The 461,373-nt window shown below is 71.5% G+C and carries 359 protein-coding genes, 1 tRNA gene, 2 pseudogenes and 1 riboswitch (1 of these 363 cut by a window edge); of the genes and pseudogenes, 183 read left to right on the top strand and 179 right to left on the bottom strand.

What is annotated here, in order from left to right; genetic code table 11:
- Nucleotides 1–1,269 precede the first annotated feature (1,269 nt).
- The 9 genes from rpsL (at nt 1,270) to rpsS (ending at nt 8,201) form a co-directional block, all read left to right on the top strand.
- Nucleotides 1,270–1,668, top strand: coding sequence for a 30S ribosomal protein S12 (gene rpsL / locus WMF34_RS04480; RefSeq protein WP_012233473.1), 399 nt, complete (start codon nt 1,270–1,272; stop codon nt 1,666–1,668).
- A gap of 37 nt (nt 1,669–1,705) precedes the next feature.
- The gene (gene rpsG / locus WMF34_RS04485; protein ID WP_012233474.1) at nt 1,706–2,176 is read left to right on the top strand and encodes a 30S ribosomal protein S7; all 471 of its coding nucleotides are present in this window, start codon (nt 1,706–1,708) and stop codon (nt 2,174–2,176) included.
- A 304-nt stretch (nt 2,177–2,480) separates the two neighbouring features.
- Nucleotides 2,481–4,595 (top strand): elongation factor G, encoded by a 2,115-nt coding sequence (gene fusA / locus WMF34_RS04490; protein ID WP_012233475.1) that lies wholly within the window; start codon nt 2,481–2,483, stop codon nt 4,593–4,595.
- A gap of 9 nt (nt 4,596–4,604) precedes the next feature.
- Nucleotides 4,605–5,795 (top strand): elongation factor Tu, encoded by a 1,191-nt coding sequence (gene tuf / locus WMF34_RS04495; RefSeq protein ID WP_012233037.1) that lies wholly within the window; start codon nt 4,605–4,607, stop codon nt 5,793–5,795.
- 10 nt (nt 5,796–5,805) lie between these two features.
- Nucleotides 5,806–6,117 carry a 30S ribosomal protein S10 gene (rpsJ, locus tag WMF34_RS04500; RefSeq protein WP_012233476.1) on the top strand — a complete coding sequence of 104 codons (312 nt, stop codon included), beginning with the start codon at nt 5,806–5,808 and terminating at the stop codon, nt 6,115–6,117.
- A gap of 13 nt (nt 6,118–6,130) precedes the next feature.
- Nucleotides 6,131–6,754 (top strand): 50S ribosomal protein L4, encoded by a 624-nt coding sequence (rplD, locus tag WMF34_RS04505; RefSeq protein WP_012233477.1) that lies wholly within the window; start codon nt 6,131–6,133, stop codon nt 6,752–6,754.
- 15 nt (nt 6,755–6,769) lie between these two features.
- On the top strand, nt 6,770–7,066 hold the full coding sequence (locus tag WMF34_RS04510) for a 50S ribosomal protein L23 (RefSeq protein WP_012233478.1): 297 nt from the start codon (nt 6,770–6,772) through the stop codon (nt 7,064–7,066).
- Nucleotides 7,067–7,068: 2 nt separating this feature from the next.
- A complete protein-coding gene (gene rplB / locus WMF34_RS04515) occupies nt 7,069–7,899 on the top strand; it encodes a 50S ribosomal protein L2 (RefSeq protein ID WP_012233479.1) in 831 nt (276 codons plus the stop codon).
- A gap of 2 nt (nt 7,900–7,901) precedes the next feature.
- Nucleotides 7,902–8,201, top strand: coding sequence for a 30S ribosomal protein S19 (gene rpsS / locus WMF34_RS04520; protein WP_012233480.1), 300 nt, complete (start codon nt 7,902–7,904; stop codon nt 8,199–8,201).
- Between the two features lie 247 nt (nt 8,202–8,448).
- On the opposite strand, the gene WMF34_RS04525 is transcribed toward rpsS, so the two are convergent.
- The 6 genes from WMF34_RS04525 to WMF34_RS04550 form a co-directional block, all read right to left on the bottom strand.
- A complete protein-coding gene (locus tag WMF34_RS04525; RefSeq protein ID WP_437992511.1) occupies nt 8,449–9,495 on the bottom strand; it encodes a tetratricopeptide repeat protein in 1,047 nt (348 codons plus the stop codon).
- A 5-nt stretch (nt 9,496–9,500) separates the two neighbouring features.
- Nucleotides 9,501–13,718, bottom strand: coding sequence for a protein kinase domain-containing protein (locus tag WMF34_RS04530; RefSeq protein ID WP_437992512.1), 4,218 nt, complete (start codon nt 13,716–13,718; stop codon nt 9,501–9,503).
- Nucleotides 13,719–14,092: 374 nt separating this feature from the next.
- Nucleotides 14,093–14,740, bottom strand: coding sequence for a tetratricopeptide repeat protein (locus tag WMF34_RS04535; RefSeq protein WP_437992513.1), 648 nt, complete (start codon nt 14,738–14,740; stop codon nt 14,093–14,095).
- Entirely contained in the window at nt 14,740–16,212 is a 1,473-nt protein-coding gene (locus WMF34_RS04540) for a protein kinase domain-containing protein (RefSeq protein ID WP_437992514.1), read from the bottom strand. The genes WMF34_RS04535 and WMF34_RS04540 overlap by 1 nt, the downstream gene beginning before the upstream one ends.
- Nucleotides 16,213–16,344: 132 nt before the next feature.
- Complete coding sequence (locus tag WMF34_RS04545; RefSeq protein ID WP_437992515.1) at nt 16,345–17,769, bottom strand: GDSL-type esterase/lipase family protein; 1,425 nt, start codon at nt 17,767–17,769, stop codon at nt 16,345–16,347.
- A complete protein-coding gene (locus tag WMF34_RS04550; RefSeq protein WP_437992516.1) occupies nt 17,766–18,908 on the bottom strand; it encodes an SDR family oxidoreductase in 1,143 nt (380 codons plus the stop codon). Before WMF34_RS04550 ends, WMF34_RS04545 begins: the two co-directional genes overlap by 4 nt.
- A gap of 331 nt (nt 18,909–19,239) precedes the next feature.
- Between WMF34_RS04550 and WMF34_RS04555 the strand changes: the two genes are divergently transcribed.
- The 4 genes from WMF34_RS04555 to WMF34_RS04570 all read left to right on the top strand — a co-directional run bounded on the left by WMF34_RS04555 (nt 19,240) and on the right by WMF34_RS04570 (nt 29,152).
- A complete protein-coding gene (locus WMF34_RS04555; protein WP_437992517.1) occupies nt 19,240–21,030 on the top strand; it encodes a hypothetical protein in 1,791 nt (596 codons plus the stop codon).
- Nucleotides 21,027–21,983: a 3D domain-containing protein gene (locus WMF34_RS04560; RefSeq protein ID WP_437992518.1), complete on the top strand. Its 957-nt coding sequence runs from the start codon at nt 21,027–21,029 to the stop codon at nt 21,981–21,983. Before WMF34_RS04555 ends, WMF34_RS04560 begins: the two co-directional genes overlap by 4 nt.
- Before the next feature lie 138 nt (nt 21,984–22,121).
- Complete coding sequence (locus WMF34_RS04565) at nt 22,122–24,950, top strand: protein kinase domain-containing protein (protein ID WP_437992519.1); 2,829 nt, start codon at nt 22,122–22,124, stop codon at nt 24,948–24,950.
- Nucleotides 24,950–29,152, top strand: coding sequence for a DnaJ domain-containing protein (locus tag WMF34_RS04570; protein ID WP_012233490.1), 4,203 nt, complete (start codon nt 24,950–24,952; stop codon nt 29,150–29,152). Before WMF34_RS04565 ends, WMF34_RS04570 begins: the two co-directional genes overlap by 1 nt.
- Nucleotides 29,153–29,158: 6 nt before the next feature.
- On the opposite strand, the gene WMF34_RS04575 is transcribed toward WMF34_RS04570, so the two are convergent.
- Nucleotides 29,159–31,042 (bottom strand): S41 family peptidase, encoded by a 1,884-nt coding sequence (locus tag WMF34_RS04575; RefSeq protein ID WP_012233491.1) that lies wholly within the window; start codon nt 31,040–31,042, stop codon nt 29,159–29,161.
- A gap of 380 nt (nt 31,043–31,422) precedes the next feature.
- On the opposite strand from WMF34_RS04575, the gene WMF34_RS04580 reads away from it, so the two are divergent.
- Nucleotides 31,423–32,250 (top strand): sigma-70 family RNA polymerase sigma factor, encoded by an 828-nt coding sequence (locus tag WMF34_RS04580; protein ID WP_012233492.1) that lies wholly within the window; start codon nt 31,423–31,425, stop codon nt 32,248–32,250.
- A 233-nt stretch (nt 32,251–32,483) separates the two neighbouring features.
- Here WMF34_RS04580 and WMF34_RS04585 read toward each other — a convergent pair whose 3' ends face one another.
- Entirely contained in the window at nt 32,484–33,305 is an 822-nt protein-coding gene (locus WMF34_RS04585; protein WP_437992520.1) for an MBL fold metallo-hydrolase, read from the bottom strand.
- 458 nt (nt 33,306–33,763) lie between these two features.
- On the opposite strand from WMF34_RS04585, the gene WMF34_RS04590 reads away from it, so the two are divergent.
- The 3 genes from WMF34_RS04590 (at nt 33,764) to WMF34_RS04600 (ending at nt 37,880) form a co-directional block, all read left to right on the top strand.
- Nucleotides 33,764–34,309 carry a YdcF family protein gene (locus WMF34_RS04590; protein ID WP_231864683.1) on the top strand — a complete coding sequence of 182 codons (546 nt, stop codon included), beginning with the start codon at nt 33,764–33,766 and terminating at the stop codon, nt 34,307–34,309.
- 2 nt (nt 34,310–34,311) lie between these two features.
- Nucleotides 34,312–36,657, top strand: coding sequence for a peptidylprolyl isomerase (locus WMF34_RS04595; RefSeq protein WP_437992521.1), 2,346 nt, complete (start codon nt 34,312–34,314; stop codon nt 36,655–36,657).
- A gap of 98 nt (nt 36,658–36,755) precedes the next feature.
- Nucleotides 36,756–37,880, top strand: coding sequence for a glycosyltransferase family 2 protein (locus WMF34_RS04600; protein ID WP_012233496.1), 1,125 nt, complete (start codon nt 36,756–36,758; stop codon nt 37,878–37,880).
- A gap of 17 nt (nt 37,881–37,897) precedes the next feature.
- On the opposite strand, the gene WMF34_RS04605 is transcribed toward WMF34_RS04600, so the two are convergent.
- The 3 genes from WMF34_RS04605 to WMF34_RS04615 form a co-directional block, all read right to left on the bottom strand.
- On the bottom strand, nt 37,898–38,659 hold the full coding sequence (locus WMF34_RS04605; protein WP_012233497.1) for a YdcF family protein: 762 nt from the start codon (nt 38,657–38,659) through the stop codon (nt 37,898–37,900).
- Nucleotides 38,660–38,826: 167 nt separating this feature from the next.
- Nucleotides 38,827–40,023, bottom strand: coding sequence for an MYXO-CTERM sorting domain-containing protein (locus tag WMF34_RS04610; RefSeq protein ID WP_437994609.1), 1,197 nt, complete (start codon nt 40,021–40,023; stop codon nt 38,827–38,829).
- 749 nt (nt 40,024–40,772) lie between these two features.
- Nucleotides 40,773–42,263, bottom strand: a complete 1,491-nt coding sequence (locus tag WMF34_RS04615; protein WP_437992522.1) for a PQQ-dependent sugar dehydrogenase — start codon at nt 42,261–42,263, stop codon at nt 40,773–40,775.
- Nucleotides 42,264–42,367: 104 nt separating this feature from the next.
- On the opposite strand from WMF34_RS04615, the gene WMF34_RS04620 reads away from it, so the two are divergent.
- The 3 genes from WMF34_RS04620 to WMF34_RS04630 are packed head-to-tail and all read left to right on the top strand — an operon-like array spanning nt 42,368 to nt 45,420.
- Nucleotides 42,368–43,126 carry an EboA domain-containing protein gene (locus WMF34_RS04620; protein WP_437992523.1) on the top strand — a complete coding sequence of 253 codons (759 nt, stop codon included), beginning with the start codon at nt 42,368–42,370 and terminating at the stop codon, nt 43,124–43,126.
- Between the two features lie 23 nt (nt 43,127–43,149).
- Nucleotides 43,150–44,034 (top strand): TatD family hydrolase, encoded by an 885-nt coding sequence (locus WMF34_RS04625; RefSeq protein ID WP_437992524.1) that lies wholly within the window; start codon nt 43,150–43,152, stop codon nt 44,032–44,034.
- 12 nt (nt 44,035–44,046) lie between these two features.
- On the top strand, nt 44,047–45,420 hold the full coding sequence (locus WMF34_RS04630) for an alkaline phosphatase family protein (RefSeq protein ID WP_437992525.1): 1,374 nt from the start codon (nt 44,047–44,049) through the stop codon (nt 45,418–45,420).
- 61 nt (nt 45,421–45,481) lie between these two features.
- Here WMF34_RS04630 and WMF34_RS04635 read toward each other — a convergent pair whose 3' ends face one another.
- The 4 genes from WMF34_RS04635 to WMF34_RS04650 form a co-directional block, all read right to left on the bottom strand.
- Complete coding sequence (locus tag WMF34_RS04635; protein WP_437992526.1) at nt 45,482–47,122, bottom strand: hypothetical protein; 1,641 nt, start codon at nt 47,120–47,122, stop codon at nt 45,482–45,484.
- Between the two features lie 84 nt (nt 47,123–47,206).
- Nucleotides 47,207–48,088 (bottom strand): UbiA family prenyltransferase, encoded by an 882-nt coding sequence (locus tag WMF34_RS04640; protein WP_437992527.1) that lies wholly within the window; start codon nt 48,086–48,088, stop codon nt 47,207–47,209.
- Nucleotides 48,085–49,608: a metabolite traffic protein EboE gene (gene eboE, locus WMF34_RS04645; protein WP_437992528.1), complete on the bottom strand. Its 1,524-nt coding sequence runs from the start codon at nt 49,606–49,608 to the stop codon at nt 48,085–48,087. The genes WMF34_RS04640 and eboE overlap by 4 nt, the downstream gene beginning before the upstream one ends.
- Entirely contained in the window at nt 49,605–50,918 is a 1,314-nt protein-coding gene (locus WMF34_RS04650) for a 3-dehydroquinate synthase (protein WP_437992529.1), read from the bottom strand. The genes eboE and WMF34_RS04650 overlap by 4 nt, the downstream gene beginning before the upstream one ends.
- A gap of 272 nt (nt 50,919–51,190) precedes the next feature.
- Between WMF34_RS04650 and WMF34_RS04655 the strand changes: the two genes are divergently transcribed.
- From WMF34_RS04655 to WMF34_RS04670, 4 genes are all read left to right on the top strand, one after another.
- On the top strand, nt 51,191–51,802 hold the full coding sequence (locus WMF34_RS04655; RefSeq protein ID WP_437992530.1) for a polysaccharide biosynthesis/export family protein: 612 nt from the start codon (nt 51,191–51,193) through the stop codon (nt 51,800–51,802).
- A 2-nt stretch (nt 51,803–51,804) separates the two neighbouring features.
- Entirely contained in the window at nt 51,805–53,286 is a 1,482-nt protein-coding gene (locus WMF34_RS04660; protein ID WP_157906447.1) for an oligosaccharide flippase family protein, read from the top strand.
- A gap of 268 nt (nt 53,287–53,554) precedes the next feature.
- The gene (locus WMF34_RS04665) at nt 53,555–54,889 is read left to right on the top strand and encodes a nucleotide sugar dehydrogenase (RefSeq protein ID WP_437992531.1); all 1,335 of its coding nucleotides are present in this window, start codon (nt 53,555–53,557) and stop codon (nt 54,887–54,889) included.
- 468 nt (nt 54,890–55,357) lie between these two features.
- Nucleotides 55,358–57,052, top strand: a complete 1,695-nt coding sequence (locus WMF34_RS04670) for a SpoIIE family protein phosphatase (RefSeq protein ID WP_044963983.1) — start codon at nt 55,358–55,360, stop codon at nt 57,050–57,052.
- 87 nt (nt 57,053–57,139) lie between these two features.
- Here WMF34_RS04670 and WMF34_RS04675 read toward each other — a convergent pair whose 3' ends face one another.
- From WMF34_RS04675 to WMF34_RS04695, 5 genes are all read right to left on the bottom strand, one after another.
- Nucleotides 57,140–58,561 carry a hypothetical protein gene (locus tag WMF34_RS04675; RefSeq protein ID WP_437992532.1) on the bottom strand — a complete coding sequence of 474 codons (1,422 nt, stop codon included), beginning with the start codon at nt 58,559–58,561 and terminating at the stop codon, nt 57,140–57,142.
- Between the two features lie 88 nt (nt 58,562–58,649).
- Nucleotides 58,650–60,512, bottom strand: a complete 1,863-nt coding sequence (locus tag WMF34_RS04680; RefSeq protein ID WP_437992533.1) for a hypothetical protein — start codon at nt 60,510–60,512, stop codon at nt 58,650–58,652.
- Nucleotides 60,505–62,064 carry a GumC family protein gene (locus tag WMF34_RS04685; protein ID WP_012233513.1) on the bottom strand — a complete coding sequence of 520 codons (1,560 nt, stop codon included), beginning with the start codon at nt 62,062–62,064 and terminating at the stop codon, nt 60,505–60,507. Before WMF34_RS04685 ends, WMF34_RS04680 begins: the two co-directional genes overlap by 8 nt.
- Nucleotides 62,065–62,394: 330 nt before the next feature.
- Nucleotides 62,395–62,694, bottom strand: a complete 300-nt coding sequence (locus WMF34_RS04690) for an STAS domain-containing protein (RefSeq protein WP_012233514.1) — start codon at nt 62,692–62,694, stop codon at nt 62,395–62,397.
- On the bottom strand, nt 62,691–63,251 hold the full coding sequence (locus WMF34_RS04695; protein WP_044963986.1) for an ATP-binding protein: 561 nt from the start codon (nt 63,249–63,251) through the stop codon (nt 62,691–62,693). Before WMF34_RS04695 ends, WMF34_RS04690 begins: the two co-directional genes overlap by 4 nt.
- A gap of 92 nt (nt 63,252–63,343) precedes the next feature.
- Between WMF34_RS04695 and WMF34_RS04700 the strand changes: the two genes are divergently transcribed.
- Nucleotides 63,344–64,075, top strand: a complete 732-nt coding sequence (locus WMF34_RS04700) for a sugar transferase (protein WP_012233516.1) — start codon at nt 63,344–63,346, stop codon at nt 64,073–64,075.
- A gap of 74 nt (nt 64,076–64,149) precedes the next feature.
- Here the strand turns inward: WMF34_RS04700 and WMF34_RS04705 are convergent, their stop codons facing one another.
- From WMF34_RS04705 to WMF34_RS04725, 5 genes are all read right to left on the bottom strand, one after another.
- Complete coding sequence (locus WMF34_RS04705; RefSeq protein ID WP_012233517.1) at nt 64,150–65,526, bottom strand: O-antigen ligase family protein; 1,377 nt, start codon at nt 65,524–65,526, stop codon at nt 64,150–64,152.
- 116 nt (nt 65,527–65,642) lie between these two features.
- On the bottom strand, nt 65,643–66,608 hold the full coding sequence (locus tag WMF34_RS04710; protein ID WP_437992534.1) for a hypothetical protein: 966 nt from the start codon (nt 66,606–66,608) through the stop codon (nt 65,643–65,645).
- 158 nt (nt 66,609–66,766) lie between these two features.
- Nucleotides 66,767–69,232, bottom strand: coding sequence for a hypothetical protein (locus tag WMF34_RS04715; protein ID WP_437992535.1), 2,466 nt, complete (start codon nt 69,230–69,232; stop codon nt 66,767–66,769).
- Complete coding sequence (locus WMF34_RS04720) at nt 69,229–70,239, bottom strand: NAD-dependent epimerase/dehydratase family protein (RefSeq protein WP_012233520.1); 1,011 nt, start codon at nt 70,237–70,239, stop codon at nt 69,229–69,231. The genes WMF34_RS04715 and WMF34_RS04720 overlap by 4 nt, the downstream gene beginning before the upstream one ends.
- Nucleotides 70,236–71,324 (bottom strand): Gfo/Idh/MocA family protein, encoded by a 1,089-nt coding sequence (locus WMF34_RS04725; RefSeq protein ID WP_012233521.1) that lies wholly within the window; start codon nt 71,322–71,324, stop codon nt 70,236–70,238. The genes WMF34_RS04720 and WMF34_RS04725 overlap by 4 nt, the downstream gene beginning before the upstream one ends.
- 179 nt (nt 71,325–71,503) lie before the next feature.
- Here WMF34_RS04725 and WMF34_RS04730 point away from each other — a divergent pair, with 179 nt between their 5' ends.
- Complete coding sequence (locus tag WMF34_RS04730) at nt 71,504–72,745, top strand: glycosyltransferase (RefSeq protein WP_044963990.1); 1,242 nt, start codon at nt 71,504–71,506, stop codon at nt 72,743–72,745.
- Between the two features lie 153 nt (nt 72,746–72,898).
- Entirely contained in the window at nt 72,899–73,276 is a 378-nt protein-coding gene (locus WMF34_RS04735; protein WP_437992536.1) for an STAS/SEC14 domain-containing protein, read from the top strand.
- Nucleotides 73,277–73,424: 148 nt separating this feature from the next.
- Here the strand turns inward: WMF34_RS04735 and WMF34_RS04740 are convergent, their stop codons facing one another.
- On the bottom strand, nt 73,425–74,627 hold the full coding sequence (locus tag WMF34_RS04740; protein ID WP_044967826.1) for a DmpA family aminopeptidase: 1,203 nt from the start codon (nt 74,625–74,627) through the stop codon (nt 73,425–73,427).
- The gene (locus WMF34_RS04745; protein ID WP_437992537.1) at nt 74,624–77,011 is read right to left on the bottom strand and encodes a D-alanine--D-alanine ligase family protein; all 2,388 of its coding nucleotides are present in this window, start codon (nt 77,009–77,011) and stop codon (nt 74,624–74,626) included. Before WMF34_RS04745 ends, WMF34_RS04740 begins: the two co-directional genes overlap by 4 nt.
- A gap of 179 nt (nt 77,012–77,190) precedes the next feature.
- On the opposite strand from WMF34_RS04745, the gene WMF34_RS04750 reads away from it, so the two are divergent.
- Complete coding sequence (locus WMF34_RS04750) at nt 77,191–79,653, top strand: ATP-dependent helicase (protein ID WP_012233525.1); 2,463 nt, start codon at nt 77,191–77,193, stop codon at nt 79,651–79,653.
- Nucleotides 79,654–79,758: 105 nt separating this feature from the next.
- Here WMF34_RS04750 and WMF34_RS04755 read toward each other — a convergent pair whose 3' ends face one another.
- Nucleotides 79,759–81,630: a hypothetical protein gene (locus WMF34_RS04755; RefSeq protein WP_437992538.1), complete on the bottom strand. Its 1,872-nt coding sequence runs from the start codon at nt 81,628–81,630 to the stop codon at nt 79,759–79,761.
- 279 nt (nt 81,631–81,909) lie between these two features.
- Nucleotides 81,910–82,770, bottom strand: a complete 861-nt coding sequence (locus WMF34_RS04760; RefSeq protein ID WP_437992539.1) for an MBL fold metallo-hydrolase — start codon at nt 82,768–82,770, stop codon at nt 81,910–81,912.
- A 137-nt stretch (nt 82,771–82,907) separates the two neighbouring features.
- On the opposite strand from WMF34_RS04760, the gene WMF34_RS04765 reads away from it, so the two are divergent.
- The 3 genes from WMF34_RS04765 to WMF34_RS04775 all read left to right on the top strand — a co-directional run bounded on the left by WMF34_RS04765 (nt 82,908) and on the right by WMF34_RS04775 (nt 87,149).
- Nucleotides 82,908–84,131: an MFS transporter gene (locus tag WMF34_RS04765; protein ID WP_012233528.1), complete on the top strand. Its 1,224-nt coding sequence runs from the start codon at nt 82,908–82,910 to the stop codon at nt 84,129–84,131.
- A 678-nt stretch (nt 84,132–84,809) separates the two neighbouring features.
- Complete coding sequence (locus WMF34_RS04770; RefSeq protein ID WP_437992540.1) at nt 84,810–86,063, top strand: DNRLRE domain-containing protein; 1,254 nt, start codon at nt 84,810–84,812, stop codon at nt 86,061–86,063.
- 162 nt (nt 86,064–86,225) lie between these two features.
- Nucleotides 86,226–87,149 (top strand): N-acetylmuramoyl-L-alanine amidase family protein, encoded by a 924-nt coding sequence (locus WMF34_RS04775; protein WP_437992541.1) that lies wholly within the window; start codon nt 86,226–86,228, stop codon nt 87,147–87,149.
- Between the two features lie 6 nt (nt 87,150–87,155).
- On the opposite strand, the gene lon is transcribed toward WMF34_RS04775, so the two are convergent.
- On the bottom strand, nt 87,156–89,567 hold the full coding sequence (gene lon / locus WMF34_RS04780; protein WP_437992542.1) for an endopeptidase La: 2,412 nt from the start codon (nt 89,565–89,567) through the stop codon (nt 87,156–87,158).
- A 117-nt stretch (nt 89,568–89,684) separates the two neighbouring features.
- Between lon and WMF34_RS04785 the strand changes: the two genes are divergently transcribed.
- Nucleotides 89,685–90,680: a lysophospholipase gene (locus tag WMF34_RS04785; RefSeq protein WP_437992543.1), complete on the top strand. Its 996-nt coding sequence runs from the start codon at nt 89,685–89,687 to the stop codon at nt 90,678–90,680.
- A gap of 14 nt (nt 90,681–90,694) precedes the next feature.
- Nucleotides 90,695–91,081 (top strand): NFACT RNA binding domain-containing protein, encoded by a 387-nt coding sequence (locus tag WMF34_RS04790; RefSeq protein ID WP_437297964.1) that lies wholly within the window; start codon nt 90,695–90,697, stop codon nt 91,079–91,081.
- Between the two features lie 87 nt (nt 91,082–91,168).
- Here the strand turns inward: WMF34_RS04790 and WMF34_RS04795 are convergent, their stop codons facing one another.
- Nucleotides 91,169–91,627, bottom strand: a complete 459-nt coding sequence (locus WMF34_RS04795; RefSeq protein ID WP_231864688.1) for a hypothetical protein — start codon at nt 91,625–91,627, stop codon at nt 91,169–91,171.
- A 210-nt stretch (nt 91,628–91,837) separates the two neighbouring features.
- Between WMF34_RS04795 and WMF34_RS04800 the strand changes: the two genes are divergently transcribed.
- The 4 genes from WMF34_RS04800 to WMF34_RS04815 all read left to right on the top strand — a co-directional run bounded on the left by WMF34_RS04800 (nt 91,838) and on the right by WMF34_RS04815 (nt 97,659).
- Nucleotides 91,838–92,194 (top strand): hypothetical protein, encoded by a 357-nt coding sequence (locus tag WMF34_RS04800; protein ID WP_012233535.1) that lies wholly within the window; start codon nt 91,838–91,840, stop codon nt 92,192–92,194.
- 211 nt (nt 92,195–92,405) lie between these two features.
- Nucleotides 92,406–93,701, top strand: a complete 1,296-nt coding sequence (locus tag WMF34_RS04805; RefSeq protein ID WP_437992544.1) for a glycoside hydrolase family 5 protein — start codon at nt 92,406–92,408, stop codon at nt 93,699–93,701.
- A 490-nt stretch (nt 93,702–94,191) separates the two neighbouring features.
- Nucleotides 94,192–95,988, top strand: a complete 1,797-nt coding sequence (locus WMF34_RS04810) for an AMP-dependent synthetase/ligase (RefSeq protein ID WP_012233537.1) — start codon at nt 94,192–94,194, stop codon at nt 95,986–95,988.
- A 177-nt stretch (nt 95,989–96,165) separates the two neighbouring features.
- Entirely contained in the window at nt 96,166–97,659 is a 1,494-nt protein-coding gene (locus tag WMF34_RS04815; protein ID WP_437992545.1) for a hypothetical protein, read from the top strand.
- Between the two features lie 42 nt (nt 97,660–97,701).
- On the opposite strand, the gene WMF34_RS04820 is transcribed toward WMF34_RS04815, so the two are convergent.
- The 9 genes from WMF34_RS04820 to WMF34_RS04860 all read right to left on the bottom strand — a co-directional run bounded on the left by WMF34_RS04820 (nt 97,702) and on the right by WMF34_RS04860 (nt 105,724).
- Nucleotides 97,702–98,424, bottom strand: a complete 723-nt coding sequence (locus tag WMF34_RS04820) for a glutathione peroxidase (RefSeq protein ID WP_437992546.1) — start codon at nt 98,422–98,424, stop codon at nt 97,702–97,704.
- Between the two features lie 299 nt (nt 98,425–98,723).
- Entirely contained in the window at nt 98,724–99,911 is a 1,188-nt protein-coding gene (locus WMF34_RS04825; RefSeq protein ID WP_437992547.1) for a methylated-DNA--[protein]-cysteine S-methyltransferase, read from the bottom strand.
- A 45-nt stretch (nt 99,912–99,956) separates the two neighbouring features.
- Nucleotides 99,957–100,799, bottom strand: a complete 843-nt coding sequence (locus WMF34_RS04830) for an AraC family transcriptional regulator (RefSeq protein WP_437992548.1) — start codon at nt 100,797–100,799, stop codon at nt 99,957–99,959.
- Between the two features lie 107 nt (nt 100,800–100,906).
- Complete coding sequence (locus WMF34_RS04835; protein WP_437992549.1) at nt 100,907–101,956, bottom strand: DUF2169 family type VI secretion system accessory protein; 1,050 nt, start codon at nt 101,954–101,956, stop codon at nt 100,907–100,909.
- A gap of 287 nt (nt 101,957–102,243) precedes the next feature.
- Complete coding sequence (locus WMF34_RS04840) at nt 102,244–103,089, bottom strand: nucleotide-binding enzyme (RefSeq protein WP_437992550.1); 846 nt, start codon at nt 103,087–103,089, stop codon at nt 102,244–102,246.
- Nucleotides 103,086–103,577 (bottom strand): RNA polymerase sigma factor, encoded by a 492-nt coding sequence (locus WMF34_RS04845; protein ID WP_437992551.1) that lies wholly within the window; start codon nt 103,575–103,577, stop codon nt 103,086–103,088. Before WMF34_RS04845 ends, WMF34_RS04840 begins: the two co-directional genes overlap by 4 nt.
- Nucleotides 103,549–104,046: an HD domain-containing protein gene (locus tag WMF34_RS04850; protein WP_012233545.1), complete on the bottom strand. Its 498-nt coding sequence runs from the start codon at nt 104,044–104,046 to the stop codon at nt 103,549–103,551. The genes WMF34_RS04845 and WMF34_RS04850 overlap by 29 nt, the downstream gene beginning before the upstream one ends.
- A gap of 137 nt (nt 104,047–104,183) precedes the next feature.
- Entirely contained in the window at nt 104,184–105,365 is a 1,182-nt protein-coding gene (locus WMF34_RS04855) for a caspase, EACC1-associated type (RefSeq protein ID WP_437992552.1), read from the bottom strand.
- Nucleotides 105,366–105,370: 5 nt separating this feature from the next.
- Complete coding sequence (locus WMF34_RS04860) at nt 105,371–105,724, bottom strand: hypothetical protein (protein ID WP_437297983.1); 354 nt, start codon at nt 105,722–105,724, stop codon at nt 105,371–105,373.
- 303 nt (nt 105,725–106,027) lie between these two features.
- On the opposite strand from WMF34_RS04860, the gene WMF34_RS04865 reads away from it, so the two are divergent.
- A complete protein-coding gene (locus WMF34_RS04865; protein ID WP_437992553.1) occupies nt 106,028–106,627 on the top strand; it encodes a DUF1990 family protein in 600 nt (199 codons plus the stop codon).
- 541 nt (nt 106,628–107,168) lie between these two features.
- Here WMF34_RS04865 and WMF34_RS04870 read toward each other — a convergent pair.
- Complete coding sequence (locus tag WMF34_RS04870) at nt 107,169–107,978, bottom strand: haloacid dehalogenase type II (protein ID WP_437992554.1); 810 nt, start codon at nt 107,976–107,978, stop codon at nt 107,169–107,171.
- A 272-nt stretch (nt 107,979–108,250) separates the two neighbouring features.
- On the opposite strand from WMF34_RS04870, the gene WMF34_RS04875 reads away from it, so the two are divergent.
- Nucleotides 108,251–109,189 carry a LysR family transcriptional regulator gene (locus WMF34_RS04875; RefSeq protein WP_437992555.1) on the top strand — a complete coding sequence of 313 codons (939 nt, stop codon included), beginning with the start codon at nt 108,251–108,253 and terminating at the stop codon, nt 109,187–109,189.
- On the opposite strand, the gene WMF34_RS04880 is transcribed toward WMF34_RS04875, so the two are convergent.
- Together WMF34_RS04880 and typA are read right to left on the bottom strand one after the other, a co-directional pair.
- A complete protein-coding gene (locus WMF34_RS04880; protein WP_012233559.1) occupies nt 109,177–109,671 on the bottom strand; it encodes a hypothetical protein in 495 nt (164 codons plus the stop codon). The two genes, WMF34_RS04875 and WMF34_RS04880, sit on opposite strands and share 13 nt — an antisense overlap.
- Nucleotides 109,672–109,748: 77 nt before the next feature.
- Nucleotides 109,749–111,635 (bottom strand): translational GTPase TypA, encoded by a 1,887-nt coding sequence (gene typA, locus WMF34_RS04885; protein ID WP_012233560.1) that lies wholly within the window; start codon nt 111,633–111,635, stop codon nt 109,749–109,751.
- 150 nt (nt 111,636–111,785) lie between these two features.
- A riboswitch (cobalamin riboswitch) is annotated at nt 111,786–111,993 on the top strand.
- Between the two features lie 238 nt (nt 111,994–112,231).
- Here typA and WMF34_RS04890 point away from each other — a divergent pair.
- Complete coding sequence (locus WMF34_RS04890; RefSeq protein ID WP_437992556.1) at nt 112,232–114,433, top strand: TonB-dependent receptor; 2,202 nt, start codon at nt 112,232–112,234, stop codon at nt 114,431–114,433.
- Between the two features lie 13 nt (nt 114,434–114,446).
- Here WMF34_RS04890 and WMF34_RS04895 read toward each other — a convergent pair whose 3' ends face one another.
- Nucleotides 114,447–114,941, bottom strand: coding sequence for a hypothetical protein (locus tag WMF34_RS04895; protein ID WP_231864690.1), 495 nt, complete (start codon nt 114,939–114,941; stop codon nt 114,447–114,449).
- Nucleotides 114,942–115,380: 439 nt separating this feature from the next.
- On the opposite strand from WMF34_RS04895, the gene WMF34_RS04900 reads away from it, so the two are divergent.
- The 6 genes from WMF34_RS04900 to WMF34_RS04925 all read left to right on the top strand — a co-directional run bounded on the left by WMF34_RS04900 (nt 115,381) and on the right by WMF34_RS04925 (nt 126,059).
- Nucleotides 115,381–117,285, top strand: coding sequence for a hybrid sensor histidine kinase/response regulator (locus tag WMF34_RS04900; RefSeq protein ID WP_437992557.1), 1,905 nt, complete (start codon nt 115,381–115,383; stop codon nt 117,283–117,285).
- A 170-nt stretch (nt 117,286–117,455) separates the two neighbouring features.
- Nucleotides 117,456–118,160: a DNA-directed RNA polymerase gene (locus tag WMF34_RS04905; protein ID WP_437992558.1), complete on the top strand. Its 705-nt coding sequence runs from the start codon at nt 117,456–117,458 to the stop codon at nt 118,158–118,160.
- Nucleotides 118,161–118,250: 90 nt separating this feature from the next.
- Nucleotides 118,251–120,779, top strand: a complete 2,529-nt coding sequence (locus WMF34_RS04910) for a sensor histidine kinase (protein ID WP_437992559.1) — start codon at nt 118,251–118,253, stop codon at nt 120,777–120,779.
- 209 nt (nt 120,780–120,988) lie between these two features.
- Entirely contained in the window at nt 120,989–122,740 is a 1,752-nt protein-coding gene (locus tag WMF34_RS04915) for a serine/threonine-protein kinase (RefSeq protein ID WP_012233567.1), read from the top strand.
- Between the two features lie 472 nt (nt 122,741–123,212).
- Nucleotides 123,213–125,702, top strand: coding sequence for a sodium-translocating pyrophosphatase (locus WMF34_RS04920; protein ID WP_012233568.1), 2,490 nt, complete (start codon nt 123,213–123,215; stop codon nt 125,700–125,702).
- 153 nt (nt 125,703–125,855) lie between these two features.
- Complete coding sequence (locus tag WMF34_RS04925) at nt 125,856–126,059, top strand: hypothetical protein (RefSeq protein WP_044964020.1); 204 nt, start codon at nt 125,856–125,858, stop codon at nt 126,057–126,059.
- 678 nt (nt 126,060–126,737) lie between these two features.
- Here WMF34_RS04925 and WMF34_RS04930 read toward each other — a convergent pair.
- Nucleotides 126,738–126,926 carry a hypothetical protein gene (locus WMF34_RS04930; protein WP_437994724.1) on the bottom strand — a complete coding sequence of 63 codons (189 nt, stop codon included), beginning with the start codon at nt 126,924–126,926 and terminating at the stop codon, nt 126,738–126,740.
- Here WMF34_RS04930 and WMF34_RS04935 point away from each other — a divergent pair.
- From WMF34_RS04935 to WMF34_RS04945, 3 genes and pseudogenes are all read left to right on the top strand, one after another.
- A pseudogene (locus WMF34_RS04935) lies at nt 126,844–127,791 on the top strand (alkaline phosphatase PhoX); the annotation flags it as partial. The gene WMF34_RS04930 and the pseudogene WMF34_RS04935 sit on opposite strands and share 83 nt — an antisense overlap.
- Before the next feature lie 61 nt (nt 127,792–127,852).
- Entirely contained in the window at nt 127,853–128,794 is a 942-nt protein-coding gene (locus WMF34_RS04940) for an alkaline phosphatase PhoX (protein ID WP_437994610.1), read from the top strand.
- A gap of 8 nt (nt 128,795–128,802) precedes the next feature.
- Nucleotides 128,803–130,455, top strand: coding sequence for a hypothetical protein (locus WMF34_RS04945; protein WP_437994611.1), 1,653 nt, complete (start codon nt 128,803–128,805; stop codon nt 130,453–130,455).
- 51 nt (nt 130,456–130,506) lie between these two features.
- Here WMF34_RS04945 and panD read toward each other — a convergent pair whose 3' ends face one another.
- The 11 genes from panD to WMF34_RS05000 form a co-directional block, all read right to left on the bottom strand.
- On the bottom strand, nt 130,507–130,896 hold the full coding sequence (gene panD / locus WMF34_RS04950) for an aspartate 1-decarboxylase (RefSeq protein ID WP_437992560.1): 390 nt from the start codon (nt 130,894–130,896) through the stop codon (nt 130,507–130,509).
- Between the two features lie 142 nt (nt 130,897–131,038).
- On the bottom strand, nt 131,039–132,184 hold the full coding sequence (locus tag WMF34_RS04955; protein WP_437992561.1) for a hypothetical protein: 1,146 nt from the start codon (nt 132,182–132,184) through the stop codon (nt 131,039–131,041).
- A gap of 390 nt (nt 132,185–132,574) precedes the next feature.
- Complete coding sequence (locus tag WMF34_RS04960) at nt 132,575–133,651, bottom strand: metallophosphoesterase (RefSeq protein ID WP_437992562.1); 1,077 nt, start codon at nt 133,649–133,651, stop codon at nt 132,575–132,577.
- 92 nt (nt 133,652–133,743) lie between these two features.
- Nucleotides 133,744–134,289, bottom strand: a complete 546-nt coding sequence (locus tag WMF34_RS04965) for a DUF1232 domain-containing protein (RefSeq protein WP_012233576.1) — start codon at nt 134,287–134,289, stop codon at nt 133,744–133,746.
- A gap of 183 nt (nt 134,290–134,472) precedes the next feature.
- A complete protein-coding gene (locus tag WMF34_RS04970) occupies nt 134,473–135,552 on the bottom strand; it encodes a dipeptidase (RefSeq protein ID WP_437992563.1) in 1,080 nt (359 codons plus the stop codon).
- Nucleotides 135,553–135,556: 4 nt separating this feature from the next.
- The gene (locus WMF34_RS04975; RefSeq protein WP_012233578.1) at nt 135,557–136,894 is read right to left on the bottom strand and encodes a serine/threonine-protein kinase; all 1,338 of its coding nucleotides are present in this window, start codon (nt 136,892–136,894) and stop codon (nt 135,557–135,559) included.
- A gap of 83 nt (nt 136,895–136,977) precedes the next feature.
- Entirely contained in the window at nt 136,978–139,575 is a 2,598-nt protein-coding gene (locus WMF34_RS04980) for a transglycosylase SLT domain-containing protein (protein ID WP_437992564.1), read from the bottom strand.
- A gap of 141 nt (nt 139,576–139,716) precedes the next feature.
- Nucleotides 139,717–140,118, bottom strand: coding sequence for a hypothetical protein (locus WMF34_RS04985; protein WP_012233580.1), 402 nt, complete (start codon nt 140,116–140,118; stop codon nt 139,717–139,719).
- A 359-nt stretch (nt 140,119–140,477) separates the two neighbouring features.
- Nucleotides 140,478–141,884: a sensor histidine kinase gene (locus tag WMF34_RS04990; protein ID WP_157906452.1), complete on the bottom strand. Its 1,407-nt coding sequence runs from the start codon at nt 141,882–141,884 to the stop codon at nt 140,478–140,480.
- A 282-nt stretch (nt 141,885–142,166) separates the two neighbouring features.
- Nucleotides 142,167–142,631, bottom strand: a complete 465-nt coding sequence (locus tag WMF34_RS04995; protein ID WP_012233582.1) for an SRPBCC family protein — start codon at nt 142,629–142,631, stop codon at nt 142,167–142,169.
- A gap of 173 nt (nt 142,632–142,804) precedes the next feature.
- Nucleotides 142,805–144,106: a SprT-like domain-containing protein gene (locus WMF34_RS05000; RefSeq protein WP_437992565.1), complete on the bottom strand. Its 1,302-nt coding sequence runs from the start codon at nt 144,104–144,106 to the stop codon at nt 142,805–142,807.
- A 153-nt stretch (nt 144,107–144,259) separates the two neighbouring features.
- Between WMF34_RS05000 and WMF34_RS05005 the strand changes: the two genes are divergently transcribed.
- Nucleotides 144,260–146,308, top strand: coding sequence for a sulfatase-like hydrolase/transferase (locus tag WMF34_RS05005; protein WP_437992566.1), 2,049 nt, complete (start codon nt 144,260–144,262; stop codon nt 146,306–146,308).
- 5 nt (nt 146,309–146,313) lie between these two features.
- Nucleotides 146,314–148,332: a sulfatase-like hydrolase/transferase gene (locus WMF34_RS05010; protein ID WP_437992567.1), complete on the top strand. Its 2,019-nt coding sequence runs from the start codon at nt 146,314–146,316 to the stop codon at nt 148,330–148,332.
- Nucleotides 148,333–148,362: 30 nt separating this feature from the next.
- Here WMF34_RS05010 and WMF34_RS05015 read toward each other — a convergent pair whose 3' ends face one another.
- The 3 genes from WMF34_RS05015 to WMF34_RS05025 form a co-directional block, all read right to left on the bottom strand.
- Nucleotides 148,363–148,932, bottom strand: coding sequence for a hypothetical protein (locus tag WMF34_RS05015; protein WP_437992568.1), 570 nt, complete (start codon nt 148,930–148,932; stop codon nt 148,363–148,365).
- Nucleotides 148,929–150,215: an AAA family ATPase gene (locus WMF34_RS05020; protein WP_437992569.1), complete on the bottom strand. Its 1,287-nt coding sequence runs from the start codon at nt 150,213–150,215 to the stop codon at nt 148,929–148,931. The genes WMF34_RS05015 and WMF34_RS05020 overlap by 4 nt, the downstream gene beginning before the upstream one ends.
- 166 nt (nt 150,216–150,381) lie before the next feature.
- Nucleotides 150,382–151,287 carry a LysR family transcriptional regulator gene (locus tag WMF34_RS05025; protein WP_437992570.1) on the bottom strand — a complete coding sequence of 302 codons (906 nt, stop codon included), beginning with the start codon at nt 151,285–151,287 and terminating at the stop codon, nt 150,382–150,384.
- A 143-nt stretch (nt 151,288–151,430) separates the two neighbouring features.
- Between WMF34_RS05025 and WMF34_RS05030 the strand changes: the two genes are divergently transcribed.
- Both WMF34_RS05030 and WMF34_RS05035 read left to right on the top strand, forming a co-directional pair.
- Nucleotides 151,431–152,132 (top strand): type 1 glutamine amidotransferase domain-containing protein, encoded by a 702-nt coding sequence (locus tag WMF34_RS05030; protein WP_437992571.1) that lies wholly within the window; start codon nt 151,431–151,433, stop codon nt 152,130–152,132.
- A gap of 139 nt (nt 152,133–152,271) precedes the next feature.
- Complete coding sequence (locus WMF34_RS05035; RefSeq protein WP_437992572.1) at nt 152,272–152,862, top strand: Uma2 family endonuclease; 591 nt, start codon at nt 152,272–152,274, stop codon at nt 152,860–152,862.
- A 40-nt stretch (nt 152,863–152,902) separates the two neighbouring features.
- Here WMF34_RS05035 and WMF34_RS05040 read toward each other — a convergent pair whose 3' ends face one another.
- Together WMF34_RS05040 and WMF34_RS05045 are read right to left on the bottom strand one after the other, a co-directional pair.
- Entirely contained in the window at nt 152,903–153,415 is a 513-nt protein-coding gene (locus WMF34_RS05040; protein WP_012233591.1) for a DUF1993 domain-containing protein, read from the bottom strand.
- Nucleotides 153,416–153,629: 214 nt separating this feature from the next.
- The gene (locus WMF34_RS05045; protein ID WP_437992573.1) at nt 153,630–156,722 is read right to left on the bottom strand and encodes a PEP/pyruvate-binding domain-containing protein; all 3,093 of its coding nucleotides are present in this window, start codon (nt 156,720–156,722) and stop codon (nt 153,630–153,632) included.
- Between the two features lie 119 nt (nt 156,723–156,841).
- On the opposite strand from WMF34_RS05045, the gene WMF34_RS05050 reads away from it, so the two are divergent.
- From WMF34_RS05050 to WMF34_RS05065, 4 genes are all read left to right on the top strand, one after another.
- Nucleotides 156,842–157,903 (top strand): YegS/Rv2252/BmrU family lipid kinase, encoded by a 1,062-nt coding sequence (locus tag WMF34_RS05050; RefSeq protein WP_012233593.1) that lies wholly within the window; start codon nt 156,842–156,844, stop codon nt 157,901–157,903.
- Nucleotides 157,904–158,138: 235 nt separating this feature from the next.
- Nucleotides 158,139–158,777 (top strand): hypothetical protein, encoded by a 639-nt coding sequence (locus WMF34_RS05055; RefSeq protein WP_437992574.1) that lies wholly within the window; start codon nt 158,139–158,141, stop codon nt 158,775–158,777.
- Nucleotides 158,778–158,929: 152 nt separating this feature from the next.
- Entirely contained in the window at nt 158,930–160,093 is a 1,164-nt protein-coding gene (locus tag WMF34_RS05060; protein WP_437992575.1) for a formimidoylglutamate deiminase, read from the top strand.
- Nucleotides 160,094–160,232: 139 nt separating this feature from the next.
- Nucleotides 160,233–162,191 (top strand): sensor histidine kinase, encoded by a 1,959-nt coding sequence (locus WMF34_RS05065; protein WP_437992576.1) that lies wholly within the window; start codon nt 160,233–160,235, stop codon nt 162,189–162,191.
- A gap of 24 nt (nt 162,192–162,215) precedes the next feature.
- Here the strand turns inward: WMF34_RS05065 and WMF34_RS05070 are convergent, their stop codons facing one another.
- The 3 genes from WMF34_RS05070 to WMF34_RS05080 all read right to left on the bottom strand — a co-directional run bounded on the left by WMF34_RS05070 (nt 162,216) and on the right by WMF34_RS05080 (nt 165,874).
- On the bottom strand, nt 162,216–163,046 hold the full coding sequence (locus WMF34_RS05070) for a hypothetical protein (protein ID WP_437992577.1): 831 nt from the start codon (nt 163,044–163,046) through the stop codon (nt 162,216–162,218).
- Nucleotides 163,043–164,593, bottom strand: coding sequence for a DUF5924 family protein (locus WMF34_RS05075; RefSeq protein WP_437992578.1), 1,551 nt, complete (start codon nt 164,591–164,593; stop codon nt 163,043–163,045). Before WMF34_RS05075 ends, WMF34_RS05070 begins: the two co-directional genes overlap by 4 nt.
- A gap of 318 nt (nt 164,594–164,911) precedes the next feature.
- Nucleotides 164,912–165,874 (bottom strand): glycoside hydrolase family 11 protein, encoded by a 963-nt coding sequence (locus tag WMF34_RS05080; RefSeq protein WP_437992579.1) that lies wholly within the window; start codon nt 165,872–165,874, stop codon nt 164,912–164,914.
- 818 nt (nt 165,875–166,692) lie between these two features.
- Here WMF34_RS05080 and WMF34_RS05085 point away from each other — a divergent pair.
- Entirely contained in the window at nt 166,693–168,039 is a 1,347-nt protein-coding gene (locus tag WMF34_RS05085; RefSeq protein ID WP_437992580.1) for a glycoside hydrolase family 30 protein, read from the top strand.
- 61 nt (nt 168,040–168,100) lie between these two features.
- On the opposite strand, the gene WMF34_RS05090 is transcribed toward WMF34_RS05085, so the two are convergent.
- The 4 genes from WMF34_RS05090 to WMF34_RS05105 form a co-directional block, all read right to left on the bottom strand.
- Complete coding sequence (locus tag WMF34_RS05090; RefSeq protein ID WP_437992581.1) at nt 168,101–169,312, bottom strand: alpha/beta hydrolase; 1,212 nt, start codon at nt 169,310–169,312, stop codon at nt 168,101–168,103.
- Nucleotides 169,313–169,469: 157 nt separating this feature from the next.
- On the bottom strand, nt 169,470–170,684 hold the full coding sequence (locus WMF34_RS05095) for an aldose epimerase family protein (RefSeq protein WP_437992582.1): 1,215 nt from the start codon (nt 170,682–170,684) through the stop codon (nt 169,470–169,472).
- Nucleotides 170,685–171,066: 382 nt separating this feature from the next.
- Nucleotides 171,067–172,770: a DNRLRE domain-containing protein gene (locus WMF34_RS05100; protein ID WP_012233603.1), complete on the bottom strand. Its 1,704-nt coding sequence runs from the start codon at nt 172,768–172,770 to the stop codon at nt 171,067–171,069.
- A 190-nt stretch (nt 172,771–172,960) separates the two neighbouring features.
- Nucleotides 172,961–173,602 carry a hypothetical protein gene (locus WMF34_RS05105; RefSeq protein ID WP_437992583.1) on the bottom strand — a complete coding sequence of 214 codons (642 nt, stop codon included), beginning with the start codon at nt 173,600–173,602 and terminating at the stop codon, nt 172,961–172,963.
- Nucleotides 173,603–174,199: 597 nt separating this feature from the next.
- Here WMF34_RS05105 and WMF34_RS05110 point away from each other — a divergent pair.
- The 3 genes from WMF34_RS05110 (at nt 174,200) to WMF34_RS05120 (ending at nt 182,304) form a co-directional block, all read left to right on the top strand.
- Nucleotides 174,200–180,901, top strand: a complete 6,702-nt coding sequence (locus WMF34_RS05110) for an RHS repeat-associated core domain-containing protein (RefSeq protein WP_437994612.1) — start codon at nt 174,200–174,202, stop codon at nt 180,899–180,901.
- Between the two features lie 16 nt (nt 180,902–180,917).
- Nucleotides 180,918–181,253, top strand: coding sequence for a DUF7668 domain-containing protein (locus WMF34_RS05115; RefSeq protein WP_437992584.1), 336 nt, complete (start codon nt 180,918–180,920; stop codon nt 181,251–181,253).
- Nucleotides 181,254–181,413: 160 nt separating this feature from the next.
- On the top strand, nt 181,414–182,304 hold the full coding sequence (locus WMF34_RS05120) for a hypothetical protein (protein WP_437992585.1): 891 nt from the start codon (nt 181,414–181,416) through the stop codon (nt 182,302–182,304).
- Here the strand turns inward: WMF34_RS05120 and WMF34_RS05125 are convergent.
- Both WMF34_RS05125 and WMF34_RS05130 read right to left on the bottom strand, forming a co-directional pair.
- On the bottom strand, nt 182,240–183,154 hold the full coding sequence (locus WMF34_RS05125) for a hypothetical protein (RefSeq protein ID WP_437992586.1): 915 nt from the start codon (nt 183,152–183,154) through the stop codon (nt 182,240–182,242). The genes WMF34_RS05120 and WMF34_RS05125 overlap by 65 nt on opposite strands.
- Entirely contained in the window at nt 183,127–184,101 is a 975-nt protein-coding gene (locus WMF34_RS05130) for a ferritin-like domain-containing protein (RefSeq protein ID WP_012233606.1), read from the bottom strand. The genes WMF34_RS05125 and WMF34_RS05130 overlap by 28 nt, the downstream gene beginning before the upstream one ends.
- A 510-nt stretch (nt 184,102–184,611) precedes the next feature.
- Here WMF34_RS05130 and WMF34_RS05135 point away from each other — a divergent pair.
- Entirely contained in the window at nt 184,612–184,971 is a 360-nt protein-coding gene (locus WMF34_RS05135) for a DUF2325 domain-containing protein (RefSeq protein ID WP_437992587.1), read from the top strand.
- Nucleotides 184,972–185,230: 259 nt separating this feature from the next.
- Complete coding sequence (locus WMF34_RS05140) at nt 185,231–185,590, top strand: DUF2325 domain-containing protein (RefSeq protein ID WP_437992588.1); 360 nt, start codon at nt 185,231–185,233, stop codon at nt 185,588–185,590.
- Between the two features lie 41 nt (nt 185,591–185,631).
- On the opposite strand, the gene WMF34_RS05145 is transcribed toward WMF34_RS05140, so the two are convergent.
- From WMF34_RS05145 to WMF34_RS05165, 5 genes are all read right to left on the bottom strand, one after another.
- Nucleotides 185,632–185,850 (bottom strand): hypothetical protein, encoded by a 219-nt coding sequence (locus tag WMF34_RS05145; protein WP_012233609.1) that lies wholly within the window; start codon nt 185,848–185,850, stop codon nt 185,632–185,634.
- Between the two features lie 36 nt (nt 185,851–185,886).
- On the bottom strand, nt 185,887–186,492 hold the full coding sequence (locus WMF34_RS05150; protein ID WP_437992589.1) for a PH domain-containing protein: 606 nt from the start codon (nt 186,490–186,492) through the stop codon (nt 185,887–185,889).
- Between the two features lie 250 nt (nt 186,493–186,742).
- On the bottom strand, nt 186,743–187,006 hold the full coding sequence (locus tag WMF34_RS05155) for a GIY-YIG nuclease family protein (RefSeq protein WP_437992590.1): 264 nt from the start codon (nt 187,004–187,006) through the stop codon (nt 186,743–186,745).
- Nucleotides 187,003–189,372 (bottom strand): tetratricopeptide repeat protein, encoded by a 2,370-nt coding sequence (locus tag WMF34_RS05160; protein WP_437992591.1) that lies wholly within the window; start codon nt 189,370–189,372, stop codon nt 187,003–187,005. Before WMF34_RS05160 ends, WMF34_RS05155 begins: the two co-directional genes overlap by 4 nt.
- A gap of 11 nt (nt 189,373–189,383) precedes the next feature.
- Nucleotides 189,384–190,232, bottom strand: coding sequence for an SDR family oxidoreductase (locus WMF34_RS05165; protein WP_437992592.1), 849 nt, complete (start codon nt 190,230–190,232; stop codon nt 189,384–189,386).
- 53 nt (nt 190,233–190,285) lie between these two features.
- Between WMF34_RS05165 and WMF34_RS05170 the strand changes: the two genes are divergently transcribed.
- Nucleotides 190,286–190,531: a hypothetical protein gene (locus WMF34_RS05170; RefSeq protein ID WP_437992593.1), complete on the top strand. Its 246-nt coding sequence runs from the start codon at nt 190,286–190,288 to the stop codon at nt 190,529–190,531.
- A 72-nt stretch (nt 190,532–190,603) separates the two neighbouring features.
- Complete coding sequence (locus WMF34_RS05175) at nt 190,604–190,969, top strand: VOC family protein (protein ID WP_437992594.1); 366 nt, start codon at nt 190,604–190,606, stop codon at nt 190,967–190,969.
- A gap of 25 nt (nt 190,970–190,994) precedes the next feature.
- Here WMF34_RS05175 and WMF34_RS05180 read toward each other — a convergent pair whose 3' ends face one another.
- A complete protein-coding gene (locus WMF34_RS05180; RefSeq protein WP_012233614.1) occupies nt 190,995–191,954 on the bottom strand; it encodes a TetR/AcrR family transcriptional regulator C-terminal domain-containing protein in 960 nt (319 codons plus the stop codon).
- A 205-nt stretch (nt 191,955–192,159) separates the two neighbouring features.
- On the opposite strand from WMF34_RS05180, the gene WMF34_RS05185 reads away from it, so the two are divergent.
- Nucleotides 192,160–193,341: an FAD-dependent monooxygenase gene (locus WMF34_RS05185; RefSeq protein ID WP_437992595.1), complete on the top strand. Its 1,182-nt coding sequence runs from the start codon at nt 192,160–192,162 to the stop codon at nt 193,339–193,341.
- Nucleotides 193,342–193,452: 111 nt separating this feature from the next.
- Nucleotides 193,453–193,950, top strand: coding sequence for a hypothetical protein (locus tag WMF34_RS05190; RefSeq protein ID WP_012233616.1), 498 nt, complete (start codon nt 193,453–193,455; stop codon nt 193,948–193,950).
- Between the two features lie 213 nt (nt 193,951–194,163).
- Here the strand turns inward: WMF34_RS05190 and WMF34_RS05195 are convergent, their stop codons facing one another.
- Complete coding sequence (locus WMF34_RS05195) at nt 194,164–194,835, bottom strand: hypothetical protein (RefSeq protein ID WP_231864694.1); 672 nt, start codon at nt 194,833–194,835, stop codon at nt 194,164–194,166.
- A 370-nt stretch (nt 194,836–195,205) separates the two neighbouring features.
- On the bottom strand, nt 195,206–196,207 hold the full coding sequence (locus WMF34_RS05200) for a hypothetical protein (RefSeq protein WP_012233618.1): 1,002 nt from the start codon (nt 196,205–196,207) through the stop codon (nt 195,206–195,208).
- 47 nt (nt 196,208–196,254) lie between these two features.
- Between WMF34_RS05200 and WMF34_RS05205 the strand changes: the two genes are divergently transcribed.
- The gene (locus WMF34_RS05205; protein WP_437992596.1) at nt 196,255–196,830 is read left to right on the top strand and encodes an exonuclease domain-containing protein; all 576 of its coding nucleotides are present in this window, start codon (nt 196,255–196,257) and stop codon (nt 196,828–196,830) included.
- Between the two features lies 1 nt (nt 196,831).
- Here the strand turns inward: WMF34_RS05205 and WMF34_RS05210 are convergent, their stop codons facing one another.
- Both WMF34_RS05210 and WMF34_RS05215 read right to left on the bottom strand, forming a co-directional pair.
- Nucleotides 196,832–197,290 (bottom strand): hypothetical protein, encoded by a 459-nt coding sequence (locus WMF34_RS05210; protein ID WP_437992597.1) that lies wholly within the window; start codon nt 197,288–197,290, stop codon nt 196,832–196,834.
- Nucleotides 197,291–197,397: 107 nt separating this feature from the next.
- Nucleotides 197,398–197,547 (bottom strand): hypothetical protein, encoded by a 150-nt coding sequence (locus tag WMF34_RS05215; protein ID WP_437992598.1) that lies wholly within the window; start codon nt 197,545–197,547, stop codon nt 197,398–197,400.
- Nucleotides 197,548–198,393: 846 nt separating this feature from the next.
- Here WMF34_RS05215 and WMF34_RS05220 point away from each other — a divergent pair.
- The gene (locus tag WMF34_RS05220) at nt 198,394–200,655 is read left to right on the top strand and encodes an SdrD B-like domain-containing protein (RefSeq protein WP_437992599.1); all 2,262 of its coding nucleotides are present in this window, start codon (nt 198,394–198,396) and stop codon (nt 200,653–200,655) included.
- Nucleotides 200,656–200,981: 326 nt separating this feature from the next.
- On the opposite strand, the gene WMF34_RS05225 is transcribed toward WMF34_RS05220, so the two are convergent.
- Nucleotides 200,982–201,728, bottom strand: a complete 747-nt coding sequence (locus WMF34_RS05225; RefSeq protein WP_437992600.1) for an outer membrane lipoprotein-sorting protein — start codon at nt 201,726–201,728, stop codon at nt 200,982–200,984.
- A 104-nt stretch (nt 201,729–201,832) separates the two neighbouring features.
- Between WMF34_RS05225 and WMF34_RS05230 the strand changes: the two genes are divergently transcribed.
- Nucleotides 201,833–202,144 carry a hypothetical protein gene (locus WMF34_RS05230; protein ID WP_044964057.1) on the top strand — a complete coding sequence of 104 codons (312 nt, stop codon included), beginning with the start codon at nt 201,833–201,835 and terminating at the stop codon, nt 202,142–202,144.
- 9 nt (nt 202,145–202,153) lie between these two features.
- Here WMF34_RS05230 and WMF34_RS05235 read toward each other — a convergent pair whose 3' ends face one another.
- Both WMF34_RS05235 and WMF34_RS05240 read right to left on the bottom strand, forming a co-directional pair.
- Complete coding sequence (locus tag WMF34_RS05235; protein ID WP_437992601.1) at nt 202,154–202,471, bottom strand: DUF1330 domain-containing protein; 318 nt, start codon at nt 202,469–202,471, stop codon at nt 202,154–202,156.
- Nucleotides 202,461–203,192 (bottom strand): SDR family NAD(P)-dependent oxidoreductase, encoded by a 732-nt coding sequence (locus WMF34_RS05240; RefSeq protein WP_437992602.1) that lies wholly within the window; start codon nt 203,190–203,192, stop codon nt 202,461–202,463. The genes WMF34_RS05235 and WMF34_RS05240 overlap by 11 nt, the downstream gene beginning before the upstream one ends.
- Nucleotides 203,193–203,300: 108 nt before the next feature.
- Here WMF34_RS05240 and WMF34_RS05245 point away from each other — a divergent pair, with 108 nt between their 5' ends.
- The 3 genes from WMF34_RS05245 (at nt 203,301) to WMF34_RS05255 (ending at nt 207,979) form a co-directional block, all read left to right on the top strand.
- The gene (locus tag WMF34_RS05245) at nt 203,301–204,236 is read left to right on the top strand and encodes a LysR family transcriptional regulator (RefSeq protein ID WP_437992603.1); all 936 of its coding nucleotides are present in this window, start codon (nt 203,301–203,303) and stop codon (nt 204,234–204,236) included.
- A 615-nt stretch (nt 204,237–204,851) separates the two neighbouring features.
- Nucleotides 204,852–206,570 carry a DUF1592 domain-containing protein gene (locus tag WMF34_RS05250; RefSeq protein ID WP_012233627.1) on the top strand — a complete coding sequence of 573 codons (1,719 nt, stop codon included), beginning with the start codon at nt 204,852–204,854 and terminating at the stop codon, nt 206,568–206,570.
- Nucleotides 206,571–206,629: 59 nt separating this feature from the next.
- Nucleotides 206,630–207,979 carry a DUF1552 domain-containing protein gene (locus tag WMF34_RS05255; protein WP_437994613.1) on the top strand — a complete coding sequence of 450 codons (1,350 nt, stop codon included), beginning with the start codon at nt 206,630–206,632 and terminating at the stop codon, nt 207,977–207,979.
- A 127-nt stretch (nt 207,980–208,106) separates the two neighbouring features.
- Here the strand turns inward: WMF34_RS05255 and WMF34_RS05260 are convergent, their stop codons facing one another.
- A complete protein-coding gene (locus tag WMF34_RS05260; RefSeq protein WP_437992604.1) occupies nt 208,107–211,370 on the bottom strand; it encodes a hypothetical protein in 3,264 nt (1,087 codons plus the stop codon).
- On the opposite strand from WMF34_RS05260, the gene WMF34_RS05265 reads away from it, so the two are divergent.
- Nucleotides 211,339–211,617: a hypothetical protein gene (locus WMF34_RS05265; RefSeq protein WP_437992605.1), complete on the top strand. Its 279-nt coding sequence runs from the start codon at nt 211,339–211,341 to the stop codon at nt 211,615–211,617. The genes WMF34_RS05260 and WMF34_RS05265 overlap by 32 nt on opposite strands.
- Nucleotides 211,618–211,796: 179 nt before the next feature.
- On the opposite strand, the gene WMF34_RS05270 is transcribed toward WMF34_RS05265, so the two are convergent.
- Nucleotides 211,797–214,241 (bottom strand): alpha-glucuronidase family glycosyl hydrolase, encoded by a 2,445-nt coding sequence (locus WMF34_RS05270; RefSeq protein ID WP_437992606.1) that lies wholly within the window; start codon nt 214,239–214,241, stop codon nt 211,797–211,799.
- Between the two features lie 368 nt (nt 214,242–214,609).
- On the opposite strand from WMF34_RS05270, the gene WMF34_RS05275 reads away from it, so the two are divergent.
- The 4 genes and pseudogenes from WMF34_RS05275 to WMF34_RS05290 all read left to right on the top strand — a co-directional run bounded on the left by WMF34_RS05275 (nt 214,610) and on the right by WMF34_RS05290 (nt 220,829).
- Entirely contained in the window at nt 214,610–215,701 is a 1,092-nt protein-coding gene (locus WMF34_RS05275; protein ID WP_049876169.1) for a class I SAM-dependent methyltransferase, read from the top strand.
- Between the two features lie 538 nt (nt 215,702–216,239).
- Nucleotides 216,240–216,464, top strand: a pseudogene (locus tag WMF34_RS05280) (cellulose binding domain-containing protein); the annotation flags it as partial.
- A 387-nt stretch (nt 216,465–216,851) separates the two neighbouring features.
- Nucleotides 216,852–217,910 (top strand): glucuronyl esterase domain-containing protein, encoded by a 1,059-nt coding sequence (locus WMF34_RS05285; protein WP_231865111.1) that lies wholly within the window; start codon nt 216,852–216,854, stop codon nt 217,908–217,910.
- 261 nt (nt 217,911–218,171) lie between these two features.
- On the top strand, nt 218,172–220,829 hold the full coding sequence (locus tag WMF34_RS05290) for a hypothetical protein (RefSeq protein WP_437992607.1): 2,658 nt from the start codon (nt 218,172–218,174) through the stop codon (nt 220,827–220,829).
- A gap of 34 nt (nt 220,830–220,863) precedes the next feature.
- On the opposite strand, the gene WMF34_RS05295 is transcribed toward WMF34_RS05290, so the two are convergent.
- Nucleotides 220,864–221,181 (bottom strand): hypothetical protein, encoded by a 318-nt coding sequence (locus WMF34_RS05295; RefSeq protein WP_012233634.1) that lies wholly within the window; start codon nt 221,179–221,181, stop codon nt 220,864–220,866.
- A 533-nt stretch (nt 221,182–221,714) separates the two neighbouring features.
- Between WMF34_RS05295 and WMF34_RS05300 the strand changes: the two genes are divergently transcribed.
- The 6 genes from WMF34_RS05300 (at nt 221,715) to WMF34_RS05325 (ending at nt 229,809) form a co-directional block, all read left to right on the top strand.
- On the top strand, nt 221,715–223,967 hold the full coding sequence (locus WMF34_RS05300) for a heparinase II/III domain-containing protein (protein WP_437992608.1): 2,253 nt from the start codon (nt 221,715–221,717) through the stop codon (nt 223,965–223,967).
- Between the two features lie 25 nt (nt 223,968–223,992).
- Nucleotides 223,993–225,192 (top strand): glycoside hydrolase family 88/105 protein, encoded by a 1,200-nt coding sequence (locus WMF34_RS05305; protein WP_437992609.1) that lies wholly within the window; start codon nt 223,993–223,995, stop codon nt 225,190–225,192.
- Between the two features lie 237 nt (nt 225,193–225,429).
- Nucleotides 225,430–226,224 (top strand): ABC transporter ATP-binding protein, encoded by a 795-nt coding sequence (locus tag WMF34_RS05310; protein WP_437992610.1) that lies wholly within the window; start codon nt 225,430–225,432, stop codon nt 226,222–226,224.
- Entirely contained in the window at nt 226,221–227,342 is a 1,122-nt protein-coding gene (locus tag WMF34_RS05315) for an efflux RND transporter periplasmic adaptor subunit (protein WP_012233638.1), read from the top strand. The genes WMF34_RS05310 and WMF34_RS05315 overlap by 4 nt, the downstream gene beginning before the upstream one ends.
- Nucleotides 227,339–228,565 (top strand): ABC transporter permease, encoded by a 1,227-nt coding sequence (locus tag WMF34_RS05320; RefSeq protein ID WP_437992611.1) that lies wholly within the window; start codon nt 227,339–227,341, stop codon nt 228,563–228,565. Before WMF34_RS05315 ends, WMF34_RS05320 begins: the two co-directional genes overlap by 4 nt.
- Nucleotides 228,508–229,809, top strand: a complete 1,302-nt coding sequence (locus WMF34_RS05325; RefSeq protein ID WP_437992612.1) for an ABC transporter permease — start codon at nt 228,508–228,510, stop codon at nt 229,807–229,809. The genes WMF34_RS05320 and WMF34_RS05325 overlap by 58 nt, the downstream gene beginning before the upstream one ends.
- A 39-nt stretch (nt 229,810–229,848) precedes the next feature.
- Here the strand turns inward: WMF34_RS05325 and WMF34_RS05330 are convergent, their stop codons facing one another.
- Complete coding sequence (locus tag WMF34_RS05330; RefSeq protein ID WP_437992613.1) at nt 229,849–230,244, bottom strand: PAS domain-containing protein; 396 nt, start codon at nt 230,242–230,244, stop codon at nt 229,849–229,851.
- A gap of 297 nt (nt 230,245–230,541) precedes the next feature.
- Here WMF34_RS05330 and WMF34_RS05335 point away from each other — a divergent pair, with 297 nt between their 5' ends.
- Nucleotides 230,542–232,161, top strand: a complete 1,620-nt coding sequence (locus tag WMF34_RS05335; RefSeq protein ID WP_437992614.1) for an aspartate:alanine exchanger family transporter — start codon at nt 230,542–230,544, stop codon at nt 232,159–232,161.
- 161 nt (nt 232,162–232,322) lie between these two features.
- Here the strand turns inward: WMF34_RS05335 and WMF34_RS05340 are convergent, their stop codons facing one another.
- Both WMF34_RS05340 and WMF34_RS05345 read right to left on the bottom strand, forming a co-directional pair.
- Nucleotides 232,323–233,609 (bottom strand): MFS transporter, encoded by a 1,287-nt coding sequence (locus WMF34_RS05340; RefSeq protein WP_012233643.1) that lies wholly within the window; start codon nt 233,607–233,609, stop codon nt 232,323–232,325.
- 323 nt (nt 233,610–233,932) lie between these two features.
- Entirely contained in the window at nt 233,933–234,424 is a 492-nt protein-coding gene (locus WMF34_RS05345; protein WP_012233644.1) for a GNAT family N-acetyltransferase, read from the bottom strand.
- Nucleotides 234,425–234,469: 45 nt separating this feature from the next.
- Here WMF34_RS05345 and WMF34_RS05350 point away from each other — a divergent pair, with 45 nt between their 5' ends.
- Nucleotides 234,470–235,156, top strand: coding sequence for a YqiA/YcfP family alpha/beta fold hydrolase (locus tag WMF34_RS05350; RefSeq protein WP_437992615.1), 687 nt, complete (start codon nt 234,470–234,472; stop codon nt 235,154–235,156).
- A gap of 199 nt (nt 235,157–235,355) precedes the next feature.
- Nucleotides 235,356–236,150 carry an alpha/beta fold hydrolase gene (locus tag WMF34_RS05355; RefSeq protein ID WP_437992616.1) on the top strand — a complete coding sequence of 265 codons (795 nt, stop codon included), beginning with the start codon at nt 235,356–235,358 and terminating at the stop codon, nt 236,148–236,150.
- Between the two features lie 25 nt (nt 236,151–236,175).
- Here WMF34_RS05355 and WMF34_RS05360 read toward each other — a convergent pair whose 3' ends face one another.
- Nucleotides 236,176–237,975 (bottom strand): serine/threonine protein kinase, encoded by a 1,800-nt coding sequence (locus WMF34_RS05360; RefSeq protein WP_437992617.1) that lies wholly within the window; start codon nt 237,973–237,975, stop codon nt 236,176–236,178.
- A 284-nt stretch (nt 237,976–238,259) separates the two neighbouring features.
- Between WMF34_RS05360 and WMF34_RS05365 the strand changes: the two genes are divergently transcribed.
- Nucleotides 238,260–238,976, top strand: a complete 717-nt coding sequence (locus WMF34_RS05365; protein ID WP_437992618.1) for a type IV pili methyl-accepting chemotaxis transducer N-terminal domain-containing protein — start codon at nt 238,260–238,262, stop codon at nt 238,974–238,976.
- 75 nt (nt 238,977–239,051) lie between these two features.
- Here the strand turns inward: WMF34_RS05365 and WMF34_RS05370 are convergent, their stop codons facing one another.
- Together WMF34_RS05370 and WMF34_RS05375 are read right to left on the bottom strand one after the other, a co-directional pair.
- Nucleotides 239,052–240,626: a hypothetical protein gene (locus WMF34_RS05370; RefSeq protein ID WP_437992619.1), complete on the bottom strand. Its 1,575-nt coding sequence runs from the start codon at nt 240,624–240,626 to the stop codon at nt 239,052–239,054.
- 11 nt (nt 240,627–240,637) lie between these two features.
- The gene (locus WMF34_RS05375) at nt 240,638–242,392 is read right to left on the bottom strand and encodes a hypothetical protein (RefSeq protein WP_437992620.1); all 1,755 of its coding nucleotides are present in this window, start codon (nt 242,390–242,392) and stop codon (nt 240,638–240,640) included.
- A gap of 250 nt (nt 242,393–242,642) precedes the next feature.
- On the opposite strand from WMF34_RS05375, the gene WMF34_RS05380 reads away from it, so the two are divergent.
- Nucleotides 242,643–243,176, top strand: a complete 534-nt coding sequence (locus tag WMF34_RS05380; RefSeq protein ID WP_437992621.1) for a hypothetical protein — start codon at nt 242,643–242,645, stop codon at nt 243,174–243,176.
- Nucleotides 243,177–243,798: 622 nt separating this feature from the next.
- Here the strand turns inward: WMF34_RS05380 and WMF34_RS05385 are convergent.
- A complete protein-coding gene (locus tag WMF34_RS05385; RefSeq protein ID WP_437992622.1) occupies nt 243,799–244,413 on the bottom strand; it encodes a hypothetical protein in 615 nt (204 codons plus the stop codon).
- Between the two features lie 189 nt (nt 244,414–244,602).
- On the opposite strand from WMF34_RS05385, the gene WMF34_RS05390 reads away from it, so the two are divergent.
- Entirely contained in the window at nt 244,603–246,048 is a 1,446-nt protein-coding gene (locus WMF34_RS05390) for a serine/threonine-protein kinase (RefSeq protein WP_437992623.1), read from the top strand.
- A complete protein-coding gene (locus tag WMF34_RS05395; protein ID WP_437992624.1) occupies nt 246,045–247,217 on the top strand; it encodes a PEGA domain-containing protein in 1,173 nt (390 codons plus the stop codon). Before WMF34_RS05390 ends, WMF34_RS05395 begins: the two co-directional genes overlap by 4 nt.
- 256 nt (nt 247,218–247,473) lie before the next feature.
- On the opposite strand, the gene WMF34_RS05400 is transcribed toward WMF34_RS05395, so the two are convergent.
- Both WMF34_RS05400 and WMF34_RS05405 read right to left on the bottom strand, forming a co-directional pair.
- A complete protein-coding gene (locus WMF34_RS05400; protein ID WP_437992625.1) occupies nt 247,474–248,853 on the bottom strand; it encodes a DUF1552 domain-containing protein in 1,380 nt (459 codons plus the stop codon).
- The gene (locus WMF34_RS05405; protein ID WP_437992626.1) at nt 248,853–250,589 is read right to left on the bottom strand and encodes a DUF1592 domain-containing protein; all 1,737 of its coding nucleotides are present in this window, start codon (nt 250,587–250,589) and stop codon (nt 248,853–248,855) included. Before WMF34_RS05405 ends, WMF34_RS05400 begins: the two co-directional genes overlap by 1 nt.
- 280 nt (nt 250,590–250,869) lie before the next feature.
- Between WMF34_RS05405 and WMF34_RS05410 the strand changes: the two genes are divergently transcribed.
- From WMF34_RS05410 to WMF34_RS05420, 3 genes are all read left to right on the top strand, one after another.
- On the top strand, nt 250,870–251,805 hold the full coding sequence (locus WMF34_RS05410; RefSeq protein WP_437992627.1) for a hypothetical protein: 936 nt from the start codon (nt 250,870–250,872) through the stop codon (nt 251,803–251,805).
- A gap of 1 nt (nt 251,806) precedes the next feature.
- Entirely contained in the window at nt 251,807–253,831 is a 2,025-nt protein-coding gene (locus tag WMF34_RS05415; protein WP_437992628.1) for an SBBP repeat-containing protein, read from the top strand.
- Between the two features lie 282 nt (nt 253,832–254,113).
- Complete coding sequence (locus WMF34_RS05420; protein ID WP_437992629.1) at nt 254,114–255,430, top strand: glycosyltransferase family 4 protein; 1,317 nt, start codon at nt 254,114–254,116, stop codon at nt 255,428–255,430.
- A gap of 28 nt (nt 255,431–255,458) precedes the next feature.
- Here the strand turns inward: WMF34_RS05420 and WMF34_RS05425 are convergent, their stop codons facing one another.
- Nucleotides 255,459–256,967: a serine/threonine-protein kinase gene (locus WMF34_RS05425; protein ID WP_437992630.1), complete on the bottom strand. Its 1,509-nt coding sequence runs from the start codon at nt 256,965–256,967 to the stop codon at nt 255,459–255,461.
- A 396-nt stretch (nt 256,968–257,363) separates the two neighbouring features.
- On the opposite strand from WMF34_RS05425, the gene WMF34_RS05430 reads away from it, so the two are divergent.
- From WMF34_RS05430 to WMF34_RS05465, 8 genes are all read left to right on the top strand, one after another.
- Entirely contained in the window at nt 257,364–257,513 is a 150-nt protein-coding gene (locus WMF34_RS05430; protein WP_437992631.1) for a hypothetical protein, read from the top strand.
- Nucleotides 257,514–257,519: 6 nt separating this feature from the next.
- On the top strand, nt 257,520–258,515 hold the full coding sequence (locus WMF34_RS05435; protein WP_012233661.1) for a glycosyltransferase family protein: 996 nt from the start codon (nt 257,520–257,522) through the stop codon (nt 258,513–258,515).
- 265 nt (nt 258,516–258,780) lie between these two features.
- Nucleotides 258,781–260,364, top strand: coding sequence for a glycosyltransferase family 4 protein (locus WMF34_RS05440; RefSeq protein WP_231864696.1), 1,584 nt, complete (start codon nt 258,781–258,783; stop codon nt 260,362–260,364).
- A gap of 90 nt (nt 260,365–260,454) precedes the next feature.
- Nucleotides 260,455–263,076 carry an MMPL family transporter gene (locus WMF34_RS05445; protein WP_437992632.1) on the top strand — a complete coding sequence of 874 codons (2,622 nt, stop codon included), beginning with the start codon at nt 260,455–260,457 and terminating at the stop codon, nt 263,074–263,076.
- Nucleotides 263,073–264,251 carry a glycosyltransferase family 4 protein gene (locus WMF34_RS05450; RefSeq protein ID WP_012233664.1) on the top strand — a complete coding sequence of 393 codons (1,179 nt, stop codon included), beginning with the start codon at nt 263,073–263,075 and terminating at the stop codon, nt 264,249–264,251. Before WMF34_RS05445 ends, WMF34_RS05450 begins: the two co-directional genes overlap by 4 nt.
- A gap of 37 nt (nt 264,252–264,288) precedes the next feature.
- On the top strand, nt 264,289–265,605 hold the full coding sequence (locus WMF34_RS05455; protein ID WP_231864698.1) for a glycosyltransferase: 1,317 nt from the start codon (nt 264,289–264,291) through the stop codon (nt 265,603–265,605).
- Nucleotides 265,606–265,731: 126 nt separating this feature from the next.
- Nucleotides 265,732–267,180: a GuaB1 family IMP dehydrogenase-related protein gene (locus tag WMF34_RS05460; RefSeq protein WP_012233666.1), complete on the top strand. Its 1,449-nt coding sequence runs from the start codon at nt 265,732–265,734 to the stop codon at nt 267,178–267,180.
- A 154-nt stretch (nt 267,181–267,334) separates the two neighbouring features.
- Nucleotides 267,335–267,973: a lysophospholipid acyltransferase family protein gene (locus WMF34_RS05465; protein WP_012233667.1), complete on the top strand. Its 639-nt coding sequence runs from the start codon at nt 267,335–267,337 to the stop codon at nt 267,971–267,973.
- Between the two features lie 52 nt (nt 267,974–268,025).
- On the opposite strand, the gene WMF34_RS05470 is transcribed toward WMF34_RS05465, so the two are convergent.
- The gene (locus WMF34_RS05470) at nt 268,026–268,493 is read right to left on the bottom strand and encodes a hypothetical protein (protein WP_012233668.1); all 468 of its coding nucleotides are present in this window, start codon (nt 268,491–268,493) and stop codon (nt 268,026–268,028) included.
- A gap of 307 nt (nt 268,494–268,800) precedes the next feature.
- Here WMF34_RS05470 and WMF34_RS05475 point away from each other — a divergent pair, with 307 nt between their 5' ends.
- The 8 genes from WMF34_RS05475 to WMF34_RS05510 all read left to right on the top strand — a co-directional run bounded on the left by WMF34_RS05475 (nt 268,801) and on the right by WMF34_RS05510 (nt 277,765).
- Nucleotides 268,801–269,235 (top strand): hypothetical protein, encoded by a 435-nt coding sequence (locus tag WMF34_RS05475; protein ID WP_157906465.1) that lies wholly within the window; start codon nt 268,801–268,803, stop codon nt 269,233–269,235.
- A 266-nt stretch (nt 269,236–269,501) separates the two neighbouring features.
- Nucleotides 269,502–270,731 carry a glycosyltransferase family 4 protein gene (locus tag WMF34_RS05480; RefSeq protein WP_012233670.1) on the top strand — a complete coding sequence of 410 codons (1,230 nt, stop codon included), beginning with the start codon at nt 269,502–269,504 and terminating at the stop codon, nt 270,729–270,731.
- Between the two features lie 118 nt (nt 270,732–270,849).
- The gene (locus WMF34_RS05485; protein ID WP_012233671.1) at nt 270,850–271,845 is read left to right on the top strand and encodes an NAD-dependent epimerase/dehydratase family protein; all 996 of its coding nucleotides are present in this window, start codon (nt 270,850–270,852) and stop codon (nt 271,843–271,845) included.
- Between the two features lie 4 nt (nt 271,846–271,849).
- Nucleotides 271,850–273,010, top strand: coding sequence for a glycosyltransferase family 4 protein (locus WMF34_RS05490; protein ID WP_437992633.1), 1,161 nt, complete (start codon nt 271,850–271,852; stop codon nt 273,008–273,010).
- A gap of 163 nt (nt 273,011–273,173) precedes the next feature.
- The gene (locus WMF34_RS05495) at nt 273,174–275,276 is read left to right on the top strand and encodes a DUF4215 domain-containing protein (protein ID WP_437992634.1); all 2,103 of its coding nucleotides are present in this window, start codon (nt 273,174–273,176) and stop codon (nt 275,274–275,276) included.
- Between the two features lie 179 nt (nt 275,277–275,455).
- Entirely contained in the window at nt 275,456–276,208 is a 753-nt protein-coding gene (locus tag WMF34_RS05500; protein WP_012233674.1) for a ribonuclease HI, read from the top strand.
- Nucleotides 276,209–276,281: 73 nt separating this feature from the next.
- Nucleotides 276,282–277,298, top strand: coding sequence for a peptidylprolyl isomerase (locus WMF34_RS05505; RefSeq protein WP_012233675.1), 1,017 nt, complete (start codon nt 276,282–276,284; stop codon nt 277,296–277,298).
- 23 nt (nt 277,299–277,321) lie between these two features.
- Complete coding sequence (locus WMF34_RS05510) at nt 277,322–277,765, top strand: YkgJ family cysteine cluster protein (protein ID WP_012233676.1); 444 nt, start codon at nt 277,322–277,324, stop codon at nt 277,763–277,765.
- Between the two features lie 18 nt (nt 277,766–277,783).
- Here the strand turns inward: WMF34_RS05510 and WMF34_RS05515 are convergent, their stop codons facing one another.
- Nucleotides 277,784–279,265 carry a serine/threonine protein kinase gene (locus WMF34_RS05515; protein WP_012233677.1) on the bottom strand — a complete coding sequence of 494 codons (1,482 nt, stop codon included), beginning with the start codon at nt 279,263–279,265 and terminating at the stop codon, nt 277,784–277,786.
- Nucleotides 279,266–280,897, bottom strand: a complete 1,632-nt coding sequence (gpmI, locus tag WMF34_RS05520) for a 2,3-bisphosphoglycerate-independent phosphoglycerate mutase (protein ID WP_012233678.1) — start codon at nt 280,895–280,897, stop codon at nt 279,266–279,268.
- A 102-nt stretch (nt 280,898–280,999) separates the two neighbouring features.
- On the opposite strand from gpmI, the gene WMF34_RS05525 reads away from it, so the two are divergent.
- The 3 genes from WMF34_RS05525 (at nt 281,000) to WMF34_RS05535 (ending at nt 283,866) form a co-directional block, all read left to right on the top strand.
- The gene (locus WMF34_RS05525; protein WP_012233679.1) at nt 281,000–281,566 is read left to right on the top strand and encodes a Uma2 family endonuclease; all 567 of its coding nucleotides are present in this window, start codon (nt 281,000–281,002) and stop codon (nt 281,564–281,566) included.
- 867 nt (nt 281,567–282,433) lie between these two features.
- A complete protein-coding gene (locus WMF34_RS05530; protein ID WP_231864701.1) occupies nt 282,434–282,907 on the top strand; it encodes a hypothetical protein in 474 nt (157 codons plus the stop codon).
- Nucleotides 282,904–283,866 (top strand): HTTM domain-containing protein, encoded by a 963-nt coding sequence (locus WMF34_RS05535; RefSeq protein WP_437992635.1) that lies wholly within the window; start codon nt 282,904–282,906, stop codon nt 283,864–283,866. The genes WMF34_RS05530 and WMF34_RS05535 overlap by 4 nt, the downstream gene beginning before the upstream one ends.
- 129 nt (nt 283,867–283,995) lie before the next feature.
- Here the strand turns inward: WMF34_RS05535 and WMF34_RS05540 are convergent, their stop codons facing one another.
- On the bottom strand, nt 283,996–284,469 hold the full coding sequence (locus WMF34_RS05540; protein WP_437992636.1) for an N-acetyltransferase family protein: 474 nt from the start codon (nt 284,467–284,469) through the stop codon (nt 283,996–283,998).
- A 289-nt stretch (nt 284,470–284,758) separates the two neighbouring features.
- On the opposite strand from WMF34_RS05540, the gene WMF34_RS05545 reads away from it, so the two are divergent.
- Nucleotides 284,759–285,934 carry a hypothetical protein gene (locus WMF34_RS05545; RefSeq protein WP_012233683.1) on the top strand — a complete coding sequence of 392 codons (1,176 nt, stop codon included), beginning with the start codon at nt 284,759–284,761 and terminating at the stop codon, nt 285,932–285,934.
- A 102-nt stretch (nt 285,935–286,036) separates the two neighbouring features.
- On the opposite strand, the gene mdh is transcribed toward WMF34_RS05545, so the two are convergent.
- Entirely contained in the window at nt 286,037–286,978 is a 942-nt protein-coding gene (gene mdh, locus WMF34_RS05550) for a malate dehydrogenase (RefSeq protein WP_012233684.1), read from the bottom strand.
- A 128-nt stretch (nt 286,979–287,106) separates the two neighbouring features.
- Here mdh and WMF34_RS05555 point away from each other — a divergent pair, with 128 nt between their 5' ends.
- A complete protein-coding gene (locus WMF34_RS05555) occupies nt 287,107–288,078 on the top strand; it encodes a phosphoribosylaminoimidazolesuccinocarboxamide synthase (RefSeq protein ID WP_012233685.1) in 972 nt (323 codons plus the stop codon).
- 27 nt (nt 288,079–288,105) lie between these two features.
- On the opposite strand, the gene WMF34_RS05560 is transcribed toward WMF34_RS05555, so the two are convergent.
- Nucleotides 288,106–289,026, bottom strand: coding sequence for a hypothetical protein (locus tag WMF34_RS05560; RefSeq protein WP_437992637.1), 921 nt, complete (start codon nt 289,024–289,026; stop codon nt 288,106–288,108).
- 139 nt (nt 289,027–289,165) lie between these two features.
- Nucleotides 289,166–290,080 carry a hypothetical protein gene (locus WMF34_RS05565; RefSeq protein WP_437992638.1) on the bottom strand — a complete coding sequence of 305 codons (915 nt, stop codon included), beginning with the start codon at nt 290,078–290,080 and terminating at the stop codon, nt 289,166–289,168.
- 307 nt (nt 290,081–290,387) lie between these two features.
- Between WMF34_RS05565 and WMF34_RS05570 the strand changes: the two genes are divergently transcribed.
- The 3 genes from WMF34_RS05570 (at nt 290,388) to WMF34_RS05580 (ending at nt 295,459) form a co-directional block, all read left to right on the top strand.
- The gene (locus WMF34_RS05570) at nt 290,388–291,488 is read left to right on the top strand and encodes a hypothetical protein (protein WP_437992639.1); all 1,101 of its coding nucleotides are present in this window, start codon (nt 290,388–290,390) and stop codon (nt 291,486–291,488) included.
- A 150-nt stretch (nt 291,489–291,638) separates the two neighbouring features.
- A complete protein-coding gene (locus WMF34_RS05575) occupies nt 291,639–294,308 on the top strand; it encodes a HEAT repeat domain-containing protein (RefSeq protein WP_437992640.1) in 2,670 nt (889 codons plus the stop codon).
- Nucleotides 294,309–294,394: 86 nt separating this feature from the next.
- The gene (locus WMF34_RS05580; protein WP_437992641.1) at nt 294,395–295,459 is read left to right on the top strand and encodes a HEAT repeat domain-containing protein; all 1,065 of its coding nucleotides are present in this window, start codon (nt 294,395–294,397) and stop codon (nt 295,457–295,459) included.
- Between the two features lie 43 nt (nt 295,460–295,502).
- On the opposite strand, the gene WMF34_RS05585 is transcribed toward WMF34_RS05580, so the two are convergent.
- Nucleotides 295,503–296,135 (bottom strand): hypothetical protein, encoded by a 633-nt coding sequence (locus tag WMF34_RS05585; RefSeq protein ID WP_437994614.1) that lies wholly within the window; start codon nt 296,133–296,135, stop codon nt 295,503–295,505.
- Nucleotides 296,135–297,208 carry an AAA family ATPase gene (locus tag WMF34_RS05590; RefSeq protein WP_012233692.1) on the bottom strand — a complete coding sequence of 358 codons (1,074 nt, stop codon included), beginning with the start codon at nt 297,206–297,208 and terminating at the stop codon, nt 296,135–296,137. The genes WMF34_RS05585 and WMF34_RS05590 overlap by 1 nt, the downstream gene beginning before the upstream one ends.
- Before the next feature lie 79 nt (nt 297,209–297,287).
- Between WMF34_RS05590 and WMF34_RS05595 the strand changes: the two genes are divergently transcribed.
- On the top strand, nt 297,288–297,749 hold the full coding sequence (locus WMF34_RS05595) for a hypothetical protein (RefSeq protein ID WP_012233693.1): 462 nt from the start codon (nt 297,288–297,290) through the stop codon (nt 297,747–297,749).
- Here WMF34_RS05595 and boxB read toward each other — a convergent pair.
- Nucleotides 297,746–299,197, bottom strand: a complete 1,452-nt coding sequence (gene boxB / locus WMF34_RS05600) for a benzoyl-CoA 2,3-epoxidase subunit BoxB (RefSeq protein WP_437992642.1) — start codon at nt 299,195–299,197, stop codon at nt 297,746–297,748. The genes WMF34_RS05595 and boxB overlap by 4 nt on opposite strands.
- Nucleotides 299,194–300,981, bottom strand: coding sequence for a 2,3-epoxybenzoyl-CoA dihydrolase (gene boxC / locus WMF34_RS05605; RefSeq protein ID WP_437992643.1), 1,788 nt, complete (start codon nt 300,979–300,981; stop codon nt 299,194–299,196). The genes boxB and boxC overlap by 4 nt, the downstream gene beginning before the upstream one ends.
- 89 nt (nt 300,982–301,070) lie before the next feature.
- Between boxC and WMF34_RS05610 the strand changes: the two genes are divergently transcribed.
- Both WMF34_RS05610 and WMF34_RS05615 read left to right on the top strand, forming a co-directional pair.
- The gene (locus WMF34_RS05610) at nt 301,071–301,961 is read left to right on the top strand and encodes a shikimate kinase (RefSeq protein WP_437992644.1); all 891 of its coding nucleotides are present in this window, start codon (nt 301,071–301,073) and stop codon (nt 301,959–301,961) included.
- Between the two features lie 33 nt (nt 301,962–301,994).
- Nucleotides 301,995–303,710 (top strand): glycogen synthase, encoded by a 1,716-nt coding sequence (locus WMF34_RS05615; RefSeq protein WP_437994615.1) that lies wholly within the window; start codon nt 301,995–301,997, stop codon nt 303,708–303,710.
- Between the two features lie 97 nt (nt 303,711–303,807).
- On the opposite strand, the gene WMF34_RS05620 is transcribed toward WMF34_RS05615, so the two are convergent.
- The gene (locus WMF34_RS05620; protein ID WP_012233698.1) at nt 303,808–305,043 is read right to left on the bottom strand and encodes a DUF3829 domain-containing protein; all 1,236 of its coding nucleotides are present in this window, start codon (nt 305,041–305,043) and stop codon (nt 303,808–303,810) included.
- A 223-nt stretch (nt 305,044–305,266) separates the two neighbouring features.
- Here WMF34_RS05620 and WMF34_RS05625 point away from each other — a divergent pair, with 223 nt between their 5' ends.
- From WMF34_RS05625 to recN, 3 genes are all read left to right on the top strand, one after another.
- Nucleotides 305,267–306,079, top strand: a complete 813-nt coding sequence (locus WMF34_RS05625; RefSeq protein ID WP_012233699.1) for a hypothetical protein — start codon at nt 305,267–305,269, stop codon at nt 306,077–306,079.
- A 297-nt stretch (nt 306,080–306,376) separates the two neighbouring features.
- On the top strand, nt 306,377–308,782 hold the full coding sequence (locus WMF34_RS05630; RefSeq protein ID WP_437992645.1) for a hypothetical protein: 2,406 nt from the start codon (nt 306,377–306,379) through the stop codon (nt 308,780–308,782).
- Between the two features lie 34 nt (nt 308,783–308,816).
- Nucleotides 308,817–310,514, top strand: a complete 1,698-nt coding sequence (gene recN / locus WMF34_RS05635) for a DNA repair protein RecN (RefSeq protein WP_437992646.1) — start codon at nt 308,817–308,819, stop codon at nt 310,512–310,514.
- A 23-nt stretch (nt 310,515–310,537) separates the two neighbouring features.
- Here recN and WMF34_RS05640 read toward each other — a convergent pair whose 3' ends face one another.
- The 3 genes from WMF34_RS05640 to WMF34_RS05650 form a co-directional block, all read right to left on the bottom strand.
- Nucleotides 310,538–312,070, bottom strand: a complete 1,533-nt coding sequence (locus WMF34_RS05640) for an FAD-dependent thymidylate synthase (protein ID WP_012233702.1) — start codon at nt 312,068–312,070, stop codon at nt 310,538–310,540.
- A 203-nt stretch (nt 312,071–312,273) separates the two neighbouring features.
- Complete coding sequence (gene map / locus WMF34_RS05645) at nt 312,274–313,092, bottom strand: type I methionyl aminopeptidase (protein WP_012233703.1); 819 nt, start codon at nt 313,090–313,092, stop codon at nt 312,274–312,276.
- On the bottom strand, nt 313,089–313,655 hold the full coding sequence (locus WMF34_RS05650) for a cobalamin ABC transporter substrate-binding protein (RefSeq protein ID WP_231864702.1): 567 nt from the start codon (nt 313,653–313,655) through the stop codon (nt 313,089–313,091). The genes map and WMF34_RS05650 overlap by 4 nt, the downstream gene beginning before the upstream one ends.
- A gap of 321 nt (nt 313,656–313,976) precedes the next feature.
- Between WMF34_RS05650 and WMF34_RS05655 the strand changes: the two genes are divergently transcribed.
- Complete coding sequence (locus WMF34_RS05655; protein ID WP_437992647.1) at nt 313,977–314,828, top strand: hypothetical protein; 852 nt, start codon at nt 313,977–313,979, stop codon at nt 314,826–314,828.
- A 183-nt stretch (nt 314,829–315,011) separates the two neighbouring features.
- Here the strand turns inward: WMF34_RS05655 and WMF34_RS05660 are convergent, their stop codons facing one another.
- The 10 genes from WMF34_RS05660 to WMF34_RS05705 all read right to left on the bottom strand — a co-directional run bounded on the left by WMF34_RS05660 (nt 315,012) and on the right by WMF34_RS05705 (nt 322,281).
- Nucleotides 315,012–315,275 (bottom strand): NifU family protein, encoded by a 264-nt coding sequence (locus tag WMF34_RS05660; protein WP_012233706.1) that lies wholly within the window; start codon nt 315,273–315,275, stop codon nt 315,012–315,014.
- 127 nt (nt 315,276–315,402) lie between these two features.
- On the bottom strand, nt 315,403–316,239 hold the full coding sequence (locus WMF34_RS05665) for a hypothetical protein (protein WP_231864703.1): 837 nt from the start codon (nt 316,237–316,239) through the stop codon (nt 315,403–315,405).
- A 98-nt stretch (nt 316,240–316,337) separates the two neighbouring features.
- Complete coding sequence (locus WMF34_RS05670) at nt 316,338–317,651, bottom strand: hypothetical protein (RefSeq protein WP_437992648.1); 1,314 nt, start codon at nt 317,649–317,651, stop codon at nt 316,338–316,340.
- Entirely contained in the window at nt 317,648–318,445 is a 798-nt protein-coding gene (locus tag WMF34_RS05675) for a hypothetical protein (RefSeq protein ID WP_437992649.1), read from the bottom strand. The genes WMF34_RS05670 and WMF34_RS05675 overlap by 4 nt, the downstream gene beginning before the upstream one ends.
- Nucleotides 318,446–318,534: 89 nt before the next feature.
- The gene (locus WMF34_RS05680; protein WP_437992650.1) at nt 318,535–319,017 is read right to left on the bottom strand and encodes a serine/threonine protein kinase; all 483 of its coding nucleotides are present in this window, start codon (nt 319,015–319,017) and stop codon (nt 318,535–318,537) included.
- A 14-nt stretch (nt 319,018–319,031) separates the two neighbouring features.
- Nucleotides 319,032–319,955 carry a DUF4349 domain-containing protein gene (locus tag WMF34_RS05685; protein WP_437992651.1) on the bottom strand — a complete coding sequence of 308 codons (924 nt, stop codon included), beginning with the start codon at nt 319,953–319,955 and terminating at the stop codon, nt 319,032–319,034.
- Between the two features lie 84 nt (nt 319,956–320,039).
- The gene (locus tag WMF34_RS05690) at nt 320,040–320,591 is read right to left on the bottom strand and encodes a CDP-alcohol phosphatidyltransferase family protein (protein WP_437992652.1); all 552 of its coding nucleotides are present in this window, start codon (nt 320,589–320,591) and stop codon (nt 320,040–320,042) included.
- Between the two features lie 157 nt (nt 320,592–320,748).
- Nucleotides 320,749–321,183, bottom strand: coding sequence for a universal stress protein (locus WMF34_RS05695; RefSeq protein ID WP_012233713.1), 435 nt, complete (start codon nt 321,181–321,183; stop codon nt 320,749–320,751).
- Nucleotides 321,184–321,554: 371 nt separating this feature from the next.
- Nucleotides 321,555–321,917, bottom strand: a complete 363-nt coding sequence (locus WMF34_RS05700; protein WP_012233714.1) for a DUF4398 domain-containing protein — start codon at nt 321,915–321,917, stop codon at nt 321,555–321,557.
- 7 nt (nt 321,918–321,924) lie between these two features.
- Complete coding sequence (locus WMF34_RS05705) at nt 321,925–322,281, bottom strand: DUF4398 domain-containing protein (protein ID WP_012233715.1); 357 nt, start codon at nt 322,279–322,281, stop codon at nt 321,925–321,927.
- Nucleotides 322,282–323,144: 863 nt separating this feature from the next.
- Between WMF34_RS05705 and WMF34_RS05710 the strand changes: the two genes are divergently transcribed.
- The 7 genes from WMF34_RS05710 to WMF34_RS05740 all read left to right on the top strand — a co-directional run bounded on the left by WMF34_RS05710 (nt 323,145) and on the right by WMF34_RS05740 (nt 330,993).
- Nucleotides 323,145–324,026: a hypothetical protein gene (locus tag WMF34_RS05710; protein WP_437992653.1), complete on the top strand. Its 882-nt coding sequence runs from the start codon at nt 323,145–323,147 to the stop codon at nt 324,024–324,026.
- Nucleotides 324,027–324,180: 154 nt separating this feature from the next.
- Complete coding sequence (locus WMF34_RS05715; protein WP_044964096.1) at nt 324,181–324,417, top strand: hypothetical protein; 237 nt, start codon at nt 324,181–324,183, stop codon at nt 324,415–324,417.
- On the top strand, nt 324,414–324,731 hold the full coding sequence (locus tag WMF34_RS05720; RefSeq protein WP_044964098.1) for a type II toxin-antitoxin system RelE/ParE family toxin: 318 nt from the start codon (nt 324,414–324,416) through the stop codon (nt 324,729–324,731). Before WMF34_RS05715 ends, WMF34_RS05720 begins: the two co-directional genes overlap by 4 nt.
- Before the next feature lie 247 nt (nt 324,732–324,978).
- Nucleotides 324,979–326,754 carry a protein kinase domain-containing protein gene (locus tag WMF34_RS05725; protein WP_437992654.1) on the top strand — a complete coding sequence of 592 codons (1,776 nt, stop codon included), beginning with the start codon at nt 324,979–324,981 and terminating at the stop codon, nt 326,752–326,754.
- A 111-nt stretch (nt 326,755–326,865) separates the two neighbouring features.
- Nucleotides 326,866–327,858, top strand: a complete 993-nt coding sequence (locus WMF34_RS05730; protein WP_012233719.1) for a DUF362 domain-containing protein — start codon at nt 326,866–326,868, stop codon at nt 327,856–327,858.
- Nucleotides 327,859–327,863: 5 nt separating this feature from the next.
- Nucleotides 327,864–329,780 carry a 4Fe-4S binding protein gene (locus WMF34_RS05735; RefSeq protein ID WP_437992655.1) on the top strand — a complete coding sequence of 639 codons (1,917 nt, stop codon included), beginning with the start codon at nt 327,864–327,866 and terminating at the stop codon, nt 329,778–329,780.
- A gap of 52 nt (nt 329,781–329,832) precedes the next feature.
- Nucleotides 329,833–330,993, top strand: coding sequence for a hypothetical protein (locus WMF34_RS05740; RefSeq protein WP_437992656.1), 1,161 nt, complete (start codon nt 329,833–329,835; stop codon nt 330,991–330,993).
- A 54-nt stretch (nt 330,994–331,047) separates the two neighbouring features.
- On the opposite strand, the gene WMF34_RS05745 is transcribed toward WMF34_RS05740, so the two are convergent.
- Complete coding sequence (locus tag WMF34_RS05745; protein ID WP_012233722.1) at nt 331,048–332,685, bottom strand: ABC transporter permease; 1,638 nt, start codon at nt 332,683–332,685, stop codon at nt 331,048–331,050.
- A gap of 207 nt (nt 332,686–332,892) precedes the next feature.
- Between WMF34_RS05745 and WMF34_RS05750 the strand changes: the two genes are divergently transcribed.
- The 4 genes from WMF34_RS05750 to WMF34_RS05765 all read left to right on the top strand — a co-directional run bounded on the left by WMF34_RS05750 (nt 332,893) and on the right by WMF34_RS05765 (nt 338,356).
- Nucleotides 332,893–334,791, top strand: a complete 1,899-nt coding sequence (locus WMF34_RS05750; RefSeq protein ID WP_437992657.1) for a protein kinase domain-containing protein — start codon at nt 332,893–332,895, stop codon at nt 334,789–334,791.
- Nucleotides 334,792–334,843: 52 nt separating this feature from the next.
- On the top strand, nt 334,844–336,226 hold the full coding sequence (locus WMF34_RS05755) for a CCA tRNA nucleotidyltransferase (RefSeq protein ID WP_012233724.1): 1,383 nt from the start codon (nt 334,844–334,846) through the stop codon (nt 336,224–336,226).
- Nucleotides 336,227–336,549: 323 nt separating this feature from the next.
- Nucleotides 336,550–337,977: a hypothetical protein gene (locus WMF34_RS05760; RefSeq protein ID WP_437992658.1), complete on the top strand. Its 1,428-nt coding sequence runs from the start codon at nt 336,550–336,552 to the stop codon at nt 337,975–337,977.
- Between the two features lie 130 nt (nt 337,978–338,107).
- Nucleotides 338,108–338,356: a hypothetical protein gene (locus WMF34_RS05765; protein ID WP_044964103.1), complete on the top strand. Its 249-nt coding sequence runs from the start codon at nt 338,108–338,110 to the stop codon at nt 338,354–338,356.
- On the opposite strand, the gene WMF34_RS05770 is transcribed toward WMF34_RS05765, so the two are convergent.
- From WMF34_RS05770 to WMF34_RS05790, 5 genes are all read right to left on the bottom strand, one after another.
- Nucleotides 338,347–339,624, bottom strand: a complete 1,278-nt coding sequence (locus tag WMF34_RS05770; RefSeq protein ID WP_437992659.1) for a guanine deaminase — start codon at nt 339,622–339,624, stop codon at nt 338,347–338,349. The two genes, WMF34_RS05765 and WMF34_RS05770, sit on opposite strands and share 10 nt — an antisense overlap.
- Nucleotides 339,621–340,229 (bottom strand): SH3 domain-containing protein, encoded by a 609-nt coding sequence (locus tag WMF34_RS05775; protein WP_012233728.1) that lies wholly within the window; start codon nt 340,227–340,229, stop codon nt 339,621–339,623. The genes WMF34_RS05770 and WMF34_RS05775 overlap by 4 nt, the downstream gene beginning before the upstream one ends.
- A 91-nt stretch (nt 340,230–340,320) precedes the next feature.
- Nucleotides 340,321–341,412, bottom strand: coding sequence for a formylglycine-generating enzyme family protein (locus WMF34_RS05780; RefSeq protein ID WP_012233729.1), 1,092 nt, complete (start codon nt 341,410–341,412; stop codon nt 340,321–340,323).
- 18 nt (nt 341,413–341,430) lie between these two features.
- Entirely contained in the window at nt 341,431–343,677 is a 2,247-nt protein-coding gene (locus WMF34_RS05785) for a sulfatase-like hydrolase/transferase (protein ID WP_437992660.1), read from the bottom strand.
- A 500-nt stretch (nt 343,678–344,177) separates the two neighbouring features.
- Nucleotides 344,178–345,119 carry a hypothetical protein gene (locus WMF34_RS05790; RefSeq protein ID WP_437992661.1) on the bottom strand — a complete coding sequence of 314 codons (942 nt, stop codon included), beginning with the start codon at nt 345,117–345,119 and terminating at the stop codon, nt 344,178–344,180.
- Nucleotides 345,120–345,398: 279 nt separating this feature from the next.
- Here WMF34_RS05790 and WMF34_RS05795 point away from each other — a divergent pair, with 279 nt between their 5' ends.
- From WMF34_RS05795 to trpA, 6 genes are all read left to right on the top strand, one after another.
- Nucleotides 345,399–347,426 (top strand): choice-of-anchor D domain-containing protein, encoded by a 2,028-nt coding sequence (locus WMF34_RS05795; protein ID WP_437992662.1) that lies wholly within the window; start codon nt 345,399–345,401, stop codon nt 347,424–347,426.
- Nucleotides 347,423–348,325 (top strand): hypothetical protein, encoded by a 903-nt coding sequence (locus WMF34_RS05800; RefSeq protein ID WP_437992663.1) that lies wholly within the window; start codon nt 347,423–347,425, stop codon nt 348,323–348,325. Before WMF34_RS05795 ends, WMF34_RS05800 begins: the two co-directional genes overlap by 4 nt.
- Before the next feature lie 502 nt (nt 348,326–348,827).
- Nucleotides 348,828–349,871: an anthranilate phosphoribosyltransferase gene (gene trpD, locus WMF34_RS05805; RefSeq protein ID WP_437994616.1), complete on the top strand. Its 1,044-nt coding sequence runs from the start codon at nt 348,828–348,830 to the stop codon at nt 349,869–349,871.
- Nucleotides 349,864–351,345, top strand: coding sequence for a bifunctional indole-3-glycerol-phosphate synthase TrpC/phosphoribosylanthranilate isomerase TrpF (gene trpCF / locus WMF34_RS05810; protein ID WP_012233735.1), 1,482 nt, complete (start codon nt 349,864–349,866; stop codon nt 351,343–351,345). The genes trpD and trpCF overlap by 8 nt, the downstream gene beginning before the upstream one ends.
- A gap of 57 nt (nt 351,346–351,402) precedes the next feature.
- Nucleotides 351,403–352,596: a tryptophan synthase subunit beta gene (gene trpB / locus WMF34_RS05815; protein WP_044964109.1), complete on the top strand. Its 1,194-nt coding sequence runs from the start codon at nt 351,403–351,405 to the stop codon at nt 352,594–352,596.
- A complete protein-coding gene (gene trpA, locus WMF34_RS05820) occupies nt 352,593–353,417 on the top strand; it encodes a tryptophan synthase subunit alpha (protein WP_012233737.1) in 825 nt (274 codons plus the stop codon). Before trpB ends, trpA begins: the two co-directional genes overlap by 4 nt.
- A gap of 106 nt (nt 353,418–353,523) precedes the next feature.
- On the opposite strand, the gene WMF34_RS05825 is transcribed toward trpA, so the two are convergent.
- Both WMF34_RS05825 and WMF34_RS05830 read right to left on the bottom strand, forming a co-directional pair.
- The gene (locus tag WMF34_RS05825; protein ID WP_437992664.1) at nt 353,524–354,633 is read right to left on the bottom strand and encodes a hypothetical protein; all 1,110 of its coding nucleotides are present in this window, start codon (nt 354,631–354,633) and stop codon (nt 353,524–353,526) included.
- 57 nt (nt 354,634–354,690) lie between these two features.
- A complete protein-coding gene (locus tag WMF34_RS05830; protein WP_437992665.1) occupies nt 354,691–358,119 on the bottom strand; it encodes a POTRA domain-containing protein in 3,429 nt (1,142 codons plus the stop codon).
- A 182-nt stretch (nt 358,120–358,301) separates the two neighbouring features.
- On the opposite strand from WMF34_RS05830, the gene WMF34_RS05835 reads away from it, so the two are divergent.
- Entirely contained in the window at nt 358,302–359,105 is an 804-nt protein-coding gene (locus WMF34_RS05835; protein ID WP_012233740.1) for a phosphate/phosphite/phosphonate ABC transporter substrate-binding protein, read from the top strand.
- Nucleotides 359,106–359,162: 57 nt separating this feature from the next.
- On the opposite strand, the gene WMF34_RS05840 is transcribed toward WMF34_RS05835, so the two are convergent.
- The 3 genes from WMF34_RS05840 to WMF34_RS05850 all read right to left on the bottom strand — a co-directional run bounded on the left by WMF34_RS05840 (nt 359,163) and on the right by WMF34_RS05850 (nt 367,311).
- Nucleotides 359,163–363,644 (bottom strand): translocation/assembly module TamB domain-containing protein, encoded by a 4,482-nt coding sequence (locus WMF34_RS05840; RefSeq protein WP_437992666.1) that lies wholly within the window; start codon nt 363,642–363,644, stop codon nt 359,163–359,165.
- 154 nt (nt 363,645–363,798) lie between these two features.
- A complete protein-coding gene (gene ettA / locus WMF34_RS05845) occupies nt 363,799–365,472 on the bottom strand; it encodes an energy-dependent translational throttle protein EttA (protein ID WP_044964111.1) in 1,674 nt (557 codons plus the stop codon).
- A gap of 186 nt (nt 365,473–365,658) precedes the next feature.
- Nucleotides 365,659–367,311 (bottom strand): lipopolysaccharide biosynthesis protein, encoded by a 1,653-nt coding sequence (locus WMF34_RS05850; RefSeq protein ID WP_437992667.1) that lies wholly within the window; start codon nt 367,309–367,311, stop codon nt 365,659–365,661.
- An 87-nt stretch (nt 367,312–367,398) separates the two neighbouring features.
- Here WMF34_RS05850 and WMF34_RS05855 point away from each other — a divergent pair.
- The 4 genes from WMF34_RS05855 (at nt 367,399) to WMF34_RS05870 (ending at nt 370,734) form a co-directional block, all read left to right on the top strand.
- Nucleotides 367,399–367,474: transfer RNA gene (locus tag WMF34_RS05855), tRNA-Asn, on the top strand.
- Nucleotides 367,475–367,624: 150 nt separating this feature from the next.
- Nucleotides 367,625–368,833 carry an efflux RND transporter periplasmic adaptor subunit gene (locus WMF34_RS05860; RefSeq protein WP_437992668.1) on the top strand — a complete coding sequence of 403 codons (1,209 nt, stop codon included), beginning with the start codon at nt 367,625–367,627 and terminating at the stop codon, nt 368,831–368,833.
- 1 nt (nt 368,834) lies between these two features.
- On the top strand, nt 368,835–370,055 hold the full coding sequence (locus tag WMF34_RS05865; RefSeq protein ID WP_437992669.1) for an ABC transporter permease: 1,221 nt from the start codon (nt 368,835–368,837) through the stop codon (nt 370,053–370,055).
- A complete protein-coding gene (locus tag WMF34_RS05870; protein ID WP_012233746.1) occupies nt 370,048–370,734 on the top strand; it encodes an ABC transporter ATP-binding protein in 687 nt (228 codons plus the stop codon). The genes WMF34_RS05865 and WMF34_RS05870 overlap by 8 nt, the downstream gene beginning before the upstream one ends.
- A 307-nt stretch (nt 370,735–371,041) precedes the next feature.
- Here the strand turns inward: WMF34_RS05870 and drmC are convergent, their stop codons facing one another.
- The 11 genes from drmC to WMF34_RS05925 all read right to left on the bottom strand — a co-directional run bounded on the left by drmC (nt 371,042) and on the right by WMF34_RS05925 (nt 387,983).
- A complete protein-coding gene (gene drmC, locus WMF34_RS05875; protein WP_437992670.1) occupies nt 371,042–371,803 on the bottom strand; it encodes a DISARM system phospholipase D-like protein DrmC in 762 nt (253 codons plus the stop codon).
- Nucleotides 371,803–373,638, bottom strand: a complete 1,836-nt coding sequence (drmB, locus tag WMF34_RS05880) for a DrmB family protein (RefSeq protein WP_437992671.1) — start codon at nt 373,636–373,638, stop codon at nt 371,803–371,805. The genes drmC and drmB overlap by 1 nt, the downstream gene beginning before the upstream one ends.
- A complete protein-coding gene (drmA, locus tag WMF34_RS05885) occupies nt 373,635–377,672 on the bottom strand; it encodes a DISARM system helicase DrmA (RefSeq protein WP_437992672.1) in 4,038 nt (1,345 codons plus the stop codon). Before drmA ends, drmB begins: the two co-directional genes overlap by 4 nt.
- 18 nt (nt 377,673–377,690) lie before the next feature.
- A complete protein-coding gene (locus tag WMF34_RS05890) occupies nt 377,691–378,038 on the bottom strand; it encodes an O-methyltransferase (RefSeq protein ID WP_437992673.1) in 348 nt (115 codons plus the stop codon).
- Nucleotides 377,956–382,125, bottom strand: coding sequence for an Eco57I restriction-modification methylase domain-containing protein (locus WMF34_RS05895; protein ID WP_437992674.1), 4,170 nt, complete (start codon nt 382,123–382,125; stop codon nt 377,956–377,958). The genes WMF34_RS05890 and WMF34_RS05895 overlap by 83 nt, the downstream gene beginning before the upstream one ends.
- On the bottom strand, nt 382,122–385,232 hold the full coding sequence (gene drmD, locus WMF34_RS05900; protein WP_437992675.1) for a DISARM system SNF2-like helicase DrmD: 3,111 nt from the start codon (nt 385,230–385,232) through the stop codon (nt 382,122–382,124). Before drmD ends, WMF34_RS05895 begins: the two co-directional genes overlap by 4 nt.
- Complete coding sequence (locus WMF34_RS05905) at nt 385,229–385,669, bottom strand: very short patch repair endonuclease (RefSeq protein ID WP_437992676.1); 441 nt, start codon at nt 385,667–385,669, stop codon at nt 385,229–385,231. Before WMF34_RS05905 ends, drmD begins: the two co-directional genes overlap by 4 nt.
- Entirely contained in the window at nt 385,632–386,795 is a 1,164-nt protein-coding gene (locus WMF34_RS05910; protein WP_437994617.1) for a DNA cytosine methyltransferase, read from the bottom strand. Before WMF34_RS05910 ends, WMF34_RS05905 begins: the two co-directional genes overlap by 38 nt.
- 332 nt (nt 386,796–387,127) lie before the next feature.
- Nucleotides 387,128–387,568, bottom strand: a complete 441-nt coding sequence (locus WMF34_RS05915) for a hypothetical protein (protein WP_437992677.1) — start codon at nt 387,566–387,568, stop codon at nt 387,128–387,130.
- Between the two features lie 11 nt (nt 387,569–387,579).
- On the bottom strand, nt 387,580–387,741 hold the full coding sequence (locus WMF34_RS05920; protein ID WP_437992678.1) for a hypothetical protein: 162 nt from the start codon (nt 387,739–387,741) through the stop codon (nt 387,580–387,582).
- 8 nt (nt 387,742–387,749) lie between these two features.
- A complete protein-coding gene (locus WMF34_RS05925) occupies nt 387,750–387,983 on the bottom strand; it encodes a hypothetical protein (protein WP_437992679.1) in 234 nt (77 codons plus the stop codon).
- 253 nt (nt 387,984–388,236) lie between these two features.
- On the opposite strand from WMF34_RS05925, the gene WMF34_RS05930 reads away from it, so the two are divergent.
- The 3 genes from WMF34_RS05930 (at nt 388,237) to WMF34_RS05940 (ending at nt 390,696) form a co-directional block, all read left to right on the top strand.
- Nucleotides 388,237–389,082 carry a hypothetical protein gene (locus WMF34_RS05930; RefSeq protein WP_437992680.1) on the top strand — a complete coding sequence of 282 codons (846 nt, stop codon included), beginning with the start codon at nt 388,237–388,239 and terminating at the stop codon, nt 389,080–389,082.
- 368 nt (nt 389,083–389,450) lie between these two features.
- Nucleotides 389,451–389,735 carry a helix-turn-helix domain-containing protein gene (locus tag WMF34_RS05935; protein WP_437994618.1) on the top strand — a complete coding sequence of 95 codons (285 nt, stop codon included), beginning with the start codon at nt 389,451–389,453 and terminating at the stop codon, nt 389,733–389,735.
- Nucleotides 389,716–390,696, top strand: coding sequence for a serine/threonine-protein kinase (locus tag WMF34_RS05940; RefSeq protein ID WP_437992681.1), 981 nt, complete (start codon nt 389,716–389,718; stop codon nt 390,694–390,696). The genes WMF34_RS05935 and WMF34_RS05940 overlap by 20 nt, the downstream gene beginning before the upstream one ends.
- Before the next feature lie 241 nt (nt 390,697–390,937).
- On the opposite strand, the gene WMF34_RS05945 is transcribed toward WMF34_RS05940, so the two are convergent.
- The 4 genes from WMF34_RS05945 to WMF34_RS05960 form a co-directional block, all read right to left on the bottom strand.
- On the bottom strand, nt 390,938–392,041 hold the full coding sequence (locus WMF34_RS05945; RefSeq protein ID WP_437992682.1) for a hypothetical protein: 1,104 nt from the start codon (nt 392,039–392,041) through the stop codon (nt 390,938–390,940).
- A 186-nt stretch (nt 392,042–392,227) separates the two neighbouring features.
- On the bottom strand, nt 392,228–393,307 hold the full coding sequence (locus WMF34_RS05950; protein ID WP_437992683.1) for a hypothetical protein: 1,080 nt from the start codon (nt 393,305–393,307) through the stop codon (nt 392,228–392,230).
- Between the two features lie 83 nt (nt 393,308–393,390).
- Nucleotides 393,391–394,836 (bottom strand): RNA polymerase sigma factor, encoded by a 1,446-nt coding sequence (locus tag WMF34_RS05955; protein WP_437992684.1) that lies wholly within the window; start codon nt 394,834–394,836, stop codon nt 393,391–393,393.
- Nucleotides 394,837–395,234: 398 nt separating this feature from the next.
- Complete coding sequence (locus WMF34_RS05960) at nt 395,235–396,128, bottom strand: hypothetical protein (RefSeq protein WP_437992685.1); 894 nt, start codon at nt 396,126–396,128, stop codon at nt 395,235–395,237.
- A gap of 129 nt (nt 396,129–396,257) precedes the next feature.
- Between WMF34_RS05960 and WMF34_RS05965 the strand changes: the two genes are divergently transcribed.
- Nucleotides 396,258–396,461: an ATP-binding protein gene (locus tag WMF34_RS05965; RefSeq protein ID WP_437992686.1), complete on the top strand. Its 204-nt coding sequence runs from the start codon at nt 396,258–396,260 to the stop codon at nt 396,459–396,461.
- A 22-nt stretch (nt 396,462–396,483) separates the two neighbouring features.
- Here WMF34_RS05965 and WMF34_RS05970 read toward each other — a convergent pair whose 3' ends face one another.
- Nucleotides 396,484–396,978 (bottom strand): DUF421 domain-containing protein, encoded by a 495-nt coding sequence (locus WMF34_RS05970; RefSeq protein ID WP_437992687.1) that lies wholly within the window; start codon nt 396,976–396,978, stop codon nt 396,484–396,486.
- 418 nt (nt 396,979–397,396) lie between these two features.
- On the opposite strand from WMF34_RS05970, the gene WMF34_RS05975 reads away from it, so the two are divergent.
- Entirely contained in the window at nt 397,397–398,461 is a 1,065-nt protein-coding gene (locus WMF34_RS05975; protein WP_437992688.1) for an NAD(P)-dependent alcohol dehydrogenase, read from the top strand.
- A gap of 34 nt (nt 398,462–398,495) precedes the next feature.
- Here the strand turns inward: WMF34_RS05975 and WMF34_RS05980 are convergent, their stop codons facing one another.
- Complete coding sequence (locus WMF34_RS05980; RefSeq protein WP_437992689.1) at nt 398,496–399,455, bottom strand: LysR family transcriptional regulator; 960 nt, start codon at nt 399,453–399,455, stop codon at nt 398,496–398,498.
- A 149-nt stretch (nt 399,456–399,604) separates the two neighbouring features.
- Between WMF34_RS05980 and WMF34_RS05985 the strand changes: the two genes are divergently transcribed.
- The 5 genes from WMF34_RS05985 to WMF34_RS06005 all read left to right on the top strand — a co-directional run bounded on the left by WMF34_RS05985 (nt 399,605) and on the right by WMF34_RS06005 (nt 405,069).
- On the top strand, nt 399,605–400,144 hold the full coding sequence (locus tag WMF34_RS05985) for a hypothetical protein (RefSeq protein ID WP_012233752.1): 540 nt from the start codon (nt 399,605–399,607) through the stop codon (nt 400,142–400,144).
- The gene (locus WMF34_RS05990; protein WP_437992690.1) at nt 400,141–401,568 is read left to right on the top strand and encodes an MFS transporter; all 1,428 of its coding nucleotides are present in this window, start codon (nt 400,141–400,143) and stop codon (nt 401,566–401,568) included. The genes WMF34_RS05985 and WMF34_RS05990 overlap by 4 nt, the downstream gene beginning before the upstream one ends.
- A gap of 108 nt (nt 401,569–401,676) precedes the next feature.
- On the top strand, nt 401,677–402,018 hold the full coding sequence (locus WMF34_RS05995) for a hypothetical protein (RefSeq protein WP_012233754.1): 342 nt from the start codon (nt 401,677–401,679) through the stop codon (nt 402,016–402,018).
- The gene (locus WMF34_RS06000; RefSeq protein ID WP_437992691.1) at nt 402,015–402,590 is read left to right on the top strand and encodes a GNAT family N-acetyltransferase; all 576 of its coding nucleotides are present in this window, start codon (nt 402,015–402,017) and stop codon (nt 402,588–402,590) included. Before WMF34_RS05995 ends, WMF34_RS06000 begins: the two co-directional genes overlap by 4 nt.
- Nucleotides 402,591–402,606: 16 nt before the next feature.
- A complete protein-coding gene (locus WMF34_RS06005) occupies nt 402,607–405,069 on the top strand; it encodes a hypothetical protein (RefSeq protein WP_437992692.1) in 2,463 nt (820 codons plus the stop codon).
- Nucleotides 405,070–405,331: 262 nt separating this feature from the next.
- On the opposite strand, the gene WMF34_RS06010 is transcribed toward WMF34_RS06005, so the two are convergent.
- Nucleotides 405,332–406,177 carry a LysR family transcriptional regulator gene (locus tag WMF34_RS06010; RefSeq protein WP_437992693.1) on the bottom strand — a complete coding sequence of 282 codons (846 nt, stop codon included), beginning with the start codon at nt 406,175–406,177 and terminating at the stop codon, nt 405,332–405,334.
- Here WMF34_RS06010 and WMF34_RS06015 point away from each other — a divergent pair.
- A complete protein-coding gene (locus WMF34_RS06015) occupies nt 406,160–407,140 on the top strand; it encodes a ketopantoate reductase family protein (protein ID WP_231864705.1) in 981 nt (326 codons plus the stop codon). The two genes, WMF34_RS06010 and WMF34_RS06015, sit on opposite strands and share 18 nt — an antisense overlap.
- Nucleotides 407,141–407,147: 7 nt before the next feature.
- On the opposite strand, the gene WMF34_RS06020 is transcribed toward WMF34_RS06015, so the two are convergent.
- From WMF34_RS06020 to WMF34_RS06030, 3 genes are read right to left on the bottom strand one after another with little or no spacing between them, the layout of a single operon-like run.
- Entirely contained in the window at nt 407,148–407,816 is a 669-nt protein-coding gene (locus WMF34_RS06020) for a glutathione S-transferase family protein (protein WP_012233759.1), read from the bottom strand.
- Between the two features lie 7 nt (nt 407,817–407,823).
- Nucleotides 407,824–408,327 (bottom strand): SRPBCC family protein, encoded by a 504-nt coding sequence (locus tag WMF34_RS06025; RefSeq protein WP_437992694.1) that lies wholly within the window; start codon nt 408,325–408,327, stop codon nt 407,824–407,826.
- Nucleotides 408,328–408,337: 10 nt separating this feature from the next.
- Nucleotides 408,338–408,667, bottom strand: a complete 330-nt coding sequence (locus tag WMF34_RS06030; RefSeq protein WP_437992695.1) for an ArsR/SmtB family transcription factor — start codon at nt 408,665–408,667, stop codon at nt 408,338–408,340.
- 108 nt (nt 408,668–408,775) lie between these two features.
- Here WMF34_RS06030 and WMF34_RS06035 point away from each other — a divergent pair, with 108 nt between their 5' ends.
- The 5 genes from WMF34_RS06035 (at nt 408,776) to WMF34_RS06055 (ending at nt 411,114) form a co-directional block, all read left to right on the top strand.
- Complete coding sequence (locus tag WMF34_RS06035) at nt 408,776–409,306, top strand: SRPBCC family protein (protein ID WP_012233762.1); 531 nt, start codon at nt 408,776–408,778, stop codon at nt 409,304–409,306.
- Nucleotides 409,290–409,649, top strand: a complete 360-nt coding sequence (locus WMF34_RS06040; RefSeq protein WP_012233763.1) for an ArsR/SmtB family transcription factor — start codon at nt 409,290–409,292, stop codon at nt 409,647–409,649. Before WMF34_RS06035 ends, WMF34_RS06040 begins: the two co-directional genes overlap by 17 nt.
- Before the next feature lie 125 nt (nt 409,650–409,774).
- A complete protein-coding gene (locus tag WMF34_RS06045) occupies nt 409,775–410,029 on the top strand; it encodes a UPF0175 family protein (RefSeq protein ID WP_012233764.1) in 255 nt (84 codons plus the stop codon).
- Between the two features lie 161 nt (nt 410,030–410,190).
- Entirely contained in the window at nt 410,191–410,520 is a 330-nt protein-coding gene (locus WMF34_RS06050; protein ID WP_231864706.1) for a DUF3368 domain-containing protein, read from the top strand.
- A gap of 102 nt (nt 410,521–410,622) precedes the next feature.
- On the top strand, nt 410,623–411,114 hold the full coding sequence (locus WMF34_RS06055; protein WP_231864707.1) for a Fur family transcriptional regulator: 492 nt from the start codon (nt 410,623–410,625) through the stop codon (nt 411,112–411,114).
- 311 nt (nt 411,115–411,425) lie between these two features.
- Here WMF34_RS06055 and WMF34_RS06060 read toward each other — a convergent pair whose 3' ends face one another.
- The 5 genes from WMF34_RS06060 to WMF34_RS06080 all read right to left on the bottom strand — a co-directional run bounded on the left by WMF34_RS06060 (nt 411,426) and on the right by WMF34_RS06080 (nt 415,398).
- Nucleotides 411,426–411,656, bottom strand: coding sequence for a hypothetical protein (locus tag WMF34_RS06060; protein ID WP_044964117.1), 231 nt, complete (start codon nt 411,654–411,656; stop codon nt 411,426–411,428).
- 170 nt (nt 411,657–411,826) lie between these two features.
- Entirely contained in the window at nt 411,827–412,603 is a 777-nt protein-coding gene (locus tag WMF34_RS06065; protein WP_437992696.1) for an ABC transporter ATP-binding protein, read from the bottom strand.
- On the bottom strand, nt 412,603–413,418 hold the full coding sequence (locus WMF34_RS06070) for an ABC transporter permease (protein ID WP_012233768.1): 816 nt from the start codon (nt 413,416–413,418) through the stop codon (nt 412,603–412,605). The genes WMF34_RS06065 and WMF34_RS06070 overlap by 1 nt, the downstream gene beginning before the upstream one ends.
- Complete coding sequence (gene modA, locus WMF34_RS06075; protein ID WP_437992697.1) at nt 413,415–414,245, bottom strand: molybdate ABC transporter substrate-binding protein; 831 nt, start codon at nt 414,243–414,245, stop codon at nt 413,415–413,417. The genes WMF34_RS06070 and modA overlap by 4 nt, the downstream gene beginning before the upstream one ends.
- Before the next feature lie 46 nt (nt 414,246–414,291).
- Entirely contained in the window at nt 414,292–415,398 is a 1,107-nt protein-coding gene (locus tag WMF34_RS06080; protein ID WP_437992698.1) for a substrate-binding domain-containing protein, read from the bottom strand.
- A 294-nt stretch (nt 415,399–415,692) separates the two neighbouring features.
- On the opposite strand from WMF34_RS06080, the gene WMF34_RS06085 reads away from it, so the two are divergent.
- A complete protein-coding gene (locus WMF34_RS06085) occupies nt 415,693–417,102 on the top strand; it encodes a sensor histidine kinase (RefSeq protein WP_437992699.1) in 1,410 nt (469 codons plus the stop codon).
- Nucleotides 417,103–417,159: 57 nt separating this feature from the next.
- Here WMF34_RS06085 and WMF34_RS06090 read toward each other — a convergent pair whose 3' ends face one another.
- Together WMF34_RS06090 and WMF34_RS06095 are read right to left on the bottom strand one after the other, a co-directional pair.
- Nucleotides 417,160–417,702, bottom strand: a complete 543-nt coding sequence (locus WMF34_RS06090) for a GNAT family N-acetyltransferase (RefSeq protein ID WP_012233772.1) — start codon at nt 417,700–417,702, stop codon at nt 417,160–417,162.
- The gene (locus tag WMF34_RS06095) at nt 417,699–418,961 is read right to left on the bottom strand and encodes a hypothetical protein (RefSeq protein ID WP_437992700.1); all 1,263 of its coding nucleotides are present in this window, start codon (nt 418,959–418,961) and stop codon (nt 417,699–417,701) included. Before WMF34_RS06095 ends, WMF34_RS06090 begins: the two co-directional genes overlap by 4 nt.
- 68 nt (nt 418,962–419,029) lie before the next feature.
- On the opposite strand from WMF34_RS06095, the gene WMF34_RS06100 reads away from it, so the two are divergent.
- Entirely contained in the window at nt 419,030–420,571 is a 1,542-nt protein-coding gene (locus WMF34_RS06100) for a PLP-dependent aminotransferase family protein (protein ID WP_437992701.1), read from the top strand.
- Nucleotides 420,572–420,592: 21 nt separating this feature from the next.
- Here WMF34_RS06100 and WMF34_RS06105 read toward each other — a convergent pair whose 3' ends face one another.
- Entirely contained in the window at nt 420,593–421,339 is a 747-nt protein-coding gene (locus WMF34_RS06105; RefSeq protein WP_012233775.1) for an SDR family oxidoreductase, read from the bottom strand.
- 313 nt (nt 421,340–421,652) lie between these two features.
- Here WMF34_RS06105 and WMF34_RS06110 point away from each other — a divergent pair, with 313 nt between their 5' ends.
- Nucleotides 421,653–422,363 carry a DUF3943 domain-containing protein gene (locus tag WMF34_RS06110; protein ID WP_012233776.1) on the top strand — a complete coding sequence of 237 codons (711 nt, stop codon included), beginning with the start codon at nt 421,653–421,655 and terminating at the stop codon, nt 422,361–422,363.
- 91 nt (nt 422,364–422,454) lie between these two features.
- On the opposite strand, the gene WMF34_RS06115 is transcribed toward WMF34_RS06110, so the two are convergent.
- The 4 genes from WMF34_RS06115 to WMF34_RS06130 all read right to left on the bottom strand — a co-directional run bounded on the left by WMF34_RS06115 (nt 422,455) and on the right by WMF34_RS06130 (nt 426,839).
- On the bottom strand, nt 422,455–423,957 hold the full coding sequence (locus WMF34_RS06115) for a choice-of-anchor Q domain-containing protein (protein ID WP_437992702.1): 1,503 nt from the start codon (nt 423,955–423,957) through the stop codon (nt 422,455–422,457).
- 596 nt (nt 423,958–424,553) lie between these two features.
- Complete coding sequence (locus WMF34_RS06120) at nt 424,554–425,120, bottom strand: hypothetical protein (protein WP_437992703.1); 567 nt, start codon at nt 425,118–425,120, stop codon at nt 424,554–424,556.
- Nucleotides 425,121–425,679: 559 nt separating this feature from the next.
- A complete protein-coding gene (locus WMF34_RS06125; RefSeq protein ID WP_437992704.1) occupies nt 425,680–426,501 on the bottom strand; it encodes a hypothetical protein in 822 nt (273 codons plus the stop codon).
- A 62-nt stretch (nt 426,502–426,563) separates the two neighbouring features.
- Nucleotides 426,564–426,839: a barstar family protein gene (locus tag WMF34_RS06130; RefSeq protein ID WP_012233780.1), complete on the bottom strand. Its 276-nt coding sequence runs from the start codon at nt 426,837–426,839 to the stop codon at nt 426,564–426,566.
- Nucleotides 426,840–426,925: 86 nt separating this feature from the next.
- Between WMF34_RS06130 and WMF34_RS06135 the strand changes: the two genes are divergently transcribed.
- The 6 genes from WMF34_RS06135 (at nt 426,926) to WMF34_RS06160 (ending at nt 434,716) form a co-directional block, all read left to right on the top strand.
- Nucleotides 426,926–427,513 (top strand): hypothetical protein, encoded by a 588-nt coding sequence (locus tag WMF34_RS06135; protein ID WP_437992705.1) that lies wholly within the window; start codon nt 426,926–426,928, stop codon nt 427,511–427,513.
- Nucleotides 427,514–427,716: 203 nt separating this feature from the next.
- Complete coding sequence (locus WMF34_RS06140; protein WP_437992706.1) at nt 427,717–429,426, top strand: WD40/YVTN/BNR-like repeat-containing protein; 1,710 nt, start codon at nt 427,717–427,719, stop codon at nt 429,424–429,426.
- 99 nt (nt 429,427–429,525) lie between these two features.
- The gene (locus WMF34_RS06145) at nt 429,526–431,658 is read left to right on the top strand and encodes a molybdopterin oxidoreductase family protein (protein WP_437992707.1); all 2,133 of its coding nucleotides are present in this window, start codon (nt 429,526–429,528) and stop codon (nt 431,656–431,658) included.
- Complete coding sequence (locus tag WMF34_RS06150; RefSeq protein WP_012233784.1) at nt 431,658–433,109, top strand: FAD-dependent oxidoreductase; 1,452 nt, start codon at nt 431,658–431,660, stop codon at nt 433,107–433,109. The genes WMF34_RS06145 and WMF34_RS06150 overlap by 1 nt, the downstream gene beginning before the upstream one ends.
- 83 nt (nt 433,110–433,192) lie before the next feature.
- Nucleotides 433,193–433,735, top strand: coding sequence for a YkgJ family cysteine cluster protein (locus tag WMF34_RS06155; RefSeq protein WP_437992708.1), 543 nt, complete (start codon nt 433,193–433,195; stop codon nt 433,733–433,735).
- 318 nt (nt 433,736–434,053) lie between these two features.
- On the top strand, nt 434,054–434,716 hold the full coding sequence (locus tag WMF34_RS06160; RefSeq protein ID WP_437992709.1) for a hypothetical protein: 663 nt from the start codon (nt 434,054–434,056) through the stop codon (nt 434,714–434,716).
- 44 nt (nt 434,717–434,760) lie between these two features.
- Here WMF34_RS06160 and WMF34_RS06165 read toward each other — a convergent pair whose 3' ends face one another.
- The 4 genes from WMF34_RS06165 to WMF34_RS06180 form a co-directional block, all read right to left on the bottom strand.
- Entirely contained in the window at nt 434,761–435,492 is a 732-nt protein-coding gene (locus WMF34_RS06165; protein WP_437992710.1) for a hypothetical protein, read from the bottom strand.
- 168 nt (nt 435,493–435,660) lie between these two features.
- Complete coding sequence (locus WMF34_RS06170) at nt 435,661–436,035, bottom strand: hypothetical protein (protein ID WP_437992711.1); 375 nt, start codon at nt 436,033–436,035, stop codon at nt 435,661–435,663.
- Entirely contained in the window at nt 436,032–437,204 is a 1,173-nt protein-coding gene (locus WMF34_RS06175) for a hypothetical protein (protein WP_437992712.1), read from the bottom strand. Before WMF34_RS06175 ends, WMF34_RS06170 begins: the two co-directional genes overlap by 4 nt.
- 14 nt (nt 437,205–437,218) lie before the next feature.
- Entirely contained in the window at nt 437,219–437,647 is a 429-nt protein-coding gene (locus tag WMF34_RS06180; protein WP_437992713.1) for a hypothetical protein, read from the bottom strand.
- Between the two features lie 132 nt (nt 437,648–437,779).
- Between WMF34_RS06180 and WMF34_RS06185 the strand changes: the two genes are divergently transcribed.
- On the top strand, nt 437,780–439,168 hold the full coding sequence (locus tag WMF34_RS06185) for an MATE family efflux transporter (protein WP_437992714.1): 1,389 nt from the start codon (nt 437,780–437,782) through the stop codon (nt 439,166–439,168).
- A gap of 49 nt (nt 439,169–439,217) precedes the next feature.
- Here WMF34_RS06185 and WMF34_RS06190 read toward each other — a convergent pair whose 3' ends face one another.
- A complete protein-coding gene (locus WMF34_RS06190) occupies nt 439,218–440,744 on the bottom strand; it encodes an amidohydrolase family protein (protein WP_437992715.1) in 1,527 nt (508 codons plus the stop codon).
- Nucleotides 440,745–441,060: 316 nt separating this feature from the next.
- Nucleotides 441,061–443,037 (bottom strand): hypothetical protein, encoded by a 1,977-nt coding sequence (locus WMF34_RS06195; protein WP_437992716.1) that lies wholly within the window; start codon nt 443,035–443,037, stop codon nt 441,061–441,063.
- Nucleotides 443,038–443,342: 305 nt separating this feature from the next.
- On the opposite strand from WMF34_RS06195, the gene WMF34_RS06200 reads away from it, so the two are divergent.
- From WMF34_RS06200 to WMF34_RS06220, 5 genes are all read left to right on the top strand, one after another.
- The gene (locus tag WMF34_RS06200) at nt 443,343–443,693 is read left to right on the top strand and encodes a polyhydroxyalkanoic acid system family protein (RefSeq protein ID WP_012233794.1); all 351 of its coding nucleotides are present in this window, start codon (nt 443,343–443,345) and stop codon (nt 443,691–443,693) included.
- Between the two features lie 12 nt (nt 443,694–443,705).
- Nucleotides 443,706–445,052 carry a DNA topoisomerase IB gene (locus tag WMF34_RS06205; RefSeq protein ID WP_437992717.1) on the top strand — a complete coding sequence of 449 codons (1,347 nt, stop codon included), beginning with the start codon at nt 443,706–443,708 and terminating at the stop codon, nt 445,050–445,052.
- 257 nt (nt 445,053–445,309) lie between these two features.
- Entirely contained in the window at nt 445,310–445,816 is a 507-nt protein-coding gene (locus tag WMF34_RS06210; protein WP_012233796.1) for a hypothetical protein, read from the top strand.
- Nucleotides 445,817–446,119: 303 nt separating this feature from the next.
- Nucleotides 446,120–446,599, top strand: a complete 480-nt coding sequence (locus WMF34_RS06215; RefSeq protein ID WP_012233797.1) for a DUF2383 domain-containing protein — start codon at nt 446,120–446,122, stop codon at nt 446,597–446,599.
- Nucleotides 446,600–446,657: 58 nt separating this feature from the next.
- The gene (locus WMF34_RS06220; RefSeq protein WP_012233798.1) at nt 446,658–446,879 is read left to right on the top strand and encodes an addiction module protein; all 222 of its coding nucleotides are present in this window, start codon (nt 446,658–446,660) and stop codon (nt 446,877–446,879) included.
- Nucleotides 446,880–447,208: 329 nt separating this feature from the next.
- Here WMF34_RS06220 and WMF34_RS06225 read toward each other — a convergent pair whose 3' ends face one another.
- The 5 genes from WMF34_RS06225 to WMF34_RS06245 form a co-directional block, all read right to left on the bottom strand.
- A complete protein-coding gene (locus WMF34_RS06225; RefSeq protein WP_012233800.1) occupies nt 447,209–448,375 on the bottom strand; it encodes an acyl-CoA dehydrogenase in 1,167 nt (388 codons plus the stop codon).
- Between the two features lie 257 nt (nt 448,376–448,632).
- Entirely contained in the window at nt 448,633–449,766 is a 1,134-nt protein-coding gene (locus tag WMF34_RS06230) for a class I SAM-dependent methyltransferase (protein WP_012233801.1), read from the bottom strand.
- 43 nt (nt 449,767–449,809) lie between these two features.
- On the bottom strand, nt 449,810–450,010 hold the full coding sequence (locus tag WMF34_RS06235) for a hypothetical protein (protein WP_437298260.1): 201 nt from the start codon (nt 450,008–450,010) through the stop codon (nt 449,810–449,812).
- Nucleotides 450,011–450,037: 27 nt separating this feature from the next.
- On the bottom strand, nt 450,038–451,216 hold the full coding sequence (locus WMF34_RS06240) for an iron-containing alcohol dehydrogenase (RefSeq protein WP_437992718.1): 1,179 nt from the start codon (nt 451,214–451,216) through the stop codon (nt 450,038–450,040).
- Between the two features lies 1 nt (nt 451,217).
- Entirely contained in the window at nt 451,218–451,535 is a 318-nt protein-coding gene (locus tag WMF34_RS06245; protein WP_012233804.1) for a putative quinol monooxygenase, read from the bottom strand.
- Between the two features lie 295 nt (nt 451,536–451,830).
- Here WMF34_RS06245 and WMF34_RS06250 point away from each other — a divergent pair, with 295 nt between their 5' ends.
- From WMF34_RS06250 to WMF34_RS06265, 4 genes are all read left to right on the top strand, one after another.
- Nucleotides 451,831–453,015 carry a hypothetical protein gene (locus WMF34_RS06250; RefSeq protein WP_437992719.1) on the top strand — a complete coding sequence of 395 codons (1,185 nt, stop codon included), beginning with the start codon at nt 451,831–451,833 and terminating at the stop codon, nt 453,013–453,015.
- Nucleotides 453,012–453,689: a hypothetical protein gene (locus tag WMF34_RS06255; protein WP_437992720.1), complete on the top strand. Its 678-nt coding sequence runs from the start codon at nt 453,012–453,014 to the stop codon at nt 453,687–453,689. The genes WMF34_RS06250 and WMF34_RS06255 overlap by 4 nt, the downstream gene beginning before the upstream one ends.
- Nucleotides 453,690–453,821: 132 nt before the next feature.
- Nucleotides 453,822–455,444 carry an ATP-binding protein gene (locus WMF34_RS06260; protein WP_437992721.1) on the top strand — a complete coding sequence of 541 codons (1,623 nt, stop codon included), beginning with the start codon at nt 453,822–453,824 and terminating at the stop codon, nt 455,442–455,444.
- 229 nt (nt 455,445–455,673) lie between these two features.
- Nucleotides 455,674–456,057, top strand: a complete 384-nt coding sequence (locus WMF34_RS06265) for a response regulator (protein WP_012233808.1) — start codon at nt 455,674–455,676, stop codon at nt 456,055–456,057.
- A gap of 73 nt (nt 456,058–456,130) precedes the next feature.
- Here the strand turns inward: WMF34_RS06265 and WMF34_RS06270 are convergent, their stop codons facing one another.
- The 3 genes from WMF34_RS06270 to WMF34_RS06280 form a co-directional block, all read right to left on the bottom strand.
- Nucleotides 456,131–457,804 carry a glycerol-3-phosphate dehydrogenase/oxidase gene (locus WMF34_RS06270; protein WP_012233809.1) on the bottom strand — a complete coding sequence of 558 codons (1,674 nt, stop codon included), beginning with the start codon at nt 457,802–457,804 and terminating at the stop codon, nt 456,131–456,133.
- Nucleotides 457,805–457,900: 96 nt separating this feature from the next.
- On the bottom strand, nt 457,901–459,943 hold the full coding sequence (locus WMF34_RS06275; protein WP_437992722.1) for an ABC transporter ATP-binding protein: 2,043 nt from the start codon (nt 459,941–459,943) through the stop codon (nt 457,901–457,903).
- 258 nt (nt 459,944–460,201) lie between these two features.
- Entirely contained in the window at nt 460,202–460,816 is a 615-nt protein-coding gene (locus WMF34_RS06280) for an NAD(P)H-dependent oxidoreductase (protein ID WP_012233811.1), read from the bottom strand.
- Between the two features lie 191 nt (nt 460,817–461,007).
- On the opposite strand from WMF34_RS06280, the gene WMF34_RS06285 reads away from it, so the two are divergent.
- Nucleotides 461,008–461,373 carry the 5' portion of a response regulator gene (locus tag WMF34_RS06285; protein WP_157906476.1) on the top strand. 138 nt of this gene lie beyond the right edge of the window, so the window shows 366 of its 504 coding nt (coding positions 1–366); the start codon lies at nt 461,008–461,010; its stop codon lies beyond the right edge, outside the window.

The following is a 461,373-nucleotide window of genomic DNA, read 5'->3' on the forward strand; positions in this document are numbered from 1 at the left end:
TCGGTGCGCTGGTGCGCTTCTTCGGCGGGGCGGCTGCGGCTGCTCCGGTGGCTGATCCTGATGGAGAAGCGCTGGCAGCCGCCCCCTCTGGCGATGCGCCGGCTGCAGCACGCTGCGGGGTTGCAGCGCGCGCCGTCTCCGCCGCGGGCGGTTCGGCGGTGACGATCGTCGGCGGCGACGAGTCGACGGGAGGTGGAGCTGGCAGCTCGTCGGTCGCCGTCGGCGCGGCGAGGGACGGGGTGGACGGCTCCGCGGCGTGTGTCTTTGCCGGAGCGGCGCTCGCGGGCTCCGGCGCGGCGCGCTCTGGGGCGCGGGGGGACTGTGCGGCGAACACGATCACCGCGGCGAGCGCCACGAGGCCCAGGAACACAAGGAGCGTGCGATCTCGCTTTGGCTTCGTCTGTGCGCTTCCGCCGCGCGCTCGCGCGGGCTGCGCCTCGACGCCGCCTCTCCGATGGGATCGATCGCCGGCGTCGCGCGCCCGCGCGGGCTCCGCGCGCGCCCGCGCGGGCTCCGCGCTGCTCGGCGCGGCGGCGCCGCGTGCGCGCGCGCCGCGCGGGTCGTCGCCGCTTCGGCTCGCCGTCGGATCGACGCGCGCTACCGCGGGGCTTCGCGCTGTCGCGCTGTCGCCCTGCTCGCCGCGCGACGAGGGCCCCGCGCCCCCCGTGTCCACGCCGGACGCGGGCCTCGACGCAGCGCTGCTCTGCGGCGCCTTGCGCCGGCTTTCTTTACGCTGGGCGCGTGAAAGCTTCTTCGTCACGCAGCGACCGTACCGAACAGCAGGCGGGCCGCCAAGGGCCCGCGGCGTGTGTCGGCGTCCGACTCGTGCGGCGCGCGCAGGCACCCGCGCGTCCCGGGAGCCGCGCTCGCACGCCGAGCGCCCCGTCGAGCGAGATGCGCGCGGACGGCCCCCGCCGCGCGCCGCGACCCACGAGCCCTTCGCGCGGGGCCGGGACGCGCAGAACACGGCCTCTGCAGGCGCGGCGGGACCGACGCGCCCGACACGAACGATGCCGCGCCTCGGCCCGCGCAACGGACGCAACGGACGCGACGGACGCGACGGACGCGACGGACGCGACGGACGCGAACGACGCCAGCGACGTGAACGATGCGACCGACGCGGCGGACGCAACGACGCGACGCACGGGATCGACGCGAACGAACGGCACGCCGGCGTATCCAACACGAACGGGTATCGTCCCGCTTGACATGGGTCGCCTCCTGGGTATCCTGCGCGTCCCCATCCCTCAGGTGGAAATCCGCGTCACTATGCCGACCATCAGCCAGCTCATCCGCCAAGGCCGCGAGGCCGCTCGTTACAAGACGGCCTCTCCTGCGCTCAAGTCCTGCCCGCAGCGGCGAGGCGTGTGCGTACGTGTTTACACCACGACGCCGAAGAAGCCCAACTCGGCGCTCCGCAAGGTCTGCCGCGTCAGGCTGAGCAACCAGATGGAAGTGACGAGCTACATCCCGGGCGAAGGCCACAACCTGCAGGAGCACTCGGTCGTCCTCATCCGCGGCGGCCGTGTCAAGGACCTGCCGGGCGTGCGCTACCACGTCGTCCGCGGAACGCTCGACGCGTCCGGCGCTGCCGGGCCTAGCTCCACCAACAAAGCGACCCGCAACCGCAAGCGCTCGAAGTACGGCGTGAAGCGCCCGAAGGCCTGACGGCCTCAACGCGCGAAAGCCGAGCAGAGGAACGAAGATGCCCCGTCGTCGCGAAGTCCCGAAGCGGAAGATCATTCCGGACCCGAAGTACAAGGACAAGCTCGTCGCCAAGTTCACGAACTCCCTGATGCAGTCGGGCAAGAAGGCGACCGCCGAGGGGATCCTCTACGGCGCGTTCGACATCGTGCGCGACCGCTTCAAGGAGGAGCCGATCGACGTCTTCCGCAAGGCGCTCGACAACGTGAAGCCGAAGCTCGAGGTGAAGAGCCGGCGCGTCGGCGGCGCGACCTACCAGGTCCCCGTCGAGGTCCGCCCCGAGCGTCGCGTCGCGCTGGCGATGCGGTGGCTCGTGACCTACTCGCGCGGCCGCGGCGAGAAGACGATGCGCGAGCGGCTCGCCGCCGAGCTCGTCGACGCGGCGCAGAACCGTGGCAACGCGGTCAAGAAGCGCGACGACACGCACAAGATGGCGGAGGCCAACAAGGCGTTCGCCCACTACCGGTGGTAGGTCAGCGAGGCCAGCGCAGATCCCGGATCTGCGCTGGTTCGTCATTTCAGGTCCCATCCCCAGGCGAGGAGACGCGTAGAGCGAGATGGCACGGCTGACATAAGGATCGGGTTACAGAGCCGGTCCTCTCGAGGGAGCGCGACAGCGCTCGCCCTCGCGGGACCTAGAAAAGCTGCTGCTGTACCCCGACACCCTCTCCAGGTTCAAGTGCCCGCCACAACGGAGGCGGGCCGGGCTGGAGAGGGTGTTTTGCATCCTGAGTCCGAAACCCTCACCCCACGCATCACACGACGGAGAAGGAAAAGTGGCACGCGAGTACAGCCTGGAACGGACGCGCAACATCGGGATCATGGCCCACATCGATGCGGGCAAGACCACGGTCACCGAGCGCATCCTTTATTACTCGGGTGTCAACTACAAGATCGGCGAGGTCCACGAGGGCGCAGCCACGATGGACTGGATGGTCCAGGAGCAGGAGCGCGGCATCACCATCACGTCCGCCGCGACGAACTGCTTCTGGGCGCCGGAGCAGGGCCCCGACAAGGGCGTCTCTCACCGGATCAACATCATCGACACGCCCGGTCACGTCGACTTCACCATCGAGGTCGAGCGGAGCCTCCGCGTGCTCGACGGCGCGGTGGCGGTGTTCGACGGCGGCAACGGCGTCGAGCCGCAGAGCGAGACGGTGTGGCGGCAGGCGGACAAGTACGGCGTCCCGCGCATCGCGTTCATCAACAAGATGGACAAGGTCGGCGCCGACTTCGACATGTGCGTCGACTCCATCCGCGAGCGCCTCGGCGCGAACCCGGTGGCGATCCACTACCCGCTCGGCGCGGAGGACTCGTTCCGCGGCGTGATCGACCTCGTGACCCTCCGGGCCGCCGTGTTCGACGAGGAGACGAAGGGCCAGCGCTACGACTGGCAGGAGATCCCGGGCGACCTCTTGCCGCGGTGCAAGGAGCTCCGCGAGAAGCTCATCGAGGCGTGCGCCGACGCGAGCGACAAGGTGATGGAGAAGTTCATCGCCGGTGAGATCGACCAGATCACCGAGCAGGAGATCCACGCGGCCATCCGCGCGGGCACCCTCGGCTTCAAGATCGTCCCGGTCCTGTGCGGCTCGGCCTTCAAGAACAAGGGGGTCCAGCTCCTGCTCGACAGCGTCGTGAACTACCTGCCGTCGCCGGTCGACATCCCGGCCGTCGAGGGGACGCTGCCCGACAAGAAGGACAAGGTCGTCTCGCGCAAGGCGAGCGACGAAGAGCCGTTCGCGGCGCTGGCGTTCAAGGTCATGAACGACCAGTTCGGCAACCTCACCTTCTTCCGTGTCTACTCCGGCACGACGAAGAGCGGCGTCAGCGTGCTCAACTCGACGCGCGGCAAGCGGGAGCGCTTCGGGCGCATCCTCCGCATGCACGCGAACAAGCGCGAGGAGATCGACGTCTGCTACGCGGGCAACATCTACGCTGCCGTGGGGCTCCGCGACACCCGCACCGGGGACACTCTCTGCGAGGAGAAGAACCCGATCGTGCTGGAGCGGATGGAGTTCCCCGACCCCGTGATCTCGATCGCCATCGAGCCGAAGACCAAGGCCGATCTCGACAAGCTCGGGCTCAGCCTGCAGAAGCTCGCCTACGAGGACCCCTCGTTCCGTACCTTCACGAACGAGGACACGGGCCAGACGATCATCGCCGGGATGGGCGAGCTCCACCTCGAGATCATCGTCGACCGCCTGAAGCGCGAGTTCAAGGTCGACGCCAACGTCGGCAAGCCCGAGGTCGCCTACCGCGAGACCATCTCGAAGAAGGCGACCGACGTGGAGGGGCGCTTCGTCCGGCAGTCGGGCGGACACGGCCAGTTCGGTCACGTGAGGATCGACATCGAGCCGGCGGAGCGCGGCGCGGGCTTCGTGTTCGAGAACGACATCGTCGGCGGCATCATCCCGAAGGAGTTCATCCCTTCGATCGAGAAGGGCATCCGGGACGCGATGGGGCGCGGCGTGCTCGCCGGCTACCCCGTCGTCGACATCAAGGTGCGGCTCCACTTCGGCAGCTACCACGAGGTCGACTCCTCCGGGCCCGCGTTCGAGGTCGCCGCGTCGATGGCCTTCCAGGACGGCGCCAAGAGGGCCGGGCTCGTGCTCCTCGAGCCGATGATGGCCGTCGAGGTCGTGTCGCCCGAGAACTACCTCGGGGACGTCATCGGAGATCTCAACTCGCGGCGCGGCCGCATCCTCGATATGGGGCAACGCGCGAACACCCGGGTGATCCGCGCGGAGGTCCCGCTCGCCACCATGTTCGGTTACGCGACCGACGTCCGTTCCAAGACGCAAGGCCGCGCGACCCATTCGATGCAGTTTTCTCATTACGCACCGGTTCCAGCAGCGATCCAGGAAGAGATCGTCGCCAAGCAGCGAGGTTAAAGAGACGCCATGGCCAAGGAGAAATTCACTCGTACGAAGCCGCACGTGAACGTGGGCACCATCGGTCACATCGACCACGGCAAGACCACGCTCACGGCGGCGCTCGTCAAGGTGCAGTCGAAGCGCAACCTGGCGAAGGCGATCTCGTACGCCGACATCGCGAAGGGCGGGACGGTCCGTGACGAGACCAAGACGGTGACCATCGCGGCGGCGCACGTCGAGTACGAGTCGGCGAACCGCCACTACGCGCACGTCGACTGCCCCGGGCACGCCGACTACATCAAGAACATGATCACCGGCGCGGCGCAGATGGACGGGGCGATCCTCGTCGTGTCGTCGCTCGACAGCGTGATGCCGCAGACGCGCGAGCACGTGCTGCTCGCCCGGCAGGTCGGCCTGAACCACATCGTCGTGTTCCTCAACAAGTGCGACGCGGTGGACGACCCGGAGATGCTCGACCTGGTCGAGATGGAGGTCCGCGAGCTCCTGTCGAAGTACAAGTTCGACGGGGACAACGCGCCGGTGGTCCGTGGCGCGTCGCTGCCCGCGCTTCAGGGCGACCCGAAGTGGGAGGAGACGATCCAGCAGCTGCTCAGCGCGCTGGACAGCTACATCCCCGAGCCGGTGCGCGACATCGACAAGCCGTTCCTGATGGCGATCGAGGACGTGTTCTCGATCAAGGGCCGCGGCACGGTGGCCACGGGCCGCATCGAGCGCGGCGTGATCAAGGTCGGCGACGAGGTGCAGATCATCGGCTTCAAGGACACGAAGAAGTCGGTCGTGACGGGCGTCGAGATGTTCCGCAAGCTGCTCGATCAGGGGCAGGCGGGCGACAACGTCGGGTGTCTGCTCCGCGGCGTGGAGAAGGAAGAGATCGAGCGCGGCCAGGTGCTGGCGAAGCCCGGGTCGATCACGCCGCACACGAAGTTCACCGGTGAGGTGTACGTCCTCAAGAAGGAGGAGGGCGGGCGCCACACGCCGTTCTTCACCAACTACCGGCCGCAGTTCTACATCCGGACGACGGACGTGACCGGCACGGTGAACCTCCCCGAGGGGGTGAAGATGGTGATGCCGGGCGACAACATCACGATGACGATCGAGCTCATCGCCCCGGTCGCGCTGGAGGAGCAGATGCGCTTCGCCATCCGCGAGGGCGGCAAGACGGTGGGCGCCGGCGTCGTCACCAAGATCCTCGCGTAGGAAGAGCACCATGGCTGATACAACCAAGATCCGGATTCGCCTCAAGGCCTTCGACCACCAGCTGCTCGACAAGTCGACGAGCGACATCGTCGAGACGGCGAAGCGGACCGGGGCGCACGTCGCGGGGCCCATCCCGCTGCCCACCGAGATCCGCCGTTACACGGTCCTGCGGGGGCCCCACGTCGACAAGAAGTCGCGCGAGCAGTTCGAGATCCGGACGCACAAGCGGCTTCTCGACATCATCGAGCCGACTCAGCAAACCCTCGACGCGCTGATGAAGCTCGACCTTTCGGCCGGCGTCGACGTCGAGATCAAGAGCTAGGAGTCCAGGTACCATGAAGGTTACCGTTTACAACCTCAAGCGGGAGCAGGTCGGCGAACTCGACCTCTCGGACGAGGTCTTCGGGACCGAGGTGAAGGAGCACCTCTTCTACGAGGTCGTGAAGGCGCAGCTCGCGTCCCGCCGCTCGGGCACCAAGGCCACCAAGGAGCGGAGCGCGGTCGCCGGCTCCACGAAGAAGCTCTATCGCCAGAAGGGCACCGGCCGCGCTCGCCAGGGCTCGATCCGCGCGCCGCACCACGCGGGCGGCGGCATGGCGCACGCCCTAGAGCCGAAGGACTGGTCGTACCGTCCGCCGCGCAAGGTGCGGATCGGCGCCCTGAAGAGCGCGCTCTCGCTCTTCGCGAAGGAGGGCCGGCTCATCGTGCTCGACAGCCTCGAGGTCTCCGAGATCAAGACCAAGGCGATCGCTGCCACGCTGACGACGCTGCAGGCGGATCGGAAGTCGCTGGTCGTGGACACGGCCGGCAACGACAAGCTGGTGAAGAGCCTCCGCAACCTGGAGAACCACCAGTACCTGCCGCCGGAAGGGGTCAACGTCTACGACCTCCTCAGGCACGACCACCTCATCGTCTCGAGGGACGCCGCCAAGGCGCTCGAGGCGCGTTGCCTTCGCTAGTCAGGGGAGTCCGACATGCAGCCCGAGCAGATCATCCGCCGGCCAATCATCCTCACGGAGAAGTCGAGCCGGCTCCGCGACCAAGGCAACAAGGTCATCTTTGAGGTCCGCCGCGAGGCGAACAAGATCCAGATCAAGGACGCCATCCAGACGCTCTTCAAGGTGGGCGTCGTGGACGTCAACACGCTGATCATGCGCGGCAAGGACAAGCGCATGGGGCGCGGCTACGCGAAGCTGCGCAATTGGAAGAAGGCGATCGTCACCCTCAAGGAGGGTGACGAGATCCAGTTCTTCGACGAGAAGGCGGAATAGCGATGGGAATCAGATCCTTCAAGCCGACCTCGCCGGCGCGGCGTTACTACTCGGTCAGCGACTTCAAGGAGATCACGAAGGTCGAGCCCGAGCGGTCGCTGCTGGAGCAGCAGACGTCCACCGGCGGCCGGAACAACAACGGCCGGATCACGTCGCGGTTCCGCGGCGGTGGTCACAAGCAGCGCTACCGGATCATCGATTTCCGGCGCGACAAGATCGGCGTCCCGGCGAAGGTCGCCACGATCGAGTACGACCCGAACCGGACGGCGCGCATCGCGCTCCTGCACTACGTGGACGGCGAGAAGCGCTACATCCTGGCGCCCGACGGCCTCGCGGTGGGGGCGACGCTGCTCGCGAGCCGGAACGCGGACATCAAGCCTGGCAACAGCCTGACGCTCCGCTTCATCCCGCCCGGCACCTCGATCCACAACGTCGAGGTCAAGAAGGGCAAGGGCGGTCAGCTCGTGCGCTCGGCCGGCGTGGCCGCGCAGCTCATGGCGAAGGACGGCGACTATGCGCAGGTCCGCCTCCCGAGCGGTGAGATCCGCAAGGTGCACCTCGATTGCCGCGCCACGATCGGGCAGGTGTCGAACTCCGAGCACGCGAACATCAGCCTCGGTAAGGCGGGGCGCTCGCGCTGGCTCGGGCGCCGGCCGCACAACCGCGGTGTCACGATGAACCCCGTCGATCATCCGATGGGCGGTGGTGAGGGCCGGACGAGCGGCGGGCGCCATCCGTGCTCGCCGTGGGGTCAGCTCTCCAAGGGCCTCAAGACGCGGAACAACAAGCGCACCGACGGGATGATCGTCCGGCGGCGCGGGACCAAGGGTTAGTCATGCCGAGGAGCATCAAGAAAGGGCCCTTCATTGACGGTCACCTGCTGGAGAAGATCCAGGCGGCCCAGGCGACCAATGCCAAGAAGGTGATCAAGACGTGGTCGCGCCGCTCGACGATCCTGCCCGAGTCGGTCGGCCTGACCTTCGCCGTGCACAACGGGAGGAAGTTCGTTCCCGTGTTCGTGACGGAGAACATGGTCGGCCACAAGCTGGGTGAGTTCGCCCCGACGCGCACGTTCCACGGCCACTCCGGGGACAAGAAGGCCAAGGTCGCCAAGGGCGGCCCGGGCGGTCGCTGATCGCTCCGCGTCAACCGCGAGCGCATCCGACATGAAGCGGGCAGGGTCGCAGCAGCGCCCCTGCCCGTTCCTTTTTTGGCAGCTATACGGAGCGGAGCACCCGACGCGCGTCCGCGTCGCCGCGCGGGGCTCACCCGCACAGGAGACGGGTCCAGATCGGCGTTTTCGGCACGGAGGCGTACTCCTGTACGCCGAGTACCGAAAACGTCGAGATGGGCCCGTATCCGCAGCGGGTGAGCCCCGCGCGTTAGAATTGGCCGCGTAGACCGGCGAAGCTGGGGCCGACGAGCAGCTGCGTCGAGGCCGTGGCGCTCTGCGAGCCGCCAGCGCCGCCTCCGGTGAAGCTCAGGATGAGCAGGGTCGTGCCCGTGACGAGCCCGAGCGCGCCGACCACGACGCCGATGTTCGCGACCGTCTTCTGGGTCTTGCCGGCGTCGACGTCGTCCTGGCGATCGGCGGGGCAGGGGCCCCTGCAGGTCTCGGCGAGATCGCTGTACGTGCTGTTCGCCATCAGCCCGGCGACGGTGAACATCGCGAGCCCTGCCACACCCACGCCGCCAGCGGCGTAAGCGTAAGGCCGCAGATACGCACGCGGCGAGGGGGCTTCCGAGAAGGGTGGGCTCGGGCCCTCGTCGAGGAGCGCCGGAGAGCCGGAGCCGGCCTCGGTCGGGCCGCTCGGCTCGGCGTCGAGCGCGACGGTCTTCGCTTCGCCCGCCGAGAGATCGACGGTCTGCGGCGTCGAGGTGAGCTTGGTGCGCAGGACGATCTCGGTCTTGCCGGGCTTGACCGGGAACGGCTTGCCCCACCGCTCGCGCGGGACGTCCTTGCCGGCCACCGCGAGCGAGGTCGCCGCGTCCGGGTGCGCGACCGTGACCGTGACGAGGGCGATCTTGCGCGCGAGCTCGTCGCGCTCCAGCTGCGCCGTCTGCTCCGTCTGGGCATAACGCGGCTCGTCCTTCGCCCGGGACGCGGCCTCCGCCGCGACCTGATCGAACTCGAGGTACGCCTCGATGTGATCGCCCAGATCCGCGAGGCAGCGCGCGATGTAGAGGCGGGAGTTCGGGCTCGGCACGGTGGTGTACGAGGCCCGGAACTGCTCCAGCGCAAGCGCGTAGCGCTTGCTCTCGTAGAGGGCGGCGCCCTTCTTGAAGTGGTTCTGCGCCTTCTCCACCGCGTCCGGCGCGGGCGTCGCCGCGGCGCCGTCGGCGCCGGCCGCGGGCCCGGGGAGCGTGCACAAGCACAGGCAAGATGCCGCACCGAAGAGCAGCGCACGGAGCCAGGGTCGAGATCGCACGGTGTTCAGATACCCGATGGGTTGTACTTCTTCTTGGGGATGGGTTTGCCGGACGTTGCTGGCTTGGGCGCAGGCTTCGCCGGCGTGGACGTCGTCCGGGGGCGCGCGGTCGACGGTGGGCGCGACGCCTGCGGCGCGGCGATGGGCTGCGCCGTCGCTGCCGCGGGCGCCTTGGCCGTCTGGGAAGGCGCCGGCGCCGCCTCGGGAGGCGTCGGCGAGGGCGCCGGCGCCGCCTCGGGAGGCGTCGCCGCGGCCTCGGGAGCGGGCGGCGACGCCGGCTCCGCCGCCTGAGGCTCCGCCGGCGAAGCGGGCGCAGCCGGGACGGCCTCCGCCGCGGTCGCGGTGGTGTCGGCCGGCGCTGCCGCGGGCAACGCATCGACGCGCGCCTTGCCGATCTCCGGACGCGAGCGCTCGTCGCCGCCGCGCACGACGAGCGCGACGGCCCCGAGCGCCACGCAGAACATCGCCGCGCCAGCCACGATCAGCTGGAGCCGCTTGCGCCGCTCCCCGGTCTCGAACGATCGGTCGACGGCCGTGACCTCGCCGACGTCGTTGGCGAGGCTCCTCGAGCCGCGCCTCGCGAGGCGTTCGCTGAGCGCCGCGGCCCGGGACGCGGGCGGATCCGCCGCCGCGAGCACCTTCGTGGCGGGCACGCCGGCCGCCGGGAGGATCCGCTTGGCCGAAGAGCCGAGCGGCTTGCCCTCGCGGGCGGCGGGCCGCGGGCTCACCGGCTCGCCCGGCTCGCCGGGCGCGACGTCGGCCTGCAGGGCGGGCGCGATGATGAGCCGCGGCGGCACACCGGCAGGCTGCGCCGGCACGGCGATCTCTTCGAACGAGATCGGCTCCAGGCTGACCGGCGGCTCGTCGTCCTTCTCCGCGGCCGGTGATGCGGCCCCTCTGCTGGACGACGGGCCGGCGCCGGCCGGCGCCGCTGCCGCAAGGGGAGACCCCGCCGCGGCGGCGGGACCGCCCTCGCGCGAGCCCGCGCCGACGTCGGCCAGGGCAGCGTGGCCCTCCAGAGGGGCCCCGGGCCGGCGCTCCGAGTTCACGGCCGCGCCTGCGTCGACGGCCGCGATCGCGTCGCGGAGCTCCTGCGCGCGCTTCGACTGGATCTCGCCGATCGCCTGCCGCACGAAGGCCGCCACGTCCTCGTCGGTCGTGGGTTCGCCGAGCGTCGACGCGACCTGATCGATGGCCCGCTGCATCTCCGCGCACGTCGAGAAGCGGCTCTCGGGGTCCTTCTCGAGCGCCTTGAGGATGATCCTGTCGAGCTCGGGGTGGATCGCTCCGTTCAGCTCGCGCGGGGGGAGCGGGTTCTTGATGGTGATGTTCTCGATGGTCGCGAGCTCGGTCTCGGCGCGGAAGGGGTGCAGCCCCGTCGTGAGCACGTACAGCAGCGCGCCGAGCGAGAAGATGTCGCTCCGGCGATCGATGGGGAGCCCGCCGAGCTGCTCCGGCGAGAGGTACGGCGTCTTCCCCTTGACGATGCCGCCAGCGCGCGTGACGTGCAGGCGCCCCTTCGACTTCGCCACGCCGAAGTCGACGATCTTCACGAACCCGGCGGTCGAGATGAGCACGTTCGCCGGCGAGATGTCCCGGTGGACGAGGTCGAGCAGCACGCCGCTGTCGTCGCGGAGCTCGTGCGCGTTGTGGAGCCCCGCGCAGATCTGCGAGGCGATGCGGAGCACGATCCGCTGCGGGATGCCGCCGAGCCGCTTCGCGGCCTTCTGCAGCGTGCCGGCCGTCTCGCCGTCGACCCACTCCATCACGATGTAGAGGACGTCGTCCTCCTCGCCGAGGTCGAGGATCTCGACCACGTTGGGGTGCCGGATCCGCGCCGCGACCCGCGCCTCGTCGAGGAACATCGACTCGAAATCGGGGTCGTCGGAGACGTCGGGCAGCATCGTCTTGATGGCGACGATCTTCCTGAAGCCGCGGGTGCCCTGGAGGCGCGCGGCCCAGACGGCCGCCATGCCGCCCTTGGCGACCGGCATGAGGATCTCGTAGCGGCCGAGGGTGCTCCCCGGACCCAGCTGGTCGACGGCCGACGCCGCGCGACCCCAGAGCTTGTTCGGGCCCTGCATCCCGGTCGGCGTGGCGACCGTCCTGCTGGAGGTCGATGCCGGACCGTTGCCGCGCGCGCCCTCCTGCGTCGCAGGCGCCCCGCCCGGCGCCGCGGCCGCCGCCGGCGGGGGCGGCGGGGTCTTCGCTGCGACAGGGGTGGCAGGCGCGGTGGCCGACGCGGGCGCGACGGGGGGCAGCGGCTGAGACGGCTCGGCCGACGCGGCCGGCGCGGGCGCAGCCGGCGGGAGGGGCGCCGGCGGTGTCGCCGGCGCGCGGCTCGTGGCCGTCGCCAGCGGCGGCGCGGGCGTGGCGGCCGCGCGTGGCGCCGGCGCCACGGCGGGCACCACGGGCGTGCGGCGCGTCGCAGCGGCCGGCGGCGGTACAGGTACCCGAGGCGTCGGAGGGCTCGGCGCGAGCGCTGGCACGACGGCGGCAGGCGCTGCAGCGGCGACCTTGCCGTGCGTCTCGGGCTGCGCCGGCGACGCCGCGCGAGCCGGCGGCGGCGGGCGAGGCGGCCTCGGGGACGGCCCTCCCAGGGCCGGCGTCGGCGGCTTCGGCGCCGTCCCTTCGGCCGGCGTCGGCGTCGCCCGCGCAGCCCCGAGGGGGTCGCCCAGATCGCCCGGGCGCGGCGCGGCCGGCCGCGCGGGCGGCTGCCCCTTCGCCGTGGCCGCCCCCGTCGCTGCGGCGTGCTCGGTGCTCGCCCCGGTGGCGGCGCGGTCCTCCGTCCCCTGGCCCGACAGCTCGATCCGCGGAAGGGTCTGTGCGGGACGCCGCGGCCCGGGCAGGTCGCGGGCGGGGACGTCGTCCACCGAGCCCCACCCGGTGTCGACGCTGGCGTGCGCCGCATCGGTGCCCGCAGGTCCCGCGCCGTTCGACGCGCCTGCGCCGGCCGCTGGCCTGGCCCCGAGGCCGTTCTTCGGCGCGGCGGCGTCCTTCGTCGCCGTCGCGCCGCTCGTCGGGCGCACCTGGCTCGCGGCGATCGCGCCGCCCGCGGCCACCGGCGGCGCGCCGGGCGTCGCCGCGCGCGCGCGCGGTGACGGCGCGGTGATCGGCTGACGCGGGCTGTCGCCGCGAGGGGAGAGCGCGCCGTCGGCCGCGGGGATCGCCACGCCCACCAGCGTCATCCCCCGCGCGCGCGGCGGCGGCCGCGGCTCGTCCGCGCCAGCGGGGCTCGCCATGGCCGCCGCGATCATCGTCCTGCGCGGCTCGATCGTCTTGCCGGCCAGCCTGCTCACCGCCGCGGCCACGTCCTCATCCCCGGCGATCCGCCCTGCTCCCGCGGCCTCCAGCGCCGCGAGCATCGCCGAGGCGCTCGCGAAGCGGCGCGCGGGATCGCGCTCGAGCGCCGTCTGGACGACATCGACGACCTCGGCCGGGACGGCGCCCCCGGCGAGCCCCGCGAGCTGCGGGATCGGCGCCGACTGCACCTTCTGGATGACCGCGGCCTCCAGCTTCGACGAGAACAGCCGCTGCCGCGCGAGCAGCTCCCAGAGGACCACGCCGATCGAGAAGAGATCCGCGCGCGGATCGAGCGGGGCCTCCGCGTGCGCTGCCATCGCCTTGACCCGCTCGGGCGCGGCATAGGCCAGCCGATCGGGGTTCCTCGTCCCCATGGGCGCGAGCCCGGCGATGGCCCGCGCGACGCCGAGCCCGCCGACCCGGGTGACGCCGTCGATGCCGACGGAGACGTGGGTCGGGTTCAGCTCGCCGTGGACGAGCGGCGCCGGCTGCGCCGTGTGCGCGGACGCGAGCGCGCGCAGCACGTCGATCGCGATCCGGAGGGACACCGGCGGCGGCAGCCCCTCGGCGCCGGCCAAAGGCACCAGCGCGCCCAGCGGCTCGCCCTCCACGTACTCCGAGACGATGAAGACCTCGCCGTCCGCGATGCGGGCGTCGAGCACCGAGAGCACGTTGGGGAAGCGGACCTGCTGCGCCATCCCGGCTTCGCGGAGGATGCTGTCGGCGGTCTCGGTCTTCTTCGTGAGGTGCCGGTAGATGCGCAGGATCGTGACGGGCGGCGCGCGCTTCGCCTCGCCCTCGTCGGAGGACGCCCGCGCCAGCCACGTGGAGCCGATGCCACCGCCGGAGAGCTCTCTCAGCAGCTCATAGTTGCCGAGTCGCGAAGCAGAGCCCGCACCGGGCGGCCTGTCGAGCGCCATGGGATTCGCATGCTATCAGGACGTCAGAAGCTGGATCCAGCGTTCACGGCCGACGACTCGGCGAGTTTGGGCGTGTCCGGAGCGCCCTGTCAGGTGGATCTCGCATGGGATCCAAGCGGGCGCTGGACGGTCGGGCCAGCGCCCGCGCGTGCGGCGAAATGCCACGTGCTCGCGAGATCTCGCCGGCATGTGGGCGCTGCGCGCGAGGCAGGGCACACGCCCGCGACGAGCCGCAGGGCCGCGCGGCGAGGGCGCTCCGCGAAGGCGCGCCACCGCTGCGCGATCATGTCCGGAGCGAGGGGCGCGGGCCCCTCTGTTCACACACAGGTGCCCGGGTGTGGGGAGCTCGGTGTGGGCCGTCCAGGTCGGCGAGCTCAGGGGCGCGACACGCTGGACACGCGGAGCGCACCGGGGTGAACGGTCAGCGTCACGAACCTCGTTCGGCGCTCGTGGCTCGAGAAGGCGCTCGCGGCGACGGGGATCCCGTGCCGGAGCGCCACGGCGACGTGGGGGCCCGGATCGACCCGGATTGCCCGCGACGGCTGCGTCACCACGCCGTCGAGCAGCAGGGTCACGCCGTCGGTCGCGCCGGCGAGGTTCAGCACGATCCTCGGCATCCGTCCCTCGAGGTCCTCGAGGCGCGCGTCGATCTCGGCGAGCACCCCCTGCGACGCCTTCCGCGCGTTCGCGTCCGCATCCGCGATCGCGCGCGCGTTGTGGTACGTCCGCTCGGCCGTGCGCAGCCGGCCGAGCCGCTCGTGACAGAGGCCGATGTGGTACGTCACGTTCGCCGTCGGCCGCCGGCGGGCGATCGCCTCGAACCTGTCCAGCGCGTCGGCCCAGCGCCCCGCGATCTCGAGCGTCAGCCCCTGCGCGAACTGGAGCCTCAGCGCGCGCGTCGTGCTGTCGTCTTGCGCGTGCAGCCAGGAGGGCGAGAGCAGCGCCAAGCAAACGAGCCCGAGCGCGGCGGCGCGCCGCCAGCGGCGTCGGCGAGGAGCGGTGATCGGTGCGGCGCTGGTCATCAGAACCCGGGGCTCGTGATGCGGGGTCGAGATGGCCCGCGCGGCGCTTGCCAGCGCGGGGGCTTGTCCCCGTAGGCCGACGAGACGTCGCCGCTGCCCGGGTCCCTCGAGGAGCGCCCGGGCGAGCCCGGCGCGCCACCGCGGCTCGCCGCGTTCCGTGGCGGTGCGTCGCTGCTCGTCGCCTCGGGCGCGCTGGCGCCGCGCCGCCAGGCGGCGCCGCTGTCGGCGAAGGCCGTGGCCAGCACGGGGCGGAGGCTCTCGCGCGCCGCGCTCTCGGGCCCCGCGTCCGCCTGCTCCCGCAGCGCGGCCGAGCTGAGCGCCGCCGCGAGCGCCGCGGCGCCCGCGAGCCGGATCGCCAGGATCGTCCTCGCGCGGCGCGCCGCGCCCTGCGTGGCGGCACCCTGCGTGGCGGCGCCCTGCGTGGCGGCGCCCTGCGTGGCGGCGCCCTGCGTGCGCCCGATCGTCGTCGCCTCCCGCCATCGAGGCGCCCGTGGCGCCCGGGTCCAGAGCCGCTCGAGGGCGCGAGCGGCGAGCCTCGGGGGCGCGGCGAGCGCGCCGCGGGCTCGCGTCACCTCCCCGGGCCGCGAGCCTGCGGCCGGCGGCGAGAGGATCACGATCGGCGCCGGCGCGCTCGCGCCGAGATCGTCGAGCGCGGCCTGGAGATCCGCGCGCAGCGAGGCCGCGTCCGGGTAGCGCCGCGCCGGGTCCTTCTCGAGACACCGGCCGGCGATCTTCCGGAGGCGCGGCGGGATCGAGCTCGGCAGCGGCGCGGGCTCGGTCTCGAGGATGCGCCGGAGGACCGCGTGGTGGTTGCCTCCCGTGAACGGCTGCGCGCCGCTGAGCGCCTCGTAGAGCATGACGCCGACCGCCCAGAGATCGGCGCGCGCGTCGATGGTGCGCTTGCCGAGCGCCTGCTCCGGGCTCATGTACGAGGGCGTTCCGAGCAGCTGCCCGTCGATGGTGATGGCGTCGCCCGCGCCCGTGAGCTGGCTGATGCCGAAGTCGACGATCTTCGGCACGATCCCCTCGCCGGGGACCGTCGCCATCATGATGTTCTCCGGCTTGATGTCGCGGTGTACGACGCCCTCGGCGTGGGCGGCCGAGAGCCCGCAGCACACCTCGATGAGGACGGGCACCACCTCCTCGGGCGGCAGCGGCCGGTTCGGCTGGAGGCGGTCAGCGAACGGCGAGCCCCGCAGGAGCTCCAGGGCCAGGAACAGGTAACCCTCGTCCTGGAGCTCGCCGGCGTCGACGACGCCGACGATGTTCCGGTGCTGGAACTTGCCGATGATCTTCGCCTCCCGGATGAAGCGCCCGACGACCTGCTCGTCCCGGAGCGCCGGGGACAGCTTGAGCGCCACGTCCCGGCCGATGAGCTCATGGCGCGCCCACCACACGCTCGACATCCCACCCGCGCCGATCTGCCGGATCAGCCGGAAGCGACCTCCTGCAACGTCCCCGGCATGAAGCATGTGCCCCCTTCGCCCATCGCGCGTGAGAAGCCTTCACGCCGATCGAGCAACGACAGCGGAAAGCACGAGCAAGGCCACCGGGCCGGCCGCCCGCCGTCGGCGTCGAACCGACCTCGCAGGCGGCGACGCTCGTCAGGGGCGATAGCGCTCCAGGATGTCGCTCGAGAGCTTCACGCCGAGCTCCTGGTAGCCGCGGAAGGTCAGGTGGACGCCGTCGCGCGACGCGCGCGGCGGGCGCTCGCGGTACCAGGCCTCGATCGAGCCCCTCCCGCCCATCGCCTGGTACGTGTCCCAGAACGCGCAGCCGCCCTCCCGCGCGGCGTCGCGCAGGACGTCTCGGACGACGGGCGTGCGCTCTGGCGCGTCCCTCCGGTCCGTGGGCGCGAGCACCAGGCAGTCGACGTCGGGCTCGACCCTGCGGATGCGGGCGAGCAGCTCGGCGAGCTGCTTCGCGTAGAGGGACGGATCCGTGGTGACGTCGCCCGCCTCGTTCGTGCCGTACTCGATCACGACGAGCTCCGGCGAGCGCCGCGCGAGCTCGGCGGCCCAGGCGAGCTCGCTCCACCGGAGCGGCGTCCCCAGGCGGGCGCCGTTGATGCCGAGCGTGTCGAGCACCACCCCGGCCCCGGCCTCCGGATCGCGCTCGACGACCAGCCCGCAGAGCTCGGCCCCGCCCGACGGCGCGACGCCGAGCTTCACCGCGCCCACGCTCGCCAGCCGCGTGTGCTGCAGCGCGCCGGGTGCCTCGCCCGCTGCCGCGCGGAGCACCTCGCTCGGGCCGCCCTCGATCGTCACCGCGACCTCGTCGGTCGGCGCGCTCGGGCGGAAGCACACGTCCCAGAACAGCCGCGCGGAAGGCGCCGCCGAGGTGAGCGAGATCTCCGCGCGCACCGGCGCCGTCTGCGCGCCGAAGAGGATGCCCCCGAGCCCGAAGACGCCGTCGTCGGCCGGCGTGGAGCCGCCCGGGGACTTCGGGCGGGTCCGCCACTTGCCGTCGGCCGTGAGCCGCGCGCCGTTGTGGCGGTAGGCGGCATAGCCGAGGTGCACGAAGCCGAGCCCGCCGTCGCCGAAGCGCCGCTGCAGCGCGGCGCGGACCGCGCCGCTCCAGAAGTCCGCCGCGGCGTGCGAGTCGCCGAGCCAGGCGATGCGCACGTGATCCCGGCGGCGACCCTGCTCGAGCGCGCGGAGCGCCGCGAAGAAGTGGGCGTAAGCCCCGTCCTCGGGGCGCAGCAGATCCAGCTCTGGCGGGCGCGCCGGCGCGGCCTCCGCGGGGCGCGGCGCGGCTGCTTCCGGGGCGGGGGCCTCTGCGAGGCGCGGCGGGGGCGACGGCGTGGGCGGCGCGGAGCCCACCTCGGGCGCGGGCGGCGCGACGTGCTCGCGCGTCGCGCTGCAGCCGAGCGCCGCGGCCTCGAGCAGCGCCGCGAGCAGCGCCGCGAGGGCGCGCCGCGACGCGGCGGAGGGGAGCCGCGCCGGCGCTTGCCGCCGCGGGGCGCGGCAGGACGCCGCGCGGCGCTCCGGGATCTCCGCGCGGGCTGCGGGGCGGGCTGCGCCCCTCACGACAGCGGATCCTCGATGTCGGGCTCGGCGTCCGCGCCGATGTCGATCTCCTGGCGCTCGCGCCGCTCGCGGACGCGCTCCTGGACGGCGCCGACGAGCACGTCGACGTACGACTCGAAGGGCGGGCACGCGATCCCCGCGGCCGAGAGCACGAGATCCGCGTTCCGGGCGTCGTAGCGCACCGGGGTCATCAGCTGCTCGACGAACGCGCGCGGGCTGCGGACGAAGCGCTCGATCCCGGGCGTACGGAGCAGCGCCTTGGCGAGGTTCGACGGGATGTGACCGCGCGCGGCGCGGCGGCCGCTCGCCCGCGCGATGAGATCGAAGACCCGCCGCGCAGACAGCGGGTGCGGATCGGTGACGTGGAGCGTGCGACCCGGCGCGAGGCGGCTCAGGCCGATCGCGTGCGTCGCGCGGACGACGTGATCGATCGGGACGATGTTGAGCGGCACGTCGCCGCGGCCGGGCATCGGGATCGCCATGTCGGCCGGCGCTGCCATGATGAGCAGCACCAGGAGGTACAGGCCGTCGAGCCGGTCGATCTCCCCGGTCGTCGCGTCGCCCACCACCGTGGTCGGCCGGACGACCGCCGCCGGCACGTGGCGCATCGCCCGCCGCACGAGCACCTCCGCGCGCATCCGCGTCTCCTCCACGGGGTTGCGGAACGCCTGGCCGGCCTCGAGATCGTCCTCGTACACCATCCCCGTCCGGTCCCCCGCGACGAACGCGGTCGATTGATGGACGAGGCACTGGAGCGAGGTGCAGGCGCGGGCGAGCTCGATCACCTCGGCCGTCCCGACGACGTTCACGGCGTGGGCGGTGCGAGGGTCGGCCCCGGCGTGGCCGACGTGCGCGAGGTGGTGGATCCGGTCGACCTCGCGGGCCAGCTGCCGGAACTCGGCGCCCGACAGCCCGAGATCCATCGCCGCGACGTCCCCCTCGAGCAGCACGAGGCGCTCGCGGTCCGCCGCCGGGAGCGCGTCGCGCTCCGCGCTGGCCTGCGCCGACGACTTCGCGAGCACGACGGCGACAACGAGCGTGCGCGGCTCCGACGCGAGGATGTGCTGCAGCATCTTCCGCGCGATGAACTTGGGGAAGCCGGTGATGAGCACCACGCTGTCGTAGCCGGGGCGAGGCATCGACTGGAGCTTACCGCAGCGGTGCGCCTGCTCCGCAGCTTTCCGCTGAGGCCGCCTCGGACCAGCGCGGGGGTGATGGGGGCAGCTGCCACGCTGCGCGCCGCTGTCCGGCCGGGGCGTGCACCCGCGGCTGCAGCCAGGGGCTTTCGCCATCCGCGACCGCGGCCCGACGGTTCCTCGCTCGGTCGATGCGATGTGCCCGGGAGTCGCCTCCTCGCGCACGAGTCGCTCGGCGACGAGGACCTCGCGTGCGTCGCCCGGCGCCCGCGCGGCGATTTTGCAGGTTCGTGGTCGATCGCGGCGGGAAGGCGCTACCGTTCGGGTCGTGATCGTGCGACCGAACTCTGCCGTGCGCCGCGGCGCTGCGGCGCTCCTGGCCATCGTCCTCGGCGTGAGCGCGGGCGCGCTGGGCTGCAAATCGCCTGGCGCGCCGTCCGACGCCGGCGCTGCGGCCCTGAGCCCCGTGCCCGCGCCGGCGGGGCTCATCGCCGAGGCGTTCCTCCCGACGCCCGACGCCACGTGGGCCAAGGCGCGCGCCCTCGTCGGCGGCTCGGCGGTGCTCCTCCCGAGCAGCGCCGGCGCCCTCGCGGCGTCGCTGCTCGGCTTGCCCATCACCGTCGCGTCCGAGATCGACGGCGGGGTGCCGGTGCTCGGCGCGGCCGTGGACGCCGCGGATGGGGCGCGCCCGCGGGCCGCGCTCGGCCTCCACGTGAAGGACGGGGGACGCTTCATCGACCAGCTCACGCGAGGCGAGGGGGCGCGCTTCCGCGCGAAGCCCGACGCGGCGACCGCGATCGCGCTGCTCGAGCCGCTCCAGGGCGCGAGCCCGGTGGCCCTCGGCGTCCTCGGCAACTACCTGCTCGTCGCGGAGACGCCGGGCGACCTGATCTCCCTGGGCCCCTACGTCGCGCGGACGATGCCGCAAGCGCAGGTGCCGAAGGAGGATCTCGCGGTCGAGATCCCGAGGGCCGCGCTCGAGGGTCCGGTGCTCAAGGCGGCTCGGAGCGCCTGGGACAAGGCGCGCGGGCCCGACGGCGCGCCGCGCGCCACCGCGGTGCCGCTCGGTCCGATGATCGAGAGCGCGCTCGCGATGCTCGGCGATCTCGAGCGAGCGCGCCTCACGCTGGTGCTGGACGAGAACGCGCACCTGCGCGTCTCCGGAACGCCGAAGGCAGGGGGCGGCCCGGCGTCGAAGGCGTCGGCCGATCTCGCCGTCGGCGACGTGAAGCCGCTGCTCGATCTGCCCGCCGACTCGCTCGTCGGGATCCTCGTCCGCGATCGGGCCGCGACGCGCGCCGAGAGCGTGCCCAGGCTCGTCGACGCCCTCGCCGGGCTCGTCGAGGGCGACCTCCCGGCCGCGGAGCGGGAGCGGCTCGGCGCCGCGATCCGCGCGGCGTCGGACGCGCGCGGCGACTGGTTCGCCGGCGGGCTCCGCTTCGACGGCGCGGGTCCCACGGCGTTCGTGCGCGCCGCCGTGGGCGACCGGGCCAAGCTCGAGGCCTCCATCCAGGATCTCCTCGGGACCGCGGAGCTCCCGCCGTTCAAGGCCGCGCTGCAGCGCGAGGGGCTCCGGGTCTCCGCGGGCAAGGCGGCGCTTCCGCTGCTCGACGGCGACGTGCGGCGGGTGCGGTTCGAGCGGACCGCCGCGGCGAGCGCGCCCGCTGGCGCGGGAGGGGCGCCGGCGCGCAAGGGGCCGCAGGGCGCGGGGCCGCAGGGCGGAATGGGCGGGCCCGCCGCGCAGGGAGCGTCGCTTCCGCCGTCGTCGATCGAGCTGCTCTACCTGGTCCGCGACGACGGCCTCTTCGCGTCGGTCGGCAACGATCCGGGCGCGGGGCTCCGCAGCGTGGTCGGCGCGCTCCAGGGAGAGCGCCTCGGCGAGGTCCCGTCCATGAAGACCGCGCTGGCGCCGCTCGGCTCGGACATCGCGTTCGCGCTGGTGGTCGAGCCGCTGCGGCTCGTCGCGAGCCGCCTCGGCCAGCCGGGCGCGGGCGACACTGCGCCCGTGGTGATCGCGGCCGGCGCCGCGCCGGAGAGCGCCGGCTCACCCGCCGCGTTCTGGGCGCGCGCCGACGTCGCCGCCACGGCGATCCGCGAGCTCGCCCGGCTCGGAGGCGTCTTTTGACGGGCGCGGCACGCGCGCGAGCGCTCGTCCTCGGCGGGATCCACGCGTTCCTGCTCGCGCTCCCCGCGGGGTGCGCGACCAAGGGGGGCGCCGATTGGGTCCACGACGGCTCGAGCGAGCCGCGGATCGCGCGCGGAGGCGGCGGCTGGCTCCACGAGCCCTCCCCGGACGACGGCGATCGCGACCGGGGCGCCGGCGGCGCTGTCGACGGCGCGCCCGGCGATGCGCCCGGCGCGGCGCAGGCCGATCTGGGCGGCGCCGCGGATGCGGCCGCCGCGCAGGGTGACCCCGTGATCCTCGTGCGCGAGCACGGCCGGCCCGCGCGCGCGGCGCCGGCGCCAGCGCCGGCATCACAGGCCGCGCAGGGGCTCGCACCCGGGATGTTCCGGAACACCTACTACGACTTCCCGAGCGAGGGCGAAGGGCCGAAGGATGCGGTCCTCTACGACGCTGCCTGCGCGCCGCTCGCGAGCGTCCCGCGCGCGTTCCACGATCAGGTCTGCGTCCAGGGCAGCGGCCGGCTCGCTTCGGGTGACACGGTAAGCTTCGCGCGGCGCGGCTGCGCGTGCGCCGATGTCTGCCCGCGCACCGGCCAGCAGGTCTGCTTCGAGCGGCTCGATCCGCGGCGGTTCCCGTATGGCCGAGGCGCGACCGGACGCCCCATCACGCCGCTGCGCACGGTCGCTGTCGACTCGAGCGTCATTCCGCTTGGCACGTCCCTCTTCGTGCCCGAGCTCGTCGGGCTGCCGCTCCCGGGCGGGGGCCGACACGACGGGTGCTTCGTCGCCGAGGATCGCGGCATCAAGGTCGTCGGGCGGCAGATCGACGTCTTCACCGGCGATCCCGCGGTCACCGCGCGCCTCAACGCGCTCTTTCCGTCGAACCGCGGCGTGCGCCCCGTGCTCGACGACGCGCGCTGTCGCGCGATCTTCGCCGCGCGGGGGGCCTCCTGAGCGCGGTCTCCCGCGGCGTCGCCGGGGGCGCCCGCGGAGGGAGCGCGAGGGACCGTAAGGCCGGCCGCCCTCCCGCGTGAAATCCGGAACCTGGCGCGGGCGGGGAGGTGATACGATTTCCCGCCTTCCGGTGGCCGAATGACCTCACGCGGCGTCCTCCCCGAGTCCGTCATCCCTCCGCCCTCGGAAGTCACGGACGCGCCGGACGAGAAGCAGCGGGCGCGCGCCCGCCTCGGGATGACCGTCAAGAACAAGTGGCGGATCGACTCGCTCCTCGGCGTGGGCGGCATGGCCTCCGTGTACGCCGCCACCCACCACCGGAACGGCTCGCGCGCCGCGCTGAAGATCCTGCACGCCGAGTTCGCGCGCGACGTCGGCATCCGCGAGCGGTTCCTGCGCGAGGGCTACGTCGCCAACAAGATCGATCACCCCGGCCGGGTCGCGATCCTCGACGACGACATCACCGAGCAGGACGAGCCGTTCCTCGTGATGGAGCTGCTCGACGGGGAGACCGTCCAGCAGCTCTGGAAGCGCAAGAGCCGGAAGCTCCCCGTCGCCGAGGCGCTCTGGATCGCGGGGGAGGTGCTCCTCACGCTCGAGAGCTTCCACGCGGAGGGCATCGTCCACCGCGACCTGAAGCCCGCGAACATCTTCATCACGAAGGACAACGTGGTGAAGCTGCTCGACTTCGGCGTGGCGAGGATGCGCGGCGCGCCCGGCGACAAGACCAAGGCGGGCACGGCGCTCGGGACCCCCTCGTTCATGGCGCCCGAGCAGGCGATGGGGCTGACCGAGGGGGTCGACGGGCGGGCGGATCTCTTCTCGATCGGCGCGACCCTGTACGCCGTGCTCAGCGGGCAGCGCCTCCACCAGGGGCGCTCGGACAACGAGGCGTTCATCCTCGCGGCGACGACGCCGGCGCCGTCGCTCGCGCGGATCGCGCCCGAGCTGCCCGCCTCGGTCATCGGCCTCGTCGACAAGGCGCTCGCCTGGGACAAGCGCAACCGCTTCGAGTCGGCCGCGCAGATGCGGCAGGAGGTGCTGCGCGTCCTCGAGGAGGTCGGCGCGTCCGTGCCCCGCCGCTCCTCGCCGACGAGCACGAGGCGCCCCCCGCCGGACGACTCGCCGACGGCCGTCGGGATGCGGGCGGCGGAGGAGCCCGCGCCTCACGACGAGCCGGGCGAGGCGGAGCCGGACGACCCCGCGGTCACGCGGCTCACCGAGGTGTTCCGCCGCATGGAGCGGTTGCTCCCGGCGGTGCGTCACTACGGCTGGACCCACCCGGACGCGGACAACAAGCTCCGCGCGACCTTCCAGGCGATGGTGGAGGCGCTGCGCGCGGACGGGAGCCTCGTCCACTGGACGCTGACGCCGTACGCGTTCGAGCATCGCCGGCGGACGGTGTGGGAGCCGTCGCACCCGCTCGACCTCGTCCCGTACAACCTCTTCGCGGCCGGCGTCCGGCGCGTCCAGCTGCTCCCTGGCATCACGGAGGACGAGCTGCGCGCCCTCTGCGAGGTGCTGCTGCTCGATCCGCTGCGCGACCTCGCCCCCGAGGACGACGTCGCGGCCGCCCTGTGGGAGCGCCGCCTCGAGCACGTGCGCTACGACGTGGTGAGCGTCTTCGTCGAGGGGGACGCGGCCGATCGCGAGCAGTTCTGGCACGAGGCCGACGACCTCGAGAGCATGGCCCGGCGCGCCGCCGAGGAGAAGGCGAACCGCGCCGAGGCGGCGGCGATGGTCATCGACACCGACGCCGCCGCGCTGCGGGCCGCGCGCCGCGCCGCGAGCGCGCTCGCGCTCGACCCGGTCGCGCAGCGCGCGCTCGGCACGCAGCTGGTCATGAGCCCGGATCGCTGGAGCGAGCGCTTCGTCGAGGTCGTGGCCGACGCCTTCCTGAACGCCAGGCGGTACAAGGACGTCGAGCTCGTGACCGAGCCGATGGCCGCGTCGGCGCGCGATCTCATCCTCGCGCGCCGCTTCGAGGTGCTCTTCGGGATGCACGACGCCATCGAGAAGGCCCTCGACGCGCTCGCGCCCAGGCAGCAGGGGGGCGCGCTCGCGACGGAGCTCGCCCGGGGGATGTTCCCGCCCGACACGATGCGGCTGCTCCTCCGCGAGGCGACGCGCGTCGTCACGACGGCCGCCCCCGGCGGCGCGGCGCAGCCCGCCCCCGTGGACCTCGATCTGGTCGCGCAGCGGCTCGCGCCCATCCTGCACAAGCTCGGCAGCGAGACCCTGCCCGTCGCCATGGAGGTCGTGGGGCACACCGGCCACGAGGCGCTGCGCCGCGCGCTGCTCGGCCACGTCGAGCGGACGCTGCCCGGGCACGAGGAGGGGGTCGTGGACGCGCTCATGACGCTGGACCTCGACGTGGCCCGCCCGATCCTCAAGATGTTCGCCGCGTCGCGGACGCAGGGCGCCCTGGGCGCGCTGAAGCGGCTCTCCGGGTGCGCGAACGCGGCGCTCCGCTGCGAGGCGATCGCGCACCTCGCGACGAGCCCCGAGCAGATCCGGGACGAGCTGCTCTCGCTCGCCGAGTCGGCGCCGCCCGACGTGCGCGTCGCGGCGCTCCGCACGCTGGCGCACCACCAGGTCCGCGCGGCCGGCCCGCTGCTCGTCCGCCGCGTGCAGGACAGCTCGTTCCACCAGCTCACGCTCGACGAGCGGCGCGAGTTCCTCGGCGCGCTCTACACGCTCAACCCGGCGCGCGGCGAGTCGGTCGCCGTCGAGCTGCTCCAGCGGCACGGCCTCCTCGCGGATGACGCGGCGGAGCAGACCCGCTGCCTCTCGGCGGAGCTGCTCGGCCGCGAGGCGCGCTCGCAGGAGGCGCTCGACGCCGCGCTCGCCGCCACGAAGCGGCGGCCCTGGAACAGCCAGGCGCTGCGCGACGCCGCGGGCGCCGCCGCCGAGGCCATCGCCGCGCGCCTCGGCAAGCGGATCTCGACCGCCGGCGAGGTCCCGTGATGGCGCCCCAGGTCGATGTCATCAGCCAGAACGTGTCGGAGAACATCCGCCGCGAGCAGGCGCGCGATCTCGCCGCCAGCGTGGTGCAGGCCCTCTTCCGGCTGGTGAAGCTCTCGACGCTGCACGCGATCGACAACCAGGCCATGGTGCGGCAGGTCGAGGAGACGGTCTCGCTCGTCCAGGACTTCGGCCAGCGCTCCGGTCACAACGTCTCGATCCTGTTCACCCGCGGCTCGGTGTTCGTCTCCGGGCAGCTCCTCAAGGCGAACCGCGCCGTCTACGAGGGCGCGCTCGAGCTCGGCGACGTCCTCGGCCGCTGCGGCTACTCCGAGATCGGCGTCGCCAAGGACGTCCGCGCGAGCGATCTCTACGCCCTCGCCTCCGCGCTCGCCGAGGCCCTCCGCAGCAGCAAGCCGGCGCTCGCCGACCGCCCGGCGCCGCGCGTCCGCCTGCGTGCCGTGGACGAGGCCGTGCTCCGCCGCGAGGTGGCGATCGATCGCGAGGGCGACGAGACCTCGGCGATCGTGCGCACCTACGCGACGGCGATCGTGATCATCCGCCGGTTCTACGACGACCTGCGGCACGGCCGGTACACGCTGCGGCAGGGCGTCAAGCGCATCACGCAGCGCCTCGTCGACCTCTCCGCGAACGAGACGCCGGCCTTCCTGGGCGTCACCGCGCTGCGCAACCAGAACCACGACGACGCCGGGCGCGCCGTGAACACCGCGATCCTGAGCCTCGCGATGGCGCGGCAGATCACGAGCGACGTCGTCCTTCTCCAGCGGCTCTCGATGGCGGCGCTGCTCTTCGACATCGCCCGGCCGCGCCTCACGGGCGCCGCGACGAGCGGCTCGGGCGGGCTCGTCCCGCAGCTGAGCGAGCAGCAGGAGGCGGACGTCCCGGCGGGCACGGCGGTCGTGCTGACCGCGCTCGGCCTCGTCAACGAGCCCAGCGTGATGCGCACCGTCGTCGCCTATGAGGCGCACTGGGTGCGCCGCCAGCCGGCGCTCGGCCCCGTCTACCGCGGCCTCCGCCAGCCGACGCTCCAGGCGCGGATCCTCGCGACCGCCCGCGCCTTCAACGACCTCCTGACCGCGGCCCCGGGCGAGGCGCCGCTCTCCGCCGACGAGGCCATCGCCAAGCTCGAGCGGGAGGCGGCCGATCCGGCGGACCGCGCGGTGCTGCGGCTGCTCGTGGGCGCGCTCGGCATCTTTCCGACCGGCACGCTCGTGGAGCTCTCGACAGGGGAGGTCGCGCTCGTCGTGCAGACGCCGGCGCACCCGGCCCGGTACTCGCAGCCGCGCGTCCGGCTGGTCCTCGACGCCGCCGGCGGCCCCATCCCGCGCGCGCTCGAAGTCGATCTCGCCGAGCGGCCTCGCCAGGGCGAGACGCCGCGGCACATCCGCCGGATCGTCGCGACGAGCGACGATCCCGCCGCCGCGTCGATGCGCGCCCACGCGGCGATCCAGGAGGCGCCGCAGGTGTCGCTCCGCTCGCCGGCGCTCGCGGCGGAGTCGCCGCCGGTCCGCAACGCGCCGGCGTCGCCGCTCGGCAACCTGCGCATGCCGCCGCAGCAGCAGATCACGCGGCCCTCGTCGCCCACGCTGCCGATGACCAACGCGCCGGCGAGCCGGAGGACGCAGCCGCGGGCCAGCGACGCCGCCCGCGGGCCCGCCTCGCCGCCCGAGGCCACGTTCGGGGGGCTGCCGGACGACGGCGCGGACGCCAGGATGCTCGCGGATCTGCCGCCTGCGCCGTCCGGCAGGCTGTCTCCACCCTTGCGGTCAGGGCGCACGACGGCGCGCTGGCCCGATCCACCGCATCTGGAGCCCGCCGCGGTGGCGAGCCCAACCTCGCCCGCCCCGGGCGCTCATGGAGAGGAGTCGTGGTCGGTGCAGACAGACAGCGATCCGGACGAGGTCCCCGAGGAGAGCGCGCGGCCGCCGTCGGTGCGCACCCGCGGCTGGGGAGATCCGCCGCAGCGGCGCGAGCGCAACCCCGTGTCTGATCTGCCTCCGTCGGCGATGGCCGGTCCGATCGCCGTGCTGTCGTTGCCGGGCGACCCGCCGACCGCGGAGGGCACGCTCGCGCGCACGCCGCTCGTCCACCTGCTCGTGTACATGCTCGACCGGCGCCTCACCGGCACGACGTGCTTCATCGACCCCGACGGCGTCCGCCACGGCATCTTCTTCAGCGAAGGCGTGCCGGCCAAGATCTGGACCGGGACGATCATCGCCCCGCTCGATCGGGTGATCCTCGATCTCGGCCTCCTGGACGAGGCGACGCTGCGGGAGACGCTCCGGGACATCACCAAGCGACGGGTGCTGCACGGCCGGCTGCTCGTCGCCCGGGGCCTGCTCGACAGGGAGACGGTGTTCGGCGTGCTGCGCGAGCAGCTCGTGCGCAAGCTCGTCGCGCTCTACGATCTCCCGCCCGCGACGCGTTACGCCTACTACGACGCCCAGAACCTGCTGTCGTCGTACGGAGGTCCGGAGCTCATCGGGTGCGAGCCCCTCGCGGTGATCATGGCGGGCGTCCGGCTCCACGCCGACGATCCGCTGATCGACACGACCCTGGACCGGATCCAGAACCGGCAGCTCGGGCTCCACGTCGAGGCCGAGATGAAGCGGTTCCAGCTCCATCGCGACGAGGCGGCCATCGTGGATCTGCTGCGGATGCGGCGCATGACGCTGGCCGAGCTGCTCGCCGCCGGCGTCGCGCAGGAGCGCGTCGTGCGGCTGATGATCTATGCGCTCGCGATCACGCGGCACCTCGATCTCGGCGCGCCGGGCCGGCGCCCCGTCGGGGTCGGCGGTCCCGCCGGGCCCGGCCGGGAGCGGGCCGCTGGCGCGCCCCCGGCCGAGGCGGGGCCAGCGCCCCAGCGCGAGCCCTCCGGCGCGGCGGCGCGCTCGCCGCGCCCCACCGCGGGCTCGACGATGCCCGGTCCGCGCCCGGCGCGCGGCGAGGCCGAAGGCCGCGCACCGCAGCGGCAGCCCGACGACGTCGCCGCGCCGTCCAGCAGGCGCGCTGGGGTCCCGGTCGCCCCGCGCCGCTCCACGGCGCCACCTCCTGCCGCGGGGCCGGAGGCGGCGTCGTGGACCGGCGCGCCGACCCCGAGCCCGGTGGCGCCCTTCGACCCGCGCGCGTCCGGCGGCGATCCGGGCGGCGGTTACCGCGGCGTGGATCCCAAGGCGCTGAGGCCGCCTCCTGCGCCGACCTTCGCCGGCGCCCGCGTTGCGCCGCCGCCCCAGCAGGCGCCCACCGTCAAGATGGCGGCGGTCGGCCCGGAGGGCAGGGCCGCGCGAGGGGCGGGGCGCGCCGAGGCGCCGTCGCCTGTGCCGCCGGCGCGCGCCGCGGAGCCGGCGAAGCCGCAGGGACCGGCGGCGCTCGCGCCCGATCTCCCGCCGCAGCCGCGCGCCGCGCCGAACCCCGAGCTCGCCGCGCGCCGCGCGGAGATCGAGGCGCGCGCCGCGTCGATCGACGGCGAGAGCTTCTTCGAGATGCTCGGCGTCGCGGAGGACGCCCCTCCGGAGCGCGTGCAGAGCGCCTATTTCGCGCTCGCCAAGCGGTGGCACCCCGACCGGACGCCGGCGGAGCTCCAGGACGTCAAGCCGCTCGTCGCGCGCGTGTTCGCCCGCATCAGCGAGGCCTACCAGACGCTGAGCGATCCGAAGCGGCGCGCCGAGTACCAGAGCGCGCCGAAGGAGGCCCCGCCCCCCGCCGAGGACGAGCAGCGGATCGCCCGCGCCGTCGACGCCGCGCTCGAGTTCCAGAAGGCCGAGATCCTGCTCAAGAAGAACGACCTCGCCGGCGCCGAGGCCCGCGCGCGGCGCGCGCTCAACGCCGACCCGGAGCAGCCCGAGTACATGACGTTGTTCGTCTGGATCCAGGCGCAGCGGCGCGGCGATCCGCCCGTGCTCGCGGAGGGGGCCACGAGCGCGCACTACGACGATCTGATCCAGACGCTGGATGCCGTCCTGGAGAAAGAGCCTCGCTACGAGCGGGCGCTCTTCTACCGCGGCATGCTCCTCAAGCGCTCGGGGAGGATCGACAAGGCGATCGGCGATTTCCGCCTGGCGGCAGAGCTCAACCCGAAGAACCTCGACGCCATCCGCGAGGTCCGCCTGCAGGAGATGCGGAGCCGCACGACGAGCGATCCGACGCCCGCGGGCGGCCTCCTCGGCAAGTTCTGGAAGCGCTGACGCGCGTCAGCGCGCTGCCGCGCGCACCGCGCCGAGCGACCGCAGCGCGCGGCAGACCGTCTCGTCGCGGCAGGGCCCTATCCGCCCTGCGTGCGCCGGCCAGGGCACGTCGCGCACGCGGTGCAGATCGCGCACGTCGGGGCCCCGCCACGGGCCGAGCGCCCGGTCCACGCGCGCCTCTCGCTCGCTCGTTGCCGGCAGCGACAGCTGCACCTGCGGCACGATGCCCACCTTCTGCACCGGCGCGCCGTCGGGGAGCGCGTAGAGGAGCGTCGTGAGCCGCAGCACGCCGACGTGGGCGTCGTCGTCGAGGTATTCCTGAGCGCACCCCTTGCCGTACGTCCGATCGCCGATGATCACGCCGCGCCGGTAGCTGGCGATCGCGCCGGCGATCATCTCCGCCGCGCTCGCGGAGTCGCCGTCGACGAGCACCGCGAGCGGCCCGCTCCACCCGCGCTCCTCCGGGACGTCGGGCGAGCGCTCCACCTCGACGCCGCCGTCGCGGCGCCGCATCGGGAACAGCGGTACGCCCGGCAGGAACAGCCCGAGCGCGGCGATCGCGCCGTCGGTCGAGCCGCCGCCGTTCGCGCGCACGTCCAGCAGCACGCCCCGCGTGTCGCCCTGCGCGCGCGCGCGGAGGAGCGCCGCCGCGACCCGATCCCCGAGGTCGTCGGGCACGTCGGGGATGGCGATCACCGCGATCTTGCCGTCCCCGTAGCGCACCAGATCGAGCGGCAGCTCCGAGGGCGCCGCCTCGGCCGGCTGCGGTCCGACCGGGTGCGGCGCCACGGTGAGCTCGAGGGGCGCCGCGACCCCGCGCCGCAGCAGCGTCACGCGAGCGGTCGTCCCGGGGTGCACGTCGGACAGCACGGCGAGCTGCTCGGCCTGCTCGACGCTCATGCCGGAGATCGGCAGATCCTGGATCCGGATCACCACGTCGCCGTCCTCGAGCGGCGCGAGCGCGCCGCGGTCGATGCGCACCCCGATCGCGGTGCGCGTCATCTCTTGCCAGAGCCGGGCCGGCGGGTGCGCCTCGAGATCGAGATCGTAGATGGAGACCTCCTCCTCGAGCGGCGCCCAGGCGCCGTGGGCGTCCAGCTGGGGCACATAGGCGCGCACCGCGGCGGCGATCACCGTGCGCGCCCAGCCGTCCTCGCTCATCGAGGGCGCCGCCCGCTCGCGCACGGCGTCGGCGTACCGGGCGAGCGGCTCCCCGACATGCGCGCGCAGCCCGCCGACCTCCCGGCCGAGCTTGCGCGCGAGGTCCCGGGCGCTGCGCGTCACCTCGCCGTCCTCGAACGGCGCCGACGACGCCAGCTCCCACGCCGCGGCGTGGGTCGCGGGCGGGCTGGCCAGGCCGCGCCGGTAGCCGTCATCGAAGAGCCTCTCGAGCTCGCGCGACCACCCGGCGAGCTCCTGCCCGACGCGCAGCGCCGCCGCGCACGGCCCGCTGCCCACGGGCGCCTGCAGCTCGTCCAGGAGCGCGGCGGCTTCCCGCTGCAGCGAGGCGCCCACGGGCGTGTCGGGGGCGACCGACCACAGCCCGTGCGGATCCAGCCAGTCCGAGGTCGCTTCGGCAAACTTTGCGGGATCGACGCGGAGCGGCGGAGCGGCCAGCGTGGTGCGGGCCTGGGCCACGATGGCGCGGGCCTGCTCGCAGCCGAGCGACGTCGGCGCCCCGGTCGGCACCGCGATGCCGCGGTCGAGGGCGTTCGGGTCGCAGCCGACGCCGTCGATCTCCTCGTCGTCCGGCGCGACGGTGTGGAGCAAGGGCCGCGCGATCCCGCGCCGCGCCCTCGCGAGGGGGATCTCCGCCTCGCGCGAGAGCAAGGCGAGCGTCGCCAGGCTGGCGGCGATGCACGCGACGGAGCCCGCGACGCGCGTCCTCACTGCTCCCCGGATATCACGATGCGGCGCGCGGGGGCAGGGGCGACCGCGGCGGCATCCGCGCGGAGAGCGAGCGCGCGCGCCGCGCGGGCGCCGCCGTCGCCCGCGGCCTGGGGCCTCGGCGCGCACCTCGTCCGCCTCGTTCGCCGCTCGTGCGCTGTGGATCTGGGCTCAGCGCTGCGCATTCGTGCTCCTCCGCTTTCCCGCAAAGCTTTCGCTTCCGTCGAGGGATCCGAACACGTTGCGCATTCCAGCGCAAAAAAAGGCGATTTCCTAGGGTCAATCCCGGCATCACGCCTGCATCTGCCCCGGTGCCGCCCGCCGGCCCGCAGGGGCTCGCATGCCCTCCATGATCGGCGCGCGCGGTGGAGAGCGGAGAGATCATGAGCGCCACCTGGGATCGTGCGGCATTCTCGGCTTATCGTACAGAGCTCGCGAACTACGCCACCCTGAGCCCGGAGGCCGAGCGGGAGCTCGCGCTCCGCTGGCGAGCTGGTGACCGGGACGCTGGCCGGCGCCTCATCGAGGCGTGTCTGCCGTTCGTGATGACGATCGCTCTCGAGTACCGCCGCTGGGGGCTGCCGATGGAGGACATCGTGCAGGAGGGGAACATCGGCCTCCTGAAGGCCGCGGAGCGCTTCGATCCGGACCGCGGCTGCCGCCTGGCGACGTACGCGGCCTACTGGATCCGGGCGGAGATCCGCGAGCACGTGGCGCGGGGGTACCGGATCGTGCGCCTCGGGTCGTCGAAGAGCGAGCGGCGCGCGCTGCGTATCTACCGCAAGACGCACGAGAAGGACCCGGCGGTGCTCGCGGAGCTGAGCGGCCTGTCGGAGGAGCGGGCGGCCGAGCTGCTGCCGCTGCTCATGGCGCGCGACGTCAGCCTGGAGCGCTCTCCCACCGAGGACGGCATCGCTCCGGTGGAGCGGCTCGCGTCGAGCGCGCACACGCCGGAGGACGAGGCCTGCGACGCCGACGAGCGCGCGCAGCTCTCGCGCGCGCTGCTCCAGGTCGTGAACGAGCTGTCGCCCCGCGAGCGCTCCATCATGAACCAGCGCTGGCTGACGGACAGCCCCGTGACGCTCGAGCAGCTCGGCGCCGACTTCGGCGTCAGCAAGGAGCGCGTGCGGCAGATCGAGGAGCGCGCCAAGAAGCGGATGCGCGCGCGCATCGAGGAGATCACCCGCGAGCCCATGGCGAAGAGCGCTTAGGCGCGGGGCTCTCCCGCTTCGGATACGGGCCCACCTCGACGTTTTCGGTGCTCAGCGCCCTTTCGTGCGCTTCCGCGCCGAAAACGCCGATCTGGGCCCGTCTCCTGTGCGGGAGAGCCCCGCGCCGGCGATGCGGTGCGGGCGCGTGCGGGAGAGCGCCGCGGTGGTGCTGCTGGGGACGGCGCGCTGTCGGGCGGCGATTTGGGCGCGCCTCGAGTTCGCGAGGCGTCGCGCTAGATCTCGATGACCGTGCCTTCGCGCGCGGCGATGGTGTTCGGGAAGAGCTCGCGGGCGCGCATCTCCTTCTCGCGCACCATCGCGTCGGTCTGGTTGGGATCGTGGTGGTGCAGGACGAGCTGCTTGGCGCCCGCCGCCTTCGCGAGCTCGCAGCCCGCGACGAACGTGGCGTGACCCCAGCCCGTCTTCGGGCCGCCGCCGACCTCGCCCGAGTACTCTTCGGGCGTGTACATGGCGTCGAAGATCAGCACGTCGGCGCCCATCGCGAGCTTCTTCAGCTTCGGATCCACGATCGCGTAGTGCTCGGAGTCGGTGATGTACACGACGACCTTGCCCTCGTGCTCGACGCGGTACGCGTACACGCCGTTCGGGTGGTTGCCGCGCGCGTTGGTCACGCGCACATCGTCGTTCGGGCCGATCGTGACCACCTCGCCCTCGTAGAGGTCGCGGAAGGTCATCGCCGCGCCCATCTCCGTGAGGTGCACCGGGAAGCTCGGGTAGTCCATCTGCCCGGCCAGCGTCTCCTCGAGCGTCCGGGAGACGTTGAGGCCACCGTAGAGATGGATCTTGTTCCCGCGCACGAACGCGGGCGTGAAGAACGGGAAGCCCTGGATGTGATCCCAGTGCACATGACTGAAGAACATCCAGGCTTCGAAGGGCATCTCCTTGACCAGCTCCTGGCCTAGGAGACGGAGCCCCGTCCCGCCATCGAGGATGACCAGCGTTTCGCCGGCACGAATCTCGTAGCAGCTCGTGTTGCCGCCTACTTCGACCGTGCCTGCACCGGGCGTGGGGATGCTTCCGCGAACCCCCCACATCTTGATCCGCATCCTGCCTCGCTCGCTGAACCCCGCCCGTTTCAAGGTAGAGCTATTAGATTCCGAGCGCGGGCAGCGTCAAGCCGCCTGGTGCACCGGGAGCAAGGAAGGTCGCAGACGTGGAGACCTGGCCGGGGGAGCAGGGCCAAGGCGCCAATGTAGTCAGGGGATAGGTTGCCGGCCCAGCGGTGGGCGCGGCCTGCGGCTGGGGGCGGGAGCGCGCGGCGACGGGGCGGGGGCCAAGGTGGCGGGGCAGAGGCGCGGGCGGCGGGGCGGGGGGCCCAGGTGGCGAGGCAGAGGCGCGGGCGGCGGGGCGGGGGGCCAGGTGGCGGCCACAGGTCGGCCTGCGGGCGGCGCAGGCATCGGAGCGGCACGGCCCGCGGGCGGCAGCGGGAGGGCAGGACGATCGCGCGCAGCGGGCACGCGAAGGCCGCGGCCGATGGGCTATGGTCGGTCGCATGCCGCTCCACGCGGACGCCATCGTCGTCCTCGGCTGCAGGGTGTTTCCCTCCGGGCGCCCGGCGGCCCCCGGCGCGCGCCGCGCGGCGCGCGCCGCGGAGGCCTACCGCGCCGGAGTCGCGCCGTGGGTGATCGCCAGCGGCGGGCGCCGCTGGGGCGCGCAGGTCGAGGCGCGCGTGCTCGCCGCCGAGCTGCGGCGCGCCGGCGTGCCGGCGCACGCGATCCTGCAGGATCTCTGGTCGCTGACGACGCACGAGAACGCGATCTTCAGCGCGGCCCTCCTGCGCCGCGTGGGCGCGCGGCGCGCGGCGATCGTCACCTGCTCCTGGCACATGGCCAGGGCTCTCCAGAACTTTCACGACGTCGGGATCGACGCTTGCGGGTTGCCGGCGTCGCGCGTGGGCGAGCCGGTGGTTGCGCGCGCATGGCAGCGCGGTCACGAGGTGATCTCGATGTGGCTCGACGCGCGCGCGATGCGCCGCAGGCGGATCCTCAGCGAGAGCGCCGCCTGGCTGCTCGACACCGCTCGTCAGGGTGAAGCGTGATCATGCTGAGAAGGCGCTCCTCTCCGCTCCTCGTCCTCGTGCTGCTCCTCTCCGCCTGCACCGGGCAGCCGGCGCCGGGCCCCGCGCCCGACGCCGGGAGCTCCGCGGCGGCGCCGGCCGCCAGCGCCGGGGCGGCGGGGCGGCTCGATGCCCTCCTCGCGGCCGAGCAGCGCCGCGCCGCCCTGGAGGTGAGCCCCGCGGACCAGCAGAGCCGCGACGTCGGCGTGCGGCGCGCCGCCGCGCGGGCCCTCGCGCGCATCGGCGGAGACGCGGCGTGGCCTGGGCTCACGCGGGCGCTCGCCGACGAGGACGACGAGGTGGTCGCGTGGGCCGCCTACGGCCTCGGGTTCTCGTGCAAGGAGCGCGAGGCCGAGGCGGTCTCGGCGCTCGTCGCGCGCGCCCTCGCTCGCGACGCCCGCCCGAGCCCCGCGGGCGCGGCGAGCGCCGCTGCGTCCGCGGCGGCGCCGAGCGGCGGCGCCGCCGCGGGGGCGCCGCCGCTCGACGCGGGCGGCGCGCTCGCCCGCGCCATCGGGCGGTGCGGCGCGGAGGCGTCGGAGCCGACGCTGGTCGCGTGGCTCGACGGCCCGCGCGAGCGCGCGATCCACGCGGCGTACGCGCTCGGCGATCTCGCCGCGATCAAGCTCAAGCTGCGCGAGGAGACGCTCGTCGCGCTGCTCAACCTCGCCTCGGGGAGCGCGGCGAGCCCGCCGGTCCCCGAGGCGCTCTACCCGATCGGGCGCCTCGAGCACGTCCCGCTCACGGTCATCCCCCGCATCCGCGACGTCGCGACCGCGCGGCTCGCGGAGGCCTCCGACGCGCGGCTCTTCGCGGTGCGCGCGCTCGGCCGGGCAGGGGAGGCGGCCGCCTCCGAGCTCGCGCGCGTCCTCTCCGCGAAGGGGGTGTTCACCGCGAGCGAGCGCGCCGAGGCCGCGCGCGCCCTCAAGCGGCTCGGCCCGCCCGGCCAGCGCGCCCTCGCCGACGCGGTCGCCGCGCTCGCCCCGAGCGCGGACCCGATCGCGCTCACGGGCCTCGTGAGCGAGGACTTCGGCGTGCTGCTCACCGCGCTCGACGCGCTCGGATCCGCGGGCGCCGCGCGCAAGGCGCTCCGCGATCTCGCCGCCCTGCCGCCGCCGCCGAGCGCGCCCGCGGCGATCCTCCGCCGCGTCGCGTGGCTCCGCTGCGGCGCGGCCCGGCTCCTGGCGGGCGGGGACTACCGCGATCCGCTGCTGCTCGGCTGTGACGTCACGGCGCCGGCGGAGCCGGGGAGCAAGCCGGACGCAGGCGCGCCGGTGCGCGGCCCGATCGGCGCCCGGGCGGTCGTCGAGGTGATCGGCCGCGACGCCATCACGGGCGCGCGGCTCGCCGCGTTCCGCGCGTACGCCGCGTCGGGCGATCTGCGCGCGCGGGAGGCCGCGATCGAGCTCATCGCCGCGCACGAGGAGATCGCCGGCGCGCCCGACCTGCTCGCGAAGGCGCTCGCCGCGGAGGAGCCGGGCCTCGTGGCCGCCGCGGCGGAGGTCATCGCGCGGCAGCCCCAGCGCGCATCGGAGGCGCCGGGGAAGCGGAAGCGCAGGAAGCGGAGCGACGAGAAGGACGCTCTCGCGGCGGTCACGTCGCCGGCGATCGAGGCCGCGCTGCTCGCGATCCTCGACCGCCCAGGCGCGCGCGACGATCCGGAGCTGATCGGCGCGGTCGTCGACGCGGTGGGGGCGCTGGCGCTCAAGCCGGCGGAGGCTCGCCTGGAGCAGCTCTGCCGATCGAGCCACCCCACGACGCGGGCGCGCGCCGGGACGGCGCTCGGCGTGCTCAGGGGCCGCAAGATCGCGTGTGACGCCGGTCTGCCGGGGGACGCGGGCGCGGCGGGGCGGCCGGCCGTCGCCCCGCCGGTCGGCGAGGTGCCGGCCGAGGCCTCCGCGCTCGTGCGCGCGCCGGCGGTGCTGATCTTCGACACGGACGCCGGCGAGCTCACGATGACGCTCGACCCTGCGCTCGCGCCGGTCGCGGTGACCCGCTTCGTCGATCTCGCGCGCTCCGGCTATTACGACGGCAAGATCGTCCATCGCGTGGTGCCCGGCTTCGTCACCCAGTTCGGCGCGCCGTTCGGCGACGGCGCCGGAGGCCCGCCCGGCAGGCCGGCGCTGCGCTGCGAGACGTCGCCGGTCGCGTTCGAGCCGCTGCGGGTCGGCGTCGCGCTCGCCGGCCGCGACACCGGATCGAGCCAGCTCTTCGTGATGCACGCGCGCGCGCCGCACCTCGACGGCCAGTACGCGGCCGTCGGCGTCGCCGCCGGGCCGTGGGCTGCGCTCGCGGATGGGGACATCATCCGGAGCGTGAAGGTGCAGAACTGATCGCGTGCACGTGCGCGTGCGATGCAAACGGCCGCGTCGCGGCGCGGCCCATCCATGTCGGTTGACAACCGCCCCCGACCGGCGCTCTACAGTTTAGCGTGGTCATTGCCTCCTTTCTGGCCGTCGCGGTGCTCGTGTACACCTACTTCGGGTACCCGATCGTTATCGGCGTCCTGGCGCGCCTCTGGCCTGCGCAGCGGAAGGAGGATCCAGACTACGTCCCCACCGTGACGGCGTGCATTCCCGTCTTCAACGCGGCGTCGTATCTCCCGGCGAAGGTCGAGAGCCTCCTCGCGCTCGACTATCCGAAGGACAAGCTGGAGGTCCTGCTCTTCTCGGACGGCTCGACGGACGACACCGTGCTCGTGGCGCGGCAGCTGGCCGAGCGCGATCCTCGGGTGAAGGTGATCGTCAGCGAGGCGCGTCGTGGCAAGCCGATCGGCGTGAACACGATGCTCGGGGTCGCGACGGGCGAGGTGCTGTTGATGACGGACATCCGCCAGCCGCTCGTGCCCGGGGCGCTGCGCGCGCTCGTGCGGCTCCTGGCCGATCCGAACGCGGGCTGCGTCTCTGGCAACCTGGTGCTGAAGGGGTCGGCGGGGTCGGGGGCTTACTGGCGTTACGAGAACTGGATCCGCCTCCAGGAAGGGCGGTTCAGGAGCATGGTGGGCGTGACCGGTCCCATCTATGCGATCCGCCGCGCCGACATGAGCCACCTCCCGGAGGGCGTCATCCTCGACGACATGTGGGTGCCGATGCGGCTCCGCCTCGAGGGGCGCTCGATCCTGTTTGCTCCCGACGCGATCGCGTACGACGACGCCTTCGGCGACGAGCGCGAGTTCGGCCGCAAGGTGCGCACGCTGGCCGGCAATTATCAGCTCTTTTCGCTGCTCCCGGCGCTCCTCGTCCCGTTCAGGAACCCGTCCTGGTTCGAGATCTTCTCGCACAAGCTGCTCCGCCTCGTGTGCCCCTGGGCGCTCGTCGCGCTGCTGATCACGTCGACGGTCGCGTGGATGGGCGCCGAGATGAGCGGCGACGCCTCGTGGACGCTCTACGCGGCGCGCGCGCTGTTCGGCGGGCAGGTGGCCTTCTACCTGCTCGCGGCGCTCGGGGGCGCCGCGGGCAAGCTCGGCGCGCTCGCGCGGACGTTCGTGGTCCTGAACGCGGCGGCGGTGGTCGGCCTCTGGCGATACCTCCGCGGCTCGCAGAAGGTCACCTGGTAGCGCGGGGCGCGCCGGGGCTACGGCTCCAAGAGACCTACGAGCTCGTGAACGGCGCGCTGCGACCGCCTGAGGGAGAGCGACTCCGGCAGCAGCCGCTCAGGCCCCTCGGGCGGCAGCGACTGGAACCTGACCGGCGCGGGGAGGACGTCGAGCCCTGCGCGCTCGAACATGCGGAGGGAGCGCGGCATGTGGAGCGCGCTGGTCACGACCACGACGGCGTCGGCCGACAGGCCGCGGGCGATCCGCGTGGAGTGGAGGGCGTTCTCTCGGGTATCGCGCGACTCGGTCTCCAGGATGATCTTCTTCCTGGGGACGCCGAGCTCCACGAGGAGATCGGCCATCGCGCTGGCGAGCTGGGTGGGCGCGCCTCGGACGTCCTTCCCCGAGACGATGACGTGGCCGAAGCCGTACTCGCGGTAGACCCGCACGGCGGCGAGGCCGCGCTCGAGGCCTGCCGCCGACTGCCGTTCCATGGCTGGCTCGCCGAACTCGTCGGCGTCGATGCCGGCGGTGAGGATGACGAGGACCCGCCGCTCGGGTGAGCTTCCCGCGAGCTCCGCGTGCAGGTCCCTCGGCACGGTGCTGATCCGGCGCGCGAGCGCGCTGGAGAGCCAGGGCGTGGAAAGGAGCCACAGCGCGAGCCAGGCGCTCCACGCGAGCGCCCGCCCGATCTTCGCCCCGCGTGTTCGGAAGCTCCAGTCGCCGCCGGAGAGCGCGAGGCCGACGCCCGCGGCGACGAGGAGCACGAGCAGGGGATCGACGAGGCGGGAGATGGGCAAGGCGAGGCTCGCCGTGAGGCGCTGGGTGGGCTCACTCTATGAAGGCGCCGGGGGGGCGATGCGAGCGAAAAAGGGCCCGTCTCAAGGTGAAACGGCGGGACGGAGCGGATCGGGGATCGTCCGCCCCGCACGACGCGCGCTTGCGGCGGTTCGTTGTGGAGCGAGGCTCAATGTCGCCGGTGGGTGCGCCGGCGCCTGGTTGCGGCGGCGAGGGCGAGCCCGGCGAGGCCCGCGGGGAGCCACCCGTCGGGGGCGTTGCCGGGCATCCGGCAGCCGCAGCCGCCGTCGTCGCTGGAGCGGCTGACGCTGCCGCCGGCCGAGCTCTCGCCGCCGGTGCCGTTGCCGCCTGTGCCGCTGCCGCCGGCGCCGTTGCTGCTGCTGGCGTTGGCGGGCGGCTCTCCGAGATCGAGCGGCGCTTCCGCGTCATCGGCCGCGACGAGGATGGGCGGCGCCTCGCCTGTCTCCTCGTAGATGGCCCGGAGGTCGTCTCCCGTGCTGTCCGTGCGGTTCTCGGACTGCAGGAACTCGATGTACTCCTTCGTCATCGACTGGTAGTACACGCGCGCCGAGAGCGTCTGCCTGCCGAAGGCGTCGGCCGGGACGGTGAGCGTGAAGCGCGCCTCGTCGTAGTTGCGGTAACCGCCGTTCCCATCGGCGAAGTCGATCTCCTGGGTCGGCTGGGTGGTCCGCGACGGGACGAAGCCCTTCGGCGGGATGCGCGTATCGGAGATGATCATGTCGTGGAGCGCGAGGTGCTCCTCCTTCTCACCCACACCCGCCTCGCCGTCCCATCGCCCGTGCACGGCCCGGTACTCGTGGGTGGGCGGCTCGTGCTGGATCTCGCCCGTGTCCGCGTCGTAGCCGCCGAGCAGCGCCCGTTCGACGCCGTTCTCGTCGACGAGGAACACGGCGATCCAGGCGCGCCGGCTCTCCGCATAGCCTGTCGGGAACTTGTGACCGGTGAGGTTCTCGACCCGAACGGTGACGGCGATCTCCTCTCCTGGCGCGGCCTCCTGCGGTGCGTCGACGAGGGTGACCGAGGCGGCCGAGGCGAGGCTCTTGAGCGTAGCGTCGAGCGCGCGCTCGAAGGAATCAGCGCGCTCCGCCGCGAGCGTCGGGTCGGCCGCCATGACGGCCTGGATGCCCCAGTGATTGCCGCCGACGATGAGGTGGTCGCGCGGGTCGGTGCGGAGTGGCCCCTCGTCGGCGACAGCCCACTCCCCGGGCTTCTTCTGCATGTGGCAGTCGATGCAGCTCTGCTCATCCGAGCCACCGTCGCGGAAGTCGCTGGCGGCCCACTCCTCGTAGGTTGTGTCGAGGGGAAATTCGATGGTGGTGGGTGTCCCGCTCGAGTCCCTCAGCATCACCTCTGGATTCGTGACCTGGTGACATTGGCCACAGAATCTGGAATCGGCGAGCATTGGGGCCTCCTCCCCGATGTGAGACCTGGACTCAATGTTCTCGTAAGGACCGTACATCACAGGAGTATTGATGAAGTCAGCAGCCTCTGGTGAATGGTCGAACACGAGCTGAGCATTGCCGAGGAGGTACGACGCAGTATTGTTGGGGCCCGGCGTCGGCATCGCGCGGTGGCAAACGTTGCAGCTGACGCCTTGGCCATCGACGATCTTGCCATCGACCGATGCCTCAGGGTCGAATCCGGAGCCATCCGGAGGCGTCGCTCTCCCGTTCAAGAACCCAATGGGAGAGTGACATCGCAGGCAGAAAGTCCCCACCCCCGGCGCGTCCTGGTTGGCAATCGCCAAAGCAGCCTTGAAGACAGGATCGCGCCATGCGTTGGCCATCATGGTACCTGCCCACGTGTCGGTGGGCATATAGTCCTGGCGATCCTCGTATTCGGCGAGATGGCAGCCGGCGCAGCGCTCTGCGGTGCCCAGATTGTTCGGTTGTGGCATGTCGCCCGGCGCCGTGCCCTGGAGGTCATCGATCCCAGCCGCTGCCTCGTGACTCAGCAACCCGAGCGCGAGCACCCAACCCACTGCCAGTTTCAGCGTATTCTGCATGGCTCGAATCCAGATCTGGTAAGCTGCTCTTCGGAAGGTGGGGACCAACGATGAACGGCCACGCTGCTCCCTATGGATCGCGGGGCATTCTATTCCGGATCGATCCGGAAGATGCTGCCTCCATAAGAGACGATGTACAGCTCGCCCGCTGCGTCTTCTCCGAATGAAGCCAGGCCCTGGATGGTGCTCTCAGAAGCGAGGTCCTGGCTGAGCGAGGTTCTTGGCGTGGCGACGCCGTCCTTCCATGTAAGCATCCAGACTCTGTCCGAGGCGTAGTCGCCGAACAGGTATTTCCCACGAAGCGCGGGGATCCTGCTCCCACGATAGACATAGCCGCCGGTTACGGAACCATCGCCGTTGTCGTGATCGTACGCCACGATGGGCGCCGTGATCGTCGGCGAGTTGCATGGGGTCGCCTGATCTTGCTGGATGCACGTACCCCCCTCGTTGACGCTCCATCCGTAGTTCTTGTTGCCCTGACCGCGCGGCTCGACGTTGATCTCCTCAAACAATCGCCCACCGACATCTCCGATGTAGAGATCTCCCCTGCAGCGGTCGAAGCTGAATCGCCACGGGTTGCGCAGGCCGTAATCCCAGACGTCCGGATCTCCACCGGTGACGTTCCCCGCTGGCGCTGTCGGATGATTGTCGACGTCGATGCGCAGGATCTTGCCGAGCTTTACCTCAATGTTCTGCCCATTGTTGTTCGGATCCGGGTTGTCGGTTTGGCCACCACCGTCGCCGACGCCTATATAGAGCATGCGATCTGGGCCGAACGCGAGCATGCCGCCGTTGTGGTTGCCCATGACACCGGATGTTATGCGGAAATAGCTGCGCTTGCTCTCGGCGACGGCGACATCCGGATTGTTTGGCGAGCGTGAGAATTCCATCAGAGTGAGTCCAGTCGCCACATCCCCCTGACGGCGTGCGTTGAAATACACAAAGAAGCGCCCGTTCTCTGCGTAGTCGGGATGGAACGTGAGGCCGAGTAGCCCCTTCTCGTCATCATAGCCCGTGTCGACCGGCGTGACGAGCCCCGTGATGTCGAGGAACGGCTCCTCCTGAAGCGCTCCGTTCTTTACCAGGCGAATCCTTCCGACCTGCTCGATAACGTAGAGTCGGCTCGCATCGGCAGGCTCGCTGGTTACATGGAGCGGCCGGTCGAAGCCGTTCACCACCTCGGTGAGCTTGAGCGGCGGTACGGTCCCGCCCGGCTCGTCGCACTCGATCGTCCCGCTCCCTCCCGCGCCGCTTCCGCTCGAAGGGCCGGCTCCCGCTCCGCTCGTCGAGCTGGTGCCCGAGCTGGTTCCGCTGGTACCCGAGCTGGTTCCGCTGGTACCCGAGCTGGTTCCGCTGGTACCCGAGCTGGTTCCGCTGGTACCCGAGCTGGTTCCGCTGCTCGTGGGAGCGCCCGTCGAGGTGCCACCGCCGGTGCCCGTTGCGCCGGGACCGGATCCTCCCCCGCCTCCTGCGCCAGCGCCGTTGTCACTGCCGCCGCAGCCATTCAGGATGACGCCGACGCCGAAAAGGGCGGCTGCGATGGGCATGAAAGACAAAAGGAAACGCTTCTGGTCCATCATGCGTAGGACACTATCCCAACAGCGCGCCCCTTGGTATAACTTTCCACCGCTCGGTAACGTCGGCATCTTGCGTCAGGAGCCCGGGACCAGCGGGTACGACTACAATGCAAGACTCTTCCCTACTGCTGGCTGAAATTCTGTCGCGCCGGATTCCGCCGGCGGCTCGCTCCTGGCTGGAGCGTGTCGAGCGCGTGACCGGGACCGGAGCGCGCGTTGACGGCGCGCCTGACGCGCGGGCGAGCGATCCGTCGACCTGGTTCGATCGCGACCGGTTCCTCACGACGTTCACTGCGGCGGTACGCGTGCTCGGCAAGGCACCGATTGGGCTTCATGCCGACGAGCGGCATGCTCTGGAGGCTGCCGGTGTCCCCCGGGCGGTCGAGGGGCGGGGGCTGGATGAGCTCGGCCGGGTAACGATGCTTGTGCAGATCTCGAGGCGCCTGCCCGCACCGGAGCTGGAATCGCTGCTCAGGGCTTGCTACGAGCAGGGAGATGGCCGGGAGCGGCAGGCGCTCCTGCGGGCGCTGCCGTTCCTGATCGAGGCGGGGCACTTCGTTCCACTCGCGGCCGAGGCGTGCCGTACGAACGAGCTGCCCATCTTCGAGGCGATCGCCTGCGAGAATTCCTACCCGGCCGCCTGTTTTCCCGATCTCAACTTCAACCAGATGGTCCTCAAGACCATGTTCATGGGCGTGGCGCTCGCCCGGATCGTTGGGCTCGACCGACGACGATCGAGCGAGCTCACCAGGATGGCCGAGGATTTTGCGAGCGAACGGAGGGCGGCTGGCCGGAGCATCCCGGTCGATATAGGCTTGCTCTCCCTGGACCATGAGCGCGAGCGCGCGACGCGGATCCCCGAGTGAAGCGGCGCGCTGCGGAGGGACCCTTGAAGCTATTCGATCCCCATATCCACATGACATCGCGGACGACGGACGACTACCAGGCGATGGCCGCGGCCGGTATCGTCGCCGTCCTCGAGCCGGCGTTCTGGCTCGGTCAACCGAGGACCCATGTCGGCACCTTCGAGGACTATTTTACGTCCCTGCTCGGCTGGGAGCGTTTTCGGGCCAGTCAGTTCGGCATTCGTCACCTCTGCACGCTGGGGCTCAACCCGAAGGAGGCCAACAACCCTCGCGTGGCGCAAGGTGTCATCGACCTCTTGCCGCGCTACCTCGACAAGGAGGGCGTCGTCGCGGTCGGGGAGATCGGCTTCGATGACATGACGCCGGAGGAAGAGAAGTATTTCGCCCAGCAGATCGAGCTCGCGCGGGAGCACGAGCTTCCGATTCTGGTGCATACGCCGCACCGCGACAAGAAGCGCGGTACGGAGCGGACGCTCGCCCTTGTGCGGGAGCTTCGGTTCCCTGAGGAGCGTGTGCTCGTCGATCACAACAACGAGGAGACGTTGCCGCTCGTTCTCGCCACCGGCTGCTGGGCCGGTCACTCCATCTATCCAAGCACCAAGATGGACGAGGACCGGATGGTCGCGCTGGTCAAAACATATGGTGCTGAACGGATCCTGATCAACAGCGCAGCGGACTGGGGCATAAGCGATCCGCTCAAGGTTCCGAAGACGGCGGCGCGCATGTGCCAGAATGGGATCGCGGACGAGGTGATCGAGCGGATCGTCTGGAAGAACCCGCTCGCCTTCTTTTCCCAGAGCGGCAGGCTTGACCTTGCGGAGTTCGGCGAAACCCCAGCGGTGGACCAGCGCGCCCTGTTCGAGGGGAACTCGGTCTTGCGTGGGCAGGCTCCCGTCGTGAAGGGCTGATCAATAACCGGTATGCACCGCACTGTCGTTCTCAATGTCGTCGGGCTGACCGGCGAGCTCCTCGGGGATTCCACGCCGAACCTGAAGCGGCTCGCACGGGAGGGCGTGATGCGCCCTCTTCAGACCGTCCTCCCGGCGGTCACGTGCACTGTCCAGTCGACGTTCACCACAGGCCTCCTCCCGAGCGGGCACGGCTGTGTCGCGAACGGCTGGTACTTCCGCGACATCGCCGAGGTGAACCTGTGGCGCCAGGCGAACCAGCTCGTGACAGGCGAGAAGATCTGGGAAGCCGCGCGTCGGCGCGATCCGACGTTCACCTGTGCGAAGCTGTTCTGGTGGTACAACATGTACAGCTCGGCAGACTACGCGGTGACGCCGAGGCCGATCTACTGGGCGGACGGGCTCAAGCTGCCGGATATCTACACTGAACCGGCGTCGTTGCGAGATGAACTCGTCTGCCGATTGGGTGAGTTCCCTCTCTTCAATTTCTGGGGTCCGAATGCGGATATCCGGTCGACGGAGTGGATTGCGCGGTGTGCGCGCCATGTGTATGACACGCGACGGCCCACGTTAACGTTGGTTTACCTTCCGCACCTCGACTACAACCTGCAACGGCTCGGGCCGGATCACCCGGCGATCAAAGACGATCTCCGCGCCGTGGACGCCGTATGCGGGGAGCTCATCGACCATGTGCGCAAGGATGGGGCGCGGGTGATCGTCCTGTCCGAGTACGGCATCACGCGTGTGTCCGGCGTGGTGCACATCAACCGTGTGCTCCGAGAGCAGGGGCTCCTGCGCGTCAGGGTTGAGCGCGGCCTCGAGAAGCTCGACGCCGGCGCATCCGAGGCGTTCGCGGTGGCGGATCATCAGGTGGCGCATGTCTACGTGCGTCGCCCGGAGCGTATTCGAGAAGTGAAGGCGCTCCTTGAAAGGCTTCCCGGAGTAGACGTCGTTCTCGATGCGGAAGCCAAGCGCTCAGCCGGACTGGATCATGCGAGGTCGGGAGAGCTTGTCGCGATCTCACGAGAGGATCGGTGGTTCAGCTACTACTACTGGCTCGATGACGACAAGGCTCCGGAGTTTGCCAGAACCGTCGATATCCATCGCAAGCCCGGATACGATCCTGTGGAGCTGTTTTCTGACCCTAAGCTGCGCGTGCTGCCAGTCCATGTCGCTTGGAAGCTGCTCAAGAAAAAGCTCGGTTTCCGGTATCTTATGGACGTGACCCCACTGGATGCAGCATTGGTGAAAGGATCGCACGGTCGTTTGACCGAGCGCCCGGAGCAGGGGCCGATCGCGCTCTCTACTTGTGGCTCGCTGCTGCCGGATGAAAGGGTTCCTGCTCTTGATGTGAGTCGAATCGTGATGGATCACATCTTTTGTTGATGCCCCCCGTCAATTGCTTCGTGTCATAAATTGGTATGACCAATTCGCGGTGGCCACGCTGCTAAATTCCAAGCTTTGCCAGAAACATGGTGTCGTAATCTGTTTGCAGCGTGCCCGACTCGAACGCGATTGTTCTGTAGAATGAGCCGATGATGATGGTCTCGTTGCTGGGGGCTGCCTTTGCGGCAAATCCGAATGACGGGCCTCCGCTTCGGTATGACCTTTTCCAGAGCGTTTCGCCTGACGAATCTAGCTTCAGTACCCAGGGGGATGGGAGCTCGTCGTGATCCATGATCTCGTTGTCCACCCTCAACTCCCCGCTGAATTCTCCGATGAGCACGACGTTGTTGAGCGTGTCATTACTGATGCCTTTGATCGCGTTGTGGGAAGTTCCTTCGAAGTCGCGACTCCAACGATGTTTTCCAGATGCGTCGAATTGGACGACAAAGAACGCTGTATGTCCATCGGGTGAACCGAGGGCGTGGCTACTGTCAAATTCGATGCGCTCATCGTAGTTGCCGGTAGCGGAAATGTTGCCGAGGTTGTCGACGGCTAGAGCAGACGGGTAACCGTTGTCGAAGTCACGTGTCCAGACCGGGCTACCATCGCTGTCGAGCTTCGTTAGGAACATCCCCGCGCCGTCGAGCTCTGGCGAATCGCCAAAGCGAATCGAACTGGGATGATTTCCGATGATAACGATGTTGTCGCTTCGATCGATGGTTGCGTCTATCAGGGCATCATCGCCTGAACTGCCGAACGTCCGTGCCCATCCGCCTTGCGCTGTGCTCGTGGATCCTGTCTTTCCATCGAGTTTTGCAGCGTACATATCCAGCGTGTCCGCTGGAGCGGATGTCAGGATCGCGTCGTCGAACTCAATGTTCCCTATGAACGTTCCTGAGATGAACGCATCGCCGTGTTGTGTGCTGCTGATCTTGGGGCGAATGGTTCTGGTGAATTTGTTAAAGTACCTATCGTTGATGATTTTGGCTGGGAAGCTGCGGCTCCACGTGTGCTCTCCGCTGTTGCTGAACTTTGCAACAAATAGCCCCGGTCCGACGTCGCTGTCGCCGAAATTGATCGTGCCGTCACTGACGCCAGTCAACAAGATGTTGTCTTCTGCATCTACGCTTACGGATGTCGCTTCCTGAGCCGCTGCGTCTCCGAAGCTGTGACTCCATATATGGTCTCCATCTTTGTCAAGGGCGACGATGAATATGTCGGAGTCTCCGGCGCTCGTGAGCGGCTCTGTGCCAAATTGTATGGACTGCGAGAAGCCGCCTACTGCGATGATGTTGCCCTGTCGGTCGGTGGCTACTGAGTGGGCGACTGATTCACTGCCGAATGCTCGTGCCCACAGGGTGCAGTCGAATCCGTCGCAATTTTCGTCGTCGTTGATCGCGCAGCTCTCTTGAACTGGAAGCTTTTCGTTCTGGCATGCGCCCCAGGTGCTCCCACTGTCGTCGCACGTCCGTGTTCCGGATTTGCACAGCCCGATATCTGCGGTGCCTTCTGGGCCGCTGTAGCATGCCTCTGTGATGTTCGGCCTACAAACGTCCGCGCTGCCATTCCCGCCTTCATTCTGATCTTCTGGAGAAGGAGAGTCTTCAAAGTCGTCGAGCCCGAGGACGAGCGCGCAGCCGGAACTAGCACAGATTAGCGCAAAGAAGCCTGTTGGAATAATTCGAGCGCCACGTAACGTCATGAGTCGTGTCTCCAGCAGCTCAAGCTGTTGCCTCTCAGTCTTTGATGAGGATGCCAGCTGAGGCGCTGGCTCGCGTGCCAGTCCTCACGTCCCCCTCACCACCCGCTGCATTGCCAGCGTCAGCGGAAATCCCAGCATGGCGAGCGCCGCCGCGCCGCCGGCGCTCGGCGCGCCGCTCCTCGCGATGAGCACCGCATCCAGCAGCGATATCCCTGCGATGAGCGTCACCACGGCGCGCGGGATCCGGTCCTTTCGCGTCCCCCGCAGCAACCTCACCGCGTGGATCACGCAACCAGCGAGCGCCCCGTACGCGATCGTCCCCATCATCCCCGTGAGCGGCGCGCCGAGCGTCGCCAGGAACGGGACCGCCATGAAGCCGAGCGCCCACAGGCTGCGCACCGCCAGCAGGTTCTCCTGCTTCGCGATCGCCGTCAGCCCGATCAAATAGAACAGCAGCGCCACCCCCCCGGCGATCACCGCGCTCCCGAGCTGTCCCCCCGCAGCGAGCGCCGCCGTCACATAGACCAGCACGCGGCACACCCCCATCAGCGCCGGGCTCAGCGGGTTCCCCTTGTGCCAGGCATCGTAAAGCACGATCGCCCCGGCGAGCAGCGCGCTCGCCACGGCCGGCGCCATCCCCCGGTTCGCCACATAGGCGTGGCCCCCCACGATCAGCACCCCCGCCCCGAGCAGGCCGTAGCCGACCGCAAACACCTCGCGGGCGCTCACCAGCCCGGATGGGATCGGCCGCTCGGGCCGCTCGCGCGCGTCGATCTCCCGGTCGAACGCGTCGTTCAGGAACATGCCGCCCACGTACATCAGCGACACCGCGAACCCCACCTGCGCCACTTCGGACGCCCGTGGCGCAGACCCCGACAGGGCCATGCCACAGAGCACGTTCGTCCACACCGTGGGCAGGTTCGAGACGCGGCCGAGCCGCAGGTACACCCGTGCGCGCGAGCTCATCGCCCTGCCCCCGCTCGGCTCTCCGCTCGGTGACCGGAGCTCGCGCCGATTTCGCTGTCCACTTGCCCGGCGGAGCTCGCGCCGATTTCGCGGCCACCCCCGACCTCGCGGCCACCTCCGACTCCACGGTTCGCGCCGAGGCCTCTGCCCTCGCCGAGGCCTCTGCCCTCGCCGACGCCGGCGCCCACGCTTCCGTTACCCACCATTCGCTCCTCCACCCAGCGGAGCTCCCTTGCCACCGCCTCGACCAGCCCGCCGCGGCGCTGGTCGTCCGGCAGTACATCCCAGGTGTAGGTCTCTACCTCGAGGTGCTGCGTCGCTGGCGAGTCTCGCAGGTGCGACAGCAGCGCCGCCAGCTCCGGCTGCGTCGTCGCGAGCGCGCCCTCGAGCTCCCGGAAGATCGGCACATGGAAGTGAACTCGCCACTCCTCCGGCTCCGCCCCGGGCGGCGCTGCGGTCCCGCCGTCGAGCGCCGCCAGCGCCTCGGGCAGATCCAGGTAGCGGACGAGCTCGCCCCCGCCTGGGCCCCGACGCCGCTCGACCACCTGGTGCAGGTAGACGACGTCCTCCGCATACGCGCGCAGCCTCGCCATCGTCGCCGGCTCGCGCTCCGCCACGCGGGCGCGCAGCCCGGCGCTGAGCTGCACCTTGTGGACGCCGATGCCCGCAGCGCGGAGCGCCGCGAGCGACGCGGGGGCGTCCTCGAACTCCACCGCCATGTGGCACGCGTCGAAGCAGAGGCCGAGGTGGCTCCGGAGCGCCTCCTCGGCGTCTGGCAGGCTCATCCCGGCCAGCGCCGACAGCTCGCGCGCGCGCTCCGGCGCGAACACGTGATCGGTGAAGAAGCCGATCGCCTCGGGCGTGGTCTCGAGGAAGCAGCACGGCTCCGGCTCGAGGGCCAGCGCGATGTGCTTGCCCGTGCGGCGGCGGATCTCGACGAGGTGCGCCGCGTGCTCGACCAGCCGCCGCGCCATCGCCGCCGCGTCACCCGGCGTGCGCACCCGCGGCCTGAACGCGCCGGGCACCGTGCTGACGCTGCCCATCAGGCCCTCGTCCGCCGGCAGCAGCTCGGCGAGGAGCGTCGCCAGGAGATCGCTGTACGCGAGCCGCTCCTCGTCGAGCCAGTCGGGCAGGTACACGCGCTCCTTCACCGGCGCGCCGTGGAACCGGCCGTAGGGGAAGCCGTTCAGCGTGAACACGTAGAGGCCGTTCCGCTCGAGAAAATCGCGGAATGCGTCGAGCTCCGCCGGCTCGGCGAGCTCCGCCGCCGCCCTCGCCGAGAGCCGCAGCCCCACCCCGCACCGCCGGCGCGCGCTCGGCCCGAGGCCCTCCGCCCCGCTGCCGCCTCCGCCGCTTCCGTCGCCTTCTCCGCGCAGCGCCCCCTCCTCCCCGCCGGCCGCGCGCGACCAGATCGCGAGCAGGTGCGTCTCGAGGCTCTGCTTCACCTCCGACCACGTCTCGCCCGCATGGATGTTCGTGCAGTACGTGAGGTGCGGCGCGCCCGCGCACGCGAGCCTCATGATTGCGCCGCTCCGGTGACCGCGCCCGCCGCTCCGGTGACCGCGCCCGCCGCTCCGGTGGCCGCGCCCGCCGCTCCCTTGGCCGCGCCCGTCGCTCCCGTCGCGCCGATCGCCGCGAGCGCGCCCCGCCTCCCGGCGCGCTCGCGCAGCCGCGCGATCGCCGCGACGATGTGCCGCTCCTCCATCGCGTGCACCTCGCGGGCGCGCCCCACGTCCTCGAGCAACGTCACCGTGAGCTCCCCGCCGAGGTGCTCGCGGAACTCGTCCAGCCCATCGAGCACGCAGAGCCGCTCGCCCCGCTCCCCCCTCTCGCACGCGCGCGTCATCGCGAGCGCGTCGTCCCACAGCGTGAAGCCGAGCGCCTCGAGCGCCGCGACCACCGCGGCCGCCGTCGCCTGGCTGCACAGGCCGGCCAGCTCGGCGTACAGCGTGTCGATCGCGATCCCGATCGCGACCGCCTCGCCGTGGCGGAGCCTGTGCTTCGTGAGCGACTCCAGCTTGTGCGCAGCCCAGTGCCCGAAGTCGAGCGGCCGCGCGCTCCCGAGCTCGAACGGATCGCCCGCGCTCGCGATGTGCTGGAGGTGGATCTCCGCCGAGCGGCGCACGAGCTGCGCGAGCGGCGCGAGCGACCCCGACGCGAGCGCGGGCGCGTGCTCGGACAGCCACGAGAACAGCCGCGCGTCCCGGATCAGCGCGACCTTCACCGCCTCCGCCATCCCCGCCACCTTGTCGCGCAAGGGCAGCGTCTCCAGGAAGCGCGGATCGATGAGCACCGCGAACGGCGGGGCGAACGTGCCGAGCAGGTTCTTCTTCCCGAACGCGTTGACGCCGTTCTTCACGCCGACCCCGGAATCGGCCTGCGCGAGCACCGTGGTCGGGATCCGCACGACCCGGACGCCGCGGTGCACCGTCGCCGCCGCGTAGCCGACCATGTCGAGCACCGCGCCGCCTCCGACGATCATCACGAACGACTGCCGATCCATCCCCAGCGCGTCGAGCCTCGCCTGCAGCGCCGCCGTCGCCGCGCCGTCGTTCTTCGCCGCCTCGCCGCCGGGCACCACGATCGGCTCGGCCGCGAGCGTGAGCAGGTCCGGTCGCGCGCCCACGTAGCGCGCGATGTCGTCCGCCAGAGACGGCCACGCCGCCGCGACGCCGCCGTCGATCACCGGCAGCACGCGGTGGCGCCGGCGCGGCTCCTTCGCGGCGATGGCGGCCGCCAGGTCGGCGTTGCTCGGCGAAAAGACGCCCTCCGTGAAGTAGACGGGGTACTCGAAGGGGACCGCGATCCGTTGCAGATGAAGCAGCATCAAAGCCGACTTTCGAGAGAGGTCATCGGTCCGTCAAGTTGGTTCCTCGCGAGGATCCCGCGTCTTGCCGCGGTACGAAAACTTCCCCTTGGCGGCGGACGACCTTCCTGCAATGCTGGCGCCGCTCGGTGAATCGCGCCGCCGTACGGCCGAGTTCACCTCGTTCCCCGTGATCGCCCCGTGATCACCGCGTGATCGCAACCCCGTACCGCCTGACATCCTCCTCAATGCAGACGCCCATGGAAGGCACAGCCCGTCCCACGAAACGGTCCTTCATGCGAGGAGTGCTTCTGACGGCAGCGGCAGGGCTCGCCCTCGCCGCGTTCTCCGCCGGGTGCGCGCCCACGTACGTCTACAATCCCGCGAACTACGCGAAGGAGTACGACCCGCGTAAGCACGAATACACGATCGGGGTGGGGGACCAGATCCGGATCAACGTCTGGCGCATGGCCGACCTGTCGAGCGAGGCGCTCGTCCGGGCCGATGGCGTCATCACGATGCCGCTCATCGGCGACGTCTACGTGGCCGGCAGGACCCCGACCCAGGTGCGCGAGGAGCTCAAGAAGCGGCTCTCCGAGTTCGTGAAGGACGAGACGGCCGTGATCACCGTCGCCGTGACCGGGATCAACAGCTACCGGTTCGTGGTCAGCGGCAACGTCTCGCGCGCCGGCATCTTCGCCTCCAACTACTTCGTCTCCGTCTCCGAGGCGCTCGCGCTCGCCGGCGGTCCCAACCAGTTCGCCTCGACGGATCAGATCCTGCTCATCCGCATGGATAGCCCGGGCAAATTCCGGCACATCCCCATCAACTACGACGAAATCGCCTCGCGCAAGCGGCCCGAGCAGGACCTCGTGCTCAAGGCCGGCGATACCGTCTTCGTGCCCTGATCGTGGCCGGCTCCTCCGCGCTTGCCCGAAAGGCCGTCCTCGGCGCGGTCTGGACGATCGCGACCGGGCTCGGCTCGCGCGTGCTCGGCCTGATAGGCACCCTCGTGCTCACCCGGTTCATCGCGCCGGATGTGTACGGCGAGGTCTCGGCAGCGTCCGTCGTGATCATGACGGCGCACTTCATGTCGAGCCTCGGGACCGGCCAGTTCATCGCGTCGAGGCCCAACCTCGACCGCCAGATGGTCTTCAACGCGACCGTCTATTTCCACGTGGCGGGCCTCATCGCCATCGCCGCCGTGTACCTCTTCCGGGAGCCGATCGCGGTGCACCTCGTCGGCGCGCCCGGGATGCTCGAGTTCATGCCGGGGCTCATCCTCGCGATGTTCATCGATCGGATCTGGTACGTCCCCGATCGCCTGCTCATCCGCGAGATGCGCTTCCGCAGCGTCAGCCTCCGGAACGCCGCCGGCGAGCTCACCTACACCGCGGCGTCCGTCTCCCTCGCCGTGCTCGGCTGGGGGGGAAACGCCATCGTGGTGGCGACGCTCCTGCGCGCCGTCGTGCGCGTGGTGACCACGGTCCCGGCGGTGAAGCTCTCCGAGTGGCTGACGCCGAGCCCGCTGTCGCGCGAGAAGGCGCGCGAGCTGTTCGCCTTCGGCATCCCGCTCAACTTCGGGTCGCTGGCGAACTTCGGGGCTTCCAAGTGGGACAACCTCGTCATGATCCGCCTGTTCGGGGAGCAAGTCGGCGGGCTCTACAACCTCGCGTGGAACCTCGCCGACATCCCGGCCTCCCAGGTCGGCGAGCGCATCGGCGACGTGCTCGTCCCGTCGTTCGCGAAGCTCGAGCCGGAGCAGCGCAAGGCGGCGCTCGTCCGCGCGCTCACGCTGCTCGCGCTCATCATCTTCCCGCTCGCCGTGGGCCTCGGCGCGGTCGCCCCGACCATCCTGAACGACACGTTCTTCAACGAGGCATGGGAGCCGGCTGGCCCGCTCCTCGCCGTGCTGTCCGCGCTTGGCGTCACGCGCCCGATCGGCTGGGTCCTGTCCTCGTACATGCAGGTCTACGGCCGGACGCGGACGATCATGGTCCTGGAGTGGCTCAAGGTGGCCGCGATCGTCGGCGGCATCGCGCTGCTCGGGACGATCGGCGGCGTCCTCTGGGCCTGCGCCGGCGTCGGCGTCGCGTTCGGGGTGCACGCCCTGGCGAGCCTCTGGGTGGTCAAGCGCGCCGATGGCGTCCCGTACATGCGGCTTCTGCGCCCGCTGGTCCGCCCGCTCGTCGCGTGCATGCCCATGGTCGCCGCGGTGCTCGCCGTTCGCTACGGCATGCGGTCGCTCGACGACCTGCCCCGCGGGTGCCGCCTTGGCGCCGAGGTGGTGGTCGGCGGGCTCGCCTTCGTCGCTTCCGCGCTGGTCATCGCGCGGCAGGCATCACGGGACTTCCTCCAGCTCGCCCGCGAAGCGGTCCGCCGCCGTCGTTAAGGCGTTTCCTGAATGTCACCGACCGGCGTGACGAGCGAAGCGCGCGCAACGAGCGCAACGAGCGCAACGAGCGCAATAGACGTAACGAGCGTCGCCAGCGCAACGAGCGTGCGAACCGCAACGAGGAGCACCTTTCCCCTCCGAACGTTGGGGTCCCACGCGACACTCGAGCGAAATTGGGGGCCCTGTGGTAGCGTCGGGCCCCTCTCTTCGAAACTGGGTCGGGATCCGCATCGCGGCTCCCCTCCACCACTGGAGATAAAAGGAAATGGCAGAGACGCATCCCCCTGCGGTCGAGAGCTTCCTGGCCAAGATCAACTCCCGCGAAGCCCAGGTGGGCATCATCGGCATGGGTTATGTCGGCCTGCCGCTGGCGCTCACGTTCATCGAGAAGGGCTTCCGCGTGCTGGGCTTCGATGTGGACCCGGCGAAGGTCACCGCGCTCAGCGAGGGGAAGGGCTACATCAAGCACCTCGATCCCGCGCGCATCGCGGCGGCAGCCAAGACGGGCCGATTGGAGGCGACGACGGACTTCTCGCGGCTCGGCGAGCCCGACGCCATCCTGATCTGCGTCCCGACCCCGCTGACGGCCCAGCGGGAGCCCGACATGAGCTACGTCGTCGGCTCCGCCCAGAAGATCAAGGAGCGGCTGCGGAAGGGGCAGCTCGTCGTCCTCGAGTCCACCACGTATCCCGGCACGACCGATGAGCTCGTCAAGGGCATCCTCGAGCAATCGGGCCTGCGCATGGGGCAGGATTTCTACCTCGCCTTCTCGCCCGAGCGCGAGGACCCGGGCAACCGCGATCACAGCACCGCGACCATCCCGAAGGTCGTCGGCGGCGTCGATCGCGCGTCGCTGGTCCTCTCGCAGGCGCTCTACTCGCAGGCGATCGCGCGCGTCGTGGCCGTCTCCTCGGCGCGCGCGGCCGAGGCGGCGAAGCTGACCGAGAACATCTTCCGGGCCATCAACATCGCCCTCGTGAACGAGCTCAAGGTCGTCTACGACGCCATGGGCATCGACGTCTGGGAGGTGCTCGACGCCGCGTCGACCAAGCCGTTCGGCTTCATGCGGTTCAACCCCGGCCCGGGCTGGGGCGGCCACTGCATCCCGCTCGACCCGTTCTACCTCGCGTGGAAGGCGCGCGAGTACGGCGTGTCCACCAAGTTCATCGAGCTCGCCGGCGAGGTGAACGTCGAGATGCCGCACTACGTCGTCAACAAGCTCCAGCTCGCGCTGAACGAGCGCGGCAAGGCGCTGAAGGGCACGAAGGTCCTGCTGCTCGGCGTCGCCTACAAGAAGGACATCGACGACCCGCGCGAGAGCCCCGCGTTCGAGATCATCGAGCTCCTGCGCAAGCTCGGGGCGGTGCTGAGCTTCCACGACCCGCACGTGCCCAAGCTGCCGCGCATGCGCACCTGGCCGCATCTGCCGGAGCTCTCGTCCGTCCCCCTCAACGAGGACACGCTCAAGAGCCACGACGCGGTCATGATCGTCACCGACCATTCCATCGTCGATTACGATCTGGTGCTGAACCACGCCGCCTTGATCGTCGACGCCCGTGGCGTCTACCGCGCGGCGAACCCCAAGGTGGTCAAGGCCTGACGGAGGGCGAGGGTGCCCCGAGCGGCGCGGGCAGGCGTCGCACGCCAGCGCGGTCCTGGTGACCAGGCATCCAGCGGCGGCGTCCTTGCCGCGTCGCAGCTGGCCCCGTGGCGTGTCGCTCAATTCCCGCGCTGTGGGCGGCGCGCCGCCGGCATCGCCGTGGCGCCCACGCCACGGCGCGGGCGCCGCGGCGGAGCTCCTGGGTGACTCCTCGGCAACCGCGAGGGGCTCCGCGTGTCCTCGCGACCTCGTAGCCGCGTCACCTTGTAACCGCGTATCCTCGTCACCACGTATCCTCGTGACCCCGTGACGCCGTAACCCGGTAACCCGGTAACCGACGGTAACCGATGCAGCTCTTGCCGAGCTCGCGAAATCGCGAGCATCCCCTTGATGTCAGGGCGCCGGTTCGGTACCCATCGAAGACGGTCCATGTCCACGCCGCCGCCCATGGTCGGGCCAGGTCGAACGATGTCGCCTGCAGATGACAGCCTGGGCCCTGCGCCGTCGAGCTCGGATTGGAAGGGCCACCTGGAGATCCGGCTCGGCGATCTCCCGGGGACGCGACGGCCGCTGACGGAGTCCCACATCGTCATCGGCAGGGCGCCGGGCGTTCAGCTGACGCTCGACCACTACACGGTCTCCCGGCGCCACGCGGAGCTCTTCTGCGATCCGTTCGGCCGGTGGTGGATCCGCGACCTCGGCAGCACCAACGGAACGCTCGTCAACGACGAGCGGATCAACGAGAAGGTGCTGAAGCCGGGCGATCGCATCGGGATCGGCGACTACATCCTCGAGTTCCAGCTCACGGCGCGGGCCCCTCGCGTGCCGATCGACCCGGGCGGCCTCCATTTCGAGGAGGACAAACCGACCGCGATCCGCAAGCTCGGCGAGCTCGACCCGCCGCGGATCGCGGCGAAGCACCTGTTCACCCTGATGGACCTGTCGCGGCGGCTCCTCAGCATCGAGGACGCGACGGATCGGTTCGACGCGCTCTGCCAGCTGATGGTCCGCGAGGACTTCCACGGCAGCATGGCGCTCGCGCTGCGGCTCCGGCAGAACGGCGCGCTGACGATCCTGTCCGGGCCGCACCGCCCGTTCCAGTCGCTCCGGCGCGAGGACTCCGTCGCCCCGCCGTACATCTCGCGCCGCGTGCTCGCGGCGGTGCAGGACACGCGCGAGCCGGTGCTGGCCGGCAACCTGGTGAGCGACAGCGCCACGGTCGAGCTCACGATGTCGCGCGACGTCATGGCCCTCTGGGTCGTGGCCTGTCCGCTGCGCGTCGAGGAGCAGATGATGAACCTGCTCTACGTGACCCTGCCGCCCGACTTCGGCAGCGTCGAGTGGCTCGGGCTCATCGCGCTCGCGGCGGAGGTCTATCAGCAGGCCGAGTCGGCCTGGGAGGCGCGGCGCCACGCGCAGGCGCACGCGGCGATCGAGCGCGAGCTCGAGATGGCGCACCAGATCCAGCGGACCTTCGTCCCGAAACGGCTGGAGTTCAAGGCGCTGGACGTGGCGCTCGGCTTCGAGCCGTGCCGGTGGGTCGGGGGCGACTACGTGGACATCGTCCCGATGCCGGACGGCCGCCTCATGCTCGCCGTGGCGGACGTCTGCGGCAAGGGGCTCCAGGCCGCGCTCATCGGATCGAGCGTCCACACGATGGTGCGCGCGACGGTCGACGCCGGCCGCGGGATCACGGGCATGATGGACCGGCTGAACGCCTACCTCTGCGAGTACCTGCCGGAGCACTCGTTCGTCACGATGGTGGCCGTCGCCCTCGACCCCGCGACGGGCCGCATGGAGTGCGTCAACGCAGGGCACCCGCCGGCGCTGGTGGCGACCGCGGAGGGCGGCCTCCGGCACCTCCAGGCGGCTGTCAACCCGGCGCTCGGGGTCGGCCCGGTGCCGATGGAGGCGCACCAGAGCGTGCTCGCGCCGGGCGAGGTGCTCGCGATGTACACCGACGGGCTCACCGAGCTGCGCAACTCGTCGAAGCAGATGCTCGGCCTGCACGCGCTCGGCACGGGCTTCGCCAAGCTCTGCGCCACCAGCGCTGGCCGCCCGGTCGCGTCGATCGCCGACAAGCTCACGCACATGCTCGAGGAGTTCCGCGGCGACCAGCTGCCCGAGGACGACAGGGCCTTCCTCCTCGCTCGGCGCACCTGAGCGCGCCGCTTCCGGCCGCCCGGCGGAGCCCCTGAGCGCGTCAAGGGCGGGGCTCCGGCCCCCGCTGGGCGGCGCGCCCCGTCGCGCTCAGCGAGCGGCGTCGCCCGCGCCGGCCGACGCCGGTGCCTCGCCCTCCAGCGGCTCGCTCGGCGTCGGCTCCCGGCGTGGGGTGCCGGAAGGGCCTGCCGAGCCGAAGGGCTGGGTCATCAAGATGCGCGAGCCTGGCGCCATCTGCCGCGGGAACGCGCCCGACACGGACAGGAGGAGCGTGTTCCGGACGACGCGTGTGTCGGGGAGCTTCTCCGTCCTCCCCTCGATCTCCACCGTCCTCCCCTCGGTGCGCTGGTTCCCGTGCTGGTACCGGAGCGCGAGCGCGAAGTCGGGGATGACGATGACGGGGCTCCAGAGCAGCGCGACGTCGGTGAGCACCGCGATCGTGGTCGGCCCCGTGTCGAGGTCTCCCTCCGCGTTCGGCTCGAGGGGCTGAGCGAGCTGCGCGCCGGCCGAGCCCTCGACCGACAGGTGCCAGGCGGCGTGGACGGGCACGGCGGCGCGGAGCGTCAGCATATGGGAGAGCTGGATCTGCTGCAGGAAGACGTTCGGCGTGGCCGAATAGGCGTACGCGAGCTCGGCCGCCTCGCCCCGCTCGTGCGTGTAGCGCAGCGCCGCGAGCCCGGCGGGACGCGCGAGCGACCCAGCGCCGTCCTTCAGGTCCGTCGCGACGACCCCGCCGACGTCGAGCTGGCTCGAGAAGCGGCGCCCGAGGTCGTGCTGCCAGCTTGCCACGAGCGTGCTGACGAGCTGGTCGCGCGACGCATACGTGACCGCGGTCGTGGGATCGGTGTCGACGTTGTCGAAATGGGTGTAGCCGACCGAGAGCGCGAGGGACGCGGCGTCGTGGCGGAAGGCGCGCTGCGCCGTCAGCGTGTTCGCCGCGCTGTACGTGCGCTGCGGGCGATCCCGGAGCGGGTTGTAGATGGCGAACGTCGCGGCCTGCCCGAGCGACCAGACCGGCGAGGGCTGGAACGAGAACCCCTCGTTGAACGACCCCTGCACGAAGTTCGTCGTCCCGCCCGCGTTGCCCTGGAGCGTCGTGGTCCCCGGCGTCTGCTCGAGCTGGAACGTGTTGAGCTGGCCTTGCGACCCGCTCGCCCCGAGCGTCAGCGACGTCCTCGGCGACGTGACGAAGCGGCCGGTCCACGCGGCCACGTTCGAGTACGAGCTCGCCTCCGCGTGCCGGAAGAAGAGGCTCGTCGAGAACGTGTAGGAGAGCGTCTGGGCGGTCCGCGGCGTCGTGTAGGTGAAGATCAGGCCGGGGCTCGCGGTCGCGAGGCCGTCGGCCTCGGGACCGGGCCCGGCAGGGGGCTCGGCCGCGGAGGTCACGTTGTCGGTGACGCCGATCGACCCGGTGAAGACGCCGTGGAGGGTTGCGTCCTGCGCCCGGGCGTCGTGGTGGGTGAGGATCGCGCAGCCGAAGGCCGCGACCGCAATACCTCGTCCGGAGCGCATGAGGGCTGCAAGGTAACAATGGATCCGGCGCTCGGCTACGCCTCCCCGACCTTTCGGCGCAAGGAGGCGAACGCCGCGCGCCGGCCGTTCAGGCGTCGAGAAGGACGACACCGAGGATGGGCGCCGGCCGGAGCTGCTCGATGGCCTGGCGGATCGCCTTGCGGGTCGACTTCTTGACCAGCGAGGTCAGGACCACGCCGTCCACCGAGTCGCCGATGACGTTCAGGTCCATGCTGCCGAGCACCGGCGGCGTGTCGATGATGATGTACGAGTAGCCCGCGCGCTTGAGGCTCTCGATCGCGGTCGAGAACGCCACCCCGTCGAAGATCGGCGGCCGCTCCGTGCGCGGATCGACGGCCAGGATGTGGACGGGCGTCTGGAGGGCGAGCCTCGCGTCGGGCGACCTGCCGCCCATCGGCGCGGCGTTCCTGTCCGACGACGACTCGCCGCCGTCGTCTCCGGGCGTCACGGCGGGCGCCGCCTGATCGACGACGACCCAGGGCGCGAACCGGTCGTTGACGTGGCGCTGGAGCTGCTCCGTGAAGCAGCTCGGGGGCTCGAACCGCAGCGCCTTCGCGATGCCGGGCTTGCGGATGTTCGCCTCGACGAGGAGGATCTTCCCGCGGACGGTCTCGCGGAGGGCGAGCGCGAGGTTGATGGCGCACGACGTCTTGCCCTCGCCGGGCCCCGCGCTCGTCACGGCGATGGTGACCCCCGAGCCCGTCGGCAGCTTGCGCCGGAGCGTCCGGTAGGCGTCGGCCTGGGGCGAGTAGGGCGCGCGGAGCATCACGATGTTCGGATCCACGGCGTCCGGCATCGGCACGGGGCGCACGGTGATCTCGCCCTGGCCGCGCAGCGACTCCTCGGGGAGCAGCCCGGCGTTCTCCGGCGTGGTGGGCAGGGAGCGCAGCTGCTCGATGTGCAGCGACGGCGGCTCCTCGAACGTCGGATCCAGCGACTGCAGCTTCGCGTCCACGGCCTGGTGCGCCGGGGTCGACACCACGCGGTTGAAGATCAGGGAGGGCGGCGAGCTGAACGTGCTGGTGAGCGAGCGATCGATCGGCCGCTCCGGCGGCGGCTGCTGCTGCGGAGGCGGCTGATACGGCTGCGGCACCTCGCGCACCGTCACCTCGCGCGTCGCGGGCGGCACCACGCGATCGAAGACGAGCGAAGGAGGCGAGGGGAACGCGCCGCTGAACGATCGCTCGAAGGACGGCGCTCCCCCGGGGGGCGCCGACGCGTCCCGGACCCCCACGTCGCGCGATGGCGAGGCGATGACCCGCTCGATCGGCACCGGCAGCGCCGGCGAGCTGCCCGGCCTCCCGCCGCTCGACACGAGCCCAGGGCTGCTCAGCGTCGCGCTCAGATCGACGACACGCGCGATCGCGGGGGATGAGCCTTGCCGCTCGGGGCCGGGCGGCAGCGCGGGCGCGGGCATGCCGAGCACCGTCGCGGCACCCGGATGCGCGCGGTGCTCGCCGTGGTCCGCCGCGGGACCCCCGAGGAAGAGCGCCGTCGCGGGCGACGGCCCCCTGAGCGGCTGCTGCGCGCCGGGGTGGGCGCCCGGCGCCTGCGCGGCGCCGAGGCGCAGCCCCATCGCCTGCGGGTGCTGCGCCGGCGAAGGGGGCAGATCTTGCCGGATGGTCGGCGAGTCGAACGCGGCGCTCGGGTCGTCCTGGCTGGCGCTCGGGCGCTCCGCCGAGACCACGTCCTCCGCGTCGTTCGCGAGGCGCAGGACGCGGGCGATCATCTCCTCGCGCACGTCCGGATCCGGCGCGATCGAGCGCCAGTTGCCGACCACGTTGCGGAGCCGGCGCGCCTCGATGACGAGGGCGCGGACCCGCGCGGTCTGCTCCGCACGGCTCAGGAAGTCGCAGACCTGATCGAGCGCGCGCTCGAGGGAAGCGACCGGCGGGGGCTTTCCCGGCTCAGCTCCGCCTGTCTCAGCCACGGCGCCCTCGGGGCGCGCGCGCGGCGGGCGGCACGACGACGAGCACCGGAGCGAGCGCCATTCGATCGATATCTTCCATGTCGTAAACCCGATCGTCGAACACGATGCCACGCGCCGCGGCGGCCGCGATGCCGGCCGCAACGGACAGGAACAGCCCGCCGATGGCGATGATCAGCCGCGACGGGCTCGACGGCGCGCTCGGCCGGTACGCCGGGTCGAGCACCTCGATCTGCGCCGAGTAGCCGCCCTGCTCCGAGCTCGCCGCGATCTCCGCGCGGAACGACTTGCCCTCGAGGTCGGAGAGGCGCTGCTGCGCGCGCGCCTTCTCGCGGCTGAGCCGCGACCAGTCGGTCTCGGTGTTGATGATCTGCTTCGCCGCCTCGCTCGCGTCGGCCGCGTTGCCCTTCTTCGCGCCCCTGCGCGCCGCGATCTCCCGCTCGAGAGCGGCGAGCTGGGACTTGATCTTCGCCTTCTCGGCCTCGTCGGTCGCGGGGACCTCCACCACCGGCTCCGGCGGCAGGATGAGCGCCTGCTCGGCGCGCCGCAGCGCCGCCTCGGCGTTGGTCACGCGGGCCACCGCCGCCCGGACGTCGGGGTGCTGCTCGGTGAATCGGGACTGCTTGTCGGCCAGATCCCGCCGCGCGGTGGCGAGCTCTTGCTCGGCCTGATCCCGCTGCCGGGTGAGCGCGGGGGAGGGCACCCCGGCGGCGCTCGCCGCCGGCTGCTCCGGCTTGCCGGTGAGCCGGCTGCGCAGGCGGGGCACCTGCCGCTCGAGCGCCTCGAGGGTCGGGTCGGTCCCGGTGGCGCGCCGCTCCCGCTCGCGGATGGCGGCGCCGCCCTGCGCGCCGCCGGGCGTGTTCTGCTCGGCGGCGAACTCGGGGTGCTCGGCGAGGAACGCCGCGAGCTCGGTCTCGGCCTTCTCGACGTCCTGCTCGGCGCGCTTCAGCTCGGCGTCGAGGAACTCGTTCGTCAGCTTCGCCTGCGACCTGCGCATGCGGGTCGTCTCCTCGACGAGGATGTCCGCGAGCCGCTGCGTCACCTCCTGCGCCTGCTCGCGCGTCTCTCCTTCGGCCGAGATCGCGAAGGTGTCCTGCGAGCGGGCCTTGAAGGTGATCTTGGCGCGGAGCCGATCGACCGCGTCGACCATGCCCCGCTTCTCGAGGACCTCGGGGAAGAGGTTGAACTCCGTCACGACCTTCTCGAGGTTGGAGCGCGCGAGCAGCGTCTCCTTGAGCCGCGCGGAGAGGGTGCGGAGCGGGTCGGGGCCGTCGGGCCCGAGGTACGTCGCCTTGACGCCCTCGCGGTAGAAGATCACGGTCTCGGAGCGGTACGCGGGCTTCCTCGACTGCACGACGAGCACCGTGAAGCCGAGCCCCGCGATCGCCACCAGCACCGCCACGTACCAGTGCGCCAGCGTCCGGTTGATCATCGCGCTGACGCTGGGCGGCTGCGGACCTGCTGCAGGCCGCGCTGCCGCGTCGGCGGGGATCGCCCCGAGCGCCTCCTGGGGCGGGGTAGGCCCGGAGAGCTGCTGGTTCATCTTCTTGTCCATGGTCCCCGCTCCTCGAAGGTTGCCTTGCTCCGCCCGGTCCGGAGAACGCGCACCCCGGTCTGGCAGGCTGGTTGCCTATGGTAGACGTGCGCCGCGCGAGCGCCAGCTTGTTGCACTCGGCTTTGCCCGCCGCGCGCAACCCCACGCCTAACACGCCCCCAGCACGCGCAGCACGCGGAACCAGCGCCGCGGCGACGGAGGGCACCGTCCGGGCGACTCCAGCCGCTCAGCGCCGTCCGCGCGGCACCTGACGCGCGGCGCTGCCACCGAAGCCGTTGTCGACGGGCGGGCCGGGGGCCGGGGTGGCGGCGCGCGCGCCGCCACCGTGCGTCATGTGGGGAACACCCGATCGAGGCGCAGCAGGCGGAAGATCGCGCGCGGCTGATCCCTCAGCCCGACGATGCGCACCTGGCCGCCGTTGGCCCGTACCCGCTTGAACAGCGAGACGATGACGCCGACGCCCGAGCTGTCGATCAGCCGGAGGGACGAGAGCTCGAGCGTGATGTTCTGCCGGTTCTCGGCCACCAGCTCGTCCACCAATGTCCTGAACTCCGGTGCGGTCACTGCGTCGAGGGTCCCCTCGAACTGCACGACCGTCTCACTGCCGTTATCGGTCCGCGTATAGCTCATTGGATTTTGATTCCCCCTGCGGCGCGGGTCGCGCCCGAACGGGAGACGCTCCGCATTCGAAAACTGCTCGTCCGATGCCCTGTCGCCCCGGCGAAATCGGCGTCGGAATGCTCTTGTTCGTTGCTGCCTTCACCCCCGTCGCCGGCAATACACGAGCTGCCCTCCCTCCGTTTCACAAGACGGAGGACATTCGGGCTGCCGGGACAGTAGTCGACCTCATCCATGAACGACTTGATGATGAAGAGCCCCATCCCGGACTCGGGGAGGTCGTCGATGGGAGGGTTGTCGATGGCCGCGGGATCGAAGCTGCATCCCGTGTCCATCAAGCGGATGATAATGCCGTCCGCGTCGGATTCGATCTCGATATCGACGTCGCCCGGCGGGCCAGCGCGGTATCCGTGAATCGCGATGTTGTTGAACGCCTCGCCGAACGCCGAGACGGTCTGGTCCTCGAAATCCTCCTGGGTGAGGCCGGGCGACCCGCCCTCGACCCTCCCCGGCGCGGCCATCTTGCATGCGGCCGCCACCACGCGGAGGGCGAGGTGGCGATAGGTCAACGAACCTGGTACGCGGAGTCGGATCACGCCCAAACCTCCATCCGAGCTTGTACCCTACCACGTTCTCGACTATGGGAGCCACAAGGTAAACAGTGACACCTGGCGTTCGTGTAGCGAAACGTGCGATCGACATCGCGGGCTCGCTCGTGGGTCTCACGCTGACCCTCCCGCTCTACCCTCTCATCGGCGCGGCTATCTACCTCGAGTCGCCCGGGCCGATCTTCTACATGCAGCGCCGTGCCGGGATGCTCATCGGCACGGAAGTGCGGGACGGCGTGGCCTACCCGCGGTTCGTCGAATTTCACATGCGCAAGTTTCGTTCCATGCGCGTGGATGCCGAGAAGTTGACGGGGGCCGTGCTCGCCCAGCAGGACGATCCGCGCATCACCCGGGTCGGCCGCTTCCTGCGCAAGACGCGCCTCGACGAGATCCCGCAGTTCTGGAGCGTGCTCATGGGCGACATGAGCATCGTGGGGCCGCGCCCCGAGCGCCCCGAGCTGCTCGTCAACCTCGCGCTCGCCATTCCCTTCTTCGAGGAGCGGATGCGCGACATCAAGCCGGGCATCACGGGGCTCGCGCAGGTGTCGCTCGGGTATACCGGACGCGCCCCTGCGGAGAGCGAGGTCGCCGCGTTCGAGGCGACGCTGACGAACCCGTTCGGCCTCGAGGAGGCGGAGGGGGCCGAGGCCGACGACATGCGGATGAAGCTGCTCTTCGATCTCGCGTACGCCGCGTCGCTCGAGAAGCTCTCGACGTTCCTGCAGATGGAGCTCTCGATCATCGTGAAGACGCCGCTCGTGATGGTCCTCGGCCTCGGGCGCTGAGCGGGCGCCGCGCCTCCGGACCCCGGCGCCATGGCGCTCTCTCCGCTGAACCGGGGGCGCTCCCCGCGGCTCTGCTAGGCCCTCTTGCTGAGCACGACGATCACGAGCACCAGGGCGAGATCGGCCAGGATGAGCCGGTAGACGTCGCGCTTCTCGAGCCGGATCGAGAAGTTCGGATCGACGCTCCTGATGGCGGAATACAGCGCCCCCGCCAGGCCGAAGTAGATCCAGAGCACGTAGTGGTAGGTGAACGAAAGGAAGAAGATCCCGACCATCATCCCGCAGAACCCGGCCATGATCGCCATGGACCAGGCGCGGATCGCCGCGAACTGGGCGCCGTACTCGTACCGCTTGAGCGCGACCAGCGAGATCTTGAGGGTGAGGTAGATCATCGCCGTCCACGCGAACATCCCGAGCGGACCGAGCTCCGAGAGCGCGAGGAGATACGCGTTGTGCGCGGTGAGCCAGTGGTGCTCCGTGAACTGGCGGAAGCCCGCGCCCATCAGCGGGAACATCCGGTAGATGTTCAGGCCCTCGCCCAGGATCTCCGTGCGCTCGTTCGCTGACTCATCCGCCTCGCCGCCGCCGCGGCCGCCGAGCAGCATGAGCGGCGCCGCGCAGATCGCGCCGAAGATCGCGCCGCGGATGCCGTACTTCTTGACGAAGTAGACGCCCAGCACCGTCGCGAAGACGAGCTGGCCGCCCCGGGACTGCGTGAGGATGATCGCGGTCGCGATGAGGAGGAGCGAGCCGAAGACCATGAGCGCGCGCGTGAAGGAGCGCTTCTGCTCGAACATCGCGAAGCTGAACGGCAGCACGATGCCCGCCGTGAGCGCGAGCTCGTTCGGATCCTGGAGCACGCCGCGCCAGCGCACGCGGCCGTTGATCGTCGACGTCTTGAAGAGGCCGACGCGCTCGCACAGGTACTCGACCTCGGGATCGGCGCCCGGCCCCTCGCGGCAGTCCAAGCGTTTCTCGCAGGACCGGCCGTCGGGGATGCCCGCCTCGCCGCGCGAGCCTCCGATGGTCTGCGTCATCGCCAGGCACTGAAACGAGGAGAACCCCTGGTGGATCGCGACGCCCGCCACGAAGAGGCCCATGATGAGCACCGTGGCGGCGAGCTTCTGGAACCCCTTGAAGCCCTCGGGGCTGTGCCCGATCAGGAAGAAGAGGACGAACGTCACGCTGATGGAGACGAACCCCTCGGAGAACTCGCCAGGGTTCCGGAAGCCCAGCGTGAGCACGCACCAGAGATAGACGACGATGGCCCACCGGAGCTGCGGGGTCGCCTTCAGCCTGACCTTGCCCATGGCGAGGTCGAGGCCCATGCCCATGAAGGCGAGGGCGAGCCAGAGGTACAGAAACGGCAGGCTCTCGAAGCGCTCGTCCCACTCCTGAGGCCTGCCGTAGATGAAGACGATGAGAAGGATGACCCCGGGGAGCGCGAGCATGTCGAGGGTCCTCGGCGGAGACGCCGTTCGGGTGGTGGGGGACGTTCCGGAGGATCGCGGCTCGCGTCAAGCGACTTGCGCTCGCTCCCTCCGGCGTGGTTTCCGGGCCCTCGACGCTACGTGCTGAGGCCCACGCGGCGCACGGCCTGGTTCAGGAACGGGACGAACTCATCCGCGGCCCTCGCGTTGCCCGTGCTCGAGGGATGGTGGTCGGTGTTCCCCTCCGAACCGTGCAGGGAGAAGTTGGACTCGCCCTTGTTCGTGAGCACGTCGTAGTAGTCGAAGACGACGACGTTCTTCTCCGGATAGCCGCTGAGCCAGCCCTCGGGCGACTTGACCCAGTTGTTGAACGAGCGGGCGAGATCCGCCTGGCGCTGCGCGATCTCGGCGTCGGAGGGCTTCCCGAGGAGCCGCTTCGCGGTCCACTTCCAGGCCGGCTCCTTCGAGCGTTTGAGGATGTTGGCGGGGGCGGTGACGTAGACGAACAGCGTGTCCTTCCGCTTCGCGAGGTCGGGCAGGATGGACGTCAGCGTGGCCTTCGCGTTCCAGACGGTGAGCTCCGGGCCGGCCGGGTTGCCGGGGGCGGAGCCCTCGCCGACGAAGCGGTTGTTGGGATAACAGGACTTGAAGACGACGATCCGGTTCACCACGCCGTCCGGGTGCATCTGGTCGTTCAGCGCGACCCGGAGCACCTTGTCCATCTTGTCGCGGAACTTGGGCGCCCAGTCGAAGAGGTCGGTGTTCTCGCCGATCTCGCTGCCGTAGGAGGCCTCGTGGACGCGGTAGCCCTGCTCCGTGAGCTTCTTCTTGAGCCCGCCTCCGTTCGGGTGCGCCTCGTAGACGCACGACGCCTTCTCCTTCTCGGCGCCCGTCTCCGTGAGGAGCTGGCCGCCGCACGAGTGATGGATGAACAGGAGATCCAGCGGGGTATCGGGCCGGGTGCTCGCGAAGCCCGACAGATCGAGCGCGCCGGCCTTCGCGATGGGGCCGGTCGCGGCCGGCGCCGTGCCCTCGATGGGGATGAACAGGGCGCCCAGCGCGACGAGGAATGCGCCAGCAGAGACGAGTCGCTTCTTGCTCATGACATCTCCGTACAGGACGTGGGCAAGGAGAATGGATTATTGCAGCGCGCCACGCCGAGGACAAGCGGGCGCGGAGGGCGTCATCGTCGCATTCGCCGTTTGTCGTTTACCGTTACCGTTACCGTTACCGTTACCGTTTACCGCTTGCGACACGGCGCTCAGAAGGTGAGGACGCCGCCTTCGTCGGCCTTGGCGGCCGAGCCGGCGCGGATCGTGATCTCGTCGCCGCCGCCCGCGGGTTTCCTGATCACCTCGTAGGATGCGCCGGGGGAGAGCCCCGTGACGACGTGCTTCGTCACCCCAGGGAGCGAGGTGAAATGCACCTCGGACACAGCGCCGAGCTCGACCGGGAACAGGACCAGGGTGCCCTTCACCGCCGCGCCAGCGAACGGCGTCCCGCGCTTCGTGCGCACGAGCGTCACCGGATCCGCCGTCGCGTTGCCGGCCGCGCCCTGGAGCACGTGCAGGAAGCGCGTTTCCTTCGGCATCGGGGCCGGCGGCTCGACCCGCAGGGTCGCGAGCATGGTCTCGTTCTCGGCCGGCTTGGTGTCCCAGGTGCCCGTCGGCTTGTACGGCTCGGCCACCACGACGGCGCTCTCCGGCAGGACCGTGGTCACGAAGAGCTTCTGCCCCTTCGCGGTCGTGGCCGTCGCGAGCTTCCCCGCGACCTGCGCAGCGCTCGGCGTCTGCATGAAGAAGCGCTTGAAGCGCCCCTCCTTGCCCGTGGCGGCGCGGTCGTAGAGGACGAGGTGGTCCGGCTTGAGCCACACGAGCGAGCGGCTGACGTGCGTGACGTCGCGGATGTTCTCGTACTCGGAGTTGTAGAGCGGGGTCGCGTCGCCGAGGACGTAGACGTAGTCCTGCGCGAAGCTCTTCGCGAGCACCCTGGGATCGCCCGTGTGCACGAGCGGCCACTGGGACCCGCGCCGCCAGAGCTCGCCGCGGTTCGGGTCGTCGTGGCGGCGGTTCCTGTCGTTCTCGACCGTGAGGGTGTTGTGCTGCTCGGAGTTCCCCATGAAGGCGCCGTACCCGACGCGCTCCTTCGTGAGCCACTCGCCGCCGCGGTAGAAGCCGAAGCTCAGGCCGTCGCCGTGCTGGTGGTCGATCTGCTCCCAGCCGAGCTGGAACTGGAGCCACGTGGCCTCGGGCCCCCAGCTCGTCCTCGCGAAGACCTGGCCGAGGCCGGGGCCGAAGTGCGTGAGCGGGGTGGAGGGGCGCGGGTCGGTCGGGGTGACCGCCGGGTCGAGCAGGAGGAAGTACATGATCGAGTGGCGCTTGTGGACCTGGCCGAGCTGCGAGCGGGCGCGCCGCGCGAGGGCCGCGGCGCCGCCCGGGCCGGCGTGGATGGCCATCCAGCGGAGCGCGTTCAGGCGCTCGGTGTTGCCGCTGTTCTCGGCGTGGAGGCCGAGCGCCGTGAACGGGTCGATGTGATCCGTGTACTCGTAGCGCTCCCCGTCGCCCGTCCACGCGGCCTCGTGGGTCGGCCCGAGCCGGCCCGCCGGCGTGGCGGGGCTCAGGCTGTGGAGGTGGGCCGGGATGAACTCGTGCCAGAACGGGTTGCCGTCGAGGTGCACCTGCGGGCCCCACTTCGCCGGATCGGCCTCGCCGGCCGTCTGGATGGCGAGCAGCGTCTCGCTCACGTAGGCCAGCGTCGCGGGGCCGTACTGGAAGCCCTCCGGCGGCGCGCCGCCGCGCGCGTCGTTCCGCAGGATGCTGTCGGTCATGTAGAGCCACGCCCCGGTGACGTTGGCGAAGTAGTCCCTGAGCCGCGGGTAGGTGCCGCTCGGCTTCGGATCCGGCGGATCGTCGGCCTCGTCGAACGCGAGCGACAGCAGCGTCAGGTTGCGCATGTGCGACGTGAAGTAGTTGTTCACGGCGTACCTGCGCTTCTTCGGCTCCTTCAGCATCGCCGGGTCGTTCAGCTTGCCCACGGGCTCGGGGTGATCGTGGCTCGTCGTCGACGACTTCAGCTGCTCCTCCGCCCAGCGGAGAAAGACGGGCCGTATCGCCGCCTTGTCCTGGGCCGAGAGGTACCCGTAGATCCAGTCGACCGTGAGGCCGAACGACTCGCCGGCCCAGCGGGCGCGGTCGCCGGTCGAGAACCTGCGGACGAAGGGATCCTGCGGATCCCCCTTGTTCACGCGATCGACGATGTAGAGAAGGATCTTGCGCGCGCGGGCGGCGTGGTCGTTGCGGGCCGCCTCGTCGCTCGAGACGAGCGACATGAAGGCGAACAGCTCCGCGTGCGCCTCGCAGTAGATGCGGGCGTGGGTGCAGTCGCCCTCCGAGGGGATGTTGCCTTTGTCCATCGCCGCCGCGGCCTCGGCCGTCACGGCGGCGAGCTCCTTGAACAGGGGGTTCGCCTGCGTGGCGCGCGCCCGGAGCTTCGGCAGGTCGGCCGCGCGCACCCAGAGCCGCGGGTGCCCCTTGGCCGGCGTGGCCGGCGGCGCGGGCGGCCCGTCGAAGCGCGGCGCCGCGACCGCGAGGGCGGCGGTGGCGGACTGGATGCCCTCGCCGCTGTGGACCGCCGGGGGCCCCGGGGTCTGCCGCCGGTCGCAGCCGGCGAGGAGACCCGCGAGGCCGAGCGCGAGCCCGAGCGACGCGAGCGGCCGCGAGCCCGTCATGTCGCGCGTTCCTTGAGGTACGTGAACGTCCGCTGGAGGCCCTCCTCCGTGGAGACCAGCTGCTTCCACCCGAGCGCCTTCAGCTTCGTGTTGTCGAACCGGTTCCCCTTCCACGAGGTCGCGCTCTTGTAGGGCGTGAAGATGGCCGGCAGCTGCCCCTTCGAGTAGGCGTGGTAGCGCTCGACGAGCTTCGATATCCCGGCGAGGGCGAAGTAGGGCACCGTGAGCGAGCGGATCGGCTTCACCTCGCGCTTGTAGCGGGCGAGGTAGACGTCGGCCGTGGGCAGGTCGTCGTCGTGGACGTTGTAGACCTGCCCCCGCGCGACGTCGCTCCGGCCGGCGACGGCGATCGCCTCCGCGCAGTTGTCGACGTACGACAGCGGCAGGATGTTGCGGCCGCCGAGGTGCAGGAACACGCCGAAGAGGCTCATCCCGACGCGGCTGGAGAAGGCGTTGCCCCCGGGGCCGTAGATGACGCCGGGGCGGAGCACCGTCAGCGGGAAGCCGTAGCGCCCCTGGTACTCCCAGAAGAGCTTCTCCTGCCGGAGCTTCGCCTGCGAGTAGAGATCGCGCTGCGCGGGCCGCGTCTCCAGGGGCGTGTTCTCGTCGACGATGTACCCCCGCGGGAGGTCGGCGACGCCGTAGACGCCGAAGGAGCTGACCAGGACGACGCGCGGCGATCGGCCGGTGTGGACGAGCGCCTCGAGCAGGTTCTTCGAGGCGACGACGGTGCTCAGGAACATGTCCGCGGGCGCGCCGCCCATGGCCGCGGCCACGTGGTAGACGACGTCCACGCCCTCGACCGCGCGCTCCGCGGCCTCCTTCGTGGCGAGGGAGCCCACCGCGATCTCGAGGGGGACGCCCCGCCGCTTCTCGATCTCGTCGAGCCGCGAGCGGTTGCTCGCGGGGCGGACGAGGCAGCGGAGGTCGGTCTCGCCGTGGGCGAGCAGCCGGTCGACGAGGGCCGATCCGAGGAAGCCGTTCGAGCCGGTGACAAGGACTTTCATGTGCGCGCCTTCTCCTGCGGGACCTGCCGGAAGATCTCATCCATCATCCACGCGACCCGGATCATGTCCCGGTACGAGATGGGCAGCTCCGCGCCCCGCGTGATGCTGTCGTAGAAGAGGCCGATCAGGCGGTTCAGCCCCGAGAAGAAGTGGAAGTCGCTGCGGGCGAACCGCACCACGTTCTTGCCCCCCTCGCGGAGGTACGAGAGGGCCTGATCGAAGGCCGGGACGACGCGCCCGATGGCGCTCGGCAGCTTCGGCGACGCGTCGAGGGTGACCGTGCGGCTCGTGAAGTCGACGTGGAGCGTGTTCTTCGTGCCGTAGACGCGGAGGAAGTGCCCGGGCGGCCGCGCGTGCGACGAGAAGGTCCCGTAGGCGCTGACGCGCGCGCCCTGCACCGTGACGCGGAGCTCGTCGAGCATGTCGTCGCGCGAGTCGCCGAACCGCTTCTCCCGGAGCGCGTAGGCGGTCGCGGTGACCTTCGGCTGCTCGTCGTCCACGAACTCGACGATCTTGTTCAGCAGGTGATCGACGTTGTTGTGGAACAGCTTGCCCGGGAGGCGATGGACCCAGTGCGAGCCGTCGCCGAGGAGCGCCGTGCCGAAGGGGCCGGCGAGGTTGTAGCCGAAGCAGCTCTCCACGTGGACGGGATCGCCGATCACGCCGTCGCCGACGAGCCTGCGCATCTCGATGGCCGGGGGATCGAACTGGTACTCCCAGCCGACGGTCATCTTCTTCCCGGCGGCGGTGCAGAGCTCGATGAGGCGCCGCACGTCCGCGAGGTTCAGCGCAGTCGGCTTCTCCACGTAGACGTGGGCGCCGGCCTCGATCGCGCGCCGGGCGAGGAACAGGTGCGACTGCGGAGGGGTGGTGATGTGGACGACGTCGGGCTTCTCGACGTCGAGCAACCGGTCGAACGAGTCGTAGTGGCTCGGGATGCCGTAGCGCACCGCGATCTGCTCGGCCATCAGGAGCTCCAGGTCGCATACGGCGACGACCCGAGCCCGCTCCGGCATCTTCTGGATCTCTTCTATGTGGCCGTCGGCGATCTTGCCGCAGCCGACGATCGCGATTTTGAGGGTCATGCGGCGGCGGAGCGTACCGCAACGTGGCAGCCGAGAGCTAGGCTCTCGGCCGGCCCGCGGCCAGCGGGGACGCCGCGGCGCGCGCGTGGACGCACGTGGACGCGCGTGGAGGAGCTTGATGACGGTCGCGGCGGCCTCGGGTAGGCTGCGCGGCGCAGCATCAAGAAGGGTGGTGATTCGTGCGCGTGCTCCATGTTCTTCATACGTCGCTGCCTGTCATTGCGGGGTACACGATCCGCAGCGACTACATCATCAAGCACCAGGCCGAGCACGGGATGCGGCCGGCGGTGGTCACGTCGGCGCAGCAGGGGTCGGGGGATGCGCTGAAGGACGAGATCGGCGGCATCTCGTACTGGCGGACGCGCGAGCCTACCGGCAAGAAGCTGCCGCTGGTCAGGGAGCTCCAGCTCGTGCGGGCGCTGGAGGCGCGCGTCGAGGACGCGATCCGGGAGTTTCAGCCCGATCTCGTGCACGCGCACTCGCCGATGCTCGTCGGGCTGCCGGCGCTCGCGGCGGCGCGCCGCTTCGGGCTGCCGCTCGTCTACGAGGTGCGCGATCTCTGGGAGAACGCCTCCGTCGACCGGGGCAAATTCAAAGAGGACTCGGCGCCTTACAAGATCGCGGCTGGCCTCGAGACGATCGTCTACAAGTACGCTGACGCGACGGTGACGATCTGCGAGGCGCTGAAGGGCGCTGTCGCGCCGCGGGTGCGCAGCGCGGATGCGCTCCACGTGGTGGGCAACGGCGTCGACTCGGACAAGTTCGCGCCGCGGGAGGCCCCGCCCGGCGCCTGGGAGCGCTTCGGGCTCGCCGGGAAGAAGCTCATCGGCTACGTCGGCACCTTCCAGCCGTACGAGGGGCTCCAGACGCTCATCGCGGCGATCGGCGACATCGCGCGGGAGATCCCGGACGCGCACGTCGTGATCACCGGGGCCGGCGGCCAGGAGATGGAGCTCAAGGCGTTCGCCCGCGAGCGAGGGGTGGAGTCCAAGGTGACCTTCACCGGGCGGGTGCCGCACGACGAGGTGTTCAACATCTACGCGATGGCGAGCCTGCTCGTGTATCCCCGCGTCCGGACCCGGACGACCGAGCTCACGACGCCGCTGAAGCCGCTCGAGGCGATGTCCATGGCCCGGCCCGTGATGGTGAGCGACGTCGCGGCCATGGGGGAGCTCGTCCGTTATGGCGAGACCGGGTTCGTCTTCAAGGCGGGCGACAGCGCCGATCTCACGAGGCGGTGTGTCGAGGCGCTCAAGGACCCGGCGCGCCTCGAGCAGGTCGGCAAGAACGCGCGGGCGTGGATCCTCAAGGAGCGGCAGTGGCCCACGCTGCTCTCGCGGTACGAGACCATCTACGAGCAGGCGATCGCCGTGCGGCGCGGACAGGGCAAGTCGCGCGTCGGCGAGCCGCGCGCGGCGTGAAGGGCGGCGGCCCCAGCCCGGGCTTCCCACGGCCGGCGGCCAGCGTCGCTGCCGCGTGAGCGTCGCGATCCCTAGGCGCGTCCTCGCGCGATCCGGGGTATGATCACGCGGCCCCATCCCGCCCCTTCGGGAACTGGCAGGAGGTCTCTCAACGTGTTCGAGATCAAAGTCGACCGGAACATCGCCATGGTGGATTTCGTCCTTGAGGGGCGTGTCCGCCTCGAGGAGATGGAGAACTTCGTCAGCGAGCTGAGGAAGGCGTGCGAGGGCCTCCAGGGCCGGGGGATCAAGATCAAGGCCGATGTCCGCGGGTTCAGGCCGATGTCCCCCGATGTGGCGGAGAAGATCCGCGCCGTCCAGGAGTTCGGCCTGGAGCTCGGGGTGATGCGCGTCGCCGAGATCATCGAGAGCGACATCGTCGCGCTCCAGCTGAACCGCGTGGCGCGCGAGAGCGGCACGGACAAGGTCCTCCGGCGCTTCTGGGACGAGGACGCGGCCCACGAGTGGCTCCTCCACGGTGATCCGGAATGAGCGGCGGGCACCCGCTTCGGATACGGGCCCATCTCGGCGTTTTCGGTGCTCAGCGCACGAGAGTGCGCTTCCGCGCCGAAAACGCCGATCTGGACCCGTCTCCTGTGCGGGTGACCGCCGCTCGGCGGGGCGGGGTCGGAGAGAAGGGCTAGAAGAGGGGCGGCGGGTCGGAGGGGTGCGGGGGGCGGTACTGCTTCAGGATCTCGGCGACGGCGTCTAGCGGCAGGGCCGGCGCGTGGTGTCCGCTGTGGCCGGTCATGTCGACGCCGCCGAACATCGCGTTGAGGATCGCCTCCTCCACCACGTCGACGGTGGCCTCGTAGAGCGCGTCGACCTCGGTGTCGAGGACGAGCTCGGCCATGTGCCGGCCCGGCGCGAGCGGGTGCACGCTGAGCGAGCGGCTCGACCGGGGGGCGCTCCACTGCTCGGTGGGGACGCGAGGCACCCGGTTCGCGGTGCTCCAGGCGAGGACGATCTCGCCCGAGTTGTTGGCCGCATACCCGCCGGTCCGGCCGATCGCGAGCGCGGCGCGCCGCGCGAGGCGCGCGAGCTGGCGGTGGATGAGCGGGGCGTCGGTGGCGACGAGCACGATGATCGAGCCGGCGGGGCCCCGCCGCGGGACGTGGTTGAAGCGGTCGCTGATGAGCCGCCCGACCGGGACCCCATCGACGCGCAGCAGCTCGCGATCACCGAAGTTCGACAGCACGAGCGCCCCCACGAGGGCGTCGACCCCGCCGACGGGGACCGACCGGCTCGAGGTGCCGATCCCGCCCGCGAAGTGGAACGTCTGCATGCCCGTGCCGGCGCCGACGCACCCCTCGGCCACGGGGCCACCCCGGGCGTTGTCGATCGCCTCGTCGACGTCGGCCTGCGTCACGTGGCGCCCCACGGCGTCGTTGAGGAAGCTGTCGTCGCACTCGGCGACGACCGGGATCACGACGTCGTAGTCCTTGCCGATCTTGGGGTGCTTGCGCGAGAGCCACGCGACGGTCGCGTCGAGGACGCGGCCGACGCAGAGCGTGCTGCAGAGCAGGATCGGCGTCTCGCAGAGGCCCCACTCGTTGATCTGCGAGAGGCCGGTCACCTCGCCCGCGCCGTTGAGCACGTAGCTCGCGGTGAACACCCGATCGAGGAAGACGTCGCCGTCGGCCGGGACGACCGCGGTCACGCCCGTGCGCACCGGACCGAGGCCGGGGACGAGCTCGCCTTCGCCCTCGATCTTGGTCACGTGGTGGACCCGCACCCCAGGGACGTCCGTGATCGCGTTCTCCGGACCGGTCGGAAAGCGGCCGATCGCGACGCCGAGATCGCGCAGCCGAGGGCGCCTGAGCGCGGCCGAGGGCGCGCTCATGGACCGGCGACCTCGCCGCTCGCGACGGAGACCGTGTCGGAGAGGGGCGCGGGCTCCGCCGGGAGCGGCGCGGGCCCGGCGAGCGCGGGGCCGGGCGCGGCCAGAAGGCCCGGATCGGCGGCCGGCGAGGCGCCCGCCGCGCTCGCGGAGGGCGCGGCGGCGGCCGCCGCGCTCGCGGTGAACGCGGCCGCGCCCGCCGCGCTCGCGGTGAACGCGGCCGCGCCCGCCGCGCTCGCGGTGAACGCGGCCGCGCCCGCCGCAGGCGGCGCCGCGGTGAACGCGGGCCGCGGCGCCGCGGCGGCCCGGGCGTCGCGGTAGCGCTTGAGGCAGCCGGCAAGGATCTCGCCGATCAGCATCCGGTAATCCATCCCCGCGACCTTCGCGATCACGCAGAGATCGCTGAAGTCGGGCGTCAGGCCGGGCAGCGGGTTGATCTCGATGACGTACACCCTGCCGTCCTTCGCCATGCGCAGATCGACCCTGGCCACGTCGCGGCACGCGAGGGCCGCGAACGTGTCGCGCACGACCTTCTCGACGCGGCGGAGCTCCGACGGCGTGAGCTGCGCGGGGCACTCGAAGCGCACGCGCGGCGTGTCCGATTGCTTCTCGTCGTAGCCGTAGACGGGGTAGGCGGGCGGGTCGACGAAGACGACCTCCATGGGCGGCAGCACCTTCGGCCGCCGCTCCCCGAGCAGGCCGACGGTGAACTCGCGGCCCGTGATGTACTCCTCGATGAGGGCCGGTTGGTGGTAGCGATCGACCAGCTGCTTCGCCGCGGCGCGCGCGGCGGCCTCGTCCTTGACGACGGACGCGGAGGTGATCCCCTTCGAGGTCCCCTCGGCGTTGGGCTTCACGATCACCGGGTAGCGGAACGGCTTCAGCTTCTCGCGCCCGGTCGTGACCACCTGCCACTCGGCCGTCTCGATGCCGGCCGCCCGCAGGATCTGCTTCGTGAGGCCCTTGTCGAGGGCGAGCGAGAGCGTGGTCGCGTCCGAGCCGCTGTACGGGATGCCGAGCAGCTCGCAGAGCGCCGGCACCTGCGCCTCGCGGCCGCGGCCGCGGAGCCCCTCGGCGATGTTGAAGACCACGTCGACCCCGGAAGCCGCGAGCGCGCGCGGCAGGTCCGGGGTCGCCTCGAGCGGGACCACGGTGTGGCCGTAGCTCTCGATGGCGCTCGTGATCGCCTGGATCGTGCGCGGCGAGTCGAACTCGGCCTCCAGGTCGTGCATCGCGCCGGGGCCCGCCTTGTCGGCCGCGGCCGTGTCGCTCCGCTTCATGTTGTAGGTGAAGCCGACGCGGAGCGCGGTGCGCTTCGCCCGCCGCGGCTGGTTGCTCTCCAGGAGCGGCAAAAGCCCCCGCCGCTTGCAGGCGCTCCTCACGATGGCCCGGATCACGCCGTCGAAGTCGACGCCGCGCTGCGCCGCCGCGACGAAGACGCTGGCGCCCGGCTGGAGGGTGGGCAGCCCGTCGACCTCGAGGAAGTGGACGTCGTGGCCCTGGCTGCGCGAGGCGGACGGCGTGACCCGGAACTCGCAGCGGGCGTGATCCTTGAGGTCCAGGGCGCGCACGACGCGCGCCGTGATGGCCCGGATGCGCTCGATCGTGGCCGCGGGCAGCTGCGCGGGCCGGCGCGTGACCTGCTCGGGCTTCGCGTGCTTCAGGTTGAAGTCGTACACGTTGTAGCTGCCCGGCACCTGGGGATCGATCACGAACTCGATCGGGGTGAGGACGCCCTCGGGGATGCCGGTGCCGCTCGAGCGCGCGCCGTTCGCCTCCTTGAGGCCGTCGACGAAGGCGCACGCGACGTCGATGCCGGCGATGTAGTGCTCGACGAGCAGGCCCGCCTCGAAGCGCGCGAGCTGCCGCTCGACGACCTCGGCGAGGTGGTGCGCGTCCTCGCAGACGCTCCACTCCCGGAAGATGCCCTTGGAGGAGCCCTCGAAATTCGGCTTCACGATGACGGGGAAGCTCACGTCGTCGAGCGCGCCGCTGTCCAGGGTGGTCCGGTTGACGAGGCGGGCGCGCGGGGTGGCGACGCCGTAGCTCGCGAGGACGCGCTTCGTGAGCGACTTGTCGAGCGCGACGTTCAGCGTGTAGGCGTCGGAGCCGGTATACGGGATGCCGAGCTCGTCGAAGAGCGACGGATAGAACGCCTCGCGCGTCTTGCCCTTGTGACCTTCGGCCGTGTTGAAGATGAGGTCCGGCTGGAGCGCCTCGAGCCGGGCGAGGACCCGGGAGGCCGGGCCGCTGACCTCGATCCGCTCCACCTCGTGCCCGGCTCGCTCGAGCGCGCCGGCGATGGCGGCGATCGTCTCCGGGCTGTCGAACTCGGCTTCCTCGGCGGAGCCCGTGATCTTCAGGTTGTGCGTGAGCGCGATGCGCATGGTCTCTCCTGTGCCGGTCGTCCGGGCCGCGGCTCCCCGGTGCTCTGCCGGAGGCGCACGCGCGTGCGAGGTTACGGCCAGCGGGCGTGATTTGCCGGGGAAAAAGCAGGAGAGCGCCGCTGGGGGCTCCGGGGCTCGGTGGGCTCCCGCTCGCGCGGAGGTCGTGCTAGCGACCCCGTGTGGATCGTTTCGCCGCACACGACGCCGACCGCTCTCCGCCGCCCGAGCCTGGCCTCCCTTACGAGGAGCTGAACGAGCCGCAGGCGCGCGCGGCCAGCCACGCCGCGGGGCCGCTCCTCATCTTCGCCGGCGCGGGGAGCGGCAAGACCCGCGTCATCGTGTACCGGATCGCGAACCTCATCGTCACGCACCGTGTCCCGCCCTACCGGATCCTGGCGGTGACGTTCACGAACAAGGCGGCGACCGAGATGAAGCGCCGGCTGGAGGGGCTCATCGGGCCCGACATCGTGAAGGACCTCTGGGTGGGCACGTTCCACGCGGTGTGCGCGCGCCTGCTGCGCCGGCACCACGAGGCGGCCGGGCTCGACAAGAACTTCATCATTTACGACGACGACGATCAGCGGGCGGTCATGAACCGCGTGCTCAAGGAGCTCAACCTCGACGATCGGCGCTATCCGCCCCGCCAGGTGCTCTCGCGCATCCACGCGGAGAAGCAGGAGGGGCGGGGGCCCGCCGAGTTCGAGCGGAAGGGCTACTTCGACGACGCGATCGCGCGGTGCTTCGAGGCGTACGAGCGGCACCTCAAGGCGGCGAGCGCGGTGGACTTCGACGACCTGCTGCTCGCCGTGCTGCGCATCGCGGAGGACCCGACGAGCTACGCCGGCGAGGACCTCCGGGGGCGCTTCCGGCACGTGCTCGTGGACGAGTTCCAGGACGTGAACCAGGTGCAGTACCGGCTCGTCCGGGCGTTCTGCAAGAGCCACGACAACCTCTGCGTGGTCGGCGACGACGACCAGAGCATCTACCGCTGGCGCGGCGCGGACGTCCGGATCGTCCGCGGCTTCCGGCGCGATTTTCCGCACGCGACGGTGGTGAAGCTCGAGCAGAACTACCGCTCCATCGGGCACGTCGTGCGGGGCGCGCTCGGCGTGATCCGCCACGCGTCGGATCGCGAGCCGAAGGAGCTCTGGACGGCGAACCAGGACGGCGCGCCGATCGACGTGGTGGCGGCGGACAGCGAGCACGACGAGGCGGCGTGGGTGGTCGAGTGCGTCCGCGAGCTCATCGCGGAGGGCGTCTCGCCGAATGAGATCGCCGTGTTCTACCGGATCCACGCGCAGTCGCGCGTGCTCGAGGAGGTGCTGCGCGAGGCGCGCATCCCGTACCAGATCATCGGGGGCACGCGCTTCTTCGAGCGGGCGGAGGTGAAGAACCTGCTCTCGTACCTCCGCGTGATCGCGAACCCCAAGAGCGACGTGGATCTCAACCGCATCATCAACGTGCCCGCCCGCAAGATCGGCCAGAGCACGGTCGACAAGCTCATCCAGGCGGCGGACCTGCTGGGCGTGTCGCTGTTCGAGGCGATCGATCCGCTCCTGGAGGGGCGGGTGCCGCCGTCGGCGATGCCGGGGGGCCAGCTGCCGCCGCTCGCGTCGGCGGCGAAGCGCAGCCTGCTCGGCTTCCGCGATCTGATCCACGGGCTCATGACCGAGGCGAAGAGCGCGTCGCCGAGCGCGCTGGCGGAGGAGGTGCTCGCGCGGTCGGGCTACGCCAAGGCGCTCGAGCAGGAGGACAGCGTCGAGTCGGAGGCGCGGCTCCAGAACCTGCGCGAGCTCGTGCAGTCGCTCGTCGACTACGAGCAGGAGGCGACCGCCGCGGGCGACGAGGCGACGCTCGCGGGCTACCTCGAGCGGGTGAGCCTGGTGTCGGATGTCGACGCGCTCGCGGACGTGCCCAAGGTGGCGATGATGACGATCCACGCCGCGAAGGGGCTGGAGTTCCACGCGGTGTTCCTGACCGGCATGGAGGAGGACCTGTTCCCGTTCCGGAGCCAGGATCCGAACCGCAAGGGCGACATCGAGGAGGAGCGCCGGCTGGCCTACGTCGCGATCACGCGGGCGCGCGAGCGGCTCTGGATCACACACGCGGCGCGGCGGGCGATCTTCGGCCAGACGCGTTACGGCTTGCCGAGCCGCTTCCTCGCGGATCTGCCGCCGGCCTCGGTGCGCCCGATCGCGACCCCTGCCAGCATGATGGCGCAGCGCCGGGTCGAGGGCGGCTTCGGCGGGGGCGGCGGGTACGCGGCGCCCGGGCTCCGGTTCGGCGGCCAGGAGCGCTCGTGGGAGGGCCGCGAGCGGAGGCCCGGGGCGCAGGCTGACGAGCGGTTCGCAGGGGCGCGGTTCTCGCGGGAGGGCGAGCCGGCGAGGGGGGCCATGGCGCGCGGCATGGACGTCCCCGACCGGGCGCCGGGCGAGCGGTACGTCGAGCGGGAGGCGGTCGACCCGGGCGCCGAGGGCGGCGAGGGGCTCGCGTTGCGGCGCGGGATGCGGGTGTACCACGAGCGGTTCGGGCCGGGCGTGGTCGAGAGCGTGGATCCCGGGGCGGATCCGATCGCGACCGTGAAGTTCTCCGGGTGGGGGAAGAAGCGGATCAAGGTGGCGTTCCTGCGCGCCGGGCCGTGAGAGGGGCGGGGCGCTGGCAGCGCGTTGACCGGGGACGGCTCCGGCCGCGCGGGAAGCGCCGCCCGGCGGCCGGGCCCCTGAGAGGGGCCCTGGAGCGGCCCGGTGTCAGCGGCTGGACGCGGCCGCGGCGGTGGACGTGGCGAGGCGCCGAAAATGCTCGATGCCGAGGAGGTTGCACAGGGTCTCCAGGTGCTGCCGGCGCGCCCTGTGCTCGTCCAGCAGGCGGGCGACGGGCTCGTGCCCGAGCAGGTCCACGGCGATGCTGTCTCGCGAGAGGAGCACGTCGCGCGCGTGGTCGTGGAGCGGCCCCGCGAGCATGTCGGCGCGCATGGCGTCCGCCGAGCGGCGCTTCTTGCCCGAGCGGCCGCGCCACGCGCTCGCCGCTCGCCAGAGCTCGCCGGTGACATAGAGCAGATCGCGCGCGAGCAGGCGCGTGAGCCCGGGCCCCTGGAGCGGAAGCAGGGAGTTGTCGTTCACGAGGATGCCGCGCGCGGACGGCAAGAAGCGGCGCACGATGGCGTCGTGGAGGCCCGCGTGCGTGCCAATCGGGGAGGGCAGGCCGAACGCCAGCCGCACGACGGACGGGCTCGCGTACGGGGAGAAGGTCTTCCACCAGGCGAAGCGCGACGTGATCGCGCCCCAGCGGCCATACCGCTCGAAGAGGTAGAATTGATCGAGCACGTCGTGGAGGTCGGGCGAGCGCCGGAACATCGCCTCGACCACGGAGCGGGTGCGCTCGCGGACGGCGGCCAGAGGATCGGGGGAGCGAAAGCTCAGCGCCGTCGGGCGGCGCCACTTCCGGACGAAGAAGGCCGTGACGTCGTCCGCGTCGGCGCGGGCCACCCGCGTGTACTGGCCGGGGCGAGCATAGTAATAGCCACGGAAGATCTCGCCTCCGCCCCCTTCGAAGCCCAGGGGGCGGTCGTCCCAGCTCGGATACCTGTCAATCGCGCGCTTGGCGCTGGAGTCGCCGTTCATGTGAAACGCGATGAGATCCGCGTGACGGCTGAAATCGTCGTGGACGGGCAGATCCAGCTCGCGGTGCTCGTGGCGCACGCCCACGAGGGCGGCGATGCGCCTGGCCACGCGCACGTCGAGGCTGTCGGTCGCGCCGGTGGTCTTGGCGACGATGCGCTCCGCCGGCACGATCGACGCGACCAGCGCAAACGCCGCGCGGCTGTCGATGCCCGCGGTCAGATCGGCCCGGACCGTGTCGCTGCCCGCCGCGGCGAAGCGCGTGTTCTCGCGCATGGTGTCGACGATCCGGTCGATCCGCTCCCGGACGGCGGCCGCGTCGCGGGCGTCGATGCGGCGCTCGAACAGCCCGAGCGGCGCGGGGAGCCGCTCCAGGCGGCCGCCCCGCAGGCGCAGCCAGCGCGCCGGATCGCCCGGCTCGACGCGCGCGAGCAGCGGCCGCCCGCCGATGGACCAGTCCGCGGTGATGATCGAGCACGCCGAGGCGTGGTCGATCTCGACAGGGCACGCCCCGGTCGCCACGAGCGCGACGTCGTGCGGAGAGACGTAGAGGACCCCGTCCGCGTGCAGGGTGCGCAGCGCCCGGCGGCCGAGCAGATCCGAGATCACCGAGGCCGTGCGCTCGGCGCGGTCGACGACGATGGCGGAGAAATTGCCATCGAGCGCAGCCACCGCGTCCCCGCCGCCCGACGTCCAGGCGCGGAGGACGGCCCTCGCGGGCGCAGCCCTGGATTCGCCCTGCAGCTCGCCGAACAACAGCACGGCGTGCGTGTCGGTGACCACCTGATCGAGCAGGGCGTGCCGCGCCCCCGGCTCCGGCGTCTCCGGCGTGAGGAGCGCCCACCCGCCGCCCACCTCTGGCAGGACCTCCACCGTCATCCGGGGCTCCGGGCCCATGGAGGACATCCGCTCGCCGACGAGGCGCGCCGCGCGGCGAAGAAACGCGCCGGGATCGCGGTCGCTCGCGTCCGGCAGGTTGAAGGCGGCGATGAACGAAATCAAGGTATCCTCACCTGATCTGTGGTGCCCGCCCAGCAAAGCGGCTGATGGCGAGCGGCCGCGACGAGCGCTCCGCGCGCGAGGGGGGCCAGCGACGGGGACCGCTCATGCGCGCGCGAATCTAGCCGGAGCTCCGCCATGGCCGCAAGCGGCGGCCGGACTGCCGAGACGACGCCGCGCGGCCTCTCGTACGGAGCGCGCTGGCCGGGGAAGACGGCATCCCGGCTCCCACCCACCCCCGTACGAAGTCCCCAGGGCGGCGAGCAAACAACGCTCCTCGACCTAGATCCACACCTCGCCCAGCAGCGGCAGAACACCTAATCTCACGTCGCGCGACGCCCGGCCGAGGCGCTCTGCCAGGCGCTCTCCCTGCATCGCGGGGAGCGCGACGGCGGGGCGATCGAGGGGCAGAAAGAAATTGTCCCAGTGAGAGAAGAGCACCGCGCGCGGCGACAGGGCGCGCGCGACGCGCTCGGGGAAAGCGCTCGAGGCGGTCCAGCCGGCCACGCAGAGCAGGAGCAGGTCGGGCTCCCTGCAATCGAGGCCCGCCTCGACGAGCTCCGCGCTGCCCAGATGGACGATGCGCCGGTCCGCGACCCGGATCTCCACCGCAAAGACGGCGCCGCACCGGTAACGCTCGGCCCGGAGCGGGACCTGGTCGCAATCGGAGATGTCGCCGGGGAAGGGGACCCGGCCGAGCAGCAGGCGGGCGTGGGCGCTCGGGAAGAAGCGCAGCTGGAACGGGCCGACCTCGCCGACCACGGGCTCGCCGCCCGGCGCGCGCTCGACGTCGCGCACGCGCTCCGCGGGGACGCCGGCGGCGCGGCAGAGCGCCGCCGCGGAGCGCGAGCCGAAGACCGTGGCCCCGGTGCGGAGCGCGATCTCCGGGATGTCGAGCGCGTGATCGAAATGGGTGTGCCCCGCGATGACGGCGTCGGCGCGCGGCGCGTGGCGCGCGATGGCGGCCACGTCGGGGGCGAGCCGGCCGACCACGCAGCGGCGGAGCGAAGCGCGCGTGAGGTAGGGATCGATGAGCACCACCGCGCCGGCGTGCTCGATCGCGAACCCCGCCGTGCCCAGCCACCGCACCCGGACCTCGCCCGCCGGCGCGAGCGACCGCGGAGAGAACGTGTCGGCGATCATCGGCGCGGGCTCTTCCGGCCGGCAGATGGGGTGAGTCGTTGCGGCGTGCTCATCGAGATCGGATCGAGATCGAGCTGTACGCCAGTGTCCGTGTTTCCGGCGACCGAAGCTCGTCCGCTCGGTTACGATTGTCGGTCGTGGCAGACCGAACGCGCGCCGGCACGATCGCCGCCCTCGCCGCGCTGTACTTCGCACAGGGCATCCCGTTCGGCTTCCAGGCGACGGCGCTCCCCGTCTTCCTGCGGGCGAGCGGCGTCTCGCTCTCCGGCGTGGGCTTCGCCGGAGCGCTCGCGATCCCGTGGGCGGCGAAGGCGCTCTGGGCGCCGCTCGTCGACCGCTACGGCTGGGAGCGGCTCGGCAGGCGCCGCTCGTGGATCCTGCCGCTCGGGGTGCTGCTCTCGCTCACGTGCGCGGCCGCCGCGTTCGTCCCGCCGTCGCGCCACCTCGGCGCCCTGCTCGCGCTGGTCTTCCTGATGAACCTGCTCGCGGCCACCCAGGACATCGCGGTTGACGGGCTCGCGATCGACCTGCTCGGGCGCGGCGAGCTCGGCCTGGCGAATGCCGCGCAGGTGGTCGGCTACAAGGTCGGCATGCTCGTCGCTGGCGGGCTGCTCGTCTGGGCGAGCGCCTGGATCGGCTGGGGCGGTCAGTTCGGGGCGATGGCCGCGCTCGTCTTCCTCTCGGCGCTGGCCTCGCTCGCGCTGCGCGAGCCTCCCGTGAGCGAGGTCGAGGCGCACGCGCGCCGGTCGCTCCGCGAGGTGCTCGCGGCGGTCTTCGCCGCCCTGCGGGCGCCTGGGGCGCTCTGGGTCGTCGCCTTCCTCGGGACCTACAAGCTCGGCGAGGCGATGGTCGACATGATGTTCAAGCCGTTCCTCGTCGACGCCGGCTTCCCCCCGCACCGGATCGGCCTCTGGGTGGGCACGTACGGCCTCGTCGCGTCGATCGCCGGCTCGCTCGCGGGAGGCCTCCTGTCGCACCGGATCCCGCTGCTCTCCGCCGTCGCGGTGACCTCGGCGCTGCGCACCGTCGCGATGGCGGGCGAGTGGTACCTCGCCGCGGCGGGGGCGCCCACCGCGGAGGCCGTCGTCGCGGTCACCGTGGCCGAGCACCTCTTCGGCGGCGCCCTCACGACGGCGGTGTTCGCTTTCATGATGTCGCGTGTCCGGCGGTCGGTCGGAGCGACGCACTACACGCTGCTGGCCAGCGTGGAGGTGCTCGGCAAATCGCCCGCTGTGTGGCTCTCGGGCGCCGTCGCCCAGCGGCTCGGCTATGCAGGCCTGTTTGCCCTGGGGACCGTGATCTCGGTCGTCTTCCTCGGGCTGCTCTTGCCGCTGCGGGAGCGGAGAGCGGGCGAGGGGTGAGCGGGCCCGGCCGTCCCATTTTGCCCCAGTGACCAATTTTGCCCCAGTTCCGTGACGTGGCGAAATTGAATCGTGGAGGCAAGGCAGACGCCGGGACGCCGAGACGCCGAGACGCCGAGACGCCGAGACGCCGAGACGCAGGGGACAGAGGAGACAGAGGAGACATGAAGAATTTTTGCTCTCTCCTCTTCCCTCGGCGCCCGCGGTGCCCACCATGGCTCTTTTTGTCACGAGATCAGGGGACAGCCTTTTTCGTCGCGGCGCTGGCTGGTGCGAAAGACGATGATCCGCGCCCCCATTTCATGATATAACCAGACAGCGCTACGGCTGACTGCTGCAAGAATCGCTCGTGACCGCGCTCGCCCGACTTCGTCCATCGATCGCCCGGCCGGCGACGACCCTCATCCCCCAAGAGGGGTGAGATTCTCCTGGGGGCCAGGGAGCTCGAGGTCGGCCACGATCCGGGAGGCGAGCGCCTGGTAACGGCACGTCCCATTGTGCCGTCGTGCCGCACGCGCTGGTTGACGAATGACTCCTTCAGCGCTCCGCCTTCGGGCAAATGGAGCACCGTATCAGCATCGCCCGGTTTGGAAGAAGTATTTTCTAAGTCCACCGCATGCGGCAGCTCGCCGCACGCCGCGGCGCCGCTATGCCGGCGCCGCAACGAGGAGCTCTCCCATGAGAACCGCCTATCTGTCGATCTCTGCCTCTGCGCTCGCATTCGCCTTGATGATCTCCGGCTGCGTGGCGGCACCCGAGCCGCACGACGACAACGACGAGGCCATCGGCGAGGGCGCGGCGGCGCTCGTCTCCTGCTCGGTGCTCCCCTCCGGCAACATCGTCACGAACGGCAGCTTCGAATCGCCGGACGTGTGGCCCGGCACGTCGACGATCTACAACAACGGCTCGATCACCGGCTGGCAGGCTGCCTATGGTCAGATCCAGGTCTATGACCACTCGAACGGCCAGAACCCGGCGCACGGCGAGCAGCACGTCGAGCTGGACGCCTCGAACTCGAGCGGCATCTATCAGAACCTCACGACCGTCCCGGGAGCGATCTACCAGCTGCGGTTCGCCTTCGCCGCGCGCCCCAACACGAGCGCGAGCCAGAACGTGCTGGGCGTCGTCTGGGGCGGCCAGCAGGTGGCCACGCTGACGACCGCCAGCTCTTCATGGGTCTATTACACCTATACCCTCGTGGCCTCCGGCACGACGACGCGCCTCCAGTTCAACGATCTGGGCCCCTCGAACGGCGAGGGGACGCTCCTCGATAACGTCACCGTGGTCGCCGCCGATACGGATCAGGACGGGGTGTTCGACTCGTGCGACAACTGCCCGGCGCTGGCCAACCCCTCCCAGGCCGACGCCGACGCCGACGGCATCGGCGACGCCTGCGAGCCCCCCCCTCCCGCCGAGCCCGTGTGCGTGGTCGTGCAGCGCGGCACCTACGGGAGCGTGCAGGACGCGCATATCCAGCCCGGCGTCTCGTGGCCGTACGGCGATTACCCGTATGTCGTCATGAACACGTTCCCGGAGGGCGTGCAGCTGGGCGTGCTGGCCTTCGATCTGTCGTTCATCCCGGCGGGCTCCGACGTCGAATCCGCGACCCTCTCGCTGTCTCACACGTGGAAGGCGAGCGCCAGCACCATCGAGCTGCACCGCGTGAACGGCCCCTGGCAGGAGTCGACCGTGCACGCCGGCAACTTCCCCGGATACAACCCGGCCGTCGAGGCCTCGATCACCACCGTCGCCCAGGCGGGCGCCGTCGTGACCGCCAACGTGGCGGCCCTCGTCCAGTCCTGGGTGGATGGTTCCCCGAACCACGGCGTCGCGCTCCACGACGTGAACGGTCGGACCGATGTCCGATCGAGCGAGCAAACGAACATCGCCTCCCGGCCGAAGCTCGAGGTCTGCTACACGCCGGCCCAGTAGCGGGGGGCCGGCCGAGGTGCGGGGCACGCCGGGGCACGATCTCCCGGACGTCCCGGGCGATCTCGGGATGTCGCCACGTCACGCCTCCTTCGTCACCCAGGCCACGCTCGCTTGCCGAGAACCTGACGCCGCGCTCCGCCTTTGATAGCAAGCGGAGCCGCGGTGATCTCGCGCAGGAAGCTCGTCCTCGGTCTCGCCGGCGCCGCCGGAGCGGCCGCCCTCTCACGGGCGCTCGCCCCGGGCGCGCCGCGCCAGATCGCGGCGCGGCGCGCCCTCAAGCTCCCGATCGCGCCGAGCGGGTGGCCCTTTCCAGGGGCCCGCGTCGTCGCCCCCTCCGCCGTCTTTCCGCCGGATTTCGGGGTCCGTCGCATCTACCTCGACGCCGGACATGGCGCCCCCGGCAACACCGGCAACCTCTCCTGCTTCTGCGTCGACGAGCAGGACTTCACCCTCGCCGCGGCGCGCGCCCTCGCCGAGCGGCTCAACGCCACCGGGCGCTTCGAGGCGCGCGTGGGCAGGGCCGGCGACCATCCGTTGCCCTACGCGGAGCGCGTCGAGGACGCCGCCCGGTGGGGCGCCGACGCCTTCGTCAGCCTGCACTCGGACGTGCGCGGCAGGATCGAGACGTGGTCGCCCGGTCAGGGCCGCCAGTGCCCGCTCAGCCTCGCCGCGCCGGGGTTCGCCGTCCTGTGGTCGGACGAAGGCGATCCGGCCCTCTGCGCCCTCCGGCTCGCGCTCGCGCGCGGCTTCGCGAGGCGCATGGAAGAAGCAGGCCTGTTGCCCTACGACGGCGCCGCGTACAGCGGCCTGTACGAGCCGGACACCGCCCAGCCCGGCGTCTTCCTCGACCGGCGCCCCCCGGGACAGCGCATCTTCGTGCTGCGCCGCCCTTCCATGCCCTCCATCCTCGTCGAGACCCACCACGCGCTCGACGCCCGCGAGGCGACCCGCTGGACCGAGCCCGCCACGCTCGACGCCTTCGCCGCCGCCGCCGCCGCCGCGCTGGCCGATGCGCTCGGCGGCGCCGGCGCGCCGGCCAGCGCGCTCGGCGGCGACGGAGCGCCGGTCTCCCCGCCGCCCACCTGAGGCGCGTCAGGACGCCCGCGCGTGCGGCATCTCCTCGGGTGCCTCCAGGCGGATCGAGCGGAGCCGCAGGCAGAGCGCGAGCGCCTCGTCGAGCGTGTTCACCAGGTAGAACTCGAGCGAGCTCCTCACCTCGGCCGGCAGATCGTCGAGATCCGCCTCGTTGTCCGCCGGCAGCAGGATCTCGAAGATCCCCGCGCGGTGCGCCCCCAGCACCTTCTCCTTGATCCCCCCGATCGGCAGCACCGTCCCGCGAAGCGTGATCTCCCCCGTCATCGCGATGTCGCTCCTGACCGGCCGGCCCGACAGGGCGCTCACCAGCGCCACCGCCATCGTCACGCCCGCGCTCGGCCCGTCCTTCGGTACCGCCCCCGCCGGAACATGGATGTGAACGTCCCGCCGCTGCAGCCGATCGGACGGCACGCCGAGCTCCGCCGCGTGCGCGCGCGCATAACTCAGCGCCGCGCGGCCGCTCTCCTTCATGACGTCGCCCAGCTGCCCCGTGAGGACGAAATCGCCCTTGCCGGGCATCACGCTCGCCTCGACGTGCATGATGTCGCCACCCATCTGCGTGTAATACATGCCGGTCGCGACCCCCGGCTGATCGTACTGGAGCCTCCGCTCAAGGCGCATCCTCGCGCGGCCGAGCAATTCCTTCACGTCGTCGTCGGCGCCCACCACAGCCCGCTCGATCTCGCCGGCCGCGATCCGGCGCGCGGCCTTCCGCGCCAGCGCGCCGAGCGTCCGTTCCAGCTGCCGCACGCCCGCCTCGCGCGTGTATCCGCTGATGATCCCGCCGATCGCCGCGCCCGTCACGCGCAGCTGCTCCTCGCGCAGCCCGCACTCCTTCCGCTGCCGGGGGAGCAGGTACTTCCGGGCGATCTCGTGCTTCTCCTGCTCGGTGTACCCGGCGAACAGCGCGGGCTCCATCCGGTCGAACAGCGGAGGGGGGATCGTCTCGCGGAAGTTCGCGGTGCAGATGAACAGCACCTCGGACAGGTCGAACGGCAGTCCGAGGTAGTGGTCGACGAAGCCGTCGTTCTGCGCCGGATCCAGCACCTCGAGCAGCGCCGCGCCAGGATCGCCCTGGTAGGAGACGCCGAGCTTGTCGACCTCGTCGAGGACGATCACCGGGTTCTTCGAGCCGATCCGCTTGATCCCCTGGAGGATGCGCCCGGGCATCGCGCCCACGTACGTGCGCCGGTGGCCGCGGATGTCCGCCTCGTCGCGCGCACCGCCCAGCGAGACGCGGACGTACTTGCGCCCGAGCGCCCGCGCGATCGACTCCGCGATGGACGTCTTGCCGGTCCCGGGCGGACCGAGGAAGAGCAGGATCGGCCCGCGGGAGATCGCGCGGCTCCGCTCGCCCTCGCACCGGGCCTGCTCCAGGCGCAGCTTCCGGACGGCCAGGAACTCGAGCACCCGGTCCTTCACGTCGCCCAGGCCGTAGTGATCCTCGTCGAGGATCGCCCGCGCGCGATCGAGATCGACGTGGTCGTCGGTCCGCTGGCTCCAGGGCAGATCCGCCACCCACTCGAGCCACGTCATGAGGACCTGGGCCTCCGGCGACGTCTCCCGCCCCATGCGCCGCAAGCGCGCGAGATCGCGCCGGGCCTCCTGCAGGATCTCCGCCGGCAGGTTGGCCCGCTGCAGCTTGTGCTCAAGACGTGCGGCGGCGTTCTCGTCGTCTTCCTCGCCGAGCTCCTTCTGGATCGCGCGCAGCTGCTCGCGCAGGTAGATCTCCCGCTGCCGCTCGCCGAGCTCCTCCTCGACGGTCGTCCTGATCTTCTCCTGGGTCTCGACGATGCCGATCTGCCGGTAGAGGTGCAGCGCGAGGCTGCGCATCCGCTCTTCCGTCGAGAGGATCTCGAGCAGCGCCTGCTTCTCGGGGGTCGGGAGGTCCAGGTAGAAGGCGATGTGGTTCACGAGCTCGGCCGGGCCGTACATGCTGCCGACGAACTGCTTGAGCACGTCCTCGGGCGCGCCGCGGTGGCGGCCGTACTCGACGGCCCGCTCGCGCACCTCGCGGGAGAGCGCCTCCAGGGCGCCGTCCTCCTCTGGACGGAGCGGTAGATCGGCGAGCTCGATGACAGGCGCGCGGATCACGCCGTCGACCTCGGTGTAGCGGGGCGCGGCCGCCCGCCGCTCGCAGTAGAGCACGAGCTGAAGGCCCGACCCGAAGCGCTGCACCTGGGTGATGCGGGCGATCACGCCGATCGAGAAGAGGCCGCTCGCGGTGGGCTCCTCGGCGGCGTCGCGCTGGGCGACCGCGAAGATGCGCTTGTCTTCTCCCTCGACCCGGAGGGCGGCCTCCACCGCGCGGAGCGTCTTCAGCCGTCCGACCGTGATGGGCGTCGCTATCCCAGGGAAGAGGACGGTGTCGCGCAACGAGAGCACGGGCAACGATCGGCGCTCGGGCATGGCCGGCCTTTGTGCGAACCTCATGCCATGGAGGACCGTACCGAAAACTCCTTTCGGCGCGGAAGCATCGAGAATCGTGGTCAGCCGCGCGCGGAGCGGTGGTAGGGTCGGCCGGCGATGCCCGCGGACACCTTCACGTTTCAGGCGGACGATGGCCGAGAGCTCTTCGTGTACCGCTGGCTCCCGGACGGCGGGGCGCGCGGCGTCGTCCACGTCGCGCACGGCATGTCGGAGCACGCGGGCCGCTACGCGCGCCTCGCGCAGGCGCTCTGCGCCGACGGGTGGGCCGTCTACGCGAACGACCACCGGGGCCACGGCGCGACGGCGCGCGGGAGCGACGAGCTCGGCTTCTTCGCGAGCCAGGGCGGCTTCCAGCGGGTCGTCCGCGATCTCGAGCAGCTCATCGCGCGCGCGCGCGGCGAGCACCCCGGCCTGCCGATCGTCCTCTTCGGCCACAGCATGGGCGCCGCCCTCGCGCAGGAGGTCCTGATCGAGCACGGCGGCTCGATCGACGGCGCGGTGCTCTCCGGCGCCGCGGGCAAGGCGAACGCGCTCGTGGACGCGGGCCGGCTCGTGGCGCGCGCCGAGCGGCGGCGGCTGGGCGAGCGCGGCAAGAGCCAGCTCCTCCAGACGATGAGCTTCGACAGCTTCAACAAGCTGTTCGCGCCGACGCGCACGCCCTTCGACTGGCTCTCTCGCGATCGCGCCGAGGTCGACGTGTACATCGCCGATCCCCGCTGCGGCTTCCCGGCGACGACCTCGCTCTGGGTCGACCTGCTCGACGCGATGGCGGCGCTCGCGCGCCCCGAGCGGCTTTCGCGCATCCCGAAGGACCTGCCCCTCTACGTCTTCTCCGGCTCCCGCGACCCGGTCGGTGGGTTGCTCAAGGGCGTCACCCAGATGATCGAGGCGTACCGCGCCGCCGGTCTCCGCAGGGTGGCGCAGCGGTTCTACCCCGGCGGGCGCCACGAGATGCTGAACGAGATCAACCGCGAGGAGGTCGTGCGGGACCTGCTCGCGTGGCTCGCCGCCGAGGTGGCGGGCGAGGCGAGGGCGCCGGGGAGGCCCGCGCAATCGGGCGTCGGGCCGGGCGCAGGCGCCGCGCCCGGCTGACGGCGGGGGCCGGCATGGGCAGCAAGGGGCGGCCGTACCGCACGCTCACGATCGATGGCTTCGAGGTGCTCGTCGGCCGCGGCGACGAGGACAACGACGCGCTCACTTTCGAGATCGCCGAGCCGCACGATCTCTGGCTTCACGTGGCCGGCGGCACGCCGGGCAGCCACGTGATCGTGCGCAACCCCGAGCGCGTGGAGGTCCCGCGCGAGGTGGTCGAGCGCGCCGCGGCGGCGGCCGCGTGGTACTCGAAGGCGCGGAGCGCCGCCAAGGTGGAGGTCCACGTCTGCAGGGCCGCGGACGTGAGCAAGCCGCGCGGCGCGCCCGCCGGGCTCGTTCAGCTCGCGCGCTGGAAGAGCGTGCGCGTGCGGCCGGAGATCCCCGGACGCGATCCGGGGTGATCCTAGAGCGCCGGGGCGTGGTGCGAGGTCGACAGCGAGCCGCGCAGGGGCGAGCGACGGGCCGGTATGCCGTCGTGGGGGATCCGCTCAGCGCTCGTTCGCGATCACGCACGCTCCGGCCTGGCAGGAAGCGGTGAGGCCGGAACACGGCGCGACCAGACACGCCACCTCGTCTCCCGGGCACTTGGGCGCGGACGTGCCCGTGGGGACGGCATTGCAGTTGCAGCCTCCACAGTAATTGTCGACGAGGCTGCAGTCGGCGTCGGTCACGCACGGGCGCTTCGGGGCGGGCACGCACGCGGCCCTCCCCTTCCGTTCTTCGCAGACAAACCCGTCCATACAGCGGACGACAGCGCAGGTGAGGCGGCCGCTCGCGGGCCCCGCGAGCTCATCCGCCTGCTCGGAGAGGGTCTCCCCCTCGGCGCCATCGAGATCGCCCACGGGCGGGGCGCCGCACGCGGAGAGGAGCGTCGTGAGCGCCGCGGTCGTCGCGAGCAGCGCGCAAAGGTGCATCTTCATCGAGCGCAGGTTCGTGTCGTGAAACATGATGTCTTCTCCCATCATTCTGGTGAGGGGCGAGCCGCCGCTTTCACCCGGGGGGGCCGGGCGCCTCGCCGTCGTCGATAGCGGAGTATGCGCGACGCGCGCCACATCTGACATCACGTGTCTTTTTCTTCTTCGCGGCGTTTCACCATGGCGGCAATCTGGCAGCGGCAGCTGCTCGCCAGGCGCTCGCGAAACAGCTAGACTGTCGCTGTGCAGCTTCGCATCGAAGGGGATCGATTGACGCTCACCCTGGAGGGCGCCGAGCGGCTCTGGGCCGTGAGGCTCCGGCCCATCGTGGTGCCCCGCGAGCACGTGGCGCGGGCGGAGGCGGCGCTGCCGCCCTCCACATGGAAGGAGATCCGCGCGCCCGGGACGGCCCTGCCGGGGGTGATCAAAGCGGGGACCTACTTCACCGCGCACGGCAAGGAGTTCTGGTACTGGGTGCGGACCCGGAAGGAGCACCCGCTGACCATCGAGCTCGAGGGGGAGTGGTATCGGCGGCTCGTCCTCACCATCGACGACGCTGCCGGCTGGGCGGAGCGGATCAACGCCTGGGCCAGCGGTTGAGCCCTCCGGGCTAGAGGGCTGAGGCGGCGCGCCGCCCGCGCGCGGCGGCAGGGCGACGGCGAGCGGCCCCCTGGTCGCGAAGGCCGATCTCGGGCTCCCAGGATCCGGCGCGGATCGCGGTCCGGGAGCGTCCGTGCGATTTGTGACGGCTGGCGGGGGCGCAGCGCAACCCGAGGGAGACGAGCTCCTTTCCATCACCCGCAGAGGACCCATGACCCACGCGTATCGACTTGCTTTCTTCTCGATTCTCGGCTGGCTGGTCGCTTGCAGCTCGACGGATCCCGATGTCACGTCGGGCGCAGGCGCGGCCTCCGGGGGAGCCACAGGAGGCAGCGGCGGAGGCGCAACCACGGGCGACGCCGCGACGGGCGGCGCCGGTACCGGCACCGGCGACGCCGCGACGGGCGGTGCCGGTGCGGGCGACGCCGGCGCGGGCGGTGCCGGTACGGGGGGAGTCGGGGGCTCCGGCGGGACCGGCGGATCAGCGACGCCGGTGGACGCCGCGGCCATGGTCCCCGACATGGGTATCGGGGCCAACATCGGCAACACGCTGGAGAACACCACCGAGTGGGAGACGGGCTGGGGCCAGCCGCTGATCACCCGGACGTTCATCAACGGCATGGCCAGCCACGGCATCAAGACGGTGCGTGTGCCCGTGGCCTGGGACACCTACGCCGCCAACGGCACGATCGACGCCACCAAGATGGCCCGAGTCAAGGAGGTGGTGGGCTGGATCGAGGCCGCCGGAATGTACTCGATCGTGAACATCCACTGGGACGGGGGCTGGATCTACAACGAGGACAACGCCGATAAGTACAAGCTCACCGACGACGTCAAGACCAGGTTCGCGTCCTACTGGACCCAGATCGCCACGGCCTTCAGCGACGTCGGTCACAAGCTGATCCTCGAGGGGATGAACGAGGAGGGGAACTACTGGGTCAACGGCGTTCACGACGGCGGGACGCCGGACTACGCCGCTCTGAACGAGATGAACCAGCTCTTCGTCACCACCGTGCGCGAGCAGGGCGGCTACAACGCGAGCCGCGCCCTGCTCATCGCCGGCTTCGTGACGGACATCGACAGGACGTGCGTGAGCGATTTCAAGGTGCCGGCCGATCCGGCCGGCACGAAGAGCCTCTTCCTCTCGATCCATTACTATACGCCCTACACCTTCTGCGGCCTCGACACGGTGGAGAGCTGGGGCTCTCCCAAGACGACGTGGGGCACGGAGCCCGAGAAGGCGGAGCTGAAGAGCAAGTTCGACACGCTCGGCGCGTTCAGCGCGCAGCGGAGCCTCCCGATCATCCTCGGCGAGTTCGGCGTCACGCTGGGCACGAACTACCCCCGTGAGCCGGCGTCGCGGACGCTGTGGATGCGGTCGGTGGTGGAGGCCGCGACGTCGCGCGGCATCGTTCCCGTGCTGTGGGACACGGGGACGGACATCAAGCGCACGGACGGCTCGTTCTCGACGGAGTGGCAGGCCGTCGTGAGCGCCGTCAACCGGTAGTCGGCGCCGCTGGCGCTCCGGCGCAGGGGGCGCGGCAGGCGGAGCACCGAGGAGGAGCTCCCCTGCACCACGAGCAGGGTACGAGCCGGCCTCGTCGGCCCCGCGCGGCGCCTCGTCTGTTCGGGTCGAGCCGCCGGACACATGCCGACCGGAGTGAGCTCGTCACGCGGCTGCTCCCGGCAGCCCCGAGCGACGCGGAAGCGGGCGACGTGCGCCCCCTCGCCGCCGGCTCCCTCATCCCCGAGGAGGGACGTGCCGTCGCGCCGGCCTTCCTCGGCGCGAGGCCCTCGCCTTCCAGCGTGCCGCGGAGCACTTCACCGCCGCGCTCGAGGCGGCGCCGGCAGGCGAGGGCGAGGCGCACGGAACAGGACGACCGGCGGCTCGTCGCCGGCGCTTCGAGGGGCTCCTCGACGCTGATTGACAATGCCCCGGCGGCTCCCGCATCCTGACCACCCCGCGACCCCCGAGGCCTTGAGCCGCAGGAGATGCAATGAGCACCGTCCTCCACCGTCTGGAACAGTGGGCCAACGAATCTCCTGACGCGCCGGCCCAGCGCTTCAAATCTCAAGGCGAGTGGAAGACGCTCACCGCGCGCGAGTACCGTGACCGGGTTCACCACCTCGCGCTGTTCCTGGAGTCCAGGGGCTTCGACGCGAGCCAGGTCGGCGCGATCCTCTCGTACAACTGCCCGCAGTGGGTCCACGTCGACCTGGCGGCGCTGCTCGTCGGGGGCAAGTCGGCGGGCCTCTACCCGAACTCCACCGCGAAAGACATCCAGTACATCCTGAACCACACCGAGGCGACGCTGCTCTCGGTGCAAAACAAGGAGTACTTTCAGAAGATCTCCGGAGAGAAGGGCGAGTATTCCGTCCCTGACAGCGTGAGTTGGATCCTCGTCTTCGATGGCGACACATCGATCTCTCCCAAGGCGATCTCGTACGAGCAGGCCCTGGCCGAGGGACGCGCGCTCGCGGGGCAGCCGGGCGCGAAGACGTTCGCCGACTACCTGGCGAAGATCGACCCCAGGGCCGGCGCGTTCCTGATCTACACCTCGGGCACGACGGGCAACCCGAAGGGGGCCATGCTCTCGCACGACAACCTGGCGTACACGGCCGACATGGCCGTGAAGTACTGGAACCTGCCGTTCGCGCGCGGCACGATGTTCTCGTTCCTCCCGCTCTGTCACATCGCCGAGAAGCTGCAGTGCGTCGGGGCGGGCCTTACCCAGCGCTACACCGTCAACTTCTGCTCGAAGTTCGAGAACGTCTCGAGCGAGCTCCCCGAGGTGCAGCCCACGCTGCTGCTCTGCGTGCCGCGGCTCTGGGAGAAGATGATGGAAGGCGTGATGGCGAAGGTGCGCGGCGGCAAGGGCGCCAAGAAGAAGCTGGCCGAGTGGGCGCTCGCCGTGGGCGCCCGCGTGGCCCAGGCGAAGTACGCGCAGCGCGCGCCGAGCGCGCTCGACGCCTTGCAGCTCAAGCTCGCCGACAAGCTCGTGCTGGGCAAGGTGCGCGCGGCGCTCGGCCTGGGCAAGGCCGAGGTGCTCGCCTCGGGCGCGGCGGCGCTCGCGCCGCACATCTCGACGTGGTTCCGCGCGCTGGGCCTCGAGATCCTCGAGGACTTCGGCCAGACCGAGTCGACAGGCGTCATCTGCATGACCGAGCCGGGCATCGAGAGCGCGGGCACCGTGGGCAAGCCCGTGCCGGGCGTCGAGTTCAAGCTGGCCGAGGACGGCGAGATCCTGACCCGCGGCCGGCACGTGTTCGTGGGGTATTACAAGGACAAGGCGGCGACGGAGGCCGCGCTCGAGGACGGCTGGCTGCACACGGGCGATCTCGGCGAGTGGAACGACCGCGGACAGCTCAAGATCCGGGGCCGCAAGAAGGAGATCCTCAAGACCTCGGGCGGAAAGATGATCGCGCCGCTCCCGATCGAGGAGAGGCTCAAGGCGGCGGAGATCATCAGCCAGGTGTGCATGGTGGGCGACGGCCGAAAGTACCTCTCGGCGCTGATCACGCTGACCGAGGGCAAGCTCGCCGAGCTGAAGGAGCGGGGCGCCCTGAGCAGCGACGCCGCGATCACGAGCGCCGAGGTGGTAAGCCAGGTGAAGGTGCACGTCGACGCCCTGAACGCGGAGCTCGCCAGCTTCGAGCAGATCAAGCGGTTCACGGTCCTCGGCCGCGAGTTCTCGGTGCAGGACGGCGAGATGACGCCGACGCTCAAGATGAAGCGCAACGTGATCGAGCAGCGCTTCCGCGGGACCATCGACGAGATGTATCCCGCCGAGTGAGCGGGGGCCGCGGGCCCCGCCGGCGGGCGGCCGGTCGGCGAGCGCGCCGCGGCGCTCGCCCGGCCCTGGACGAGGCGCCCGCGCGGCGAGGCGCCCGCTCGATCAGAGAATGTCGGGCTGTCGCTCATCGCCGGAAGAAGTGATGCGCGCGGCCCTTTCATGTGGGAGGGAAAAGCCATGAGTTCACCGAGAAGCCACCTCGTGCTCGTGCCGGGTTTTGCGGGCTTCGATATCCTGGGTTCGATCGTCTATTACAGCGGTGTCACGGAGATCCTCCGAAACACCGATACCGGGCCGTACCAAGGCCCGCTCTCGGTGCATTGCTTCCCGAACCTGCCCACGGCGAGCGTGGACACCCGCGCGCACGCGCTGCTCCGCTGGCTCGCGGATCGGTTCAGGCAGGGGGTGTTCTACGGAGGCGCGGGCCGCGGCCAGCGGGACTGCGTCCACCTCGTGGGCCACTCGACCGGCGGGCGGGACATCAAGACGCTGATGCTCCTGCTCCTGGCCGAGACCGAGCAGAAAGGGTCGGTCTACGGCGTCCCGGTGGAGCGCATCCTCGAGAGCGTCTGCTCGATCCAGTTCCTCTCGACGCCGCACCGAGGGACGAACCTCGCCCACGTCCTCCACCGGAGGCAGCCCCTCCTCACGGGCCTGGCCGGGGCCCTCCACTGGTGGCTCCGCCTGGCTGGCCCGAAGGACGCGAGCTCCGCGGCCCGGCGCGCGAAGACGCTCTTGCAGGTGTTCGGCCAATCGGACGGCATCGTCCGCGCCGCCCTCGACACGATCGAGCGCTTCCACGCGCTGCCGTGCGACGACCTCGCCAGGGCCGAGGCGCGCGGCGAGTACTTCAACGTGCTCCGCTGGCTGCTGCACGTCGCCGAGGACACCGAGGCCTTCGAGGATCTCGATCCCCTGCCGCTGTCAGGCCGGCCGCCGCGCGAGGAGCGCTGGTCCAGGCATGGCCTGTCCGCGCGCGGTATCGGCGCCTGGCCGCGCGAGCTCGCGGCCTCCATCAAGAGCGCGAAGCAGACAAGGAAAGCCAGCCTCCTCGGGGCGGAGCTCGAGGAGGAGCTGAGCGCGTACTACGAGCAGCGGGGCATCGCGCTCCGGTCGATCGTCACCCGGGCAAAGCGCGATCCCGGCGGCCCGTTCCTGGGCGCCTTCGGCATCTTTCACGGCATCACGGCCAACATCAAGGAGCCGAAGGTGGTCGAGGCCCTCGGGCCGCCCTGCTCCGTGCCACGGTTCGACGACCCGACCCGGACCGAGTCGCTCGATCCGGAGATGAACGACGGGATCGTCAACTGCGTATCGATGGTCTATCCCGACACGAAGCGCAGCTTCCTGGTCGACGCCGACCACGCCGACGTGATGGGCCATTATCGGTTCATCGCCCCGGAGGACGGCGACGGAGCGGACCCGAAATACGGCGGATACGACCTGTTCCAGTCCCGGTCGACCTTCGATCAGGCGGAGTTCGACAGGTTATGGAGCAGCATCGGGCAGTTCGCCATGAACAGCGACAGGTGCGCCGCCGCGGCGCGCCGCAGCTCGGCCGTCGCCCCCGTGGAGGCGCCGGCGGTGTCGCCGGCCTCGGTGTCGCCGGCCTCGGCGCCGGCGGTGACCCATTTCCGCGCCGAGCCGTCGGACCCGGAGGGCGGCGCGTAGTCGCCCCCCATCGCCGGGGGGCGCCCAGGCTGCCTTCGTGAATCAGGCCTTCGCGAGGTAGGCCTCGAGCTCGTCGGCGCCGCCGATGTGCTTGCCGTCGATGAAGACCTGCGGGGTCGTGCCCTTGCCGCTCACCGCGCGCAGGCGGCGCGGCGAGGCCGCCACCTCCTCGTAAGGGATCTTCCGCGCGTCGAGGAGCCGCTTCGCCTTGGCGCAGGAGCCACAGCCCGGCTTCGTGAACAGCAGCACGTCGTGCGGCGACTCCGACGACGGATCCAGGTACTTCAGCATCGTGTCCGCGTCCGACACATCGAAGGGATCCCCCTCCACCTCGGGCTCGATGAACATCTTCTTGATCACGCCGTCGTCGACCAGCATCGAATAGCGCCACGAGCGCTTGCCGAAGCCGAGGTTCGCCTTGTCGACGAGCATGCCCATCTTCTCGGAGAACTCCCCGTTCCCGTCGGGCAGGAACTGGATCTTGTCCGCCTCCTGCGCCTTGCACCACTCATCCATCACGAACGCGTCGTTCACGGACACACACGCGATCGTGTCCACCCCGCGCCGCTTGAACTCCTCCGCGAGCTCGTTGTAGCGCGGCACGTGGCTGCTCGAGCAGGTCGGCGTGAAGGCGCCGGGCAGCGCGAACACAACCACCTTCTTGCCGGCGAACACGTCCTTGGTGGTCACGTCCTTCCACTGACCGTCGACACGCGTACGAAACGTGACATCCGGAACGCGCTGCCCTTCGAGGTTCTTCAGCATGACTGACGTACTCCTCCCGTGCTCTTCTCGTTGCCATCCGCGACGGCAACCGTGTCCAGCGTCGTGCGGCGCTCCACGCGGCGCTCTCGGGCCGGCGAGCACTTAGTCCCCCGCCTCGACGCCGGCCAGCGGCGACGGCGAGCCCGACCGAGGGCCGCGCCGCGATGGCGAGCCCGACCGCGGGCGCGCCGCGATGGCGAGCCCGGCCGATGGCCGCGCCGCGAAGGCTGCTCGCCCGGGCGACGGCGACCGCGCCAGAGGAGGCGCCGGCAACCCGAGCGCCGCCGCGGGGCGAGGCGTCAGCCGCCCCGCGCCAGATCCACCGCGCGCCAGAGGTACCAGCTCGCCACCGTGCGGTACGGCTTCCACCGCGCGCCGCGCTTCTCGAGATCCGCGCGCGCCGGCGGCTCGGGCCGCTTGAGCGCGAGCGCGAAGCCCTTGCGGATGCCGTAGTCGTCCACGGGCAGCACGTCCGGGCGGCCGAGGCGGAACATGAGGAGCATCTCCACCGTCCACCGGCCGATGCCGCGCACCCGCGTGAGGCGCTCGATGATCGCCTCGTCCTCCATGCCGTGGACCTCGGCGAGCGTGGGGAGCTCGCCGTCCTCCGTCTTCCGCGCGAGGTCGCGCAGCGCGAGGAGCTTCGCCTGCGAGAGGCCGGCGCCGCGGAGCTTCTCGTCGGAGGCGCGCAGGAGCTGCGCGGGCGTGGGGCCCTCGTGCGCTCGCGGGAAGAGCGCGCGCACGCGCGCGAAGATGGTCGCGGCGGCCTTGCCGGTGAGCTGCTGGTAGACGATCGACTCCGCGAGCGCGAGGAAGAGGCTCGACGTCCTGTCGATCCGCATGGCGAACGGCCCGACCGCGTCGATGACGCGCGCGAGCGCCGCGTCGGACGCGCGCAGGTGCTCGACGGCGGCGCCCGGATCGAAGCCGAGGTCGCCGCCGGGCGCGGCTTTCGAAGCGCCGCGCGCCTGGCCGCCCTCGATCGCGAGGAGGCGGAGCTTCGTCGTGACGCCGCCGTTCGCGGAGAAGCCGCCGGCCTTGCCGCCGGCCGCGAGCACGCGGTGGCATGGGACGATGATCGCGAACGGGTTCCGCCCGAGCGCCTGCCCCACGGCGCGCGCCGAGCCGACCGCCCCGAGGCGCGCCGCGACCTCGCCGTACGTCAGCGTCGCGCCCGGCGGGATGGTGCGCGCGACCTCGTAGACGCGGCGGTGGAACGGCGGCACCCGGTCCATGTCGAGCGCGACGGCGGACAGGTCGCTCGCCTCGCCGCGCAGGAGCGCGACGATCGCGTCGATCGCGCGCTGCACCTCGGGCGGCGGCGCCGCCGCCCGGGCGCCCGGGAGGCGCTGGAGCAGGCGCGACCGCGTCTCGGGCTCGCGCGCCTCGGGGAGCTGCAAGGCGGCGACGCCGCGCTCGCCCCACGCGATGCCGCAGCGGCCGATCGCCGTGTCGAACAGGAGGAATCCGTGTGCCGTTGCTGTCATGGAGGTCCTCGCGGGCAGGTGGGGCGCCCGCGTCCGGCGGCCATCCTAGGAGCGCGCGGCGAGGCGATCTTGGAAGATCTTGCGATCCCCCCTCGCCGCCTTCCGGAAGCCGCGGGGCGAGACGCCAGCCGCGCGCCGGAAGGTGCGGACGAAGTTGGAGAGGTCGCCGAACCCGACGTCGAGCGCGATGTCGGTGATCGACCGGGCGCTGTCGGCGAGGAGGCGCGCCGCGCGGCGCAGGCGGGCGCGGACCAGGTACTGGTGCGGGGTCACGCCGACGACCTTCCCGAAGACCCGCAGGAAGTGGAACGGGCTGAGCCCGGCCTCCCGCGCCGCCCCCTCGAGGTCGATCGGCTCGTGCGCGTGCTCGTCCAGCCAGAGCGCCGCCTCCACGGCGCGGCGGCGGTCGCGCGCCCCGGTGTCCGGCGGCCTTCGCTTCCGGCCGGAGGCGACCTCGACGAAGCGGGCGGCGAGGAGCACCCCCACCTCGTCGACGCCGATGTCGCTCCTGCCCTCGGCGGCCGCCTGCGCGAGCTCGCCGAGCACCATCAGCTCGGGCACCGGCGGCAGGCCGCCGGCCCGGAACGCGCCGGCGCCGTCGCCGAGGGCCTCGACGAGCGCCGGCGCGAGCTGGAACGACAGGCACTCGTCGCCGACGACGTGCTCGTGCGAGCACGTGTACTCGTCGCCGGGGTGGCCGACCAGGAGCGACCCGGCCACGAGCTCGAACACCTCCCCCCGGACGCGGTAACCGAAGCTGCCCTTGCGCACGTAGGAGACGGAGAAGCCGCGGTGGAGCTCGGCGAACGGCGCGTCCCCAGGTCCGGAGCGGCACCGGTAGTCGACCACCGAGATGGCGTCGCCCCGCACCAGCGTCGTGACGTCCATGGGTCACCGAATGTATCCGCGGCGGCGAGGCCGAGCAACGCGCCCCGCGCCCGTGCTGCGCCGCGCCCGTCGTCAGCGCCGCCGGAGTGGGTCGGCGACGGCCTCGCTCACGTACTGACGGCGTCTTGATTGGACACGTTGAGCGTCACCCCTGCCGGATCGGACGTCGCGGCGGCGCTCTGGGCGGCTATCGCGATCTCGGCAGGAGCCAGCCATGCGGGCGGGGCGCCCGGCACCTCGACGCCGACGACGACACGCACCGCCGCGAGCGCTGCTGCCTCCGCGAGCGGGAAGCTGCGCCGCCAGACCAGCGAGCACGATTGCCGGTCGCCGTCGACGTGCAGCGTGTCCAGCACGAGATCGAGCGGCTGCCCCTCCGTGACGCCGAACGCGGAGAGGCCATGGACGCGCGCGAGGGCGCGCGCCCCGGGCAGCCGCGTCCGCAGCGCTGCGAGCGTCGGGTGGAGCCCCGCGAGCACGAGCCACTCGTCGCCGGCCAGGGCTTCGACGCGCTGATCGGGGGGGGCCGCCTGGAAGTAGCTCCAGTCGAAATCGTCGGGGATCTCGAGGATGGGCCCCTCGAGCGCCTTGTGGGGCGTACGCCCGAGCAGCCGCCTGCGCGACGGCCACACGCTGCCGAGCGGCGCGAAGCCCGCCGGGCGGTCGCGCCGCGAGGGATCCAGGACGGCCGGGCGATCGGTGCCGAACGGGTTGTCGGCCATGCCGATCCCCCCGAATGCGCGCTCGTAGGCGAGCGGGATCGCCTTCTCCGCGCCGCTGGGCTCGATCGAGAGCGCCTTGTCGAGGATCGGGCGCTCGCCGGCGAAGAGCGCGAGGCGCACGGAGAAGGGCGCCGCAGGCGGGCCCGGCGGCGCGTGCGCGTGGCCCGTGAAGAACACGTCGATGCGCGCGAGGTAGGGCGCGAGATCGCTCGTCAACCGGACGCTGCGGCCCGGGTGGTTGTGATGGTGGATGTCGGCATCGATGATTTTTTGCGGCTCGACCGGGATCATCGGTGCGCCGTCGACGAAGGCGAAGGTCGCCTTGGCGATCACCGTGAGGTGGAGCCGCCCCCGCGCGCGCCACATCACCCCCGCCGCCGCCGTTCCGGAAGGCGCAGCAATCGCGCTGGGAACGGGCGGGGCCTCGGGCTTCACCGCGCCATGAGAGCACCGGCGCGTCGCGAGGGTCAAGCCTCGCCGCGCCGCGAGCCGCGACACTGACGCGTCGCCCGACGTTCGCCTCTCCGCCCGTCGAGGAGGTTCATCGGCCTCGCAGCGCGGGTGAAAGCTGCAGAGTCCGGCGACGACCGCAAGATCCGGATCGGGCGAGTCGTCCTATCCATCCATCGGTGTCGAACCTCGCGCTCGGCGAACGACGAGCTCCCTTCGTGCCGGCGCGGGAGCGCACGAGCGCCGGCCCCTCCTCGCCTGCGGGCGGGGCCTCAGGCCGTGTCCTCGAAGCCGGGGAGCGGCTCGTAGTCTTGATACGGGTCGTCCTCCTCGCCGGGCTCGGCGCAGGCCGGCTCGTCGCCGTCCTCGCCGGCGCCGCCGGTATCGTGGAGCAGCCCATCGAAGGGCCCGGGGAGGGGCTCGTCCTCGTCCGCCTCGAGCAGCGCGTCCATGCCCTCCACCTCGCCGGTCTCCAGGTAACGCTCCCACGCGCCGGGGTGATCCCGGGCGCAGAGCGCCGAGAGCGCGGCGACGCCGAGGCGCACGATCGGCTTCCCATCGGTGCTGCTGCGGGGCCGCGCCCTCAGGTCGCGCGGGGCGTACACCGTGAGCTCGAGGGGCGCCGCGTCCGCCACGTGGTAGTGGACGTACTCTCGGAGCTCTCCGCCCTTCTGGATCGTCACGCGCTCCCGGTCGAACGTCCAGCCGAGCGCCCGCACGTGCCGCTCCAGCGCCTCCTCGTCGGCCGGGAACACGTGCAGATCGACGTCGCTGCCGCGGCGGATATGGCCGGTGGAGACCGAGCCGATGAGCCGCGGCGAGAACGGCGCGAGCGCGCGCATGGCCTCCAGCGCCACGACGCGCAGCGCGAAGAGCCGGCGCGTCCGCTGGTTCCCCTCGGCGCGCTCGGCGAAGAGGAGCAGCGCCTCGCGGATCTCGCCGTTCGAGGGCAGGTCCGCGGGCCGGTAGCGCGCTCGCCGCCCCTCCACCCGGCCGAGGATCCGCTTCGCGGCCATCCGCTTGGCGGTGAAGTACTGGTCCACGCCTTCCTCGTACATGAGGCGCGCGGCCTCCGCGGCGATGCGGGTCCGCAGCCCGCCGAAGCGCTCGGCGCTCATCGGGCCACCCGCGCCGCGCGCGCTGCCGGCGCCTCCGCCGCCCGCGCCGGCGCCTCCGCCGCCCGCGCCGGCGCCTCCGCCGCCCGCGCCGGCGCCTCCGTCGCTTGCGCCGCCGCCGCCCGCGCCGGCGCCGCGGCGACCGCCGGCTCGAGGGCTTGCCGCAGCCGGAGCATCGCGCCGCCGACCACCCGGCCGCCCCGCGGCGCCCCGAACAGGCGCTTCTGCACCACCTGCTGCGCCACGCCGAGGCGGCGCGCGATCTCGCCCTGCGAAAGGCCGTCGAAGAAATACGCCTCGACGACCTCCCGCTGCTTCGCCGTCAGCGCGGTCTCGACCGCGTCGCGCACCGCGGCGCAGAGCCGCGCTCGCCCGGGCGGCTCGGCCTCGCCGCCCCAGAGCCGGCGATCGTCGCCCCAGCGGTCGACGTCGTCGCAGAGGACCTCCCGGCGGACCTTGCGCTCAGGCGAGCGGCTCCTTTCGCAGGTCATCGGAGGGTGCGGGCTCGCCGCCCATCGAGAGCAGGGTCCAGTCTGCGCCGTCGAGCAGGAGCTCCACGGCGGCCTCGGGGCGGAGCACGGTCGCCTCGGGCGAGCGGCCGCCGACGTCCCAGCGGCGGAGCCGCGCGAGGTCCGCGAGCGCCTTCGTGCGCCGCAGGCGCCGCTTCGTCGCGCCGGGCGCGCGCAGCAGGTGGAGGTGGTGCCGCACGAGCCAGACGATCCGCGGGCACACGAGCTCCGCGAGCACGTCGGCCCCCTCCTCGGCGTGGTCGGCGCAGGCGAACGCCTTGCCGACGTCGTGGAGCAGGGCCGCGGCCCAGAGCGAGCGATCCGCGGTCTCGCGGCGGGCGAGGTCGAAGACCTGCAGGGAATGGAAGAGCGCGTCGCCCTCGGGGTGCCAGCGCGGATCCTGCGGCACGCGGTCGAGGGCGAGGAGGAGATCGAGGAGGTCCTTGTGCATCGACGGGAGGGCGGTCAGGCCGCCCGCGGGCTGCGGGCGAGCGGTGCCCCTTCACCCTGGGGCGCGGTCACACCCACCGGGAGGCCCCGCGCGCCGGGCGAGCCGAAGCATAGCGCGGGCGCCCCCTGCGCCAGGGCTCAGGGAGTGAACAGGGTGGCCGATCGCTTCCTCGGCCCGGTGGGCGGGTGCGCGACCGTCTCCGCTGTCTGACGTGTGCCTGGGGCCTCCAGGCGGACCAGCCTGAGCACGGTGCCCCCGACGATGATCTGGCCGTTTTGCGGGAGCAAGGCGCTCGTGATGCGCTGATCGTCGATCTTGGTCCCGTGCGTGCTCCCCTGGTCGACCACGCGCACCTCATCCGCTCCGACGACGATCGTCGCGTGCTTTCGCGACACCTTCGGATCATCCAGGCGGATGAAGCAGTCGGGCTCTCGCCCTACCGTGAACTCTCCAGGGTGGAGCACGAACCGCCGACCCGCGAGGGGCCCGTTGCACACGAAGAGCTCGTGGGTGATCGAGGTGTTCCCGCCCGACGCCGGGATGGTGGGCCGGAGCGGGGCCTTCGCGATGCGCAGCCGCCCCTCGTACTTCTGCGTCCACATCTGCGGGGTTTGCCGGCCTCCCTCGGCCTTGATGCTCGCTTGCACGTACTCGCAGAGCTCGTGGACATCGACGTATCCGTCTCGGTCCAGATCGGCTGTGCCGGTCGACAGGCCCTCGACGATGTGGCGCGTGAAGATCGACTGCGGGGGCACCCCCACGGGCTGGTCAGCCTGCCACGCCAGCTGAACCGACGTCGTGGCGGAGATCACGACGCGACCCGAGCCGTCTCCCATGAACGTCCCGGCGATATCGACGCTGTCCTGCTCGCTCTTGGCGGAGTTCTCGTACGCGCCGCTGTAGCAGCAGTCGAGGATCAGGACGATGCGCTTCGCGGGGCACTGATCGATCTGGCGGCTGATCCACGCCGCGTCGACCGAGGTTGCGCTGAAGAGCTCTTTCTCCGTGTCGTGTGTGGCGAGGTGGAGGTGACCCCAGTCGTCCTTCAGGCCATGACCGGAGTAGTAGAGGACGAGCAGATCCTCCGGATGGCGGCGATGGAACAGCGCGCCGATGGCCTTCCGGACCTCGAGCTGGCTGCCATCGACGCAGAGCTGGACGCGAAAATCGCCGATGTCCGGGTTTCCCATCGTGTCGGCGAGCTTCGATGCGTCGAGGGCGGGCGCCTGGAGCGAGCGCAACCTGCCGTCCGCGTACATCCCGTTCGCGATGATGAGCGCGATGCGGTCCCGTCCGCCCAGCACAGGATCTCTGTCCATGGCTGTCATTTGATTGTGCTGATGCGGCGCGCGAGGTCGAGCACTTCCTTCTCCCCGAGCGGCTTGTCCGAGGTGAACTCGACCTCCAGGCCGTTCTTCCCCCGGATGCGAATGCGGCGCCTCGGCGCGCGGACGACCCACTCATTGACGAGCTGAATCACCTGGGGAAGCACGGCGGGGAGCGCGGCGAGCGCGATGGCGCCGACGGTGAAGGCGTCTCCCTTCGCGTTCCTGGGGAGGTGGCCTTCAACGGCGCGGCGCGGGGTCGCGCCTGCGGTGCCGATGTCGCGCATCAAGCTCTCGAGCATCGCATCCAGCTGGTCCGCCTCGACATCGGCGTCGTGAAATTTGAACTGCATGTCCATTGGCCATGCACCTCCTCGCTGTTACGAGTCGCCGAGGAGCGTATCAGCGCTCGCTGGCAGGTGCCAGCCGCGCGGGCCGGCGAGCCCGCGCGCGGCGCGCGCCGCCATCCTCGCTCTGCGAAGCGCGCCTGAAGCCCGCTTCGCGATCGTCCAGCACATCTCATGTCCATGCTGATCCCTCGGCGAGAGGTCTTTCGGATCCGTGCAGGTCGGCCAGCAGCGAAGTTGCTCCTCGTGCTTCGTCGTGACTGTAAAGCCATCGAGATGGCGTCTCCGTGATCGGCTATCCTGCCCCGCGTGCTCTCCCGCGCCCGCCCCTCCGATGCCACGATCCGCGCCTTCCTCGCTCGCCAGGCGGGCCGGCCGCTCTCGTACGCGGAGGTCGGCTGCACCGGCGCCGGCGATGGCCGCCCGCGGCCGCCTGCCGGCTTCAACGTCGACCACCACCGCGCGGTGCTCGGCGAGGGCACGGCGCTCTTCGACCGCGCTGTCGAGGCGATGCGGCGCTGGGCGCAGTTCCGGCTCGGCTGGGTCGAGCTCTGCTATCCCGACGCTCCCCTGAAGGCCGGCGTCACCGTGGTGATCCTCGTCCGCGTGCTCGGGATTCACTGGCTCAACGCCTGCCGGATCGTTTCCACGGTCGATGAGACGAGCGGCCCTGTGCGCCGGTTCGGCTTCGCCTACGGGACGCTCGAGGAGCACGGAGAGCGCGGCGAGGAGCGCTTCCTCGTCGAGCACGACGAGCATTCCGGCGAGGTCGCCTACGACATCTTCGCCGTCTCCCGGCCGAACCACCTCCTCGCCCGCCTCGGCTATCCCTACGCGCGCCGGGTCCAGGGGCGGTTCGCCCGCGACTCCATGGGTGCCATGCGCAGCGCCGTGACCTCGCCGCCGTGAGGCGCGCCGGGAGCGGAGCGGGCTCCGTGACGGGACCCGCGCGCCGCGCTCCCTTCACCACGTCACGCGAGGGCCCGCACTGCCAGCCGCCGGCACCCGGAGTCGCATCCTGCGCAGCGCCTCGAAGCTCCGCAGCTCCCGGAGCCGCCTCTCCAGGGAGCCCCGGGATCAGGGGATCGCACGAGCGCCTCTGCGCGGCGGCTCCTGGAAGTGAAGAGTCATACAAAAATGCCTGCTGTGCCTCGTCTGGAAGTAACCCGGCATGCAGATCTGCCTGCGCCGACTCATCAAGAAGTAAGTCATCATGCAAATGTGAGTGCGAGTGCAGCAGGGGAATCCATAGGACACCGATCGCGTTGAAACCCGGAGAATTTTCACAGGGAGGCGGGGAGGCAGGGAGGAAGAAAGAATGAATTTCTCCCTCTTGCCGTCTCTCGCTCCCCGCCTCCCTGCCTCCCTGTGAAATTCCTGCTTTTCTCGTGGTTTCAACCCGTTTGTCGCTCCAGCCTCGACTCGGTCGTCGACGGCATGGCCCCGCCGGTCACGCCCTCTCCTTCACGAACTCCACGAGATCCGACAGGCTCGCTCCCGTCGCGTCGGCGCTCACGCCCAGCTCCTCGGCCGGCAGGCCCAGGCGGTTGACCCAGAACGTGGGATAGCCGAACCACCGGGCCCCCGCGGCGTCCCAGCCGGCGAACGCGACGAACGCGATCTCCTCGCGCGTGAGGCCGAACGCGTCGAGCGCCATCCGGTACGCGCGAGGATCCGGCTTGTACGTCCTCGCCCCATCCGTGCTGAGCACGTGCTCGAACAGGCCCCCCAGACCGGAGCTCTCGATGGCGGCCCCGAGCATCCTCGGCGTGAAGTTCGACAGGAACGAGAGCCGGATCCCCGCGTCCCTCAGCGCCCGGAGCGCTGGCAGCACGTCAGGCCACGCCCGGAGATCGAGGTACGCGCCGAGGAGCCGCGCCCGCTTCTCCTCCCCGAGATCGAGCGCCAGCGCGCGCTCGGCGAACACCAGCGCATCCGAAGTCACCTGCCAGAAGTCGGCATACTCGCCGGACGCGACCCGGAGCCACGTGTACTCGAATTGCCGGGTGCGCCACGCCTCGCTCAGCGACGCCCCCTTGTCAGGACAGAGCTCCTCCGCGAGCGCCGCGATCGGCCGCGGATCGAAGATCGGAAAGGCGTCGAAGGCGACCGCCTTGATCTTCGACCCGGCCGCCGGCCGCGGCGGCGCCGGCCCGTGCTGCGCGGCACAGGAGGCGGTCCCGGCTGGGGCCGAGCCCAGGAAGCCCGCCGCGGCCGTGCCGGTCACGCGGTGGAGAAACTCACGACGATTCGTCAACATGCCAGCCTCCATCGGATCATCGGACGTGAACCACGCGACCCGCGAGAGCGCGAGAGCGCGAGAGCGCGAGAGCGCGAGAGCGCGAGAGCGCGAGAGCGCGGGTGCGCGAGTGCGCGAGTGCGCGGGTGCGCGAACGCGCGGGTGCGGGAACGCACGCGGCAGAGCATGCGCGGTCCGCCGTTGCCCGGGGATCCGCCATCGACGTAGACTCGCCATGCACCTTTGCATGGCGCGGAGCGCTCTCCGGCAGCAGCGCCCCGCGCCCCGGAGCCATGCTCGACTGGGACGATCTGCGCTACTTCCTCGCCGTCGCGCGGCACGGCAACCTCTCCGCCGCCGCGCGCGTCCTGAAGGTCACCCAGCCGACCGTGGGGCGGCGCGTCGCGGCGTTCGAGCGGCGCCTCGGGGCGAGGCTCTTCCAGCGCTCGCCGTCGGGGTTCGCGCTGTCGGCCGCGGGCGAGAGCGTGCTCGGCCACGCCGAGCGCATGGAGCAGGACGCGCTCGCGGCCGAGCGCGCCGCCGCCGGACGCGACGCGGGCCTGAGAGGCCACCTCCGTATCACCGCGTCCGAGTGGCTCGCCACGCGCGTCCTCGGGCCGCTGCTCGTCCCGTTCCTCGCGCGCCACCCCGCCATCTCCGTCGATCTCATCGCGGACGCGCGCTGGCTGAGCCTGCCGCGGCGGGAAGCGGACATCGCCCTTCGCGCCGCCGCGTTCGAGCACCACGAGGTCTTCCAGCGCGAGGTCGCGCGGATCGGGTTCGGGCTCTATGCCTCGGAGGCCTACCTCGCCGAGCACGGCCCGCCGGACTGGGGCCGGCAGTGCGAGGGCCACACCCTCGTCACCATGAACGACGAGCCCCCGGCGATCGCCGACCTGTCGTGGGTGCGCGCCGTCGCCGCGAAGGCCCGCGTCGCCGCGCGCACCAACGGCCGCGAGCCCCAGGCGACGATGGGGGCCGCCGGCGTCGGGCTCGTCTGCCTGCCCCGCTACCTGGGCGACGCGACCGCCGGCCTCCGCCTGCTCTCGCCGCCCTCGCCGCCGCCAGGGCGCAAGCTGTGGCTCGGGGTGCACCGCGACACGCGCGGGGTGCCGCGCGTGAAGGCGCTCGTCGCGTTCGTCGCCGACGCCCTCGGGCCGCTCCGGAGCGCCCTCGACCCCGGCGCGCGGCCGCGCGCGTCAGGCGACGAGCGCCCCCGCTACCGGCCCTGATCGCCCTGGCACGCCCTGAGCTTGTCGAACGGCGCGTCGCACGTCTGGGGCAGGAAATCGGTCCTGCACTCCGGATCGCGCCCGCTCAGGCAATCGAAGAGCGACGCGATCGACGGCGCGAGGAACGTGCAGGGGATCCGGTCCGCGGAGATGACGGTCTCGCCCATGCAATCGAAGAAAGGAGCGGTCAGCGCGTTGCAGGGGCGCTGCTCGGAGAGCAGGTCGGCGCAGCGCTCGGGACACCGGAGCTCCGGACACGTGACGCCGTCGAAGAGCGAGCAGAAGAAATCGCACGAGGCCCTCTGCTCCTCGACGGAGGCCCCGCCGGAGCTCGCCGATGGCGACCCCACGGCCGCGCCAGCGCCCCCGGCGCCGTCGGAGCTCCCGGGGAGCCCGTCGACGACGACCGCCCCGCCGCAAGCGCCCGCCCCCGAGAGCGCGACGAGCGAGGCCAGGAAAGCGAAGAGCAGCGGCGTTCTCATCAGGGCATCCTAGCGCGCGGCAGGCACGGCAGGGGCGCGCGTCGAACGCCCCGCATGCCCCGCACGTCCCCCGCCGCTCACTCCACCGCCTGCGACTGCTCGATCGCGTCCTCGCGGCGCTCTCGGCGGTTGCACGCGAGCACCTTCTTGCGGACGCGCACCGCGTCGGGCGTGACCTCGACGAGCTCGTCGCCGTCGATCCACTCCATCGCCGTCTCGATCGTGAGCAGCCGCGGGCTGGCCAGGAGGACGTTCTCGTCCTTGCCGTGGTTGCGCACGTTCGACAGCTTCTTCTCCTTGATGACGTTGACGTCGGTGTCGTTCGGCCGGTTGTGCTCACCGATGATCATCCCCTCGTAGACCTCGACGCCGGGGACGATGAAGAACATGCCGCGCGGCTGCAGGTGGTGCAGCGCGTACGGGGTCGAGACGCCGGCGCGATCGGCGACGATGGCGCCGGTCGGGCGGCGCATCATCGGGCCGCCCCAGGGCGCCCAGCCGTCGAACATCGTGTTGAGCAGGCCCGTCCCGCGCGTCGCCGTCAGGAACTCGCCGCGGAAGCCGATGAGCCCGCGCGACGGCACCCGGAACTCGAGGCGGGCGCGGCCGAAGCCGGGGTTCGTCATCTTCACCATCCGGCCGCGCCGGCTGCTGAGGCGCTCGGTCACGATGCCGACGTAGGTGTCCGGCACGTCCACGACCACGAGCTCGAGCGGCTCCATCACCTCGCCGTCGATCTCGCGCGTCACCACCTCGGGGTTCGAGAGCTGCATCTCGTACCCCTCGCGCCGCATCGTCTCCACGAGGATCGCGAGCTGGAGCTCGCCGCGGCCGAGCACCACGAACGTGTCGGGCACGTCCGTCGGCTCCACCCGGATCGCGAGGTTCTTCATCGCCTCGCGCTCGAGCCGCTCCTTCAGGTGACGGCTCGTCAGGTACTTCGACTGCTTGCACTTGCCGGCGAAGGTCGACGTGTTGACGCCGATCTTCATCTTGATCGTCGGCTCCTCGACCACGATGCGCGGCAGCGCCTCGGGGTGCGCCGGATCCGCGATCGTGTCGCCGATCGTGACCGCGTCGATCCCGGCGATCGCGATCACCTCGCCCGCGACGGCGCTGTCGACCGCGACGCGCTTCAGCCCCTCGTAGGCGTAGAGCATCTTCACGTAGCCGCGCGACTGGCCGCCCTCGGCGAGGAGCGCGACGTCGGCGCCGGACCGGGCGGTGCCGCGGACCACGCGGCCGACCGCGAGCCGGCCCACGTACTCGTCGTGGGTCGTGTTGCAGACGATGACCTGGAGCGGACCGTCGGGGTCGCCGGAGGGGCCGGGGACCCGCTCGAGGATGGTCTCGAAGAGCGGCTCGAGGTCCTTCGCCTCGTGCTCGAGCTCGCGCTTCGCCTGGCCGAACTTCGCGATCGCGTAGAGCGTCGAGAAGTCCATCTGCGCGTCGCTCGCCTCGAGGTCGCAGAAGAGGTCGAACACCTCGGAGAGCACCTCGTGGGCGCGCGCGTCGCTCCGGTCGATCTTGTTGATGACCACGATGACCGGGAAGCCGCGCTGGAGGCACTTCGAGAGCACGAAGCGCGTCTGCGGCAGCGGGCCTTCGGCGGCGTCGACGAGGAGGAGCGCCCCGTCGGCCATCATGAGCGTGCGCTCGACCTCGCCGCCGAAGTCGGAGTGGCCGGGCGTGTCGACGATGTTGATCTTGACCCCGCGGTACCGGATGCTCGTGTTCTTCGCGAGGATGGTGATGCCGCGCTCCCGCTCGAGGTCGTTCGAGTCCATGACCCGCTCGGCCACGACCTCGTTCTCTCGGAAGGCGCCCGACTGGCGGAGCATGTGATCGACGAGGGTCGTCTTCCCGTGGTCGACGTGGGCGACGATGGCGATATTGCGGAGATCGTTACGGGGCATATACGGCGGCGGCCGTGTAGCACGCGACCCACGGAGGAGCGAGCCCATCCTCGCTAGAGCCCGAACGTTCGGCCTGCACGGCGGCCGCGCGTCGACGCGCTCGGATGGAGAGCGCTCGGCGCGCGCGTGGCGCAGGAGCGGCGCGCGCCGAGCGGGCGAGGGGAGCGCTAGCGATTGACAGCCGAAGGCGCACGGCCATAGGGTGCGCGCCGTGCTGGTGCCCGGGCGTTCGCCTGGGCCGAAGAGGGAACCCGGTGAAACTCCGGGGCTGCCCCGCAGCGGTAAGCGAGAACGACCTCCACCCCATGCACTGGCCCGCCGAGGGCTGGGAAGCGGTGGACAGTAGGAATCCGGTCAGACCGGAGCGCTCGCGAGCCCGAAGACCTGCCAGCGCCCGGCGGCGGGAGACATCCGGCGCCGGTTCGACCTGGGAGCCTCGAGGGAGGCGGTGAGGTCCGAGCCGGTGCAGCTCTGCCTCTGCCACGTCCCGGATACCGAACCGCCCCCCGCGTCGCCTTCCGGTCGCCCGCGGGGGCGAGAGGTCGGTCCAGCGCACCGTGCGATGGCCAGCCATTTCGTCCTCGCGGAGCTCGACGCGAGCGGCACGACGCCGCTCCGCGCGATTGCGGCGAAGGAGGACACGAATGCTGCGCGAGACGGTCACGACGAGCCACGGGCACCGCCATCCATTGCATCTGCTCGCCGCGTTATCCATGGTGCTGGCCGCCGCGCGGCCCGCGCGCGCCGAGGGCGACGCCCCCGAGGCGCCCGCTGCCCCGCCGGAGGCCGCCGCTGCAGCGCCCACCGGCGAGGGCGCGCCCGCGGGCGACGCCGCGATCGAGGTCACGATCCAGGCGGAGAAGCCGGGCAGCGAGGCCGCGTCGCGCGTCTCCGTCGGACACCGGGAGCTCGAGCTCAGGCCGAGGCTCCGGCCGGGCGACATCCTCGAGTCGGTCCCCGGGCTCTTCGCCGTGCAGCACGCGGGCGGCGGCAAGGCGAACCAGTACTTCCTCCGCGGATTCGACGCCGATCACGGGACCGACGTCGCCTTCTTCGTCGACGGCGTGCCCGTCAACATGGTCAGCCACGGCCACGGGCACGGCTTCACCGATCTCTACTTCATGATCCCGGAGCTCGTGACTGGGCTCGACGGCTATAAGGGGCCTTATTACGCGAGCATCGGCGACTTCGGTACGGCGGGCGCCGTCAACCTGCGCTTCGCCGAGAAGCTCGAGGAGAGCTACGCGCAGGTCAGCCTGGGGCAGTACGGTATCCAGCGCGGCCTCGTCATCGCCTCGCCCGATCTCGGCGACGCGTGGCGCGCGGTGGCCGCGGCGGAGATCTACCGGAACGACGGGCCGTTCCTGAGCCCGGAGCGGCTCGAGCGCTTCAACGTGTACCTGCGGGCCACGCACGATCTGGGCAACACCGGGAAGGTCCAGATGACCTGGATGTCGTACGGATCGACCTGGCACGGCTCCGGCCAGATCCCCGCGCGCGCCGTGTGCGGCGAGGGCGAGCAGGGCGGCCTGAACCCGCCGCCGTCGGCGTTCGGACAGCCGTGCATCGACCATTTCGGCGCCGTGGACCCGACCGAGGGCGGGGCGACCGAGCGGCACATGGCGTCCGTCGCGTACTCGACCGCGTGGCGGGACGCCGATCTGAGCGCGCTGGCCTACCTCGTCCGGTACCGCTTCACGCTGTACTCGAACTTCACGTTCTTCAGCGAGGACCCGGTCCGCGGCGACCAGATCGAGCAGAACGACGACCGCGCCGTCGGCGGCGCCGATCTCCGGTTCCGCAGGCAATACGAGATCGGCGGGGCGAGGTTCACGACCTCGCTCGGCGCGCAGATCCGCGCGGACGCGATCGACAAGTCCCTCCACCACGACGAGGCGCGCGAGCGGATCGAGGAGAAGAGCAGGACCCACGTCGACGAGAGCCAGATCGGCGTTTACGTCGAGCAGGACGCCCGGCTCCGGCGCTGGCTCCGCCTCGTGCTCGGGGCGCGCGCGCAGTGGATCGACGTCAACGTGGACGATCCGGGCGAGGACCTCGAGGCGGCGGGGAACAGATCGAGCGGCGCCCGGGGACAGATGCAGCTGCTCCCGAAGCTCACGGCGATCGTGTCGCCCGCCGAGGGGGTCGATCTCTTCGCCCACTTCGGGCGGGGCTTCCACTCGAACGACGCGCAGGGCGCGGTGCTGGGGGAGGGCGCGGCGACGCTGATCACGCCCGCGACGGGCTACGAGGTCGGCGTGCGGGTCGCGCCCTTGCGCGGGCTGTCGCTGAGCGGGGCCGCTTTCCTGCTCGACCTGGACTCGGAGCTGGTCTGGAGCGGCGACGCGGGCGCGACCGAGGCGTCGGGGCAGACGCGGCGCTACGGGATCGAGATCGGCGGGCGCTACCGGCTCCGGAGCTGGCTCTTCGCGGACGTGGACGCGACCTTCACCCGCGCCCGCTTCCGCGAGAACGCCGGCAACGCGAGCGCGGTCGCCCTCGCGCCGACCCAGACGCTGACCGCGGGCGTCGGCGTCCGCCCGACGCTCGGCGCGTTCACGCCGTTCGCGGCGCTGCGGGTCAAGGCGATCGGCGCGCGGCCCGCGACCGAGGACGAGTCGCTCACCGCCGAGGGGTTCACGGTCGTCGACGCCAACGCCGGGCTGCGGTGGAAGAACGTCGAGGTGGCCGTGGACATCCAGAACCTCTTCGACACGACGTGGCGCGAGGTCCAGTTCGCGAGCGAGTCGCGGCTGCCGTACGAGCCGGCCCCGGTCACCGGGATCCACTACTCGCCGGGGTGGCCGTTCACCGCGATCGGGCGGGCGACGCTGTACTGGGAGTAGGCGCCGCGCCGGCTCATGTCCGGCGGAGGTCCTCGCGCAGCGCGTCGAGCGACGCCCGGAACGCGGCTTCGCTCACGGCAGCGCCCGTCGCCGCGGGCAGGAGCTCTGCGAACATCTGCCAGGCTTCCCGGATGTCACATACCCTGTGCGGATAACGCTGACGGGCAATGAGCGTGAGCCCTGTCACGACGCTGCGAACCATCGCCGCCTGGAACCCCGAGCCCTCGAAGACGACCGCTGAGCACCTGATATATGCGCTCGCCTCCGTGAGGAAGCCCGCGATCGCCCTGCGCGCGGGCGCCGGCGGCAACGACGCCCCGCTCTCGACGAGCGTGAGCAGCCCTATGCCACGCGCGTGCTTCTTCGCGAACTCCGCGCACGCGTCCCTCAGGTGGCGCGCGGCGTCCTCGGTCGTCTCGCGGCGCCAGATGACGCAGAAGATCCGGTGCCAGGAAGCCAGGACGTAGTCCGGTTGTCTGGTGACCAGGTGCCAGGGGTCGGGATGCATGATCATGCTCGTTCCGGAGCGGTCGCAGCGGAGATGCTCGCGGGTGCCTCAGGGTACACCGGCGTCTCTTCGCCCGCGACACGCACACCAACTCGAGCGTGAGCCACCGGGCGCCGGCAACGGATCGGCGGCGCGCGCTCTCGGCGCTGATGGGCAAGACAACCCCGGTGCCTTCGAGGTTGGGTGGATCGCACTGGACACGTTCGATGGCTCCACAATCGATGAGTCCGTCGTGACACTCTCGAACCGCTCCAGCGGCCGGCGGTGGCCCTGCGCGGCCGCCGGCGGGCGCTCTCGACGCCGGCTCATGGGCCATTGCTGTGCTCGTCACTCGCCGCTGCCGGCCGCCACGATGACGGCTCGCAGATGCGGAGAGCAGGACGGGAACGGAGAGCCTCGCCGCGTGGCAAACGTGTAACCATGCTGTAGGCTGTGCCGCATGGATCCGACGGGGCTCGGCGCCGATCTGCAATTCCGCCTGCTGGTCGAAGGGGTGAAGGACTACGCCATCTTCATGCTGGACACCGAGGGGCGCGTGATCTCGTGGAACGCCGGCGCCGAGCAGATCAAAGGATACTCCGCGCAAGAGGTGATCGGCTCGCACTTCTCGCGCTTCTATCCGGCCGAGGCGATCGAGCGGAAGTGGCCGCAGACAGAGCTCGCCGAAGCGCGGCGCGTGGGCCGCTTCGAGGACGAAGGCTGGCGCGTGCGCAAGGACGGCTCGATGTTCTGGGCGAACGTCATCATCACGGCCCTCCGCGGCCCCGACGGCGAGCTGCGCGGCTTCTGCAAGATCACGCGCGATCTGACCGAGCGCAAGCGCCAGGAAGAGTCGCTGCGGCAGAGCGAGGAGCGCTTCCGCACGCTGGTCGAAGGCGTGAAGGATTACGCCATCTTCATGCTCGACCCCGAGGGCAGGGTGACCATGTGGAACGCCGGCGCGGAGCGGATCAAAGGATACTCCGCGCAAGAGGTGATCGGCACGCACTTCTCGCGCTTCTATCCGGCCGAGGCGATCGAGCGCGGCCGGCCAGAGGCGGTGCTCGCCGCCGCGCGGCGCGAGGGCAGCTTCGAGGACGAAGGCTGGCGCGTGCGCAAGGACGGGTCGTCGTTCTGGGCGAGCGTCCTCGTCACGGCCATCTACGGCCCGAGCGGCGAGCTGCGCGGCTTCTCCAAGATCACGCGCGACCTGAGCGAGCGCAAGCGCCTGGAGCAGATGGAGTCCAACGCGCGCCAGATGGAGGAATTCGTGGCGATGCTGGCGCACGAGCTGCGCAATCCGCTGGCGCCGATCGCCAACGCGACCAGCGTCCTCAAGCTCGAAGGCAAGGACAACGCCCAGGTCGTCTGGGCAGCCGGCCTGATGGAACGGCAGCTCGGTCAGCTCGTGCGGCTCGTCGACGACCTGCTCGACGTGAGCCGCATCACGCGCGGCAAGATCGCCCTGGAGTCCAAGCGGATCGATCTCGCCGACGTGGTGACGCGCGCGGCGGAAGCGTCCCGGACCTGGATCGACGCGCGCGAGCAGACCCTGGAGCTGCAGCTGCCCGAAGGGCCGCTCGCCATCGTTTCGGGCGACCTGGCGCGGCTCACGCAGGTGGTGAGCAACCTGCTGCACAACGCGGCGAAGTTCACGCCGCCGCGCGGCGCGATCCGGGTCACCGTGGAGGCGGACGACGCGCACGCGATCCTCCGTGTCCGCGACAACGGCGTGGGGATATCGCCCGAGCTGCTGCCGCAGGTGTTCGATCTGTTCACGCAGGGGGATCGCGGCCTCGATCGCGTCGAGGGCGGGCTGGGCCTCGGATTGACGATCGTGCGCCGGCTGGTCGAGCTGCACGGCGGGACGGTCCAGGCGCTCAGCGAGGGGCCCGGCCGCGGCAGCGAGTTCATCGTGCGATTGCCGCGGCTGACGCGCCCCCTCGCGACGCCGACGGCGGGCGCGCCCGCGACGAAAGCCGGGCGCAAGCTGCGCATCCTCGTCGTCGACGACAACCGCGACTCGGCCGAGAGCATGGCGCTGCTGCTCAAGCGCATGGGTAACGACGTGCACGCCGTGTTCGACGGCCCTTCGGCGCTCGAGCTCGCGGCGCAGCTCCAGCCGGACGTCGTGCTGCTCGATATCGGCATGCCGGGCATGACAGGAGTTGACGTCGCGCGCGCGCTGCGTCGCATTCCGGGCCTCACGGGCCTATCGCTGTTCGCGATGACCGGTTACGGCCAGGAATCGGACCGCCGCATGACGCGGGAGGCCGGGTTCGACGTGCACCTGGTCAAGCCGATCCGCGCGGAGGTGCTGAAACAGCACCTGGCGGACATCGCCGCTCGTCCTGGAGCCGGCTGAGCGCCTCATCCCGTCGCGTGTCCCGGAGGCGGCGGCGGCTCCGCCGTGGCGTCGCCGGGCGCCCTCGCGGCGAGCGGCTCGCCGGCCCGCTGTAAGCTGCGCCCGGCCGCCCCGTTGCGAAGAGGTGCGCCGCGGCGATCTTCGCCGGGGCCTCCTCAACGAGGGCTTCCATGCCGTTCTCCGTCCACACGACCCACGCCGCGGCGCGCTGGCGCCTGTCCGCGGCGTCCGCCCCGCTCTTCCTGGCGCTCCTTTCGCTCCTCCTCCTGGGCTGCGGCCCCCGCCTCGTCCCGTTCACGCACGAGCTCCGGGTGCAGCGCGACCTGAGCGACAGCGACGTGAAGAACCTGCAATTCTACGTCTCGCACCCGATCGCGCTGCGCCGCGAGCTCACGGCCGAGAGCTCGCAGGTGACGAGCAGCCACAAGCTCCTGCTCGTCTCCGGGAAGGTCATCGAGGAGGTCGTCGTCGAGGAGCGCACGCCCGGCGTGGTGGTCGCCGCTCGCGGCGGCGCCCTGTCGGTGAGCTTCGAGCCCGGCGCGTCGCTCACGTTCTCCGCGGGCCCTGAGCGCTTCGAACCCGCGCCACCCGCGCCGCCCGCGCCGTCGTTCCCGGGCTTCGCGACCCCGCCCGATCCGTTCCCCGGCGACGCGGAGCCGCTCCTGGCCAGCCCGAGCGCGGCCGGCGACGGCAGCGGCCCCGGCGGCAACTACTGGCTCGCGGCAGGGCCCGGCCGCGAGATCCGTTACCAGGGCAAGGTGTTCTCGGCCATCGAGGACAGCCTGCGGGCGCACCTCCTGATCGACGCCGACGCGCTCGAGGAGGTCGTCGAGCGGCGCACCGTCCTCCCGGGCGTGCGCCTCCCCGGCCGCTGACGCGCGGAGGCGCGCCCCGCCGCGGGCCGTCGCACGTCGGGGCGCGCCGTTGCGAGGGCGCGCGCGCTGCGCTTCCATGCCGCCCGCCCCGTGACCACGCCGCCGCCGCCCCCGCCCGCCGCGCTCCGCGCCCCGCGCGTCCGCGCAGAGCTCGTCGCGACCGGCTGGGAGCTGTTCTCGGCGCTCCTGTTCCTCTCCGCCGTCGTCCCCGCCGCCCTCACCACGCCGTGGCCGGCGATCCTCCTGCTCGCTTCCCTGGCCGCCTCGGCCGCGCTCTCGGGCGCGCTCACCCGCCGCGGCGACCGCGGCTTCGCCGTCGCGGCGGCGATCCGCGCCCTCTCGTGGCCGCTCGCGGTCTTGCCGCTCGCGTTCCGGGGCGCCCCGACCGCGCCCCCCTCCTGGCCAGGCCCGCTCGGGATCGGCCGCGCGACGCCGCCGTCGTGGCTCGGCCTCCTTGTGACCGCGGTCGCCTTCGGCGTCATGGCGGGCGGCATGCGCCGCGCGATCTACCGCGCCCTGCTCCGCGAAGGCGCCGTCGAGGGCGGCGCCGGAGACGCCGCCTCGGCGCGCGCCCTCGCCGCGGCGCTCCGGCCGAGGCTCGCGGAGTCGGCGGTGACCGCGGGCATCGTCGGCGGGCACGTCATGCTGCTCTTCTGCGTCGCCTTCCTCCGCACCCAGAGCCAGGTCGTGTTCCAGGCGTGGTTCGAGGTCGTCCCCCTGCTCGCCCTCTCGGGCACCCTCGGCTTCACGCTCGCCGTGCGCCCCGCCACGCGCCCGATCCTGACGGCCCTCGCGGCCGGCCCCTCCGGCGCCCGCGCCCTGCTCGGCCGCGGCCTCGCCCGCGCCGAGCGGCTCCCCGACGTGCTCGCCTCCTTGAACTTCGCGCTGTGGCTCGGGTGCACCGCGATCGGCATGGCCTACGTGCGCGTCGGCGCCACCTCCAGCGTCGCCGACGCGCTCATGCAGCTCGGCTTCGGCGCCCTCTTCGCCTTCGGCGTCTCGTTCTACCAGCGCGCCTGGCACAAGGACTCGGTCGCCCGCGCGGTGGACCTCCTGCGCGCCTGGACGGGCGCGCCCGAGCACGGCGGCGCGCCCCCGACGCCCCTCCGGCGGCGCATGCTGCGCGACTTCGGGCTGCCCCTTTTGTTCACGGGGCTCCTCTCACTCTTCTCCTCGATCGGCCTCTACCGCGCGCTCGCCACCGGCTCGTCGTTCGACGAGGACTTCAACGCGATCACCGCGCTCTTCGCCTCGCTGTCCCTCCTCGTCCTCGCCGCCCTCGGCGTCGTCGCGCGGGCGGCGCGCGAGCTCTCCCGGCCGATGGCACAGCTCGCCCGCGCCGCCGACGAGGTCGCGCGCGGCGAGCTCGACGCCGTCGTGCCGCGGCTGTCAGGGCCGAAGGAGGTCGTGGGCCTCGGCGAGAGCGTCGAGCGCATGCGGCAGGCGCTGTCCCGCACGATCGCCGAGCTCGAGGCCGAGCGCGCCGGCCTCGAGGAGAACGTCGCCGCGCGCACCGCGGAGCTCACGCGCGCCCTGTCCGAGCTGAAGCGGACGCAGGCCGCGCTCATCCAGGGTGAGCGGCTCGCCTCCATCGGCGAGCTCGTGGCCGGCGTGGCGCACGAGATCTATAACCCGCTGAACGCCATCGCCGGCGCTGCCCAGCCGATCGAGGAGCGCGCCGCGGAGCTCCGCGCCGTCCTCGACGCGTACCGCGAGGCGGAGCGCGATCTCCCGGGCGAGCGCCGCCGCGCGCTCGAGGCGCTCCGCGAGCGGCTCCAGACCGAGGCGGCGCTCGACGATCTCGCCGGCATCTCGACCCTCGTCCACCGGGCGGTCGAGCGCAGCGTCCGCATCGTCACGAACCTGAAGAGCTTCTCGCGCGTCTCGGGCGAGCCGCTGCCGGTCGATCTGCACGCGGGGCTCGAGGAGACGCTGCTCCTGCTCGGCCCGCGGCTCCGGCAGGCGCGCATCGAGGTGATCCGGCGCTACGGCGAGCTGCCGCCCGTCACCTGCCGGGGCGGCGAGATCAACCAGGTGTTCATGAACCTCCTCGTCAACGCCATCCAGGCGCTCGAGGCGCCGCCGGCGCCCGCCGCGCCGGCAGAGGAGGGGGCCTCCGGCGGGGGCGCGGCGCCGCGCGCGCCCGGCGAGCCGGCGATCTGCATCGAGACCTGGGTCGACGAGGACATGGCGGCCGTCGCGATCTCGGACAGCGGGCCGGGCGTTCCGCCGGACCTCGCCCAGCGCATCTTCGATCCGTTCTTCACAACGAAGCCGCGAGGGCAGGGGACCGGCCTCGGGCTGTCGATCTCGACCGAGATCGTCCGGCGGCACGGCGGCACGCTCGCCCTCGCGCCAGAGCCAGAACCGGAGCCGGAACCGGAACCGGAAGAAGAAGACGGCGACGGCGGCCGCGGCGGACACCGGTGCCGCGGAGCGCCGGCCTCGGTCCACGGCGCGCGCTTCGTCTGTCGCCTGCCCCTCGATCCTCGCCCGGCGAGCGCCCGTCCGCAAGGCGATACCCCTCCTCCCGCGCGGCCGTCCGCGGAGGCGAGCCCGCCCGAACGGCCGTCCGCCGAGGCGAGCCCGCTCGCTCGGCCTACGCGCGGCTTGGCTTGACGAGACGAGCGCGCCGTCGGCGCCGGTCTCCCACCCCACCTCCACGCGGAGCTCGCACGATATTCATCGCAACCCGACCGCGGGCCCGTAGACCAGCTGTTTCAAACCGGATACGTTCAGCGAGCGATCCGACTCACCGCACAGCGCAATAGGGCCCTGAGAGACGAGAACGGCTCTTCTGGGGAGCGCTGAGGAGAAACGAAGGCACCATGGAGCGCGCGATTCAGCGACCGGCAGGTCCCAAGGCTTCGAGCACCGATCCGTTGATCGGGAAGGTCGTGGCCGGCAGGTACCGGCTCGAGGCACGGCTTGGCGAAGGCGGCATGGGCGTCGTTTATCGCGCCCGCCACGTGCTGATCGACCGGGTCGTCGCCCTGAAGCTCATCCGGCCCGATCTCCGCGGAGAGACCCACCTCCGCGCGTGGATGCTGCGCGAGGCGCGCGCCGCAAACCGCGTTGATCACGCCCACATCATCGATATCCACGACATCGGCGAGACCGAGGAGGGCGAGCTCTATCTCGTCATGGAGTACCTCGTCGGCACGCCGCTCTCGGCGGAGCTCGCGCGCGGCCCGATGCCGATCGCGCGATCGGTGGACATCCTCGAGCAGATGTGCGCGGCGCTCGCGCGCGCCCACGACCTCGGCGTCGTGCACCGCGATCTGAAGAGCGACAACATCCTGCTCACCCACCGCGGCGGCCGGAAGGATTTCGTCAAGATCCTCGACTTCGGCCTCGCCGCCATCGCGCGCGACCCGCGCCTCGCCCCGAAGGGCGCGGTCTTCGGGACGCCCGAGTACATGTCGCCCGAGCAGGCGCGCGGCGAGGAGGCGACGGCGCAGTCCGACCTCTACGCGCTCGGCGTGCTCTTCTTCGAGATGCTGACCGGGCAGCTCCCCTTCCGCGCGAACGACCGCGACACGCTCCTCGAGATGCAGCGGACCCACGCGCCGCCGCGGCCCCGCTCGATCCGCCCCGACGCGCACGCGCAGGGCGAGGCGATCGTGCTGCGCCTGCTCGAGAAGGACATCCGCAAGCGCTACCGCGACGCCCACCACCTCCAGGAGGAGCTGAAGGCGCTCCAGCGCGGGCTCCCGGCCCACGCGTGGGAGGTCGAGGGGAGCGACGGCGTGCCGGTGCCGCCGCCGCCGCCGCCGCCGCAGAGCGCCGGCGTCATCGAGTGGGCGAGCCGGGCGGCCCTGTTCTCGCGCATGGTCTCCCGCGCCTACCCGTCCGGGCAGGTGCCGCAGGAGGTCCAGAACGGCCTTGCGCAGGCCTGGGACCTCGCCGCGCGCGCCAACAAGCTCGAGGGCGAGGTCGCGAGCCTCACCCGCAAGCTCGAGGCGCTCGAGCGCCGCGGCCGCGCGCTGCGCGCCGAGATCGGCCGCAAAGTCGAGGAGCTCGCGCACGAGGAGTCGCGCGTGATGCGCGAGGCGATGGCCGACGGCGAGGACGTCGAGAAGGTCCGCGTCGAGCTCGCCGCCGCTGAGAAGCTCGCGCTGTCCGCGCGCCAGCTGGCGGACGGGGCGGCCCGCCAGGGCAACCACGATCCGCTCATCTACGAGCGCGCGGGCGCGGCCGGCGCGACCGCGCAGGCGAAGCGCGAGCAGCTCGGGCGTTACGAGCACAAGAAGAACACGCGCGAGGCGAACGCGCGCGACCTGCGCCGCCAGATCGACGAGCTCCGCGCCCAGCTCGCCCGCTACGCCGAGGCCCTGGAGGAGGACCTGGCGCAGGGGCGCGAGCGCGTCGCGGCGCGCACGCGCGAGGGGCTCGCCTACGAGAAGTCGTTCAGCGAGGCCTCGAACCTGCTGCTGAGCCACCTCCGCAACAAGCCGGAGTGTCGGGACCTCGTGGCGGAGCTCCTCACGTCCCACGCCAGCCCTGGCGCGGACTCGGGCTCGGATCAGCGACTCTCCGGCTCGGATCGCCGGCTGAACAACGCGACCGAGCGCAACTGAACACGGACGAGGACAGCTGAACACGATCGAGCGCAGCTGAAAGCGTCCGAGCGCAGCTGAATGCGACCGGACGCGACAGCGTGTGACAGCGTTCGGTCGGGCGCGCTTCTTTCTTTCACCATCGTACGTAATCTCCCTACGTGATCTCCTGACATCGCGCCGCTGACAGGCCCTCTCGTCGTGGGCGCGCATCGCGCCCTCTCGACGGCGTCTCGGGTGCATGGTAGCTAGCGCGCGCCTCGGGGGTCCGGTCACGGTGGAGGCATGCCTGGCAGCTCTGGGCACTCCGTCACCCTCCGGTCGTCGAGGGACGAGGCTGTGCTGAAGCGTCGGCGTTAGAGCAAGAGCCCCTCCGGCAGCGCGCCGGTCCCCTTCCCCTTTACGCAGGCGGCCAACCCCTCGGAACCACGAAGCAGCGAGCGGCGATGGCGCCGTCCTCTGCCTCGGATTTTGCGATGGAGGCACACCGTCCATGAACGTTCTCCGGTCCCACAAGGCCTGGCTCGCACCGATGCTGGCCGGGCTCGCCGCGCTTGCCCTGCTGCTCAGCGGCGGGCTCGCCAGCGCCAGTGAATCCGATCTGGTCCTCCCCGACCTAGGCACTCAGTCCTTCGGTGGCATCGACGGCCGCACGCTCCTCATGGGCGGCATCGGCGTCTGCGCGCTCGGGTTCGTGTTCGGGCTCGTCATTTACTCGCAGCTGAACAAGCTCCCGGTCCACCGCGCGATGCGGGAGATCTCGGAGCTCATCTACGAGACCTGCAAGACGTACCTCGTCACGCAGTTCAAATTCATCCTGGTCCTGGAGATCCTGATCGGCGCGGTCATGGTTCTCTACTTCGGCGTGCTGCGTCACATGGATGCCGCGAAGGTCGTGGTCATCCTGCTGAGCAGCCTCGTCGGCATCGCCGGCAGCTGCGGCGTCGCGTGGTTCGGCATGCGCATCAACACGTTCGCGAACTCGCGCGCCGCGTTCGCGAGCCTCAAGGGCAAGCCGTTCCCGACGTACGCGATCCCGCTCAAGGCCGGGATGAGCATCGGCGCGGTCCTCATCAGCACCGAGCTCATGCTCATGCTGGTGATCCTGCTCTTCATCCCGGGCGACTACGCGGGCCCGTGCTTCATCGGCTTCGCCATCGGCGAGTCGCTCGGCGCCTCCGCGCTCCGCATCGCGGGCGGCATCTTCACGAAGATCGCCGACATCGGCTCGGACCTCATGAAGATCGTCTTCAACATCAAGGAAGACGACGCGCGCAACCCGGGCGTCATCGCCGACTGCACCGGCGACAACGCCGGCGACTCGGTCGGCCCGAGCGCCGACGGCTTCGAGACGTACGGCGTCACCGGCGTCGCGCTCATCTCGTTCATCCTCCTCGCCGTCCCCGATACGGCCGTCCAGGTCCAGCTGCTCGTCTGGATCTTCGTGATGCGCATCGTGATGGTCCTCGCGAGCATCGGCTCGTACCTCCTCAACGAGGCGATCGCGAAGGGGTCCTACGCCGACGCCGACAAGATGAACTTCGAGGCCCCCCTGACGCGCCTCGTCTGGCTGACCTCGATCGTGTCGGTCGCGCTCACCTACGCCGTGTCGGCGTTCATGATCCCGAGCCTCGGGGGCGACACGACGCTCTGGTGGAAGCTCTCGTCGATCATCACCTGCGGCACCCTGGCGGGCGCCATCATCCCGGAGATGATCAAGATCTTCACCTCGACCGAGTCGCGCCACGTCCGCGAGGTCGTGACCGCGTCGCGCGAGGGCGGCGCCTCGCTGAACGTCCTGTCCGGCCTGACCGCCGGCAACTTCAGCGCGTACTGGATGGGCCTCGTCCTCGTCGTGCTGATGGGCATCTCGTACTACTTCTCTGCCCAGGGCCTCGGGCAGCTCATGATCGCCGAGAGCGTCTTCGCCTTCGGCCTCGTGGCGTTCGGCTTCCTCGGCATGGGCCCGGTGACCATCGCGGTCGACTCCTACGGCCCGGTGACCGACAACGCGCAGTCGGTCTACGAGCTCTCGCTCATCGAGAACGTCCCGAACGTCGAGGCCGAGCTCAAGAAGGATTTCGGCTTCACCCCGAACTTCGACAAGGCGAAGCACTACCTCGAGGAGAACGACGGCGCGGGCAACACCTTCAAGGCGACGGCCAAGCCGGTGCTCATCGGGACGGCGGTCGTCGGCGCGACGACGCTCATCTTCTCGATCATCGTCGTGCTCAGCAACACGCTGGTGAAGAACGCGGCGAACCTCACGCCCCAGGAGCGGTTGAAGGAGATCATGGGCCTGCTCTCGCCGCTCCACCCGCCGTTCCTGCTCGGCCTCGTGACGGGCGGCGCGATCATCTACTGGTTCACCGGCGCGTCGACCCAGGCGGTCTCGACCGGCGCCTACCGCGCGGTCGAGTTCATCAAGGCGAACATCCGCCTCGAGGGCGTGGAGAAGGCCTCGATCACCGACAGCAAGAAGGTGGTCGAGATCTGCACGCAGTACGCGCAGCGGGGGATGTTCAACATCTTCCTCGGCGTCTTCTTCTCGACGCTCGCGTTCGCCTGCCTCGAGCCGTTCTTCTTCATCGGCTACCTCATCAGCATCGCGCTCTTCGGGCTCTATCAGGCGATCTTCATGGCGAACGCCGGCGGCGCCTGGGACAACGCGAAGAAGCTCGTCGAGGTGGAGCTGAAGGAGAAGGGCACGCCGCTCCACGCGGCGACGGTCGTCGGCGACACCGTGGGCGACCCCTTCAAGGACACCTCGTCTGTCGCGATGAACCCGATCATCAAGTTCACGACGCTGTTCGGCCTCCTCGCGGTCGAGCTGGCGATCGAGATCGACCGCGGGACGAGCCTCGTGCTCGCGGGCATCTTCTTCGTGCTCTCGATGGTGTTCGTGTACCGCTCCTTCTACGGGATGCGGATCAAGTCGGACGAGAAGGCGACCGCCGCTGCGGGCGCCCGCGCCACGGCCTGAGCGAGGCGCCTCCTCTCGCGCTCGGCGCTCCCCGCGCCCTTTCGCTCCCCTCTCGCGCGCGCTGACCTCCCCCGCCGCCCGACGCCGCTCCGCGGTCGACGGCGCGCAGGGGAGGGCCTTGCGCCCAGCGCGCCCGCACTATAGTGACCCTTCATGCGAGCGCTCTGCCCCACTTGCGGCCTCCATCACGAGGTAGTCCGGGTCCTCGAAGACGGGCACGGCGAGCAGCGCAAGGACGTCTATCAGGTAGAGCCGCTCCTCGGCTGCGAGCGCACCTGGATCTCGGACAAGGAGCTGCTCGAGGCGCGCGCGCGCTTCGGCCAAGACGTCGTCGTGCCCGACGAGGACGACGAGTAGCGCGGCGACGACGGCCGCGCGGCCATGGCGCCTGCGCGGTCATGGCGAGCAAGGCGGCTCCGCCGGTCCTCCCAGGGATCTTCGCCGTGGTCCCGTCGCGTGGCCGCCGGGTCGTGTGGTGCTCATGACACGCCCGATCGAGGGTCAGGGGATCTCTGACAACAACTTGTCGCGTGAGGGGCATTGGGGCGCCACCGTCGCCAGGCATCGTCTGCGGCCATTACCCGGCGGAGACGAGGACATGATGACGAGGCGGACCCTGAGGACGGCGTTGCTTCTGGTGCTCGCAGGCGGTCTTGCCGCGATCGGGAGCGGTTGCGGCGAGGATGGCGCGAAGGGCGCGCCCGGGGCGCCCGGCGAACAGGGCGTACCGGGCAAGGACGGCGCGAACGGTGAGCCGGGGCAACCAGGGGAGCCCGGTGAGCAGGGGGAGCCCGGTGCGCCCGGTGAGCAGGGGGCGCCGGGGGCGCCTGGTGAGCCCGGGGCGCCTGGCGAGCCCGGTGCGCCTGGCGAGCCCGGGGCGCCTGGCGAGCCCGGGGCGCCTGGCGAGCCCGGGGCGCCTGGTGAGCCCGGTGCGCCTGGCGAGCCCGGTGCGCCTGGCGAGCCCGGTGCGCCTGGCGAGCCCGGGGCGCCCGGCGAGGACGCGCCGGTGTGGAGCAACGCCGCGAACCTCGCGCACTACGTGAGAGAGCGCGTCGCGCTGTTCGCCACCGGCAACTTGCCCGAGGGCGAGCAGTTCCCGCTCCGCGCGGCCGCGACCGACACCATCCGGGCGCTCGCCGGCGTGCGCTCCGACATCGTTGTGACCTGGCTCGATCCGCTGACCTTCAGCACCGCGCCGGAAGCGCCCCGCTTCGGCGCCAACAACGATTACACAGCGTTCTTCGGCGAAGGGTGGGCCGCCACCGCGGGCGACGCGCCGCAGTGGAACGGCTCCGCCACCGCCGGGTGGCTCTGGGTCAACCACGAGTACGTCTCCGGGCGGAGCCCGACGGTCAGCTCCGCGCCAACGGGGCAGCACCTCACGCTGGCCCGGCACCTGCGCAAGCTCGGCGTCCTCACCAATGATGTCGAGTCGAACGTCTGGTCGCAGGCGGACGTCGACACCTACATTCGATGGGAAAAGAAGGAGGTCGGCGGCTCCTGGCTCCGGACCGTGCAGGACCCGGCGACGGGCGCATGGTCGGTCGACCGGAGCGCGACCGCCGTCCGGTACGACGCGACGAGCAAGACGCTGAGCCGCCTCGCGGGGCACGAGCTCTCGAGTCCGGGCCACGACGACACGACCGGCGCGGCGCTCGCGGGCGGGCTCGTGGCCGGCATCATGGGCGACTGCGCCGGCGGGCAGACGCCGTGGGGCACGGTGATCACCGCCGAGGAGAACGTGCAGGACTACTACGGTGATCTCGAGGCGAGCTGGTCTGGCGATCAGCGGTTCCTCACCGGCCGGGGCTTCGACCCGGGCGCGCCGGTGAGCCCTGTCTTCGAGGCGAGCACCAGCGCGGAGTTCGGGCGCATCTCCGATCCGAACGGCCGGCAGCCGCGCGACCATTACGGTTATCTCACCGAGATCGACCCGGGGCAGCCCGCGGGCGAGTACGACGGCAAGACCCAGGCGGGCACGGGCCACAAGAAGTTCGGCTTCATGGGCCGCGCCCGCTGGGAGGCCGCGACGTTCGCCGTCGACGACGCGTGGAGGCTCGCGCCTGGTCGGCCGATCGTTGTCTACGGGACCGACGATCGCCGCGGCGGCCGCATCTACAAGTACGTGAAGCGGCAACTACACGGCCGGCATGACGCGGGCGGCGATCCGCGCGCTGCTCGACGAGGGCAAGCTCTACGCGGCGCACATGGCCGGGCTCGACAACACGACAGGCAACACCCTGGTCGCGACCCACGCGGCCCCGACCGAGGCGGCCCCGGGCACGGGGCAGTGGATCGAGCTCTCCGTCGACAGCGCCGACATCGCGCCGAACGCGGTAGCGCTCGGCGACCCGGCCAAGACGGTCGGCGACGCGCTGCGCGACGTGAGCTGGAACCGGATCGGCGGCTTCCAGACGGATTACGACGTCTGGCGCGCGCTGTTCACGGTGAGCAACAAGGTCGGGATCATGGAGCTGAACCGGCCCGAGGACATCGAGTGGAACCCGCGCGATCCGAGCGGCACGCCGCGCCTCTACGTGGCGTTCACCAACCACACCGGGCAGACGGCGCTCGATCAGGGCGGCGCGGTCTTCGATCCGGCGACCCACGCGACCCAGTCCCCGAAGCGCACGGACGCGGTGGGCTCGATCTTCGCCCTGGAGGAGTCCGACCCCGCGAACCCGGGCGCGTCGACCGAGTTCCTGTACTTCGAGGTCTGGCACGGCTCGAAGGGGCAGGGCGACTTCGACGCCTCCTGCCCGGACAACCTGCTCCTCGACCGCGATGGCGGCGTGTGGTTCGGCACCGACGGCAACTTCGGCGTGGCCTCGCACGCGGACGCCTTCTACTACCTCGATCTCGACCCCGCCCACCGCGCGGGCCAGCCGGGCGTGACCCAGCCGAGCTTCGGCAAGGCGTTCCGCGTCGTGGGGCTGCCGAGCGACGCCGAGGCGACAGGCCCGTCGTTCACGCCCGACATGGGCACGATCTTCATGTCGGTGCAGCACCCTGGCGAGAACGCCTACAGCACCTGGCCGAAGGGCGACGCCTCCCTGTCGAGCGTGATCGCGGTCACCTTCCTGCCCGAGTGATCCCTCCGATGCCCGCCCGCCGCGCGCGCCTGCTGTCCGCGCCCCTGGCCTTCGCGGCGGTGTCCGCCGTCCTCGCAGCGGGCGCGCGCTGCGGCGGGGGCGGCTACGACCCGCTCGCCACCGCGGCCGCGCGCGCCGGGCGCGCTGGCAACCCCGAGGCGTCGATCCCGCCGATGTGTTACGCGACCACGGCCGGCGGCGCGAACGGCTGCTGGACGTGCCACACGATCGGGATCGGCCCGAACACGCTCGCCGATCACGAGCTCCAGCGCGAGTACGCCTTCTCGGACGCGGCCCGGAAGAACCCCTGGACGAACCTGCTCGAGGACCTCTCGGCCGCCGCCGCCCGGACGAGCGACGCGGAGATCCTCGAGTACATCCGGGAGGACAACTACGCGCCGCTGCGCGAGGCGCTCGCCGCGCGCCGGGATTACCCGGGCTACGTGCCGGATCTCGACCTCGGCGCCGGGCTCGACGAGGAGGGCTTCGCGCGCGACGGGAGCGGCTTCCGCGCGGTCCGCTACAAGCCGTTCCCCGGCAGCTTCTGGCCCACGAACGGCAGCGCCGGCGACGTGTTCCTCCGGCTGCCGGCCGCGTTCCGCGAGGACGCCTCGGGCGCGCCGTCGCGCGAGGTGTACAAGCTGAACCTCGCGCTGCTCGAGGCGGCGATCGCGTCGCCGTCGCCCCTGCCGAGGGAGGGCGCGGCCGGGCCCGCGGACGCGGCCGCCGGGCGGGAGGTGGAGCCGGTGAGCGAGCTCCTCGCCGGCTTCGATCTCGACGGCGACGGCGCGCTCGAGCCCGCGGTGACGCGCGTGGTCCGCCTGCCCGCGCGGTACGCCGGCGGGGCGGCCGGCGTGCCGGTGCGGGCGTGGCTCTACCCGCGCGGGGCGGAGCTCCTGCACTCGGTGCGGTACCTCGACCCGGATCGCCCGGCGCTGCTCGCCGCGCGGATGAAGGAGCTGCGCTACGCGCGCAAGGTCGACGAGCCGGACGACTGGGCGATCGCGCGCGCGTACGAGCGCGAGGCGGAGGAGAAGGACGAGGGGCAGCCGCCGTTCCACCCGGGCGGGCCAGAGGTCGGCCTGCGCAACGCGTTCGGCTGGCAGATCCAGGCGTTCATCGAGGACGAGCAGGGCCGGCTGCGGCTGCAGACCGCGGAGGAGCACCGGGCGTGCATGGGCTGCCACGGCGCGGTCGGGGTGACGGTGGACCACACCTTCTCGCTGGCGCGCAAGGTGCCCGGCGCGGCCGGCTGGCGGCACCAGGACCTGCGCGGCATGCCCGACGTGCCGCAGGCCGGCCACGCGGAGCCGGAGGTGCTGACCTACCTGCGCCGCGCGCGCGGGGCCGACGACTACCGCGGGAACGCGGAGATGCTCGCCCGCTTCTTCCCGGGCGGCGCGCTCGACGAGGCCGAGGTGCGGCGCGGCGCGCCCGGCGGCGACCGCGATCTCGCGTACCTCGTCGCGCCGTCGCGCGAGCGGGCCCTCCTGCTGGACAAGGCCTACCGGGCCCTGGTGCGAGCGCAGCGCTTCGAGGCGGGGCGGGATGTGGCGCTCGGGCCCGCGACGGGGATCCTGCGCGTCGTGGAGGGCGAGTCGACGGGCCTCGGCGAGGCGCAGCGCGTGTACCTCGACGGGCGGGCGCACCTCGCCTGGTGAGGCCTGGGGCGCCGGCGCCCCGGGTGAGGCGCCCGGCTGGCCCGCGCACGCTCAGTTGGGCGCGAGCGGGCCCGGCGTCTCGGGCGGCTGCTCGGCGAGCGGCCGGTTGCGCCCGTCGACGCGGAGCACGCGCGGCGTGTGCCGCCGCGCCTCGGCGTCGTCCATGTCCGCGAACGTCGCGATGATCACGAGGTCGCCGGGCTGATTGAGGTGCGCCGCCGCGCCGTTGATGCACACGACGCCCGAGCCGTGCGCCCCCGCGAGCGCGTACGTGGTCAGCCGGGAGCCGCGCGTCACGTTCCAGATGTCGACCGCCTCGTACGGCAGGATGTCGGCGGCCTCCAGGAGGTCGGCGTCGATCGTGACGCTGCCCTCGTAGTGCAGATCCGCGTGGGTCACGGTCGCGCGGTGGATCTTGCTCTTGAACATCCGTCGGTTCATGCGTGATGCCCTCTGCCCTTCCCGGCGAGGGACGGCGGCGCGCGCCCCGGGTCGAGCGCGCGCCGGGTCGAGCGCGCCCGCGGGTGAGGCGGGCCTCCCTCGCCAGGGAAAGGACGGGCTACCTCATGCGCGCAGCCGGCGGTCAGTCAAGGAACAATCGCTGCCGCAGGAGCCGGCCGCCCGCCAGGTGGATGGCGTCCTCGTCGGGCAGCGGGTCGTCCGGGCCTGGCAGCGCGTCGGGGTGGCCGACCACCAGGACGACCTCGCAGGGACCCACCGCGACGTCCCGGAACAGCTCCTCGCGCGTGCCCGAGATGCTCGCGCCACCGACGCCATCCAGCGCCAGCTCCACGGGCCACGGGCGCGCGCTCCCGCCCTGCACCAGGAAGGCCCTTACCGCGACCGGCGCTGGCACGTGCGTGCCGGGCGAGAGCGCGATCGTGAGCCTTTCGCCCCTGCCGACGTGGCGCGGGGTGCCCGGCCCGCGAGCTCCCTGCTGCGGGCCGTCGCCGAGGGTCGTCGTCGCGAGCGTGTAGTCGGGGAGCGGGGCGGCGCCCGGCGCGAACGGCGCGGGCCGCAGCGCCAGCAGCGACACGAGCGCCGCCGACACGACCCAGCCGACCACGCCGACGGCCGCCCGGGCCCGCGCCGCCGGAGTCGTCCGCCGCGCGCTCCGCCGCTCGACGACCAGCTCGGGGTGCGACAGGCCCTTGCGCGGCGGCCTGGCGAGGGCGTCCGCGCCGTCCTGCGCGCGCTGGGCAGGCTGCCCGGGCGCCGCGCTCGAGCGCGCATCGCGCGGCGGCTCCGATGTCCCGGGCGGCACCGATTCGCCGTCGATCGCGCGACAGACCGGCGCGTCCGTGGTGGACGGCGCGCTCGTCCCGCTGAGCGAGTCGGCGTCCGCGCCGAGCGGCGCTGCATCGGCGACGTCGCTCGCCTCCTCCGCGTCGCAGTCCCACTCCTCGGGGCACCGGAAGCGGATCCCCGATTTCCGATCGACCGCTGGGCGCGCGAGCGGAGACGGCGCGGGCGCACCGCCGCTCGGCTCCCGGAGCTGGGCGACGAGCTGGTCGGCGAGCCGGGCGCGGGTCTCGTCGTCGAGGGGCGGCCGGACTTCGCGCTCCTCCCGCCCGGCGCTCGAGCGCGCCGCGGTGTTCGCGGCGTCTCCCGGAGCGTCTTGCGCGTCCTCCGGGCGCGTCTCTTCGGCGAGCCTGCGCCAGCGCGGATCGGTCGTCGGATCCCGCTGTGCGATGCGCGTCAGGGCGCGCAGCAGCTCGTCGTCGTCCATCAGCCGCTCCCCGCGTCGCGCCACGCGGTACAGCGCTCGACCTGCCGGCACCGGCTCAGGAGCGCGGGCGCAGCACGGGGGACCGGAAGGGGGGGGCGCCGCTCGCCGAGCGTCAGGGTAGGCACCCCGTCGCTCAGATTCGCCTCGTGGATCAGCGCGAGCGGTCGCTCGGGCATCTGATTCCCTTCCCCTGGGGATCGAAGAACCCCAGTTTGCTATTCACGTTATCCGGTTCTCGCCTCGCCCGTCAATGGAGCTCGGGGCGCGCCCGGGGGCTTCTCCCCCAGCGGCTCTTGGCGTGAGGCGTGAACATGGCTGTCAACGTGAACGTAAACGTGGACGACACGCGATCGCATTGCGGACGGCGTTGAAGTTTTCTCACAATTACGTCTATTTCTTCGGTTTGGCCGCGCTGGTCGCCTCGGCCGCCTTGGTTGTCTCGGCCGCCTTGGTTGCCTCGGCCGTCAAGACACGCACGGTGTCACCGACAATCTCCAGCGCTGCTGGTTTTCCGCCGTAATGCGACGCCATGCCGACGTCGATCCGCCAGATCTTGTCGCCGCAGGCCGACGTGGCGCCGTGCCTCTGGACCGTGTGGCCCACGACCATGCGCTTCGCGGACATCGCCGCGAGGGTCTGGTCCAGCGCCGCGCAGGGGGGCGACCCCGGGCTCGGCGGCGGCTCGCTCGAGTAGAGGCGCGCCCACACCGGGCTGTCCTCGGCCGCGATCACGGCCGGCGCGGAGGGGCTCTTCCCCTCCATCCACGCGCGCACCTCGCGGTTGATCCGCGCGATGCCGTAGCGCGTGTGGGCCGGGAGCACGCCGCCGTGCGCGAAGACGGTGTCGCCGACCGCGATGATCACGTCGCGCGCCGCGAGCTTCCTGGCGTAGAGACCGCCGGGGGCGAACGCGGCGGCGCGGGCTCGCGCGGGGGGCGGCACCGGCGCGAGGCGGGGGCCCGACGTGTCGAGCCCGGGCACGTCCTCGAAGTCCCTGAAGCCGCCCTCGGTGACGTAGCGGAAATCGAGCTGGACGTTCATGACCTCGTGGTTGCCGTTCAGCGCGTACACGGCGCCGCCGGCTGCGCGCGCCTCGACGGCGAGGCGATCGAAGAGGTCGACGATGACCTGCTCGTCGTCGCCGCGGTCGAGCTCGTCGCCCGTCTGCACGAGCACGAGCTTGCCGCCGATCCAGCGATCCGCGCCGTCGATGGCGCCCGCGATCCGCAGGGCCGCGCGCGTCGCCGCGAGGTCGCCGTGGACGTCGCCGATGGCGACCACGCGATCGGCGGCCGGGTACGCGTAGGAGCGATCCGCGTCGGGCGGCGGCGCAGCCGGGGCTCCCGTCGAGCGCGGAGGCGGAGAGGTGGCGGCGGGGCTGTGCGCCGTCGAGGCGGGTCGGTCGGCGTCGCAGCCCGCGGCGAGCAGTGCGGCGAACAGCGCGGTGAGGCGGAGAGCGGCTGACATCGGACGCGATCCTCCGGGGGATGATCGGGGGTGTACCATGGCGAGCGGTGGACGCGCCGCGGCGCGCCGCGGCGGCACCTCGACGCGCGCGATCAGGCCGGGAGCTTGGCGGAGAGGAATGATTTTAGCTTGATCAGATTCTTCGCGTCACGGCTGAAGCTCGGGGCGGTGTAGCTCGACGCCCAGCCGGTGATCTCGTGCATGAACGAGGCGCGGACCTGCTCGTCGCTCAGGATGTCGTCGACGGTGCGGCCGCGCGCGGCGCCCTTCTCCAGCGAGCGCACGTAGCCCTTGAGCCGGGCGTAGTCGCCGCCGAGCAGCTCGGCGATGAGCTCCGCGTCGCGGGCGAGCCGCGCGAGGGCCGGCGCCTGGTCGCGCAGCTCCGGGCTCTCCGCCGCGGCGAAGGACGCGGCGACGCGCAGCACGAAGGCGTCGTCGAGGAAGCCGAGATCCTCGATGCCGTCCGGGATGAGGTCGAGCGACTTGAAGAGGTAGTTGAGGCCCCCCGCGAGCGAGCGGCGCGTGGCCTCCGGGCTTTCCGGCGAGGCGAGCAGGCCCGCCAGATCCGTGGCGTCCGAGGCGAGGCTGCGCAGCCACTCGGGGAACGTGTCGAGACAGCGGTCGTCGAGATCGGTCATGGGATCCTCCCGGCGGGAGCGCGAGCGTAGTCCGAGGGGCGCGGCGCCGTCCACGCCATCCATGCAGGCGAGGCGCTCGGCGCCGCTTCGGGCGCCGGGCGCTGCGACCAGGACATCGTCGCGGCTTCCCTGCGCACGCGCGCCTTTCCCACGATCGCGCGGGCGGCGCGCCGCGGCCCTCGGCTACGGGCGCGCGCCGCCGGCCGCGCTCGCGCTCTTCGCATCCATCGCCGGCCGCCAGCCGAGGATGCGCAGCGCGTTCTGCGCGAAGATCTTCACCACGTCCTCGCGCGACATGCCGCGCTGCCTGAGCCGCGCGGCGAGCGCCGGCAGCGCCGACGCGTCGTCGAGCCCCCTCGGCGGGACGATGCCGCCGTCGAAATCCGAGCCGATCGCGACGTGATCGACGCCGGCCACGCGGACCATGTGATCGACCTGCGCGACCACGTCGTCAACGTCCGCCTCGCTCGTGCCGTTCACGAAGGGGGCGTGGAAGTTGAGCCCCGCGACCCCGCCGCTCCGCGCGATGAGCCGCAGCTGCTCGTCCGTCAGGTTGCGCGGCCGGTTCGCCACCGCGCGCGCGTTCGAGTGCGTCGCGACGATCGGCGCGCCGTGCGCCGCGGCGATCGGGACGAGATCCGCGAACGCGGCGTCCGAGATGTGCGAGACGTCGATCAGGGCGCCCTGCTCGTAGACGCGCTCGCAGAACCGCTTGCCGAGCTCGGTCAGCCCGTACGCCGCCGGCTCGCCGGTCGCGGACGACGAGAGCCGTGTGTTCTTCGCGTGGTTCGGGCTGATGAGCCGCACGCCGCGCGCGATGAAGCGGTCGATCTGCGCGATGTCCGCCGCGAACGCGCCGGCCCCCTCGATCGAGAGGAAGGTGCTGATCTTCCCCGGCTCGGCCCGCGCCGCGCCGAGCGGGAGGAGCACCGGGTTCGCGGCGATGATCGCCTCGATCGTCGCGAGGACCGCGCTGGCGTCCTCGATCTGCGGGCCCTCGGGGCGCGCCTGGTCGGGCAGGTAGATCGGCAGCACGATGCCGAGGTAGTGGCCCGCGACGAGCGTCTCCCTGCGGGCGTGGCCTTCGCCGAGGCGCCTGTCGCGCCCCTTGAAGTGGACCTGCCAGGGCACGTCGACGTGCAGATCGACGACCGGCACGGGGGGCTCCGCGGGCGGGTCGCCGAGCGTGGGCCGCGGCGCGCCCAGGGCGCCGGCGGCGCAGGTGACGGCGAGCAGGGCGCGGACGCGGGCGCTTCCGTTCACGCGCTCACCCGCTCACCAGCACGCCCAGCGCGAAGCCGACCCCGAGGCACACGAGCCCGATGAGCCCCACGAGCCACCAGGCAGCGCCCTCCGAGCCCCCGCCCTCGGCGGCCAAGGGGACCTCCACGACCCGCACGTCGTAATGGCCGCCCGTGAGCGTCGGCACGCCGGCGGGCTGCTGCGCGCTGATGTGGGTTGGCCTGGCCGAGAAGGTCGCCGTGGGCGCCACCGACGGGGACGCCTGGGCGGGCGGCGCCGTCATGCGCGGCGGGGGCACCGTCGGGACCCTGGACGCGACCGGCGGCACGCTCTGCACCGGCTGCGTCACGTTCTGCGGCGGCTGCGCCACGTTCTGCGGCGGCTGCGTCACGCTCTGAAGCGGCTGCGGCGGCGGCAGCGAGGGCAGCTGGTGCGTCAGCGCGGGCGACGCCGGCGCGTCGGGCCGCGCGCTGGGCGTCGCGATGCCCGTGCGGTGCGCGATGGCGCCCAGCGTCTGCGCCATCTCCTCGGCCGTCTGGAAGCGTCCGGCCACGTCCTTGCAGAGGGCGCGCTGGAAGAAGAGGCCCCAGGCCGCGAGGTGGGGCGCGACCTGCTCGATCGGGCGCACCTCCTTGGCGAGCACGGCGGTGAGCCGCGCGAACTCGTTCTCGGCGGGGAACGGCTGCGTCGCCGTGAGCATCTCGTAGAAGATCACGCCGACGCTCCAGAGATCGGCGCGCGCGTCGACGCCCTGCGCGTTCTTGATCTGCTCGGGGCTCATGTAGCCGGGCGTCCCGAGGAGCGTGCCTGCGCGGGTCTTCAGGCCCATTCCGCCGGCCGCGTCCATCACCTTCGCGATGCCGAAGTCGAGCACCTTCACGCGGAAGCCCCCGCGCGGATCGCGGATGAGGAACAGGTTCTCCGGCTTCAGATCGCGGTGGATCACCTTGTGGCTGTGCGCGGCCATGAGCGCCTGGAGCACCTCGTGGATGATCGGCACGGCCTGCTGCGGGGGGATCGGGTTGCCCGTGTCGATGTACGCGGCGAGCGGGACGCCCTGCAGGAGCTCCATGACGAGGTAGGGCGTGCCGTCCTCGGCGCGGGTCGCCTCGAAGACCGAGGCGATGTTCTGGTGGACGAAGCCCCTCGTCGCCTCCGCCTCGGCGAAGAAGCGGTGGAGGACCTGCTCCTCCTGCGTGAACTCGGGGTGGAGCACCTTGATCGCCCGCTTGCCCTCGCCGCGAAGGCCCTCGGCCTCGTAGACCGCGCCCATGCCCCCCTCGCCGAGGAGACGCAGGATCCGGAAGCGCCCGTTGAGCACGGCGCCCACGAGCTGATGGGAAGGGCTCGATGGGTCGATCACACGCGGACTCTACCAAAGCTTGAGCGCGGCCAGCTCGCCGAAACCTCGGCGGCGCTTGGCTTCCGGTTCCGCCGGCGCGGGTGTCAGGGCGCGGCGTTCGCCACGGCCGAGCGCGCGGCCGGGCTCGCGGGCAGCGGCGTCCGCAGGGCCTCGCCCGGCTGAGCGCCGGCGTAGAGGAGCTCGTAGACGGCGAGGCTCGTCATCACGCGCTTCGTGTAGAGCCGCGTCTCCTCGTACGGGATGCGCTCGACCCACAGGTCGAAGCTCTGCGAGGGGCGCTCCGCGATCCATCGCTTCGGCGCGCCGCCCCCCGCGTTGTAGGCGGGGATCGCCAGCAGGGGGTTGTCCGAGAACTGGCCGCGCAGCTGCGAGAGGTAGCGGCAGCCGAGCGCGATGTTCACCTCGGGGCGCTTCAGCGCCTCGGCGCTCCACGGCAGCCCGAGCGGCTTGGCCATCCGCTTCGCGGTCGGCACGATGAGCTGCATCAGCCCGAACGCCTGGGCCGGCGAGGCCACCCTCGGGTCGAAGGCCGACTCCTCGCGCATGATCGCGTAGGCGAGGGCCTCGGGGATCCCGCTCCGCTTGGTCTCCGCGGCGACGAGGCCGGAGAAGGGGCGCGGGTAGGCGAGCTCCCAGGCGCCGCGCCAGCGCCCGACCGGGTAGTGATCGACCCACTCGCCCGCGAGCTCGACGGCCGCTGGCGCCGCCATGGCGGTGCGCAGGATGCTGTACGACTGCGGCAGCGCGCCCGAGCGCGCGAGCAGGAACGCCGAGGCCCACATCACCTCGCGCGGCGCCGTCTTGCCCCCGACGCCGAGCAGGTCGAGCTCGCGCCGCGCGAGCTTCGCTTCCCCCTGGCGCGCGAGCTCGACCGCGCGCGTGAACGCGGGCCGCGCGAAGAGCGGGCTCCTGAGCTCGGTGTACGGCGCGCTCGCGTCGCGCTCCAGGGCCGCGGACAGGGCGCGCTCGGCGGCGGCCGGGTCCACGTCGGCGAGCCGCGCGTGGGAGAGCGCCATGTAGAAAGAGAGCGGGTAATCGCGGATCACCTGCTCGAGCAGCGCCTTCCCCTTGTCGGGCGAGCCCGTCTCGATGTGGGCGCGCCCGAGGTAATAGGGGAGCCTGCCGGCGGCGTGGTACGCGCGTTCGTGCGGGAACCGCTCGAGCGCGCGCTCGAGCGGCCTGACCGCGCCCGCCCAGTCGCCGCGCTCCATCTCGAAGAGCGCGAGCTCGAACAGGCCGTCGGCGACCATGTCGCCCGACGGGTAATCGTCGGGCATGGCGGTGAGCAGCTGCACGAACTGCGCCTGGTCCCCGAGCCCGAGCAGCGCGCGCGCGCCGAGGTAGCGCGCGTCGTCCGCGAGCCGGTGATCCGGGTATTCCTTCTCGAGCAGCGCGAAGCGCGCGGCCGCCTCGGCGTGCCGATCGACGCGGAGCGACGCGCGCCCGGCGTTGTAGAGGGTCTCGGGCCGCCGCGGGGCGGGCGCGCTCGCACCTGCAGCGGGCGTCACGCCTGCGGCGGCGGGCGCGCTCGCACCTGCAGCGGGCGTCACGTCTGCGGCGGCGGGCGCCGCGCTTGCGGCGGCGGGCGCGGCCGGCCCGCAGCGCTCGATCGCCGTGCCGAAGAGGTCGGCGGCCTCGGCCCGCCGCCGGAGGCGCCCGAGCGCCTCGCCGCGCGCGGCGAACGCGTCGCAGGCGAAGGCCGAGGGCGCCTGCGCCTCGGGGAGGGCGATCAGCGCGTCGGTGACGGCGAGCGCCTCCTTGTCCTGGCGCGAGGCGAGCAAGGCGCGCGCGCGGGCGAGCAGATCGGCGGGGCCCAGGTCGAGGAACGGCTTGCGCCGCGCGAACGGCAGCGTCGACAGGGCCTGGTCCTGGATCTCCTTCGCCTCCCCGGCGCCGGCGCCGCCCGGCGCCTCGTCGATGACGCGCCGGGTGACGCGGATCGCCTCCTCGGCGTGGTCTTCGCTCGGGTGGCGGAGCAGCGCGCGGGCGAAGCGGAGCGCCTCGGGCACCCACGTCGACGCCGGCCAGCTGCGGGCGAGGTACGCGCGCCAGCGCGCGGCCGCGCCCTCGATGTCGCCCTTGTCGGCGAGCGCGCCGGCGACGATGCGATCGAGCTCGTCGGCGATCGCGACGTCCGACGCGACGGCGCGCGCGCGCTCGAGCGCCGCGTCGGGCTGCCCCGCCCTGGCGAGGAGATCGGCCGCCGCGAACCTCGCGTGATCCGCGAGCGGCCCGCCCGCCGCCGCGGCGGCGTCGTACTCCTTCGCCGCGCCCACGGGATCGCCCGCGAGGGCGCGCAGCCGCCCGAGCTGGTAGCGGAACGCCGCCGCGTCCGCGGGCGGCAGGGGCGCCGAGAGCGCCTGGGCCATCGCCGCGGCCGCGCCTGCGTACGCCTCCTGCTCGACGAGCTTCTGCACCTGCGCGAGCCGCGGGTCGTCGAGCACGAGGGTGAGGCGCTCGGGGTCGAACGCCGGCGCCTCGCCCGGCGTGCCCGTGACGACGGGCCCCGCCGGCGCTGCGGTCGGCGGGGGCGCCGGCTGCGGGCAGAGCGGCGGGCAGGCCGCCGCCCCGCGCTGCGCAGGGGGCGCGCCGGCGCACGAGGCGCCGAGCGACGCGGTCAGCGCGAGCGTGGCGGCCAGCGCGAGCGCGGCGGCCCCGGAGCGGGCATCCAGCCTGAACATGCCTGCACCATACTCCGGATCGCGCGGTCGCACAGCGATCGAGGCGAGCGGCGCGCCTGAGAGCCGCCGGCGCGCCCTCTCGTGAGCTGGCGCGCCGGCGTTCGGACGTGGTGTGGAAGCGTGCGGGGCAGCGACGCGGCGTTACTTCGCCGCGTCGCAGGCGAGGAAGACCCGGATGGCCTCGATCGTGTCGTCGGAGAGCTTCACGCCGATGGGCATCCCGTCCGCGCCGTTCGCCCCGCCGATCTGGATCTCCTCGAAGATCTCCTCCGCCTCGGCCCTGACGCTGGCCGGGTCGTCGACGTTGACGTCCTCCGGAGCGTTGATGCGCGACGCGCCCACCGAGGTCGTCAGATGACAGGGCACGCACTGATCCTGGAGCGCCTGGTAGCCCGCCTCCGCCTGCGCGGTCGAGTCGGGCGGACATTCGCCGAGCGACGAGCCCCCGGAGGTATCGCCGCCGCCGTCGTCGCCGCCGCAACCATGGAGAGCGCCAATGACAAACGGCGCGAAGCAGAGCAAGAGCATCGTACGAACGGGCATCAAAGCACCTCAACAGCTTGTTTAGGGAAGGAGAGCGAGCCGGAGTCGAGCCTCCGGCCATGCAGGCCAGCCGGGCGCTGCGCGCCGATGGTGCCTGGGGCCGCGCACCGGGTCAACAAAGACGGACCGGCGTGGACTGAAGGAAACCGGGGTCGTCCGAGGGGGCGACCTCGTACGAGCTCGAGGCGCCGTGGGTCTCGTCGGCGGCAGCCTCGTGCGAGGGGAGGCGCCGCCGGCCCCGTTCGGATGGGGCGGCTACTGCGGCGCGTTCGGGACCGGCGTGTCGCGCTGGATCTCGGCGCCTATCTTTCTTCGCAAGCGCATCCTCACGTCGCTCGCGGAGCGCAGCCTCCCGGATGTCATGCGGTGGTGCTCGGGCCGATTTCGGGCGCGTGCGCCGCCTCGGCGCTCGCTCTGGGCAGCTCGAACCAGAAGATGCTCCCCTGGCCCACGACCGTGCGGAGCCCCACGCGGCCGCCGTGCGCCTCGGTCAAGCGTTTGACGGTGGCGAGCCCCAGGCCCAGGCCCGGCACTCGAGCGCCCTGCGCTCGGACATGAGGCTCGAACACCATCTGCTCGAGGGCTGGCGCGACGCCGGGCCCCGTGTCCTCCACCTCGATCCGCACAGCCTCTCTCCCGTCGAGCACCCGGATCACGACGCGACAGACCGCCGCGTCGCCGAGGTACTTGAGCGCGTTGCGGATCAGGTTGGCGAGGATGCTGGTCAGCACGCCGGGGCTCGCGGCCACCGCGCACGGGGCGAAGGGCTCGACGCGGAGCTCCGCGCCGAGCTCCACCGCGACAGGAACGAGCTCGACCATGAGATCGTCGATGATGAGGTGCACCTCGGCGCGCGCGCCTGGCTCCGGACTCGCGCCCGCGCGAGCGAACTCCAGCAGCCCGTCGGTCATGCGCTTGACGCGAAGGATGGCCTGCCGGCCCCGTTCGAGCCCCTTTCGTGCCGGATCTCCCTCGTCGAACCGCCGCAGGGCGAGGTCGAGCGAGAGCGCGACCGCGCCGAGGGGGCTGAGCACGTCGTGCGCGACCCGGCCGGCGAACTGCTCGAGCTCATCCGCTCGGCGCTCCAGGACCACGCCCTGCTGGCAGAGCAGCCTCACGTGGCGCCGGATCTGCACCGCGGCCGCCGCGCAGGCCAGCAGCGCGAACGTCACGCTCGCCGTGTTGAGCACGAACGCGACCCGGCGAGAGCGACCGCGGTTGGCTGCGATCTCGGTCGCCAGACGACCTGCGTGCCGTGCGTTGAGCTCGATGCTGGCCATCACGGCGTCGTTCGTCGAGTTGAAGTCCGCCCGCAGCGCGCTGTCCACGAGCTTGCTGGCCTCGTCCGGATGGCCGTTCGCCACCAGCGAGAGGACCCGATCGGTGTCCTGATCGAGCTTGCCGAGCGCCTGCGCGACGGTCTGCCACTGCTTGAACTCGCCCGGATAGACGGGCATGCCGAGGTAGACGTCGATGCTCCGGGATAGATTGTCGCGCGCCTCGTCGAGCTCGTGGCGGTCGCGCGGGCGCCCCAGCGCGGCGTCGTTGACGAGGTCGCTCAGGAGCGCCTGGATATGCCTCAGCTCGGCGCGCGCGGTCGCCAGGTGGATGATGCTCGGCGTGGCGTTCTCCGCCAAGCTCATGGCCACCGCGTCGATCGCGGCGGCTCGGTGCTCCGCGTAACCAGCGGAGATCACGAAGCTCGCGATGGCGACGAAGAAGGCCGCAAACAGCGACAGCAGGATAGACGGCAGCCGCTCGAGCATAAGAGAAGACTTCGCTCTCGTGGGATCCTTCCGCCGTCGCATCTCCATGCGGGATGCTGTTCCGCCGTCCGCCCGAGCGCAACGTGGGAAGTACGCCGGCGCCGCGGCGGATCACCCTCGCTGCATCGGCGGATGTCCCCCGGGCTCGTGTCGAGGAAGGACAAGATAACCACGGTTACGCTGGTGAGCGCAGTGGGGCCCTTGGTGCCCTGAGCGCGATCGAACGAGCTTGATGAACACCGATGAGGCCCCCGGAGAGGGTGTCCGTGGGGCGGCGCAGCGCTAGCTCGCCCGCCGCCGCTCCAGGTGCGTCTTCATGGCCTTGAGATCCCCGTGCACCGCCTTCTTGAAGCTGCCAATGAACAGCCGCCCCAGCGTCTCCATGAACCAGCCCATCCCGGCGATCTCGCCTTCCATCTTGAGCAGCGTGCCGGCGCCCTCGGGCTCGAAGACATACCGGAAGCGGTAGGCCCCCCGCCCCGTGGTGCCCTTTTGCCCGTCGACGAAGAGGTCCAGACGCCTGCCGGGCTCCGCCGCCGTGACCTCGAACAGCTCGGTCGATTCCTTGCCGAACATCTTGCGGGTCTCACGCCACATCGCGCCCTTGCCGACGACGGCGCCCGTGAGCTTCTCTACCCGCACGAAATTGGGCATCCAGTCGCCGAACGCGTCGATGTCGGTCGCGAGCCGGAATACGTCCTCGGGCGATGCGTCGAAGCGCTCTTCAATGGTGAACAGGAGCGGCATCTCGTTCTTCTCCTAGGCTTTCCCGCGCGCCGTGCCATCGTGCCGGAACCGATACTTCTCCGTCAACGAGCGCGTCGAGCGCGCGCCGCGGCCGAGACGCTGGCGCCCCGCCGTCTCGCATCGTCCGGCTTCCGTCCGAGCTCCTCGCGCGGCCCGGATCCGGCGTTGCGGGCTCAGCCCTTCTTGCCCGGCGGCAGCAGCATGCCCCGGTTGCCGGTCGCCCCCTGCATCGGGCGGTGCAGGACGATCTTTCGCCCCGCCTCGCGCCCGTGCGCGTGCGCCGCCGTCCGCTGGTTGCCCGCGTGGCGCAGGTGCTGCACGTGCGGGTGGCGCGTTCGATAGTAGCCGTCCAGATCGGCGTCCCTCACCCAGACGAGCCCCTGCTCCGCGGACACCTTCCGCTCTGCGTTCAGCTTCTCGAGGAACCCGAGCATCACCCCGGCCTGGTAGGTCCGCCGGTCCTTGTTGCCCTTCACCCCTTGGGTCCGCTTGTGCTCGTTCCACAGCTGCTCGGCCGTGTGGTGCAGGAACGCGTGCACGTAGGCCGCCATCTCCAGGTTCGCCGGCGTCCCGCAGATCTCGAGGACGCTGCCCCGCTTGCCCTCGAGCGGCACGTAGACGGGCACCCAGATCGCCTCGACGAAGAAGTGCTTCCCCAGGATGCCGCCGACGATCCGCTCGGTCTCGCCCACGCGCCCGCTCGGCGCGCCGAGGTGGCGGAAGCCGTACTGCCGCGCGGCGCGCGCCTTCGCGACGTCGAGGTTGTACTTCAGCATCAGCCGCTGCGCGGCGCTCATCGCCGCCTGCGCCTCGTTCGCGTTCGGGCTGTCGGCGAGCGCGAGCAGCCGCGCGATGCGATCGAGGATCCGGGCGTCCACGCTCGCCTCCGACGCGCCCGCGTCGCCGCCGCGCGCGACCCCGCCAGGATCCGCCGGCGAGCGCCCCGCGGCCGGCATCCCGGCCGCCGTCCCGTCGATGCCGAGGCGCGTGCACACCTCGCGGAACGCCGGCCCGTGCGCCGCCTCGTCCCTGACGCCCAGCACCTCGTGCACGTACTGGTGCGCCATCTCGTGCTTCAGCACCTCGATCACGACGCCCCACGGCTGCGTCAGGACGAGCGGCCGCGAGATCTCGATCGCGCGCGCCTCCGAGATCCACCGCCCGAGCCGGCTCGCGGCGTCGGACAGCTCGATGGACGCCGAGCGCAGCTTCCGCCGGAAATGCGTGTAGTTCAGGCTCTGGTAGGCCGCCATGAGCTCGCGCACGAGCGCGGCCTCCAGCTCGGCGCTGAGCCTGGCCGCCGTCTCGAGCGGCGGCTCGGGCGCCGGCGCGCCCGGCGACGGCCGCGCCTCGGGCTGCGCGGCGGCCTCGGGCTGCGCGGCGGCCTCGGTCGACGCGGGTTCGGCCGGCGGCGCCGCGGCCCCGGAGGCCTGCTGCGCGCCGCGCATCCCGTTCAGGAAGAGCTGCTCCGCCATGCGAACGCCTCCATGGCACGCCTCGCGCGGCGGTCGAAGGGTTTTCTCGCCTCCCGGGCGGGCAACCCCGGCCGGCGCCGTCACCTCGATGCCACCGAGCCGCCTCAGAAACGTTCCCGATACGCCACGTCCTCGGTAAACTCGGGCGCCTCCGTGCTCCGCTCCAAGGCGCTCAACCATCCTCCGCCGGTCGAGGCCGACGCCGCGAGCCGCTCGTCCCGCGGCTTCGCCCGCGATCTGGGCGCAGATCGCGCCGCGGCGCGCGCGCGGCTGCGCGCCGTCGCCCGCGCCCGCCGCCGCTACGGCCGCCTGTTCCTCGCCCTCCCGCTGCTCCTCATCGTGATGGCGGACGTCCTCCTCCGCGGCGATCGCCTGCTCGATCTGGGCGGGAAGCACATCGCGAGCTACCTCGGCGCGATGGTCCAGAGCGCCGCGCTCTGGGGGCTCCTGCTCTTCGCTGCCTCGTCGCGGCGGGGCGCGTCGCGGTGGCTCGCGGCGCTGCTCTTCGTGACGCTCGCGACGCTGTCGCTCGGCGGCCAGCTCTACTTCCACCGCCAGTACGCGACGTACCTCAACCTCGACGCCACGCTCTTCGGGACCTCGCTCTCGGCCAGCCTCTTCGGCCAGCTCCGGGCCGACGGCGAGAACTTCTTCCGCTCGGTCCTCCCGCCGCTCCTGCTCGCGATCGCGCTCGTGTGGCTGGGCCGGCGGATCGTGCGGCCAGGCCGCACGGCGTGGGCCCGCGCCGCCCGCCTCGCCGCGCCCGCGGTCGTGGTGGCCGCGTTCGTCCTGCCGTGCTCCTACCGCACGGTGCAGGCCTCCACGCCCGACGTCATCTACTTCCACGCGATCGGCGGCCTGCTCAAGGAGCTCGCCGGCGTCCAGACCACGGCGCAGGTGCGCCCCGGGCTCCGCACGCCGCCCTCGCTGCCGCCGGTCACCCCGCGGCCGGGCCCGCGGCGCAACGTCCTCTTCATCCTGACCGAGAGCGTGCGCGCCGACGCGACGTGCTCGGCGCGCATGCCCGTGGCCGCCGGAGAGGCGCCCGTCGCGTGCCCCGGCACGCCGCGCATCGACGCGGCGGTCCCCGACCGGCTGCCGCTCACGCAGATGCGCTCGAACGCCTCGACGACGGCGATCGGGCTCGCCGTGCTCTGGTCCGGCCTCCAGCCGGTCGCGACCCGCGAGGCGCTCCACACGGCGCCGCTCGTCTTCGACTACGCGCACGCCGCCGGCTTCGACAGCGCTTACTGGACGAGCCACCACATGATGTTCGCCAACTCGCGCCTCTACGTGCAGGACCTGCCGGTCTCGCACCAGTGCGGCGCGACCGAGCTCGATCCGCTCGCCGACATCGATCTCGGGGCCGACGACCGGCTGCTGTCGGCGCACGTCCGGTCCGAGGTGCTCTCGCTGCGCGAGCCGTTCCTCGCGGTCGCGCACTTCGGGAACACCCACGTCCCCTACCTTGTCGACCCGGAGGATGCGCCGTTCCAGCCCGCCCTCGAGAGCAAGGCGCCGGACGACAACGAGGCGTACCGCAACTTCTACAGGAACGCCGTTTACCGTCAGGACGCGGCCATCGCGGACCTCATCCGCTTCGTCCGCAGCTCTCCGGTCGGCGAGCGCACGGTCATCGTCTTCACGTCCGACCACGGCGAGGCGTTCCGGGAGCACGGCCAGCTCGGCCACACGGGCTCGATCCTCGACGAGGAGATCCGGGTGCCCGGATGGATCGACGCTCCGCCGGGCACCCTGACGGCCGCGGAGGAGGGCGCGCTGCGCGCGGCCCGGGACGAGCTGGTCTTCCACACCGACGTGGCGCCGACCCTGCTCGACCTGATGGGCCTCTGGGAGGAGCCGGCGCTCGCGGGGTACCGGGCGGCGATGGTCGGGCACAGCCTGCTCCGGCCGTCGCCGGGGCCGGCGGCGCTGGCGCTCACGAACTGCACAGGGATCTGGGGCTGCGCGTTCAAGAACTGGGGGATGATGCGCGGCAACATGAAGCTCGAATCCCGCGCCTGGGACACCGCCTGGCACTGCTACGACGTGCTCGCCGACCCCCGCGAGCAGCGCGATCTCGGGCCCGCCGCCTGCGGCGACCTGCCCCGGCTCGCGGACGCCCTCTACGGCGGTCCCGCCGGCAGCGTCGACGTCCCCGCCCACCTCCGCGACCTCGCGGTCGGGCCTCGCCACGACTGATCCGGATGACCCAGGACATCGACCGACAGGGCGGCGCGCTCGCCGAGCCGCCCGCGTCCCCCGCCATCAGCCTGCCCGCGCACGCGGACGATCGCGCCGCCCGTGACCGCGTCCGCCCGCGCATCGCGCGGAAGGCCGCGCTCCGCCGCGGCCGCCTGATCAGCGCTGCCCTCCTGGCCTCGCCGGCGCTCTGGATCCTCGTCCTCGACGTGCTGCGCCGGGCCCGCCACATGACCACGTTCGATCGGCCGCACGCCGCGGGGTACGCCGCGACCGTGGCGGCGTCGCTGGGGTTCTGGGGCCTCTTGCTCTACGTCGCCTCGGGCCGCCGCGGCGCGGCGCGCGGCGCCGTGGGCGCGCTGTTCGTCGCGCTCTTCACGCTCGCGTGCGGCGTGCAGGGGGGCTTCCACGCCCTCTACAACATCTACTGTTCGGTCGACTCCCAGATCCACTCCCAGTCGATCCCCTGGTCGATCGTGGGCACGCTCCCGCTCGGGCACCCGAGCGTGATCGCCCATTTCGCGGTCGCGCTCGGGTTCGCCCTTGGGGTGCTCCGGCTCTCTCGGCGGCTCGTGCGCCCCCGGCGGCTCCGGCGGCGCCTCGCCGCCGCGGTCGTGCCGCTCGCGCTGGCCGGCGTGGCGATGATCCCGGTGAGCTACCGGGTGATCCAGTCGTCGTCGGCCGACATGATCTACTTCCACGGCATCACCGCCCTGGTGAAGGAGCACCTCGGCGTCACGAACGACTCACCGGATCTTCGGGTGCAGCGCCGCCGCCCGGAGCGCGTGCCGCGGCTCGCTGCGCGGCCCGCGCGGCCGCGGAACGTCGTGCTCATCCTGCAGGAGAGCCAGCGGGCGGACGTGACGTGCGTCGCGTACGACCCGGCCTGCGACAAGGCGACGCCGTTCTCCAACGCCGCCGCGCCCCGCCGCATGCCGCTCCTGCAGATGCGGGCCCACGACTCGACGACGGCCATCTCCATCTCGAACATCTGGTCCGGCGTCCCTCCGACGGAGAGCCTCGAGGTGCTCGGCGCCGCGCCGCTGCTCTGGGACTACGCCCATGCGGCCGGGTGGGACACCGCGTACTGGACGAGCCAGAACCTCATGTTCGGGAACGCTCGGCTCTACGTGCAAGACATCCCGGTCTCGCACCGGGCTGTCGCGACCCAGCTCGATCCGGGCGCCGACCTCGATTACGGCGCCTATGATCGGCAGCTCACGGATCGGGTGATCGAGGAGTGGGACGAGCTCGTCGAGCCGTTCTTCGCCGTCGTCCATTACTCGAACGTCCATTTCCCTTACGTGAGCGATCCGCTCCACTCACCGTTTCAACCGAGCGAGCTGACGAAGGCGCCCGAGAAGAACGAGCACTTCAAGAACTACTACAAGAACGTCGTTTACCTGTCGGACATGGCGGTTGGCCGGCTCATCGAGCACATCCGCGGGACGCCGAGCGGCGAGCGCACGGTCATCGTGTACACGTCGGATCATGGCGAGTCGTTCCGGGAGCACTGGCAGCTCGGCCACACGAGCTCTCTCTGGGACGAGGAGATCCTCGTCCCGACGTGGATCGACGCGCCGGAGGGGACGCTCGCGCCGGAGGAGCGGGCGAGCATCGCGGGCGCGAAGGACACGTTCGTGTGGCACCTCGATCTGGCGCCGACGTTCCTCGATCTGATGGGCCTCTGGGACGAGCCGGGGCTCGATCCGTTCCGCCGGCGGATGATCGGACACCCGTTGACGCGGCCGGAGCGCACGGTCGCGCCGATGCCGCTCACGAACTGCACGTGGGTGTGGGGGTGCGCGTTCCGCAACTGGGGGATGATGCAGGGGCCGATGAAGATCGAGGCGCGCGAGTGGGACGGCGAGTACCACTGCTTCAACGTGCTAGAGGACCCGCTGGAGCTGACCAACCTGGGAGAGCAGGCGTGCGCGCCGCTTCCCGACCTCGCGCGGGGGCTCTTCCACGAGATGCCGAACGTCACGCCGCCGGGGAGGCCGAAGGTCGACTGGGGCGGGTGAGCCTGTACGGGGCGCGGGCGGCGCGGGGTGCTACGCGCCGAGGCGTCGCTCGAGGTCCGCGACCTCCGGGCACAGGGAGCGAATGCGGCTGTACCGCGAGGCCGCTTCGCGGGCCAGGAGCCCGCGCCCCTCCGCCGGCTTGAGCAGGACCCCGCGCTGCTCGGCGAGGGGTTGATAGTCGTGTTCCTTCGGGTTTTCGTGGGCGCGTACTGCCTTCCACGCCCACTCGGAGGGCAGATCGTGTCCGGCGAGGAGCCACACCTCGATCTCTTGCCAGGCGTTCTCGGCCAGAAAACGTTTTCCCGACGGAAGCGCGGCGCTGGCCAGCGACTCCAGTCGATCGAGGGCCTCGCGCCGTCCCGGTTTGCCGTCGCGATCGACGAGGAGCAGGAAACACTCGATCATCGCCTGGTAGCGCACGAGGATCTCCTGGAGGCGCTCCCACCGGAGTGCCTGCTCGACGCCGCCGAGGAGCGGATCGCGGCAGACTAGCACCTTGGCTTTACGGCCGATCGCCTCGAACATCTTTGTGACGATGGGCTCGAGGACGTACTGATCTTTGCGAAAGTCCTCGGGAATGACGAGTACACGATAGCTCACTGGGCGGCCTCGCCCGCATCGTCGGCCATGAGCTCTACCATGTCTTCCAGCCACCCCGAGGCGTGAAGGCGAGCGAGGTCCTGGGTCTCGAGGACCCGCTTCAGGTCGGGAAGGTCGATCACCTTGCGCACGCTGGACTCGTCGGCGCCGCGGAGCCGGTAGATGAGGAGGGCGCTCTCCCTCGACTCGGGGCTGAGAAAGCCGAGGAGCTGGGGCGAATGGGTCGTCGCGATGACCTGGACGTCCCTGGTGCGACATTGCTGCTCGATGAGCTGCACGAGCAGGTGAAGGCGCGTCGGATGAATGCCGTTTTCGATCTCCTCGAAGAAATAGAAGCGAGCGGTATCGGTGTCGAGCAGCGCGGCGAGGATCGCCAGAAAGCGCAGCGTGCCGTCCGATGCGCTGTGTGCGGAGATTTTGCGGCCCCCTTGCTCTACGAGGTGCACAAGGATGCGTCCGGCGAAGTCCTGGGGAAAGTCGAAGTCCACGACGTCGAGCGGCGTGAGCGCGCGGACCCATTCGAGGAGCGTCGACATCCTATCCGGGTCCTGGCAGATCGACTGCAACACAGAGGAGAGGTTTTCGCCCCGATCGCCGAGTACCTGCCTGCCCGGTAGCGAGGGCAGTCGCGCCGCGTCCGGTGAGAGATCCAAGAAGCGCATCGAGCGCAGCGTCTGCAGCGTGCTTCCGGCAAATCTCTGGACCATGGGCTGCTTCTCGGCCTTTCTTGCGACCTGCAGGATCGCCGGCGAGCTCGACAGCACGGGCAGCGCTGGCCCCATTCTCCGATAATTCCCCCCTCGACTCAGGCGCACGATCAGATGCTCTTCGTCTTGCTGCTTCGGTGGATTGTCGGATGGGTGGGAGTCGAAATACATTCGCCTACCCGAGTAGAACAATTCGCGAGCCACCCGCGGTGCTGCTCTCGCGCTCTCGATTGCGACGGCGATCTGGTACCTGAGCCTCCGGACTCCGCGCCGGAGGACGGGATGGATCGGCACCCGAAGCGTAGTCTCGATCGAGAACTCCGATCCTCCTCCGAAGACGACCTCCCTCGTGCCGCCGCGAATCCCCTTCCACTGAAGCTCGCCGCCCTCGCCGTACTTCTCTCCCAGGATCTCCGCGAGCGAATAGCCGCGGCCGACGCCATGGAGAAAGCGGAACGCATCGCGGAGGTTGCTCTTGCCGGAGGCGTTCGTCCCGACGAGCAGCGTGAAGGGGCCCAACGGGATCGCCGCCTTCCGGAAGCTCTTGAAGTTCTCGAGCGTGATCGAGGTCAGCATGGGCTCTCGGCGTGGAGTGTAGCCGCCGCGCTGCCCGTCGTTTCACTGAATCGCTCGACGGCGCGCCTGCGCCCGGAGAAGCGTGCGGACTCTGGACGGGACGGGCGGCGCGCGTTCCAGGCCCAGCGCGCTCCGCGGCACGCGAGGATGAGCCCGCGCGCGGCGCTCAGCCCTCTCCCAGCAGCGCCGCCTGCACGGCCCGGAAGCGCGCGCTCTGCGCCGCGCCCTTGCGCCACGCCAGGTGGATCGTGTTCCGGGCGCCCCGGCGCCCCTTGCCCGGCCGCGGCCCCACCACGACGACCTGCTTCGCCGCGATCGCCTCGGCGATGAAATAGTTCGGCAGGACCGCGATCCCGACGCCCGCGATCGTGAGCGCCAGCATCTCGTCGAGGCTCGTGATCCGGCAGGCGATCTTCGGCGGCAGCGGGGCTCTCTTGCCGAACGACGCCCGCCACCACGCGGCGTGCATCGCGAGATCCGCGTCGAAGACCACGAACCTGTGCTCCGCGAGCTCCCGCGCGGTCTCCGGGCGGCCGCACGCTCCCAGCATTGCGGGCGACGCGACCGCCGAGAACTCCTCGACGTAGACGGGCCGCGCCTCGATTCCCGGGGTGTCCTCGGCGCTCACGAGCAGGCTCAGATCGTCGTCCCCCGCGAGCAGGCGCCGCGCGAGCACCGAGGGCACGTCGAAGCGCACGTCGATGACGAGCTCGGGGTGCTCGCGGAGGAGCCGGGCGAGCCGGGGCCGCAGCCACATGCGGGAGAACGGGCCCGGCCCGCCGATGCGCACGGCCCCGCGGACCTCGCGGTGGTCGTCCGACGCCGCGGCGAGCGCGTCGTCGATGCGCGCGAACGCCTCGCGCAGCGCGCCGACCAGGCCCTCGCCCGCCGGCAGGAGCCGCGCGTTGCGCCCGACCCGCTCGAACAACGGCACGCCGAGCTGCGCCTCCAGCGCCTTGATCTGGTGGCTCACGGCGGACGGCGTGACGCGGCGGCGCCTCGCCGCCTCGGCGAACGTGGGTGCGACGCCGGCCTCGAGCAGGGTGCGGAGCAGCTCGTAATTGATGAGCATGGCTCATCTATAGCGTGAGATCATCTCGCTGGTTTACATCGACTCGGAGGCCTAGGTTCCTCCCGTCGCCGCCAGCCCGAGCGCCTCGGGCGCGAGGGGCGCGACCGCAACGGGCGCAGCAGCGCCCAGAGGAGCGAGACGCCATGAACGCGAGGGTTCTCTTGATCGTCACAAGCCACGCTCGCCTCGGCGAGACCGGGCAACCGACCGGGTTTTGGCTCGAGGAGCTCGCCGCGCCGTACCGCGCGTTCGTCGAGGCCGGGGCGGACGTCGACATCGCGTCGCCTCAGGGCGGCAAGCCGCCGGCCGACCCGAAGAGCGCCCAGGATCCGTCCGGTGCCGTCCAGGCGTTCCTCGAGGACGAGCGGGCGAAGGCGAAGCTCTCGTCGACGCTCCGCATCGACGGGATCGCCGGTGACCACGACGCGTACTTCGTCGTCGGTGGCCACGGCGTGATGTGGGATCTCGCCGAGGACGCCGCCACGGCGAGGCTGCTCGGCCGCGCGTTCGATCAAGGCAAGGTGGTCGCCGCCGTGTGCCACGGCCCCGGTGCGCTCGTGAACGCCCGGCTCGCGAGCGGCGAGCCGCTCGTGAAGGGGCGGCGCGTGAGCGCCTTCTCGGACGAGGAGGAGCAGGCCGTGGGCCTCGCGGCCGTCGTCCCGTTCGCCCTCGAATCGCGGCTGCGCTCCCTGGGCGCGCGCTACGAGCGAGGGCCGGTGTGGAAGCCGTTCGCCGTCCGGGATGGCCGGCTCGTCACCGGGCAGAACCCTGCGTCCTCGGCGCTGGTCGCGCAGGAGACGCTCGCGGCCCTCGCCGAGCAGGAGCCGAGGGAGAGCGCGCGCTGAGCGGGCGCCGCGCTGGACCGAGGCCCGGCGCCGATCGGGTGAGAGAGCGCGTCGCGGTCCCACGCCGCGGAGGTGGAGCGAGCTGGCAAGGTCGAGCGAAGCGTCGCGACACCTCGCTCGGAGGCGCTATGCTCGACGCGTGCCCGCTGCACAGAAGCCACGCCCGGCCACCGTGGCGGATCTCCTGGCCATCCCCGAGGAGCAGCGCTTTCACGAGATCATCAACGGCGAGCTCGTGCAGAAGGCCGTCCCTTCGTTCGAGCACGGCGACGCGCAGTCCGCCATCGTCGCGCACGTGAAGATCCCCTTCCAGCGGCGCCCCGGGGGCCGCTGGCCAGGAGGATGGTGGTTCGCCACGGAGATCGAGGTCGAGTTCATGCCGGACCAGGTGTACCGGCCTGATGTGGTCGGCTGGCGTCGCGAGCGCGCGCCGGAGCGGCCCAGCGGGTGCCCTGTCCGGATCCGGCCCGACTGGGTCTGTGAGGTGCTCTCCCCGAGCAACGCGCAGAACGACACGGTCAAGAAGATGCGCGTCTATCATCGCTGTGAGCTCCCCCATCACTGGATCGTCGATCCCAGGGAGGAGACGCTGACCGTGCACCGGTGGACCCCGGAGGGGTACCTCTTGGCGCTCCGCGCGGAGCGCGGTGAGCGCATCAGGGCCGAGCCGTTCGATGCGATCGAGCTTCAGGTCGGCGTGCTCTTCGGGGACGAGCGCGAGGACGACTGACGGCCCCCCCGCCGCCTCCCGCGGGGGAGGGCCGCCGCGGTCACAGGTCGCGGAGGTCGAGCGACCCGATGAAGTCGGACTTGCCGACGTCGAGCCCGTTGTGCCGCAGGATCGAGTACGCGGTGGTGGCGTGGAAGTAGAAGTTGGGGAGCGCGAACCCGAACACGAACTCCGGGGCCTTCATTCCCTTGCCCGGCAGGAAGAAGAGCGGAATCGTGCGGTCTTCCGCGCCCTTCAGCTGCTCCGGCTTCACCGCCTTCACCTGCTCGATCGCCTTGCCGATGCGCGCGCGCAGCTCCGCGATCGTCTCGTCGCCCGTCTCGAGCTGCGGCAGCTCCGCGCCGGTGAGGAGCGCGCCCAGCCTCAGGGGCCAGGCGATGACGTTCTGGATCTGACGCCTGAGGTTCCACTGATCGGGCGCGAGGCGCGCCGCGAGGAGCACCTCCGGATCGAACTTCTTCTTTTGTGCGTAGGCCTCCGCCTTGTCGAGCCAGACCAGCACCTGGCCGAGCATGCGAGTCATCTGGGGGAACGAGCTGTCGTAAAGGCTCATGATCTTCTCCTCGTCAGCAGGAACAGCCGGCGCCTCTGGTCCACCCGCGGCCTCCGCGCGTCAACTCCGCGCGCGCCGGCCGCGGTTCACGTCGCGCGGCCGCCTGGAGCGGCAGTCGAGCCTGGTGGTGCGCTTCGAGGAGAAGTGACGAGCCCGGCGGAGCCCCGGGCGGCGGCGGGGCTCGCCGGGGCTCCGCAGGCCGCCCGGGCGCCGCTCAGTCGACCCGGTGGAACACGCCCGCTGGATCGAGGGTCCACAGCTTCGCGCCTTCCGCGCCGCCGTCCGGCGTCCGGACGTGGATCAGCCGGATGCCCTTCTGCTCCAGCTCGGCGAGGATCGCGGGAGCCAGGCCGGGCTCGAGGCGGGGCTCGAAGATGAAATCCTCCGAGAAGTTGTGGTGCTGCGGGTGGTACGTCTGCGCGTGGTAGCCCCTGAGCACGATCGGTGCGCTCGTCAGCCCCTCGATGCGCGTCTCCACCCACTTGTGGAGCGGCGCCGTGTACCCCGCCGTGGGGCCCGTGGGGGCCGGCGGCCAGTAGAACGAGGTCTTCACCGAGACGCCGGACGCCCACGAGAGCGAGCGCTCCTGGAGCAGCGCGCCCGCCACCGGGGGGCCGTCCGCGGGACAAGCGTCGAGCTGCACCACCTCCGAGGACACCTCGAGCGGCGTCCCGTCCCAGTCGAGCGCCGGCACGGGCGTGGCGTAGGCGGCGCTCAGCATCATCCCGGCGTCGCGCAGCGCGACCAGCGGGCCCAGCGACGGCGGCAACAGCTCGGGCACCGGGGAGGTCGCGAGCGCATAGGTGATCTCCGAGGCCCCGGCGCCGTCCACGAAGGAGTCCGTGGCCGTCTCCTCGGCGTACGCGTGGGACGCGGCCGGCCACGCCGCGGGGCTGCCCGAGAGCGTCGCTACCGATCCACCGGAGAGGTAATCGAGCCGCGTGTCCTCGTTGAAGAGCGTGCTGCCGAGCGCCGCCGGCGTGAGGAACCCGCTCTTCGCCGAGAGCCTCGCGCGCACCTTGAGCCGGTGCTTCGCGAACACGTCGCCGAACTCGCCCTGGAAGGTGCAGACCTCCCGGGGCTCGTCGAGCAGGAACGGCGTGAGGCTCGGCGTCGTGTCCGGGAGCGCGACCTCGCGCACCTGCTTCACGACGAGATCTCCGGGCTTCATCTTCTTGAACTCGTAATCGAGCAGGAACGACTTCCTGCCGGGGTTCAGCTCGCTGAACCGCGCCTCGACGCGGCCGAGCAGCGCGGCGAGCGCGAGGTAGTCGTCCTCCCATTGCATGACGTGGCCGCCGAGCGGGACGAGCGTCGAGCTAGACAGGAGGTAAACGGAGGTCTGCTGGTCGAAGAGGCTCGCGGTCACGACCTCCGGCTGCGCTCCGCCTTCCGGGTTGGTGACGGACGTCGCCCCGAGCTGCGTCACGATCTTGATCTGGTCATTGACCAGCTCGCGCCGCTCGAGCGTCGCGACGCCGTTCGCCATCTCGTCCTCGTCAGGATAGGAGTGATGGACGAGGACGCCCATCCCGACCTCGGCCTCGTCGACGCCATGGAGGAGCCGGGCGAGGAAGGCGTTGTCGTTGTAGAAGCTCGCGTACACCTTGCGGATCGCGCGGAACACGCCGCGCTCGCCGGCCTCGCCGGGGTCGCACAGGCTCGGCCCCTCCTGGTCGGCGTCCCGATCGTCGGCCAGGCAGCCGCTGTAGCTGTCGTAGAGGCCCGCGCCCGTGAAGACGGCGCTGTCCTCCACGTTGGTCGAGCTCCGGAACCGGATCTTCTTCGTGGGCGTGAAGCCCTCGAGCGCCGCCTCGATCGCCTGCCGCTGCCCCGCCGAGAAGGCGGTCTCCCCGGTGATCCGCGCGCGGATCGCCGCGAGATCGGCCTTGAGCGCCAGCATGTCGGGCGGGTAGCTATGGCCCGCGAGGCGCTCCGCGATCTCGGCGCGCAGCGTGCGGCCGCCGGGCATGATCTGATCGAGGAAATCGTCCCAGAGATCGAACGAAAGCGCGACCGCGACGTCGGAGCTCTCGGGGATGGCGTCCCGCAACAGGCCATAGTTCGCGGCCTTGCCCCCGAAATGGACGATATCCGCGGGGCCGAGATCCTCGGTGGACCCGGCGTAGGCGCCGAGGGGCTCCTTGGGCTGGATCCCGAGCTCGCCGGGCCGCTTCAGCGCGAGCAGCTGCTCCCTGTCCGCCGGCGCGATCCCTCCGGCCTCGAAGAGCACGGCGCGGCAGATGGCCCCGTATTGCAGCGAGGCCCGCAGCGCGACCTCCTCGCCGTCGAGCGCCTTTGCCGCCTCGGCGGCGGCCGGATCGCCGAGGTAGACGAACGGGATGCCGAACGAGGTCGCGAGGAGGGCGGTGTGCGCGTTCGGCGTCGCGGGCGACAGCGAGACGATGCCCGCCACATAAGGCACCTCCGCAGGGATGGAGTCGGTGAGCAGGATGTCCTCGGCCCGGAGCTCGCCGCTCGCGTAGGCGGCGTCGATCGCGTCCGGCGGGACATAGCGCAGCCGGCCCACGGCCCAGCCCGTCGCATAACACGCGTCGCCGTCCAGCCACCGCTCGACCGAGCTCACCGGGAACCCGCTCGCCTCGAAGAACGCGCTGTTCTCCGCGGCCGACGCCGCTTGCTCGTACGTCGGGAAATAGAAGGGCCGCGTCCCCTCGGGCGCGATGACGCTGTCCTTCACGAGCTCCAGGACGACGCGCGCCACCTCGGGATCGTAGGCGTCCTGGCGGACGAGCTGGATGCCGTACTCCGGCACGCTCTCCGGGGTCGGCGGGAAGATCACGGCGCCGAGGATGGCCTTCTGCCCCTCCTCGTGCAGCGAGACCTGGTCGAACTCGTCCCGCGACATCTCGAAGAACGGGTCGAGCCGCGCCGTGGCGAACTCGCCGTGGAACGGGAACTTGTTGCTGTCCTGGTAGTAGACCTTGGTGGGATCGTGCATCAGCACGGTGAACTTCACCCAACCCGGCGTCTGGAAGGTCGCGGGCCAGGCGGCGAAGGGCTCGAAGGGGAAGGTGATCTGGTTCTTCCAGTCCTCCGATGGCGTGATGTCGATCGGGTAGGTGTCGACGGGCCATGACGCGCCGCCTCCGGCGCTCCCGCCGTCCCCCCCGCCTTCCCCGCCTTCGCCGCCCGCGCCGCCTTCGCCGCCGGTGGCGCCCCCGCTGCTCGTGGCGCCGCTGCCACCCGCGCCCGCCGACGAGTCCTCTCCGCACGCGGCGAGCGTCCCCGCGCCGAGGAGCGCGAGCGCAAGACAAGCCGGTCGACCGATTCGTTGAAGTCTCATGAACAACATCGCGGTACAACTGCCGTGCCATCGTGCGGCGAGCGGCATCTCAGGGCTGCGCGGCGGGGCGTCGCTGTCGCGCGCGTGGCGCACGCAGGCACAGCCGCACGGGCGCGGCGATGGCCGCTCGCGCGGGTCCGCTCGCGGCTACCCCGCCGATTTTTCTTGGGGTTTCAACCGGTTCGGCGTTCTACGATGCCGCCATGACCGAGCGGAGAGCGGCGCTGATCGTCAACCCTGCTGCCGGCCACGCGGGCGATTCGGTCGAGTCGCTGCCTGCCCGGCTCCAGCGCGAGTTTGCGCTGAGCGTCTACGAGACGAGCGCGGAGCGCTCTGCCGCCGCCTGCGCCGACGCAGCGCGCCGCGAAGGTGCCTCCCTGGTGATCGCGGCGGGCGGTGACGGGACGATCTCCAGCGTGGCGTCCGCGCTCCTCGGGGCCGATGTGTGCCTGGGGGTCCTGCCGCTGGGAACGGCGAACTCGATCGCGCACTCCCTGGGCATCCCGGCCGACCTGGAGGGGGCGATCGACGTGCTCGTCCACGGCGAGCCGACGCGCATCGACGCCGCCCGCGCCAACGGGAAGACCATGATCCTGCTCTCGGCGGTCGGGCTGCACGCCGACACGGTCGGCGAGACCCCGCAGGACGAGAAGCAGCGCTGGGGTGTGCTCGCGTACATCCGCACCGGGCTGAAGAAGCTGATGAGCCTCGAGCCGTTCGTGGTCGAGATCGAGACCGAGGACCAGCGGATCCACTGCCGTGCGGTCGCGGTGACCGTCGCGAATATGGCGCCTCCGCGCACGGTGCTGGCGCAGGGGCCGCCCGTCCTGTCCCCCGACGACGGGCGGCTCGACCTCACCATCGTGTCGGCCACGACGCTGGTGGAGGCGGTCGCGACAGGGCTGCACCTCCTGAGGACCGCGATCGACGGCGAGCCGGCCGAGCGCGACAACATAGGTTTCCTCGCCGCCCGGCGGGTCTGCATCACGACCGATCCGCCCCAGAACGTGCTCATCGACGGCGAGGAGGCCGGGACGACGCCGCTCGTGGTGGAGTGCCTCCCGCGCGCCCTGACGGTCATGGCGCCCCGCCGCGAGGAGGCCCGTGAAGCGCCGCCCGCCGCGGAGGTCGAGGTGAAGCTCGCGGGGTTGCCCGAGCTCGAGGTCGAGCCGAAGCCGTGAAGCGCGCTCGGGCCGCGAGGGCCCGAGGCCAGAGGACCGGGGCCGGTTCGTGGTCGTTAACGACCACGTAAACGACCACGACCACGTAAACGACCATTATCCGGCGTCGCGGCGCGGCGGGAAGCATCGTGACGGCCTCGTCAGGGGAGGAACCGGAGCCGCCCGGCGTAAGGAAACGTGGCTCTGCCGCCGCGGCAGGGCTCGATTCTTGACCTTTCATCGGGAGCGCAGAGGAATGCGAACGACGTTCTGGGCTGGTGTGGTGGGGGTGTGCTTGGCCTGCGGCGTCTCGGGGCTGGGCTGCGGGGGCGACGACGACGGGGCGAAGCCCGGCGACGCGGCGGGTCCGGCGGGGGGCGGGGGCTCCGGGGCCGCGTCCTGCTCCGGACTCGACACGTCGGCGCTCGTCAGCGAGCTCTCGCCCGCGGAGGTCGAGCAGGCGTGCAAGGGGTATCGCCGCTGCAGCGCCGAGCAGGTGACCGTCGAGTACGTCTGCCTCATGCAGGGCGTGCTCGGCGCGGCGTACGGGGACGACGCCGGGACCAGCGACGCCGAGCTGCAGGCGAAGTGCTCCGAGCTGGTCGAGGCGTGCATGGCCGACCCGAGCCAGGCAGAGCAGCTTTTGGAGCAGGCCCTCATGGAGGTCGACGCAAAGCCCTGCGGCCAGCCGACGCAGTGCACGGCCACGATCGCGGAGATCGACGCCTGCGCCGCCGAAGTGCGAGCGTACGCGCGCGATGTGCTCCCCGAGTGCAGCGCGCTCACCATGGCTTTCTACGAGCAAACCGACAGGGGCGACACCCTGCTCGACGGGGCTTGCGGCAAGCTCGGCGCCGGCTGCTTCCCTCTCTTCACGACGCCAGTCGCAGAGTGAGCAGACCGCGCCGGACGCGGCGCGCCGCGCGCTCCCTGCTCCAGCGCGGAGGGCCGCTCTGGCGCGCGGCGCAGCGCCGGCAGCGCGGCCGGCCGCGCCTTTCCCCGGCCATCCCGGCGCGATGGACGTGATAGACGTGATAGACGTGCGCCATGAGGCTGACCGAGCGAGCCATCGAGCTGCCGGCGCTCGCGAGCGCCCACTCCCATGCTTTCCAGCGCGGGATGCGCGGTGAGGCGCAGCGGCCGGGGCCGTCGGGGGCGGACGACTTCTGGTCGTGGCGCAGCGCCATGTACGCGCTCGCCGAGTCGCTCACGCCGGAGTCCATTCATGCGATCTCGAAGGTGGCCTATCGCGAGCTCCGCGCCGCGGGCGTGCGCACGGTGGGCGAGTTTCATTACGTGCACCACCAGCCGGGCGGCGCGCCCTACGCGGATCGCACGGTCCTCGCGGACGCGGTGATCGAGGCCGCCCGCGAGGAGGGCCTCCGGATCGCGCTCCTCCGGGTCGTCTACGCGCGCGCCGGCGCGGGGAGGGCGCCCGAGGGGGCGCAGCGGCGGTTCTCGGACGCCTCGCTCGACGCGGCGCTCGCGGACGTCGAGGCGCTCCGGGCGCGCTACGCGGGCTGCGAGGACGTGCGCGTCGGCGTGGCGCCCCACAGCGTGCGCGCCGTGCCCCCGGCGTGGCTCGGCGAGATCGCGCGGTACGCCGCGGAGCGCGGGCTCATGGTGCACATGCACGTGGCCGAGCAGCCGGCCGAGATCGACGCGTGCCTCGCCGAGACGGGCCGGCGGCCGGTGGAGCTCCTGGCCGAGCGCGGGATCCTCGGCGATCGCTTCGTGGCGGTGCACGCGACGCACCTCGCGCCGCACGAGCCGGCGCTGCTCGGCGCGGCGAGGGCGTTCGCGTGCCTGTGCCCGACGACCGAGCGCGACCTCGGCGACGGACTGCCCGACGTGGGCGCGCTGCGCGCGGCGGGCGCGCGGCTGTGCGTCGGGATCGACAGCCACGTGATCACCGATCCGTTCGAGGACATGCGCGGCGTCGAGCTCGGCGAGCGGCTGCGGACGGGCCGCCGCGTGACGCTGCGGGGCGAGGGCGGGGCGACGCCCGCCGAGGCGCTCTGGGAGATCGGCTCGCAGCGGGGGGCGGAGGCGTGCGGGTTCGCGGATCCCGGCGGCAGCATCTCGGTGCGCCGGGACGCGCCGGCGCTCGCGATGGTGCGGGAGGAGCGGCTGCTCGACGCGGTGGTGTACAGCGGGAGCCCTTCGATCGTGGAGGGGAGCCCCGCGCCCCCGGGCCCGCCTGCGCATTGACGGAGCCGAGGCGCCCGCGCGCCTCGGCGCCGGGGGATCGAGGCAGGCCCGGGCCGAGCGGGCGAGCGTGAAGCGCGCTCACACGGGGTGGTGGCGTGGTTTGTGAGGAGCCGTTCCCTGCGTCTCGCCTGCGTCATGCATGGGAAACGAACGGCGAAGCAAGGAATGGCTCGACTGGATGCCCCTGGCGGCGCTGCTGCCGATCGGCGTCGTCTTGCTCCTGAGCCTCCACGAGATCCAGGACGTCCATCGCAGGAACATCGCGGCGACCCTGCAGGCCGTGCTCTCGACGACCCGCGAAGGGCTCTTGACCTGGGCGCGGCAGGCGAAGGGCGCCGCGGGGTTCTGGGCGAACGAGCCGAGGATACGGCGCGCGGTCGCCGCCCAGGTCGAGGTGCGCCGCGGCGATGGATCGCTCCGCGATAGCCCGTACCTCCAGGATCTGCGGCTGGAGCTGGGGGGCATCGTCGAGCGGGAACAGTGCCTCGGCTTCGACGTCATCGCGCTGGATGGCACCCACGTCGCCTCGGATCGCGATGAGCTCCTCGCCACGAAGACGCTGAGCTCCCACGATCCGGACACCATCGCCGCGGCCCTGCGCGGCTCGACCGTCATGGGTACTCCTTTCGCCATGCGGTCTCCCGTCCTCGGCAGGGTCACCCCCGTCCTCGTCGTCGCGGCGCCGGTGCGCTCCGTCGCCGGGGAAGGGGAGATCATCGCGGCGCTCGCCTTCCGCATCGATCCCGGGAGGGAGCTGACGCAGATCGCCCATCGCGGCCAGGTCGGCGCGGCAGGGGAGACCTACGCGTTCGACAGGCACGGTCGCGTCGTCACGGAGCTCAGGTTCGCCCAGAACCTCCGCGACATGGGCCTCCTGGCGGCCGGCGAGCGCACGAGCCTCAACGTGGAGATCCGCGATCCCGGGGGCGAGGCGCCGGACGGCTCCGCGCGCCGCTTGCCTCGCATGGAGCAGCCGCTCACGCGCATGGCGACCAGCGCCGTCGCGGGGATCGCCGGGGTCGACGTCGAGGGATACCGCGATTATCGCGGCGTCGAGGTCGTCGGCTCGTGGCTGTGGGATCAGGAGCTCGACCTCGGCCTGGCGACCGAGATCGACAAATCGAGCGCGTACGGCGTGTACGGCGTGACGCGCCGTGTGGTCCTCACCGCCTGCGGCGTGACGCTGCTCGCCACGCTCGTCCTGACGATCCTGCTGCAGCGGCGCGCGAAGGACCTGGCCACCGGCGTGCAGCGCGAGCAGGAGCTGCGCGGGGAGCTCGAGGATCGTGTCCGTCGCCTCGAGTGCGCCGAGACGGAGCTGAAAGAGGCCATCCGCGTCCGCGAGGAGTTCCTGCGGTTCGCCTCGCACGAGCTGCGCACGCCGCTGACGAGCCTGCGGCTCCTGTACGAGCACATGCTGCGATCGCGATCTCAGCCCCTCATGGTGACGCTGGGCTCGAAGGACATCAGCCGCTTCTTGAAGGTGTCCTCGCGGGAGCTCGCCCGGATCACCCAGGTCATCAACAACATGTTCGTCGTCGCGAGCTTCGCGACCGGCCCGCCGGCGCTGAACCTGGAGAGGACGGAGCTCAACGAGATCGTGCGCAGGACCGCCCGGCAGGTGACGGAGCAGCTCGAGGCCGACGGGTGTTCCCTGGAGCTCCAGCTCGATCGATCCGTGTTCGGCTACTGGGACGACGCGCGCGTCGAGCAGGTCATCACGAACCTCCTGTCGAACGCGTCGCGGCACGGCGCCGGACAGCCCATCTCGCTGTCGGTCGTCCGGCAGGCCGGCTTCGCGGTGATCTCCGTGCGCGATCGCGGCGTCGGCATCACGCCGGAGCAGCGGGACAGGCTCTTCGAGCCGTTCCGGTGGACCCCGGAGGCGCACAGCGGGCTCGGCGTCGGGCTCTACGTCTGCAGGCTGATCGTGTGGGCGCACGGCGGGGAGATCCTCGTCGAGAGCGAGCCAGGTCAGGGCACGACGTTCCGCGTCCGGCTGCCGCTCCCTCCGGAGATCGACGGAGGCGACGCCGCCCTGGCGCCCGAGGGCGAGCGGAAGCCGGCGGAGGAGCGGAGCAACGGGGGGACGGAGTAACGGGAGCAAGCGAGCGGCGGGCGCTCATCCCATCGCGCCCGCGATGAGCTGCGCCGCCCTCAGGAGGACCGCCACGACCGCTCCGACGTTCCACGCGCGCGCGAGCCACCACTGCACCTCGGCGCCGTTGATCCACGGCGGCACCCACGCCGGCGGCGCCAGCAGATCGGCGACGGTGAGGACCCGCTCGCGCTCCTGCGCCGCGCGGTAGCCGCCCTCGCCGCCGCGGACGTGCTCCTCCGCCCGAACGAGGGCGAGGAGCCGCGCGCCGCGCCCCTCCGGGAGCAGCGCCGCGCCCGCGCGCAGCGCCTCCGGGGTCGCGGGCAGCTCGACGGCCCGGCCGCGCTGCGTGAGGCGGAGCGCGCCGTCCCCCGCGCGCTCGACCCGCCCCCGGACCCAGCCCTCGGAGCGCTCGCCGCGGAGCACCGACGAGAGCGACGCGAGCTCGGGATCGGGGCCCAGCCGGGGCGCGCGCTCCCCCGGGAGCACGCGCGCGGCGAAGAGCCAGAGGGCGATCGGGAGCGCCGACAGGAATGGATTCAGCGCGAGCAGGCTGGTCACGCCCGCCACCCCGTCGAGCACCGGCAGGGCGATCACGCCCGCGCCCGCGAAGGCGCCCACCGCGATCGTCGCGCCGAACCCGCCGACGACGCCGACGGCCACGTTGCCGATCGCGACGACGCCGACGGCCACGTTGCCGATCGCGATGAAGCCGCGCGCGACGTTGCCGATCGCGATGAAGCCCGTGACGACGTTGCCGAACACGAGGAACCCGTTCGCGATGTTGCCGGCGTCGACCCAGCGCGCGCGCTCCGCGGCGCTCGCCTCGCCTCCGCCCCGGAGCGGCCAGCTCATTCCGTCACCTCGAACGAGGCGCGGCCGACGAGCTGGCCGTCCTCGGTCTCGACATCCACCGTCCAGTGCCCTGTCAGGCGGCGCGGCAGACGCCCGCCCACGAGCTGCGACTGGAGCCGCACCGCGCCCTCCGGGCCGGGCACGCGCAGCGTCTCCTCGGGCGCGCGGAGGACCTCGCGCCCCTCGCGCCGCCAGACGTGGAGCAGCCGATCGCCGTCGCCGCCCGGCACCACCACGTCGGTCACCGCGCGGAGCTCGCGAATCACAGAAAAATGAAGTGATTTCACGGACATGGCGAGACGTCCGTCCGGGAGCACCGAGGGGCCCACGGCCGCGGAGGACAGGTGCATCGGGACGGGCGGGATGAGCTCGCGCGTCCCGTAGGCGAGCCCGACCCCGGCGGCCATCGCGACGACGAGGAACACGGCGCCCATCCGGCTCCAGAGGGCCCCGAACGGCAGGTGCAGCGTGCAGAAGCCGAGCACGGACACGAGGGCGGCGGAGAGCAGCGTGTACAGCGTGCGGGTGTCGGGGAGGAGCGCGGGGATGACGAGGTTCAGGCACGCGAACAGCGTCACCCCGTAGAACACCGACGCGAGGGTCTTCCAGCGCATGAGCACGCGGTCGAAGACGAGGTCGAGCGTCGAGAGCACCGCGCAGGCGGCGAGGAGGAGGACGAACCACCGGTTCGGCGCGTCCAGGCTGGCGCTCTTCCAGTAGAACGGGAGGAGGAAGAAGAGCATGCCCTGATAGAGGTTCTTCAGGACATAGGTCATCACGAGGAAGCGCAGCCGGGCGCCGCGCCACGCCGTCGCGAAGTCCTGGCGGGCGCCGGTGCCGAAGAGCCGGAAGAAGAGGAGCACGAGCAGCCAGGCGACGCTGACCGTGACCGCGAGGAAGCGCGCGTGCTGGAACCCCTTCTGCGCGAAGGTCACGACGAAGGCGCCGAGGCTGAGCGCATACGCGGTGTGCAGCCACCAGAGCTTCTTGTGGTGGCGCTTGAGGAAGGCGCGGGCGGACGATCGGAGGTCCCCGGGTTTGCCCTCGTCCTCGGCGTTCAGGTCGACGTAGGACGCCTTGGGCTCGGCCTTGACGGTCGGCGCGTTGTCCTCGTCCGCTGCCGCGCCGCGCGCTTGCCGCTCGGGCATCTTGAGCGTGCGGTCGTCGTGCTCCCCGCCCGGGGTGCTGGCCCTGGGCGGCATGCGCAGGGTGGCCTCGTCCCCGGCCAGGGCGCCGGCCCTGGAGGGCATGCGCAGGGTGGCCTCGTCCCCGGCCTGGGCGCCGGCCCTGGGCGGCATGCGCAGGGTGGCCTCGTCGGTCGCCGGGGGTCGGGCCTGTCCGGCCGCGTGGGGCGGGGCGTGGCCCGGCGAGCGATCGGGCTCGTCGCCCGGCATGTACATGATCGTGGGCGCCTCTCCGAAGGCCTCCGGGACGCGCGTCTTGTGGACCTGCGTCGTGGCGCTGGAAGGCGGCGACGGCAGAGAGGGCGCGTTCGCGTGGGCCCCGGGGGCCGGGGCGTCAGGGGAGCGCGGCGCGTGCTGTTTCATGTCCGGCCCGCAGCGTACCCGACGGGCGGTCCACCTTCGAGCGCCGCACGAGCGGGCCGGCGCGGCCGGCGCTCGGGGGCGCGCAGGGCGGCGCGCGCCTGGACGGGGCGCGTGTCGTCGTCCTGAACAACCCCTCATGGGTCGGCATCTTGCCGGGAAACTGAACAGGGAGACGGTGAGATCGCCGGGATTGTACTCCCCGTCTCCCCGCCTCCCTGTGAATTCTCCCCCCGAAAAATTCGAGGGGATGCTTCGGGTGCCCGTGGTTGCTCCGTTCAGCGACGGCTGTCGGCCGAAACGATGCTCAGGGCTCGGCGCTCACTCGATCGAGACCTTCACATCGGCGTTGCCGCTGCTTTGATAGCCTTCCACGACCAGCGAGACCTCATAGAAGGTCCCGAGGGACAGCCCCTGCTTCCCCCACGCGTCGAAGTGGTTGCCGACAGTGATGGTTCCGCTCGTGCGCTTCTGCTGCCGGACGCTCCAGAACTGATAGAAGGTCGCCGTGCCATCGATGGAAGGTTGGTTGACTCGCTGGGTCTTGTAGATGTCGTAGGTACCTCCGTCGCTGGAGACGGTGCCCACGAACCCTTCTCCGCCCGGCGGACGCCAGGTGCCCCAGCTATCGATGATGTAATACTCGATGAGCGGGTTCCTCGTCCACCCGTAGACACCCAGGTAGGAATTGCCGTTCGGCCGGTAGTCGGCCTCGTAGGTGACGACATTGTTCTTCCCGCCCGGCCTCACGCCTTTGCGGCCCAGCAGGTTGTTGATGTTGTTCCAGTCTACCCGGAAGCCATCCGCCGTGTTGACCAGGCACCCGTTTCCTCGGTCCTTCCAGTATTCGAAGGTGAGCCCGCAATGCATGCCTGTCCTGTCGCTGCAGACCTCCAGGTCGGCTTCCGTGCACCGGGTAGGTGTGCCGGCCCCGGTCGTGGCCGTGGTGCTGCTCGCGGTCGTGCTGCTCGTTGTCGAGCTGCTCGTTGTCGAGCTGCTCGTGGTCGAGCTGCTTGTCGTCGAGCTGCTCGTCGTCGAGCTGCTCCCGCCCCCGGACCCGTCCGAGCCCCCGGTCCCGCTCGTGGTCGACCCGCTCGTGGAGGTGCTGCCCGTGGTCCCGCTCGTCGTCGACCCGCCCGGGCCCACCGTGGTGCTGGTGGTGCCGGTGGTGCCGGTGCTGCCCACGGTGGCGCCGCCCGTCCCAGACGAGCCGCCACCCGCCCCGGTCTCCCCGGAGGAATCGTCCGGCCCTGCGCAGCCGATGGCAACGACTCCCAGGACCATAGTAAAATGTTTTAACAAAGTTAAACTCACAGAGCCTCCTTGGCGAGATGGTTCAGTTCCCTGCGGCCGATCTCGTGATCATGGCTAGCACCAGGACTCGGTGGCGACAACGACCCGTAGAGCCCTTCCAGCCGCTGTTCCAAGGCCCGCCCTCGGCTCGATCCGGTTAAGCTGCGGACGAGGTCGCGCAACCGCCCCGGTACGGTGGGTCTGCGAACAGCTGCCGAGGCAAGCGCTTCCCCCCGTCACCCTGGATCCCTGACGCGCTGGAGCCTTGACGCGCTGAGTCGCGTGAAACAGCGCAAGAGAACTACATGGGGGCGGGAAGTTGGGATCGGCTCGGGTCCCATCTTCCACGCTCCGCGCCGTCATGCTCTACTGTTGCGGTTCTCGGGAAGACGCTGCCTGTTCGGCGCCTTGCCCGGCCGGACAGGTCATCGGCCACCTGAGAGAGCTGTTGAGACCTCTCACCGTGAAGCGACCGGGCGCCGGCGCTCGGGGACGGCCCCATGATGACCAGGACGTCGAGAACCTCGTCCCTCCTTGCGATCACCCTGGTCCTCGTATCGGGCTGCGGTCGTGATTCGGCGGCTCCCTCGGACGAGGCCGGGTCGAACGGTGGAAGCGGCGGCGCGCCCTCGACCGGAGCAGGAGGCGCGGCGGGCTCGGGCGGGGCGCCAGCGGGCCCGGGCGGGGCGCCGGCGGGCCCTGGCGGGGCGCCGGCGGGCTCCGGTGGGGCAGGGGCGGCGAGCGCGGCTTCGGCCAGCGGCGGCTCGTCGGGCGCGAGCGGGGGCTCACCGAGCGAGCCTCGCCCCACGGTGACCGCCGCTCCGGGCACGGAGCTCGTCCGGGTCGACACGAGCGTGGTGCACCAATCCTTCGAGGGCTGGGGCACGAGCTTGTGCTGGTGGGCCGATCACGTGGGCGGATGGCAGGAAGCCAAGCGCAACGCCGTGGTCGAAGCGGTCGTCGATCCGGTGAATGGCCTCGGCTACAACGTCTTCCGCTACAACATCGGCGGCGGGGAGAACCCGTCCCACGAGCACATGAAGGAGCACCGCGAGATGCCTGGATTCCAGAGCGCCGACGGGACCTTCACGTGGGCGAACGACGCCAGGCAGCGCGCCATCCTCCTGCGCATCGCGGAGCGCGGAGCGGATCTGATCTTCGAGGCGTTCTCCAACTCTCCCCCCTACTGGATGACGAACAGCGGTTGCGCCTCGGGCAGCAGCGACGGCAAGGACAACCTCAAAGCGGACCATTACGACGACTTCGCCCACTACCTCACGGAGGTCGTCCGCCACTACAGGGACGAGCACGGGATCACCTTTCGCACGCTGGAGCCGCTGAACGAGCCCTTCGCCGACTGGTGGAAATCGAACGGCTCCCAGGAAGGATGCCATTTCGACCGGGCGAGCCAGGAGAAGATCATCCAGGAGGTGGCCAAGCAGCTGACCAGCAAGGGCCTCGGCGAGACGGTGGTCAGCGCGTCGGACGAGAACAGCATGGATGACGCCGTCCGGAACATCGGCGCCTTCGGCGCGGGGACGCTCGCCGCTCTCCAGCAGCTCAACGTCCACTCCTACGCCGGCAGCCAGCGCAGGGAGCTCCGGCAGCTGGCGACCAGGCTCGGCAAGCGGCTGTGGCAATCGGAGTCGGGGCCGCTCGGGCAGAGCATCAGCGACGACACGGACGCGGCGCTGTTCATGGCGGAGCGCATCATCGACGATCTACGCGACCTGAAGCCGGAGGCCTGGGTGGACTGGCAGTCGGGCGATCCGTCGCGCAGCTGGGCGAGCTTCACGCTGAACGACCGCGAGCAGTCCTTCGCGCCGATCAAGCGCTTTTACATGCATGCCGGCTTCAGCCGCTACATCCGGCCCGGCGCGCGCTTCGTCGACGTCGACAGCGAGGACATGGTGGCCGCGGTCAGCGCCGGCGGGGGCTCTCTCTCGCTCGTGGTCCGCAACGGCGATCGCAGCGCGAGCCGCGGCTACACGCTCGATCTCACCCGGCTCCGCGCGGTCGGTCCCGCCGCGGAGGTGCACCGCACCTCGCGCACGGAGGACCTCGAGCGGCTCCCCGACATGGCGATCGAAGACTATCGCCTGGTGGTCACGGTCCCGGCCTTTTCCGTCACCACCTTCGTCATCCCGATGCCCTGAGGCTCCCTAGGTCGCTGAGGCTGCCGGCCTGGACCGTTGCCCAGGCCACCTGTCCGTGCCGTCAATCGACCGGATAGCCCCGCCACATCCAGCGCAGCGTGTCGGGGAGCGTCTGCCTGATCACTCTCCCGTCGCAGTGGCCGGCGCCCTTCGCGTAGACGAAGCGGTAATGATACCCCTTCTCCTTGAGGACCGCCGCCACGCGCTGGTTCGCCATCACCCAGTTGTGGTGGCTGGCTTCATCCCTGGTGCTGCCGAGGTCGTTCTCGCCGACCTGCAGGAAGACGCGCAACGGCTTGGGCGGGCTCTCCCGGATGAGCCCCTCCGTGTACTCCCAGGCGCCGTCAGGATACTCGGCCTCGGTGGGCGCGATGGGGTTCTGCTGGTCGACGAACGTGCCGGCGTAGGTGACGATCTTGCGGTAGGTGTCGTGGCCGAACCAACCCATGGTCAGCGCCGCCGCCCCGCCCGAGCTGCATCCGTACGAGGCGCGGCCGTCCGGGTTGCTCGTGAACTTCAGGTTGGGGTACGCGGCGTGGACGGCCTGGTCGTTCTTGACCGCCTCCAGGAGCTCCGTATCTACGAACCTCTGATAGGCGTCCGACATGGTATCGTATTCGAGCCCCCGCTCGCTGCCGTACGAGTCGCCCCCTCCGCTCGCGGCAAAGATGGCGATGACGCTCGGGAAGCGGTTGTTCGGGTCCGCGACGAAGTTGTTGATCGTGTTGATGATCTCGTTCCTGTCGCGCGCGTCCTGGACGACCATGAACGGCGCCTCCGTGCCGTCGACGTACGTCGCGGGGATAGCGACCTCCACGCGGCGGTTGAAATCCCCCTTGGCGTTGTCGTTCAACGTCGGATCGTGGCCGGTGAAGATCTCGCTCTCCCGGGACGACAGGGAAAACGTGAACGTCCGCCCCTGGGGAACGCCGTCGATCCTCTTGATCTCCGGGGCGTCCCGGTAGTCAGGCCCGATCTCGAAATCGCCGTCGCCTTCGGTGCCGACCGGATCGACCGTCCCGCCCTGTCCTCCCCCGCCGCTCGGGTTCGGGTCGTCCGTGCCGCCCGCGCCCGAGGTGCTGCCGCCGCTGCTGCTACTCGAAGAACTGCTGCTGCTGCTGCTCGAAGCGCTGCTGCCGCTGCTGCTCGAAGCGCTGCTGCTTCCTTGTCCTCCGCTGCCGCCCGAGCCGCCGGCGGCGTCGTTGTCGGACCCGCAGGCAGCGATTGAAAGCGCGACAAGGAGCGAGATACTGCATGGGATCGAGCGGGTCATGGATCCTCCTGGGATTGGATTGCGTTGCTCGCCATACGCGTGTGCGGCACGGACGTCGGGCCGGGGCGCTCGCGCGCTGGTCGGCGGACGTGCAGCCGAGGTGACGTTCGCGTGAGCGCGCAGGCGCCGCGAGGCCGCGCGGGTGACCGTCGACGAGCTACTCGGTGGTGAACCGGAAGACGGCCGTCTGCGCGTAGCGCTGGCCGGGCTTGAGGATGACCTCGTTCTTCCAGGCCGGGACGTTGATCGAGTTCGGGAACTTCTGCGGCTCGAGGCACAGGCCGCTGTACTGGCCGTAGACCGCGCCGCCCTTGCCCTTGATCGACCCGTCGAGGTAGTTGCCGGTATAGAACTGGATCCCCGGCTGATCGGCCTCGATCGTCAGCACCCGACCGGTCTTCGGATCCTTGACCCGAGCCGCCTCGCGGAGCTTGTGCGGGTCGCCGCTGACGATCATGTTGTGGTCGTATCCGACCGGCTTGCCGCCCACGGCTTCCAGGTCCCTGCCGATCGGCTTGGCGGCGGTGAAATCGAGCGGCGTCCCCTTCACCGGCTTGATCTGGCCCGAGGGGACGCCGGTGGCGTCCGGCGGGGTGTAGCTGTCGGCGTGCAGCGTCAGCTCCTGGTCGGCGACGGAGCCCGAGCCGTGCCCTCCCAGGTTCCAGTAGCCGTGGTGGGCCATGTTGACGATCGTGGTCTTGTCGGTCGTGGCCGACATCTCGACCCTGAGCTCATTTTTGTTGGTGAGCGTGTAGGTCGTGGTCGCGTTGACCGTGCCGGGGTATCCTTCTTCCCCGTCTTTCGACACGTACGTGAGCTTGATGGACGGGCCGTCCGGCGTCTCGGTCGCTTCGGCGTCCCAGACGACCTTGTCCCAGCCTTTCTTGCCGCCGTGCAGCGTGTGGGCCCCGTTGTTCGCGGCGAGCTTGTAGGTCTTGCCATCGAGCTGGAACTGCGCGTTCTTGATGCGATTGGCCACGCGGCCGACCGTCGCCCCGAAGTAGGGGCTGCTCTTCAGGTAGCCGTCGAGGTTGTCGTGGCCGAGGACGATGTCGTCCATCTTCCCTGTCTTGTCGGGGACGTGGAGCTCGGTCACCGTCGCGCCGTAGGTCATCACCTTCGCGACCAGGCCGTTCGCGTTCGTGAGCGTGTAGAGGATCACCTCTTTGCCATCGGCGTTGCCGAAGGGCGCCTTGGAGATAGAAGCGGGCTTTGCGTTCACGGCTTCACCACCAGGTGGCTCGGATCTGGCGGCCGGGGCCGCTGGCGCGGCGTCCGTCGCGGGGGCCGCAGGCGGCGCAGGCGGCGCTGCAGCAGGGGGCGTGTCGACGGCCTGCGCGCCGCCGCACGCGCCGGTGAGGCACGCCGTCATCGTCAATCCGAACCACGATCTCGTCCTACCCATCACCATGCTGTTCCCTCCGCCACGATTGTCTCACCTGGATCGGCTCCACCTGAGCGAGCCCAGCGCGGGCGAACCCCCGCGATCTCGCCACCGCTCGCGTCCACGACGCCCGAGCGGAGTCGGTGCAGAGATCGATCCCGATACAGATACAAAGGACCAAGAGTCCGGTGCGCACGACGGCTACCCGGGACAAAGCGGAACGGCGCCTGAGACGAAATTGTGAGCGTTCACATTGCTCGTGTCAACTCAAATGAACCGGCGCGAGGCAAGGCTCGGTCCCGAAATTGGGATCCACATCGAACAATACCGTGACCCTGCGCCCGCCCGGTTCGCCGGGGCCCGCCCGGGTTTACTGGACCTGGATCGTGAACTCGTCCGCGAGGCGGCCGTTCACGTCCTTGAAGTACGCCGTCGCGCGCTTCGGATCCCCGCCGACGTGGAAGCGGATGAACAGGGCGCCATAGGCGGCGGTGCCCGACATGACCACGTTGTTCTTCTTCCACTTGTTGCTGGCGTAGTAGGAGGCCCACCACGTGTCGTCGTCGTGGCTGGCCGCGTCGTAGTCGCGGATGCCGACGCCGGCGAGGCCGGAGACGAACACGAAGTTGCGGCTCGGGCCGAGCTCCACGAGGTCGTAGGCGCCGGTCTTGCCGTGGCCGGTCGCGGCGTTGCCGACGTCGGTCAAGGTCAGCGTGCGCGAGTAGGAGTGCTCGTGGCCGGTGGAGACGATGGCGCCGGCGTTCATGCACTCCTGGTACGCGCTCCAGCCGACCTCGTTGCCCTTGGTGCCGACCTGCATGTCGTTCTGGTTCTTGTGCCAGTTGCAGATGGACCAGATCGAGTTGTCGGCGGCGAGCGAGTCGCGGATGAAGTCCACCTGGTCGGCCGCGTTGGCGGCGCAGGTCGACCGGAGCTCGCTCGTCCCGACGCAGGACTGGATGATGTGCAGCCCGCGGAAGTTGCACGTCGACTTGACGCCGAGCTCGCCGGTGCAGTTCATCGACGGCACGGCCGCGTGGCGAGCCTGGATCTTGCTGGCGTAGCCGCTCGTGCCGCCCCAGGCCGCGGCGTCGTGGTTGCCGATGACCGCGAAGTAAGGATAGTTCGCGCCGAGGATGCTGTTGATCCGGTTGTCCCACGCGGTCGGGTTGTTCGCATAGTCGAAGTCGCCGTTGTGGATGGTGGCCGCGGCGCCCTCGTTCTTGATCAGGTTGAGCACCGCGTCCGAGTTGCCGTTCGCGCCCTGGTCGCCGATGAAGGCGATCAGGAGATCCGGGTCGGTCGGCGTGCCCGCGCCGCCGCCGGGCGCGCCATACGTGATCGTGAGCTTGGGCCGCTGCGCCACCGTGGCATGCTCCGAGGACGCGAAGTCGATGCCATCGGTGTTCGACGCGCTCGCGATGAGGATGCCGTTGTTGGAGGTCCCGTCGACCCACGCCTGGACGAGCGCCACGCCGGCCGCGTTCAGCGTGATCGTCCTGGCGCCGGCGCTGCCGGTGACGCTGCCCACGAGGCTTCCGCGATCGGTCGAGCCCATCGCGCCCGCGGTGGCCCACGCCGTCGTGGACGTCGCGTTGTTCCAGGTGACCTGCGACTCGTTCCACGAGCGCTTCACCTCGTAGACGCTGTACGTGTTCGCGGAGCCGTCCGTCACCTGGAGGGTGATCGACGCCGACTGGACGATGCTCCCCGCGGGGATGCCGGAGAGGGTCCATTTCAGCAGGCAAGATTTGTCCACGCCCGAGCCGTCGTCGCCGTCGGCCTCGCACGTGGTGGCTCCGCCGTAGTTCGTGGTGGCGGCGGCCTGCCGGAGGGTCGCGTCGGTCGAGCCGGCGTACGACGAGCTCGGGAGCGACCCCTGCTGGAAGGAGACAGTGGTCAGCGTCTGCCGCGTCTCCAGCACCTCCTCGATGTACTCGTCATTGGCGCCGCAGGCATGGATGACCGCGAGCGCCGGCAGGGCGGCGCAGAGGGCGCCCTTCGAACGTCTCGACCAGCTCGTCTCTCGGTGTTCGTGTGTGCCAGCGTCCTCTCGCGTGCGCGAATTCTGCATGAGTCTGTCTACCCTTTCTCCTGATCTCGAACGTAGGTGTGAGCGAGGCACGGGCAGGTTAGTGGAGGCGATATTCCTTTGGTTGATACAATTCCATGGAGATCGTGTTCAGTTTTGGTACACTCGACCGAGCGTTTGCCTGGTGCTGCGCCTCGCGCGCTCAGCAGATCTCGCCGCTCGCGATGGCAGCTCAGTAGAGATCGCCGGCGCACCGGAGGGCGAAATTGCCGGATGCGTCCTGCGTGCAGATCGGTGCGGTGGTGCACTCCCTCTTGTCGCTGCTGCCAGCCGGCTCGACCACCTCGATCAGGCAGGCGCAGGAGGGCTCCGGCGCGCAGGCGACGGCGACCGCTTTGCAGGAGCTCTGCGGCGGAAGCCGGAACAGCTCGTCGTGTTGATCCTCGATGGTCTGGCAGTACTCGCCGTCCGATCGGCAGAAGTAGCTTCCGCAGGCGAACGTCCCCGGCGGCGCTGCGCCCGCGCACTCCTCGCCGTTGCCGACGCTCACGCCGGCCCGCGCGGCCTCACAGGCGTTGGCGTAGGGGCGCCCGTCGCAGGCGCAGATCTCGCGCGGCGTGGCGGTGTCGCACGACGTGGGCCGCTCCTGGCAGATACCGTAATTCCCCGGGACGACGCCGCCCTCTCCGCAGTCGCCTGGCGGGTAGTTGCAGTACTGATCCGCGGCACAGAACACGCCGCCGCAGGGCCCTCGGGCCGCGCCCGTTCCGTCGTCGCCGCCATCCCCGCACGCCGCGACCAGCGCCACGAGCGCGGCGAGCGCGCCGAATGTCCCGAGCCCCACGCTCGTCGTCGCGCTGGTGCCCCGTTGCACCGCGCGATGCTTCACGGCACGTCGCATCTCTATGCACGGTGGAAGATCCATGCCGCTCCCTCCTCTCACGTGGCCATCGGGCGATCCTGGATGGCCCGCGTCGTTCGGCGGGCGGGAACGTAAAGGAGCTGGACGGGCCAGTGTGCAACAAGTCTGTGTCGGCGAGGGCGCGGCGCTGCGATCGGAGCTCCGGAATGCTGGGCCGATCGGCGGCCTTGCCCCCACCGCGGACCAGGGAGGCCTCCACGGGAGCGTCAGGGCGAAGACACCCGCAATGCCGTACGACGGGCGCAGCACGACCGAGCTCACCCGGCGTGCGGATCGCCATGTCGCGCTCGACGAACACGCGGGGGTGCAGGGTGCACGCCGTCATGCGCGCGTTCACGCTCGGTTGCCCTCTCCTCGTCGCGACTTCATCTTGGACGGCCAATCGCGCCTTGATGAGCGAAGCTGTGTCGCCTGCGGCGTGCAGCCCGGACAGGTACAGAGGCATCCACGAATGCCTTGATCTCGGCGTCGATGGCACGGTTCGGCAGGAGCGCGGCGCTTGACGCGCGATGCAGCGCCGTGGCACGGCTGTTCGCCGGGGAGGCTACGATGGCGCCAGTTCCACGTTGGTCGCTCCGGGCGTTGATCCCGCTCTGGATGTTTCTGGCTTGCGTGCTCGCGTCGGGCGGGTGCCAGTGCGCCTTCGGCGAGCCGCTTCCGGAGCCGCATGGCCTCGTCGCCTGCCGGACGCAGCGCGCGCATGGCCCTGCCACGTCCCGTCCCGCGCCGGAGGTCGAGACCGCCGCCGCCGGCACCATCCCCGGAGCGTTTTCCATCACGAGCACCGGTGAGGCCGTGTACACCATGGATCTGGCCTCTCCGCCCTCGCGTGCGGGCATGGGTCCTCGGATCCAGCTCGTCTATCGCAGCGACGGCGGCGACGGCGTGCTCGGCAACGGCTTCTCCATCACCGGGCTGTCCGCGATCACGCGATGTCCGAAGAGCCTCGCGCAAGACGGGGAGATCCGCGGCGTGCGCTACGACGGCGACGACGCGCTCTGCCTCGACGGCCAGCGCCTCGTCCCCGTGGGAGAGGGGCCGGGAACCATCGAGTACCGGACGTTCCCGGATACCTTCATCAAGGTGGTCGGGCATTACCCTCCGGAACGCGGCGCGCCTGCCGAGGCGCTCTTCTTCGAGGCCCATCTGCCCTCCGGCCGCGTCGTCGAGTACGGGCGCGCCGAGGGCAGCAAGCCGCTCGCGCGAGGCGGCGTCCCGCGCGCGTGGCTCGCGAACGAGGCCCGTGACGGTCGCGGCAACGCCATGTCGTACGCGTACTGCCTCGCCGAGGCCGAGGACGGTCATGTCGCCGAGTACGCGATCGACGAGATCCGCTACACGAGCTGCGAGGGCGCGCCGTCGCTCGAGGCTTCCCGGGCGGTGCGCTTCGTGTACGGGACCAAGGACTCGGCCGCGGTTCGTACGGGCTACTCGGGCGGCATGGCGCTCCAGCGCTCGCTTCGCCTGGAGGAGATCCAGATGCTCGGTCCGGGCGACGCGCTGGTCCGGAGCTACGGTTTCCACTACGAGCTGAGCCCGACGACGAGCCGGACGCTCCTCACCCAGGTCGAGGAGTGCGCGAGCGACGGGGTTTGCAAGCCTCCGACACGGTTTCAGTACAGCCGCGGAAAGCCCGGATTCGAGCGGCTCACGACGGACATCGACGTGCCGGTCTCCGAGAAGGCGAGCCCGATGGTGTTCGACATCGACGCCGACGGCCTCGACGATCTCGTGATTCCGGACATCGTCGCGGGGTCCAGCACGCCGTCGCATCCGATCACCGCGTGGCAGGTGGCGCGCAACCTCGGGCCCAGCGCCTCGCCGTCCTTTCTCGCGGCGCCCGAGCGCGCCTTCCTCCAGGATTGGCTGTTCGTCGCCGATCCGGATGGACCGTCCGATCCGGCCCTTCTTCAGCCCGAGCTCGGGACGGTGCTCGATTACAACGACGATGGGCGGATGGACGTCTTTCTCCACGACGTCTTCGACGCCAAGACCACATGGCAGGTGCTCCTGTCCCAGCCGGACCGGACCTTCGCGCTCCATGACACGGGCATTCGCCGGCCATTTCCGCTCGGGGTCACGTCCGCGCCGCCGAGCCTGAGACGCCCCGGCGCCTCGGTGCACCTCGCCGATCTGGACGGCGACTCGGTGCCGGATCTGATCCAGTGCCAGGACCACGCCGAGGAGCTCGTACCGAACCCGCTCTCCGCCGTGTGGACCGTCCACCTCTGGAGGCCCGCGCGCGGCGCGACGCCCGCGGGGTTCGACCCCACGGGCGAGTCGATCGAGCTGCTCACCGGCTATCCCTGCGCAATCGAGCTCCATACGCTCGACGTCGACGCCGACAGCACGATCGATCTCATCGTGCCTTCCCTGAAGTTGTGGAATGACAGGACGGCCCTCATCGGAGAAAGCTACGAGGCGATCATGCGCCGGGGCGAGGGACGCTGGGAGCTCATCGACACCAAGCTCCCTGTCGTGTGGGGCGTGGGCCGCGTCGTCTTTCTCGACGTCAACGGCGACGGCCTGCCCGATGCCGTCGAATCCGGCCTCGGTGGCGGCCAGCTCACCACCTACCTCAACACGGGGCGGACGTTCGTGATGTCGCCGTTCCGGACCGTCGATGCCATCAGCTTCGGCGATGTGCTCGGGGTCCCGGACCAGGACGCGCTTTTCCGCCTCGCCGTGCCGCTCGACTTCAACGGCGATGGACGGCAGGATCTGCTCATGCCCGTCCCACCAGGCATGCTGCTGGGCGGCTCCGATGTCCTCCCCTCCTGGGCCGTCCTGCAAGCGACGGGCGACCTGGCGGGGCCGCCGTTCAAGCTCGTCGACGCAGGGGTTCCTTTCGAGGCCAGCCTCGGTGACGCGATCACGCTCGCCGATCCGCGCGGGCCGCGCACCGGCGATCTCAACGGGGACGGGGCCCAGGACGTGATCCTGTCGCTCGGTCGCGTGTTCAACGTCTTCCAGAACCTCTCGGCCGACCAGGATCTCCTGGTCGCGGTCTCTGACGGGATGAACGCGTACGAGCCGGCCGAGCCGGGCTTCGTGCCCAACGTGAGCATCTCGTACGGCCACCTGACCGATGCGCCGTTCACGAACGGAGGCGCGGAGGATCCGGACCGGAGGAGCGCGCTCTACGTCGCGCGTTCGGGCGCGGCGGACGACTGCGGCTATCCGCGGCGCTGCGTCGTGGGCCCTCGCCGGGTGGTCAGCGCGTACGCGCTCAACAACGGCGCGGATCGAGCAAGGCGCTTCGAGGTCGGCTACCGAGATGGGCGTTATCATCGGCTGGGTCGCGGATTCCTCGGGTTCGGCGAGCGGATCGTCACCGATCTGGATACCGGTGCCGTGACGATCGACGTCTACGACCACGTCACCTTCGACGATGAGCTCCAGGTCTTTCCCTTCGCGGGGAGCGTCCAGCGGACGTGGCACGGCGCTCCGGGGCTCGCGAGCCAGCCGAGGCCGGAGCAGATCGAGCTCTCGTTCCGCGACGTGACGCGGACGCTCGTGCCGACCAACGACGGCGCCACATACTTCACGCTGCCCACCGAGCGCCGGGTGAGGCGAGCTCAAGGGGTCTATCCGCCCCCGAGCGGGGACGCGACATCGATCGATGTGTACGTGCGGGAGATCGAGCGCGGAGGCGACGGCGCGACGCTGCTGCGCGACTCGGTATCGAAGGTGACGGACTTCGACACGTTCGGCAACGTGCGCGCCGAGGAGGTCTCGACGGAGGGCGTCGACCTGACGCTCGAGGTCACGCGGTCGTTCAAGAACGACACCGAGCGCTGGGTCCTCGGCCAGCTGGAGACGCAGAAGGAGTGCAGCGCGGCGGCGGGGATGTCGCAGTGCCGGACCCTCACGCGAACGACAACGATCTACGGGGAGGTGGAGACCGAGTCCACCGAGAGCGACGACGGCCTGCCGGACACGAAGCTGAAGCTCACCTACGCGCGCGACGACTTCGGGAACATCACCGGCGTCACGGCGGAGGACGCCTTCGAGCACAAGCGGACATCCAGCACGGACTTCGACGAGCAGGGCATGTTCCCCGAGAAGCACGTGAACGCGGCAGGGCACGCCACGCTCGTGGAGTTCGACGACGCGCTCGGCGTGCTCCTCAAGCGGGTCGATCCGAATCAGCTCGTGACGACATGGGCGCACGACGGCTTCGGGCGGCTCGGCGTCGAGAGGCGCCCGGACGGCACGACGACGGCCGTCTCCCTCGCTCGCAGCAAGGAGGGTGGCCCGGAGCAGGATGCGTGGCGGGTGAGGCAGCAGAGCATCACGACCGGTGGGGCCGACGATACGGTGGAGTTCGACAGCCTCGGCCGCCCGATCCGATGGCTGGGATACGGGCCCGAACCGCAGCCGTCGGACGGCTCGGGCGACGCGACGCGCATCATGCAGGAGATCGGGTACGACGCGCTGGGCGAGCACATCGCACGGCGCTCGGTGCCGGTCAGGGAGGACACGCCCGAGAGCGCGATCCTGTACGATCGCTACGAGTACGATGCGGCGGGCCGCGAGGTGCGCCATACGACGCCGTGGAACGCGGTCACGACGACGGCGTACGATGGCCTGCAGGTGCGCGTCACCGACCCGCTCGATCATGTGACGGTGACCGAGCAGGACCCGCTGGGGCGCATCAAGACCATCACCGACGCCGCCGACGGGATCACCCGTTACGCGTACGGTCCCTTCGGATTGCTGCACACGGTCACCGATCCGGGCGAGGCGGTGACGCGCACGACGCGCGACGCTTTCGGCCGCGTCCGGCAGCTCGACGATCCCGATCGGGGCACGACGGTCTCGATCCATGACGGCTTCGGCGAGCTGATTTCGTCGACCGATGCGCTCGAGCGAAAGGTCGCGTGGGCGTACGACGCGCTCGGTCGACCCCGCTCACGCGTGGACCAGGACGGCACGGAGAGACTGACGACCACGTGGACCTGGGACACCGCGGCGCATGGCGTCGGGAAGCTGCACTCGCTTGCGAGCCCGGATGGAGAGAAGACGTACGGGTACACGGGACGTGGCCAGCTCGACACGATCGCGCTCCGCCTCGACGGCGAGCGCTCTCCCCTGGAGGCCAGGCTCGGCTATGACGACCTCGGTCGCGTCGAGACGGTCACGTACCCGGCGCCTGCCGGCGCGGCGCCGTTCGTCGTGGCCCAGGACCGCGACGCGCACGGCCATGTGCTCGCCGTGCGCGACAGCGGAACGAACCTCGCCTACTGGCGCTTGACGGACGTGGACGACGCGGGGCGCTTCCGGGAGGAGGTGTTCGGCAACGGCGCCGTCACGGAGCGGACCTACTTCGCGGACAAGCAGCGCCTGAGGCACATGGCGACGCAGAGCGGCGCGGGGGAGGTGCAAGACCTGGACTATGGGTTCGACGATCTCCTGAATCTCACGGGCCGCACGGACGCGCTCCAGCCAGAGAACACGACGGAGCGCTTCCGGTACGATTCGCTCCATCGGCTGACGTGCGCGTACTTCGGTGATATCGAGAGCGCGACGGCGCCCTGCGCGCTCCGCTACGACTACCACCCGAACGGTAATCTCACCTTCAAGTCGGACGTCGGTGACCTCTCGTATGACGACCCGCTGCACCCGCATGCGATCACCGGCGCGGGTACGGACACCTTCGCGCATGACGCTGTCGGCAATCAGACGGCGCGGCCCGGCGGCACGACGGTGCGCTATACGCCGTTCGACCTGCCGGAGCGCATCACGCAGGGCGCGAGCACCATCACGTTCGGCTACGACGGCGACCAGCAGCGGATCCGCAAGACCACGCTGGAAAAGGAGACGCTCTACTTCGGCGATCTGTACGAGCGGGTCACCGAGGCGGCGTCAGGCGCTGTGGAGCACCGGTACCACGTCCACTCGCCGGAGCGCGTGGTGGCGATCGTGACCCGGGGCGGCTCGGCCGGCGGCACGCGCTACGTGCATGTCGATCACCTCGGCTCGATCGATGTGCTCACCGACGAGGACGGCGCTGTGATCGAACGGCGGAGCTACGACCCGTTCGGGCAGCGCAGGAACCCCGTGTGGGGCGAGCGCCCGCCGGCGTCGTTCCCGAGCGAGACGACGCAGGGGTTCACCGGGCACGAGAGCGACGACGAACTCGGGCTCGTGAACATGAAGGGCAGGATCTACGATCCAAGGATCGGGCGGTTCTTGACGACGGACCCGATCGTTTCGATTCCGTCCTCCGGGCAGAGCTGGAATCCATACAGCTACGTGCGCAACAGCCCGCTCAATCACGTGGACCCGAGCGGATTCCAGGAAGAACCGGTGGAGGCGCCGATCCTGCCGGTCTACTCGGTGGTGCGCCCGGAACACTACGCCGTGGAGATCTTCTACTCGCCGCCGAAAGCAAACGAGCCTGAAGAAGGGCCGCGCGAGGCCGTGGAGGTCGGCGCCACGACGGCGCCTATCGACGTGGGCACGACCGGAAGCTCGTCCGGGTACGTGCCGCAGCCGGTGACCGTCTCGCCGGAGCACTCGGGCGCCGGCGGCCCAGGCACCGTCGTCGGCCAGACCTTGCTGGGCGCCGCGGAGGGGACGCGCGACCTCGGAGCAGGGATCGGGCGGATGCTCGTGTTGAACGCGCTGACCCTCGGGATGTACAGCGGCTACGAGTTCGCCAGCGCGATGTGGGACGGCTACGACGAAGACGGCCTCGCCGGCGCGCTCAACGCCGTCAACCCGCTCTACCACATCGGCCGCGGCGCGGCGGACACGGCCCTCGCCATCGATCGGGATGACTATCGGACAGCGGGCGCGGCGGGGACCAAGGCGATGGTCCTCGCCGCGGCCACCGTCTTCGGGATGGGAAGGGGGCTGGGGGCGGCGGAGGAGGCGGCAGCGGCGGGAGCCGCAAGGGCGGGTACCTACGGAGGTTTAAGGGCTGCCGGTGTCAAGGACGCACATCATGTGATTCAGGACGCCGCCGTCCGTGAATTGCCTGGATACAGCCGCACCACAGCGCCGGCCGTTGAGCTTTCTGGACCATCGACGCGTGCCGGGTCTCCGCATTACGCCGCAACTCAGGCTCAGCGTCAGCCTGGGGGCGGCACCTACGGCGCAGAACGCCGTATCGGATACAAAGCGCTTCGACGCGCAGGAATGTTGCCGAACGAAGCGCGCGCACTCATCGAACAAGCGGACGTGTACTTTCAGTCGATTGGCGTCACCCCAACGACGCCAACAAGGATCCCCGGAAGTCGTTAGTAAATATCATGATGCCATGGACAAAGAACTAAGAATTGAGATCGCTCGATTGGTTGCCGACCTCTGTGCTGGGCGCTACGCTGAGTTAGAGGCAGACGGACGCGCTGGCAGGCTGTCCGCCGAGGAGCTGCGGACGGCTGTGGAGCAGTACGGAAAAACATTGCTCCTTCTACCCGATGAGTCATGGGCTTTGGTGGATGAGTATCCTCAAGTCGACGCTCAAAACGCGGTGGCCGTAGATGTGCCGCTTTGGACGAAGGAAGAGGGCCGTAGCGACCTCACACTGTCGCTTGCCGCGACCAAAGAAGCGGACAGGTGGGTTCTGCACGTCGATGACCTTCATGTGCTGTAACGTTCAGCCCCTGGTCGAGGACGGACCTCTATACGTTCGACGACGTACGTGCCGAGAAGGTCTCGATCCGGGAGAGGAACGTGATGACCGGACTCTCACGATTCCTATGTGCATGACGCGCTGGGCCGCAAGGTGCGGCATACGACACCGTCGTGATGCGGTGGAGACCGACCACCCTGGCCTGCGCGTCGAGGTCAGCGACGCGGTCGACCACGTAACCGTGGTCGAGCGGGATCCCCTGGGCGTACTTCAGCGCCGTGGAGAGCGCGTCCTCCGCGTGCGCGCTCCTTTGCGGCTACCCCCGAACGGCAATCTCACCTTCAAGTCGGACGTCGATGACCTCTCGTATGACGACCCGCTCCATCCTCACGCGGTCACCGGCGCGGGTACGGACACCTTCGCGCATGACGCTGTCGGCAATCAGACCGCGCGGCCAGGTGGTACAACGGTGCGCTATACGCCGTTCGACCTGCCAGAGCAGATCACGCAGGGCGCGAGCACCATCACGTTCGGCTACGACGGCGACCAGCAGCGGATCCGCAAAACCACGGCGGAAAAGGAGACGCTCTACTTCGGCGATCTGTACGAGCGGGTCACCGATGCTGCGTCAGGCGCCGTGGAGCAGCGGTACCACGTCCACTCGCCGGAGCGCGTGGTGGCGATCGTGACCCGGGGAGGCTCGGACGACGGTACGCGCTACGTGCACGTAGATCACCTCGGCTCGATCGATGCGCTCACCGACGAGGACGGCGCTGTGATCGAGCGGCGGAGCTACGACCCGTTCGGGCAGCGCAGGAACCCCGTCTGGGGAGAGCGCCCGCCGGCGTCGTTCCCGAGCGAGACGACGCAGGGGTTCACCGGGCACGAGAGCGACGGCGCGGGTGAGCGTCTTCGCGCCTGCAAAGTCGTTCATCCTTGCGAGACGTGGTTCGCGTCGCTCTCCGGGCGCGGATCCCGGCGCTCGCTGCCCGATCGGAGCGCCTCGGTCACTCCAGATCTGGTCGCGCCCTGCCCATGCCGATGGCCCACGCCATCGTGTAACGCGCGTTGATCTCGCACCGCGGATTCCAGCGCAGCGCGCCCTGCTCGTCCTCCCAGCGGAAGGCGTCGATCCCGAACGGCCCGAAATAGCCCGCGCCGGCGAGCGCCTCTCCCGCCTCGAGCGCGGCCTCGACGAGCCCCCGGCGCTCGCCGTCGCCGAGGTCGCCCTCGCCGGCCAGGGCGGCGCCGAGGTACGCCCCGTTCGCGTCGCAGCGCTGGACACACGGGTCGCCGAGGCGCACCGCGCCACCGCGGGCGACGTGCCCGTGCAGCGAGAAGTCGCCGCGGCGTTCGACCCACGGCTCGACCTGCAGGCCGCTGTCCGGCGACGCGGGGTCGAGCGACGCGGCGGCCCAGGGCCGCGCGTCGGGCGGCAGCGCCCCGCGGGCGACCCGGCGCCGGCCGCGCCCGGCGAACCCGAACGGCCGCTTGAGCAGCCAGTGGCCGGTCGGCGTGGGCTCCGCGATCGCGGCCTCGAGCTCGGCCAGGGAGGTGACATAGCGCGCGCCGGGCAGCGTCTGGCCGAGGTCCGCGCAGAACCTCCGGTGGTTGGCGCGCCGGAGCACCTCGAGCGGCGGCGCCTCCGCGAGCGCGACGCCGGCGCGGCCGAGGAGGCGAAGGGCGCGGGGCGTGGGGCACCACGCGCGGCCGACGAGCGGCGTTCCAGGAGGCGCTGGCGGCACGAGGGGCGAGGAGAGCTCGGGGCTGAGCAGGACGTCGCCGGGGCGCAGCAGGGCCGAGACGCGGCCGGCGAGCTCGGGAGCCCGGCCGGCGACCGCGGCGCGCGGGGTGTACCCCGCGGGGCGCGCCAGCTCCTCGTCGGCGTCGAAGTTCAGGACCCAGGCGCTCGCTCGGTCCATGAGGCCAGCGCGTCGAGGAACGGCTCGGAGAGGCCGGAGCGGCTGCGGTCGCGGCGGTTCATCGGCTCGCCCCGCATGAGCAGCGGCGAGAGGGGCGGCGGGATGTGGCGCACCCACGCCTCGAAATCGCTCGGCCCGCGCTGCGCGACGTCATCCGGCCCGCGATGCGCGGCTTCACCCGCGGTGGCCGGATTGCCTGCGGCAGACGTGGAAGGCGGCGCCTGGCCAGCGCTCCCGCTCGCCTGCGTGAAGCGGCGGAACCAGCGGACCCCGAAGCGCACGTGCGGGATCTCCTCCGCGCAGACCCGCTCCGTGAGCGCGGCGCCCTCGACGTCGCCGATGGCGCGGAAGCGCTCGGCGAAGCGCGCCGTGTGGTCGAGGTTGCCCCCCTCGAGGCCCATGCCCATCACGGCCACGAACTGCGCGGGCGACGCGGCGGCGGGCACCCGCGTCCAGAACCAGTCGCGCACCGGGAAGTCGCCGAAGCGGTGGCCGATCGCGGCGAGGTACGCGGCGTAGAGCCGCATGTGGCGCACCTCGTCGAGGGCGATCCGGACGAGGCCGCCGCGGAAGGCGCGCGGCGTCTCGGGGAAGGCGAGCAGCGCCCAGGCCATGAGCTCCGCCGCCTGGAGCTCGTGGTGCAGGAACGCGTGGAAGAGCTGCGCGCGGCGCGCCGGGTTGCGCAGCGCCTCGGGCCCCGGGCTCTTCTGCGCGCGCTCCGAGATGCGCAGCGCGGCGGGCCGTCCAGGTCGCTCGAGGCGCCTCGGCGGGGCTGGTGCGGCGCCCGACGCGGACAGCGTGGCATCCGACTCCCAGAGCGAGGGCACGGGCGGCGGAGAGAGCTTGTGCTCGAGGTCGGTCGAGAGGACGTAATCCCAGGCCCAGCGCTCGACGGTGCCGGGCGGCGGCGGAGGCGGGTCGCTGGGCGGCGTGGCGGGAGACATCATGGCACGGCGGGGCAGGGGGGACGCCGCTCCCTACCACAGCTCGACGTCGCCGGCGGAACGCCGTGGCATCCGCCCGGAGAGCGCCCCCATGGGGGCGTTCAATATGGACTATTATTGAATTTTATTCCGGCCTTCCCGCCTCCGTGGCGGCATCCGGCACGCCCTCACCGGGCGCACCCCGGCCGCGGGCAGCGGGGACGGCATGTCGGGCTACCTCGGTGCCGGTGGGTTTCCCTGCCGCACCGAGGGGTCGTGGTCGCGGCGCTCTCGTGGCTTTGGCGGGACGCTCGCGGTAGCGCCTGCGATCCGTCTCCTCGCCCGGGCCGCGCGCGCCGGCAGGAACCGCTGCGAGGGGGAGAATATTCCCCGATCCTCGCGGCGACCGCCGCGCAGCGTCGGGTCGTCGCGCTCGCGATGTCACGATGACAGAGGCCTCGGTGACTCGACGACATTTTGCCGGGGAATAGGCCGGAGCCGCGACATTTGCGCGGAAATGGCCGCCGGAGCAGCGTGGCTTACGCCTTGCTCCAGGGAGATCGCATGAAGGCGGAGCGGCGTTCCCAGGCGGTCGACAGGAAGCGCGAGGAGCAGACGGTGCTGGTCATCGGGGGCAGCGGCGGAATGTCGAGCCGCTACCGCGATGTGGTCGAGAAGCACGGCTGGTCGCTGCGCCATTACGAGAACCGCGTGCCGCCGGGCGCGCGCCACGGCGTGGGGAGGATCGCGCTCATCGTGATCATGGTGACGATGGTCTCGCACGCGCTGCGCGATCAGATGCAGAGCCTCGCGGCCGATGGCGCCCCCGTCGTGTACCTGCGCAGCGCGTCCGTCTCGGCGCTGCGGGCCGCGATCGAGCAGCGGTCCGCCTGACACCACGTCGCGCCGCCGCGAGGAGAGGCCCTCTCCCCCGGAGCCGGCGTCGCGCCTCTTCTCCTGTCCTCTCGTCTCCTGTCCTCTCCTCTCCTCTCCTCTCCTCTCCTCTCCTCTCCCGACCCTCCTCGAGCATGTCTGTCCCGCGTTCCGACGCTCGCGCTGTCACGGTGACAAGGGCCTTTGTGATTCGAGGACAATTTGCCCAGGAATAGAGTCCGATAACGAGGATTTTGCCGGAAATGGCGAGCTGGAGAGCGTGGCTTGCGCCTTGCTCCAGGGAGATCGCATGAAGGCGGAGCGGCGGAGTCAGGGGAGCGACAGGAGGCGTGAGGAGCAGACGGTGCTGGTCATCGGGGGCAGCGGCGGCATGTCGAGCCGCTACCGCGATGTGGTCGAGAAGCACGGCTGGTCGCTGCGCCATTACGAGAACCGCGTGCCGCCGGGCGCGCGCCACGGCGTGGGGAGGATCGCGCTCATCGTGATCATGGTGACGATGGTCTCGCACGCGCTGCGCGACCAGATGCAGCGCCTCTCGGCGGATGGCGCCCCCGTCGTGTACCTGCGCAGCGCGTCCGTCTCGGCGCTGCGGGCCGCGATCGAGCAGGCGGCCGCCTGACGGGACGCGCCGCGCCCGCGCGAGGCGGGGCCACGCAGCGCTCAGCGCACGCCGACGAGGCGCTGCATCAGGCGCTGGAACTCGGGGACCGAGAGGTCGATGTGCTCGACGACGCGGCCGTAGAGCGTGGCCGTGGGCACGTTGCGGCCGTTGAACTCCTTCTCGAGCTCGGAGAGCTTCCACAGGATGATGCGCTCGGCGCGGGTCAGGCCGTCGCGCACGTCCGGGAGCTCGTCGAGCGGGGATCGCCTAGGGGGCATGGTCGGGCTCCGAGATCTGGCCTTCGTGGGCCGCGCTCACTGCACGACGCCGAGCACGCGCTGCTGGCGCGCGAGCTCCGCCGCGTTCTTGAGGGCCTCGAACAGCTCGCGCGACGCCGGCAGCCCCCGGATGACGAGCTCGGGGTCGCTCGCGTCCTTCGTGAACACGCGGATCTCCGCGACGTCGAGCAGCCGCTGCATGAACGTCTGGCGGAGGTCGATGTCGAGGACCCGCCAGAGCTGCAGGGTCTCGATCCGGCGCGTGAGCAGGCCGGCCTCGTAGTCGATCGTGCGATCGGTGATCTTGTAGCGGAGGCTCTTGCGCTTCCAGTGCAGGATGCCGAGCCAGATGAGGCCCACCAGCACGAGCGAGAGCACGCTCGCCGCCACGTAGGACCAGAACCACGCCTTCCAGCTCGGCGTCCCCTCGAACAGGACGCGCGCCGCGCCCGGCGCGGGGGCGAGCGCGCCGCCGGCGGGGGTGAGCGCGCCCGGCGCGGGGGCGAGCGCGCCGGCGGCGGGGGTGAGCGGCGCGGCGGGGGCCGCGGCCACCGGCGCTCGCTCGTCGAGCATGCTGCCGCAGAATCGGCACTTGATCGCGGCGTCCTGGATCTGCTCCGCGCAGAAGGGGCAGGGCTTCACACCGACGATTGTAGTCTACATCCCGGGCGCGAGATCCACGGCAACCGGCGCCCGGCGCCGGAACCACGGCGCGCCCGATGGGGCCGGGAGGCGATGGCCCTCACCGGTCCCCCCTGCCCCAGTGTTGACCAAGCTTCGCGCCGCGTTCCCCTACATCCGAACGTTTACGTTTACGTGGTCGTGGTCGTGGTCGTGGTCGTAAACGACAGGCCGTGAACGACCACGACCACGTCCACGTCCACGTAAACGTTCACGTTGCCCCTCTGCACCCGGCGGCGAGCGCCGCCTTGCCCGCGCGCCCCAGCCGCCGGATCGCAGCCTCCCTCCGCAGGGCCGCCCCCCTGTCGGCCGCCTCCTCGACGTGGACCAGCGCGAGCGGCCCCCGTCCGCGCGTGTACCGCGCCCCGCGCCCCGCCGCGTGCTGCGCGAAGCGCGCCTCCACATCGCGGGCGATCCCCGTGTAGAACGACCCGTCTCCGCAGCGCAGGATGTAAACGTGCCAGCCCGCGGTCACTCCTTCGGCCCCTCGTTGTAGCCGCGCGGCCGGTACTTCGGGTCCACTCCGCCGTGCGTCGCGCCGTTGTCGAGCGTGTCGATCGCGAGGTACGCGAGCCACGTCCCGGGGTGCTCCTCCGCGAGCCGCCGGAGCTCCGCGTCGTGCGCCGCGAGCCGCTGCTCGTCATGCAGGCACTGCAGCGCGAGCGCGATCAGGCTCAGCTCGTTCGGGCCGAGCTCCATGCCGCGCTGGTAGTGCGGGAACGCCTCGTCGGGGCGGTGCATCCGGCAGAGCGTGTCGCCCGTGTACACGTGCGCCATCGGCCACGTCGGGGCGAGCTCCATCGCGATCTTGCTCTCGGCGAGGCGGGCCTCCAGGTCGCCGCGGGCGCCCTTCATCACCGAGTAGTTGAGGTGCGCCTTGGCGCTGTTCGGGACCGCCTCCTTCGTCGCCGCCCAGAAATCGAGGTCGTTGCGGTAGTCCATCGCGTGCCGGTAGGCCTGCGCGCACTGGAAGCCGAAGAAGAGGACGAACAGCGCCGGCGTCACCCACGCCCTCCACGACCACCGCGCGCGCGGCGTGAGGGTCGAGCCCGCGAGCGCCTCGTGGAGCCACGAGAAGGCGACGGCGAGCACGAGCGACGTGCCGATGGCCGGGAAGTACCAGAAGCGCTCGGCGCGCACCGTCGGCAGGACGACCGGGATGTTCGAGTGCGGGAAGTAGCTCACCACGACCCAGGTCAGCCCGATCGCGGCGATGCACAGCCCCGCGTAGCCGCGGCGCAGCGGCACCCAGGCGCTCCGGTCCGCCGTCGCCGGGCAGGGCAGGGGGCGCGCGCCCTCGACCAGCAACCCGAGCCCGAGGAGGAACGCGGGCAGGAACGGAAGCGGCCAGAGCACGAGCGGCAGCGCCCGGAGCAGCGGCACGCGCCCCGCCGGGCGGAGCACGTGCCAGTCGTACGCCGCGAGCCCCGCCGCCGCGATCGCGAGGAGCGCCCCCGCGAGGAGCAGCGGCCACCTCCGCGACGTCGCCTGGCCGCCGTCCACAAGGAAGGCGGCGCGCACCGAGCGCCGCTCGCGCCGCTCCAGGTGCTCGCGGCGGAGGGCCGCGATCCAGAGCGCGAGCGAGCCGAGCGGGGGCAGCACCATCATCGCGGCGCCGGCGACGCTGCCGAAGAAGACAAGCCTGTCCGGCACCGGCTCCTGCGGGTACGAGTAGTCGCCGCTCAGCGTCCACGGGAACACGATCTGCGTGAGGCCGCGCCAGTAGACGCGCAGCGCGCCGGCGATCCGGTGGGGCGTGTCCGCGGCGCCGAGCGGGTTGTTGAGCGGATCGCGCGGCAGGGGCGCCTGGTGGAACCAGACGAGCGCGTCGTGGAGCGCGCGCTTCACGAGCGGCGCGCCCTCGGGGAGCGGCGCGGCGAGCTCGGCCGGCATGGGCGCGGGGAACCAGCGCCGCCGGAGCTCGACGTAGAGCACGAACGCCGCGCCCGCGGCGAGCAGCGCGAGAAGCGCCCGGACGAACCGCGCCGGCCGCGTGGGGTGGGTGAGCGGCGCGGCGATCAGCGCGGCGAACGGGACGAGCGGCACGCAGACGAGCGCGCTCTCCTTGGAGAAGAGGCCGAAGAGCACGGCCGCGAACACGCCGAACGGCATCGCCCACGCGGGCAGCGCGAGGGCGGCGAGGGCGGCGATCGCCCCCATGCCACCGAGCACGTCGGCGATGCCCACGATGCCGCTCACCGCCTCGGTGAGCACCGCGCAGCCGACGAAGAGGAGCCCGGCGAGGTACGCGAGCCCGCGCCGCCGCGTGAGCCAGAACGTGACGCACGTGAGCAGCGCGCCGTTCACCGCGTGGAAGAGGACGTTGTAGAAGTGGTGGAAGAACGGCTGCTTCGTGACCGCCCAGATCGTGCGCCAGAGGAAGTTCGGCAGCGGGCGGTAGGAGCCGACGCTCCGGTCGGGCGGCAGCCCCCAGAAATCGCGGTGGATCGCGTCGAGGAAGCCGATCCCGCCCTTCGCGTTCACGTACGGGTTGGCGAGCAGCGCCTCCTGCTCGTCGAAGATGTAGTTCGTCGACGGCGCGCGCGTGAAGAGGATGACGGCGACCAGCGCGAGCGGCGCGATCGCGGAAAGGAAGGTCGGGTCGAGCGCGAGGAAGTAGTCGCGCACGCGCCGCGCGGCGTCCCCGAGGAAAGACGGCGCGGCGGGCGGCCCTGCCGACGGCGGCAGCCCGGAAGACGGCGGCGGGCCGAAGGACGGCGGCGGCCCTGCCGATGGCGGCGCCCCGGAGGACGGCGGCCCGTACGGCGTCGTCGTGTCGTCGTCGAGCGCGCTGGACATGGGGTCGCGCGCGGCGGCAGGGGGCGGGGGCGGATAGGTCACGCCGCGCCCTCTCAGCCCTTCACGTCCGGTGGAGCGCCCGGCGCGCCGTCCGGCTCGGGGATGGACCAGATGTCGCCCCAGAGCGGCTGGCCGCCGTCGACGCCGTAGACCGCGCCCGTGATGAAGTCGTTCTGGTCGCTGGCGAGGAAGACGATGAGCCGCGAGACCTCCTCGGGGGTGGCGAGGCGCTTGAGCGGCGTGGCGCGCCGCGCGAGCTCGAGCAGCTCGTCGCCGTACTGCGACGTGCCGCTCGACCGGATGTTGCTGCCGGGCGCGACCGCGTTGATCCGGATGCCCAGCGCCGCCCACTCCACGGCGAGCGAGCGGGTCAGGTTCTCCACGCCGGCGCGCGCGGCGCCCGTGTGCGCCATGCCCGGGAAGCCGCGGCTCACCGACGCGGTGACGTTCACGATCCGGCCGCGGCGCGCCGGCAGCATCGCGCGCCTCGCAACCTCGCGCGTCATGAAGAAGGTGCCGTTCAGGTTGTTGCGGACGACCGCCTCCCAGCCCTTCGGCGTCAATTCGCTGGCCGGGCTCGGGAACTGGCCGCCGGCGTTGTTCACGAGGACGTCGACGCGGCCGAATTTCCCGAGGACCTGGCCCACGAAGGCGGCGATCTGCTCCGGCTCGCGGATATCACACGGCGCGGCGAGCACGTCGTCGCCGGGGACGCCGTCGCCCGCGAGCGTGCTCGCCGCGGCCTCGAGCTTGTCGGCCCGGCGGCCGCAGAGGGCGACCTTCGCGCCGAGGTAAGCGAGCTCACGCGCGCACGCGAGGCCGATGCCGCTGCCCCCGCCGGTGACGATCGCCACCTGGCGTTCGAAGAGTCCTGGGGCGAAGATCGAGCGCACCTGGGTCACGCCCCGCGTTTACAACGGCTCAGCGGGCGCCGCCACACGCTGGGCGATCCGGGGTGGTTCCGGCGTCCCAGGCAGAAAGGCCCCGGCGTTCGGGGGGCGCTTGCCCGATCACCCACGAGGCCGAGGACCTCTCGACCGGGGGGCGCATCGCCGTCAAACAGCTCCTGATCTGGAAGCGCGCGGAGTGGAAGGCCCTCGATCTGTTCGAGCGCGAGGCGAGGGGCCTCGCGAACCTCACCCACCCCAGCATTCCTGGCGCGCAGGAGGCGCTCGCAGCGCTCGACCGGCCCGCGCGCTGAGCGCGCCACGACCGCGGGGCCCGCTTGACGATCCGCGCTCCGGATCGAATGGCAAGTGGGGAGGGAACACCGATGTCGATCGAGCTCAACCACACCATCGTCCCCGCGCACGACAAGGAGGCTGCCGCGCGGTTCTTCGCGCGCATGTTCGGACTCGCGGTGGACGCGCCGTTCGGGCCGTTCTCCCCCGTGCGCATCAATGGCGGGCTCACGCTCGACTTCGCGGACCGGGAGACGTTCGAGCCGCACCACTACGCGTTCTTCGTGGATGACGCGGAGTTCGACCGGATCTTCGAGCGCGTCCAGCGCGCCGGCATCCCCTTCAGCGCCGATCCGCACGCGAAGGAGATGGGCCGGATCAACCACCGGAAGGGCGGCCGCGGCTTCTACTTCCGCGATCTCGACGGGCACGTCCTCGAGGTGCTGACGCGCCCGTGAGCTCGGCTTTGCGCTGCGGGCCCGTTCATTCGCACGGCCGCAACGTCTTCATGAGGCCGTCGATCATCGGCTGGAGGCCGAACTCGAACACGCGATCGAGGTTGAAATCGTACCCGCCCGAGAGCTCGTCCAGCAGCCTGGCGAAGCTCGGATACGGCCCCGACGTCGCGATCGCCAGGAGCGCGGCCCCCTGCGATTCGTTCCACTGCGCTTCGGTCATTCCCGTGGTGGCCTCGGCCTCGCGCTCCGACTCGAGGTTCACGGCGACGCCGCGAACGTAGCTGTAGAGCGTCATGTGCGCCTCGAGCCGGGTCGCCGCGTCGATCCCGGGGGCTTCCATGGCACGCAGGATCCACTCGGCGTGCGCGATCACGTTACGCAGCGCGACCGGTCGCGCGAGCGGCAGCACGTGCGCGAGCCATCCGTGCCGCCGGTACAGCGCCCACTGCGCGCGGGCAGCGCGGATCAGGGCCTCGCGCAGATCGCGAGGAGGCGACCTCGGCAGCGGGTGCTCGCCGAACACCGCGTCGATCATGAGGAGCACGAGCGCGTCTTTCCCCTCCACGTACCGGTAGAGCGACATCGTCGGTACGCCGAGCTTCGCGGCGACACCGCGCATGGAGAGGGCGTCGAGCCCCTCGTCGTCGGCGAGCCGGATGGCGGCCTTCACGATCCGCTCGCGCGTCAAGGCGCCGCCTCGCTCGGACGGCTCACATGCCGCGCGATCACCCTCGGCCACCACGTGGCCCGAGCGCGGTACCGATCGGATGAGCCCCTCGTGGCGCAGGGTCGACAGCGCCTTGGTGGCGGTGGCGAGCGCGACGCCGAAGGAGCGGACGATCTGGCGCGTCGAAGGGATGCGATCGCCCGCTCGGAGCCGCCCGGATGCGATGCGCGCGCGCAGGTCGTTCGCGATCTGCAGGTAGGGCGGTCCGTCGGCCGACTTGCGGCGGTTCGTCGGCGCGCTGCGCTTCACCGGAGGCATGGTGACTGTACTAGCACAGATGGTCGGTTGAAAGCGCGCGCGATGCTGCCGGGGCGCGGCGCGCGACCGCGGCTGTTCTAGCCTAGAATATTAGCCCATGGCGCCGTTCGTGGGGTGCCGGGCGCCGCCGTCGTCGCCATGCTCGTGCGTACGTCGTACGCGCTCGGATGCGTACGTCGTACGCAACCTTCCCCCCGAGGTCCCCATGTCGAACGGCACCGTTCTCGTCTCCGGCGCAGGCATCGCAGGCCCCGCGCTCGCTTACTGGCTCTCGCGTCGCGGGTTCACCCCCACCGTGGTCGAGCGCGCCCCCGCCCTGCGGGCAGGAGGCAACGCCGTGGACTTCCGCGGGCCGACGCACCTGCGCGTCCTCGGCGAGATGGGGGTGCTCGACGCGATTCGACAGCATCAGACCCACATGCGGGATCTCGCGATGGTGGACGAGGCCGGCCGGCGCCTCGTCACGCTCCCCGCGGCGTTCGCGAGCGGCGACGTGGAGATCGAGCGCGGCGACCTCAGCCGCATCCTCCACGAGGCCGCGAAGGACGCGGCCGAGTTCGTGTTCGGCGACAGCATCGTCTCGCTCACCGACACGCCGGACGGCGTCGACGTCACGTTCGAACGCGGCCGGCCGCGGCGCTTCGACCTGGTCGTGGGCGCCGACGGACTGCACTCCCGCGTGCGCGCGCTCGCGTTCGGCGACGAGTCGAGGTTCCTGCGCTTCCACGGCCATTACGTGGCGACATTCGCCGCGCCGAACCACCTCGGCCTCGATCACCAGGGCCTCATCTTCAGCGAGCCGGGGCGGGCCGCCAGCGTCGCGAGCGCCCGCCGCCCCGAGGAGGCAACGGCGCTCCTGATGTTCGCCTCCAGGCCGCTCGACCACGATCCGCGCGACGTGGCGCAGCACAAGGCGATCCTGGCCGAGCGTTTTGCGGGGATGGGGTGGGAGGTGCCGCGTCTGCTCGAGGCGATGAGGCAGAGTCCGAGTCTATATTTCGACGCCGTGGGGCGGATCGACATGGATCGCACCTCGCGCGGTCGCGTCGTGCTCCTGGGCGACGCCGGCTACGGCGGCACCCTCGGCGGACAGGGGACCGGGCTCGCCGTGGTCTGCGCGTACGTGCTCGCGGGTGAGCTCGCCGTCGCGAAGGGAGACCACCGCGCCGCGTTCCAGCGTTACGAAGCGCGGATCCGTCGATATGCCCGGCGCTGCCAGCAGGGGGCGAAGCGCGTCGGCTCGTTCTTCGCACCGCCGACCCGCGTGCAGCTCGCGCTGCGCAACGCGATGTACCGGGCGCTCACGTCGCGCCCGCTCTCCCGCTGGTTCGAGAAGATGGTCACGAGCGCCGCCAGCGACCTCGTGCTCCCCGTGTACCCGGCGTGACCTCCTCGCCGTGTCTCGATCGGCTGGAGTCGTCGACGCACGGTGTGGAGGCCGAGCGCGCGGTCCCGCGACTTCGGTTCGCCGTGCCACGCTTCCTGGTATCGTGCCCGAATGGACGAGGACGAAGAGCTTCGCGAGTCCGAGAACCTCGAGCAGATCGTCCGCGCGTCGGCGGGCGACGCGGCGGTGCATGTGACCGACGGAGAGAGCGTCGACGACGTGCGCGATTACGGCAGGGTCCTCGACGCGCTCGACGCGATCTCGGGCGGCGTGCTCGGGATCACCGCGCGCCGCTTCGAGGAGGGCGCGACGCGCACGATCGTGCTCGATCGGGGCGCGCGGGCGGCGATCGAGCTCCGCCTGGAAGGCGATACCGACTGGATCGACCATCCGGCGCTCGTCGAGCAGCTGGATCGCGCGCTCGAGGCGGACGGCGCGCCGGGTCGCTTCTATGCATTCTGTTCCCGATCGTGGGGACAGGAGGTCGGCTTCGCCTACCTGCCGAAAGCCGAGGGCGAGCGCATTGCGGAGCTCGTCGCGGCCCGGGAGGACATCGCGATCTTCGAGGACTTCTTCCCCAAGGGGCGCCAGACAGTCGACGAGGACTGACTCGGCGCGCCCACCGATGACCTGACCCGGCTGCGCGGCAAGGTGGCCATCGAGAACACCGGCGGGCAGCATTTCTACCCCTTCGAGTACGAGCCTCCGGACGACGGGCGAGCTGACCAAGGACGCCAAGATAAGATTCTCTTCTTGGCGCTCTTGGTGTCTTGGCGGTTCGAAATTCCGCGATCCTCAGGCAAATGCAACCCGTCTGTCGCGCTAGCGCGGGACCTCGGGGATGAACTCGGCGCCCAGGCGGAAGATCAAAAAGTCCTTGGTGACGTTGCCGCCGCCGCTGCTGCCGGGCCACATGAAGGGGCTGCCGCCGCTGCGGTCCGGATCCCACTCGTACCACATCCACCGAGCCTCCTCGTCGATGTCGCAGACGATGGAGAACTCATTGCCGGGCTCCGGGACCGAGCGCTCCGTGTCGTTCGTCTCTCCGAATGCGACATGGCCGTGCGCAGACGCCTCGGTGGTCACCCAGCCGGCGCTGGTCGTCTGCGGGTCGAGATCACCGCTGTTGCAGCGCGCGATATACTGGTTGATGGTCTCCAGCGTCGGCCCGTTCGAGCCGAGGTCGTAGTCCTCGCCCGTCGCGCAGACCTCCCACGCGCCGTCGCCGGTGAAGACGGGAGCGGCCCCCTCGCGGAAGAACTGGCCTATCACGCCCTGTGTCGTGGACTTGTCGGCGTACGTGATGATGTAGAGATAATGCCCGGCGTTCGCGGACGCCGCCGGCACGGTGTACGACTCCGGCCCGTTGCCTATGGGACAGGAGAAGATCTTCCCGGCGAGGTTGTTCTCGATGCCTCCGAAATAGTTCAGGAGCCCGTCGCCGGTCCCGTAGCCAAAGCCGTACGCATTGTCGGCCGTGATGATCACGCTCACCGCGGTCGAGAGCCCGGTCCCTCCGCCGACGCCGGCGATCTCACCGAGACCGTTCTCGTCCTCCCCGCCCGCGCCCGCGCCCCCGTTACCGCCGCCGCCGCCGGCACCGGCGCCGGAATCGCCAGGATCGGTGCCGGCGTCCGAACATCCGGTTGCATGAAGCGCGACAGCAAAAGCCCAAGCTGAAACAAGACGTAAATTCATTCCACCAGGATCGGCGAAGTCGCGCCCTGCGTAAAGGCCTCTCGGTGAGCACGAGCGCGCCGTCCGGGCGTCGCGGGCCATCTGGCACGATTCCGACGCTGCCCTCGCCGGGGTGCGTCCCGCCTCCCGGAAGGAAAAGAAGGTCACGCAGGCGGCTTGGTCCGCCTCAGCCCTTGTTCCCCGCTCGCCGCTCGAATCGAAGCCTGAGCACCTCGTCCTCGAGCTCGTTCGCGATCGCCATCGCCCGCCGCCTCGCCTCCGCGCCCTCGTCGCCGCCCACGATCCGCGCCAGCATGTTCAGCGCCATCGCGCGCATCCGCATGTGCCCGCCGTCCCCCGCATGCCGGCACGCCTCGCGCGCGAGCGCGGCGCCTTCCTCGGGGAAACCCTGCTTCCACCGCGCATACGCCAGCCCGTTCGCCCGCCGCGACCGCGCGAAGGCCGGACCGTCCTCCGGGATGCGCCGGTAAAGCGCCTCCGCGGCCGCCGGATCCGGCTGCTTGCCGCCCCAGGAGCGGTTCCGCTCGAAGGCGCGTTGATCGATCCACCGGGCGAACAGGCAGGCTCGGTCGCTGGCGGGCATCGGCAGCTCGAAGAGCGGCGCGATCTCGTCGAGCAGGCCGGGCACGCGCGCGACGTCATCACGGCTCGCCACGAAGGCCTCTGTGAGCAGGGCCTCCACCCGCGCCTCGGGCGGGGCCTTTCCGAGCAGCGGCCGGATGCGGGCGAGGTGCGTCCTTCCGGCCTCGCGGTCGTCGCCGCGCAGCGCGCAGGTGGCGTGGGCGAGGGCGAGGAAGACGTGGGAGGTCGGATCCTCGTTCACCGGCGGTCGATCCCAGAGACGCAAGAGGTCCTGGGCGAGGGGCAGGGGCAGGTCGGTGAACCGCGAGTGATAGGCGCCCATCCAGCGGGCGCGCTCCGTGAGCGCGTCCGGCAAGCCGAAGGCCGCGAGCGCGCGCGCCCCCCACGTCCCGCCGTCCCGCTGGCCGCGCGTCCGCAGCCGGCGCAGGGCGCGCTCGATCGAGGTCACGTCGTCCTCGTAGCCACGCAGGGAGGAGAGCCGCTCGGCGACCGCCGTCAAGGAGCCGTGCTGCGCGACGAGCCAGGCGACGTAATCCTCCCAGGAAAAGCCCGCGGGAGCGGCCTGTCCGGTTTCGTGTCCGGGCATTTTCTTCGCGCCGATCCTATCAAGGTCCAGCAGAGAGGAGCACGGACATGGGAAAGGACCCCGCGTTTTTCCTGGTGATCGATCTGGAAGCGACGTGCGACGAGGAGGGCCGCATCCCCGAGCGCATCATGGAGATCATCGAGATCGGCGCGGTCCTCGTGGACGGCGCGACGCTCGAGCCCGTGAGCGAGCTCGCCACCTTCGTGCGCCCGGTCATCCGGCCGAGGCTCACGGAGTTCTGCACGAAGCTCACCACGATCACGCAAGCAGACGTCGACGCCGCGCCCACGTTCCCCGAGGCCATCGCGGCGCTCGGGCGCTTCGTCGGCCAGCGGGAGGCGCTCTTCTGCTCGTGGGGCGATTACGACCGCAAGCAGTTCGAGATCGACGCGGCCCGCTGGGGCGTGCCCTTGCCGCTGCAGGGGCACATGAACATCAAGAAGCGCTTCTCCGCGGCGCTCGGGGTGACCCAGCGCTACGGCATGGCGAGCGCGCTCGAGCGGCTCGGACTCCCGCTCCACGGGACACACCACCGCGGGATCGACGACGCGCGCAACATCGCGCGGATCCTGCCTTACGCAATTGGCCGCGTGCCGATCCCCGAGGCAGGGCCCGCGGGCTGAGTCAACCCTCGCGCGCCACGCGGATCGCCTCCGCGATGCCGGCGGAGGTGAGCTCGGGGTCGTTCAGGAGCGTCGCCGCCCAGGTCGCGAGCTCGCCGGTCGTCCGGAAGACGTTCGGCGCCCGCCCCGTCTGCAGCAGCATCATGACGGAGCGGACCGAGGCGGCGATGAACCCCTCCGACTCGACGAGCGTGGCCGTGCCCCTGAGGGTCCGGGAAGGGGAGCTCGCCGCCCGCCGCATCGCGGCCCGGCTCGCCTCGTCCGGCGGCAGGGTGTGCTGAAGGGGGAGGACGACGACGAAGGCCGCGCCGCCCGGCTGGTCCGCCGACCAGCGAGCGAAGAGCTCTCGCGAGCGATCGATCCCGACCGCGGTGGCCTCGCCCCGCCAGACCAGCAGCATGAGCCGCCGCCACACCGCGACCACGTACCCGTCCGTGCGCTCGAGTAGCTCGGCCGTCATCGGAGGAGGACGGACCGTTATCATTGTGGCGCATTGTCGTTCCGCCGGGGGGATGGTCGTCAAGCCCATGCCCATGATTCGGCGCTCGCCGGACCCGGCGGACGCGGCTACGCCAGGAGCCCGTCGCTCTCCAGCCGCTCCGGCCGCTCGATGGCCGCCCGGGCGTCGCGCCAATCGGCGGCCGCCAGCAGCACCCGCTTGGCCGCGGTCCCGCTCAGCGTCTCGAGCAGCGGGAAGCGCGTGGCCGGGCCCACCATTCTGGGTCGGGCGCCTTGGTGAGCCGGCTTTGGTGTGCGGCGTACCAGCGGCGGCGGCCTCCGGCGCCGCGCCGGGGGCGCGCGATGAACGGCATGTGACGAACGGCATGTGACGAACCGCATGTGATGAACGGTGCGCGACGAGCTGCGCCCGGCGCCTGACACCCACCCGCACGCGAGCCCAAGAGCCACGTGAAGAACTCACGCGGCAAAAAAGGGTCTAGACAGGCGAAGCGAAGATTCGTTATCTTGAAAAATGGTCCCGTGCGCACTCTGCATCAAATCTCGTCAGACACTCCCGCGTACCTGATCCGATCGTGTTCGTCCCTCGGCCTCCGCGAAGGGGCGGCGAGGGCTGCTGATCCGGCTGAGCGTCGCGGCGTGCCGCCGCCGCACGCGCCGCGCGGGGCACGCCGCGACCCGCGGACCGCGAGCTGCGCACTGGCCATCGAACTCGATGAGACATCGATGCGACAGACCACGCTCGTCTCTGCGTTCCTCCCCACAGATCGCGAGACGGCGCGAGACGACGCGAGGCGCCCAAAAACGTCACCGCACGACCCAAAATTGTCACCGCGCAACTCGATGTATTTTTCTGATCTGTCTTCAAAAAGATCTGGACACCTTCGTAGTCGAGTTGCTATCTTGAACACTGTCACCTTGCGCATCCGCCCTCTGATCGAAGCCAGAGCACCCGCGTACTTGATCTGATCCTGATCAACCCGCGGGGGCTCATTCCGACCGGAGCCCGCGAAACCGACCTCGCCTGACCCGTGTGTCATGGCGCCTGCTATTCGGATGACGCTCCAGCAATGGTTCACCCGTGAGGACCTCGAGGAGCTACCAATGAAGCAGATCGCAATCGCATCTTCTGCCGCGCTCGCCACGCTGTTCATCGCCGCCACCAGCCTCGCCAACACGACCGCTCCGTCGCCCACGTGCACCGTGATCAAGCGGGGTGTCCTGGGCGACATCTACAACGCGGAGATATGGAGCCTCGCCCCGAGCTACCATGTCCCGTCCCCCTTCGAGGTCAACACCGGGTACTCCAGCTCGGTCGGAGAGAAGCGCGCCCTGTTCCGCTTCGATCTCAGCCCCATCCCCGCCGGCTCTCTCGTCACGTCGGCCAAGTTCTACGCCCTGACGTACACGAGCACCGCGAAGACCGTGTACGTCCACCAGGTGCTCGCCCCCTGGAGCGAGGAGCTCGTCACGTGGAACAACTTCGGCGGCATGGACCCCGCCGCGTTCACCTCGTTCGTGCCCAACGTCACCGGGTGGAGCTCGGTCGACCTCACCGGGATGGTGCAGCAGTGGGTGAGCGGGACGGCGCCGAGCTACGGGATCCTCCTCGAGGAGGGCGCCAGCGGCAAGACGTCGTACAAGGGCAGCGCCCACACCGACATGGGTTACCGGCCTCTCCTCGAGGTCTGTTACACGGCCCCGAAGGGCTCGATCGGCGACAAGGTGTGGTTCGACGCGAACGCGGACGGCATCGAGGACGCCTCCGAGCTCGGCATCTCCGGCGTCGTCGTCGACCTCTTCGGCGACGCGAACTGCGATGGCGTCGCCGACGGCGCCCTGCTCCAGACGGCCGTGACCGGCGCGAACGGCGTCTACCGCTTCACCGAGCTCGACGCGGGCTGTTACGTCGTCGACGTCGACGACGCGACGCTCCCGCTCGGCCATATCCTGACCAGCGACGACGAGCCGCTCGGCGTGTCCCTCGACGCGGGTGAGAACGTGGCCAACGCCGACTTCGGCTACGTGACGTACTCGTCGATCGGCGACACGGTGTGGCTCGACAGCGACGCCGACGGGCTCTACGAGCCGGAGACCGGCGAGCTCGGCGTCAACGGCGTCCGTGTCGAGCTGTTCCAGGGAAACCAGCTCATCGACTTCACCATCACCGGCACGAGCCCCTACACCGGCCAGCCCGGCTTCTACCTCTTCGACACGCTCCCGGCGGGCACCTACTCGGTGGTCATCACGCCCGACAACTTCATGGCGAGCGGCCCGCTCGCTGGACAGGAGCCGACGGCCGACCCCGACGGCGGGCTCGACAACGTGGGCGTTGTCTCGCTCGGTTGGGCCCAGGACCTGCTCGACGCGGACTTCGGCTACCAGCTCTCCTGCGGCAACGGCGTCTGCGGCGGCGACGAGAGCTGTTCCACCTGCGCCGTCGACTGCGGCGTCTGCCCGCCCCAGTGCGGCAACGGCACCTGCGAGGCCGGCGAGGACTGCGGGAGCTGCAGCGCCGACTGCGACGTCTGCCCGCCCGCCTGCGGCGACGGCACCTGCAACGGCAGCGAGAGCTGCGGCACCTGCGCGGACGACTGCGGCACCTGCCCGCCGGTCTGCGGCAACGGCACCTGCGAGGCCGGCGAGGACTGCGGCAGCTGCTCGGACGACTGCGGCGCCTGCCCCGCGGTCTGCGGCAACAACGTCTGCGAGAACGGCGAGGACTGCTCGACCTGCACCGGCGACTGCGGTGCTTGCCCCGCGGTCCCCGGCAACGGCGTCTGCGAGGCCGGCGAGAACTGCTTCGAGGTCCCGAGCGACTGCGGCATCTGCCCGCCGGTCTGCGGCAGCGGCGTCTGCGAGGCCGGTGAGACCTGCTCGAGCTGCGCGGCCGACTGCGGCGAGTGCCCGCCGGTCTGCGGCGATGGCGTCTGCAAGGCCGGCTCCGAGGACTGCTCGAGCTGCGCGGCCGACTGCGGCGCCTGCCAGTGCGCCTCCCCCGGCACCGGCACCCCCGGCTACTGGAAGAACCACGAGAGCGCCTGGAAGGTCTCGCAGCTGACCATCGGCGGCAAGACCTATACGAAGTCTCAGCTCCTCGACATCATCAGCCGCCCCACCAAGGGTGACGTCACCTACATCATCGCGAAGCACCTCATCGTCGCCAAGCTCAACGTCGGTATCGGCAACCAGTCGAGCTGCATCGAGGACACCATCGCCGCGGCCGACGCCTGGCTGAAGAAGTACCCGCTCGGCACCAACGTGAAGGAGGGAGGCAAGAACTCGCCCTGGGCGGCCGGCGAGCCGCTCGCCACGAAGCTCGACAACTACAACAACGGCCTCCTCTGCGCGCCGCACCGTGACTGACCGACGCTCGGCCGATAGCCGGTGATCGGCCGGCACGACGAGATCTCCCTCAAGGCCAGCGCCCGCCCCGAGCGAACCGCCTCAAGCGCCACCTGCGCTGGCCTCCTCCCCCCTCCTCGGCCGCTTCCCCTCCCGCGCCGCTCCCTCCCCGAGCTCCTCCTTACCGAACGTCCTGGTCCGCGATCGGCAGCCTCATCGCGCGATCGCTCCGCGACCAGCAAGCCCTGCGAGGCGTGCCGCTGCACCCTTGACGCCCTCCAATCGACGAGGAGGCGACCCTGAGGTCGAGTGCTTGAGGAGATGGTGGCCTTCGACGACCGTGTCGCTCACTTCTCCAGGTTGCGCTTGGAGAAGGTGTCGTCGTTGATGCCCTCGTTCACCTTCACCTTCTTGCGCGTGAGCGTGGTGGTGAGGTTCTTGGTGTGGTCCACCATCTTGAGGGTGCCGGGGGTGCAGACGTCGCCGTCGCAGGAGTAGCCGGTGCGGGTCTCGGTCTTCACCAGCTTGCCCTCGGTGTTGTAATACTTGAGCTCGCCGGGGACGTTCTTGTCCTTCGTGATCGTCATCTCGATCTTGGCGTAGGAGGTCGTCTGGCCGCTCCTGGGGGTGAGCGTGAGCTTGACCTCCTTGCCGCTGGAGGAGCTGACGGCCGGCGTGTAGCTGCCGTATTTCTGGGTGGCCAGGTCTCCCTGGCTGAAGGCCATGCCGAAGGCGCCCTGATCGCTCGTGTGGCTGGCGATGCGGCGGACTTTGCCGAAGGACGGCAGATAGACGTACATCTCGGTAGGAGAGAGGATGAGGACCTTGGTGCCTTTGAGGTCCGCGGGAGCGGTGAACTCGGCGAGGCGCTTCTCGCCCTTCATCCACACGTTGATGCCGACGGTCTTCTCGGGTTTGCCGCCCTCCGTCGTCTTGGCCTCGTATTCGAGGTAGAGCGTCCTGGCCTTGTTCATGGCCGCTTCGGTCGCTGCCAGGGCCTTGTCGGCGGCGTCGTCAGCCAGCGCCGCGGGGGCGTGCGAGAGACCGAGCGCGACCGTGGTGGCGAGGATGGAAACGAAGCGCGAAAACCTCATCGGGACCTCGGAGAGCTGGGGGCCCGCCGCTTGCCGGGGCAGAGCCGCCGTCGTTGATCAGGGCAGTGGAGACTGGGGGCGGTGGCACCGATATCGAACAGAGTGTGGGCGCCCTCGGCATCGTAGAAACATGGCGTCCGCAAGGTCAATCCTGCTGTTTTCGCGCCTGCCGCCGTGGCCGCGCCACCGGACACGTCGGAGGAGGTGGGAGCGGACGCCTCCATGAAAGACGAGCACGGCCGGCGAACGGCTGGACCTCGGGCGGCGCGTTCGCCGCGGCGAACCGCTTCACCTTCTCTGACCTGGGCAGCCCGGGCGCGGGCGTCGACGCCGTCGACGTGAACTACTACGGCGCGGTCGGCGTCGCGATCCCCGGCGGCTTCTTCGATGACGGCGACATCGTCTACACGCCTTGAGGAGGCAGCTCACCCCGCCGTCGCTTCGAGCTCGCCGAGGATGAAGGTCGCCGCGACCGCCGGCTCGAAGAGCTCGGCGCGCACGGCGCGGTACTGCGGGTCGGCGAAGAACCGCTCCCGCGCCGCGCGGTCGGGGAACACCAGGGTGAAGACGCGGTTGATCCGCTCATCCCCCTTCAGCACGCGCGCCACGACGAAATCATGGCCGAACGCGCCGCCATGGGACAACAGGATCGGCATCATCCCGGCGCGGTAGCGGGCATAGGACGCCTCGTCCGTCACCTGGAGCCCCACCAGGAGCACGTGCTGCCGGCCCTCAGCGCCCATGGGAGTAGCCTCCATCCACGTCGAGCGTCGTGCCGGTCACGAAGCCGGCCCTGGCCAGGAACAGCGCCGCTTCCGTCGTGTCCCGCACCTCGCCGACGCGCCGCAGCGGGTGGATCGACGCCAGCGAATCGGCGCCTTCGCCGATGAGCGGCGTGCGGATGATGCCGGGCGCCAGCGTGTTCACGCGGATGTTGTGGGCGGCGAGCTCGGCGGCCAGCGAGACGGTGAGCGCGTGGACGCCGCCCTTGCTGGCCATGGCGGCCGAGGCCGGCATCCGCGCCATGGCCTGCTGGACGAGCACCGTGCCGATATTGATGATCGAGCCCCCGCCGCCCTCGATCATCAGCGGCACCGCCGCCTGCGTCATCAGGAACGTTCCCTTCACGTTGGTGGTGAAGAACCGCTCCAGGTCCTCCTCCGTGCTCTCGAGGAACGGCTTCACGCCGAAGATCCCGGCGTTGTTGATCAGCACGTCGACGCCGCCGAAGCGCTCGCGCGCGGCTCCGGCGACGGCCCGCGCCGTGGCCCGATCCCCCACGTGGCCCGGCACGGCGACGACGCGCGCCCCGCCGTCGAGGCTCCGCCGCGCCTGCTCGAGCTTCTCCGGGTCGCGGCCGTTCATGACGACGCTCGATCCCTCGGCAAGGAAGCTCCTGGCGAGGTCGAGGCCGATACCGCTGCTGGCGCCCGTGATGATGACACGATCGATCCTGGTGGACATGGAGTGTCGCTCCTTTCGCGCCCACAACCTAGGACCGCCCCTCGAACCAAGAAAGTGGTATGTTTCTATCAACACCATAACTACAGGTTCTGATCCCGCGGGCCCGCCATGACCTACGATCAGCTCGTCGCCTTCCTCGCCGTCGCGGGCGAGGGCACGTTCAGCGCCGCGTCCGCGCGGCTGCACAAGTCCCAGCCGGCCGTGAGCAAGCTGGTGCGCAACCTCGAGCGCGAGCTGGGGATCGAGCTGTTCGATCGCCGGGAGTACCGCGCCACGCTCACCGACGCAGGCCGCCTGTTCCACGAGCGCGCCGCGGCGGTCATCGAGGGCACCGAGGCGCTGCGCAGCTTCGGCATGCGCCTCTCGGGGAAGGTGGAGCCGATCGTGCGGCTCGCCGTCGACGCGGTGACGCCGCTCGGCCCCATCATGGACATCTTCCGGGGGCTCCAGGCGCGTCATCCCCTGGTGCGCATCGAGCTCGGCACCGAGCGGCTGGCGGGCACCGCCGACGCGCTGCGCGAGGACCGCGCCGATCTCGCCGTTGCCACGAAGCTCGGGATCGACGGCTCAGCGGTGGAGGCGGCGCGCTTCTGCGATGTGCGGGTGATCCCGGTGGCGCGCTTCGATCACCCCCTGGCGACCTGCGGCGCGCCGATCCCGCCCGCGCTGCTGCGGGCGCACGCGCAGATCATCCTGCGCGACAGCGCGAGGGCGAGCGCCTCGCCGTCCCTGAACGTGCTGGAGGGCGGCCTGCGCTGGACGGTCACCGACGTCGCGGCGAAGAAGGAGGTCATCCTCGCGGGCATGGGCTGGGGCGGGCTGCCCGAGCACGTGGCCGCCGGCGCGCTGGCGGCGGGCGAGCTCGTGGCGCTGCAGGTCCCCGAGTTCGAGGCCGACACCATGGAGCTGTTCGTGATCCGCCGCCGCGACCGCCCGCACGGCGTCGTGGCGCAGGCCCTCTGGGAGGCGCTCGGGCGCTGCGGCCACGGCGCCGGGGCGCCCGCGGCGGCCGGGAAGGCCCCGCGCCGCCGGAGGACGGGTTGAGGGCCGCGCCGGCCGGACCTCCGGCGGCGGAGCGCGCTCGCCAGGCGGGTCGACGCCATGCCCGCGAGCGCCGGCCGACCGGCGCGCTGCTGCCGGGTCACGCCTCATACCAACCATGCATTGGACGGTATGAGGCGTCCAGGGTTTATTCCTCCGCGCGGTGGTTCAGCGGCTCACACGCACGCGCACGCGCGAGCCGCTCGCCCGAGGAGGATTCATGTCGATTCATTCCGAGCATTCCGAGCAGATGAACAACGATGTGATGTGGCGACGCGCATCGCGGATCTGAAGCCCAATCCATCTCCGTGACCGTGGCTTCGCGAAACTACCCATCCGGTGTGAACGCTCATCTCGAGAAAAATTGCAGCCGACAAGAAGCGCCGTGTTCGTGTGATTTTCGCTGCAGAACGGAACGTGTGCGCGCCGGGAGCCAACACGTCCTGAAGAATCAAATCATGTCGCCGTTACTGGAATCACGGCGTCGCCGGGACGGTCCCGACGGCTCCTGTGCGGTCGAAGGGGAGGGGTCCGCTCTCAATTTTCTGGCGATTGAAGAGCGCTTGTTGTCTAATCGCGGGACTTCAGCGCTCCCAGCGCTGGTGAGGAGCGACAACGATGTCCAGACCCTCGCGTCACCAGCCTGCGCGCCGTCGCGGAGGCGCTCGGTGGGCCGCGCCGATCGCGCTGGTCCTCGCCGGCGGCTGTACGGGATCCGTGGGTGAGCCGGGCGCGGATTCCGGCTCCAGCTCCGGCTCCGGCAAACCTGGTACCGACGATCCCATCGGTGTTTGCCAGGACGACACGGTGTACCCCGGGCGAGCGCCGCTCCGGCGGCTGACGCGCTTCGAATACAACAACACGGTTCGCGACCTCCTGGGGGACACGACGGAGCCCGCCTTCTCGCTGCCGAGCGAGGATATCGGGAACGGCTTCGGCAACGACGCGGACACGCTGTCTGTCTCGAGCCTGCTCGCCGAGCAGCTGGGCACCATCGCGGAGGGCATCGCCAAGCGCGCGACCGCGACGCCGGAGGCGCTCGCGAGGCTCGCGCCCTGCGCGGGCGACGTGACGGCGGCGGGGGAGGAGGCGTGCGCGCGCACGATCGTCGAGGACCTCGCGGCGCGCGCCTATCGCCGGCCGCTCCAGGCCGGCGAGGCGGACGAGCTCCTCGCGCTGTACAGCGCCGGGCGAGAGGACGCGACGTTCGCCGCCGGCATCGCGACGGTGATCGAGGCGGTGCTCCAGTCGCCCGATTTCCTCTACCGCGTCGAGTGGGGCGCGCCCGATCCCGCGCGCCCGGCGCTCCGCCGGCCGACGGGCGACGAGATGGCGACGCGGCTCTCGTACCTGTTCTGGGGCACGATGCCCGACGAGCAGCTGCGCTCGGCCGCGCGGGCGGGGGAGCTCGCGACGAAGGAAGGCGTGCGCTCGCACGCCGAGCGCATGCTCGACGACCCACGGGCCCGGCCCGTCGTGCGGTTCTTCTTCGACAGCCTGCTCCCCATCAGCAGCCTCGCGGATCTCGAGCGGGACGCGGAGGCCTTCCCGACCTTCTCTCGCACGATCGGCTCGCTGATGCGTGAGGAGACGCAGCGGTTCCTCGAGCAGGAGATCTTCGAGGAGGCCGGCACCTGGCCGTCCATCTTGACCGCCCCGTACACGTACATGAACGGCCCGCTCGCGGCGTTCTACGGCGTCTCCGGCGTGACGGGCGATGCGTTCCAGCGCGTGGAGCTCGATACGACCCAGCGCCTCGGGCTCCTCACCCAGGCGGGGGTGATGGCCGGGACGACGCACTCGAACATGACGAACCCCGTGGTCCGCGGCTCCTTCGTGGTCCAGAAGCTGATGTGCCACGTGATCCCGCTCCCCACGGGCGACATCCTGGAGAAGGTGAAGCCGCCGGACCCGTACACCGGCAAGACGGCGCGGGAGCGCTTCAGTCAGCACAGCGAGGATAAGGTCTGCGCGACGTGCCACCAGTTCATGGATCCGGTCGGCTTCTCGTTCGAGAACTACGACGCGGTCGGGCTGTTCCGCACGACCGAGAACGACGTCGCGATCGACGCGAGCGGCTCGGTGCCGGGCACGGAGGGGACCGTGAGCGGGCCGATCGAGCTGGTGCGCAAGCTCGCCGAGACGGAGGACGTGCAGAGCTGCTTCGCGACGCACTGGATCGAATACGCCTACGGACTCACGCTGCGCGCCGAGGACAAGTGCACACGAGAGGCCGTCACGGCCGCCTTCAAGACGTCCGGATACAACGTGAAGCAGCTCCTCATCGAGCTCACGCAGACGGACGCCTTCCACACCATGGCTCCCCGGGAGGAGTGACGGCCATGTCGACGTTTCGCTCGACGTTTCGCTCGACGTTTCGCTTGAACCGGCGTGCCTTGCTGCGAGGTGCTGGCGGCATCGCCATCGCGCTCCCGTGGCTGGAGATCATGGGCACCGAGCCCACGGCGCGCGCGCAGGCCGCCCCCGCGAAGCGCTTCCTCGCCGTCTACACGCCCGGCGGGACCGTGAGGGACCGGTGGCGGCCGACGGGCTCCGAGACGAGCTTCACGCTGAGCCCCATCCTGGCGCCGCTCGCGCCGGTGCAGAGCCGGCTGCTCGTCGTCGACGGCCTCGACATGAAGAGCGGGATCGGCGAGCAGCACCAGGCCGGGATCATCGCCTGGCTCACGGGCACGCCGCAGGACGGCGCCGCGGGCCGCGCCTACGGGAGCGGACCGTCCATCGATCAGGTGATCGCCGCCCGGATCTCCGGGGGGCAAAAGGCGAAGGCGAGCCTCGAGATCGCAGTGCGCTGGGCGACGGGAAAATCGCACGGCCTGCTGTCTCCGATGAACATCGCGAATTTCGAGAACGACGCGCCGTACAGCCCGATCCCGCCGCGCATCGATCCGGTGGAGATCTTCACCGATCTCTTCGGCACGCTGAACCCCGGCGCCGGCAACGACGCCGCCCGTCGCCTCGCGCGAAAGCAATCGATCCTCGACTTCCTCGACCGGCGCTACTCTGCCCTGTCCTCGCGGCTCGGCGCTGCTGACAAGCAGAAGATCGATCAGCACCTGACGAAGCTCCGCGAGATCGAGGAGAGCCTCAGCAAGGTGCCGACCGCGACGGGCGCCTGCCAGGCGCCGGCGATGGTCGACACGTCCGACTACAACCCGCGCACGGGGCGCAACTCCGCCGACAACGGCTCGATCAAGGACACGTCGACCGACGCGGCGATCCCCAAGGTCGGCAAGCTGATGACGGACATGCTGGTGATGGCGCTCGCCTGCGACATCACCGCGGTCGGCACGCTTCAATGGAGCGACACCGAGGCGAAGCACACCTTCCCTTGGCTGAACCTGAGCGAGCACCACCATTACTACCAGCACGACGGCGGCTTCAGGGAGGACGAGTGCGAGCTCATCTGCAACTGGTATTCGAAGCAGCACCTCTATCTCCTGCAGGAGATGGAGAAGGTCGACATGGGCGGACACTCGCTGCTCGACGAGAGCGTCGTCTTCTTCGGCTCCGAGATCGCGGATCCGCCGAGTCACAATAAGACGAACATGCCGTTCCTCCTGGCCGGCGGCGGCGGAGGTCTGCGCACCGGGCGCTGGCTCCGGTACAAGAACCTCCCGCACAACAACCTGCTCGTCTCGATCTTGAACCTGTTCGGCGACACCCGGACCACGTTCGGCACCCCGGAGCACTGCACCGGGCCGCTCACGAACCTGACGTCATAGCGCCAGAGCGACAAATGGACTGAAACCGCCTGAATAGGGCAGGGTTTCGAGCCGCCAAGCGCGCCAAGATGCCAATTTTTCGTTTCTTGGCGTCCTTGGCGTGCTTGGCGGTTCATCTCTCGGTGGATCAGGCTGAGCGGCACGCTTCAGCGTCCTGCGCACTCCTGGTGCTGCAGCGTCGTGCAATGAGGGCGAGACCAAGCAGGGCGACGGTGAGCCCGATGTACGCGGACCTGCTGCCAGCGCCGTGAGCGCTGCATTGTGCGTCGTCGCTCGTGTCGTCGGTCCCATCAATTCTGCTGCTGCCGGCGGCCACGCTGGAGGTGCCGCCGCCCCCGCCATTCCCTGCTCGGCCACCCGCGGCCGGCTCCGCACCGCCATTTCCGCCCGCGTCCGGCTCCGCGCCGCCGCTGCCGCTGCCGCCCGCGGCCGGCTCCACGCCGTCGTTTCCGCCCGCGCCCGGCTCCGCACCGCCATTTCCGCCCGCCCCGGGCTCCACGCTGCCGCCTCCGCCCGTGCCAAGCCCGGCGCCGCCGCTTCCGCCCGCGCCGCCGCCTGTGCCGGGCCCGGGTGAAGGCCCCCAGCCGAGCAGCCGCGAGACGACGCGCCGCGTGCGCGCAGCAGGGCCGAGCTTGTCATAGCTCAGCAGGAACCGGCCATCCTCGCCGCGGGCCAGCATCGGCGCATTGCACGCGTCATCCACGAGCAACGCCTCCATGCCCGGCGTTCCATCGGGGGCCACGGCGCGGATCCGGAGCCGGTGCGTCTCCGTCTCTTCCCACACCACCTGGTAGCTCGCGCCGTCCCAGGCCACGGCCGCCGTATGACCAGCGCTCGTCGGCGAGATCAGGAATGCTTCGCCCCGCCAGCCGCCCGTGCCGTAGATTCGACCGCGCACCGGCCCATCACCGCCCTCTGGCCAGCCATCGGCGGACTCCGTCCAGACAACGAGCGTGTCCGTGCCGTCCGTCGCCCCGGCGATGGCGGCCGATGCGCTCGATAGCAGGAAGCCCTCCCCGACGTCTCCCGTGCGGCTCACGGGGACGAGATGCAGGCCCGCCTTCGCGTAGGCCACCAGGTAGTCCTGCCCGGCGCGGAGCGGCGTCGCGTGCGACTCCGCCACGACCGAGGGCACGATGGGGAACACCGGGCCAGCGCTCCCCGAAGCGTCGAGCAGGCGGCCCGACGCGGTGAACACGAAGGGCTCCTCCGCGGTCCTCTCCACGAAGGTCACCAGATAACCGTCGCCGTTGCTCGCGACCGACGGCGTCGCCGACAGGTGGAGCGACGAGACGGCGACGCTCTCCCCGAGCGCGCCGTCGCCCGACACCCGCCGCACGTGATCCCCGCCGGCGCCGAGCGCGCTCCAGGTGAGCACCGACGCGCCGCCGCCGTTCGAGGCCAGATCGATCGCGAAGGCGCTGCTCGCGAGCTCGATCCCGACCGGATCGACGACCTCGCCGGCCGCGCTCACGCGCACCGCGCGCGCGGCCATGTGCTCCCGGTCCGGGTCCGGCTCGTCGGTCCAGGCGACGAGGTAGCTCTCGCCGGTCCAGGCGACGCGCGGGGCGCCCTGCCTGTTCGGCAGGGGGCTGAGCCCGAGCCGGCCCGCGGCCAGCGCGAGATCCGGGCCGATCAGGCTGCCCTCGATGCCGTGGCCGTGGAACGCGAGCAGGAAGCGCGAGCCGTTCCACGCGAGCGCGCTCCGATCCGAATCCAAGACGGAGCGAGGCGACCCGTCCGCGAGCCTCACGTCGTCGGTCCCCTGCACGACGCCCTCGGCCGAGACGCGGGCCCCGTACATCGCGCGACCGTCCCGCTCGTCGGCCCAGGCCACGAGATAGCTGCTGCCGTCGAACGCCGCGGCGGGGGCTCCCGTGCCCGGGCTCGGCCGCGAGATCGGGAAGTCCCTTGCCGCGATCGTGCCGTCCGCGCGCAGCACCGCGCCCCGGATCGTGCTCGTGGGATCGTCCCGTACCCACGTGACCAGGAAGCTCGTCCCGCCGGACGCGAGCGCGACGAGCCGCGCGTTGCCCGGGTCCTCCGAGAGCTGAACGCCAAAGGCATCGAGCGCCGTCCCATCGCTGGCCACCCGCGCCGCACGGATGGCCCGCGCGCCGCCGCCGGCGACGTCCTCGTCCCAGGCCACGACGGAGACGTCCGCCCCGGCGCCGACCGCCGGCCGCGACGCGCGGCCGCTCGTGGAAAGGGCGCGCTCGGCGCCGGGAACGGCGCTGCCGCTCGGGTCGACGAGCGTCGCGCGGACGTCGTCGGCCCCATCGTCGGCGAGGCTGAGCCAGGCGGTCACGAAGCGCTCCCCGTTCCACTCGACCGAGGGATACACGCCCTCGGCCGACGTCGAGATCGGGAAGCTCGCCGGCCCTTCGAGCGTGCCGTCGGGTCGCATCACGCGGCCGCGGATGGTGATCCGGGCGTCGTCGCCGTACTGGCTCCAGGTGACGAGGTAGCGGCCTCCGCCGTACGCCACGCTGGGCAGGTACTGGCCGGCGGACTCCTCGCCCAGATCCAGCCAGTCGAGATCGAGCGCGTCCCCGCGCGCGCCGACGCGGACCGCGCGGATGCGCGACAGATCCTCGAAGACGACGACGTAGCTCGTCCCGTCGGTCGCGATCTCCGGATCGAACCCGGCGTCTTGCTGGACGGGCACGGGCGGCTCCGTCCCGATCTCCGGGCCCACCTCCGGATCGAGCAGCGCCGGATAGCCGCTCTCCTCGACGACCGAGGCGGGCACGCGCAGCTCGATGTGGCCGTCCGCCCAGCGGGCGGGCACCGGAACGCGGCGGCCCGACGCGTCGATCCACGTGCCGTGGCCGTACACGAACCGCTGCCCCGGCGGGGCGCCGAGGACGAGGCCGCGGGCGTCGCTCGCGACCGAGGGCGCGGCGTCCGTTGCGCCGAGCCGGGCGCTCACGCGCACGACGAGATCGCCGCGCCCCCCGGGCCGCTCGGGGAACCGGAACGCCTGCTCGGCGTTCATCTCGTGGTTCTTCCACAGCTCGCTGCAGGTCTCGAACGCGCGCTCCGCGCCGCCGTCCGCCGCCATGCGCACGCGCCCCTCGCCGTTCACGCACTCGTGGCCGGCGCGGGCGATCGATCGCGTCGCCAGCGTGAGCGCGCTCCCTGGCTGGAGCTCGCCGGGCGCGCCCTCGAGGAGAGGCCCGCGGAGCGCGCGGCGGCGCGCCGTCAGCTCGGCGGCGGTGCGCGCCTCGGCGAGCGCCTGGAGCTGCCTCGCTCGCCCCCTGCGCGCCGCCCTCGCCGAGGGCTTCGCGCGGATCCGCGCCGCGCCGCCCTCGAGGTCGATCCGGTGGGCGGCGCCCTCCGAAAAGAGCCCTTGTCGCGTGGATCGAAAGCTCGCCCGCGCCCTGCTCACGATCCGCCCGAGCTCGACCGGCGCGGCGCCGCTCGGCCGGAGCGCGCGCTCCGCGGAGCGCCCGGCAGGACCAGTCCCCGCCGCCTGCGGTCCAGGCGCGCTGCACGCCGAGGCGCACCCCGCCATCAACAGCAACCATGCCCGACTCGAAGCCAGCGTCACGACGCACCTCCTGACGGCCCTGGCGGCCGACGCGCACCCCGCCGTCCTCCGATGGATGAGCCAGCGGGACGGTAACAGCGTGTGAGCGTTCACGTCGATCGCGGACCACGACGAGGTCATGCGACGACTCGGGTGTTGTGACCTGGCCAGATCGCCGAGTCGGCGAGATCCCGAGGATGCTGTGCGCTTGACGGGGGCAGGGTCGTGAAGATCGCCGGCAGGCGGCGGGCCAGACCGAGCTGGCCCGCCGCTCTCACTGCGCTCTCACTGGAGGATGGCCGGGGACGGATTCCCCGTATAGACCTGCGAGCAGCGGGGCTTCTTTGGGTCGGACGGGCAGCGGAGCCCCTGGTAGAAGCTCAGCGTGTTCGCCAGGGGGGCGTAGCCGCTCGGGACCTGGAGCTTCGACACCGAGCCGAAGTAGGCGAGGCACGCGTCGCGCCACCAGCGCGCCTCGTAGTGCTGGATCTCCAGGAAGTCGCTCACGTCACTGAAGCGCTTGCCATCGATACGGCCCTCGACGGACTTCCATGTCTCTCGCATGACCCCCACCTCATCGACGCCCTGGCTGTAACGATGGACGAGCTCCTCCCAGACCGTCCTGCCCGACTTCAGCTTGTCTTGCCAGCCGACGCGGTGGAAGAAGAGCACGAGATCGTCCGGCACCGTGTCCCGGCTCCCGAACGTCTGTCCCACCTGCGCGGCGTACTGGGCAACAGCGTTGCTGCCCGACGAGGTGCGGTTGAAGCCGATGCTGTTCGCGTCCGCCTTGTGATAGTAGACCGGGTTCCACTCGACGCGGCTCAGGCTGTTCAGCCACGGCCCCGGCCCGTAGTGATGGTCGTTGCCCATGATGTGGACGAGGCCGAGGGGCGTCATGTAGTCGACAAGCGCCTCGCGTGACTGCATCATGATCTGAACGACCGGCTCGACGACGACGGGGTCGTTCGAGAACGTCTGCCGGACCCACTCCTCCGCGATGGCCTCCGAGGAGAGGTCCGGGTTCCACGCCAGGCGCCCGTACACGTACCAGTTCGCCTGGTTCATCTGCGATCCCGTCCAGTTCGTGTCGTCACCCACGTTGGCGACGCCCGAGATCGCGGTGGTCGCATACTTGTGGAGGGTGCCGTCGATGACCCGCGCCACGGTCGAGCCCTCGCCGCCCGCGTAGGTGTCCGCCTTGAGGACCTCCTCGAAGAGCGGGCCGAGGTAGGCGAGGTGCGTGTCCTCGCCGAGGTACTCCTTCGTGATCTGGAGCTCGAGGGCGAGGGGCGTCTTCGGCATGGCCCCGAACAGCGGATGGAACGGCTCCCGGGGCTGGAAATCGAGCGGGCCGTTCTTGGCCTGCACGAGGACGTTGCTCTTGAACTTGCCGTCCAGAGGCTTGAACTCCTCGTAGGCCTGCTTGATGCGATCCGGGGGGCTCGTGTCGGAGTAGACGAAGGCGCGCCATATCACGATGCCGTCATGCGGCGCGAGGGCGTCGGCGAGCATGTTGGCGCCGTCGGCGTGGGTCCGCCCGTAGTCCTGCGGCCCTGGCTGCCCCTCGGAGTTCGCCTTCACAAGGAAACCACCGAAGTCGGGGATCTGCTGGTAGATCTCGTTGACCTTGTTCGTCCACCATTGCTTGACGCTGGCGTTGGTCGGATCGGCCGTGCTCAGGTTGCCGATCTCGACCGGCGCGCTGAATCGCGCCGTGAGGTAGACCTTGATGCCATAAGGGCGGAAGACGTCGGCGAGCGCCTTGACCTTCGTGAGGTACGACGGCGTGAGGACCTGCGCGTTGGCGTTCACGTTGGTCAGCACGGTCCCGTTGATGCCGATGGAGGCGTTGGCCCTCGCGTAGTCCTTGTAACGGGGAGAGAGCGTGCCGGGCAGCGCGCTCCAGTCCCAGATGGAGCGGCCCGCGTAGCCGCGCTCCACGCTGCGATCGAGGTTGTCCCAGTGGTTCAGGATGCGATGGCCGATCTTGGGAGAGCCGGTGAGCGACAGCTTGTCGAGGGCGCTGTGGCTCTGGACGTGCCGGAGGAGCGCGAAGGTGCCATAGAGCACGCCCACCTCGGTGTTGCCGGCCACGGCGATCACCGGCTGGCCTCCGACGTCGGCGGCCTCGACGAGGTAGCCCTCGGGGCCCAGGGCGCCGAGGCGCGCTGCGAGCGGCAGGCCCTTGATGACGTCCGCGGCGGCCGTCCCGATCACCACGGCGCCCGGCCCGTCGACGGCCGCGCCGGTCGCGACGGTTCCGCCCGTCAAGCCGCTCAGCCCTTTGACGAGCTCGGCCTCGGCGATGTCGAGGCTCGCGCCGGTCCCCGACTTGACCACGCGCTTGAAGGCCGCCTGATACTCCGCGAGGCGCCCCGGAATCGGCACCTTCGGGTACCTGAGCCAGAGGTCTGCGCCCGTCTCGTCCGGCAGGGCGCCCGGCGCGGGGTACTCCTCGTCGGAGCCCGACATCCCGCCCGTGCTCCCGGTCGATGTTCCCGTGTCCCCGCCGCCCTGGCCGACCGAGGCGCCGCCGCCTGTACCGCTGTTCGCACCGCTGCTCGCGCCGCCGCCCGTGCCGGTGGCCCCGCTGGGGCTCCCCGCTGCGCTGGAGCCGCCGCTGCCGGTCACCTCGTTCGGCTCATCGGTGCCGCTCGAGGAGCAAGCGCCCGCGAGCGCCGCGCTCAAGAGCCCGGCGACGAGGAGCGGTACCCTCAGGATCTTCATCGGATGAGGCCGTCTGGTGGGCGGCCGATCCGCGCGAGGTGACATCTTGTTTTCCGAAGGAGGCGCCATCTGAATCAGCCTTTCCATGGAGGGGGCTTGGGAAAGAGGGTGAACAAACCGATTCGCCGATCTCGAGGGTGAATCTCGACGCCCGTCAAGGCCTAAACGCGCCGTGCAAGACTGCAACGCACCGCGGCTCCGTCATGCCTTGCTCACCTCGTCAGAGGTCGCTTCTCGTGCCGTCGTGCGCGAAGTGTCCAGCGCTCCTGCATTTCTGGCGGGGTCCGAGCAAAAAACGTCAGGAATGCGGACTGAAGCTGCCAATCGACCGCGATCGAGGCGTCTTCCACTGGGAATGGTGAGCCGCCGTGGTTCCGCCCGAACTTCGGCTCGATCTCCGGCAACCGGGTGACGTCCTTGCCAGCGGCCCGGCCCGGCGCCACATCGTGGATCGGCGCCGGGCCGCGCGGCGGCCGTGGTATGCCATCGCGGTGTCCAGCGCCGCTGATCCCTCGGCTCCTCCGCCGCCGCCGCCCGCCTTCGAGGCCAGCGACTACAGCTGGCTCGTCGGCTTCGAGGGCGACTGGCGCGACACCTGGTGGAACCGTGATTTCGTCGAGCTCATCGCCCGCCGGCTCCGGCTCGGCGAGGTGCGCGCTGCGGTCGATGTCGGCTGCGGCGTCGGGCACTGGGGCCGCACCCTCCTGCCCGTGCTCCACGGCGACGCCACCCTGGTGGGCGTCGATCGTGAACCCTCCTTCGTCGCGCGCGCCGCCGCCGAGGCCGAGGCGTGCGGGGTGGCGGCGCGCACGTCGTACGTGGAGGGCCTCGCCGAGGCCCTCCCGCTGCCCGACGCGAGCGTCGATCTCGCCACGTGCCAGACGGTCCTGATGCACGTCGCCGACCCGCTGCGGGTGCTGCGCGAGATGCGCCGAGTCCTGCGCCCCGGCGGCCTCCTGCTGGCGGTCGAGCCGAACAACTTCGCCGAAAAGGCCACCGCCCTGGTCACCGCGCCCGGCCTGTCGCGCGCCGACTGGCTCTCGCTGCTCGAGCTCGAGGCAACCTGCCAGGACGGCAAGCGCGCGCTGGGACAGGGGGACAGCTCCGTGGGCGAGCGGCTGCCAGGGCTATTCCGCGAGGCAGGGCTCGGCGATCTGCACGTGTGCCAGTCGGACAAGTGCGCCGCGCTGATCCCGCCGTACGAGACGCCCGCGGAGCGCGAGGAGCTGCGCCAGGTGCTGGCGTGGATCGACGGCGGCATCTGGCTCGGAACGGGCGGCACCCGCGACCGGGTCCACGCCTTGTATCTGGCCGGCGGCGGCGATCCGGCGCAGTTCGAGCGGCTGTGGGCGATCGCCATGCAGGAGGCGCGCGCGTGGAAGCAGGCCGCGCTCGCGCGCACGCTCGACGGGGCGCGCGGGGTGACGTTCTACCTGGTGTCGGGGCGCAAGCCGGCGTGACGCCCGGCCTCGGACCGGCGTAACTCGACGATGGCGACGATGGCGACGATGGCGACGACGGCGCGCGCCCAGGCAGCCTGAGCGACAGCGGCACGATCCGGAGGACCGACTCGGGGAGATGGCTGCCAGGAGCGCTGGCTCCTTGGAGCTGCGTTTCCGATTGGCTCTTGCTTTCTCATGGTGCCCCGCCCCACCGTGGGTATCCGCATGTGAGTGGCTGTCCGACGAACACCGTGGTTGCAGGCATGAGGTCGGCAAGGTTTGCGAGGCGTTCATGATCAGGCGCACGCTGGCCGGGAATATTGACCTCTACCAATTGAACGAGGGTTCGCGGGCGTCTCGCTGGTGCACGTATCCACCTTGAGCAGAAGCCCGCGACTCGGCCGTTCTTATCATGGAGAATCTTATGCGTATCACTCGCTTGCTTGGCTGCGTTTCCGCTTCGTTCGCGTTCGGTCTGCTTGCGTGCGCCGTGGAGCCCATCGAGGAAGAGGACCTCGACACGCTGGACGGCGCCCTCGACAGCGCTGACGGCTCGATGTCGGCGGATATCGCGATTCAGTCGGACTGGGGGAACGGCTACTGCGCGAACGTGAGGGTGACGAACAAGTCCCGCTCCCCGGCCACCACCGGGTGGAACGTGGGCGTCCGGCTCAACGGCTCGACGCTGGCCAATGCGTGGAACGTGACCTCCGTGTCCTCGAACGGGCAGTTCACCGCCACGAACGTGACCCACAACGCAGCGATCAAGGAGAAAGGTTGGGTGGAGTGGGGGTTCTGCGCAAACGGCAGCGGGCGGCCCGCGGTCGCGTCGGTCGCCGGCAGCGGAGGCACGATCGTCGGCACGGGCGCGTCCTCCTCGTCGAGCAGCAGCGCGAGCTCGTCGTCGAGCAGTAGCTCGTCGTCGACCAGCAGCTCGTCGTCGAGCAGCAGCTCGGGTGCGGGCGGCTCGGGCGGGGCCGGCGGCTCGGGTGGTGCGGGCGGCTCCGGTGCGGGCGGCTCCGGCGGGTCGGGCGGCTCCGGTGGCTCCGGCGGGTCGGGCGGGAGCACGGGCGCGGTCGAAGACAGCGGCGCGAGCTGCCCCAAGCCGACGTTGCCCGCCGCCTCGTCTCTCCCGGTGTTCGACACGCATCACGATCCGTTCCTGAGCTTGAGCGGTTCACGCATCACGAAGAAGTCGGAGTGGGCGTGCCGGCGCGCGGAGATCAAGTCGCAGGTCGAGACGTATGAGTCCGGATCGAAGCCCGTTGTGTCCAAGGACAACGTCACGGGGCAGTTCTCGGCGAACAGGCTGACGGTCAGCGTCAACGACGCAGGGAAGAGCGCCTCCTTCTCCATCAACATCAGCCGGCCTTCCGGCGCGCCTGCTGGTCCGATCCCGCTCGTCATCGGCATCGGTGGCAACAACCTCGACACCAGCGTGTTCACGCAGAACGGCGTCGCGATGGCGACCTTCGACAACAACGCGATGGGCGCGCAGAACGGCGGCGGCTCGCGCGGGACGGGCACGTTCTACAACCTCTACGGCAGCAACCACTCGGCCAGCTCGATGATCGCGTGGGCCTGGGGCGTGAGCCGGATCATCGACGCGCTGGAGAAGACCCCGGGCGCCAACATCGACCCGAAGCGCATCGCCGTGACGGGTTGCTCGCGCAACGGCAAGGGCGCGCTCACGGTGGGCGCGTTCGACGAGCGCATCGTGCTGACGATCCCCCAGGAGTCGGGCGCCGGCGGCTCGGCGAGCTGGCGCGTCTCGCAGGCGGGCGCCAACGCCGGGGAGAACGTGCAGACCCTGTCCAGCGCGGCCAGCGAGCAGCCGTGGTTCCGCGCGAACTTCGGCTCGACCTTCGGCAACCGGGTGACGTCCTTGCCCTTCGACCATCACATGGTCATGGGGCTCGTCGCGCCGCGCGCGCTGCTCGTCATCGACAACAGGATCGACTGGCTCGGCATCAACAGCACCTTCACGGCGGGGTCCATCGCCCAGCAGATCTGGAAGGGGCTCGGGGTGCCGGACAAGATGGGTTACTGGCAGACCGCCGCCCATGCCCACTGCGCGTTCCCGTCCTCGCAGAGGGCGGCCCTCGATGCGTACGTGAAGAAGTTCCTCGTCGGCGGCGGCACCGCGGACACCAACCTGCTCAAGGGCGACGGGGCGACGGCCGATCTGAACAGGTGGATGAAGTGGACGGCGCCGACCCTCCAGTAACCGCTCGGGGCGACGGGGCACCTCGCAAGGGGCGCCCCGACCGGCGTCCGTACACGCACTTCAATTTTCTTGCGGCGCGCTGGATGCGTGGACGCGCTGGACGGACGATTTTGGTCCAATCCCTCCCGTCCTTGTGATCCAATCGGAGAACCCGCCGCGGGCGGCGCAGCCTGCGCCGTCCCCCTGCGCCCGACCGCGCCTGCCCATGGCCGAGATGCGTCTCGGGGCCGTTACCAGAACGCCATGAAGAAGGTGTCTCAGATGCGAACGCACGGTAAGAACAGAACAGCGCTGCATTGGGTGCTCGTGATGGGAGGCGCGCTGCTCGGCGTGCTCGAGAGCGGCTCGACCGCGATGGCGCAAGCCGAGGGCTACTTCACGAGCTGGCAGGCGTTCGAGCCGACCAACCCCGAGATTGTCCAGAACGGGGGAGACATCGCCGCGGTGGGGTGGGCAGAGCGGGGCGACTACGACGACGTGATCATCAGCAACACCCTGGCCGGGGTCCCCACGGGGCTCGAGACCAGGGGGTGGGGCCTGGCGACGCTGGACCCTGCGCTCGACTGGATCAGCAGCAACGGCTATGCGCTCGATTACCTGTTGATGGACATCGAGGGGGACACCCAGACGCAATACGATCTGCTCCTGGACAACGTCGACCGCGTTCGAACCGACCCAGACGCGGATATCTCAGGGGCGTACGTGGGCAACTATGGCTACTACCCTGGGATGAGCGTCGATACGTCCGGCGCGTGGCCCTGGAATGTCGGTGAGCAGTTCAAGATCGATCGAGAGAATATCTACTATACGTCAGGCATCAACGTCGCGATGCCGGTGGCGTACAACTCGAGCCAATCGGCGTTGCACATCGCCTCCTCGATCAATGGCGTGCCTTATGTCGGCGGAACGGCGCCCACCCAGATCTCCGCGATCTTCTGGCAGGGGATCGAGACGGTGAGCGTGGCGGCGCGCCACCTCCCTGCTGGTGATTTGTTGATCCCCTATATCGCGGACTTCGTCAACAAGCCCAACTATGGTGTGCCTCAGTCGCAGGTCCTCCTGCCGACGGACAACATCGCGCAGGTCCAGCACTACCGGCTCCGCGGGGCGAATGGGTTCAGGACGTGGGAGGTCAACGTCAACCAGACGGGGGCGACCACCTACTACTATCAGACGTATGGCAACGTCGTCACGGCGACGCTCGCGTTCACTGCCGACATGGCTGACGCATGGCAGGCGCTGGACGGCGTGTTCGCGCGGGACGGCGAGCTGCGCACCCTCAACCTGGCGACCAACAAGAACGCCGGCATCGAGTGGTCCGGTGTCCAGAGAGGGGGCCGCGTCGATGTGCTGGTGAGCAACATGAACACCACGACGCAGCACGCCGACTGGTCTCATGTGGCGGCGTTGCCCTCCCAGTCCCCGGACGTCGCTTACCACGACCACGTGCGCCTTCAGTATGAGGCCTGCACCATGGATCGCGAGGACTACGAGCAGCACGTCTTCGGCAACGCGATGAACAACCAAGGCGCGAACAGCTGGTCGGGGGCGAACCCGGACAAGTTCGCGATCGGCTCGCCGCCGGGGAGCGGGAATGACTCCGAGCAGAGCATCGTCTCCACGGGCGGCTACAACGGCAAGGTAGCCTGGTCCGCGTTCGATGGTCCGAGCTTCAACAGCACGGACAAGGTCGTCTACTCGGGTTTCCTCTACAATGCCATCTCAGGCGTCGCGTTCGAGCCGATCAACGTGGCCGGCGGGAGCCCGACGGGCTACGCAGTCCCTGCCTACCAGGGGCCGACCGTCTCCATGGCCTGGGGGGCGCTCCGCCTTCGTTCCGGCTATGACGGCGGAGATGTCTATCAAGCCGTCAACATCCCCGCCACGATGGGCAAATGGCTGGAGGTGAAGATGGTCGTCAACCCCACCGTGGGCACCGGCCTTGGCTCGCTGTACGTCCGCAATGTGACGGACGGGCAGAAGGACTTCACGCGCGTCGTCTTCGACAACATCAACACGACCGGCGTGACCGAGCGGGTGCTGGTTGTGCCGCTCCTCATGGGCGTGAACAAGAACCCCTCCAATTTCAACGGGTTCATCGTGGCGGCCTACGGCGACGGCAACGCGGTGGATGACCTCTCGATGGGGTACTACGTGCCGCAGATGAATGACAATTTCGACCATTATCAGTCTGGCGTCGCCATGGACGGCCAGGTCGTTCCGCAGCTCGTGTGGAAGGGTCCGGCCTCCGGCGGGCCGGGGCAGCTCACGGCTTCTGCGCCGTACGGCACCGGTAATCCCTCCGCGCTCGCGGTTCGTCCGACGGGATCGAGCGCGGCCAGCGCCTGGTGGGAGACCGAGCTGACCGACCACGACGCGAGCGACCTGACGGTCTACTCCGGCCAGCTGTACGGCACCACAGGGGTCTACTTCGCTCCTGTCAACACGGTCGCCAGCGCGAGCAACGGCCTCACCCCGAACAACTACGTCGGGTTCCTTGTCCAGTTCGAGCAGGGGGAGCTGCGCCTCCGGGGGTCGCGGGACAGCGGTGAGCTGTACAAGGCGACCAACTTCGCGCCGGCGTCGGGCAAGTGGTACGACATTCAGGTGCAGGTCGACCCGAGCCGCGACATCGACGGCGTCGCGGGCGGTGACTTCGGGGCTGCGCGTGTCTGGGTGAAGAACCTGACGGACAACACCGCTCCGGTCCTCGTCGATTTCGACAAGATCTCCACGACCGGCGTCGTGGAGTCCTTGCTGGAGGTGCCGCTGTTCCTGAACGCGACGACCAGGAACCCGTCCAAGTGGAACGGCTGGGAGATCGGCGGTATCAACTCGAGCGTTCAGGTGGATAACCTGCGCTCGGCGTTGTACCCGTATCTCGATTTCGTTGGCCGAAATCAGTATATCGCCGATTGAGGACCCGTCAGGGCGGCTCGGAGCGGCGTGGGCGCTAGGCGCTCGCGCGGGCCCCTCCCTGGCCCGGGCGCCCTCCGCTCAGCCGCTGTCCGAGGAGGTGCTTCGCGCGCTCCGCGAGCCGCAGCTCCTCCTGCCGGACCTCGCTGAAGAAGGCGGCGAGCTCTTGATCACCCTGCTTCTTCGCATCCTGGATGTACTGTGAATGGGTCTCCGCGCCCTTGAGCGTATGGTAGAGCACGCTGACCAGGTTGTAGTCCTTGTCCGGGACCACGCTGCTCTCGCTGCGGCCCTCCTGTAGACCAGCGCCCTGCTGCCCCTGCGCGCCCGCTCCCTGCTTCTGCTCGGTCGCCATATCAACCTCCTCGACTCCCCCCACCGGGGCCGGGCAATGCAAGCGGGAGACCGCGCGGCGGGGAGCCCCTGTGTCGAGGGGTCCGCGCGAGCGGCGCGGTCGCTCCACCCCGCTCGTCGCGTCCTGCAAGAGCAGGCAGACGCCCGCGCAGGATCGCACCACCCTGCGCGATCGCGCCTCCTCACGCGGAGAAGGCCGCGAGCGCGCTCGACGCAGCGCGCGCCAGGCCATCGCAACACGCACGGCTCAGCTCGCACGCCACGCTCCCCGGGGCGCCTGCCGGGCTGATCCTGGCGGGCTCACAGAAGACTCCTCCTCTCCCGCATTCCCCTCGCGACCGCGTGTCACCCGCGTTGTTCTCTCCGCTCTGGTCGGATCTTCCGGCGTGTCGGCGGCTGCCGAGACTGCCCATCGTGGACATGTGGTGATCGGCCCCACGGCAGCGAGAACTCGAGCGGCTCCAGGCCGGGGCGAGCTGATACGCTGCGCCTCACGCACCAGCTCGTCCCTCTGAGCCCTCGCCCCATCCTTCCATGAAATCACGATCTCGCGGCTTTCCTCTCCCTCTTCACACCCTCGCTCCGGCGCTCGCGTGCGCCGCGCTCGCGGCCGCGGGATGCGGCACGGACGCCGCCGGGCCGAGCCAGCCGCGGGATACCGGCGTTCATCCGCGGCTCCTCGCGCGCCCGGAGCACCGCGACCTCCTGCGCTCGCGCGTCGATCGCGAGCCCTACGCCTCGATCCTCGCCACCCTGAAGCGCCGCGCCGACCGCGCCTACGAGGAGGAGCCCGACCCCGCTTCATGGGACCACAAGACGAACGGCAACAACGCCTCGACCGCGCAGGCGAATGCCCTCCTCGCCTGGGCCTTCGAGGACCGGGCGGCGGCCGACAAGGCGCGCGAGTTCTTGCGCCGCCTGGAGACCGACTGGGACACGAACACGGTCCTCGACATGAACATCCGGATGGCGAAGATCCTCATGGGGTACACGAACACGTGGGACCTCCTGAGCGCCACGCCGTGGTTCCCCGACGAGGAGTCCGCCCAGGCCGAGAGCAAGATCACCGACATCACCGGTCAGTTCTTCGCCAAGTACCTCGAGCAGGATTTCTATCGAGATCTCCTGCTGCGCCCCGCGCAGAACAACCACCCGATCCGGACCGCCGACGCGGTCGGTTATGTGGCGCTCGCGTTCCCCGAGCACCCGGCGGCCGCGACCTGGTGGAACTGGTCGATCTCGGAGCTCGATTACCTCTGGGGCCCGGACGGCCAGTACGTGCAGCCCGACGGCGGGGCGTCCGAGGGCCCGTATTACTCCGGCTTCGCCTGGGGCCCCACGGCGGCGTTCTTCATCGCCCTCGACAACGCGCTCGAGGGCGAGGTGGCCTTCACCCGCGACTGCCGTACCCGCTCCGACGAGGACCCGTGGGCCGGACATGGCTGTGTCGACGGCGAGCAGGGCGCGCTGGAGGTGCCGCTGCGCGGCGGGCTCTTCACGAAGGCCGTCGACTGGTCGCTCTCGCTGCGCCTCCCCTGGGGCAGCCGGCCTCCGGTCGACGACGGCGTCTTCACCCCGTTCAACGGGAGCCCGCTGCTCACCTCCTTCGGCGGGAGCGGGGAGTACCTGTGGGACTGGGAGCAGAACCGCGATCCCCAGGCCATGGAGTTCGGCGCCGACCTCATCGCCCATCACCTGCTCTACGTCGACGACGCCGTGGCCCCCGAGGCGCCGCGCTTCCTCACGCGCTTCTTCCCCGACACCGGCCACGCGGTGTTCCGCTCGGACTGGGGCGACGACGCGCGCTGGCTCCTGCTCCTCGCGGAGCACGGCTCGGCGCGGAAGGCGATCCACGACCACGTGGACGGCACGTCGTTCTCCCTCGCGGCCTACGGAGAGTACCTGTTGATCGACGCCGGCTACTACAAGCCCGATTCGCTCGACAACGCCAAGACCAGCCAGTCGCCGTCGCACAACGTGATCCTGATCGACGGCCGATCCGCCCCCGACAAGGGCCTATTCAACGATTTCGGCGATGCGGACGCTTTCCTCCGGAACACCCACGACGGCGACGCCGTCGATTACGCGGAGGCGCACCAGGACTACCAGGACACGCACGTCGAGCGATCCGTCGCCTTCATCGACGGCCGCTACTTCGTGGTCGGCGACCGCCTCTCGACGTCGCACCCGGCGGCCCGCGCGCACGCGTGGCGGCTGCACGGCTACGCGGGGCTCACGTCCGGCGGCACCTTCGAGCTCCTCCCCGACGGCGGCCGCTGGGAGCGGGCGCGGGCGGGCGTCGAGGCGCGCGTGCAGTCGACGTCGCCGGGGCTCGCCGTCGTGGAGCCGCCGTACACTCCGCTCACCGTGCCGCACGTCCACGAGTTCGAGGAGGACCGCGAGGCCGCCGACCACGCCGTCATCGACGCAGCCGTGCAGGCCGAGGCGCCGGGGTTCCTGGCGGTGCTCCTGCCCTACAAGGTCGGCGTGGACGCGGGCCCCGACGCGCCGCTCCAGGCGGCGCCGATCGCGGCGGAGCCCGGCGTCGTCGCGTGGCAGATCGAGAGCGAAGGAGGGACCGACGTCGCTGTGCTGCGGAGCAAGGGAGCCCCGGAGGCGCTGGCGCTGCCTGGGGGGCAGGTCCTCGAGACCGACGCGGAGCTCGTCGTGCTGAGGATCGAGGGCGAGCGGCCGTTCGCGCTGATGGCGCGGGGGACCAGGGTGCTCGTCGACGGGAGCCCCCGCGTCACCGCGCCCGACACCACCAGCCTCGCCGTGGAGGAGTGAGATGCCGCCGAGAGCGCGCCTTCCCATGCCGCGCACGTCGCGCCTCCGCGCGCTGCTCGTCGCTGCCGCCGCGTGTGCCGCCGCAGCCGGCGGGTGCGCGGGGGACCCGGGCGCCGGGCAGCCGGCCAGCTCCGGCGTAGCGTGCACGCCGACGTCACCGTCGGCGGAGGACGCGTTCGCGCGCGAGCGCGCACCCGACTCGGAGAGCATCACGCTGGCGCGCGCCATCGCGGACCGCTGGATCGCCGAGCACCCGGCGGAGTCGCTCTCGTGGGACTGGGGCGAGGGCACGGTCATGCTCTCGCTGGTCGAGCTGTACCGCGTCACGCAGCACTCCCCCTACCGGGACTACTACCGGCGCTATATCGACCGCCACCTCGAGTACGGCTACGAGATCACGACCAGCGACCGCTGCCCGCCGGCCATGGCCGCGCTCGCGCTCCACGAGGAAACGTGCGCGGCTCCCTATGCGAAGGTCGTCGATGACGTGCTCCGCTACCTCTACGAGGAGGCCCGCCGGACGGAGCAGGGCGGCATCAACCACCTCGGCGTGTCGCCGCTGTTCGAGCCCACCCTCTGGGTCGACTCGCTGTTCATGTTCGGCAACGTGCTCGTCCGCGCCGGCGAGCGCTCGGGCGAGGCGCGCCCGCTCGACGAATTCTCGAATCAATTCCAGATCTTCGCGTCGCTCCTCCAGGACGAGCCCGGGCTCTTCCGGCACGCGTACGACTGGGCGGCGCCGCAGGATCCGGGCGTGTACTGGGCGCGCGGCAACGCCTGGGTCACCGCGGCCGGCTACGAGTACCTCCGCGTGCGCGCGGCGCGCGGCGAGCGTGACGGCGCCGTGGCCGGGGCGCTCGAGCGGCAGGTCGCGGCGGTCCTGGGCGCGCAGGACCAGGACAGCGGCCTGTGGTGGACGATCATGAACCGCCCGGGCGAGATCTACCTGGAGACGAGCGCGACGGCCCTCTTCGCCGTCGGGCTCGCGCGCGGGTTGCGCCACGGCTTCCTCGACGCCTCGGTGCGCCCCGCGATCGACCGCGCCATGGCAGGCGTGCGCTCGCGCATCGAGGAGGACGCCGCTGGGCGGCCGGTGGTGACCGGAATCTCCGGGCCCACGACGGTGGGAAAGCTCGAGGATTACGCGGCGGTCGAGCTCCGCGACGACCTCTCGTACGGCGTCGGGGCCGTGATCCTGGCGCTCGTCGAAACGTCCGGGCTGTAGCGCTGCCAGCGCCACGCTCGCCGTGGCCTCGGCGCGCGACCGCCGCGCTCCTGCGCCGCGGTTGCCTTGCTGCTGCGCTTCGCCTACGCCTCAGCGCGTCCGCCGGCCTTCGCTGCGCGATGGCCCGAGCGACGAGAGCGGCGCACCCTGGTGCGTCACGCGCGGGTCAGGCGAACCGGGCTCGCGCGGGTCGCGGCCGTCCCGCGGACGGCGCGCAGGCCACCGCCGAGGACCCTCATGTCTGCACTCGTGAAGCTCGACGCGATCACCAAGGTCTACTGGATGGGCGAGGTGGAGGTGCAGGCGCTCCGCGGCGTCTCGCTGGAGCTCTCGCGGGGCGAGATGGTCGCCATCATGGGCGCCTCGGGGTCGGGCAAATCGACGACCCTGAACGTGATCGGCACGCTCGACCGCCCCACCGGCGGCCGTTACCTCCTCGACGACGAGCCGGTCGAGGAGCTCGACGAGGTCGAGCTGGCGCAGCTCCGCAACCGCAAGATCGGGTTCGTCTTCCAGTCGTTCAACCTCCTTCCGCGCGACACCGCCCTCGCGAACGTCGAGCTGCCCATGGTCTACGCCGGCGTCCGGCCGGCCGACCGGCGGGCGCGGGCCGCGCGGGCGCTCGCGCGCGTCGGCCTCGAGGACCGGGCGCACCACCTGCCGAACCAGCTGTCCGGCGGCCAGCAGCAGCGCGTGGCGATCGCCCGCGCGATCGTCAACGAGCCGCCGCTCCTCCTCGCGGACGAGCCGACCGGCGCGCTCGACTCCGCCACCACCGGGCAGGTCATGGAGCTCTTCTGCGCGCTGCACGCGCAGGGGATGACGGTCGTCGTCGTGACCCACGACCGCTCGATCGCCGACTACGCCACGCGCGTCGTCACCTTCAGGGACGGCGCCATCGTCGAGGACACCGGCCCTCGCGGCCGGCGCGTGGACGTCCCGCCGCCGGTTCCTGGACCGTCGTCGTCGCCTCCTGAACCGTCGTCGTCGCCTCCTGGACCGTCGTCGTCGCCTCCTGGAGGCCTCTCGTGAGCGCCCGGCGTCGGCGGCGCCTCTGGCCGTGGCTCGTCGGGGCGCTGGCGCTCGCCGGGGGCGGCGCCGTCGTCCTCGCGAAGGCCGGCGGCGGCCCCGCGCCCATCGATCCCGCGCTCGTCGTGACCGCGAAGCGCGGCGACCTCGCCGTCGAGATCCTCGAGACCGGGCGCATCGAGGCCCGCGAGCAGGTCGAGCTCAAGTCCAAGGTCGCGGGCCAGGTCGCCGAGGTGCTCGCGGACGAGGGCGCCCGGGTCCAGAAGGGCCAGCTGCTGCTCGTGCTCGACCCGACCGACTACGAGCGCGAGGTCGCCCGCGCCGAGGCCGAGCTCGCCCGGGCCAGGGCCGCCGCGGGCTTCGCCAAGCGCGTGGTCGCGCAGCGGACCGCCGGCGTCGAGGCCAGCGTCGTCCCCGCGCAGGAGCTCGACACGGCCAAGCACGACCTCACCGAGAAGACCGTCGCCATCCGGCTCGCCGAGGTCGCGCTCAGCGCCGCTAGGGATCAGCTCCGGTACACGAAGATCGCCTCGCCCCTCGACGGCACCGTCATCCAGCGCAACATCGAGCCCGGCGAGGTCGTCACGCCGGGGGTGCAGTCGACCTTCAACGGCAAGGCGCTGCTCACCGTGGCCGATCTCTCGACGCTCGTGGTGAAGGTCGACCTCAACCAGATCGACGTGGCCAAGGTCGCGCTCGGCCAGACGGCGACCCTGACGCTCGACGCCCTGCCCGGCAAGACGTACGCCGCCAGGGTCACCAAGATCGCGCCCGCCTCGGTGAAGCTCGAGGGCCGCGAGGTCGACGTCTTCCCGGTCGAGGCCGAGCTCACCCAGATCGACGGCCTCATCAAGCCCGGCATGACCGCCGACGTGCGCATCCGGCTCGACAGCAGGCCGGGCGTGGTCTCCCTGCCCATCGAGGCCGTCGCCGACGAGGGCGGCAAGCAGCTCGTCACGCGCGTCGTCGACGGCCCCGACGGCAAGCAGACGACCGAGAAGGTCGAGGTCGCGCTCGGCGCGCGCAACGATCGCGACGTCGAGATCGTGAACGGCGTCCCGGAGGGGGCCCGCGTGCTCATCAACCCGCCCTCGGCGGCCGCGAACGAGACGAAGATGTGAGGTGGTCCGCCTACCTCGCGATCGCCGCGAAGGCCCTCTCGGCGCACAAGCTGCGGTCGCTCCTGACCGTCCTCAGCATCACCCTGGGCGCCTTCGCCATCGTGCTCATGACCTCGCTCGCGGAGGGCGGCCTGCTCACGCTGGGCCACGGCATCGAGCAGCTCGGCGGGGCGCGGCTCATCCTCGTCGCCCCGAAGGCGCCAGAGCGCGCCGAGCGGAAGAAGACGATGTACGTCACTGGCTTCACCCGCCGGGATCGCGATCGGCTCGCGCGCGGCGTCCCCCACGTCGCCGAGCACACCATGTACGCCATGCTCGGCTCGCGCGACGTCACCTCCGACGAGGGCAAGGAGGATCGCACCGACTTCATCGCGGCCGACAGCGGCTTCCTCGCCGCCTTCCGGATGCCCATCGCGCGCGGCCGGACGTTCTCCGACGAGGAGGACCGCCGCCGGGCCCGGGTCTGCGTCGCCGGCCCGAAGCTCGCGGCGCGGCTCTGGCGCGGCGACCCGATCGGCCGGTGGGTGACGGTCGGGGCCCTGCGCTGCCGGGTCATCGGCGTGCTGGCCGACGCCGATCGGATGGGCGTCAACTTCGGCTTCAGCTGGGTCGACCTGCTCGTCGCCCCCCTCGACACGGCGGCGGACGTCGAGAAGGCGGTGAGCACCTCGGCGCTGCTCGTCATCAAGACCGATGACGTCCGCAACAACGACCCGGTGAAGCGCATCGTCAACGCGCTCCTCGTCGACCGCCACCACGGCGTCGACGACTTCACCCTCCTCGATTTCAGCAGCATCATGCAGAAATTCGAGGCCATGTTCGCCACGATGAAGGCGATCGTCGGCCTCATCGCGGGCGTCGCGCTGCTCATCGGCGGCGTGGGCGTGATGAACATGATGCTCGTGAGCGTGTCCGAGCGCGTGCGCGAGATCGGCATCCGCAAGGCGCTCGGGGCGTCGCCGCGCGACATCAGCGCGCAGTTCCTGGCCGAGGCGGCGCTGCTCTCGGGCTTCGGCGGCCTGCTCGGGGTCGCCGGCGGCGCCGCCGCGGCCGAGCTCGCCTCGGCGGTCATCCGCCGCTTCACGCCGAGCTGGATCGGCGCGGTCTCCATGCCGGCCGTCGTCGCGGCGCTGCTCGTCTCCTCCGGCGTGGGCGTGATCTTCGGGTGGCTGCCGGCCCAGCGCGCGGGGCGGCTCGATCCCGTGGCGGCGATGCGGCGATGAGGCTCGACGATCTCCTCCACTCGACGCGCGCCGTGGTCGCCGACCGGACCCGCGCCGCGCTCACGCTGCTCGGCATCATCATCGGCACCGGCTCGATCGTGCTGCTCGCCTCGCTGCTCGCGGGCGGCGAGGAGGCGCTCCTCCGGGCGAGCCAGCAGGCCGTGGAGGCCGACCTCATCCAGGTCCACCCCGCGGAGGTGAGCGTCGGCGACAGGCGCCGCACCCGGCGCGATCTCTCGCGGGACGACGCCCGCGCGCTCGCCGCCTCGCGCGCCCTCGGCGGCGCCTCGGCCCTGAGCGAGTCGGTGCGCCCGGCCGAGGCCCGCGCCGGCGGCAAGAAGAAGCGGATCTCCCTCGTCAGCGCCGTGCCGGCGGCGCCGGCCCTCTACGACCTGGAGCTCGCGGCGGGCCGCTTCCTCGTCGAGGCGGATCTCGCGGCGCGGCGGCGCGTGTGCGTCGTCGGCCACGAGGTCTGGGCCGAGCTCTTCGGCGGCCCTCCGGCGCGGGCCGCGCAGGCCGAGCCCCTCCACATGACGGCCGACGGCCACGTGTGGACGGTCGTCGGCGTGCTCCAGGACCGGCCGATCCTCGGCTCCACGGACGACACGAACATCTGGAACCGCAAGGTCCTCGTCCCGGAGACCACCTACGACGCGCTCTACGCGCCGTCGCACAGGACCGACCGCCTGTACGTCCGGCAGGATCCGCTCGTCACCGTCCGGACCCCGCTCGCCGCGCTCCGCGGCGTCATCGACGCGACGCTCCAGCGCCGCCATCACGGGGTCAAGAACTTCAGGATCGAGGACGAGGACAGCCACGGCCAGGAGCGGCTCGTCCTCGACATCATCAAGATGCTGCTGCTCAGCACCGGCGTCGTCGCGCTGATCGTGGGCGGCATCAACATCATGAACATCATGCTGGTGACGGTGACCGAGCGGACGCGCGAGATCGGCATCCGCCGCGCGGTCGGGGCATCGCCGCGCGCGATCCTGCTGCAGTTCCTGTGCGAGGCGGCGGCCGTCTCGCTGCTCGGCGGCGTGCTCGGCGTGCTCTCGGGGCTCGCCCTCTCCTGGCTCGCCAGCGCGCTGCTCGCGCGGATGGTCGGCCGCTGGGCGTTCCAGGTCGAGCCCTGGTCGCTCTTCCTCGGCCTCGGCCTCTCGGTCACGATCGGCGTGGTCTTCGGCTTCTACCCGGCCTGGCGCGCCTCGCGGCTCGACCCGATCGAGGCGCTCCGCTCGGAGTAGCGCCGGCCGGCGGCGCGACGCCGGCGCGGTCCACGCCGGTCAACCTCGGATGAACACCCAGACCGCATCGTCCTGCTGTCGCGCGGCCGCTTTGTAGAACAGCGAGACGTCGACGTGCCGTGTCTTGTGAGGGAAGTGGAACACGAAGCCGAAGGTGGCCTTGAGCTCGCGCTGCTCGACCCCGGCCAGGAAGCGGCCGTGGAACTCCTTCACCCGGCTGCAGGGCGCGATGTCGGTGAAGAAGTTTTTCCCTATCACGTCCTGCCGATTCCGGCGCGCCTGACGCTCCTCGTAGAGGTTGTAGGAGAGCACCGTGCCCTCGCGATCCAGCCGGATGATCCCGAAGGGCTGCGCGTCCAGGCCGCGTTCATCCAGGTTGAACACCCCGATATCGAACTCGAACTCACCGGCTGTGGACCGCTCCTCCGAACCCATCCAAGAACCTCCCGACGTGCGCTGCCCCCGACAGACGCTCGCCAGGGTAGGGGACGCCGCGGAGCGCGACAATCCGGCGCGACCGCATCGGGCCGTCGGGCAGGGGAGGGGGCCGCCCGGGGTCGAGTCGCCCTTCCCGCGCGCTCGCGTGGCGGAGCCCGGCGCGGTGGGAGCTCGCGCACGATCCGACGTGAAGCCGCGGTCTCGCGGGCGGCGCCTCGCGGGAGACCGGCGCTCTGTTGCCGCTCTGCTCTGGATGGTGCAGAGGGGGGGCGGAAACCGCGGTAGAGGAACACGATGAGCGGCCTGTACGAGCTCCTTGCGAGAGAAGAGCTGCTCCTGCTCTTCACCGTCATCCTGCTCGGGCTGGGGCTCGGCCGGCTGGAATATCGCGGCTTGCGGCTCGGGATGGCCGGCGTCCTGTTCGCGGGCTTGGGGCTCAGCGCCTGGCTGCACCCTCTGGGAGAGCTGGAGCTGGCGCCGCAGATCAAGGAGCTCGGCCTGCTGCTGTTCGTGTACTGTGTCGGCCTCTCCAGCGGTCCCGGCTTCTTCGCCGCGTGGCGCAGCCGCGGTCTGGGGATGAACCTGGCGTGCGCCGCGGCGCTCGCCTGGGGGGCGCTGCTCGCGTGTGTCGCGGGCTGGCTCTTCGGGTTGAACCGCGCGCAGATCGCCGGCCTGTTCTGCGGGGCCCTGACCAATACACCGGCGCTCGGCGCCGTCAGCAGCCGGCTCTCCGGCACCGCGCTCGAGGCGATCCCCGCGCTCGCCTACTCGCTGACCTACCCGGCGGGTGTGCTGGGGGCGCTCCTGCTCGGACGTGGCTTCGCGAAGTGGCGCCGCGACGAGCTCGCCGGCGAGGTCGCGCGGCAAGCCGCGTCGCGCGCCGCGATCGAGTCGAGGAGCGTCGAGGTCACGAACCCCCGCGTGCTGGGACATTCGATCGGGGAGCTGCGCGTGCGCGACGAGTTCGGGGTCGTGGTCTCCCGCCTCCGGCGTGGTGAGGTCGACTCGGTCCCGAACAAGTATACGGTGCTTCACGCGGGTGACGTGATTACGGTGGTCGGCACCCTGGCGTCGATTCAATCCGCCATCGAGTTCTTCGGGAGGGTCGCGAGCGAGCGTCTGGAGCTGCGCCGCGACAGGGTCGACATGCGCCGGGTCCTCGTCTCGAAGCGCGAGTTCGTCGGGCTCACGCTGGGCGAGCTCGACCTCGCGCGTCGATTCAACGCCCAGGTGACGCGCCTGCGCCGGGGCGACCTCGACTTGATCCCCTCCGACGAGCTCCGCCTGGAGCTGGGGGACCGCCTTCGCGTCGTGGCGCCCGTCGAGCGCCTGGGCGAGCTCAGCCGTTTCCTCGGCGACTCGGAGCGCGAGATCGATGTCGATTACGTCGCGCTGGCGGTGGGCCTCTGCGTCGGCCTGCTGTTGGCGCGGGTGCCCATCCCTCTCTTCGGGACGTCCATCACGCTGGGGACCGCCGGAGGGCCGCTCGTGGCCGCCCTGATCTTCGGTCGCCTGGGGCGGACCGGCAAGCTGATGTGGGCGCTGCCGTACGAGGCGAACCTGAGCCTGCGAGAGATCGGGCTGCTCCTGTTCCTGGCGGGGGTCGGCGTGAACGCGGGGGGCAAGCTCGCGGGGCTGATGAACCGGGAGGGCCTGGCCATCCTCGCGATAGGCGCCTGCGTCACCGTGACGACGAGCGCGCTGGCGTTGGTCCTGATGCGGCGCTGGGGCGGGGCGGGCGTCGTGGCGGCGCTCGGAGGCGCGAGCGGCGTGCAGACCCAGCCGGCCACGCTGGCGGCGGCCTTCGAGCTGTCCCAGCGCTCCGAGGAGACGTACGTCGCGTACGCGCTGGTGTATCCGCTGGCGATGATCGGCAAGATCCTCATTGCGCAGCTGCTCGCCGTGCTGGCCTGAGGTCGTCCCCCGACGACGCGTCGTCAGCGCGCGGCGCACCGGGTCGCGACGTAGAAAGATTCACAGGGAGGCGGGGAGACGGGGAGTTGAACCCCAGCCATCTCCCCGTCTCCCCGCCTCCCTGTTCAATTATTCTTCTCTAAGAGTGGGGGTTGTCCGCCTCACGTCGTCGCGGCGGCCTCGGTCGTTCCGCCGCCGCCCGCGCTCTGCTCGGGATCTCGCTTCGCGTGCGGGAAGCGGTCCATGCGGCTGAGCACGGGGAAGCCGAGGGCCCACAGCGCGGCGACCACGACGGTGGCGCTGCCGCCGAGGAGGATGGCGGGGAGCAGGCCGAACCAGCTGGCGGTGAGGCCGGACTCGAACTCGCCGAGCTCGTTGGAGGCGCCGATGAACACCGCGTTGACCGCGCTCACCCGCCCTCGGATGGAGTCGGGCGTCTCGAACTGCACGAGGATGTGGCGGATATAGACGCTCACCATGTCGCCTGCGCCGACGAGGAACAGGGCGATGAGCGCGACGGTGAAGCTCCGGGTCTGCCCGAGGGCGATGGTGGCGAGCCCGAACACCGCGACGCCGCCGAACATCCAGCGGCCCACCTGGCGCGTGATCGGCCGGAAGGCGAGGACGCCGGCGGTGATCGCGGCGCCCGCGGCCGGCGCCGTGCGGAGCAGGCCGAGGCCGGTCGGGCCGGCGTGGAGCACGTCGCGCGCATACGCGGGCAGGAGCGCGACCGCGCCGCCGAACAGCACCGCGAACAGGTCGAGCGAGATCGCGCCGAGCACCGCCGGCTTCGACCAGACGAAGCGCAGCCCCTCCAGCACCGCGCTCCACGACGTCGGCTCGGCGCGCCTCGCCTGCCGGGTCGCGCGCACGAGGCTCATGAGCACGAGAGAGACGAGGAGCAGCGCCCCGACGGTCGAATACACGATCTTCGACCCGGCGAGGTAGAGGAGCCCGCCGAGCGTCGGCCCGACGATGACCGCGACATGAAAGCTCGATGAGCTGAGCGCGACCGCCTTGCTGAAGCTGTCCTGCGGCACCAGGTTCATCAGGATCGCCTGCTGCGCCGGCATCATGAAGGCGCGCGCGCTGCCGAACAGCACGAGCACCGCGAACACGGGCCACACCACCGTCAGGCCGGACACCGTGAACGCGAGCAGCAGGAGGGAGCAGAGCAGCTCCACGGCGAGGCCGACCGTGATGATGCGGCGCCGGTCGAACCGATCCGCCGCCTGGCCGGCGAAGAGGATCAGCGCGAAGAAGGGCGCGAACTGGGCGAGGCCGATGAGGCCCAGATCGAAGACATCGCCGGTCAGCGCGTAGACCTGCCAGCCGATCGCGACGCTCTGGATCTGCACCGCGACCGCGGAGAGCAGCCTCGCCGCGAGGTAGAACGCGAAGCTCCGGTGGCGCAGCACGCCGAGCCCGGTGAGGTTGTTGGAAGACATCTCTGCGCCTGCGGCGGCCCTGGTGGGGCGTTGTGGACTCTCGCTCGACCACGATGAGCAGTAGGGCATGTCGCGACCGAGTCCAGGAGTCGCGCCGCCGTTATCAGCACACGCGTCGTGTGCGATGGGCGATTCGCAATTCGCCACGGGTCATGAATCGCAACATCCGTACCAAGATCCCCGCGCTCGCGGTGGTCGTCGGGGAGGCGCGCCTCGGGCGCGATCGGGCCGCGAGCGCGCCGAGAGGTCGCGGTCGCTGCTGCTCCAGCAGCAGCCGGTGGTGCTCGGCTGCGCCGCCACGAGCAACGCCCGTGGCGAGCGCGTCAGCCCTGCGCGAGCCGGGCGAGCGCCTCGCCGGTGACGCGGTGGACGGTCCACTCGTCCATCGGCTTGGCGCCGAGCTTCCGGTAGAAGCCGAGCGCCGGCTCGTTCCAGTCGAGCACGGACCACTCGAAGCGCCCGCAGCCGCGCTCCACCGCGAGCTTCGCGAGGTGCACGAGCAGGGCCTTGCCATGGCCACCTCCGCGGTGCTCCGGGAGCACGAAGAGGTCCTCGAGGTAGATCCCGGGCTTGCCGAGGAAGGTGGAGAAGCTCTGGAAGAAGAGGGCGAATCCCACCGGGGTCCCCTCCGCTTCTGCCAGGACGACCTCGGCTGCCGGCCTCGGGCCGAAGAGGTGCGCTTCGAGCTCTCTCTCGTCGAAGGTGACCTCGTGCGCGAGCCGCTCGTACTCGGCGAGCATCCGGATGAGGCGGGCGATGGTGGGAATGTCGGCGGCGGTGGCGGGGCGGATCATGGCGTCTCTCGGGCGCGTCATACCGCATCGTCGCGCCGCGGTGGAGGGAGTAGGCTCTCCGCCTGCATGACCATGACGACGCCGCCCTCCGCCGCCGGCCCGCGCTGGCTGTACCTGCACGGCTTCGCCTCGGGCCCGAGCTCGACCAAGGGCGTCCGGATCGCCGCGCACTTCGAGGGGCGCGGGGTCGCCGTCGAGCGGCTCGACCTGCGGGTGCCCTCGCTCGAGCGGCTGCGCCTGAGCGCGATGATCGGCGACGTGAAGCAGGCGATCGGCGGAGAGCGCGACCGGGCGGTGGTGATGGGATCGAGCCTCGGCGGCCTCACCGCGTGCCGCGTCGCCGAGGAGGACGCGCGGGTGTGCGCGCTGGTGCTGCTCGCGCCCGCGTTCCGGATCATGGAGCGATGGCGGCTGCGGCTGGGCGAGGAGGGCTTCCGGGCGTGGGAGGAGCAGGGGTGGCTCGAGGTCGACGACTACGCGGAGAAGAAGCGAGCCCGGGTGGACTTCGGCTTCGCCGCCGACGCGGCCGAGGTGGATGAGCGCTCGGGGGGCTGGCCGGACGTGCGTGTGCCCACGCTGATCGTCCACGGCCGGAGCGACGAGGTGGTGGACATCGCGCTCTCGCGGACGTTCGCCGCGGGGAAGCCGCATGTCCGGCTCATCGAGGTGGACGACGGCCACGAGCTCGTCGCCTCGATCCCGCGCATCCTCCGCGAGGCGGACGATTTCCTGCGCCATTTCGTCGGCGGCTGACGAACACCCGTGCCGCCAGGACCGCGGGCGCTGAGCGTCTGTTCAGCGCGTTCAGCTCGATACGCCGGTTGGCCGTCCCCTCAACAGCCGACTGGCATTCTATGCGAGAAGGGCACAGCTATCAAGAGCGAAGCGCGCCGCTTACAGATCGTGTGCGACCGGCCGCGGATCGGCCGCGGTCGAGCGATCGGAGGAGCGAATGGCGACAGCGACGGCCACGGGGCGCACCGCGCCCATCAACGACATCGAGATGTATTACGAGCTCCGCGGCGAAGGGCCGCCGCTCGTGCTGCTCCACGGCTTCACCGGAGGGAGCAGGGACTGGGCTCACGTGTTCGACCTCGCGGAGCTCGGGTGTGGACACACGGTCATTGCCCCCGATCTGCGCGGCCACGGCCGGTCGACCAACCCGGCTGGCTCGCTGACCATCCGTCAGTGCGCCTCCGACGTGTTCGCCCTGCTCGACCACCTGGGGGTGAAGGCGTTCCGGGCCATCGGCCTCAGCTTCGGCGCCAAGTGCCTCCTGCACCTGGCCACGCAGCAGCCGGACCGCGTAGAGTCGATGGTCCTCGTGTCCGCGACACCGTACTTCCCCGAGCAGGCCAGGGCGATCATGCGCCTCGTCTCCGACGAGGGCCGCTCGGAGGAGGAATGGCGGGACATGAGGAGCCGCCACGCGCTCGGCGACGCGCAGATCCGCGCGCTGTGGAATCAGCCGCGCCGCTTCGCGGCCAGCCACGACGACATGAGCTTCACGCCCCCCCACCTGTCGACCATCACGGCGCGCACGATGATCGTGAGCGGCGACCGCGATCCCCTCTACCCGGCCGAGATCGCCCTGGAGCTGTACCGCTCCATCCCGCGCTCCTGCCTGTGGATCGTTCCAAACGGCGGACACGGCCCCATCTTCGGCGAGTGGAAGGAGCCGTTCGCCCGCGCGGCGATGGCGTTCCTGCGCGATGATCCGGGCGAGCAGCAAATGATCCGGGCATAACGAGGGAGACGCGCGCCGCGCGGCGTCACTGCGCGCCCTCGGCGCGCTCCTCCGCCGGCGCTTGCGCGCCGAGCTTCGGAAGCCGGACGTTCAGCGTCTTCGTCTCTCCCGGCTCCACGTTGACCATCAGCGTCTTGGAGGCATGCCCGGGAGCGGACAGCACGAAGCGGTGTGCCTCGCCCACCGTGAGCCCCTCGATCCTGGTGCGATTGCCCTTCCAGAGCTTCCCGTCGACGACGACGTTGGCCGGCGGATCGACCCAGAGCACGACCGTCGCCGTGAGCCTGTCCAGATCGGCCACGATCTCCTTGAAGCGCGCCTCGTCGCTCAGCTTCACGGCCGTGCGGTACGGCTTGTATCCGTCCCTCGTAAGCTTGATGTGGAGCTCGCGCCCGAGCGGAAGCCCGTGGAGCTTGGCCGGCGTGGCGACGGGGTGGCGCTCGCCGTTCACCCATAACGTGCAGCCCTCCGGCTTGCTCGTGACCTCCAGCGAGCCCTTCGCCTCGACCGGCGCGGGCGGCTCCTGGCGGCTCGCCTGGGCGTCGTGGACCATCGTCATGAACTCGGCGTGCCGCTCCGAGAGCTGCCCCTGCATGTAGAGGAACCCTGGCACGAGCGCGAGCGCGCTGGCGGCCGGGATGAACGCCGCAACACCTCCCTTGCCCGCGAGCGGCGGCGGGCTGCTCAAGCTCGTCGGGCTCGTGCTCGTCGGGACGCCGCTCTGGGAGACGGTCGCGCCGCCGCTCATCTCCAGCGACCAGCGCTGCTGCTGCGCCGCGATCACGTCGATGAGCTGCCTGACGCCGAGGAGCGCCTCCTTGTGGCGTGCGAGCTTGTCCCGGAAGAGCGACTCCATCCATGCCGTGAGGCCCATGGGCGAGGCGGGGATGCGCTCGTCGCGGATGAGCTCCTCGATCGCGGCGTGCATCTCGCGGGCAGACTGGTAGCGATCCTCGCGCCGCTTCTCGAGCGCGCGCAGGACGATCTTCTCCAGCCCCTTCGGGTAGCCGGGCTTGATCGCGCTCGGGAGGGGGTACTCCGAGCCGTGGATCTGGAGGAGCGTCCGCATCTGGGTCCCTCCCTTGAACAGCCGTCTGCCCGTCGTCATCTCGAACAGGACCACGCCGGCGGCGAAGATGTCCGCGCGATGGTCGATGCGATCCCCCGCCACGTGCTCCGGGGCCATGTAGGCGAACTTGCCCATCAGCACGTTCTCTCTCTGCTCTTCGACGTCGCCGAGCTCGCTCCGCGCGATGCCGAAGTCGACGATCTTCACGTCGCCCGTGTAGCTCACGACCACGTTGCGCGGCGAGATGTCCCTGTGGACGATGCCGAGCGGCGCACCGTCGAGGCCGCGCTTGTCGTGGATGTACGCGAGCCCCGCGCAGACGCCGAGGATGATGCTGAGCGCGTGCTCGAGCGGGATCCCTCCCGGGTCGCGCTCCGCCGCCTCGCGCACGATCGTGCCGACGTCCTCGCCGTGGATGTGCTCCATCGCGATGAAATACGTCCTGTCCACCTGCCCGGCGTCGAACGTCTGGACGATGTTGGGATGCGAGAGCGTCGCCGCGATGCGCGCCTCGTGGAGCAGCATGTCGATGAGCGACGGATCCTGGTTCATCGAGGGCAGGATGCGCTTGATCACCACGAGCTTCTCGAAGCCGAAGGACGAGCGATGCAGCGCGAGGAAGATCTCCGCCATGCCCCCCGCCGAGAGCTTCGACAGGAGCGTGTATTTGCCGAACTGTTTCGGCAAGAGCTCAGGTGCGTTTCCGGCTGCGCTCGACGGCGCGCCGCCCGCGGCCATCGCGGTACGCTCTTGCATGAGACATTCTCCTGGTTCCAGTGGACGCTACGGCAAGGCCAGCGCAAAGGGGCCTCATGAGGAGCGCTCTCAGGCGAGTCTTACCATGGAGCGGTCATGAGAGGTCAGCTTATTTGAGCGCGTCCGCCTGAAACGGCGGAGCGCGAGGCGGCGCGCGCGAAGCGCTCTGCGGAAACATGAGCGATACGAATTCGTTCCGATGCTCGGGTAATGTCTCTCTCCTCGCCCACGGAGAGAGAACAATGGCGCAGGTTTCCTCTGAGCTCCTGGCACCGACCCGCCGGTTGACGCGCCTGTACGTCAGCGCGCTCGGCGCCGTGGCGCTCTTGTCGGTCGTGGCGCAGCTCCTCGTGCAGCACGCGTTGAACCAGCAGACGAGCGACGCGCACGTCGTCAACGTGGCCGGGCGCCAGCGAATGCTCAGCCAGCGGCTCAGCAAGGCCGCGCTCACGTTCCAGGTGACCACCGACCCCGCCGAGCGCAAGGGCCGCGCCGACGAGCTGGCGCAGGCCATGGCGCTCTGGGAGCGGTCGCATCGCGCGCTCCAGCAAGGCGATCCGGGGATGGGATTGCCGGGGAAGAACACGCCGGAGGTGACCCGCATGTTCCAGGCGATCGAGCCGCTGCACCAGAGCATGCTCCGGGACGGGAAGGATCTGCTCGCCGCGGTCGGCGCCGGCGGCGAAAAGCCGGTGGAGGCGGCCGCCATCCAGCCGATCGTCGCCGCGATCCTCGCCGCGGAGCCGGGCTTCCTGAGCGGGATGGACCGGGTCGTCTCTCAGTATGCTCACGAGGCGACCGCGCGGATCGAGCGGCTCCGCCTCGTCGAGCTGATCCTGCTGTGTGTGACCCTGGGGGTCCTCTTCCTCGAAGGGCTCTATATCTTCCGCCCGGCGGTGCGCGAGATCCGAAGGACGATCAGCCACCTCGCCCAGGCCAGGGGGCACCTCGACAACACCGTCCAGGCGCTCCGGGCGATCGCTGGTATCGGACAGCCGTGACGCTCATCGGCTCTCCGTGACCGCCCGTCCGACCCTCGCCGCCGCCGAGCGACGTTCCGGGGGGGAGGGTGGCGGTCACAGCCAGCCGCAGCCGCCGTCGAAGTCGAAGGGCGGCGTGGGCTCCGTGGACGACTGCGATGCACGACAGGCCTCCTCGATGTTCTGTCGCAACATCAACATCAGGTTGTTGTCGTCCTGGATGTCCGTGTCCGAGTACTTCCCGAGCCACCCTCCGACCGACGGCTTCATCATCTCGATGACCCCGAGCGAGCGCCGGCAGTCGCCCGCCTGGTAGAAGTCGAGCGCGCCGCGCAGCGCCAGGTACATGTTCAGCATCATGTACGGCTTGCCCGAGCCGCCGTCGGAGATGTTCCACCACCTCGATTCGGGGTTCTGCCCGGGAGGCAGCGCGTTGAGCAGCGTGGTGTCGACGTTCTGTCCGGCTCCGTCCTTCGCCGAGGTCCAGCCTGCCGTCACCTGGAAGGCCGCCTTGTCCGGCCCGATGTCGTCGGCGAGGGACGCGTCGGCGAGGAGCTCGACGAACAGACCACCACCGCCGCCGCGGCGGCTGCCGCCCACGTCGGTCGCGCCGTCGCGCTGGCCGATGAACAGCGCCGGCATCTCCAGGGCCGCCCCCGCGGCGCTGGCGGTCGCCCGCTTCGCCCCGTAGATGCGCCCCACCTTGTAGCCGGCGGACGGGGTCACCTCCAGGCTGAAGTCCGTTGCCAGCGGGAAGAGCGTGGTCTTCCCCTCCTCCGAGAGCAGGCCGCCGAGGTCGCCCGGGCTCAGCGCGTAGGCGTACGTGCCCGCGCCCATCGAGCCCAGCGCCGACGGGATCTTCACCAGGAAGCTCTCGCCCACGCCGATCACGCCGAACGCCGTGCCGTTCTCCACCAGCGCCTCGCCCAGCCCGAGGATGCGGTCGGGGTCGGTGATACCGCTGGTCGCGTGCCCGCTCGTGAGCAGGAGCACGCGGTGCGCGCCCTCGAAGCCCGCCGCGTCGCCCTCGTCGAACGCCTTCTCGGCGGCGGCGATCCCCTCGTAGAGGCCGACGAGCTCGCCGGCGCCGCCGCCGAGGCGCTCGTCGGCGATGAGGCGCGCGAGCTCCGCCGACTCTGGCGCTGCGAGGAAGGCGCGGCGCTCGACCCTCTCGCCATAGCGGATGACGCTGACGCGGTCCTCGGGGCGGAGGCTTTCGAGCAGCCCTCCCATCCCCGCGTCCAGCGCGCTCTCATCGATGCCGGCGAAGCGGCTGTTCTCGACGGCGATCGCCAGGTGGACCGGCGGCCTGTCCAGGCTCGAAGGGTCGACCGCGGTGTTCATCGCGACGAAGGCCATCGTCCAGTTGCCCTCGTTGAAGCGCGGCGCCACGGCGAGGAACGGGTGAACGCAGACGTCCTTGCCGCAGTCGGCGTCGGGCAGGTCGATCGCGTGCTCGGCGAAGAACCCGACCGGATCCAGCGTGTCGAGCGCGGGCACCTTCCCCGCCTTCACGAGCGCGCGGAACTGCGAGATGTCCTGTGCCCCGCCCTGGGCCACGTTGACCGAGCCTGCGGGGACGTCGCTGCCCGCGCCCTCGCTGCCGTCGGTGCCGCAACCGACGGCGGCGGCGCAGAGGCCGAGTGAGACCAGCTTCATCTTCGACGACATATGACCTCTCCTCATTCGTAAACAATCAACAGGTCCGCGGACGCGCTGGGCGTCTGGTACCCCGCGTCGCACTCGTCACGCCCGGCGAGCACGCGCTCGGCGCGGCCGACCCGCGCGCGGAAATCCGGCCCTTCGAGGGCGTCTCCGGGGCCCAGCAGGGTCTTCTCGCCGCCGCTCTGCACCGCCACCACCGCGTCGGTGACGTAGGCGCCGCAGCTCAGCCGGTCGCCCTCGCACCCGGTCGCCTCGATCGAGGCGGCGAGGTCCGCGAGCTGGAGCTCGACGACGTTGTGATAGACCTCGAGCCGCTTCGTCGAGTCGATGGCCGAGACCTCGAGGTGGTCGCCCTTGTCGAACCATTCTACCGTTTCGCCCGCCGAGAACGGGAAGTCTTCGATCGGAATGCACAGATAGTGAGTCAGAGAGGTGACGCTCGGGTCCGGCTCGCCGCCGTCCTCGCCGCCGGTGCCCATTCCACCTTCGCCGCCGCTGCCGCCAGCTCCGCCAGCACCCGCGCCGCCAGCGCCGCTGCCGCCAGCTCCGCCAGCACCCGCGCCGCCAGCACCTGCGCCGCCGGCGCCGCTGCCGCTGCCGCCGGCTCCGCCAGCACCCGCGCCGCCTGTGCCGACGCCGCCGGCGCCCCCCGAGCCATCGCCGGGGCCGAGCCGCGGGTAGTTCATGGTCAATTCGATGCAGCCGTCCGACAGTGCATCGATGTTCGCGATCTCGCCGACCACCTGCTTCGACCAGGGGCCGGCCCACTGGAAGGACGATTGATGCGCGCCAGCGCACGCCGAGGGCACGACGTTCGTCTGCAGCGCGCCCTGCTTCACCTGTCCGGGCGCCACCACCGTGTTCGGCTTCAGCGCGACGCGCCCCGCCAGCATCTCCGTGTCCTCCCAGAAATCGCTGTTGCCGTTCACGTTCTGCGGAATCAGGACGAATCGCAGGTCGGACCACCATGCCATCACAGGCCGCATTCCATCCGTTTCGAGCAGCACCACCTCGCAAGGCTCTTCCGAGGCCGGCACCGTCTCCTCGAAATTGCCTGCGGCGAGGTGGGCCACGGCTCGGTTGAGCGGGAGCGTGTCCTGCGGGTCCAGCCGGTACGTGATCCCGAGGTTGAACGCGCTCGGCCCGAACATGCGTGTCGGATCGCCGGAGATGACGGCAGAGCAATCGATCGACGCGTCCACCCAGCGCACGCGAACGTCCACGATCCCGGACGTGGCATTGATGAGATAGGCGTCCGTGGAATAACCCTCGGGGGCGGGGGTGCCGGTCGCGACGCAGGCGACGGCGGACGCCCCGAGGATCGCGCGCTCGAGCACCCAGGCGGTGCGCGAGCCTTCGCCGGCGCTCCGGGCCGAGAGCTCCCGGCTGGAAGCAGCGCGCGCCGAGAGGCGCCATGCCGGGACGAGGACCACGAGCGCGGCCAGGTCCGTCGGATCTTGCCAGATACGCCACGTGATCCCCGCGAGCCCCACGAGCCCCACGAGGAGCTGCGCGGCAGCGGCCGAGAGCTTGATCGCCGCGAACGGCGCGACCACCGCCGCGAACGCCAGCGCCCGCCCGCGCGACGTGCGCGCGTCCACGAGCGCCGCTGCGAGGACGGGGGCGACCACGAGGCCGGCGAGGTCGCTGAGCTTGCCGGTGAGGGCGCCTGGCAAGAGCCCGGCCCCTTTCAGGAGGTGGTCGTTGACCACCAGGAGCGCCAGGGCGCCAAGGAAGAGGGGGTGGCGGAGGACCGCGAATCGAGGCGACACAGATTGTCGTGACCGCGACACCAACGTCAGGGCATCTGCGGGGCCGCCGGCGTTTCGCCGTGATGAGTTCAGCATCGCGGCGAGCCGATAGCAGCGCGCGTGCCACTCGCCGCGGGCGTCGGGGGAGCGCCGTCGCGTCGCGGCCGGCCCCTGCCGGCGTGCTACAGCACCCCATCGCCCTCGCACCGCCGCGAGCCGGCGTCTCTCCTGCCCGGCTCGTCCCGGCTTTCTTCGGAGCTCTGCGCGCGCGATGCGATCCTGCCTGCTACTGCCCGCCTTCTCTCTCCTCGCGTCCCTCTCCGGGTGTGGCCCTGTCGACGCTGAGCCGTCGATCCCCGCGGAAGCCAGCGATTGTCCCGCGCTGTTCGGCGAAGACTTCACCGAGACCCGCGCCGTCGACATCGGCGACGCGTCGTCCGGGACGTTCGTGCCCTACGCCGACGGCGCCAGCGTGCGACTGATCCTCGGCAATCAGGGCTCGATGATGATCACGCCCTGGGTCCAGGCGGAGGCTCTGCCCGGCGACGCAGAGGAGACGTGCCATGTGGTGCGCCTCGCGAACGAGTTCGAGGGCCCGCTCGCCGACGATCCCCGCGGGCTCGCCGCCGCGCAGTTCAACGTCCAGTTCATCAAGACCGGTCCTTTCCTGGTCTCGGACGGCGCGTTCTACCACCCTTTCGCGTGGGACCGCGAGACCCTCGAAGGGCAGAAGCTGGGGCTCACGGTGACCGTGCGCGGCGACGGATACGAGGGCACGAAGAGCGTGGGCATCGTGCTGGAGTGAAGAGCCCTGCCCACCGAGCCGCTGCTCACATCGAGCATGCGATGGCAGGTCCGGTCCGGCGCGACCGGCGAGCGCGGCGATTCGCCCTCACGTCCTCGAATCGTTGTGGTGCGCTTTTCCTGATGGATGGCTCATGGCGTGCCGAGAGCCGATGATGGTTCACATCGACGGAGCGGTTCGCCGTCATCCGCCTGGGAATGCGACGCCCAGGTCGCGAGTCGCTGGAACGGTCGTCCCGGAGGCTGCGCGGAGGTCGCGACCTGGCGGAAGGGTCGTTCCAGAGGCGGCGTGAAGATCGCGACCTGGCGGAAGGGTCGTTCCGGGAGGCGGCATGAAGGTCGCGACCTGGCGGAAGGGTCGTTCCGGAGGCAGCGCGGAGGTCGCGATCTGGCCGAAGGGTCGTTTCGGGAGGCGGCATGAAGGTCGCGATCTGGCGGAAGGATCGTTTGGGAGGCGGTGCGGAGGTCGCGACCTGTCCAAGCCGTCGTTTTTTGACCAGCGCCCAGATCGCGATCTCTCCAGGATCCTGTCGGGGAGGCGATGTCCAGGTCAGGACCTGGGCGCTCCTGTAAAATTACGCCAGACCCTTGGTCGCGACGTCCCTTCCTCCGGCTGCGCGGCGCTACCGCGCGGCGCACCGGGGCGCGACGTAGCGGCCGTTCGGGTCGGCGTCGACGAACACGGTGCCCACGTCGGAGAGCTCGAAGCTGACCGATCTTGCGTCGATCGCCGTGATGGTGAGCCTGCCGAAGCCCGTGTTGCCGCCGCCGCTGACGGCCCCCGTGCTGCTGCAGTCCGCTCGAGAGGACGTCCCGTAGATCGTGAGATCGCCGCTCGCCGTGTCCACCTCGCCCACGGCGAGCATCGACTCGGGCATGCTGAGCTCGAGGTCCCACCAGTCGCTGCAGGGCTCGTACGTGGGGTTCGCCTCGGGGTCGCGGCACGACAGCGCCAGGGTGGCGACGCGGAAGGTCACGGTCGAGTCGCCGAAGACGATCGCGCTCACAGCGCGCCCACCGCCGCCCGAGGTCGCCGGCGACGGCGCGACCGAGCTCGTCGTCGAGATCGGGCCCTCCGGGCCGTCCGGGCTGCCCGGGCCGCTCGTGCTACCCGCGCCGCTCGTGCTGCCCGGGCCGCTCGTGCTGCCCGCGCCGCCCGCCCCGTCTCCTACGCCGTCCATGATCACCGCGCCGCCGCACGCGCTTTGGACGAGCAGCGCGAGCGAGCCTACCGCCATTGAGATGCATCGAGGTGAGCGCTTCATCGTCGTATCGTATCGCCCTCCGGCCGGCGATCGCAGACGAGGGCAAACCTCCGTCGCGAGCCTCCGTCGATGGACCGGCCGGGGGCCACCTGTGCTACTGTCGACCACAGCAGGCTCGGATGGCGGCACGCCCCCTGGCCGGGCGTGAAGCGCGGAGCTCTCATGAAGCCACCTGTCGTCGAAGGAGACGTCATCGCCGGCAAGTACCGGGTCGATCGCGTCGTGGGCCGAGGCGGCATGGGCATCGTGGTCGCGGCGAGCCACCTGTTCCTCCCGCAGCGTGTCGCGATCAAGCTCCTTCTCAGCACGGAGAGCCCGGCGCTCGTGCAGCGGTTTCTCCGCGAGGCGCGCGCGGTGGTCCGCCTCAAGGGCGAGCACGTCGTGCGGGTGTTCGACGTCGGCGAGCTCGGCTCGGGCATCCCGTACATCGTGATGGAGTACCTGGAGGGAGAAGATCTCTCCGACGTGCTCCGCGCCCGCGGCACGCTCAGCGTCGTGGACGCGGCCGACTACGTCCTGCAGGCCTGCCTGGCGATGGCCGAGGCGCACGCCGCGGGCATCGTGCACCGCGATCTCAAGCCGGCGAACCTCTTCCTCACGACGACGCCCGGCGGGGCGACGCTCATCAAGGTCCTCGACTTCGGGATCTCGAAGGAGGTGCCGGGCAGCACCGAGGGCGTCGGCGCGTCGTTGACGCAGACGCGCGAGATGCTCGGCTCGCCCATCTACATGTCCCCGGAGCAGATGCGGTCGTCGCGCTCGGTCGACGCCCGCTCGGACGTGTGGGCGCTCGGCGCGCTGCTCTACCGGCTCCTGGTAGGGCAGCCGCCGTTCGAGGCCCCGGCGCTCGCCGAGCTCGTGCTGCAGGTCGCGAGCGCCGAGCCGATCCCGCCCACCGCGCTCAGGAGCGACATCCCACCGGCGCTCGAGGCCGTGATCCTCCATTGCCTCCAGAAGGATCCGGCCCGGCGGCCGCAGACCGTGGCCGACCTGGCGCGCGCGCTGGTGCCCTTCGCGACGGCGGGCGGGCAGGAGCGCGCGGAGCGCGCCGCGCGGATCCTCGAGGCGGGGGCGCAGGCGACGCCGCCGCCGACCGGTTCGGTGCCGCCGCCGCGGCTCGTGACGGCCAGCGGCCCTCCGAGCGCCCCGTCCGGCGCGATGGCGAGCCTCCTGCCCACGACGCGGGGGCTCACGCGGACGTCCGCGCGGCCCGGGTCGCGCAGGATCCTCGGGGCGGCGCTCGGGGCGGTCGTGATCGCCGTGCTCGCGCTCGCCCTCTGGGGCGCCGTCGCGCTGCCAGGAAGAGCGCCGGAGGCGGCGGCCCTGCAGGCCGCGGCGGCCTCGCGGGACGACACGGCGCCGCGGCGCGCGCGGCAGGACACCGCGGCGCGCGGCGCGGATCCGTCGATCGCGCCGGAGCTGCCGCCGGCGGTCCGTGACGCCTTGCCGCCGCAGGTCTCCCCGGTCGTCGCGCCGGCCGCCGACGCGGCGCCCTCCGGGGCGGCGCTCGAGGGCCGGCGCGCGCCCCCGGCCACGAGCGCATCGGCGACGCCGAAGGCGCCGTCGGCGCCCGGAGGGACGAATCCCTTGGAACCACCGCTCAGATGAGACAGAAACCACCGGCCTCCGACCCGTTGCACCCCGCATTCCAGCCGGATGCAGGCGAGGCGCCGGCGCGCTCGCGCCGCCCGGCGACGGGGCTCGCGCCAGCGGTCGCCATCGTGGTGTTGACCACGGCCGGCGGCGCGGCCGCGCAGCAACCCCAGCCCGCGCCGGCGACGGCTCCCGCGTTGGCGGCGGCTCCTGCGAAGGTCGCTCCTGCGCCGGCGGCGGCTCCCGCGCCGGCGGCGGCTCCTGCGAAGGCCGCTCCCGCGCCGGGCGAGGCCGCTTCTGCGCCCGCCCGCGAGCGGCTGAGCGGTGAGGCCAGGGCCGATTACGAGTCCGGCAAGGCGCTCTTTCACAACGGCGACTTCGCCAGCGCCTTCCTCAAGTTCCAGAGCGCCTACGAGAGCTCGAAGGACGCGCGCCTCCTCTGGAACATGATCGCCTGCACGTCCAAGATGCACCGGTACAGCCAGCTCCTTGCGCTGGTGGAGAGGTTGAAGCAGGAGGACCGCGGCGTCCTGCTCCCGGAGGACTGGGCGACGATCGCCGAGGTCGAACGGAAGGCCAGCGCCCTCGTCGGTCACCTGGACATCGCCGCGAGCGAGCGGGACGCGGAGGTGACGATCGACGGCGAGCCGATCGGGAAGACGCCGCTCCCGGGCAAGGTGATCGTCGACGCCGGCACCAGGCGAATCCGTGTCTTCAAGCCGGGGTTCAAGGAGCACCTCCGCGCGGAGAGCGTGGCCCCGGGCGCCCGGCTGGCGCTCGACGTCCGGCTGGCGCGGCCGATGAACGGCGGCAGGCTCTCCATCGTTGCCTCTCCGGGCGATCGCCTTGCGCTCGACGGCGAGTTCCTGGGCGAAGGGCAGTGGGAGGGCATCGTGCCGAGCGGCCGTCACGCGGTGAGGGTGACGGCGCCGGGGAAGGTGCCCTACCAGGCCCAGATCCTGATTCAGGACGAGGCGCTGAGCAGCGTCCGCGTCGGCCTGGTGCCGGCCGAGAAGCCCGGCGGGACGCCGTCGTGGATATGGATCGCCGGCGCCGGGGCGCTCGTCGCGACGGCCTTGTCGGCCGGCCTCCTCCTCTTGCACGATCACAATCCCGCGCAGGTGGGGACGGTCGAGCAATCCATGGGAGCGCCCCGTCCTACCGGATTCGGAGGCCGCTGGTAAGCGGGCCTGTCGTGGTCCGCGGCGCTGGGCCGGAGGCGGCGGGGCGGGAGCTCGTGCTCGGCGCAGGAGCGGCTGATCTTCGTGAGCCGCTGTGGGTTCGCCCGGGCGGCATAGCCGTCGTGCGCCATCGGGTGGTGCGCTCGCGCGCTGCCATGGGCGTCTGGTCCGCGCGCCGCGGTGAGGCGCCGCCGCGCGCGGCGCTCACCGCGGCGTGAGCTCGCGCCGCCTCGGGCGGCGCCGCGCGCCTCTCGGCTCGTCACACCCCTACGAGCGGTCCTGTGCAGAAGTCCGGATCGCCGAACGTGTCGGCCTCGATGCCCATCGCGTGGAGCAGCGACAGGAGCAGGTCGTTGTGCGCGACCTCCTTCTGCTGGACGACGTATCGGCCCGTCTTGAAATGGCCTCCCGCGCTCCCGGCGAGGACATAAGGGATGTTCTTGCGCAGGTGATTGCCGTCCGCGTGCTCGTTGGTCCAGAAGATCACCGTGTTGTCGAAGACCGTGCCGTCGCCCTCCGGCATGCTCTTCAGCCTGGCGATCAGGTACGCGAGCTGCTCGGCGTAGAAGCGGCTGATCCTGGTGAGCCGCTCGCGGTTCACCTGATCGGCGTAGCCGTTGTGCGCCATCGGGTGGTGGCCTTCGGTGATGTCCGGCCCGAGGAAGCTCAGCACCTTGGTCGTCGCGGAGTTCGTGAAGTGCAGGCTCGCGACCCGCGTCAGATCGCAGGCGAGGGACATCGCGATGAGATCGAGCTGGAGCCGGCAGAGCTCCGGCATGCTGGCGACCTTGTCGACGTCGAGATCCGGCGTCAGCGCCGGCGCGGCGCACGCCGGCGAGGCCGGCGCCGAGCCGCGATCGAGGCGCGACGCGATGTCCTCCACCGACGCGAGGTGCCCGTCGAGCTTCAGCCGATCCGCGGCGCCCAGCCGCGTGCGCAGCCGGTCGTAGTCCGAGGCCACCTTGCCGAGCACCGCCCTGCGCTGCTCGGTCTTCCGCGTCGCGTCGGCGGGCGCGACCGACAGGTCGGAGAAGAGCCGGTCGAACGCGGCGTACGGGCTGTTCTCCGGCGGCAGCGGCTGCGCCGGCCCGCGGTACGCGAGGCGCGCGCCCACGGTCGCCCCGTACACGAGCACGCCGAGCTCGAGCGACAGGAACCTGGTCTTCGTGCCGATGTGGTTCGCGATCTCCTGGTCGAGCGAGATGCCGTCGGCCCAGCCGCACGACAGCCCGGCGTCGCCGGGGAAGTCGCCCTCCTGCATCGCGCGCGCGGTCAGGCACTGCCCCGTGCCCTTCTGGTGCGCGTCGCCCGGCCCCGTCAGCGCCGACAGCGCGCTCACGTTGCCGAGCACCAGCAGATCCCTGTTGTGGTCCTTGAGCGGCGCGAGGATGGGCGACAGCTCCTCGCCGTCCCGGAACGTCGAGGACGACGGCCAGAAGTCCGGCGGGACGGTCCCGTTCGGCGTGTAGAGCACGATGAACCGCTTCGGGAACTCGAGCCCGAACGCGGCGCGCCCCGCCTGCTCCGACGCCGGCGCGAGCCGCTTCGAGCAGCCCATCGCCTCGAGGAACGGCAGCGCGAGCGCCGCGCCGCCGAGGCCCCTGAGCACGGCGCGGCGGCTGAGTCGGAACGGCTTCATCACGGCTCTCCTCCCGGGGCGCGCTCCGAGGCGCCCCCTGCGTCGTCTCCCACGTTGCCTCCCACGTTGATCTCGCGCCGGTAGCGGAACGCGTCGGTCTGGGTGAGCGCCACGAGCAGCGCCCTGATGTTGTACCGGGACGCCTCGAACGCCTCCGTCGCCTGCGAGAGGCTGCAGGCGTCCTCGCGCTGCTCGGCGCGGCCGTAGCCGAAGCGGAACCACTGCTTCACGACGCACGCGCGCACCTGCTCGCTCTCCGCGAGCCGCCGCGCGAGCTCGACCGCGCCGTCGAACGGCCCGTCGATGTCGGTCTGCGTGAGCTCGCCGCTGGCGTCGACCGGGATGCCGTTCTCGGCGTCCCGCCAGCGGCCGAGCGCGTCGTAGTGCTCGAAGCCGAACCCGATCGGGTCGAGCAGCGCGTGGCAGCTCCTGCAGCCCGGGTCGGACACGTGCTGCGAGAACTGCTCGCGCGTCGTCTTCGTCCGGTCGACCATCGGCGGCTCCGGGACCACGTCCGGCGGCGGCGGCGGGATCTGGCAGAGCAGGCTCTGGCGCACGAACCGGCCGCGGTGCACCGGCGAGGACCGGTTCGGCTTCGCGTAGAGCGAGAGCAGCCCGGCGTGCGTCAGGAAGCCGGCGCGCTGCGACGGATCGAGCTCGACCCGCTCGAACGCCTCGCCCTTCGGGCCTCCCTCGACGCCGTAGAGCTCGGCGAGCTCCCGGTTCATCACCGAATAGGACGCCGTGAACAGCGTGCTCACGCTCGCGTCCTCCTCGAAGATCGCGTGATCCAGGAACGCCTCGGTCTCGGCCTGGAACAGCGGCAGGAGCTCGTCCCGGTACTCGGGGTAGAGCTCCGGGTCCCTCCCGCCCGCGGCGATCTCGTCGATCTTCGAGAGCCCGAGCCACTGGCGGTGGAAGTTCTTCACGGCCTCGCGCGCCCGCGGATCGTCCAGCATGCGCCGCGCCTGCGCCTCGATCTCCGCGGCGGTGCCGAGCGCCCCCGCCTCGGCGGCCGCGAAGAGCGCGTCGTCGGGCATGGTGCCCCAGAGCAGGTACGAGAGCCGCGAGGCGATCTCGTACGAGGTGAGCGGCACGACGTCGCCCTCCACCGGATCCGGCATGCCGAGCTCGACGCGGTAGAGGAAGTGCGGCGACTGGAGCATCGCCTGGACGACGAGCGAGAGGCCGGTCGACGCGTCGTCGGGCGTGTCCCCGAGGCCGAGTCCGCGGTCGAAGAGCGCCGTGAGCTCGGCGATCTCGTCCTCGGCGAGGGGCCGGCGGAACGCCCGCTTGCCGAGCGACGCGATGAGCGCCGCGATCTCGCCGCGGCACGCGGCGCCCGCCGCGGCCCCGCTGCACGAGGGCGCCTCGCCGAGCAGCTTGCCCGCCGCGCGCGCCGCGATGCCCTCGGCGGCGGTCATGTACTGCTCCGCGAGCAGCGGGCTCACCACGAGCGCCGCCGCCTGGTTGTTGAAGCCGAGCGACTCCTCCTCGGGCACGAAGCCCCTCGCAGGGTGGCTGTCGTCGCCGAGGAGATCGAGTATCGTATTGTCGTACTCCACCCGTGTCATGCGGCGGAGCGGCGACTCGCCTGGCTCGATGGAGGCGCAGAGCGGGGCGGTCGCCTCGCCGCCGTCGTCGTCGTCGGTCGCGGGGAGATCGCCGAACTGCCCTGAGCAGGAGGCGAGGAGGAGCAGGCCGATGGGCCAGCGGAGAGCTCTTGGTTCAGCCATGGTGCCTCGTCGGCGAGCGCGAGCAGGGCACGGCGCGTTCCCCTCCGTGCAGCGTGCGCGGCGCGGCCGTGTGTGCGTGGCGCGCCATCTCGCCATCTTCAAGGAGCGTATGGCAAACCGTCGCTCCCGGATAGGAGCCGCGCTCGGAGCGGCCGAATCAAGTGGGAGCACGGTGCCGATGTGATCATCCCGTGCGCGCGTGTCTTACGGCGTTGCCGCGGACTCCGGCCTTCGAAGGCGGCTCGACCTGCGGTGTACGGAGCGACTATGCTCGCGCCCAATGCAAAGGCGAACGCTCGCCTGTCCTGTCTCTCCTCTCTCTCCTCGGGCGCCCCGGCGCCGCGCGCGCCGCTCTTCTGCGGCCGCGCTGCTCGGCGCGGCGCTCCCGGCGCTGTCGATGCTCCTGGCGCTCCTCGCGCCGGGCTCGGCGCTCGCCGATCCCAGCGCGGCGTCCAGCGCCGATCGCGCCGAGCGCGACGAAGGCGCCCGCGCCCCCGCCGCGGGGACCGCGCTCTTCAGCGCGGGTGTCGATCTCGAGATCGCGGGTCGTACGCTGTCCTATAGCGATCTGCTCTCCGACAACCTCCGCACCTACGAGGTGCTGGGCGTGCCCATGCCGTCGCTCCGGGGCGAGCTGTACCCGTTCGCGCGGAGCGGCGTCCCGGTGCTACGCGACCTCGGCGTCGAGCTCTCGTACGCTCGCGCGCTCGGCCTCGACTCGGAGGGCGCCGGCGGAGCGAGCGTATCCACCTCGTGGAGCCGGCTCCACGCCGGCCTCCGGGGCCGTTACCGCCTCGTCGGGCAGGACGGGCCGGTCCTGTTCGCGGGCGGCGGACTCCGCTGGACCGACTTCGATATCGAGTCGACGGGCGACCCGTCGCGCGACGCCGCGTCGGTGTCTTACGTCGCCTTGCGCGTGGGGGTGGACGGGCGATTGCCGGTCGGCCCGGTCGCGCTGGAGGCCGGGGGAGGGGTTCAGGCGCCCCTCTCGATGGGAACCCTCGCCTCTCATTTCCGCGCGCCGAGCGCCGGAGGCGTCGATTTCCGCGTCGCGGTCGCCGCCCCGTTCGCGCCGGGGCTCGAGGCGCGCGCCGGCGCGTCGTACGCGCGGTTCTTCTACGATTTCGACTCGGAGCCAGAGGACACGTACATCGCGGGCGGGGCGCTCGACCAGCTCTTCAGCGTTCACCTGGGGGTGGCTTATCATGGGGAGTGAGGTGCGCTCAGCGCGCGCGGCGCGCGCCGGGTCTGCCCGTCGCGGCGGGCGCTTCACGGCGGCGACGGCGGTGACGGCGGCGGCGCTCGTCGCGCCGGCCTTGCCGCTGCTCGCGGGGTGTCCGGGGACGATCGACGATCAGGAGCGGTTCGACCGGCGGCACGGCGGCGGCGGCCCGCAGGCCGCGTGCGCCGACGTGCCCGCGGTGTTCGCCGAGCGGTGCGGCGGCGGGGGCTGCCACGGGCCAGGCGAGCCGGCGGCCGGCCTCGACCTCGTCACGCTCGGCGTCGGCGATCGCGTCGCCGGCCGCCCGGCCACGAACTGCGCCGGCGTGCTCGCCGACCCCGATCGGCCGGAGGAGAGCGCGCTCTACGTGCGGCTCAGCGACGCGCCCTCGTGCGGCGCGCGCATGCCGCTCGGCGGGGCCCCGTACTCGTCCGAGGAGCTCGCGTGTGTCGCCGCCTGGATCGCGGAGCTCGCGCCGGCCGCGTGCAGCGGCCTCGACTGCGGCTGTCCCGGCTGCGTGTGTACGCCCGGCGCGCAGGAGGCGTGTTACACGGGCCCGAGGGGGACGGACGGCGTCGGGCGCTGCGCGGCCGGCACGCGGGCCTGCAACGCGGAGGGCACGTCGTGGGGCCCGTGCATGGGGGAGGTCCTGCCCGCGTTCGACGCGTGCGACACGCCCGACGACGAGGACTGCGACGGCGCGACGCCCGCCTGCGAGGACGTGTGGAGCCGCGGCTTCGGCGACGCGAACGGCCAGTACGCCCGATCCGTCGCGTTCGACGCGGACGGCAACGTGATCGTGGCCGGGCAGCTGGAGGGGACCGTCGATCTCGGCGGCGGCCCGCTCACGGCCACCGGCACGGACGCGTTCGTGGCGAAGTTCGACAGGTTCGGCGCGCACGTCTGGAGCAAGCTGTTCCCCGGCGACGGCAACCAGTTCGCGATGGCGCTCGCGGTCGACGCGGCGGGCAGCGTCCTCGTGGCGGGCCGCGCCTTCGGCCGCGTCGATCTCGGCGGCGGCGAGCTCGCGTCGCGCGGGAGCGACGATGTCTTCGTCGTCAAGCTGGGCGGCGGCGGCGAGCACATCTGGAGCAGGATCTTCGGCGGATCCGGCGCGGATCGCTGCGACCGCATCGCCGTCGACGCGGCGGGCAACGTCCTCGTGGCGGGCGGCTACCACGGCGTCGTCGACTTCGGCGCCGGCGAGCTCACGAGCGCGGGCATGCGCGACGCCTTCGTGCTGCGCCTCGCCTCGGACGACGGCCGGACGCTCCTCGCCATGCGCGCCGGCGGCGAAGGCGACGATTACGCCCACGGGATCGCGGTCGACGCCGACGGCAACCTGTTCGTCGCGGGTCATTTCGAGGGATCCATCGATCTCGGCGGCGATCCGCTCGTGAGCGCCGGCCTCTCCGACATCTTCCTCGCCAAGCTCCGTCCTTCCGGCGACCACGTCTGGAGCGCCCGGTTCGGCGGCGCCGAGGCGGACGAGGTCCACGACGTCGCGGTCCACCAGGCGACGGGCGACGTGGCGCTCACGGGCACGTTCGCGTCGACCATCGACCTCGGCGGCGATCCGCTGGTGAGCGCCGGCGGGCGGGATCTGTTCGTCGCCAGGCTCTCCGGCGCCGGCGCGCACCTCATGAGCCGGCGCTTCGGCGACGACGAGGACCAGCTGCTCACCGATTTCGAGACCGGGGCGCGCGCGAGCGTCGCGGTGGACTCCGCCGGCAATCTCCTGCTCGCGGGGTCGCTGTTCGGCTCGGCGGACTTCGGCGGAGGGCCGCTGGCGAGCCGGGGCAAGACCGATGTCTACCTGGTCAAGCTCGGCGCCTCGGGCGATCACGTGTTCAGCAAGCTGTTCGGCGACGTCCAGACGCAGGTCGGCCTCGACGTGGCGGCGGGCTCGGGCGCGAGCGTGCTGATCGCCGGCCGTTTCTACGGCGCCATCAATTTCGGTCAAGGGGTGCTCTCGAGCGCAGGCCAGGGCGACGCGTTCGTCGCCAAGCTCTCTTTGTAAATACCGTTCTCGTTGCAAATGCCGCGCTCGGCAGCGATGAGCGCTGTTTGCCCATCTCGTCTGCCCGGGTTCACCCAGGCGCGTGGCGATTTGCCTCGCTGGGGCGGCATGGCTGTTCGTTCATCGCTCGTCTGGGCACGTTGCTCCCATTCCTTGCCTCGTTTCCAGCTTTCTCGGAGTGGCATGTTTTCTGCTCGAAGCCGCTCGACCGCGCGGCGAGATGCTCCGCTGATTAGGAGGATTTCCATCGAGCCGAGCGGGCGAGTCCGAAGGAGCAGAGGTATGCGCATCCTGCTTATCACCAAGATCTTTCCGAACGCGACGAACCCGGGACAGGCGCCGTTCAACCGGCGGCAGTTCGCCGCGCTCTCGAGGTATTGCGACATCGACGTCTTCGCCACGATCCCCTGGTTTCCTGGAGCTTCCAGGTTCTCCCGGTGGTCTACGTCGAGCGACGCGCCTCGCGAGGACGTGATCGAGGGATTGCCGGTGCGCCACCCGCGATTCCTCTATGTGCCCAAGGTGGCGCCGTATCTCAATGGTCCGCTCTATGCGGCGTCCATGCTCTTCGAGCTGGCGCGCCACCGTCCGGCGCCGGACGTCATCGTCGGCTCGTTCGCCTATCCGGATGGATTCGCCGCGGTGTGCCTCGCGGAGCTGCTCGGCGTCCCGGCGGTCGTCAAGGTGCACGGCTCGGACATCGACGTGCTCTCGCAGCAACCGGCGGTCAGGCCCTCGCTCGAGTGGGGTCTCCGGCGCGCGACCCGCGTCGTCGCCGTGAGCAAGCAGCTGGCCGAGGGGGTGCACGCGCTCGGCGTCCCGCGCGATCGCATCGATGTCGTCATGAACGGCGTCGATCGCAGCGTGTTCTACCCGCGCGACCGGGGCGAGGCCCGCGCCGCCCTGGGCCGCCCTGCGGAGCGCCGGCTGCTGCTCTACGTCGGCCACCTGCTCCGCGACAAGGGCGCGCTCGACGCGATCGCCGCGTTCGAGCGCATCGCCGCCGCGCACCCCGACATCGACCTCGCGCTGATCGGGAGCGGCGCGGACGAGCAGGCCTGCAGGTCGGCGGCGGAGCGGCTCGGCGGGCGCGTCCTGATGACCGGTCGCCTGCCGCACCACGAGGTGGCGCGCTGGGTCGCCGCCTGCGATGCGCTCGTCCTGCCGAGCCATCACGAGGGCACGCCCAACGTCGTGATCGAGTCGATCGCGTCGGGCCGCCGGGTGGTCGCGACGCGGGTCGGGGGCATCCCCGACGTGATCACGGGCCCCGAGCTCGGCGAGCTCGTCTCGCCCGGCGATCTCCCCGCCCTGGCCGGCGCCATGGCGCGCGCGGCGCACGCGCCCTACGATCCCGAGCGGATCTCGGCGCTCGCCGGGTGCAAGGGGTGGGACGAGAGCGCTCGCGCGCTCCACGACACGCTCGTCCTGGCGCGGAGCGAGCGGCTCTCGCCAGCGCCCGCGCCGCTGCGCGTGCCCGTGATCGACGAGGGCCCCGCGCTCCAGGCGGACGCGCAACCCCCTGCGTCCGTGCGATGGGCGCCGCCCCCCTCGCGGCGGTTCCCCGACGGCGCGCAGCTCGGGGCCGGCCAGGCCTGAAGGGCCGCGCGCTCGCCCTGGCCCTGCTTCAGGCCACGGGCACGGCTTTTTCGGGCCGCAGGCGCACGGTGGGGCCGGGATCCGGGGGCGGCGGCTCGGCGCGCGGCATCGCGGCGCGCGCCGTCCAGAAGCTCCTTGCGTCGTCCGGCGTCCACCCTGGCGCCGGCTCGCATGCGTCGAGCGCGGCGAGCAGCTCGCGCGCGCTCTGGTAACGGTCGCCTGGCCGCTTGGCGAGGCACCGCATCACCACCTCTTCCAGCTCCGACGACAGCGGCCAGGGCGCGCGCAGCGACGGCGGGATCGGTGGCATCGTCAGGTGCGAGTAGACGAGCTTGCCGAAGCTCCGGCCGTCGAAGGGGGCCACGCCCGTCAGCAGGTAATAGAGCGTGACCCCGAGCGAGTAGATGTCGCTCCGGGCGTCCACGGCGCCGGCCGAGATCATCTCCGGGGACATGTACGTCGGCGTTCCCTTGATCACGCCGACGTCCGTCATGCTCGCGTCTCCCTCCAGGCTCACCTGCTTGGCGATCCCGAAGTCGAGCACCTTGAGCACGTCCTGCTCGTCCCCCACGCGCGTGATGTAGAGGTTGTGGGGCTTGATGTCGCGGTGGATGACGCCCGCGTCGTGCGCCTCCGCCAGCGAGAGGCAGGCCTGCCGCGCGAAGTGGACGACCCGGGCGGGCGGCATCGGGCCGTGATCGCGCACCAGGGTGGCCAGGTCGGCGCCGGCCAGGTGCTCCATCGCGATGTAGAAGATGCCGTCGCTGCTCGCCCCGAAATCGAAGATCCGGATGGTGTGCGGCGACGTGAGCCGGCTCGTCGCGCGCGCCTCGCGCTCGAAGCTGCGCACGTCGCCCTCGGACTTGCTCTCGCTGCGGAGCAGCTTCAGCGCCACGTCGCGGCGCAGCGACTCGTCCCAGGCGAGCCACACCTCGTTCTGCCCGCCCCGGCCGACCGGCGCCACGAGCCGGTAGCGGCCGAGCTTGCGGGCCTCGTAGACCTGCTGGCGCGCCGACCAGAGGCCGTGGCTCGCCGCCGACACCAGGATCGCGGTGGCGAGCACGAAGATGTAGTTGCAGGCGAAGATCACGAGCGACCGCGGCGACGTCCACTGCGCCGCCAGCGCCGGGTCGAGGGACGCGCCAGCGCCCATGATGATGGGGAAGCTGAGCGCGACCGGGATCGTCATCCGGAGCGATCGCGAGAAGTGCGTGGGCAGGATCGTCGCGTCGACGAGCATCACGATCGACAGCCCGTGCATGTAGTTCCAGGTCAGATCCCCGAACTCCAGCGCCATCACGGAGATGAGCCCCCCCGTGCTCCACACCGCGAAGACGTGCGCCGCGTCGAGGAGCTCGGCCGAGGTCTGCTCGCGCCGGGCGAGGAGGTACAGCCAGAGCAGGATGACCTCGCCGAGCAGCCGGTAGAGCAGCAGCCGGGTGACCGAGGCGCTCGGAAACACGGCGAGCACCACGAACACGTCGAGCGCCGCGAACGTGGGCCAGGTCACGAGCGCCGTGGGGAGGCCCCGCGCCATCGCGCGGCGCTCGTCCGCCGAGCTGATGCCTCGAGGTCCCTGGGATCCCGTCGAATGGAAGCTGCTCGAGGCGGTCATGGTGCGGCGCCGGCCGTATCGCAGGCCATTGGAGCCCTGCGCTGGCGCGGAGTCAAAGCGCACGTCGCCCGTCTGGAGGAGCGAGAAATGACGCATCGCACGTGTCGCACGCAACGTACGTGCGGCGCGCATCGCGCGCATCACACACGTCGTACGCGTTGCCCACGTCGTACGCACCACGCGCGCGCCGCCCGGGCGCGGCGCGGCGAGCGCGCTCCGGGGTTCCGCCGGCGGGGCGTCCGTTGTAGACGCGCTCCGCGCTCGTGCCGAGACCCCCGCCATGGCGGCGATCTCGGCGGCGATCCGCGGGGAAATGGGATGAAGCAGAGACGTGCGCTCGTGATCATCGCGGCCCGCAATGGCGTGCTCGCCGGCGCGGCCCCCGCGCGGGCGGCCATGGGCCCGCGCGCGATCCTGGGACGGGCCCTCTCTCGCGCGCGCGGCTGCTGCGGCGCGCCGGTGCGCTGACGGCCCGTGGCCAAGATCGGCTACTACGTCCACGGGCGCGGGCGCGGGCACGCGAGCCGCGCGCTCCCGATCGCGGGAGCCCTCCGCGAGCTCGGCCACGAGCTCCGGATCTACGGCGGCGGTCAGGCGGCGGACCTGCTCGGCGCGCTCCCGGAGCACCGCCTCGTGCGGCCGATCCACCGCGGGCTCGCGGGCGTGATCGAGCTCCCGCGCCGCCTGGCGAAGGAGATCGTCGAGCAGGCGGGCTTCCGGCCCGACGCCATCGTGAGCGACGGCGACGTCCCGTCGCTGCTCGCCGCGCGCGCGCTCGGGATCCCCGCCGTCGCGCTCGGCCACGACCTCGTCTTCTCGCGCTGCCGCCTGCCCGAGGGGCTGCCGAGGCTGCGGGTGCTCGCGTGCCGGCGCACGACGTGGGCCTCCAGCCGGGCGCGCCGCGCGGTCGCCGTCCACTTCCTGCCGATCGAGCCGGAGACGCCGGGCACCCTCGTCGCGCGGCCCGAGCGCCGGCTCGCCGCCGCGCGCGCCGGCGAGCCCGGGGCCGTCGTCTGCTACTTCAGCGAGTGCGACGCGCGCCGCGTGCTCGAGCTCGTCGCGCGCGGCGGCCGGCGCGTCATCGCGTTCGGCGACCCAGGCCTCGACGTGCCCGGCGTCGAGGCGCGCCCCTTCGATCCGGGCGCGTTCCTCGGTCACCTCGAGGGCGCGTCGGCGGTCGTGACCACCGCCGGCAGCAACGTCCTCGCCGAGTGCGTGCTCGCCGGCAAGCCCGTGCTCGCGCTCTACGACGACCGCCACAACGAGCAGACGCTCAACGCGCTCCTCGCCGAGCGGGCCGGCGTCGCCGTCGCGAGCTCGCTCGCGGCGCTCTCGCCGGACGTCGTGGCGCGCTTCTTCGATCGCTGCCGCGCCGCCGACTTCGCTCGCATCGACCTGGAGCGCGCGCTGCCGAGCGCGCCTTCCGCCGTGCTCACCCTGCTGGAGGAGGCGTGCGCGGGCGCCTCGTGACGAGGTGCATCGCGGCGTTCGCACCTCGCGCCGTGGCCGAAGTCGACACAAGCGGCATGAGCTTTGCTAATTACGCCCACCGCCGACAGGCCGATCGGCCGACGAGGAACGGCTGCTGTGCCGAGCAGCAGGCCGCGCTCGCGGCCGCAGCGCGACACGGCTGTCGCGGGCGCGACACGAACGCCCTACCGCCCGTCACGCTGCGCGCCTCGGTCGGTCATCGACCACGGTTCGCGCCGCTTCTCCAGGAGCAACGAAGATGACGATGGATGCAATTCTGCCGCTCAGCGACCACCGGAGCGATCGCGCGCCGCACGAGGCGATCGCGCCGGCGCGTCACACGCCGTCGACGGGACCCGCGCGGGGAGGGCTCTCCTCCGTCAGGGTGCAAGCGGCCATTCCAGAGAATCCCTTCGCTGCCCTCTCCGGCGCCAACGGGCGGCCGCTCAAGGTCGCCATCCTCAGCGATTTCACGCGCATTCCTTACGCGAATGGCGCGGTCTTCCAGACGCGGGCCCTGTATCGCGCGCTCAACACCTGTGGTCACCAGGCAACACTGATCGGACCTCGGGATCCGGATGCCTCGGCCGACGAGATCCCTCCCGGCACCGTCGCCTTGCCCAGCCTGCCGCTGCGCACCTACCCGGGGGTGCACCTGCCCATCCCCGTGGGATCCTCGGTGCTCGATCCGATGCGGTGGGATTTTGACATCTGCTTTGCGCAGACCACGACCCTGCTCGTCGAGTTCGGCATCTGGCTGCGCAAGATGCGCGGCATCCCGCTGCTCTGCGTGAACACGACGCACCTCGCGGCCGCGTACGACGTTCTCCTGCCGGAGCGGGTCTCCCGGATCGGCGCGGTCCACACGGTGCTCCACAAGACGCTCCGCGCGCCGATGGAGCGGCTCTTCGTGGACCTGTACAACCAGGGAGACGGCCTCGTCGTGCTGAGCGAGGGCCTGCGCGATTACTGGCGCGAACGGGGCGTGACGGTGCCCATCCACGTCATCCCGCGGATGGTGCCCGAGGACGTGTTCGAGCGCCCGCTCGGCCCCGACCCCTACGTGCAGCTGCTCGAGGAGCGCGGGCTCGACCCGCGCGGCCCCCGCCTCGTCTGCGCGGGCCGCCACACCCGGGAGAAGTCGCAGCACCGGCTGATCCGCATCTTCGCCGAGCACATCGCCCCGCACGAGCCGCAGGCGACGCTCACGCTCGTCGGCGACGGGCCGGACAGCGCGGCGTACGCCGCGCTCGCGCGCGAGCTGGGCGTCGCGCGCCGGGTCATCTTCACGGGCGAGGTGCCGTACAGCCAGATCTCGGACTACTACCGGCACGCGAACCTCTTCCTGCACGCCTCGCTGAGCGAGACGTTCGGGAACGTGCTGAGCGAGGCGCTCTGGTGCGGCTCCCCGACGGTCGCGTTCGCCGACGGCATGGGCGTGAGCTCGCAGATCCAGAGCGGCCACAACGGCCTGCTCATCGACCCGGGCCGCGGGCCGATCGCCGAGGAGAGCGCGAACGCCGCGTTCGGCAAGGCCGTGCTCGCGCTCACGCGCGACCCGCTCGCCGCCGCGCGGCTCGGGAGCGCGGCCGCGCAGCGGGCGCGCGAGCGGTCCTCGCCCCTCGTCGTGCAGCGGATGCTGGCGAACGCGTTCGCGCACGCGCGCGAGCACGCGAGGCAATCCAACCTGCGCCCGCTCGTCGACGGGCCGAAGGCGCTCCAGTGGCTGGAGACTTTCCGGCACTTCCGCACCTGGATGGGCTTCACCGGCGGCCTCTTCGCGTTCGGCCACCTGCGCCCCGCGGCGGCGCCGCGGCCCAAGGGTATCCAGCCGTCGTTCTGCGCCTAGCGCGCGTGGTAAGACCGGCCCGAAGCCGGCCCGCACGCGGCCGCTTCGAGGTGTTCCCGGTTTCGAGGTGTCCTTCGAATGCTCCTCAGGATGATCGGTGCGCTCGTCGATATCAGCGGGCGCCGTCCCTGGCTCGTCATTGCGCTCGCCCTCCTCTCCATGGCAGGGCTATGGGGGTACGCGTCGCGGCTCGAGCTGCGCACGGAGCTCCGCGAGCTCTTGCCGCGCGACAGCCCGGCGTTCCAGGCCTACGAGCGTCAGGCCCAGCGCGTGGACGGTGGAGCGCAGCTCATCGTCATCGCCGAGTCGCCGGATCGCGGCGCGAACGAGCGGTTCATCGACGCGCTCGCGGAGCAGCTGAACGAGCCGCTCCGCAAGCGCGCGGCCTGCGCCGCGGCGTGCGGCGACGACGCCTGCCGGGCGGCGTGCGGGCCGCCGGCGCTCATCCGCTACGTGGAGTCCGGCACGAAGGAGGTCCGCAGCTTCTTCGACGCGAACAAGTGGCTCTACGCGAGCGTCCGCGAGCTCGAGGCGGCGGACGAGGCGATCGAGCTGGAGCTCGCGCTGCGGAGCGGCCTCATCGAGGATCTGGAGGCCTCCGGGGCGCCCGGAGGTGACGCGGGCGCGGCGGCGACGCCGGCGCCGGCGCCGGCCCAGAAGGGGCTGTCGCTCGACGAGACCTGGCAGGAGCTCCAGCGGCGCCTGAAGAAGATCGACGAGTTCCCGAGCGGCTACTTCGCCACGCCCGACGGGCGCATGGTCGCGCTCCGCATCGTCTCGCGCAGCGCCGGCATGGGCGATCGCCGCGCGGCGGAGCTCCTCGACCAGGTGACCGCGCTCGTCTCGCGCCTCGATCCTGCGGCGTTCCACCCGGCCATGCAGGTCGGGTACGCGGGCGACATCCCCAACGCCATCGCCGAGCAGAAGTCGCTCGTCAGCGAGGCGGTGTGGGCCACCGTCATCGCGCTCGTGCTGATCGTCGGCGGCGTGATGATCTACTACCGCTCGCCCTGGTCGCTCCTGGTGATCCTGCTCCCCACGGCCTTCGGCGCCAGCGCGGGGTACGCGTTCGCGACCCTGACCTACGGCTACGTCAACACGGTCGGCGCCTTCCTCGGGGCGATCATCGTCGGCAACGGGGTCAATTACCCGATCGTGCTCCTGTCGAGGTACCGCGACTTCCGCGCGCGCGGCATGCCCGCGGACGAGGCGCGGCGCGAGGCGGTCATCAACGCGTTCCGCGCCGAGCTCGTCGGGGCGAGCGTGGCGGCGATCGCCTACGGATCGCTCACGATCACGCACTTCCGCGGGTTCAGCCAGTTCGGCACGATCGGCTTCGTCGGGATGATCATGGTGTGGGCGTCCATCGTGCCGCTCGTGCCCGCGACGCTCGTCGCGATCGAGCGCATCCAGGCGAGGCTCCCGCCCTGGATGCGCGATCCGCCGCCGCGCGTCTCGGACGAGGGCACCGCGGGGCCCGGCGCGCGGGCGCTCGCGCGCGTGACGTCGCGGTGGCCGCTCGCGTTCCTCGCGGTCGCGCCGGTCATCGTCGCGCTCGCGGCGTGGAAGCTCCCCGCGTACATCCAGGACCCCTGGGAGTACAACTTCGCGCGCCTCGGCTCGAAGAGCTCGCGGGAGAAGGGCGCGGGGAGCTGGTCGCTCAAGGCGTCCGAGGTCTTCGGCGGGAAGATGAACGTCGCCGGCGCGATGATGCTCGCCGACACCCCCGAGCAGGTGCCGGCCATCAAGGCGCAGATCCTCGCGAATGACGCGAAGGATCCGCAGGGCCAGCTCGTGGCCGACGTCGCGACGATCGCCGACGCCCTCCCCGGCACGGCCGAGGAGCAGCAGCGGAAGATCGAGGTCCTGGAGCGGATCCGGGACCGGCTGACCCCGCGGGTGCTGAAGGCCCTGCGCCCCGAGGAGCGGGAGCGCGTCCTCAGCATGAAGCCGCCGGAGTCGCTGCGCGTCATCGGCCCGAAGGACCTGCCCGACCTGATCCGCCGCAGGTTCGAGGAGAACAACGGCGTCGTGGGGACGGTGTTCTACGTGAAGTACAAGAACAACGTCTCGTTCTCGAACGGCAGGAACCTCCTGCGGATGGCCGACACGACCGGCAACGTGGTCCTCCCCGACGGGACCCACGTCGTCACGGCGAGCAGGCCGACGGTCTTCGCCGAGATGATCCGGTCGATGGAGCGCGACGGCCCGCTGGCGACGGCGGCCTCGTTCCTCGCGGTCACGATCGTCGTGGTGCTCGCGACGGGCAGCATCGCGGGCGCGCTCGCGGTCCTCCTGTCCCTCGTGCTCGGCGTGCTCGCGACGGCCACCGCCATGGCGGCGCTCGACGTCAAGATCAACTTCCTGAACTTCATCGCGCTCCCGATCACGTTCGGCATCGGCTGCGAGTACCCCTTCAACGTCTTCGATCGCGCGCGGCTGCTCGGCGGCGACGTGGCGCTCGCGCTCAAGCGCTCGGCCGGCCCCGTGGCCCTCTGCAGCTACACGACCGTGCTGGGCTACGGGTCGCTCGTCTTCGCCGACAACCAGGCGCTGAACTCCTTCGGCTGGGTCGCGGTCAGCGGCGAGGTGGCGTGCGTCGCGACCGCGCTCCTGTTCCTCCCGGCGCTGCTCCACGTCATGAACCGCTCGGCGCGGATGCGGCGCTCGTGGAAGGGCGGCCTCCTCCTGCGCGGGAGCAACCATTCGTGAAGATCCTCGACGTCGCGGAGTTCTTCTCGTCCCGCGGGGGCGGCGTGCGGTCGTACCTGGAGGAGCTCGTGCGCCAGGGGAGCCGGCGCGGCCACGAGATCGTCGTCGTGGCGCCCGGGCCGCGCGACGAGGTCGTCCCGCTCGAGCGGGGCCGCATCGTGCGGGTGGCCGGCCCGCCGATGCCGTACGACCCGACCTACCACGCGCTCCTCCGGCTCGGCGCGGCGCGGGCGATCATCCGCCGCGAGGCGCCGGACGTCGTGCAGGCGAGCGCGCCGTACACGGCCGCGCTCGTCGCGGCGAGCGCCCGCGAGGTCCCGCTCCGCACGTTCGTGTACCACTCGGATCAGATCAGCACCTACGCGGCGCCGCTGCTCGATCGGGTCCGCCCGCGCGCGGTCGCCCGGGCGATCGAGGGCGCGCTGTTCGCCTGGCCGCGCGCGCTGTCGCGGCGGTTCGACGCGACGATCGCCCCCGGGACGTTCATCGCGGAGCAGCTCCGCAGCCACGGCTGCGAGCGCGTCCACCGCGTCACCTTCGGCGTGAAGCGCGGCGATTTCGGCCCCGCCCGCGCGGACGCGGCGCTGCGCCGCGGCCTGCTCGGCCGGTTCGCGGACGAGCCGTCGGCCGCGCTGCTCCTCGTCGCGTGCCGGCTCGCCGTCGAGAAGCGGGTGGCGCTCGTGATCGACGCCGCGCGGGAGCTCGCGGCGCGGCGCCCGGTCGCCCTCGCGGTGCTGGGCGACGGGCCCGAGCGGGCGCGGCTCGAGCGGCGCGCGGCCGCCCTTCCGCAGGTGACCTTCCTCGGCTTCGCGAAGGACCGCGCCACCTACGCCGCGCTGCACGCCAGCGCCGACGTCTTCGTCCACGGGGGCGCCGCCGAGACGTTCGGCTTCGTGCTGGGCGAGGCGCTGTGCTCGGGCCTGCCGCTCGTCGTCCCGGCCGCCGGCGCCGCGCTGGATTTCGTGCAGCCCGGCGCCGCCGAGGTGTACGCGCCGCGCGCCTCGCCGGGCGAGGTGGCCGCCGCGATCGAGCGGGTGCTCGCGCGCCCGCGGGAGGAGCGCGTCGCGGCGGCGCGGGCCGCGGGGGAGCGGCTGCCCACGAGCGACGAGCACTTCGAAGCGCTGTTCGCGCTCTACGCGGACCTGCTCGAGCGCGGGGTGCGCGGCGGGGGCTGACGTCGTGGACGCCAGCTTGCCCTCGAGAGGATCGATCGTGCGCCCCTTCCTGCTGATCTCCCCCGCCTTCGCGCCCCAGACGAGCGTCGGCGCCTTCCGCTGGGTGAAGCTCGCGCGGCACCTGCCGCGCCACGGCTTCCGCGTCGCCGTCCTGTCGGGGACCTTCCCCGAGGATCCGCGCGACGACGGGCTGCTCGCCGCGCTGCCGCCCGAGGTCGAGGTCTTCGACGAGTACCTCGATCCGGCCGTCCTCGCCGCGGGCGCCGCGCTGCACGCCCTCCGCGCGCGGGCGCCGCTCCCCGCGGGGCGCGCGGGGCCGCTCGTCGGGCTCCGCCCGTTCCAGGCGATCACCGACCGCTGGATCGCGCACGCGCCGCGCGGGGCGCGCGCGGCCGTCGCCCTGGCCCGCCGCACCGGCGCGCGGGCCGTCGTGGTGAGCGCCGGGCCGTACTCGGCCTGCCCGGCCGGCCTCCACGTGAAGCGGGCGCTCGGCGTGCCGCTCGTCCTCGACATGCGCGACCCGTACTCGCTGCACGAGACGGGGAACGGGCCGCCGTCCGGCCTGGCCGAGCGGGCCCGGCGCGCCATCGTCCCGCGCCTGGAGCGCCGCTGGCTCGAGGGCGCCGACCACGTGATCTTCAACACGCGGGCCGCGCTCGAGGCCTACCGCGCGCGCTTCCCCGAGCTCTCGTCGAAGTCCTCGTTCGTGCGCAACCACTTCGATCTCGCGCTGTACGCGCCGCCGCCCGCGCCGGAGCCGCCCCGCCGCTTCGTCGTGCTCCACCTCGGCACGATCCGCGAGGAGGCCTCGGCGGACCAGATAGGCGCCGCGCTGCGGCGGTTCATCGACCGTGAGCGGCTCGCGCCCGAGGACGTCGTCCTCCGGCAGATCGGCCGGATGTCTGACCACGATCGCGCCTGCTTCGAGCGCATGGGGCTCACGCCGTACATCGAGGCGCTCCCCCCGGTCCCGCAGCGCGACGTGCTCGGCGAGCTCAGGCGGGCGCACGTGCTGCTCGCGATGCTCAGCCCCCACGTCGTGCTGCGCGTCTCGGCCAAGACCTACGACTACGCCGCGTCGGGGATGCCCGTCGTCAGCGTGACCGCGAACCGCGAGGTCGAAGAGCTCCTCTCGTACCGGAGCGACAACGCGCGCGTCGCGCCGGACGACGCGGACGGCATCGCCGCCGCGCTCGCGCGCCACCTCGCGCGCTTCCGGGAGACGGGCGCGCTGCCGGTCCCGGCGCCTCCGCCCGCGGCGCTCTCGTCCGAGGCGGCCGCGGCCAGCGTCGCCGCGATCCTGGACCGCGTCATCGCCGACGCGCCCGCCCGCCGCGCCCGCCAGCCTCCTTGAATACGGTAGCCCGGCGGGGAGGGGGCCGTCGCGCAACCAGCGCCGACCCTCGCCCTGCCGTCAGGCACTAGACTGGCGCGCGCCGCGCCGCCTTCGCGGCGCCATCCCCCTTCCTCGGAGCTGTGCATGCGCTTTCTCCACCCCGAGCATGACGAGAGCCTGGAGCTCGCCCTCGAAGACGTGTTCCTGACACCCGGGTACTTCGCCGGCGGCTCCCGCCTCGAGACCGACCTGCGCCCGGCGGACTTCCCTGGCGGCTCGCACCCGATCGTCTCGGCGAACATGAACGCGGTCACCGGCAAGCGGATGGCGGAGACGATGGCCCGCTTCGGCGGCCTCGGCGTGCTCCCGCAGGACATGGATCTCGACACGGTCGAGCGCATCGTCCACCACATCAAGCGCGCCGACCCGCGCTACGACACGCCCCTCTCGGTCTCCCCGCGGGCCACGCTCCGCGACGTGCACGGCATCATCCGCAAGCGATCGCACGACATGGTGGTCGTGGTCGACGACGAGCGGCGGCCGATCGGCATCGTCACCCACGCCGACCTGCGCGACCGGGATCAGTACACGCCCGCGTCCGCGCTCATGTCGTCGCGCCTCATCACCATCCCGGCCGGCACGCCGAACCGGACGGCCTTCCTGCTGATGGAGGACGCCCGCGTGAAGGCGGTCCCCGTGCTCGACGGGGACGGGCGGCTCCACGGCGTGCTGACGCGCGACGACGCCGTGCGGCTCGAGCTGCTCAAGCCGACGCTCGACGGCGGCGGCGAGCTCATGGTCGCGGCGGCGATCGGGATCTCCGCGCAGGCGGCCCAGAGCGCCGCGCGCCTGCTCGAGATCGGCGTGTCCGCGATCGTGCTCGACACCGCGCATGGCCACCAGCGCCGGATGATCGAGGCGATCCGCGCCGTGCGGGGCGCCGTCGGCGACGCCGTCCCGCTCGTGGCCGGCAACGTCTGCACGGCGGAGGGCACGCGGGCCCTCATCGAGGCGGGCGCCGGCATCGTGAAGGTGAACGTCGGCCCCGGCGCGATGTGCACGACGCGCATGCAGACCGGCGCCGGCCGCCCGACGTTCTCCTCGGTGCTCGCGTGCGCCCGCGAGGCGCGCCGCCACGGCAAGCGCGTCTGGGCCGACGGCGGCGTCCGTCACCCGCGCGACGTGGCGCTCTACCTCGCCGCCGGCGCCTCGCGCGTCATGGTCGGGACGACGCTCGCCGGCACGTACGAGAGCCCGGGCGACGTCATGGAGGACCGCGACGGGCTGCTCTACAAGGAGAACTACGGCATGGCGAGCGCCCGCGCGGTCAGCGAGCGCACCGCGGACCTCGACGCGTTCGAGCGCGCCAAGAAGGCCTTCTTCCGCGAGGGCATCTCGACGTCGCGCATCTACATCCACGAGGGGCGCGAGAGCGTCGGCGCCATCCTGATCGAGATGATCACCGGCGTGCAGTCGGCGTGCACCTACGCCGGCGCGGCGAACCTCGACGAGCTCCACGACAAGGCCGTCATCGGGGTGCAGACGCTGGCGGGGTACGGCGAGGGCAAGCCGCACGGAATCGAACGGCGTTGACGACGCGGCGTTGACGACGCGGCGTTGACGACGCGGCGCGCCCATCGCGCCATGCTTCCCATGCGCGCGAGCGGCGGCGCGGGATGACGGAAAGGTGACGTGACTTCCACCCGGGCAGCGACGAACCTCCGGCTGCTTACCGTCGAGGTCCTCCATGCCGAACGCACCCGCTCCACGTTTTTCCGCCGCGCGCCGCGCCGTCCGCCGGTTCGTCGGCCGCACCTGGTTGTCCGTGTTCGGCTGGCGCATGGAGGGCATCACGGAGCTCCCGTCGAAGGCGGTGATCATCGCGGCACCTCACACCTCGAACTGGGATTTCCCGTTCACGCTCGCGGTCAGCTACGTGCTCGACCTCGAGTTCTCCTGGCTCGGCAAGCACACGCTCTTCGAGCCGCCGTTCGGCTTCTTCTTCAAGTGGCTCGGCGGCGTCCCCGTCGACCGCCGCGACCGGAACAACCTCGTCGCGGCCGTTGTCGACGTGCTGAAGGAGCGCGACGAGCTCATCCTGATCATCGCGCCCGAGGGCACGCGCTCGCGCACGAAGCGCTGGAAGACGGGCTTCTACTACGTCGCGCTCGGCGCCGGCGTCCCGATCCTCCTCGGATACCTCGACTTCCCCCGCAAGCGGGGCGGGATCCTCCACGTGTTCCACCCAACGGGCGACATCGAGGCCGACATGGCGGCGATCCGCCGTCTCTATGAGGGCATCGAAGGAAAGCACCCGGAGCGGATGAGCGAGATCACGCTCGGCGCCAGGGGTGCTCCGGCGAACGGGGCCGTCCAGCACCCCTGAGCTCGGGTCGAGGGCGCGCGAGCCGCCTACCCGCGCGGCCGGGGGGCGCTCGTCAGCGCAGGGACGGCGCGCGAACCGACGAGGCGGGCCCCGCCGTGATCCTCGTCGTCAGCACGCCCGCGAGCGCCCATTCGAACGCGGAGCGGTCGGTGTACACGTTGAAGCGGCCGCCCGTGGCGAGGTTGGCGACCGTGACGCCCATGGCGACGAGCCCAGGCCGCACGAGGATATGGACCTCCTTCAGCTTGCCGGGGTTCCGCAGGTGCCACGCCGTGAGCCTGGCCCGGACGTCGCTGTCATAGCCGGTGCCGAGCTCGAAATCGTCGAACACGACCGGGAGCACGCCCGCCTCGACGAGGGTCTCCAGGTGCCTGATCGCCGGCTCGATGAGATCGAGCGACGCGTACCCCTCGAGGCGCCTCGTCACGACGTCGGACGCCGGCGTTCGGACATCGAGGACTCCCCGCCCGGTCGACCAGCGATCGCCCCGAGCTCCGAGCCGTGTGTGTGCCAAATCCATCTCGATTTCGAGACTTTAGTCGATGGGCGGCGCGCCGCCACGCGATCCGTCCGATCCGCGCCGTTCCCCGACGCCGGGGGCCTGTGCTGCGCTCGCGGACGGCGCCTCGCCGGCCGGGCGCGCGAGGCGGCGGGGTTTCCGGCGCGTCGAGCACGTCCGGCGGGCCTGGCCGCCTCCTGCTGCGTCGAGCGCCGTCGGCGTGGCCGAAAGCGGCTATGATGCCGCGGCTGTTTCGGCCGCCGGCCGGTGCTGGCGGTTCGCGAGGCGTCTTCGCCCGCAGCAGAGGGACGAAGGAGGAGCTACCGAGATGAGAGGACATGTTTCCAGGGTGCTGCGGCTCGCTGTCGTGGCGTTTGCGTGCGCGCTGATGGCGGGCTGCGGCGGCCCGCTGCGCTACACGCCGCAGGGCATCGGGAAGGCGCCGGGCGCGGACGCCGTGATCATCGCCGACGTCAACTTCGACGCGGCCATGACCCGCCTCGACATCAACGCGAAGGATCTCCCGCCGCCCGATCGCCTCGACTCGAGCAGCACGGCCTACGTCGTCTGGGCGCGCCCGGACAGCGACTCGCCCTGGCAGCGGATCGGCGCGCTCAACTTCGACCCCGATGCCCGCACCGGCAAGCTCAAGGACGTGAGCGTGCCGCTCACCCGGTTCGAGCTCGTCATCAGCCTCGAGAAGACCGCCAATCCCGAGTCGCCGTCCTCGGAGCTCATCTTCAAGCAGGACGTCGAGTACTGACGAGACCACGTTCTCCGCCGGGGGTGCATCTTCGCAGCGCTGCTCGAGTCGCTCCCGGCGTGCGCGTCGCGGCCGTCTGGCGCGACCCGCGGCGCCAGCGACATCGCCGTGCCGCCCGCCGCCCCCCTCGTGATGCTGTCGAGGCGTGATGGTCGCCCGTCCCATCGAGGTGGGCGCCGGCCGTCGGCCCCGGTCCCGAAGTTTCGGCGCCGTCCGTCGCTCATCGCGTGAATGCCCGCGAGCGCCGGTGCATCGAAGCGCGGTGAGTGAAGATTCTCCTCCTGTCGCAGTGGTATCACCCCGAGCCCATCGCGCGCCCGCATCTGCTCGCGGAGGCGCTGGCCGAGCGCGGGCACCAGGTGACGGTGGTGACGGCGTTCCCGAACTACCCGCATGGCCGCACTTATCCAGGGTACCGACAGCGCCTCTGGGACGTGGAGCACGCGAGCGGCACCAGGGTGATACGCCTCCCGACCTACCCTGATCACAGCCGATCGCGCGTGCGGCGGACGCTCAACTACGCGAGCTTCGCCGCCTCGACAGCGCTGCTCGGGACCGCCCTCTCCGGGCCGGCCGACGTCGCCTGGGTCCACAACCCCCCACCGAGCCACGCCATCGCCGCCTCCTGGCTCGCCGCGCTCCGCCGGATACCGTGGATCTATGAGGTCCAGGACCTGTGGCCCGAGACCGCGGCGGCCTCGGGCATGCTCGACAGCAGGCTCGTGTTCGCTGGCATCGATCGCGTGAACCGCGCCCTCTTCCGGCGCGCCGCGGCGATCACCGTCATCAGCCCGGGGCTCGAGCGCGAGCTCTCCCGCAAAGGCGTCTCCACAGACAAGGTGCACCTGATCCCGAACTGGGCCGACGATCGGATCTACAGGCCGGTGGAGCCCGACCCAGGGCTCGCGGCGGAGCACGGGTTGTCAGGGCGGTTCGTCGTCCTCTTCGCCGGCAACATGGGTCCTGCCCAGGCCCTCTCCAGCGTGCTCGACGCGGCCGATCGGCTGCGCGACCTCACCGACGTGCGGTTCGTGATGGTCGGGGACGGGAACGACGCGCTCAGGCTCCGGCGCGAGGCTGAGGCGCGGGCCCTCTCGAACGTCGTCTTCATCGGCCAGCAACCCCACGAGCGCATGCCGCATTTCTTCGCGCTGGCCGATGTGGTGCTGTCGCACCTCCGGCGCGATCCGCGCTTCGAGATCACGATCCCCTCGAAGATCTCGGCCTACATGGCCGCGGCCAGGCCGGTGCTCGTCGCGGCGGGCGGGGATCCGGCGGATCTGGTGCGGAGCAGCGGGGCGGGGCTCGCCTGCGAGCCCGAGGACCCGGCGGCGCTCGCGGACGCCGTGCGGCGGTTTCACGGCATGACGCCGGAGGCGCGGCGCGCGATGGGGGAGGCCGGCCGGCTCTATTTCCTTCGCTGGTTCACGCGCGAGCCGCTCGTGCGTCGTTATGAGGAGATCTTCGCGCGCGCAGCGGGTGAATCATCGTCGTGAGGACGCCGGCGCCCTCGGGCGCCGGCGCGAGGCTGTGGGTACCGAAGGCCGCAATGCACCGGGGCATTGCGGCGGGCAACGTTTCACGGGCGAAACGACAGGCACAGCGGTGGGCACCATGCAGGATTACAAGGACCGGCGGATCATCGTGACCGGTGGGGCTGGCGCGATCGGCGGCTCGCTCACGGCGGCCCTGGCCGACGCGGGCGCGGAGGTGATCGTGGTGGACGACCTCTCCTCCTCCTCCCGCTGGGGCGTCCCGGCGCGGCGCAACGTGCGCTTCGTGGAGGGGAGCGTCGTTGATGACGGCTTGCTCGCGGCGGTGTTCCGGGAGCGGCCATCGCATGTCTTCCACCTCGCCGCGCTGTTCGCGAACCAGAACTCGGTGGACAACCCGGAGCGCGATCTCGAGGTCAACGGCCTCGGCACATTGCGGGTGCTGCAGCACGCGCGGCGCAGCGGGGCAGAGCGCGTCGTCTTCGCCTCGTCCGGGTGCGCGCCCTACGGCAGCGACCCGCCGCGGCCCGTCCACGAGGAGCACCTCGCGCTCGATGTCCACACGCCCTACCAGGCCACCAAGCTGCTCGGCGAGCTCTATTGCAATTATTTCTGCGGTCATTCGGCCGGCAACGATGCGCTGAGCACCGTGCGGGTCCGCCCCTTCAACTCGTATGGTCCGGGCGAGGTCCCCGGCCGATACCGCAATGTGATCCCCAACTTCGTCTACTGGGCCCTGCGCGGCGAGCCGCTGCCTATCACCGGGACGGGAGAGGAGACCCGCTCGTTCACTTACGTGGGTGACATCGTCGATGGGTTTCTCCGGGCGGGCGCCGCGGCGGCCGCGTCGGGGGAGGCGTTCAACCTGGCGTCGGGCGAGGAGATCGCCATCCTCGACGTCGCGAGAGCCATCAACGAGTTGACGGGCAACCGCGCCGGCGTCCGGTTCGTCGGGCGCCGGGCGTGGGATACGCAGCGCCGTCGGGTCGCGTCCACCGACAAGGCCCGTCGCGTCCTCGGTTTCGAGGCGCAGACGGGCCTGCATGAGGGGCTCGCGCGCACCGTGGCGTGGTTCCGCGAGCGCTGGGCCCAGATCGAGGCCGACGCGCGCTTCTAGGGACATGCGCGTCGCGCTCTGGGGCCCCCTCCCGCCGCCCGCCGGCGGAATCACGCGGTGGATGCGGAACTACCTCGACGCGGCGGCAGCGGCGGGCATCGAGGCGGACGTCATCGACACCTCGCCCCGAGCCGCCTCGAGCGATCCGACGAGCAGGCTTCGCCCCGCGCGCGTGGTCCGCGCGGGCGAAGCGCTGGCGGCGCTTCACCGGCTGCTCGCGCGACGCCGGCCGGACGTCGTTCATCTGTGCACCACCCTGTTCTGGGCGACCGCGCGCGACGGCCCCGCGGTGGAGCTGTGCCGTCGCGCGGGGGTGCCGGCCGTGCTCCACCTGCGCCTGTCGCCGCAGATCATCGCCTGGCATCGGGCCCTGCCGTGGCCGGCTCGGCAGGCCGTGCGCGCCGTGCTGGGCCGCGCCACGGCCGTCATCACGCTCTCGGAGGAGCTGCGGTGTTACGTGCAGGCCTTGGTTCCAGGGGGTCGCGTCCTCCGGATCGCCAACCCGGTCGACACCGACGTCTTCCACCCCGCTGCCGCGCCGCGCTCGCCCGGCCAGCCGCTGCGGGTGCTCTTCGCCGGGCTCGTCACGCCGCAGAAGGGGGTCCTGGAGCTCGCGCGGGCCGTGCTGGCGGTCGGGGGCCTGACCCTCGCGCTGGCGGGGCCTCGCGACGCAGGCGGCGCTGCCGGCCCGTCCCGCCGCCTCGACGAGGCGCTCGCGGAGCTCGAGCGGCAAGGCCGCCTGAGCCTGCTCGGCGAGGTGCCTGAAGACGCGATGCCTGCGGTCTACCGCGACGCGGACGTCTTCTGCCTGCCGAGCCATGGCGAGGGGCTGCCCAACGCGTTGCTGGAGGCGATGGCCAGCGGCCTGCCCTGCGTCGTCACGCCGGTCGGCGCGGTGACGGAGGTGATCCAGGGCGAGGGCGGTCGGGTGGCCCTCCTGGTGGCGCCGAGAGACGAGGACGCGCTGCGGGGCGCGCTCCGCTCCCTGCGCGACGACCCTTCCCTGCGGGCGCAGCTCGGCGAGGCCGCGCGCCGGCGCGCCGTGCGCCGCTATGCGAGCAGGACGATCATGGCGGAGTACGCCGCGCTGTACGCGCAGCTCGCGGCGGCCGACGCCTCGCGTCCCGAGCCCCGGGACGAACATAGCGGCTGCGCGGGGCCGTAGACCGCGCGCCGCGATAGGGGCTCTCCCGATCCGTTTGGCTGCTGGCGTCCTCTCGATTCCATATCAGTCTAGTGCGCCGATGATTGACCGCCTGCGCGTCCGTCAGGCTCGGATCGAGCCTTGAAGGGACGTCGCCGTTCCCGCCAGAAGCGGAGGAATCGAGGTGTCAGTGCGAGCGGACCTCTCCAGAAGCGCTCCGTTCACGAAGGTTCTGTCGCCGCTCGTCATCGCTGCTGCTTTGACCGCGGTCGACTGCGATCGTCCCCGGCAGGCGCCGGGGCCTGAGACCGGCGATGGCGGGAACGGCGGGAACGGCGGGAACGGCGGAGGCGGCGAGGGCGGCGGGGGCGGAGGGGACGGAGCGCCTTGCCTCACGGCCGCGGACTGCCCCGGGGTCGACGGCGCGTGTCGGCTGCGTACCTGCGAAGGCGGCCGGTGCGCCCTCGACGACGCGCCGCGGGGAAAGCCCGTGGGCGAGCAGGTCCTGGGCGACTGCAAGGCGCGCGTTTGCGATGGGCATGGCGCCGTGATCGAGCTCGACGACGACCAAGACGCCTTCTCCGACGGAGACCCGTGCTCGGCCGACGTGTGCGTCGCGGGGGCGCCGAAGAACCTCCCGGCGCCGGCGACCACGGAGTGCGGGGGACCCGACGCGACCGGAGCGCGCTACTGTGATGGGAACGGCGCTTGTGTCGAGTGCCTCGTCGCCGGCGACTGCCTGAGCAACATCTGCGTCGAGAACAGCTGTGTCGCGCCCGATTGCGGCGATGGCGCGATGAACGGCGCCGAGACCGGCGTCGACTGCGGCGGCTCGGATTGCGTGCCGTGCGCGGATCTCGAGGACTGCCTCACCGGCGCGGACTGCCGGAGCGGGATCTGCGCGGACGGCAGGTGCCGCGCGTCGTCGTGCACCGACGGCGCGACGAACGGGGCGGAGACCGACGTCGACTGCGGCGGACCGGCGTGCTCGCCTTGCGCCACCGGCAAGGCGTGCGCCGCGGACGGCGACTGCCTGGGCGGCCGCTGTTCAGGGACGACGTGCCTCGCGTCGTGCACCGACATCGCCCGGAACGGGGCGGAGACCGATATCGATTGCGGCGGCCCCGCGTGCGTCGGGTGCGCCGCCGGGATGCGCTGCGCCGTCGGGCGCGATTGCCTGAGCCACGTGTGCAGCGCGGCTGGCGCCTGCGCCGCGCCGGTCTGCGGCGACGGCGTGGTCAACGCCGCCGCCGAGGCGTGTGATGACGGCAATACGAGCAATACGGACGCGTGCCTGACCACGTGCGTCGCCGCCTCGTGCGGGGACGGGTTCGTCCGCGCCGGCGTCGAGGCGTGCGACGACGGAAACGCGAGCAACACCGACGCCTGCCCGACGAGCTGCGCGCGCGCGGTGTGCGGGGACGGGTTCGTCCGCGCCGGCGTCGAGGCGTGTGACGACGGGAACCGGAGCGCGGGCGACGGGTGCAGCCCAGGGTGCCTCCTCGACGGCTGCGGCGACGGCGTGATCCAGGCCGGCGAGGAGTGCGACGACGGCGACGCCGACAGCGCCGACGGCTGTCCTATCTCCTGTCGCCTCGCGAGGTGCGGCGACGGCTTCGTGCGGGACGGCGTCGAGGGCTGCGACGACGCCAACACGTCGAGCGGCGACGGCTGCAGCGCGGGCTGCGTCGTGGAAGCGCGGTACACCTGCCGGGGCACGCCGAGCGTGTGCACGTACTCGAAGGAGCGCAACTGCGGCGACGCGGCGGACGATGACCTCGACGGCGAGACGGACTGCGCCGACCCGGACTGCGCGCTCGGCTGCGAAGCTGCCGACGGCGCGTGCTCGCCCGGGCAGGTGCTGTGGGTGCAGTCGTCCACGGACATCCCCAAGGCCGTCACGGATCGCGCCGTCGCTGCCAGCGTCCTCCCTGTCGTCTCGAGGGGCGCGATCCGGCGCGTGACGCTCGAGCTCGACATCGCGCATTCGTTCGACGGAGATCTCGATATCTCGCTGACCTCTCCGGCTGGCGCGACGGTCGATGTGTCGAGCGACAACGGCGGCTCCGGCGACAACTACCGGAGGACCGTCTTCGACATGGGCTGCGCGACCGCTGTCACGGGAGCGATGGCGCCGTTCCGCGGCTGCTTCCGCCCGGAGTCGTCGTTCGCGGCCTTCCTCTCGGGGCCGGCGAACGGCACGTGGACGCTCCGGGTCGGGGACGACGCCGGGTCCGACTCCGGTACGCTGACCGCGTGGTCGCTCGCGCTCTGCATCGACCCGTGATCGCAGGGCGGCGCGGCCGCGCGCGAGCCGCCAGCCACGCTGTCCGCCGCGCGCGCCGCGAGGGCTGCAGCCATGGTAGGCGCGGGCAGGCGCGGCCGCGCCCGGCCGGCGCGATCGGCCGGGCCCGCCTGGCGTGGTCTCCCGTACCGGCGGCCTTCGATCCATGCCAGGGTGCGCTCGTGCCCTGGGTCCGCGCATCGCTTCGAGGTCAAACCGTCTATGCTCGCGCCGACGCCGCCGGCGCCCTGGTCGCGGAGGAGGGCGGCGGCGTCGAGATCCGCTACAAGCCGCACGACGGCCGCAGGTACAAGGCGCGCGCCGACAACCTGACCGTGGTCGACCCGAAGGTGTTGCCCGACGACACCTGTGGGCCTGCGGAGGCGGTCGTGAAGGCGCGCGCCGGCGAGCAGCCCGAGGGGGGCGCGGCCGCCCCGGCGCCGGCCGGGCGCGCGCAGCGCAAGGCGCCGGCGCGGGGGGAGTCCGGCGCGGCGCCCGTCCCGGAAGGGGCTGTCATCGTCTACGCGGACGGCGCGTGCTCGGGGAACCCGGGGCCCGCGGGGCTCGGCGTGGTGATCATCGACGGCGGCCGGCGGATCGAGCGCAGCGAGTTCCTCGGCACCGCGACCAACAACATCGCCGAGCTGACGGCCATCCTCCGCTCGCTCGAGGAGGTGGACGAGCCGGGGCGGCCCATCGTCATCCACACGGACAGCCAGTACTCGATCGGCGTGCTCCAGAAGGGGTGGAAGGCGAAGGCGAACACCGAGCTCATCGCCTCGCTGCGCGGCGCGCTCGCCGCGCGGCCGCGCGCGCGCCTCGTGTACGTGCCGGGGCACGCCGGCGTGCTGCTCAACGAGCGCGCCGACGCGCTCGCGCGCGAGGCCGTCCGCGAGCGCGCCTCCCGTCGGACGGTGTACCCCGGCTCCGGCTGAGCCCGGGGCAACCCGGCCCGCGCGGGGCCGGAAACGCGTGGAACCGCCTGGGGCCCAGTGGTAGAGGCGCGCGATGCGTGTTCCGCTCCGCCTCGCCCTCGCCGGGCTCGTCGCCGCCGCCGCCTTCGCCTCGCCGCTCGCCCACGCGGTCGTGAGCGAGCGGATCGTCGCCGTCGTCGGCGATCGCGCCATCCTGCTCTCGGATCTGCGGCAGCGGGCTCGCCCCTTCCTGCTGCAGATCCAGGCCAGGGTCCCGCCGGGCGCGCAGCAGGCGGCGGCCGAGTCGCAGGTCTTCCGCGATCTCCTCCAGAAGATGGTGGACGAGGAGCTCGAGGGCCAGGCCGCCGAGAAGGCCAATGTCCGCGTGACCTCCGAGGAGATCGAGAACGCCTTCCGGAACATCGCGGCCGCGGAGCAGATGACGGTCGAGGAGCTGTTCCGGACGGCGCGGGCGAGCTCGGGGCTCACCGAGCAGGAGTACCGCGACGAGATCCGCCGGCAGATCCTCGAGGGCAAGATGCTGCAGCTCCGGGTGAAGGGCCGCGTGCGCATCACCGAGCAGGACGTGCGGTCCGCCTTCGATCGGCTGGTGCGCGAGGAGCGCCGGCGGCGCGACTACCACCCGGCGTGGATCGTCCTGCGCGTCCTGCCCGGCTCGAGCGCCGAGGCGGTCGAGGAGCGCCGCGCGCTCGCCGCGGCGCTCGCGGAGCGCGCGCGCGGCGGGGAGGATTTCGCGGCGCTCGCGCGGCAGTTCTCGGACGACACGGCGACCCGCGAGGAGGGCGGCGACCTCGGGGTCCGCGCGCCGCAGGGGACGCAGGCCGCGGTGACCGGCCAGCGCCAGGTGATGGCCCCGGAGCTCGAGGCCGCGCTGATGGCGATCGAGCCGGGCGGCGTGGCCGGGCCGATGCGCGCGGGCGACGCGTTCGTGATCATGAAGCTCCTGAGCCGCCAGCCGTCCCGCTTCACGACGCTCGAGGCGGCTCGCCCGGAGGTCCTCCAGCGGCTGCAGGCGGAGATCATGACGAAGGCCAAGCAGAAGTGGCTCGACGACCTGAAGCGCGGGACGCACGTGGAGGTCCGGCTCTGACGCGCAAGGGGGAGCGGGGCGCGGTGGGCGTGGCGCGGGGGGGCAGCGCGAGCGGCGGGGGAGATGCGGTCGTCCCCGAGTGCACCGCGTGCGGCACCTGCTGCTTCTCGGCCCTGCCGGAGTACGTCCGGGTCTTCGGCTGCGACCACGATCGCATGGACGATCGCGCGCGGGGGCTCACGCACTTCATCGGCAACCGCTGCTACATGCGCATCGAGGACGGCCGCTGCGCCGCGCTCACGCTGGACGCGGAGCACGGCCGCTTCCTGTGCTCGATCTACGAGGTGCGGCCCGACTGCTGCCGCGCGCTCGAGCGCGGCAGCGGCGCGTGCCTCGGCGAGCTTCACGAGAAGCGGGAGCGGCCGCTCCTCGCGCTCGAGGCGCTCCGCCGCCGCGCGGGCGGCGCGAGCGGCGAGGGAGACGCGGGGGGCGCAAACGGCGCGGGGACGGCGGGCGGCGCCGTGTAGGCGCGGCCGGCGTCGCCGTCAGGGCGACGCGTCCCTGTCCGGAACCGGCGGCGCGCCCGCGTCGATCGCGCTGCGATCGATCCGCATGCTCACGTCGAGCGTGACCGTCTGCCCCTCGGAGACGGTGATCGTGCGCTTCTCCTCGGGCGCGTTCGGGTGCCGGAACGTGACGTAGTGCCGTCCGGCCTGGAGCGGGATCGCCCGCGCCATCGGCGTCACGTCGATGAGCTCCCCATCGATGACGACCTCCGCCCACGGCCTGGCGAGGACCTTCAGGTAGCCGCGCTCCTCCGAGCGCGCGCCGGGCTGCCTGGCCTCCGCGCTGGGCGGCTCCGCGGCGTCGTGCTGGCGGAGGCTGAGCTCGATGAGCGCGCCGCCCGCGACGACCAGCGCGAAGATGCCGACGAGCCGCCCCACGTCGGGCGCGAGCGACGGCGCGCTGCGCTGCGCGACCGCGGGGCGCGCGGAGGGCGCCTGCGCGGGCGGCAGCTCGTCGCCGCCGAGCTTGGCCGCCGCGAGGGCCCTCGCGATGAGCGCGCGCGGCTGCGGGTGGCCGCGCTCCGCGAGCTCCTCGGCCAGGGCGTCCGCGACGGCGCGGCCGCTCTCGTAGCGCTGCTCCGGCTCTTTCTCGAGGCACCGGAGCACCACGCGCTCCAGGCCGCGCGACACGTCGGGCACGAGCCCTCGCAGCGGCTGCGGCGGCGCGTTGCGGATCCGGTGGGCGACGGCCCTGCCCTCGACCCACCGGTCCTCGTCGCGCTCGCGCGGCGCGCCGGGCGCGCCCGACGCGCGGTTCGACGTGTGGTTCGACGTGTGGTTCGACGTACGATTGGCGTCCTCCGGCCCCGCCTTCGGCTCGTCGAACGGGCGCACGCCGGTGAGCATCTCGAACAGCACCACGCCGAGCGTGAACACGTCCGCCTGAGGCCCGGGCTCCGCCCCGAGGATCTGCTCCGGCGCCATGTAGTCGGGCCGCGCGAACGTGTCGCTGCCCTCGAACGGCTCTGGCAGTGAGGGTTGCCGGCCGTCGGACGCCGCCGCGAACTCCAGGATCTTCACCCCGCCCGCGGGCGTGACGATGACGCGCTCGGGGCGCAGCTCGCGGTGCACGACGCCCCGCTCGTGCGCGTGCCCGAGGCCGCGCGCGATCTCCAGCGCGATGGCCGCCGCGGCGCCCTCGTCGAGGCGGCCAGCGCGCGCACACAGGGCCGCGAGCGTCGGCCCCGAGAGCGGCTCCAGCACGAGCCATATCCGGTCCTCGTCGCGCTGGAAGTCGTGGATGTCGATGATGTTGGGGTGCCGGATGCGCGCGAGGATCTTCGCCTCGCGCTCGAGGCCGGCCGCGAACGCGCTCGCGGCCGACACCGTGGGCTTGAGCGTCTTGATCAGCGCCGCACGGCCGAGCCCCGCGTGCTCGGCCCGGTACGTCACGGTGAGCGCCCGCGACGAGACGGCCTCGCGCAGGATGTACGGGCCGAGCTGCCTCTGGTCGGCGTCCACTTACCGCTGTCGGACGCGGAGCGTGCGCCCCGTCATCGCCGCAGGCTGCGGGAGGCCGAGGATCTCGAGCATCGTCGGCGCCACGTCGCAGATGCGGCCGCCGGACCGGAGCACGATGCCGGGGTCGTTCTTGTTCAGGTAGTAGAGCGGCACCGGGTTGAGCGTGTGGGCGGTGTGCGGGTTGCCGTGCTCGTCCTTCATCTGCTCGCAGTTGCCGTGGTCCGCGGTGATGATCAGCGCGCCGCCTGCCTCGCGCACGGCGTCCCCGATGGCGCCGAGCCCCTTGTCGACCGCCTCGTTGGCATGGATGGCGGCCTCGAGGATGCCGGTGTGCCCGACCATGTCCGGGTTCGCGAAGTTCACCAGGATGAAGTCGTACTTGCCGCTCTTGATCGCGGCCACGACCTCGTTCGCGACGCCCGCCGCGCTCATCTCCGGCTTCTTGTCGTAGGTGGCGACGTCGCGCGGCGAGGGCACGAGCTTCCTGTCCTCGCCCGGGAACGTCTCCTCGCGGCCGCCGTTGAAGAAGTACGTGACGTGCGCGTACTTCTCGGTCTCCGCGCACCGGAGCTGCGTGAGCCCGGCGCGGGAGATCACCTCGGGGAACGACTCGGTCACCTCGTCCTTGGGGAACGCGACCGGCAGCTTCAACGCCGCGTCGTACTCCGTCATGCCGCTGTAACAGTGCTCCTGGAAGGCGAAGACCGGCTTGCCCCGGTCCGAGAGGAGCTCCAGCACCTCGGCGGGCAGGTTCCGCCGCGTGAGCATCGCCGAGATCTCGCGCATCCGGTCGGGCCTGAAGTTGACGGCGAGGCCGACCTCTTCTCCCTGCCACTCCCAGCGGGGCTCCTGCGAGGCGAAGTCGGCCACGAAGTCGCCCTTGATGCCGTTATAGTCGCCGATGCGGACGGGCTCGACGAACTCGTCCGTCTTCCCGGCCGCGTACGACTGCTGGATCGCGTCGAACGCCGTGTCGGCCCGCGGCGCGTCGCCGCGCACGATCGCGGTGTAGGCCTTCATGACGCGGTCCCAGCGCTTGTCGCGGTCCATGGCGTAGTACCGGCCCGAGATGGTGCCGATGACGCCGACGCCCTGGAGCGCCTCCTCGATCTTCTCGACGTAGCCCCACGCGCTCTTCGGCGGCGTGTCGCGGCCGTCGAGGAACGCGTGCAGGACGAGGGGCACCTCGTGGAACTTCGCGAGCTTGATCAGCGCGAGGAAGTGGTCGAGCGACGAGTGGACGCCGCCGTCGGAGACGAGCCCGAAGAGGTGCACCCGGCACTTGCGGTCCTGCGCGATCCGGAACGTCCGGTCGATGATCTCGTTCGAACCGAGCTTGTTCTCGGCGATCGCGACGTCGATGCGCGAGATGTCCATCAGCGCGATCCTCCCCGCGCCGAAGTTCAGGTGGCCGACCTCGCTGTTGCCCATCTGCCCCACCGGGAGCCCGACGTCCGGGCCGCTCGTCCCGATCAGCGTCTTCTCCGAGTCGCGCTTGATCGCGTCGAGGTTCGGCATCGCGGCGAGGGCGATCGCGTTCTGCTCCTTTTCTTCGCGCTCGCCGAATCCATCGAGGATGCAGAGGACGAGCGGACGGGGGCGTTGCGTGGGGGAGGGAGCTGCTTCGCTCATGGCGGCGGAATCTACAACGAACCCGCGGCGATCGGAGGGGGGCTGCTCACGGATTTTCGCCGGGCGAGCCGCCGCACGCGGCGTGCATGCTAACATCCGACCATGTCTGACTGCGCCCGTCGCGCCACGTACCAGGATGTGCTTGACACGCCGCCGAACCAGGTAGCGGAGGTCCTGAACGGCGTCCTCCACGCGACGCCGCGGCCCTCCGTGTCCTCCCGCAATGTGACGTCGGTGCTCGCGGGCGAGCTGTACCTGCCATTTCGTCGGGGCATCAAGGGGCCTGGCCGGTGGGCGCTGCTGGTCGAGCCCGAGCTGCACCTCGGCACCGATCCGGACATCGTGATCCCTGACATCGCCGCGTGGCGCCGCGACCGGATGCCGCAGATCCCGATGCGGAACGCGGCGATCTTCCTCGCGCCCGACTGGGTGTGCGAGGTGATCTCGCCGTCCACCGAGGCGCTCGATCGCCGCGACAAGATGGAGATCTACGCGCGCGAGCTCGTGGCGCACTACTGGCTGATCGACCCGCGGCTCCGGCTCCTGGAGGTCTACCGCATCGACGGCGGGCGGTTCGCGCGCGTGGGGACGTGGGAGGGTGACGTCACCGTGCGCGCGGCGCCGTTCGACGCCGTGGAGATCGAGCTCGGCGTTCTTTGGCAGGAATAGCGCAGGAATAGCGCAGGAATAGCGGAGGAATAGCGCACGAATAGCGCAGGATCCGCCGTCGCCGGTCGGCGTCGAGCCGCGCGCCGGGCGAGGTGCGTGAGCTCCGCTTTATCGTGATTGTCACCCCGGGATCGGGAAAACGACGACCGTCCGCCGGATGCAGCCGGGGCGTGCGGCTTGCATGGTGTCGAGGACACACTGCCATGCTCTGCGCTCGTCATGAGCAGCGGTCACACGGGGGGTGAACATGAAGCGCATCAACATCATCGGCCTGCTGGCCGCGCCGCTCGCATGCCTCGGGGCAGCGCAGCTCGCCTCGGCCGCACCCACGACGCCCGTCGAGGAGCTCGTCCTCATCGCGGAGACACGAGCTCCCGTCGCCGCGGATGCGGCCGGCGCTCGTCCTGCACGCCAGCGGCCCTGGTACGGTCACTGGTACCCGTCCTGGTATGGTCATTGGTACAGGCCCTGGCATGGGTACTGGCACGGTCATTGGCATGGTCATTGGCACGGTCATTGGCACGGTCATTGGCACGGTCATGGTCATTGGTATGGTCACTGGCACGGTCATTGGCATGGTCTCTGGTACGGGCACTGGCGGTGACATGACCGGCGGCCTTCCGACGGGAGGCCTCGCCCCCTTGGCCGGCGGACACCCGAGGGAGGGCAGGACGAATCGCTGAGGGCGCCGGCGCCGCGGCAGGAGAGCGGGACGCGCGGCCCTCGCCCCGTCTCGCTCGTGTCCGTCAGGTTCGCGGGCGCTCGCAGGCGGGCACACCCGGAGGGAGCTGCATGGAGGGAAAGCGGAACTGCCGGAGTCACGCCGCAGCCCTGGTCGCCGTCGTGGGCCATCTAGGCCTCGTCGTCATGGGGGCTCTCCAGATCCATCCTGAGGGAGACGGCTGGCTTGCGCGGGCGCTCGCGGTTTACGGCGCGCTCTCCGGGGCCGAGAGCGGCTATGCCTTCTTCGCGGACGGCATCACCCCGCTGCCCAGGGCCAGCTTTCACGTCTCGGATGCCGGCGGTGCGACCCTCACCGACGCCCTCGAGTCGGGCGCCAGCCGCGAGACGGAGATCCGGATATTGAACCTCATCACGCCTTTCTTGAGCGTGGAGGACCCGACGATCCAGCGCTCGATCGCTGCCTCGTGGGCGGGCAAGGTGCTGGCGAGACACCCCGCGGCCGAGAGCATCCTCGTCCGACTGGAGACGTGTGATCTGCCGTCGATGCGGGAGTACCGGGAGGGGAAGCGGTCCAGCTGGAACCTGCAGTACGAGGCGAAGTTCATGATCCGCTCGAAGCTCCGGGCCGCCCGAGAGGCGAGCGGGGGTGCGCGGTGAAGGAGCCCTCGATCGGCCTCCGCGGGGCGGCGGCAGGCGGCGAGCCCGCGCGCGTCCTCCGCGCGATCGAGCGCTTCGCGCTGGCGCCGGCCTCGGCGGCGCCGCTCGCGGCCCTCCGCATCGGGCTCGCGGCCGTGCTCTTGCTTCAAGCGGCGCTCGTCGCGCCCGCGCTCTTCGAGCTCTACGGCCGGTCCGGGATCCTCCAGGGGCCTCTGCGCGACGTGTTCGCGAGGACCGATCTGCCACGCATCGGCTGGGCGGTGGAGCTCCTCGCCCCGCTCGGGATCGGGGAGGATCCGGTCATCCTGGGCACGGGGGTGATCTACGTGGTTGCCCTCGCCGCGCTCCTGGTCGGTTGGTGCACCAGGGCCGCGGCCTTCCTGGCGTGGCTCACCCACCTGATGCTGGTGACGACGGCGAGCTCCACCGCCTATGGCGCGGACAGCTTCGCCAGCATCTTTCTCTTCTATCTCCTCTGGATGCCCTCGGAGGCCGCGTTCTCCATGGATCGCCGGCTCGGGCGCGCGCGGGGAGGGCCCACGCCGGCAGCCCGGCTCGGGTTGCGCGTTGTGCAGCTGCACCTCTCGTTCGCTTACCTCGTCAGCGGGCTGGGAAAGGCAGCGGGCGAGCCGTGGTGGGACGGCGAGGCGATCTGGCGTTCGGTCATGTTGCCCGAATACAGGCAGTTCGACCTCTCGTGGCTCGCCGGCGCCCCCTGGCTCGCGGCGGTCGCCGGGTGGACGGTGCTGCTCGTGGAGATCGGCTATGGCTTCCTCATCTGGCCGCGCCGCACGCGGCTGCCATGGGTCGTCGCCACCGTGGCGCTGCACGCCGGGATCGCCTTGTTCATGGGGCTCCTCGTGTTCGGCGCCCTCATGGCGGTGCTCACCATCGCCGCGTTCGCGGTGCCGAGCGAGCCCTCCGGGCCGGCGGCTCCGGCTGGCGCGGCGCCGGGGTGATCCTCGCGTCCCCCCTTCTGGCGAACGGCGCTCCCGGATAAGCTGTCGCAGGTCCAATCATGTCGAGCGGCCGCCGAGGCGGCGCCCCCCGCGCCGTGGCGATCCCGCTGGCCGCGCTGCCGCTCGTGCCTACAGCTTGAGCTTCATCCCCTCGTGGCTCGCCACGAAGCCGAGCCGCTCGTAGAAGCGGTGCGCGCGCAGCCGCGCCTTGTTCGAGGTGAGCTGAACCCGGAAACACCCCCGCCGCCGCGCCTCGTCGATGGCCCATCGCATCATCGCCTCGCCGATCCCGCGGCCCCGCAGGCTCGGGTCCACGATGACGTTCTCGATCTGCGCCACCCTTGCTCCGCGGTTCGCCACGTACTGGATGATGGTCAGGTGGAACGCGCCGGCGACGCGCCCCTCGACCTCCGCGACGAGCAGCGCGTTGTTCGGATCTTCCGCGATGGCGGCGAGCGCCTCGCGGTAGCGCAGATCGAGCGGCGGGCCGGGGTGGTCCGTCTTCGCGTTTCCCTCGTCCGGGATCGAGAAGAGATGGACGATCGCCGGCAGGTCTGCCTCGGCGGCGCGGCGGATGGCGGGTACGAGCTGCGGCTGGCTCATGCACGCATCCTGCCACAACCCATGGCGGTCTCGCACGGAATCACGGAATCACGGAATCACGACAGGAGAAGGGCAGGGGAGCAGAGGGGCAGAGAAACAGACGATCAGAAAAATAGAGATGCCGAGAAGCAGCGGCGCAGGGAGCAGGAAGCGTGAATGAAAAGAACCGCGGGATTTCTTCCTTTTCAGGCCCGTGCGATTCGCCTTCATGCCAGAGTGTGATCTAGACACAAGCGATCAAGCCGTGCAGAGTCGACGCACCATCATGTCGACCCGGAGGACCGTGTAGATGCGCGTAGTCAACACAGCCGACATCCTCGCGATCGAGTCTCTCAAGGCGGATGAGCGCACCCTGCTGGGGCTGTTCAAGGAACTCCGGAAACATTCGGAGCTCTCGGCTTACCTGCCCGAAGTCTGCCACCTGTCCTTGAGATGGGTACGCCTCCTCGAACGTCAGCCGCTCAGGCCTCGTGCGCTCCTCGGCAAAGGCATGATCGTCGTCACCGAGGGCTCGGGCGAGGTCATCGGGGACTCGCCCTGCCGCGTCCAGGCGGGAGACGTCGTGATGGTCCCTCCCGGCGGGCTGCAGGGGCTCGTGGGCGGCGCGCCGGGCGGGCTCTCCGCGATATCCATCCATCTCGAGGAGCTCGACGAAAGCGAGCCTCGCTGGGACACGCCGTGTCTGTGCGCGGCGCTCGGGCGGGAGGACGGCGCGGACGAGGCGTCCCCGGATCGCGCCGTGTCCCCCGTGGATCTGCTCGTCGAGGAGAACGAGGTCCACGCGCGGGAGTTCGCGGGCAGCCCCTTGATGCAGCTCATCCGGTCCGAGCGCGCCCTCCGGGACGACGTGAAGCGGCGGATGCTCGGCGCGCTCCAGATCTGGTCGAACGCGTTCCAGAAGGTCCTGTGCGCCAGGGTCGTCTTCGAGTCGCACCCCGGGGCGATCGCGATCGCCGAGCGCCACCTCGCCGACGAGGTCGGGCACAACCGGAGGCTCTCCAGGATGCACGACCCGCGGAGCTCGCCGTCCTGGGACCGCGGCATCGCCGCAGCGTCGTCCTGGTTCATCGAGCGGATGGGCTCGGCGTCCACCGAGGAGCGGACGGTCCTCGTCCACTTCGTCATCGAGCGCTGCGCCGACGTCCTCCTCACGGCGGCCCAGCAGATCTTCCCCGACTCGGACTACTTCGCGACGCACGCCGAGGTGGACGCCGAGCACTTCAAGCTCGGGTACAGCCTCCTGAAGGGCTTCCCCGGCCTGGACCTCGGCCCGCTGCGGGGCGCGCTCACCGAGGGCTGGCAGATGATGAACCTGATCTGCCAGCGCATCAGCGACATCGCTGCGGGGGACGGCGACGCGGCCGCCGAGATGCCGGCGGGCGGCGCGAGCCCCGGCGAGCTCGCCCGCGATCCTCGGCGCGAGCTGACGGCCGTGCTGGATGGCCTCTGCGGCGGTGTGATGTGAGCCGCTGAAGCGCCAAGGGAGAGGGAGAGCCCCTCGCTCTCTCCCTCCCGCTCCTGGCGCGCGTTCTTCGCGCTCTTCGTGACGCGCGTCGCGCGCCCGGCGCTAGCTCGAGGCCTTCACCACGTCGGTGATGCCCTGCACGCTCTTCGCGCTCTTCGCGAGCATCTCCTTCTCTTCTGCGGTCAGCGGCAGCTCGACGATCTTCTCGATGCCCTTGCCGCCGAGGATGACCGGCACGCCCATGAAGATGTCCTTGTAGCCGTACTCGCCGTCCAGGTAGGCCGCGACGGGGAGCAGCCGCTTCTGGTCGAGCAGGTAGCTCTCGGCCATCGCGACGGCGCTCGAGGCGGGCGCGTAGTAGGCGCTCGTCCCCATGAGCTGGACGATCTCGCCGCCGCCCTTGCGGGTCCTCGCGATGAGCGCGTCGAGCTTCTCCTTGCTGATGAGCTCGGTCGCGCGCACGCCGTTGATCGTGCACGCCGACGGGATGGGCACCATGTCATCGCCGTGGCCGCCGAGGACCATCGCGCGCACGTCCTTCACGGACACGTTCGCCTCGCGCGCCAGGAACAGCTGGAAGCGCGCGCTGTCGAGCACGCCCGCCATGCCGAGCACGCGCTCGCGCGGGAAGCCGGTGCGGCGCTTGAACTCGTAGACCATCGCGTCGATCGGGTTCGAGATGACGATCACGAGCGCGTTCGGGCAGTGCTCCTTCGCGCCGTCCGCCACGCTGCGGATGATCGGCAGGTTCGTCGCGACCAGGTCGTCACGGCTCTGGCCCGGCTTGCGCGGGATGCCGGCCGTGACGATGAGGACGTCGGCCCCTGCACAGTCCGCCCAGCTCGAGGTGCCCTTGATCGAGGCGTCGTAGCCCAGCACGGCGCCGTTCTGCTCGAGGTCGAGCGCCTTGCCTTTCGCGAAGTCCGTCTTCTGGGGGATGTCGAACAGCACGACGTCCCCGAGCTCCTTGCGCGCGATGAGGGCCGCGAGCTCCCCGCCGATGTTGCCGGCGCCGATGAGGGCGATCTTTCTTCGGTTTGCCATGGGCGGCCCTATTACCACCCCCCCGGCCGGAGACCAACGGGGCTCCAGGGCGGGCGCGGGGGAGGGAACTCGGCCGGCGCCTTCGAAACCTGTCGACTCGGCCCGCGAGCCCGGGTAAGCCGCGCCCCATGGTCACCGAGGACGATCTGCGCACCGCGCTCGGCAGGGTGCTCGAACGCACCTCGCTCGCGGGCCCCTTCGCCCGCTACGAGGGCAAGGTGCGGGACTGCTACACGACGCCGGACGGCCGCCGCCTGCTCGTCGTCACCGACCGCATCAGCGCCTTCGATCGCGTGCTCGGCACGCTGCCGCTGAAGGGCCAGGTGCTGAACCGGCTGTCCGCCTTCTGGTTCGAGCGCACGCGGAGCGTCGCCCCGAACCACATGATCTCCCAGCCCGACCCGAACGTCCTCGAGGCGATCGAGTGTGTGCCCCTGCCGGTCGAGATGGTGGTGCGCGCCTACGTGACGGGCGTGACCTCGACCAGCATCTGGACGCACTACGCGCGCGGCGAGCGCGTGTTCTGCGGCCACCGGCTCCCCGAGGGCCTCCGCAAGAACGAGCGCCTGCCGCGGCCCATCCTGACGCCGAGCACCAAGGCGCCGAAGGGCGGGCACGACCTCTCCGCCTCGCGCGAGGAGATCCTCGCCCTCGGCACGATCGACGCGCGCGACTTCGACGCCGCCGCCGAGATGGCCCTCGCGCTCTTCGACCACGGCGCCCGCGCGTGCGCGGAGCAGGGGCTCATCCTCGTCGACACCAAGTACGAGTTCGGCAAGGACCGGGACGGGAACATCGTCGTCATCGACGAGATCCACACCCCCGACTCGTCCCGCTTCTGGTTCGCCTCGTCCTATGGCGAGCGCTTCGCGGCCGGCGAGGACCCGGAGTCGTTCGACAAGGAGTACGTGCGCCGCTGGCTCGCCGCGCGCGGCTTCCAGGGCGACGGGCCGATCCCCTCGATCCCAGACGAGGTCCGGATCGAGGCGTCCCGCCGCTACATCGAGGCGTTCGAGCGGATCACCGGGGCGGCGTTCGTCCCCGACCTCGAGGACCCGGCGGTGCGCATCCCGCGCAACCTGGGGGCGTTCGCGCCGTAGCCCTCGCCCCGGCGCGGGGCCGGCGGCTCAGGCCTCGGGCGCGACGAGCTTCTTCGCCCAGAGGATGGCGTCCTTGCGGGCGCGGCCGACGACGAGGTGTCGCGCCAGCACGGCCGAGCGGCGGAAGCCGTTCGCGAGGAGGGCGGCGCACAGCTCCTGGTCGTCCGCGGGGGCGAAGGTGAACGTGCTCACGGCCTTCTCCTCGACGAGGCGCTCGCAGAGCGCGCCGATGGCCGCCGTCGTGGCGAGCCGCTCCGCCTCATGGCGCGGCGGGCACAGGATCTCCAGGAACGAGTTGCCGAAGCACGACTGCATCTCCCACGCGGCGTGCAGCGTGAAGCCGCCCCGCGCGGACAGGACGTAGCCCGTCCGCACCGCGTCGCGCCCGAACGGCTCGAAGCCCGTCAGCGCCCGCCCCGCCCGCTGCGCGGCCGCGACCGCGCGCCGCAGCTCGACGCCGCTCGCGGGCGCGATCTTGATCGCGGGCAGCGGCCGCCCCTCGGCCTCCCGGAGCAGCCGCCTCGCGCGGGCGATCGTGCGCTCCGCGAGCAGGACCGCCGGAGAGGCCGCGACGTCGTCGGCCTCGCCGCCCTCCTCTCCGTCGCGGCTCGCGCGCAGCCGTGACGTCATCTCGGACACGACCGCCCCGAGGATCCAGGCGTCGCTGCGCTTGTAAAAGCCGGGGATCGACCCCTCCCGCGTGAACCCGAGGCGGGTCCACGTCGGCACCTCGTCGCGCTCGACCAGCGTGAAGATCTTCTCGACCCCCTCGCGCTTGGCGGTCGACAGGACGAAGCTCCGCTTGGACGGCGTAGGTCCCGCGCGGAAGTCGACGATACGGAGCGTCCGGTGCCGTCGATTGACCAGGAGACAGAGCGAGACGGAGTCGTTCCGGAACAGGAGCTCGTCGACACCGCTGCTCGCCGAAGACAAGTTTGTCGCTGCCATACCCCCTCGCGCTCGGCGCAGACGTGACGCCTCGGATCAGATGTTCATTGCAGAATTGCAAATTGCAGATCTGCAACGCCCCGTAGCAGCCGAGGCCCACAGCGTCAACGATGTCGGCGGGATCGCTGTGAGGAGGGGCTCAGGGGGTCGCGGCGAGCCGGCTCGCGTCGGTCGCCTTGACCCCGAGGGCCACGAGCGCCTCCTGGAGCCGGGAGCGCTGGAGGGAGATGCGGGTCGGCATCCCTCCGGAGATCTTGAACGTCTCGAGGAAGTTCACCCCGCTGTCGAACCGGGCGGCGAAGGTGATGCTGTCGTTGTCGACGACGACGGAGATGGGCGCGCGCTCCTGCCCGATGAGGAGGAGCAGTGTCTTGTCGTAGGCCCCGCCCCGCTGGGAGGCGTCGACGAGGACGAGGCCCGGCTCGACGCGCTCGTAGCGGAGCGCGATCCGGCGCGTCTCGGCTTCCATGGCGGCGAGCTCGGCGCCGGCCTGGTCGATGGGAGTCCAGAGCGACGGGTCGGAGAGGCCTGACGCGAGGTGCCGGACGATGAGGCCGAAGAGAGCCTGATCGCGGGGGCGGGCGCGGAGCGCGCGGTCCATGCGGGTGGCGGCCGGGCCCGGGACGCCGATGCGGGTGTCGATGGCGCGGGCGTCGTCGTCGCAGCCGGGGTAGGGCTCGACGCCGCCGCGCATCCACTTCGCGCCGCTGGCGAGGCCGTCGAAGTCGACGTGGCAAACGAGGGTGTCGACGCGCCCGGCGCGGGCGACGAGCTCCGGCGTGATCATCTCGGGGCAGGCGCCGTGCTCGGCCTTGGTCGACAGGACGAAGCGGGGGTCGCCGGCGAAGCGCGCGTGGTGGGCGCTGTCGTGGTGATCGACCCAGGCGGCGAGCCGCGGCCCGAGGTCCTGGATGAAGGGGAGCGTGACCGTCTCGAAGCTCTTGCCCCCCGCCTCCGAGGCGAAGGCGATGTCGAGAACGGCGACGTTGCCGCGCAGATCGCGGGCGCGGGGGAGCTTGCGGGGCGAGGCGAAGGCGAGATCGAATCCGTGCATGGCGTGGCTTCCCGGGGAGGTAGGTACCGTCCAGCCGGGCGACCCGGCGCGTGCCGCGGCGGGCGCCCTGCTCCATACACCCGAAACGGTGGAAGCGCTGCGGCGGAGGACCTTTCTCGGGCGAGGCCTGAATGATCCGCTAGGATGATCCGACCAACGGCAGGGGCGGCTCGGCGTACCGGGCGGCCCCGCAGTGAGTGCGCCGCCGCGCAGAGCAGGCCGGCGGTTCCAGGGAGACTCGACGGGTGGGGACCGCGCTCGGGCTCGCCACGCGAGCGGGGCTGCCGTCCTGTGTCGGAGGAAGTGGATGAGAAGCGACGTTCTGGGACTCGGTCTTCTGGCTCTTGGGGGGGTGCTCTGCGCGGGGCTCCCGGGCACGCCGGCCGTCTCCGAGGCGAAGGCAGAGCCCGCCCAGGTGGTGGTGTCGGCCGCGCAGGTGACGGGGGCGGCTGCGCAGGTGACTGCGACGGTCGGCCAGGCGGTGTCGGGGCCGGCGTGCAAGCTGAAGGGGACGGCGCCGGTGCCCAAGGGCGCCCGGCTGCATGACGCGCCGAGCGGCGGCAGGACGGTCGCGAGCTTCACCGGCGCGCTGGTCCCGATGACGCTGAGCGCGATCCCGGCGGATCCGGCGGCGGGCCGCGCGCGGCTGAGCACGTCGGACAGCTCGCCTGCGCTGCGGATCGACGGCTACATCGCGCCCTCGGACGTCGCGGTGTTCACGACGCGCGACATCCCGGTCATCGCCGGGCACGTGTGGATCTCGAGCGCGCAGAAGGTGAAGCTCGTCGCGGCCACGGGCGACTCGCTGCGCGCGGAGCTCTCGATCTCCGGGTCCGAGAGGCAGACAGCGAAGGCCTCGGCCCCCTGCGACGCCTTCGCGCTGCAGCGCGGCGTCCCCACGAAGATGGAGATCCCCGGCAGCGCCCGCGGGTACCTGATGAAGACGTCGACGATCGAGCTCTTCGATCGACCGGACGGCGACGTGATCTTCACGCTGCGGATGCTGGAGGGGACGGCCCAGCTCTTCTGGAGCACCGAGGCGAAGTCCGGCTTCGTCCACCTGATGTCGCGGGGCGACCTCACGATCGACGCCTGGGCGCGCCTCAAGGATCTCGAGCCGCTGAAGAAGGGCGAGATGATGGACCAGTACATCCCGCCGACGACCGCGGTGGCCGGCGCGCAGCTGGCGCTCGACAAGGCGCCGCCGATCGTGAAGGCGACGAGGGCGATCCCGGTCCGCGCGCGGCGCGACGAGAAGGAGAAGCCGATCGGCGAGATCGAGGCCGGCGCGGAGATCTACCTGCTCGAGACGGTGGCGGGCTGGACCAACGTGCTCCCGAAGGCGCTCGGGATGACGCCGCCGGACGAGGGCGGCTTCTGGATCCCCGCCACGGAGACGCCGAAGTAGCGAGGGCGGGCGGGCCCGCCGTGCGCGGCGGGCCCGCCCGGACGACGCGCCGCAGCGCCGGTCCGGGTGGGAGCGGCGCTGTGCTCGAGGCGCCAACTCGCGATCAACTCTCGAGCGGTTTCGCCGCGCCGGGCGACTAGGATGGCGCGCATGTCCAGATCGCCGTTTCGTTTCCGGCGGCCTCGCCTTGGCGCCGCGGCCGGGGTGATCGCTGCCTCCGCGGCCGTCGGTGGCAGCGCCGCCGCGCAGGCCGCGCCCGTGGTGCTCCCTCACGCCGCGGGCCAGCAGGCGCTCGCTGTCCGCATCGATCCGGGCGGGGTCACTGCCCGCGCCTGTCCAGCTGCGGCGGCGTGCGCGCCCGACGGCGGCAAGGTCCTCGCCGTGCCGTCCGAGGTGGCGCCGCTGCTCGGCGGTGCGCGCGTCGTGCCGGTCACCCTGGCGGACGGCAAGCGCCTCGCCAAGATAGAGGCGCCGGCCGGGGGAAAGCCGGCGGGCGCCGGCGCGCCGGAAGGCGCGGGCGGCAGCTGGGTGATGCTGCTCGCGGCGCCGCTCGCGGGGAAGGGGACGGAGCCGCTCGTGCTCTGGAGCGGCTGGACCGGCGTCGCGACCGGGGAGCACGGCGAGGGGCGGAGCGACGCCGTGGTCGTGGAGCCGCTCGGCGGCAGCGGAAGCCGTGTGCTCGTCGGGCAGCTGCGAGACGACGTGACCCTCTGCGGGCGGCCGGCGCTGGTCGGCGCGAGCGAGGTCGATCCCCGGACCATGACGCTCCTGAAGGGGGCCAGCTTCCAGAACCTCTCGGCGGAGGAGCGGCGCGCCGCGGGCAAGGTGGTCGCCGAGCGCCGTGACGCCGACGCGGCGGCGGCTGCGTTCCGGCTGCTGCGCCCGACCGCCGCGTCGAGCGCGGTCGGCAAGCGCTTCGCGGAGATCGCCGACGGCGATCCGAAGACCGCGTGGTCCGAGGGCAAGGCGGGCGCGGGCCGGGGCGAGTTCGTGTCGTTCTCGTCGGCGGACGAGGTCGGGATCACGGGCCTGGGTCTGCGCATCAAGCCGCCCGACGGCGTCGAGGGCGGCGCCGCGCCGCGCACGCTCTTCGTGGCGACGCCCGACCGGCTCTTCCAGGTGAGCCTGCCCGAGGACGCATGGCTCAAGGAGTCCGCCGGCTACGAGGTGAAGCTCCCCGAGGAGATCAAGGCCTCGTGCATCGCCGTCGTGCTCGACGACGCGTACGCGCCGGCGGGGGCCGGGGGCCGCGGCGCGCCCGCGGCGCCGGAGGTGCGGGTCACGATCGCCGAGGTCACGGCGCGCACGGCGTTCGACGGGCAGGGCCCGGCGGCGCTCGTGGGCGCGCTCGCGGGCGGCGGCGAGCGATCCAGGGCGGCGGCGGCGCTGCTCGCGCGCGGCGGGCCGGACGCGGTCGAGGCGGCGATCGCCGGCTACGACAGGCTCGACCCCGCGGGCAGGCAGCTCGCACGGGGCGTGATCGACACGGCGTCCTGCGCGGTGCAGATCCCGTTCCTCACCGCGCGGCTGGCGTCCGGCGCGGCCTCGGCGGCGCAGCTCGCGCCCGGCGCGGCATCCGCGGGGCGCGCGTCCGGGTTGGCATCGGCCGCGCCGGGGCGCGCCGCTCGCGCCGCGCCGCCCGAGCCCAATCCGGAGCTCCACCACGCGCGCGATCGCATCCGCCGTTGCGGGCGCGCGGCCGCGCCGGCGCTCGCGGAGATCGTGAAGTCGGGCGCGGCCGCGGCCAGGGTGGCGGCGGCCCGGGAGCTCGCGCTCGTCGCGCCGGCCGAGGCGATCCCGGCGCTGCTCGACGCCCTCGCCGGGGCGCGCGGCGCGGCGCGGAGGGAGCTCCGGGCCGCGCTCGCGCTGGCGGCGCGGAGCGAGCGGGCCGCTTCCGTGGTCGAGGAAGAGGTGCAGATCGAGCGGCTCCGCGCCCGGCCGGAGGACGCGCAGCTCGATCTGCTGCGCGCGCTCGGGCCGGCGCTCGGGCGGGTGAAGGGCGGCGGGGCGGCGTTCCAGGCGCTCGCTTCGGCGGGTGGCGCGCCCTTCGAGCGGCGTTACCTGCTGCAAGCGCCGGCCGCGGCGCTCGCGCGCGCGGGCGAGGCGCCGGCGGAGGCGTACCTCCGGGCGTCGCTCCGGAAGGACGGGGACGCGCACGTGCGCCTCCGCGCGGCCGAGGTCGCGGCGGACGTGCCGTCGCTCGCACAGGACCTGCTCGCGGCGGCCTCCGATCCGGACGCGCGCGTGCGCGAGGCGGCGATCGTGGCGCTCGCGCGCGCGGCCGCTGCCGGCGCGAAGCTGCCCGCCGGCGCGGCCGACGCGCTCGCGGCGCGGCTCACCTCGGACCCGTGGACGTTCATCCGGGGCGGCGCTGCGGTCGCGATCGGCGCGATGCCGGCGACGTCGGCGGGCGACCGGGCGCTCGTCGGGGCGCTCGCCGACGGCTCGCCCGAGGTGCGCCGGCACGCGCTCGACGGCCTCGGCGCGCACCGCGCGACCGCGCACATCGAGGCCGTGCGCGACCGGGCGGAGGACAAGGAGGAGGACGTCGAGGTGCGCGCGCGGGCGATCCTCGCGCTCGGGGCGATGTGCGACGCGAGCTCGGTCGACCTGTGGACGCGGCTCGCGCTCCGGGCGAAGGCGCCGATCGGCGAGCACGATCAGCGGCTCGGCTCGGCGGCGCTCGCGGCGCTCGGGTCGGTGCACCCGGCGGATCTGCCCGCGCGCCTCAAGCCGCTCCTCGACAAGGACACGCCGCACGGCCTGCGCGAGGCGGCGAGGGCCGCGCTCTCCGCGGCGCCGCAGTGCCGCCGCCGCTGACTGAGAATTGAAGGCCGGCCGGGGGGCGGCAGGCCGCCAGCGATGCCCCTCGCTCTCCGCTCTCCTTCGGTTGGCCAACGAAACGCATGCTCAACCTTCACAAGCTGGTTCGGGACGCGCTTCTGGACGACGCCACGCACTCCCCGACCCTGCGGGCGTGCCTCGAGCGGGACGGGGCGCGCGCCTTTCGCTACTTCGACCGGATCCTGCGCAGTCGTGAAGCCTACGCCAGGGTCGGTCTCAACCTCACCGAATTCTCTTCGCTGCTCCCTCTCGATATCTCCAGTCTGTCCACCCCGCTCCTGGTTTGTCTCGCCATGCAGCGCGACGGCCACCTGCGCCAGCGCGCCGTCTCCGCGCTCGCCGTCCGCGTGGAAGCCATCTCGCTGGCTGGCGTCGCAAACCGGATCGTCGACCCCGTGCCCCAGGTCGCTGAACAGGCGCGCGATGCCTGGGCCTCGCTGCTGGCGTATTCGAGCGTCCAGCACCTGGTTTGGTGCCTCCCGCTCATCGACATGGTCATCAAGACGCCACGGGGCGCGCGCTCCAGTGTTCTGCAAGACGTCGATGGCTTCATGTCCCGCTTCCCGGACATGGCCGTCGCCGAGCTCGATCTCGCGACCCGCTCGCCAGACCAATACTTGCGCCTGAGCGCGTTCACTCACCTCGCTCGCTTGTTCCCGAGCGAGCTCACCCCGCGCCTCGCTCAAGCCCTCGAGGACGCGAGCCCTCCCGTCCGACGATGGGCAGGACAGACCGCGCTCTCCGTCGTTCCACAACATGAGCTGGAACCTCTTCTTCGGCTGATCGCAGACAATCGCAGCCCGTCGCTCCGACTCCTGGCGTTGCGTGAGTATCGTCGGCGCGCGGACGCCGACCGCATCGAGGCCGCATGCCTCGACGGCAACGCCAATGTGCGCTTCTACGCTCGGCGCTACCTCCGCAAGCTCCACAGGAGCGTCGACCACCGCGACCGCGCGCTCTCGATTCTGACGAGCTCCGCCGGCCAGACCGCGCAGCTCATCGGCGCCCTCGCGGTACTGTCAGAGTTCGGACGCGAACAGGATCGACCGCTCATCGAGACGTTCGTGAAGGACAAACGCGCAAGGGTCGCCGCCGAAGCAGCGCGCACGCTTCGACTTCTGGGATAACCCCCTTCCGACCATGGCTGTTCCCTCGTGAGGGCGCCAGCGCTCACCTCACGACGCGCCCTGCCCGCCGCGGCAGCACCGCGCGCGCGCGCGCGAGCCACTCGACGAGCGACGTGGCGTCCGGGGGGACCGCGTCGAGGTCGGCGTCCTCCGCCACGCGCACCATGGCGGCGCCGTCGCCCGGCATCATGCCCTTCGCAGCGAGCATCGCCTGCGCCCTGAGGGGCGACAGCTCCTCGGTCGCCTTCTCGCCGAGCAGCGCGAGGATCCAGCCGCCGAGCGCCGGCGCTGCCACGCCGCCGATCACGTCGGGCGGCGAGGACAGGGCCGACGAGACGCGCCGGATGCCCTCCGCGATCGCCTCGCGGCGCGCCGGATCGCGGTCGATGTCGCGGGCGAACGCGAGGATCTCGCACCCCGCCTCCTGCGCGTCGAGCGCCGCGCCCAGCACGTGGTGCGTGTCCTCGTGGGCCGCGCCGCGCGCCTGGTACTTCCGGATGCTCTTCCACTCGCGGGCGCCGCCGACGACCCATCCGCTCGGCTGGACGCGGGAGAGCAGCGTGAAGAGCACGCCAGGGTGCTTGTCCGACTGGTAGGCGGGCGCCCCGGCGCGGCTGCCCAGCTCGCTCTCGCCCTCGCCGACAAGGAAGACCCGGATCCGCTCGGGCGCCTTCATCACGGCCGCGGCCCTCCGCCGAGGAGCGGCGCCTCGTCACCGCCGTTGGCGTAGCTCAGCCAGAGCTCCCCCAGCGCGTACACCCTGGACCGATCCTCGAAGCCCGGCGTGTCCAGGATGCGCGTGGCCCTCATCCCCCGCTCGCCCGCGCGGGTGATGACCGTGACCTCCTCCGGCTGCAGCTCGTTCACCACGAGCGGGCTGTGCGTCGCGAGGAGGACCTGGGTCTTCTCGGAGACGAGGCGCAGCGCGCGCATCACGTCGGCGATGCGCGCCGGGTGCAGCCCGTGCTCGGGCTCCTCGACGAGGAGCAGGGGCGTCGGATCGAGGTGCGGCAGCGCCGCGAAGGCGAGGTAGTAGAGCATGCCCTCGCTCATCAGCGACGCCGGCACGACGGCGCCGCCCTCGAGCTTCACGCCGATGGCCTTCGTCGTGGAGCTCGGGTTGGCGAGGTGGAGGCTCTTCACGCTGGGGAACAGGCGGGTGAGCTCCTCGTTCAGATCGACGTACGCCGACAGGTCGCGGCTGATGACGGCGTCGTAGACGGCCGGCAGGCCCGTGCCGCGCTCGTCGGCGAAGCAGAGCGGGTGCCCGTCGGGGATGAGCGGGTGCGGGGCCCTCAGCGCGTCGGGATCGAGGCGGAGCATCTGGGCCCCGCGCAGCGCCTGGACGATGTCCAGCGCAGGGCGCTCCGGGCTGGGCGCGCCGCCCGCGTCGTCCCCATCGGCGTCGTCGAGCAGGGAAGGGGGCTCCAGATCCCTGGGGAACGACATGGACCGGACTCGCCCCCCGGCGTCGAGCTCCACGCGCCACGTCGTGCTCGCCGCCGACACCTCGAACACGGCGCCGTCCGGGGCCTTGCTCGTGGGGCCGGCGCGCCCGAGCGTGTCCAGCGACGGCGCCCCGAGCGCCCGCTCGAGGACGGAGGAGAGGGTGCGGAGCGCCCGCAGCACCGTGCTCTTGCCGCTGTCGTTGGGCCCGATGAGCGCATGCAGCGGCGTCAGCTCCAGGATCGCGTCCTGGACGCAGCCGTAGCCCTGGATGCGGAGCTGCTCGACGTAGGGTCGGTCCATCGAGATCGACCCCAGCATAGCCGCTCGCTCGGCAGCAAGGAACTTGGCCCGCCCTCGCCAGCCCCTCTACGCAGCGGTCATGCGCCGCCTCCCGTCGATCGCGCTCGCCGCCCTCGTCGCGCTCGCCGTCCCCGTGGCGAGCGGCCTCGGCGAGCGGCACGCCAGCGCCAGCGTCGCCTATGAGTCGCCTTACACCTTCGAGCAGACCTTCGGCACGGCGCTGCGCCTCGTGCGCGTCGATCTCGGCTTCAAGCTCGTCGAGAAGGACGTCTCCAATGGCTACCTGCTCTTCGAGTACCGGAGCCCGGAGAGCGGCGGCAGGGTGACGCAGGGGGCGATCGAGGTCGTGGACGGCCGCGCCGGGGTGCACGTCGCCGTGCAGCTCCCGGCGATGCCGCAGTACCACGAGCAGGTGCTCCTCGACGGGCTCGTCAAGAAGCTCGCCGACGAGCACGGCGACCCGCCGAAGAAGGCGCCCGCGGGCGGGGGCGCGCCTCCCCCTGACGCGGGCGCGCCTTCGCCCGACGCGGGCGCGCCCTAGCCGCGCCGCACGTACTCGAAGTCGACGGGCTTGCCCTTGAGCCCCTTCGCCGGCGCAGCGATCCAGTTCGCCATCTGCTTCGGATCGAACACCGGCTTCTCCATCAGGCTCCGCACGTAGGCCTCGTCGCTCGCCGTTGGCAGCCACGCGTCGCGCCGGCGCTCCCACGCCTCCTTCGAGAGCGGGTTGCCGTCGACGTCGAAGTGCAGCCCCGCGTAGATCCCCGAGCTCCGGTGGAAGCGCCGGCTCGGCAGGCTCAGCTTGAACGACACGCCGGACGCCTCGATCACCCGGTTCATCTTGTCGATCCCGCGCTGCGAGTCGGCCACGTACTCGTCGCGCAGCACCTCGTTCATCGCGTTCCTGAGCGGCACCTCCTCGCGCCGCCAGCCGGTCACCGCGCAGCCCCCGGCGGCGGGCACGTGCGGCACGTGCGGCACGTCGATCACGTACACGCCGTCGAGCGCCCGGTGGTCGTCGTACGACGCCTCCTTCGCGCGGCCCTTCACGCTCGAGGCGAAGAACGACGCCGCGTTCGACGAGATCTCCCCGCCGAAGAGGTCCAGCGACAGCGAGTACCAGAGGTTCAGGTACTTCTGCACCGTCGGCAGATCGATGCCGCCCTCGGCGCGCGCGTCCTCGTTCGCGTTGCGCTTCATCAGCTCGCACGTACGCTCGACGATGCGGAGCAGGCCCGTCTCGCCGACGAACATGTGGTGCGCCTCCTCGGTCAGCATGAACCGCGTCGTGCGCGACAGCGGATCGAAGCCGCTCTCCGCGAGCGCGAGCAGCTGGTACTTGCCGTCGCGATCCGTGAAGTAGGTGAACATGAAGAACGAGAGCCAGTTCGTGCACGGCTCGTTGAAGGCGCCCAGGATCCGCGGCTTGTCCGGGTCGCCGCTCCGCCGCTCCAGGAGCGCCTCCGCCTCCTCCCGGCCGTCGCGGCCGAAGTGGCTGTGCAGGAGGTACACCATCGCCCAGAGGTGCCGCCCCTCCTCGACGTTCACCTGGAACAGGTTCCGCAGGTCGTAGACGCTCGGGCAGCTCTGGCCGAGCAGCCGCTGCTGCTCCACGCTCGCGGGCTCGGTGTCTCCCTGCGTCACCACCAGCCGCCGCAGCATGTTCCGGAGCTCCCCCGGCACCTCTTGCCACGCCGGCTCGCCCAGGTGGTCGCCGAAGCCGATCGTCCGGTCCGCCACCCGATCCGCGAGGAAGATGCCCCAGCGGTACTCCGGCATCTTCACGTAGTCGAAATGCGCCCACCCCTCGTGATCGACGCTGATCGCCGTGCGCAGGTAGATGTCGTCCGCCTGGAAGCCCTCGGGCCCCGTCTCCCGCCACCAGTCCAGGAACTTCGGCTGCCACGCCTCGAGGGCGCGCTGCAGCTTCCTGTCCGACGCGAGGTCGACGTTGTTCGGGATCCTCTCCGAGTTGACGACCGCGCTCATGTCCGCCTCCAGTCGAATTCGGGGCGCTCCGGCCGCCCGTACACCGTCAGCGCGCCCCGCTGGCCCACCGCGTTGGGGCGCTGGAAGATCCAGTTCTGCCAGGCCGACAGCCGCGAAAAGATCTTCGTCTCCATCGTCTCGGGCCCGCAGAAGCGCAGGCTCGCCTCCATCCCGGTCAGCGCGTCGGGCGACAGGCTCACCCGCTCCTCGATCGCGAGCCGCACCTCGTCGTCCCAGTCCATCGCGTCCGGCGCGAAGGTGCAGAGGCCCTCCTCCAGCGCCTCCTCGGCGGACAGGAGGCCCGTCTTCTCCTTCAGCGCGGCCACGCGCTCCGGCGCGCCGAGGAAGCGCGACGCGAGCCGCGTCAGGCCGTTCGACATGACGAGCGGACCGAAGTTCAGCGAGCTCAGCGCAATCGACGCGGGCGACGCGGGCGACGCGGGCGCCCCTGCCTGCCCCTCGTCCCCTCCGCCGTCCAGCATGTAGGAGCGGTCCGCCGCGAGGGCGAGCTCGAACAGGCTCCCCGCGAAGCAGGAGCCCGGCTCGATCAGCGCGAACACGCTGCGCGCCGTGAGGTCGAGCCGCTTGAGCACGCGCCGCATGTGGAGCAGCACCTCCTTCACGAACCAGTCGTCGCGGCTCGCCCACAGCGCCTCGTCCGCGGCCCGCACCGCGGCGGGAGAGCCGGACGTCCGCAGGAGCACGAGGCCCACCGTCGGGTGGTTGAAGCGGAGGTCGAGCAACGCGTCGTCCAGCTCGCGGAATGCGCGGAGCGCCCACAGGTCCGCGCCCGCCCGGCGCATCCCGGCGGCGTCGGTCAGCGTCTCGCGCATCTCGCGCGTCTCGCGCCCTTCGCCGTCCGGCCCGAGAACGCGGATCTCCGCGGTCCTCGCGGCGCGGTCCACCTTCATCGACACGTGGCGGTAGTCGCAGGTGGACACGTCGCCCGCCGTGGCGCGCCGCGCCTCGAGCGGCGAGAGCCTCACCCCGGGCCCCGCCCTGTCCGGCGTCGCCGCCGCGAGCTCGGCGGCGCGCTGGGCCACCGCCTGCTCGAAGCGGCTCTTCGGGATCGATCGATCGACGAGGCCCCACTGCTCCGCGCGCTTGCCGCGCACCCCCTCGGCCAGCGTCGAGAACACGTCCGCGAGATCGCGCCGCACCTTGCGCTTGTCCACGAGCCGCGTGAGCCCCCCGGTCCCCGGGAGCACGGCGAGCAGCGGCGTCTCCGGGAACGAGACGGCGCTGCTCCCGTCGTCGGCGAGGAGGATCTCCTCGCACGCGAGCGCGAGCTCGTAGCCGCCGCCCGAGGCAACGCCGTTCAGCGCCGCGAGGTAGCGCTGCCCGCTCTCGGAGCACGCCTCCTCGAGCGCGAGGCGCGTCTCGTTCGTGAACTTGCAGAAGTTGACCTTGAACGCGTGCGTCGACGACCCGAGCATGTAGATGTTCGCGCCGGCGCAGAAGATCCGCGGCTGCGCGCTCGTCACGACGACCGCCTTCACCTCGGGGTGCTCGAAGCGCAGCCGCTGCACGATGTCGGCGAGCTCGATGTCGACCGCGATGTCGTAGCTGTTGAGCTTCAGCTGGTAGCCGGGCCGCGCCGCCGCGTCCTCGTCGACGTCCATCACCACGCGCGCGATCGCCCCCTCGAACGAGAGCTTCCAGTGCCTGTAACGGCCTGGCTCCGTCTCGAAGCGGAGGGGCGCGTCCTCGCCGGACGCGCCGTCTTCCCGGGCCCTGGTCTGCGGCGCCGGCGCCGCGGAAGGAGGAGAGGTGGTCGCTTCCATACCCGACGAGCCCACCACCGCGCCGGGGTTCAGTCAAGCAGTATAGTTCTTGTTGAGCCGCCTTTCATGAAATATAGTGCATCTACGAGATGGCGTCCCGTCAGACATCGCGCAAGGCGCGCGCAGGCCAGGGGCCGGAGGCCGGCGCGGGGGGCGTCGCGGACGGCGCGCCGCCGATCCTCGCGCGCCTCGGCGGTCGGCTCCGGCAGCGGCGGACGGAGCTCGCGCTCACCTTGCGCGAGCTCGCCGAGCTCGCCGGCGTGAGCGAGCGCTTCCTTGTGCTGCTCGAGAGCGGGCGGGCGAACGTCTCCGTGGTGCGGCTCGAGGACATCGGCCGCGCGCTGGGCACCTCGGCCGCCGCGCTGCTCTCGGCGGGCGAGCTCGGCGAGGAGGCGCCGCCGCGCGGCCGGTCGGCCGGCGAGGCGGGGGAAGGGGCGGGCGAGCCCCTCGTCGCGCTGCTCGGCCTGCGCGGGGCCGGCAAGACCACGATCGGCGGCCGCGCCGCGGCGCGGCTCGGCGTGCCCTTCCTCGAGCTCGACGCCCTCGTGGCCGCGCGCGCGGGGATGAGCCTCGCCGCCCTGTTCGAGATCCATGGAAACGCCTACTACCGGCGGCTGGAGCGCGAGGAGCTCGCACGGCTCGAAGGCGCGCGCGCCCACGGGATCGTGGCCACGGGCGGCGGCCTGGTGACCGATCCGGCGACCTTCGAGCGACTGAGGCGCTGCGCGGTGACGGTGTGGCTGCGGGCGACGCCCGAGGACCACTGGCGCCGCGTGGTCGAGCAGGGGGACGCGCGGCCCATGGCCAACCGGGCCGACGCCATGAAGGAGCTCAGGGCGCTCTTCCAGGCGCGGCGCGCGCTCTATGAGCAGGCCGACTTCGCGGTGGACACGTCGGCGCTCGGTCTCGCGCGCTCTGTCGATCGCGTGGTCAAGATCGCGCGTGAAGCTGGTAGAAGGAACGCGACGCGCTCGCCTTGAGTCGGGGGCGCGCTCCCCCTCCTCCCCATGTCCATGCCGCGCCTCAAAATTCTCTTCGTGGTGTCCGAGTGCGTCCCCTTCAGCAAGACAGGTGGTCTAGCCGACGTGGCGGGCGCGCTGCCGGTCGCGCTCGCCGCGGCCGGTCACGACGTGCGCGTCGTGATGCCGGCGTACCGTGCCGCCAAGCGCTACCTCGCCCGCCAGATCGCGCTTGCCGAGCAGCAGCCCGCAGGCAGCGAGGCCGTCGCCGCGCCGGCCGTCGCCGCGGCGGCGGCCGCCGGCAACGGGCTCGCCGCCCCGGCGGCCGACGCGGTCCCGGCGGCCGACGTGGCCCCGGCGGCCGACGCGGCCCCGGCGGCCGACGCGGCCCCGGCGGCCGACGCCACCCCGCCGGCCGACGCGGCCCAAGGAGGAGACGGCGAGCCCCCGGCGGATCGCTTCGTGCCGCACCGGCTGCCGCTCTCGCTCGGCGTGCCCCTCGGCGGCGGCGAGGCGTGGACCGCCGTCTGGGAGACGCGCCTCGATCCCGGGACGCCCGGTGCGCCTGCGCCCCGCGTGTACCTGCTCGAGCACGACGTCCTCTACGATCGCGACGGCATCTACGGCGACGCGCACGGCGAGTTCGGGGACAACCTCGCCCGCTACGCGCTCCTGTCGCGCGGCGCGCTGCAGCTCTGCCACGCGCTCGAGTTCTGGCCGGACATCGTCCACGTCCACGACTGGCAGTCGGCGCTCGTCCCGCTCTACCTCAACGTCCTCGAGCACCGGTCGCCGCTCGCCCGCGCCGCGTCCGTTCTGACGATCCACAACCTCGGCTACCAGGGCTGGTTCAACAAGGGGCAGCTCCACACGACCGGGCTCGGGTGGGATCAGTTCCACAGGTTCTGCCTGGAGGCGTACGACAGCATCAACCTGCTCAAGGGCGGCATCTACAACGCCACGCTCGTCTCCACGGTCTCCCCCAGGTACGCGCAGGAGATCCAGACGTGGGAGGGCGGCGAGGGGCTCGACGGCGTGCTGCGGGATCGGGGCACCGACGTGATCGGGATCCTCAACGGCATCGACGATTCCATCTGGAACCCCGCGACCGATCCCCACATCGCGGCGCCGTTCTCCGCCGAGGATCTCGGCGGCAAGCGCCTCTGCAAGGCGGCGCTCCAGCGAGAGATGGGGCTCGAGGAGCGCCCCGACGTCCCGCTCCTCGGGCTCATCAGCCGCCTGGCGACCCAGAAGGGGATCGACATCCTCGCGGGCGCGCTCGACCACATCCTCTCGCTCGACGTCCAGCTCATCGTCCTGGGCTCCGGCGAGCGCTGGGCCGAGGACCTCTTCTCGCGGATCTCCGGCGCGAGCGACCGCTTCCGCGTCTACGTCGGCATGAACGAGGGGCTCGCCCACCGCATCGAGGCGGGCGCCGACCTCTTCCTGATGCCGTCGCGCTACGAGCCCTGCGGGCTGAACCAGATGTACAGCCAGCGCTACGGGACGCTGCCGGTCGTGCGCGCCGTCGGCGGCCTCGACGACACGGTCGAGAACAACGTCACGGGCTTCAAGTTCGAGGAGATGTCGTCGAGCGCGCTCGGGAACACCGTCGCGTGGGCGGTGCACCTCTACCGCGCCGACCCGGCCTACTTCCGGTCGATGCAGCTGCGGGCGATGAAGAAGAACTTCGGCTGGGCGCAAGCCGCGCGGCAGTACGAGGCCCTCTACCGCCTCGCGATCGCCCGCCGCACCGGCCGCCCGTTCTGACCGCGCCCGCGCCCCCGGCGGAGGCGCGGCGCGATCGGCGCGTGCCCCCCTCGCGGGGAGCGCACGCCTCCCTGGCGGGGAGCGCGCCCCGGGCGCGTCACTCCTTCTCGGGGGCGGCCGGCGCGGCGGGTGCGGCCGGCTGCGCGGTCCCGGCGGCCTCGCGCGTCGCCGCCTGGCTCTTCGCCATGAGCGAGCGGGAGAGCGCGCGGTGTTTCCCCTCGATCACCGACACGAAGCTCGTGACGACCGGCAGGAACAGGGCGGGGGAGGTGATCCCCTTGTCCGTCAGCTTGGGCTCGGCCGCCTTCACGTCGCGGATGAAGCCGGCGAGCGCGGGCTCCATGATCTTGGCCCACGGGTCGGTCTGGTGGGTCGAGCCGTACGTCTTGAGCGCGGCCGCGGACGTCTCCAGCTTCTGGAGCGCGGCCTTCTCCGCCGCCGGATCGACGTTCTTGCTGGTGAGGATCAGCATGAGCGCGCGCGCGTCCTCGAGGGCCGTGATCGCCTCCTTCTGACCCTCTTCCGCCTTCGCGAGGTCGGGCAGGTGCGACGCGTGCCACGCGGACACCGCGAGGCCGAGCTTGTCGGAGTGCGCGTCGAGCTTCTGGAAGTCGGCGAGGAGCTTCGCGTGGAGCTCCTTGCCCTTCGCGAAGCTGTCCTTCTTGTACTCCTCGCGCTGGTAGTAGTTGGCCGCCGCGGCGATGTTCTTCGCCAGCTCGGTCGCGAACGGCGCGTACTCGGCGAGCGCGGCGTCGACGTCCGCCATGGCCGGCTCCTTGAGGCTGAGGGCGACGGTGCAGGCGCGCGCGTTGCGCTCGTGCGGCGCGCGCGCGCTGAAGTTGATCGGCCGGCGCTCGTCCGGCTTGCCAGGCGGGGTCGGTGCGCCCTTGGCGGCGGGGGCGCTGGTGCCGCCCGGCGCGGCGGCGGTGCCGGGCAGGCCGGTCGTCTTCGGCGCGGCGGCGCCGGGCAGCTTCGCGGGGAGCGCGCCCTTCGCGGCGTCTCCGGCCTTCGCCTGATCGTCGTTGCCGAAGCTCGGGATCTTCTTCTCGCTGGGCTCATCCTTGCCGAGGCTCGCGAGGTAGGCGTCGCGGGCCTGCTTCAGCGAGAGCGTCCCGAAGTAGCAGACGTCGACGCGGTACTCCTTCATCGACTGCGGGTCGACCTTCGCCATCGGCGACACGGGCGTCCGCAGGCTCGCCTTTCCCTTGTTCGTGTTCGCCGCCGCGGAGCTTGCCGGCTCCGGCTGGGGAGGGGGCGGGTCCTCCTTGCAGCCGGCGGCACCGCTGGCGACGAGCACGAGCGCGATAGAACAGAGAGACCTGACGGAAATCATTCGGTGTGCCTCCTCGGCTGGCGCAGGAACGGGCGCATCATGCCTAAGCCGGCGGCGCTTGCAACACCCGGCCAGGGGCGAGAACTTGCGGCCCTGGTCGGGAAAACCCCGCCCCCGGCCCAAAACACGCGACGCCGCCCGGTTCTTCCAGGCCTCCGCCGGGGCTGTCCCTCCCCGGCCTCCGCTGTGGCTGACGAAACGTTCCGGGTCTAATGTCCGCCGCGTGAAGCTGCGAACCTTGACCCTGGACGAGCTGACCATCGACGACGAGCGCTCCTTCCGGCACGTCGCGCTCTACGACGATCTGAAGCAGGCACTCCGGCGCGACGGGTACCGCTTTCGCGTGCCCGAGGGCGAGGCGAGCTGGGATCGCGTCGTCTTCTTGAACCTGACGTTCTGGAGCCAGAGCGAGCAAGGCGACCTGATCGCCGGCGACCACCTCGCCGCCGACGTCGTCGCGCACGTGGCGTGGCACCACCTCGCCCACCGCGCGCTCACGGCGGCGGGCGCCGGCGCTCCGCCCAGCGCGGAGGCGCTCCTGCTCGCCGAGGCCATCGCCAGCGCGTTCGATCTGTACCTCGTCGGGCGCCTCCTTGGGCACGCCCCCAGCTCCGACTTCCTGGCCACGCAGGTGCCCGCGATGGCCGAGGCGGCCGACGCGGCTGGCCTCTCCGACGCCGGGTTCGAGGCGCTCCTGGAGAGCGTGGCCGGGGACCCGGAGCGCGCCTTCGAGGACCTCCGCGCCCTGCTCTTCGACGTCACGACGGCGCTCGTGCGCTGCGATCGCCTGAGCCGCGCCGCGGAGATCCTCGCCGGCTTCGACGCCCACCGGTTCGCGCCGCTCCTCCACCACTACGAGCTGTCGAACTGGATCCTGTCGACCCGCGCTTCCGGGTCAGCCCCCGCCCCCGATCCGGTCGCGCGCGCCGTCGACACGGCGCTGCGGAGCGCGCCGGTGTCGCTGGACTGGTTGGAGCAACGCTGGGTGCGCCCGCCCGCGCCCCTGCCGGCGCCCGCCGGTGAGCCCTCCGCCTAGGCGAATCCAGCGGGATCCGGCGGAATCCCGCGCCGCGGAGCCGGGCGGAGCGGGCGAGCCCGAGGACGACCGCCCTGGTCACCTGTGAAGAAGATTGCGCGTGCTGGCGAGCTGCGCGATTCTCTTCTCAAGGTGCAACTCGCCTGCTCTCTCTGCAGGACCTACGTGGAGATCGGTGTAGGACGCGAGATGCGTCCGTCCTTGCCGTTTGTCTGCAAGACGTGTCGCGCGAAGAGCAAGCAGTCCGCGTCCGAGAGGGGTGAGCCACGGTCTTCCCCCTCGGGCGTTCCGAGCTCCGTGAGCGGACGCGACCGGCGGGAGCCGTCGAGCGAGCCGGAGCGCGCGAAGCCTTCCTCCGGGCGCCGCTCGGAGAGGGGGGCCGGGCTGTCGAGCGATGTGCTGGACGCCGAGACGACGCTCCCGGGCGCTGGCATCCAGCGCCGGCTGGTGGAGCCCGCGGGCGAGGCGGAGCGGCGCGCGGCGCCGGCGGCGGGGCGCAGGCGGGGGCTCACGCTCGCGGAGCGGATCGCGCAGCAGGAGCTGGACGCCGCGCCCGAGTCCAGCCCGAGGGCGCTGGATGCGTTCGACGCGGCGGCCGAGGCCTCGCTCGAGCACGCCGTCGTGACGCCGGACGGCGGGCTGGGGCGGCGCGAGGTCCCGGCGCGGCATCGCACGTTCGCCGGCCTCTCCTGGGACGACACGCCCCGCGGCGGCGCGGCGCCGACCGGCAGGAGCCCGTCCGCGCTCCCTCCCGCCGACTCGGATCCCGTCTCGATCCAGGACCTCGCGCAGATGCTCTCCCCGGGCGTCGAGCCGCCGTCGCTCTCGTTCGGCTCGCACGCCCTCGAGGAGGAGCGCGCGAGCCAGCCCGCGCCCGCGCTCGAACCCGCCGCGGTGCCTCGCGCGGCCCCGCGCACGCCGGTCCCGGCGCGACCGCCGGCGCGCCGCGAGCAGCGCACCACGGCGCCGGTGGCGCGGCCGCGGACCGCTGCCGTCCCGCGCGCCGGCGGCACCTCGCGGCCCGTCGCGCCGCCGTCGGAGATGCCGCCGGCGCCGCTCTCCGAGATACCGTCGGCGCCGCTGTCCATCGACGAGGGCCGGCCGTCGTCGCACCGCTCGTCGCCCGAGCTCCGGCTCGAGGACGTGCAGGCGATGGCGGCGCTCGCCCCGCCGCCCATGCCGCCCGCGCGGCGCGCCCGGTCCGGCCCGAGCGCCGCGCAGCCCGCCGACGCCTCTCCGGCGGACCTCGCCTTGTTGGGTTCGCTCGTCCCGTCACCGGCCGCGGGCCCGCCGCGCGCCGCCGAGGAGCAGCGGCGAGGCCGCGCCAGATCCAAGGCGGCCGAGGCGCAGGGCGCCGCGGAAGGGCCGCGGGATCAGGGGAACGACGAGCGGCCGTCGCACGAGCCGCTCGCGCTCACGAACCTCTCTCCGCGGTCGACCGCCCGCGCGGCGGGCGACTGGCCCGGCCAGACCGAGCCTCGCGGGCGCGCCGAGCGCAAGGAAACCTCGGGCCTGATCGACCTGCGCAGCATGGCGCCGCCGCCCGGCGAGGAGGGCGAGGCGCGCCGCAACGAGGACCGGGCCGATCAAGAGATCCTGAGCATCAACAGCGGGCTGTTCGATGACGCCGCCGCCGGGCGGAGCTCGGACTCCTCGTTCCCCTCGCAGCCCGTCGAGCCCGAGCTCCTGGCCGTCGAGGGACACACGTCCTCCGGGGAAGAGACGCCGGTGCGCACCTCGATCACGGCCGGCTCCGTCGTGTCCGAGAAGCTGCGCGCCCTCTCGACGCCGGCATCGCGGCAGAACATGGCGCTCGCCGGCTGGGTGACCGTCGTCTTCATCGTGTTCGGCGCTGCGCTCTACCTCGCGCAGGCTCACGGCCGCTCGTCCAGCGCCGCGGCGACCCAGAACGCGCCCGCGGGCAGCGGCGCGCTCGTTGAGTCGCCGCCTCCGTCATCCGCCGCGACGGAGCCCGCTGGCCAGACCGCCGACCGGGAGCCGTCCCTCGATGACGAGCCGGTCGCGGAGCCGCCGGCCGCTTCTCCCGGCCCTGCGGAGCAGGCGCTGGCCGCCTCCGCCGGCCCTGCCGGCGAGCCAGCTGCACCGTCGCAGCCCGTGCAGGCAGGGGCTACTCCCGGCGTGGCACCCGAGCCGACCGCCGCGCCGGCAGCGAGCGCCGCGCCAGCAGCGACCGCCGCGCCGGCGGCGAGCGCCGCGCCAGCAGCGACCACCGCGCCGGCGGCGACCGCTGCGGCGGCGACCGCTGCGCCGGCGGCGACCGCTGCGCCGGCGGCGACCGCCGCGCCGCAAGCCAGCGAGAAGCCTGATGTACCCGAGCGCCCTGCCCGGGCCGCGGCGCCGAGCGAGCCCGAGCGCACCAAGCCGGCGGGCAAGCAGCCGCCGCCGGCGCCGCTCCTTCCAGCGAAGGACGAGCCAGCGCGCTTCGATCAGAGCGCGGCGTCCAGCGTCCTCGCGTCCGCGGCGGCCGCCGCCGCCGGGTGCACCGGCGAGGGCCTCACCGGCACGGCCCGCGTGGCCGTCACCTTCGCGCCCACGGGGAAGGCCATGTCGGCGCGCGTGGAGGGGGGCGACCTGGTCGGGACCGCCACCGCCGGGTGCATCGCCGCTGCGTTCCGCGACGTCGCGGTGCCGCCTTTCGAAGGAATTCCGGTCACCGTCATGAAGCAGGTGAAGATCCGCTGACGACGGGTCGAAAGCTTTCTATCCTCCCGCCGCTGTGCTGGTCGCGCTTCGGGTCAAGAACTTCATCCTGATGGACGCCCTCGAGCTCCGGCTCGAGCCCGGGTTCAACGTGCTCACCGGCGAGACGGGCGCGGGCAAGTCCATCGTCGTGGGCGCGCTCTCGCTGGTCCTCGGCGGCCGCGCGAGCGCCGAGCAGGTCCGCCCCGGCGCGGACGAGGCCGAGATCGAGGCGCTCTTCGACGTGCGCGGCTCCGATCGCGCGATGGCGATGCTCGACGCCGCCGGCATCGCGAGCGAGGGCGAGCTCGTGGTCCGCCGCGTGGTCCAGGCGACCGGCCGCTCGCGCGCCTACCTGAACGGCCGCCTCTGCACCGCGGGCGAGCTCCAGGCGCTCGCCCCGGAGCTCGCGGATGTCGCCTCGCAGCACGAGAGCGTCGCGCTGACCGATCCGTCGACGCACCTCGGCTATCTCGATCGCTTCGGCCGCCTCGTGCCTGCGCGCAGCGAGCTCGCGGCGGACGTCAGCGCGCTCGAGGCGCTCACCGCCGAGCTCAGGGCCGCCCGCGAGCTCGAGCGCGGCCGCGGCGAGCGCGAGGCGTTCCTCTCCTTCCAGCTCCAGGCCATCGACGCGCTGTCGCCGCGCCCCGGCGAGCTCGCCGATCTCGCGGCCGAGCGCAACCGGCTCCGCCACGCGGGCCGCCTGCACGACATCACGCGGCGCGCCGCGTCCCGCCTCGATCAAGGGGACGACGCGATGTGCGACGAGCTCGCGCGCCTCGCCTCGGAGCTCCGGGCGGCGGCGGAGATCGATCCCGCGCTCGACGATGTCGCCCGCGCGGTCGACGGCTGCTGGACGGAGCTCAGCGAGGCGGCCCGCCAGATCGCCCGCTACGCCGAGCGCGCGGAGGCCGACCCGGATCGCCTCTCCGAGATCGAGGATCGCATGTACCGCCTCGAGGGCCTGCTCCGGCAGCACGGCCCCACGCTCGACGACGTGCTCGCCGCGCGGGCGCGCCTCGCGGCCGAGCTGGAGCGCCTCTCGGGGGTCGAGAGCCACGTCGCGGAGATCGAGCGGCGGCGCGACGCCTTGCTCGCCGTCGCCGCCGAACGCGCCCGCAAGCTCTCGGCGAAGCGGCGGAAGGCCGGCGAAAAGCTCGGCGCCGCGATCTCCTCGGAGCTCGCCGATCTCGGCATGGGCGGGGCGCGGGTCGTCGTGGACATCGAGCCGCACGGCGGCGACCGCGCCGAGCTGGTCGTCGACGGCGCCCGCCTCGGCCAGGACGGGATCGACCGCGTCGAGTTCCTCATCTCGCCCAACAAGGGGATCGAGCCTCGCCCCCTGCGCCGCATCGCCTCGGGCGGCGAGCTCTCGCGCGCCCTGCTCGCCCTGAAGCGGGTGCTGGCGGAGTGCGGGCCCGCCGGGCTCTACGTCTTCGACGAGGTCGACAGCGGCGTCGGCGGCGCCGTCGCCGACAAGATCGGGCGCGCGATCGGCGACGTGGCGCGCCACCACCAGGTGCTCTGCATCACCCACCTCGCGCCCATCGCGGCGTTCGCCGGCGCGCACTTCGTCGTCGCCAAGGAGAACGCGGGCGGCATCGCCAAGAGCTCGGTCACGCGCGTCGACAAGAAGGACCGCATCGCCGAGGTGGCGCGGATGCTGTCGGGGGCGAAGGTCACCGGCGCGTCGCTCAGGGCCGCGACGGAGCTCATCGAGGCAGCACGCCTCTGACGCGGGCGCCGGCGTCCCGGACGTCAGCTCCGCGCGAGCGCGTAGTCGTTCAGATCGACGCGGATCAGGTCCTTGAGCCAGGGGTGCACCGTGATCGCGGTGCGGTAGAGACCCTGGGCCATGCGCCGGTAGCTCGTGTGACCCTGCTTCGCCGAGCGGAGCTCGATGACGTGGAAGAGCTCGCGCAGGTTCAGCGTCCAGAGGGTCCTCACGCGGAAGCCGAGCGGCACCGCGTACTGCGACTCGAGCGGGTAGCGCTCCTCCATCGCGTTCCACGCGTCGCGCGCGGCGAGCATCGCGTCCTGGTAGGCCTCGGCGTGGCCGAGATCCGAGAGGGCCTGCGGCGTCTCGAAGCCGAGCCGGCAGGTGAGCCGCTGCGTCGCCGGCGTCAGCATCCTGTGGCGCTGCAGGTCGCGGTACGCGCCGTAGTCGAGCATCAGCTCGAAGGTCATCGTCGACGCCTCGAACGCGCGCGGCGGCGCGTCGTACGGGCCGCGCTTCTCGCACGCGGCCTTCGCGATCCCGATGAGCTCCGGCAGCGTCGCGCGGTGGAGCGCGTCGCCCAGGTTGTAGGCGTGCACGCCCGGATCGCTCCCGTCATACGCGAGCGCGAGCGCGACGCGCTCCAGCGCGTCCTTGTCGTAGCGCACCAGCCGGACAGGCTGGTTGATCACCATCGTCGCGCTCACCCCCTCGTCCGGCGGCGTGTAGACCCGCTTCATCGCCGCGGCGACGCTGGCCTGCAGCGTCTGCCGGAGCTCGTTCGGCGCGGCGTACTTCACGAGCGTCGGGGTCACGGCAAGCGCCGCCGCGTGCATCTCGCGGGCGACCCTGCGCACCTCCTCGAGCGGGTGCGACAGCATCTTCGTCAGCAGGACCTCGAGCGCCCTCGCGTTCGCGGTGAGGCCGATGTTCGTCCGCGTCCCCGCCGGCAGGAGGCCGCGCAGGAGATCGCACGCCTGCGCGCGCAGCGCCCCCTTGTAGGCGGCGTCCGACATCTTCTCGGGCTTCGGCGAGCGCGCGCCGAGCCGCTCGGTCACCCTGGGGACGAGGTCGAGGTAGGTCGCGAAGAGCCGCTCGCTCGATGCCTTGTATTTCGCGGCGTGCTCGGCGTCGAGCTCCGGCAGGTCGACGAACGAGTGCTGATCGAAGACCACGTAGCGCGTGCTCTTCTCCGTGTAGGAGCCGAGCCGCAGGTCCTCGATCACCTTGGACGCGACGATGCTGACGTTCTCGATCGCGAGGTGCACCACCGCGTGCTCGGCGACCGACGCGTGGCCGTAGCCCACGACCCATTTCTCGTGGAAGCTCCGCGCCTTGTCCGACGCGAACGCGAGGCCCCGGCGCGGCCGGCCGTCGGCCTCCGGGGCGACGTCGAGCTCCTCGTCGCCGAGCAGGCGCGCCAGGTTGGTGCGCAGATCGTCCCGGCTGCGCGAGTAGTACGCGAACAGGACGGCGATGACTTCTTCCGGCAGACCCGACAGCGAGAAGACGTCGGCCGTCAGGCTCGACACATACGGCGCGATGCGGGCACGCGACGCTTCGTCCAAGGCCATGCCCCTGCTTCTACTCCCAATCGCAGGCCGGACGGTCGACAAAACTCGGTTTCCGATCGACCGATCCGGGCCACGCCGGCGCACCGCCGCGCCGGCCCTCGCGGCCGGGGCAGGCCGGCGCGCGCGGTCCGGGCGCGGCGCGTGTTCGGCGTCGTGCGCGTGTTCGGCGTCGTGCGCGTGTTCGGCGTCGTGCGCGCTCTGCGTCAGAGCGCTCGCGCCGCGGAGACGACGAAGGGATCGGGGAAGATCTCGCTGTTCGCGAGCGGCCGGTTGCGGCGGGTCAGCACCTCGCAGCCGTTCCTCGTCACGACGATGGTGTGCTCGAACTGCGCCGACAGCGAGCGATCGGCCGTCAGCGCGGTCCATTTGTCTTCCTGGATCTCGACCTCGTAGGTGCCGAGGTTGATCATCGGCTCGATCGTGAAGCACATGCCGGCGCGGAGGCGGGCGCCGCTGCCGTACTTGCCCACGTGCGAGACCTGCGGCGCCTCGTGGAAGCGCCGCCCGATGCCGTGCCCGACGAAGGCCCGCACCACCGAGCAGCCCTCGCCCTCGGCGAACTCCTGGATGGCGGCCCCGATGTCGCCAAGGCGCGCCCCGTCCCGGACCTGGGCGATGCCGAGCTGCAGGCTGCGCCGGGACACCTCGGTCACGTGCTTCGCCTCGGCCGAGGGCTTGCCGATGTAGAAGGTCGCGGACGTGTCGCCGTAGAAGCCGTTGTAGATCGTGGTGACGTCCACGTTGATGATGTCGCCCGGAACGAGGACGCGATCGCACGGGATGCCGTGGCAGACCACCTCGTTGATCGAGGTGCAGACGCTCTTCGGGAACCCGTGGTAGTTGAGCGGCGCGGGGTAGCCGCCGCGGCGGATCGTGTCCTCGTGGACGAAGGTGTTGATGTCCTCGGTGGTGATGCCGGCGCGGATCATCTCGCCGACGCCGAGGAGCGTCTCCGCAGCCATCTGTGAGGCCGTGCGGAGGGCGTCGACTTCCTTGACCGTCTTGATGCTCACGTTGCTCACGGCGCAGACAGCTCCCCGAGGACGACGGCCTCTTTGACGGCCGCGGCGACCTCCGCTGTATCAGGTGAAAGGTGCCAGTGGATCTCCGGCTCGCCGGCCTCGCCGGCGAAGCGCCGGATGAAGGCGATGAAGGTGAGCCCGCGGAGCCGCGCGTCGATCGCCTTCGCGACGCCGAACGCGCGGCTCTGCGGCCGGATGTGGAGCTCGAACGCCCGGTCCGGCGCCCGGGGTGTGGCCAGCGGAGGGTAGCCGACCTGGATCCCGAGGTGGTAGGTGCTCTGTTCGCCGATCGAGTCGACGGTCACCGTGTTGACGCGCACCCGCGCGACCACGTCTCCCGTCTGCGCCCGCTCGCGGAGGAACGGGTCGGATCTGGGCGAGGGGCCGTCCAGCGAGAAGCCCACGGCGGCAGGCTCGATGTTGTCGTCGAAGACCTCGCGCGCGCGCCCCTCCCATGGGGGCAGGCCAGCCTGGGAATCGACGGACGCCGCGGGGCGCTCGTGATCGGCGACACAGCCGCCGGCGGGGCCAACGGTCGCCAGCGCGGCGAGCGCAAGGCGCAAAGGTGCAGCACCGGCGGCAGGCATCATCCTTGGGGCCAGAGCTCGTAGCACGTCGGCCGGTCCCTGTCAGGACCCGGCACACACTGGCAACAGGCGCTGTCGAGGCTGTTTTGCCCTCGTCGCGATCCGCCGCGCGCTCGCTGCTCTCCATCGATCCGGCCGAGCGATCGTCCAACGGCGGTCGACCCCGCTCGGTGCGGAGAACCTATTCTCCTGTCCTACCGCAGGTGCTAGCGTTCTCCGGCTTGCCGGGCTGGGTTTCCTGGCTTTTGCGATTGCACAGAGCGCAGGGACAGGGCCTGCGCCGGCTGGAGGAGGAACATGAAAGCGAAGAGGCTCCTGGGAGCGGCGCTGGCTCTGGGGCTGGGCCTTGCGGCGATCACGAGTGCGACCGTGGCGGCTGCCCAGCAGAAGCGGGGGACGAGCGGGGCGTCTGCCGCGGCTCCTGCCAAGCCTGCCGATACGCCGGTGACGAAGAAGACGATCGCGCTGACGCCTCCGGGCATCGCCTGGGGGATGACCACCAAGCAGGTGGCGGCGGTCATCGACAAGATGCTCGATGAGGCGTACGTGCCGCGTTACAAGGCGGTCTCGCCCGGCGTGAAGATGAGGGCGCTCGACGCGGAGCTCGCCGAGGAGAAGAGCGCGTTCCGCCGCAGCCGCATCGACTTCGGCGGGTTGCCGACCGGCATCGACGCGACGCCGCTCAAGGGCGAGTACACCTACCTCAACAAGGAATCGATGATGACGCTGACCCGCGAGAGCGGGAAGCGGTACTTCTTCTTCATCCAGGACAAGCTCTGGAAGATCATCGACGAGCACCCGCTGGGCGAGAAGGCCGCCCGCGGGAAGGACTATGCGTCCGCCGTGGTCAAGCTCGCGACGGCGTTCGGGGTGCCTGGCCGCGTGACGCCGCCTGCTCCGGACAAGGGCCGCTACGGCAACGAGGTCGACTGGAAGGACGCGGCCACGCACTTCCGTGCGATCGAGCGGAACGACTCCGAGATCGCGTTCGCCTACGAGGACCTGGTCACGCTGGGCAGCCTCGATTCGCTCCGCCCCAACAAGCCGGTCGACGCGAACGCCATCGACCCCGCCGTCGCCTCCGCCGTCCGCAAGGAAGATCCCCCTCCCGCCCCGCCCCCCTCCGCCGACAAGCCCGGCAAAAAGTAGTATCCCTCGCCCCCCCCGCTCCTCCCTCTCTCTCTCTCAACCCCCCGGTTCCTGCAACCCGCCTGAGGCGGTCACCCGCACAGGAGACGGGTCCAGATCGGCGTTTTCGGCGCGGAAGCGCACTCCAGTGCGCTGAGCACCGAAAACGTCGAGATGGGCCCGTCTCCGCAGCGGGTGCCCGCCTCAGGCCAGGGAGGCGCCGTCGGGGACACGCATGCCGTTGGTCACGATGACCCGCGCGGACGGCGCGACGGCGAGCACCGCTGGCTCGATCACCGCGCGCGCGGTGAGCATGGCCCCGGGGCAGCCCGAGCACGCGCCGGCCAGGTGGAGCGTCAGGTGATCGGGCTCGACGGCCACGATGTAGAGCTCACCGCCGTCGGCTCGGACGAGCGGCGCGATCACCTCGCGGCAAACCTTGAGAAGCTGATCGATGGAAGCCGGCATGGGGGTGAGCTCGGCAGCGCGAGCCAGTCGCCACAGCCTAGCACGGTAGCGCTCGATAAGGAGATCTCCCCCAGGCCCGCCGCCGGCCGTCGCAGCACCCGGGCCGTCGCCAGGGGGCCGGGCGCGCTCAGAGCGTCGAAACGAGCGCGGCGACGCCGGCGTCCGCGGCGAGCTCCGGAGCGCGCTGCGCCGCGGCGCCGAAGGTGCGGCCGGCGATCTCCACCGTGCCGCTCCAGGGGCCCGAGGCCGTCTTCGCCGGCAGGTCCAGCTTCTCGAGCGCCTCGGTGTTGACGTCGGGCGTCACCGGTCCGCCGTACGCCTTCGCGCCCTTCCACGCGAAGACGTAGAGCAGCGGCGTCGACTTCAGCCCGTCGCGCTTGGCGATCTCGGCGATGTCGCGCTTGGCCGCCTCCTGCAGCCGGTACGCGTAGGCGCGGAACGACCAGCCCGTGACGAAGAGGCCCTGGAGCTCGCCGCCGCTCCGTGTGACCGGGTGCACGGCGACCCACTGGAGATCTGGGCCGTTCCTGACCCCGCGCATCTCCTGCATCTCCCCGAACGCCTCGACGACGCCGCTGCCCGGGGCCAGCACCTTCCTGAGCTCGGGGAACGAGGCCAGGACGGACCTGTTGGCGAGCATGTCCGGATCGGCCTCGCTGCGCAGCACCGTGCCGCTCGGATCGGCGAACGAGAAGAAGGTGCTCTTCGCGAACTCGAGGTCCTTCACCGAGGCGCGCGCTCCCGCGATCGCCTTCTGGAGCCCGAGCAGGTTCGCGCCCGGGTCGGTGTCCACCAGCGCAGCGAGCTTCTGCGAGCCCGCGGGGAGGCCCGTCCGCACCTGGCCGACGTCCTCCGCGACGATCGGCGCGAGCTTGCCGCAGAGCTCCGCGGCGTGCTTCTGGGAGGTCTTGCCGTCCTCCTGACACGCGCTCCCGAGGGCGGCGGCCAGCGCACAGGCGAGCACGGCAGGCTTGCTTTCGCTTCGGGCGAAGGTGGAAGAGCGCATCATCGAGAACGACTCTCCGAGGCGAGCGGAGTTCCGGCGGCCGGGACCATCACGCCTCACAGGGTTTCCGGGGTTACAAAGATGATCTCGACCCGGGCGTTGCGGGCGCGCTCGCTGCCCCCCGGATCGACGACCGGGGACGCGGATCCCGCGAGGAACGGCGCGATGGACGGGCCCGCGGGCGCCCCCGCGGCGGTCGCGCCTTGCGCCGGACCGAGGGCGCGGACGACGGCATCGGCCCGCGCCGCCCACGCGGGCTCTTCCCTGGCGTGGATCTCCCGGTCCGTGTGCACGACCACGGCCACGGGAAAGGAGGGGTGCGCCGTGGCGACCAGCGCGAGGTCGCGGAGGCGCGCCTCGCCGGCCTTCGTGAGGGCGTTGCCGGCGAACAGCCCGCGAAGCGTGACAACGATGCCGCGATCGTCGCGGACGGGCGACCAGGTGCCCGCGGCCGAGAGCTCCGCGAGGAGCGCGTCACCGGCGCCAGGCGCGCGGGTCACCGGCGTGGCGGCGCGGCGCGCGGCCGTCAGCGCGGCGAGGCAGCCCGCCCGGGCGCGGGAGGCCTGGTCGATGGGCGCCGGGATGGCGCGGGTGGAGGCGCTCGCCTCGGCGAGCTCCGCGTCGAGCTTCTTGATCGCGGCGGTCGCCCCCTCGAGCTGCGTCGCGAGCTCGGCGCTCGCGGGCTGGGGTCCGGCGGGGCTTGCGCCTGCGGGCTGGGGTCCGGCGGGGCTGGCGCTCGCGGGCTGGGGGCCGGCGGGGCTTGCGCTCGCGGGCTGGGGTCCGGCGGGGCTTGCGCTCGCGGGCTGCGAGCTGTCCTGCGGCGCCGGTGCGATCAGGAGGCGCGCCGCGCCGCACAGCAAGCGGGCCTGGAGCGCGAGCGAGCGCGCGGCGGCGAGGCGCGCCTTCTCGCGATCCGCATCGGCCTTGCCCGACGGGACCACGGGCTGCGCGTCCCGCGCGACCTTGGTCCGCATGTCGAGCGCGTCGACCTCGGCCGCGACGCGCGACTGCTCGGCCTCGAGGCCTGCGAGCGACGCCTCGCCCGCGGAGCGCTGCGCCTTCGCCTCGGTCTCGGCCGCCTCGGCCCGAGCCACCCGCGAGAGCGCGTGCGCGTGCGCGTGCGCCGCGATGGCCTGCTCGCCCAGGATCTGCGCCCCGGATCGATCCTCGCTCTCGAGCGCGGCGAGCGCGTCGCCGCGCAGCTTCTCCGCCCGCGCGAACGCGCCCGGCGCGTGCCGCTTCGACTCGGCGGCGACCGCCCCCGCGCGGACGTGATCGAGCTCATCGAGCACCGCTGGCCGCGGGATCGGCGCGCACGCGCCGAGGAGCACCCCCGCGACGGCGGCCCCTGCGAGGCGGCGCGCGCTCAAGGCGTGCCCTCCTGGCCCACCGGAGCCGTCGCCTTGCCGGCGCCGCCCTTGGGCCCGGCGCCTGGCGCCGCGGTGGGCGCTTGTTCGGCCCCTCGCGCTCCCCGCGTCGCCGGCGTCGCCGCCTTGGGCGCCGCCCCTCTCTTGCCGGCCTCGATCCGCTGCGCTTCGACGTTCGCCGCTGCCCTGGTCGCCTCGCGCGCCTCGGCCTCGATCCGCTCGAGCTCCGCCGCGGCGCGGCCTCGCCGCGCCTGCGTCTCTTCGAGCAGCGCGCGCGCCCGCTCGAGCTTCGTCTCGACCTCGCGCGCGCGCTTCGCGGCCTCCACGGCCGCCGCCTCCGCCGCCGCCGCACGCAGCAGCGTCCTCGCCGTCTCCGCCCACTCGAGGGCCACCGCGTCGAGCCGCCGCGCGTTCGTCGCGTCGCCCGCCGCGCGCGCGCCGTGCGCGCGCTGGAGCGCGCGCTTCGCGTGCGCCATCGGCTCGGCCACGACCTTCGCGGCGCCCGGCGAAGGCCCGCTCGCCGCGATCGGCGCCCCGACAGCGGTCTCCTCGCCGCCGGCGGACTTCTCGCCGGCGACGGCCGTGGGCAGGGGCGCGACGCGGCCCTCGATCTCGCGGAGGATCTGCGCCGCCTTGGCGCCGTCGCCGGGGGGCGGCGCGGGCACCGTGGCGAGCGGCTTCTCTCCTCCGCCGTGCGCCAGGGCGTCGGCGCTGCCGAGCGTGGCCGCGAGGGCGAGGAGCAGCGCCTGGCTCCACCGGCGCTGCCGCGCGTCACGGGGAATGGGGCGGGAACGCACGTCCGCCAGGTAGCAAACAGGGCTTCCGCGAGCAAGCGCAGCGGCGCAGCGGCTGTAGGGACGCGCGCGCGGCCGACGCGGGCGGCGCGTCACTCCGGCAGGAAGTTGCGGATGGCCCAGTCGATCTGCTGCTGATGCCGCTCGACCAGCGCCTTCGCTCCGCCCGCCTCGTGGAGGAAGACGCGATCGTCGTTGACGAAGACGGTGAGGTAATAAAGGTGCGCTTCCTTCCCCTCGTCGTGCCCGAAGCGCAGCTGGACGCCCGGCAGGCCGTTCCGGGCCTTCACGTCGGTCTTGCCGAGCAGCGCGTAGCCGCCGCCCTCGCGCAGCCGCTTCTCGATCACGCGGGACCAGAAGGCGAGGTCGCCCTTCGGATCGTTGTCGAACGCGCGGATCCCGATCACCAGCCCCTCGGCGGTGGTCGCGCGGTACTCGTCGTCGCCATAGCGATCTTCGAGATCGACGAACCCCGGCGGGGTCGCGGGGGTGAAGGGCCGGCCGCAGGCGAGCAGCGCCGCCGCGCCGGTGAGCGTGGCGGCGAGGGCGAAGGCGTGGCGAAGGGAGTGGTTCATCGGAGGCGCCCGGTTCACAGGTTGAGGAGCCGCGAGAGGCCGAGCTCGTTGAGCCAGTCGATGGGGAGCCGCGGTCCCGACGGGGCGAGGGTCTCCGTCGAGCGCGGCTGGAAGGACACGGTGAGGGTCGAGAACGCGATCTGATCGCGCAGGAACTTGAGCCGCCCCTCGAGGCGCTCTAGCTCGCTGGACACGCGCGCGAGCTCGCGCTCCAGCTGGATCGACTCCTCGACCTTCGCGGCCTTCTCGAGCAGCTTCTCCAGGCGATCGCGCACGGCCCGCGCGTTCCGGATGCGGATCGCGAGGTCGAAGAACTCCTCGGTGACGTCCTGGGCGACGACGTTGCGCTGGAGGATGTCGCCGAGGTCTGCCAGGCGCTTCAGCGCCTCGTCGAACCGGGCGGCGGGGACGCGGATCGTGATCGTCCGATCGTCGCGGCGGGCGAGGAAGCCGCCGAGATCCCGCGCGAGCGCCTCGACCTTGGCGAGCGACGCGCCCACCTCGAACACCGCCATCCCGATCTCCGCCGTGTAGACGAGGAGGGGCGCGCGCGCCGCGCTCACCTCGCCGGCGGCCTGGGGCGCGGCCTGCGGTGCGGCGCCGGAGGAGGTCGGCGCCGGCTGCGGCGTGGCGGCGGTCGGCGCCGGCCTCGCCGCCGGGAGCTGAGCGCCGCCGCCGGGGGCCGGCGGCGGCGCGGCCTTGGCGAAATCCGCCGCCACCGGCATCTCGGCGTCGTACGACTCCTCGCGCACCGACCCCGAGTGCGTCGACTCGCCGGCCGTCTGCATGACCCGAGGAGGCATCCCTGCCATCGGGGCCGGCGCCGCTCCGTACGCCGGCGAGCTGGAGGCGTCGCGCGCGGCCGACGAGGCGGAGCTGCAGGCGGCAGGGCCGGCGAGCGAGGCAAGGAGAGCCCAGACGGGCAGCGTTCTTCGCATGGTTCCTCGGAGCATGGAGCCGGTGGCAGACGCTCAACGCGCCGCCTGGGCCGACCTTACACCAGGAGCGCCTCCAGGCGGCACCTACGCCGCCCCGGGCGCGCGGCGGAGCTGGCGCGCCCAGTACGAGACGCCCGCGGCCGCGCCCGCGATCGCCGACGCGGCGAGCATCACGGGCAGCGCCGAGGGGAGCGCGATCGCGGTGAAGACCGCCGCGAACTGCACCACCGTCGCGAGCTTGCCGGGGATGTTGGCGCTCGCCGCCGACAGGCGCGCGCCCTGGAAGCGGCGGCTCACCGCGATCCAGAGCGCGAGCGGCAGCTCGAGGAGCTCGCGGGCCAAGAGCGCCGGGATGCCCCAGAGGGGGAGCGCGCCGCTCGCGAGGAGCGTGCCCACCACCGCGAGCGCGAACACCTTGTCCGCGATCGGATCGACGATCGCCCCGGTGGGCGTCACCTGACCGGAGCGGCGGGCCAGCCAGCCGTCCAGCACGTCCGTCAGGCCCGCGCAGCAGAGGACCGCGAGGGCGAGCGCGGGCCGCGTGGCCACGATCGGGAACAGGGCCGCCAGCGGCAGCCGGGCCAGGCTCACGAGGTTCGGCGGAAGCGCGAGATCGCGCGGAGACAGGGTCGACATGCGAGGAACTCCACGCGCCGCATGCGACGCAGAAGCCGGGGCCCTGACCCACGTCGAGCGCGGTCGAGCCCGCCCTAACCCAGTCGAGCGCGGCCCTGCCCGCCGCGCCCCGGCCGGCAGCCGCGCCGGCCCGCCCACCGCGAGGCGCCGCGGAGGATCAGCTGGCCACGCGCACCGTGAGCACGGGGACGTTGCTCCGCCGGATCACCTGCTCGGCGACGCTTCCGAGGAAGAGGTGCGAGATCCCCCGGCGGCCGTGCGTGCCCATGACGATCATCGCCGCCCCCTGCTCGTCGGCGGCGGCGAGGATCTCGGTCGCAGGGTCGCCCTCGCGCAGCGCCGTCGAGAGCCCCCCTGTCTGCGCCGAGAGCTGCTGGACCGCGCGCGACGCGGCGGCGCTCACCTCGGCGTGGAACCCGGGCATCAGCGCCGGCTCGAGCCCGGGGTACGTGTAGACCGGGAGCTGGTAGACGTGCAGCAGCACGACCTGGTGCCCGAGCCTCGCGCCGAGATCCCTCGCGAGCTCGATCGCCTTCATCGAGGCCGCCTCGAAGTCGACGGGCACCAGTATCACGTTCGCGCCTTCCTTCATCGCGCTCTCCTCGCACGCGGGACCGGGTGTCCCGTCGAACTTCGAACTTCGACCGACGCTGACCCCCGGGACGCTTTCGATGCCGGCGGAGGCGCGTCGCGCGCATCTTGGATCCAAAAATCGGCCACTCCCAGGAGAAACTGTTCGATGGAAGCCGCGCCGACGCCCTGGGCGGTACGCGGCGCGCGGGGGCGCTCGGGCCGATCCGCACGGATCCTGGCGGCAAATCAGGCGTCGCGCGGGCGCGCAGCGGTGAGCGCGGCGGCGCGACGGCGCGGCCGCGATCTCCTGGCGGACTGCTGAGGCCGCGTGCGCGCACCGTCGAGCGCGACGGCGCAGCCGACATCGTCGGCAGGGGCGGGCGCCGCGGGCTAAGGCTCGCCGCCGGGGCGCGCGCGCTGCGTCGCGGCGCGCTGGCTCTGCCGGGCGCGCACGAGGGCGCTCCGGTTCGCGCGCACGAGCGAGGACAGCAGCGAGCACTGCGCCTTCCGCCGCGCGACGTAGGCCGCGTCGCGCGCGATCGTCGAGCGCGGGCGCTCGCGCGCCACGCGCTCGGCGATCGCGAGCGCCTCCTCCGCCTGCCTCAGCTCGGCGATCGCGAGCGGCGAGAGCGGGTTGTCCTGCGCCTGCACGACGGCGGCGCGCGCCGTCAGCAGCTCGGGCGGCGGCGCGGCCGCGCGCGTCGCGCAGCCCGCGAGCGCGAGCGCCATGGCGAGCGGGGCTCCGGCGCGCACGCGGGCCCTACTCCTTCCCCTCGGCGAGCGCGCTCGCCTGGTCCAGCGTGCGGCCCGCGGCGTCGCGCAGCCCCGCTTCCCTCACGAGGAGCGCCGCGAGCTCCGCGTCGACCTCGGCCCGCCGCAGCAGCCAGCGCGCCCCCTCCACGTCGCCCACCGAGATCCGCCGCCGCGCCCGCGCGAGCTCGCTCCTCGCCAGCGCGAGGTGCATGGCCGCGCGCCGGTCGGCGCTCGCGCCCTCCCGCTCGGCCGCGCGGAGCGCCGCGCGGGCGCCGGCGAGCTCGGGCGGCGGCGCCGGCGGTCTGAACGCGGCGCACCCGGCGAGCTCCAGACAGGCGATCACGAGCGCGGTTCTGGCGAGCATTTGCGTGGATTCCCGATCTCGCGGCGCCGGTGGCACCGTCGCTCCCGGCGGCGCGCCTGGGATCGCGCTGTGCATCGGGCAGGCCAGCCTGGCCGGCGCGATCCGTGCGCGCGGGCTGCTCGCTGCCCGCGGACGAGCCGGGCTGATCTGGCCCATGACCCCGAGCGCCGTCGCCGGCGGCGCCGCCGCCGGAGCACCGCCAGCTTCTTGCTCTTCCGGGGCACGCGACCGCCGCGACGACCTCTCCTGTCGCCGCTGCCCATTGCGCAATGGATTGCGCTGTTGCGCATCCGACGACGGCGCCCGAGCCCCCGCATGCGACCTCTTGTCGCGAGCGACGCCCCGGGATCGACAGCCCTCGTTGCAATGATCCACAAGGACCATCCGAGCGAGCCGGCAGCGATGGTCATGCCGCTGTTCGTCGAGCGGCGCCAGGGACATGGAAATGAGGAGCAGGGACAGGGAACAGGCCGACAGGGACAAGCGGCAGCGCCGATCCCGACCGGCGGTGTTCTCGACAGGGACACGGAGATCGCTGCCAGGGACACGGAGATCGCTGCCAGGGACACGTCGTGAAGCGCCAGGGACACGTCGTGAAGCGCCAGGGACACCCCGGAGGGTCTTCGCGTGTCCCTGGCGCCGTGTCGTCCAGGCACGGGACGTGGATCCCTGTCGCCCTGCCGCGAAGCTCCCGCATCTCGCGCGCTTCATGACCCGCTCTCGGCGGCTCGTGGTGCGAGAGAGCGGGAGTCTCGGGCTCAGGTCCTTGTGGAGGGGAGTCCGAGCCAGGGCTCTCCGGAATGGATGCCCGGGATTGCCGCTCCGGACGGGGTGTCCGGCGCCGCGACCCAGGGGAGGTCGAGATGGCGAAGAAGACGAGCGATATCGAGCGGTGGTCGGACGTCGTCCAGCAGATGAACGCCGGCAATCTCCCGGCGATCACGGTGCCGTTGCACGTGCTCTTCGGGGAGGCGGTCGACGTGGCGAGGTTCTGCGACAAGTACTGGAAGACACAGGTCGATGCCCAGAAGCGGGTGACCCGCCTGGGCCTCGAGTCGGCGGTCCCGAAGGACGGCAAGAAGGGGGACGCCGCGCGCTTCGGGCCGAGGACGGCAGAAGAGATCCTCTCGCTGCAGCGCGCCACGCAGGAGGCACAGACGCGGTATCTCCTGACCGTCGAGAAGAACGAGAGCCCCCGCGAGCGCGGGAAGTTCCTGCTGGGGGAGATCTCGGCGACGCTGCGCTTCTATTTCGACGACGGCGTGGACGACGCGAGGGACGAGATGCTGGCCCGCATCGACGCGGCGCACGCGGAGGATCCCGACACGGCCGACGCCCTGGCGAGCGCGCTGGACGACTACGCGCTGCTCGGGGAGAAGCACCGCGACGCGCTCGACGGGCTCGGCGGCTTCGACGCGGCTCACCTCGACGAGGCGCGCGCCGTGGCGGCCGAGCTGCGGAGCCGGCCGGCGCAGGCGGAGGCGATCTCCAGGCAGGCGCAGGACGCGCTGCTGCTCCGCAACAAGCTGGCGACGCTGCTCGTCGAGCGCATGGGCCTCGTCCGGAACGCGGCGCGCTTCGTGTTCCGTGGCCAGCCCGAGATCGTGCGCGAGGTGACGAGCGCGTACGAGCGCCGCAAGCGCGCGGCGGCCCGGCGGGCCAAGGCGACGGCGGCCCCCTCGCCGGCAACGCCAGCGCCGGCGGCGCCTTCGCCAGCGGCGCCGGTGATGCCGCTGGAGGGCTGAGCGGCAGGCGAGGGGCTCGCCTCGCCGCGGCAAGCGATCCAGAGCGCGATCGCAGCCCGTGCCACACGCTCGAGCGACGCTGCCCTACAGGGAAGGGAGGCTCGGCGCTTCTGCTGAGCTTCCCTGTGGGGACCCCCGATGGTACGCTGCGGTCATGAGCGCGCTGCGAGCCAAAGTGCACGGCGGCCGGCTGATCCTCGACGAGCCGACGAGCTTTGCCGAGGGGACCGTGATCGAGCTCGTGGTGGCCGACAACGACGATCTGGACGGAGAAGAGCGGGCTCGTCTCGACGAGGCGCTCGAGGTGTCGCTGGCGAGCGCGCGCGAAGGCACGATCGACGCGGACGAGTTTCTGACGGAGATCGCGCGCCTCGAGCCGGCGCGCGGATGAAGCGAGCCCGTATCCGGCTCACCAAGGAAGCCGTCCGCCAGGCGAGGGAAGCGGCCGCATGGTGGATCGAGAACCGACCTGCCGCTCCTTCCCTGTTCCGCGAGGAGCTCGCGGCCCTGCTCAGCCTGCTCGGAACGGCGCCCGAGGCCGGATCACCGCACGCGCACCGGCGGATCAAAGGCGTTCGCCGCGCTCCGCTCCCGACGTCGCGCTATCTGGTCTACTACATCGTTGACCGCGAGGGCGGAGAGGTCCTTGTGCTCGCCGTCTGGAGCGCCCTGCGCGGGCGGCCACCGCAGCTCTCGCTGGAGTGAGCCGCAACGGGTGCACCCCACGCACGTCGGCGCGACCCTCGACGTCCGTTCTCCCGGCCTCCCGGCGCCGTAGCGCCGGTCTAGCCACGGTGGCGCACCTCCGCGTCAACGCGACGCTCCGTGCGCGAGAGCGTTGCCCCCGGGCGCCTCCGCCAGCTCCCTCGAATAAACGCCCCGCGCCGGCCGTCTTCCGTCTCCGCCGGCTTCTTTCTCAGCGCTCGCTGCTTCCGCTACTCTGGCAATCGCTGTGCCGCCCGTCGACCCCAACCTCCGCACCACGATCGTCCACGCGTTCGCCGTCACGGTGGCGGATCCGTCCAGCCTGGTGCGCACCACGTCGCGCGGCGGGACCGACGACCCCGCGAAGAGCAGCAGCCGCGGCCCCTCGATCCTCCCCGAGGTCGGCCAGATCGTCGGCGGGCTCTACCGCCTGGGGCGCCTCCTTGGGCAGGGCATGTTCGGCAAGGTGTACGTCGCCCAGCGGATCGACGTCCCCGAGCACCAGGTCGCCCTCAAGCTCATGCCCCGCTCGCTGTACGCGATGCGGAACGTCGAGCGAGAGCTCGTCATGCTCGCGACCGTCGGGCACCCGCACGTCGTCCAGCTGAAGGACCACGGCATGAACGCCGACTACGTGTGGCTCACCATGCCGGTCTACGAGGGCGAGACCCTCGCCCAGCGCCTCGAGCGCAGCCCCCTCGCCCTGCGCGAGGCGCACGACATCTTCCTCGCCGTCGCGCGCGGGCTCGAGGCGCTCCACGCCGCCGGGCTCCGGCACCAGGACGTCAAGCCCGACAACATCTTCCTCGCCAGGTTCGCCGGCCGCGTCCACCCCATCCTGCTCGACCTGGGCGTGGCCGCGGAGCGAGAGGCCTCCTTCTGCGCCGGCACCGCGCTCTATGCCTCGCCCGAGCAGCTCCGGGCGCTGAACGGGTTCCCCGGCGCCGTGCCGCTCTCCGAGAAGATGGACACGTACGGGCTCGCCACGACCCTGCTCTACTCGCTCGTGAACCCCAGGGACTTCCCGGGCGAGTCCGCGCAGAGCCGCACCGAGCTCGCCGAGTCGCACGACGTCCGCGCCGACAAGCCGCTCGCCGACAACGCGCTGCCAGACCTCACCGGGCGCCCGCGCGAGATGTTCCAGGCCGCGCTCAGGCGATGGCTCGCGATCGATCCGAACGAGCGCCCGTCGATGACCCAGCTCGCCGAGGAGCTCGACGTGCTGCTCGAGCCGGAGCGCGAGGCGGAGCGCGAGGCGGAGCGGCTGCGGCTCAAGCAGAAGACGTCCTACCTGCGCGCGCGGATCGCGGCCGGCGCGATGACCCTCGTGGGCTGCGCGGTCGTGCTGCTCGGCTTCTCGAAGCGCGAGACCCTGCGGCTCGCGAACGAGCTCGAGCAGGCCCGCCAGCGGGGCGCCGAGTCGTTCGACAAGCTCGACACCTGCGTCGCCAGCCACCAGATCGCCCAGTCCGAGGCGATCGCGTGCCGCGGCGCCCGCGATCAGGATCGCGCGGAGTTCAACGCGACGCTGGCCACCCTCCAGAAGAGCGGCTCCACGTCGGAGGCGGAGCACGCCCGCGAGATCCAGGCGCTGCACGCGACCCAGGCGGCGCGCCTCAAGACCTGCGAGGACAGCGCCGCGGCCGCGCAGAAGGCGGCCATGGACGAGCGCGAGCGGCTCGCCGAGGTCGAGAAGGCGCGCGCCGCCGTCACCGCCGAGCGCGACGAGGCCAGGGCGCTCGCCGACCAGCGCTCCGCTGAGCTCGCCAGCGCGGCGCAGCTCCGGGCCGCGTGCGACGCGGAGCGCGCCAGCTGTTTCGCGGAGCGCGATCGCCTGAAGGCCGACCCGTACGAGCCGGACGAGCCCGCCGCCCCGCCGCCCGCGCACGCGCCGCCCGCCGCGAGCGGCGCGCCGCCGCAAGCGCCGCAGGCGCCGCAGCCGGCGAGCACGGGCGCTTCCCCCGCCGCAGGCGCTCCGGCGACGCCAGCGACCCCGGCGACGTCCGCCGCGGCTCCTCCTTGATCGCCGTCGCTGGAAGCGCCGGGAGGCGGCGCACGTCGCTGCCGCCAGGCCACCTCTGCTTGTGGCGACCGCCCGGGGAGGCTATCCGTAGGTCCAGGGAAGGCGAGGGCCATGGGTGACATTTCTCGACGTGAAATGCTGCGTCGGCTGAGCGCGGCGGGCCTCGTCCTCGGGGGCGCGGGCGGGCTCGCGGCGGCCCGGTGGGACCGCGGTGGCAGCGCCGCCGCCGCCGCCGAGCGCCAGCAGACGCGGGACTACCGGCTCCGCGACGCGCCCGACGGGTTGCCGGAGCTCGTCGTCGCCCGCGCCGGCGCCGAGGCGCTCGCCGGGGGCGCCCCGGACCCGGCCGCCCTGGTCCGGAAGGCGGTCGACGCCCTCGGCGGGATGCGCCGCTTCATCTCGCGCGGCGACGTCGTGGTCGTGAAGCCGAACATCGGCTGGGATCGCACGCCGATCCACGCGGCCAACACGAACCCCAAGGTCGTGGCCGAGGTGGTGCGCCTCGCCTACGACGCCGGCGCGAAGAGCGTCATCGTGACGGACGCCTCGTGCAACGAGCCGAACCGCTGCTTCCAGCGCTCCGGCATCTGGAAGGCCGCCTACGACGTCGGCGGGGAGGTCGTCATCCCCGCGGCGCACCGCTTCCGCGGCATGCGCCTGAAGGGCGAGGTGCTCGACGACTGGCCCGTCTACACGCCGCTCGTCAACGCGGACAAGGTCATCAACGTCCCGATCGCGAAGCACCACAACCTGTCCAAGTACACCGGCGCGATGAAGAACTGGTACGGGGCGCTCGGCGGCCGGCGCAACCGCCTCCACCAGAACATCGACGTGTCGATCGCCGATCTCGCGACGTTCATCCAGCCGACGCTCACGATCGTGGACGCCGTCCGCGTCCTCATGCGCAACGGGCCGCAGGGCGGGAACGTCGCCGACGCGAAGGACATGCACACCGTGATCGCGACGATCGACCAGGTCGCCGCCGACGCGTACGGCTGCCAGCTCATCGGCCGCAAGCCGGAGGAGATCCCGTACCTGAAGATGGGCCACGACCGTGGCCTGGGCACCATGCACTGGCAGAACCTGCGGCTCGCCGAGGTGTAGTACTCATGGCAAACCTCGATCCGACGCCGGCCGCGCCGGCGCACCGTGAACCGGCGGCAGGAGCGGCCGTGGCGCCCGCGAAGGCGAGCGCGGCGCCGCCCGCCGGGCCGAGCGCGACGCCAGCCGCCGCGCCTGCGAAGGAGGCCCGCTGGGCCGCGCTGTTGGGCACGTTGCGCAAGGCCGGCGCCATCGTCCGGCCCGCCCCGAAGCGCCGGCCCGGCTCGGGGCTGCCGGCGCGCAAGGTGATCCAGGTGCTCGTCTGGGCGCGCCGCGCCGTGCAGGCCGGCTGCCTCGGGCTGTTCCTCTACTTCCTGTTCCAGACGGGCTTCCGCGGCTCGTTCGCCTCCGCCGAGGCGCGCGTGCGCCTGCCGCTCCCCGTCGAGGGCTTCCTCCTCGCCGACCCGTTCGTCGGCGCGATGACCCTGCTCTCGACGCACACCGTCTACCGCGGCCTGCTCTGGTCGCTCGGGATCCTCGCGCTGACGCTCGTCTTCGGGCGCGTGTTCTGCGGCTGGATCTGCCCCTTCGGCACCCTCCACCATTTCTTCGGGTGGATCTTCCCGTCGCGCTACGGCAAGGGCGGCAAGCGCGTCGAGGCGAACAAGACGTACACGCGGCAGCGGGTGAAGTACTACCTGATGTACGCCTTCCTCGCGGCGAGCGCGACCGGCAGCGTGATCGGCGGGCTGTTCGATCCGATCTGCGTGGCGGTCCGGGCCATCGGCCTCGCCGTCATCCCGGCCGCGCAGTACGTCGCCGCCGTGGTGACGGGCTCCGCGGCCACGACCGGGAGCCGGCCGGTGCAGCTCGCCGCGGATCACGCGCAGGATTTCCTGGCCGCGAGCGTGTGGCAGACGAAGCAGTTCTACTTCCACCACACGTGGTTCGTCGGGATCCTGTTCGTCGCGATCCTCTTCATGAACCGCTTCATCCCGCGGTTCTGGTGCCGCGTGCTCTGCCCGCTCGGCGCGTTCCTCGGCGTGTTCGCGCGTTTCGCGCTGTTCGGGATGCAGAAGGATCACGCGAAGTGCACCGACTGCAACCTGTGCCTCGTTCACTGCCAGGGCGCCGACTCGCCCCAGGGCGGGGTGAAGTGGCGGCAGGACGAGTGCCACATGTGCCTCAACTGCGAGAGCGCCTGCCCCGAGGACGTCATCAAGTTCCGCTTCCTGCCGAACCGGAAGAGCGCCCTCGTGACGCCCGACACGGGCCGCCGCACCGCCCTCGCGACCGCCGCCGCCGGCGCGGTGATCATCCCGACGGCGCGCATCGCCGACGTGCTCGACGCGAACTACGACCACCGCGTCATCCGGCCGCCGGGCTCGGTCGAGGAGCGCGAGTTCCTGGAGCGCTGCATCCGGTGCGCCGAGTGCATGAAGGTCTGCCCCAACAACGCGATCCACCCCGCGTTCTTCGAGGCGGGCATCGAGGGGCTCTGGACGCCGATCGTCATCCCGCGCATCGGGTACTGCGAGCACTCCTGCGTCCTCTGCGGCGACGTCTGCCCGACCGGAGCGATCCAGAAGATCACCGAGGAGCAGAAGATGGGCGTCGGCCAGAAGCCGATCTCGATCGGCACCGCGTTCTACGATCAGGGGCGCTGCCTGCCGTGGTCGATGAGCGTGCCGTGCATCGTCTGCGAGGAGTTCTGCCCGACGTCGCCCAAGGCGATCTGGGTCGAGGAGGTCGACATCCCGAAGCGCGAGCCGGTGGCGGCCGAGCACGGCAAGGAGCCGCCGATGAAGATGGTCCACGTGCAGCGTCCGCACGTCGATCCGTCGCTGTGCATCGGCTGCGGCGCGTGCGAGAAGGTGTGTCCGGTGCAGGACAAGCCCGCGGTCTACGTGACCAGCGTCGGCGAGACCCGCTCGAAGACGAACGTCATCCTTCTCGAGGACACGGACTACAACAAGGCGTCTTGACCGCGCACGCCGGCTCCGCGCGGCGGCGGGACCACGACAGGAGGCAGCTCGGGTGCGCACGCTTCGCTTCTACGGAACCTTCTCGCTCGCCGCGCAGCTGGCGCTCGCGGCGCTCGCCGGCTGCGGCGAGCGGTTCACGGCGGCCGGCGCGAGCGCCACGTCCACGTCGTCGAGCGGCGGCGAGGGCGGCGGCGGCGGCGCCGGCGGCGACGGGGGCGGGGGCAGCGGGGGAGCCGGGGGCCAGGCCTCGTCGTCCGCCGCTTCGGGCGGGGGCGGCGAGGGCGGGTGCGGCGCGTGCAAGGAGGGGGAGTTCTGCACGGCCAGCGAGACGTGCGTCTCCTGCGCGGCCCGCGGCGGCGTGCTGTCGTTCGGCGCGCTCTCGGAGATAGAGGTGGTGGGGGCGATGCCCGCGTTCCCGCGCGTGCGCGCGGAGCCCGGAGAGGGCGAGGCGACGCTCCGGCTCGTCTACACCGCGAAGTTCGGATCGGACGACACGAAGATCGCCACGGCCACCGGGCGGCCCTGGACGGCTGGGGAGGTCGTCTCAAACTTCCTCGTCGACGACGCCGGAGGCCAGGAGTCGGGCCCGCTGCTCCTGCCCCTGGACGCGCCCTCGCCGCGGGCCGGCTTCCCCGCGGGCTCGCTGCTCTTCGATCGCCTCCTCACGGCGCCGGGCAGCCTCCCGCAGCTGTTCGTCGCGGATGGGCTGGAGGCGACCCAGGCGGACGCGCTCCCCGCGCTCAACCCGGACGGGGGGAGCCGCTCGATGGCGGTCGCTCACGGGCAGCGGCCCTCCTACCGGTACTGGTTCATGAACAGGCCCCAGGACGCCGGCGGGACCACGAGCCGGCTCGTCACGAAGCGCGCGGAGGACGCGGAGGTGCAGGTGCTCGACATCCACCTGCCAGGCGACTGCCCGGCGCGGGGAGACGACCTCGCCCCGTGGGTGACGCCCGACGGCCGCCTGCTCTTCTTCCAGGCGCCCTACAGCGCGCGCGGCGAGTGCGAGACGGCGTCGGTGCTGCGGAGCTTCTACGTGGCGCTCGGCGACGACGGGCTGCCCGTGGACGATCAGCCGGCGAGGATGCTGCTGCCGAACCTGAACCCGAGCGTCGCCGTCATGACGCCGTCGCTGTCCCCGGACGAGTGCACGCTCTACCTGGCGTCCGACAAGGACGGGCAGCAGAAGCTCTTCGCCGCCTCTCGGCGGTAGGCGGCGCGGCGCGCAGGCCCCACCTCGGGCCTGCACCGCGCGGGCAGGCAGGGCTCACTGCGCGCGGAAGCCCTCGGCGGGGCGGAGGCGCGCGGCGTAGAGGCTGGGGACGATTGTGGCGGCGAGGCAGATGAGGATGGCGATGCAGCCCGTGATGATGAACTCCTGCGGGCGCGCCTGGACGGGGAGGCGGGAGATGAAATAGACCTTCGGGTCGAGCGGGAAGCCGTACACCAGGAGCCCCTTGCACACCGCCACGCCGAGCAAGAGGCCCAGCGTTGTGCCCGCGACGCCGATGATCCCGCCCTGGTAGAGGAAGATGCGCAGGACGGCGCCGTCCGTCGCGCCCATCGCCTTGAGGACCGCGATCTCCTTCTTCTTGTCGAGCACGACCATGATCAGCGTCGCGATCACCGTGAACGCGGCGACCACGATGATGAGCGCCAGCACCGCGCTCATGCCGATCTGCTGGATGCGCAGCGCCGTGAAGAGCCCGTGGTTCAGCTCCTCCCAGTCCATCGTGTAATAGAGCCCGCTGCCGAGGAGCTTGCTGATCTCGCGCGCGATGCCGCTCGCGTTGTCGATGTCGTCGACCTTCATCTCGACGCCGGTCACCGTGTCGCCCTGGTCGTAGAACGCCTGCGTCTCGTAGAGATCGGCGTACGCCAGCTTGGTGTCGTACTGCTCGAAGCCAGCCTCGAAGATCGCGATGACCCGGAATCGCTTGGCGACCGGCGGCTTGATGGCGCCGTTCGCGAACGAGAAGCCGATCGTGGGCGAGGTGACAGTGACGCACTGGCCGAGGTCGAGCGACAGGTTCTTCGCCAGCGCGGCGCCGATCACGATGCCCGGCATCCTGGCGATCTGCTCCTTGTCGGCGCAGGGGTCCGGATCGACCTCGGGCGGCAGCTCGTCGTCGTCCGGGAGAACGCTGCCATAGCCGCCCTGCGGCTCGATCGCGCCCCGCGGGGCGCCCTCGGCGATCGCGACCTCCGCCTCCTCGGCCCCGGCGCCCGGCGCGCCTTCCGCCTCGGCCGCGCGCGCCGTCGGGGGCGCGAGCGCGGCGTCGCGCGCGGCCGCGGCGCGCTCGTCCTCGAGGATCCGCGCCTCGTAGGCCTTCAGCAGATCGATCTCGGCGCCCGCGTCCGGCGCGAGCGCGCCCCGCGCGCCAGCGTCCGGCTCCAGGAGGGGGACCTCGGGCAACGACGGCACGGCGCGCTCGGCGGGCTTCGAGCCAGGGCGCCGCAGCCCGGTGAGATCGCCGCCCGGGAGGATGTGACGGGGCAGGTCGAGCACGGCCGTGGAGGCGCCCTCGGCCCCCACGCCGAGGCTCCTGGCCGGGTCGACCCCCTTGACCAGGACGCCGGTCGCCGTCGCGTCGCCGTGCGTCAGCATCATGGGGTTGATGCTGAACGGCGCGACGCCGACGACGCCGGGGACCTTGGAGACCTGCTCCATGATCGAGCGGTACTCACGGAAGTCCGTCGAGTACTTGATCACCAGGACGTGCGCGTTGACGCCCAGGACCTTCTCGCGGAACTCCGCCTGAAAGCCCCCGGTCACGCTCATCACGGTCGCGAGCGCCGCGACCCCGAGCGCGACCCCGAGGATCGCGAACGTGGTGCCGACCGAGATGAACGCCCGCTTCTTGGAGCCGAGATATCGCAGCGCGACCTCGATAGGGTAGCTCATCGCGGTGCCCTCCTAGCAGAACGCGGCGCGCGCGGCACGCTGGGCCGCCATCGTCGGCGGCGGGCCGACACGCCGTCGACGCGCGCTCGCCGCCGCCTTTCGCGCGCGGGGTCCGCATGATCTCGCTTCCCGGACCGAACGCCTGCTAGAATCCAATCCTGTCGCAGCTGCCGGCATGTGGCGTGCACTTCTGCCCGCGAGCCTTTCATGAGCGCCACCAAAAACGAGCACCACACCGCGCGCAGCAGGGTCTTCAACGCCGAGGAAGGCGCGCTCGAGGAGCCGCCCCCGTCGCGCCCCAAGAGCGCGGCGGGCGGGCCTCGCTCGTCCGGTGTCGCGGCCGCGTTCGCTCCCTCCTCCACGGACCCGAGCGGCGCCGACGACGACGTGCCGGTGGAGGTCGAGCTCCGCCCTTCGTCGAGGCCCTCCAGGGCAGGGTGGGTCGAGGGGCCCGCGAGCGAGGTGCCGCCGAGCTTCCGGGCGCCGCCGCCGCTGCGCCAGATGGCCCCGCGGTTCGGGCGGCAGAGCGAGCCCGACGCCGACGAGATCAGCGGGCGAACGAGCCCGGTGCCGATCAGCGAGGGGGAGCCTTCCCTGGAGATCCCGCCGCCGGACGAGGTCGAGCCGCGCGAGCGGCGGCCGCCGGGCGCCAAGGACCCGTACATCGGGACGACCTTCGATCACCGGTACAAGATCGAGCGGCTGCTCGGCGAGGGCGGGATGGGGTTCGTCTACCTCGCCCGCCACAAGGTCATCGACAAGCGCGTCGCGGTGAAGGTGCTCCGCGCGGAGCTCGCCAGGGACCGCGAGATCTTCGAGCGCTTCGTGCAGGAGGCCCGCTCCGCGTCGAGCATCGGCAACCCGCACATCGTGGACATCTCCGATTTCGGCGACCTGCCGGACGGCTCCACGTACTTCGTCATGGAGTACCTGGAAGGCGTGAGCCTGGCGCAGCTCATCGACTCGCCGAACGAGCTGCCGATGGAGCGCATCTGTCACATCGCGCTGCAGCTGTCCGCGGGGCTCGCCGCCGCGCACGACGCCGGCATCATCCACCGCGATCTCAAGCCGGACAACGTCTTCGTCGTCGCCCGCGGCAGCGATCCGAACTTCGTGAAGATCCTCGACTTCGGGATCGCGAAGGTGTCGACGAGCACGACGACCAAGCTGACGCGCGCCGGCGCGGTGTTCGGGACGCCGCACTACATGTCCCCGGAGCAGGCCGCGGGGGCGCCCATCGATCACCGGACCGACATCTATTCGCTCGGCGTGATGCTCTACGAGCTCGTGAGCCGCCAGCTCCCGTTCAACGCCGACAACTTCATGGGGATCCTGACGCAGCACATGTACAAGGCGCCGGTCCCCATCCGCGCGCTCGTCGGCGGCCCCGACTGCCCGCCCGGGCTCGAGGCGGTGATCCTGAAGTGCCTCTCCAAGAAGCCGGAGTCGCGCTACCAGACCATGAGCGATCTCCACGCCGACCTCGAGCAGGTGAAGTGCGGGGGCGTGCCGGGCGCGGTCGCGGAGATGATGGCGCGGTCGGGCGGCTTCAACGTGCCGCACGATTACTTCAAGACCTCGAAGGTGATCGTCCCCGCGACGCCGCCGTCGCCCCCGCGCTCGCCCTGGCCCCGCTACGTGTGGGTCGCCGGGGCGGCGGCCGCGGTGGGGATCGTGACGGCGATCTTCGTCATCGGCGCGAGCGGGTCGGCCAGGGACAACGCCCAGAAGGCGCAGAAGCCGCCTGTCGAGGCGCCCGCCAGGCCGGCGCCCCCCGAGCCGCCGCCCGTCCAGAAGACGGTGGTGGCGCTGGCCGCGGTGCCGGAGACGGCGGTCGGCTACCGCAACGGCGTGGAGCTGAAGCTGCCGGCGAGCATCGACGTGGAGCAGGGGCAGACGGTCACGATCGACATCCGGGCCGAGGGGTACCAGCCCAGCACGGTGGTGCTCGACGGCACCGAGCCGAGCAAGCTCGTGAAGCTCGAGGCCGACGAGAAGAGCGGTCCGAAGGCGAGGCCCGGGGCGGGGCGGCCGCCGGCGGTGCCGACGACCCGGACCCCCAAGAACCCGGATGTCCGGGACCCCTGGGCTCACCCGAAGAAGTGAGCGCGCGCTCGGCGGGGGCCCTGCTCGCCGTGCCCCGTGATAAGCCGCAGGCGTGACCCGGATCGATCACCTCATCGAGGCCGTCCCCGAGGACGTGCTCGGCATCTGTCGCCGCCTCCGCGAGCGCGGCAAGCGCGGCTGGATCGTGGGCGGCTGCGTGCGCGACCTGCTCCGCGGGCAGGACGCCAAGGACTGGGACGTCGCGACCGACGCGCGGCCGGAGGAGGTCGTGGCCGCGTTCCGGAAGGTGATCCCGACCGGGATCCAGCACGGGACGGTGACCGTCCTCGTGCGCGGCGTGCCGTACGAGGTCACGACCCTGCGCGGCGACGGGACCTACAGCGACGGCAGGCGGCCGGACCGGGTCGAGTTCGTGGACGACATCACCGCCGATCTCGCGCGGCGGGACTTCACCATGAACGCCATCGCGATCGATCCGGTGGACGGGCACCTCATCGATCCGTTCGGCGGGAGGAGCGATCTCGAGGCGAAGATCATCCGCGCGGTCGGGGATCCGGGCGAGCGGTTCGCCGAGGACGGGCTGCGGGTGCTGCGCGCGGCGCGCTTCGCCGCGACGCTGGAGGGCACGCTGGACCCGGAGACCGAGCGCGCGATGGGCACCGCGCGGTCGCACCAGACGTTCCGCTGCGTGAGCGCGGAGCGGGTGCGCGACGAGTGGCTGAAGGCGATGCGCGCGCGCCGCCCGAGCGTGGCGTTCGAGATCATGCGCCGGACGGAGCTCTTGGCGATCACCTGCCCGGAGATGATCGAGTCGGTCGGGTGCGAGCAGAACCGATGGCACGCCTACGATGTGTGGGGGCACGCGATGGCCTGCCTCGACGCGTGCAAGCCCGAGCCGATCCTCCGCGTGGCGGCGCTGATGCACGACATCGGGAAGCCGAGGACGCGCGAGTTCTCCGAGAAGACGAAGGACTACACGTTCTACGAGCACGAGCGGGTCGGGGCCGAGATGGCCGACCCGATCCTCACGCGGCTCCGCTTCTCGAACGACGAGCGCGCGCGGATCGTGGCGCTCATCCGACACCACCTGATCTGCTACGACGACACCTGGACGGACGCGGCGGTGCGCCGCTGGCTGCGCCGGGTGACCCCGGCGCTGGCGCCGGATCTCTACGAGATCGGCGTCGCCGACGCGCTCGGCAAGGGGCGCGAGGCGACCGAGGACATCGCCACGATCGGGCGGCTCCGGGAGCGCGTGGACGCGCTGCTCGCCGCGGGCGCGGCGCTCTCCGCCAAGGATCTCGCCGTGAACGGCAATCGATTGATGAAGGAGCTCGGCATTCCGCCGAGCCGGCTCGTCGGCGAGCTCCTGGAGCGCCTCGTCGAGCTCGTCACCGAAGAGCCCGAGGCGAACACGCCCGAGCGCCTGCTCGCGGCGGCGCGCGAACTCGTCGCCTCGAAGAGCGCAGTCTAGCGCTCCCCCCTTCCGCAAAGCTGCGATTCACGTCGCCGAGCGGCCGAGGGGAGACGTCAGGATGGCTGTGCGCCGCGCTCGCTGCGTGTACCCGAGGGTGGTCTCGCAGGCTGCCCCGGGGCCGCCTCGTCGTGCGGCGCTCCGGTTCACCCGCCCTCGGCCATGTCCTCGCTCCTTTGGTGAGCCTGTCCCAGAGGGCGAGTCGAACGGTCGTGGACAAGGTACCTTGACCGACAACGGTGGTCGGTTGTCTACCTCATGTCGGTCTGGATTATTTCATGCCGATCGCGTCCACTGGGACGTGAGTCTGGTAACATCGGTCGTTGCGCATTGTCGCGTTCCCCAATCTGGAGGTCATTTTGAAGCTCTCGACGAAGACGCTTGTTGGGCTGGTTGGTCTGGGTTTGCTTGCGGCGGCGGCAGCCATCGGTGGGTGCTCCGGCGGGGGTGGTGAGGCGAACCCCGGCAATAGCGGCTCTGGAAGCGGCAGCGGCAGCGGCGGCAGCGGCAGCAGCGGCGAGACGTCCGGGAGCGGGCTCGGGGACGGCGGTGGGTTCGATGTCGACGCGGGGCCCGTGGACAGGGACGCGTCGCTCAATGGCGATACGGCGTGCGTCGCGACCCGATTGCAGGCCGATTACCAGCAGCGCCCGGCCGACATCATCTTCATCATCGACAACTCGGAGAGCATGAAGGACGAGATCAACAGCGTCCAGCGGAACATCAACCAGAACTTCGCCTCGATCATCGCGGCGAACAAGGTCGATTTCCGCGTCATCATGCTCTCGAGGCACGGCAGCTCGGACGTGGAGCAGTCGGTCTGCATCGAGGCGCCGCTCGGCAGCGGGAGCTGCTCGCCGGTCCCGTCGGCCCCGAACACCAATCCGCCGCACTTCTACCAGTACAACCTGGATATCAGCAGCCTCGACTCGCTCTGCATGGCGATCGACACGCTGAACGGCGCGATCCAGCCCAGGGGAGAGACCGCGTCGCCCGGATGGTCGCAGTGGCTGCGCGAGGAATCGCTCAAGGTGTTCGTCGAGATCACGGATGACGGCGTCGACTGCACGACCAAGTCGCTCGGCGCGAGCAAGACGCTCGTCGACGAGGGGGCTGACATCAAGCTTTACGACCTCGACGACGATGAGCCGGCGAACAGGAACGTCGCCGGCGGCACCCTCTCGGCAGAGACCTTCGACGCGGCCCTCACGGCGGTCGCGCCGCAGTTCTTCGGCTCGAAGGACGCGCGCAACTACAAGTTCTTCAGCTTCGTGGGCATCAAGGAGAACGACCCAATCACCGCCCCCTGGCCGCCGGAGGCGCCAGCCACCTGGGAGCAGTGCCGGCCAGACTCGGTCGATCCCGGGACGACCTATCAGGTCCTCAGCGTCATGACCGGCGGGCTGAGATACCCGATCCAGCAGCACGCCACCTACGATGCCGTGTTCCAGGCCATCGCAGACAGCGTGGTCTCGGGCGCCAAGCTGTCGTGCGAGATCGAGGTGCCCAAGGCGCCGGACGGGCACTCGATCGACCTGAAGACGGTGCAGATCGAGTTCACGCCGAGCGACGGCGGGCAGAAGAAGACCTTCTCCCAGGTGAAGAGCCTCGAGGAGTGCGCCGGGGCGTCCTCGTCCTTCTACATCGAGGAGGGGCACATCAGGCTGTGCGAGGACACGTGCGCCCTGGCGGCGCAGGACAACACCGCGGGCATGGAGCTGCTCTACGGCTGTTCGGTCAACCCGAACTGAGCGAGGAGGCGCTCCCGGGCGCGACACCCCGGGAGCGCCGCCATGGCGGGGCGTCCGGCCGAGCGAGCGCTCCCCCTGGAGGGATCGCGGGAGCCAGGCGCCCGCGCCTGCTACCCTGCGCGAGAGGCAGATGCGGGTCGATGTGGCGTGCCGTGCCGGCCACGGCGGGAGCGAAGAGCCCGAGACGGTCACCCTGGGGGAGCGCCGCGTGCGGGTGACGGAGATCCTCGACCGGTGGCCCGGGGGCGATCACCTCTACTTCAAGGTGCGCGGGGACGACGGCGCACGGTACATCCTGCGGCGAGACTTCGAGATCCTCGTCTGGGAGCTCGAGGTCTATGAGGCCGCCGAGGACGAGAGGGGGACCGGTCAGGGGTAGACTGGCCGGCCGCGCACGAACGCGCGTTGGACGGTCGCGACGGTCGCGTCGGACGCGAAGACGAGGTGGTTCAGCGTCTCGGCCTCGCCGAGCACGTGCTCGGGGAAACGCACGGCGATGAAGTCCGCCTCCTTGCCGGCGTCGAGGCTGCCGACGACGCGGCCGAGGCCCACGGCGTCGGCGGTGCCCTGCGTGGCCATGACGAAGAGATCCGCCGGGGTCAGGCGGTCGCCGAGGCAGAGGGCGTTGTCGAAGGCGCTCGACATGCCGCGGCGCATGTCGAAGCTGCGGCCAGCGCCGACGTCGCTGCCCAGCCCGACCGGGACCGCGCGCGCGCGCGCGTCGGCGAGGCGCATGCGGCCGCTGCCCAGGAAGAAGTTCGAGTCGGGGCAGTGGACGACCGAGGAGCCCGTCTCCGCGAGGCGGTCCCACTCGCGCGGCGAGAGGTGAATTGCATGCGCGAGCAGGGCGCGCCCGGTGAGCAGGCCGACGCGGTCGTAGACGTCGACGTAGTCGCGCGCCCAGGGGTGCGCGCGCAAGGTGGCCTCGCCCTCGGCCGGGTTCTCGGCGACGTGCGTCTGCACGAGGAGGCCGTGATCGCGGGCGAGCCGCGCGGCCGCCTCCATCAAGGGACGGGAGCAGCTCGGGGCAAAGCGGGGGGTGATCGCGAACTCGAGGAGGCCGCCGCCCTCGCTGTGCCAGCGCTGCACGAGATCGCGGGCGGCGGGGATGGCCTCGTCGTGGGGGACGCGGAGCGCCTCCGGGCAGCTCTGGTCCATGAGCGTGAGGCCGGCGATGCCGCGCAAGCCGGCGGCCGAGAGGGCGCGGAACAGCCGGTCGGTCGCGCCGGCGCACGAGCTGGAGAAGACGACGCAGGTGGTCGTGCCCGACGCGAGCAGCCGACCCGTGAACTCGCCGGCGACGCGCGTGGCATAGGCCTCGTCGCGGAAGCGGGCCTCCTCGGGGAAGACCGACCGCTCGAGCCAGTCGAGCAGCGGGCCGCTGGCGCTGCCGATGATGCGCGTCTGCGGGAAATGGACGTGCGCGTCGATGAAGCCCGGCATCAACACCGCGGGCCGCAGGTCGAGCACCGGCCCGCGGAACGCGCCCGGGGCGAACGGCGCTGCCTGGGCGATCCGACCGTCGCTGCCGACCACGAGCAGCGCGTCGTCGATGAATCGGACCGGAGCGCCGTCCGGCGACGCGGGGATCGGGGTGAGCAGGCGACCGCGGTAGGCGCGCGGCGACTCCAGCGGTCGCGCGCTCATCGGATGGCGATCTCGCTCCGGCGGGCCCAGCCCATGAGCAGCTCGCCCCCGCCGTTCTTCATGACGAGGGCCCACGCGCCCGACTCGCGCACGATCATCACGATCTCGCCCGCGGCGATGGCGCCGACCCGGGCGCCGTCCGCCCGCGGCTCGTCGAGCAGCGTGATGCCGCGCGAGGCGATGCCCGCCTGGAGGCGCGCGGGCCCGCCCGGGTCGTCCTCGTCGTCGAAGGCAGGGCCGTCGTCGTGAGGGGATGGCCGCTCGTCGGAGCCTGGATCGTCGTCGAACGGGAAACGAGGATGGACCTGCGCGCGCCGGTCCGCCGGGGAGCGCCCATCGAGGAGGTGCGCGAACCGGCCAGCGCTCTGCATCGGCGAGCGATCGCCGGCGACCGCCCGGAACACGACCGGCGCCGCCGGGAGCAGCACGACGGCGGCGGCGGCGAGGAGCACGAGCCCGGTCAGCCGATCGAGCCGGCGCGCGCGCGGCAGGGCTGGCGCGGCGCCCGGCGGCTCCGCCCGGGCAGCGAGGCGCGTGCCGGCGTGCTCGGCGCGCACGTCGCGGGGGCCAGGCGAGGCGCCCTGTCCGGCGGGGGGGTGGTCCATCAGCGCAGAGGATACGCGCTGCGGCGAGCGCGGTCGACTGCGCGGCGGCGCGAGCTCCGATGACGCTCGACCCGCCGCGCCGGCGAGCGCGTCAGCGGAGCTCGCGCGGCAGCGGGGCGGCGGCAGGATCGCCGGAGACGTCGCGCTCCGCGGGGACGCCGATCGTGGCGCCGTGGTCCGCGCAGCAGCGGAAGCCCTGCTGGTAGAACATGTGGTTCTCGTCGTGCGAGCGGGTCGAGGGGCGGCAGCGCGTGCGGACAGGGCCCCAGTAGCCGCCCTTCAGGATGGAGGGGCGCTCGCCCTCGCGGACGGAACGGGTCCACTCATCGATGTTGCCGGTCATGTCGTAGACGCCGAAGGGGCTCCGGCAGCGGGGCTGGACGCCCGCCGCCATGCCCTGCCAGAGCCGGTCCATCTCGGCCATGGCCGCGGGGCCGCCGCGCGGGCGCAGCGCGGTCTCGATGTACGGGCGCCATGCCTGATCGACGACGCAGGCTTCAGGCTCGCGGACGTAGCCGTAGGGGTAGGGGCGCGCCTCCTCGCCCTCGCAGGCGAACGTCCACTCGGCCTCGTCGCAGAGGCGCTTGCCCTCCTCGGCGCAGAGCTCGCTCGCCTCGTAGAACGAGACGAGGATGAACGGATAGACGCCCTTCTGGTTGGGGTACTCGTAGCGATCCATGCAGAAGTGCATCGGCTTCGTGTCGAGGTCCTTCGACATCGAGAGCCACTTCTCGCGATCGAACTCCGCGCACCGCTCGGGGTAGTCCCTGCTGATCCAGTGCTTGCAGGTGGTCCGCTGCATCTCGTCGATGGAGCGCAGGTCGCCCTGGGCCTTCGGGGCGGGGTCGAGCTTCATGAGGCCGGAGACCTCGACCATGCCCGTCGGGCAGGTGCCGCGGGTGCCCTCGATCTGGTCGGTGGCCTCGCGCGACTCGGCGGGCGACGAGGCGATCTGCCAGTGGCGATCGCGCACGAGGCGCCACTCGAACCGGAGGCGCCGCGGCAGCGAGCCCGTGATGGCGCCCGCGCCGAGCGTCAGCGGCACCGACGGCGCCTCCGCGAGCCGCACCACGAGCAGCGCGAGCGAGGCGAGGCCCAGCGCGAAGCCGACGGCGACGGCGGCGCGCAGCGCCCTCGCGCGGGGGGGCGCGGGCTTCCGCGTCGAAGGGGCGAATCGGTGCATGATCCCTCGCAGTAAACTCTACTGCGAGGGAGACTCGAAGGCAGACAACTTTTCGCGGAGCCGCCCGAGGTCGGCCTCGAAGCGCCGCTCGCCGGACAGGTCACGGGTCTCCCGGGGATCGCTCCCGAGATCGAAGAGGAGCACCCGGTCCTGTCTCTTCCGCTTCCGCTCGATCACGAGGAGCTTGAGCTGCCCGTCGATGACCGCGGCGCGGCGGGCGGTGCGGGCGAACACCGGTCCTCGGGGCGCGCGCTCGGCGCCCGTGGCGATCGCGGCCAGGGAGGCGCCTTCGACGGCCGTGGCCTCCGCGCCGCCGACGTCGAGGACGGTGGGCGCGATGTCGACCGTGCTCACCGGGTGCGGGTAGCGGCCCGGCGCGGCGCCGGGGAGGGCGATGACGAGGGGGACGCGGATCGCCTCCTCGTAGAGCTCGACGCCGTGCCCGACGGGGCCGTGCTCGCCGAGGCCCTCGCCCTGCGAGCCGTGGACGATGATCGCCGTGCGGCCGGCGCGGGGGCCCCTCGCCACGGCGTCGAGCAGGGCGCCGAGCTGCCGGTCGACGTAGGCGATCTCGCCGTCGTAGGCGGCGGTCCTGCCGGCGCCGAAGCGGATGCCGGGGTGGGCGAGGTAGCGCTCGTGGGCGTCGAAGAGGTGGAGCCAGAGGAAGATCGGCTGGGTGCGCTGGGCATAGCCCTCGAGGAGCGCGATGGCCTTCTCGACCGCGAGGTGGCCTGTCGCCTCGCGCTCCGGGTGGGCGTCGCCGTAGACGGTCTCGAAGCGGTCGAACCCTTGATCGAAGCCGCGCTCCTGGCTGATCCACGTGAACGAGCTGACCGCGGCGGTGAGGTAGCCGGCGCGCTTCATGCGCTCCGCGAGGGTGTCGTTCTCGGGCAGCAGCGTGGGCCACTCGCGGCGGTCGCGCGCCGCTCGGTTGAGGCGGCGGCCGGTGACGAGCGGCGAGATGGCCCGCTGCGTCTCGCTCGAGACGGCGTAGGCGCGCTCGAACAGCACGCCGCGGGCCGCGAGCTCGGCGAGCCGCGGGCTGGTGTCGCGGCCGTAGCCGTAGGCCGACGTGTGGTCGGCGCGGACCGTGTCGAGCGTGACGAGGAGGACGTCGGGGCGCGCCGGCGCGGCGGCGGGCGCGGGGGACGCAGGCGTGGTCCCGGCGGGGGCGATGGTCTTCGTCAGGACGGCCGGGACGACCGCGCCGCCCTCGTCGCGCGCGGCGGGCGTGGAGGCGGCGCGCACGTGCGCGGCCGTCGTGGCGCCGGCAGGAGCGGCCGGCGGGGCGCCGGAAGCGGCGGCAGGCGGGGCGGCGGCGGCAGCGGTCGTCTGCGCGCCGGCAGGCGAGCCCGCGACGGCCCTGGCGGGCAGGGGGGCGGCGCCCTCGTGGGCCACGTCGCTGCAGTCCTGATCGATGCCGTCGCCCGGCGTTTCCGGTGCGCCGTGGTACCTGGTGGGATCGCCCTCGTCGCAGTCGAGGCCGCCGAAGTGCGAGCCCATCCCGTCGCCGTCGCGGTCGGTCCACTGCTCGAGCGCGCTGAAGAGGGTAGCCGCGAGCCCGCCGCCGGCGCGCACGGCCTGGCCGAGCGGGGGGAACGACTCGATCCGGGCGGTCGCGGTCATGAGGACCAGGGCGGCGAGCGGGACGCCCGCGATTCCGGCGACGCGGCCGACGGCCGCGCCGAGGTCGACGCTCGAGACGAGCGCGGTCGCCACGAGCGCGATGGCGCCGTCGACGATGGCGGCGCGCACGGCGGCCCCGGGGTCGCCTGTCGTGCTGGCCGCGTGGGCGGCGAGCGGAGCGAACGCGGCGACGAGGGGCACGACGCCGATGGCCGTGCCGGCGACGGCGAGGAGCCACGGCCTCACGCCGCGGGCGGCGAGGCGATCGCCGAGCGCGACGAGGCGCTGGGTGACGAGCGCCGCGGCCGCGACGCCGGCGAGGCCGAGGACGCCGAAGGTCGCGCCGGCGAGGCCTCGGTGGTGGGTCGTCGCCTTGAGGAGGGCGGCGAGCGCGGCCAGCACCGGGAAGGCGACGCCGATCCAGAGCGCGACGCGGAGGACGGCGAGCCGCTCGCCGCCCGCGCCGACGATGCCGCGGAAGCCGCGGCCGGCCGCGCGCGAGAGGATGAGCGCGAGCGTGACGAGCGGGAGCAGGACGGCGGTCCCGACGAGGAGCCCGTCGAGGAAGGACGCGCCGGCGCGGGCGGTGCGGAGCGCGGTCGGCACGGCGGAGAGCGAGGCGACGCCGAGACCGAGCACGCAGGCCTCGCCGAGGCGGGTCGTCCAGGCGCTGCGGCGCGGCGGCGGAGGGGCCGACCGCCCCGGCGGGGGGACGGATCGCCCCGGCGGCGCGCTCTGCCGGGCGGGCGGGCCGCTCTGCGATCGCGGCGGGACGCTGTCATGAGAGCCGGCGGCGCTCGGCGGCGGCGGGGGACCTGGTTCGGCGGTGATCATGGGCACGCAGGGGGGGAGGGCCGCGCGGGCGCCTCGCGAGGGCCTGTCGCGCCTGGCCGCGAGGTCGTGCGCCCTGGAGAACGGGGCCTACCATCGGTGTACCGGGCCGCAAAGTATCCTGCGGGAGCGGACGAGCCGGGGGCGCCGGGTCAGGGGGCGGGAACCGGGCCTCGAGGGCGCCTTTCGTGTAGGCCGGGCGGCGCGGAAGGCGTCGCGCTGGAGGCACCCAAGCGGCCGCAGCCGAGCTTCGATGGATGGAGCCTACATGGGCTGATGCGGATAGGGCGGGCGACTCTGGGTGAGGCTCACGACCGGCGCGCTGGCTCGGCGAGCCAGCGGACCAGCGCGTCGCCCTCGAGCTCGAGCAGCGTGTCCTCGACCTCGCCCGGACCGAGCGCGCGCGCCCGATCGAGGATCGAGCGCTCCTCCTCGGTGGTGGGTCGCCGCCCGACCCGCCGCGCGAAGAGGCGGCCGAGCAACTCGGCGATCGCCTCCTCACGGCCCTTCAACTGTCCCCTCTGCTCTGCCTTCTGCTCGGCCTCGATGATCATCTCGCCGATGATCGGCGTGCGCCGGAGCAGCCCTTCCTCCATGTCCTCCACCATCGTGACGAGCTCCTTTTGCAGATTGTGCCCCCAGGGGTCGATGGTCGCCAGTACCAGGAACGCCGTGTACAGCTCCGCCCGCTCCTCGCCGGTCACCGTCCGCGCGTGAATCTGAGCGATGACCTCCCGCATCGCCTTCGCGGTCGCGTCCCTGGCGAGCGGCGCGAACGCCAGCCACAGCACGCTGCCGCGTGCTCGGAGCTCGGCGACCGTGCGTTGATAGACCGCGTCGATGCGGAAGTGCGTACCGCTGAATCGCCGTTCCGGCCAGGCCGTTCGGAGCACGCCGGTCACAGGCAAGCGCCGCCTGCCGCCGGAAAGGACCACGGCGACGCTCTCGATGGGCGGCACCGGCTCGCAGGGCGCTTCGATGCGCAGCGCGGCGAAGAGGAAGCCGAGGTACTCGAAGACCTGAGCCGGAACCTCGTCGCGCAGCGCGAAGCAGAACTCGACGTGCAGCACGCGCGGCGTGCCGTCGATGCGAAGGCGCAGCGCTTTGTCCAGGCGACGTTCGAGCTTGGTGACCTGGGTATCGATCCAGCCAAGGACCTCGACGGAGCGGCCTTTCGGGGTGAAGGCGCGCGCAAGCTCTTCGGGGCGCCTCCGGGCGATATGGCGTAATGTGATGTCGGCATCTCCCATGCAACACGCCTTGCGCAGGGAGCGTGCCAGGGTGTGGCGGGCCAAAAGTGACGGCATCCTCGCGTGTCTCGTGCGCTGCGGGTGTGGCGGCGCCATGGCGGATCGCCGCCCCGCGTCCGGCGGGACGGCGCAGCGGCGGACACCGTCGGAGATGTGCGCCGGCGCCGCCGCGACCCCGGTTCTCCTTGCCCAGGCCCCCCCGGCGACTTGTATCGTCGCAAAGACGCTGCCCTTGCTTCACCAGCCGCCCTGTCCTTCATCCCCTCCAAGGAGCTCTTCATGACGCTGCTGCGACGTCGCGCCTCCGTCTCCGCGCTGATCTTGCTCGCCTTGTCCGCCTGCGGAGGCGACGATGCGGTGAGCGAGACAGGGCTGTCGTGCGGTCCAGGCACGAAGGCCGCCGGCGGCGTGTGCGTGCCTTCGGCGACGAGCCCCGGTGTCGTCTGCGGCGAGGGCACCGAGGACGTCGACGGCGCGTGCGTGCCTTCGGCGACGAGCCCCGGTGTCGTCTGCGGCGAGGGCACCGAGGACGTCGAGGGGGAATGCGTCCCGACCGCGCTCCAGTCCGGGCATTTCCTGAGCCCGCTGGTGCAGCTCCAGAGCTTGCACGAGGTCGGGAGCCACACGGATGAGGTCCGCGTCCGCGACGATGACTTGCTCCTCAATTGCAGCTACACATTCAACGTCATCGATGCGGAGGACCCCGCCGACATGGAGGTGCTCGCGGGGGGGCTCAAGCACACCATCCCCGGCGACACCCGCACGCCGGGCTGCAAGCACCTCGCGTGGGACGATGATCTCGTCTTCACCACCCACCTCGGCAACATCCGGAACCCGGCGTTCCTGAGCGGCTGGGACATCAGCGATCCCGAGGCCCCGGTACAGCTCCCCGTCCTGCAGGAGGAGGGGATCAGCTACGAGGGAGTCGACGTCGCGAACCACAACATCTTCGTGGGGCTTCACGGAGATGGCCTCGGCGTCTACCGCTACGACGGCGCGGTCGGGTTCACGCGGGTCGGCCGCCTGGGTGGATTCACCAATGCGTGGGGGGTCGCGGCGCGCGACAACCATGTCTTCGTCGCCGACGGCGTGGACGGGCTCGTCACGGTCGACGCGACGGACCCGACGGCGCCGGTGGAGCTCGGGCGCGTGGCGACCGGCGGCCAGGCGAAGGGCGTCGTCGTGGACGGCGACTTCGCTTATGTGGCGGCGGGCTCTGCGGGCGTCGCCGTCGTCGACATCTCCGACCTCGCGCGCCCTGTCGTCGTCGGTCGCGCCGAGATGCCCGGGACTCCGCTCCGCCTGGCCTACTCCGATCGCCGCCTCTTCGTCGCCGCGTGGAACGACGTGCGCGTGTACGACGTGTCCGCGCCCGCCGCCCCGACCTTCATCGCGGCCGTGCGCATCCCGAGGGCGTTCGAGTACGACGATCCGGATCGCGAGCTCCCCACGATGCGCACCTTCGGCGTCGCCGCCCGGGGTCAGGACGTGTTCATCGGCACCTGGGAGAACCCGTATTCCTACCGCCTCGAGCCGGACCGCCTCGCGCCCAACATCCGTCTCCCGGAATCCGCCGCGCGGATCGATTTCGGCCCGGTCGCGGTGGGGGACACGAAGACGCTCCCGCTCGAGGTCACGAACCAGGGGACGGCGCCGCTCACGCTGGTGGACAACTGGGTCAGCGGCTCGGCGTTCAGCGTCGAGCCGCGCCAGGCCCGGATCGCGCCCGGCGAGACGATCGAGCTCAACGTGACGTACCTCGCCTCGGCGACGGACCAGGAGATCGGCTATCTCCACATCGCCTCGGACGACCCCGCGGCCCCGGTGCGGAAGAGCTATCTCGTCGGCAACGCGCCCGGCGTGAGCGTCGGGGCGCCCCTGCCCGCGACCACGGGCACGATGCTGGACGGCACGACATGGACCTCGGAGGAGTCGGCAGGGGGCGTGCTTCTGCTCACCTACTTTGCCACCTTCTGTCCAGTTTGCGCCAACCACCTGCCGGACACCGAGGAGCGGTTCTGGCTGAAGTACAAGGACCAAGGCCTGCAGATCGTCGCCCTCAACCCGAGGGAGCCGGTCGATCAGATCGGCCAGGTGCAGGCGTATTGCGACAACATCAAGGTCAGCTTCCCGGTCGGGCTCGAGGAGACCGCGAGCACCTACGCCGCCGTGACCTCCAATTTCCCCGGCCCCAACCCGTTCCCGGTCGACGTGATCGTCGGCAAGGACGGCATCGTCCGGTACGCCAGCCACGAGTACGACCCCGACGCCATGACGGCGGTCATCGAGCAGGCGCTGGCCGAATGATGAAGCGCACCCTGCTCCTGGTGGTCGCGCTGATGGCGTCCGCTTGCGACGGAGGCGGCGGCTCGACCAGCGGGGCGGGGGACGCCGGCGGCGGCGCAGCGACCGGCGGCGGCGCAGGAGGCGGCGACGCAGCGACCAGCGACGGTGGTGGCGGCGGCGCGGCGGGAGGCGGCGGCGCGGCGGGCGGCTCCGGCGGCGGCGGCGCCCCGGCGGGTCTGGGCGTGACCGGCGTGCTCGCGGACGAGGCGGGACAGCCCATCGGCGGAGCCACCGTGCTGTTTTGCAATACAGCGGTCTGTTACTCGGACCGATCGAGGGCGGATGGTCGCTTCACCTTTCGTTGCGACGCGGAGCCGCCGGTCGACTTCGTGGTGAAGTCGATGGAGGACGCGGGAACGACGCCGCGCCGGGGAACGACCATGTTCCCGCTGCGCTTCACCGACGCGGTCACCGTCGACGCGGGATCGCTCTTCGTGCCGCACCTGCCCGCGGGCGCCGTCCTTGGGCCGAACAGCGACGATCCGCAGGTCCTGGAGGTCGGCGACGGCCTCCAGCTCACCGTGAACCGCGCCGCGCTCGCGACGCCGCTCGGCGAGGCCCTCCACGACATCGCGGCCCGGAGGATCCCGCCGGAGCGCGTGCCACCGCTCTCGGATCTCGGCGGGGAGGAGATCGTGGCGGTCTACGCGCTCTACCCGTTCGCGACGACCAGCGACTCGCCCGTCGGGGTCCAGGCCCCCTCGGACCTGGCGCCAGGGACGCCCGTGAGGTTCCGGACCATGAGCGAGTACGACGGCAAGCTCTCGGCGCCGGTTGCCGGTGAGGCAGACGGCTCGGTCATCAGGACGTCGCCCGGCTCCGGGATCGACGAGCTGACCTGGCTCGTGATCTCCAGGTAATGCGTGTGCGCTCTCCCGGGCTTCTCCTCGAGCCAGCCACCCAACGATCTCTTTTATGCGATCTTCCGCGCCTTCTATCTCGTCGGTCACATGACCGATGTGCCGATGTGATGGGGCGGCTCGAGGCGCGCGCGGAACCCGCTTGACGCTCGTCGCGCCCGCAAGCTATGTTCCCCGCATGCCCCGCGCGCTCCCCGCGTCCTGCGCTCGCCGCTGTTCCGAGGCCTTCGTCCTCGGCGGCGCGTCGTGCTCGGCCGTCGAGGTGGGTTCGTGCGTGGCAGGGCTGCGCTGGTGGCGCTGGTGCTCTACCAAGGCGGGCCCTTACCACGGGTAACGCGCCTCCCTGCGGGGAGGACGACCTGAAGGAAAGAAGAAAGAGGGCCCGCCGAACAACGGTGGGCCTTTTCGCTTTTGTCCGCTATGCAGGGCGCCGCAGCGCGACGCCCGAGTCCCGAGGATCCGTGTCTGCCAGAACAGCCGTGAAGATGAGGAGAGAACCATGATGCATGCAGTCATCGATGCGCTCTGCGCCGGCGTCGACCTCTCCGCGGAGCAGACCGAGGCGCTGTTCCGCGACCTGATCGCCGGGGCGCTGACGGAGATCGAGCTCTCCGCGCTGTTCGTGGCGCTCAAGGCGAAGGGCGAGACCCCCGCCGAGATCGCGGGCGCGGCGCGCGCGCTCCGGGGGACGTCGGTGCCGTTCGCGCGGCCGGCTTATGTCTATGCCGACTGCTGCGGCACCGGCGGAGACGGGCAGTCCACCGTGAACGTGTCCACGGCCGTCGCCTTCGTCGCGGCCGAAGCAGGCCTGCCGGTCGCCAAGCACGGCAACCGCTCGGTCTCCTCCCAGTGCGGCTCCGCCGACGCGCTCGAGGCGCTCGGCGCCCGGCTCGACCCGCCGGCCGAGGTCTCGCGCCGCGCCCTCGATGAGGTCGGCTTCTGCTTCCTCTTCGCGCCGCAGTACCACGCCGGGCTCCGCCACGCGATGCCCGTGCGCCGCGCCCTCAAGGTGCGCACGATCATGAACCTGCTCGGCCCCCTCGTGAACCCGAGCGCGCCGCCGATCCAGGTGATGGGCATCTACGATCCGGAGCTCGTCACCCACGCCGCGCGCACGCTCGGCATGCTCGGGTGCCAGGCCGCGCTCGTCGTCCACGGCGGGGGGCTCGACGAGGTCGCCCTGCACGCCCCGACGCGCGCGGCCCGGCTCCGCGATGGGGTCGTCGAGGAGCTCTTGATCGACCCGGCCGACGCGGGCGTCACGCCGGCGCCGATCGAGGCGCTCCGGGGCGCCGGCCCGGCGGCGAACGCGGCGTGGCTCCGCGACCTGCTCGCCGGGCGCGGCGCGCCCGCGCACCGCGACGCCGTCGCGATCAACGCCGGCGCGCTGCTCTGGATCGCCGGGCGCGCCGAGGGGCTGCGGGAAGGGACGGCCCTGGCGCTCGAAGCGCTGGGCTCCGGGCGCGCGGCGGAGCGGCTCACGCGCTTCGTGGCGCTGAGCCGGGACGGGGCCCAGGAAGCGCGGAAGGAGGCGAAACATGGCTGAGCAGGGCAATGTGCTCGCGCGCATCGTGGAGCGGAAGCGGGCGGACGTGGCGGAGCGAGAGCGGCGGACCCCGCTCGCCAGCCTTCGGGCGAGCGCGCCGCCCACCTCGCGGAGCCTCCGGCGCGCGCTCTCCGCGCCGGGCGCGCGGTTCGTCCTGGAGTGCAAGAAGGCCTCCCCGTCCGAGGGCCTCATCCGGCCCGATTTCGACCCGCACGCCGTCGCCGCCGCGTACTACGGCGTCGCCGACGCGGTGAGCGTGCTGACCGACGAGCCCTTCTTCCAGGGCAGCTTCGAGATCCTCCAGGCCGTGCGCGCGGTCGTGGACGTCCCGATCCTCTGCAAGGACTTCGTCGTGACGCCCTACCAGGTGATCGAGGCGCGGGCGAACGGCGCGGACGCGATCCTGCTCATGCTGTCGGTGCTGGACGACGCGACCGCGCTCCTCTGCCTGGGCGCCGCCGAGGCGCTCGGCATGGACTGCCTCGTCGAGGTCCACGACGAGGCGGAGCTCGAGCGCGCGCTCGCGCTGCCCGCGCCCGTGATCGGCATCAACAACCGCGATCTCAAGACGCTCAAGGTCGATCTCGCCGTCTCGGAGCGGCTCGCCCCGCGCGTGCCGCGCGATCGGATCGTCATCGCGGAGTCGGGCGTCGAGTCGCGCGCCCACGTGGAGCGGCTCGCGCCCTCGGTGGACGGGTTCCTCGTCGGCACGTCGCTCATGCGCAGCCCCGACATCGCGGACGCCGCGCGCGCGCTGGTGACCGGCCGGGTGAAGATCTGCGGCCTGACCCGGCCCGGGGACGCGCGCGAGGCGGAGCGGCTCGGGGCCCGCTTCGGCGGCCTCGTCTTCGCCGAGACCTCGCCGCGGCGGGTGACGCGCGAGCAGGCCGAGATCGTGGTCGCCACGGCCGCGGGGCTGCCCTTCGTCGGCGTTTTCCTCAATCAATCCGTGGATTTCGTCGCGGATACGGCGCGGGCGATCGGGCTGCGCGCCGTGCAGCTCCACGGCGACGAGGACGCCGCGTTCATCGAGGCGCTGCGGCGCGCGCTCCCCGAGGGGTGCGAGGTCTGGAAGGCGGTCCCGATGGCGCCGTCCGGGGAGGCCGCCGGCGCGGCGGGCGCCGCGGGCGCGGGCGACGACGGCGCGGGCGCGGAGGTCGAGCGCAGCGCCGATCGGCTGGTCTTCGACACGCGCACGGCGGAGGCGCGGGGAGGCACGGGGCGGACGTTCGCCTGGAGCGCGATCGACGGCCACCCGGCGCGCGCCCGGAGCCTGCTCGCGGGCGGGCTGAACCCGGACAACATCGCCGCGGCGCGCCGGGTCGGGACGTGGGGGCTCGACGTGGCGTCGGGCGTCGAGCGCGCGCCCGGCGAGAAGTGCGCCGACCTGCTCGTGCGCCTGTTCGACAGCGCGCGCGGCCCGTCGCGCCATGACCGTGACCCCGCGGCCCCGGCGGACCGCGCCTCCCCCTGACGGCAGCTCTCACGACGCACAACGCACAACGCACCACCGACGATCGAGGCAATCACCATGCAGCAAAGCGGCCGCTTTGGCGCCTTTGGCGGCGCCTATGTCCCGGAGATCCTCGTACCCGCGCTCGAGCAGCTCGAGCGCGCGTACCTGGAGGCGCGCGGCGATCCGTCGTTCGCGGCGGAGTTCGACGCCTTGCTGACGACCTACGCGGGGCGACCGACGCCGCTCACCCTGTGCCGCAACCTGACCGGCGATCCGCGCGTGAAGCTGTACCTCAAGCGCGAGGACCTGCTCCACGGCGGGGCGCACAAGACGAACCAGGCGCTCGGCCAGGGGCTGCTCGCGCGGCGCATGGGCAAGCGGCGGCTCATCGCCGAGACCGGGGCCGGCCAGCACGGCGTCGCGACCGCCATGATCGGGGCCCTGCTCGGCATGCCCACGCGCATCTACATGGGCGCGAAGGACGTCGAGCGGCAGCGGCTCAACGTCTTCCGGATGCGCCTCATGGGGGCCGAGGTGGTGCCCGTGACCTCGGGCTCGCAGACGCTGAAGGACGCCCTCAACGAGGCGCTGCGCTACTGGACCGAGAGCTACGAGGACACGCATTACCTGATCGGGACGGTCGCCGGACCTCACCCGTTTCCCACGATCGTGCGCGATTTCCAGTGGGTGATCGGCCGCGAGGCGCGCGCCCAGATCCTGGAGGCCGAGGGGCGCTTGCCCGACGCGGTGGTCGCGTGCGTGGGCGGCGGCAGCAACGCCATGGGGATCTTCTCCGAGTTCATCCCGGACAAGGACGTGGCGCTCGTCGGCGTGGAGCCCGCCGGCCACGGCCTGTCGACCGCCATGCACGGGGCGACGCTCCTCAAGGGCCGCCCGGGGGTGCTGCACGGGTCGGAGACCTACATCCTCCAGGACGAGCACGGACAGGTCGCCGAGACGCACTCGGTCTCGGCGGGGCTCGACTACCCCGGCGTCGGGCCGGAGCACGCGCACCTCATGACGTCGGGCCGGGCGACGTACGTCGCGGCGACCGACGACGAGGCGCTCGACGCGTTCCAGCGGCTCGCGCGCAGCGAGGGCATCATCCCGGCGTTCGAGTCGGCGCACGCGATCGCGCACGCGCTGAAGATGGTGGCGGAGGCGGCGCAGGCAGGGCGCGAGACGGTGCTCGTCGTGAACCTGTCGGGCCGCGGAGACAAGGACATGGAGCAGGCGCAGAGGCTGCTCGATCCCGGGAGGTCGACATGAGTCGGGAGACGGTGACGACGCGCTACGATCGCGCATTCGAGCGGCTGCGGCAGCGCGGCGAGGGGGCGTTCATCCCCTTCCTGATGCTGGGGGATCCGGACCTCGCCACGAGCGCGCGGCTGCTTCGCGCGGCCGTGGAGGGCGGCGCGGACGCGATCGAGGTCGGGATCCCGTTCTCGGATCCGATCGCGGACGGCCCGACGATCCAGGCCGCCGCCGTGCGGGCGCTCGAGGCCGGCGTGAGGCCGGGCGACTGCATCGAGCTCCTGGCGCGGTTCCGGGCGGAGGCGCCGGAGGTGCCGATCGGCATCCTGACGTACGCGAACCTCGTGAAGCACCGCGATCTGGCGGGCTTCTACGCGTCGGCGGCCGCGGCCGGGGTCGACAGCGTGCTCGTCGCCGACGTGCCGGTGAGGGAGTCGGATCCGTACGTGGCGGCGGCGCGCGCCGCGGGGGTGGCGCCGGTGCTGATCGCGCCGCTGAACGCCTCGGAGGCCACGCTGCAGCGGCTCGCGGAGCGGTGCAGCGCGTACACGTACTGCGTGACGCGCAAGGGCGTGACGGGGGCGGACGAGCAGCTGCGCCTGGGCCACGGGGCGCTCTTCGAGACGCTGCGCCGGTTCGGCGCGCCGCCCGCGATCCTGGGGTTCGGCATCTCGAAGCCCGAGCACGTGCGCGACGCCCTCGCCGCCGGGGCGTTCGGCGTGGTCAGCGGGTCCGCGGTCGTGCAGCGGGTCGCGGCGAACGTCGGTGATCCCGAGGCGGCCGCGCGCGCCGTCGCGAGCTTCGTGCGCGAGATGAAGGCGGCGACGGCGCGCTGAGCGCGCCGTCCGGATGGCGTTCCACCCGCGGAGCCGGTCAGGTTCACGGCGGAGCGCCGTCGCTACCGCGCCAGGAGTGGTTCGCCTTTCGGGCGGCGAGCCGAGCTCACCGGCACGTGACGCCGCACATCGTCCCCGAGAGCGCGACGCAGCTCTCGTCCCACCCGAGCGTGCAGCAGAAGCTGTCTCCGTCCTCTCCGCACACGGTCTCGACGCAGCTGTTGCAGGTCGCGTCGAGGGGCGCGCCTTCCTCGCAGAGGTCGTGGGCGCACCCGCAGGCCCGCCCGCAGGCGGCGGTGAGGCCAGCGACGCAGTGGGTGTCCCACGCGCTCATGCAGCACGCCGGGTCCTCCGCGCACAGCGCGGTCACGCACGGATCGCAGCCCATGAGGAGGGGCGCTCCTTCCTCGCAGAGGTCGTGGCTGCACTCGGCCGGCGGGCACACGCCGCAGTCGGTGGCGCACGCCTGGCAGTTCTCCCTGTCGGGCTCGCACATGCCGTCACCACAGACCGGCGGGCATACGCCGCAGTCGTCGGTGCACGAATCGCACGTCTCGCCGGTGTCACACCGCAGGTCGCCGCACGCCGTCGCCCCGCCCTCTCCACCGCCGCCCGTCGAAGCGCTGCTCACGGAGCCGCCGCCAGCGGCGTCGCCTCCGCCGCCCGTCGAAGCGCTGCTCACGGAGCCACCGCCGGCGGCGTCGCCACCGCCCGAGGCGCTGCTTACCGAGCCACCGCCGGCGGCGTCGCCACCGCCCGTCGAAGCGCTGCTCGTCGAGGCGCTGCTCGTCGAGGCGCTGCTCGTCGAGGCGCTGCTCGTCGCGCCGCCTTGCCCGCCCTCTCCGCCGCCGCCCGTGGCATCGCCGCCAGCCGAGGCGCTGCTCGTCGCGCCGCCCTGCCCGCCCGCTCCGCCGCCGCCCGTGGCATCGCCGCCAGCCGAGGCGCTGCTCGTCGAGCCGCCCTGCCCGCCCGCTCCGCCGCCGCCCGTGGCATCGCCGCCAGCCGAGGCGCTGCTCGTCGAGCCGCCTTGCCCGCCCTCTCCGCCGCTGCCCGCCGATCCGCCGGCCCCACCGTGCCCGCCTTGCCCGCCGGACCCGCCGGCGCCGGACGTGCTCGCCGCGCTGCTCGGCGCGGCGCTCTCGTCGTCGCCGCAGCCGGCGATCATGAGGGTCGATGTCAGGGCGAGCAAAGCACACATGCGGAGTGAACGGTTCATCAGGGGAGCCTCGTTATCATCATGCGTTGTGAGCCGCCTCGCGCGCGAGGCCGCCTGTCAAAAGAGCCCCACGGAGAAGTGGAGTGCACCGTCGATCTCATCGAGCTCCTCGCGCGGATCCAGGTTGAAGCCGTAGTCGAAGGCGAGGGGGCCGATGGGCGTGTTCACCCGCAGGCCGGCGCCGAGCCCGTAACGCAAGAGCCGCGGATCGAGGTTGACGTTCCTCGCCCTGATCCAGAGGTTGCCCGCGTCGAGGAAGAGCCCGAGCTGGAGCAGATCCGTCAGCGGAATGCGCAGCTCGGCGCGGGGGTTCACCATCACCGTCCCGCCGCGCGGGATATCGTCGGTCGATACCTCGGCGTCCCCGCCCAGCGCCTCTCTCGCCTCCTCGAGCCCGTCCTCAGGATACAGCGACTCGGCCAGATGGGAACGGAGCGAGTCGACGCCGCCGAGGAAGAACAGGCGATCCGGGTACGTCCCGCTCTCGGCCACGAGCGGCTGAATATACCCTCCGGACAGGCTCAGGGCGAGGGTGAGCCGCGACCGCGGCGCGAGGGGGATATAGCCCGACACGCGGCCCGTGAATCGCAGGAAGTGGCTCTCGGGGAAGCTCGATTGGGCCCGGACCGAGGCGAAGGCGTCGAAGGCGTCGACGTGCTCGACGCCGCCGGAGAGGAGGAAGCCCCGGGTCGCGGCGAAGGGGGTGTCCCGCGTGTCCCAGGACGCGTCGATCCGCTGCGCCAGGGCGATCGTCTCGCCCTCGGGCATGCGCAGCTGATCGAGGATATCCCGCTTGTCGGCGCCGACGGCGCCCGGGAAGAAGCCGACTTTGTTCAGCTCGGTCGACAGGGCGAGCTGCGTCGTGACGGCGCGCCGCGGGCGGTAGGTGATCGCCGGGATGATCGCCGTCTTCGTGACGCCGAAATCCAGCTGGTTGTCGCGCACGTTGATGCCCGCGAGCGACATGCTGACGAGCGGGCCGAGGCCGATGTCCGGGAGCGTGACCGAGACCGCGATGCGGCGCTCCAGCTGGTCGTCGATCTGGAGCTCCTCGTAGTGGCGGCTCGCCGCCTCGTCCACGATCATGAACTCGAACAGGTAGCTGAGCTGGACGCCCATCGTGAGGCCGATGGCGAGGCCGCCGATGTTGCGGTGTCCGTACTCGAAGGCGAGGCGCGCGCCCTCGCCGGTCGAGAACCCGATCTGCGGGTTGAGGTACTGCGGCAGCTGCTCGACCACGTGGATGACGACCCGCTTGTTCTTCTGCGGGACGTCGGGATCCTCGAGCGAGATAGACACGCTGGAGAAGGGGCCGAGCGTGGCGATGCGCTCCTCGCTCAGGCGGGCCTGCGACTGGCGGAACGGCGCGCCCTCGCGGAGCAGGACGCGGCGGAGGATCAGCTGCTCGTCGGTCCGGACGGCGCCCTTGACGACGATGCCGGTGACGAACACCCGATCTCGCTCCGAGACGATGAACCGCGCGCGGGCGCGCGTGCGGTCGGGCGATGGCTCGATGGCCGTGCGGACCTCGGCGAACGCGTAGCCCAGGTCGCGGTAAGCATCCATGATGCGCAGCCGCGCGGCGTCGAGCGCGAGCGTCGAGAGGGGCTGTCCGACCTTCAGATCGGCGAGGTCGCTGAGCCAGCGCTCGCTGAACGGCCGCTCGTCGGCGCAGAGGGCGCGGTCGCGCTCGCTCAGGCCGGCCTGACCGCAGAAGCCCTTGTTCCCCTCGAAGGCGAGATCGTAGAGCTGGGTCTGCGGGCCGGGGTGGACCGGAATGCGGAGCGTCACCTCGGGGGAGCACGCGATGTGCCGGGCGGCGTCGGGGCGGCACGTGAGGGCGGCGGGGACGGGCGGCTCGGGGAGGGGCAGCCCTTGCGCGTCGGTGAGGCACTGGGCCGTGACGCGCTCGGCGACCGGCTCGGGGATGCAGGCGCCCGGCGGGGAGCGGCGCGAGCAGGTGGCGCGGAGCACGGAGACCGGGCCGACGACGGCGTTCAGGTAGCCCTTGCTGAAGTAGAGATCGCGAAGGTGCTTGAGGGCGCGCTCGTAGGTCTCCTGCGCGTACGTCATCGAGGGGATGAGCTCGACCGGCCTGGCGCGACCGCCGGCGCCGCGGGTCGGGCCGAAGAGGTCCGAGATGCCTCGCGGGTCGGGCATCGAGAAGGCGTCGGCGCCGGGCAGGTCCTCCTCGAGGAAGCTCTCGATCTCGCGGCCGAGGTCGTCGGGGCTGAGGTCGCCCGTGAGGCAGGGGAAGACGCGCTTCGTGACGCGCACCTGGTCGTGCTCGCGGACGGTGAAGGTCAGGTAACGGACCGCATCGTCGGGCTTGCCGCCCAGCGAGGGGGTGATCTCGGCGTCGAGGAAGCCGCGCTCGACGTAGAACGCGCGGAGCCGATCGGTGAGATCGTTCGTCTTCGTCTCGGTCGTCTCGCCGAGATCGAGCGCGGCCTCGAGGGCGTCGTCGTCGAAGGCGCGGTTGCCGTCGAAGACGGGGACGATGCGCGCGCCGGGCTCGAGGTAGACGTAGAGGTAGTTGTGCGGGCCGACCGCGAGCACGCGGTGGGAGACCTCGGCGTCGTGAAAGCCGCTCCGGCGGAGCAGCTCGGCCATCTCGCGGTCGGCCTCGGCGAGGGCGGGCTCGTCGACGCGGGCGCCGACGCCGAGGCCGTAGCTCTGCTTGAGCGAGCCGAGCTCCCGGTCCGCGCGCGGCGCCACGACGAAGACGCGCTCGGAGACGACGCGTGGAGCGCCGGCCTCGATGTCGAGGGCGAGGACGACCTGGGAGGGCTCGTCGGTGTCGACGGCGCGGATCGTGACGGCGGCCGCGGGGTAGCCGTGAAGCGCGTAGAACGCGCGGATGCGGGGGCTGATCTCGGCCAGCGTGGCCGCGGTGATCTCGCCGCCCTCGGCGATGCCGGCGGCCTCGAGGGTGTCCTGCCGGTCGAGCGCGCCGCCCGTGATCTGGACGGTGGCGATGCTCCGGCGGGGGACGACGACGATCCGGAGCGCGGCGCCGTCCGGCACGAGGTACGCCTCGGCCGACGCGCGGGCGAAGTTGCCGGAGGCGAGCAGCTCGCGCATGGCGCGGCGCGCGGCGTCGGGGCTGAGCGGCTCGCCGAGGTCGACGCTCGTGACCGGCGACACGATCTGCCAGCGGTCGCCCTGCGCGGTGACATCGATGCGGACGATCGGCTTGCCGACGAGCTCTCCCAGGGCCAGCGGCTGGCCGAGCGACGGCACGTCGGTGGCCTGGGTGCCGGCCTCGCCCGAAAGCACGGTCCGTGCCGGAGGTTCGGCAGGGGCGAGGCTGGCCTGACCGGGGTTGGGGTTGGCCTGACCGGGGTTGAGGCTGGCCTGACCGGGGTTGAGGTTGGCCTGAGCCGGACGTGCCGGGGTCGGGTCGGCGTGCGCCGGGACGGCGATCACGCCGAGCGGCAAAAAGCCGAGCAGAAAGGGAATGAGGGTGGAACGGAAGCGAGCCATCAGGCGCGGAGCGCCGGGGGATGAAACGGAAATGAACCGGCGCCGGCGTGCACGACGGACGCAGCGTAGCCCGGTTGGGCGCTGGATGGGCAAGAGGCCGCCCGCGAGGCCCCGATGTGCGAGACGCGGGGCTCTCGGCGGGCAGAGCTCGTGCTAGCGTCGCCGCCCGTGCGAGGCACTGGATGAAGGACCTGGCGATGCTCGTCGGCGCCGTGGCGCATGACGCCAAGGTGGTGACGCTGTGGGAGAGCCTGCGCGAGCACTTCCGCGAACATGGAATCCTGATTGATTTCGCGCTGTTCTCTACTTACGAGCGCCAGGTCGAGTCGCTGATCCGCGGGCACATCGACGTCGCCTGGAACAGCGCCGTCGCGCACGTTCGGGTGAAGCGGCAGACCGAGGGCCGGTCCCGCTCGCTCGCGATGCGCGAGATCGATCGCGACTTCCACAGCAAGCTCCTCGTCCGCCGCGACGCCGCCGTCGGGGCGCTCAGCGATCTGGAGGGCAAGGCGCTCGCTGTCGGGAGCGTCGACTCGGCGCACGCGCGCATCCTGCCGCTCCACTTCCTCCGGCAGGCGGGCGTGGCCGTGGAGAAGATCCAGCTCATGCCGTTCGAGGTGGACGTCGGCAAGCACGGGGACACCGCGACGAGCGAGGTCCAGGCGCTCGCGGCGCTGCACGAGGGCAAGGCGCAGGCGGCGGCGGTCGGGGACGCGGTGTGGCTCGCCGAGCAGGCGAACGGCCACATCGACCTCCGCCGGGTCGACGTCCTCTGGACCACGCCGGCCTACGATTTCGCGATGTTCGACGCGCTGCCGGCGCTGCCCGAGGCGAAGGCCGAGGCGTTCCAGCGCGCGCTGCTCAGCATGACCTGGAAGAACCCGAAGCACCGGCGCATCTTCGAGCTCATGGGCCACAGGCAGTGGGTCTCCGGCCGCGACGACCGGTACGGCGCCCTCGACGCGGCGCTCGCCGCGGCCACCTGAGGGCCGCGGATCGAGCGCCGCGGGAGCGCCCTTCGAGCGCCATCCGCGGCGCGACCGTCACTCGAACTCGAGCCGCCACCTCAAGTCGGCGCCCACGTTGCCGAGCGGCGAGCTCGAGGCGTCGCTCGAGTTGTCGTACGACCCCTGGAGGCTCATCCGGTCGCTGAGCTTCACCTCGACGCCCGCGCGCACCTGGCTGCCCTGCGAGAGCCCGGTCGTCACGTTGGCGCGCACCGCGTCCGTGATGCGCTTGCCGATCGTCACCGTCGGCTCCGGGGCGCCGTTCTTGGACGAGTAGCCGGTGCCGAAGCGGAACTCGTCGATGAGGGGGACCATCGTCTTCACCGCCTTGTCGGCGCCCGTCAGCGACGAGAGCGCCTCGAGGCCCATGGTCTCGCCGAGCGACGACACGACGCCCTGGTTGAGCTCGGCGCGCGTCATGCCGAGCGTCAGCAGCAGGACGATGTCCTCCTGGCTGAGCGGCGGATCGCTCGTCAGGTTGAGCTGGAGGTTGTCGGCGTCGCCCTGGGCGTGCAGCTTGATGCGCCAGAGCCCGCTGGAGTTCGCGCTGCTGCCCGCGGCCGCCGGCGCCGCGGGCTCCGCGCCCGACGTCGCGTCCGCCGCGGCAGAGCTCGTCGACGTGTAGCGGCGGTACTCGCTCTCGGCGCGCACGTCGACCTTGGGCGCGATGCGGAACGGATCGTCGAAGCGGACGTAGCCGTCCCGGACCTCGAACTCGGTGCTGCGCAGCATGAGCTTCGAGTCGGGCAGGATGCGCAGCGTGCCGCGCGCGCCGAAGCGCTGGTTCGTGCCCGAGAGCGCGAGCCCGGGCTGCGAGACCTCGAGCCGCATGTCGGCCAGATCGTTCGAGAAGCGCAGCGGGTTCGGCGAGGCGACGGTGACGTCGAACCGGACCACGTCGGCGGCGGGGTCGTAGGTCTGCACCGTCGTCCGCTGGCGCCCCGTGAGATCGCCGAGGTCCATGCTCATCAGGATGGGGCGCGTGTAGCTGAACGACGTGAGCGTGATCTTCCCCTCGACCCGCGGCAGGTTCTTCTCCCCCGACGCGTCGTCCTCGACGCCGGGCCGGAAGCTCGCCGTCAGGTTGGCGTTCGCGGTGAGGTTCACCCCCTCGGCGACCGGCAGCTTCACGCCGGTCGCCACGATGGATGCCTGCGCCGTGCCGAGGGTCAGGCCGCGCACCGGCATGTGCCCCACCGCGGTCACCGTGCCCGTGCCGACCCGCGCGCTCGCCTTCGTGAGGCGCACCTGGTCGCCGCCGATCGCGATCTCCACGTCGATGTCGTCGAGCGACACCGGCAGCCCGACCACGTCGAGCTCGCCCTCCTTGAGCGTCGCCGAGCCCGTGTAGCGCAGCCCCTGGAGCGGCCCGGCCACCTGGACCTCGGCCTGCACCATGCCCCGCGCGTGCCGGATCTGCGGGATGTCGGCGCTGAGCCGCGACAGGTTCGTCGGGCTCACCCGGATCGCCATGTCGAGGTCCGGCGCCGTGAACACCCGCTTGACCTCGCCGGACGCCGTGAACGCGGCGGACAGGCGCGAGGCGGTGTGCGCCTCGAGGTGGAGCTCCGGCACCTTCAGCGTGTTGCCCGCGAGGCGGATCGGGCCGCTCGGGCTCGTGAGGTGGACCCCCTGGCCCTCCCGATCGAGCTTGAGCGCGTCGACCGTGAGCGTGAGCGCCGCCTGCCGGAAATCCGTGAGGGGGAGCCGCTCGATGTCGAGCGACCCGGTCATCGTGCCCTTCGGCGCCGCCGCGAGCGCGGCGCCCGGGATCAGGTTCGCGAGCGTGCCCAGGTCGAGCGCGTCCATGCGCGCGTCCCCGTCCACGATCTTGCGCCGCTGGCGCGTGACGCGGAGCCCCTTCAGCGCGACCTGCCCGCCGAAGAGCGAGCCGTTCGCGACGAAGGAGCCGTCGGGGAGGTCGCGCTCGTACTCCGCCGGATCGAACGGCGCGCCCTGGGGGTTGCCGCAGATCGGCGTCCTGCCGATGATCTTCGGCGCCTTGTCGTTCGGCACGATCGTGAGCTCGACCCGCGAGGGCGGCAGGCTCGCGTGCGTGCGGCGGATGCCGACGCGCGAGACGTGCACGTCGGCGAAGCCGGCGAGCCTGCTCACGGTGCCGCCCAGGCTGGCGACGACCGACACCGAGCCGTCGAACTGCGAGGCCGCCGCGCCGAGCCCGTCGATCCGCGAGAGCGGGAGGCCGCTCGCGATGACGCTCCCCTTCAGCGCGCCGCCGTGCGCCACGGAGGCGCTCGCCAGCACGGAGCCCGTGCCCTTGCGCAGCGACGCCGAGCGGACGTCGAGCCGCATGCCGTCGGCGCCGGCGGCCTGGTCGTCCCAGATCATGTCGAGGTCGATCTCGCCCTCGTCGAAGCGCTCGTCGAGGAGCTCGACGCCGGTGAGCCGCATGCCCGCGTTCACGGCGAGGTAGCCGCCGCCGCAGCGGTCCTCGGGGCCGCCGAGCGCGAAGTGGGCGCGGGCCGTCCCGCTCGCTGTCGCCTTGTAGTCGGCGAACCGCGGATCCTTGTCGAGGCGGAGCACCTCGAGCAGATCGCGCGCGGCGAGGTGCGGCGCCTCGCGCGTGTCGACGGTCGCGTCCACGACGACGATCCCCGTCGAGCTGTCGAGCGGGCGGCCCTTGGGCAGGTTGCCGGCCGGATCGAAATCGACCTTGATCGACGGGACCCGGACGCGGCTCGCCCCGTGCCGGACCCGCGCGTTCTCGAGCGTCAGGGCGAGCGGCTCGAACGCGACCGGCGAGGGCTCGAGGTCGCCGATGGGGAAGCCGCCGAACACGAACTTCTCGACGCCGATCTCGCCGGTGAGCAACGGGCGCTCGTAGGAGCCGTGCATCGCCGCCTTCATGGTGGCGACGCCGGCGAGCTCGAGCGCGGCGAGCGGGGAGATCTCGGCGAGGTCCACGCGCGAGCCCGGGTGGACCTCGACCCCGAGCTGGTCGTTGAAGCCGAGCGAGACGGTGGTCCTGAGGTGCGAGCTCGGCGTGTCGATCGAGAAGCCCGAGAGCACGACGGCGTTCGGCCGCACCTGGAACGAGCCGCGGACCGTGCCCTCCTTGACGCCCATCAGGCGCTTGCGGGCAGGGTCCTTCGTCGGGTGATCGAAGATCTCGAAGCCGTGCGTCTGCACGGCGAGCGGGCCCTCGAGGGAGAGCGGGGACAGCGTGCCGCCGAAGCGATCGAACCTCCCCTCGCGCAGCGTCCACGCGACGTGCGCCTGCGGGTGGACGGCGAGGTCGCGGAGCAGGCCGGGCAGCTCGACGTTGGCGAGGTCGATCGGCCCGGCCTGGAGCGGCACGCCCTTCTCGAACGGCTTGATCTCCGCGCTCGAGATCTTCAGCGTGCCGTCGGCCCAGGCGACGTCGGCGTCGGAGAGCTGCACGGCGTCCGGGGTCGTCGAGACCTTGCCCGCGAGGCGCGTGACGAAGACCCTGCCGTCGAGGCCTGGGCGGTCGAGCAGGAGCGTGCCCTTGACGCGGGGGAGCGAAAGGCCGAGCGGCGCGGACGCCGCGTCGTACTCCGCGTCGACGTCGAGCGAGACCGAGCCGGACGCGGGCGGCAGGTTCACGAAGCGGTGCACGATCGGCACGGGCAGGCGCGCCCGCACGCGGCCCTCGATCCGGTGGGGCATGCCGTCGCCGAGGCCGACGGCGCGGAGGGCGCCGAGCTCGAGCTCCACCCGGCGCCAGTCGCCGTCCTGGAGCGCGCAGGGCGGCGCGGTGCCGGGATCCGGGTCGAAGTCGGCGGCGCCCTCGAGGATCAGCCGGCGGACGAGCGCGCGGCCCGGCTCGACGCGGACGCGCGTGTCGAAGCGGCAGACGACGTCCTCGTCGACGCTGTCCTCCTCGGCCTCGTGGCCGGGCGCCGGGTGCGTGCGGACGACCGAGACGAGGCCGGAGCGCATCGCGATCTCGAACGCGTCCGACGGCTCGGCGGAGACGTCGACGTCGACCTCGGTGGCCTGGACGCGGACGTTGTCGATCGTCAGGTCGACCCGCGCGTCGGTGATGGCCACCGAGGAGAGCGGCGCGCGGTCGAGGCCGCCCCCGCCGCCCCCGCCGGAGCTCGGGAGGGTGAGGTTCCGGAGCTCCCCGTCCTTCAGCACCGCGCGGACGCGGGGGCCGATGATCTCGACGTCCCCGGCGTCGATGTGCCCCGCGAGCAGCGAGAACAGGCGCGGGCGGATGGCCACGCGCTCGAGCTCGAGGAACGGCGCGCCGCCGTCCGAGGAGTCGACGACGAGCCGGTTCAGGCCGACCATGAGGGGCCAGGCCTGGACGCGCACGTCGTAGCGGGCCGTGATGCCGAGCTCGCGCTGGAGCAGCGCCGCCGTCTCGCGCGCCGCCCAGGCCCGCACCGTCTCGGTGCGCACGAGGAAGCCGAGCGCGAGCGGGATCGCGCCGATCAGCGCGAACACGGCGCACAAAACGCGCACGGCGAGGCGCCCCCAGTCCCTGCGGGCGCTCGGCGGGGAGCCCTTTCTCCTCGTGCCGTGCATCGGGGCGCAGCTTAGCTGATGCGCGGTCGGACGCTTACGTGGGCGGCGGGATCCTGTGACGGGAAAATACCGGTGCGTGCGCGTCGCACCCGACCGGAAACGTGCTCCAGGGTGGAACGCCGCGGGGGCGCCGTGCGAGGCGCGCCGGGCCGGGTCAGCCCGCGGTGAGCTTGCGGTAGCGGAGCTTGCGGGGCTCGGCCGCGTCGGCGCCGAGGCGGCGCTTCAGGTCGGCCTCGTAGTCGGCGTAGTTGCCCTCGAACCAGACGACCTTGCTGTCGCCCTCGAAGGCGAGGATGTGGGTCGCGATGCGGTCGAGGAACCAGCGGTCGTGGCTGATGACGACGGCGCAGCCGGCGAAGTTGAGCAGCGCCTCCTCGAGCGAGCGGAGCGTGTCGACGTCGAGGTCGTTGGTGGGCTCGTCGAGCAGGAGGACGTTGCCGCCGCGGCGGAGCAGCTTGGCGAGGTGGAGGCGGTTGCGCTCGCCGCCGGAGAGATCGCGGACCTTCTTCTGCTGGTCGCTGCCGGCGAAGTTGAAGCTGGCGACGTACGCGCGCGAGTTGACCTCGCGCTTGCCGACGAGGAGGCGGTCCTCGCCGCCGGAGATCTCCTGCCAGACGTTGTTGTTCGGGTTGAGCGCGTCGCGCGACTGGTCGACGTACGCGAGCTCCACGGTCTCGCCGAGCTTGAGCGCGCCGCCGTCGGGCTTCTCGAGGCCCATGATCATGCGGAAGAGCGTGGTCTTGCCGGCGCCGTTCGGCCCGATGATGCCGACGATGCCGCCGCGCGGGAGCGAGAAGCTGAGGTCGTCGATGAGGACGCGGTCGCCGAAGCCCTTGCGGAGGTGCTCGGCCTCGACGACCACGTTCCCGAGCCGCTGGCCGGCGGGGATGTGGATCTCGTTCTCCTCGACCTTCTTCGACCTGTCCTCGGCGAGCAGCGTCTCGTAGGCGGCGAGGCGGGCCTTGCTCTTGGCCTGGCGGGCGCGCGGGGCCATGCGGACCCACTCGAGCTCGCGCTCCAGGGTGCGCTTGCGCGCGCTCTCCTGCTTCTGCTCCAGCTCGAGGCGCTTCTTCTTCTGCTCGAGCCAGCCGGTGTAGTTGCCCTCGTACGGGATGCCGGCGCCGCGGTCGAGCTCGAGGATCCAGCCGGCGACGTTGTCGAGGAAGTACCGGTCGTGGGTGACCGCGACGACGGTGCCGGGGTACTCGTGGAGGAAGCGCTCGAGCCAGGCGACGCTCTCGGCGTCGAGGTGGTTGGTCGGCTCGTCGAGCAGCAGGAGGTCCGGCTTCTCGAGGAGGAGCCTGCAGAGGGCGACGCGGCGTCGCTCGCCGCCGGAGAGCTTGGCGACGTCGGCGTCGGGCGGCGGCAGCCGGAGGGCGTCCATGGCGCGCTCGACGACGCGGTCGATCTCCCAGCCGTTCGCGGCCTCGATCTTGTCCTGGAGCGCGGCGTACTCCTCGAGGAGCGCCTCCATGTCGGGGGGCGACTCGCCGAGCTTCGCGCCGATCTCCTCGAAGCGCTGGACGAGGGAGCGGACCTCGTGGACGGCCATCTCGACGTGCTCCTGCACGGTCTTGCCGGCCTCGAGCTGCGGCTCCTGGGGGAGGTAGCCGATGCGGGTGCCGTCGGCGGGCTTCGCCTCGCCGAGGTACTCCTTGTCGACGCCCGCCATGATGCGCAGCAGGGTGCTCTTGCCGGCGCCGTTCGAGCCGAGGACGCCGATCTTCGCGCCCGGGAAGAAGGAGAGCCACAGGCCCTTCAGCACCTCCTTGTTCGGGGGGTGCACCTTCCGGACATCCTGCATCGTGAAGATGAATTGAGGGGCCACGTCTTCGCCTGCCTGTGCGTGCCCGGCGCGCCGTGGGGCTCCGCTCGGCCTTCGAGCGGGCGCGGCGCTGGCCGGGCTGGGGGGAGAGGCCGTATGCGAGATCGCCGGCTGACGGTCAAGAGGGCGCGGAGGCTGCTGTAGGCGGGCGCGCAGGGCGCGCGTCGGGACGGACGCGGGCGGACGGAGCTAGGCGCGCCGCGCGCCGCGCCCGAACGCCTGCTTGAGGGCGGCGAGGTCCTCGCGGCCGACCTCGCGCGTGACGACGAGGACGGCGAGGTACACGAGGCCGACCAGGATCGCCTCGCCGAGCACGGCGATCTTGCCGAGCCACGGGAGCTGCGCGCCGACGGCGATCGCGGCGAGCAGCGCGGCGCCGACGCGGAGCGCCGTCCGGGCGGCGACGAAGCCGCCTGCGGCGCGGTGGAGCAGGACGCCGCCGGCGATCGCGGCGGTGACGAGCGCGAGCGAGGTGGCGACGGCGGAGCGCACAAGCATGTCGGGGCCGAACGCGGCGCGCGGGACGGCGATCGAGCAGCCGGTGGCGACGAGGAAGACGGTGGCGGCCGTGAGGGCGGCCGCGACGCGCTCCCGGTGCAGGCTGGTGAGCGCGGCCGAGGCGACGCCGAGGACGGCGAACGCGCCCATGCCGAGGGAGAGGACGCGGAGCGTGTCGCCGCCGCGGCTCCAGATCTCGACAGGGAAGGCGAAGCGCAGGACGTGCGGGGCGAGGCCCGAGATCGGGGCGCAGAGGAGCCCGGTGAGCAGGAACGAGAGGCGGACGCCGGTCATGGCGTAGCGGCGGACCGCGGCGCGGTCGTGCTCGGCGTGCGCGCGGGCGAGCATCGGGAACAGGATGAACGTGACCGAGAGGAGCAGCTGGTACGGCAGGAACGCGAAGAGCTGCGCGCCGCGGTAGACGCCGATGAGGTCGTCCGCGGCGTTCGCGCCGAGCGCGAGCCCGCTCGTGGCCTGCCCGAGGAAGCGGCGGAGGAGGAAGAAGTCGGTCTGGAGCAGGAGGTTCAGGAACGTCTGCGAGACGGCGAGCGGCAGGAGGAAGGCGGCGTGCTCGCGGATCGAGGGGCCGGCGCTGCCGCGGCGGCCGAGGCCCGTCCTGGTGAGCGCGAGGGGGACGATGACGCCGGCCGCGGCGACGAAGCCGGCGATCGCGCCGAGGACGCCGCTCTGGCCGGCGCGGAGGAAGAGCAGGGCGAAGGCGGCGATGCTCGCGGTGCGGAGCGCGCCGTAGCCGACGTCGAAGGCGGCCTGCGTGACGAAGCGCCGCTGGCCGTTGAGCGCGCCGACGAGCGGGGCGTAGAGGCCGTAGAGGAGCACGACGGCGGCGGCGAGCCGCAGCGGGCCCGCGACGTGCGGGGCCTCGGAGAAGTCGGCGATGGCGCCGGCGAGGAGCGCGAAGCCGGCGGAGACGACCACGGCGAGGAGGGCGTGGAGGGCGAGCGTGCGGCGGAAGGCGGCCGCGACGTCCGCTTCCGCGACGCTGGAGACCGCGCGCGAGACGCCCTGGATGCCGGTCGCGACCATGACGTTGTTGACGACGCCGACGCCCGCGAGGACGACGGAGACCGCGCCGTAGCCGTCGGTGCCGAGCAGCCGCGGGAGGATGAGCTGCTGGACGAAGCCGAAGAGGATGAAGGAGACCTTGGCGCCCGCGATGGCGAGGCCGCCGCGGCCGGCGGAGCGGGCGGCGGAGGGGGAGGGGGCCGGAGAGGGCGCCGGGGCGTCCGGCGGCTGCGGCGAGAAGGGCACGGCGGCGCGCTGCACGGCGGCGTTGTCGCAGAAGCACGCCGGGCGGGCAATCTCGCGCGGAGCGGGCGAGCACACCGGGGCGTCACGTAAACTTCAGCGACGGTGCGGATTCGCTTGACGGGAAGGCGTCGCTGACTATCCTCGCGCCCGTCTCCGACGCATTCCAGCTTAGCTCAGTTGGTAGAGCAGGCGGCTGTTAACCGCCGGGTCGCTGGTTCGAGTCCAGCAGCTGGAGCCATTCCTCTCCGCTTGCGAACTTCGTAGCGAGGCGCGGCTCACGGAGCGCACCGAGGTACATGCCTCGGGGGCTCTGTTACTTCTCCCGCGCCCACGTTCCGCGTGACGGGCCTCGCAGGCCGCGCCGGTTCGGTGGTAGACGGTACGGCCAATGAGGACGCTCCTTCGGCGCCCTGGGCTCTGGATCCTGATCGCGTTGCTCGCGGCCTTCACGATCGTGATGGCGGTGCGCGCGCGCGGACCCAAGGTGAAGGTCGCCGTGGCCGCTCGAAAGGATCTCGAGCAGCGCGTCGTCGCGAGCGGACGGGTGAGGGTGCCGACGCGCGTTCAGGTCGCGGCGCAGGTCTCCGGCCTCGTCGTCGCGGTCGGCGCGATCGAGGGGCAACGCGTGAAGGCGGGCGATCTCCTCGTGCAGATCGACGACGCCGAGGCGCGCGCGGCGGTGTCGCAGGCGAAGGCTGCCGTCGACCAGGCGAGCGCGCGCGTCGAGCAGCTCCGCCGCGTCGGCGCGATCGTCGCGACCGAGGCGCTCCGTCAGGCAGAGACGAACCTCGAGCGCACCGAGGTCGAGCTCGCGCGGGTGCGAGAGCTCTCGGCGTCGGGGGCGGTCGCTCAAGCCGAGCTCGACAACGCCCGACAGAGCGTCGAGCTCGCGCGCGCGCAAAAGGTCGCGGCGGAGGCGCAGCGCATCGCGTCGACGCCGATGGGCGCGGACTCCCGCGTCGCGCTGACCGCGCTCCTCCAGGCGCAGGCGCAGCACGTCGGCGCGACAGTTCGCCTCGCGCAGACGCGGATCGTGGCGCATCAGGACGGCGTCGTGCTCACGCGCTCCGTGGAGCCCGGCGACGTCGTGCAGCCGGCGCGAACGTTGATTGTGCTCGCCGCGGACGGGAGCCCGCAGCTCGTCTTCCAGCCCGATGAGCGGAACCTCGCGTGGATCGCGCTGGGGCAGAAGGCGCGCGCGTCCGCGGACGCCTATCCGCAACAGGTGTTCGACGCCGAGGTGAGCTACATCGCGCCTTCCATCGATCCGCAGAGGGGCAGTGTCGAGGTGCGCCTCGCGGTGCCGAGCGCGCCAGCCTTTCTGTTGCCCGACATGACCGTCTCCATCGATCTCTCGGTCGCGCGGCGCGAGCGCGCGCTCGTCGTTCCGAGCGACGCCGTGCGCGACGCGGCGACGCCGGCGCCCTGGCTGTTCGCGGTCGAGGACAATCGCCTCGTGCGCAAGGACGTGAAGCTGGGCATTCGCGGAGAGGGCGCCGTCGAGGTCGTCGAGGGCCTCGGCGAGGGGAGCGTCGTTGTGCTGCCCGACGGACGGATCCATGCGCCGGGCCAGCGCGTGCGCGCGGAGCTCGATTGAGATGCCGTTCGAGTGGTTCGTGGCGCTCCGTTACCTGCGCGACGCGAAGGGGCAGACCGCGCTGATCCTCGCGGCGGTGTCGGTGGGCGTGAGCGTGATCGTCTTCCTCTCCGCGCTCATCAACGGCCTCCAGGTGTCGCTCATCGACAAGACGCTCGGCTCGCAGCCGCACATCACGTTGCAGGTGCAGCGCGAGGCGGCGCGTCCGCTCGTCGACCCCTCGCACGATCGCGCCGTCGCGCGCTCCGTGCAGCCCGCGCCGCAGCGCCTTCGCTCCATCGACCAGTGGCCGCTCGTCATGGCCGACGCGGAGCGCACCGCCGGCGTCGTCGCCGCGTCGCCGGCGATCGTGGGCGCCGGCTTCGCCGTCCGCGCCGAGGCGAAGAACGCCGTCGTCGTGCGCGGCGTCGATCCCGAGCGCTTCCTCGCGATCATCGACGTCCGGAAGCGCATGCGCGCGGGCCGGTTCGACGTCGCCGGGGGCGACGTGGTCATCGGCGCCGTGCTCGCGGACGAGCTCGGCGTCGGCGTCGGCGACAAGATCCGGATCACGACGACCGAAGGGATCGACGATGTCGTGGCGATCACGGGCGTCTTCTCGCTCGGCAACGAGGCGGTCGACAAGACGTGGGTGATCACGTCGCTCCGCAGGGCGCAGACGCTCTACGCGCTCCCCGGCGGCGCGACCTCGATCGAGCTCAAGGTCGCCGACGTGTTCGCCGCGGAGACCGTCGCGGGCGAGCTGCGCGGGAGGACGGGGCTGAAGGCGGACAGCTGGATGAAGATCAACGCCGAGCTGCTCACCGGCCTCTCGGCGCAGAGCAGCTCGAAGAGCATGATCCAGTTCTTCGTCGTCCTCGCGGTCGCGCTGGGAATCGCGAGCGTGCTCATCGTGTCGGTCGTCCAGAAGTCGCGCGAGATAGGCGTCCTCCGCGCGGTCGGCACGTCGCGGGGCCGCGTCCTGCGCATCTTCCTGATCCAGGGCGCGGTGCTCGGGCTCCTCGGGTCGTTCGTCGGATCGGCGCTCGGGGCGCTCCTGTCGAAGCTCTTCGAGGGCCTCGTGCGCGGGCCCGACGGCGCCCCGAAGTTCCCCGTGCAGCTCGATCTCGAGCTCTTCGTGTTCGCGACCGCCCTCGCCATCGGCGTGGGGCTCCTCGCCGCCGTGCTCCCCGCGCGGCGCGCCTCGATGCTCGATCCGGCGTCGGCGATCCGCAATGGCTGATCCGCTGCTCGTCGTCGAAGGCGTGGTGAAGGAATACGGCCAGGCCGTCGTCTCGCGCGCGCTCGACGGCGTCGATCTCCGGATCGAGAAGGGCGAGTTCGCCGCGCTGATCGGCCCGTCCGGCTCCGGCAAGAGCACCCTTCTCAACATCATCGGCCTGCTCGACCGGCCGACGCGCGGGCGCGTGGTGGTCGACGGCAAGGACACGACGGGGCTCGACGAGGCGAGCCTCACCCGGCTTCGCGCGCGGACGCTCGGCTTCGTGTTCCAGTTCCATCACCTCTTGCCGATGTTCACCGCGCTCGAGAACGTGATGCTGCCCGCCTGGGGCGACGAGGGATTCCCTTCGTCGGCCATGAAGGAGCGCGCGGTCGAGCTGCTCGGAGCGGTGGGGCTCGCCGACCGGATGAACTTCAGGGCGACCGCGCTCTCGGGCGGCCAGCAGCAACGCGTGGCCATCGCGCGCGCGCTGTCGCGCCGGCCGCCGCTCGTCTTGGCCGACGAGCCGACGGGGAACCTCGACACCGAGTCGTCGGCGGAGGTGTTCGCGCTGATGCGCCGGTTCAACCGCGAGCTCGGCACGACGTTCCTCGTCGTCACGCACGATCCGCGCATCGCCGAGCAGTGCGAACGCGTGATCGAGATCGTCGACGGGCGCATCGCCAGCGACCGCGCATGACGGTCATCCAGGTCCGCACCGGGACGCAGCCCGGCGCCGCGCGAGCCGCTCCTGAAGCGCGCGGACGAGACGCCGTCGAGGGCTCGTTTCCGCGTGTGTTCGGCGCTCGGCGAGCACGACGCCGCGTGAACAGCGTTCGCGCACGGCGCGCTGCGGGCATTCGCACAGAGGGGGCTCTCGGGAAACGGCTCGTCCAGGAGAACGCGCGACGGAACGTGGTCCCGTGTCTTTGGGGCCTCACCGCAGTAGATGCACGCCGCGAGTGTCCGCTCGTCCCCTATTGGCACGATCTACTTCATGGCGGACCTCACACACGGTCGATGATTCTCACATCGATAAGCGCCTGCAGATGGTCGCTCAGCGTTTTCGGCACCGGTCCGCCATTGATGAGGACGCCGGCCTCCATGTTCTTCTCGAGGGCGTGGCCGGTGAGGTTCGCGCTCGTAATGAAGGCGCGCGCGCCGTCGACGACACCGACCTTCGCGTGGACCTTGCCATCGACGAAGGGCTCGGGCTTCTCCTTCCAGGTGAAGAGTTCCGCTGAGGGAACGCGCGTTCGCATCGTGGCTGCCGGGTCGTAGTTCAGCGTGCCGCCGTGGCTCGTCGAGGCTTCGAGCAAGATGCGCAGGCGCACTCCACGGCTTGCAGCGTCGTTGAGCGCGGTGGCGACGCTGGGGACATCGTAGGCGACGAAGCTCACGAGGAAGAAGTCCTTGGTCGCGCTGGCGATCAGGTCGAGCAGCACCTGCTCCGTCCGGCGCGTCGGCACGAAGCGCGTCGTCGGGCCGGTCCACACCAGCTCGACGCTCAGCTCACGTTCGACGCGCAGGCGCGCCTCGGCGGCGCCGATCAGCATGCCCGCCACCTCGTCCCCGCTGGCCTGCACCTGCCCCCACGCCGCGACGACGCGTCCGACGGCGGCGCGGGCAGCGGGCGTATCGGCCAGCATGTTCGTGGCTGACGCCGCGCCGGGACTCGCGAGCCCGCGCAGCGCCGACGCAACGGTGCGCACCTTTCCTGGAGAGACGAGAGCTACGAGGTCTACGACCGCATCGAGGAGCGCCTGCATCAGATCCCCGCGAAGAAGGCCGCGTCGGTGACTTGCAGCGTCGGGATGACGAGCGCGCGATCGAGATAGCGGTTGCCGCACTCGCACGACGTCTCGGAGACGAACGAGCAGGCGTGGCACGAGGCGGCGTGCAGCGACGAGTCGGTCCTCGGGTTGTGCTCCGCGCAGAGGGGGTCCGAAGCGCAGACCTTCGCGCGGTCGAGCGCCTGCCGCAGCAAGCGCCCGAGGTTCTCGGGCTTGCCCAGGTCGACGAGGCCGCCGAGCGTGCCGTCGGAGTCGGCAGCCGCCGTGTAGATCAAGATGCCCGCCTGAGACTTGCCATCCTCGGTGTCGGCGTAGACGCGTTCGCGGATGCTCGCTGCGTTGTAGCCGCAGTCGAGCGCCAACTCGCGGATGAGCAGGTGCGCGACGGTGTGGAGCAGCGAGAAGCGCATGCCGGGGAAGTCGCCGTCGGGATCGAGCTTACGCTTTGCGCGCCAGCCGCGGTGTCCCCGGCGTAGCTCGGCTTTCTGGCGCCACACACCAGGATGATCGCCCGCCCACTTCACGAGCGCGTCCTCGGAGAACTGTAGGAAGATGCCCTCGCCGTGGACCTGTGTCGCTGGCACCCAGTTGGGCGCGGTCCGCCCGATCGGCGCTCGCCCCGCGCCCCCACCCTCGTTGGATGACTCGACACGCGTGAAGCCGAGCAGCGCGTTCACCTCACGCAGTCGCTCGAGGAGCAGCACGCGCGAGAGGTACGGCTCGAAGCCCTTGGGCACGTCCGCCCTCTTGCTCATGAAGTGTGGGTAATCGGTCGGAGGCGTCGGTGACGTGAGCACGTCCCACTCGGGCCCCTTCAGGTCGAGCTCCTCGTCACCCACGGTACCGCTGCGATGGGCCTTGATGGCCTCCCACACCTGGTCGCCCGTGAAGGCATCGATGCCGGGGAGCTGCGCCGACTTCTTCAACGTCTTCACGACGGCCGCCGCTTCGACGGCGCTCTCGACGTCCTCGAAGAACGTCCAGCCGTCGGCGACGAGCTGCACCAGCGGACTCCCCGTCTGCGGGATCGCGAGCACCGAGAGCGTCACCGGGAACCAGCCGTTCGTCGCGCCGAGCAGGATGGCGCGCGGGACTTCGGCACAGCCGTCCTCGAACCTGTTGAGGTGCGGATGACGCCCACGACAGCCCGGCAGGTTGTCCTTGCCGACCCGGCCGAAGGCCTGCGCCATGCTCTTGGCTGCGCTGCACGAGTCGCAGCGCACCCACAGGTTCTCGGTCTGGAGCGAGGCGCCGCTCTCGAAGAAGCGCAGCGTACCCTTGCAGCCAATCGGCCCGCCGTGGACGAACCAGTGCCAGGGGAAGTCGTCGAGATGTCCCTCGCGGCACGCGAGAAGGAAGCGCGCGGGCACCGCGTCGGCGTCGCGTGGCTTCTGGTCACCACGCGAGCCGGTGCAGCCGTTGTGGACGAAGCGCGTCCTCTCCGGACGGTAACGGTTCACCTTCAGCTCGAAAAGGCCCGCGTCGAATGGCGAGAGCAGCCCGCACTTCACGCAGCGCATCCAGCGCGGGAACGGCTTCACCGGAACGCCGACGAGCGCCTCGGCCGAGAACGGATCGACGCCGTCACTGTCGGTCAGCGGCGGCATGCGCAGCGACTCGACTTGGTCGCCGAGCACCCGGCGCACGTTGGTGAGCAGGCGCGCCTCTTGGATCGGCTGGCAGCGCCCCAGCTCCCAGCGGTCGATGCCCATCGTGATGACGGAGAGGTTCGGCAGATCGATCAGCGCGCCGGGCCCGTACGTCCACAGGAGCTGGCTCGGGCGGACTTCGCCGACGGGTGTCTTGCTCATTGCGAGTCCTCCCCAATCTCTTCGGATGTCGCTTCATCGTCGGGCGTAGGGCGCGGGCGCCAGACCGGATCTTGGTTCGATCGATCGTCCTCCATGATGAGGTTTACGCCCGGCTCGACTTCACGCATCGACATGGGAACGGTCCACGTCGACCACGGCTTGATTCCCGGTGCTTCGAGTAGCGCGTACGCGGTCGGGCCCGCCCCGTACTTCTGGTACACGAGCATGCGTCCAGGCACCGCCGCCTCCTTCGCCCACTCGTCGGCGCGGCTCTTCATCTCCGCCGTCGCGAGGTTCTTCTTCGCCGAGTCCTCGGTAACCTCCCACGTGCGTTCGGTGACCGAGTCGACGGTCGAGACCATCTCCGGGCGGCTCGGGCTGTCGAGCGCGCCCGCACCGGGATTCGGTGCGAACGGCTCGAAGCGGTTCCGCATCACGGCGAGCATGGCGCCGGTGAGCCCACGATCCATCGCGCGCGGCGAGAATGGCGTGACCGACTGCGCCTCGACGTATTGGTAGAATGTGGCGTGATAGTGCTCGAAGGTCTCGTAGTGCGAGAGGTCGCGAGGTCGCGCCCATGTGAGCACCGCCGCGACGATGCCGGGGAACGCACGGCCGACGCGGCTCGTGGCCTGGATGTACTCGGCCGTGCCCTTGGGCTGGCCGTTCACGACCATTACGCCGAGGCGATTCACATCGACACCGACGGAGAGCATGTTCGTTGCGAGCACGACATCGATCGGCCGAGGAGCGGCCGGCCGCTGGCTACCGGAGCCGGACGGTGGCGCCGCCGACGGTCTCGCAAACTTACTTGCGCTCGGATCGAACGTACCGTCGAACGGGATCTCGAGCTGGTCGAGGTACTTCGGGATGTCGGCGTTGCTCACGCGCGACGTCAGCTCGGCGATGGTCGAAACGCTCCGCTGCTCGAGGCCGGGGCGCTGCACGAGGCTCATCTTCACGCGGTACGAACGGGTCTGGACATCGTCTTCCGCGAGACGCTTCATGCCGCCGAGCTCGCGCAGCGAGTTGAAGTAGCCGACGAGCGTCATGTATGGGTCGGCGATGGGCCCGAACGCGTCGAAGAGCCCCTGCGCCGCCGTGAGGAACGCGGTGTACGTGCGGATGAGCACTGCAGGACGTGAGCTGCCCGGCGAGCAGATGCCCATGTACCGGCGCCCCGGCTTGCTCACGACCGAGCGCTGCACCGAGAAGAAGTCGTCTTCGACGTCGAGCGCCTTGGGCGGGAAGATCGCGAGGCGGCGCATGAAGACGTTGCGCACCTGATCGCCCGCGCGACGAACCGTCGCCGTCGACGCGACGATCTTCGGGCGCACCTTCGTCTCAGCGATCTTCCACGAGCAGAGGTCATCGACGGCGGTCTCGTAGAGGCCGACCATCGTCCCGAGCGGACCGCTGATCAGGTGGAACTCGTCCTGGATGATGAGGTCCGGCGGGCGCACGCCGCGCACCGGCTTCACCTTCGCGGCGGCGTGATGCTTTCGGGCCCTATGACCACCGCCGCAGTCGTGGCCCGGCCAGAGTAGACCGTGGCGCTCGCACTCCTCGTGCACGTTGCCGAAGAGCGTCCGCGCCTCGGCGCGCCACGCCATCATCGCGAACTTGTCGACGGTGGCTATCATCATCGTCGGAGGTCGGTGATAGATCTCCTCGTCGACGAGTTTCACCGGCAGGCCAGGATGCGCATTGGTGCTGGATTTGGCCTTGCTGAACTCACAGCGTGCGAGCTTGTCGCCGCAGTAGATGGCCGTGCGTCCGGCGACCTTGTCGACCTCAATGTCGCGACCGGGCTGGATCTCGGAGCCGCACCACGGGCAGCTCATGAGCTGTGCGGGCGATGCGATGCCGGCGCGGTTCCGGTCCTTGTCGCGAATGGCCTCTATGGCTTGGTGCGAAGCTTCGGTGGTCCCCGGCGTGACCTTGTTGCCGACCCACAGGCCGAGCGTGAACGGCTCCGCGCCCCACCTGGCGACGTCGCCCTTGCGGATGCTCTCCATTGCGCAGAGCAGCGTGGCGGCGCGCTGGAACTGCTGCAGCGTCAGGAGGCGCAGCGTGTAGCGCATAATGACGGTGAGCCCCCGGCCGCCATCAAGGTGCTCGACGACGCCTTGCAGGCGGCGGATGCCCATCGCGAAGGCAGCCACTCCCAAGTACGCCTCGGTCTTGCCACCGCCGGTGGGGAACCAGAGCAGGTCGGCAAAGGCCTCGGCGGGGCTCGTGCGGTCGGGGTGCTTCGGGTCGGCGAGCGACGGGATCGACAGCAGCAGGAACGCGAGCTGGAACGGGCGCCAGGAGCGGTTCTTCCGCACGTCGACCGAGTCGAAGGTCAGCTCCTCACCGCGACGGCGCTTGAGCGCATAGATGCCTCGGACGCGCTGGCCGGCCATCGCGCTGTTGGCGAAGCGGAAGGACTCCAGCGCCTTCGGCTCGGAGAGCAGTACCTTCAGGCCTGCGCGCAGGCGTTCGAGCGTCGTCTTGCAGCGGTCGAGCGCGTCGTTGGCAGGGGAGTCGTAGCCCTTGATCTCCTTGCCAATACGCGCACGCTGGTGGCCGATCCACGCGGCGTAGTCGTCGACGAGCGTCTTTAGTGCCTCTTCGAGCTCGGCCTCGTCGAGGTCGGCGAGCGAGAGCATATCGAGCCATCCCCGCTCGACCATCTTCTTCATCGCGGGTCGGTCGTCGGGGTCAAGGCCCGGCGTCTCGGTGACGGGCACCTCGTAGCTCGGGATGACCTCGGTGCGGACCTCGTGTGCGCGGGTCGGATCGTTCGAGGGCGTCTCGGCGTGGACGGCCACGCCGTGTCCTACAGCGAACTCCACGCGGCGCCGGTAGATGAGCCCGAGGTGGTCACGCTCGGAGTCGTCTACGACGACGTCGTTGCTCGGGCGGCGCCGGAACACGGGCGTCCCGGAAGCTTCGCCCGAGCCCTTCACGCTCAGCTCGGGCTGGAAGAGCCAGGCACTGTCGCGGTTGGTCTCAGGCTCGCGCTGGTCGTTGACGAGGAACAGCGTGACGAGGCGCTCGCCCTTGGCGTTGGTGCGCACGGCGCCCTGGATGCGGACCTCGTCCTGCTCGCTGTCGGGAGCGAGCGGCTTGATGGGGCCGTCCTCCAGCGTGAGGGTCACACGCCCACCACGCGGCAAGCGGCGCCACACCTTCACCTTCGTTTCTTCGACCTCACCCGTCTCGCGGTTCTTCCTCGGGCGCGTGTACTCGTGCGCCTCCTTCGGAACACGGGCGTAGCTGCCCCAGCGCGCGGTGACGTCGAGCGTCTTCACGTCAGGGCCGACGCAGAACGTGAGGCCCATGCTCGATGGCACGAGCGACTGGTTGTTGGTCGTGTCGATTTCGTCGAGCGAGTCATCCTCCGGATCGACCCGCCCGCTCGCACGGTTGAACTCGGCGCCGGGCTCGTGGAGCGGAGCGTCGTTCTCCTGCGCCGAGTCGTCCTCTTCGTCGGCGGCCCCAGCAGGCTCGACCTCGGAGCCCGTCATCGCGTCTCCCGGCGTGCGCGGAGCGAGCTTTCCGACCAGGTAGCGGTCGCGAACGCTCATGTCGACGATGAACTCCTCGGGGCCGTTCGCCGGGCCGAGTAGATCGTCGCGCGTCGCCAGCTCAAGCAGCTCGCGCACGTAGGCGGCGTCTTGGATCAGCGGGACGTCGGCCGACGACGACACGCCGTCGCGCGCGAGCACGGCGGCGATGTCTTCGGGGCGCAGACGGGCCACGAGCCCTTGGGGTAGCGTGAGCCCGACGTCGACGAGAGAGCCCGCCTTCTGGACGGTATGCAGCTTATCGAAGTAGAGCCTGGCCGATTCGAGGTCGGCGCGGATGCGCAGGATGCGCCCCACGCGCTTCAGCGCGCCGCCCGCATCGACGACGACGACCCAATGGCCCGGGGCGAGTGCTCCAAAGCCCGCGCGAACACCGCCGAGCCGAACGACGAACGGGCCGAGCGGCGCCGTCTCCTTTGCGAGCCATACCTGTGCGTTCGGTGCGGCCATCGTCGTCATGCGTCGAACCTCATGTGCCTACAGCTCCACGCGCGAGAAGTATGAATAGAGCCCGTAGAACTTCTTGTAAACGTAGAAGGGATCTTCGCCCATGTCTGAGCTCGGCAAGTCGAACCCCAATTTACGGCGCGCGTTGTGACTCGACTCCATCGTCAGCCGCTCCAGTGAGGACAGCGCTGGCAAATCGAGTCTGTGTGGGGCATCGGTCGTCGAGTAGAACTCCCAGCTCCTGACGAGCTTCTCAATGCCGTCGGGACCGGCTTTGCGGTGTCTCTGCTGGATTTCATCGGCTGGTCCTCCGTGTGCTGGCCTTCTTTTGCGAGGCGGCGGCCTTGGTCTTCGTGGGGGACTGAGCGCCGCGTGCATCGACCAGGGCGAGCGAGCCTTGTTCGGCGGGCGTTGCTCTCGCGCGGCCCTTCGTGGCGCGCGGCTTCCTGCAGTGCGGCGCCGGGTTGGCTTCCTGCTCATCGTACCGCTGGCGATTCAGGGCCGCGAAGCGGCGTAGAATCTCGGCTCGCGCTGTTTCCGAGATTGTAAACCGGGTCCGGTCGTTCCCAGGGAGGTAAGCCACCGCGTGGAAGCCGTGCTCCAAGGTCACGTCGCCCCATCCGTAGGCTGCCATGACCTCCTCATCGATCTGGCGATGCATGTCACGCAGTTGATGGATGCGTTCGTCGCCGTGGCTGGGATCGTGAAAGCGGCGGTAGCACTTGGTAAGGCCGATTCGTTCGGCGCGCATGATTCCGGTGCGTAGCTGGTGGTACGACTTGCCTAGCCTCGACAGCAGGGATCCCTCGCGTACCATGGCGTCTGGAGGTAATGGAAATGTCTCGAATGCGTCCGTGGGGCTGTATCGGAGCGCGGCGCCCAGCGTCGATGAGTGTTGCCAGGCGAAGACGGCGTGGGGCGTGGACTGGAGGAGTGCCAAATAGGCGTAGGTTCCGCGCGCGAAGACGACAACCTGCTCAGAGAACACTGAATCTGGAGCCACTAGCTCGAATGCAAGGCACATGCTCACCCGAGCAACAACCAGTGCCCTTGCAGGTGGAGGTGCCTCCGGGGCCCATCCACTTGGATGCCGTTCAAAAAGCCGACCGCGACCGAGCGCGTGATAGAGGCTCGGTCGAGCATTCCAGTGAAGCCACCACATGGACATGATATTACGGTATGACTTCTCGGCGCTCTTCTCGAGGCGCTCCGGATAGACATGTTGTCGCAGCCAGGCGTACGGCGCTGTGTAGCTCGCGGCCCTTTCATGGGACCAATCCCAGAAGTTGATCACCCACCGGCTCCCACGTTGCAGTGGGTCAGAGTTGAGATCTTCACCATTGATATAGGGAAGAATCACCTCTGAGTTCCGCGCGTCGTGCTCAACCATGCGCCGCGCGTCGTCGGAGGTGAGGATGAATCCCATCCCGTTTACGAAGGAGCCAATGAACATCATTCCTTCGTTGGCAGTGAGCGGTTTGGGAGCCCAGTCGTCTCCGGCGGACAGTTGAGCCGACACGCTGCGGACCGGACTACCCCCAAGCTTTCGCTCGCCTGCCCACTCTCCCTTGCATATGTGGACGCAGCTCGTAACCACGGCCGCGGTTCCTGGCCAGGGCTCGTTCGGGTATGCCGAATAGATGATGGCTCCTTGTTGAGTCAGCCACCCGAGGCCGCCTTCGCGAGTGTCACCCTCAGCAATAGTGTTTACGGCAAGCAGGCCGAACGCTCCACCTTCGCGCAGGAGCTCGAACGCAGTGCGGAAGAAGTGGGCCACCAGGTCGGTGTTCTTGCTCGCCGGTCGATGGATCGCCGCAAGGAAATCGTTGAAGGCAAACCCCAGGACGGTACCGATTCGCTTGCCGCCAAGGAACGGCGGGTTGCCAATAATGGCGTCGAAGCCCGGCAGCGAGCCGTGGAAGACATCGGGGAATTCGAGCGGCCAGTGAAAGGGACGACGCGGTCCTCCGCTCGGCGAGTCCCTCGACAAGTCAATGGCCGCGCGCTTGGCCATCGCCTCGGTCGCGCGTGCGTCGCCCTTCAAAACACGGTCGGCTTCCGCCGCGAGCGCTGCAAGCCGCGTCTCGACGACCTCCGCACCCACGGCTGCGAAGACCACGCCGATGAACGCGTCGGCGAGCAGCTCGGCGGCTTCGAGCTTCTTGCGCGCGTCGGCGTCGAGCGTAGCCATTGCCTCGACGTCCCGGATGTCGCGGATCGGGATTTCGTGCAGCTTGCCTCGTAGCTCGACAGCCTCCGCGACCGCGCGCTCGATGGCCTTGCCGAACAGGCGCCTCTGCCGCGTGGACGACGGAGCGAGCGTCAGCTCGGTGAGCTGATCGAGGCGGCTGATGCCGAGCAAGCTGTCGCCGCGGCGAAGGTTGTGATCGAGGAAGCCGAAGGGCCGCCCCTTCGAGAGTGTCACGAGCCACAGCGAGAGCTTCGCCAGCTCGACGGCGAGTGGGTTCAGGTCGACGCCGTAGAGGCATCGCTCGGCCACGATGCGCCGCGCGTTCTCGGCGCGCACCTCGACGCCGGGCGGTATGCTCTCGACCCTGGTGCGCGGCTCGTGGACCTGCCCAGTGAGGTCGACGACGCGCCCCGCTCCCTCTTCGATGGCCCACGCCTCGACGAGGCGCGCGCTGAGGAAGCGGCACGCCTGCACGAGGAACGCGCCGGAGCCCATCGCCGGGTCGCAGACCTTGAGGTCGAGGAGCTCGTCGGGCGTCTTCAGTTTCCACTCGGTGCGCGGCGCACCCTTCGCGGGGCCGTCGTAGGCGAGCGGCGTGAGCGTCTCTTCGACGATGCGCTCGGTGAGGCTCTTGGGCGTGTAGTGCGTGCCGGTCTCGCGCCGATTGGTGCCGAGCACCACGACGAACGCGCCCTTTGAGTGGACCAGCGGGTAACCCCACGGATCGGTGCGGAGCAGCCGTACATAGGGCTCGAGCCGATCGCGGAGCTTCATGTCGCCGCGACACGCCGAGAGCAGGCGCGCGCTCTGCTGCGGCTCGACCTCGGCGGCGAGCTCCTTCTCGATGGCCGACTGCGAACGCTTCGAGCGGTCGACGAGCAGCTTGGTTACGTCGGCCTTGCCGTCGAGGCGCGCCGACTCCAGCTCGCCGAGCGTGACGCGCGCGTCCTTGGCCTGCGCGCCTGCTTCGAGCTCCAGCGTCACGTCGTCGACGCGTGCGACGGTGCGTTCGAGCAGACCCTCGTAGACGTGGCCGATCTGCTCGACGTCGAGCGCGCGGTAGGAGAGCGTGCGCCCCTCGAAGGTCTGGATGGCTTCGAGGAGCAGCAGCACCGTGCGGTCGTCGATGGGCAGCGGCTCGGCGCGGTGCTGGCGCCAGGACGTGCCCTTGAGGCGTCCTTCGAGGAAGGGGAAGCGGTCGGGGTCGAAGAGCGAGCCGCCCATCGCGGGCAGTCGCAGCGTCGGATGGTCGATGCCTCCGAAGACCGCACGGAACACCGCGAGCAGCCGCGACCACGCGGCGCGTCGCCGCTCGAGGATCTCGTCGCTTTCTGCGCGGAGCTGCATGCGCAGCGTCGAGACGGCGTAAAACGAGTCGTACCGGGGCTCGCCCAAGAGCAGGAGTCCGCGCTCCTCGGCGGCGAGGAGGAAAACAAGCCGCATCATCACGGTGAGCCCCGCCTCGTAGAGTTCCTGGGGCTTCACGTCGCGCAGCAGCTCGCGGTTGCGATCTTGGTCAGCGCGGTCGAGCGCCTGCACCAGCACCTCGATGGCGCGCCGTACCTGATCGCCGAGGGCGTCGGTGACCTCGTCCTGGTGCTTCAGCGAGCGCTCGAAGAGCATCGGGAGCCGGTCCTGCTCCGGCGCGAAGAAGCGGCGCACGCCGAGCAGCGACGCGAACGCGCGAAGCGTTGCGGGCTCCTGGCCCCAGATGCGTGCGTACCAGCTCGCGAAGGTCGCCACCTGGCCTGTGGGCGCGTGGACCAGCATCCAGCGCTCGCCGTTGGTGACGAGGCCGAAGGGCTCGTTCAGCGCGCGCAGGTGCAGCGCCATGCGGTCGCCGGGCGAGCACGAGAGCCCGCCGAACTTCACCGAGGCCGAGAGATCGGTGTCGGGCGGGAAGATGTGGATGAGCGCGCGCACCGCCCCGCCATGCGTCGGATCGACGAAGACAAGCTCGGGGGTGATGGTCGTGTCGTGCTCCGGCAGCTCGGCGACCGACGCCGGCACATCCTTGCCGGTTTTCAGCAACTGGTCGTCGGCCTCGAGCGCGGTGCGCAGCACCTCGTCGATCCACGCGGCGTGAAGCTTGTCGCGGTCGGCGTCGTCGCCATCGACCGCGTCGCGCCACTCTTCGTAAGCGCTGCGCAGCCGCTTGGCGCGCGAGGTGTCGAGTTCTTCGAGTCCCTGCGGGAATACCTCGCGGAGCACGGGCACAGCCAGGAACGGGCCCGAGACCTCGAGCAGGTTCAGCCACTCGTGCTTGGCGCTCACGACTTCCTCCTGCTGGCGAGCGACTCGGGCACCAGGAAGATCACCGAGACGGGGAACGTGTGGTCGACGAGGCCGGTGTAGCGCTCTTCGACGGCGAGGCGCTCGCGTTCCCGCTCCTCGGGGATGCGCCGCAGCCTCGCTTCAAGGGCGAGCCGATCGCGCCGAAGCTGCGTACGCTCGTCCTCGGAGAAGAGCGAGAGCTGCTTCGGCTCCTCTCTCTTCAACTCGGCTTCGAGATTCTTGGCGAGGTCGTCGAGGAGCTGGGTGATGTCCTGGATCTCGCGGCGCTTGCGCGTCTCGAGCGTGCCGCCAAGCACCTTGAGGCGGTCTTTCGAGCGCGTCGTGACGGCGCTCAAGACGGCCTCGGTGTGCTTCTGGAAGCGCGTGCGGACAGCGTCGAAGAGCGACTCGTCGATGGTGCCGGGCGCCGACGAGTCGAGCCAGGCGCGCAGCTTAGTGATACCGTCTTCGCGCTTGAAGCCCGCGTCGCGCAGGTAGCCGCCCGCCTCGGTGAGCTCCTCGTGGAGGCGGTGGTGGTTGCCTCCGGTGATGACGAGGCGCGAGACCACCGCGACGGCGGGACCATCGAGCTTTGCGTCGGGCAGCGTGCGTACCGTGACGCGATGGAGCTTCTTCACGTCGTCGCGGGCCCACACCTCGGCGCGCAGCAGCCGAAGGCTCATCTGCACGAGCGGATGGTTCAGGTGGACGAGCACCACGTCGTCGCGCCCCTTGGCTACCTCGTGGTCGAAGGTGATGGGGCGGATGCGCTTCGTGTACGGGTGCTCGAGCCCGTCGAGGCACCGCGACCAGGAGCCTGCGAGCGCGGGCATCTGGAACACGCGGGCGCCGGGGAGGTCGGGCAGCTTCGCTGGTGTCAGGTCGGGCTTCTCGGTGAGCGCGATGGCGACGCGCACCACGCGCTCGATGCGATCGGGCGTGAGGTGCTGCTCGCTGCGCGTCGTCGTGAGCCGCTCGTGGAGCTTGGCGATGCGCTCGCGCAGCTCGCGCTCGGCCTTCACATAGCGGCGCGCTCGCTCGATGCGCTTCTCGGCGAGGCCGGTGTCGATCTCGCGGCGGCGGCCTTCGAGCAGCGCGGGCAACTGCGGGGCGATGACCGGGTTCACGCTGCCCATGTCGGCACGCATGGCGTCTAGCTTGCGGAGCGCACGGAGGATGTCGTCGCCGTGCCCGCCGCTTGCGTCGACGGGGTGCCAGATTACGACTTCGCTCTGCTTCTGCCCGTGACGGTCCACGCGGCCGTTCCGCTGCTCCATCACGTTCGGATTGTAGGGAATCTCGACGTGGACCAGCAGGTTGCAGTGGTTCTGCAGGTCAATGCCTTCCGAGGCCGCGTCGGTCGCCAGCAGGATGCGCACCGGCGACTCGCGAGGGTCGGCCTGAAAGGCCGCCTTGATGCTCTCGCGCTCCTTCGGGTCCATTCCGCCGAAGAGCAGCGCGAGCCGGTCGCCGCCGAAATCGTGGCTGGCGAGGATCTCGTGTAGCCACTTCTGCGTTGCGCGGTACTCGGTGAAGAGGATGACGCGCGCGTTCGACCACGCGCCCTTCGAGCGGAGGGTTTGCTCGAGCCAGCGGATGAGCGCTTCGGCCTTCGAGTCGGCCTTGTGGCTGGCCTGCTCGGCCCATGAGCGCAGGCGCCCGAGGAGCTTCTTCTCGTCGGCCGAGAGCGGGCGCAGCCGACGGCTCGCCTCTTCGATGGCCTCGGACTCGGCGGCCTCGCGCGTGTCGTCATCGGCGTAGTCCTCTTCGGTCTTGGCGATTGCGCGCCGGAGAATGCGCTCGTCGAGCCCCGAGGAGCGGCGTGCCTCGCCCTTGCCCTCAATGGTCGCCGTGTGCCGCGCGAGCGTTGCCATGAACGCGGCGGGCGACGACGCGAGGCGCTTGCGCAGGAGCTGGTGGACGAAGTGCGAGGCAGCCCCCTCGCGCTCGTCCTGCTTCTCGCGGCTCGCGATGTACTGTTCGAGGAGCTGGCGGGCCTCGCGCTCCTCGGCGGTGTACTCGACGTTCAGCGCTTCGAGTCGGCGCACCGGGTAGAGCTTCTTGCCCTTGGCGTCGACGAGGTCGCTCTTGAGTCGGCGCACCATCACGCGCGCGAGCTGGTCTTCGGGCGGCAGGATGTTGCGCGAGAACCGCTGGTCGTCGAGCAGCTCAAGGAGCGCCGTGAACGACTCGGTGTAGCCGTCGTGCGGCGTCGCCGTGAGGAAGAGCTTGTGCTGGAAGTGCGGAGCGAGCAAGCGCACGAGGCGGGTGCGCAGGCTCTCGACGGCGTACTTGCCAACGGTGGGCGCGACGTTGTGAGCCTCGTCGACGACGAGCATGTCGAAGCGGCGCGGGAATGTCGGCTGCAGCGGGAGCACGTCGCGCAGGAGGCGAATGCCTTCGCCCTGCTTCGCCCAGTCGATGGAAGCGATGAGCCTCGGGAACGACGTCCACGGGTTGGCGTGGAGGCCGCGCTCACGCCGCGAGCGCTTCACCAACTCGGTGTCGACGATGCGGAACTCGAGGCCGAACTTCTCGGCCATCTCGGAGCGCCACTTCTCCTGTAGCGACGAGGGGCAGAGCACGAGGATGGTCCGCGCGCGGTGGCGAAGGAGCATCTCCTGGATGACGAGCCCGGCTTCGATGGTCTTGCCGAGGCCGACGTCGTCGGCGATCAGCAGGTTCGTGCGCGCCATGTCGATCGCGCGCACGAGCGGATCGAGCTGATAGTCCTCGATGCTCACGCCGCTGCGGAAGGGCGCTTGGAGGTAGCCGCGATCGGCGTTGGTCGCCGCGCCCCAGCGGACGGCGTCGAGGAAGGCTTCGAGCTTCGACGGGTCGTCGAGCGCCGAGAGGGTCGGCAGGCCCGCACGCTCAATGACGTGGGCGCCGGGCTCGAGCTCCCACAGGACTTCGATCTCCTCGCCGAGCGCGTCCTCGTCGATCGACGCGAGCTTCACGAGGCTTCGCTTCGGCAGTTCGGGCGAGACCGCCGACGCGTCGACGTCCGAGACTAACCACTGGCGGCGCCGAACTTCGACGAGATGCCCAGGCTCGGGCGCAGTCGCTGACAGCACAGAAGTTTCGGTGGCGAGTCGACTTGTCATGCGTGCCCCTTCGCGTTGCGTCTGCGGACTACTTGGGCGATCCGCAATGCAGCTTCGTGCGGCCTCTCGTGCGCCCAGACCCGCACCACCTCCCAGCCGTAGGCGCGCAGGCGCGCGTCCGTGTCACGGTCGCGTTCCTGGTTCGCAAGGATCTTCGCGCGCCAAAACTCTGCATTCTGCTTTGGCCACGTTGCGTGCTGGGGGCAGCCGTGCCAGAAGCAGCCATCGACGAACACGGCGACGCGCGGCCCAACGAACGCGACATCCGCGACCCGGCGCGGCTTGGTCAAGACAGGGACTTGGATGCGGTAGCGGAGGCCAAGGGCATGGAGCTCGCTACGAATCGCCGACTCTGCAGAAGTGTTCTTCTGCCGAACCCGCCGCATGCGGAGACTCGCTTCAGGAGTGGACGGCGCTACCCGTGTGCTCGCAGCCATTCCGCCCCCTGCGGAGGTTCGTCGACGGCGAGGCCTGGCCGACGTGTTTCTTCACGTGCTCGATGATGCTCTCTCCGATGACGCGTCCGAGGTCGACAGGCACAGCGTTGCCGATGAGGCGCCCGAGGACCTCGAATCGGACCGGCTCCCTCTCGGGAACGAAGGAGTAGTCCTGCGGGAAGCCTTGAAGAATCGCACCCTCACGGAGCGAGAGGGCGCGGGCCTGAGAGGGATGCCCGAACCTGCCGTTTCCGAAGCCGTAGAACTGTGTGGTCAGCGCGGGGGCGGGCTCGTCCCATTTCATGCGGCCGTAGACCGACGGGTACGTCTTTCCCGTGTTCTTGCGGTGGCACTCGGCAACGAGATGCTTCGGCCAGTCACGCCACGAGCCGCCGGGTTTCGAAGCCTTGATGCGCTCGAGATTAAGTGGTGAGAGGCGAGCCGAAGTGTGCAAACGGTCTTCGGCATCACTGCGGCCATGCCGCAGGATGGGGAGTCCTTTTAGGACGTCCGCGACGGTCTTGGTCCCCGATTCGTTTGGCGCGCGCAGCTCGATCGGGCCGTGCAGTGACGCGAGGAGGACGGTGCGGCGACGACGCTGCGGGAGGCCGTACTTGGCGCAGTCGATGACGTCGTACCAGACGTCGTAGCCTTGGCGTTCGAGCGTCGCGACGAAGTCGTCGAACACCGCGTGCCTCGTCACGGCGGGGACGTTCTCCATCGTGACGACATCAGGCTCGACCTGTTCCACGAGGCGGCCAAAGTGGTTGAGGAGGCTCCAGCGCTCGGTCCCGATGGTGTCGTAGCGGTTCGAGTAGGTGGAGAAGGGCTGGCAAGGTGCGCAGCCCGCGAGTACGCGGACGGCGGCATCACCGAACCAACGCTCGATCTCGGATGCTTCCAGTTTGGCGACGTCGTACCGATGAAACGCGACACCCTCGTGATTCGCCTCGTACGGGTGCTTGCACGCCTCGTCGAAGTCGACGCCTGCGACTACGCGCACACCAGCATTGAGGAGCCCGTGGGTCAGCCCACCTGCTCCGCAGAAGAGGTCCACGCACACGACGTCCTGTTCGGGCTGCGGGGGCCGTCCGTTCGTCGTCGTCGTGCGTGCCTTCTTCTCCATCTCCTCTGTCACCACACTCGCCGTATTCGTGCGTCTCTTCGCTTGCGGCCTTTCCCTGGTGGAGCCACTCGTCGACCTCGGATCGCTTGAACTTCTAGACGCGGCCGATGCGGTGTCTGGGAAGGCCCCTGTTCGTGATCCATCCATAGACGGTAGCCCTGGCGAGCCCGAGGTACTAGGCCGCCTCGCCGACTGAGAGCCATCGATCGTCCATCCGGGATCTCCCTCTCGGGGTGCATTCTCCTGAACATTCGAACCGTTACCGACCGCGCCGCAAGGGTATCACCGAGGCAAGGCTGGGTTCAATCGGTTCCATCTGGTTTTACCTGGTTTCATGGGTAGCGGGTCGGGTTCGTCGGATCATCGTGGAGCCCCCAAGCCGCTCGCTGCTCGGCCCACATCCCAGCGTGCGCCGCGGCCCGGAGTGTTCGCTCGGTAATCGGCTCGGCCCCGTCGACGGCTTCGCGCGTCAGGACGGCGGCCTGGAGATCGGGAGCGAAGAAGCGCAAGTCGAGCAGATGCGTCACCCTGGCGCGCGTGAGCCCCAGCTTGTGCGCTACGGCCGACCTATCGGCGACGAGCCCCCGATCGATGCCGCCCTGGAGGGGGTGCGAGCGGACATGCATCCGGGCGACCTTGGCGGGGCGCCGCACGGGCTCGGGCTTCGAGGGCGGCGGCTGCTCGGTGAGGAGCACGCGCGAACTGCGGCGGCGGAACAGCGTGCCGGTGAAGACATGGCAATCCTGCGGCGTCGGCGAGTGGGTGCTCGCCATGCGGCGGCCTCCTACGAGCGGGCACCCGCGCTGAAGTTCACGAGCTCGACCTCGACGACGCCCGTATCCTCCTTCACGCGCACCGCCGCGACGAGGGCGTGCAGCAGGCGTCCGCGGTTCTCGGGCGTCATCAGGCCCCACACGTTCGCGAAGTCGCGCAGCGCGCCGAGCATCCACACATTCACGTCGCCTCCGCGTCGGCGGTCTCGAGGTCGCCGAGGTCGCGCTTGGTCTCGGCGAGCTTGCGCTCGGCGGCGACGACTCGATCCGCCTCGACGCGCAGCCCGGCCTCGGCGAGCTCGCCCGCGCGTTGGGCACTGACGCCGTGTGGCGCATCGACGCCGTCTGGCGCATCGATGCCGCCCCCGCCGTTCGCCTCCCTGGGCCGCTCGCGCCCCCTAGCCCATCTGGACACGCCCCGATCCATCTGGACATCCCCCCTCGCCCATCTGGACAGGGGGTGAGGTCATCTGGACGTCCCGCCCGCCCATCTGGACAGGGGGCGGGGTCATCTGGACATCCCACCCCGCCGCCTCGCCTCCCGGCTCCCCCCACCCGTGTCCAGATCCTGCTCCGTGCTGGACGTCCCCACGGCCGAGCTCATCCTTGCCGCTTTGCGTCGTGCCTCGAGGGGCGCGGGTCGCAGGAGGAGGGGTCAGGCAATCATCATGGCAAAGCAAGCAAAGGACTTCGAACGCTGGGTCAAGGCTGCCGCCGAGCTGGGGCGGACCGACAACCCGCTGAACATTCCGTACGACATCGCCGTGCGCGAGGCGGTCGCCGCCGCGGCGTTCGTGAAGAAGTACTGGGAGCCCGACGGCGATCGCCCGGGCCTCAAGCGGGTCAAGAGCCGCCTGCCCGCATCGAGCGGCGAGGAACTGCTCTCCATCGTGCACGCCGTGCAGGAGGCGCAGACGCGGCTGCTCCTCATCGTCGATCCGGCCGTGGCCGATCTCGGCGAGCGCGCCCGGTTCGTCGTCGATGAGATCGAGTCGGCGCTCGAGTTCCTGCTCGACGACGACGTCGACGAGCCCGCCGACGCGCAGCTCGCGCGCATCAAGGAGTTCCACGCGCAGGACGGCCAGCGATCGAGCGCCCTCTCCCAGGCGCTCCGCGATTACGCGGGGCTCGCGGAGCCGCTCAAGGACCGCCTGGTCGAGGCGGACGAGGCGTTCGACGTGCGCCTCATCGCCGAGGCCAGGAAGCTCGCGGAGGATCTGCAACGGCGAGCGCTGGAAGCGGCCCCCGAGGCCGGCGCCTCGGCCGCCGCGACCACGATCCGCAACCAGCTGCTGCACCTCATGGTCGGGCGCGTCAGCGCCATCCGGAAGACCGCGGCCCACGTCTTCCGGCGCCACCCCGAGATCGCCCGCGAGGTGACGAGCGCTTACGAGCGGCGCCGGCGCGCGGCGGCGCGGCGCGAGAAGGCCCGCAAGGCCACCGAGGCCGGCCAGGCCAACGGCAAGCCGGCAGCGGCGCCCGCGCCTGGGACCCCGGCGCCCGCGACCTCCTAGACATCGGCCGGCGCTCGGCCGTCGTCATCCCGGCCAGCTCGCCGTCCGCGCGGAAACTGCGCTCCGCGGCGTGTCCGCTCTCATCCATCATTGCGGTTCGCAGCCTTCGGCCGCGATAGCGCTACCTCGAGCCCACCCCCAGGGTACCGGGCGCGCACCCGCGGCAGGCTCGTCGCCGACGAGATGAAGCTCCCCCTCGGGCCGATCTCCGTGCCTCCTCCGCTTCCCGTAGAAGTGCAGCTCGCGACGGGCTAACCGAACCGGTTCCATCATCCCCATCCTGCACAGGCTGACTGAGGTTGGGACCGACGGCGTTAAGCGAGGATGGGCTTGTGCGGCGATATAAAGCCGTGTATAAACCGATGCAGATGCGTTCCCCATCGGTGAAAGCGCTCCGATCGAAGCTCGGCATGACCCAGCAAGCTTTCGCTTCGCTGCTGGGCTTCAGTTTCGTGTCGGTCAACAAGTGGGAGAACGACGGCTCGACGCCCACGGGCCTCAGCGCCGTCCTCCTCTCACTGCTCGAGAGCGCGCTCCACGCGCATCCCCCGGTGCACGTCGTTCAGGCGCTGCGTGGCGCAGGCGGCGTTCCTCTTGCTGTTGTTCGAACCCTTACCGAGCTGGAGCGCACGGATGGACGTCCACAAACCTAAGCTGATCTTCGACCTCGGACACTCCCTCGGCCATGGAGGTCAGGCCGACGTCTATCTGCTGCGTCTGCGCGCCACGGGCAGCGTCTTCGCGGGCAAGTTCCTGCGCGAGACCTGGGACCCTTACGCGCGCGAAGCGTTCATCAAGGAGGCAGAGCGGCAGGTGCGCGTCGCTGGCGACCACGTCGTGCGCATCGTCACGTGGAACTTCGAAGTAGAGAAGCCGTTCGTCGTCATGGAGTACATGCCGCGCGGGTCCCTCGCGAAGGAAGTCGAACGACGTGGTGGGTTCACGGTTGTGGAGGCAATCGACGCCACGCGCAGGATCGCCGTGGCCCTCGCCGAGTTGCACGAGCACGGCGTCCTCCACCGCGACGTCAAGCCGGGTAACGTTCTTGTCGACGCCGGTGGGCGCCTGTTGTTGAGCGATCTCGGCCTCGCGGCGACGATGACCTTCACCGAGTTCGTCCAGGCGCGCGGCTTCGTTGGCACTGAAGGTTACGCCGCGCCCGAGCAGTACCAGGGGCTCGCCTTTCCGCAGTCGGACGTCTTCGCGCTCGGCAGAATCCTGCGCGAACTGATCCTGAGCCGACCTGATGGCGTCATCGCGGCCCTCGGGCAGCAGGCTCTGCTCGTCGCGGACCGGCTCTCGACGAGGAACTGGTGGAGCCGCCCCACTGCACGTGAAGCCGTGTCGATGCTCACACAGCTCATGCCGCGCACCGTCACGCCTCTGGTCGCGAGGCCCATCCAGCCGCGTCACGCGCCCGGCCCGCCGGTCCAAGCGTGGCATCCGGCACCGGCTGCACCGGCTGGGTCTGGAAGCGGCGGCGGCCTCGCTGCGTTGGTCTTTGGCGGGTTCGCGGTGGCCGGCCTCGCGGCGCTGTTCTCTGGAGGCAGTTCCACGTGGGATCCGGCAGCTGAGCGCTACCGCGGCCGTGACGGGCGGTTCAAGAAGCGGTAGTCGTTATGGCGGCATTGATGCTCGCGTAGCGCTCCTATCACACGCCGCCCGCTGCTCGGCCCACACCCCGGCGTGAGCCACCGCCCGAAGGGGCCACTCGGCCATTGGCTCGGCGCCGTCGAGGGCTTCGAGCTCGAGGATGCGTGCCTGGAGGTCCGGGGCGAGAAGCAGGAGGTCGAGGAGCTGCGTGACCCTGGCGCGCGTGAGCTCCAGGTTCCGCGCGGCGGCGGCTCCGGCGAGCTCAGGCGATGCAGCAGAATGTGGACGGCTCGGCCGGCTGGATCTCCCCGACGGGCTCGCCGCCCTGCGGTGCGCACGCGCCCGGCTCCACCTCCACGACCGCGGCCGACTTGCTCCCCAGGCCGAGGCCGGGCGGCGTCACCCCGCAAAACGGGATGCTCGAGTCGACGAGGGTCGACGCGACCAGGTCCGTGCATGCCGCGTCGCGGTACACGGACGCCATGATCGTGCACGAGGCACCGGTCGGCTCGCCGCAGCTACAGCTGGTGCAATCGCGGCCGTCGAGCACGTCCTTGTAGAAGACATGCCTCTGGGCGTAGCCCTCCGGACAGTCCGCTTCGCCCTCGTGATAGATGCAGGTCAGGAACGCAGGCGGCGCTGCCGGCGCGCACGTGGTCGCGTCGGCGCACGCGGTGTGCGCCCCGGCGACGCAGGCCCTCGCGCGCGTCGCCCACCAGAGCGCGTTCTGGGGGATGGGCTGCGGGACTTCGATGCGCGGCGTACACGCGCCGGCGGTGATCGAGGGCGCCGCGATCGTCAGCGACTGCACGCAGGGCTCGCCGTTGCAGTCCTGATCGGCGGGGATCGCGCCGTCGGCGGTGCAGGCGCCGTCCCATGCGTCGGGCGCGGCGAACGGCGTCGCGACGGCATCGGGCTCATCGCCGGGGCACGAGGACGACGACGCGGCCCATGCGGTGGGGAGCGAACACGAGACCTCGGGCGGGTCGCACGCGCAGGTCGGGCACGTCTTCGGCACCTGCTGGAGATCAGCGAAGCCCTCGTACCCGATCGTCGGCGCATCGGCGGGGCATTCGGGGGTGGCCTCCGGCGGACCGAACCAGAGGAGCGCCGGGCCGGACCAGCCGAGCGGGGCGGGGGAGACGCACTGGCCGGAGCACAGCGCGCTGTGCTCCTCGCCGCCAGCGCCGCCCTGACCGCCGTCGCCGCCCTGACCGCCGTCGCCGCCCTGACCGCCGTCGCCGCCCTGACCGCCAGCGCCGCCCTGACCGCCGTATTTCTCGCACCACTCAGGATAGTGGGCGCGCTCTTCATCCGTGCACGGGCCATAGAGGATACCTGGCTCTTGGGTGCAACCAGCGCTCAACAGCGCTCCTGCAAGGGCAATGCATGACACACGCATGCGTAGAACCCTACTCGAACGATGACCTTCGTCGCAAGGCGGGTATCGCCCAGCGAGCCTCGTAAGGCTTGAGCATTCCGCGTGTTGAGGAAAATTTCTCATGCTTTCTCGCCTGCGGGAACGGCAGATGTCCTTGCCGCCGGATCCCCGTCACAGGTTCAGTTGTAGACCCATCCCGAACGCCACACCGAGCGCGGGAGCGCTCCAGGCCGCGCGTTCTGATTCGGCGATGCCTCCGCGGCGGAGGAGTGACCAGTCGACCAAGCGCTGAACGGCCTCGGTATACCCGTACCCAGAGAGGCTCTCTGAAAACGGCCACGTGACGCCCGCTCGCGCGCCGATTCCGGCACGAAGGCCGAGCAGCGATTCCGGGGTGATCGGAACCTCGGGCGCTGCACGGAGCACGCCGAGCTCTCCGACCCCGCACGCGAAGAGAAAATGCCGGTGAAAGCACAAGACTGCGTTCGTGGTGAGCGCCGATGTCGCCACGCGCACGCTATCTACGTTTGTCGACAGCGAGGAGAGCCCGCGGGCTTCCAGCGCGACCGACCATGCCGGCCAACGTCCCGTGACCGCCAATGTCGGTCCAACCGCAACGCCGGGCGTCAGCCCCAACGCCATCGTGGCGCCGGCGCCAACGCTCCACCGGCAGCGCTCCGCCGCAGCTTGCCCCGCGCTGCTCGGGGGCGGTGCCCGCACGGATCGCAGCTCGCGCGCGGGCGGCGTCTTGCCCGGCCGGCGCGCGGGCGGCGCCTCGTTCGGCGGCAGCGCCGGCTGTCCCGCGCACGGGCGCTCGGGGGAGCACGGCGCTTCCGCCGGCATCGCCGGCTCTCCCCGCGGGGCCGGCGCTGCCTGCGGCGGCGGGAGCTCGCCCGTCTCGTCGAGCTGCACCGCGATCGACAGGGCCACCGTCGACACCAGCGACTTGCAGTCGCCGCGGGTCCTGTAGCCGTCGGTCCAGATCACCACGCCGCGGTGATCGCGCAGGTAGATCGACGCGATGAGCTCGCGCTGCCCTTGTTCTATCGACGCTGCCATCGTGAACGGAGCCTCCGCGTCGAAGGGGTCGAAGCCCATGCGCCGGGCGATCTCCGCGCGCAGGAACTGCTCGTCGGGGCAGCGCTCAGCGCCTGGGCCGCGGGTGAGCTCGATGCGCACGCGCGCCCGGCGCGGTCCGGAATCGGCCCGGACCGGCGCGGCCGCGAGCTGCGCGGCAAGGGCCGCGGCCATCGAAGCGAACGCTGCGCGCCGTGCCCGCTTTCCCCGTCGCGGGGCGCGCGACGCGACGCGCGCGTGATGCGGCGGCGCTGCGCTCATCGCCGCTCGCGCCCCGCCGTGCCGCCGGTCGTCGTCACCGGCAGCGCCTCCGCCTTCGACCGAAGCCGCTCGCGCAGCAACCTCAGCCGGCTCTGTGGAAACCGCTGCGCGTGCGCATCGATGTGCTCCAGGGCAGCGCCGCGCTCGCCGTGCAACAGCGCCTGCCTGGCCGTATCGAGCAGCGCAAGCTCCTCGTCCAGCCGATCCTGGCTTTGGTCTGGGAGCGCCGGGGCGTGCCTCGATCCGGCCGGCTTGCGCTGTCCTGGCCCATCGGTCGTCCGTGCCGCGGGTGCTCGGGGGCTCTTGGTGTCGTCGGAGCGCGTGGCGTCGTCGGAGCGCGGCGCTTCGCCGAGAACGCCCGCGGGTCGCGGCTCCGGCGTCGGGGCGGGATGTGTGCTCCGCGCGACGAGGAGGGCTATCGCGCCCGGGCCGAGGTGGCGCGCCCAGTCGACCGGTGCCCGAGCGAGCCAGGCGGCCAGGAGCAGGCCACCGGCGACGCCTGCCGCACCCCACACGAGCGCCGCTCGAAGGGCCCGGGCGAGCGGGCGCGCGAGGCCCACGAGGCGTGCTCGCCACCGCGTCCCATCGACCCGCGCTCCGGCGCTCGGCGCGGCCGGGTCGCTCGCGGGCAGGATCGTCTCGCGGAGCGAACGCAACGAGGTCGCGGAGAACAGCGGGAGCACGAGGACGCTGGACCGGAGCGCCCGTCTCTCTTCGGGGCGCAGCCGCTTCTCGGCGGCGCGGTAGTCCCGGCGCGCGAGGCGCAGCCGGCTCGCGGCGGTGTGCTCGTTGAGCGACAGGGCGCGCGCGATCTCGCGCATCGGGACATCGTACGCGTCGGCGAGGAGGAGGACGGCGCGGCGTTCGGGCGCGAGCTCCGACAGGAGGCGGATCGCGAGCGCGAGCCGCTCCTGCACGGCGATGTGATGCTCGCTGCTCGCCGCGATGTCTGCCTCCTGGAAGCAGGCGGCGTCCGCGAGCCCTACCGGCACCTCGCGGCGCCGGTAGGCGCGCTCCAGGTGATGGCGGACCTGCCGCCAGGCGATCCCGAAGAGCCACGAAGCCTCCGCTCGCCAGTGCTCGCCGAGGCGCTCCGGTCGAGATGGATCGGGCATGCCCGCGGGGGGGCTGCGCAGCCAGGGAGGCGTGTCGCTCCGCGCGCTGTCTGCGATGACGGCGGCCTGCGCGGGCGCTGCGCCGAAGCCCACGGTGTCTGGCGAGTCCACCAGGACCGCGGTGCGCGCGCTGCTGGGGCGCATGGGGTCGTACCGGGGGAAGCTGCGGTAGGCGCCCAGCAGGACGTCCTGGCACAGGTCGTCGAGGTCGTCCTCGGCGACGCCGAGGAACCGGAGCATCCCAGGGAGGACGTGAACGGCGGTTGTGTGCATTGATGTCCAGGCGCCGTGCTGGACCGGGGCGGCCGGAGGACGAGAAGGGCTCATGCTCAGAATTACGGGGCGCTTCCCGCGGCCGTCACAGAATCGGGCCGGGCCGAGGCCCCCTCCGGCCCGATGCGGCCCCCTCCGACCCGGTGCCATGCCAGCTCGGACGAGGGGCGATCCCCTCGACCGCGTGGGATGCCCGACGGGAAGGGGGCAGGTCCTCCAGCAGACCGAGGCATCCATCCGCTGTGCGCCGCGTGGCGAACCTGTCCGACCCTCTGATCTTCCGGGAGCTCGATGTCGGCGCCCTGCGCCTCGAGTGTCGTGATGTCACGATGGCGCGTGCGTGTGCTGGTTCCCCATGAACGTGACGGCGGTGGGGGGGACGATGACGTAGAAGGCGTGCTGGGCCGACGGGCCAACGGGCCGACATGCATGGATACCGGGGCCCGTTTCGATCACCGACGCCGGGCAGCATCCTCAGCGGCCCACGACGCTCGTAGCAGCTGGATAGCCGACCGCGGGCGGCTCGCCGGAGCGCACCGCGCGAGCATGATCTTCCAGCCGTTCCGTGCGCTCGCCGCCTCCGCGACGATGTCTGCGACCTCGCTCGGGTCCACCTGCTCTTCGGAGAGCCGCGCCGTCGCACCGTACTCCGCGGCGAGCGCACGGCGCTCGGCCGGGCCCTTGGCGCGCGCGAGGATGCACGCGTAGGCTTCGCACGAGTACGCGAACGTCTCGCGCTTGCGGTACTCGATGTCGAGGAGCCACTCCTTCGTCCGCGTCTCGCGAAGACCGACGGTCGCGCGCTTGCAGTTGTGGAAGATGTGCGCCGCCTCGTGAACGATGAAGTCGGCGAACGGATCGTCGTCCGCGAAGTACTCGACCGAGACATAGCAGGTCGTCCCCTCGCTCAAGCCAACGAGGCGCGGCGCGTCCTCGCCGAGCAGATCCGCGCCGAGGCTCGCGAGGTACAGGTTGGCGAGCGTCCACGCCGAGCTGTCGTATCCATGCTCCAGCAAGAGCGGCTCGATGTTCGCGCTCGTGACGAACACGACCGACTTCTCGAGCGTCGCGAGCACCGCGTCCTGCTCGACCCGCGGGAACAGCCCCCGCACCATCGGCTCGACCTTGCCCCGCGTGATGGCGACGGCGTCGGCGTGCGGCAGGGATTGGTGCGCGAGTCCTTCGGCCCGCCGCCGCACCTCGCGAACAAGCGCGCCTCGGAGCTCCTCGTGGGCGCGGTTCGCACGCTCCATGAACCCGCCGGGCCATGCCGCGTGGTGTGGGTCGGTCTCGCCGGTGCGGAGGTACCGCTCGAGCTCGTCGGCGGCGCTGGGCACGTTGCTCACTGGCGCATTCTACGGCGACAGCGCTTCCGGTTGGGCAGCAATCGACGCGGACGGTGCGCGCCGAGGAGCCGCTTCTGTGGCAAAGCGGCCATTCGACCCGATGCCACGCGCCCCGAACTTCGAAAGGACATGCTCGACGATCTGCTGATCGCGCCGATGAAGGACGCGAAGCGGCGCGATCTCCTCGAGGTGCTGGAAGACAGGTACGACGAGCGCTCGACCGTGGTGACCATCCGGGTCCCGATGAAACGTTGGCACGAGATGCTCGCAAACCCACCAGCGCCGACGCGAACTGCGATTGGCTGGTCCACGACGCACACGTGTTCTCGCTGAAGGGGCCGTCGGTCAGCCCGACTCACTGCTCGCCGCCCTGCGCACCCTGCTTCTTGACCACGCTGATCTCCCCGTCCGCCTCGAGGCAGGCAGAGCGCACCGTGGTGATGTCCGTGATCCCTTGCCTGCGGAGGGCCGCCTGCAGCTCCTCCTCGGTGACCATTTCGCGGCGCATGTTCTCCCATTGCGGGCGGCCGTCTCGGACGAGGGTCGTCTGCGTGTCGCGCAGGCAACGCCGGAAGAAGGGGACGCGGAACTCCAGGATATCGAGCACGTAGCCCCAGGCGACGATGAGCGCGATCATGAGCAAGGCGTCCGCGGGCGAGCTCGAGCCGCCCATGATGCCGTCGGCGGCCATACCACCGATGAGAATGAGGGCGAGCATGTCGTTCGGTGAGAGATGCCCGGTGCGTCGCTTGGGGATGACGCGGATCAGGATGACGAGGGCGAGATAGACGAGCGTCGTGCGCAGGGCGATCTCCCAGAGGGGCTTGGAAAAACCAAAGTTCCCTTCCATGGGCGTCCTCTCGCCAGTGCGGCCACGCGCGTCAGCGCGCGGGATGGAAGCCGGGAGCGAGGTTCGCGGTCGCCCAGCGCGCCAGCGCCGCGAGCTCGACGCAGCGATGCACGTGTCTCATCTCGGTATTGCTGGGCATGGCCGCCTCCTTCGGGGCACGGGAGCACTGCTTCGCTCGCGCTGGAGGGGCCTCGCAAGAAAGGGACCGCTCCAGACCGTGTGCCCCGCGGGCGAGGAGGGGGTCGCCCGGTGCGCTGTCTGCTAAATTATTGTATTTGTTCGATTTTATGCTAGTTCAGCGCTCTGGTTCACCGTCGGTGCCGAGCGCACTATAGTGCTGCACGTGGCCCGGCAGCCGACGAGCTAGCAGGGCCGATCCTCCCCCTTCCAGGAGCTCAGGCTCTTCCAGGAGTAAACGATGACCGTGAAAGCCTTTGGTGCCCATGCCGCCGACAAGCCGCTGGAGGCGCTCGACATCTTTCGCCGCGCCCCGGGCGACCACGATGTGCAGATTGACATCGCCTACTGCGGCGTCTGCCACTCGGACTTGCACACCGTCCGAGGTGAATGGGCCGGCACGCTCTATCCGTGTGTTCCTGGGCACGAGATCGTGGGGCGGGTGTCCGCTGTGGGTGCCCAGGTATCTCGCTTCAAGAAGGGCGAGCTGGTCGGCGTCGGTTGCATCGTCGACAGCTGCGGCTGCTGCGCGTCCTGCGCCGAACACCTCGAGCAGTACTGCGAGCGGGGCATGACGCTCACCTACAACTCTCCGACCCCGGACGCCCCCGGGCACACGCTGGGCGGCTACTCCCAGCGGATCGTCGTCGACGACAAGTACGTGGTGAGGATCAGCCATCGCGAGGAGCAGCTGGCGGCCGTGGCCCCGCTGCTCTGCGCCGGCATCACCACCTATTCGCCGCTCCGGCACTGGAACGCCGGGCCCGGCAAGAAGATCGGCGTGGTGGGCATCGGCGGGCTCGGCCACATGGGCGTCAAGCTCGCCCACGCGATGGGCGCGCACACCGTCGCGTTCACGACGTCAGAGTCGAAGCGGCAAGACGCCAGGGCCCTCGGCGCGGACGAGGTCGTTGTGTCGCGCAACGCGAGCGAGATGGACGCTCACGCCGAGAGCTTCGACATGATCCTGGACACGGTCGCGGTGAGCCATGACCTCGACGCCTTCACGAGGCTGCTCAGGCGGGACGGCGCCCTGGTGCTCGTGGGCGTGCCGAAGGACGCCCACCCGTCGCCCGCCGTCTTCAACCTCGTGCTCAAGCGCAGGACGATCGCCGGGTCGACGATCGGCGGCATCGCCGAGACGCAGGAGATGCTCGATTTCTGCGCGGAGAAGGGGATCGTCGCCGACATCGAGGTCATTCCGATCCAGCGGATCGAACAGGCGTACGAGCGGATGCTCAAGAGCGACGTCAAGTATCGCTTCGTCATCGACACCGCCAGCCTGGCCGCCGGGCCACGGGGGTAAAGCCACAGGTCATCGTCGAAGCTGAGGGGCGGCGCTAGCCCCTTCGCCTCTTCCGTGGCTCGCGGCGCTGCCCGGGACGCCCGCTCCGCGCCGCCGTCTCTTCCCCGCCTGCCACGACCTCCCGCACGCTGTCGCGCAACCAGCGGTGCGCGGGGTCCGCGTCCAGCCTCGGGTGCCACAGCAACGAGACGGTGATCTCCGGCGCGGCGAAGGGAAGCGCGAAGCTGAACAGGCCGTCGCGCAGGCTCCTGGTGTGGTGATCCGGAACGGTGGCGATCAGGTCGGTCGCGCGCGCCAGCGCGATCGCCGTGGCGAACCCGCCGACGATGGTCACCACCTCGCGCGCCAGACCGAGCGCGGCCAGGCTCTCGTCGATGCGCCCCTTGGCCACGCCGCGCCGCGAGAACACGACGTGGCGTCCGGCGGCGTAGCGCGCGGGCGTGATCTTCGCGCGGCCGAGGGGGTGGTCGCTGCGCACGACGCCGATGAAGCGGTCGCGGAACAGCGCCTGGGTGCGCAGCTCGGGGCTGGTGTCTTCGTCGACGACGCCCGTCTCGAGGTCGACGGCGCCCGTGCGCAGCGGCGCGCTGTCCTTGTCGGGCTTGGCCACGAAGCGCAGCCGGACGCCTGGCGCCTGGGCGCCGGTGCGCTCGATCAGGGCTGGACCGAAGCTCTCGACGAAGCCCTCGCTGGTGCGCAGCGTGAAGGTGCGCACCAGGCGCTTCAGGTCGAGCTCCTCGGCCGGGCGCAGGACGGCCTCGGCGCCCTGCACCAGGTGGCTCACGCGCTCGCGCAGCTCGAGCGCGCGCGGGGTCGGCACCAGGCCGCGTCCAGCGCGCACCAGCAGGGGGTCGCCCATGGTCTCCCGCAAGCGCGCGAGCGCCCGACTCATCGCCGACGGGCTCAGGCGCAGCCGTCGGGCCGCGCCGGTGACGCTGCCTTCGGTGAGCAGCACGTCGAGCGTCACGAGCAGGTTCAGATCAGGCAGCGACATCCCATCAGGCTAGCAGAGGTCGCGGCGGACCATGGCGTCAGACGCACATATACTTTGCGACCGTTGCGCGTTCCGCAATCCGTGCCGGCGCTCTAGCTTCGACGTCGAAGCGCGGATCACCTCGATTCGAGCCGAGCCGGAGGCCACCCATGACCGAGAACGCCCTTGACCTGTTCGTCCATCGCACCCGCGCCAGCTGGGGACCGCTCAGCAGCGACCTTGTCGCCAGCTGTCGCGATCACCTGGAGCAGCTGGCGAAGGCGCACGCCGCGGAGCCCTGGCTCGCGGCGCTGCACGAGGAGGCGCCCGCGTCCAGGGAGCTCTACCGGGATGCGGAGCACGGCTTCGTGCTGCAGGCCCACACCGAGCAGGCCGGGCTCTACCGCCCGCCGCATGACCACGGTCGCAGCTGGGTGATCTACGCCCTGCAGCGCGGAGAGATCGCGATGTCCACCTACGCTCGCGTCGAGACCGGCGCCGGCGTCCAGCTGGTCAAGCGTGACGAGACGCTGTTGCGCGCCGGACAGGCGCAGCTGTTCTTGCCGGGAGACATCCACGACACGCGCTGCGTCGCCGGCCCGGCGCTGCTGTTCCGCTTCACCGAGCGCGATCTCCGACAGGAAGATCAGGTCGCGCGGCGCGTGACCCGCTATGTCGAGCGCAACGGCGCCTGGACGGTGGGAACATGATGGCGCTGCGCACCTCGATCGCGGGCGCGCCCCTCCCGAGCGAGGCGCCCGATCAGGCGGCCTCCGGTGTGCGGGGCCCGGCGCGGGCGGAGGCGATTGCGTGCGTGCTCGCGGCCATGGTGCTGGTGGTGCTCTCCGCGGGCATCGCCAACGTGGCGCTGCCTGCGCTGGCGCACGCGCTCCAGGTGACGCCCGCCGCGTCGGTGCGCGTCGTCAGCGCCTACCAGCTCGGGCTTGTGATGGCTCTGTTGCCGTGCGCCGCGCTGGGCGAGAGCCTGGGCTATCGCGCCGTGTTCACGGCGGGCGTCGGGCTGTTCACGGGCGCGTCGGCGCTGTGCGCGCTGGCGCCATCGCTCCACTGGCTGGTCGCCGCGCGCTTTTTGCAGGGGCTCGGGGGCGCCGCCGTGATGGCGCTCGGGGTGGCGCTGCTGCGCTTCGTGGTTCCGCAGGCGCAGCTGGCCGCCGCCATCGGCTGGAACGCGCTCGCCGTGGCGCTGTCCTCGGCCGCGGCGCCCACGGTCGGCGCCGTGCTGCTCTCGAGCGCGAGCTGGCCCTGGCTGTTCGCCGTCAATCTTCCGCTCGGCGTGGCGGTGCTGCTCGCCTCGCGCGGCCTCCCCGAGGTCCCCGGCACGGCGCGGGCGCTGGACGCGACGAGCATGGCGCTGAGCGCGGGGGCCTTCGGCGCGCTGATCGCGGGCGCGGAGCTGCTGCCGGCGGCGCCGGCGCTCGGGGCCGGCTTGCTCGCCGCGGCCGCCCTGAGCGCGACGCTGTTGCTCCGCCGCGAGCTGCCGAAGGAGGCGCCCCTGGTGCCGCTCGACCTGCTGCGCAGCCGTTCGTTTCGCGTCTCGGTGATCGCCTCGGTCGCGTGCTTCGCGGGGCAGGCCTCGGCGCTCGTCGCGCTGCCCTTCTATCTGCGGCACGGCTTTGGCCAAGAGGCCCTGACCACCGGGCTGCTGATCACGCCCTGGCCGCTGAGCGTGGCCCTCCTGGCGCCCGTCGCCGGCCGCCTCGCCGACCGCATCTCGACGGCCTGGCTGTGCGCGACGGGCGCGGGGTGTCTCGCGCTGGGCCTCGCCGCGCTCGCGCTGTCGCCGGCGCACGGCAGCGCGCTTTCGCTGGTGCCGTTCGTGGCGCTCTGCGGCGCGGGCTTTGGCCTGTTCCAGGTGCCGAACAACCGCAACATGCTCCTCGCGGCGCCGCGCGCGCGGAGCGCCGCCGCGGGCGGCATGCAGGGCACCGCGCGGCTGGCCGGCCAGACGGCGGGCGCTGTCGTCATGACCTTGCTCTTCACGCTCATGCCAGTAGATGCCGCGCCGCGCATCGGCCTCGGTATCGGCGCCGTGCTGACGCTGAGCGCCGGGATCGTCAGCGCGCTGCGCGCTGGCTCGCACCGCAGCCATGACGGTGGGAGGATGGGCAGCTGAGAGCCGCGGTGTCCGAGCTCTTCGAGCAGAGAGCGCCGCGGGCGAGAAGGAGGGGCGCCGGTTGGCGCCTTGACCCACCTCGGGCACGGGCGTATCCGATTCTGAGCAATGCTGACGATCCGTCGGGCGCAATGGGTTGCTCTGGCGAGACCGCCGGACGATCGGCTAGCGGAGCAGCTGGCGGCGATCGCGGCGCGCCACTGGGCGGAGGCGGCGGCGCTACCGGCGCCAGCGCGCCTCGAGCGCGTGCGCGCCGCCGTCGATCGCGCGCGCGCCCTCGGGATCGACGACGATCGCGACGTGGGCCGCTTCGTCATGATCGACCTCGCGCTCGGCGCGGGGTTCGAGGTCGAGCGGGCCTGGGCGCGGGCGATCCTCGCGGACGAGCGGCTGCCGATGGGGGATCGCGTTGCGCGGCTGAAGGCGCGGGCGCACGGGGAGCTCGGGTGAGCGCCGCCCTCCGCGCCGCGGCCGGGCCGCGGTTCGATGTCGGCCTCGAGCCGCTCGGCTTCGAGCACGCCGCCGCCATGCAGGAGATGCTCGCCGGCCCGGCCGTGGCGGGTCCGCTGCGGCTGCCGCACCCGCTGCCGCCCCGGCACGTCGAGCGCGAGGTGGTGGCGCTGCGCCACCACGAGCGCGAGGGGACGCGGGCGAGCTTCGCCATCGTCGTCGCGCGGTGGGTCGCGCAGGCGGCTGGGCAGGCCGCGGCGCCCGGGGGCGCGCCCGTGGTCGCGGGAGGCTGCGATCTCTGCGCCATCGATCGCCACGGGCGCACGGCGGAGATCCGCTACTGGCTGGGCGAGCCGTTCTGGGGCCGCGGGATCGGGCGCGCCGCCGTCTCGGCGCTGCTCGGCGAGGCGCGGGCCCGCGGGCTCGGCTCGGTGACGACGTTCATCGCGCCCGGCAATCTGCGCTCGCGCCGCCTGGCCGAGGCGCTGGGCTTCGAGCGCATGTCACGGAGCGACGCGGAGGAGGCGCCCGGCGGCGCGCCGCCGCTGCTCGCCTACGGCCGGGCGCTCTGAGCGCGGGGGCACGAAGATGGAAGAGAGAGAACCGTCCCTCCCCGCCACGCGATACAAGTCAAAGAAGCGGGCAAGGAAGCAGGGGCGCTTCCGGCCGCCGACCGTCACCGAGCTCGGCCTCCTGGACTTCGAGCTCTTCCTGCAGTCGGCGCCTTCGAGCTGGCCCGACGCCGCCGCCGAGCTGAAGCTGCTCGACTTGCTCCGTCTGCGCACGCGCTACTACCGGTGGCGGTTCGTGACCGACGAGCAGTCCGCGCTCGAGACCTCGACCGACGAGGTGCTGCGCCTGGTCCCGAGCAAGAGGGGGCCGGAGACGACCTGTTCCGTCATCGAGAAGGAGAAGGAGATCGAGGGGGACGACGCCGCGAACAAGGCGCAGCGGGAGTTCAACGATCTCGGACCGCCCGCCGCCGGCGACACGCTCCTCCTCTTGGCCGCCATCCAGACAGGCAACATCCAGGCTGTCGAGGAGGTGATCCATGGCGCCGATCTCTATCTCCCCTGCGCCTATGCCCCCTGCATGCTGGGGGACCAGGGCATCTGGGAATTCGCGACCGCGATCGACTTCTACATGTCGCCACGGCAGGCCGCCTTCGTCGAGTACGCCTGCGCTCTGCTCGCCTCGGCCGACCGTCAGACCGTCTGCGCCAAGCTCGCCGTCCCGAAGATCAAGGATGCGCGCAAGGAGATCCTCGACCTCCTGCTCGCGCACGACAGGACCGACGTGTTTCCGAAGCCGCTCCTCGCGCACACGCTGAAATTCGACCTCGCGCACGCCGGGTGCCTGATCGACAGCCCGTGCTGGACCCACTTCGGAAAAGACCCGACGAGCCAGCCCTCGTCGAACGTCCGGGACTTCGTGCTGCTGCTGACCGGCATGCTGGCGGGGCTCTGCCTCGAGCTCAACGAAGCGCACCTTCATCGGAGCTGCGGCGTCGAGGACCTGCTCGAGCGCCTGCTGGCCATCGATTCGGTCTGCGAGATATGCATCGGTGCGGTCTACGGGCAACAGCCGCTGAGCAACCTCGGGCAGCCGCCGCTGAAGGCGCCCACGGCGCTGTCGCCAGCGTTCGTAAACGAGCTGTTCCGCCTGCAGGCCGACGCGGCCGGCCTGGCCCGCGCGCTGGATGCGGGGTTGAGAGAGGATCTCGGGCTGCCGCCGCCGATCCCGCCGGGGCGGCGGGAGGATCTCTGGGGAGCCGCGAAGCGCAACCTCTGGGTCTACCTGCCGCAGCTCGCGCCGCACCTCGAGGGAACCGAGAAGATCTGGTCCGTCATCTTCACGCCGAATGACATCCCCGGCCAGATCATGAAGCTCAAGGCGCTGGAGCCTCCCAAGGATCCGTCGCTGGCGGAGACCCAGGAGCTCGCGATCACGATCGTGTCGAGTTGCCTGCTAAAGAAAGGCGTTATCGACCTCGCCACCCTCCTCGAGCTCCGGAGCAAGCTTCCGGCGAACCCCAAGGTCGAGCTGATCATCATGAACGTCCTCGGCCTTGGCCAGAGCCTGCAACAGACCATGGAGGAGGCGCTGGCGGCCGCGCACGCGGCCCGCACGCACCCCAAGGTGTTCGGCGCCCCCGCCGACATCAAGAACAAGTACGACCGTACCGTGTGCGGCACGAAGCCGGTGCCGCCCGACGTCGAGTACTACGGTCTTGACGGGCTGGCATGGGACGCCAAGCGGCTCGGCGGCAATCAGACGGAATGGGGCGACACGCAGAAGAAGGGGTTCGCGAGCACCAGCAACGTGCCGTGCGCCCTCCTGCTCGACGCGACGTATGCCAACCAGCGGCGTTACCAGCGAGCCTGGGCCGAGATCTTCCGCGACGTCGCGCGCGGCAAGCTGCGGCTCTACCGGATGGTCAAGGGCGAGCGCCGGCCCGCGCTCCTCGAGATCTCGGTCGACATGATCTGCGAGGCCCGCGGCGCGCAGGTCCTCTCTCCCAGCCCGGTCGGCTTCCTTCACGATCCTTCATGCACCTTCGGGGCCTTCGTCGTCGACGACTGGCTGAAGAGCGGCAAGCTCCAGGGAAACGCCGTCACCGTCGCGAAGATCGCCAAATCGAACCCCTGGGTGATAGCCACGCTCGATCGTCTGCTGTCGGGGCAGCTCGTCTGGTACGACTTCTTCTCCGACCACACCCGCGAGCTCCCGCTCGGCGGCGGGCGGCACATCTGCCTCGAGGTCTCGCTCAGGTCGGTCCCCGAGATCGTGTACCTTTGCGCCGGGAACGCCGCGCTCGCCGAAGAGGTGAGCTCCTTCTGGCGCATCATCTGGGTGGTCGACCAGCACCGCTTCTTCATCACGTTCACGCATTACGAGCGGTGGTGCCTGGGCCGCGGCGCGACGGCGCAGCCGCTCCCGATGCCCGCTTTTTTCGAGCTCGCGGGCCCTCCGCCTTCCGCGCTGCCCGCCGCCCCGACAGGCACGACCTTCGCGAACGCGCTCGGCACGTTCGGCGCCGGTCTCACGTGAGGCGGCGCTTGTCTCGCCGCCGGTGCCACGAAGCGTCGGGACCACGCAGGCAGGTGTCAGCGCCGGGGGCGCTTGAATCGCTCACGCGAGCGCTCGGCCTCTCCTCGGATGACGCAGCCCTCGACGTGATCGTTCACCAGCCCCATCAGTCGATGAACTCCGGCGCCGCGCCGGACCAGCGGCAACGCGCTCGACCGTCGGGCCCCACGATCGTCGCGGCGCTCAAGGCGCGTCGCCTCGCAGGAACCCGAGCCATCCGCTGTTATCCACGAGCGGTGGCCTTGGTCGTGTACTCCGCGAACAGCTCGCCGAGCGCCCTCGCCATGGCGCGCATGCGCGGCACCTGGCGCAGCTCTCGATGCATCACGACGTAGAACGGGACCGACGGACCCGCGGCGTCGAGCGCCACGGGCTCCAGACCCGGAACATCGACGCCGGCCGCGTGCACGACGATGCCCATGCCCGCCCGCGCTGCCTCGAGCCGCGTCTCCACGGCGTTCGAACGAAGCGGGAAGTTCTGCGCGCCGCGCTCCACGAGCCAGTGGAAGGGGCCGAGTCCCTGGGTGATCCGCTCATCGACGATGAAGCGCTGCCCTGTGTAGTCGTCTCTCGTGACCAGGCGTCCGGGCAGATGCGCCGCCAGGTAAGCGGCGCTCGCGTACAGAGCCGGCCTGACCTCGCCGACGCGCTTCTCGATGAGCACGTTCGAGGCCGAACGACCCCCGCGGAGCCCGATGTCGGCCTCGCGCTCCGCCAGATCGACGAGCCGCGCCTCGACCGACACCTCGACGATGGTCGTCCGGTCCTGCTCCCAGCATCGCCGCGCCGCCTGGGCCGCGACGGCGCCAAACCCCTCCGGCACGGAGAGGCGCACGGTGCCGGCTCGCTCGCGATCGTGCGCCCCGAGCGCTTGCTCGAACCCGGCGGCGATGTTCACGAGCGCGAGGGCCTCGCGTTCGAGCCGCACCCCGTGGCTCGTCCGGTGGACGAGGGAGCGCCCGAGCGCGCGCTCGAGCGTCGAGACGCGGCGCATGACCGTGGAAGCCGACATGCCGAGGCGCTGCCCGGCCGCGAGGAAGCTCCCGCGGCGGTGGACCTCGAGCAGCACACGACAATCGTCCCAGTCCATGGGACGACCCTGCCATCTCGGCGGATCTTCGTCCATGCAAAACCGGTTTGCATCAGCGCAAAACATCCGTGGCGCAGCGCAGGTTATGCTGTCTCCATGAAAATGGCAGTTCTCGGTACAGGAGCCATCGGCAGTACATTCGCTTATCAGCTGGCGAAAGCCGGCCACGAGGTCACGGCCGTCGCGCGCGGCGCGCGACTGGATCGCCTGCGAGAAGATCGCGCCATCGTTCTGACCGATGGCGCTCGCGCCCCTGTGGCCGTCGCCGGCACCCTCGACCCGAGCGTCCCGTACGATCTCGTGCTCGTGACGGTGCTGGCGCCTCAGGTCGACAGCGTCCTACCCGCGCTGCGACAGAGCGCCGCGAGACACATCATGTTCATGTTCAACACCTTCGAGCCGCTGGATCGACTGCGGGACGCGGTGGGCGCCGAGCGCTTCTCGTTCGGCTTTCCCGGCGGCGTGCTCGCGCATCTCATCGACGGCAAGCTGCGGAGGCGCATCCTGCCCGGCACCACCGTGGGCGATGCGGCCTGGGCGAAGGTGTTCGGCGCTGCGGGGATCCCGACCGTGACCAGCGCCGATATGCACGGATGGTTGCGCTCGCACGCCGCCATGGTGATCCCCCTCATGTCGATCGGCGTCGTCGTGGCGCACCGGAACGCCGGCATCACCTGGCGTGAGGCGCGCCGCTACGCCGCCGCGCTCGCCCAGGGGTTTCACATCGTGCGCGGCCTGGGCCACGCCCTCGAGCCCGCCGTGCTGGCGCTGTTCAGCCGTCTGCCGCGCACGCTCACGACTGGCTTGTTGTGGCTCATGAGCCGCACCCAGGAGCTCCGGAAGCTCGGCGCGCTCGGCGCCGCGGAGCCCCGGATGCTCATCGACATGGTGGCGACCGCGGCGCCGCATCAGGCCGCCGAGCTGCTGGCGATCCGCCCGTAGACTGGAGCTAGTCGCGATCGGCCGGCGCGCCGCCCGGAAAGTAGTGGCGGTAGGGTCGGCCGCCCTCCACGGCGCGATCGACGGACGGGCGCTCGCGCAGGCGGCGGTAGTAGGCGCGCAGGTTCGGGCGGTCGTCGAAGGGGTGGACCCAGTCGGCGTAGAACAGCGACGGGGCGGCGGCGCAGTCGGCGAGGGTGAAGGCGTCGCCTGTCGCCCAGGTGCGGCCGGCGAGCTCGCCGTCGAGCCAGGCGTAGACCTTGTCCAGGGCGGCGCGGGCCTGAACCTCCCCGTACTCATCGCGCGGGTTGGACTGCATCGCGCGGATGCGGTTGTTCACGATCACCTGCATCATGTTCATGACGTAGTTGTCGAAGATGCGGTCGAACATCCGCACCTGGAGCGCGGCGTCCGGATCGCGCGGGATCAGGCGGGCAGGATCCGGATGCGCCTGGTCGAGCCACTCGACAACGATGGTCGCCTCCCACAGGGCGAGGTCGCCGACCCGGAGCACGGGGAACTTGCCGAGCGGCCAGAGCGCCGCAAGCTCGGCGCCGGCCTGCGGGTTGGAAGGCTCCAGCAGGCGCAGCTCGTAGGGGACGTCCTTTTCATGGAAGGCGATGAAGGCCTTCTGGGAGTAGGACGAGAAGGGGTGGGCGTAGAGGATCGGTGTCGTCATGGCGGCCTCAATGCTTCGCGCCCCTCGCCAGCACCTCGCCGAGCGCGTCCAGCATCTGGAGCCAGCTCGGGTGCGCGCCGGTCCGGCGAGCGAGCGCCTCGCTCACGTTCTGCTCGAGCCTCACGAGCGTCCGCCCGCTTCGCTCGGTGAAGGTGATCGACACGAGCGTCTCCTCGGGCCAGTCCCGATCGTGCCCCTGGCTCTCGGAGGAGACGGGATTCCCGTTCGCGTCGGCGATCCGCAGGGTGAACGCGAGCCGCTCCGGCCGCACGACCTCGCGGTAGACACCGATGGTCCAGCAATCGCCGAACTGCGGGTTGTGGATGCACGAGTGGAAGCCCCCGCCCGGCCGGACGTCGATCCGCGCGAAGCGGAGGGTGCACCCCCGCGGCGCGAACCAGCGCGCCAGCAGGTCGGGGTTCGTCCACGCGTCGAACACCACGTCGCGCGGAAAATCGAACGTGCGCTCGATGAGGACCGTGGGCTCATGAGGTGTTTGAGAAAATTGCATCGTGACGTGATCACCCTTTCTTTGGGGGATGGAGCTCGTGCAGGAGGTCGTCCAGGCGGCCGAACGCCTCGTCCCAGTGCTGCCGGTACTGCTCGACCCAGCTCGCCACCTCCCGCATCGGCGCGGGATTGAGCTGGCAAACGTTCTGCCGCCCGTCGCGCCGCTTCTCGATCAGACCCGCTCGTTCCAGGGTCGCCAGGTGCTTGGAGATGGCCTGTTGCGAGATCCGAAACGGCTGCGCCAGCTCGTGCACCGACGCAGGCCCCGTCTTGAGCCGCACGAGGATCGCGCGCCGGGTGGCGTCGCTCAGGGCGGCCAGGGTCGTGCTCAGCGAATCCACAACCATATGGTTGTGGATCGACGCCCGGAAGTCAAGCGAAGGACGAGGTGCAATCAAATGGTTGCACTTCGTCGAGCGGCTCGGTATTGTGCATCCAGGAGGTTGCACATGGCATCCACGGAGACATCAACGGACAGGATCGAGAAGCGGGTCACGCTGCGCGCGCCCGTGTCACGCGTGTGGCGGGCGATCGCCGACGCCCGGGAGTTCGGGCGCTGGTTCGGGGTCGAGCTCGAGGGCGAGTTCGTCGCGGGCAAGACGCTCACCGGCATCTTCGACGAGGAGCTCAACGAGGCCGCCATCATGGACTACCAGAAGAGCCGCGGTCTCCGGCCTTCGAAGGTGAAGCTCCCCGAGAAGGGCGCGGTGTTCTGCACGGTGGAGCGCATCGAGCCGGAGCGGTACTTCAGCTTTCGCTGGATCCCGTATGGCATCGACGCCGAGGCCGACCCGGACAACGAGCCGACGACGCTCGTCGAGTTCCGCCTCGAGGGGGTCGCTGAAGGCACCCTGCTCACCATCGTGGAGTCCGGCTTCGACCGTGTGCCGGCGCATCGGCGCGAGCGCGCGTTCCGCATGAACGAGGGGGGATGGGCCGCCCAGGCCGAGAACATCGCGAAGTATGTCGACAGCGTGTGAACCGGCGATCGCTGACGTCTTCTTCGCCCTCGGCGACGGGACGCGGCTGTCGGTGGTGACCCGGCTCGGGGCCGGAGGGGCGCTGTCGGCGACCGCGCTCTCCGACGGAGCGAAGGTGACGCGACAGGCGATCGTGAAGCACCTCCGGGTGCTCGAGGGCGCGGGCCTCGTGACGCACGAGCGGCGCGGGCGCGAGGTCCTCTACGCGCTCGAGCCGCGGCGGATCGAGGAAGCCCGCGTGTTCCTCGACGGCATCTCCGCAGGCTGGGATCGCGCGCTCGAGCGGCTGCGCCGGATGGTCGAGGAGCCGTCGCCTCCGCCGAGGAAACGGGAAACGCGATAGGGGAGCGGCTTGCAGCGCAAGCAGTCCTGTGAAGCCGCCGAGCGCCGCCCAGAACCTTGACGCGGACGCCGGCTGTGGCCCGAGCCGACCTCGACACCGGGGCGCTTCGCGCGATACTGAGAGGCATGACCATCGTCGCCCTGACGGTACCCGACGACCTCTGCGCAGCTCTGCAGGTGCCGGCCGAACGGCTGGCGTCCGAGATCGCCTTCGCCGCCGCGATCCGCCTCTACGAGGAAGGTCGGGTGTCGCTGGCCAAGGCCGCCGAGATCGCATGCGTGGAGCGTTTTCGCTTCGCAGCCCGGCTCGCGGAGATCGGCATCCCGACCGCGGCGTTCGACCCGGCCGATGTGGATGTTGCCACGACGGCGGCGAGATGACGCTTCCGGTCGCGGTGATCAGCGATACGGGGCCGCTGAGCTACCTTCACCGCCTCGGGCGCCTCGAGCTTCTGCAACAGCTCTATCGCCGCTTGCTCGTCCCACCTGCCGTCGTCGCAGAGCTCAACGTAGGACTTCGCCTGGGGAGGGATCTGCCCGACGTGACCACCCTGGACTGGATCGAGCTGCGATCGCCCCCCGCTCATGCGCTCCAGGGGATCGACGGGCTTGGCGCCGGGGAAACCGAGGGGATCGCGCTCTCGCGGTCGCTCCCTGGGTCGCTGGTCCTTCTGGACGACGGATACGCGCGAACTGTTGCGGCATCCCTGGGCTTGCACATCACCGGAACGGCTGGCGTCCTTGTGGTCGCGAAGGAGCGCGGGCTTCTCGACCTGGTCCGTCCGGAGCTGGAGCGCCTGCAGACGTTCGGGTTTCGCCTGGCCACACCCGTCTGGCGCGCGGTGCTGGAAAGAGCAGGAGAGGCGGGCTGACGGCGACGCCGGGCAGGCGAGCTCCAGCGCAGCATGCCGCGCACCCGCCGAGGTGCTGGGCCAGCGTTGACCATCTTGCGAACGGTTCGTATAGTTCGCCGCGTGCGCCATGTGATCCAGCCGCCCGCGCTCGACGAGGCCGGCCTCGAGCGGGCGCTGGAGCGGCTGCGGCGCACGGTGCGGCAGCGCGGCCTGAAGGGGTCGTCGGTCCGCGACTCCATCGCGCGCGCGGCGCTCCTCAGGCGAGGGCACTTCTCGGTCGACGACCTGCTGAAGGAGCTCCGCGAGAGCGGCGTCGTCGATGCCCACCCCGCCACGGTCTACCGGGTCCTACCCCTCCTGGTTGAAGCGGGGCTCCTCCAGATGACGCTCGTGTCGAAGGGCGACGGCGCGCGGTACGAACGAGCGTTCGAGCGTGAACATCACGACCATCTGATCTGCACACGCTGCGGCAAGGTCGTGGAGTTCGAGTTCGAGGCGATCGAGGTTCTTCAGCGCGATGTCGCGGAGAGATTCGGCTTCCGCTTGACGGGCCACGTCCACGAGCTGCTCGGGATCTGCAAGGATTGCAGCGCTGCCGGCGTCGAGGGCTGACGCGCGAGAGGCGCCCTGCCGGCGCCGCAGCGCGACCGGATCACCGGCGTGCCCGACCGCGAGGCAGGCGGCGTACATGAGCAGCGACCCGGACACCGCCGCCAGGTAGCCAGGCCACTCGATCCAGCCGGCGCTCAGGGCGACGAACGCGCCGACGAAGCCGAGCATCGCCGCGCAGCCGGCCACGGCGACCCACCGGCCAAGGCGCTCCATGGCCGCGCACGCGAGCTCCCGGACCCTTCCGCTGAACGTCCCCCAGGGCCCGTCCAGCGGAAGGGCCGTCGAGGCAGCGCCCGCGAGCGCCCGGGCCCTCACGCGACACCTCGCCTCACGACGTTCAGCACCTCGGTCGTCTTCCTCGCGTGGAGCTCCGCGGTGGCCTCTCCGAGCACGGCCCACAGCGCCTCCAGGCTGGAATCGTCGAGCCGGACGGAGACGGGGCCGAGGTGAATCGAGATACCCCCGCAGTCCAAGCACCGCTGGACGTGCGCGACGCCGTTGTACGCGAGGGTTTCGTGACGACAGTCCTTCGGGTTTGACAAGTCGACCTCCCGAGCCAGACCGTAACGCGAATGATTCTCATTTTCAATATGGATGCGCGGGGGTGGCAACTGCTCGCTGGGGGGGCGACTGGGGGCGACTGACGGATGGATGGCCTCGCGATCGGAGATCCGGCCGTGACAGATGGTCTTCGCGGCTCCTCGCTGAATTTTCAGGCTGAATCCGCGCTCCGGGAGGGCGGTGCGTCGGCGGCGCTGCGCGCCACGGCGACGAACTCCTCCACGAAGGGCGACGCCGGTCGGGCGGAGAGCTCCTCCCAGGTGCCGGTCTGCGTCACGCGCCCTGCCTCGAGGACGGCGATGCGATCTCCGAGGAGCCGCGCGTCCGTGGCGTCGTGCGTGACGACGACGGTGGGGATGGCGAGCGTCCGCAGGTAGTCCGACAGGAACGCCCGGACCTCGCGGCGCGAGTGGACGTCGAGCGCGGCGAGCGGCTCGTCGAGGAGCAGCGCCCGCGGGCTCACCGAGAGCGCGCGCGCGAGCGCCACGCGCTGCTTCTCGCCGCCGGAGAGCGCCTGCGTCCGCCGGTGGGCGTGCGCGGCGATGCCGAGGTCGTCGAGCATGGCGTCGACGACCTCGGCGCTGGCCGCGCGCCCGCGCCGCGAGGGATCGCTCCGCACCGCGAACGCGACGTTCTCGCGGACGCTGAGGTGCGGAAACAGCGCGTAGTCCTGGGGCACATAGCCGATCCCGCGCTGCTCGACGGGCACGTCGATCCCGGCCGCCGTGTCGAGGAGCACCGCCTCGCCGACCTCCACGCGCCCTCGCTCCACGGGGAAGATGCCCAGGAGGAGCGAGAGCAAGGTCGTCTTCCCGGCGCCGTTCGGCCCCACCAGGACGAGCGACCCGCCGCCGGTGTCGAGATCGGCCTCGATGCGCAGGCGCCCGATGCGCGCGGTCACGCGGGCGCGGAGGCGCTCCGCCGCCATCACGGCGCCGCCTCGGGGCGCTCGGCCTCGGTGGAGCGCCGCAGCACGGCCCGCACGAACAGGAGCAGCGTGAACGCCACGACGACGAGGACCATCGACAGCGCCTGCGCGGCGCGCAGCTCCGACTCGAGCGCCGTGTAGATGGCGAGCGGCAGCGTCTGCGTCCGCCCCTCCAGGTTGCCGGCGAACATGAGCGTCGCGCCGAACTCGCCGAGGGAGCGGGCCCAGCTCATCGCGGCCCCCGCGGCGAGCCCAGGGGCCGAGAGCGGCAGCGCCACGCGGAAGAACACCCGGAGCGGCGACGCGCCGAAGGTCCGCGCCACCACGAGGAGCCGCGCGTCGACCCTCCGGAACGCGCTGGTCGCCGCCTGCACGAAGAACGGCGCCGAGACGAACACCTCGGCGACGACGACCGCCGTCGTCGTGAACGAGACCGACCACCCCGCGGGGTAGAGCCACCCGGAGAGGAGCCCGCGGCGGCCGAAGGCGAGCAGCAGCGCGACGCCCGCGACCGCGGGCGGGACGACGATGGGCAGCTGCACCACCGCCTCGACCGCGCGCGAGAGCCGCCCGCGCGAGCGCGCCAGCGTCCAGGCGAGCGGCGTCCCCAGGACGACCACGACGGCGAGGCTCGCGGAGGTCGTCAGGAGGCTCAGGCGCAGCGCGGGCCACACGAGGGGGTGGCGGAGCCCCTGCGCGACGTCCCCCGCCGTGGCCGTCGCGAACAAGGCCAGGATCGGGACGGCAAGGAAGGCCACGAGGACCGCGCCGACCGCGGCCAAGGCGACCCGCTCCGCGCGGAGGCGCCCGCTCACCGAGGCGCGCCGCCCCCGGAAGGCACGAGGAACCCGGCGCGCCACAGCGCCGTCCGGCCGGCCTCCGACGTCACGAGGTCGACCCACGCGCGCGCGAGCCCGGGGTGCGCGGCGCCGGACACGACGGCGATCGGGTACTCGGCCAGGACGTTGACCTCGGGCGGGATCGCCACGACGACCACGCCGTCCTGCGCCGCCTGCGCGTCCGTCCTGTAGACCACGCCCGCCTGCGCTTCCCCGAGGCGCACCTTGGCGAGCACCTGCCGCACGTTCGGCTCGCGCGAGACGACCTTGGACTCCACGCGCGCGCGGAAATCCGCGCCCAGAGAGGCCGACGCGCGATCGAGGATCTGGAGCGTGTAGCGGCCGATCGGGACCTCGGGGGTGCCGATGACGATGCGGGTCGCGGCGGGGAGGTCGGCGAGCCCCCGGACGGTCGCGGCGCTCTCGCTCGCGACGACGAGGATGGGCTCGTTGCGCGCGAAGACGACGGGGCCGGCGGCGCGCTGGGACTTCACGAGCTCATCCATGTGGCGCTGATCCGCCGAGGCGAACACGTCGGCGGCGGCGCCGTGCTCGAGCTGCGTGCGGAGCTCCTGCGTGCCGGCGAAGTTGAACGTGACCTCGACGCCCGGATAAGAGCGCTTGAAGTCCTCTCCCAGCGCGGTGAACACGTCCCGGAGGGAGGCGGCGGCGAAGACGACGAGCCTGTCCTCCCGCTGGGCGGACGTCGGCGAAGGCCGCTCGCAGCCGCCGAGGACGGCGAGGCACGCCGCGAGGATCAGGAGGGGGAGGGCGCGCACCAGCTGTCGTCGGGGGCAATTCATCGGGGAGACTCCTGGGGTCCGTCGTTCCATGGCGCGGTTCGCGCCGTCACGCCGCCCGCACCTCGGCGACCCGCTCGCCCGCCTGGCGAGCGTCGTAGGCGAGCGCCGAGAGCTCACGGCGGAACTCCCCTGAGACGAGGACGTCGAGCAGGCGCTGCACCCTGCCGTCATCGAGCCCCTCGCGCGGGACAGCGAGGTCGTAGCGCTCCTCGGCCAGGGGCACGAAGCCGAGCCCGAACGCCATCGCCGCGTCGCGCGTCGCGACGCCGGTGTCCGTCGCGCCCATCGCCACGGCGCGCGCGACGTCGAGGTGGCCGGCGACCCGCAGGTGCGGCTTGCGCGCGAGCTCGAGCGGCAGCCCCTGGCCGCGGATCTCGCGTTCGAGGAGCCGCTGGGCGCCGGCGCCCGCCTCGCGGCCGGCGAGGCGCAGGCCGGGGAGATCGAGGTCGGCCGCGCCGCGGATGCGGCCGGCGTCCTCGCGGCGCACGAGGAGGCCCGCCTCCCAGCGCGCCAGCGTGATGAGGACGATCGGCTCGGCGTGCCCGAGCCGGCGGACGTCGGCGACGTTCGCCTCGCCGGTGCGCGCGTCGACGAGGTGGACGCCCGCGACGTGGGTCCGCTGCCGGGCCAGCGCCTGGAGGGCCGCGGTGCTCGAGCGGTGGAACCAGAGGAACCGCCCCGGCCCCGGCCTCGTGTTGAGCCGGTCGGCGAGCAGCCCGAGGCCGGCCGCGCAGCCCATCACGACGACGTTCTCCTCGACCTCGGCGAGCGCCCGGAGCGGCTCGACGACGGCCCTCCCGCGCCGCTCGCCGGTCACGATGCCGTCCGCGGCCACCCGCACCGCGTCCTGCTCGAGAGGGTAGGAGACCCAGCGATCCGCGATGCGCGCGACCGCGGCGCGGCCCAGCGCCGCCGGAGCGTCGGTCTCGGTCGCGAGGTCCGCCACCGCGCTCGGCTCTCCGAAGAGGACCTCGACCGAGCAGTCGAGGGCGCTCGCGAGGCGCAGCGCGACGTCGACCGCCGGGGTCGCGCGGCCCGCCTCGATGGCGCCCACGCTCTGCCTCGTGAGGCGGGCGCGCTCGGCGAGCGCCACCTGGGACAGCCCGCGCGCCTCGCGCCGCTCGCGAACCCGGTTCGCCGCTCGGTCCGTCATGACGCACACACTTTACACCGAGGAACGCTTTCTTGTCATCGATTGGCGGCCTTGACATGCCACTCGCCCCCTCGACAGGTCGAGTCGCCCCGCTCGTCGCGCGTCGTCCTGCCACGCTCCCGCTCGCCGCCGGAGCGCGCCTCGCCGTGCGGCGCGGCGCCGGGGCGCCTTGCTCTTCGCGCAACGCGGCCTAGCCTTCGCGGAGTGGCTCAGCCCCACGGATCCGCCGACGCCCGTCGAGAGGACGGAACTTCGGTCATTCCGACGCGGACGCGCTTCGAGGCCACGGCGAGGATGGGTTACGCCATCCTCACCCTGCTCCTGGCGCTCGGCATGGCGTTCTCGGTGCGGCGCTTCTCGTCCGTGGCCGAGGCTCAGATCGATCGGCTGCGCGCCAAAGAGCACGAGATCACGCTCGCGGAGCGGCTCCGGTGGAGCAGCGAGCTCATCGTGTCTCACGGCAGGGGCTACCTCATCTCCGGCGATCGCGAGCTCCTCGAGCAGGCGAAGAGGGCCAGGGCGCGCTTCGACGAGCACGTCGGCGCGCTTCGCGACCACGCGCTCAGCCCGACCGGCCTCGAGCGGGTGGCCGAGGTCGAGCAGGCGGCCAGGCACCTCGTCCGGGTGCAGAAAGAGCTGCTCGCCGCCCGGCAGCGGACCGACGATACGAGCGACCTCGTGCGCCGGTTCGACGAGGAGCTGAGGCCGCGTCACCGCGATCTCGAGGGCTCCCTCACCCGCCTCGTCGAGTACAAGCAAGACGTCCTGAAGCAGCTCTACGACGACGCGAAGGCGGAGCGAGCCCGGCTGGAGCTGTGGCTCGAGGGCCTGCTGGGCTTGCTGGTGCTGGCCGGCCTGGGGATCGCCTGGTACTTCACGAAGCTCCTCGGCGGCCCGTACAACAAGGCCCGGGAGGCGCGCGACGCCGCGCGCCTGGCGCTGGCGGCCCGCGACGAGCTCATGGGCATCGTGGCCCACGATCTGCGCAACCCGCTCGGCGCCATCGCGCTGAAGGCCGCGTGGCTGCGGCGGGGCGCCGACTCCGAGCGGACACGGCAGCAAGCGGAGTCGATCGAGCACGTCTCGCTGCGGATGGAGCGCCTCATCAGGACGATGCTCGACGTGACGACGATGCAAGCCTCCAGGTTCTCGGTGACGCCGAAGCCGTTCGCGGTGGAGGATCTCCTGCACGAGACCATGGAGACGTTCGGGCCGCTCTCCGAGTCGAAGCAGGTCCGGTTCGAGCAATCCCTGAAGGAGCCAGGGCTCGTGATCCGCGCGGAGTGGGAGCGCGTGCTCCAGGTGCTGTCGAACCTCCTCGGCAACGCGCTGAAATTCACGCCCAGGAGCGGCCAGGTGATCCTCTCGGTGGACCGGGACGGGGCGATGGCCCGCTTCGCCGTCCTCGACTCGGGGCCGGGGATCCCCCCCCAGAACCTCACGAGCATCTTCGAGCGGTTCTGGAAGGACGAGACGCCCGGGAAGAAGGGCACCGGCCTCGGGCTCTACATCGCCAAGGGGATCGTCGACGCGCACGGCGGCCGCATCTGGGTGGAGAGCGAGGTCGGGCAGGGCGCCCGGTTCTACTTCACGCTGCCGATCGCCGAGGCGGCGGGACACGAGGCGCCCGCGGCGGCAGAGGCGCCCGCGGCGGCAGAGGCGCCCGCGCCCGCGGCGGGAGGCGAGGGCCGCCCGCGCGGGTGAGGCGTCGATCCACGTGGCGCCACGTGGCGCGCGGCGGCGCCCGTGCCGCCCGGCGCTTCACGGCTGCCCGCCGGCCGGCGCGCCTTCCCGGACGCGCGCGTAGAGCAGCACATCGCCGACCCGCCCGTCCTTCACGACGTGGCGGCGCATCCGCGCCTCGAGCGCGTAACCCGCCTTCTCGAGCACGCGGGCGGACGCCCCGTTCCAGTCGAAGACGCCGGCCTGGATGCGCTCGAGGCCCAGCTGCTCGAAGCCGTACCGCGTCAGCGCGATCACCGCATCGGTCGCCAGCCCGCGGCCCCAGTAGGCCGCGCCGAGCCAGTAGCCGAGCTCCGCGGTGCCCCGGTGCACGTCGTCGAGGCGCTCGAGGCCGATGCCGCCGGCCGCCTCGCCGGCGACCACGATCGCCAGGGCCTCGCCGGGCCGCGCGCGCGCCGCGCAGTGCGCGATCCAGCCCTCGGCGTCGCCGCGCGTGTACGGGTGCGGAAATCGATCGCGCAGGTTCGCCCAGACGCGGCGGTCGTTCGCGTTCTTCACGAGCGCGTCGACGTCGACCGCCGCCCAGGGACGCAGGGTGAACGCGGGCATCTCGAGGATCATGGGGTCGTTCCCTCCGGTCGAGCCTCGCCGGCCCGAGCCTCCGATCGATCGAAGAGCTTCACGAGGATCTCGCTCCCGATGCCGGTCGCGACCATCCGCTCGCGGCGGTTCGAGAGCAGCGCGCCGAGCCACGGCAAGGCGCCGCCGTCCCCGAGCGGGAGCTCGAGGCCGTCGTCCCGGCGGACGTGGAGCTGGATGAACGGCCCGGCGTAGTAGCCGAGCCCCTGCAGCCGCGCGAGGTCGTAGGCGACCTCGACCTCCGGGCGTGCGCGGGCGAGCGGCTCGCTCACCTCGGCGACCCAGCGCTCGGCGCGCGCGAGGAGCTCGGGGCCGAGCCCGAGGGACCGCGCGGCCCCCACGAGATCCGCCGCGCGGCGCGGCAGATCGACGCCGGCCTCGCGCAGGGCCGCCTCCGTCGACCCGGGCTCGTGCGCCTTCGCCCGCCGCGCCATCGCGTCCGCGTCGACGCCGCGCGCGCCGAGGCTCGCGCGGACCAGCGACGTGTCGGAGAGCACGACGCGCAGCCCCGCGGCGCGGAAGCCCGCGTGAGGCAGCGCGCGGACGAGGTCCGCCCAGACGACGAGGTGCTCGAGCAGGGCGCGCCGCTCGCACGCGTCGTCCTCGCCGCGGCCCGGCGAGCGCGCCGCCGTCGCGAGGGCGAACAGGCGGAAGTGCGGCGTGAAGCCGGGCTGGGTCGTCGGCTGCATGCGCAGGACGCGCTGGCTCGCGCAGAACCGCAGCGGCTCGTTGCCCCGGGTCCCGCGCCGCCGCCGCGCCGCGTGCAGCGCGAGCCCCGTCGTGGGGTCCGCGGCGACCTCGGCGAAGCGGACCGTCGCGAGCACGTTGTTCGGCTCGACGCCCGCGCACGCCGTGGCGCCGAGCGGCCCGATTGGGGCCAGATCCACCGCCTCGAAGTCCGCCGCCGCCGCGTACGCCGCAGCGTCGAGGGCGTGCAGCCGCCGCGCATCGGCCGTCGAGGCGTGCGTCATGGGCGCGCGCTCCGCGTGGTCGAGGACGTCGGCGAAGCTCCGCCGCAGCGCGCGCCGGCGCAGGCAGTGGAGCAGGAGCGTCGTCAGCTCGTTGCCCGGGAGGTCCTCGGCGAGGAGCCGATCGAGCGGCTGACCTGCGTGCGCCTCGGCCGCGCGCCGGGCGATGCGCGACGAGAGCTCGCCCGTCTTGTCGCCTTCGAGCGGCCGCAGCGGGGGAGCGGGGGGCTGCTCGCGGGCGGTCGACAGCGTCGGGTCGTCGGCGGTGGGCATGGCTGGCTCCTCGTCGACACGGTGCCCTGGATCTGGCACCTTGGAAAGATCCAGAACAGCCGGTTTCGATGGTGCCAGCGCGCTCCACCTCCCACGCCGCCCACGCCTTCCTCCACCTGCAGCGCGGCGCGCCGGCGACGCTGGCCGCCCAGCTGGTCGAGCAGCTGCGCCGCGCCGTGCTGGACGGCGTCCTCCAGCCCGAACACCCGCTCCCGTCGTCCCGCGAGCTCGCGCGGGAGCTCGGCGTGTCGCGCAACACCGCCGTGGCGGCGTACGAGGCGCTGGCCGCGGACGGCACCATCGTGGCGCGCCCTCGGCGGGCGCCGGTCGTCGCCCACGTGCCGGCGCGCGCGGGGTGGCAGGGCGCTGCCCGCGTCCAGGCGGCGGCGGCCGCGCCGCGCACGTCGAAGAGCGCGCGGCGGCTCTCGGCGGTGGTGCCCCCCGACAAGCTCGACGCGCTCCTCGGCAGCCGCGCGCGGTCGCGTCCGTTCGGCGTCGGCCTGCCGGACCTCGAGCTGCTCCCGTGGCGCATCTTCGAGCGGTGCCTCGCGCGCCGCGCCCGCTCGATGTCGGCGGCCGACGCGCTCGACCACGACCCGCGGGGCGCGCCGCTGCTCCGGCGCGCCGTGCTCCACCACATCGCGGTGGCCCGCGGCGTGCGCGCGACGGTCGACCAGGTGTTCATCACGGAGGGAGCCCAGGCCGCGGTGGACCTGTGCTGCCGCGCGCTGCTCGACCCGGGCGACGCCGCCTGGGTGGAGGACCCGGGGCCGCTGGCCCTCCGCGCGGCGGTGCGCATGGCGGGCGCGCGGCCGGTCCCGATCCCGGTCGACGAGGACGGGCTCCGGGTGCACGCCGGCGCGCATCGACGTCGGGGCGCTCCGCGCGCGCGGGTCGCCTTCGTGTCGCCGGCCTACGCGTTCCCCTCGGGGGCGCGGCTCACGCTGCCGCGGCGCATCGAGCTCCTGTCCTGGGCCGCCAGGGCGGGCGCCGTCGTCGTCGAGATCGACTACGAGGGCGAGCTGCGGTTCGACGGCACCCCGCTGCCCTCGCTCCTCAGCCTCGACCTCGACGGCGTGAAGGATCGCGTGATCCACGTGGGGACCTTCAGCCGCTCGCTGTTCCCGGGCCTGCGGCTCGGCTTCATGATCGTGCCGCCCGCCCTGGTGCGCGCCGTGGCCCTGGTGCGCGCGGCGTCGACCCGCTCGCCGCCCTACCTGCTGCAGGCCGCGCTCGCCGACTTCATCGACGAGGGCCACTTCGCGCGCCACCTCCGGAAGCTGAAGCAGGCGACGCGGCGCCGGCGCGACCTCTTGCTCGCGGAGCTCGGGCTGCTCTTGCCGAGCGCCGTCCGGGCGCGGGCGCCCGCGGGGGGCTCGGTGCTGACGCTCGACCTGCCCGCGGGCGCCGACGACGTCGCCATCGTCCGGGCGCTCGCGGCGCGGGGCGTCGACGCGCTGCCGCTCTCGCGCAGCACGGCGGCGCGCGCGCCGCGCGCGCCCGGGCTCATCCTGGGGTTCGGCGCGCACCCGGAGGGCGCGCTCCGGGATGCGGCGCGGACGCTGGCGGCCGTCGTGACGCAGGCGATCGGCGCGGGCGAGGCGAGATGAAGCGCCGGCGGCGCGGCGGGATCAGCGGCCGCCCGCGACGTCCAGCAGCGAGCCCGTGCAGTAGGACGACTCGCTCGAGGCGAGCCACAGGATGGCGCGCGCGACCTCCTCGGGGCTGCCGGCGCGGCCCAGCGGCAGGCTCGCCTGGAGCCGCTCGACGCGCCCTGGATCGCCTCCGCTCGCGTGGATGTCGGTCGCGATGATCCCCGGCCGCACGGCGTTGACCCGGATGCCCTCGGCGGCGACCTCCTTCGCGAGGCCGATCGTGAGCGTGTCGACGGCGGCCTTCGAGGCCGCGTAGTCGATGTACTCGCCCGGGGAGCCGAGCTGCGACGCCCGCGAGGAGACGTTCACGATGGCGCCTCCCCTGCCGCCGCGGAGCGTCGACATGCGCCGGACCGCCTCGCGCGCGCACAGGAAGCTGCCGACGACGTTGGTCGAGAGGATGCGCTCCACGCGCGCCGCGGTCATGTCCTCGAGGCGCGCCTGCCGGTCGAGCACGCCCGCGTTGTTGACGAGCGCCGCGATCGGGCCGAGGTCGCGGTCGACGGTCTGGAACAGGCGCACGACGTCCTCTTCGCGGCTCACGTCGGCCGCGATCGCGAGGGCGGCGCCGCCGTGCGCGCGGATCTCGTCGACGACGCGCGCCGCGGCGCCCTCGTCGCGCAGGTAGCTCACGGCGACCGTGTAGCCTCGGCTCGCGGCGAGCAGCGCGGTGGCGGCGCCGATCCCGCGGCTGCCGCCCGTGATGAGCATGATGTCGGCCATGGCGCGGGAGCCTACGCGAGCCCGCGGCGATGCGGCGCGCCGTCAGGCCCGCGGTCGCGCCAGAGCAAGCCGCTTGAAAACCGGAGAAATCAACCTGCAAGCCGCAAGGGGCGCCAAGGCGACATGAGAATGAACCGCCAAGTCGCCAAGGACGCCAAGAAGACATCAAGATCCTGGCGTCCTCGGCGACTTGGCGGTTCAACTTCTTGCTTGGTAGTTCAACTTCTTGCTGTTTGCGTGCGGCTTCAACCCGCTGGTCGCTCTAGACTCGAGTCTGGTCGCCGCACCCACCGCGCGTCGCGGCCGCTCCCCGATGGCTCCGATCCGCCTGTGCGCTGCCGCTTCGCTCACCGTCCTCGTCGCCGCGTGCGCCGGCCGGACCACGGCGGTTCCTCCGGCCGAGTCCGCCTTTCCGCCTGGCCTCCCGACCCCCTTGCCGGAGCGCGCGCCTGCCGCGCGGGAGCCCCAGGCGTCACCGCCTGCTGCCGCGGCCGAGGCCGTGGAGCCCGCCTGGGCGCCGCCGATCGTGCACACGCTGGCCGTGCTCACGGTGACCCGCAGCGTGGAGGCGGTGCTGTGGCCCGAGCCCTTCGCCGACTTTCGCGCGGAGCGATGGGGATACCACTATGGCGAGGCGCTCACGAAGCCGCCGCTCTTCGACGCCGCTCAGCCCGCCTTCCGGTGGGATCACGACCCGTGGCCGATCAACGTGGTCGGCCACGGCTTGCTCGGGAGCGAGATGTACCTCAGGGCGCGGATATGCCGTTTCGGCGCCCCGGCCGCGCTCGCGTTCGCCATCGCCGGCACCCACCTCTGGGAGTACGGCTACGAGGCCAACGGCGTCCGGCCCTCGGCGCTCGATCTGGTCTACACGCCGCTCGCGGGGGTCCTCCTGGGTGAGCTCCGGTTCGCGACCTGGCGCGCGGCGGGGAGCATCGAGAGCGCGCCTGCGCGCCTGATCCTGCGCGCGCTCATGGATCCGTTCGGCGAGATCGAGCGGGGCGCCGGGGTCTTCGGCTGCTAGGCCCCGCGCCGCGCGAGCGCCTTCGGTCTTCGTGGTGCCGCCACGGCGCGTGCACGACCCCGGGGCGAGCCTCCCACCCCTGCGAGGTCATTCAACACCCTCTCCTTCGTCGGCGAATCTCGTAGGCGCCCATGTCGGGAGCGGCTCCCGCGACGCGCGGATTCCCGTCCAGATCCGTCCGCGGCAGGCCGCGAGTGAGGAGCCCGGCATCCCGGGCGGGCGAGGAAGCCTGGAGGTGCAGATCGCCGTCAGCAGGGGCCACGAAGAGCGGATCCTGGTCGATGTTGCCCGCGCCCGGATGGCCGCCCATCACGTCGCTGTAGGTGATCACGACCGTTCCGAGGCTCGCGATCTCCGTGGGCGAGTCTCCCCAGAGGATGGAGTTGAGCACCGTTGTGGTCCCGGAGGCCACGTAGATCCCGCCGCCAGCCGAGGGGAGCTCGAAGCCCTGGGCCTGGTTGCCGTAGAAGGTGCAGTGCGTCACGTCCAGAGCGCCGTTCGCGTAGATCGCGCCGCCTTGCGCCTCGATTTCGTTGAGGCCGCCCGCGCCGTTCGCCGTGTTGGCGAAGAAGACGCTGTTGGTCACGCGCGCCGTGCCCGTGGCGTTGATCGCTCCACCCCTCGTCGCGGTGTTGTTCGCGAAGAAGGAGTCGAGCACCGTGAGGTCGCCGACGGACGAGATTCCGCCGCCCAGGTTGCCGGTGACGCTCGACCGGAACATCGCCAGGCTCCCGCTGACGCTGATGGCGTGCTGCTGGCGTGCGTCCGAGTCGTTCCCGTCGATCGTCGAATCGGCTACCTCGACGCTGCTGCTGGAGGCGCCGAGCGCGGCCCCGCTGAAGTCGCTGACGTTGCCGGAGAAGACCGAGCCAGAGACCTTGAGCTCGCTGTCGGAGGACCAGATCCCACCCCCGCTCCTGCCGAAATTTCCCTCGAAACGGGACTCAACCACCTTCGCGCTGCTGCCGTCAAGGACGGCGAGCCCGCCCCCTGATGGGTTGGCGAAATTGAAGGAGAAGATGGATCGCACGACCTTCACCTCGCCACCGAGCGTGATGCCCAGCCCACCGCCCCGTCCGCCGACGCTGCTGTTGGAGGCCTCGTTGTTGAGGAAGCTGGCGTCGTGGAGGGTCACGTCGGCCCCCTCGATCCACAATCCACCTCCGTTCCTGGACGCGAGGTTGTTCCGGAAAACCACCCTCTTGACCTGCAGACTGCCCCCCTGGATCAGCATCCCGCCGCCATCCGGGCTGGTCGCGTCGGTCATGCCGTTCTGACAGGTGAAGCCCTCCACCCGGCTGCCATGGGGGACCTCGACCAGCGTCAGACACCGGCCGCCCGGCCCGAGGCTCGGATCCACGATCGTCGCGTCCGGCCCGGCGCCGATCAGCGCGATGGACTTGCCGGTCCACGCGATGGATTCGTGGTACGTGCCCGGCGCGACGCGGATCCTGTCGTGGTTCCCGGCCGCCTCGACGGCGGCCTGGATCGTCCGGTAGTCCTCCGGCACGTCGATGGTGCGTGCGCGCGCAGCGCGCGACCCTGCGACCACGACAGCCAGCGCGACGAGCGCTGACACGGCTCTTCGTTCCATGCTCATCCTCGGCCCCCTCCGTGAGAAAGGAATGCAGTGCGCGCGGAGGCGTCTTGGGCGTGGATCCGTTCAGCATCGCACGCAGCCCTTCCGCGCCTTTCCAGTTTGTCAGCTCGCGGTACGAGCACCATGCGCATTTTCCTGGTTCCAAGAACGCTCCCACCTGACATCGCTCAGCGCTTCGTCAAGTCCTCTCTTCCGCGTAGCTCGTTGTGGGAATTCCCACCCTGCGCTTCGTGACCGGGGTGGGCATCGGAGGGGCGGCAGCGCAGGCGAGCGCGTTGGGGCATGGCTCGTCACCTCCGCGACGAGCTCGTCGGAGGCGGCGGCGCCTGGGACACAAGGATCAGCTCCGCCCGCCTCCCCGCCGGCTTCAAGGTGACGCTCTACGACGTGCTCTGGAGGGATTCGACCCAGTCGCGCGTGCTCACGGCAGACGGGGACGTCAGTGACATCGGCCTCGACGAGATGACCTCGGGCTTCACCATCGAGCGCGGGCAGGAGCGAGCGCCACGCGCCGGTCGTGGACGGCTCGTGGCGCGTCACCCAGACCTCACGTTGGTGGGATCGCGTGAGCTGCCTCTGGTTCGGCGCTCTTACTCGATTTCTACGCAGATGGCATCACCGAGCTCGCGAGAGTCGGTCGCGCGGACGCCGCAGCCGTAACCTACACCGTCGATGGAGCCCCCTCCACCGATTCTCGCAATCCCCCAGTACCCGACGTGAGTGCATATCTCATCCGAGTAGGCGGAGGCGGTGGCGAAATCCACGTGCTCGAAGCCTTCCAGGCACTGATCCCCGCCTCTCACCACCGCGAAGGTCGTCCCGTCGATGTCAAAGAGCTGGTAGTTGGGCTTGCAGAGGATGTAGTCCAGCTCGCGGGTATCGCTGCCATGCTGCTGGCAGTTGTTCCACGGGCCATCTATCGAGTTCCCGTCGGCGATACGAAAGACCCCTGAATAGGGGAGCTCATCGCAGCGGGTGAGAAACGTCCAGAAGGCGTCGAGCGGGGTCAGCGGTGTGTATCCTGCGGGGCAAGATTCTCCTTCGTATACTCCGAACTCCAGCGCCTGAGCTTGAGCCGGTGCGCTCAGCGAGATGCCTCCGGCGACAAGGCCGCAGACCAGGGCGCCCATGGGCATCGTGTGATAGAAGTGTTTCATTTGCTTCCTAATGTATTGTTATGATGCGTTATATTTCCAAGCCAAGCGCGTGGTCGGGCGCAGGGATTCATTGGTGCATCTTGCTCACGCCGCAAGATGTCCCGTGGGCTCCGCAGTGAAGAGCCCGCTCTGTGCTTCATCGGCCAGCGCGGAGGCATCATTCTCAGAAGCGGAAACGCTGTCAACGTGTAAACGATCGTGTCGTTTCGTGGATATCTCTGATCGAGGTGGAAATGGCAATCTGATCCCAGTCACCCGATCTGTGGAACAGGCCTTGCCTTGAGTCGGGCTCTGCAGTGCGCTCGTGGGTCCCAGAGCTATGCGAGACGCGGGCCGCGCGCGATCCTCGCGCCGGGATCATGTCCAGAGTATGCGGCGACACCGTGGGCGACGCCAGACAGCGGGCTGGAACGGCGGCGTTCGAGAAATGAAACAGTGCTATCGAGCGCGGGGCGCCGTCTTCGCGCAGCGTCGCGCCGTGCCCTGCGTGGCCATCGCCCCGCGGGTGACCGGTGAAGCCCTGCAGCAGCGCAGCTGGAGGCTTCGCCCTCCAGTCCGACTACCGCTTTGAGCTCCTTGCGCGCTGATGTTGCGCGAACATGGCGAGCGCCCGTTCCGAGTGGCTGGCCTCCAGCATGCTGATGATGGAGTGGGCCGCCTGGATCATGTTGAGGAGCGCTCTCTTGGGCACGTCCCACGAGCGCGCGAAGGGCTCCGAGCTCCCGCCAAGGTCGATTCGTGTGACGATCGCCACGATGTCCCCGCGATCCTGCAGCACCAGGTCCTGGAAAATCTGCTCGCGGTGATCCCGTCGCAGCGACGCACGGACCTCAGCATCGAGCAGGGAGACGTCGACGTGTTCGCGCGGAATCATGTCGATTGTGACCGGGCGCAGCGCGCCGCGCCTCGGCTGCGCGAGTCCATCGCATCGCTCCAGCGCCGTGACGAAGCCTCTCGGCGGGGCGTAGGCGTGCGCCGAGACGTAATGCACGATCTTGTCCGGGGCGGCGTAGACAACCCCGTCGCCCAGGAGACGGATCTCCTTCGAGCCGAGGCCATCCGAGTCATCGCCACAGATTCCGCAGGGATGGAACCCTCGGGTGACGTGATAGCGTGAGGCTCGGCAGAGGCGATCGAGCTTCTCAACCAGCGGCGTGGTCAGCGCGCCGCGGGGGTACTCGTGCGGCGGCTCGAGCCATCCTACAGCGAGCTCCGGGAGATCGAAGGCACCGTCCTCTGGGTCCCACATCCACGTGTAGAGCTCGATCGGCTCCAGCGATGGTGGGCCGTTCTGGTCCCACGCCACAGGGGCGAAGCCGTAGCGGTAGGGAGCAAGATCCGGGAAGAACGTCATTGTAACTCCTGCCTCATGCCAGGACATCTGCCCGGCGTCAACGTTTGGCCGCGGCGGGAGGCCGTCGGCTGGAATGGCGTGTCAGAAAGCTACTCAAGCGTGACTTTCACAAATGTAGACCGACTGGCGATGTCGCGCAACGCTTGGACAAACTGCCCATCGCGGAGCGGATGCAATGACTGTGTGTTGACGAGCTTGAGCTCACACTCGCCCGGCCACCCAGGACCGCCGTTCAGGCCGTCCCAGAAGGCGTCGAGGTTCCGGCCAAAGTACGCCGCACCTTCCGGCTCCGCCGCAGTGACGTACGCGGACCAGAAGTCTGCTTCGGTCTGGACGGTATCGCAGTCAACAACGATGGTTCGCATGCCTTCGAGCCGCTCTCACGTCACGGCCTGCGGGCTTCGCCGTCGCTCTGGCGCCCGCTGCTGAATGACGGTATTGGGGATAGAAGATGCATCCTGCCTTCGCCAACATCCGATTCGGCCCCTTTGCGAGCGCCTACCACGCGGCAGCGATCACCCCGGAGCTCAAGGAGGCGCTCGGCGCATTTCTGGAGAACGAATTGCTGCCGCAGGTCGAGCAGCCTTTCGAGTCGACGAGCGGAGCCCTGGTGGCGGCCTACGACGCCGAAAGGTACTGCGGCCCGAACAGCGCGGTCCGCGACATCTATAAGTTTGAGTTCGCGTTTCATCGTTCGTCGGGCGATGACACGATCCAGGTCGAGCTGGTGTTTCGCCCGCGGGCCAGGGCGTTCTCCGCAAGAAAGAACAAGCCGCTCTACCTCTGGACTCCCGCCCGCCGCGATCGATACCACGCGGAAGGCCGACAGCTCCAGCACCTCTGCGGTCGCATCGCGAGGCACGAGGGCGTGGAGGCCGTTTGCCCCTTGTGTTCGGCGGTGCTCAGCGTCCACGATTCGCCAAACCTGTTTGATGTGAGCTGCCCGAGCCGCTGCTTCAAGTACAACGTTCACCGAGATCCGGCGGACGGGCAGTTCCTGCACGGTCACTTCTTCCGGAAGGAGCCCGGTGATGTCTGACCCCGCTCCTGTCGGATGTCGGGCAGCTGGTACACGCCGCCGTCCTGACGCCGATCTTCCTTGTGGTGAAGGCATGAGACGCCGGACGACCACCGCCGTTTCCGACCGACGATGCCGATCGTCGCGAGCCTTCGCCGGCAGCGTGTTGAGGCCTGGACACGATCGCGAGCGCCCCGGTGCGCCGGCCTGGTATCGTGCCCGGAATGAGCATCCGGCACAGCGCCGTCTGGGGACGAGGTCGCCTGATTGTCATCGCGGGATCCGAGGGGCACGTGCTCCGCTCGGAGGACGGCGGCCAGCGCTGGAAGAGGGTGCAGACGCCCACCCGCCAGGACCTGAGCGCGCTCGCGGGCACCGGCGCGGCGCTGATCGCCGCCGGACACTCCGGGACCCTGCTGTCCTCGCGCGATGACGGGCAGCGCTGGTCCGACGTGGGCTGCGGCGCGACGGCGGACCTGCGCGGGGTCGCCCTGCGGGACGACGGCGAGGCCATCGCGGTGGGGCTCGGCGGGACGGTGCTCCGCTCCGGCGATCACGGCCAGACCTGGGGAGCCGGGCCGAGCCCCGGAGACCTCTGCCTCGAGGCCGCCGCGGTCGACGCCGAGGGCCGCTTCCTCGCGCTGGCGCTCGAAGGACAGCTCGCCACCCTGCAAGGAGCGACATGGACGCGCCACGAGGTCCCGGGCCGGAGTCCGAGGGCGCTCTGCGCGCGAGGCGGGCTCGTGATCGTGGGCGACGGCGACGGCCATGCCCACGCGAGCCGGGACGGGGGCGCGTCCTGGGAGTCGCATTCCACCGGGACCGGGCGCTCGATCAAGGCGCTGTGGCTCGGCGCCGCGGGCCTCGTGATCGCGTCCGGCGAAAGCGGCATCCTGGCGGTCAGCGAGGACGAGTGCCGCACCTGGAGGCGCACCGCGCTCCGGTCCGATCAGCACCGCTGCGCGGCGTGGGGCGATGACGAGGGCGCGATCTGGTGCGTGGGAGACGGCCCCGCCGCCCGATCCCTCGATGGCGGGAAGAGCTTCACCAAGGTGCCAGTCCAGGCAGGGGACGCGCCGCTCGATGGGCCCTGGGAAAAGGTGCCAGTCCGAGGGAAGTTCCGGGGTCTCTGGGCGCAAGGCCAGGGGAGGCTCGTGCTGGTGGGCGACGGGGGCACCATCGCGCGAACCCACGACGGCGGCCAGACCTGGGAGAGGAGCGCCGTGGAGGACGCCGGCGCGCTGATCGCCGTGTGGGGCAGCGGCGAGACGATCCTTGCTGTCGGCGAGGGCGCCTCGCAGATCCGGACCGAGGACGGCGGGCGCTCCTGGATAGAAGTGGCAGGCAAACCCGGCGGCGCCTCGGTCCACGGGCAGAACGGGACAAGGGCGTTCGCCGTCATCGATGGCCGGGTCTGCCGCCTCGTCGCGGGCGGTTCACGATGGCTGGAGCTGGAGGCCCCGCGCGAGCCGCGCCTCCGCGCCGTCTGGGCAGGGCCGGAGCAACGCGCCGTGGCGGTCGGCTCCGGCGGGACCATCGTCCGCACGATCGACGACGGCGCCACGTGGGAAGCCGCGGAGAGCGGCAGCTCCCGCGATCTGTCCGCGATCTGGGGCAGGGGCGACGAGCTCTTCGTGGCTGGCGGACCGGGCGTCAGCGACGTGCTGCGCTCTCGAGACGGCGGCGCGACCTGGGCGGTGCTGGCCCAGGTCTCCGGCAGCCTCACGAGCCTCTGGGGAGACGACGCCGGCACGCTGTGGGCGTGCGGCGCGCGCGGCGTGCTCCTGTGCTCCAGCGATGGCGGCCACACCTGGCGAGGCGAGGCGTCCGGCACCTGGGGCACCCTGTTCGAGGTGCGCGGAGACGGGGGCGAGGTGTGGGCGCTGGGAGAGAACCTCCTGCTGCGCAGGCGGCATCGGGCGCCGACAGATTAACTGCCCGCACATTCCTCAGAAATACGCTCGAAACAGAGCGATTGCTACATCAGGGAGAGCCTCCTCGACGCGCTCGGTGAGGGTGGCCGACGCGACTCCATGGCACCGCGCTCTTCCCTTCGGCTCAAGATCGTCACCTCCGAGACGACAACGCACACCCACTGTCCTTACTGCGCCTTCCAGTGCGGCGTGGTCATGACGGATCGCGCGGACCACGCGGGGGTGATCGACGTCCGACCGGACGACGATTTCCCCGTCAACCGGGGGCAGATGTGCATCAAAGGCTTCACCTCCGCGGCGCTGCTCGATCACCCCGAGCGGCTGACGGTGCCGAAGATCCGCGGGCGCGCCGGCCGCCTCCTGCCGGCGCGCTGGGACACGGCGCTCGATTTCGTCGCCGAGCGGCTCCTCCGGCTGCGTGAGCTCCACGGCCCCGCGGCGCTGGCCGCGTTCGGGAGCGGCGCCCTGACGAACGAGAAGACCTACCTCCTCGGCAAATTCGCCCGCCTCGCCCTCCAGTCGCCGAACGTCGATTACAACGGCCGCTATTGCATGTCCTCGGCGGCCGCGGGGCAGAACAAGGCGTTTGGCATCGACCGCGGCCTGCCGTTCCCCGTGTCCGATATCGCCCACACCAAGGCGCTCCTCCTCTGGGGCGCGAACTGCGCTGAGACCCTGCCGCCGATCATGCAATGGATCTTCGCGCAGCGCGACAACGGCGGCGCGCTCATCGTCGTCGACCCGCGGCGCACCGACACGGCGCGCGCCGCCGCGCTCCACCTCCAGCCCACGCCCGGGTCCGACCTGGCGCTCGCCAACGGCCTGCTCTACCTCGCCCTCGAGGAGAAGCTCATCGACACGGCGTACATCGCCGCGCGCACGGACGGGTTCGACGATCTCCGGCGCGCCGTCCTCTCGTACCACCCGGCGCACGTCGAGCGGCTCACCGGGGTCTCCACGCAGGATCAGCTCAAGGCCGTGCGGCTGCTCGCCGAGGCGCCGAGCAGCATGCTGCTCTCCGGCCGCGGGCCGGAGCAGCAGTCGAAGGGGGCAGACACCGTGCTCTCCTTCATCAACCTGATGCTCGCGCTCGGCAAGGTCGGCAAGCCGTACAGCGGCTATGGCTGCCTCACCGGACAGGGCAACGGCCAGGGGGGCCGCGAGCACGGCCAGAAGGCCGATCAGCTCCCCGGCTACCGGCATATCGAGGACGCGGAGCACCGGGCGGCCATCGCCCGCGTCTGGGGCATCGACCCTGCCGAGCTGCCGGCCAAGGGGAAGAGCGCCTACGAGCTGCTCGACGCGCTCGGCCCCGAGGGGGGTATCCGCGCGCTCCTCGTGTTCGGATCCAACGTGGCTGTCGCGTCGCCGAACGCGCTCAACGTCGAGCGGCGGCTCGCCTCGCTCGATCTGCTCGTGGTCTGTGACGCTTTCGTCAACGAGACGGCCCGGGACGCCCACGTCCTCCTTCCGGTCGCCCAGTTCGCGGAGGAGGAGGGGACGATGACGAACCTCGAAGGGCGGGTGATCCTGCGGCAGAAGGTCCGCCCCGCGCCCCCCGAGGTGAAGACCGACATCGAGATCTTCTGCGAGCTCGCGCGCCGCCTCGGCGCGGGCAGGCACTTCCAGTACACGTCCGCGGAGCAGGTGTTCGACGAGCTGCGCCGGGCGACAGCGGGCGCAAGGGCGGACTACAGCGGCATCACCTACGACAAGATACGCCGGCACCGAGGCGTCTTCTGGCCGTGCCCGTCGGTCGAGCACCCGGGGACTCCGCGCCTCTTCGCCGAGCGGTTCCATCACCCGAACGGGCGGGCGCGGTTCCACGCGGTCCACCACCGCCCCGCCGCCGAGCTCCCCGACGACGCCTATCCGTTCTACTTCACGACGGGCCGCTACAAGGAACACTACAACTCCGGCGCTCAGACGCGCCGGGTCTCCAAGCTCGAAGAGGCCAAGCCCGAGCCGAAGGTCGAGGTCCACCCCAGGCTGGCGGCGCGCCTCGGCGTCGTCGAGGGCGACTCTCTGCTCGTCGAGAGCAGGCGAGGCGCGGTCACCTTCCGGGTCGCGGTCGTGCCTTCGATCCGGCCGGACACGCTCTTTGCTCCGTTTCACTGGGGCGGCAGGAAGGCCGCCAACGTCCTCACCGTGCCGGCGCTGGACCCGACCAGCCGGATGCCGGAGTTCAAGGTGTGCGCCGTCAGGGCGCGCCGGGTCTCGGAGTCGAACTGATGCGAAGGAAGGACCTTGTCATCGTTGGCAACGGCAATGCGGCGTGCCGCCTGCTCGACGAGCTGATGTCGCGCGGCGCCAGGGACCGCTACGACATCACCGTCTTCGGCGAGGAGCGGGGCGGCGCCTACAACCGCGTCCTGCTCAGCAAGGTGCTCGCCGGGGAGGCGCCCGACTCCATCGTCACGAAGCCCCCCGCCTGGTACGAGCGGAACGGGGTGCGGCTCGTCAGCGGCACCTCCGTGGCGCGGATCGACACCGCGTCGAGGGCGGTCGTGGCGGCGGACGGCGCGCGCCAGCGTTATGACGTCGCCGTGCTCGCGACCGGCAGCCAGCCGCTCGTCCCGCCGCTCGAGGGCATGACGACCTCGGAGGGCGATCTGCGGCCGGGCGTCTTCGTGTACAGGACGATGGACGATTGCGTCCGGATGCGCGGCTGCGCGCGGGCGGGGGACAACGCCATCGTGGTCGGCGGCGGGCTCCTCGGCCTGGAGGCGGCCAAGGTGCTGAGCGACATGGGCCTGCACGTGACCGTCATCCACGTCGCGAAGAGCCTCATGAACGCGCAGCTGGATCAGATGGGCGGCGACATGCTCGAGCAGCACATCGAGCGCTGCGGCATCTTCGTCCGCACGGGGCGCACCGTCGAGGCCATCTGCGGGGAGGAGGCGGTCGAGGGCTGTCGCCTCGACGACGGCAGCGTTCTGCCGGCGGACATGGTCGTCCTCGCGTGCGGCGTCCGGCCTCGCGTCGACGTCGCGCGCGCCTCCAACCTGCCCATCAACAAGGGCATCGTCGTCAACGACACGATGGCCACCCAGGTGCCCGGCATCTACGCGATCGGCGAGTGCGCGGAGCACCGGGGCAGGCTCTATGGCATCGTGACGCCCATCTGGGAGCAGGCCGCCGTCCTCGCCGACGTCCTGACAGGCGCGAACCCGCAGGCGCGCTACCGGGGCACGAAGCTGTATACGCGGCTGAAGGTGGCGGGCGTCGACGTCACCTCCATGGGCAGCACCGAGCCGGAGCTCGAGAGCGACGACGTGCTCCAGGTCGTGGAGACGCGGAAGAGCACGTACCGGAAGCTGATCCTCCGCGACGGGCGATTGCTGGGCGCCCAGTTCGTCGGCAACACCGCGGCCGCGGCCACGCTGGTGCAGCTCTTCGATCGCAACGATCCGCTGCCCGCCGATCCTCTGGAGGCGCTCTGCCCCGGCGGCGGCGCGGGGCCGGCGGCGCAGGCCGAGCGCGTCGTCTGCACCTGTCACAAGGTCAGCGAGGCGACCCTCCGGGAGGCCATCGAGGGCGGCGCCTGCTCGCTCGAGGCGGCGTGCGCCGCGACCAAGGCCGGCACGGGGTGCGGCTCCTGCCGCGGCGAGGTCGCCCAGCTCGTGGCCCGGCACGCGCCCTCGCCGGAGGTTGCCGGCGGCCGCGCCGTGGCCGTCGGATAACGTGGAAAACACGCCGCGGGGAGCCGAGCGGCGCGGACGGGCCCTTGGCGCACGAGGATCCGCCCCGCTATAGACCGCGGCGCATGCACCGCACGCCGCGCGAGCGCCTCCACGAGCTCTTCACCAAGGTCGACGCGTTCTTCGCGAGCGCGAGCGCCCGCCACGGCGAGCGGATGGCCTGCCGCACCGGGTGCAGCGACTGCTGCCGGCGGCGGTTCTCGGTGACGTCGATCGAGGCCGACGCGCTTCGCGAGGCGCTCGCGGCGCTCCCGGAGGCCGACCGCGCGGCGCTGGCCGAGCGCGCGCGGGCGGGCGATCCGGGCGTGTGCCCGGCGCTCGACGGGGAGGGGAGGTGCGCGATCTACGCGGCGCGGCCGCTCCTCTGCCGTACGCACGGCCTGCCCATCCGGTTCGCGCCGGCCAGCGAGCGCGCGCTGCCGGTCATCGACGCCTGCCCGAAGAACTTCGTGGGAGAAGACCTCCACGCCGTCGAGGCGTCGTCGGTCCTGGACCAGACGACGCTGTCGACGGTGCTGGCCGCCCTCGACATGGCGCACGCCGACGCGGCGGGGCAGCCGCGAGGGCAGCGCGTCGCGATCGCCGCGGTGCTCTCGGGCGAGGGGTAGCTGCCGCCGAGCCGCCGGCCTGATGACGAGCCGGCCCAGATCAGCCGACCGACGGTCGCCGGCGCCATGAGGCCTCCCGGCCTGGGCCTGCGTGCGCTCGCGGTGGCACAGATCAGGCAATGGCATAGGCCAAGTATGGCCCAACTATCTGGCTCAATATGGGCCAGTTGGTGAGCGGGTGCCCATGGACATGCGCTGATTTACGGGAAATCCAGGTTGGCCCGCGGGTTGCTCTTAGGTGGTGGCCCACTCTGGACCGGTGGCAGGTCATGGCGCACGCCGCCGTTGGTCCGGAGGGGCAGCTTACTGGAGGATAGAATGACCAAGACGATCAGAGGGTTTGGGTCGGTGGCGGCGGCTGGCGTGGTGTTCGCGGCCTTGCTCAGCGGTTGCGGCTCGCAGGGGGCCGATCGCGGGCCGGACGTCGGCTCGATCAGCTTGCCGCTCGCGGCCGATGCGCCGTCTGGAGCGCGGTATCGGCTCCGCGACGCCACGTTCGAGATCTCGAACGGTTATTACTACTACGAAGATGAGAATACCTCAGCCGTCGCTGTCACCGGTGGTGGCTACGGAACTGTGGTGACGGTCAGCAGCGAGGATCAGGATCCGGACGCGAGCTCCATCCTCGTCGATCTGGAGCAGGGAGGGTACGGCGTCAGGCTCCTTCCGGGCTGGCACTTCGAGAAGGTCGAGGACGGCACGGTGACGGATCCGAACGTGGAGGCCACGCTGCTATCGCGGCAAACGGTCTACGTGTATGTCTCGCCGCATTCGACGACCTGGGCCGAGTATGCGTTCGGCATCGGGAGCAGCGAGCTGTGGCTCAACGGCAAGGTGAACCTCGGCGTCAGCGTCTACGAAGATCCGGACGACTACTACTACGGCGGAAACGTGACTTCGGGCGGCCCCGGGGGCGCCGGCGGCGCCGACTACAGCTCTGGCTACAGCTCGGCGGGGGTCGGCGGCAGCGGCGGTTATTAGCGCGGGCGCGAGGAGCTGAGCGGAGCGAGCGACGCCATCGCCCGTCAGCGAGGGCTGCACTGCACGACGCAGAAGGCCGTGGCGCCCTTGGCGCGGGCGCTCGCCTCGCACGACATCTTCGCTTGCTGCGACGCCAGGAAGCGGTCCTTCGCCGAGCCGTTGCCGAACACCATCTGATAGTTGCACGCGCCCGCGAAGCCGCAGACGCGCACGGACGCGCTCGCCGTACACCACCAGGACGTCCCGCCCGCCGCGCCTCCGTTGCTCGGGCTTCCATTCGCGGAGCCCTCGCTCGGGGAGGCGGGCGTCCGCGCCGCTGTCGACAGAGGCGCCGGCGCCTCACCCGTCTCGCCGCCGGCAGCAGGCGACGGCGCCTCGCCCGCGGCGCGGTCGCCGGTGGACGGGTCTTCGCCCGCCGCCTCGTCGGCCTCCTGGTCGGGGCGGAGCGGGGTGCTCGTCGACGTGGGCACCACGGGCGAGACGCCGCCGGCGGTCGACAGGCCGGAAGGCGTGGTCTCGACGACGGTTTGCTCCGGCGATGCGCTCGCCACCAGGTACACCGCGCCGCCGATCACGAGGATGGCGCCCACGCCGAGCGCGAACAGCCCGCCGAGGACGATGAGCACGATCACGAGCGGCGACAGGCCTGACTTCGGGCGCTGCGGCGGCTGCGGAGGGTAGTAAGGCGGCGGCTGCGGAGGGTAGTAAGGCGGCGGTTGCGGAGGGTACTGAGGCGGCTGCTGCGGAGGGTACTGAGGGCGCCCTGGACCGAACATCCTGCAGTCATAGCGCAGCGGAGCCGCCCGCGCTGCGTGAGACGAACACCCACGCTGTCGGCGAACGAGCGATGTCGCGTCTCGCTCGCGCCGGACGAGCCCGCCCGCAGGGGCGCTGTCCGCGGTGGTGTTGCGCCGGAGCCGGCGGAGCGGCGCTCCGCGGCCCGCTCACACCCAGCCGGTCGTGGCGCGCAGGAGCAGCCCGAGCCCGAGCGACGCGCCGTTCGCGAGCGCCGAGGCCGCGATGGCCTGCGTGGCAGGCAGCTCGCGCAGCGCGAGCCGGTAGACGCCGAGCTCGAGCAGCACCGCCCAGAGCTCCGAGAGGGCCAGTCGCGCCGTGGCGCCGATCGCGAGCGCGGGGAAGATGAACCACACCGCCGGGTGACTCGCGAGGTTGGCGACGGCGACGAGCGCGGCGCGGCGGGCTCGTGACCGCTCCGCCGCGCCGAGCAGCGGTGAGGCGACGGCGAGCTCGATGAGCAGCGTGAACGCGAACGCGCGTGCCCAGGCGGCCACCAGCGGATCGGTGAATACGCGGCTCATGGCGCGGCTGGCTGCGCGGCGATCTCCGGCCCGCCGCGCTCCACCCCGCGCGCGCGCCCGGACCGCTCCTGGCGCGCCTCCGCGGCGCGCCGGCCGACGTCGCCGCGGACATAGAAGTATGCGAGCAGCGCGAGCTCCAGGTACCCGTGGAAGGAGGCGAGCGAGAGCACCAGGTTGCGCGCGCCGAGCGCGCCGCGCAGGGCGCCGAGCAGCACCAGGACGGCGAGGACCGCCACGGCGGCGAGCCCTGCGTCCCCGAAGTCGCGCCGGAGCGAGCGCGCGGACATGCGGAAGGTGGTTGTCCGCTGGCCCGGGTGATCTTCCTGGGGAATGAGCAGCAGCCAGACCGCGTAATGGACGGACTGCAGGAACGCATAACATGCGGTCAGCGCGACCGCGGAGCGGGTCGGCAGCCCGGGAGCGAGCCAGTCGCTCGCCAGGAAGAGGTGCAGCCCGAAGGCATCGAGCCACCCGGCGCGCAGGGTGAGCGAGGTCATCGCCCCGCTCGCGAGGAGCGCGGTCCCGGCCAGCACGAGGCCGAGCGGCCAGGCGACCGCGCGCGCCCGGCGGCGGAAGAGCGCGAGCCACAGCGCGAGCGCGACAAGGTTGTGCGCGTGCGCGAGGACGAGCCGGAAGCCGCGCGGCGCGGCGAGCGCCGCCGCCGACAGCGCCACGGCGGCGGCGGCGGCGAGCGCGGCGCGCCGCCACGCGCGCGACGCGAGCGCGCCGGCGACGACCGCGGCGCCGAGCCAGGCGGCGAGCACTGTGTGCTCGGCGCGGAGCAGCGCCGCGGCCGAGCCGAAGAGCTCCTGGGCGCCCCGCAGCCCCACCAGCGCGGCGCAGGCCGTCCAGACGACGCCGCGCCACCACGACGGCAGCCCGCGCCGCAGCACGAGGTAGCGCACGTCGGCCGCGACGTGCAGGACGCCGAGCAGGACGGGCCCGAGCACGAGCAGCGCGCTCGGCGCAAAGACCGCCATGGTGAAGGCGCCGAGCGCGTTGGCCGCGGCGAGGGTGGCTATCCGGCGATCGGGGCGCGCCACGACCGCGATCGCGAGCTCGCTCCGGCGGAGCAGGCCGAAGAGGCGCCGCCGCGCGCCGTCGAGCGGCGCGACGCCGCGCTCGAGCAGGCCGGCCACGCTCGCGGGCGGGGGACCGGGCGCACCCACGGCCGACGCCCGGCTCAGCGGCGCCGGCGCGCGGTCACGAGCGCCGCGGCGCCGCAGAGCAGCATCAGCCCCGCCATCGCGCCGCCCGAGGCGGCGCCGCTCATGGCGCAGCCGCCGTCGTCCGACGACGCCTTGTCCGCGCCCGCGCTGCCGGCCGACGCCGAGCCCGCGCCCGTGGTCGACGTCGAGTTCCCGCCCGAGGAAATGCACAGATTGCAGTCGTATTCCATCGTGGTGAGGCCGCCGTCCTCGCCCGGCAGCGTTCGCTGGCACTTCTGCTGCGTGCACGTGCCAGGCTCGTTGGCCTCGGGCCCCGCGTTGTTACAGCTCGATCCCGGCGTGTCGCACGCGTCGGGCGGCGGGATGTCCGCCCGCGCTGAAGAGGTGAGGAGCGGCGCTGCGAGCAAGGCGGCGATCGCCGCAAGGCACGAGGGCTTCATCATCCCGCCACTCTGTGCTTTTCTCCGGAAAACTTCAAGAGCGGTGCCGCCGATCCACGCTCGTGCACCTGGCCCTTGCGAGGAAAAACTACCCGGGTGATACCGAGACGGTCAGATACTGCCCGGTAAAAATATATGGACACCAACATCGAAGTCGAAGCGCCGTCCGCGCCGCGCGGCGTGCACGACATGACGCAGGGCAAGCCGCGCGCGCACGTCGTGCGCGTCATGCTGTTCATCCTGGCGGGCATGGCGATCCAGACCCTCTATGGCCTGATCGACATTTACTGGGTGGGTCGCCTCGGGAAGGAGGCCGTCGCCGCCGTGGCGGTCTCCAGCAACCTGATGTTCGTCTCCCTGGCCGCGACGCAGATGCTCTCGGTCGGCTGCGTGGCGCTCGTCTCGCAGGCGGCCGGAAGAAAGGAGCACGGCGAGGTGCAGCGCCTGTTCAACCAGGTGCAGAGCCTCGCCACGTGGGCGGGCGCCGTCTTTCTCGTGCTCGGCCTCGCGCTTCACCGCACGTACGCCGAGAGGCTCTCGGGAGACGCCATGACCGCCGAGCTCGCCAAGAGCTTTCTGCTCGCGTTCATTCCGGCGCTCGCGCTGCAGTTCACGATGGTGGGGCTCGGCTCGGCCCTGCGCGGCATCGGCGACATGAAGCCGGGGCTCGTGGCCCAGACCGCGAGCGTGCTGCTCAACATGGTCCTCGCGCCCTTCCTCGTCTTCGGCTGGGTATCGGGGCGCCCGCTCGGCGTGTTGGGCGCGGGCCTCGCCACGCTCCTCGCGACCGCGGCCGCCGTCGTGGGGCTCGCCGTCTATCTCCTGCGCGGCAAGACCTTCCTTCGCCTCCGCCTGGCCGACTGGCAGCCTGACCTCCCCACATGGCGAAGGCTGGTGGCCATCGGCTTGCCCTCGGGCGCGGAGTTCTTGTTGCTGGCCGTCACCATGGGCGTGATCTACGTGGTCACGCGCCCCTTCGGCTCGGAGGCGCAGGCCGGGTTCGGCATCGGGCTGCGGCTGATGCAGGCCGGCTTCATGCCTGCCGTGGCGATCAGCTTCTCCGCCGCGGCGGTCGTCGGCCAGAACTACGGCTCCCGCGCCTACGCGCGCGTCCGCGAGACCGCGCTCGAGAGCGTGAAGCTCGTGCTCGGGTTCATGCTCTTCTTCACCCTGGTCTGCCAGGTCTTCCCCGCGCAGCTCGTCGCGCTCTTCTCGCCCGCGCCGGACGTCATCGCGGCCGGCGTCGACTACCTCCAGGTGACCTCCTGGGGTTACTTCGCGAGCGGCATCGTGTTCGTCTGCGCCGGCGTCTTTCAGGGCCTCGGCAACACCTGGCCTTCGCTCGCCGCCTCGGGGACGCGCGCGGCCGCGTTCGTCCTCCCCGTGCTCGTCCTGAGCGCGCGCCCCGGCTTCCGCATGCACACCATCTGGCTCGTCTCGGTCGCCACCACGCTCGGCCAGCTCGGGCTCCAGCAGATCCTGCTGCGGCGCGAGCTCGCCCTCAAGGCGCCCGTGTCGCCGTGACGCGCCGCCGGGGCGGCGCAGCGCCTGGCAGAGCGCGCCGGCCACCGCCTCAGAAGAGCACGCGCTCGACGCCCGCCGCGTCGAGGAGGTAGTCCCTGGACGCCTCGAGGCCGGCGCGGAGCCGGCCAAAGTTCACGCCGACGAGCTTGCCTCGCCACTTCCTGATGCTCCCCGCGACGATGACCGTGTCCACGTTGCTGCGGTCCATCAACGTCACCACGGCCCCCGGTACGTTGTTGAGCGGCGCCACATTGATGGCATCCGCCCGCAGCAGGAGGATGTCGGCCTCCTTGCCAGGAGTCAGCGTGCCGACCTTGTGGGAGAGACCGGCCACCCGGGCTCCCTCGACCGTGGCCAGGCGAATGACATCGCGGCACGTGAGGAGCTCCGGCAGATCTGTCTCTCCACTCAGCGCGCGTTCGTTGATGAGCGCCCGCTGAAGCGTGAAGACGGTCCGCATCTGGGTGAAGAAGTCCGCGGTCATCGTGCACTCGACGTCGGTGCTCAGCGCGGGCTGGACTCCATGATCGAGCGCGGCCTGGATCGGCGGCATGCCGTGCCGCATGGTCATCTCGATCGGAGCCGCGATCGAGACGTTCGCGCCCGAATCGGCGATCGCCTGCCAGGAGGCCTCCGAGATGGCGCTGGCGTGGATGAACTCGAGATCTGGCCCCATCAGGCCCTCGCTCTCGATCTGCTCGATGAGCGTCCCCTGGCCGATGCTTCCGACGAGGTGCGTCACGATGGGCAGGCCGTGCTGGCGCCCGATCGCCCAGGTATCGCGCCACGCTGGGTCGAACACCTCCCCGCCCATCGCCAGGGTCAGGAGCTGGTCGGTCGAGGAGAAGTACTGGCTCTGGATCCGATCGAGATCGTTCGGAAAGATGTTGCCGGGGCCCGCGCCCGGCGAGTACACGAAGAGCGCGCGGCGGCCCGACTCCTGCAGCCCATGGATGACGGCATCGGTGTGCTCCGGCGTGTGGCCCACCTGGGACGTGTCGACGACCGTCGTCACCCCGGCATCCAGCTGGCTGAGCGAGGAGGCCAGTATGGCGAGGAAGGCGTCCCGCGGCCGGAAGACCGGCGTGAGGGTGAAGTGGATGGTGTCGAGGTAGTTCTTCTCGCCGTGCGGCAGCCCGTCGTTGGCCAGGAGGCCGTCCGAGAGGAAGCTCCGCAGCGCGGTCTGGTACTGGTGGTGATGGGTGTCGACGAACCCCGGCATCACGATCGTGCCCGTCGCGTCGATGATCTCCGCGCCTGGGGCGTGCAGGTGCGGCCCGACCGCGATGATCTTCTTGCCTTGCACGAGCACGTCGCCCCGGGCGAAGTCCCCCACGTTCGGATCCATGCTGAGCACGGCGCCGCCTCTCAGGATGTAACGCCGGTGCGGGGCGCCGGTCCCGTGCGGCATGTCATCCTCGTGCTCTGCCCTCCCCATCGCCGCCGCGGGTGTCGAGAAGGCCGCCGCAGCACCGAGCGCTGAAGCTCCCGCCGCGAGAAACCGGCGACGAGACGAGCCGGCCTCGCCTGGCTCTCCGTCGTGGTTCGAGTCGTTTCCACAGAGCTTCTGGCACATACCAAGTTCCTCCTGCTCAGTTCACGCGTCCTTCTGTCGTGCCCCCGCCTCTCGAGACACCGACCGCCGCGCTCTGGTGGGCTGAGCAAAGCAGAGACTAACCCGGTGCGGAAGCCAGCGTCGAGCCTCGTGAGATGCGGTGCGGCGCGGAGGTCGTGCGCCTTGTGCCGTTGTACCGTTGTGCCGTCGCACGGGCGCACGGCATCGAGCTGGAAGGCCGGATGGAGAATTTCACCCGAGATGCCGTATTACACAGCGAATCTCCCGGTGGTGACTACAGAGGGGTATCGAGTGTGATGATGCGGTCGCGGCGATATCACCTGCCCAGCGCCGTCATCTTCTCGTTGACCCAGCCGTCGCCGGCGAGGGGGTGCACGCCGGCCCCGTCCCGCTCGAGCGCGATCCCCATCGAGAGCAGCCCGCTCTTCACGAGGAAAGCCCCCCTGGGGGTCTGCCCGTCGGACTTCGTGAGCCGCCCGCGGATCGCGAGATCGCCCCCCTTTGCCTCCAGCAGCCTGAAATCGACGCCGTCGTCCGCGCGCCTCACCTTGGCGGATGCCTTGAGCCCCTCCATCGTGAGGAGCCCTGCGGCCCAGCCGGGAATGGCATCCTCGGCGTCGAGCAGCATCACGGCCGGCCGCGCGTCCTTGCATTCCACCCGGATCGCCGCCTCCATGAGCCCCCGCCTCACCTCGGCGTCCTCGATGTCGATGTGCGCCCACCAGCCAGGGACGGCCTCGCCCTCGTGCTCGATCGCCAGATCCTCGATGTCGATGCGGCCCTTCCGCAGCTTGGCTGTCGGATTCAAGACGTCCGCCGCGTCGAGCGTCATGCGCGCCGCCACGTCGCCCTTCACCTTCGTCTTTTTCCACTGCAGGGCGCCGTGCTTCAACAGCAGGTTCAGCGAGCCCGTCCCCCGGCCCAGCGGGTCGACCTCCAGGCTGCTCCGCAGGAAGGCTGCGCCGCCGGTGAACCGCGGCGCGTCCGGCGCGGCGCCCTCGGCGTTCAGCCAGCGCAGGTCAGGGATCGCCGCGGCGACGACATCCACCTTCGACGCGAACCCCGGCTGGAGCCGCAGGAGGTGGAGCTCCGGGGCGTCGAAGGCGGCGCTCGCCCTCTCCACGACGATGGGCGGCAGCCCGCTTCCCGGGCGCTCGAGCGTCGCGCGGGGCAGCGTCACGGCGAGGCGCGCCGCTCCGCGCTCGTCGACGCGGAGCGCCGCGCGCGCCTCGACGGTCGCGCGGAGCGACGCGGTGGAGGCCACGAGGTGGCTCGTCTCGTAGGACGCGGTGCTGCCCGGCTCGACGCTGCCCCGGTTCACGACGAGGTTCGTCCGGAGCTCTCCGCTCCCGTCCTCGAGCCGGGGTCCGGCGCCATCGCCCGCGGGAAGGGGGATGAAATCGAGCCCTGGCAGCTGCGCGTCGAGGCGGACGCGCGCCCAGGCTGTATCGAGGACGTCGAGCCCGTCGACGTCCCGCGGATCGAACGTGCTCATCGTCACGTCGGCGTCGGCGTCGAGCCGCGCGACGACGCGATCGGCGACGTGGACCTCGCCCGACCGGAGCTCGAGGGCGACGGGCCCGACGCGAACGGCGCGGAGCGGCTTGTAATAGAACCCTCCCCGCACGCGACCGCCGCCGGCATACCGGACTTGCTGGATCCAGACCTCCTTGAGCGTCGTGTCGATGCCTTCCAGGTGCACCGTCCACAGGTTGTAGCCCTCGTCCGAGCTCTCGAGATCGTGCTTCGGCGGCAGCTCCGGCTTGAGCGGAGGGTTCGCGAACTCCGGGATGGGCGGCAGCGCTTCGATGTGCGGCGCCTCCAGATCGCGCTCGCTCGTCGGATCCACGAGCATCCGCAGCCGGAACACGAAGCCCGTGGCGCGGATGTCCTCCGCATAGAACTTCTTCCGGAGGAGATCGGTCAGGTGGATATCGACGTCCGCTTCGTCGAGCTCCACCGCCCACTGAAGCACGCTGTCGGAGCCGCTGAGCCGGAGCTCTTTGACGTGAACGACGCCCGGCCAGAGGCTCCACGCCGAGCCGTAATAGAGCGAGGCGTCGACGGGGTTATAGCTGACGAGCCTCGCGATGAGCCCCGTGCTCAGCATGACGTTCACGACGACGACGTAGCCGAGCCAGAGCGCGAGAGGCAGGATCAACAGCGCCTTCAGCGCCCTCCTGGCCCGTGGCCCGAGCCGCCCGCTGAGCGCAGGTGGAGACTTCAGCGCGGCAGCTTCGTGCGGGAGCGCGTGCATGAGCGCGTGCATGAGCGCGTGCATGAGCGCGTGCATGAGCGCATCGATCGCACGCGCCATGCCGCGAGCTGAGCCGCGGCGCGAGGGGGCGGGCTCGAGGCTGGCCGTGGCGATCTGCCCCGTTCGTGGCGAACGTCGACATGCGCCCACCGCCGGGGGGCCCGAGCTCGCGCGGACGTGCCCAGAAATGGCCTGCCGCGAGCGCTCGGCCCCCGTCGGACCCGACAGGCACCCGGCTTGCTAACCCCGCAAACGCCGGCGCCGGCGAGCCTGTCGCTCCGGCGCCGCTGGAGGTCCGCTGGAGCCGATCTTCCAGCTTCCAGCCATCACCTGAGGTCATCATGAACCACACTGTCCATCACGACCTGAACGACGAAGAAGCGAAGAGCGCCGTCCTGCGGGCGATGGCGAAATATTGTGATCGATACGCGGAGTACGCTCCCTCCATTTTCTGGAGCGACGAGCGGCGCGCGGATCTCGCCCTCTCCTTCAAGGGCTTCACGCTCTCCGGGCGGCTCGAGCTCCGGCCCAGGGCCGTCGACTTCGCGATCGACATGCCGCTGCCGCTGCGCATGTTCAACCGGATGGCGATCGCGGCGATCGACGCCGAGGTGAGGCGGTGCATCGATGACGCGCACCGCGATCGCGCGCGGCGGCGCGCTCCGAGCGCGGTCGCGCAGGAGGCGCTCTGAGCGGTCCGCGCCATGAAGAGCGGAAGCGCCACGACCACCCATGAAAAGCGCCGCCCTCGGAGCGCTCCGCGCCGCGAGAGGCGCGGAGCGGCGACCGGCGTCGTGCTCCGCCGGCGCCGCGTCAGCGTGTCGGTCGAGTCCGTCGAGACGGTCGAGCTCGCCCGCGCGGACGGCGAGCTCGCGGGGACAGGGCAGCTCACCCCGTCACCGGTCGAGTCCGCCGAGTCGGCCGGGCTCCGGTACGTGAACGACGGCGAGCCGGGGATCTCCAGGCGAGGGGCGGGCAAGGGCTTCCGTTACATCGACGTCGGCGGTCGCCCCGTCAAGGACGAGGCGACGCTCGCGCGCATCCGCCGCCTCGCGATCCCGCCCGCGTGGACCGAGGTGTGGATCTGCCGGAGCGAGCGCGGGCACATCCAGGCGACAGGGCGGGACGCGCGCGGCCGGAAGCAGTACCGGTATCACCCGCGCTGGCGCGAGGTCCGCGACGAGACGAAGTACGACCGCATGCTCGCGTTCGGCGCGGCGCTCCCGGCGATCCGCGCGGCGAGCGAGCGGGATCTCGCGCTGCCTGGCCTGCCGCGCGAGAAGGTGCTGGCGGCCGTGGTGCGCCTGCTCGACGAGACGTCGATCCGCATAGGGAACGACGAGTACGCGCGCGACAACGACTCGTATGGGCTCACCACGCTCCACGACGAGCACGTCGAGATAGAGGGGAGTCTCATCAGGTTCCAATTCAGGGGCAAGGGCGGCAAGGAGCACGCGATGACGGTGCGGGATCGGCGGCTCGCCCGCATCGTGAAGCGCTGTCAGGACGTGCCCGGCCACGAGCTGTTCCAGTACATCGACGGCGAGGGCCGGCGGCAAAGGATCCATTCGAACGACGTGAACGAGTACCTGCGCTCGGTCGCGGGCCACGACTTCACGGCGAAGGACTTCCGCACCTGGACGGGCACCGTGCTGTGCGCGTCGTTCTTCTGCGAGATGGAGATCGCGAGCTCGGTCCGCCAGGTGAAGAAGCGCGTGGCGCAGGTGATCGACAGGGTGTCCGCACACCTGGGCAACACACGCGCGGTCTGTCAGCGTTGTTATGTCCACCCCGCCGTGATCCGCGCCTACACGGAGGGCGCCCTGCAGTCCCTGATCGACGCCGAGGAGGCCGTCGCGGACGGGGCGCTCGCGGCGCTCCGGCCGGAAGAGGCGAAGATGCTCCGGATCGTCCGCGGCTTCGGCGAGCGAGAGGCCGTGCCGCTCGTGACCCGCCTCCGCGAGAGCGTGCGCTCGGCGCGCGCGGTGAACGCGCGGCGAGCCGGCAAGAGCGCGAAGCGTGCCCCCGGGGAACGACGCGCCGCGGCCTGAGCCGCGCCGCGGCGAGCGCCGCAGCAGGCGCGCGGGGATGCGCCTCGCCCCGCTGTTGCCGACGAGTCTGCCGTGTCGTTGCGTCACAGCGTGATCGTTTCGCTGTGGCATCGTGCCGCGGACGCGACGGGCGCTGCTGCTGGGGTCGCGAGCGGCCCGCGATCTCCCGCCGGGTATGCGCGCGGTACGGTTCGTGTTGTGCGCAGCTCCTTGGAAACCAGCGCGCGCGGCGCGAACCCTCAGCCAAGGAGGTCTGCATGGCGAGCCAGAGGTTGATCACCGGGATGGTGCGAGCACGTGGGGAGGCCGAAGACGTCGTCCGGCGCATCCTGGACAGCGGGCACACGCGACGGGACGTCTGCGCCATCGTGAGCGAAGCGACGCGCCGCCAGCACATCTTGCGCTCGCGCGCATACGGTGCGGCCTCGCACGGGAGCGCGCTGACGTCCGTCCTCGCCGCGGCGAGCGCGGGGCTCGTGGTCCCGGGGCTGCGGCTCGCGGTGGCCGGCCCCATCGCGGTGAGGCTCGCGGACGCGAGCTCGGCGAGCGAGACGGCCAGCCTGAGCAGCGTGCTCGTCGACGCCGGGATCCCCGAGCAAAGCGCGCCGGAGATCGAGAGGCGGCTCAAGGAAGGCGCGATGCTCCTCGGCGCCCTCGCGCGCGACGAGAAGGACGCCGCGGCGCTGCGCGCGATCCTGCGAGACCCGGGCAACGGCGATTTCTGCGGCACGGGCAAGGGAGCCCGCGTGTTCGCCGCGCTGTGAGCCGCCGGCGCTCAGCGCTCTGCGTCGCCGCTGAAGGGAGCCGCCAGATCGATGAGCTCGCTTCATGCCCGCGAAGTCCCGGACATTGGAACGGGACTTGAAGGGAATGAAAGAGTTCAGCCGAGACTGATGCAGTACGAGGCGAACATGTACCCCTGAGGCACCGGGGGGCGCGCGCCTCCCCGCAGCGGCGACGATCCCTGGCGATCGCGGCTCCTGCGTGGACGTATGGCGTGGTGGCCCACCTTGGGAGGTAAGGAGGAGAGGAATCGGGCGTTCACCAGACATCTCAGGAGAGTACCCATGGAACCGGTCGCATTCGCAGACGAGAGCGTGGGCCTGGACGGACTCATCGACGATGACTCGATCGAGCAGCTCAAATCGTTCTGCCGCGGCGAGATGTCCGCGGTCGAGACCTACCGTCAGGCCATCGCCGCGGCGCGCCAGGGCTGGGTTGCTCACCACCTCCGGCTGAACCTCGCGTCGCACGAGGCGCGGGTGAAGGTGCTGCGCCGGCGGATCGAGGAGCTCGGAGGCGACCCCCCGGCGAGCTCCGGGCCATGGGGCGCGTTCGCCAAGGCCGTCGAGGGGACCGCGCTGGCGCTCGGCCACAAGACGGCGCTCTCGGCGCTGGCCGAGGGGGAGGAGCACGGCCTGAAGGACTACCGGAACGACATCGAGGAGCTCGACACCGAGTCGCACGCCCTGGTGCGGGACGTGATCTTGCCGCAGCAGGTGTCGACGCGCCGCTCGCTCGCGGATCTCAAGCGGCAGCTGCCGTGACGCGCGAAGCCGTCGGCGGATTGTTCGGGCGGGCCCCCCGTGCGATACTTTCGGGCGTATGGGCAGGGCTGCGCTGGACATCACCCGACTGAGCCGCGACGAGCAGCTCGATCTCCTCGACGAGTTGTGGGCGAGCCTCGGGCGAGACCCTGACGCGCTGCCTCTCAGCGACGCCCAGCGCGTCGAGCTCGATCGGCGCCTTGATGAGCTCGAGGCCGAGGGGCCGGTCGGGCTCACCTGGGATGAGGTTGTCGCCCAGGCACGCGCTCGGTCACGGTGAGGCCGTACCTCGTTCGGCCCACTGCTGCGGTGGACATCGCGCGGGCATATGCCTGGTACGAGCGACAGCGCGACGGGCTAGGAGAGGAGTTCCTCGTGGAGAACCGCGCGGCGATGCAGGCGGTCGTCGAGGCGCCGACGGCCTACGCTGTTCTGCACCGCCAAACACGGCGAGCGCTCGTCCGGCGCTTCCCCTATGGGCTGTTCTTTCGTCTGATGGATGACGTCGTCGTCTTCGTCGCGTGCTTTCACACGCGCCGAAGACCCGAGTCATGGAAGCGGAGAGGCTGAGGGCAACGTCGGTGTTGGGACGGGGGTGAACTCCCCCGCTCAGCCCTTCGCGTCGTACCCCGCCTGGAGCAGCTTCGCGATCGTGGAGAGCTGCATGTTGGACGTTCCCTCGTAGATCTTCCCGATCTTCGCGTCGCGGTAGAGCTTCTCGACAGGATAGTCCTTGGTGAAGCCGACGCCGCCCATGAACTCGATGCAGAGCGACGCCGTCCGCTCGGCCACCTCGGACGCGAACAGCTTGGCCATCGCCGCCTCCTTCACGAACGGCTGGCCCGCGTCCTTGAGCCGCGCGGCGTTGTAGACGAGCAGGCGCGCGGCCTCGATCTCCATGGCGACGCGCGCGTACTGGAACTGCACGCCCTGGAAGCTCGCGATCGACTGCCCGAACTGCTTCCGCTCGCCCATGTAGCGCATCGCGTGGTCGAACGCCCCCGCGGCCAGGCCGAGCATCTGCGCGCCGATGCCGATCCGGCCCTCGTTCAGCGTCTCGATGGCGATCTTGTAGCCCTTGCCGACCTCGCCGATCACGTTGCCCTCCGGCACCTCGCAGTCCTCGAGGACGAGCTCGCACGTGCTGGAGGCGCGGATCCCGAGCTTGTTCTCCTTCTTGCCTACCGAGAAGCCGGGGAAGGAACGCTCGACGACGAAGGCCGTGATGCCCTTGTAGCCCTTCGTCGGATCGACGTTGGCGAACACCAGGAACACCGAGCTCTCGTTCGCGTTCGTGATCCAGAGCTTGCGGCCGTTCAGGATCCAGCGGTCGCCCCGGCGCTCGGCGCGGGCCGCGAGCGCGAACGCGTCCGAGCCGGAGCCCGCCTCGCTCAGCGCATACGAGCCGACCCAGTCGCGGGAGAGCCGCGGGAGGTACCTCTCCTTCTGCGCCTCGCTGCCCCAGCGGAGGAACGCATTGGCCACCAGGGTGTTCTGCACGTCGACGAGCACGCTCACGCTCGGGTCGACCACGGCGAGCGCCTCGATCGCGAGGATCGCGCTGAAGAAGCCCGCTCCAGAGCCGCCGTACGCCTCCGGGATCTCGATGCCCATGAGGCCGAGCTCGAACAGCGGCGGGAGCAGATCGCGGTCGAGCGCGCCCTCTTCGTCCATCGCCGCCGCGCGCGGCGCGACGCGCTTCCTGGCGAAATCAAGCACCGAGTCGCGGAAGAGGCGCTCCTCGTCGGAGAGCTGGGTGAGCGGGGGGTGGGACACGACGGTTTCTCCTTGTGGGCCCATGGCGCAGCGCGGCGCCGTGGCGGCGTCGCCCCACTATGCTACGCGAGGGCCGCCAGCGAAAGCCGTTCGAGCGCGCCCCGCCCCCGGCGTCGCCGCGGCGCAACGCAGGCCACGCCGCGCCGGCGACGCCGGGGGCGGGGCGCGCGGCCACGAGCCGCCTCATCCGTTGTGTCGTCGCTCGCTTCGAGGTCAGGATCGTCCAGGCTGCTACGCGCGTTGCTTCGCCTGGACGCTCACGCGCGCTTGCCCGCGGGCGCGTCGCGCCGGCGGCACCGGAGCAGCCTGTGGGCGAGGCCGAGGTGGTCGGTCTCCGCCTCGACGACGAGGCCTGCCTCGTCGATGCAACGCCGGATATCGGCGGCGCTGTACATGCGGCTGTTGCCGTTCGCGAGGCACGTGAAATACAGGGAAGAGCCGTGAAGACAGTGGACCGCCACCTCGTTCGTCTGCCGATCCCAGAACGTGTCGAGGATCCAGAGCACCGTCTCGTCCCCCATGGCTGACGCGGCCCGCCGGAGGATCTGGACGATGTCCGGCTCGGAGAAGCACACGAGAAACTGGCTCATCCAGATGGCGTCGAAGCCTGTCGGGAACGCCTGGCCGTGATCCAGGAAGTCGATGGGGGTGCCCACGATCCGGCCGAGCAGGCCGTGCTGTTCGACGTTGACGCGCGCGTCCTCCAGCTGGCCCGGAAGGTCGAGCAGCGTGACGCGCACGTCGGGGTCGTGCGTGCAGCACTGGATCGCCCACCGCCCCGTGTTGCCGCCGATGTCGAGGAGCGTCCTCGGCCTCCGCTCGAACACGAGGGGAAGCGCCTCGGGGAACGCGGAGTCGGAGTAGAGGTGATCGAACGCAAACCAGCTCTCCCTCACCTTCGGCGGGAGCGCCGGGAGCGCCTCATAGACCGTCGGCCACTCGCCAAAGACCTTCAGGCCAGCCGGCTTGCCGCCCTCGATGGCCTCGTCGAGAAAGCGCATGCCCTCGTAACAGACGTCATGGATGAAATCCATGTTGATGCGGGTCATCCTGTCATTCTCGACGATGACCCCGACCCGCGTGATCTTGTAGCGCTCGCCACGCTCTCGCGGCTCTGCGTGGACGTTCGCGCCGCTCGCGTCGCCTGCGCGCTCCACCAGACCGAAGCTCAGGCTCGCCTCCAGCAAGGTCTTGGCCGCATAGGCGGAGAGGCCGGTGGCCTGGGCGACCTCGGCCGGTGTCCTGCCGCGCTTGCCAGCGCGCTGGAGCGCCCGGAGGACGCCGCGGTTTCGCATCACCCGCGCCACCTGGAACATGACGGGCGCAAACGCGATGCGCTGGGCGGCGAGCATGGCGTCGAGGGTGGGATTCGGGGCGGGATCGTTCTTCATCGAGCTCCGGTCGTCGTGGATGGGGTCGAGGTTAGCGTGCACCCTAGCGCTGGAGGAGCAAGACGAAGCCGCAGACGCCCGTGAACAGCAGCGCGCACTCTGCCCGACCCTCGTCGGCGAGCGAGATCCCCGTCACGCCGCAGAGCATGCCGAACACGAGGCTCGCCACGCTGATCCGCCGCCGCTGGTCGATCGACCGGACACGCGGCGGAGTGGGCGGTCTCGTGCGGTACGGGCTTGCCACCCCGTGATGATACCACCAGCGCCGGGATCACAAGGACGCCGCCGCGATGTCGAACAGCTCCTCGTCGGTGAGCGGCAGCGGGTTCGCCTTCATGCTGCTCGCCGCCTTGGCCTTCGCGACGAGCGCCGGGAGGTCCGCCTCACCCATGCCGTAGCGCCGGAGCCCCGGGATCGCGAGGTCACGGCAGAGCTCGCGGACCCAGGCGATCCCTTCCTCGGCGCTGGCCCCGGCGCGCCCCGTGACGAGCGCGGCCAGCTCGTCGAAGCGCGGCAGCGCGCGGTGAGCCGGGTCGCGCGCGCGCAGCGCCCGCAGGTTGACCTCCAGGACGGCGGGTAAGAGCGCCGCGCACACCGCGCCGTGCGGCGCGTCGAACATGCCCCCCGCGGGCCCCGCGAAGCCGTGGACGGCCCCGAGGCCGGCGTTCGCGAGGCAGAGGCCGCCGAGCAGGCTGGCGATCGCGAGGTCGTCCCGGACCGGCGCGTCGGCGCCCTCCAGGACCGCGCGGCGCAGCGAGCGCGCCGAGCGGCGGATGCCCTCGCGCGCGAGGCCGTCCGTGAGCGGGTTGCTGCGGCTCGACAGGAACGGCTCGATGAGCTGCGAGAGCGCGTCGAGCCCGCTCGAGGCGAGCACCCCGGGCGGGGCGCCCGCGAGCAGGTCGGGGTCGACCACCGCGAGGCACGGCAGCATGTGCGGGCTGCGCAGGCTCGCCTTCACGCCGGCCTCCCGCGACGCGAGCACCGCGTTGCGCGTCACCTCCGCGCCGGTGCCCGCGGTCGTGGGGATCGCCACGAACGGCACGGACGGCCTGGAGAGCGCTCCCCCCTTGCCGATGACCTCCAGGTAATCGAGCGGGTCGCCGCCGTTCGCGACGAGCGCGGCGATCGCCTTGCCGGCGTCGATCGCGCTGCCGCCGCCGAGCGCCACAACGACGTCGCACCGCTCGGCCGCGGCCCGCGACGTCCCCTCGCGGGCGATGTCCACCGTGGGCTCGCCCGCGACGGCGAAGCGCACCGCGGCGACGCCCGCCGCGGCGAGCCCGGCGAGGAGCGGCGCGGAGCGGCCGGGATCCTGCCCGGTGACGACGAGCGCCCGCGTCCCGCCGAGGCCCCGCACGGCCGCGGGCACCTCGGCGACCTTGCCCGCGCCGAAGGCGATGCGCGTCGCGGTGGCGAACTCGAAGGCGGGTTCATGGCCGGGAGGCGTCATGTCAATACCCCGCGTCGTCAGGGAAGACATTGACGTATTTCCGGCTGGTCCGCGGCTCGGCCATCATCTCCGCGACGGTGTCCCGCCACCGCTGGTAATGCGCCGTTTCCTTGTGTGCGGCGGGCGCTTCCTTGGTCCTGTAGACCTCGACGAGCACGAACCGCGCGGGATCCTCGGTGTCCTGGACGACGTCGAACCGGGCGATCCCCGGCTCCTTGACGCTCTCGCGCGCGTTCTCGAGCGTCGCGCTCCGGAAGGCGTCGACGAGCTCGGGTCTGACACGTACATGCACATGCACGACGAACAGGCTGTTGGACATGCGCGCAATCTAGCTCGGGCGCGCTGCCGCAGGAACCCGGCTCGCGCCGCGGCCGGCTTTCCGGGAGAGCGCGCGCAGGCCGCGCGGGCTCGGCCGAGCGCGCCGCCTCCGGGCGGGGGGCGGCGGCGGGGGGCAGGGCGGGCGCGCGGGTGGCGGCGCGGCCCGGCAGAGCGCCGTCGCTCCCTGCGTGGACTCCCGACTTGGCTCGGCCGGTTCGCGCACTACGATCGTCGTGACCCGGCGTGCGGCTCGGCAAGCGTCGAGTGCATGAGCGCCGCGAGCGAGGAAGGTCGATATGGCGGATCCGACCACGGAGAGCCCGCAGCCCGATGCGGCGCGCTCCATCGCGCTGCATTCCATCGAGTTCAGGTCCGATCACGGTCTCCTGAAGGACTGCAAGGGGGAGAGCGGCTGGAGGAACGAGGGGGCCCTGTGCCCACGGCCGGAGTGGACGCCGGGGGGCTCCGTCCCCCTCTCGATCTCGATGGGGCGGCACATCGTCGTCCGGCTCGAGCTCGCGCAGCGCGACGCCTACAGCGCGGCGGCGGCCGAGATCCGCGCCGTGGGGCCGGGGGGCATCGTCCTCGAGAGCCGCGGCAGCGGCGCCGTCGCCGCGCCGCTCGATCTCTTCTCCTCGCGGCAGATCGGGAGGAAGATCCAGAAGTTCAACCTCGCCCTGAGCTGGTCTGCTGGGGCGGGAGTTACCGTGTCGCCCGCCCGGACCTCGAACGTCGTCTATGTCACGATGGGCAGGCCCCAGACCGACAGACAGGATGTCTGGCAGGAAGATGGGGTGACCTTGAAGCGGATGGACAGGGCGGTCTCCTGGATCGCGCCGATGGATACCCTCAATCCCCACGAGATCGTGGAGGGGGTCATGGCCAGGTTCCCGACGTACACGCTCTTGCCGAGCCCCAGGGTGCCCCGGAAGTACCATCACCCGACGTACATGAACAACGAGGGCGGCGCCTGGCCGATGACCGATTACGTGGAGGAGAGCGGGGAGTGCCAGGCGATCGTCCGCCTCCTCCGCGGCATGCTGCGCCAGCTCGGGATCCCGGGGCGGACGCGCATGATCGTGGTCTGGGGCGACCCCAACGTGGGCGGCGGGCGCAGGGCGCTGTCGGCCGATGTCGAGCAGAACCCGTGGGCGGGGCTCGACGCCACGAAGGTCGAGGGCGGCCGCGTGTGGCGCGCCGCGCTCGTCGACGGGCCGGTGGAGGTGGGGAGGACCTATCCGGCGTCCCATACGCGCATGCCCGACGGGTCGCTCAGCCCCGGGCTCAACCGGTACGAGGCGTCCCTCGAGTTCTCCCACGGCGGCGTGACCAGGTATTACGCGGGGGGCGCCGGCGTGTTCGATTCCGTGGAGCCGATGCTGGGCGTCTTCTGGGGGCTCATCTGGTTCAGCTCGGCGCCGGACGACGGGTACCGCGTGGAGCAGATCGTGGCGACGTACAGAAACGGAGGCTGGGGATGAGCGCGGACGCATTTCACAAGCAGGACGTCGACGCGAAGATCGCGGGGTGGCTCGCGGCCGTGGCGCGCGTCTCGCCGGAGGGCTTCACGGCCGTCGAGCGGTTCGACGACGTGCCGGCCCAGGCGCGCGCGGAGTCGTTCTACTGGTGCGACTCCATCTTCCGGGACGAGCTCAACCCGCACGGCGAGGCCGTGAAGGCGCGCCACGCGTTCCATGCCGCCACGGACGATACGCCCGACCTGCTCCGCCACGAGTACGCCGCGGGCGGGCTCGGGCTCACCGTCATCGAGGGGCGCAACTTCATTCTCGTCCAGGTCGATCGCGCGAGCCTCGATATCCTTTCTCTCTGCGGTCCAGACCGCGCCGCCGCCGTGCGCCGGGTGGCGGAGGCGCTCTTCAACACGGGCGTGGAATCGAGCGCGGTGGGCATTCCGGTGACCTCCGGCCCGGCGGCCTGCCCGGACGCCGCCGGGACACAGGAGCTCGAGGAAGGGACGGTGTTTTCGAGCAATCCGGCCGTGGACCCGGATCTCCTCACCTGCTGGAAAGACCGCACGGAGTGCGGTGTTCAGGGCGGAAGGCTCTACTTCCTCTGCTACAAGAAATCATCCCAGCGCGTGGGGTTCGCGAACGCGTGGCAATGGTTCGACGACCGGAGGGCCGGGGTCGGGTGAGGCGGGGGTAGGCGCGGAGCGCGGGGACGTGCGGGGACGTACGAGGACGCGGATCACCGCTGCGCCGGTATTGCGTCTCCGCGCCGCGCGCGGGATGTTGCGCGCGTGGCGGGACCACAGGCACCCAGGATCTTGATCTTCCCAGGCGGCCCCTCGGGCGCTGCGCAGGCGCTCGCCGCGGCGCGCGGCTATGTCGCGGTCCCGGCGCGGGACGTCGAGGCCGGGCTGGATCTCCTGGCGACTCAGCCGTTCGACGTGGCCGTGCTGGCGGACGAGGGGCCGCTCGAGGGCACGCTCGCGCTCTGCCGGCGGCTGCGCGCGGCGCCCGGGGGCGATCGCGTGGCCGTGGTCGCCGTCACCGGCAGCGCGGGCGCGACCGCGGCGCTGCTCGAGGCGGGCGCGACGGTCGTGGCGGCGGCGCTCGAGCCGTCGATCGCCATCCAGCTCGACGCGGCGGTGTGGTGGGGGCGGCGGCCGTCGGCGCACGTGGCCGACCGGGCGCCCGCGGAGCGCGCGCTGCTCGAGCGCGCCGCGCGCTCCTTCGGCGACGCGTCCGCGGAGGTGATCAAGGCCGCGGAGGACGCGCTCCGGACGAGCGAGGAGCGCATGCGGCTCGTCGTGCGCGCCACGAGCGACGCCTTCTGGGACTGGGATCTCTCGTCCGGGCGCGTCACCGGCAGCGAGCGCATGCGGAGCTTCTATGGCACGGGCGGCGCCGACATCGAGGAGGACGCGGCGTGGTGGTTCGAGCGGGTCCACCCCGAGGATCGCGATCGCGTGATGAACGGGCTGCGGCGCGCGATGGAGGGGGACGAGGGCACGTTCGAGCTCTGGTACCGGTGCCTGCTCGCGGACGGCAGCTACGCCGACGTCCACGACCGGGGCATCGTGCTGCGCGACGCGACCGGCAGGGCGTACCGGATGCTCGGGGCCGTGTCCGACGTCACGGAGCGCCGGCAGATGGAGACACGGCTCCAGCTCGCCGATCGCATGGCCTCGCTCGGCACGCTCGCGGCCGGGGTGGCGCACGAGATCAACAACCCCCTCGCGTACATGGTCGCGAACGTCGATTTCGCGCGCAAGGAGCTCCGCGCGAAGGGGGCCGGCGCGCGCCTCGACGCGCTCCTCTCGGCGCTCGACGAGGCCGCGGAGGGCGGCTCGCGGGTACGGCACATCGTGGGCGGCCTGAAGACGTTCTCGCGGGCCGACGACGGCGAGCTCGGCCCGGTCGACGTCGACCCGGTGATCCAGCTGGTCCTGCGGATGGCGCAGCAGCAGATACAGAGCAAGGCGCGGCTCGTCCTGGAGCTCCGCCCGGTGCCGGCCGTCCGCGCGAACGAGGCGCAGCTCGGCCAGGTGATCCTGAACCTGCTCGTGAACGCCGCCCAGGCGCTGCCGGAGGGGAAGGTGTCGGAGAACGAGATCCGGATCTCCACCGCCCCCGCGCCGCCCGGCCGCGTGTGCATCGAGGTGTGCGACACCGGGCCAGGGATCGCGCCGGATCTGCAGAGCCGCATCTTCGACCCGTTCTTCACGACGAAGCCCATCGGGGAAGGGACGGGGCTCGGGCTCGCGATCTGCCACGGCATCGTGACGAGCTTCCGGGGCGAGATCGGCGTCGAGAGCGAGGTCGGCAAGGGCGCGTGTTTCCGCGTGCTCTTGCCTGTCCACGACCGTCGCGCGGGGGCAGGAGAGGAGCGCGACGCCGCCTCGGGCGGGGCCTCCGACGAGTCTCCCGAGGAGGCCGCTCAGTAGGCGCTCCGCCGTCCTTGGCGGACGGGCTCCGACAGGTGGCGCGCCGTCCGTGCTCCGGCGCGCCGCGGGGCCGCTCCGCGGGACCGACCGCTTGCCAGGGCCGCGGCGTTCGCTCAAGTTGCGTCACCGGCCCCATGAACACTCGATCGGTCAGGGCCGCAGCTGGGCTGCTCGGCGGGGCGGCAGAGGAAGCGCGCCGCGCGGCGCAGTCCGGTCGTGAGGTTCGGTCATGATCGAGAAAACGGGCCGCATCCTGGTCGTCGAGGACGATCTGGATATCAGGAGCATTCTGACGCAGCTCCTCGTGTTCGAGGGGTACGACGTCGAGGAGGCGGCGGACGGCGCCGAGGCGCTCGCGCTGCTGCGGCGGGACGCGCCGCCCGCGCTGATCCTGCTCGATCTGATGATGCCGGTCATGGATGGATGGCAGCTCCGCGCCGAGCTCCAGCGCGACCCGGCGCTGGCGTCGATCCCGGTGGTGATCGTGTCCGCCGACGTGCGGGTCGAGCAGGAGGCGTCGCGGCTGCGCGTCGCGGGCCTGCTGAAGAAGCCGCTCCAGATCGAGCCGCTGCTCGAGCTGGTCCACCGCATCTGCGGCGCGCCGGCGTCATGAGCCGGGCCGGGCGCGCGCGCCCATCGAGCGAGATCGAGCGCCAGCGCGGCGCTCAGGCGGCCCGGGGCCCTGATCAGGCTCCGGGGCGCGGCGCTGCCTGACCGGCAGCGCCCGCGGCGGGCGCCTTCCCCTCCGCGAGGCGGCCGGCGCCGTGCTCGTGGAAGTACTCTTCCAGCCGCCTGTCGGCCTCGTCCCCGAAGAGGAGCTCGCACGCCTCGCGGAGGCCGGGCGACCTCGCGAGCGCCTCGCGGCGGAGCAAGAGCGAGATCTTCGTGCGCCGCCGCAGGAAATCATCGAGCTTCGCGATCATCTCGTGCTTCGCGGCGTGGGCGACCTCGCAGCGCAGGTCGTCCGCCCCTTCGAACAGCGGATCGGCCATCCTCGGATCGCGCTGGATGTCCTCGAGCAGCCCGAGCGCCTGCGCGCCATAGCGGCGCCATAGCCGCGTGCTGAGCGCCTCCGACGCGCGCGGCGGCGTCAGCGCGTCGAGATCGAGGGCGCGCGCCCTGTGAAAGAACTCTTTACGAAGCGCCTCGCCCGGCTCGCCATACCAGCGCTGCGCAGGGCGGGGCAGCGCGACGCCGAGCCCCCGCACGGCGGCGCAGACCTCGTCGCCCACGTTGATGCAATCGGTGAGCTTGCCGCCGAAGATGCTCACGTGGGCCTGCGCCCCGTCCACCTCGAGGGCGTGCTTGCGCGAGAGCTGCAGCCAGTCCTCGCCCTCTCCGCCGCCCTCGACGGCCAGGGGGCGCACCCCGCAGCGCTCCGCGATGACGTCGGCCTCGGTCAGCGGACGGGGCAGGTTGAGGCGCTTGTTGATGTTGGAGAGCACGAAGCGCCGATCTTCGGGCGTCACCGCCGCGCGCGGGCCCTCGACGCGGGTGTCGGTCGTGCCGATGCACGTCCTCGAGCCCATCGGGATCACGAAGAACAGCCGGCCGTCGTCCGCGAAGAACGTGAGCACCCGCCGGCTCGCGGTGAGCCGATCCACGATGAGGTGGATGCCCTTCGAGAAGATGTGGCGGTGCCTCGTCCGCTGGCCCGTCAGCTCGTTGTGCGCGTCCACGAACGGCCCGCAGGCGTTCACGAGCACCCGCGACCGGATGGAGATGTCCCTGCCCGACAGGACGTCGCGGGCGCGCGTGACCCACGCGCCCCCCTCGCGCCGCGCGCCGAGCGACTCGACGTAGTTGGCCGCCCGCGCGCCGTGATCGAGCGCCGCGCGCACGAAGCCCCAGACGAACCGCGCGTCGTTGTCGACGAGGTACGCGTCGGAGTACTCGAATCCTCCGTCGCAGCCGTCCAGGTTGACGATCGGCTCCTCCCGCGCGATCGTCCGGCGGGAGAGCAGGCGCGGGATGCGCGTGAAGAAGCTGCCGATGATCCAGTAGAGCCAGGTGCCGAGGAAGAGCTTGAAGAGCCCGTGGCGGAAGCCCCGCTCGTGCGCGGCGTAGAACCGGATCTCCTGCACCGACGACGGGTAGCTCCTGAGGAGGAGGTTCCTCGACGTGCAGAGCTTCCGCACGAGCGGAAACTCGAAGCTCTCCATGTACTTGATGCCGCCCCAGGCGAGGTTCGACGACTCCTGGCTGGTGAATCCGGCGAAGTCGCCCCGATCGATCAGCGCGACCTTCGCCCCCCGCGCTGCGAGGGCCGCGGCCGCGACGGCGCCGTTGATCCCGGCGCCGAGGACGAGGACGTCGAACGTGTCGCGGCTCAAGCTGTCGATGTTCGTGGCCCGCAGCATCGATGGCGATCCGGCGAAGGCGCGGCCGGCGCGCGCCCCATGTGCTTTATCACGTCCCCGCCGCCTCGGGGCGGCGGACGGCGCCCGACGCCTCGCTCAGCCCATCAGCCCATCGGCCCAGCTGCCGTCCTCGCCGCGGTACGCGTCGGGGGACGACGCCGACGGGATGCGGCGCGGGCTGCTCTTCGCCGCGGCGGCGTGGCCGGTGTGGAGGTGCTGCCAGCGCGCCATCTTGGTGTAGACGCCGCCCCGCCGCAGGAGCTCTCCGTGCCCGCCGTGCTCGACGATGCGGCCGCGCTCCATCACGAAGATCTGGTCGCAGTCGACGACCGTGCTCAGGCGGTGGCTCATCAGGACGATCGTCCGCTTCCCCTTCAGGGCCTGCAGCGCCTCGCCGATGGTCCGCTCGTGCTCGGCGTCGAGCCCGTCGGTCGGCTCGTCGATCACCAGGATGGGCGCGTCCGTCAGCAGCGCGCGCGCGATCGCGATGCGCTGCCGCTGGCCGGCCGACAGGTTGAGCCCGCCGTCGGCGATGGCCGTCCGGTAGCCGTCCGGCAGCGCCTCGATGAAGCCGGCCGCCCCCGCCATCTCGGCCGCCCTCCGGATCTCCGTGTCGGTCGCGGAGGGGCGGCCGTACGCGATGTTCTCCGCGATCGTCGCCGGCAGGAGGATGCTGTCCTGGAGGACGAGCGCGATGTGCCGGCGCAGGTCCGCCACGCGGACCGCGCGCGTGTCGATGCCGTCGAGCCGCAGCGCGCCGCAGGTCGGGTTGTGGAAGCGCGGCAGCAGGCCGAGCAGCGTCGTCTTGCCGGCGCCGACCGAGCCCACGAACGCGACCATCTCGCCCGGCCGGATCGTCGCGTCGAGCCCGCGCAGCACCGGGTGGCCCGGGCGGTACTCGAACCCGACGCCATCGAGCGAGAGCGCGCGCGGCTGGGGCGGGAGGGGGGCCGCGTCGTGCCTGTCGGCGACCGCCTGGTCGCGGTCCAGCACCTCGAAGACGCGCTGCGCGCCCGCGACGCCGCCCTGCACCGCGGCGCCGGCGCCGGTCAGCTTGCAGAGCGGGTCGTAGAGCATGCCGAGGTATCCGAGGAACGCCGTCAGCGCGCCGAGCGTCATGCCGGCCTCGCCCCCGCTCGCCCGGGCCTGGACGATGAGGTAGCCGCCGTAGCCGAGCACCAGCGCGCCGCCGAGCCCGAGGATCGAGCCCATGGCGAGCGTGTGGCGGAGCTCGTCGTGGTGGAGCCGGAGCCACGCCTTCACGCTGTTGCGCAGCGTCGTGTGGAAGCGCGCCTCCTCGTCCGCCTCGCGGCCGAACGCCTGGACGAGGCCGATCGACGCCATCGAGCGCTGGACGGACGTCGCGAACTCGCTCTCGACCTCCTTCGCCTCGGTGCACTTCTTGTGCAGCACGCGCCCGAACCTGGCGTTCGTGAGGAGGAGCGGCGGGACGACCGCGAGCGCGAGGAGCGTGAGCTCCAGGCTGCGCGAGGCCATGATGCAGATCATCACGGCGAGCGTCAGCGCGCTCCCCATCACCGCGACCGCCACGTTGAGGATGCCGTGGAACCCGGAGGCGTCCTGGTTGAGCCGGTAGAGGGCGTCCCCCTGCGGCTGCGCCCGGTGATAGCCCATGTGGAGCGCCTGGAGCTTCCGGTACACGTCGCGCCGCACGCGCGTGAGCCCGCCATAGCCGATGCGGAACGTGAGCAAGGCGCGGCCCATGCCCACGAACTCCTGCGCCACGCGGAGGACGAGCGTGATCGCCGCGAGCCCGAGGACGCGGCCGAGCAGGCTGTCCGGGAGCGGCGCGAGCAGGAGGCGATGGACGAAGTCCCCCGTGCGCGGGCCGGTCGAGATGAGATCCACGATCACGGCGACCGGCCACACCTGGAGCAGGCTGATCGCGATCGAGACGCAGACCAGCACGGCGAGCGCCCCGAGGCGCGCCCACTCGCTCTTGAAATAGGCGCCCACCCGGAGGAAGAAGCGGACCCGCTCCGCGCCGGCCGGCTGGCTGGGCGCGGCGCGCGCGGCCGTCAGCTGCGCGGTCGTCCGCGGGGCATGCCTCGAAAACCTGACCCTGCCTTCGCGCCGAGGCGAAGGATGATAGTGCTTGCGGTGAGCCGGTGCGCTCATGGTTCGCTGAGCTCTCTCCTGTCTACGGCTGAGGTGGTCGTGGGCGGCCCATCTCGGGCCCGGCCTGACGATCCATCGGTTACGACCGGTAGCGAGGTATCGCCGCTGGTGTAACAGCCCAACGCGGACGCGCTCTACGTGAGTACCCGAGAAGAGGCCGGCGCTCGCTGATTTGCTGCGCGGTTGTCCGGGACTCCAGGGCCGGTGACGCCGGCGCGGCCAACGGCACAGGCCGACGGCGCGGCCGGCTCTCCGCGCCTACCCGCGAGTCCGGCTCTCGAGCAGCGCGAGCCCGCGGCCGAGGGCGCGCGCCGGCGCGAGGTCGAGCTCCGCCGGCGCGTGATCGGCGCTCGCCCGAGGCGGGCCGTCGCGCTGCGCGGCCCTGCTCGTCGGATCCATCTCCGCGCGGGCGGGGGCCCGGACGAGGACTCCATGGCCGGCGAGGGAGGCGAGCGTCGCCTGGAGCGTCGCGCGCTGCGCTCCCTCGACCGCGGACGGCGAGCAGAACACCGAGGCGACCTTGCCGGCGAGATCTCCCGAGGGCAGCCTCGATCCGTCGAGGAAGCGCCGGATCTCCGCGCACATCGCGCCATAGCGCGCAGGCGAGCCGATGGCGATGCCGTCCGCCCAGAAGAGGTCGTCTTGCCGCGCCAGCGGGACGGAGGCGAGGTGTTCCCGCGCGGCGCGGATCCGCTCATTCGCCGCGCTCCACCGGTCCTCGATCGCCGTCAGATCGGCGACGCGCCGGAGCCGCACGGTCGCTCCGGCCTGCTTGGCGCCCTGCGCGACGGCGGCCGCGAGCGCGGCCGTGCCGCCATAGCGAGAATAGAAGATCACGGCCACGTTCATGCCGAGCGCGCATGCAGCCCTCATACCGCCGTGCTCCGATGGCCGGAGCGCTCCATGCCGTATCCGATGAGCTCGCCGCGCGCCCCGTCATGGCATCGTCGAGAACGGCATGAGCGGCCCGCTGGCAGGCCCTGCAGCCGTGGATGACGCACGGCGCAGAGCGCGCGGCGCGATTCAAATTGCGCGTCGCGGCCCCACGTTTTATGGCTCCTTTGATGGTCCGGAGCGGATTGCGCAGCGGCGGCGGCGTCGATGTCCCGTGCGCCCCCGGAAGGGGGGGCGGCGCGGAGCGGGGCGATCCGCCGGCCTCGGCGCCGAGCCCTCCGGGCGCGATGGGGCGGAGGCTCGCCGAGCAGGGCCCCTCCCGGCGGAAGACGATCTTCATCATCGAGGACGATCCAGGCGTCTGCGATGCGCTCGTGACCGTCCTGCGCGATGAGGGATACGATGTGATGACGGCCGGGGACGGCGCGGACGCGCTGGCCAGGCTCCGCGAGGGGCCGACGCCGGCGCTCATCGTGCTCGATCTGATGATGCCGGGGATGGACGGATACGCGTTCCGCGCAGAGCAGCTGCGCACG

It is taken from the genome of Sorangium sp. So ce145, from assembly GCF_051525985.1.
Lineage (GTDB): Bacteria > Myxococcota_A > Polyangia > Polyangiales > Polyangiaceae > Sorangium > Sorangium cellulosum_B.

Coding starts and splice junctions, on each gene's coding strand:
- rpsL (WP_012233473.1), top strand. CDS start 1,270: ATGCCGACCATCAGCCAGCTCATCCGCCAAGGCCGCGAGGCCGCTCGT.
- rpsG (WP_012233474.1), top strand. CDS start 1,706: ATGCCCCGTCGTCGCGAAGTCCCGAAGCGGAAGATCATTCCGGACCCG.
- tuf (WP_012233037.1), top strand. CDS start 4,605: ATGGCCAAGGAGAAATTCACTCGTACGAAGCCGCACGTGAACGTGGGC.
- rpsJ (WP_012233476.1), top strand. CDS start 5,806: ATGGCTGATACAACCAAGATCCGGATTCGCCTCAAGGCCTTCGACCAC.
- rplD (WP_012233477.1), top strand. CDS start 6,131: ATGAAGGTTACCGTTTACAACCTCAAGCGGGAGCAGGTCGGCGAACTC.
- WMF34_RS04510 (WP_012233478.1), top strand. CDS start 6,770: ATGCAGCCCGAGCAGATCATCCGCCGGCCAATCATCCTCACGGAGAAG.
- rplB (WP_012233479.1), top strand. CDS start 7,069: ATGGGAATCAGATCCTTCAAGCCGACCTCGCCGGCGCGGCGTTACTAC.
- rpsS (WP_012233480.1), top strand. CDS start 7,902: ATGCCGAGGAGCATCAAGAAAGGGCCCTTCATTGACGGTCACCTGCTG.
- WMF34_RS04530 (WP_437992512.1), bottom strand. CDS start 13,718: ATGGCGCTCGACAGGCCGCCCGGTGCGGGCTCTGCTTCGCGACTCGGC.
- WMF34_RS04535 (WP_437992513.1), bottom strand. CDS start 14,740: ATGACCAGCGCCGCACCGATCACCGCTCCTCGCCGACGCCGCTGGCGG.
- WMF34_RS04540 (WP_437992514.1), bottom strand. CDS start 16,212: ATGCTTCATGCCGGGGACGTTGCAGGAGGTCGCTTCCGGCTGATCCGG.
- WMF34_RS04550 (WP_437992516.1), bottom strand. CDS start 18,908: ATGCCTCGCCCCGGCTACGACAGCGTGGTGCTCATCACCGGCTTCCCC.
- WMF34_RS04565 (WP_437992519.1), top strand. CDS start 22,122: ATGACCTCACGCGGCGTCCTCCCCGAGTCCGTCATCCCTCCGCCCTCG.
- WMF34_RS04570 (WP_012233490.1), top strand. CDS start 24,950: ATGGCGCCCCAGGTCGATGTCATCAGCCAGAACGTGTCGGAGAACATC.
- WMF34_RS04580 (WP_012233492.1), top strand. CDS start 31,423: ATGAGCGCCACCTGGGATCGTGCGGCATTCTCGGCTTATCGTACAGAG.
- WMF34_RS04585 (WP_437992520.1), bottom strand. CDS start 33,305: ATGTGGGGGGTTCGCGGAAGCATCCCCACGCCCGGTGCAGGCACGGTC.
- WMF34_RS04590 (WP_231864683.1), top strand. CDS start 33,764: ATGCCGCTCCACGCGGACGCCATCGTCGTCCTCGGCTGCAGGGTGTTT.
- WMF34_RS04595 (WP_437992521.1), top strand. CDS start 34,312: ATGCTGAGAAGGCGCTCCTCTCCGCTCCTCGTCCTCGTGCTGCTCCTC.
- WMF34_RS04610 (WP_437994609.1), bottom strand. CDS start 40,023: ATGCTGAGGGACTCGAGCGGGACACCCACCACCATCGAATTTCCCCTC.
- WMF34_RS04615 (WP_437992522.1), bottom strand. CDS start 42,263: ATGATGGACCAGAAGCGTTTCCTTTTGTCTTTCATGCCCATCGCAGCC.
- WMF34_RS04620 (WP_437992523.1), top strand. CDS start 42,368: ATGCAAGACTCTTCCCTACTGCTGGCTGAAATTCTGTCGCGCCGGATT.
- WMF34_RS04630 (WP_437992525.1), top strand. CDS start 44,047: ATGCACCGCACTGTCGTTCTCAATGTCGTCGGGCTGACCGGCGAGCTC.
- WMF34_RS04635 (WP_437992526.1), bottom strand. CDS start 47,122: ATGACGTTACGTGGCGCTCGAATTATTCCAACAGGCTTCTTTGCGCTA.
- WMF34_RS04640 (WP_437992527.1), bottom strand. CDS start 48,088: ATGAGCTCGCGCGCACGGGTGTACCTGCGGCTCGGCCGCGTCTCGAAC.
- eboE (WP_437992528.1), bottom strand. CDS start 49,608: ATGAGGCTCGCGTGCGCGGGCGCGCCGCACCTCACGTACTGCACGAAC.
- WMF34_RS04655 (WP_437992530.1), top strand. CDS start 51,191: ATGCGAGGAGTGCTTCTGACGGCAGCGGCAGGGCTCGCCCTCGCCGCG.
- WMF34_RS04665 (WP_437992531.1), top strand. CDS start 53,555: ATGGCAGAGACGCATCCCCCTGCGGTCGAGAGCTTCCTGGCCAAGATC.
- WMF34_RS04670 (WP_044963983.1), top strand. CDS start 55,358: ATGTCGCCTGCAGATGACAGCCTGGGCCCTGCGCCGTCGAGCTCGGAT.
- WMF34_RS04675 (WP_437992532.1), bottom strand. CDS start 58,561: ATGCGCTCCGGACGAGGTATTGCGGTCGCGGCCTTCGGCTGCGCGATC.
- WMF34_RS04685 (WP_012233513.1), bottom strand. CDS start 62,064: ATGGACAAGAAGATGAACCAGCAGCTCTCCGGGCCTACCCCGCCCCAG.
- WMF34_RS04690 (WP_012233514.1), bottom strand. CDS start 62,694: ATGAGCTATACGCGGACCGATAACGGCAGTGAGACGGTCGTGCAGTTC.
- WMF34_RS04705 (WP_012233517.1), bottom strand. CDS start 65,526: ATGCTCGCGCTCCCCGGGGTCATCCTTCTCATCGTCTTCATCTACGGC.
- WMF34_RS04710 (WP_437992534.1), bottom strand. CDS start 66,608: ATGAGCAAGAAGCGACTCGTCTCTGCTGGCGCATTCCTCGTCGCGCTG.
- WMF34_RS04715 (WP_437992535.1), bottom strand. CDS start 69,232: ATGACGGGCTCGCGGCCGCTCGCGTCGCTCGGGCTCGCGCTCGGCCTC.
- WMF34_RS04720 (WP_012233520.1), bottom strand. CDS start 70,239: ATGAAAGTCCTTGTCACCGGCTCGAACGGCTTCCTCGGATCGGCCCTC.
- WMF34_RS04725 (WP_012233521.1), bottom strand. CDS start 71,324: ATGACCCTCAAAATCGCGATCGTCGGCTGCGGCAAGATCGCCGACGGC.
- WMF34_RS04740 (WP_044967826.1), bottom strand. CDS start 74,627: ATGAGCGCGCCCTCGGCCGCGCTCAGGCGCCCTCGGCTGCGCGATCTC.
- WMF34_RS04745 (WP_437992537.1), bottom strand. CDS start 77,011: ATGCGCATCGCGCTCACGCACAACCTGAAGATCACGGGCTCCGCCGAG.
- WMF34_RS04760 (WP_437992539.1), bottom strand. CDS start 82,770: ATGATCGCCGACACGTTCTCTCCGCGGTCGCTCGCGCCGGCGGGCGAG.
- WMF34_RS04770 (WP_437992540.1), top strand. CDS start 84,810: ATGAGAACCGCCTATCTGTCGATCTCTGCCTCTGCGCTCGCATTCGCC.
- lon (WP_437992542.1), bottom strand. CDS start 89,567: ATGCCCGAGCGCCGATCGTTGCCCGTGCTCTCGTTGCGCGACACCGTC.
- WMF34_RS04785 (WP_437992543.1), top strand. CDS start 89,685: ATGCCCGCGGACACCTTCACGTTTCAGGCGGACGATGGCCGAGAGCTC.
- WMF34_RS04790 (WP_437297964.1), top strand. CDS start 90,695: ATGGGCAGCAAGGGGCGGCCGTACCGCACGCTCACGATCGATGGCTTC.
- WMF34_RS04795 (WP_231864688.1), bottom strand. CDS start 91,627: ATGTTTCACGACACGAACCTGCGCTCGATGAAGATGCACCTTTGCGCG.
- WMF34_RS04805 (WP_437992544.1), top strand. CDS start 92,406: ATGACCCACGCGTATCGACTTGCTTTCTTCTCGATTCTCGGCTGGCTG.
- WMF34_RS04810 (WP_012233537.1), top strand. CDS start 94,192: ATGAGCACCGTCCTCCACCGTCTGGAACAGTGGGCCAACGAATCTCCT.
- WMF34_RS04815 (WP_437992545.1), top strand. CDS start 96,166: ATGAGTTCACCGAGAAGCCACCTCGTGCTCGTGCCGGGTTTTGCGGGC.
- WMF34_RS04820 (WP_437992546.1), bottom strand. CDS start 98,424: ATGCTGAAGAACCTCGAAGGGCAGCGCGTTCCGGATGTCACGTTTCGT.
- WMF34_RS04825 (WP_437992547.1), bottom strand. CDS start 99,911: ATGACAGCAACGGCACACGGATTCCTCCTGTTCGACACGGCGATCGGC.
- WMF34_RS04830 (WP_437992548.1), bottom strand. CDS start 100,799: ATGGACGTCACGACGCTGGTGCGGGGCGACGCCATCTCGGTGGTCGAC.
- WMF34_RS04840 (WP_437992550.1), bottom strand. CDS start 103,089: ATGAGCGCCGAGCGCTTCGGCGGGCTGCGGACCCGCATCGCCGCGGAG.
- WMF34_RS04845 (WP_437992551.1), bottom strand. CDS start 103,577: ATGACCTGCGAAAGGAGCCGCTCGCCTGAGCGCAAGGTCCGCCGGGAG.
- WMF34_RS04850 (WP_012233545.1), bottom strand. CDS start 104,046: ATGCACAAGGACCTCCTCGATCTCCTCCTCGCCCTCGACCGCGTGCCG.
- WMF34_RS04855 (WP_437992552.1), bottom strand. CDS start 105,365: ATGGACAGAGATCCTGTGCTGGGCGGACGGGACCGCATCGCGCTCATC.
- WMF34_RS04860 (WP_437297983.1), bottom strand. CDS start 105,724: ATGCAGTTCAAATTTCACGACGCCGATGTCGAGGCGGACCAGCTGGAT.
- WMF34_RS04870 (WP_437992554.1), bottom strand. CDS start 107,978: ATGTTGACGAATCGTCGTGAGTTTCTCCACCGCGTGACCGGCACGGCC.
- WMF34_RS04875 (WP_437992555.1), top strand. CDS start 108,251: ATGCTCGACTGGGACGATCTGCGCTACTTCCTCGCCGTCGCGCGGCAC.
- WMF34_RS04880 (WP_012233559.1), bottom strand. CDS start 109,671: ATGAGAACGCCGCTGCTCTTCGCTTTCCTGGCCTCGCTCGTCGCGCTC.
- typA (WP_012233560.1), bottom strand. CDS start 111,635: ATGGGCTCGCTCCTCCGTGGGTCGCGTGCTACACGGCCGCCGCCGTAT.
- WMF34_RS04890 (WP_437992556.1), top strand. CDS start 112,232: ATGCTGCGCGAGACGGTCACGACGAGCCACGGGCACCGCCATCCATTG.
- WMF34_RS04895 (WP_231864690.1), bottom strand. CDS start 114,941: ATGCATCCCGACCCCTGGCACCTGGTCACCAGACAACCGGACTACGTC.
- WMF34_RS04900 (WP_437992557.1), top strand. CDS start 115,381: ATGGATCCGACGGGGCTCGGCGCCGATCTGCAATTCCGCCTGCTGGTC.
- WMF34_RS04905 (WP_437992558.1), top strand. CDS start 117,456: ATGCCGTTCTCCGTCCACACGACCCACGCCGCGGCGCGCTGGCGCCTG.
- WMF34_RS04915 (WP_012233567.1), top strand. CDS start 120,989: ATGGAGCGCGCGATTCAGCGACCGGCAGGTCCCAAGGCTTCGAGCACC.
- WMF34_RS04920 (WP_012233568.1), top strand. CDS start 123,213: ATGAACGTTCTCCGGTCCCACAAGGCCTGGCTCGCACCGATGCTGGCC.
- WMF34_RS04925 (WP_044964020.1), top strand. CDS start 125,856: ATGCGAGCGCTCTGCCCCACTTGCGGCCTCCATCACGAGGTAGTCCGG.
- WMF34_RS04940 (WP_437994610.1), top strand. CDS start 127,853: ATGACGCGGGCGGCGATCCGCGCGCTGCTCGACGAGGGCAAGCTCTAC.
- WMF34_RS04945 (WP_437994611.1), top strand. CDS start 128,803: ATGCCCGCCCGCCGCGCGCGCCTGCTGTCCGCGCCCCTGGCCTTCGCG.
- panD (WP_437992560.1), bottom strand. CDS start 130,896: ATGAACCGACGGATGTTCAAGAGCAAGATCCACCGCGCGACCGTGACC.
- WMF34_RS04955 (WP_437992561.1), bottom strand. CDS start 132,184: ATGGACGACGACGAGCTGCTGCGCGCCCTGACGCGCATCGCACAGCGG.
- WMF34_RS04960 (WP_437992562.1), bottom strand. CDS start 133,651: ATGTCAGCCGCTCTCCGCCTCACCGCGCTGTTCGCCGCACTGCTCGCC.
- WMF34_RS04965 (WP_012233576.1), bottom strand. CDS start 134,289: ATGACCGATCTCGACGACCGCTGTCTCGACACGTTCCCCGAGTGGCTG.
- WMF34_RS04980 (WP_437992564.1), bottom strand. CDS start 139,575: ATGTTCAGGCTGGATGCCCGCTCCGGGGCCGCCGCGCTCGCGCTGGCC.
- WMF34_RS04985 (WP_012233580.1), bottom strand. CDS start 140,118: ATGCCCGTTCGTACGATGCTCTTGCTCTGCTTCGCGCCGTTTGTCATT.
- WMF34_RS04990 (WP_157906452.1), bottom strand. CDS start 141,884: ATGCTCGAGCGGCTGCCGTCTATCCTGCTGTCGCTGTTTGCGGCCTTC.
- WMF34_RS04995 (WP_012233582.1), bottom strand. CDS start 142,631: ATGCCGCTCCTGTTCACCATTGAAGAGCGCTTCGACGCATCGCCCGAG.
- WMF34_RS05000 (WP_437992565.1), bottom strand. CDS start 144,106: ATGGCGGAGCAGCTCTTCCTGAACGGGATGCGCGGCGCGCAGCAGGCC.
- WMF34_RS05010 (WP_437992567.1), top strand. CDS start 146,314: ATGACCCAGGACATCGACCGACAGGGCGGCGCGCTCGCCGAGCCGCCC.
- WMF34_RS05020 (WP_437992569.1), bottom strand. CDS start 150,215: ATGCTGACCTCGATCACGCTCGAGAACTTCAAGAGCTTCCGGAAGGCG.
- WMF34_RS05025 (WP_437992570.1), bottom strand. CDS start 151,287: ATGCTCATCAATTACGAGCTGCTCCGCACCCTGCTCGAGGCCGGCGTC.
- WMF34_RS05030 (WP_437992571.1), top strand. CDS start 151,431: ATGAACGCGAGGGTTCTCTTGATCGTCACAAGCCACGCTCGCCTCGGC.
- WMF34_RS05040 (WP_012233591.1), bottom strand. CDS start 153,415: ATGAGCCTTTACGACAGCTCGTTCCCCCAGATGACTCGCATGCTCGGC.
- WMF34_RS05045 (WP_437992573.1), bottom strand. CDS start 156,722: ATGAGACTTCAACGAATCGGTCGACCGGCTTGTCTTGCGCTCGCGCTC.
- WMF34_RS05050 (WP_012233593.1), top strand. CDS start 156,842: ATGGCCGCTCGCGCGGGTCCGCTCGCGGCTACCCCGCCGATTTTTCTT.
- WMF34_RS05055 (WP_437992574.1), top strand. CDS start 158,139: ATGCGAACGACGTTCTGGGCTGGTGTGGTGGGGGTGTGCTTGGCCTGC.
- WMF34_RS05060 (WP_437992575.1), top strand. CDS start 158,930: ATGAGGCTGACCGAGCGAGCCATCGAGCTGCCGGCGCTCGCGAGCGCC.
- WMF34_RS05065 (WP_437992576.1), top strand. CDS start 160,233: ATGGGAAACGAACGGCGAAGCAAGGAATGGCTCGACTGGATGCCCCTG.
- WMF34_RS05070 (WP_437992577.1), bottom strand. CDS start 163,046: ATGAGCTGGCCGCTCCGGGGCGGAGGCGAGGCGAGCGCCGCGGAGCGC.
- WMF34_RS05075 (WP_437992578.1), bottom strand. CDS start 164,593: ATGAAACAGCACGCGCCGCGCTCCCCTGACGCCCCGGCCCCCGGGGCC.
- WMF34_RS05080 (WP_437992579.1), bottom strand. CDS start 165,874: ATGGTCCTGGGAGTCGTTGCCATCGGCTGCGCAGGGCCGGACGATTCC.
- WMF34_RS05090 (WP_437992581.1), bottom strand. CDS start 169,312: ATGACCCGCTCGATCCCATGCAGTATCTCGCTCCTTGTCGCGCTTTCA.
- WMF34_RS05095 (WP_437992582.1), bottom strand. CDS start 170,684: ATGACGGCGTGCCTCACCGGCGCGTGCGGCGGCGCGCAGGCCGTCGAC.
- WMF34_RS05100 (WP_012233603.1), bottom strand. CDS start 172,770: ATGCAGAATTCGCGCACGCGAGAGGACGCTGGCACACACGAACACCGA.
- WMF34_RS05110 (WP_437994612.1), top strand. CDS start 174,200: ATGGCGCCAGTTCCACGTTGGTCGCTCCGGGCGTTGATCCCGCTCTGG.
- WMF34_RS05115 (WP_437992584.1), top strand. CDS start 180,918: ATGGACAAAGAACTAAGAATTGAGATCGCTCGATTGGTTGCCGACCTC.
- WMF34_RS05125 (WP_437992586.1), bottom strand. CDS start 183,154: ATGGACCGAGCGAGCGCCTGGGTCCTGAACTTCGACGCCGACGAGGAG.
- WMF34_RS05130 (WP_012233606.1), bottom strand. CDS start 184,101: ATGATGTCTCCCGCCACGCCGCCCAGCGACCCGCCTCCGCCGCCGCCC.
- WMF34_RS05145 (WP_012233609.1), bottom strand. CDS start 185,850: ATGCCCCCTAGGCGATCCCCGCTCGACGAGCTCCCGGACGTGCGCGAC.
- WMF34_RS05175 (WP_437992594.1), top strand. CDS start 190,604: ATGTCGATCGAGCTCAACCACACCATCGTCCCCGCGCACGACAAGGAG.
- WMF34_RS05180 (WP_012233614.1), bottom strand. CDS start 191,954: ATGCCTCCGGTGAAGCGCAGCGCGCCGACGAACCGCCGCAAGTCGGCC.
- WMF34_RS05185 (WP_437992595.1), top strand. CDS start 192,160: ATGTCGAACGGCACCGTTCTCGTCTCCGGCGCAGGCATCGCAGGCCCC.
- WMF34_RS05190 (WP_012233616.1), top strand. CDS start 193,453: ATGGACGAGGACGAAGAGCTTCGCGAGTCCGAGAACCTCGAGCAGATC.
- WMF34_RS05200 (WP_012233618.1), bottom strand. CDS start 196,207: ATGCCCGGACACGAAACCGGACAGGCCGCTCCCGCGGGCTTTTCCTGG.
- WMF34_RS05205 (WP_437992596.1), top strand. CDS start 196,255: ATGGGAAAGGACCCCGCGTTTTTCCTGGTGATCGATCTGGAAGCGACG.
- WMF34_RS05210 (WP_437992597.1), bottom strand. CDS start 197,290: ATGACGGCCGAGCTACTCGAGCGCACGGACGGGTACGTGGTCGCGGTG.
- WMF34_RS05215 (WP_437992598.1), bottom strand. CDS start 197,547: ATGGTGGGCCCGGCCACGCGCTTCCCGCTGCTCGAGACGCTGAGCGGG.
- WMF34_RS05220 (WP_437992599.1), top strand. CDS start 198,394: ATGAAGCAGATCGCAATCGCATCTTCTGCCGCGCTCGCCACGCTGTTC.
- WMF34_RS05225 (WP_437992600.1), bottom strand. CDS start 201,728: ATGAGGTTTTCGCGCTTCGTTTCCATCCTCGCCACCACGGTCGCGCTC.
- WMF34_RS05235 (WP_437992601.1), bottom strand. CDS start 202,471: ATGGGCGCTGAGGGCCGGCAGCACGTGCTCCTGGTGGGGCTCCAGGTG.
- WMF34_RS05240 (WP_437992602.1), bottom strand. CDS start 203,192: ATGTCCACCAGGATCGATCGTGTCATCATCACGGGCGCCAGCAGCGGT.
- WMF34_RS05245 (WP_437992603.1), top strand. CDS start 203,301: ATGACCTACGATCAGCTCGTCGCCTTCCTCGCCGTCGCGGGCGAGGGC.
- WMF34_RS05250 (WP_012233627.1), top strand. CDS start 204,852: ATGTCCAGACCCTCGCGTCACCAGCCTGCGCGCCGTCGCGGAGGCGCT.
- WMF34_RS05270 (WP_437992606.1), bottom strand. CDS start 214,241: ATGAAGATCCTGAGGGTACCGCTCCTCGTCGCCGGGCTCTTGAGCGCG.
- WMF34_RS05290 (WP_437992607.1), top strand. CDS start 218,172: ATGCGAACGCACGGTAAGAACAGAACAGCGCTGCATTGGGTGCTCGTG.
- WMF34_RS05295 (WP_012233634.1), bottom strand. CDS start 221,181: ATGGCGACCGAGCAGAAGCAGGGAGCGGGCGCGCAGGGGCAGCAGGGC.
- WMF34_RS05300 (WP_437992608.1), top strand. CDS start 221,715: ATGAAATCACGATCTCGCGGCTTTCCTCTCCCTCTTCACACCCTCGCT.
- WMF34_RS05305 (WP_437992609.1), top strand. CDS start 223,993: ATGCCGCGCACGTCGCGCCTCCGCGCGCTGCTCGTCGCTGCCGCCGCG.
- WMF34_RS05310 (WP_437992610.1), top strand. CDS start 225,430: ATGTCTGCACTCGTGAAGCTCGACGCGATCACCAAGGTCTACTGGATG.
- WMF34_RS05330 (WP_437992613.1), bottom strand. CDS start 230,244: ATGGGTTCGGAGGAGCGGTCCACAGCCGGTGAGTTCGAGTTCGATATC.
- WMF34_RS05335 (WP_437992614.1), top strand. CDS start 230,542: ATGAGCGGCCTGTACGAGCTCCTTGCGAGAGAAGAGCTGCTCCTGCTC.
- WMF34_RS05340 (WP_012233643.1), bottom strand. CDS start 233,609: ATGTCTTCCAACAACCTCACCGGGCTCGGCGTGCTGCGCCACCGGAGC.
- WMF34_RS05345 (WP_012233644.1), bottom strand. CDS start 234,424: ATGACGCGCCCGAGAGACGCCATGATCCGCCCCGCCACCGCCGCCGAC.
- WMF34_RS05350 (WP_437992615.1), top strand. CDS start 234,470: ATGACCATGACGACGCCGCCCTCCGCCGCCGGCCCGCGCTGGCTGTAC.
- WMF34_RS05355 (WP_437992616.1), top strand. CDS start 235,356: ATGGCGACAGCGACGGCCACGGGGCGCACCGCGCCCATCAACGACATC.
- WMF34_RS05360 (WP_437992617.1), bottom strand. CDS start 237,975: ATGCAAGAGCGTACCGCGATGGCCGCGGGCGGCGCGCCGTCGAGCGCA.
- WMF34_RS05370 (WP_437992619.1), bottom strand. CDS start 240,626: ATGTCGTCGAAGATGAAGCTGGTCTCACTCGGCCTCTGCGCCGCCGCC.
- WMF34_RS05380 (WP_437992621.1), top strand. CDS start 242,643: ATGCGATCCTGCCTGCTACTGCCCGCCTTCTCTCTCCTCGCGTCCCTC.
- WMF34_RS05385 (WP_437992622.1), bottom strand. CDS start 244,413: ATGGCGGTAGGCTCGCTCGCGCTGCTCGTCCAAAGCGCGTGCGGCGGC.
- WMF34_RS05390 (WP_437992623.1), top strand. CDS start 244,603: ATGAAGCCACCTGTCGTCGAAGGAGACGTCATCGCCGGCAAGTACCGG.
- WMF34_RS05395 (WP_437992624.1), top strand. CDS start 246,045: ATGAGACAGAAACCACCGGCCTCCGACCCGTTGCACCCCGCATTCCAG.
- WMF34_RS05400 (WP_437992625.1), bottom strand. CDS start 248,853: ATGAAGCCGTTCCGACTCAGCCGCCGCGCCGTGCTCAGGGGCCTCGGC.
- WMF34_RS05405 (WP_437992626.1), bottom strand. CDS start 250,589: ATGGCTGAACCAAGAGCTCTCCGCTGGCCCATCGGCCTGCTCCTCCTC.
- WMF34_RS05410 (WP_437992627.1), top strand. CDS start 250,870: ATGCAAAGGCGAACGCTCGCCTGTCCTGTCTCTCCTCTCTCTCCTCGG.
- WMF34_RS05420 (WP_437992629.1), top strand. CDS start 254,114: ATGCGCATCCTGCTTATCACCAAGATCTTTCCGAACGCGACGAACCCG.
- WMF34_RS05425 (WP_437992630.1), bottom strand. CDS start 256,967: ATGGCGCGGGGCCTCCCCACGGCGCTCGTGACCTGGCCCACGTTCGCG.
- WMF34_RS05430 (WP_437992631.1), top strand. CDS start 257,364: ATGAAGCAGAGACGTGCGCTCGTGATCATCGCGGCCCGCAATGGCGTG.
- WMF34_RS05440 (WP_231864696.1), top strand. CDS start 258,781: ATGGATGCAATTCTGCCGCTCAGCGACCACCGGAGCGATCGCGCGCCG.
- WMF34_RS05445 (WP_437992632.1), top strand. CDS start 260,455: ATGATCGGTGCGCTCGTCGATATCAGCGGGCGCCGTCCCTGGCTCGTC.
- WMF34_RS05460 (WP_012233666.1), top strand. CDS start 265,732: ATGCGCTTTCTCCACCCCGAGCATGACGAGAGCCTGGAGCTCGCCCTC.
- WMF34_RS05465 (WP_012233667.1), top strand. CDS start 267,335: ATGCCGAACGCACCCGCTCCACGTTTTTCCGCCGCGCGCCGCGCCGTC.
- WMF34_RS05470 (WP_012233668.1), bottom strand. CDS start 268,493: ATGGATTTGGCACACACACGGCTCGGAGCTCGGGGCGATCGCTGGTCG.
- WMF34_RS05475 (WP_157906465.1), top strand. CDS start 268,801: ATGAGAGGACATGTTTCCAGGGTGCTGCGGCTCGCTGTCGTGGCGTTT.
- WMF34_RS05485 (WP_012233671.1), top strand. CDS start 270,850: ATGCAGGATTACAAGGACCGGCGGATCATCGTGACCGGTGGGGCTGGC.
- WMF34_RS05490 (WP_437992633.1), top strand. CDS start 271,850: ATGCGCGTCGCGCTCTGGGGCCCCCTCCCGCCGCCCGCCGGCGGAATC.
- WMF34_RS05505 (WP_012233675.1), top strand. CDS start 276,282: ATGCGTGTTCCGCTCCGCCTCGCCCTCGCCGGGCTCGTCGCCGCCGCC.
- gpmI (WP_012233678.1), bottom strand. CDS start 280,897: ATGAGCGAAGCAGCTCCCTCCCCCACGCAACGCCCCCGTCCGCTCGTC.
- WMF34_RS05525 (WP_012233679.1), top strand. CDS start 281,000: ATGTCTGACTGCGCCCGTCGCGCCACGTACCAGGATGTGCTTGACACG.
- WMF34_RS05530 (WP_231864701.1), top strand. CDS start 282,434: ATGGGGGCTCTCCAGATCCATCCTGAGGGAGACGGCTGGCTTGCGCGG.
- WMF34_RS05540 (WP_437992636.1), bottom strand. CDS start 284,469: ATGAGCCAGCCGCAGCTCGTACCCGCCATCCGCCGCGCCGCCGAGGCA.
- WMF34_RS05545 (WP_012233683.1), top strand. CDS start 284,759: ATGCGCGTAGTCAACACAGCCGACATCCTCGCGATCGAGTCTCTCAAG.
- mdh (WP_012233684.1), bottom strand. CDS start 286,978: ATGGCAAACCGAAGAAAGATCGCCCTCATCGGCGCCGGCAACATCGGC.
- WMF34_RS05555 (WP_012233685.1), top strand. CDS start 287,107: ATGGTCACCGAGGACGATCTGCGCACCGCGCTCGGCAGGGTGCTCGAA.
- WMF34_RS05560 (WP_437992637.1), bottom strand. CDS start 289,026: ATGGCAGCGACAAACTTGTCTTCGGCGAGCAGCGGTGTCGACGAGCTC.
- WMF34_RS05565 (WP_437992638.1), bottom strand. CDS start 290,080: ATGCACGGATTCGATCTCGCCTTCGCCTCGCCCCGCAAGCTCCCCCGC.
- WMF34_RS05570 (WP_437992639.1), top strand. CDS start 290,388: ATGAGAAGCGACGTTCTGGGACTCGGTCTTCTGGCTCTTGGGGGGGTG.
- WMF34_RS05575 (WP_437992640.1), top strand. CDS start 291,639: ATGTCCAGATCGCCGTTTCGTTTCCGGCGGCCTCGCCTTGGCGCCGCG.
- WMF34_RS05580 (WP_437992641.1), top strand. CDS start 294,395: ATGCTCAACCTTCACAAGCTGGTTCGGGACGCGCTTCTGGACGACGCC.
- WMF34_RS05585 (WP_437994614.1), bottom strand. CDS start 296,135: ATGAAGGCGCCCGAGCGGATCCGGGTCTTCCTTGTCGGCGAGGGCGAG.
- WMF34_RS05590 (WP_012233692.1), bottom strand. CDS start 297,208: ATGGACCGACCCTACGTCGAGCAGCTCCGCATCCAGGGCTACGGCTGC.
- WMF34_RS05595 (WP_012233693.1), top strand. CDS start 297,288: ATGCGCCGCCTCCCGTCGATCGCGCTCGCCGCCCTCGTCGCGCTCGCC.
- boxB (WP_437992642.1), bottom strand. CDS start 299,197: ATGAGCGCGGTCGTCAACTCGGAGAGGATCCCGAACAACGTCGACCTC.
- boxC (WP_437992643.1), bottom strand. CDS start 300,981: ATGGAAGCGACCACCTCTCCTCCTTCCGCGGCGCCGGCGCCGCAGACC.
- WMF34_RS05610 (WP_437992644.1), top strand. CDS start 301,071: ATGGCGTCCCGTCAGACATCGCGCAAGGCGCGCGCAGGCCAGGGGCCG.
- WMF34_RS05615 (WP_437994615.1), top strand. CDS start 301,995: ATGCCGCGCCTCAAAATTCTCTTCGTGGTGTCCGAGTGCGTCCCCTTC.
- WMF34_RS05620 (WP_012233698.1), bottom strand. CDS start 305,043: ATGATTTCCGTCAGGTCTCTCTGTTCTATCGCGCTCGTGCTCGTCGCC.
- WMF34_RS05640 (WP_012233702.1), bottom strand. CDS start 312,070: ATGGCCTTGGACGAAGCGTCGCGTGCCCGCATCGCGCCGTATGTGTCG.
- WMF34_RS05655 (WP_437992647.1), top strand. CDS start 313,977: ATGAAAGCGAAGAGGCTCCTGGGAGCGGCGCTGGCTCTGGGGCTGGGC.
- WMF34_RS05660 (WP_012233706.1), bottom strand. CDS start 315,275: ATGCCGGCTTCCATCGATCAGCTTCTCAAGGTTTGCCGCGAGGTGATC.
- WMF34_RS05680 (WP_437992650.1), bottom strand. CDS start 319,017: ATGAACCACTCCCTTCGCCACGCCTTCGCCCTCGCCGCCACGCTCACC.
- WMF34_RS05685 (WP_437992651.1), bottom strand. CDS start 319,955: ATGCGAAGAACGCTGCCCGTCTGGGCTCTCCTTGCCTCGCTCGCCGGC.
- WMF34_RS05690 (WP_437992652.1), bottom strand. CDS start 320,591: ATGTCGACCCTGTCTCCGCGCGATCTCGCGCTTCCGCCGAACCTCGTG.
- WMF34_RS05695 (WP_012233713.1), bottom strand. CDS start 321,183: ATGAAGGAAGGCGCGAACGTGATACTGGTGCCCGTCGACTTCGAGGCG.
- WMF34_RS05705 (WP_012233715.1), bottom strand. CDS start 322,281: ATGCTCGCCAGAACCGCGCTCGTGATCGCCTGTCTGGAGCTCGCCGGG.
- WMF34_RS05710 (WP_437992653.1), top strand. CDS start 323,145: ATGGCGAAGAAGACGAGCGATATCGAGCGGTGGTCGGACGTCGTCCAG.
- WMF34_RS05715 (WP_044964096.1), top strand. CDS start 324,181: ATGAGCGCGCTGCGAGCCAAAGTGCACGGCGGCCGGCTGATCCTCGAC.
- WMF34_RS05720 (WP_044964098.1), top strand. CDS start 324,414: ATGAAGCGAGCCCGTATCCGGCTCACCAAGGAAGCCGTCCGCCAGGCG.
- WMF34_RS05730 (WP_012233719.1), top strand. CDS start 326,866: ATGGGTGACATTTCTCGACGTGAAATGCTGCGTCGGCTGAGCGCGGCG.
- WMF34_RS05735 (WP_437992655.1), top strand. CDS start 327,864: ATGGCAAACCTCGATCCGACGCCGGCCGCGCCGGCGCACCGTGAACCG.
- WMF34_RS05745 (WP_012233722.1), bottom strand. CDS start 332,685: ATGAGCTACCCTATCGAGGTCGCGCTGCGATATCTCGGCTCCAAGAAG.
- WMF34_RS05750 (WP_437992657.1), top strand. CDS start 332,893: ATGAGCGCCACCAAAAACGAGCACCACACCGCGCGCAGCAGGGTCTTC.
- WMF34_RS05765 (WP_044964103.1), top strand. CDS start 338,108: ATGCGGGTCGATGTGGCGTGCCGTGCCGGCCACGGCGGGAGCGAAGAG.
- WMF34_RS05770 (WP_437992659.1), bottom strand. CDS start 339,624: ATGAGCGCGCGACCGCTGGAGTCGCCGCGCGCCTACCGCGGTCGCCTG.
- WMF34_RS05775 (WP_012233728.1), bottom strand. CDS start 340,229: ATGGACCACCCCCCCGCCGGACAGGGCGCCTCGCCTGGCCCCCGCGAC.
- WMF34_RS05780 (WP_012233729.1), bottom strand. CDS start 341,412: ATGCACCGATTCGCCCCTTCGACGCGGAAGCCCGCGCCCCCCCGCGCG.
- WMF34_RS05790 (WP_437992661.1), bottom strand. CDS start 345,119: ATGGGAGATGCCGACATCACATTACGCCATATCGCCCGGAGGCGCCCC.
- WMF34_RS05795 (WP_437992662.1), top strand. CDS start 345,399: ATGACGCTGCTGCGACGTCGCGCCTCCGTCTCCGCGCTGATCTTGCTC.
- WMF34_RS05800 (WP_437992663.1), top strand. CDS start 347,423: ATGATGAAGCGCACCCTGCTCCTGGTGGTCGCGCTGATGGCGTCCGCT.
- trpD (WP_437994616.1), top strand. CDS start 348,828: ATGCATGCAGTCATCGATGCGCTCTGCGCCGGCGTCGACCTCTCCGCG.
- trpCF (WP_012233735.1), top strand. CDS start 349,864: ATGGCTGAGCAGGGCAATGTGCTCGCGCGCATCGTGGAGCGGAAGCGG.
- trpB (WP_044964109.1), top strand. CDS start 351,403: ATGCAGCAAAGCGGCCGCTTTGGCGCCTTTGGCGGCGCCTATGTCCCG.
- trpA (WP_012233737.1), top strand. CDS start 352,593: ATGAGTCGGGAGACGGTGACGACGCGCTACGATCGCGCATTCGAGCGG.
- WMF34_RS05825 (WP_437992664.1), bottom strand. CDS start 354,633: ATGAACCGTTCACTCCGCATGTGTGCTTTGCTCGCCCTGACATCGACC.
- WMF34_RS05830 (WP_437992665.1), bottom strand. CDS start 358,119: ATGGCTCGCTTCCGTTCCACCCTCATTCCCTTTCTGCTCGGCTTTTTG.
- WMF34_RS05835 (WP_012233740.1), top strand. CDS start 358,302: ATGAAGGACCTGGCGATGCTCGTCGGCGCCGTGGCGCATGACGCCAAG.
- WMF34_RS05840 (WP_437992666.1), bottom strand. CDS start 363,644: ATGCACGGCACGAGGAGAAAGGGCTCCCCGCCGAGCGCCCGCAGGGAC.
- WMF34_RS05860 (WP_437992668.1), top strand. CDS start 367,625: ATGAGGACGCTCCTTCGGCGCCCTGGGCTCTGGATCCTGATCGCGTTG.
- WMF34_RS05865 (WP_437992669.1), top strand. CDS start 368,835: ATGCCGTTCGAGTGGTTCGTGGCGCTCCGTTACCTGCGCGACGCGAAG.
- WMF34_RS05870 (WP_012233746.1), top strand. CDS start 370,048: ATGGCTGATCCGCTGCTCGTCGTCGAAGGCGTGGTGAAGGAATACGGC.
- drmC (WP_437992670.1), bottom strand. CDS start 371,803: ATGCAGGCGCTCCTCGATGCGGTCGTAGACCTCGTAGCTCTCGTCTCT.
- drmB (WP_437992671.1), bottom strand. CDS start 373,638: ATGAGCAAGACACCCGTCGGCGAAGTCCGCCCGAGCCAGCTCCTGTGG.
- drmA (WP_437992672.1), bottom strand. CDS start 377,672: ATGACGACGATGGCCGCACCGAACGCACAGGTATGGCTCGCAAAGGAG.
- WMF34_RS05890 (WP_437992673.1), bottom strand. CDS start 378,038: ATGCACGCGGCGCTCAGTCCCCCACGAAGACCAAGGCCGCCGCCTCGC.
- drmD (WP_437992675.1), bottom strand. CDS start 385,232: ATGACAAGTCGACTCGCCACCGAAACTTCTGTGCTGTCAGCGACTGCG.
- WMF34_RS05905 (WP_437992676.1), bottom strand. CDS start 385,669: ATGGCTGCGAGCACACGGGTAGCGCCGTCCACTCCTGAAGCGAGTCTC.
- WMF34_RS05910 (WP_437994617.1), bottom strand. CDS start 386,795: ATGGAGAAGAAGGCACGCACGACGACGACGAACGGACGGCCCCCGCAG.
- WMF34_RS05915 (WP_437992677.1), bottom strand. CDS start 387,568: ATGGCGAGCACCCACTCGCCGACGCCGCAGGATTGCCATGTCTTCACC.
- WMF34_RS05920 (WP_437992678.1), bottom strand. CDS start 387,741: ATGCTCGGCGCGCTGCGCGACTTCGCGAACGTGTGGGGCCTGATGACG.
- WMF34_RS05930 (WP_437992680.1), top strand. CDS start 388,237: ATGGCAAAGCAAGCAAAGGACTTCGAACGCTGGGTCAAGGCTGCCGCC.
- WMF34_RS05935 (WP_437994618.1), top strand. CDS start 389,451: ATGCGTTCCCCATCGGTGAAAGCGCTCCGATCGAAGCTCGGCATGACC.
- WMF34_RS05940 (WP_437992681.1), top strand. CDS start 389,716: ATGGACGTCCACAAACCTAAGCTGATCTTCGACCTCGGACACTCCCTC.
- WMF34_RS05950 (WP_437992683.1), bottom strand. CDS start 393,307: ATGGCCGCGGCCCTTGCCGCGCAGCTCGCGGCCGCGCCGGTCCGGGCC.
- WMF34_RS05955 (WP_437992684.1), bottom strand. CDS start 394,836: ATGAGCCCTTCTCGTCCTCCGGCCGCCCCGGTCCAGCACGGCGCCTGG.
- WMF34_RS05965 (WP_437992686.1), top strand. CDS start 396,258: ATGCTCGACGATCTGCTGATCGCGCCGATGAAGGACGCGAAGCGGCGC.
- WMF34_RS05970 (WP_437992687.1), bottom strand. CDS start 396,978: ATGGAAGGGAACTTTGGTTTTTCCAAGCCCCTCTGGGAGATCGCCCTG.
- WMF34_RS05975 (WP_437992688.1), top strand. CDS start 397,397: ATGACCGTGAAAGCCTTTGGTGCCCATGCCGCCGACAAGCCGCTGGAG.
- WMF34_RS05980 (WP_437992689.1), bottom strand. CDS start 399,455: ATGTCGCTGCCTGATCTGAACCTGCTCGTGACGCTCGACGTGCTGCTC.
- WMF34_RS05985 (WP_012233752.1), top strand. CDS start 399,605: ATGACCGAGAACGCCCTTGACCTGTTCGTCCATCGCACCCGCGCCAGC.
- WMF34_RS05990 (WP_437992690.1), top strand. CDS start 400,141: ATGATGGCGCTGCGCACCTCGATCGCGGGCGCGCCCCTCCCGAGCGAG.
- WMF34_RS05995 (WP_012233754.1), top strand. CDS start 401,677: ATGCTGACGATCCGTCGGGCGCAATGGGTTGCTCTGGCGAGACCGCCG.
- WMF34_RS06005 (WP_437992692.1), top strand. CDS start 402,607: ATGGAAGAGAGAGAACCGTCCCTCCCCGCCACGCGATACAAGTCAAAG.
- WMF34_RS06020 (WP_012233759.1), bottom strand. CDS start 407,816: ATGACGACACCGATCCTCTACGCCCACCCCTTCTCGTCCTACTCCCAG.
- WMF34_RS06025 (WP_437992694.1), bottom strand. CDS start 408,327: ATGCAATTTTCTCAAACACCTCATGAGCCCACGGTCCTCATCGAGCGC.
- WMF34_RS06035 (WP_012233762.1), top strand. CDS start 408,776: ATGGCATCCACGGAGACATCAACGGACAGGATCGAGAAGCGGGTCACG.
- WMF34_RS06040 (WP_012233763.1), top strand. CDS start 409,290: ATGTCGACAGCGTGTGAACCGGCGATCGCTGACGTCTTCTTCGCCCTC.
- WMF34_RS06045 (WP_012233764.1), top strand. CDS start 409,775: ATGACCATCGTCGCCCTGACGGTACCCGACGACCTCTGCGCAGCTCTG.
- WMF34_RS06065 (WP_437992696.1), bottom strand. CDS start 412,603: ATGGCGGCGGAGCGCCTCCGCGCCCGCGTGACCGCGCGCATCGGGCGC.
- modA (WP_437992697.1), bottom strand. CDS start 414,245: ATGAATTGCCCCCGACGACAGCTGGTGCGCGCCCTCCCCCTCCTGATC.
- WMF34_RS06080 (WP_437992698.1), bottom strand. CDS start 415,398: ATGACGGACCGAGCGGCGAACCGGGTTCGCGAGCGGCGCGAGGCGCGC.
- WMF34_RS06085 (WP_437992699.1), top strand. CDS start 415,693: ATGGGTTACGCCATCCTCACCCTGCTCCTGGCGCTCGGCATGGCGTTC.
- WMF34_RS06090 (WP_012233772.1), bottom strand. CDS start 417,702: ATGATCCTCGAGATGCCCGCGTTCACCCTGCGTCCCTGGGCGGCGGTC.
- WMF34_RS06095 (WP_437992700.1), bottom strand. CDS start 418,961: ATGCCCACCGCCGACGACCCGACGCTGTCGACCGCCCGCGAGCAGCCC.
- WMF34_RS06100 (WP_437992701.1), top strand. CDS start 419,030: ATGGTGCCAGCGCGCTCCACCTCCCACGCCGCCCACGCCTTCCTCCAC.
- WMF34_RS06105 (WP_012233775.1), bottom strand. CDS start 421,339: ATGGCCGACATCATGCTCATCACGGGCGGCAGCCGCGGGATCGGCGCC.
- WMF34_RS06110 (WP_012233776.1), top strand. CDS start 421,653: ATGGCTCCGATCCGCCTGTGCGCTGCCGCTTCGCTCACCGTCCTCGTC.
- WMF34_RS06115 (WP_437992702.1), bottom strand. CDS start 423,957: ATGGAACGAAGAGCCGTGTCAGCGCTCGTCGCGCTGGCTGTCGTGGTC.
- WMF34_RS06120 (WP_437992703.1), bottom strand. CDS start 425,120: ATGAAACACTTCTATCACACGATGCCCATGGGCGCCCTGGTCTGCGGC.
- WMF34_RS06125 (WP_437992704.1), bottom strand. CDS start 426,501: ATGTCCTGGCATGAGGCAGGAGTTACAATGACGTTCTTCCCGGATCTT.
- WMF34_RS06130 (WP_012233780.1), bottom strand. CDS start 426,839: ATGCGAACCATCGTTGTTGACTGCGATACCGTCCAGACCGAAGCAGAC.
- WMF34_RS06135 (WP_437992705.1), top strand. CDS start 426,926: ATGCATCCTGCCTTCGCCAACATCCGATTCGGCCCCTTTGCGAGCGCC.
- WMF34_RS06140 (WP_437992706.1), top strand. CDS start 427,717: ATGAGCATCCGGCACAGCGCCGTCTGGGGACGAGGTCGCCTGATTGTC.
- WMF34_RS06145 (WP_437992707.1), top strand. CDS start 429,526: ATGGCACCGCGCTCTTCCCTTCGGCTCAAGATCGTCACCTCCGAGACG.
- WMF34_RS06150 (WP_012233784.1), top strand. CDS start 431,658: ATGCGAAGGAAGGACCTTGTCATCGTTGGCAACGGCAATGCGGCGTGC.
- WMF34_RS06155 (WP_437992708.1), top strand. CDS start 433,193: ATGCACCGCACGCCGCGCGAGCGCCTCCACGAGCTCTTCACCAAGGTC.
- WMF34_RS06160 (WP_437992709.1), top strand. CDS start 434,054: ATGACCAAGACGATCAGAGGGTTTGGGTCGGTGGCGGCGGCTGGCGTG.
- WMF34_RS06165 (WP_437992710.1), bottom strand. CDS start 435,492: ATGTTCGGTCCAGGGCGCCCTCAGTACCCTCCGCAGCAGCCGCCTCAG.
- WMF34_RS06170 (WP_437992711.1), bottom strand. CDS start 436,035: ATGAGCCGCGTATTCACCGATCCGCTGGTGGCCGCCTGGGCACGCGCG.
- WMF34_RS06180 (WP_437992713.1), bottom strand. CDS start 437,647: ATGATGAAGCCCTCGTGCCTTGCGGCGATCGCCGCCTTGCTCGCAGCG.
- WMF34_RS06185 (WP_437992714.1), top strand. CDS start 437,780: ATGGACACCAACATCGAAGTCGAAGCGCCGTCCGCGCCGCGCGGCGTG.
- WMF34_RS06190 (WP_437992715.1), bottom strand. CDS start 440,744: ATGTGCCAGAAGCTCTGTGGAAACGACTCGAACCACGACGGAGAGCCA.
- WMF34_RS06195 (WP_437992716.1), bottom strand. CDS start 443,037: ATGCACGCGCTCATGCACGCGCTCATGCACGCGCTCATGCACGCGCTC.
- WMF34_RS06200 (WP_012233794.1), top strand. CDS start 443,343: ATGAACCACACTGTCCATCACGACCTGAACGACGAAGAAGCGAAGAGC.
- WMF34_RS06205 (WP_437992717.1), top strand. CDS start 443,706: ATGAAGAGCGGAAGCGCCACGACCACCCATGAAAAGCGCCGCCCTCGG.
- WMF34_RS06210 (WP_012233796.1), top strand. CDS start 445,310: ATGGCGAGCCAGAGGTTGATCACCGGGATGGTGCGAGCACGTGGGGAG.
- WMF34_RS06215 (WP_012233797.1), top strand. CDS start 446,120: ATGGAACCGGTCGCATTCGCAGACGAGAGCGTGGGCCTGGACGGACTC.
- WMF34_RS06220 (WP_012233798.1), top strand. CDS start 446,658: ATGGGCAGGGCTGCGCTGGACATCACCCGACTGAGCCGCGACGAGCAG.
- WMF34_RS06230 (WP_012233801.1), bottom strand. CDS start 449,766: ATGAAGAACGATCCCGCCCCGAATCCCACCCTCGACGCCATGCTCGCC.
- WMF34_RS06240 (WP_437992718.1), bottom strand. CDS start 451,216: ATGACGCCTCCCGGCCATGAACCCGCCTTCGAGTTCGCCACCGCGACG.
- WMF34_RS06245 (WP_012233804.1), bottom strand. CDS start 451,535: ATGTCCAACAGCCTGTTCGTCGTGCATGTGCATGTACGTGTCAGACCC.
- WMF34_RS06250 (WP_437992719.1), top strand. CDS start 451,831: ATGGCGGATCCGACCACGGAGAGCCCGCAGCCCGATGCGGCGCGCTCC.
- WMF34_RS06255 (WP_437992720.1), top strand. CDS start 453,012: ATGAGCGCGGACGCATTTCACAAGCAGGACGTCGACGCGAAGATCGCG.
- WMF34_RS06265 (WP_012233808.1), top strand. CDS start 455,674: ATGATCGAGAAAACGGGCCGCATCCTGGTCGTCGAGGACGATCTGGAT.
- WMF34_RS06270 (WP_012233809.1), bottom strand. CDS start 457,804: ATGCTGCGGGCCACGAACATCGACAGCTTGAGCCGCGACACGTTCGAC.
- WMF34_RS06275 (WP_437992722.1), bottom strand. CDS start 459,943: ATGAGCGCACCGGCTCACCGCAAGCACTATCATCCTTCGCCTCGGCGC.
- WMF34_RS06280 (WP_012233811.1), bottom strand. CDS start 460,816: ATGAGGGCTGCATGCGCGCTCGGCATGAACGTGGCCGTGATCTTCTAT.